We start from the raw sequence: 461,373 nt of genomic DNA, 5'->3' as shown, positions 1-461,373 counted from the left end.
AGACGTCCCCGCCGGACCCCGTGCCGCTGACCCCGCAGGTCGCGGAGAACGCGTTCCGCACCTACGTCACCGACGAGGACGTGGCCCGGACGGCGGGCGACGAACGGCTCGCGCTGACCTGGACGTCCGACGGGCAGTCGCAGCTCACCGCGGCCGAGTTCCGGAAGGCGGCCTACGACGGCGACCCCGTGCGGCGTTTCGTCTACGGCAGGCCCAAGATGTACGTGCCGAAACTCAAGGACGCCGCCTATCCGCAGTGGTTCGTGGCGTCGGTCGACCGTTCCGTCCTGGGCAAGGCCAAGAGCAAGCGCCGGGTGCTGATGGCGTTCATCCTGCGCGGCGCGTCCGACCACTGGAAGCTCACCCTGGCGACCGTCCTGCAGGAGAAGGCCAAGGAGCCGAAGGTCTCGATCGATGCCGACGGGTACGCGACGGCGCTCAGCACGACCGACCCGTCCCTGCTGATCCGTCCCCGCGACGTCGGCGGGATCCAGGCGACCATCGCCGCGGAGGGGCCGGGCAGTGTCGCGGCGAAGGTGATGAAGTCCAACGCCGTCACCACCGGCTTCTACCAGGACGCCAAGCGCGCCAGGAAGAAGGCGAAGAAGAAGGACCTCACGCTCCAGACCGTCTACACGGCGACGCCGTTCCCCTACTTCGGGCTGCGGACCGAGCACGGCGGCGGGCTGGTCGTCTACTCCCTGTTCCGCACCACCTCGCTCGTCGCCAAGGACCCGGAGACGCCCAAGCCGGAGATCCCCGAGGAGGCGGAGCACCTGCTCGACGGGACGGTCGAGGGGAACGAGGTCGACACCACCTCGACCCTGCACTTCGCGGCCTACGACCCGCCGAAGGGCGACAAGGACGACAAGGACGACGACCGGCCGAAGGCGCACATGATCGCCGACGACGGCGCGGTCACGAAGGCCGCCACCCCGCCGATCAAGAAGCCGTGAGGCCGTGAGGCCGTGACCGCCGGGGGTGCGGCCGGTCGGGTGCGGTCAGCCGTAGACGCGCTGGAGGACCAGCGCCACGAAGAACAGCGCGACGAGCCCCGCCAGGACGAGCGCGGGCGGCACGGACGAACCGTGGCGGTGCAGCTCCGACCGGGCCTCGCGGCAGGTGGGGCAGCGCCCCTCCACCACCGGGTTCGAGCATCGAGCGCAGATCAGATGTTCGCAGCTCATGTCGTGGGCCCCAATCTCCGTCAGCGGCGCGCGGGCCGTGCGGGAAGCGTCGGCCTGTCTGGTCGTCGGTCCACCTATTAGGTATCTTTCGCCTTCATCCAGCGTAGCCGGACTGTATGGTCATTCAGGCAAGTCCGGGACCTTGAAGGTATGAAACGGCCGGACGTCGGGAGACGGTTCACATGGCACTGATCGGACGTCACGCACTGATCGGACGCAGTGTCGGCCCCCGGCGCCCGTACCACGCCGAGTGGGACGAGGTGGTCGCCTCTCCCCTCTACACTGCTCGAAGGCTCCGCGTCCCACCTGGCCGTGAAGCCGGGCGGCGCAGGCATGAGACCACGGACCCCTCCGTGGCCGCGGGCCGGCCCGCTCCCCAACCCCTACAGCGAACCGCCGTGATGCAGCCGTGATCCATTTCGACAACGTCACCAAGGTCTATCCGAGCCAGAACCGGCCCGCCCTGCAGCATGTGAACGTCGCCATCGAGAAGGGCGAGTTCCTGTTCCTGGTGGGGCCCTCCGGCTCCGGTAAGTCGACCTTCCTGCGCCTCATCCTGAAGGAGGAGCGTCCTTCCCAGGGTCACGTGCACGTGGCGGGCAAGGACCTGAGCAGGCTGAGCAACTGGAAGGTGCCGCACCTGCGCCGCAGGATCGGCTGCGTCTTCCAGGACTTCCGCCTCCTGCCCAACAAGAACGTCTTCGAGAACGTCGCGTTCGCCCTCGAGGTGATCGGCAAGCCGCGGCGCTTCATCGGCAAGGTCGTCCCGGAGGTCATCGACCTCGTCGGCCTGGAGGGCAAGGCCCACCGGATGCCGGACGAGCTGTCCGGCGGCGAGCAGCAGCGCGTCGCGATCGCGCGGGCGTTCGTCAACCGGCCGATGATCCTGCTGGCGGACGAGCCGACGGGGAACATCGACCCCGCCACCTCGATCGGCATCATGAAGGTGCTGGACCGCATCAACCGGACCGGCACCACCGTCGTCATGGCCACCCATGACGCCGCGATCGTCGACGCGTTCCGCAAGCGCGTCGTCGAGCTGGAGGACGGCCGCGTCGTCCGCGACCAGTCGCGCGGCGTGTACGGCCAGGCGTACTGACCATCTGAACCATCGGTTCCCGCCCGGTCGTACGACACCTGGAGGGCCCGATCCGGGAAGCGGGAGCCACCCGCGCCGCACCGCGCGGCCGCCCCGGGCTTCCGTGGAACAACAGGCGATCAAGGACAGCGAGGCATGCGCGTACAGTTCGTTCTCCAGGAGATCTGGATCGGTCTCCGCCGGAACATGACGATGACGATCTCCCTCGTCATCACCGTCGCCATCGCCATGGCGCTCTTCGGCACCGGGCTGCTCCTGCGGGAACAGGTCCGCGCCTCCAAGAGCTACTGGTACGACAAGATCGAGGTGTCGATCTTCCTGTGCGCCAAGACGAGCTCCAACCCCGTCTGCCAGAAGCAGGACGTCAGCGACCAGCAGCGGCAGACGCTCAAGGCGCAGCTGGAGAAGATGCCGCAGGTCTCCAACGTCCAGTACGAGACCAAGCAGCAGGCCTACGAGCGGTTCAAGGACCGCTTCTCCGGCTCCCCGGGCTTCGTGGAGAGCACCCGTGAGGGCGACATCCCCGACTCGTTCCGGGTGAAGCTGAAGAACCCGGAGGAGTACAAGGCGGTCGCGCAGGCGATGCTGAACCAGCCGGGCGTCGATTCGGTGATCAACGAGCAGGAGATCCTGAAACGGTTCTTCCGGATCCTCAACGGCCTGCAGGTCGCGGCGCTGACGATCGCGTTGATCCAGGTGGTCGCGGCGGTGATGCTGGTCGGCAACACGGTCCGGCTGTCGGCGTTCAACCGGCGCCGGGAGACCGGGATCATGCGGCTGGTCGGCGCGTCCAACACCTATATCCAGATGCCCTTCATCCTGGAGGGCGCGATCGCCGGCCTGATCGGCGGGCTGTTCGCGTCCGTGCTGCTGGTGTTCAGCAAGAAGCTCCTGGTCGACAGACTCGCGGGGGACGTCCAGCTCGTCAGCCAGCTCGGCTGGAGCACGGTCGTCCTCGTCATCATCGTGTCGATCTGCTTCGGCGTGCTGCTCTGTGCCGTCTCGTCGTTCCTGACGCTGCGCAGATATCTGAGAATCTGACGTGGTGACCGGATCCGGCGCAACTGCCGGATCCGGCCCAGCCGGCGGCCCTACACTTGCCGCATGACCCCCTCCGCGTCCGCGCCGAGCCCGTGTCTCCGCTGATCAGGCGGCGCGGGAGCCTGCTGCGCGGGGTCGCCGTCGCGGCGGCGATCTGCTGCGCGTACGGGGCCGGGGTGGTGAGCGGCTCGGGCTCCGAGCGGCACGCGGCCGTCGCGGGCGGCGGCTCCGTCCTGGACGAGGCCGCGACGAAGATCGGCGGTCGTGCCGCGAAGCCCGTCGAGCGCGGCGACCTCGACCGCGCCGCGATCGAGGGGATGCTGCGCCGCCTCGGCGACCGGTGGGCGCACTACTACCCGGCCCGGGAGTACGACGACGTCGAGGGACGGCTGACCGGCCGCTACAGCGGCGTCGGGCTGTGGCTCGGCGCCGGTGACCGCGGCTCCCGCGTGCTGGTCGCCAGCGTGCAGCCGGGCGGCCCCGCGGCGCGTGCGGGCGTGCGGGCCGGAGACGTCATCACCGGCATCGGGAACGCGTCCGTGGCGGGCTGGGACATCTCCCGCGTCGCCGGGGCGTTACGCGGACGTCCGGACAGACCCGTCGAACTGACCGTGCGGCGCGAGCATCGAACCAAGCGGTTCCACCTTGTCCGCACACCGGTGTCTGGAGGAGACGTCACCGTGACCGATCTTCCCGACCACGCGCAGATGATCCGGGTCGGTGCCTTCACCCGCGGCACCGGGCGGGACGTCCGCGCCGCCGTCACCGGGCGGTCCCCCTCGGAGCGCTCCGAGGGCGGCGTCCTGCTGGACCTGCGCGGCAACCCCGGCGGCCTCCTGGACGAGGCCGTCGAGACGGCGTCGGCGTTCCTGCGCGCGGGCCCCGTCGTGACGTACGAGCCGCGCGGCGCGCCCGTCCAGCGGCGCGCGGTCACCGCGCCCGGCGACGCGCGGACGCCGCTCGTCGTCCTCGTCGACGCCGGCACCGCCAGCGCGGCCGAGATCGTCGCGGGTTCCCTGCGCGACCGCGACCGCGCGGTGATCGTAGGATCGCGTACATACGGGAAGGGATCGGTCCAGGAAACCCTCAAGCTCGCCGACGGCTCGGCGATCGAGCTGACCGTCGGTCGCTACCGCACCCCGGGCGGCCGTAGCCTCGACGGGGTCGGGATCGAACCCGACGTGGCGGTCTCGGCCGATCGCCCTCCCGCGGAGGCCGAGCAGCGCGCCCGGGCGGTGCTGCGCGGTCTGCGAGCGGCACAGCCGGACTAGGAACGACGACCGCCGGACAAGGACGGATGACGTGGCACGGGACACCGGGCGGAAGAAGGACACCGGGCGGAAGATCATCGCCCAGAACAAGCGCGCCCGCTACGACTACCACGTCGACGACACGTGGGAGGCGGGCATGGTGCTCATGGGCACCGAGGTGAAGGCGCTGCGCGCCGGCCGCGCCTCCCTCGCCGACGGCTACGCGCACGTGCGGGACGGCGAGGTGTGGTTGGAGAACGTCCACATCCCCGAGTACACGCAGGGCACCTGGACGAACCACGCGCCCCGCCGGCGCCGCAAGCTGCTGCTGCACCGGCGCGAGATCCAGAAGATCATCGCCAAGTCGGAGGAGCCCGGCTGGACGCTGATCCCGCTGTCCCTGTACTTCAAGGACGGCAAGGCCAAGATCGAGATCGGGCTGGCCCGTGGTAAGAAGACCTACGACAAGCGCCAGGCGATCGCCAAGCGGGAAGCCGAGCGGGAGATGCAGAAGGCGGCGGCGGCCCGGTTCAGGAGACGGTGAAGGGTGTCGATGACGATCCGAGGCCGGCGTAGGGCCCGCGGCGGGGCCCCGGTCATGCAGCGTCCGAGTACCCGGCGCCGGGCGGTCGCGCTGACGGCCTGCGGCGCCCTGGTCGGAACCATGACGACGGGATGCTGGGCCGAGCCGTCCGCGATGCCGGCCGTGCGCGACTTCCTGATCGCCTGGCAGGTCGGCAACTACGAGGCCGCCGCCGGGCGGACCGTCGGCGGCGACCGGCAGCAGATCGAGGACGCGCTGAGCCGCGTCCGGCAGCAGCTCGACGCGGCGTCCCTGCGGCTGTCCCTCGGCACCGAGGTCCAGGGCTCCAGCGTCGACCAGATCGTCAAGAAGGGCGACGAGGCCGACGCCCGCTTCACCGTGAAGATCGACCTCGGTGAGAACGGGCAGCCGTGGCAGTACCCGGGCCTGATGCACCTGCGCCGCGTCGGCGGCAAGTGGAAGGTCGTCTGGAGCCCGTCCATCATCAACACCAAGCTGAAGCCGGGCCAGCGGCTCGCCGTGGTGACCGAGACGCCGAAGCGCGCCCCGATCACCGACACGCAGGGCCGGTCGGTGATGCGCGAGACCGGCGCCTACAACATCGGCGTGTTCCCCGGGCAGCTCGCCGACCCGCAGAAGACCCTCGACCTGCTCGCCAAGCAGACCAAGATCGACGGTGGCCGGCGGCTGGACGCCGAACGCCTCCTCGGCCGCGTCCGGTCCGCCCCGCCGCAGACGTTCCTGCCGCTCCTGACGCTGCAGGTCCCCACGCACAACGCGCTGATCCAGCGGCTCGCCAACGTCCCCGGCCTGCGGCTCCAGGGCGTCCGAGCGCCGATCATGCCCGCGTACGCGCCCGAGCTGGTCGGCAGCCTCGGCCCCGCCACCGCCGACCGGCTCCAGCAGGTCGGCGCCCCCTACCAGCCGGGCGACACGATCGGCGTCAGCGGCATCCAGCTGCTCCAGCAGCGCCGCCTCGCCGGGACGCCGACCGTCCGGGTCGTGGCCCAGGACGAGTCGGGCGAGAGTACCGAGGAGCTGCGCTCCTGGCCCGGCCAGGAGCCGCAGAAGGTCCAGACGACGCTCGACCCCGGCTACCAGCGGCGGGCCGACAACGCCCTGCGGAACCTGCGGCTCCCCGCGTCCATGGTGGCCGTGCGCCCGAGCACCGGCGAGGTCCTGGCCGTGTCCAACCACGGGACGGACGGCCGCAACCTCGCCTTCGAGGGCCATTACCCGCCCGGCCTCACGTTCGGCATCGTGTCCGCGCTGTCGCTGTTCTCCCAGGGCGGCATGAAGCAGTCCACCGAGACCACCTGCCCCGCCTCCGTCACCGTCGGCGGCAAGACGTTCACCAACCAGGCCCGCCCTGACGGCAGCTTCGCCAACCACTTCGCCGCGTCCTGCAAGACGACGCTCGCGCAGCTCAGCAGCAAGGTGGACGCCCAGGCCCTCCTCCGGGAGGCGTCCACGCTCGGGATCGGCAAGAACTGGAATCTCGGCGTCCCCGCCTTCACCGGCTCCGTTCCGGTGCCCGCGAACGACGGCGACAAGGCCGCGGCCATGGTCGGCGAAGGCGCCGTCCAGGTCAGCCCCCTGGCGATGGCCATGGTGGCCGCCGCCGCGTACAGCGGCACCTGGCGGCCCCCCTACGTCTTCAAGGAGCCGTCCACGACCGCCCAGGCGCCGCAGGCCCAGAGCCCCCCGTCCGAGTCCATCTCGAACCTCAAGAGGACCCTGGGCCGCACCGCGTCCCGCGGCAACGCCCGCGGCGCCCGCGTCTCCGGCGGTGTCGCCGCCCTCGCCACCTACACCGAGGGCGGCCGCGAGAAGACCGTCTCCTGGTTCGTCGGCTCCAGCGGCGACCGCGCCTTCGCCATCGCCGTCGAGGGCGCCGTCAACACCCCCGCCATCGCCGCGAGGTTCCTCGGCGGATAGGGCTTTGTGAGCTCTTTACGACCCGGACGCAACCATCCCGTGCCCTCCGGGCGTCTTTACGGGTGACTGAGACTCCGCTTGGGGGGTTGCGGACTCAGTCGCCGTGATGAGACCGGAGCCTCGTCTCGGGGGAGGCTCCGCCGTCCGGACCGGCCCGACCCTGCCGGTCGACCCCGGTGGGCGCGACACCGTTCGCACCCACCGGGGTTCACGTGTGCCGCCGGGGAATCCGATTGCCCGCCCGCACGTTATGCTTGTACCGTCATCGTGCGGACGTCCCCGGACGCTCGCTTTGACAACTGAACATGGGGGTGACCGGCTTCGACTTCGGTCGTTCGAGCCAGGGGAAGCGGGTCGAGGGTTGCTGTCGTGACCTCGTAAATCCTGTGACAGCAAACCAATAACTGCCAACAAGAAGCAGTCCGAGTTCGCCCTCGCCGCCTGAGCGAGGAGTGAACTCTGTCAGCCCGGGAGCGTCTCCGACCCGGGGTCTGGCATCGTAAGGAGACTCCACCTGCCGGCCCGGTCGCGGGGCCGGTAGGGACACCCAACAGCGACTGAGCCCGTCGGCGACACGCCTGCGTGAGCGCCGGGGCTGAGAAAACGCCAAGCAGGCTGCACCCGGAGAAGCCCTGACCCATCACCGAAGGACGCGGGTTCGATTCCCGCCACCTCCACGAGTGCGCTTGATGGCCTCCGGCCATCTGCGCCAAATCCGCACTGTCCATCTGGGGGGCGACCCCCAGACCCCCGATGTGGGGGCCTCCGCCCCCACGCCCCCCTCCCGGCCGATGTGGCGGGTCAACGGTGGGCGAAAGATCGTCGCGAACGGCGGCGGCACTGCCTGAAAAGGCAGCGCCGCCGCCGTTCTGCTGTGCACCCCTGTAAGCGTTGATGACGGTCGCGCACGGTCTGTGGTGACGCGCTGGAACACCATGGGCGGCACCCTGGGCCACGCTGCGGACGTCATGCGCGATGCGCCAGAGTTGCGGTCGTCGACACTTTCATCGGCTTCCGGACCGCGAAGGCGGCTGATCAGCTCATCGCAGGTCGCGGCACTGCTGGGTTCGATGCGGATTGCGATCATCGGTGTGTCGTGGTCTAGGAGAGTCGGTAGACATGTCACAGGGCCAACTGGCGCATTGAGCTTTCGGCGGTGATCCGGTTGAAAACACGTTTGGTCGAAGTGCATCCGTACGATCCGCACTTTCATGCGGGTGGCGACCGCGCGGTCAGGGGAAAGTGCTCGTGGCACGGTGTCACGTGCGACGACGAGGTGGCGGCCAGCGTCTTGACCCGTCATGAGGGTGGGGACGCCTGGCATGCCGTGTGCCAGCGCGCTCTGGAAGTCCTTCGCGGCCGACAGGGATAGTCGGGCTCCGCGTTCAAAATCAACTCACGCTCCGGCGTGGGCCGAGCCGGTCACCTTGCCTGGAGGCGACATCGCTTGCCGGCATGTCGGTGTCTCTTGGCAGTGTTTGGTGTGCCTGTCATTCTGGGCCTCGGTAGTCAACGGATAGGGCATCGTGACATGACCGCTGACGGTTCTCTGGCCCCACCCGCGATCGACACGCTGCAGGAACTGCTGAGGTTGCTGGCCGACGAAATTCCGGCCGCGGTCGAACTGCGTCATCGGCTTCACCGCGTTCCGGAACTCGGGTCGGAAGAGCATGCCACGGTCGCGCTCATCGAGGATTCCCTTCCTGTCCAGGGGCGGAGTTTCGCCGGGACGGGACGGCTGGTTTCGATTGGGGACGCGTCCCACGACGCCGTTTGGGTTCGGGCCGAGCTCGACGCTCTGGCGATCAGAGAACGGACCGGGGCGCCGTACGCCGCTACGGGTGAGAACATGCATGCCTGCGGTCATGACGTGCATCTCGCGGCGTTGGTCGCCCTGGTGCGTGCTGCTCACCGGATGCGGGACGGGCTGCCGGCCAGGCTCACCGCGGTGTTCCAGCCCAGTGAGGAGCGGCATCCGTCCGGGGCGCTGGCGCTGGTCAACGATCCGGAACTGGCGGTCGGGGTGAGGGCCGCCATCGCCGTGCACGTCCATCCGGAGCTGCCCTGGGGCGGTGTCGGGATCGAGCCGGGGGCCGTCAACGCCGCCGCCGACGCGGTGCACATCGTGATCAAGGGGGCGGGCGGGCATGCCGCCTACCCGCATCAGGCCACCGATCCCGTGCTGGCGCTGGCCCACCTGGTGGTCGGGCTGAACGGCCTGGTCGGACGCCAGGTGGATCCGACTCGGGCGGCGACGCTGACGGTCGGGAGCGTGCGGGCGGGCTCGACGGAGAACATCATTCCCGATGAGGCGGAGGCCAAGGTCACCTTCCGCGCCCTGGACGAGCGTGACCAGGACCGGCTGCGCGACGCCGTGAGGCGGATGGCGACCGGTGTCGCCGAGGCGCACGGTTGCACCGCCGAGTTGACGTTTCCCAAGAGCGAACCGGCGCTGGTGAACGACGACAGGGCGGCGCTCGCAGCTCGGTCGCTCGCCGCGATCGGCGGTTTCCGGCTCGCGCCGCCCTGGCGTTCCTGCGGCGGCGACGACTTCGCCCACTACAGGACCGTCTGCCCGGCATTGATGATTTTCGTAGGCCTGCGTGGTGCGCCGGAGTTCCAGCCTGCGCCGTTGCACCAGTCCGACTTCCTGCCGCCCGACGGTGCCGTGGCCGCGGCGGCCAGGGCGCTGGCCCTGGGTTACGTCGCGGGACTGTCGGTCGACCCGGCCTCCTGAGGGGGACGCCGGAAGGTCATGACCTTGAAGAACGGGATGGCGCCGACCGAGCGCTCGCCCACGGGGATCAGTCCGGTGCGGATGGCGCTCTCCCGGAGTTCCTCGCAGGAGAAGGCGCCGATCATGTCGGCGTTTCCGCTGATGAACCCGCTGGCGTAGTCTTCCGACAGCCCGTGCGCGACCATGGCGTCGCGCCATTGCCCGGCCGCTTCGCCGGAGTCGATTCCCGAACCCTCGTCGATGCCGAACGAATCGGAGAAGACCAGGCTTCCGCCTGGTTGCAGGCGGCGGATGCATTCCTTGAAGAAGCTGTCGGCGCTGACGGGTCCGGTGGCGCGGTCGAGCATGAAGTGCATCACCAGGGACCCGAAGATGACGTCGTAACGGAGATCCTCGCGCACGCCCTGCCAGGCGATCTGCTTGAGAAGGTGTACGCGGGCGTTGACGTCGTCACCGAGGTATTCGCGGGCGATGTTGTGCATCTGCTCGGCGCGGTCGACCGCGTAGTAGCGGCCGACCGGCGGGAGGTCGCCGAGGGCTTCGGACGGCTCGCTGAGGTGCTTGATCCAGGGCAGGATCAGTGCGGTCAGGCTGCCCGTGCCGTGCCCGACCTCCAGCAGGTCCACCGGCTTGCCGGTGCCCTGGCGGATGTGCAGGATCTCGCGGGCCACTGCCGCGGCGCATTCGGAGATGAACTCGTTGTAGGGCGGGATCCAGCATCGAACGTGCTGGTCGTACCGGTCGAAGTAGGCCGGCGGCCGGCGCTCGGTCTGCTGGTTCCAGGCCAAGTCCCACTGGCCGATCCGGTGCTTGCTCAGCCATTTGCGCTTCAGGCTCACGAAGTCGTCGGCCGGATCGAACTGGACCGCGCCCTCCACCACCGCGTTGTAGAACACCCGCGCGTTCTCGCAGCGGTGTTCATCGTGCTCCACGACGAACATCTGCTGCTCTTTGAAGTCCCGGCTGCGGCGGTAGCCGCCGAAGGTGGCGTCGTCCTCGATGAGCAGCAGGTTCAGGCCGACCGTCTCCGTGCTGAACGGGTGCCGGGCACGCGGGTCGATGTCGTCCTTGGTGGCGACGAAGATCTTGTAGTCCTTGTGCCGCAGGAGCTCCTTGCGCCAGGTGTCGATGTAGCGCGACAGTTCCGACTCGCGTTCGAAGAACAGTTTCCAGTCGACGAGGAAGACGCGCTCGCCCACGGGAGTGGTCAGGTCCGGCTTGCTGGACTTCCAGAACGGCTCGATGTCGTCGGTGAGGTCGGCGATCGCCTTGACCTGGAGGTTCGGACGCTTCTGCAGGGCGTTGAACATCCGCACGTAGTAGTCGGAGTGCGCGGCGATGATCGACTGCCCGCCCTCGCGGATCCCACTCGCCATCGCCTTGACCAGGCCGTCCATCAGGTGCAGGTGGGCGTGATCGCCTTGATAGTTGTCCAGTACCTGCTGCACGCCGTGGTGGAATTCGGAGCGTGCGCGGCGAAGCTCTCGATGTCCCGGGCTGAGTGCGCCGCTCTGCAGCGCATCGAGCAGCTTGCGCAGATCCGTCTCGAAGCGCTTGAAGTTCGCTTCCCAGCTCGCGTCGTTCGGATACTGCAGGTATTTGGGTGCTCCGAAGTCCTCTGGAAGAGCCTCCGAGTCCTCCTGCTTCAGAACGATGACAGGAATGTCCGCACGCCGTGCGAAGCCGACCTCGAATGCCAGGTTGGGCCGGCCCGACGACCCCTCCAGGATCATCAGGTCGCACTGGAGGAGCTGGTTCTCTATCTCCGCGCCGATATTGCGGATGTGCTGCTGCTGGCTCCAGTCGTACACATCGTAGTCGCGCTCGGCGAGCTGCTTTCGCACAATGTCGAGAGCCTTGTTCAGGGCGCTCTCCTCAGAAACCTGCTGAGACCAGGCGAGAAACACTCGTATGCGATCCAAGGCCCATCCAGTCTTTCGGTTTATTGATCGGATTCACATGACGCAGATGTCACGGAGTGCAATGGGTATGCTACGGTCTTTTGTTCTTGCTGTCAGCAGGCTGCTCGGCCATATGCGGTCCGGTCAATTGAGACGGGCCTCATCGGACCTGCGCGAAGATCGCGCGGAGCCGGGCGGCCAGACCCGGTGGACCGGGATGCCGCGGCGCCGGGCCTCCTCGACGACCTCCGCCGTGCCGCCCCGTCCCGCCGCCGGCCGTCCGTCCCAGACCGCGATCAGTTCGTCCACCGACTCCAGCATGACGGCGTTCGCCGCCTGATGGGCGTGCGAGGTGGAGCTGGAGAACGGGAGGCGGCGTATCACGGTGGCCGCGGCGAGCATCCGGTCGTACAGCGCCCGCGCGGACACGGGAAGCGCATGACGACGGTCGGCGGCGCAGACCACCGCTTCCAGCGTCCCGCCGAGTTCGAGGACGACGTTCGCGAAGATCTGGTCGACGCCCTCCGCGAGGCAGGAGACCCCCACGAACTCCGGGGCACGGGAACCGAGCAGCTCCCGGATCCGCGCCTCCACCGTGAGAGCCGACCGCGGGGTCAGGTCCCGATGGCCGGTCACGGCGATGCGTGCCACCAAACGATCACCACCCTTGCCCCGGCGCCATCCTGCCGCGCGTCCGGCCGGGGCGGGATCAGCTGTGCGATGCCCACCAGAGAGTGTGCTCACGCGAGATCGCCTCCTCCGCCTCGTCGACGAAATGCGCCCACTCCGCCTCGGTCTCGGGCCAGTGCGCGCGCGAGGCGATGTCGGCCAGCTCCTGGGCGGCGACCGCGTAGGCGCTGGCCAGCTGATGGTGCTGCCGGGTCTGCAGCCAGGCCACACCCGCGGCGGCCAGCGCGCCCGCCACCCCGGCCAGGTCGATGTCGACCAACTGCACCACCTTCAGCACGGCGCAGACGAGCCCGATCGCCTCGACCACGGCGAGCACGACCGACCACCTGGCGGCTCGCCGCTCGTTCAGAAGCGCCCGGGCGGAGTACCACGAGCGCTGATCATTGATCCGGCCCAGCGTGTAGGCATGCCGTCGTTCGTCCAATGGCAGCGCCCTCATCTGCCGCATCGCGTTCGTGACCTCCAGCCCCCCTTCAGGAGGCGGCACCACGACGACGCCCCGGAGAGCGTCCGCGATGCTGCCGAACCGGCGAAGCAGCTGCTCGTCGACGTGGCGCCCGTCCTCGTCCCCCTGGTCGAAGGGACGGCCCCCGACCAGGTAGCGCCACGCCAACGACTTGACCGACTCCGCCATGGCACGCGCCGCGTACCAATGCCGGTCCGGCCGCACGGTCAGCAGATAGACGTCGGTCACCAGGGCCACGATCAGTGCCGTGGCGGCTCCGAAGGCGGCGAGGTCCAAGCGTCCGCTCTCCAGGCTCAGAGCCCCGAAGAGCGCCGCGGCGACGAGTGCGGCCAGCCGGAGCCTGGTGGCGACGAGAAGCCTCTGCTGCCCCAATTGCGCACAGCGATCGGCGGCCCGATATGACGCCGGGAACTCCACCTCTGAAATCAGCTCCACATCCTCATGTGAGGCCAACCACGGGCACCCGTCTAGGGAAAACCTGACAGTGGGCCAACGAAGTGGCTGTTCGGATAGCCCTTTAGCCTGCCGTGGCCGTCAGAGCTGGCGGCGAACCCCGTACTTCAGGTGCAGGACCCCTTCGCCCTGGACGACCACATGGGGGTCCTCCAGGAGGCGCCGGGCGGCGATGGCGCCGAAGTAGCGCTTGCCCGCACCGAACACCACCGGCACGACGTCCATCGCCACCTCGTCCACGAGGCCGGCGGCGAGGGCCTGGCCGCCCACGTCGCCGGCGTTCACGGCGACGGCACGGTCCCCGGCCAGCTCGCGGGCCTTGCCGATCGCGGCCGTCACGTCATCGACGAAGTGGTAGGACGCCTCGGGGTGCCAGCCTTCGGGCTTCGGACGGTGGGACACCACGACCACGTGGTCGCCCGTGGGCGGCCGCCCTTCCCAGCCGTTCACCAGGTCGAACAGGTGGCGGCCCATCACGATCGTGCCGATCGACCGCCACATCGCCCCGACGTACTCGGCCGATGCCCGCGAGACCCTGAAGCCGCTTCCGGCTCCGGAGTGGTCGTACCCGCCGGCCTCGACGATCGGGGTGTCGCCGTTGAAGTACCAGTCGTGGAGCGGCCCGACGTCGTCCTTCTCGTCGGCGATGAAGCCGTCCACCGACGTCACGCTATGCATGATCACTGTGCCCACGGGTCGTCCTCCAGTCTTCCTGCGCCTCCGTTCTCCGATCTTGTCGTTCCCGGCCGCGGCCGGGCATGTAAGAAATCACTCCGCGGGCATCGGGCCGGCGTCCGGCGGGAACCCCTCCTCGGCCGGGAACCGGCGCCGCAGGGCCAGGAATTCCGTCGGGGTGTGGCCGGTGAAGTCCTTGAACTCCCTGGTGAAATGGGCCCGGTCGTAATAGCCCGCCGCGTGCGCGAGGTCCGACCAGTCGACCGGACGCCGGGCGTCCACGGAAAGGATCAGCCGAGCGAAGCGGTAGATCCGTGCCACCCGCTTCGGGGTGACCCCGACATGAGACGTGAACCGCGCGGCCAGGTGGTTGCCGCTCACCCCCGCGTCCTCGGCCAGCGCACGGACCGGGATCGCGCCGTGGGAGGCCTCCAGACGCCGACCGGTGTGCAGGACCAGGCCGAGACCGCGCGAGGGCGCCTCGGCGAGCCGCGACAGCAACTCCGTCTCCACTGCCCGCAGTGCCTCGGTGGGCGAGGTCACGTCGCCCACCTGGTTCCGGATCCGGTCGATGGACCGTCGCCAGACGTCGTCCACCGGCACCCAGCGGTTCCGCAGCTCGGACGCCGGCATGCCGACGAACGGTGACAGCCCCCAAGGCTTGAAGTGCACCCCGACCAGCCGCACCGGGTTGGGGTACTCGTAGCGGAAACGCCGGGTCCATAGGCCCATGAACCATCCGTCGCTGAGCGCCGCCGACGGTACCGAAGGGTCGGAATCCCATAGGCGTGTAGGGCCGCCCAGGTTGATGAACAGGTGTGCCGAGGGCATTGGCGGGACGTCCATGCGGTGGTGGTGCGGCACCCCGGTCAGGCAGTAGATGTCGTCGATGAAGCGATCGAGGGGTGGGGCGGGCACCCTGCCGACGTATTCCATGGGCTCAGTGTGGCCGTCCCCGGTCGGGTCCGGGGGCCGCCGGGGGTGCCTTCCTCCTTCCGGGAGGTGGCGCGCCCGGGTTACGGTCCCGGAATGAATCTTGATCATCTGGTGTACGCGGCCCCCGATCTGGCCGCGGCGGTCGAGGACGTCGCACGCCTGACCGGGGTGCGGCCGGTGCCGGGCGGGTCGCACGTCGGCAAGGGCACCGGAACCACCTGCTGGGCCTCGGCGGTGCAGCCTTCCTAGAGGTCATCGGACCGGACCCCGGGCAGCCCGATCCGGCGGGGCCTCGGCTGTTCGGGATCGACGATCTGACCGGGCCCGGATTGGTCGGCTGGGCCGTGGCCACCGACGATCTGGACGGGACCATCGATCGTGCTCGGGCGGCCGGGTACGACCCCGGGCCCGCCCAGGAGATGTCGCGTCGCCGTCCCGGTGGGGAACTGCTGCGGTGGAGGTTGACGGCGCCCCGGACGGGACCGGTGCCGTTCCTCATCGACTGGGGCGAAACGCCTCATCCGGCGCGTGAACTCCCCGTCGTGCGCCTGCTCTCGTTCGACGCCGTCCATCCCGAACCCGAGGCCGCGCGGAAGGATGTGTCAGCCCTCGGGGTCGAGCTGAACGTACGAGAGGGCGCGCGTCCGTCGTTGGCCGCACGCCTGGAAGGGCCGAACGGGCCGGTGACACTCAGCTAGTCAGCCCGCCGCACACGCCTTCACGCTTGGGCGCCCCGTGGGCTCGGTGTCGCGGTGGCCGATCGGGTCAGCGCAGGTCAGGAGTGTGGGCTTTGAGCTCTGCGAGGAACGCGCTCGTCAGGCGGCTTTGGTAGCCGTCCTTCCGGCGGACGGCGACCACGGGCAGTTCCGCTGTCAGGCCCTGCACCTCGACCGTGCGCAGGCTGCCGATGCGCAGTTCTTCGCGGATGCCGCTGAGCGGCATGAGCGCCACCCCGAGCCCGGCCTCCACCAGGCGTTTCTGCGCGGTGAGGCTGTCGATCAGGGTGATGGAGGGGTCGGCGAGCCCGGCCGCCGCCAGCTGCCGTCGCAGCACGTGCCCGAACGAGTCGGGCTGGAGGCGCTCGGGTGGGAAGCCGAGCCAGCGCTCGTCCCGGAGGGGCCCCAGATCCGGTATCCGCCGCTCGGCGATCTCGTGCGAGGCGGGCACCACGACCAGGAGCCGCTCCGCGCCGAGCGGGACGGACTCCAGCGCGGGATCGGGATCGGGGAAGTAGCGCAACCCCAGCGCGGCCTCACCGGTGCGGACCAGGACGCTCACCTCGCGGCTCGTGGCCGTCCGCAGGTCGACGGGGGCGTCCGGGAAACGCGCCTCGAACGCGCGCAGCGCGTCGACGATGTGCGAGTCGGCGAGCGTTCCGACGATGGCGACGCTCAGGGCGTGCGCCTCGCCCGCCACGTCCCGGACGGCCTGCTCGCCGTCGCGGACGGCGGCCAGCGCAGCCTGGGCGTGCGGGAGGAGCGCCTTCCCGGCCTCGGTGAGGGCGACGCGGCGGCCGGTGCGGTCGAACAGCGGCGCGCCAAGCGAGCGTTCCAGCTCGCGGATGCGCCGGCTGATCGCCGGCTGGGACCGTCCGAGCCGCGTGGACGCCTCGGTGAACCCGCCCACCTCGGCGATGCACACGAACGTCTCGATCTCGTCGATGGTCATCCCCATCAGTATTACTGATGAATCGCATCGGGAACATGCATTTGACTGATGGCCGATTCGCGGGCGAGGCTGGGAACATGACCGATCAAGCCGCCAAAGCGACCGCTTTCCAGGCCCTGCATCAGCGCCCCGAACCGCTGCTGCTTCCGAACCCGTGGGACGCCGGGACGGCGCGGCTGCTGGCGCACCTCGGTTTCGAGGCACTCGCCACCACCAGCCTCGGTGTCGCCAACCTGCACGGCCGGCGCCGTGCGGGCCGCCAGGAGATCCTGGACAACTGCCGCACCATCGACGAGGCGACCCCGCTGCCCGTCAACGCCGACCTGGAGAACGGCTTCGCCGACGACCCCGCCGAGGCGGCGAAGATGATCGCGGAGGCCTGCGCGCACGGCGCCGTCGGGGCGTCCATCGAGGACACGACGGGGAACCGGCGCAGCCCGATCTACGACTTCGGCCTGGCCGTCGAGCGGGTGCGCGCGGCCGTGGAGGCCGCCCGGACCCTGCCCGTCCCGCTCGTGCTGACGGCCCGAGCCGAGAACCTGCTCTACGGGATCGACGATCTCGACGACACCATCCGGCGCCTCCAGGCCTTCGAGGAGGCCGGTGCCGACGTCCTGTACGCGCCCGGCCTGCGCACCCTGGACCAGATGCGCACGGTGGTCGCGTCCGTCGGCAAGCCCGTCAACGTCGTGATGGGCTTCGCCGACCCCTCGATCACCCTGGACCAACTGGCCGAGATCGGCGTGCGGCGGGTGAGCATCGGCGGCGCGCTCTCCAGATTGGCCATGCGCTCGTTCCTGGACGGCGCCCGCGAAATGCGCGAAGGCCGGTTCGGTTTCGTGACCGACGTGGCGCCTATGTCCGACCTGCTCCCGGCGTTCGTCCGGTAGCAGGCACCGTGCTCGTCCTGGACGCCCAGTCGAGGAGAGCGAAGCCCAACGCGAATCCCAGCATCGTGAACACGCCGCGCGGCCAGAAGATGTGGCTGTCGATGAACGACCAGCCGGATACCAGCAGGACGGCCGTGCCTGGAAGAACGCGGACGCCGTGCCGCGGCCACAACGCGACCGCGGCGGCCACGACGGCGACGATGAGGGCGTAGGCACCGATATGCCCGAGTGCGTCGCCGGTGTCGTAGAGCGGCTGTTTCAGCGCTCCCAGATCCGCGGTCCGCGGAGCGTGCTCGACGGTGGTCCCCGCCGCGATACCGGCGACCGCGTCCAGCCCTGTGTAGTAGGCGGCATAGGCGAACGCGGCGACCCACGCCACCACGCTGGCCACGCCCGCGATGTTGCGGTGAGGCCGATGCCACAGGACCACCAGCAATCCGGCCGGCAGCAGCGGGAACACAGGCAGCAGCACGATATGCAGGTGAGCCCAGTCTTCCGCGGTCCCCCTGGACAGTCCGTGGGGGTGAACCCACCCCGCCACGGCCAGGACGAGCGGCGCGGCGACTACCAGAACCAACCTTCCGATGCTCCACACCCCCGCGATCGTAGAACCACAAGCCCCGCCCACCAGATCCCGTAAGCGCTCCGTAATACGACGCTTTCGATGTTGTGCTTCCCTTGAGTGCTCGACGCCGGCCAGGGAGGGACCGAAGCCATGCCGCTGTTCGAAATGACGCCCGAATCGCTGGTACCGGTGCCCTCGTCCACCTTCACGGCGGAGCAGGTACTCGAACGGGCGGACCTGCAACGCCTGCTGCGCGCTCGCATCAGCGCCATCGCCGACGGGGTGCTGATCGTCTCCGAGGAGTTCGGAGCCTTCACCGACGCCCGCCGCCGCATCGACCTTCTGGGCATCGACCGGGAGGGGCATCTCGTCGTCTTCGAGCTCAAGCGGACCGAGGACGGCGGCCATCTGGAGCTCCAGGCGCTGCGGTACGCCGCGATGATCTCCGCGATGACCTTCGAAGACCTGGTGGAGCACTACGAGCGGTACCTGGCGCGGGTGGAGCCGTCCGCCGTCGAGGAGGCGCACTCCCGCCTCACCGACTGGCTGGAGGAGGCCGACGGGGAGAACACCGTGCTCAGCCGTGAGGTCCGCATCGTGCTGGTCTCCGGCGGTTTCGACCGCGAGATCACCACGACCGTCCTCTGGCTGACCGAGGTGTACGGGCTGGACATCCAGTGCGTTCGTCTCACCCCGTACAAGGTGGGCGATCGGCTCCTGCTGGACGTCCAGCAGGTCATCCCACTCCCGGAAGCGAGCGAGCTGACGATCCGGCTCAGGCGCCGCGAGACCCGGGCGCGAGCGGCGCGCACCGGCGACGGCCGCGACTGGACGCCGTACGTGATCACCACTCCGGATGGACGCACCGAGCCTCTCCGCAAGCGGCGTGCCGTCCTGGCCATGGTGACGGGCCTCCACCGGGCCGGCGTCGCAGCGGAACAGCTCGCCGAGGCACTGCCCAACTCCAAGTTCATCTCGGTCGACGGCACGCTGACCGGAGAGGACCTCGCGGACGCTCTGGCGACGGCTTATCCGGGATTCAGCGAACGGCTGCGACGCTGGTTTCTGGAGTCCCCCCTCCACGACGGCGACCGCACTTGGGTGCTCTCCAAGATGTGGGGGGCCAACACCGAGCGCATGCTGGAACGCCTCACCGCTCTGGCGCCGCCAGGCTCCCGCTTCGGGTACGAACCATCCCCCGCGGACCAGGGGAGCCCCTGAACACGACACACCGGCGCTGGGGCGGGTGGCGTAGATTTCGCGGGTGGGCGTGGAGTTGAGGGTGGGGGCCCGGGTGGCGGTCCGGCGGGTGCGGGCCGAGGATGAGGCGCGGTTCGTCGAGCTGGCGTGTGCCAGTTCCGCGTTCCATCGGCCCTGGGTCAATCCGCCGGTGTCGGCGGAGCAGTTCTCGGCGTATCTCGCGCGGTTCGACGAGGTCACTGCGGTCGGAATGGTGGTCTGCCTGCGGGACGGGGGAGACCTGGCCGGCTTCGTCAACATCAACGGGATCGTCCGCGACTCTTACCAGCGCGGCATGCTGGGGTACGCGGCCTTCCTGCCCTACGCGGGACAGGGATACCTGAGCGAAGGGGTCGCGCTCGCGGTGAGGTACGCCTTCGAGCGGTTGGAACTGCACCGCGTCGAGGCCGACATCCAGCCCGGGAACGACGCGTCGGTCCGGCTGGTGAAGCGGCTCGGTTTCCGCAGGGAGGGGTTCTCTCCCGGGTTCATCAAGATCGACGGGGAATGGCGGGACCACGAGCGGTGGGCGCTCGCGAAGGGCGTCGATCGCGTTTATTGATCTTGTGAACTAGACATATCACTACAAAATTAGAAGCGCAGCGCCGTGTCTTGATCTCCTGGGGGTCAGCAGGTGGGCGTCCGCGATGAAGAACCCGGCCAGACGATCGAGTGGCCGGGCGCACTCGACGTGCGCGGACTCCTGGAGGACGGCTGGCGGCCCACGCCGATCCGCGACTTCATCCTCAAGGTCCACAGCAGATGCAACCTGGCGTGCGACTACTGCTACATGTACGAGATGGCCGACCAGGGCTGGCGGCGGCAGCCCCGGCGGATGTCGCGGCAGGTCCTCGAATGGGCGGCGAGGCGCGTCGCCGAGCATGCGCGGACGAACCGGATCCCCGACGTCCAGGTCGTGCTCCACGGGGGCGAACCGCTGCTCGCGGGCGCGGAGCACCTCGGGTACGCGATCGAGACGATCGTCGCGGCGGCGGAGCCGGACGTGCGCGTCGGCTTCAGCGTCCAGACCAACGGTGTCCTGCTGGACGAGATGTTCCTCGACCTGTTCGCCGAGCACGGCGTCTCGGTGGGCGTGAGCGTGGACGGTGACGAGGACGGCCACGACCTGCACCGGCGGCGCGCCGACGGTCGCGGTAGCTACCAGGCGGTGCGGGACGGCCTGGAGCGCCTCACCGGGCCGAACTATCGGCATCTGTTCGGCGGGGTGCTGAGCACCATCGAACTGCGCAACGACCCGATCGTCACCTACGAGTCGCTCCTGAGTTTCGAGCCGCCCGAGATGGACTTCCTGCTGCCGCACGGGAACTGGGACACGCCGCCTCCCGGACGGCCGCCGGACGAGTCGACGCCCTACGGGGACTGGCTCATCGCGATCTTCGACCGGTGGTACGCCGCGGAGGCGGACGACGTGCGCATCCGGCTGTTCAGCGAGATCATCCGGCTGCTGTTCGGCCGGATGTCGGCCAGCGAGGCCGTCGGGCTGTCCCCGGTGGCGGTGGTCGTGGTGGAGACCAACGGCGAGATCGAGCAGGTCGACTCGCTGAAGTCGGCGTACGACGGGGCGGCGGGCACGCGGCTGCACGTGTCGCGCGACCCGTTCGACACCGTCCTGTCGCTGCCGTCCGTCGCCGCGCGGCAGATCGGGCGGCGGGCCCTGTCGGACCAGTGCCTGGGCTGCGCGGCGCACGAGGTCTGCGGCGCGGGCCTCTACCCGCACCGTTACCGGTCGGGCACGGGCTTCCGCAACCCGTCCGTCTACTGCCAGGACCTGCTCAAACTGATCACCCACATCCGGGACGTGCTCAGCCGCGACCTGGACCTCTCTGCGGCGGAGCCGGTGGCCACCGCGGTCTGAGGTCAGATGGGCGGCGGGTCGAAGTCGGCGTCGAGCCGGCGTCCCTCCAGGAAGACCCGGGCATCGGGGTGGTCGAGTGTGAGGGTGCGGCGGTAGCGCTCCTCGGTGTCGTCGTACAGCGCCGTGGCCTCGTCGTCCCGTCCGAGCGCCCGCAGGTCGGCGACGGTGTTCGCGGCGGCCGCCAGCGTCAGGGGGTGGTTGTCGCCCAGGAGCGCCCGGAGCCGCCGCAGGCTGCCCGAGCAGAGCCGGTACGCCGACTCCGTCTCACCCATGGCGGCCAGGTCGCTGGCCAGGTTGATGGCGACGGTGAGCGAGTAGTGGTGGTCGCGCCCCAGCTTCACCTCCAGGCCCGCCAAGGCGTCCTCGTTGAGCTTCCTGGCTATCTCCGGATCCCCGGTGATGCGCCGCAGGACGGCCAGGTTTCCCGCGCAGGCGTGGTTGTAGGGGTGCTCGGCGGCGTAGATCCGCGGATAACGGCGGACGGTGTCGTCCGCGAGGACCAAGGCCTCCTGGAACTCGCCGATCGTCCGCCGGATGTTGGCGAGGCAGACGGCCGCGGCGAGCGTGTCCGGGTGGTCCAGCCCGTAGATCCGCACGTAGCGCTGCTGGATCTCCTCGGCCAGTTCCAGGGCGCGGTCGTAGTCGCCGGCGCGGCGCCAGGCGATGGAGAGGTCCTTGCCGGCGCGCAGCGTCCAGGCGTGTTCGGGGCCCAACTGCTCGATGCCGAAGGCGTAGACGTCCTCGCCGAGGTCGCAGGCCTCGGAATAGTCCCCGCCGAGCCGCACCGTTCTGACAAGCCCCGTGTAGAAGTTGAGGTAGGCCGCCGGGTCCTTGGTCGCGCCGTCTTTCGCGAGCACTTCGCGCAGCACCTGCTCAAGACGCGTCCGGGCGTTCGCGTAGTCGCTCTTGAGACCGTAGTCGAGCGCCACATTGTTGACGGCGCGCCAGGTGTCCATGTTCGTCTCCCCCTCGAACTTGGACCTGTACCGGCGCAGCGCCTCCTCGTCGACTTCGTGGGCCTGTTGGAAGTCGCCGCTCGCCCTGAGGTCCGCCGCTCGTCCGCGAAGAGCGCGCAGCGTCGTGTCGTGGTCGGTACCGAGGACCTTTTCGGCTGCGTTGAGCGTCTCGACGTTGCGCTCCGCCGCCTCTTCGTACTGGCCGAGTTCGCGGAGGAGGTTGGCCAGTTGGACCTGGAGGTTGAGCACGTCCTCGTTGTCGGCGCCGGAGGTGGCGGTCCACTCATCGAGGAACGACCGCACGAAGGACCGGGCAGAGGGGTAGTCGGCCGAAGAGTAGAGATACGTGATCATGTTGAGCGCGAGCTTGCGAACCTCCGGGGTCTGGCATTGCGCGACCCCGGCCGGTTCCAAGTGCCCCAGCGCGTTGAGATAGGTGGGCCAGTTCTTCGCGTTGCTCGGGTCCAACCGGGTGTAGCCGGCCAGCAGTATGTGAACTTCATGACGGAGGCGCCCCTGCTCCGCCTCGGGCAGTTCGTCGCGGACGAGAGCCTGGATCAGCCGGTGCACCTGGATCGTCCGGGCGGGGATGTCCAGCCTGGCGAGAGCGAAGCGCCCGAGCTCTCCGATCGCACGGCCCAACCGGATGGGGTCTTCGATCAGGTTTTTGGTCTCGGGGCTCAGTCCGGGCACGACCTGGCTGAAAGCATCCCGCGGGATCGGTTCCGGGCCGAAGAAGGCGCAGTAGCGCAGGAGGTCGAGCGCCTCGGGCAGTTTCTCCTCCAGGCTGGCGACCGAAAGTGCCCAGGCGGCCGTCATCGACACGGGGTACTCGGTCGGTTTCCCCTGAGAGAGCAACTGGCTGGTGCGCTGCGTCAGAAGCCGAAGATACTCCGATACCGCGATGCCGGTCTCGGTCTGGAGCGCACCCGCCTGTTCCAGAGCGAGCGGCAGGTCACCGAGCTCTTCCGCGAGCCGGTCCGCGTCTTCCGGCGTGATTCCTCTCGGTACCCGCCTGGTCAGGAATTCCACGCTCTCTTCGCGGGTGAAGACGTCAATGGGAACGGCGTCGACGATGCCCGCCCAGCGGTGGTTGCGCGACGTGATCAGCACGTGCCCCGGGCCCTGCGGGAGGACGTCGGTGAGCTCCTCCGGCTCGTCCGCGTTGTCGAAGATCAACAGCCAATCGGAGTAGGGCTCTCCACGGCGTAACGCGTCGAGCACCGCGTTGGCGGCATCCTCGACGCCGCTCACCGCCGCCGAGGGAAGGCCGAGATGCTGTGCCAGGCTGGCCAGCGACGAACGGACCAGGACCGGCTGGTCCGCCGGGATCCACCAGACCAGGTCGTAGTCAGATCTGTACCGATAGGCGTACTCGACCGCCATCTGGGTCTTGCCCACACCGCCGAGACCGTGCAATGCGTGCGGTAGGACCGCCGTGACCTGGTTGGCCAGCCCGCTGCGCAGCCGTGCGAGGAGATCGGCGCGGCCGGTGAAGTTCTTGTTCTGAGGAGGGACCTTCCCCCAGACCTTGGGAACGCGCTCGGTGGGCGATGCATCCGGCTGTGAATAGATCACTCGATCCCCCTGCGCCATGCCTCGCGCCCATGGGCGTGAGGCATCACGATGCGGTCAAGTTTGCTCTTCAACGAAGTTAGTGTAATGAGGCCGTCTGTTCCAGACTGTGTCTGGTGACACGCACCCCGATCTTCGTTTCGGATGTCGTTATTGCCATTTACCGATGTCCGGATGATGGAGGTGCATGGTCGGCACTATGGCGCAGGATGGCAATTCCTGAGAGCATGGCAGCGGTCAGTGTGCTGTTGTAGCCCGGAGACGCGCTCCCTATGGGCGCGGCTCCGTACCGCCCTGTAGAGGAGAGACAGATGCGGCCATCCACCTCCGACGGCAACGCCTTCCGGTTGTCGAGTGACCGAGTACCCGCCGCTCGCATGCCGTGTACGGGGCCAGGAATTCGCAGGGTGAGGGAGGAGTTGGCCAGGCCGGGTAGCATTGGCCGCCAATTCGACAACAGGTCGAGCAAGCCCGTAATGCGGTGGACCTGGTAGGGGCGCCGCGATCTGTGATCATTTGACGGTGGCCGGGCTGCGCCCTGGACGATCGCGTCATCGGGGATGCCGGGCGCCGTTTTGAATCGTCACCGCTGGGAACCGACGATGCGTTAGTCTCATGGGACTCGGACCCCTGAGTCCGAGTCCATAACAGATCTCCAGCGGGCACCCGCTCACGGGGACGGAACGATGATCGCGCAGTCTTCCCTCGGCTCACCCGGTTCTGACATGGCCGGACGCATGCCCGAGGAGCCGAACCGGGAGATCTTTTACGGCAGCGATCAGCAGATGGCCGAAGTCGCGACCTTGTGGAAGAGCAATCGGCTCCTCGTCCTGCACGGCGGAGCGGGTGTCGGCAAGACTTCTATGCTGCGCACCGGCGTCATTCCAGCCCTCGATGCCGAGGGGGCGCACGTCCTGCCCGTGGCGCATCTGGCACATCGGCCGTCCTTCCCCTTGGCCGCGCTGGCCGAGCACAACGTCTTCCGGCTCGCCGTGCTGGCCTCCTGGTACCCGCGCGAGTCCCCGGTCCACATCTCCGAAGTGACGATCGGGACCTTCCTGCGCAAGCAGCGTCGCAGGGACCGGTTCGGCCGGCCGCTGCCGATGCTGGGGGCCGTCGACGGCCTGGAGGCGCTGCTGCGCACGTCCGACCGGCACGAGCAGCACCGTCAGGACTTCCTCGATGAGCTGGCGACGGCCGCGAAGGAGATGCCCGATCTGCACCTGCTGCTGGTCGTGCGCGACGACGCGATCGACGCGGCGCTGGACTTCGCCGACCGGCTCGGCCAGGCCCCTCCCGCCACCTGCGAACTCAAGCCGCTGACGCCCCAAGCGGGGTGGAAGGCGGCCTCAGCTCTGCTTCACCGAGCCGACCATTCCGGCGAGGGCATCGCCGCGGCATTAATGCGGGAGCTTCGGACGGTGCGGTCGACGGGCGGCGTTCAGATCATCTCGCGCGTCGAGGGCGTGCTCCTGCACCTGGTTCTCGCGGACCTCTGGGAGGATCTGCACGCCGATACCGAGATCTCGGAAGAGCGTCTGCGCGCCGAGGTGAACCGTGTCTTGGAGGACTTCTGCGCGCAGAGACTCGCCACGATCGCCGCCGATCAGAGCCTCCCCGCCAGCACGCTGTTCTCTTGGTTCCGCTCCCTGTTCGGCGGGCCGGAGGGACGCGCTGGAGTCTCCGTGGCACGCGCATGCGAGGCCATGCCCGGCGCGGTCGTCGACGCGGTGCAGGATTCCCACCTCATCCGGGCGAGGATCCGGGACGGTGACCGGTATTACGAGCTCTTGCATCCCCGGCTCATCGAACCCGTGGAGCGGCTGGGGGATGGAACCGTCCCCATCCGCCGACCGGGGCCCTCGGCGCGTCTCCGGCAGGCTCACGAGGCCCTCGCCATCGGCGATCCCGAACTCGCACGCCGGCACACCGAAGCGGCCACCCGAGCCTGCGGTGAAGGCGATCTCCGGGTCCTCGCCGACGCGACCACCTTCCTGGGCGACATCGCCCACGAGCGGGGGGACGCCGCAAGGACCGTCGTGCACTACCGCGAGGCCGCGGCGATCTTCGAGGCCGTCCCGGACAACGCCGCGGTGGGCTGGCTCCTGGCCGGAATCGGCCGGGTGCTCCTGCCGCGCGATCCGGGTGAGGCGGTACGCCAGCTCCAGGCCGCGGCGAGCCGGCTCCCGCACGAACTCTCGGTCCAGACCGCCCTCGGGCAGGCGCTCTGGCGGTCCGGACGGACGCACGCCGCCCGTGCGGTGTTCGAGGACGTCCTCGGCCACGACAGCAGGAACCGCGAAGCACTCGACGCCAAGCGCGCCATGACCGGCGCGGGATGAACCAACCGCGCTGAGGAGTCGTCGGACGTACCACCACCGCTGACGTTGCTCGGCGACCGGTGAACACCTGGAGCAGCGGCCACCGCAGTCATCTCCTGACAGGACATGACTGCTGTAAAGCCGCCATTCGTGACGTCCCTCGGTCGCTTTTGCGGAAGCATGGGAATCCCGAGGAGATGATGTGGATCTTGCTTGGGTAATGTGCCTATGAGGGTATCAAGGCACATGTCTGTCTGGTTTGGGCCCTTCTCTCCCGCATGGGTGCGGCGTCTGCTTGGCGGCTGTATGGGGGCGCAGATTTACACGAATGCTAGGGAGTGTAATCGGTGCCCAAGACTCCATCTCGCCTTGGCGCCAGGTTGGGCGGTCTGGCGAGACGGCAGTTCCGGGTAAAGATCAGAATTAGCCGGGATTTTGCCATTATATCGAGCGTTTCCGCGGTCTCGCAACTCGGCTCGATGAGTGTGGCGGTCGCCGGCCCCCTGCTCGCTCTCTCCCTTACGGGATCTCCGGTCGTGGCCGGATGCGTCACCGCCGCGAGTGTGCTGCCAGAGCTCGTGCTCCATGTCCCGGCAGGGCTGCTGGTCGACCGTTGGAATCGCCGTAGAGTGATGTGGTGCAGCCAGGCGGTACGCATGGTCTTCGCGATCGTCACGTGCCTTTCTCTGGCCTTTTTCGACTCGGTCTCGATCCTGATTCTGATGGCGTTGGTAGATGCTTCGTGCGCGGTATTCTATGAGGTAGCGGAGATTGCGGCTGTTCCTGATCTCGTCTCCAAGAGTTCGGTGAACGCGGCAATTGGCAGCAATGAGGCCAAGCTTAACGCCTCGATGCTTCTAGGGCGCCCGCTGGGCGGCGCGATGCTCGCTGTCAACCCGTTGATGCCCTGGGTCGCGTCCGCCTGTACATCGCTGTTCCCGGTGGTCGGGCTACTCCTCGTCGGGCTGCCGAAACGTCGAAAACCCCGTGCGCGTCTGAAAGCACCGGAACTTCGGCTACCTGTACGTCGGGCGGTGCAGCGTGAGCATATCCCCGTTTCCCTGGAGAAGGGCGGCGGAGCCCGAGACGCCGGCGATCACAGGTCAGAGGTACTCGTCCTGACGCTTCGAGATGCTCTGTCGCGATTTTTCCTGGCACTTCGGGGAGTGCTGAGGCAACTCGCCCGCGACCCCTTCTCCCGCGCGGTTCTCGTAGTCTGCGTACTCGCGAACTTTCTCTTCCAGGTCATCGTACTTCTGCAAATCTATGTTGCCGCGCAACAGAGTATGCCTACCTATTTGATCGGTCTGATGCTTTCTTTCTCCGGCATCGGAGGCTTTGTCGGTGCGGTAGTCTCTCCCTGGATCCTTCGCAGCAGACCTCCTTCCGTATCGATGTTGCTGTGCATAGTGGCTTGGGTTCCCCTGGTCTGGGTGGCCGCCAACCTCCGGAACCCTTTGATCGGGTTGGCCGCATGGGGATTGTGCAGTGCGGTCGGGGCGCATATCAACGTTGCACTCAGGGCCCATCAGGTTAAGATCTTCCCCAACGGGCAACTTGGCCGGATCATCGGCATCACCCGCTTCCTGAGCGTCGGAGCGGTGGCGCTAGGTGCATTCAGTGGTGGCTGGATCATCCATACGGTGGGCGTGTACAAGACCGCGATCATCGTTGTCACCGTATTCACCGCCATCGTGATCTTGTTCACCGTCGTCTTCCAATCCAAGGTCCTCTTCGAACACTTCCCCAAAGTGATCAAGGTGGTCGCCGACCGGGTGGTGCGCCTCCTTTCTGCTTCGCTTGCGATCGTCGCCTATATCGCCGTCCTGGGGAGCTTCCTCGCCGGCGCGGGCCGGAGGATGTGGAGAGCGCCCGCACGGGTGTGTCGCAGGACGGCCGTGGCTGTACGGCAAGAGATGGCTGCCTCTCCCGTGGGACTGGAAACGCGGGGGGAGCCGGAGCCCTTGAGCAACGCCTCGGCGAACTACTCGGCGCCTGTGGGGCGCGGGTGACCGTCCGGCAGTGGGGTGGCCGCTAGGACCGGCCGACCCGATCGTGGTCGGAGTGTGTCCTAGGACGCAGTATTCGTCGGTTCCGTGCGTCATAGTGTGGCGGTTGGTTTTCGGCACCCACCGAGCGATCGGTGTGCGACCGTCCGTTGTGTGCGGGCCGGGGCGGAGGCTCAACGCGGTGATCACGTCGCTGAACGTCGACGATCAGCATCGGCTCGTCGAGGCGATCCTGCGGATCGAGACGATGAGCGTCCGGCGAGAGCGCGCCATTCATGTGGCGGCGTTGGAGCGCGACCTCGGACACCATCTGCATTACGTTCACCACGACAAGGAACTGCTCGATGTGTGGGCGCTGGTCGAGGCGCTTCTCAAGCATCCGGGGGCACCGCAGGGCCTTCTCCGGATCTTGAAGACCTTCTATCCGAGCAGCCTGTCGGTGCGCGCGCTGGATGAGCTCGTCGGCGAGCTGCTTCCCGACCCGTGGCTCGGGCGGGTCGACCGGCGTGAACTGCACGAGTTGATCACGTCGCTGGAGCAGACCGACCCCGGTCTCGCGCATCTGGGCAGGTTCCCGATGCTCTACCGGCGGGCCGTCGGGCCGGCTTGGCCCGAGCTGGACCGCGAGATCCGCAGCCTGCACGACGTCGTCGCACTGCTGGAGGAGATGCCCGCCGGTGACGACGATGTACCGCCGCTGCTGGCGTTCGTCGACGACCTGGCGGAGCACGCCGGCTATCCGACGGCGCACGCCTTCCGGGGCTGGGTGCGCCGCCAGGTGGAGGCGCAAGGCCTGGACGGCGTGCTCTTCCAGCGCCGCCGGGCGTCGCTGACGGCGAGGTCCGAGCCGGAGCCCTCCGAGAACTACCTGATCATCGGATGCACCCCCGACGCGCTGGAACCGGACCGGTACCTCGTCACCGCGTGGCTCCAGGTGGACCGCGAGCCCGGCAGCACCTTGCAGTGCAGCGATGAGGCGCTGCCGCTCAGCAGGATCCCCGAACTGCTGGAACGGCTGCTCACCTCGGACAGCCTGGTGGTGAACCGGAGCAACCCCGAGCTCACGATCGAGTTCATCCTGCCGCGACCCCTCCTCGACCATCCGTTCGAGCAGTCCAGGATCAACATCGCGGGGTTCGAGCACCGTATCGGGATCCGGTACCCGGTCGTCGTGCGCAGTCTGGACCGGATGCGCCTGGCGGCGGTCCACCCCGACTGGCGGCACAAATGGGGCTGGCTGTCGGAGAACTCGGTCGACGCTCCGGTCTGCCTGGTGAGCCGACGTGGCGAGTGCGACAGGGAGGAGCTCTTCTCCAAGCTGTCGACGGCCTCCACGGCCGTACTCGCGCTGGCCTTTCCGCCCTGGGGCGACGCGAGCGACGAGCCGGACGAGCACTGGGTCGGGCTGCTGGCCGGCGTTCCCGTCGTCGCCTGGTGCCGGGACGGGCGCGATCCCGCCCGGTTCGCCAGGGAGGTCAAGGAGCTGCTGGCGGCGGACCTGATGAAGCTGCCGCGCCGGACGAGGGAACTCCGGCGGCAGGCCCTGGCCGGTGGACCCGACGGCGCCGGAGCCGGCCATCTCGGCCTGCATCTGACCCTCCTGTTCGACGATGCCGAGCGCGTTCCCGAGCCGTACGTGCAGTTACGACCGCCCGCATAGCACCGTCTCCCGGAAGGCGTCCACCATGACAGAAGCAGAGACCAGAGGCCTGGACGGTGACTGGCGCGTCTACCGGGGCGACAGCCGGCCGCACGAGCGGGTGCGGCGGCTCCCGCCGCCCCCGCCCTGGCGCCGGTTCAGCCACGACGGGGCGGAGGAGCGCCTGCAGCGGGACCTCCAGCAGGCGATCGCCTACCGTCCGGACGAGTCGGTGGTCGACCGGGTGAACGCCGCCATCCTGCTGCGGCGCCCGCTGCTGGTGACGGGCAAGCCGGGGTCGGGCAAGTCCACCCTTGCCAAGAACGTCGCGTACGAGCTGGGTCTCGGCCGCGTCCTGTCCTGGTCGATCACCAGCAACACCACGCTCAAGGAGGGGCTCTACGACTACGACGCGATCGGCCGCCTCCACGAGACCAGCCTGCGCGGCATGGGCGACCGGGCGGACGCGGCCGAGCCGCCGGACATCGGCCGCTACATCCGCCTCGGCCCGCTCGGCACCGCGCTCCTGCCCGGCGATCTGCCCCGCGTCCTGCTCATCGACGAGCTGGACAAGAGCAACATCGACCTGCCGAACGACCTGCTCAACGTGTTCGAGGAGGGCCGGTTCACCATCCTGGAACTGCAGCGGCTGCCCGATGAGCAGTCGCGCATCCATGTGATGACGGCGGACGGCGGTCCCCGGGTGCCGATCGACCGCGGCGAGGTGAGGTGCGGCAACTTCCCCATCGTCATCATCACCAGCAACGGCGAGCGCGAGTTCCCGCCCGCCTTCCTGCGCCGGTGCATCCGGGTGACGATCGAGCCGGCCGGCCGGGACCGGCTCGCGGAGATCATCGAGGCGCATCTCGGCGCGGACGCCAGGGCGATGAGCGACGGGCTCATCGAGGACTTCCTCGCCCGCCGGGCGGACGGGGCGCTCGCCACCGACCAGCTCCTCAACGCCGTCTACCTCGCGACCTCCGGGAGCAGGCCGCCCGAGGGCAAGCTGGAGCAGCTCCTCGACACCGTCCTCCGCCCGATCGAGAGGCCTGGCGCGGGATGATCGGGCGGCTCGTCGAGGCCCTCCAGGCGCTCGACCCGGAGCCCACGCCGGGTGAGCTGGCGGACGCGCTGTGGCTCGCCGACTGGTTCCGGACGCACGAGGGCGGGACCCACCTGGCGGCGGGAGACTCCGGTGAGCCGGACAGGAGCGGCCCCCTCGATCAGAGGCCGCCGTCCGCCCGGCCGCCCGACCCGCCCGCGGCGCCCGAGCGCGAGCCTCCGGTGGGGCAGGCGCCGGAGGCCGGGCTCTACCTGGCCGACCGGGAGGTGCCGGCGACCGCGTTCCCCGTCCGCATGCCCGCGATGCCCGCGATCTCGGGCCCGCTGGCCCTGTCCCGCGCCCTGCGCCCGCTGCGCGCGACCGTCCCGTCGCTGACGCGTAAGCATCTCGATGAGGCGGCGACGGCGGAGCGCATCGCCGAGACCGGCGTGTGCGAGCCCGTCATGGTCGCGGCGCAGGAACGCCGGCACGACCTCGACCTGGTCGCGGACGTCGGACCCTCGATGGTCGTGTGGCGGCAGACGGTCGAGGAACTGGGGCTGCTGCTGCAGCAACTCGGCGCGTTCCGTGACATGAGGACGTGGTATCTGGACACCGGCGCGCGCGGGCTGTCCCTGCGGACCGGATCGGTCTTCGAGGCCGGCGCGGAACGCGACCCCGACGAGCTGGTCGACCCGACGCGCCGGCGGCTCGTCCTGGTCGTCAGCGACTGCATCGGTGCGGCGTGGAAGAACGGCCGCGCCGCGGAGCTGCTCGACCGGTGGGGCCGTTCCGGAACCGTCGCGATCGTCCAGCCGCTTCCCCAGCGCCTGTGGTGGCGGACCGCGGCGGCCATCGAGCCGGTGCGGTTCGACGCGTCCGGGCCCGGGGTGGCCAACGAGCAGCTCGCCGTCACGCGGACGCAGCTCCAACTGCCCGACGACCGCCCCCAGGGCATCCCGATTCCGGTGGTCGAGCTGAGCGAGCGATGGCTGCGCTCCTGGGCGGACATGGTCGCGCGTGGTGGACGGGACGTCATGGGCGCCGCCCTGTTCACCGGGCGTCCGGCGGCACCCCGGCCGCCCGTGGAGATCGTCACCGACCTGTCGCCCGAGACGCGGGTCAAGCAGTTCCGCGCCTCCTCGTCGCCGACGGCGTTCAAGCTCGCGACGTTCCTCGCCGCGGCACCGCTGCGGCTGCCCGTGATGCGCCTCGTCCAGCGGGCGATGCTGCCCACCTCGACGTCGGCCGACCTGGCGGAGGTGTTCCTCAGCGGCCTGCTGCGGATGGTGAGTCGTCCGGACGACGGTGGCGACGACGAGATCGCCTACGAGTTCCACGACGGGGTCCGGGAAGTACTGCTGAGAGGCCTGCGCCGTCGCGAGGTGCACCAGGTGCTGCGTGCGGTGTGGGATGTCGTCCGGGACCGCATCGGCTCCTCGCTGGACTTCCCCGCGTTCCTCGCCGCGGTGGGCCGCGGGGAGGTGCAGCTTCCGCCCGATCTGCCGTTCGCGCAGGTGGCGGCCCAGGCACTCATGGGGCTCGGCGGCCCGTACCGCGAGATGGCGAAGCAGCTGAAGAGCAACGGCGCCGCCGCTCCCGGCGCGTTCCCGGGCGCGGAGGCGCCGGAGACACCGGGCGCGGGTCCCACGACGACCTCCTTCGCGGAATCGGTCGCTCCCGCGAGGAGCACCGAGCCCCCGCCGGTGCCGCGCAGCGGGTTGCCGGGACGCAATCCCGACTTCATCGGACGTGACCGGCTTCTCGCCGCGGTCCGGACGGCGCTGCTCGACGGGATGGCGGCCCTGCTCCCGCGGTCGGAGCTGGGCATGGGCGGAGAGGGCAAGTCCAACCTCGCGGTCGAGTACGCCTACCGGCACGCCGACGACTACGACCTGGTGTGGTGGGTTCCCGCCGACCAGACCACCTCGGCGCGGGCGGCGCTGGCCCAGCTGGCGCGGCAGCTCGGCATCCCGAGGAGCGACGACATGAGGAGCACCGCGGAGGGTGTCCTGCACGCTCTGCGCACCGGGAGGCCCTACGACCGCTGGTTGCTCATCTATGACAACGCGTGGAATCCCGACGAGGTCCTTCCGCTGACGCCGCTGTCGGTCGACGGGCCGGCACTCGGGCCCGGGCGCCACGTCCTGGTGACCTCGCGCGACCGCGGCTGGGAGCGGCACGCGGCCGTGGTCGACGTCGACGTCTTCGAGCGGCCGGAGAGCATCGCCCTGCTGCGGCGGCTGGTGCCGCACCTGTCGGACGCCGAGGCCGACATGCTCTCCGAACGCGTGGGCGACCTGCCCCTGGCCGTGCATCAGGCGGCGGCGTGGCAGGTCGTCACCGGCGGAACCGTCGAGGATTACCTGCGGCTCTTCGACGAGCGGCTGGCCGAGCCCGCCGCGGCCGGCCCCGACGGCGGCGCTCTGCCGGGACCGCTGGCGGCGGCCGTCAGCCTGAACCTCGACCGGCTCCGGGACGAGGACGCCGTGACCGCTCTCGTGCTCGATCTGTGGTCCGTCTTCGATCCCGAGCCGGTGTCCTGCGCGTTGCTGGCGGCCGGAGGCTCCGCCGCGCTGCCGCCCGAGTTGGCGGAGGTCCTGGCCGACGAGGCACGGCTCCGCGACGCCATGCGGAACATCTCCCGGTTCTCCCTCGCGCGCTTCGACGAGGAGTCGGGCACCCTCCAGGTCCACCGGCTGGTCCGGGCGATCCTCAACCAACGGCTCCCAGAGGACGTCCGTGCGCAGGCCAGGGGACATGTACACGCGATACTGATCGCCGCCACTCCGGAAGAGGAACCGGATGTGGAGTCGACCTGGGAGCGTCGCGAGGAGATCAGGCCGCACATCCTCCCGGCGCGCGTCTTCGACGCGGACGCCCCCGACGTCCAGAGGTTGGGGATCGACCAGGCGCAGTACCAGTACCAGGCGGGGGAGTACGAGGGCAGCCGGCGCCTGGCGGAGATCGCGCTGGACCGGTGGCGGCCCCGGTACGGCCCCGACGAGGACGCGGTGCTGGACATCTCCCGCGTGCTGGCGAACGCGCTGCGCGCCCTCGGCGACAACCGGACGGCCGCCGATCTCAGTGAGGACAACCTCGCGCGGACCCGCCGGAAGTTCGGCACCGACCACATCCAGACACTGTTCGCCGCCACCGGGTTCGGAGCCGACCTGCGCTTCCGCGGCGACTTCCGCAGGGCGTACGAGGTCGATTTCGACGCCTGGAAGCGGATGCGCCTGGTCAGGGGGGTCGATGGCGCCGACACCCAGCTCGCCGCAAGCAACCTCACACTCGATCTGAGGATTTTGGGTGAGTTCCAAGAGGCGCACGACATCGACCACGATGTCTGGCGGCGACAGTCAGAACACGGCCAGACCTACCGGCAGCGGTTCCGCGCCACCCAGAACCTTGCGCGGGACCTGCACGCGCTCGGACGGTACGCCGAAGCCTGTGACATGCAGGCCGAAAGTCTGGCCACCCTCCAACCGGCCCTCGCCCCGAGGCACGCGACAGTGCTTCAGGCGAAGATGAGTCACGTGGGCACGTTGCGGAAGCTCGGACGCTTCCAGGAGGCGCAACGCCTGGCCACCGAGACGTTCGCCGCCTATGTCCGGCGGTTCGGTGAGGAGCACCCCAACACGCTGGCCAGCAAGGTCTGCCTGGCGCTCGCGACCAGCGCGGTCGGCCGTCCCGCCGACGCGTTGCCGCTCATCGACGAGGCGCTGGAGAGTTACCGCCGGGTGATGGGAGAGGACCACCCGTTCGTTCTCGTGTGCGCCATCGACCGGGGCGTGGTGCTGCGACGGCTGGCGGAGGCGTACGCGGCTCAGGAAAGCGACCAGGCCGCGCTGGCGCACCTCGAATCGGGAGTTCTCGGGCCGAACCACTTCTACGCCCTGTGCGCCAGGGCGGGCCTGGCCAACGACTACTACCTGCTCGGCGAAATGGACGCCGCGGTCCGCCTGCTGGGCGACGTCCGCCAGAAGCTGGTCGGCTCCCTCGGCGAGCGGCATCCGTATTCGCTCGCCGTCGGCCTCAATCTGGAACGGGTCCGCGCCACCGTGGGCGAAGGGGAGCACGACGTCGACGGCGTCCTGGCGGCGCTGGCGCGGGTGCTCGGCCGGGACCATCCCGAGGTGCGGGCCGCCGAGGGCGGCATGCTGCTCGAATGCGACATCGAGCCCACCCCCCTGTGAGCCGGCGGATTCAGCCGCTCCGGGCGGGCTGGGCGAGTGCGAGATCGCGCTGGACGGTCCGGCCGATGTGGCTGATCAGTTCCAGCAGGTCAGGGCAATACACGGACGGGTTGAGGTAGCCGCTGCCCTCCCGGTAGCGATGGGTGTAGCCCCCACCGCCGCAGATGTCACGTACCGCGCACCCCTGGCAGGTGGCCGACAGCGCCGCCCGCCCGATCTGGCGCGCGACCACGCCGGGATGCAGCAGCGCGTCGTCGAAACGGTGGTCGAACACGGTGAGGCCGGTCTCGGGGGCCCCGGCGTAGGAGACCTTCAGCGTGTCGACCTGCTGGAGCGTCCCGTCGGTGTCGACGACGAGCATCGCGACCGGGGAGAGCCCGATGTTCTCGCTCCGGCTCTGCCCGCCGAGCAGCAGGTTGATGATCTCGTCGAACAGCCGGACGCTCGTTTCCTTGCGGGGCGCGTGGTACCAGCGGTCGAATACCGCGATGAGCCAGTCGGCATAGGGCGTGCCGCCTCTTTCGACGGGACGCCGGGGCGGCGGAGCCTGCCAGGTTCCGTGCGGGAGCAGGAAGTCCATGCCCGGTGGCCGTGTCTCCAGCAGGGCCTCGTACGTCCGGATCGGATCGTTGTCGAGGTCCACCGTGCAGAGCAGCCCCTGGTAGAGGTGCCGGTACGAGCCGACCAACCGGTTCAGCCCGCGCATGACGTCCGCATGGCTTCCGCGCCCGTTGGCGCGGCGCCGATGCCGGTCGTGGCCTTCGCGGTCGCCGTCGAGGCTGACCGACACGCCCACGTCGTGCTCGTCCAGCATCGCCAGCATCGCGTCGGTGAGCAGCACCCCGTTCGTCTGGGTGCACACCTCGACCTCGCAGGTGGACGGCATCGCCGTACGGAACACCGTGACGGCCTCGGCGAGAGCCGCTCGTCCCGCCAGCAGCGGCTCGCCCCCGTGGAGGACGACCGTCACCGTGGTGAGCGCGTGTTCGCGGGCGTGCTCGGCCAGTCGGGCGGCCGTGGCGGCGATCACCTCGGACGACATCGCGGCGGGACGCGTCCGCCACGACTGGTCCTCGGCCTCATAGATGTAGCAGTAGTCGCAGGCCAGGTTGCAGCGGCCGTGGACCTTGAGCACGACCTCCGAGATGGGCGCGGGCCGCCATCCACCGTCCTGCAGTGAGGCGATGTCAAGTCCGTGAAACGGCCATTCGCCCGACTCGGTTTCTGACATCAGTGGCGGTCGCCGAGTCAGGAAAACAGGGGATGGTCCCAGGCGAGGGGCGGCGCCGGGTGATGGTCAGGCGTTGACGCGCTGCCCTGAGCGCCCGGCATGGCGATCACGGGGCGCCCTGGCGTGGTTCCCTGTCCTTTGGGCATCACTACTTTGTTTTCGAACCGGGCCGTCACGCGGCCGGGGTCGCGGCGCTGGGTCGCGGCGGCCGGGACGGCGATGGCGAGGACGGTTCCGGCGGGCAGGTTCGCCGCGTCCAGTTCGGAGAGCGCGGGAGGGCTCCCGATAAAGGGGGCCGTGTGAATTTCGGGCTTTGACGCGTTGGCTTGAGTGGCCGCCACGGCCGCCTCCCCCTCTTGTTCCGCAAGCGTATGGGTGTCGTCGGGATTCTTCTGCCGAGTCAAGGGTCACCAGCGTAACGCCGTGATCCTTGAGGATCATATTGACCGGAGAGCCGCGTGGGACGAGGAAACGACAGAGACACGCCGAGGTTCTTCATCGTGATCGTCCCCCGGGACGGCGGCCGGCCGCCGTTGGGGGCGTTGGGGTGCTCCCGGCATCGTTAATGCGGCGGCGTTGGCGGGCCTGTGACGGGTGACGCATTTTCCTTGCCGAGGTTGCAGGAAGGTTGCACAGTGGGAATCGCAGCGACCCATCGGTGAGGTGCCCGTGACGGAGACTGTGCGACCGGCCTCGGAGGGATGGCGGCCGGCAGGGATGTGCGTGTTCCTCGTGTGCGACATCGCCGGGTTCAGCGGCGCGGAGCGCGTCGATCCGGTGCGGGTGCGGGTCCGGAAGGCGATGTACGACGGGCTTGAGCTGAGCCTGGCGGACGCCGGGGTCCGCATGGACGACTGCCACCACGAGGACCGCGGGGACGGGGTGATGGTCGTCCTCCCGCCGAGTGTCGGCACGGAGGTGCTGCTGACGACGGTGGTCGAGCGGCTGCGGGCGGAGGTGCGGCATCACAACGCGGGGGCGAACGAGGCCGCGCGGATGCGGCTGCGGGTGGCGGTCAACGTGGGGGAGGCCGAGGCGGACGGGCACGGCATCGTCAGCACGGCGCTGACTCACGCGTTCCGGCTGCTGGACGCGGCCCAGCTGAAGGAGGCGGTGGCCGCGGCGGAGACCGGGATCGCGGTGATCGTCTCGCGGCGGGTGTACGACGACGTGGTGAGCCACGGGCGGGGGCTCGTCGATCCGGGCGACTACTACCCCGTCCAGGTGCGGGTGAAGGAGACCGCCGACGACGCGTGGATCATGGTGCCGGGGGTGCGGCCCGGGGATGCCGCGGTTCCGGCCGTGCCCGAGAAGAACGAGGTGGAGAAAGACGGCGGTGTGCCGGAGCCTTGGGAACTGCCGGCGATGGTGGAGGAGCTTCCGCCCGCGTCGATGTTCCGCATCGTGGACGAGCTGCTGAAGATCCCCCGGCTCCGCGCCGAGCGGGGGCGCGACCAGGTGGTCGGCGCGCTGTCGCTGGAGATCGCCGGGGCGATACCCCGGTCCGGGGAGGCGCGGGCCGACCTGTTCGCCATCGTGCAGACGTGCCTGGACTATCCGGGCGGGTTGCAGCAGTTCCTCCAGGCCGTCAAGGGGTTCGTGGGCGAGTCGATGGCGGTGCGCCGCACAGAGCGGACGATCGCCCAGGCCCTGCTGCCGCCGGGTGACGACTCGCCTATGCCTTGGTGACCGTGGCCATGGCCCGGTCGGGTTCCCAGTGGGCGCGCAGGGACGTGATGAGGCCGCCGTCGTCCACCGTGTAGATGAGCACGCAGTCGATGGTCATCGTGGCGCCGTCGTGGGTCGTGGTGGTGATGGTCGCGACGTTCGCGCAGCACGGTCCGTTGGCGAAGGAGTCGGCGATGGCGAAGCGGAAGCCGGCGATCGTGGAGATGAAGCCGTCCCAGAAGGCCTCGGTGCCCTCCCGGCCCCGGTGGCCCTTTCCCGACGGGTCGAGGAAGGACGGGCCGACCGGGTCCTCGATCAGGGCCTCGGGGGCGAAGAGGTCCAGCCAGTCGGCCTTGCGTCCCTCGGAGACGGCGGTCATGGAGGCGCGGGCGGCGCGGCGGGCCGGGTGGTCGGAGTCCGGGGCGTCCCAGGTGATGGCGTCCATGCGCCGGACTGTAACGTGTTCTCGTTTCCCCGTCGAGGCTCAGCCGGCCTTGGCGATGACGGTCTCGGCGTACCGTTCGAGGTTCTCGATCTTCTTGGCGAGCGGCTCGGTGTCGGGCTCCCTGGTGTAGGGCACCCGGAAGCCGACGATGACGTCGGTGACGCCCTTGTCCTCCAGCCGCTTGACACCGTCGGGCGTGTAGGCGTCCATCGAGATGACGTGGATCTCGAAGGGGCCGTCCGCCTTCCCCTCGGCCTCCCGGATCTGGTTCAGCCTGACCAGGAGGGCGTCCAGATCGTCGCCGCCCGCGTGCATCCAGCCGTCCCCGCGCACCACGGCCCGGCGCAGCGCCGGCTCGCTGTGCCCGCCGACCAGGATCGGGAACGGCGCCGCCGGATTGATCTTGATCGCCGGGATGTCGTAGTGCTCGCCGTGGAACTCGAAGTACTCGCCGCCGCTCAGGCCGCGCACGATGTCGATGGCCTCGTCCATCCGCTTCCCGCGCCGCTCCCACGGGACGCCCATGACCTCGAAGTCCTCGCGCCATGGGCTGACCCCGACGCCAAACCCGAGGCGCCCGTTCGTCAGGCACGCGACCGAGGTGGCCTGCTTGGCCACCAGGACGGGCGGGCGGACCGGCAGCTTGAGGACGAACGGGGTGAACCGGAGCGTGCTGGTGACCGCCCCCATGGCCGCGATCAGCGTGAACGTCTCGATGAAGGGCTTGTTCTCCAGGAACTCCCGGTTCCCGTCGGGGGTGTACGGATACACCGAGTCCGACTCCTTCGGATAGACCAGCGAGTCGGCGACCGACATGCTCGTGTAGCCCGCCTCCTCGGCCGCCCTGGCCAGCGGCAGGTAGAAGGACGGATCGGTCATGGCCTCGGCGTAGGTGAACCTCATGGCCCGAATACTAGAACGCGTTCCAGTTCCATGCCAGACCGCCCGGGCGCATCATGTGGTCGTGGATGTCTCGGAACGGACCTGGGAGCTGCTCGTCGCGGCGGGCGCGGAGCGGAGGTTCGGTGCGGGGGACGTCCTGCTTCGCCAGGGTGACCCTGCGACCCATGTCCTTCTTCTGACGGCGGGCCGCGTCAAAGCGCTGATGACGCTCCCGGACGGCCAGGTGCTGCTCCTCGCCGTGCGAGGGCCCGGTGAGCTGCTCGGGGAGATCGCCGTGCTCGGCGGAGGCGACCGGTCGGCGACGGTCATCGCGGTCGACCCATGCGTCACCAGCGCGCTTCCCGCCGACCGCTTCCGTGCGCTGCTGCACTCGGCCGGGGCGGCGGACGAGCTGCTCCGGCGGGCGATGCGGCGCCTGCGCGAGGGGGAGGCGTGGCGTGCCGAGACGGCGGCGCTGCCCGCCGGGCCCCGCGTCGTCCGGGCGCTGCTCCGGCTCGCCGTGCCCCGCGGGGGCGAGCCGCTCGGCGTGGGCCTCGGCCAGCAGGAGATCGGCCAGGCGGTCGGCCTCTCCCGCGGTGTCGTCGCCGCCGAGCTGGCGCGCCTGCGTGAACTCGGCGTCGTCTCGACCGAACGCGGGCGCACGATCATGAAACGGCGATGCTGGACGTCCCGCTGCGCCGCCAGGTCGCCGAGGTCTTCGCAGACCTGGCCGCCGAGAACGGGGCGGCCGGGAAGATCCTGCAGACGGCGCAGGCGTGGGCTCGCCGGGAGGAGGCCGACCTCGCCTACGTGGCGCTGGCCCGGACGTGCCTGCACCCGGTCGTCGGCGGGCGGGTCCGGACGGGGCTGTACGAGTGGTCGCGGGAGCGGAGGGCAGCGCAGACCCTGAAGCTGACGATCGTCCGAGTCGGGCAGGTGCTCGGGGAGACGTATCCGTCGATTGCGATGACCCGGCTGAAGCACCTGGCGACGTTCGGCAACGCCCAGGTGCGCGACGAGGTGGCCGAGGCGGCCGGCGGGCTGGCGCGGGTCCACCGCCGCGAGGTCTTCGAGGCGGCGCTGGAGTGGTGCGAGGCGGCGGTCCGATGCTCGTCCGAGAGGGACGGGGCCGGGCTCGCGGGCGTGGCGTTGCGGGTTCTGGTCGACCTGGTGAGGGGAGGCCCGGACGGTGCCGGCCCGCTCCGGCTGCGCGCCGTCCTGGACGCCGTCGGGAACCTCGCGGCGGAGGGCGGCAGGTTCGGTCCCCTCGCGATGGGCGCGGCGGAGACGCTGGCCGCCGAGTACCCCGCGGAGGTTGTTCGCGCTGCCCTCGGCTGGGTCAACGACGTCCACGACGACCCGTTCGGCCGTACTCCGGAGCGGGCTCGTTTCGGCTCGGCACTGTTCGTCGCCCTGGCGTCCGGGCGGGACGAGCATGGGCACGCGGTGATGCTCACAGGGCCGGGTGCCGTCGACCCGGAGGACTGCGCCTTCGCCTGGCAGGTCGCGCTGGGAGAGCCTCTGGCGGGTGACCGGGGCGTCGTGGACGTGGCGGAGCTGTGGCTGGACACCGCGCTGGCGCGTCCGGACCTGCGTCCAGGCATCGTGGAGTGTCTCGTCTGGGCCGCCTACGGCGATCGTCGGCGACGGCGGCGGGCGGTCGATCTTGTACGCGCATGGAGCGAGACGCGCCGGGACGGGCGAGACGTGAGGGACGACGTCCTCGTCGAGCTGCTGCTGCCCGAGTGGCGACGCCTGCTGCTGAGGTTGCAGGTCGGCCTCCGGCGAGCGGCAGGGGGCTGACCGGGGGGTGTGTTGCCGGGGGTGGGGTGGGGGTGGTTCGGTGGGGGGATGGAGGCGCGGGTCGCGGTGGTCACTGGGGGGACGTCGGGGATCGGGAAGGAGGTCGCGCGGGGGCTGGCGCGGGCCGGGTTCCTGGTGGGGATCGTCTGCCGGAGCGAGGTGCGGGCCGCGGCCACCGTGGAGGAGCTGGCGCGGGACGTTCCCGGGGCGCGGGTCGAGACGTTCATCGGGGATCTGTCGGTGCTGATGGACGTCCAGCGCGTCGCGGCGTCGCTGGAGGAGCGGTTCGACCGGCTGGACGTGCTGGTGAACAACGCGGGCGTGCACCTCCTGCGGGCCAAGGTCAGCGCGGACGGGTACGACCGCATGATCGCGACCAACCATCTGGGGCCGTTCCTGCTGACGAACCTGCTGCTCGGGCTGCTGGAGAAGGGGGCGCCGTCGCGGGTGGTCGTCGTGGCGTCGGAGGCGCACCGGCAGTCGGACCGGCTGGACGTCGAGCGGATGGCGGAGCCCGGGGCGTACGGGGCGGCCGGGTCGCTGCGGGTCTACGGGCGGTCGAAGCTGCTCAACATCCTGTTCGCGCAGGAGCTGGCCAGGCGGATGGAGGGCAGCGGGGTCACCGTGAACGCGATGTGTCCCGGGTTCGCCGCGACCGGTCTGAGCAGGGAGATCCCGGGAAGCAAGCGGGTCGGGGCGCTGCTGTCGCGCACTCCCGTGGTGCGGACGCCGGCGCAGGGGGCGCGGATGGCGCTGCGGCTGGCGCTGGACGAGGAGTTCGAGGGGCGCAGCGGCGGCTTCCACAGTTCCACTCCGGGTGCCGGGCTGCTGCCGACGGTGGGTGCGCTGAAGGACCCGGAACTGAGGCGCGCTGTTTGGGAGCGTTCTTCCCGCCTTGTGGGGTTGCCCGCCCTATAGGGTCAGGGTGCGTGAGCCAACCGTACGTTCCCCCGCAGGAGCAGCCGCCCCGGCCGTCCGCGGTCAAGGATGTGTTCAACGGCGCCGGGTATCTGCTGCGCGGCATCGGATGGATGGCCCGGCATCCGGCACAGTGGCTGTTCGGGCTGATCCCCGCGCTGATCGTGCTGGCCGTGTACGGGACGGCGCTGGTCGTCCTGGCGTTGCAGATCGACGACCTCGCCGGATGGGTGACGGGGTTCGCGGACGGCTGGGCGGACGCGGCGCGGACGTCGGCGCGCGTCGTCGCCGGGATCGCGATCTACGGGGCGGCCCTGTTCCTCGCGGTGATCACGTTCACGGCGGTGACGCTGCTGGTCGGGGACCCGTTCTACGAGGCCATCGCGGTCCGGGTGGAGGAGTCGCAGGGCGGGGCGCCGCCGGAGCCGGACGTCCCGCTGCTGGTGCAGATCGGCCGGGCGGTCAAGGACACGCTGATCCTCGCGTTCGTCGCGCTGGCGTTCGCCGTGGTGTTCTTCGCGTGCGGGTTCCTGCCGGTGGTGGGGCAGACGGTCGTGCCGGTGGTGGCGGCGCTGGTGTCCGGGTACTTCCTGGCGGGCGAGCTGACCTCGGTCGCGCTGGAGCGGCGGGGGATGCGGCGCAAGGAGCGGTTCGCGCGGCTGAAGGCGCACCGGCCGCTGGCGGTCGGGTTCGGCGCGGCGACTGTTGTGGTGTTCCTCATTCCCCTGGGTGCGGTGCTGGCGATGCCGGGCGCGGTGGCGGGGGGCACGCTGCTCGCCAGGGAGCGCCTGGCAGAAGAGCCGGAGCCCGCCGAGGGCCTGGCGGCGCAACACTGAGGCGATAGGAAGATGTGTCCTGGTCGTGATGACCGTCCGGAAACCCATGAGTGATCTTCGCGTAACGTGTGCCGCATGTCCGATCAGGGGGAGCGCGGCGTGCGCTGGACCGACATGAGCGAGAGCGAGCCGTGGGACGGCGCGGGCGAGGCGACCGGCCCGCAGCCGGCCTCCCCCGAGCCGAAGGTGCCCGAGGTGTTCATGCCCGCTCCGGTGGGCCGCACCGACTTCTCCGGGTCCGATGACGGCAACGAGAACCTGCCCGGGGTGTGGGGTGCGGGTGGCCCCGCTCCGGCCGAGACGCCCGGCGCGGACGACGTCAAGGTGGCGCCCGTCCCCGAGGAGGAGGCCCCTCAGTGGGAGGGGTCGCTCTTCGACGAGAGCGGCGGCGACGACAGGTACGTTCCGGCCGTGCCCACCGGGTCGGGGCAGCCGGCGAAGCCCGGCAAGCCCAGCAGCGGCAACTGGCAGATGCCGGAGTGGATGGCGGACGAGGCCGCGGCCGACGCCAAGCTCGGCTCCTCGGCCAAGCCGCCGCGGGACCGGCTGGACGACGGCGGCGGCCGGTCCAGGCTCGTCCTGTTCGGCGGGGTCGGGCTGCTGGTGGTCGCGCTGCTCGCGGCCGGCGCCGTCTACTTCATGAAGAACTCCGGCGACGAGCCCGCCGACACGGGCAACGCCGACCAGCGGGCGGCCGCGGAGCAGTCGGAGGCGGCGCAGGTGAAGCTGCCGCCGGACAAGCCGCTGGCGAAGTTCGCCGGGACGCCGAGCCGGATGCTCGGGCGGGTGAACGACGAGCATTCGGGCCTGTCGTACCCGCGGATGGCGGCGCCGTGGCAGGTGCCGACCAAGAAGAACAGGCTGGGCACGCCGGGATGGTCGGGGCAGCAGATCCTCGTGACGGAGAAGCGCGGCGCGCAGCTCTGGTACGGGCAGCTGCTCACCGGCACGCTGCTGCCGAGCCTGCAGAGCGTCTACCAGGGGCCGGACAGCGTGAAGAACGTCGCCGGGGTGGTCGCGCAGGGCTACGAGGCGCAGTACTACGCGTTCCCGCACAAGTCGGCGCCGCTGGCGTCGCAGGCGCTGACCGTGGGCGGGCGTCCGGGCTGGCTGATCGCCTCGTATCTGACGTACCAGCGGGACGGGGTGCGGGCGACCGGTGAGGTCGTCGCGACCGCGGTGATCGACACCGGCCGGCCGTCGCCGGCCGTGGTGTTCGCGTCGATGCCGAACACGCACAAGCAGCGCTGGCCGGACGTCAACGCGTTCTTCGCGCAACTGAAGATCGCGGCCTGACAGACCGAATCGCGTTCTAATAAGCTGGCGCCACTCCTGCGGAAAGGTGTGGCCATGGCCATCGGCTTGACCGAAGAACACGAGGCGCTCGCGGCGTCGGTGCGCGCGTTCGCCGCCCGCGACATCACGCCGAAGGCGGTCCGGGACGCGGACGCCGGCTTCTGGCCCGCGCTCGCCGCGCAGGGCCTTCCGGGGCTGCACCTGCCCGAGGACGCCGGCGGGCAGGGCTTCGGGATCCTGGAGCAGGCCGTCGCGCTGGAGGAGCTCGGCCGGGCGATGGCCCCCGGCGCCTACACGCCGACGGTGCTGGCGTCCGCGGTCCTGCATGCGGCCGGGGGCGACGTGCGCGGGCTGGCCGACGGGTCCCGCACGGCGGCGATCGGGCTCTCGGGGAGCCTGGCCAGGGACGGCGACACCGTCTCCGGCACGATCCAGCCGGTCTTGGGCGCGCCGCTGGCCGACCTGTTCCTGCTGCCGGTCGGTGACGGCTGGGTCGTCCTCGGACGGGACGACGTCACCGTGGGGTCGCTGGAGTCCCTCGACATCACCCGTCCTGTGGGGTCGGTCACGGTGGACGGCGTGACCGTCCCTGACGGGCATCTTCTCGATGGGGTCGACGCGCACGCCTTTGCAGCCGTCCTCCTGGGGGCCGAGGCCTGCGGTGTGGCGGGACGCGCCCTGGACGACGCCGTCGCGTACGCGAAGCTCCGCGAGCAGTTCGGCCGTCCGATCGGGCAGTTCCAGGGCATCAAGCACAAGTGCGCCCGGATGCTCATCGCCGTAGAGCGCGCCAGGGCGGCGGTGTGGGACGCCGCACGCGCCCTCGACGAGCCGGAGGACCAGCGCGCCTACGCCATCGGGGTGGCCGCCGCACTGGCCGCCGACGCCGCCGTCACCTGCGCCGAGGGCAACATCCAGGTGCACGGGGGCATCGGCTACACCTACGAGCACGACGCCCACCTGCTCTACCGGAGGGCGTTGACCCTTCGCGCGCTCCTGGGACGGGCGAGCGAGCACCGGGCGGGCGTCGCCGCGCTCGCCGTCCAGGGGGTCAGGCGGCCGATGAGCATCGAGCTGGCCGAGGACGCCGAGCCGGTCCGCGAGGAGATCCGGGCCCGCGTCGCCGAGCTGGCCGCCATGGAGCCGCTCGGCCGGCGGGCCGCGATGGCGGAGGGCGGCTGGGTGACGCCGCACCTGCCGGAGCCGTGGGGGCGGGGCGCCGGGCCGCTGGAGCAGGTCGTGATCCAGCAGGAGCTGAAGGCGGCGAACGTCCGCCCGGTGCCGCTGATGATCGCCGCGTGGGTCGTCCCGTCGCTCGTCCAGTACGGGACGGCCGAGCAGCGGGAGCGGTTCCTGCCGCCGACGCTGCGCGGCGAGATCATCTGGTGCCAGCTGTTCTCCGAGCCGGGCGCGGGCTCCGACCTCGCCGGGCTGCGCACCCGCGCCGAGCGCGTCGAGGGCGGCTGGACGATCACCGGCCAGAAGATCTGGACGTCGCTCGCCCGCGAGGCGCAGTGGGGCATCTGCGTCGCGCGGACCGACCCGGACCGCCCCAAGCACGACGGCATCACCTACTTCCTCGTCGACATGGCGTCGCCGGGCATCGAGATCCGGCCGCTGCGCGAGTGCACGGGCGACGCCGTGTTCAACGAGGTGTTCCTGGACGGCGTGTTCGTCCCGGACGACCTGGTCGTCGGCCCGGTGAACGCGGGCTGGCGCGTCGCCCGCACCACGCTGGCGAACGAGCGCGTCGGCCTGACCAGCAGCTTCCAGCTCGGCGGCGACCTGCCGAAGCTGCTCGAACTGGCCGCCGGGCTCGGCCTGGACGCCGATCCGGTGGTCCGCGACGGCATCGGGCGCCTCGCCTGCGACGAGCACTCGTTCAACCTGCTCGGCCTGCGCGCCACGCTGAAGCAGTTGTCGGGGACGGACCCGGGCGCGACGGCGAACGTCCGGAAGCTGGTGGCGATGGAGCACGGCCAGCAGGTGACCGAGTTCGGGTTCACGCTCCTCGGCGAGGAGGGCGCGCTCACCGGCGGCCGGCAGGACGCGCTGCGCGCCCGCTGGACCCGGCTCCTGCTGGCGTCCCGCGCGATGAGCATCGGCGGCGGCACCACCGAGGTCAACCTGAACGTGATCGGCGAGCGCATCCTCGGCCTGCCCCGCGACCCCGCCCCGGCGCGGTAGCCGGGCGCGTCCCGGGTCAGGGGACGGGTGGGGTAGCGTCCAGGCTCACATGCGGGGACGGACTCCTTGAACGACCGGACGCGGCACCTGGTGGCCGCGCTGACCGGGCTCGGGCTCGGGCTCGCGGCGCTCGGGCCGGGGCTCGCGCCCGGCTTCGTGCTGTCGTACGACATGGTGTTCGTCCCGGATCCGGCGTTCACCCGCATGACGTTCGGGCTGACCGGGGTCGTCCCCCGGCACGTCCCGAGCGACGCGTTCGTCACCGCGCTCGCCGCCGCCGTCCCGGCGGACGCCGTGCAGAAGCTCATCGTGCTCGCGATCTTCGTCATGGCGTGCGCGTCGGCGGCGTCGCTGGTGCCGTCCCGCCGGCTGACCCCGCGTCTCGCCGCGGGCGCCTGCTACGCCTGGAACCCGTTCGTCGCCGAGCGGCTGCTGCTGGGCCAGTGGGCCCTGCTGCTCGGCTACGCGGCCCTGCCCTGGGTGGTCGCGGCCGCCGCCCGGACGGACGAGCCGGGGGGAGGCCGCCGCCTCGTCCGCGTGCTGATCCCGGCCGCCGTCGGCGGATTCGCCGCGCTGACCGTCACCGCGATCACGGCGTTGGTGGTCGCCGTGGCCACCGGCCGGACCCGGGCCGCCCTGCGGGTTCTCGCGGCGGCGGGGGCGCTGAGTCTCCCCTGGCTGATCCCCGGGGCGCTGCGCCCGGCCGGAGTTCCCGGGGACGGGACGGCCGTCGACCTGTTCGCCGCCAGGGCGGACACGCCGTTCGGAGCGCTCGGAAGCCTCCTCCTGCTCGGCGGCGTCTGGAACGGCGAGACGGTCCCGAGAGGGTACGGAGCACCCGTCACGGCGACGATCTGGCTGGTCGTGGTGGCCGTCGCGCTGCTCGCCCACTGGAGATGGTGCCGGGAGCCCGCCTGGCGCCGCGGCCTCGCCGTCGCCGCCGCGATCGGGTTCGCCGTGGCGGCTCTCGGAGCGGTGGCGTCCGGCGCCCTGGAAGCCGTGATCGATCTCTGGCCCGGCTTCGCCGTCCTGCGGGACGGGCAGCAGTACGTGGCACCGCTCGCCGTCCTCGTCGCCGTGGGGCTCGGGACGGCGGCCGACCGGGCGGCGGAGGCGCGATGGCCGGGTGTGGCCGCCGCCGCGATCGCCGTCCCGGTGCTCCTGCTGCCGACGCTGGCCTGGGGCGCGGCCGGGGACCTGCGGGCCGTCCGGTACCCGGACGACTGGGCGCGGGCGAAGCAGATCATCGACGGCGACCCCGCGCCCGGGGACGTGCTGGTCCTGCCCTGGGCCTCCTACCGGAGCTACCCGTGGAACCACGGCCGCCGGGTGCTCGACCCGCTGCCCCGCTACCTGCACCGGCGGGGCATCGTGGACGACGCCGTCACCGTGGACGGCACGACCGTGGCGCCCGAGGACCCGAGGGCCGTGCGGCTCGCGCCGGTGGCCCGCACCGGCGCGCCGCCCGCCGCGACGCTGCGTGACGCGGGCGTACGGTACGTCGTGGTGGACGCGGAGATCGGGACGCTGCGCCCGTCCGGTCCGGCCACGCCGGTGCTCCAAGGGTCTGACCTGGCCGTGTACCGGATCGAGGGGGCCGCGGCCGTCCCCGGCGACGGGGTTCCCGTGGTGCCCGTGGTGATCGCGTGGATCGCGGGGAGTCTGGCCGTTTTCTGGTCAATCCTGCCCCCACGGACTACTCTGAGCCTTCCGTTACTCGGCGGTACCCCGCCCCGCAGCCCCCACCACCGACGCCCTCACCCCTGACGCCATCTCCACTGACGCCATCACCATTGAAAAGGGACCCCCTGATGCGCATCGCCATCGCCGCTGTCGTCGGCGTCCTGCTGGCCGCCGGAGCGTCGTTCGGCGCGGTCCAGCTCGCGAACGCCTCCCAGAAGGACCCCGTCATCAAGCCGCTGTACAACTACGGCTCCCGGTGACCTGAAGGCCCTGATGGGGACCCGGCGTGACCGTTCCGTCCTCCTGGAGATCGTGGTTCCCGCCTACAACGAGGCGGACCGGCTCCCGGCGGGGCTCGGGCTGCTGTGCGACAAGCTCGCGGGGCTGCCGGTGCGGGCGGAGGTCATCGTCGTCGACAACGCCAGCACCGACGGGACGGCGGGCATCGTCAGCGCCTGGGACGGGCCGGTGCCGGTGCGGCTGGTGCACTGCGAAACACGCGGAAAGGGCGCCGCGGTCCGCGAGGGACTCCTCGCGACCCGTGCTCCTTATGTAGGCTTCATGGACGCCGATATGGCAACAGACCTCGCGGCTCTGGACGAAGCCATCGTCCTGCTGCGCGGGGGCCGCCCGGTCGTGGTCGGGTCAAGGCGCCACGGTCGGTCGGTCGTCGAAGGCTACGCGCTGCCCGTCAGGCGGCTCGGAGCCATCACGTTCAACCGCATCGTCCGCGATCTCGCGGGCGGCATCGCCGACACCCAGTGCGGCTTCAAGTTCTTCTTCGGCCCGCTGGGGCGCGCCGCCGCGGCCGATCTGCGCACGACGGGCTTCTCGTTCGACGTCGAGCTGCTCGCCCACTGCGTGCGGCGGGGAGCGTCCGTGACCGACATCCCGGTGGTCTGGCGCGACCGTGCGGGGTCGACGTTCTCGGTGCGGCGCCATTCCCTGCAATGCCTGCTCGACCTGGCCAGGATCCGCGCGCGCGCCGGTTTCCGGTTGCCCGCGGTGCCGGTGAAGTCGAACATCCCGGTCGTGCCCGTCCGGGCGGCGTTCGGTGAGCCGGGCCCGCTGCCCCTCGCGAAGAAGGCACCGCCCCTCGCGAAAAAAGCGTCGGCGCCGGCCGCCAAGACGGGATGAACGAGGGTCTGCGGGTCGCGGTCGTCAACTGGCGGGATCCCTGGCATCCCGCCGCGGGCGGCGCCGAACGCTACGCGTGGGAGCTCGCGCGCAGGTTCGCAGGCGAGGGGGACCGCGTCCACTACGTCACGTCCAGGGCGCCCGGACAGAAACGCACGGACCGGGTGGAGGGCGTCGAGTTCGTCCGTCTCGGTGGCCGCTTCACCGTCTACCCGCTCGTCCTGCTGTGGATGCTCTGGCACCGGCTGGGACGGCGCCGGGGCCGTTTCGACGCGGTCATCGACTGCCAGAACGGCATCCCGTTCTTCACGCCTTGGGTGCTGCCCCGCCGTGTACCGGTCTTCTGCGTCGTCCATCATGTGCACGACGCCCAGTTCGGCCTGTACTTCCCAAAATGGCTGGCCTGGGTCGGTCGGGTGCTGGAGGGGCCGGTGAGCCGCTGGACGTACCGGCGGCACGCGTTCGTGGTGGTTTCGCCGTCCACGCGGCGCGCCGTCCGGGAGCGTCTGGGCTGGACGGGGACGACCCACATCGTCCACAACGGGTCGGTGGTCGCCGAACCGGACGGCGCGGTCGCCGAGCCCAGGGGCGACCCCGATCTCGTCTGCGTGACCCGGCTCGTCCCGCACAAGCGCCTCGACCTGCTCCTCGACCTCGCCGAGGATCTCGTCGAGAGCGATCCCGATCTCCGGCTTCACGTCGTGGGGGACGGGCCTGAAGCGGCCACGCTCACGGCCGGGATCGCGGCCCGCGGCCTGGACGGCGTCGTCATCGCACACGGCTACGTCCCCGAGGACGTCAAGGCTGCCTTGGTCGTCCGAGCCGATCTGCACCTCAGCACGTCCCAGGGCGAGGGATGGGGCCTCAGCGTGATCGAGGCCGCCGCGCTCGGCGTCCCGACCGTCGCGCACGACGTGGACGGCCTGCGCGACGCGGTCCGCGACGGGATCACCGGATGGCTCGTCAGCGAGGGCGACGACCAGGCCGACGTCGTCCGGCGGGCCCTCAAGGACCTGGCCGACGCCACGTCACGCGACCGGATCGCCACGGAATGCCGGGCCTGGGCGGCGGGATTCGACTGGGCGCACACCGCCGGCCGGATGCGGGAGCTCGTCGCCTCCGCGGTCCGGGACGGGACCGGCCGCGGGTACGGTGACGAGCACCCCGACCGGCATCGCTGACGTCGGGCGGAGCACGGGAAGGGGCGAAGGGCGAGCATGGCCGTGGGAGAGGCGAACCCGCCACGCGCCGGTGCGCCGCGCCCGCCCGCGCCGGGGGCCGGCGGGCCGGCGGGCCTGGACGCCGCCGGGCGGCTGCGGGAGCGGATCCGCGTCCTCGCCTGCTGCCTGACGCTGACCGCGCTCGCGTTCGGCACCCGTCCCGGCGCCATCCTCGCCGACACCAAGATCGACATGGCGGTGAACCCGCTCGGGTTCCTCGGCCGCGCCCTGCACCTGTGGGACCCGGAGCAGTTCGGCCAGCTCCAGAACCAGGCCGTCGGCTACCTGTTCCCGATGGGCCCGTTCTTCGCGCTCGGCGACCTGGCGGGCATGCCCGCCTGGGTCACCCAGCGGTTCTGGCTGGCGCTGCTGATGTGCGTGGCGTTCGTCGGCACGTGGCGGCTGGCGGGGCGCCTCGGCATAGGCGGCCCGGTCGGCGGGGGGCCCGGCGGGGGGCAGGGGGCCCGCCTGTTCGCCGCGATGGCGTACGCGATCGCCCCGAACGCGCTGGCCACGCTCGGCCAGATCTCCTCGGAGTACCTGCCGGCCGCGATGCTGCCCTGGATCGTCCTGCCGCTGGTCACCGCGGCGTCCGGCGAGGGCGGGCGGCTGCGGGCGGCGGCCCGGTCGGGCCTGGCGATCGCCTGCTGCGGCGGCATCAACGCGACCGCGACCGTCGCCGTGCTGGTCGTCCCGGTCGTGTACGTCCTGACGCGGCCGCGCGGGACGTTCCGGGCCCGGATGCTCGCGTGGTGGTCGGTGTGCGCGGGCGCGGCGACCGCCTGGTGGCTGGCCCCGCTGCTGCTGACCGGCACGTACGGGTTCTCCTGGCTCACCTACACCGAGAAGGCGGAGACGACGACCGGGCCGACCGGCCTGATCAACGTGCTGCGCGGGGCGGAGCGCTGGGTCAACTACCTGATCGTGGACGGGCAGGTCTGGTGGCCGGTCGGGCACGGGCTGTCGCTCGGCCCGCTGCCGGTCCTGTGCACCGGCGTCGTCGCGGCGCTCGGGCTGGCCGGGCTGCTGAGCCGGCTGCTGCCGGAGCGGACGTTCCTGCTGCTCACGCTGCTGGCCGGGCTGGCGATCCTGTCGATGGGCCACATCAGCGACATCCCGGGCCCTTTCGCGGACCGGCTCCGCGACCTGCTGGACGGCCCGCTCGCGCCCCTGCGCAACCTGCACAAGTTCGACGCGGTCGTCCGGCTCCCGCTCGCGCTCGGCCTCGCCCACGTGCTCGTCGCGGCGGCCCGGCGCGCCCGGGAGGCCAGGGGCGCCCAGCGCCGCGGGTCCGATGTGCGGAGCCTGAGCGGCGGTACCGGACCGGCGGCCGGGCCGACGCTGCGGTCGCTCGTCAGCCTGCCCGTGGCCGCCGCGGTCGCGCTCGGCGGCATCGGCCTCACCGCCGCCTCGCACGGCCTGACCGGGCCGGGCGACTTCAAGGAGGTGCCCCGCTACTGGCGGGACGCCGCGTCCTGGATCAACGCGCGGGCCGGCCAGCAGGGCGTGCTCGCCGTCCCCGGGGCGCCGTTCGGCGAGTACCTGTGGGGACGGCCGATGGACGACATCGTCCAGCCGCTGCTGCAGGCGAGATGGGGCGTCCGCCAGCTCGTCCCGGCCGGATCGCCCGGCTACACGCGGGCCCTGGACGCGATCGACCAGCAGGTGCGCTCGGGGCAGGGCTCGCCGGGGCTGAGCGCGTTCCTCGGCCGGATGGGCGTCCGGTACGTCCTGGTCCGCAATGACCTGCGGCGCGAGACGCTGCGCGGCGCGTGGCCCGCCCGCCTCCACCAGGCGCTCGACGGCTCGCCCGGCCTGCGCAGGGCCGCCTCGTTCGGCGCGCCGGTCGGCGGCGACGCCGACGACGCGGTGTCCGCCGTCGACCAGAAGTACGCCGCGCTGGAGGTGTACGAGGTCGAGGACGCCGCCGACGTCGCCGGACTCGCCGACGCGACGGACCCGGTCCGCGTCTACGGCGGTCCGGAGTCGCTGCTGGCCATGGCCGACGACGAGGTGCTGCCGGACGGGCCCGTCCTGCTGGACGACGACGCCCCCGATCTCAAGGGCACCCCGGTCGTGACCGACTCGCCCCGCCTGCTGCGCCGCAACTTCGGCGAGCTGCACCAGACGTCCCCGACGCTCACGGCCGCCCACCGGGGCGAGGCGACGGACGTCCTGGACCAGGGGTGGCGGCGGTACGCGACCCACGTGACGTACGGCGGCGGTGTCCGCGACGTCACCGCGTCGTCGTCGGCGGCGGACGAGGAGGCGATCCCGCAGGCCCGCAGGCCGGAGGCGACCCCGTACGCGGCGCTCGACGGCGACCGGTTCACCGCCTGGGAGACCGGCGGATGGGACGGCCCCTACGGGCAGTGGCTCCGCGTCGACTTCGACGAGCCCCGCGACGTGCGGGACCTGACCGCCGTGTTCGTGCAGAACGGGCTCCTCGGGCCGCCGGTCACGCGGGTCGCCGTCCAGACCGAGAACGGGACGGTGGAGCAGGACGTCCAGAAGATCGCGACCGCGCAGCCGCTCCGCGCGCCGGACGGCCCGACCCGCTGGCTGCGGTTGCGCATCACCGCCCTGGCCTCGACCCCGGCGGTCCCCGCGTTCACCCGGGCGGGCGTCGCGGAGCTGTCCATCGGCGGGGTGCGGCCCACCCGCACGTACACGATGCCCGCGCCCGCCGGTGCCGACGGCCCGGCCACCTACGTGATGAGCCGGCCGCCGGGGGCGGCGAGCGAGTGCGTCGAGGGCAGCCGGCGATGGGTGTGCTCGCCCTCCCTCGGTTCCGGTGACGAGGAGGGCACCGGGTTCGACCGGACGTTCACGTCGCCGACCGCCGCGAAGGCGCCCGTCACCGGCATGGCCGTCCTCACCGACCAGCGGCTCATCGCCCGGTACGCCGCCGTGCACGGCCAGCCGGTCGTGTCGGCCAGTTCGACGCTGTCCGAGCATCCCGCCGACCAGCCCAGGTCCGGGTTCGACGGCGACCAGGCGACGGCCTGGATCGCGGGGGAGAAGGAGAACGCGCCCGCGTACAGCGTCCGGTGGAAGGGCCGCAAGAGGCTGTCCTCCGTCACGGTGACGCGTCCCCCCGGCGCGTCGGGGCCGATCCGCGTCCGGGTCGAGGGCGGCGACGGCGAGATCCGCGAAGGGCTGTCGGACGCCCAGGGCCGGCTGTCGTTCGCCCCCATCACCACCGACCGGCTGAAGCTCACCTTCTTCAAGGACAACCGCACCCAGCCGATCCAGATCGCCGAGCTCGCCGTCCCGGGCGTGAAACCGTTCCCGGACGTGCGCACCTACCCGCTCCAGCTTCCGTGCGGGTACGGCCCGAAGCTGCGGGTCGGCGCCGCGGCCGTCCCGACGAAGGCGACCGGAACCCTCGGTGACCTGCTCGCCGGGCGCCCGCTGCGGTTCAGCGCGTGCAGGCAGGCCGCGCTCAAGGCCGGCCCGAACCGGCTGGAGGCGGTGCCGCTCGACTCCTTCCGCGTCGAGTCGGTGACGGTCGGGGCCAAGCCGGGGGCGGCCGCCGCCGCGCGCCCGCCGCGGCGGGTCAAGGTGATCAGCTGGGGGCCGGGCTCCCGGGAGCTGGAGGTGGACGCCGCCACCACCTCGTTCCTGACCGTGAACGAGAACTTCAACAGCGGCTGGCGCGCGACGGCCGGCGGCACCGAGTTGCGGGCCGTGCGGCTGGACGGGTGGAAGCAGGGCTGGATCGTCCCCGAGGGCACCAGCGGCGCCGTCGAGCTGACCTACACGCCCGACCGGGCGCAGCGGATCGCCGTCGTCGCCGGGCTGAACCTGCTCCTGGTCCTGCTGCTCGCCGCCGTCCGGCGGGGGCGGCGCGCCGGCCGTCGCCCGGACCCCCGGGCCCTCGTCGCCGGGACGGGCTGGCCCGCGTGGGCGGCGGTCGGGCTCGCCGCGGCGCTCGGCGGCTGGATCGCCGGCGTTCCCGGGGCCGCCGTCACCGCCGCCGTCGCGCTCGGCTGCGGCTGGGCGCGGACCCGCCGCTCCGCCGTCCCGCGCGCCCTCGCCTCCCCGTGGCCGGTCGCGCTCGCCATGCTGGCAGGGACGGGCTGCCTCGCCGCGGGCCTCCGGCTGGACCTGATCGACAACCCGGCCGCCCCGTCCGGCGCGGTCGGCGACATCGTCCCGCAGCTGCTCGGCCTGGTGATCGTCGGCCGGATCGCGGTCGAGCTGTGGCGGCCGAGGCCGCCGGGCGGCGGGGACGCGGGCGGGCGGATCGCGCTCAGCTGGACGGCGCCCGAGCCGGGGCCGGACGGGACCGGTCGCGGCGGCGGGTCAGCCGCTGGACCGGCCACTCCACCAGGTAGTGGCTCAGGGTCCCCGCTGCGATGGACGCCGCGGCCATCAGCGGAAGGTCCGTCGCCACGTCCCCCCGGAACACCCGGTCGGCGGCCTCGTACCAGGAAACGATGATCAGCAGCTGCCACAGGAACACCCCGTAGGAGATGCGGCCGAGGAACCGCATCACCGGGTTGCCGAGGACGGCGCCGAGCGCGGGCTGCCCCGCCGGGGCGAGCGCCACGGGGGCGACCAGCGCCGCCGCGCACAGCCCGAACACGACCAGGTGCAGCGTGGACGTCCAGAACGCGTCCGGCGTCTGGAGGCTGAGCGGCCCCGCCGCAGGCGTCGCGGCGACGACGTAGAGCATGGCCGCGGCGACCCAGCACGCCGCCCACGAGTCCGACACCGCCCGGCACAGGGCGGCGACCGGGCGCCGCTCGTCCAGCCGCGCCCACACCGTGATCACCGCGAGCGCCATCCCGATCGCGAACCAGGCGAAGTAGCGCGGCAGCCACAGCCCCATCTGGGAGTTGCGTTCCGGGACGAACATGAGGGCCGTCCACGGGAACGACAGTGCCCCGTAGACACCGATGCCGATGAGGAGCCGCCTGGCCCGGACGCCGACGTCGTGGGTGCGCACCCGCCGCGCGTACCAGCCGAGGACCGCCGCGGTGACCGGCAGCGTGACGTACCAGGCGACCTCGATCACCAGGCTCCAGAGCTGCCCCAGGTGCGCCGGCCCGAGCTCGCTGTCCCACCACGGTCCGGGCAGGTAGGTGTGCGACACCGTGAGCAGCGAGGCCCAGGTGACCCAGTCGCCGATGTGGTCGCGCCCCGCCGTGGCCATGAAGACGACGATCACCGCCCAGTAGGCGGGCATGATGCGCAGCACCCGCCGGCGGAGGTAGGTGATCGTGCGCGGGGCGGCCCGCCCGTCCAGGGCGGCGGCCGCCCAGGGACGGTAGAGCAGCAGCCCGGACAGCGTGAAGAAGATGGGCACGCCGACCTGCCCGCCGTTGAACAGCCACCGCACGCCGCTCGGGTTGGTGATGGAGCCCGCGGTGCTGGCGACGTGGAAGACGAGGACGGCGAGCGCCGCCACGGCCCGGACGCCGTCGAGGGTGTCCTGGTGCCCGGAGATCGGCGGCGGCGCGGGCCTGGCCGCCTGCGCGGACGTGCTCACGGGCCGTTCTTCCTCAGCACCAGGACGAGGTTCCAGGTGGCGACCTCACGCAGACCGGGAATGCGGACGATGCCCTCGGCCCAGCGCGGATGGTAGCGGGGCAGGGCGTCCAGGACCGTCGCGTCGGGGCGCTCGCGCGCCCAGGCCAGGGCCGCCGACACCGACACCGGATGCAGGCTGTGCCCGAACCGGTTCTTGGGCGGGCGTCCGTTGCGGCGCTCGTACCTGCGCGCCGCCCGGTCACCGCCGAGGTAGTGCCAGGGCGAGGTCTCGTGGCCGCCCCAGGGGGACAGCCAGTTGGTGAACGACAGGAAGACCGTCCCGCCCGGCCGGGTCACGCGGACCATCTCACCGGCCATCCGCCACGGGTCGGGGACGTGTTCCAGGACGTTCGAGGAGAAGCACACGTCAGCGGAGCCCGTCCGGAAGGGAAGGGCCAGCGCGCTGGCGACGAGGGTGTTCGGCCCGTGGACGCCGTGCGCGGTCAGCTCGGAGAGGTCGTGGTCGACGCCGGCGCAGCGCGCCCCGGCGGCGGCCAGCGCGCGGGCGAAGAACCCGGAGCCCGTGCCGACGTCGACTACGGTCGCGCCGTCGAGGCCGGTGTAGGAGCCGAGCAGGGCGACGGTGTCCCGCGCCATCAGGTCGTAGAAGTACTCCGGCTCGCTCTGCTCGCGGCGGAACGCGCTCAGCAGCCGCACCGACCGGGCCAGCGTCGCCCGGTGCCCATCCCCGGGACGCCGGGCGTCCCGCCTCGGGGGCGCCGAGGTCATCGGCCACCTCGCTGTTCGTGATCGTCGCCGCTGGTGAAGGTCTCGTCCGGTCGTCCCGCCGGGCCGGGCCGGCGAGGTAACGGGGAGCTTACCGACCAGTACGGGCGTCCGGTAGGGTGACCCGGACAAGCTGGACGTGGCCCGTCGGCCGTGGGCGACGACGGCAGCCCCCGGAGGTGTTGATGCGGCGAACGGTCGGCCTGGTCCTGATCGGGTTGGGCGCCTTCTTCCTCACGCTCGCGCCGCTCGTCCGCTTCTACGTGGCCGACCAGATGATCGTCGCGCCGCTGAACCAGTACCAGGTGACGAACCTTGAGTCGAAGAACTCCACGTACTTCGACCAGGCCGACCTGAAGCTGAAGACCGGCGTCACCCTCCTGGCCAAGAACACCGTCCGCGGGGACGTCCGCGCCAACGAGGGCAATGACGACATCGCCGTCTGGGACTCCACGACCAACATCTACGACCAGGCCAACCCGGACAAGCCCATCCAGATCCAGGGCTTCCGCATCGCGTTCGACCGCCGGACGATGGTGCTGGTCAACTGCTGCGGCACGAACGTGGACGGCGACAACACGGTCCGGATGTCGGGCTACGGCCTGCTGTTCCCGATCGGGAACGTGCAGAAGCGGGACTACCCCGTCTACGACACCACGACCAAGCAGTCGGCGCCGATGCAGTTCAACGCCGTCGAGAAGGTGCACGGGCTCACCACCTACCGCTACACCCAGACGATCCCGCTGACCAAGACGGCGGCGCTCGACACCAAGCTGCCCGCCAAGATGCTCGGGCTTCCGGAGGACGCGGGCAACCAGAAGGTCGACCGGTACACCGAGGCGTACAACACCATCTGGGTCGACCCGCGCACGGGCATCCCGGTCAAGCACCGCAAGAACATCCGCAGCACCGTCCGCACCCCGGACGGCAAGGGCACGATGATCGTCGCGCAGGCCGACCTGGTCAGCGTCGACAAGGACCAGAAGGCCATGGTCGACCTGGCCGACGGCAAGAACCTGCAGATCGACCTGGTGCGCAGCTACCTGCCGGGCGCCGCCGTCTTCTTCGGGCTGATCCTGCTGTTCGCCGGCGGCTTCCTCGCCATGGCCCGGCGCGAGCCGCCGCCGATCGAGGCGCCGCGCCGCGCCGACGGCAAGTTCGGCGACATGACCCCGTCCGGCCCGCCGCGGCCGCCCGCGTCGCCGGCCGCCCGGCCGGCCCCGCCGCGCCGCCAGGCCCCGGGCAGCCAGCGCCAGCAGCGCCGGGCCGCGGGGCCCGCGAGACGCCGCTGACCCGTCCCGTCCCGTCCCCGCCCGTCTCCCGGCCCGCCGCCGCGCGGGCCGTCGGCACGCCCGCGCGAAACCGGCAGGTTGATACGTGTTCTAGGTGGAGGAGCAAGGCACGTCCGACCCGAGATTGCTAAGTAGAACCTGTTGCAGTTTTCCGGGCGCGCGCCTAGGGTCGAGGCTGTGCGGACACGAGTCACCGAACTATTCGGCATCGAGTACCCGATCTTCGCGTTCAGTCACTGCCGCGACGTGGTCGCGGCGGTGAGCCGCGCCGGCGGCATGGGCGTCCTCGGCGCCCTGCACTTCACCCCCGAGGAGCTCGAGCTCGAGCTGAAGTGGATCGACGAGCACGTCGGCGGCAAGCCCTACGGCGTGGACGTCGTCATGCCCGCCAAGTACGAGGGCGCCGACATGGGCGACGCCGAGGAGCTGCTCGGCAGGCTCCAGGGCATGATCCCGGCGCAGAACAAGGAGTTCCTGGAGAACCTGCTGGCCGAGCACGGTGTCGACCCGCCGAGCGAGCAGGCCGGCAAGGCGCTGCTCGGCTGGACGGACGTGACCGCGCGGCCGCAGGTCGAGGTGGCCCTCAAGCACCCGATCGCGCTGCTCGCCAACGCGCTCGGCCCGCCCCCGGCCGACGTCGTCGCGCAGGCGCACGAGCACGGCGTCAAGGTCGCCGGGCTCGCCTCCAACGCCCGGCACGCCCGCAAGCAGGTCGAGGTCGGCGTCGACATCATCGTCGCGCAGGGCACCGAGGCCGGCGGCCACACCGGCGACGTGGCCACGATGGTCCTCATCCCCGAGGTGGTCGACGCCGTCGGCGAGGACACCATCGTGCTCGCCGCGGGCGGCATCGGCCGCGGCCGGCAGATGGCGGCCGGCATGGCGCTCGGCGCCGACGGCGTCTGGACGGGCTCGATCTGGCTGACCGTCGACGAGGCCGACACCCCCGAGCGGGCGCTGCCGAAGCTGCTGAGCGCCACGTCCCGCGACACGGTCCGGTCCCGGGCCTGGACGGGCAAGCCGGCGCGCTTCCTCAAGACCGCGTGGACCGAGGCGTGGGAGCGCGAGGACTCGCCCGGCTACCTCCCGATGCCGATGCAGTTCATGCTGATCGCGGACGCCCTGCCCCGCATCCAGCGGTCCGGCGACGGCGAGCTGGTCACGTTCCCCGTCGGCCAGATCGTCGGCTCGATGAACCAGGTCAGGCCGGCCGCCCAGGTGGTCTACGACCTCATCGAGGAGTACGTCGAGGCCATCGAGCGCCTCAACGCCATCACCGAAGGCTGACCGCCCCGAGGACCCCGGCGGCGCCGTTCCCCCCGGCGCCGCCCGGGGCCTCACCCTTGCCGGCCTCACCCTTGCCGGGACCGGCCCGGCGGCGCGTCAGAAGCGCGTCATCCAGGACAGGGCGCGGGCGATGACGTAGTAGACGACGCCCGCGAGCGTCCAGTTGATGTAGAGCTGCTCCCGCGGGTCGGACCGGGTGAAGACGTCGTGGAACGGCGTGGCGAGCCAGCGCCCGGCGTCGAGCGTGGCGTCCACGAGCACGTTCGCCGGGTTGGCGTCACCCCAGGTCAGCAGCATGCCGAGGGCGAGGATCGCGGCGGCGGCCCAGCCCGCGGCCAGGATCATCGCGCTGACCGGGTTCTGCCTGCTCCGCCGCCACCGCCGCGGCTTGCGCTCGACCACCACGGGCCTGCCGGTCTCGTCCGTCGCCGGCCGCCGTGGCCAGAGCCGCCGCCGGGGAGTCTCCTGCGTGGTCTCGCTCCGCTTGCGTCCTATGTGCAAGGCCATGGCCTGCTCAGTCCTTCCGTGACTCGCTTCGCCTCCAGCGGTGCCACGTCAGAAAAGCCACAAACCAGGCGTCCGTTTTCGGACAGTCCCTAACGCGCCATCGGCACGCACGCCCCTGGCCGGAAGCGGCCGGGAGCGCGCGTGCCGGTGCCTCGGCGCGGGGTCACTTGCCGTGGTAGACGGGGGGACGCTTCTCCTTGAAGGCCCGGGAGCCCTCCTTGGCGTCCTCGGAGCCGATGACGGGCCAGCCGATCTCGTCGGAGATCTTGAGGGCGTCCTCCTCGGAGAGGTGCTCGGTCTCGCGGTAGGTGCGCAGGATGCCCTGGACGGCGAGGGGCCCGCACTCGGCGATCTGGTCGGCGAGCTCGCGGGCGGCGGCGAGCGCGGTGCCGTCCGGGACGATCTTGTTGATCAGCCCCATGGCGAGGGCATCCCGCGGGGTCACCGAGCGGGCGGTGAGCAGGATGTCCATCGCGTTGGCGTACCCGATCTGGCGGGGGAGCCGGATCGCGGAGCCGCCCATGGGGAACAGGCCGCGCTTGGCCTCGTACAGGCCGAGGGTGGCGCCCTCGGCGACCACGCGCAGGTCGGTGCCGACGAGCAGCTCGGTGCCGCCGGCCACCGCGTAGCCCTCGATGGCGCAGATGAGCGGTTTGGTGGGCCGGCCTTCGCGGAGCAGGCCCTTCCAGTGGAAGTTCGGAATCTGCGCCATGCGCTCCTGAACCTTGGGGTCCGACGGCTGCCGGCCCATGGCCTTCAGGTCGGCGCCGGCGCAGAACGTCCCCTCGGCCCCGGTGAGGATGCCGGCCCGCACCTCGGGGGTGTCGGAGATGTAGGCCCAGGCGTCGGCGAGACCGACCAGCATCGAGGAGCTGAGCGCGTTGCGCGCCTCCGGGCGGTTCATCGTGACGATGACGACGTGCCCGTCCCGCTCGACGATGCAGTGCTCGGTGCTGATCGGCAGTCGTTCCGCCATGGGTTCCTCCAGCTCAGATGTCAAACGAGAACAGATTCTAGTTAAGCCGTTGCCCTACCGGTAGGGGTTGAACTCCAAAACGAGAACGTGATCTACTTTGCTCGCCGGGCGCCGCTGCGGACGCCGGTGCTCAGAGCGGTCACATAGGGAGATCCGATGGGGTCATTGGGCTTTTGGCGGTTGGCGCAGGCCGATCCCGAGTGGGCAGCCGCCGTCGATCCGGACGGGACGAAGCACACCGCGGGTGACCTGCTGGCCCGCTCGAACCGGCTCGTCCACGGGCTGCGCGCGCTGGGACTGGAGAAGGGCGACGGCATCTGCGGCCTCGTCCCGAACGGCGTCGAGGGGCTCGTGCTGTACCTGGCGGCGCTCCAGGCGGGCTGGTACTACACGCCGATCAACTGGCACCTGACCGGCCCGGAGATCGGCTACATCGTGGCCGACAGCGAGGCCAAGGCGTTCTTCGTGCACGAGCGCTACGCCAAGGAGGGCGTGCGGGCCGGCGAGGAGATCGAGGCGCACCGCCGGTTCGGCTTCGGGGACGTCGAGGGCTTCCGCCCCTACGCCGAGCTGGTCGAGGGGCAGCCCGACGGCCTTCCCGACGACCGCAGCAACGGCGCCACCATGCACTACACGTCCGGGACGACGGGCCGGCCGAAGGGCGTCAGGCGGGCCTTGATGCACATCGACCCCGACGACAGCGCCGAGCTGATGACGTTCCTGCTCGGCCTGTTCGGCATCCCGCCGGGACTCCCGGCCGGGGGCGAGCACCAAGCCCATCTGATCACCTCGCCGAACTACCACACGGCGGTCACCCAGTTCGGCGGCACCGCCCTCCACATGGGCCACACGATCGTCTACATGGACAGGTGGGACGCCGAAGACACCCTGAGCATGATCCAAGAGCACCGTGTGAGCAATACCCACATGGTGCCGACGCACTTCAAGCGCCTGCTGGCGCTGCCCGAGGACGTCCGGTCCCGGTACGACGTGTCCAGCATGAAGTGGGCGATCCACGCGGCGGCGCCCTGCCCGGTGCCGATCAAGCAGCAGATGCTCGAATGGTGGGGCGACTGCATCTGGGAGTACTACGCGGCGACCGAGGGCGGCGGGACGATCGCCAGCCCGGCCGACTGGCGCGCCCACCCCGGAACGGTCGGCAACGCCTGGCCGATCAGCGAGCTGCTGATCGTGGACGACGACGGCGACCCGGTCCCGGCCGGGACGCACGGCACGATCTACATGAAGATGGCCGGCGTCGAGTTCGAGTACAAGGGCGACCGGGAGAAGACGGAGAAGAACCGGCTCAAGGACTTCTTCACCGTCGGCGACATCGGCTACCTGACCGAGGACGGGTTCCTGTTCCTGTCCGACCGCAAGGCCGACATGATCATCTCGGGCGGCGCGAACATCTACCCGGCCGAGATCGAGAACGAGATCATCCTGCATCCGAAGGTCGGGGACGTGGCCGTGTTCGGCATCCCGGACGAGGAGTGGGGCGAGCAGATCAAGGCGGTCGTCGAGCCCGCCGAGGGCGTCGCGCCCGGCCCGGAGCTCGCGGAGGAGATCCTCGCGTCGCTGGAGGGGCGGCTCGCCAAGATGAAGTGGCCGAGGTCCATCGACTTCATCGAGACGATGCCGCGCGAGCCCAACGGCAAGCTCCTCAAGCGCAAGCTGCGCGACCCGTACTGGAAGGACCGCGACAGTGCCATCTAACGGGCCATCGACCCCGGGGCCGGACGAACCGAACCACGTCATCGGGTTCCCCGGCGGCTACACCCGCTCGGTCGGCCCGGTGATCGGGCGCTTCCTCAGCGAGCTGCGCGACGGCCGGATGGTCGGCGTCCGCACGGCGGGCGGCCGGGTGCTCGTCCCGCCGCAGGAGTGCGACCCCGAGACCGGCGAGGACGTCACCGGCGAGTTCGTCGAGGTCGGCCCCGCCGGGACCGTCACCACCTGGTCGTGGGTGCCGCGCCCGGCCAAGGAGCACCCGTTCGACCGCCCGTTCGCGTGGGCGCTGGTCCGCCCGGACGGCGCCGACACCGCGCTGCTGCACGCGCTCGACCTCGGCGTCTTCGAGGTGGGCGCGAAGCCGCCGAAGTTCCTGAGGACCGGGATGCGGGTGCGGCCCAAGTACCGGGCGGAGCGGACCGGGACGATCGGCGACATCGAGTGCTTCCTGCCCGAGGTCACCATGATCAACCCGCAGGCCTCGCTGGAGTACCGGCTCAAGGGCGGCCGGGCGCTCGGCCGGTTCCTGGAGGGGATCTCCGAGGGCCGGATCATCGGGCACCGCTGCCCCGTGTGCGAGAAGGTCATCGTGCCGATGAAGGGGTTCTGCCCGCGCGACGGCGTCCCCACCTCCGAGGAGGTGGAGCTGCCCGACACCGGCACCGTCACCACCTTCGCGGTCAACAACATCCCCGACCCGCGCGCGCCCGAGGTGCCGTTCGTGTCCGGCTACGTCCTGCTGGACGGGGCCGGGCTGACGATGCTGACGCTCGTCGCGGGCATCCCCGCCGACCAGGTGCGGATGGGCATGCGGGTGAAGGCGGCGTGGCGTCCGCGCGAGGAGTGGGACCGGTCGATGGCCAACATCAAGTGGTTCGAGCCGATCGACGAGCCCGACGTCCCCTTCGAAGAGATCAAGGACTTCATGTGATGCGTGATGTCGCAGTCGTCGCGTTCGCGCAGAGCCGGCACACCGCCGAGGACCAGGGGATCGCGGAGACCGAGATCGTCCTGCCGGTGATCACGGAGATCAAGGAGCGGACCGGGCTGTCGCGCTTCGGGTTCACCTGCTCGGGCTCGTGCGACTACCTCCAGGGGGCGCCGTTCGCCTTCGTCTCCGCGCTCGACACGCTCGGCGCGTGGCCGCCGATCTCCGAGAGCCACGTCGAGATGGACGGCGCGTGGGCGTTGTACGAGGCGTGGGTGAAGCTCCAGATCGGGCAGGTCGACACCGCGCTCGTCTACGGGTTCGGCAAGTCGTCCCAGGGCGACCTCCGCGCGATCATGAGCCAGCAGCTCGACCCGTACCACCTGGCGCCGCTCGGGGTCGACCAGGTGTCGATGGCGGCCATGCAGGCCCGTGCGTACATGGACAAGTCGGGCGTGAAGGAGGACGACCTCCGCGCGGTCGCGGCCCGGTCCCGAGCCTCCGGCCGCGACAACCCGTTCGCGCTGCACCTGCCGGAGCCCGAGGGCGACGACTACGACGTGGCGCCGCTGCGCCCCTACGACGTCGCGCCGATCACCGACGGGGCCGCGGCGGTCGTCCTCGCGGCCGGCGACCGGGCGCGGGAGCTGTGCGAGCGGCCGGCGTGGATCACCGGCATCGACCACCGCACCGAGCCGCACGCGCTGGGCGTGCGCGACCTGACCCGCTCGGAGGCCGCCCGCGTCGCGGGGGAGCGGGCCGGCGCGACCGGGATCGAGGTGGCGGAGCTGCACGCGCAGTTCAGCCACGAGGAGCTGATCCTGCGCGAGGCGCTCGGCCTGGGCGACGGCGTGGCGGTCAACCCGTCCGGCGGGGCGCTGTCGGCGAACCCGGTGATGGCGGCGGGCCTCATCCGCATCGGCGAGGCCGCGTCCCGCATCCACGACGGGACGGCGTCCCGGACGCTCGGGCACGCCGCGTCCGGCCCCTGCCTCCAGCAGAACCTCGTGTGCGTCCTGTCGGGAGAGAAGAATGGCTAAGTCCTGTGCGGTCATCGGCATCGGGCAGACCGAGTACAAGACCCGGCGGCCGGACGTGTCGATGGCGGGCCTGGTCCGCGAGGCGGCCCGCCGCGCCCTCGACGACGCCGGGCTGACCTGGAAGGACATCGACGCCGTCGTCGTCGGCAAGGCGCCCGACCTGTTCGAGGGCGTGGTGATGCCGGAACTCTTCCTGGCGGACGCGCTGGGCGCGACCGGCAAGCCGCTGCTGCGGGTGCACACGGCCGGCTCGGTGGGCGGGTCCACGGCGATCGTCGCGGCGAACCTGATCCAGTCCGGGGTGCACGAGCGGGTCCTCACGCTCGCGTGGGAGAAGCAGTCGGAGTCCAACGCGACGTGGGCGCTGACGGTGAACGGGCCGTTCACCACGTCCCTCGTCGTCGGCGCGGGCGGGTACTTCGCCCCGCACATCCGCGCCTACATGCGCAGGTCGGGCGCCCCCGACCACATCGGAATGCTCGTCGCGGTCAAGGACCGGCAGAACGCGCTGAAGAACCCGTACGCGCACCTGAAGATCCCCGGCATCTCCCGGGAGATGGTCGAGTCGACCCCGATGCTGTGGGAGCCGATCCGCTACCTGGAGACGTGCCCGTCGTCGGACGGCGCGTGCGCGATGGTGCTGGCGTCGGAGGACGCGGCGAAGAAGGCCCCGCACCCGCCCGCGTGGGTGCACGGCACGTCGATGCGGTCGGAGCCGATGCAGTTCGCGGGCCGTGACACGGTGAACCCGCAGGGCGGCAAGGACGCGGCGGCCGACGTGTACCGCCAGGCCGGCATCACCGACCCGCGGAACGAGCTCGACTGCGCCGAGGTGTACGTCCCGTTCTCCTGGTACGAGCCGATGTGGCTGGAGAACCTCGGGTTCTGCGGCGACAACGAGGGCTGGAAGCTCACCGAGGCCGGCGCGACGGCGCTGGACGGCGACATCCCGTGGAACGCCTCGGGCGGCGTGCTGTCGTCCAACCCGATCGGCGCGTCCGGGATGATCCGGTTCGCCGAGGCGGCGCTGCAGGTGCGCGGCCGGGCGGGCGAGCACCAGGTGGACGGCGCCCGGCGGGCGCTCGGCCACGCCTATGGCGGCGGCGCCCAGTTCTTCGCGATGTGGATCGTCGGCAGCGACAGACCCTGATCCCCCCAGACGCCGGAAGGGACGCCCGATGGAGTACAACCACGCTGACCTGTTCGAGGGTGTCGCGGACGCGATCGGGGACCGGACCGCCCTGATATGCGGCGACCGGCGGCTCACCTACGCCGAGCTGGACGAGCACGCGAACCGCCTCGCGCACCATCTGCTGGACGCGGGCGTCCGGCCCGGCCAGCACGTCGCCGCCCAGCTCTACAACGGCATCGAGTACGCGGCGGCGCTGCTGGCCACGCTGAAGATCCGGGCCGTGCCCATCAACGTCAACTACCGGTACGTGGAGAGCGAGCTGCTCTACGTGTACCGGGACTCCGACGCCGTCGCGCTCCTGTACGACGTGGAGTTCGAGGACCGGGTCGCGGCGACGGTCCCGGAGGTGCCGGAGCTGCGGCACCTCATCGCGGTGGGCGGCACGCCGTCCATCCCCGGGGCGGTCTCCTACGACGAGGCGGTGAAGGAGGCCGACGGGACGCGGGACTTCCCGGCGCGCTCCAAGGACGACCTCTACATCATCTACACGGGCGGGACGACCGGGATGCCGAAGGGCGTCATGTGGTCGGCCGAGCAGATCCTGCTCGGGTTCTGGAACCCGTCGCTGCCGCGCCCGTCCAAGCCGGAGGACATCGTCGAGAACGCGCGCAACGGCGGGCCGCTGATCATGATGCCGGTCGCGCCGCTGATGCACGGCGCCGCGCAGGTGGGCACGTGGATCGCCTGGTTCATGGGCGCGACGCTCGTCTACACGCGCAAGTTCGACGCCGCCGACGTGTGGCGGACGATCGAGCGCGAGAAGGTCAACTCGGTGACGGTCACCGGGGACGCGATGGCGATCCCGATGGCCGACGAGCTGGCGCGCGGGGACTACGACACCTCCTCGCTGTTCGCCTACGTCTCCACGGGCGCGATCTTCACCGGGACGGTCCGCGACCGCATCCAGAAGCTGCTGCCGAACGTGATGATCATGGACCGGTTCGGCTCGACCGAGTCGGGCTCGACGGCCGAGGCGGTCGCCGGGTCGAGCCCGGAGAAGGGGCTGCGGTTCGCGCCGGACGTGGAGAACGTGACCGTCCTGGACGACGCGCTCCAGCCGGTCAAGCCGGGGTCGGGCGTCATCGGCCAGGTCGCCCGCACCGGGCACATCGCGCAGGGCTACTACAACGACCCGGAGAAGACCGCGAAGACGTTCCCCGTGGTGGACGGGAAGCGCTGGCTGCTCACCGGCGACATCGCCACCGTGGACGAGGACGGGTCGATCGCCGTGTACGGGCGCGGGTCGCAGACCATCAACACCGGCGGCGAGAAGGTGTTCCCCGAGGAGGTCGAGGCCGTCCTCAAGGGGCATCCGGGCGTCTACGACGCGGTCGTGACGGGCATTCCGGACGAGCGCTGGGGCAACCGCGTCGCGGCGGTGGTCCAGCCGTCCGGGGAGGAGCCGTCCACCGAGGACCTGGACGCGCACTGCCGCAAGCAGCTGTCGGGGTACAAGGTGCCGCGCGTGTACGCGTTCGTCGCGGAGATGAAGCGGTCGCCGGCGGGCAAGGCGGACTACCGCTGGGCGAAGCAGGTGGCGCAGGAGGTGCGGTAGGCACCGCAGGACGGAGAGCGGACGGAGAGCGGTCGAAGAGGTCGGCCCCGAACCTTCGTGGGATTCGGGGCCAGGAGCGGACCTCTGTTAGTGGTCCTAACAAATTCATCGTAGTGGCTGCTCAGACGGGGTTCATCAACCCGGTGCGTTGCCTGCGCCACACCGGGTGGTCCCGGTCGCCGCGGGGTCGATAGACTCCCCTCACAGAGTCGCTCTTGAAGTGAGCCTCTCTATCTGAGAGAAATAGGGGAGAGTCAGGGCGTGTCGACCCCGGAGCGCGAGCGGATGGCGGGCGAGCTGCAGATGGCGATGCAGCGCAGCACGGTGTACACGGTGCTCCTGCACCATGCCACCGCGAGCAAGGCGGGCATGAACGTCACCGACGCGCAGTGCGTGAACGCGCTGACGCTGGACGGGCCGCAGACGCCGGGCCAGCTCGCCCAGCTCATGGGCATCACGACGGGCGGCGCCATCACGGCCGTGATCGACCGGCTGGAGCGCGCCGGGTACGTCCGCCGCACCCGCGACCCCGACGACCGGCGGCGCGTGATCGTCGAGCTCGTCGAGGAGAACGTCGCCCACTTCGCCCGCTACTTCGAGCCGATCGCCCGCGCCTTCAACGAGCGCCTCGCGAGCTACACCGACGACCAGGTCGCCCTCCTCCTCGACTGGATCCGCCACAACAACGCGGTCATGCCCGCGGTCATCGAGGAGATCCGCAAGCTCCCGTAGCCTGCGGTCGGGGAAGGGATGCCGCGCCATGCCGATCGAGAGCGATCACCGCGGGTCCGACTCGCCGTACATCGCGCGTGTCTGGCGCGGGCGCGCGAGCGGATCCGGGAGCCTGACGTCCGTCGCGACGTCCAACTGGGAGCTCGTCTTCTGGAACGACGAGGGCACCCTGCACGCCGCCGTCCGGGGACCGGAGACGACCGCGACGGCCGTCGAGCTGGCCGGGGACTCGGAGTCGTTCGGGATCACCTTCGCGCACGGCACGTCGATGCCGCACCTGCCGGTCACCCGGCTCGTCGACGCCGAGGTGGAGAGCCCGCACGTCGGGGCGCGCCGCTTCGTCCTGCGCGGCGAGGAATGGGAGATCCCCGGTTACGAGAGCGCGGAGGACTTCGTCCGCGAGATCGTGCGAGCGGGCGTGCTCACCCGCGACCCGCTGGTGGACGAGGTCGTGTGGGGCGGCATCGCCAAGGTCGGAACCCGGTCCGTCCAGCGGCGCGTCGCCACCGCCACGGGCCTGACCCAGGGCGCGATCCGGCAGATCGACCGCGCCCGGCACGCGGCGGTGCTGCTCGCGGAGGGCGTGCCCGCCCTGGAGGTCGTGCACCGGCTCGGCTACTACGACCAGCCGCACCTGGCCAGGTCGCTGCGGCGGTTCATCGGCCGTACCGCGACGCAGCTGCAGGGACGCGACGAAGCGGGCGAGCCCCTGTCGCTTCTGTACAAGCCCGAGGGCGACTCGCGTCCCTAGTGTCGGTGCCGATCGCGGCGGAAACCGACACCAGAAAGGCGCGACGTCATGGTCCAGGGCAGTGTCACCTCGGCGGACGGCACCACCATCGCCTACACGGCGTGGGGCGACGGTGATCCGATCGTCCTCATCGACGGCGCGACCGCGTATCGCGCCACCACCCCGGAGAACGCCCAGACGGCGGAGCTGCTCGCCGGCGAGTTCCAGGTGATCAACTATGACCGGCGGGGGCGCGGGGAGAGCGGCGACACCGCGCCCTACGCGGTCGAGCGCGAGTTCGAGGACCTCGCCGCGATCATCGAGGGGGCGGGCGGCGGCCGTCCGGCGACGGTGTTCGGCTGGTCGTCCGGCGGCCTCCTCGCCCTCAACGCCGTCCAGGCCGGCGTTCCGGTCGCGCGCCTGGTGCTGTGGGAGCCGCCGGTCATCGTCGACGACAGCGCCCCACCGCTGCCCGCCGACTACGTCGAGCGGCTCGACGCGGCCGTGGCCGAGGGCCGTCCGGGGGACGCCGTGGCCCTGTTCATGACCGCCGCCGCGGGCATGCCCGAGGACGCCGTCGCCGAGATGCGCGGGAGCGACTTCTGGCCGGGCCTGGAGGCGATCGCGCCGACGATCGCCTACGACGGCCGGAACGTCGGGGACACCATGTCCGGCAAGCCGCTCCGCGCCGACCTGTGGTCCGGCGTCCGCGTCCCGGTGCTCGTGCTCTACGGCCGCGACACCTGGCCGCACCTCGCCGCCGGCGCGAAGGCCGTCGCCGCCCACCTGCCGACCGCCGCGCTGACGGCGGTCCCTGGAGAGAACCACGGCACGACCGCCGACGTCCTCGCCCCCGCCCTGCGCGAATTCATCCAAGGAGCCTGACATGGGAAAGATCGTGGTGACCGAGTTCATCTCGCTGGACGGCGTCGTCGAGGCGCCCGGCGGCGAGGACTTCAAGTATCCGGACTGGAGCTTCGAGGTCGACCGCGGCCCCGACGGCGAGCAGTTCAAGACCGACGAGGCGCTCGCGTCGGCGGCGCTGCTGCTGGGCCGCGAGACCTACGAGGGCTTCGCCTCCGCCTGGCCGGAGTACGAGGGCGAGCTCGCCGACAAGTACAACGGCATGCCGAAGTACGTCGTCTCGGGCACGCTCACCGACCCCGCCTGGAACAACACGTCGGTGCTCTCGGGCGACCTGGCCAAGGAGGTCACCCGGCTCAAGCAGGACGTCGACGGCGAGATCTCCGTGCCCGGCAGCATCCGGCTCGTCCAGGGGCTGCTCGCGGGCGACCTGGTCGACGAGATCCACCTCATGTGGATCCCCGTGATCCTCGGCCACGGCCGCAAGCTCTGGACGGAGACGCCCGACAAGACCAACTGGACCCTGCGCGAGGCGACGCGACACGGCGAAGGCGTCCTGGTGACCATCCACGAACGCACCCGCTGACGAATCCAAGAGCGAGGAAGCCGACGGTTCCGGGGCGGCCCCCGCCTACCCCGGAACCGGTCGGGTGGGGCCCGGGGACGGCCGCGGCGGTCCCCCCGGCCGCGGCGGCCGTCCCCGGAGTCTGCAGCTCAGGCGGTGACACCAGACACGTCACCTCTACGCCGCCGGTCACACAGTGTCAGCGACGTGATTTGCGTCACACCCGTCCGTCCCGTCGGTCGCGACGAGCGGTGCGTGCCCGCCTCCGCGGAGTGAGATCATCTGTCCCGTGGAACCACTCCGTCCAGAGGATCCCGCGGGGATCGGCGGCTACCCCCTCCTGGCCCGCCTCGGCGCCGGCGGCATGGGGCAGGTCTACCTCGGGCTGACCGGCGGCGGTCGGCACGTCGCCATCAAGGTGATCCGGGAGGACTTCGAGGGGCCGCAGGCGCTCGCCCGCTTCCGGCGCGAGGTCGCGACCGTCGAGCGGGTGCGCAGCCGGTTCGCCGCCGCGATGGTCGGCGCGGGGCTGGAGGCGCCGCCGTACTGGCTGGCCACCGAGTACGTCCCCGGGCCGACGCTCCGGCAGGCCGTCGCCGAGCACGGGCCGCTGCCCCCGGAGACCTGCGTGCGGCTGCTCGGCGCCCTCGCGCAGGGGCTGCTGGAGATCCACCGGCAGAACGTCCAGCACCGCGACCTCAAACCGGGCAACGTGATCCTCGCCCCGGACGGGCCGCGGCTGATCGACTTCGGCATCGCCCGCGGCGAGGGCCAGACGCAGATCACCCAGACCGGCGCGTGGAACGGCACCCCCGGCTACGTCGCGCCCGAGGTCGTCCGGGAGCAGCAGCCGCGGCCCGCGTCGGACGTGTTCTCCCTCGCCGGGACGATCGCCTACGCCGCCACGGGACGCCCGCCGTTCGGCGGCGGGCGCATCGAGGCGATCATCCACCGCACCCTCGACGGCGAGATCGACCTGGACGGGGTCGATTCGCGCGTCGCCGACCTGGTCCGGCCCTGCGCGGAGCGTGACCCCGCCGACCGGATCACGCTGGAGCAGCTCCTCCAGTTGGCCGCGCCCTCGGGTCCCGTCACGGGCGACCCCTTCTACCAGCGGGTGGTGGGCGTCCCGCGGCCGATGCCCGCCAGCGTCGCGGACGCCGCCGCGTCCGGGCTCGTCCCGCCGGAGCACACCAGGACGGGGCCCGGTGCGGGGCGCGGACGGTCGAGCGCCGCCGTCATCGCCGCGGGCGCCGCGGTGGCCGCCGTCGTCCTCGGGGGAGCGCTCGTCGCGCGGTTCGCCCTCGACGGCGACGACCCGGGCGCTACCAAGGGCGGCACCGGCTCGGCCGACGGGGGCGGTGCGCAGGGCGGTCAGGGCGCGGGCGGCGGCGCGTCCACGGCGCCGCCCCGGACCCCCGGCCCGGGAGGCCGCCCGCCGGACGTGATCCTCGTGAAGCAGCCGACCACGGACTACCAGACCACGCGGTTCTCCGTGAAGGACTTCACCTGCCTGCCGGCGGTCCGGCCCGAGGACCAGGCCCTCGCCAACGACCTGCAGAGGTCCGCGCCGCGCCGGCCGGTCACCGGGAAGACCGTGGATCTCAGCATGCGCTTCAAGTACGCGAAACCGTCCGGCTACTACGTGGCCGCGGAGATACGCCCGCCGGCGGAACAGCAGGGCAACGGCGTGACCGGCGTGGTCAAGAGCAAGCCGCACCTGGTGCCGAGGAACAATGAGGACGTGAACCTCCGCTACCCGGCCGACTTCCAGTGGGAGGGCTCCGGCAACGGCACGTACCCGCTGGTGAAGGGCGTCTGGACCGTCATCTGGATGCATGTGCACCCCAACGGCGACGCGTACTTCATGGCGTGCGACGGGTTCACCGTCGCGTGATCACCGGACGGCGATGAGGGCGGAACCGTGGCCGAAGAGGCCCTGGTTCACGGCGATCCCGGCCCGCGCGTTCTCGACCTGGCGGCCCTCGGCCTGACCGCGCAGCTGCCAGGTCAGCTCGCACACCTGCGCGATCGCCTGCGCCGGGATGGCCTCGCCGAAGGACGCGAGCCCGCCGCTCGGGTTCACCGGGACGCGCCCGCCGAGCGCCGTCGCGCCCGACCGGAGCAGCTCCTCGGCGCCGCCCGGCTCGCAGAGCCCGATGTCCTCGCACCAGTCCAGCTCAAGGGCCGTGGACAGGTCGTAGACCTCGGCGAACGACAGGTCCTCGGGGCCGATGCCCGCCTCCTCGTAGGCGGCGTCCGCGATCGCGGACCGGAACGGGCGCTCGGGCTCGGGCACCGCCATCGCCGAGTCCGTGGCGAAGTCGGGCAGGTCCAGGACGGTCTTCGGGAACGTCGGCGTCACCGTCGACACCGCCGGGATCCGGACGGGATCGGCGATCCCGTGCCGCCGCGCGAACTCCATCGACGTCAGGACGAGCGCCGCGCCGCCGTCGCTGGTCGCGCAGATGTCGAGCAGCCGCAGCGGGTCGGCGACCACGGCGGACTCGCGGACGTCCTCCGCCGTCACCTCCTTGCGGTACCGGGCGTTCGGGTTCGCCAGGCCGTGCCGGGCGTTCTTCACCTTCACGGCGGCGAAGTCGTCCAGCGTCGCGCCGTACATGGCCATCCGGCGGCGCGCGTACAGGGCGAAGTAGATCGGGTTGGTCGCGCCCAGAAGGCGGAACCGCAGCCAGTCGGGGTCGTCCGGGCGGTCGCCGCCGACGGGCTTGAAGAAGCCCTTCGGGGCCGCGTCGGCGCCGACGACCAGCGCGACGTCGCACAGGCCCGCGAGGATCTGCGCACGCGCCGAGCTGATGGCCTGCGCCCCCGAGGCGCACGCCGCGTAGCAGCTGGACACCCGCGCGCCCGACCAGCCGAGCGCCTGCGCGAACGTCGCGCCGGCGATGAACCCGGGGTACCCGTTCCGGATGGTGTCCGCGCCCGCCACGTACTGGACGTCCGACCACGCGAGCCCCGCGTCGGCCAGCGCGCCCCGCGCCGCCGCCAGCCCGTACTCGACGAAGTTGCGTCCCCACTTCCCCCACGGATGCATCCCGGCACCGAGAACGGCTATGTCCCTATTCACTGGCTCGCTCCGCTCGCTGTGCGGGGCCGCCTTTTCGCGGCGGCTTCCCTCGTCACGTGCTCGCTCCTTGGTCGCTGCGCGCGCTCCTCGGTCCAGCCGCCGCGCGGCCCCGCACTGCTCATCTGACGGGCCTCCACATCCAGACGGTGTACTGGGCTTCGTCGTCCTCGTAGAGGGTGCCTTCGGTCAGTTCCATCTCCATGCCGACGGTGAGGTCGTCGACGGTGTGGCCGGGGGCGACCTGGCCGAGGACGACCATGCGCTCGGCTTCGAGCTCGACGGCCGCGACGGTGTACGGGACGAACGGGTCGGGGGAGACGTACGGGGGCGGCGGTTTGTAGCGGGAGTCGGCGTACGACCAGACGCGCCCGCGTCCGGACAGCGTGTACGGCTCCAGCTCGGAGCCGTCCTTCGGGCCGGTGCAGCCGGGGTTGCGGCAGGCGAGCTCGTTGCGCGGGAAGTACGGCGTTCCGCAGGACGAGCAGCGGGTGCCCAGGAGCCGGACGCCGCCGTCCCCGGTGGTGAACCAGCCCTCGATCGCCGGACGACGCTCCTTGGTCGTGGTCACGCGGCCCCTCCCTGATCTCCCGCCGTCTCCAACCGGGCGCAGCGTAACAACCAAGCGACCGTTCGGAGCGGGACGCGTCCGGTGAGCGGGACGGGCGGCTCCCCGGCCCCCGAGCTAACTGACTCGTCAGTCACTTCGATACAGTGACCGAGTCGGATTCTGCCAAGCCGCCCACAGGGTGCGAACAGTAGGGAGCGCGCGGATGCGGACTGGACTGCAGGGAAGGACGGCCCTGGTCACCGGGGCCTCCAGGGGGATCGGGAAGGCGATCGCGACCGCGTTCGCCGCCGAGGGCGCCAACGTCGTCCTCTCCTCCCGCAAGCAGGAGGCGCTGGACGAGGTCGCCAAGGAGATCGGCACTGCGTACCCGAACGTGCGCGTCCTCGCCAAGGCCGCGCACGTGGGCCATGCCGACGAGGCCGCCGCCTGCGTGGACGCGGCCGTCGCCGAGTTCGGCGGCCTCGACGTCCTGGTCAACAACGCGGGCACCAACCCCTACTTCGGCCCGATGGCCGACATCGAGCCCGCCGCCGCCGCGAAGACCGTCGAGGTCAACCAGTTCGCGATCGTCCAGTGGACGCAGCTCGCGCTGCGGGCGTCGCTCGCCGAGCGGGGCGGTGCGATCATCAACATCGCCTCCGTCGGCGGCATGATCACCGAGCACGGCATCGGCTACTACAACGCCACCAAGGCCGCCGTGATCCACCTGAGCCGGCAGTTCGCGATGGAGCTGGCGCCGAAGGTCCGCGTGAACTGCATCGCGCCCGGCCTGGTCAAGACGCACCTCGCCCGCGCCCTGTGGGAACCGAACGAGGCGGAGATCAGCAAGCACATGCCGCTCGGCCGGCTCGGCGAGCCCGAGGACATCGCGAACGCGGCGGTCTTCCTCGCGGGCGACGCCTCGTCCTGGATGACCGGGCAGACGCTCGTCGTGGACGGCGGCGCCACCATCCGCCCCTCGGTCGCCTAGGGGGAGCGCATGTCACGCTGGGGACTCACCATTCCGCTGACCGGGCTCCCGCTGGCCGAGCACCGGGACGTCGTGTCCGAGCTGTCCGCGCTCGGCTACACCGACGCCTGGTCCGCGGAGACGAACGGCACCGACGCGTTCACCCCGCTGGCGCTCGCCTCGCAGTGGGGCCCCGAGCTGCGGCTCGGCCCCGCGATCGTGCCGGTCTACACCCGCGGCCCGGCGCTCCTGGCGCAGCAGGCCGCGACCCTCGCCGACCTCGCGCCCGGACGGTTCGTGCTCGGCATCGGCACCTCGTCCGACACGATCGTGCAGCGCTGGAACGGCATCCCGTTCGAGGAGCCCTACAAGCGCACCCGTGACACGCTGCGCTTCCTCCGCAAGGCGCTCGCGGGGGAGAAGGTGAAGGAGGAGTACGACACCTTCGCCGTCAAGGGCTTCAAGCTGGACAACGCGCCCGCGGCCCCGACGCAGATCGTCCTCGCGGCGCTGCGTCCCGGCATGCTCCGGCTGGCCGCCCGGGAGGCCGACGGCGCGATCACGAACTGGCTGGCGCCGAAGGACGTCCGGACGGTCCGCGGCGAGCTGGGCGACGAGCCGGAGCTGATCGCGCGGCTGTTCGTCTGCCCGACCGACGACGTCGCGGAGGCCCGCGCGATCGGCCGCTGGATGATCGCCGCGTACATGACGGTCCCCGTCTACAAGGCGTTCCACGAGTGGCTCGGGCGCGGCGAGGCGCTCCGCCCGATGAACGAGGCGTGGGCGGCCGGCGACCGCAAGAAGGCGCTGGAGGTCATCCCGGACGAGGTCGTCGACGACCTGGTCGTGCACGGCTCGCCGGAGCGGTGCCGCGCCCGCGTCCGCGAGTACGTGGACGGCGGTCTCACCACCCCCGTGCTGGCCATCGTCCCCGGCGGGGGCCTGTCCCCGGTCGAGGCGGTGCGGGCGCTGGCGCCGGGTGCGGACTGAGACCGTTCGGTCACGTCTCGATGTTTACGGCCGTGGGGATCGGGGAGGGAGGGCGGATCAATCCCGAGAAGACAGAGACGTGAGGAGCTGATCGTGCTCACGCTGACCAGCGGTGCCGTCCAGGTCATTCGTACAGTGACCGCGAACCCGGAGCTTCCGCCCGAGACCGGCATCCGCATCGAGTCCGGGCTCGACGGCTCGGACGCCCTGCGGCTCTCGGTGGCCCCCGCCCCCGAGGCCGGAGACCAGGTCGTGGAGGAGGAGGGCGCCAAGGTGTACCTGGAGCCCACCGTCGCCGAACTCCTCGACGACAAGACCCTCGACGCCCAGGTCGACCCGCAGGGCGACGTGGCGTTCACCATCGCGGAGGGGTCCGGGGGGACTCCGACCTGACGCGAGGGAGCGGACGGGACGCGGGGCGCGCCGGACGGCGGCCCCGGTCCCGTGCGTCAGCGCACGGTCACTTTCAGCGCACGGTCTCTTTCAGCGCATGGCCTTCACGACGGCGATCACGGCGAACACGAACGCCACGGTGGTGAGGATCATGAAGGCGCCGACCACCGCGCAGGCCAGGCCGCGCGGCTGGTCGCGCCACGTGCCGTAGCGGTCGCGCACCTGCTGGTCCAGATCCCGGAGCGGAGCGCCAGCGGAGTGGAGGGAGCTGGACCGGCGGCCTGTGCCGGGGGGCCTGGGGGGTCGTCCCCCCAGAGAGGACTGGTCCAGATCGCGGAGGGGAGCGCCGGAGGAGCGGTGGGCACCGGACCGCCGGCCTGTTCCGGGGGGTCTGGGGGGCGGTCCACCCGGCGAGGACTCGTCCGGTTCTTCCCGGGACGGCCGTCCCGCGTCCGGGGGGTCGGGCGAAGGCGGGGTCGTCACGGTCGCCAGTCTGGCAGACGACTCACTCCGGGAACGACGGATGGGGGCCGAGCGCCCAGTACTCGTAGAGCCCGTGCCCGGTGACCGCCTCGGTGGGCTGCGCGCCGTCCAGGTACTCGTACCGGCCGACCGCGTCGACCATGCCCCACATGCGGGCGGCGTCGTCCGGCTTGCGGACGTCGTAGCCGACGCCCTCCACCTTCAGGTCCGGTCCCTGGTACATGCCGTGCTTCCAGCCGGGTTCCAGCCCGTACCCGGTGCCGACCATCATGTGGACGGGCAGGATCGGCGTCGCCCTTATCTCGAACGGTGTCCCGCCCGGGGGTGCGAAGCGCAGCGTCGCGGTGACCACGTCGCGGGTGCCCTCCGCGTATTCGGGACGGTATTCGGGGCGTCCCAGATACTCGGCCTCACGGTCGGGCCAGACGCGCGTCGCCTCTTCCAAGACGCGGCGGCCCTTCTCGTCCTCCTGGACGATGCAGAGGATCGAGTGGTCCTCGAACTGCATGGGCGCGTACAGCCAGTAGAACGTGCCCGCGTTCTTCACCTGGATTCCGGGCGGCTCCGGCTCGCCGACGGGACGGATGCCCCAGGAGCGGTCCCGCGAGCCCCACCAGCGGTCGGGAGTGACCTCGATGGTCTCGCCGTTGACCGTGATGGTGCCCGTCCAGCGTCCGGTCTGCGCGAGGCGCCGGGAGTCGAACGTCACGCGTTCCTGCCAGCGGAGGTAGTGCGGGGGTTCCAGCGTGGCGGGGATCGCCCCTTCCCAGGTGAGGTCGAACCAGAGGCCGTGCTCGGTCTCGTCCAGGACGACCCTGAGCTTCTTCAGGCCCTCGATGACCTCCACCCGGAACGGGCCGACCCGGGTGTCCATGCGGTCGTCGCCCAGCTCGCGGGACGCGCGGACGACCTTGTGCACCGGCCCGTGCCGGACGACCGCGAACGCGTCCATGACGCCGAGGTTCGGGTACTGCCCCATCCCGATGATCAGCATCAGCTCGTCGGAGCAGGGATGGACGTTGAAGTAGTACCGGTCGTAGAAGTTGCGGTCCGACGTGGTGACGTGCCGCATCACCTCGGGCGCCTGGTGGATCGGGTAGTCGTCGAGCGGCGAGAGCGTCACCGGTGCCCCTCCAGGATGCGGGCGAGCAGCTGCGTGCAGTTGTTGTTGTAGGGAAAGTCGGCGGAGGTGTCGATCCAGCCGAAGTCGATCATCGCCTGCCCGATCCGGGCCATGATCACCGAGAACTTGAAGCCGGATAGGATCTCGTAGTACGCCATGTGCCGCATCGGGCGTCCGAGCAGCTCCTCGTAGCGGGCGACGGTCGCGGCGTAGGACGGGAAGCCGTCCAGCCGGGCCGCGCCGACCCCTTCGGAATGGTGCCGGTCCAGGAACATGAACCAGGCGAGGTCCTCCTCGGGGGCGCCGAGCGCGGCGGTCTCCCAGTCCAGGACGGCCGCCGGCACGCCCGCCTGGAAGATCACGTTGCCGATCCGGGCGTCGCCCCACAGCACGGCGGGCTCGTCCGGCTCGTCGGGACGGTTCGCCCTCAGCCACGCCAGGGCCTTGAGCGCCGTCTCCTGCGGCCCCTTGTACGCCCAGGGCAGGTAGTCCTCGTAGTAGTTCAGCCGCTGGTCGAGGCCGGGCGCGCCCCACCGCGGCTGGTCGAGGAACCCGAGGCCGAGCTCCCGCACGTCCAGCCGGTGCAGGTCCGCGAGGATCTCCAGCGTCGACCACCACATCGCGGTCCGCTCCTCCGGCGGGACCTCGGTCACCCAGCCGCCCGAGTGGTACGGCGGCATGTCGGTCGGGACGCGGCCGTCGACGCGTCCCATGACGAAGAACGCGGCGCCGAGGACGTCCGGGGACGGCTCGTACCAGTGGATCGAGGGGACCGGGATGCCGGTGCGCTCGTCCAGAACGCGCATCAGCCGGTACTGCTCCTCGAACCGCGGTTCGGGGAAGACCTGGTAGCTGGAGGGGGCGACGCGGGCGACGAACGGCTCCCTGCGCACGGCGCCGCCGGCATCGGTCCACTCGGCGTCGAAGATGAGGGTCTCGTTGGAGAAGCCGCTGGTCTGGGGTGTCTCGATGTGCGGGATCCGGACCCCGGGAAGGTGCCGGTCCAGCCAGCCGGTGAGGCGCCGCCGGGTGACCTCGGGATCGCGCTGGTCGGGAACGGGCATCGGACCGCCTCCTCGCCGGGCCCCCGGCCCGATCGCGCCCCCGAACTAGAACGTGTTCTATCAACGCTCGCGGGGGCGGTCAATGGGGGGCGCCGCCCGGCGTGAAAAAATCGGCGCATGCGCCTCACCAAGCTCGGACACGCCTGTGTGCAGATCACCGAGGACGACCGGTCGATCGTCATCGACCCCGGCTCCTTCAGCGAGGCGGCTCCCGCCCTCGCCGCCGCGGACGCCGTCCTGGTCACCCACGAGCACTTCGACCACTTCGACGCCGACGCGCTGCGCGCCGAGATGGCGCGGCGCCCCGGCCTGGAGGTGTGGACGTCCCGCGTCGTCGCCGAGAACCTCGCCGACCTCGGCGGGCGCGTCCACCGGGTCGGCCACGGGGACGCCGTCACGGTCGCCGGCTTCGACGTCCACGTGTACGGCGAGGACCACGAGCTCCTGCACCCCGACCTGCCGCCCATCCCGAACGTCGGCTTCCTGGTCGGCGGCGAGGTCTTCCATCCCGGGGACGCGCTGACCGTCCCGTCCGAGCCCGTCCGCACGCTGTGCCTGCCGGGCAACGCGCCCTGGATGCGGGCGCTCGACCTCTACACCTACGCCCGCGAGGTCCGCCCGGAACGCGCCTTCGCCATCCACGACGGCCTGCTCAACGACATCGGCCTCATGGTCATGGAACGGGTGCTCACCGGCGCGGGGGAGGAACTCGGCAAGGAGTTCCGCCGCCTCACCCCCGGCACCTCGGTCGACCTGGCCGCCGCGTGAGCCGAGCCCCCCGCACCCCCGGACCCGTCCAGGCCGTCTTCTTCGACATCGGCGAGACGCTCGTCAACGAGGGCGAGATCTACGGCCGCTGGGCCGACTGGCTCGGTGTCCCCCGGCACACCTTCCTCGCCAAGCTCGGCGCGCTGCTGGCGACCGGCGGCACCCACATGGACCTCTTCGAGTACTTCCGCCCCGGGTTCGACCTCGACGAGGAGCAGCGGCGCCGCGCCGAGTCGGGCGTCCCGAACGGGTTCGGGCCGGACGACCTGTACCCGGACGCGCGGGCCTGCCTGGCGGGCCTGCGCGACCAGGGCCTGTACGTCGGGATCGCGGGCAACCAGCCGGTCGAGGCGGCCGGGCAGATGGCCGCGCTCGGGCTGGAGGCCGACGTGGTCGGCATCTCCGACGTGTGGGGCGTCTCCAAGCCGTCCCAGGAGTTCTTCGAGCGCTGCGCCCAGCTCGCGGACGTGCTGCCCGACCGCGTCCTGTACGTCGGAGACCGCATCGACAACGACGTCCGCCCGGCGCTGGCGTTCGGTATGCGGGCGGCGTTCCTGCGGCGCGGCCCCTGGGGGCACATCCAGAAGGACGACGGCGCGCTCCGCGAATGCCTGTTCGTCCTGGACGACCTGGCCGGTCTACCGAAGCTCGTCGCCCAGCACAACGCCCCCTAGGGGACGTCCCCTAATCCGTGAGTAGGGCACCGGAACAATCCGGACGGTTGATGTGGTGCCCGGTTCCCGGTTCGTAGCGTGGAGAACGTGGCCGTGAGAAACGCGGCGACGTTCAACGCTCGACGAATCGGGGAGAGAAGAACTCATGAACAGCCTCTACCGTCCGCGCAACGACCGGGTCATCGCGGGTGTCTGCGCCGGGCTCGCACGCCGGTTCGGCATGACCTCGTGGACCGTCCGGCTGTTGTTCCTGCTGTCGTGCCTGCTCCCGGGCCCGCAGTTCGTCGTCTACCTGGTCCTCTGGGTGATGATGCCGAACGAGGACCGCCACATGGCCCGCGCCCACTAGCCCAAGATCAACGATTGCGCTTGGCCGGGCTCGCCCGGGGGGTGTTAGATCGGGGCACCACCATTCCCGTGGGAAGGGGAGGAGCCGCGGTGCCTGACGAGGCCCCGGGTCCCGGCCGGCCCGGCCGGGCCGTGGACGAAGCCGGCGCGCGCGAGGCCGAGCACGCGGCGCGCCTGCTCGGGTACCTGCGCGACCTGGCGCGGGCCCGGCGGCGCCCGTCCCGCGATCTCGCCGACCACGACCACGTCCACTGGCTGGCCGACCTGCCCGGCGACGTCTACGTGGAACGGGACGCCGGACCGGGCGAGGTCCTGTTCAGCGTCCCGGTCATCCCGCTGACCCCGCCCGTCGTGCTGGACGAGTTCGACGGCTGGCTCGCCCTGCGCACCTGGTACCGCGTCCTCCGCGACCTGGCCGGCGAGGAGGTGGTGCTCGCGACCGGGCTGCTGTCGTGGCGCCCCGCCGTCCACGACCACCTGCTGAGCACGCCCGTCCGGATCGTCCTGGACGAGCGGACCGAGCGCGTCGACGTCGTCCTCGACGGCCGCACCGCCCTCCGCGACCGGGAACTGCTGTCCGGCCACCCCGGGTTCAGGCCCGCCGCCTGGGTGGCGGAGGCCGTGCAGGCCGGGCAGGGCTTCGGGCTGAACGCCTCGACCGGCGACGTCCTGCGCAAGTGGTGCCAGGTCTCGCTCACCACCCCCGCCGACTACCGCGAGGACTGGGCGCCCGGCACCGACACCGCCTCGCCCGTCCCGCGGCTCCGGCTCGCGCCCGCGCTCGTCGTCCGCCCGCCGGCCCGCGAGGCCGTCGCCGACCACCACGCCCGGCTGCTCAGCCTGCTGCCGCGCGGCGTCCCCGACGGGCTCGCCCGGTTCGTGTCACCGGCCAGGAAACCGCAGATCATGCACGTCCCCGAGCGTGCGCCGGAGACCGTCCCCGACCTGCTCGCGGGGCTGCTCGCCCGCGGCCACCGGGTGCTCGTCGCCACCTCCGGCCCCACCGCGTCCGCCGACCTGCGCGCCGCGCTCCCGCCCGGCCTCGCCGCCCTCACCGCCACCGACCCGGCGATGGCGGCGCGGACGGCGGAGGCGATCCGGGGCCGCGGCGCGTCCCCCGACCTGGCGCTGGCCGCCGGGCGCGAGGAGGCCGCCGCCCGCCGCGTCGCCGAGATCACCGAGCGGCTCCGCGGCGGCGAGTCGGACGAGCCCGCGCCGGACCCCGGCGACCAGGACCCCGAGCTGTCCTGGATGCCCGTCCGGCCGGACCTGCCCGCCGCCCCGCCGATCTCCCGCTCCGAGGCCGCCGACCTCGTCGTCCTCCTCGCGGAGGAGACCGCCGCGCGCAAGGCCCGCACGACCCAGCGGGACGTCGACCCGGGCGCGCTGCCGAGCGCCGCCTACGTGCAGACCCTGGTCGACGCCGAGGTGGCCGCCGTCGAACGCGCCGAACGGTCCAAGACGGACCTGTCGCAGCGCCTCCGCGACTCCGACCGCACGTTCCTCGCCCGCCTCGACGGGGACGCGTCCGTCGTCGCCGCCGCGTTCCGCGACCTCGGCCTCGAAGGCCACCCCGGCGGCTGGAACAGCGCCGACCTCGCCGCCCGCGCGTTCGGCGACGCCCTCGGCGACCGGCGCCCCCTCATCTGGGCCCGGGTCTCGGAGATGACCTCCCGCGCCCAGTGGGCCGAGCGCGCCCTGGCCGAGCTGGGCGGCCACACCGTCGAGCTGCCCGAGGACGCCGACCTCCGGGGGCTCGCCGCGTCCGCCCAGGACCTGCGCACCCACCTGGCCGGCGGCGGCACCCTCAAGCGTGGGCCGCTCCGCCCGGCCGTCCAGCGCCAGGCGGAACCGCTCCTCACCACGGTCACGGTGGACGGCGTCGCACCGACCACCTCCGAACTCCTGGACCTCGTCCACACCGACCTCATGGTGCGGATCACCTGCCGGGAGCTGCAGTACGTGTGGGAGGCCGCCGGCATCTCCTTCCCGGCCGACCTCCCGCCCGCCGAACGCGTCGCCCGCTTCGTCCGCGCCCACGCCCGCCTCGCCCGCGTCCGCGACGCGATGCAGGCCGTGGACTCCACCCGGCACCTTCTCGAACGCTCCGGCTTCGGCATCCGGCTCACCCATCCGGTCCAGTGGCACGAGTACGCCTCCGCCCTCCGCAACGCCCTCGAAGGCCTCGGCGTCAGCCGCGCCGCCGCCGACCTGGAGGCCCTGCGCGACTCGATCGGCCCCCTCGACGACGACGATCCCCCCGAGCTGCGCGACGCCCTCGCCGCCATCGACGCCCGCGACGCCGCCGCCTACGGCCGCGCCCTCGGCGCCCTCGCCGAGGCCCGCCACGAACGCTCCCGCCAGATCCGCTGCGACGAGCTGATCGCCCGCGTCCGCTCCGTCCACCCCGACCTCGCCAACCTCATGATCGCCACCGACGGCGACGAGGTCTGGCACGCCCGCACCCGCCGCTGGGACGACGCCTGGGCCTGGGCCCGCCGCCGCGCCGCGCCCGCCGTCCCCGCCACGGACCGCCTCCGCGCGGCGCTGGCCTCCGCCGAGGAGGAGCTCCGCACCGCCCGCGCCGACCTCACGGCCGCCCGCGCCTGGGCGGCCGCCGCCGCCCGCGCCCCGTCGGCCCCCGACGCCGTCCCGGCCTGGATCCTCCCCCTGTGGCGCGTCCCGGACGTCCTCCCGCCCGCCCCCGACGCGTTCGACGTCGTCATCGTGGACGGCGAGCACGAGGCCGGCGCCGAGGCCCTGCACGTCCTCTGGCACGCCCCCCGGACCATCCTCGTCGGCCCACCCGGCCCCGACCTGCCACCCCCGGAGGGCCCGCCGCCCGCCACCCGCCTCCCAGGCCACCTCCACACCGCGATAACCCCCACGACCACCCTCTTCACCGCCCTCACCACCCCGCCCGCCCCCGAGGACGCGCCCCGCCCGGACATCACCCGGCAAGACCTGCGAGCACAACCCCCCGGCCTGTACGACCGCCCGGACATAACCCAGCGGGACCTGCCGATAACACCCCCCGCGAGACCCGAGCGCCCCCGGAACGCCCCGCAACCACCCCCGCCCGCCCGCGACGTACCGGTGACGACGCAGCCAGGACGAGGCCCGGTCGTCCCCGAGCCGGGCACGCCCCCGCGCCCGCCAGAGCGTCCGGAGGTGCCGGTAGCAGGCCGAGGCACGGCCGAGCCCCCGCCCCAACGAAACGAACCCCGTGGCGCCCCGCATAAGGACGCGGGACCGCCCGCGCCTCGCCGGGTCAGGCCGCCCGGACCTGGTCAGGGCTACCCGCAGGAACGTCCTGCCGCGTCCGCGCCTGCTACGAGCCCACGGGATGCCGAGGGTGCGCCCACGCCCCGGCGGGGTGGACCACCTGGAGCTGGTGAGGACGCAGGGATGCCCGGTCCAGCCGCCCCACACGAGCGCCCTGCCGCGTCTAGGCCCGGCGTGGGTCCGCCGCCGGAACGTCCGCCCGCGTCTCGCCAGGGTCGGCCGCCAGGAACCAGCGACCCGCGCGAGGGCCCGTGGACGCCCGGTCAGGGCGTCCCGCAGGAGCGTCCTGCCCCCTCCGCGTCCGGCACAGGCCCGCAGACTGAACGTCCGCCGACACCCCAACGGGGCGGGCCACCTGGAGTTGGCGGCCCGCATGAGGGCGCGGAGGAGCCTGGCCCGGGCGCTTCGCGAGAACGTCCAGCCCCCTCTGCGTCTGGGGCGGCTTCGCCGCCGGAGCGTCCGCCTGTCTCTCGCGAGGGTGGGCCGCCTCCTGGTACGGGTCCGCGGGTTGTTGAGGGTGCGCCCACGCCCCGGCGAGGTGGGCCGCCTGGAACTGGTGCCCCGCGTGAGGACGCAGAGACGTCCGGTCCAGGCCTGCCGGAGGAGCGCCCCGCGCCGTCCACGTCGGCCGCGAGTCCGCGAGCGGAACGTCCACCCGCGTCTCGCCAGGGTCGGCCGCCAGGAACCAGCGACCCGCGCGAGGGCCCGTGGACGCCCGGTCAGGGCGTCCCGCAGGAGCGTCCTGCCCCCTCCGCGTCCGGCACAGGCCCGCAGACTGAACGTCCGCCGACACCCCAACGGGGCGGGCCATCTGGAGTTGGCGGCTCGCGTGAGGGTGCGGAGGCGTCTGGTCATGGTGTCCCGCAGGAGCGTTCTGCCTCGTCTACGTCTGGGGTGGGTTCGCCTCCGGAGCGTCCGCCTGTGTCTCGGCGGGGTGGGCCATCTGGAGTTGGCGGCTCGCGTGAGGGGTCGGAGGAGCCTGGTCCTGGTGCTTCGCGGGAGCGTTCTGGCGCGTCCGGGGCGGGGCCGCGGGTAGAGCGTCCGCCTCTGGCTCGGCGGGGTGGGCCGCCGCCTGCCGGTGGCTCGCGTGAGGGGGCGGGGGCGCGGCCGCCGGAGCGCTCGGATGTGCCGGTGGCGGGGCCTGCGGCCGTGCCGGGTCGTAAGGCCCGGGGGCCAGGGCGGTCGGATGTGCCGGTGGCGGGGCGGCAGGCTGGTGCTCCGCCTGACGGGCAGCCGCCCTCGGGCGAGGAGTCGGGTGCGCCTGGGCGAGGTTCGCGTGCGCCGGGGCAGGCGTTGCCTCCTCGGCGGCTGGATGCGATGCGGCGGGAGTCGCGGGGGGCGGGGTCCCCTCGGTCCGGTGGGGGTTCGCTGCCGCCTCGGCGGCTGGACGCGGGGCGGCTGGAGCCGCGCGTGCCGGAGTCGGGTCCGCAAGGGGGCAAGGGGCCGGCCGTGCCCGAGGAGGAGGCCCGGCCGCCCGCATCGCGGCCGGAGATTCCCGCGCTCTGGGGCAGGCCGGGGCCGCGGCCGGAGCCGCCGGCGGCACCGCCGCCGCAGGCGCCGCCGCCGCAGCCCGAGGCGAGCGGGCCGTCCGTTGGGCACGCGATGATCCGGCGGGGGCAGTCGATCGCCGGGTACAAGCGCCCCGAGCTCGTCGAGATCGTCGGGCACATCGCCGAGCGCGAACCGGAGCTCACCGACGAGCAGATCGTGGAGCTGGTCACCCGCCTCATGGCGTGCCCGGAGGACGAGGCGCTCCTCGTCGGCGCCCGGCTGCGGTACGCGGTGGAGGCCTACCGGGAGAGCGCCGGCTAGCGAGTAGCGGTGGCGGCTGGGTTGGTTCTGTGCGGGGAGGTTGTGGAATGGAGTGTTCCGTTCTGTTAGGGTGGGGGTGTTGGTTCGTTCCTTTTGGGGTGGGGTCATGACGCGGACGTTGGATCGCCGGACGCTTAACCGGGCGGCCCTGGAACGGCAGTTCCTCCTGAAGCGCTCCGGCGTCTCCGTTCTGGAGGCGGTCGAGCGGCTCGTCGCCATCCAGGCGCAGGAGAGGAACATGCCCTACTTCGGGCTCTGGACGCGCCTGGACGGGTTCCGCCAGGACGATCTCACCGACCTCCTGCGCGACCGGTCCGTCGTGCGCAGTTCGATCATCCGGGGCACGCAGCACATGGCGTCGGCCGCCGACTACCTGTGGCTGCGTCCCCTCGTCCAGGAGAGCCTTTTGCGCGGGCGGCAGGCCGCCTTCGGGGGCGCGACCCGCGGCTGGGACCTGGACGAGCTCGCCGCCGAGGCCCGCAGGCTTCTGGAGGGCCGGATCCTCACCCGGCCCGAGCTCGCCCGCGCGCTCGCCGAGCGCTGGCCGGAAAGGGATCTGCAATCCCTCGGCTGGACGGCCCAGGCGCTGGTCCACGCCGTCCATCCACCGCCCAGCGGGACGTGGAACACCGGCGGCGCGACCCCGTTCGCCCTGGCGGAGGAGTGGATCGGCCGGCCGCTCGCCGAGGCGCGCCCGGCTCGGTTGATCAGGCGCTACCTGGCCGCGTTCGGCCCGGCTTCCGTGAAGGACTTCCAGATCTGGTCCGGCATGCGCCGCATGGAGGAGGCCTTCGAGGAACTTCGGCCGTCCCTCCAGACTTACCGGGACGAGGCGGGCGTGGAGCTCTTCGATCTCCCCGACATGGCGCTTCCGGATGCTGGTCTGCCGGTCCCTGTCCGGTTCCTCCCGGCCTTCGACAACCTGATCCTCGCCTACGCCGACCGGACCCGGATGATGACGGACGAGCAGCGCAAGGCCGTGTGCGTGGGCTCGCAGACCCACGCCACCCTGCTGGTGGACGGGCGCGTCCACGGCATCTGGACGCTCAAGCACGACCGGAAGGCCGGATGCGCCGCGCTCGACATCCGGCTCTTCGCCCCTCTGCCGGACGAGGACCCGGTCCGCGATGAGGCCGCCGAACTGCTGCGCTTCGCCGCGCCCGGCGACGAGCACGATCTCCGGATCGGGCTCAGCTGATCGGCATGGTGATCGCGAGGGGCCAGGCGAGCAGCGGCCCGCCGGCCGCCGCGGCCATCCAGGCGGGTGCCGCGAGCCTGCGGAGCGCCGCCGCCTGGACGCCCTGCCAGGCGAGCAGGCCGGCGATCAGCGGCGCCAGCAGCAGCACGTAGGACGAGACCACGCCCACGGCCACGGCGGCGCAGAGGCCCGCCAGGGCGCCCGCCCCCGTCCAGGCGTGGATCCCGATCGCGGTGCGCCCGTCCTGGCCGGTGCACAGGGCCTCGACGCCGAGGCAGTACAGCGCGACGCACACGGTGACCAGGACGAGCACCCATGCGCGCGGGCCGACCGGTATCGCGTGCGCCCAGCCGAGGTGAGCCGGCACGGCGACCGACACCGCGGTCAGCGCGCTGAGGGCGGCGGCCGCCGCGACCGTCCGGGGCGCGGGTCGTCCGGCCGGGATCCCTCGCGCGGACGCCAGGGTGACCAGGCCGATCGCGCCGAAGAACGCGGCGAGCGGGCCGGTCACCGCCACCGGCAGCGTGAGCAGCGACATCGCCGGCACCGCCGCGATGACCGCCACGGCGGAGCCCACCAGGGCGCGGGTCAGGGAGACGCGGCGGGCGGCGCGGTCCCCCGTTCCGAGAAGCGCCGACGCGATCGCGCCGAAGCTCAGTACGGCCGCGACGTAGAGCAGCATCGCCGACCCGGCTCGCTGGACGGCGCGGGTCTCCGTGCCCGGAACCGGGCGGCGGGCGAAGGCCGCGTCGAACCAGGCGGCCGTCTCCCGGTGGGTCCGCGGGCTGAACAGCACACCGGCGTGCTCGACGCCGCCGGCGATGACGGCCCGGCGCGCGGTCCCGGACCGGGGGTCGCCGTAGGTGACTCCGGCGCGTCCGCGCGGGTAGGCGGCCCGCAGCGCGCTGACGGCGCCCTCCCGGTAGGCGGCGAACTCCAGGCCGCCGGCGATCAGCAGGAGGTTCCGGGGAGCGGACGCGGACACGTCCATCTGTCCCTGCGAGATCGCGACCGTCGCTCCGACGGACGGGCGCGCGGTGGCGTACCGGATGACCGCGGCGGCCCCCATCGAGTGCCCGACGAGACCGAGGCGCGCGGTGTCGACCCACGGCATCGACCGCAGCCGCCGGACGGCGATGTCCAGGTCGCGGTCGAGCCGCGCGTTGGCGGCCGGTCCCTCCCCGCCCCCGGGCAGCGGCCGTGTGGCGGCTCCGTGACCGGCGAGGTCGACCAGCGCGACCGCATATCCGCGCCGTGCCAGCGTGTCGGCGAATCCTCGCATCAGCCGGCGGCCGGCGCCCATACCGTGGGCGACGACCACCCCGGGCAGCCGTCCCTCGGGATGGGCGGGACGGACCGCCTCCACCGGCACGCCGTCGATCACGGCGGTGCGCCGCTCGATGCCCCTGTCCGCCGTCGCGAGTCCCAGAATCCCGGCGACCGCGCACACCACCGCCACCGTGACCGCCGCTATCCGCCGTTTTCGCACCGGCTCACCCTGCCAGGAATGAGAAGGCCGCGAAATCCGGATGCGTTTCGTCGGTGGTCACCGGCAGAATCCCGCGCATGGTGACCGAGGAGCTGGTTCAGGTTTGGCGGGACGTCATTCAAGGCGACGAGAAGTCGTGGGTGCTGTTCGAGAACGGCACCTGCGTCATTTTGATGGAGCCCGAGGACGACCTGGCCGCGCAGGCCGTGGAACTGCTGCGCGAGTACGGGCCCGTGGCGGCGGGTTCATCCGCCGGCGACTTCGGGACGATCGACCTCGACGCGGCGCCCGGATGGGCCGTCTACGGGCACCACAACGACATCCTCACCTATGTCGCTCCGGAAGAGACCGCCGACGGCGCGAATGATCTGGCCGTGGGCCTTCTCGGCCGGTCCAAGCGCGATCAGGACGGGCGCGAGCTCGCCGTCGTCCATGTGGAGGACAAGCGGCCTCGATGAAACCGCGGCTTTTGGCGGTGGATGTCGGTACAAATGTCTCCGTGGCGGAATGGGACGAGGACGCGCTGGCGCGGTTGCGGGGGGCCGCCCACCAGGGGCTCGGGGACGCCGGGGTACTTCGGGGGCGTCCGCTGACCCCGGTTCTCCAGTACGCGGGGGACGTCCTCGTGGCCGCACTGGCCCAGGGCCGGGAGGTCCAGGATCTCGCCGGGAAATGCCTGGAGGAACTGGGCGGGCGCGGCCTGCCGGGCGACGCCGAACTGGCCGCCGAGCTCGGTGCCGCGTTGGGGACGCGCCCGCCGACCGGTCTCGCTTCCCTGCCGGTCGATCTGGGGGCGGTGGCGGCGGCGATGGACGACGGATTCCAGGTGCTCGATCCCGAGCGGGGCGACGTCCTCCCCGCGGACGAGGGAGACGGCCTGCCGATCCCGCCGGGCGTCCTTCCGGAAGGTGAGGACGCCCGGCGCGGTTCGGCGCGCGAATGGCTCGCCGGGCAGGGGTACCGGCCCGCGCCGCGTGCCCTGTAGGTGCCGGGGCGGCCTTCAGGAACCGGGGCGCACCAGCGGGAACGGGATCGTCTCCCGGATGCTGCGGCCGGTGAGCGTGATCAGCAGCCGGTCGATTCCCATGCCCATTCCGCCGGCGGGAGGCATCGCGTACTCCAGGGCGCGCAGGAAGTCCTCGTCGAGGTCCATCGCCTCCGGGTCGCCGCCCGCGGCCTGCAGCGACTGCTCGGTCAGCCGCTCGCGCTGCAGGATCGGGTCGATGAGCTCGGAGTAGGCGGTGCCGAGTTCGAGGCCGAAGACGATCAGGTCCCACTTCTCCGCCAGCCGCGGATCCGCGCGGTGCGGGCGGGTCAGCGGGGACGTCTCCGCCGGGTAGTCGCGGACGAACGTCGGCGCCTTCAGATCCTCCTCGACGGCCGCCTCGAACAGCTCCTGGACGATCTTCCCCTGGCCCCACCGCGGGTCGGCGTTCAACCCGAGCCGCTCCGCGAGCGCGAGGGCGCGGGCCTGCGGAGTGTCGGGGGTGACCTCCTCGCCGAGCGCCTTCGACACCGACTCGTAGACGGTGATCTCCTGCCACGGCTCCGCGAGGTCGTACTCGACGCCGTCCCGGACGACCACGGTGGTGCCGAGGGCGGCGCGGGCCGCGTCGACGACGAGGGAGCGGGTGAGCTCCGCCATCGTGTCGTAGTCGCCGTAGGGCTCGTACGCCTCCAGCATCGTGAACTCGGGGTTGTGCTTGTGCGAGACGCCCTCGTTGCGGAAGTTGCGGTTCAGCTCGAAGACGCGGCCGACGCCGCCGACGAGCAGGCGCTTGAGGTACAGCTCGGGCGCGATCCGCAGGTAGAGCTGCATGTTGTAGGCGTTGATGCGGGTGGTGAACGGGCGGGCGGTCGCGCCGCCGTGCACGGGCTGGAGCATCGGCGTCTCGACTTCGAGGTAGCCGCGGGCGCGCAGCCCGTCCCGGACGGCGGCGACGGCGTCGCCGCGCATCCGCAGCATCCGCCGGGACTCGTCGTTGACGATGAAGTCGACGTACCGCTGCCGGACGCGCGCCTCCGGATCCGACAGCCCGGACCGCTTGTTCGGCAGCGGGCGCAGGCACTTGGCGGCGAGCGTCCACGAGGACGCGAGGACCGACAGCTCGCCGCGCCGGGACGTGACGACCTCGCCGCGCACGCCGACCTGGTCGCCGAGGTCGATGAGCGCCTTCCACCGGCGCAGCGACTCCGCGCCCAGCGAGTCCGAGGTCAGCATGACCTGGAGGTCGGCGGTCTCGTCCCGCAGCGTGACGAAGATCAGCCGGCCGTGCTCGCGGGCCAGCACCACCCGTCCCGCGATCGCCACGACCTCACCGGTGCGCGTGTCCGGCGCGAGGCCGCGGTGGCGGTCGCGGACGCCGGCGGCGACGTCGGTGCGCTCGCAGCCGAGCGCGTACGGCTCCATCCCCGCGGCGCGGATCTCGTCGAGCTTGGCGTGCCTGACCCGCTCCTGCTCCGACAGGCGCCGCTGCGGGGCGCGCGCCGCGTCCGCCGCGTCCTCGATCTCCTTGATCCTGTCCACGAGGTCGGTGGAGGGGGCCATCGCGGCGGCCCGGTCCAGCTTGGGACGGTTGAAGCTCGGCAGGAACCCCTCGGCGCGGGCGTAGGCGAGGCCCAGCCGGACGAGGTCGCGCCCCTGCGTATAGCAGATGAAGCGGGGGCGCCAGTGGGGCAGGTACTTGGCGTTCGACAGGTACAGCGATTCGAGCTGCCAGAACTTCGACGCGAACGACAGGAACCTGTAGTAGAGCCGGGCGACGGGTCCGGCGCCGATCTGGGAGCCGCGCTCGAACGCCGAGCGCAGCATCGCGAAGTTCAGCGACAGCTGCTGCGCGCCGACGGCGGCGGCCTTCTCGGCGAGCTTGGCGACCATGTACTCGTTCAGGCCGTTCTCGGCGAGCCGGTCGCGCCGCATCAGGTCCAGCGACAGCCCGGCCCGCCCCCACGGGACGAAGCTGAGCAGGCCGCGCAGCTCCCCGTGCGCGTCGAACGCCTCCACCATGACGCAGCGCCCGTCGGTCGGGTCGCCGAGGCGGCCGAGGGCCATGGAGAAGCCGCGCTCGGTCTCCTCGCCGCGCCAGGCGTCGGCGCTGCGGATGAGCTTGGCCATCTCCCAGCCGGGGATCTGCGAGTGCCGCCGGATCCGCACGCTGTAGCCGGCCCGCTCGACCCGCCGGACGGCCTGGCGGACCTGGCGCATCTCCCGCCCGTCCAGGTTGAAGTCGGTGAGGTCGACGATCGCCTCGTCGCCGAGCTCCAGCGCGTCGAACCCGTGCCGCCGGTAGATGTGCGCGGCGCGCTCGCCGACGCTGACGGCGCCCGGGATCCAGGCGTGCGCGCGGCATTCGCCCAGCCATGCCTCGATCGCCTGGTCCCACGACTCGGGGTCGCCGAGCGGGTCGCCGCTGGCCAGGGAGACCGAACCTTCGACCCGGTAGGCGATGGCCGCCTTACCGTTCGGCGCGACGATGACGTCCTTGTCGCGGCGCAGCGCGAAGTAGCCGAGGGAGTCCTGGTCGCCGTACTCGGCGAGCAGCCGGCGCGCCGACAGCTCCTCGGCGGGGCTGAGGACGGGGTCGCGCCGCCCCGGCCTGAACAGCGCCCAGAACGTGGCGATCAGCAGCCCGGTGCCGAGCACCCACAGGATCGCGTCCACGTAGAACGGCACCGACACGTTGATCGGCTTGCCGGTGACGCGCGGCCCGAGCACGGTCTGGGAGATCGCGTAGAGCGGGTGCGTCCAGAAGTCGCCACTGGCGTTGCGGTCGGTGAGGGTGACGAGGAACGTGCCGATTCCGCAGGTCACCACGAGCAGGCTGGTGAAGACGATGGTGGCGAGGCGCCGGTTGGCGCGGTCGGGCAGCGTGGTGAACTGGCCGCGCGCGGCGATCAGCAGGCCGAGCACGGCGAGGTAGACCCCGGCGGTGACGATCAGCCCGACGGGGGTCGGCTTGTCGGGGTTGAACAGCGTGGTGAGGACGGCGGTGACGCCCAGCGCGGTGGGCAGGCAGAAGATCAGCACGAGGATCCGCCAGGCGGCCTTCTTGCGCCGCCGGACGCCCATCGACAGCAGGATCCACAGCAGGCCGATCGGGACGCTGGGGAACCAGCCGAGGTAGCCGATCCATCGCAGAGCCCAGACTTCCGCTATCTCAAGGATGAGACCATAGGAGACCCACGCGAGCAGCGACAGGATCCCGGAGAGACGGGTGTACCAGAAGAAGATCGTCGGCGCGGCCTGGATCAGCCGGCGCCACTCGCCCCGCAGGCCTCCTCGCGGGCCCTGCTCCGTCATGGTCCCCTTTCTACCGGGTGTCCTGCTATCGGGTGGCACGTCGGCCGGGCCTCCGTCCGGGCGCGCCGGTCCGGCGGCGAACCTCGGTGGGGTGCCGGACGTCGTACGGGTGGGGGGATGTGGCTTGCAAGCTCGGTCCAAGATTGTCAGCAAAAGTCGATATGGTCGCGGATATGCCAAATGAACCCGCCGGTGAGCGGTTGCTCGCCCGCCGCTACCGCCTGGTGACCCAGGTCGGCCGAGGCGGCATGGGGACGGTCTGGCAGGCGCACGATGAGGTCCTCGGTCGTGACGTGGCGGTGAAGGAGGTCATCCTCCCGCATGGTCTCACCGATGAGGAACGCGCCGTGCACCACAAGCGCACGTTCCGTGAGGCCCGCACCGCGGCCCGGCTCGGCCACCCCGGCGTCGTCACCGTCTACGACGTCGTCGAGGAGGACGACCGGCCCTGGATCATCATGGAGCTGATCAAGGCCCGCTCCCTGGACCAGGTGATCAAGCAGGACGGGCCGCTGGAGCCGCGCCGCGCCGCGGAGATCGGCCGGCAGATGCTCGCCGCGCTGCACGCCGCGCACGATGCCGGGGTGCTGCACCGCGACGTCAAGCCCAGCAACGTGCTCATCACCGGAACCGGGCGGATGGGCGAGCGCGCCGTGCTCACCGACTTCGGCATCGCCACCGCGTCCGGCGACGCCACCCTCACCCAGACGGGCCTGGTCATGGGCTCGCCCGCCTACATCGCGCCGGAGCGGGCCCGCGGCCGCGTCGCCGGCCCCGCGTCCGACCTGTGGTCGCTCGGCGTCACGCTGTACGCGATGCTGCACGGCAAGTCGCCGTTCGAGCGGCCCGAGCCGATGGCGGCGCTGGTCGCGGTGATCTCCGACGAGCCCGACCCGCCGGAGAAGGGCGGCCGGCTCGTCCCGGTCATCGAGGGGCTGCTGCGCAAGAACCCCGACCAGCGGATGGACGCGATCGAGGCCGGCGCCCTGCTGGACGACATCGTCCGGCAGGAGAGCATCGACACCCAGCGCACGATGGCGGTCGAGTTCCCCGCCGAGGAGCTCGCGGACCCCCGCACGACGCCGCCCGAGCCGTCCGGCGACGCGCCGCGCCCGGCGGACGAGGGCGCGCGGCCGGACCAGCTGACCAGCTTCGACCTCCCGCCCGCCCCGCCGCCGTCCCGGCCGCGGACCGCGAGCCCGGGGGAGACCGCACCCGACCCCGACCGCGTCAGGTCGTGGCGGTCCGGCCAGCCCACCGAGCCCGCCGATCGGGTCACGGCGGCGTCGAGCCGGGCGCCGTCCGAACCCGGGCCCGCCACGCACTTCCCGCCGACGACCCACCACCCGTCCACCGGGCGTCCCGCGCTCGCATCCAACCGCAACGTGCTGATCGTCGCCGCGGTCGTGCTCGTCGTCATCCTGATCATCGCGGGGATCGCGCTCGCCAACGGCGGTGACGACGGCCGCGACGCCCGCAAGGAGGGCGCGACGACCCCGACGAACGCGGGGAAGGGATCGTCGTCCGCCTCCACCCCTTCCAAGAAGCCGGAGAGCGGCCCGCCCGCCGGGTTCAGGAAGCACGCGGACCGCACCGGCTACACCGTGTACGTCCCGGAGGGCTGGAGCGGGCCCGAGCGCAAGACCGGCGGCGACTTCTTCTACGCGCCGGGCCGCAAGACGTACCTCCAGATCGGCCAGACCGGCGACCCGGGCGACAGCGCGATCGACGACTGGCGGCAGCAGGAGCGCGGCGGCTCCGGCTGGCCCGGGTACAAGCGCATCGAGATCGCGCCCACCGGCGACGAGCCGCCCGTGCCCGACACCAAGGACGGTGACAAGTCCGCCGACTGGGAGTTCACCTACGACGGCGACGGCGGCCGCAAGCACATCCTCAACCGGGGATTCGTGACCAACGGGCACGGCTACGCGATCCTGCTCTGTGCCCCCGACGACGACTGGGACAAGGTGTTCTCCGACCTCCAGCCGGTATACCGGACCTTCAAGCCCGCGGACGACTGATGGACGGGCGCCTGCTCGCCGGTCGGTACCGGCTCACATCGGTCGTCGGACGCGGCGGCATGGGCACCGTGTGGCGCGCCCGCGACGAGACCCTCGACCGCGAGGTCGCGATCAAGGAAGTCCTGCTCCCGGACGGGCTGAGCGACGCCGAGCGGGAGAACCGGCACCGCCGGACGCTGCGCGAGGCGCGGGCCTCGGCCCGGCTGAACCATCCGGGCGTCGTGACCGTACACGACGTCGTGGACGAGGACGACCGGCCGTGGATCGTCATGGAGCTGGTGCGGGCCCGTTCTCTCCAGGAGATCGTGGAGGAGGACGGGCCGCTGCCGCCCGGCCGCGTCGCGACCATCGGCCGGCAGATCGCGGGCGCGCTGCGGGCGGCGCACGCGATCGGCATCCTGCACCGCGACGTCAAGCCCGCGAACGTGCTGGTCGCCGACGGCGACCGGGCCGTCCTCACCGACTTCGGCATCGCCCAGATGGCCGGCGACGCGACCCTGACCGGGACCGGGCTGCTCATCGGGTCGCCCGCGTACATGTCGCCGGAGCGGGTGAACGGCGAACCGGCGATCCCCGCGTCCGACCTGTGGGCGCTCGGCGCCACCCTGTACGCCGCGACGGAGGGCAGGGCGCCGCACCACCGCGGCGACCCGATGGCCGTCCTCGCGGCCGTGATGACGCAGGACGTCCCGCCGCCGAAGAACGCGGGTCCGCTCGCGCCCGTGCTCACCGGCCTGCTGGAGCGCGACCCGGTCCGGCGGCTCAGCGGGGACCGGGCCGAGGAGGCCCTCCAGGCGGTCGCCTCCGGCCACGCCGTGCACATGGCGAACGCGCAGATCGCGTCGAACGAGGCCACCGCGGTCGACGGGCCCGCGGGCTCCGAAGTGCCCCCGCCCCCGCCCCCGGTCCAGGTGCCGGTTCCGCCGGACATGACGACGCAGTACCCGCCCGGGACGGGGCAGCAGTGGACGCCCACCCACGCGCCGGCGTCGTCGCGCAAGAGGTCCTCGGTCGTACCGGTCCTCGCGGGCGCCGCCGTGGCCGCGGTGATCCTGGGCGTCGCCGGGTTCGTCTTCTGGCCGGAGGGCTCCTCCTCCGCCGGCGGTCCGGGCACGGGCACGGGCACGGGCACGGCGCAGTCGCCGCCCGCCCAGCAGACCTCCCCGACCACACCCGCCACCACGCCCCCGGCCACGTCCACCTCGACGCCGGGCAGCACCGTGGCACCGCTCCCGCCCGGCTTCGTCCGGGGCACCGGCCCCGGCTACACGATCGGCGTCCCCCGCGGCTGGCGGCGCTCCGTGCAGGGCAACAGCGTCGTCTGGACCGACCCCGCGTCCAGCGCGTACGTTCAGGTCGACCAGACGGTGTGGTCCGGCGACCCGTACGAGCACTGGGTCACCTGGGAGCAGGAGGCCCGCGCGGACGGCAAGCTGAAGGACTTCCAGCGGATCGGGGAGATCACCCGCACGACCGTCGCCGGACGGCCGGCGGCCGACATCGAGTTCACCTGGACCCGCGGGACGGGCGCCACGCGCGCCCGCGACCGCGGCGTCATCGCCGGTGGCCGGCCGTACGCCGTCGTGGTGGCGGTTCCCGCCTCCCAGTGGAACGGGAACGAGGCACTCGTGAAGAATGTGCTCGACACGTTCCGTCCCTCCGGGGTGGGATGACCAGTGGGGGGACCCTCTAGCCATGGCACAGGCACGTCTGCTCGGTAACCGCTACCGCCTCGACTCGGTGGTCGGCCGGGGCGGCATGGGCACCGTGTGGCGCGCCTTCGACGTCATGCTGGACCGCGAGGTCGCGGTCAAGGAGGTCGTGTTCCCGCCGGGCCTGAACGAGGACGAGCGCGCCGTCCTGTACGAGCGGACGTTCCGCGAGGCGCGGGCGTCGGCGCGGCTGAACCACTCCGGGGTGGTGACCGTCCACGACGTGGTGCAGGAGTCGGACCGGCCCTGGATCGTGATGGAGCTGGTCCTCGCCCCGTCACTGCAGGACATCATCGAGCGGGGCCCGATGGAGCACCACCGGGTCGCCGACATCGGGCTGCAGATGCTCGGCGCGCTCCAGCACGCCCACCAGAAGGGCATCCTGCACCGCGACGTCAAGCCCAGCAACGTGCTGATCACCGAGACGGGACGGGCCGTCCTCACCGACTTCGGCATCGCGCAGATGGAGGGCGACTCGACGCTCACGCAGACGGGCCTGGTCATGGGCTCGCCCGCCTACATCCCGCCGGAGCGGGTGCAGGGCGAACGTGCGGTGCCCGCGTCCGACCTGTGGTCCCTGGGCGCGACGCTGTACGCGGCCCTGGAGGGCCGGTCGCCCTACGAGCGGTCGGACGCCATGTCGTCGCTCCAGGCCGCGCTGACCGAGCCCGTCCCGCCGGCGCGGAACGCGGGGCCGCTCGCCCGGGTCCTGGACGGGCTGCTGGTGCGCGAGCCGGTGCACCGGATGACGGCGGCGCAGGCGCAGCCGCTGCTCACCCGGGTCGCCGCCATGCCCCCGCCGCCCCCGCCCCCTCCGCCGGTGCCCTCGCGGCCGAGCGAGACGGTGGCGGACGAGCCGTCGGCCCGCTTCCTTCCCGACGAGGCGTCCGAGACCGTCCTCGACCCCGACGAGCTCGACCAGGTCACCCGCCGCGACCCGGGCGACTCCGGCGACCTCGACCCGGTGACCCGCCGCGATCCCGGCGACTTCGACCCCGTCACCCGCCGCGATCCCGGCCGGTTCCAAGATCAAGGACGGCCCCGTGAGCAGGGCCCTCCGCAGAAGCAGGACGGGTACCCGCCGCCCGCGCGGCCGGGCCGGAACCAGGAGGTGCGTACGCTCCTGGAGACGGAGTGGGCGCCGCCGCCCACCCCCGGGCACCCGCCCCCGCCCGTCCAGCAGTCCGGGCCGCGGCCGCACCCGAGCCTGCCGCCGCAGACGCCTCCGCCATGGGAGCTGCCGCAGCAGTACGCGAACTGGCAGCAGCCGCCTCCCGTCCACGACCGTCCCGGCGGAAGCGGAGGCGGGGAGCGCCGGAAGACGGTGCTCATCGTCACGATCGCGGTGGTGCTCGTCGTGGCGGCGGTGCTGCTCGGCGCGTTCATCCTGCGCGGCAAGCTCAACACCGGTTCGCTCGACCGGCCCGCCGCCCCGGCGTCCGTGACGGCGAGTGCGGCGTTCCGCTCACCGCCCGCCGCCGTCACCGCGTAGGCCCGGCGGCTCGCCCTCCACCCGCCCGAGGCCAGGCGAGGTCAGACGGGGTCGGGCGGGGTCAGCTCCCGGCGGCCAGCGAGTCCAGGGCCGTGCGCAGATCGGCGACGTGCGCGTCCAGCCCGTCGGCGGGTTCGCCGGACCGCATCCGGGCGACGTCCTCCTCGACGTGGGCCAGCCGCTCGTCGAGGGCCGCCAGGAACCGGTCGCAGCCCGTCAGGCCGCCCTCGCCCTCGTCGTCCCCGGCCTCCAGCGTCTGCCGCAGCAGCCGCGCCTGCTGCTTGAGCTGCAGGTTGCGGCGGTGCAGCTCCACGAACACCGACACCTTCGCGCGCAGCAGCCACGGGTCGAACGGCTTGGTCAGATAGTCGACGGCCCCGGCCGCGTACCCGCGGAACGCCTGCTCGCCGGCCTCGCCGCCGGCGGTGAGGAAGATGATCGGCACGTCCCGGGTGCGGGGACGGGACTTGATGTGCTCCGCCGTCTCGAACCCGTCCATATCCGGCATCACGACATCCAGCAAGATCAGCGCGAAGTCGTCGTTGAGCAACTCCTTCAGGGCCGCCCGGCCGGAGGTGACGGGCACCACCTCCACCGGCAGCGCGTCGAGCACGGCCGCGAGGGCGGTCAGGTTCTCCTCGCGGTCGTCGACGGCCAGGATCCTCGTGTCGCTGGGCACCGGACTCCCTCGGGTCGGGGGCGGCGTGTGCCGTCCACCCTGTCACGTCGCCGCGCTCGGCAAAAGTGAAGCGCCGCAGAGTAAAAGTTCTAGGGCAGCCAGCCAGGTTTGACCAGTCCCGACTCGTAGGCGAACACGACGAGCTGCGCCCGGTCCCGCGCGTTGAGCTTCACCATCGTGCGGCTGACGTGCGTCTTCGCGGTCGCCGGGCTGACCACCAGGCGGGCCGCGATCTCCTCGTTCGACAGGCCCTCACCGACCAGCGCCATGACCTCGCGCTCCCGCTCGGTGAGCGCGTTCAGCCGCGGGGACGGCGCCGGTTCCTTGGCCCGCGCGGCGAACTCGGCGATCAGACGGCGGGTGACGCTCGGCGAGAGCAGGGCGTCCCCGTCCGCGACCGCCCGGACGGCGTGGATCAGCTCGACCGGCTCGGTGTCCTTGACCAGGAACCCGCTCGCGCCGCCGCGCAGCGCCTCGAAGACGTACTCGTCCAGCTCGAACGTGGTGAGGATCACGATCTTCACGCCGTCGAGCCGCTCGTCGGAGGCGATCCGCCGGGTCGCCTCCAGGCCGTCCAGGCCCGGCATCCGGATGTCCATCAGGATGACGTCGGGCCGCAGCCGGCGCGCCTGCGCCACCGCCTCCTCGCCGTCGCTCGCCTCGCCGACGACCTCGATGTCGGCCTGCGCGTCCAGCAGCGCCCGGAACCCGGCCCGCACCAGCACCTGGTCGTCGGCCAGCATCACCTTGATCACTGCGCACCCCTCCCGGGCGTGGCCGTCTCGCCGGCCGCGTCGCCGTCCGCTCCGTCCAGCGGGAGCCGCGCCCGGACCCGGAACCCGCCGCCGGGCCGCGGGCCGGCGTCGAACGCGCCGCCGAGCGCGGCGGCCCGTTCGCGCATGCCGCGGATCCCGGCGCCGCCCGGACGCTCGTCCAGCAGGGGGACGCCCCGGCCGTCGTCCTCGACCTCCACCACGATCTCGTGCTCACCGTAGGCGATGCGGACCCGCGCCGTCACCGGTCCGGGACCGGCGTGCCGGGTCACGTTCGTCAGCGACTCCTGGACGATCCGGAACGCGGCGAGGTCGGTGCCGGCGTGCAGCGCCGGCTTCTCCCCGGTGACCTCGGCCGTCACCTCCAGCCCGGCGGACCGGGCGCGGTCCAGCAGGTCGTCCAGCCGGTCCAGCCCGGCGGTGGGGGCGCGCGGCGCGGTCTCGCCCTGCGCCCGCAGCGCGCCGATCACCCCGCGCATCTCGCCGAGCGCCTCCTTGCTGGCCTCCTTGATCGCGGCGAGCGCGGTGCGGGCCTGCTCGGGGTTCTCGTCCATCAGGTGCAGCGCCACGCCCGCCTGGACGTTGATCATCGAGATGTTGTGGGCGAGGACGTCGTGCAGCTCCCGGGCCATCCGCAGCCGCTCCTCGCTGGCCTGGCGGCGCGCCTCCTCGGCCCGGGTGCGGGCGGTCTCGGCGGCCCGCTGCCCGCGCATCCGGATCAGCTCGGCGGTGACGAGCACGACCAGCGCCCAGCCGACGACGAAGCTCGACCCGCCGAGGGTCGGCTCCTCCACCGGGAAGGGGCCGTCCTGCCCGCGTTCGGCGGCCGGGACGCCGATCAGCGCGGTGAGGGTGAAGAACGCCGCGAGGCCGGCCCCCGTCCCCGCCCAGACGACCGGCCGGTGCCCGGCGACGACGGCGGCCATCATCGCGACGACCAGGGCGAGCGGCGCCGGCCCGTAGGTGTAGGCGCGCAGGAAGTACAGGGCGGTCACCGCCGCGGTGGCGCACACCGTGAGCACCGGGTTCCGGCGGCGCAGCAGGAGCAGGGCCGGCCCCGCGAGCAGCAGCCCGATGCCGAGCGGATCCAGGTCCGTGTGGCCCACGGGGTCGCCGCCGCCGCTGTGCCACGGCGGCCCGGACGTCCCGTCGGACGGGCGGTCGCGCTGCGCGCCGAGGGATCCGACGAGCTGGACGAAGGCGACGATCAGCGGGACGACCCATACCGGCCATGCGGCCGGGCGCGGCCAGTGCGGCCGGACCTGGCCGGACGGCGGTGAGGTGCTCATTCCTGCACGGTAGGTCATGGGTCTCCGGCCGCACGTCGCCCCCGGGGAGTGTGCTCCGCTACTCCTCGTGAGGTACCCGGCGCAGGTACCCGGCACTTCGGGATCAGTAGGGCGTCCAGCGGATGGGGAGGTGGGCGAAGCCGTGCCGGGTGCTCGACCTCAGCCGCATCGGCTCGCCCGCGAGCCGCGGCAGGCCGGGACGTTCGAGCAGCGCCACGAGCAGGGCGCGCAGGTGCACGCGGGTCAGCCGGGCGCCCAGGCACGCGCGGTACCCGTACCCGAAGCACAGGTGGGGGAGGGTCTCGTGCAGGAACCGGTCGGGGACGAACCGCCCCGGCTCGGCGTACACCTCGTCGTCGTGGTTCGCGGAGACCAGCCACAGGAGGACGTGCTCGCCGGCCAGCAGTGGCACGCCGCCGACGTCCGTGGCGCGCTGGACGGTGCGCGATACGTGGAGCACGGGCGTCCACCAGCGCAGCATCTCCTCCACCGCGCTGTCGATGAGCTTGTCGTCGGCCTGCTCCTCCCGGAGGCGGACGTACTCGGCGGGGTGGCGCAGCAGCGCGAACAGGCCTCCGGCGAGCGTGTTGCGCAGCGTCTCGGGCAGGTCGGGCGCGACCTGGCCGACGAAGTCGACCGGCTCCCGGGGCGGGATCCGGGCGAGCATCGCCTGCGCGGGAGGGTCCATGTCGATCAGCGCGGCGCCGTGCGCGTCGTCGGGGACCGGGCCGGGCGGGTACGCGTCGTCGCCGGTCAGCGGGCCGTGCGGCACGTCGTCCATCCGCGGGGCGAACAGCTCCGGGCGCACGAGGGCATGGCGGACGTCGTGGTGGCGCAGCACGGCCCAGGCGCCCGGCCGCCCCGCCGCGCGCCCGTCCAGCCACACCACCGGCGTCCGCGCCCGGAGCCGTTCGAGCCGGTCGTAGGGGACCCCGCGGGCGTAGGTGTCCGCGCGGTCGAGGAACCCGGCGTCGGATAGGGGCGTCGCGCCTCGCCGTTGAGGCATGGAAGACCTCCTCTACCAGCCGACGCTAACGCGTGGGAGCCGGACCCTGGAAGACCGGATTCGGCCGCCCGCTGGGAGAAGTCCTCTCGAATCGGTGGATTCAGCCCGCGAGCCACTCCCCGGTCTCCACGCTGACGAGGCCGTGCCGGGCCGCCTCGATCACCGCTTCGCGCTGCGAATGCACGCCCAGCTTGCTGAGGACGCTCTGCACGTGGCTGCGCGCCGTACTGCGCGTCACCCCCATCGCCTTGGCGAGCGCCTGGGTGGACTCGCCGCGGGTGAGCCGCGTCAGCACCTCGCGTTCCCGGGGCGTGAGGAACTGCGCGACCTTCTGCGCCTGGCTGCGCCGGCCCCCGCCGCCGCGCGCCGCCACCTGGTCGACGACGACCTCGCCGTCCGCGACCCGGCGCAGCACGGCGAGGATGTCGCCCGCCTGCTGCCCCTTGTGCGCGAACCCCCGCACGCCCGCCGCGACGCCCGCGTCCAGCACCGGCTGCTCCAGGTAGCCGGTCAGCACGACGAAGCGCGTGCGCGGCGAGGAGGCCCGCAGCCGCGGCATCCAGTCGAGCGCGGTGCCGGACGGGAACTGCAGGTCGATCAGGCAGGCGTCGGGCTGCCTGGCGCGCAGCAGCGGCATCGCGTCGGCGGGGGAGTAGGTCACCCCCACGACGCTGTGCCCGGCGTCCGCCAGCACCAGCGACAGCGACTCGGCGAAGACCGCGTGGTCGTCGCAGATGATCATTCTCATGGATGGGGCCGCCAGTCGTCGGCTCCGGTGTCGGTGAGGACGCCCGCGGCCTCGTCCGGCGGTGGTGCCGCCGGCAGCAGCATCCGGACGCGCGCCCCGCCCATCTCGCAGGTGCGGATCTCCAGGCTGCCGCCGTACCCGGAGATCAGGTCGTGCACGATGCCGAGCCCGAGCGACGCCAGGCCCGGCCGGGCCCGCCCCCACCCCGCGCCGAAGCCGGGGCCGTCGTCGTCGACCTGGATGACGACCCAGCCCCGCCCGGCCTCGACGCCCACGTTCACCCGTCCCGCCGCGACGCGGCAGGCGTTGTCGAGGACGTTGCGGACGGCGCGCCACAGCGCCACCGGGTCCATGTGGGCCCACGCCTCGGTGCCGGTGAAGCACACCTCGTGCGCGGTGGCGAGGCGCATGCCGGTGACGACCTCCACGGTGAGCTCGTCCACCCGGATCCGCTCCGGGCTGGGCAGCGGCTGGTCGTCGTCGTCCTCGTCGAGCCGGCGCAGCAGGTGGTCGAGCCACCGGGTCTCGCCGAGCAGCTGGTCGATGCGGGCCCGGCTGGTCTCGCCGACGTCCTCCGCGACGACGACGGCCGAGGCCAGCATGATGATCGTTCCGAGTTCGTGCCGGATGTCGTGCCGCAGGCGCCGCCTCCACAGCACCTGCCCGCCGCGGTCGGACGTGCCCGCCCGGTCGCGGTCGTCGAAGGCTCCGTGCCCCCCGGTGCCCGCGAGCGTCCCCACGCCCGCGGGATCGTCCGCCGGGGAGGACCGAGCCCGTCCGTTGTTCATGAGGACCCCCGTCCGCTATTCCAGCACCCTGTCGACGGTCACCCGGAGGGCCCGCCGATGTCCAGTCAATTGGCCGCAAGAGACCCGTCTCTGACCAGAAGCGGTCATCGCCCCACGAACGTAAACTTCGCTCTTCGGAGGGACGTCACAGCCTTAATAGGGACAGCACGCGAGCATTTCTTTCATGCCGGTGGCGTAGCCGATTTGCGCATTCCGGCGGGTGTGCCGGCGGGGCCTGGGAGAGAGAGTCTGGACATGCCGACGGTCACATTTCTCGGACATGCGGGGGTGGCGGTGGACGCGACCGCGTTCCACCTGCTCGCGGACCCGTGGCTCGCTCCAACGGGGGCCTTTCTCGGAGCCTGGCACCAGTATCCGAGAAACGATCATCTGGATCTCGCCCCGGTGCTCGACGCCGACTGGGTGGCGGTCTCGCACGAGCATCTAGATCACTTCGATCCCTGGGTCCTGGACCGCCTTCCCGTGCGAACCCGGATCCTCATTCCGTGTTATCCCGGACCCGCGTTCCGGGAGCGGATGACGGCCGCCGCGGGCGGCCGCCAGGTAATCGAGATCCAGCCGTGGGAGAAATTCCCTCTGGACAATCGGGGCTCCTGGATCACGGTTATTCCTGAACTGTCTCCCATGTGTCATGACGCCGCCTTTCTGATCGTGGCGGACGGGCGCGGAATCCTGCATTGCAACGACGCCCGGCTCACCGCGGCGCAGGCCCGCCGGGCCAAGCACCTGGCGGGCGGCCGGCTGGACCTGATGGCCCTGCAGGCGTCCGGGGCGTCCTGGCACCCGATCTGCTACGAGTACCCGCCGGAGGAGATGGCCAGGGTCTCGATGGCCAAGCGCACCTCCAAGCTCCGCGCCGCGCAGCGCCTCGTCCGGCAGACCGAGCCGGAGCTGGCGGTCCCGTTCGCCGGGCCGCCGTGCTTCCTGGGCGCGGAGGTGGAGCACCTCAACTGGGTGCTCGACCAGGCGGACGGCGCGTTCTGCGACCCCGAGGCCGCCACGGCGTGGCTGCGCGAGCACCTGCCGGGGCAGCGCTGGGACTACTTCAAGCCCGGCGACACCGTCGACCTGGACACCGGCGAGATCATCCGGGACCCGGTGTCCGCGGAGTTCTCGTTCGCCGACGCCGGCCGGGAGGCCTATCTCAGGCGGTACACCGCCGACCGGGCCGCCGCCCTCGCCGAGGTCATGGCGGAGCACCCGGAGCCGGGTCCCGACCTGTTCGACCGGTTCACCGCCCACTTCGCCTACCTCGGCGGGCTGAGCGACTACTTCCTCGAACAGATCTCGATGACCGTCCGGTTCGACATCACCGGCCCGAACGGCGGCGTCTGGGACGTCGACTTCGCGCCGGGCGGCCTCACGGTGTCGCAGGCGTCCCCGGACGTCCGCCCGCACTACCGGATCACCACCGCGGGCCGCTGGCTGGACGGCGTGCTGTCCGGCCGGATGGCGTGGGAGGACCTGCTCATCTCCTTCCGGGTCAGCCTCTACCGCGACCCGGACGTCTACAACGACTACCTCGTCGGCCTGCTCAAGCACGCCAACGCGCCCGCGCTGCAGGCCGTCGAGGCGTACGAGACCGGCCGGGACGAGAGCGAGCGCATCACCGTCGAGAGCGACGGCGCCCGCTACGACATCCCCCGCTACTGCCCGCACGCCGGCGAGGACCTGGCGGTCGGCGCCGTCGTCCGCGACGGCCAGATCCACTGCCTGGCCCACAACTTCGCCTTCGACCTCGCGACCGGCAACTGTGTCAACGCCCGGGCCGCGAACCTGACGAGCCGGAAGGTCTCCTGACCGGAGCCCCGTCTCCTGACCGGAGCCCCGAGTCGGACATATGCGGTGTGTCCGACTCGGGGTTTCTGATCTACCTGTGCTAGGTTTCTTGCCTGCTCGTACGGGGTTTGAAGGGGTGCGCGGGTTGAACCGCAAGAAGGTCGGCCTGTGGGCCGTCGGATTGATTCTGACCGTCGCCGTGATGGAGATCCTGGCCCTGCGACTCGGGTCGCTGGAGTTCCCCGTCCCCACCCACTCCGATCAACGCCCCGCGGTGGCCGACCAACCCGGCCAGTAGCCCCGCGCGCCTCTCCGGAGGGCCGGGCGACCGCACCTCCGGCTACCTCCGGGCCAGGTTCCGCGCCTTGATGAGGCTCTGGAGGTCGGGGTGGTCGCCGCCGTAGGCGTCCGACAGGGAGGGGCAGGCCCATTCGTCCTGGCGGCCCCAGGAGTAGGAGATCTCCAGCGGCGGGCGGGGCGTGAGCCTGTCCCAGCGCGCGAGGATCTTGCGGAACTGGCCCTGCGTGGGCATCCAGTACTTCCGGTCGCCCTTGGAGCAGCTCTGCCCGAACGTCTGCAGGACGGGCGCGATCCGGTCGCGGGGGATGCCGGCGGCGTCCGCCATCCGGACCATCCGGTCGATGGCGCCGATGTCGCAGTGCTCGCGGGTCTTCGCCGAGCCCTTGCACGGGTAGGGGTCGAGGCCGACGAGGTCGACGCCGGTGCGTTTCGGCGTGACCGGTTTCATCGGCCAGTCCGTCAGCGAGATGAACGAGATCTGCCGGGGCGCGTGCCGCTCGACGTAGGCGGCGCGGCGGCGGATCTCCTGCGCGATCTTCGGGCAGTCGCCGGGGTTCGGCTCGTCCGACAGGTACCACCCGTAGACCTTCGGGTCCTGCCCGTACCGGTGCACGGCCTGCGTGAAGGCGTCCCAGCCGAGCTCGAAGCCGCCGCAGGTGAAGTTGCCGACCCACAGCAGCGCCTGCATCCCGTCGGGGACGCCGGCGACGAGCGCCGGGTCCGCCTTGACGTCCACCAGGTCGTAGCCGAGCGCCCGGAGCCGCGGGTAGTCGGACGGCTCGGTGTTCAGCGCGATCCGGCGGGTCTTGCCGGGTTCGGCGGCCGGCGTGCCCGGTGAGGCGAGCGGGCCCCGGTACGGCCGGTAGCGGTCCGCCCGGTACTGCAGGTAGAAGAGGATGCCGGCCGCCAGGACGACCGTGACCACGACGGCCGAGATCCTGAACCGGACGTCCCGGATGTCCATGACGTCACTCCCCGATGGTGGTGGTCAGGCGGCGGAGCCGGGCTCCTCCGCGGTGCGCCGCGCCGCGTCCTGGGCGTCCTTGACGCCCCCGGCGACCTGCACCGGGAGCGGCGGGACCGGGATGCGGAGGATGTGCTTCACCGTGTCCCAGAGCGCGCCGAGCGTGGCGCGCATCGACGGGTCCCGCAGGTAGACGGCGTCGACGGCGATCCGCGCCGGGACGATCCGCTCGATGTAGTTGACGAGGTCGACCTCCTCGCCGGGACCGAGCACGTCGAAGTCGCGGAACCGCACCTCCGACAGGCCGGTCAGCCCCGGCCGGTGGTCGAAGATCCACCGGCTGGCCGCGTCGTAGTGCACGGCGAGGTCGTAGGTCTCCGGGCGCGGCCCGACGAGCGTCATCTGGCCGCGCAGCACGTTCACCAGCTGCGGCAGCTCGTCCAGCGACCACTGGCGCATCAGCTTGCCGACCTTCGTCAGCCGCGGGTCGCAGTTGGCGGTGACGGTGAGGCCGCCGACGCCCTGCCGCATCGTCCGGAACTTGTACATGACGAACGGCCGCCCGCCCTGCCCGACGCGGGTCTGCCGGAACACCCCGGGCCCGGGGCTGGACAGCCGCACCAGCAGGAAGAGGAGCAGCAGCGGGACGCTGAGCAGCAGCAGCCCGGTGACCGCGCCGGCGATGTCCAGGACGCGGCGCGCCGCGGACGGGGGGACGCCGTCGGACGGGTCGACGGGACGGCTTACGAGCTCGGACATGTCGGTCACCCCTTGTCTACGGGTGCGGGGCCTTGGGTCGCGGGTGCCGTGGCCGCGGTGGCCCCGGCCCCGGCGTTCTTGACGTGCTGGAACCAGACGAGGAGCGCGGCGGTGGTGGCGACGAACGACAGGGACGTGGCGATCGCGGCGCCGATCGCGCCGTGCGCGGGGATCAGGACCGCGCCGAGGATGACGACGACGACCAGGCCGATGCCCTGCCCGGTGGAGGCGGCGCCGGGGCGCCCGACCCCGTAGAGGTAGGCCATGACGAGTCCGGTGACGCCGAACGTGACGACGCCCGCGAGCCTGATGTAGGTGGGCACGACGGCGTCGTCGAACACGTCCCCGAAGACCCAGGGCAAAGCGGTCCCGGCGATGAGGGCGAGGGGCAGCGCGGCCAGCGCGGACACGGCGAGCGCCGGCAGGATGAGGCGGGACGTCCGTCTCGTCGCGGTCTCCCGGTCCTCCTTCGCGAAGTCGGGGTACAGGACGTAGTTCACCGCGAGCCCCGGCAGCTGCACCAGCTCGGCGAACTTGCTCGCGACCGTGTAGACGCCGAGGACCTTCGGGCCGGCGAGCGCGCCGAGCAGCGCCATGTCGAACCGGAGCTGGAGCAGGTCGATGAGCTGGCCGAGGTAGCCGCGGAACCCGTATCCGGCGATGGACCGGCCGAGCCGCCGGTCGGGGCGTCCCCACCCGGCGAAGAACCCGCGCCGCGCGAGGCGCCGGACGATCCACGCGGCGGCGGCGACATCGGCGAGCACCAGCCCGGTGATCAGCGCGCCGGGCCCGTACCAGCCGGTCAGGATCACCAGGTAGATCGGCAGGAACACGAACTCCTCGACGGCGATGGCGAGGCTCGCGCCGGGCTGGTCGTCGGTGCCCTGGAGCAGCCCCTTGCCGACCGAGACGAACCCCTGCGTGAACGACGGCGCGGCGGCGGCGATCGCGACCCAGATGCCGAACGACTTGAAGAACACCAGGTAGATGAGCGGGCTGAGGGCCAGCCAGGCGAACCCGGAGATCGTCGCGCCGATCACGGTCAGCCACGCCAGCGTGGGCCGCACCCGGCTCTGGTCGTAGTCGGGGCGGGCGAGGAAGAACGGCGCGGCGCCGGGCAGCCCGGCGCTGGACAGCTGGCAGAGCAGTCCCGGCAGGATCCGGACGAGCGTGAACGCCCCGACGAGCTTCGGCCCGCCGATCCGCGCGACCATGATCGTCGCGATGCCGAGCGAGGCGAGCGCCCCGATCCGTCCCGCCATGTTCCCCGCCACCAGCGCCAGCAGGCGCCGCCTGATCGCCCTGCCCCGGGGATCGCGACCGGAGGGAGGCGGCTCGTCCTCGACGGGCAGTGTGGCGACCGCCGTCTCACTCCCGCCCTCCACACGAGCGGGTTCCGGCGGTTTCGGAGAGGGCGCCTTGGCAAGGGGCACGGCCTCATCGCTCTTGGGCGGCGACCCCGGCCCCGGATCACGGTCCGGGCGGCCGGAGGGCGCTCTGGGCCCGGGGGCCGCACGGCGTCCCGCCCGCGATGGGGGCGCCAAGAGGCCGCCTCCTTGGGCGGATCGAGACAGGTCCAGCGCTGCTATCAGGCCGAACACGGCCCAGCCGTGGCGGTAGTGGAGGGTCTCGTAGAAGAGGCCCGAGATGAGGAAGACGGCGATGAGCGCGCCGAACAGTTCGGGTCGCGGCACGAGCCGCGCGTACTCGCCGGTCAGCGCGTTCCGCCGGGCGATCCGCACGCACTTCAGCAGCAGCACGAACACGAGCACGATGAGCGCGACGCCCCCGAGGAAGCCGCGTTCGAGGACGGAGGCGACGTAGTCGTTGTGCGCCTCCCGCACATAGGTCTCCTGCCGGACCAGCATCTCCTTCTCGGTCTGGCCGGGACCGATGCCCCACGGGTGCGTCTGCTCCTCGATCATCTGGATGGTGGTGGCGAGTACGGTGCTGCGGGAGTTCGTGCTCTCCCCGGTCGTCCGGCCGATGGAGTCGCGCAGGATGGGGGACGTCTGGCTGGCCTGGTCCAGCAGCGGCTGGATGTTCACCTGCGTGACGACCGTGACGCCCGCCCCGCCGACGAACACGGCGAACGCGCCGATGGCGATCGCGTGGTGCGCCCTGCCCTCGCGGACCAGCCGGAACAGGTGGCCGAGCAGGATCGCGATGATGAGCGCGAGCAGCCCGCCGTTGGAGCCGGTGAGGAGCTCGGCGGTGAGCAGGATCCCGCAGACGGCCCACCGCCGCCACGCCGTCCCCGGGTAGCGGGTCGCGCGGGCGATGAAGAAGATGCAGATGAACCAGTTGGACGCGTAGTTGGCATCGCCGAACGTGAACATCGCCCGCTCGCCGTCGACCTGCTTGCCGGACAGCGCGTCCAGGCCCAGCACGAAGCCGGTGATCATGACGAGGGCGTAGCACGTCCCGATGGCGACGAACGCGCGGAGCGCGACCCGCAGCAGGGACGGGTCGCGGCCGAGGTTGGCGAGGCTCACCCCCCACAGCAGCACGAACAGGTCCTTGACCAGGGTCAGCGCGCCGGCGTCGTTGACGATGGCCGCGATGCCGCCCGCGATGATCGTCAGCAGCGTGGGGATGAGGAACGGCCACCGGACGGGCAGCTTGCGCGTGCCCGCCCACAGCATCGCCACCGCGGTGACGCCGATGAGCGCGAGGTCGGGCAGCCCGGTGTTGCCGGGGCCCGGCGGCAGCCCGAACGGCATCAGCATCGGCAGCGAGGCGATCCCCCCGACCAGCACGACGGTCGTCAGCCGCGCGCCGCGCTTGAGCGGCGCGGGCGCCCGCTCGGCGCCGCCGCGCGCGGGGGCCTCGATGGTCGCGGTCATGGGCGCCTGGAGTTCCCGCGGTAGGTCTCGTCGAGGACGGTCCCGAGATGCTCGGGCGAGAACCACTCGCCCACCCGGGCGCGGGCGCGCCCGGCCATCCGCGCGGCGGCGGCCGGGTCGTCCAGCAGCGCCGACACGGCCGCGGCGAGCCCGTCCGGGTCCTCGGGCGGGACGAGCATGCCGGTCTCGCCGGCGAGCACCAGGTCCTGGTTGGACGGGACGGCCGTCGCGACCAGGGGGATCCCCGCGCCGACCGCCTCTACCAGCACGCAGGGCAGCCCCTCCCACCGGCTGGCCATCGCCATCACGTCGAACGCGGGCAGCACGTCGGCGATGTCGTCGCGGTGCCCGAGCCAGCGCATCCGCTCGCCGATGCCGAGTTTCGCGGTGAGCCTCTCCAGCTCCTCCGTCATGGGCCCGCCGCCGGCCCACAGCCCGAACACGTCGTCGGGCAGCCGGGCGATCGCCTTCGCGAAGATCTCCGGGCCCTTCTGGAACGTCAGCCGGCCGATCGACCCGACGACCTTCACGCCGAGCGGCAGGTCGAGGCGGCGGCGGGCCTGGGCGCGGGAGCCGGGCGCGGTCGCGTAGGCGTCCACGTCCACGGCGGGCCACGACAGCCGCACCCGCTCCGGCGACGTCAGCCCGAGCCGCAGCGCCGTCGTCACGGTCTCCGAGCCGATCGCGAGGAACGCGTCCGTGCGCTTGGAGGCGATCCGTTCGAGGCCTATGTATACGCGTCGCCGCGCCCACGACTGGAACTCGTTGAACGGGAACCCGTGCCAGGTGTGGACGATGCGGGGCACGCCCGCGCGGGCCGCCGCGACCCGTCCGATCACGCCGCCCTTCGCGCTGTGGGTGTGGACGACGTCGTAGCGGCCCTCGGCCAGCACGCGGGTCAGCGTGCGCAGCGCGGCCAGGTCGTCGCGCGGCGAGATCTGCGGCACCAGCGGCCCCACCTGGACGATCTCCATCCCGGCCGCGTACGCCCGGGGGGTGAGGTCACCGGCGGCGGCGTTGGCCACGGCCTCGTCCCCGAAGAGGACGCCGTTGCCGGTGGACGAGGCCGTGCTGTCCATGCCGACGCCACCGGTGACGATCGCGCGCTCGTAGTCGCCGTCCGGGAGGGCCAGCGCACCGTTCAGCGCGACCTGGCCGGCGCCCCCGTTGAACCGGGTGATCACCGTGGCGACTCTGAGCTTCCTGGTCGTACTCACGTGCACACCTCACAGGCCGGGTGGGTCGGGGCTGCACCCCGCGTCGCAGAGGCAGGACGGGCCGGGCGGCGGGGGGTCGCCGGACGGTTCCGGGCGCCGGGCCGGGTGGTACTCGGGCAGCAGCCGGCGCAGCAGCAGCCGCACGGCGCCGTCGTCGCCGGCGCCGGCCGCGGCCTCCAGCTCGTCCAGCAGCTGCGGCAGCCCGGCGGGCGGCGCGGCCGGGCGGGTCGCCCAGATCTTCGGGTGGGCGGTGCGGATCCGGCGCTCGGAGTCGGCGAACACCTTCTCCGCGAGCTTCTCGCCGGGGCCGAGGCCGCTGAACCGGATCGTCACCTCCGGCAGCCGGAGCTGTTCGGCGTACCGGTGCACGAGGTCGATCACCGGGACGGGCCGGCCCATGTCGAGGACGAACGTCTCCGCCTCCTCCGCCATCGCCGCGGCCTCGATCAGCAGCCCCGCGGCCTCCTCCACCGTCATGAAGTGGCGGGCGACCTCCGGGTGGGTGATCGTGACGACCTCGCCGGAGGCGATGCGGTGCGCGAGCAGGTCCAGCAGCGGGCCCGCCGTGCCGAGCACGTTGCCGACGCGGACGGCGGCGAAGCAGGTCGGGCCGCCCGTCGCCGTCCGCAGCAGCAGCTCGCCGAGCCGCATCGTCGCGCCGAACACCGACGTCGGGTCGGCGGCCTTGTCGGACGAGACGAGCACGAGCCGCTCCACGCCGTGCCGCACCGCGCCGTCGATGAGGTGCCGGGTGCCGAGGACGTTCACCGCGACGCCCCGGCACGGGTCCCGCTCGACGTCCGCCAGCGCGTTCCGCCCGGCCATGTGGAAGACCAGGTCGGGCCGGGCGTCCCGGAGGATCCGGTCCACCCGGCGCTCGTCCCGGACGTCGGCCCGCGCGGCCGTGACGCCCGGCAGCGCCCGGCGCAGCCGCGCCAGCCCGGCGCCGTCCCGGTCGACCAGGCACAGCGCGGCCGGTTCCAGCCGCTGCACCTGGTGGCACAGCGCCCGGCCGACCGTCCCGCACGCCCCGGTGACCAGCACCCGCCGGCCCCGCACGAGCCGCCGCCCGCGATGCCCCGCCATGACGACCTCGTCCCGTCCCATCAGCAGGGCCAGCGGGCTGGCCGGGACCGCGGCGGGGGGTGCGGCCCCGGTGCGGCGGCGCGGCAGGAACCTTCGCACGATCAGCTCCGGGTCCGCAGGGCCTCGGTGAGTGCGGACACGACGCGGTCCCGGCCGTCGGCCGTCAGACCCGGGTACAGCGGCAGCGACAGCAGCTCCTCGCCGACCCGGTCGGTCACCGGCACCTGCGCGCACTCCTCCGCGCCCAGGATCTCCAGGTAGGCCGTCATCTGGTTCGCCGGGATGAAGTGGACGGAGGTCGCGACGCCCGCCGCCTCCAGCCGCGCGCTGATCGCGTCCCGGTCCTGCACCCGCACCTGGTAGAGGTGCCAGGCGTGCTGGACGTTGTCGAGGTCCCGCTGCGGCAGGACGAGGCCGGGCAGCCCGCGCAGCGCCTCGTCGTACGCCGCGACGATCTCGGCGCGCCGCTCCTGCCACCCCGGGAGCGCGGCGAGCTGCGCCCGCCCGATCGCCGCCTGGACGTCGGTCATGTTGGCCTTCAACCCGACCGTCTTCACGTCGTACCGCCAGCTTCCGCCCGGCAGGTACCGCTTCCAGGAGTCCTTGCTCATCCCGTGCATCCGCATCGCGCGGACCCGGTCGGCGAACTCCTGGTCGGACGACGCCACCGCGCCGCCCTCGCCGATCGGCATGTTCTTCGTCGCGTAGAAGGAGAAGCAGGCCGCGAACGACTCCGATCCGACGGGCTTTCCGTCCCGCCCGGCGCCGGGGCCGTGCGCCGCGTCCTCGACGACCCGCGTCCGGTCGAGGCCGGCCGCCTCGGCGAGCGCCGGGACGTCCACCGGGTAGCCGCCCTGGTTCTGCACGATCATCGCGGCGGGCGCGCAGCGCCCCGCCGCCGCCGCGACCGTCTCCGGGCTCGGGACGAGCGTGTCCTCGTCGATGTCGACCAGCACCGGCCGCAGGCCCGCGTGCAGGATCGCGTTGATCGCGCCGCAGAACGTGAGGCTGGGCGTCAGCACCGCCGACCCCGGCGGCAGGTCCAGCGCGCGCAGGCACAGCTCCAGCGCGGTCGTGCACGAGGCGACCGCGACGACGTGCGCGGCGCCGAGGTGGTCGGCGAACTCCTGCTCGAACGCGGCCGTCTGCGGCCCCGTCGTGATCCAGCCCGAGTCGAGCACCTTGACGACGGCGTCGGACACCTCGCCGGACACCGACGGGATCGTGAACGGTACGGACGAACTCATCTGCTACCCCTTGATCTTCCGGGACGTGGCGACGACGCCGAGCAGCGGCCAGCCGGACGCGGTGACGAGGTCGCGGACGGTCTCCAGCCCCGACACCCGCGTCACCGGCCCGACCACGACCACCACGCCGACCTCCTCGTCCGAGCCCGGATCGATGTCCTCGAACGCGTGCACATGGCAGAGCTGGCGGAGCGGGACCGGCTGGGTGACCTCCGAGGGGGACACCTCGGCCGACTTCTTCGACATCACGGCGGTGCCGCCGGCGCGGACGACGGACGTGCTCTTCGTGCCGCCGCCGGGCCCGCCGCTGTTGAGGGACGGCCCGTCCGGCCGCTCACCGTCGCCGCCCTCGCCCTCGCCGGCGTCGCCGGGCCGGCCGCGTCCCGGCCGCGCCTTGACGACCTTCGTCTCGTCCCCGTACACGGCCGCGGCGATCGAGGACACCAGCTCGGCCGGCAGCGGCCCCGGCGCGCCGACCAGCGTGACCCGCCCGACGCCCTCCTTCTTCGCGGCCAGCCGGATGCGGCGGCCGAGGTCGGCGAGGCGCGCCGGTCCCTTGTCGGACCAGCCGAGCAGCGGCACCCCGAGCCGCCGCGCGACCCGCCGCTGCCCCGGGATCGTGGGCCGGACCATCTCCGTCACGACCGCGATCAGGATCCCGCCGATCAGCCCGACCAGCCCCGCGATCGCCGCCATCATCACGACCGGGTTCGTCCGCGGCGCCAGCACCGCCGGCTGCACCACCGACGCCGTCCCCGACTGCGACAGCTGCGTCTGCAGATCCGACCGGTTCGACCGCAGGTCGGTCAGCTCGGCCTGCACCCGCTCCCGCTCGTTCGCGGCGCCGATGTCGGGGTTCGGCTGCGCGCCGGCCCGCCGCGACAGCGGGCCGAGCTTCTTCTCCAGCGACCGGACGCGCTTGTCGATGTCGTCCATCTGCTGCTTGATCGAGCCCTGGTTGGAATCGTTGATCTCCTTGACGACCGCGGCGCCGATCGCGTCGGTGAGCCGCCGCGCCACGCCCGGGTCGGCGTCCTTCACCGACAGCTGCACGACCGTGGACGTGCCGAGCCCGGTCACCTCGATCGCCTTGGCGACCTTGACCGTCGGCCGGTTCACCTTCTGCTGCCCGAGCACCTCGCGCAGCAGGTTCTCGCTGGTCGCGAACGCCTTCACCTGGCTGACAACGATGGACACGCCCGCGTCCCCGGGCGCCGCGTCGGTCGCCCTGCTGCTCGCCTGCAGCCGCGACTGCGCGACGTACGGCGGTTCCGTCCCGCTCATCACGACCCCGACCAGCAGCAGCGGAAGAACCGTCATGGCCAGCAGCAGGGCCCAGTAGCTGCGCACCACCCGGGCGGCGACTTCGTCGATCTCCACGATCTACCCTCCGGCTTCGTCACGGCGAGCGTAGGAAGACCCGTCGGCGGAGCAATCGCCCAAAAGACGACCCCGCCCTACGCCGTTTGCATCAGGGCGGACGCCCGGTCAGCCGTCCGCGGAGGGGCGCATGCCGGCCCGCATGGCGAGGGTGATCGCCTCCAGGGCGGAGTGCATGTCGAGCTTCGCCAGCAGGTTCTGGGTGTGGGTGCGGACGGTGTTGGCCGACAGGCCGAGCCGCTCGGCGATCTCCGCGCGGCCGAGCCCGTCCACCATGCACTGCAGGACCTCGCGCTCGCGCGGCGTCAGCTCGGCGAGCAGCCCGGCGCCGGCCTGCTCGCCGCCGTCCAGCGTCAGCCGGCGCAGCACCTCGCCGAGCAGGTCGGGCGGGATCCAGCCGCCCTGCCGCGCCGCCGACCGGATCACCCGGGCGACGTGGTCGGCGCTCTCGGTCTTCTCCAGCCAGCCCACGGCGCCGCGGCGGACCGCCCGCACCATCGCGTCGAGGTCGCTCATCGCGGTCAGCACGACGACCCGCACGTCCGGGTGCCGCTCGCGGACCCGGTCCAGGACCTCCAGGCCGCTCTCCGCGCCCAGCGTCATGTCGAGGACGAGCACCCGCGGGCGCTCGGTGGCGGTCAGCGCGAGTGCGCGCCGCACGTCGGCGGCGATCGGCAGGATCACCAGATCGGGCTCGCGCCCGAGCCGCGCCGCGAGGGCCTCGGCGAAGAGCGCGTGATCGTCCACGATGAGGACGCGGATCGGTTGCATCCACCGACCATGACCGCTGCGGGGGCCCGGCGGATCCTGCAAACGCTGTACTTCGTTTCGGCCGTCCCGATCACCCGCGCCCGCACACTGCGTGATCTCCGCTGGTGACGGCGCCGGACAGAACCGTGCGCGGACGCCGGGCGGCCCCCGCCGGTTCACACGCGTCCGGACCCGGTCACCTGGAGTGCCGGGCGTTGACCGTCCGGGGCCGGCTGCTGATCCTGTGGCTGGAATGTCAAGGGGACGCACTGGCCTGCAGGGGATGCCACATGAAAGTGCTGATCACAGGGGGAGCCGGCTTCATCGGCAGCACGATCGCCTCCGCCTTCGCCGAGCGCGGGGTCACCCCCGTGGTGCTCGACAGCCTCATCACCGGCCGGCAGGAGTTCACCGCCGGCAAGATCTTCTACCAGGGCGACATCGGGGACGGCGGCCTGGTCGACCAGATCTTCCGCGACCACCCCGACATCATCGCGACCGTGCACTGCGCGGCGCTGATCGTGGTGCCCGACTCCATGGCGGACCCGCTGCGCTACTACCGCGTCAACCTGTCCAAGACCCTCGACCTCGCCGGTCACCTCGTCCGCAACGGCTGCGACCGGATGATCTTCGCGTCCACCGCCGGGATGTACCGGCCCGAGCCCGATCTGTCGGTCACCGAGACCTCCGAGCTCGAACCGCAGAACCCCTACACCCGCTCGAAGATGATGGCGGAGCTGCTGCTCCAGGACTTCTGCGAGGCCTACGGGCTGCGCGTCATCTCGCTGCGCTACCTCAACCCGATCGGGGCCGACCCGCGGCTGCGCACCGGCCTGCAGAGCAGCAAGCCCACGCACGCCCTCGGCAAGATGATCGAGTGCTACGACCTCGGCGTCCCCTTCAAGATCACCGGGGTGGACTGGGAGACCCGGGACGGCACCGCGATCCGCGACTACATCCACGTCTGGGACATCGCCCGCGCCTTCCACGAGGCGGCCACCCGGTTCGACTCGATCATCCCGCCGGTCGGGGACCACCCGCGCTACGAGGTGATCAACCTCGGCACCGGGAACGGGACGACCGTCCGCGAGCTCGTCGCCGCCTTCCGCGAGGTCGTCGGCGACTCCTTCCGGGCCGAGGACGCCCCGGCCCGGCCGGGCGACGTCGTCGGCGCGTTCGTGAATCCGGCGAAGGCGTGGGACCTGCTCGGCTGGAAGCCCGAGTACACCATCGAGGACGCCATCCGCCACTCCCTGCAGTGGGCCGACCGGCGCCGCGAGCTCGCCGCGTCCTGACCCTCGTCCACGGCCCGTCCGGCGAATGCCCCGGACGGGCCGTGGTCATGTCTGCCGCCGGGGACGGGGACACCGCCCGCCCCGGCGCCGCTCCGGCGGCGTTCGCCGGCACATCCCCGGCGGACGCCGCCAAGTCGCGTCAAGACGTCCAGAGTTACTCTATGTATTCATTTAGCTACGCATCGTTGTAGCATCGCTGTTCTGTGCGAGTGAATCCGGGGTGTGGTCTGGGGATCATGAAGCGAGCATGGAGCGACAGGCGTATCCGCATCGGCACGGTGTCGGCGGTGGTCCTGACCGCGTCGGCGATGTCGATCGTTCCGGCGGGCCGGACCGGTTCCGTCCGGGGGTGCGTCTGCCACATCGCCCGGTCCTGCGCGTCGATGGCGCCGCGGGGGGGAGCGGCCGTGCCGGCGGCCGTCCCGCCTCCCCGGCACCTGGTGCCGCGGGAGGGGCATCCCGTTCAGAACGCCGCCCTTGTGCAACGGCAGGCCATTTCTCTTCCCGGGCATGGGGACGGCATCGTTCTCAAGTTCAGCCTTTACCGCGGAATTGGCGGCGGGGTGACGAGTTCGTTCACCCGCGATGGCCTGGCATTCACGTTCGAGAGTGGAGCCGGGGTCGGCGGCTCCTTTTCCGTGGGCTCGACCGTCGGGCGGCCGGACCCCGGCCCGGCTTTCGAGGCGCGGGCCTCGATGAGCAGCAGGCTCCGATTCGTCCGGCCACCCGACTTCGGCCTCACGGTCAGCCACGACGGCATGCTGCAGGCCTACATGGACGCAAAGACGGGCAATTTCCGGACGCGTTTCCGGTCGAAGTCGGTGTCGCTCACCGGGGGCGGCGTCCACGGGAAGACCGAGGCGCCGGCGACCCGGAGGTCCTGGAGCCTCGGCACCGAGTTCAAGCTCGCCGGCACCTACACCGTCAGAGCGCCCTGGGGAGGCGTCTTCGACGTGTGGCGGGGGATCATCGGCGGCGTCCCCGGGGTGTGGAAGTCCCGGGCCCCGCCCGCGCACTCGGTCGACCTCCTCGGCTACGTGGCGGTGCTGGGCAGGGGCGTGTTCAGGCGCTCCGTCGACGTCCGCCCACGTGACACCCGGCTCCGGAGGGGGCGCGCGGGCCGGTTCCGCGGATCGCAGGCGTTCCGTGCCCTCCGCGTTCTCCGGGTCGTCAGGGGAGGCCGGAGGTCGCGCTTCGGACGGCCCGGCGGAGCGGCTTCACGAGCGTCGCGGAAGGGACCGCGCGGAGCGCGCCCTCCCGCCGCGCCGGACGACGAGGACCCGGCCGGAGCGCGCCGCAACGGCGCGGGCGGCGGGCCGCCGTTCGCGCCGTAGCGGCCGTTTCCGGCGAGCCATACCGCATTCGCCCGAGTCGGCGGGTCGCGGGGGTGCGGTGCACCCGAAAAGGGGACGTGACTTCTCATCTGCACAAGTGGCGGTAAGCCTGATTTTCGCACTTTGCGGGCATTTTGAAAATCAGGCCACCCCGATTTAAGTTTGGTCACGGAGTTGTTATGATCATTGAGTTCGCACTGCGCGAACCAGCGTCACAAAAGGGGGAAAAGGAATGAAACGTATCGCTCGTGCGGCGACCGTGGCCGGGCTGGCCATCGGTGGCAGCCTCCTGGCCGTTCCCGCGGCCTCGGCCGAGGCCGCGGCGCCGTCGGACATCAACATCTACATCAATCCCCGCTACATCTCCGAGAGCGGCCCCGGCGACCTCAGCTACGCCGAGATCAACAAGTCGCGCGACGCCGCCGCGGTGATGGGGAACAAGCCGGTCACCACCGGCGACATCAAGCAGAAGATCCACGCCAAGAAGGTCGGCCCCGCGACGGTCGAGGTCGAGGGCCCCGAGCAGGACGTCGAGGGCGGCGAGGCCGCGGGCGCCCAGGGGGCCGAGGCCGCGGGCGCCGAGGGGGCCGAGGCTCAGGAGGGCGCCGCCCAGCAGGGTGCCGCTCAGGAGCAGGGTGCCGCTCAGGAGCAGGGCGCGGCTCAGCAGCAGCCCGCCGCTCAGGAGCAGGGTGCGGCTCAGCAGCAGCCCATCGCTCAGGAGCAGGGTGCGGCTCAGCAGCAGCCCATCGCTCAGGAGCAGCCGGCGGCTCAGGAGCAGGGTGCTGCCCAGCAGCAGCCCATCGCTCAGGAGCAGGGCGCCGCTCAGGAGCAGGGCGCCGCTCAGGAGCAGGGCGCCGCTCAGCAGCAGCCGGCCGCTCAGCAGCAGCCCGCCGCTCAGGAGCAGGCTGCGGCTCAGCAGCAGCCCGCCGCCGAGCAGCAGTCGGCCGCTCCGGAGCAGGCCGAGGCCATGGAGGAGGCCGAGGCTCAGGAGGGCGCCGCCCAGGAGGGTGCCGCTCAGGAGCAGGGTGCTGCGCAGCAGGAGGCCCAGCAGCAGCCCGCGGCTCAGCAGCAGGAGGCTCAGCCCGCGGCTCAGCAGCAGGAGGCTCAGCAGCAGCCCGCGGCTCAGGAGCAGCCGGCCGCTCAGCAGCAGCCCGCGGCTCAGCAGCAGCCGGCCGCTCAGCAGCAGGCCCAGAACGAGGCGCAGGTCCAGCACAAGGGCGAGGCGCTGACCGAGGCCGTGAACCAGGGCCAGGCCGCGGTCCAGGGCTAGGACCGACCGTGGACGAGAGGAGGGCCCGCGCCAGGGCCGAAACCGCCCTCGCGGGCCCGCCTCCGCGGTACCTCCGCACGTAGGAGACGGGCGCGTGCGCCCATGTCATGCCTCGCTGATGGACATCGGCGGGGCATGACGCCTGTTCGGGGGCCGTGCCGTGACCTGCGCCGGAGCCCGCCCGCCCGGGGGCGACGTCCGAGATGGACGCGTTTGAGGCGAACGTAGGAAAGAATGGGGGTGGCCACGGCTAGGAGGCGTTTTGAACGGCGATGCGCGGTTCACCGTCACGCGGACGCTGAGCAAGGACCAGCAGGCGCGGCGCGAGCGGCTGATCGACTCGGCCCGGGAGCTCGCGCTGGAGGGCGGCTACCCGGCCGTCACCATGCACGACGTGGCGGACCGCGCCGGCGTCGCGCGGGCGACCGTCTACCGGTACTTCGCCACCAAGGACCACCTGCTCACCGAGGTCGCGGCGGCGTGGGCGCACCGGGTCACCGACGACATCGACGCGCTCGCGGTCGGCGACACCCCGCTGGAGCGCCTCACCGCGCTGCTCGAGCGGATCGTGCACGTGGCGGCGGCGGAGCCGACCCTGACGTCCGCGATCATCCAGGCGGTGACCTCCGACGACTCCAGCGTGGACGACGCCCGGACCGTCCTGTTCCTGTTCCTGCGCGACCGGCTCTCCACGGCGATCGGCGACCCGGTCCCCGAGCGCGACGACGTCGAGATCGTCCTCGGGCACATCCTGCTCTCCGCGCTGATCAGCCTGGCCTCGCTCCGCCAGCCGGTCGATGAGGTCGCCGCCATGGTCCGCACGGCCGGGCGGCTCGTGCTGGGCGGCGCGTTCGCCGCGACGCCCGGCTGATTTGGTCCACGTTTCCCGGCCGTGATTGGTCCTGTCGCATGGTCCACTGTGGTCCTAGCGTGCTCGTGTGACGAACCCCGTGCTGTTCCTCCTGGCCGCCCTGACGCTCGTCGCGGTCCCCGGCCCGAACCACCTGTACATCACCACGCGCAGCATCGGCGAGGGGCGCCGCGCCGGGATCGCGTCCGCGCTCGGCGTCGAGACCGGCACGCTCGTCCACATCGGCGCCGCCGCGGCCGGACTGTCCGCCCTCGTCGCCGCGTCCGCGACCGCGTTCGGGATCCTGCGCTACGCGGGCGCCGCCTACCTCGTCTACCTCGCGTACCGGACGCTGCGCGGCGGCCGTGAGGACGGCGAGCTCGAACTCGAACCGCGGCCGCTGCGCCGCGTCTACCTCGACGGCGCGCTCGTCAACGTCCTCAACCCGAAGGTCGTGCTGTTCTTCCTGGCGTTCCTGCCGCAGTTCGCCGACCAGGACGCGGGAGCGGTGCCGCTGCAGATCGCGGCGATGGGCGCCGCGACCGCGCTGATCGGGCTGGTCGTGGACATCGGCTACGCGGTGGCCGCCGGCTCGATCGGCGAGTGGCTGCGGGCCCGGCCGGTCTTCCGGCGCCGGCAGCGGTACGCGACCGGCCTCATCTACCTCGGCCTCGGCGCCGTCGCCGTCCTCGCCGGTCCGAGCGCGCGTCGCACCTAGGGACCACTCGCCGGGGCGGGTATGCAGCCCGCCTCGTTTGTCACTCCGCTGACAACCCGGGGCCCGCATTGCGTACCCGGTCGTGCAGCCCGCCCGGACGGCCGCCGGTAGCTTCCCGACCGGGAGGTGCGAACGGTGACCGGCGGCCTTGAGGAACGCTCCCCGATCACGCCCTGGCCGGGCGTGCCGAGCGAGCTGGCCACGCTGTTCCGGCCCCATCTGGACACCCTCGCCGAGGAGATGATCGAGGAGATCCTCGCCGGGATCCCCGAGTACGCCCGCCCGCGGGACGCGGAGTACACGCGGCTCCTCCGGCTCGCCGTCGAGGGCGCGCTGCGCCAGTTCGCCGACCTCGTCATGGACCCGGACGGCTCCTGGGAGCAGGTCGCCGCCGTCTACCGGGAGATCGGCCGGGCCGAGGCCCGTGAGGGCCGCGACCTGGAGGTCCTGCAGACCTCGCTGCGGCTCGGCGCCCGGGTCGCGTGGCGCCGGCTCGCCGCCGAGTCCGAGCGGTACGACATCTCCCGCCGTACCCTCGCCGGCATCGCCGAGGCGATCTTCGCGTTCCTGGACGAGGTCGCCCGCGCCGCCGCCGAGGGCCACACCGCGGCCCGTGAGCGGGAGGCGGGCGAGCTGGAGCACCGCCGCCGCCGGCTGCTGGACCTGCTGCTCGCCGAACCGCCCGCCGCCCCGCGGGCCGTCGCCGACCTGGCCCGCCTCGCGCGCTGGCGCGTCCCGCGGACGGTCGCGGCCGTCGTCCTGCACGAGCGGGGCCGGCAGCCGTTCGCGCACCCGGACCTGCCGCCCGACGTGCTCGCCGACGTCGACCGCCGCGAGCCCTGCCTGCTCGTCCCCGACCCGGAGGGCCCCGGACGCGGCCGGATGCTGGAGTCCGCGCTGGGCGCCTGGGTCGCCGCGCTCGGCCCGACCGTCCGCACCGAGGACGCGGCCAGGTCGCTGCGCTGGGCCCGCGAGGCGCTGCCGCTGGCGCGCCGCGGGATCCTGCCGTCCGACCGGCTGATCCGCTGCGCCGACCACATGCCGGCGCTCGTGGTCTTCAGGGACGAGGACCTGGTCCGCGTGGTCGCCGACCTGCGCCTCGCGCCGCTGCGGGCCGTCCGGCCACGGCACCGTGAGCGGCTGATGCGGACGCTCCTGTCCTGCCTGCAGAACGGGTTCAACGCCACCGAGGTCGCGAGCCGGCTGCACGTCCACCCGCAGACCGTCCGGTACCGGCTGCACCAGCTGGAGGAGCTGTTCGGCGCGCGGCTGCACGACCCGGAGACCCGGCTGGAGATGGAGATGGCGCTGACCGTCGCCCTCACCACGCCGCCGGACGATCAATCAATCGATTGACCGGATTCTTCGCCAACGCCTAGTTTGGGGTGATGACCAGCAGCGATACCGGGCGCGAACGGATCCTGGAGGTGGCCACGCGGCTGTTCGCCGCGCTCGGCTACGACGGGACCTCCACCCGCATGATCGCCGAGGCCGCCGGGCTCAACGTCGCCACCATCGCCTACCACGTCGGCGGGAAGCGCGACCTCTACCTCGCCGTGATGGAACGCGCCCACGTGGCGGAACGGGCCGCGCTCGACCGGGCGCTCGCCGAGATCACCATGGACCGGGAGGGCCTGCTGGCCCTCGTCGACGGGTACGTCGACTTCTGCCTCCGGCGCCCGGAGGTCCCCGCGCTGTGGATGCACCGCTGGCTCTCGGACGCCGCCGACATCGCGCACCTGGAGGAGCAGTACGTCCGGCCGCTGGTGGAGATCGTCACCGGCCTGGCCCGCAAGATCGTCGCCGATGACGTCGACGTCGACTTCGTCGTCTGGACCATCGTCTGGTGCACCCACGGCTTCGGCTGCGGCGGCCTCCTCGACGCCGACGGGAACCGCCTCGGCCTGGACGACCCGGCCGCGGTGGCCAGGTTCCGCGCGCAGATGCGCCGCACCGTCGCCGCCGCGATCGGGCTGCCCTCCGGCAACGCCGGATGACCTCACCGCGGCTCACCGCCGTCCGCCCCCGACCGAGGAAGCACGCCCTATGCCCGCTGACCCGCACCACGGCGCCCTGCCCGAAACCGGCCGCCCCGCCCCCGACCTGCTCGCCGAGCTCGCCCGGCTGCGGGCCGCCGACCTGCCCGTGCGCGGCGGCCAGGTCACCGCGTACGTGTACGACACCGGACGCGACGCCGTGCACGACCTCGCCGCCACCGCCTACCAGGAGATGCTGGAGGTCAACTGCCTCGACCCCACGGCGTTCCCCAGCATCGTCGCGCTCGAACGCCGGATCGTCGGGTTCGCCGCGGACAAGCTCGGCGGCGGCTCCGGCATCTTCACCAGCGGCGGCACCGAGTCGATCATGCTGGCGGTGAAGGCCGCGCGGGACGCCCGCCCGGTGGAGGGGCGGCCCCAGATCGTCCTGCCCGCTACAGCGCACCCCGCCTTCCACAAGGCCGCGCACTACCTCGGCATGGAGACCGTGCACGTCCCGGTCGACGGCGACTTCCGCGCCGACCCCGCCGCGACGGCCGCCGCGCTGACCCCCCGCACGGTGCTGGTCGTCGCCTCGGCGCCGTCCTATCCGCACGGCGTCATGGACCCGGTCCCGGAGATCGCCGCGCTCGCCGCCGGCGCGGGCGTGCCATGCCACGTCGACGCGTGCGTCGGCGGCTGGGTGCTGCCCTGGCTGCGGGACGCCGGGCGCGACGTCCCGCCGTTCGACCTGTCCGTGCCGGGGGTGACGTCCCTCTCGTGCGACTTGCACAAGTACGGCTACTCGCCCAAGGGGGCCTCGGTCGTGCTGTTCGCGGACGAGTCGCTCCGGCGGCACGCCTACTTCGCGTCCGCGCACTGGCCCGGCTACACGGTCATCAACGCCGGCGTCCAGAGCAGCAAGAGCGCCGGGCCGCTCGGAGCCGCGTGGGCGACCCTCACCGCGGTCGGGGCGCAGGGGTACCGCGACCTCGCCGAGAGCGCGATGAAGGCCGCGGAACGCTTGATCGCGGGCATCGCGGAGATCCCCGGGCTGCGGGTGCTCGGCGACCCCGTCGCGCCGCTCGTCGCCGTCGCCTCGACCGACCCCGGACTGGACGTCTTCGTGATCGCCGACGAGGCCCGCGCCCGCGGCTGGTACTTCCAGCCGCAGCTCTCCTACCAGGGCAGCCCGCCGAACCTGCACTTCACCCTGACCGGCGTCAGCGACGTCGACACCCTGCTGGCGGCGCTGGCCGACGCGGTGCGCGGCGCCCGCGCCGCCGGCCCGCCCGACGTCCCGTCCGACCTCGTGGACGCGCTCGCCGAGCTGGACCTCGACGGTCTCGACGACGCCGACTTCGCCGCCCTGCTCGCGTCCGCCGGCGTCGACCTGGACGGCGGCGGCGACCCCGAGATGGCCGTGGTCAACACCATCCTGGACGCGCTGCCGCCCGCCACCCGGGAGGCCCTGCTGATCCGCTTCCTGTCCGCCCTGTACGTCTGACGGCGGGTCAGCCGAGGCGGGTCAGCCGCTTGACGATGGACGGCCCGTCCTTCGGCTCGCCCGCCTCCAGCGGCACCCGCGCCGGGCCCGCGTCCATGGCGCCGGCCGCGTCGCCCGGCGCGGCGTCCGCCGGCGGGTCGCCGTCGTACCCCACGCGCACGGTGAGGCCGGGCCAGCCGACGACGGCCACCGGCGCCGTCGCGCGCAGCGCGGTGCTCCCGTCGAGCCCGTCGTCGATCCGCCCGACGACGTCGCCCCGGCGCGCGAGCGGCTTCGCGACGAGGGCGCGCTCGGCCGCGACGAGGATCCCCTCCGCCGTATTGACGGCGTCCGCCGCGCTAGGGGAGCGCTGCCCCATCACCGCGCCGACGATCAGCGTCATCACGCCCCCGACGTCCTTGCGCGCCGCGAACACGAAGTTCCCACCGGCCGCGTCGGTGTACCCGGTCTTCCCGCCGACGACGCCGTTGCGCCCGAGGATGAAGTTGCCGCCCTGCCGCGGGGTACCGCCGCCGTCCGGCACGTACATCCGGTTGTTCACGATCTCCCCGAAGGACGGCAGGCTCATCGCCGCCCGCAGCAGCTTCACCTGGTCCGCGGCCGTGCTGACCGTCCCGGAGTCGTAGCCGCTCGGATCGGTGTAGCGCGTACCGGTCATCCCCAGCTGCTTCGCCGCCTCGTTCATCTTCGCGACGAACGCCCTCTCGTCGCCGGAGTCCCACCGCGCCAGCTCGTGCGCCACGTCGTTGGCCGAGATGATCAGCAGCGCCTCCAGCGCCTTGCGCTGCGTCAGCCGCTGGTTCGCGGTCACCCCGAGCAGCGACTCCCCGCGCCTCTTGCGCGCCGGGATCTGCGCCGCCGCCTGCGGCGACACCGTCAGCACCGGCCCGGCCTCCCCGGACTTCAGCGGATGGTCGCGCAGATACACGTACGCCGTCATGACCTTGGCGACGCTCGCCGTGGGCGTCGGCACCGCCCCGCCCGAGGACCCCATCGTCCCGAGCCCGTCCACGTAGATCGCGGACTGCCCCGCCGCGGGCCACGGCAACACCGGCGCCTGCCCCGGGAACGTGTGGCTGGCCGCGACGCTCAACCTGACCGTCGGCTCCGGCGGCGGCCGCAGAAGCTGCCCGGCGACGAGCCCCACCACGAGCACCAAGGCAGCCGCGACAACGACGACCCACCGCCGACGCTTCTTCTCCTCCACCGGCGCCGGAGCCGCACCGCCCCACGACTGCGGCGGCGCCTGCCAGGCAGCCGGCGCGGGCAACCGCTCAACCCGAGTCGTCGCAGCCGACGTCTCCGGCAAGACCGCCTCCCACGACCCCGCCGCCACGTCCTGCGATGGCGCGCCATGCTTCGGCGGGGCGCCGGCCCCCGCATGTGGGACACCAGAAGGTGCCGGTGCCGTCGAAGGCCCAACGTGCGGCGAGGCGCTCTCACGCGCGGTGCGCTCGTCCTTGGACGGCGCTTCGTGCTGAGGTGGGACACCGCTATCGGTGCGCTCCGCGTGGTCCTGGCCTGCGGTGCGGCCGCCTCGTGGTGGCGCGTCGTGTGTCGGCGGGACGCCGGGAGATGCCGGTGCGCCCTGCGCGGGGGGCCGCCGTGGTACGTCCTGTTTCGGCGGTGCGTTCGTAGCCCCTGCGCCCGGCGTCGCGCCCTCACGCGCGGCGCGCCCGTCCTCCGACGGCGCGTCCTGCCTCGGCGGAGCGCCACCTTCGGTGCGCCCTGCGAAGGTTGCCTGGTTCTTGCCCGCCGTGCGCCCGTCTTGCGGTGGCGCGCCTTTCTTCGGCGGGGCGCCGGTTCCTGGCCCTGCATGTGGGGCGCTGGAAGGTGCCGGTGCGCCCTGCGCGGGGGGCCTGTCTTGCCGTGGCGTGCCGTGCTTCGGTGGCGCGTTCGTAGGCCCTGCGTGTGGCGTGGCGCTCTCACGCGCGGCGCCACTGTCCTCCGACGGCGCGTCCTGCCTCGGTGGGGTGGCGCTGCCAGGTCGGGTCTGTGGGGCGGTAGGTGCCGATGCACCGTGCGCGGTGTTCTCGCGTCGGGCGCGCTCGTCCTGAGACGGCGCTTGCTGTTGGGTGCGGGCGCCTTGCCGCGGTGCTTCCTGCTGAGGCGGGGCGCCGCTTTCGTTGTCCTCTGCGGAGGCTGCCGAGTCCTCGACAGCGCTGCGGCCGTCTCGTGATGGCGCGTCCTGCTCGGGCGCGCCGCTTTCGGTGCGCTCTTCGGAGGTTGCCTGGGCCTCGCCTGCGGTGCGGGTGTCTCGTGGTGGCGCGTCTTGGTTCGGTGGTGCGTTTGTGGGGGCGGGGGGTGGTGTGGCGTTCTGGTGTGAGGCGCCGCTGTCGTCTGACGGCGTGTCCTGTTCTGGTGGGGCGGTGCTGGCCGAGTCCTTGGCAGGTTCGGGGGGCTCTTCAGGCTCGGCTTGCGGGGTCTCGGTCGTGTCCTCGGGGGGTTCCTCGTCCTCTGGTTGGGGGGCGGGGAACTGGACGTACCAGGTGCTTGGGGGTGGGGGCTCTTCCTCGGCGTCCTTTGGCCTGCGGCGGACGGGGATGTCCGGGCGGGTCAGGTCGACCTTCTTGGGGACGCGGAATTCGGCGGTCCCGGTACGGGACGTCTCCGCGCCCCGCTCGGCGTCGTCGTCCACGTCCAGACCCTCCTCTGCTCGTATCTCGACGGGCGGCGGAATGGTCCTCCCCCGGCGACCCCCCATGCATATGGGGACGCGAAGTTTATCGGGAAGGTTCGCGGCGATCCGTGTCCGTGAGGCTCGTGTCCCGCGTGAACCTGGACGGGGGGTTGCGGAGATACAACCCTGACAACGTCCCCCGCACGGGAAGGCCCGGTGCGCATGCCATGGTGGCCGCGATGACCGTTCCCCCGACGGCTCAGGAGTGCGACGCCGCTCTCATCGAGAGTTCGCTCGCCGATCCCGAGGCGTTCGCAGCGCTGTTCGACCGCTATGCCGGGATGCTCTTCCGGTACGTCTCGCGCCGGCTCGGGCCCGAGGCCGCGGAGGACGTCGTCGGCGAGACGTTCCTCGCCGCGTTCAGCAAGCGGCACCGCTACGACGTCGCGCAGCGGGACGCGCGGCCCTGGCTGTTCGGCATCGCGACGAAGCTGGTCGCGCGGCATCACCGGAGGGAGGCCGCGCGCTACCGGGCGCTGCGGCGCAGTCCCGTGGACGGTCCCGTGGAGGGGCCCGCCGACCGGGTGGCGGCGGGGGTGACCGCGTCGGCGTCGCGTCCCGTGCTGGCGGAGGCGCTGTCCGGGCTGGCGCGGAGGGACCTGGACGTCCTGCTGCTGGTGGCGTGGGGCGACCTCTCCTACGAGGAGGTGGCGCGGGCGCTCGGCATCCCGGTCGGGACGGTCCGGTCCCGGCTGAACCGCGCCCGGCGCAAGGTGCGCGCCGCGCTGGGCGACACCGACCCGATGGGTGAGGAGGAGTGAGCGTGGACGACCTGGAACTGATCCGTGATCTCGGCCGGGAGCTGGAGCACGAGCCGCCGCCGACGCTCGCCCGGCAGCGCACCCGGCTGCTGGACGGTGCCCGGCGGAGGCGCCGGGTCCTCGGACGGTGGACGCTCCTCGGCGTGGTGGCGGCGGTGACGGCGGCGGCCATCGTCGTCCCGGCGCTGGTCGTCCACGGCCGGGACGCCCGCCCGGTGGCGCCCGGCACGACCGCGCCGACGGCGGCGCCGGGCCGGGCGATGAACGTGCTGCTGCTGGGGTCGGACGAGCGCGGCGACAGCTACTCGGCGCGTTCGGACACCATGATGCTCCTGCACGTCCCGGCCGACAGGAAGGACGTCCGGGCGGTGAGCATCCCCCGCGACTTGCTCGTCGTGCTCCCCGCGTGCAAGACGTCCGAGGGAAAGGTGATCCCCTCCCGCAGAGGCCTGATCAACTCGGCGTTCCCGGTGGGCGGCGTCTCCTGCGCGGTGAAGACGGTGGAGTCGCTGACCGGTGTCCGGATCGACCAGACCGTGGTGGTCGGGTTCACCGGGTTCGTCCGGATGGTGGAGGCACTCGGCGGCGTCCGGATGACGGTGCCGCGGCCGGGCGTCGACCCGAGGTCGGGGCTGCGACTGCGCCCGGGGGAGCAGCGGCTGGACGGGAAGGAGGCGCTCATCTACGTCCGCAGCCGGATCGGGTACGGGGACGGCTCCGACCTGGCGCGGATCGAGCGGCAGCAGGCGTTCATGGCGGCGTTCGCGCGGGAGGTCAAGGAGCTGCGGGGCGATCCGCTGCGGTTCGGCAAGTTCCTAGCGGTGCTCGCGGCCTCGGTCGAGACGGTGCCGCGGCTGGGCGCCGGGGACCTGGTGACCCTCGCCCGCGGCTTCGGGGCGGGCGCCTCGATCCGCTTCGCGACCGTTCCCGTCCGCCCGGCGCGCGCGGATCCGAACCGCCTGGCCTGGGACGAGGACGGGGCGGCGCGGGTGTTCGCCCCGTTCAAATGAGTGACCCGGGGCGTCTCGGGTAGGGCCCGCGGTACCCACCAGCGAGGCGCAAGGAGTGCACGATGGCCACGAAGGTCCGCGACATCATGACCGGCTCGCCCACCTCGGTGAGCCCGGAACTCGACCTCGTGACGGTGGCGCGGGCGATGCGCGACGAGGACATCGGGGCCGTCCTGGTGGCCGACGGCGACCACCTAAAGGGCGTCGTCACGGACCGGGACCTGGTGATCCGCGGCCTCGCGGCGGGGGGCGACCCGGCGGCGGTGAAGATCGGCGGCATCGCCAGCAGCGTGACCGCCACCGTCGGGCCCGACGACTCGCTGGAGCGGGCCGCGCAGATCATGCGCGAGCGCGCGGTCCGGCGGCTCCCCGTCATCGAGGACGGCCGTCCCGTCGGCATCGTCTCCATCGGCGACCTGGCGATGGAGAAGGACTCGGGTTCGGCGCTCGCCGACATCAGCGCGGCCCGCCCCAACGTCTGAGCCTCCTACGGCAGGGCGGACAGGAGCTGCTCCAGTTCGCCCTCGGTGTTGTAGTAGTGCACGGACGCTCGCACGGCCGCTTGTGCGGCGTTCGGGTCGTATCCGTGCGTGTTGGGGTTGGTGACGTTGACGTTGACGCCGCGCGCCTTGGCCGCGGCCTGGATGGCGGCGGGGTCGTGGCCGTCGACGGTGAACGTGACGATGCCGGACGGCCGTGCCCCCTTGTCGAGGACGGTGACACCGGGACGCGCGGCCAAACGCTCACGTAGCCCGGCGGCCAGGTTCAGGACGCGCTCCTGGATCTGGGGCATCCCCAGGTCCGCCGCGTAGTCGGCGGCGACTCCCAGTCCGATCTGCCCGGCGACGTAGCGTTCCCACGTCTCGAAGCGCTGCGCGTCGTCGCGCATCTCGAACCCGTCCGGCGCCTTCCAGGTGGCGGCCTGGAGGTCGAGGAACGGCGGCACCAGGGTCCGCAGGATGTCGCGCCGGACGTAGAGGAAGCCCGTTCCGCGTGGGCCCCGCAGGAACTTGCGACCCGTCGCCGACAGCATGTCGCAGCCGATCTCGGTGACGTCCACGGTGAGCTGGCCGACCGACTGGCAGGCGTCCAGGAGGTACAGGACGCCGTGCTCGCGGCACAGCCGCCCGACCTCGGCCGCCGGGTTGACGAGGCCGTTGTGCGTCGGGACGTGGTTGAGCGACACCAGCCGGACGTTGCCCTTGGCCAGTTCCGCCTCCAGCGCGTCGAGGGAGAGCGTGCCGTCGGACTCGTCCGGGACGACCTCCACCCGGGCGCCCGTGGCCGCCGCCACCTGCTGGTAGGCGATCGCGTTGCTGGAGTACTCGCTCGTCGTGGTCAGGATGCGGTCGCCGTCCGCGAAGGGGATCGAGTAGAACGCCAGGTCCCACGCGCGCGTGGCGTTCTCCACGTAGGCGATCTCGTCCGGCCGCGCGCCCAGGAGCCGGGCGACCGCGCCGTAGAACCGGTCGATGGCGGCCTGGTTCTGGTCGGCGGCCTCGTACGCCCCGATCGTCGACTCCTGGGCGAAATGCCCGGCGACGGCGTCGATGACGGGACGCGGCGGCAGCGCGGCGCCGGCGTTGTTGAGGTGGGCCACCTTCGCGCAGCCGGGGGTGTCTGTCCTGATCTCGTCGATGTCCACAAGCGACCCTTCGCTGAAATGTCGTACCCCCGGGAGAGAGTGTCTCCCGGCGGCACCACGACGGCGCGATTTGACCTCAACCAATCTTGAGGTCGCATGCTCGTCTTCCAGGCTAACGATGATCAGGGGTCCCCATGGACATGGAAGTCACGGCGTGGATGTCGCTGCATCACGCCATGAACGCGCAGGACGGCCGGCCGTTCTCCAAGGCGACGTTGCGGCGCATCGGCCGCTTCGCCCGCCCGCACCGGCGGCAACTCGCCGCGTTCCTCTTTCTCAGCGTGGTGATGGCGGTCATCGCGGTCGCGACCCCCGTCCTCGCCGGATGGGTCGTCAACGCGATCGTCGACCACGCCGCGACGTCCACCGTGGTGGGGCTCGCCGTGCTGATCGCTGTGCTGGCGCTCGCCGAGGGCGGGCTCGGGCTGGCCAACCGGTGGCTGTCCGCCCGTATCGGCGAGGGGCTGATCCTCGACCTGCGCACCGCCGTGTTCGACCACGTCCAGCGCATGCCGGTCGCGTTCTTCACCCGGACCCGCACCGGCGCCCTGGTCAGCCGCCTCAACAACGACGTGATCGGTGCCCAGCGCGCGTTCAGCGACACCCTGTCCGGTGTCGTCAGCAACCTGGTGACCGTGCTGCTCACCTTCGCGGTGATGGTCCGGATCTCCTGGCAGATCACCCTGCTCGCGCTGGTCCTGCTGCCCGTCTTCGTGCTCCCGGCCCGCCGCATGGGCTCCCGCCTGGCGCGGCTCGAACGGGAGGCCGCCGCGCACGACGCCGCGATGAGCACGCAGATGACCGAGCGCTTCTCCGCGCCGGGGGCGACGCTGGTGAAGCTGTTCGGGCGCCCGTCGAGGGAGTCCGCCGAGTTCGCCGCCCGCGCCCGCCGCGTCCGCGACATCGGGGTCCGCACCGCGATGGTGCAGCACGTCTTCATCACCGCGCTCACCATGGTGTCGGCGCTGGCCCTCGCGCTCGTCTACGGTCTCGGCGGCTACCTGTCCCTGCGCGGCCACCTCGACGCCGGCGCCGTCGTCGCCCTCGCCCTCCTGCTCACCCGCCTCTACGCGCCGCTGACCGCCCTCGCCAGCTCCCGCGTCGAGGTGATGAGCGCGCTCGTCAGCTTCGATCGGGTCTTCGAGGTCCTCGACCTGAAGCCGCTCGTCGCCGAGCGCCCCGACCCGCGCGGCGTCCCGGAAGGCCCGGTCGCCGTCGAGTTCGAGAACGTCCGGTTCGCCTACCCGTCGGCCGACAAGGTCTCCCTCGCCTCGCTCGAAGAGGTCGCCACCCTCGACACCCGCGGCGGCGTGGACGTCCTGCACGACGTGACGTTCCGCGCCGAGCCAGGCCAGACGGTCGCGCTGGTCGGCTCGTCCGGCGCGGGCAAGTCGACGATCGCGCAGATGCTGCCGCGCCTCTACGACGTCGACTCCGGCACCGTCCGGCTGGGCGGCGTGGACGTCCGCGACCTGTCCTTCCAGTCCATCCGCGACACGCTCGGCATGGTCACGCAGGACGGCCACCTGTTCCACGAGTCGATCCGCGAGAACCTCCTGCTGGCCCGCCCCGAGGCGACCGACGAGGAGCTCTGGGACGTGCTGCGCCGCGCCCGCCTCGACACCCTCATCGAGGGCCTGCCGGACGGCCTCGACACGATCGTCGGCGAGCGCGGCTACCGCCTCTCCGGCGGCGAGCGCCAGCGCCTCACCATCGCCCGCCTCCTGCTGGCCCGGCAGCGCGTGGTGATCCTGGACGAGGCCACCGCCCACCTCGACTCCACCTCCGAGGCCGCCGTCCAGGAGGCACTGGCCGAGGCCCTGGACGGCCGTACCGCGGTGGTCATCGCCCACCGGCTCTCCACCGTCCGCGCCGCCGACCTCATCCTCGTCGTCGAGGACGGCCGCATCGTCGAACGGGGGACCCACGACGAGCTGCTGGCCGCCGAAGGCCGCTACGCCGACCTCTACCGGACCCAGTTCGCCTCCGAGCCCCCGCTGGAGACCGTCGCCTGATCCGGGCGGTCAGGTGAGGGCGGTCAAGCGAGGGCGGACGGTCAGGTGAGGGTGGACAGGGTCGTGCGGAGGGAGCGGAGCACGTCGGAGCGCCAGCCGCTGCCCATGCCCCGGAAGGCGTAGGCGTTGACCGGGTCGTCCAGGTCGAAGCCGGCGTGCTCGATGAAGAGGCGGGTGCCGTGCCCTTCCGGGGCCAGCCGCCAGGTGACCGTGGTGTCCAGGCCGCCGCCGTGCCAGCTGATGCGGAGCAGGCGGTGCTCCTCGACGGCGAGGACCTCGCAGGCGATCCTCCCGTCGAAGCCGACGCTGGGGATGGGCTTGGCGGCGAAGGTGAAGCGGTGCCCGACGACAGGCTCGAAGTCGTTCGGCATCAGCCAGCGTGCGAGCAGGCCGGGCTCGCTGAGGGCGCGCCAGACCTTCTCGGGCGGGTGGGGCAGGAACTCGTCCACCTCGATGGAGGCGCGTTCGCGGGCGGGTGTCACAGGTCCTCCTCGCCCAGCAGGTCGCGCAGGCCGGCGAGCCTCTCCCGCCAGAACCGCTCGTACGGGGTGAGCCACTCCGACAGCTCGCGCAGGGGGGCGGGCTCCAGGCTGTAGACGCGCCGGCGGCCGTGGCGCCGCTCGGTGACCAGGCCCGCGTCCCGCAGCACCCGGAGATGCTCGGACACGCTCGGGCGGCTCATCGTGAAGTGCGCGGCCAGGTCGTTCACGGGGCGGGGGCCGGAGAGCAGCAGCGACGTCAGCTCCCGCCGGACGGGGCTGGCCAGCGCGGCGAAGACGTCCCCGGTCACCGGGCGGCCAGCACGATGCCGTTGCCGTCGGGGTCGGTGAGCGTGGCCTGGCGGCCCCACGGCAGGTCCTGCGGGCCGTCGACGTCCACGCCGGCGCTGCGCAGCCGCGCGCAGTCCGAGTCGAGGTCGGACGTCTCCAGGATCAGCCCCTGGACGCTGCCCGCCGGCACGCCGGGCAGGTGGTTCGCGAGGACGACGGTCGTGTCCGCGCCCTCGGGGGCGAGCTGCAGCCAGCGGATCGGGCCGGCGGCCTGGTCGGCGACCACCTCGAAGCCGAGCGTGCCCGCGTAGAAGTCCTTGGCCGCGTCCTGGTCGGAGACGGGGACGGTCAGCGACCGCACATGGGTGATGTTCATGGCGACGAGAATAGGTAGGCGATCTCCTACCTGTCAAACGTAGGCATTCTCCTACGTGTTCGGGTTTAGGGGGCGCGGCGGGTGGCAGGCTGTGGGGCATGCGCGCCGTCACCTACGACTCGTTCGCCTCCGACAACTCCCGGCTGAGGGTCGGGGACGTCCCCGACCCCAAGGTCGGCCCCGGCCAGGTGCTGATCGAGGTCCGCGCGGCCGGGGTCAACCCGGTCGACTGGAAGGTCATGGCGGGCGGCCTCGACGGGATGCTGGACACGGTCTTCCCGGTCATCCCCGGCTGGGACGTCGCGGGCGTGGTGCGGGCCCTCGGCCCCGACGTGCCGGAGTTCGCCCCGGGCGACGAGGTGATGTCCTACGCGCGCAAGGACGTGGTCGGCGCCGGGACGTTCGCGCAGTACGTCGCCGTCGCGGCCGACCATGTGGCGCACAAGCCCGCCTCGCTCGATTGGAACCGGGCCGGGGGCCTCCCGCTGGCCGGGATGACCGCGCAGCGCGCCCTCGACCGGCTCGGGGTCGGTCCGGGCGAGATCCTGCTCGTCCACGCGGCGTCCGGGGGCGTCGGGAGCTTCGCCGTGCAGATCGGACGGGACCGCGGCGCCCGCGTCATCGGCACCGCGTCCGAGAAGAACCATGACTACCTGCGCGAACTCGGCGCCGAGCCGGTCGACTACGGGGACGGCCTGGCCGAGCGGGTCCGGGAGCTGGCGCCCGGCGGGGTGTCCGCGGTCGCCGACTTCGTGGGCGGCCAGCTGGAGGTGACCCTCGCGGTCCTGGCGGCGGGCGGGCGGCACGTCTCGGTCGCCGACGACACCGTCGGGGAGCACGGCGGTCACTGGATCTGGGTCCGTCCGAGCGGCGCGAAGCTCGCCCAGCTCGCGGCGCTGGCCGACCGGGGCGCCCTCGGCGTCGAGGTGGCCGGCGCGTTCCCACTGGAGGGGACCGCCGCCGCCTTCGACGCGAGCCGCTCCGGCCACACCCGCGGGAAGCTCGTCGTCACGCCGTGATCGTCTGGCGCGCGAGCCCGGCCCGCGCCGCCTTCTCCCGGCGTTCGGCCCCGGCCTGCTGCCGCGCCTTCTCGTGGACGGACCAGTTCTCCGGCTGCATGCACATCAGCTCACCCGTGTCCGGGACGAGGATGGCCCCGCCGAACGGCTCGTCCCCGGCGAACCACACCCCGCCGGCGATCTCCCTCGGCCACCGGTCCGAGAACAGCGGCTCCCGCGCCGCCATCCGCGGGGCACCCTCCGTCCCCAGGGTCAGCGAGCGCCGTCCCCGGCTCCGGAGGTTGGACTTCTGCACGGGGGAGCGGAACTCGAAGTCGTACACCTTCAGCACGCGGGCGCACTTCCTCATCCACAGGATCTGGTCGAGAAAGAACCGCGTGCCCTGCCCGAGCGTCACGATCCCCACGCCGATGAGCGGATAGGCGACCGCGGCCTTCAGCACGAGCGGGACGGCCGCCAGCGCCGCGCCCGCCACGACGATCAGCAGGTAGCGCCGGGTCAGGACCGCGTAGTGGTGCCTCACCGGCCCCTCGCGGTCGGTGCCGTCCGTCGCGTACGGGACGGCCCGCCCGAACGGCCGGTGCAGGTACAGGTGGAGCGTGATGATCACGACGGTGACGAGGCCGAGGAGCCCGGGGATCGCGAACCAGAAGAAGACGTCGCTGAGGAGCGTGAGCACCAGGCCGTAGGAGAACGCGAAGCCGACCGCGAGCAGCGCCGCCCGCCGTAGCCGGTCGCGCCCGCCGCCGTCCCGCGCCCCGCCGCCGGTCGTGTCAGGGGCAACCGAGGGCTCCGGCATGCCGCACCTTCCCGTTCGTCCGCGATGTCCGAGGTGATCGTGGTCGTCCAAGGTAGGGGCGACGGGCCCCGGATGACCACCCCTGGCCACCGGTCCGCTGCGTTCGGCGACGTCCGGCCGGGGGCGCGCCCCCGGCCGGTTCGCCGGACCTCACCGGCCGGTGCGCAGGGCCGTCTCGATGGCGGCGAGCTTGTCGGCCAGGTGGAGGAGGGCGCCCACCGACGGGTCGTCCTCATGGGCGGCCAGCGTCTGCGAGCGCCGGAAGGCGGACTTGATCTCCGTCCAGCGGGCCTCCTCGGACGGGGTCAGCCGGCCGCGGAGCTCGGCGAGCTTGAGCAGGTTGGCCTCGGCGTCGGACGTGAGGGTCTGCGATTCGGCCCGGTAGTGGTCGTCGATGGCCGATTCCAGTTCCGCCTCGTTCATCACCGGGAGAATGCGCTCGGCGAGCTTGTTCATGTCGCGGTAGGAGCCCTGGAGCCGGAATGCGGGTTCGGTACGGGACGCGTTGTCCTGGGCGGCGGAGGCCATGTAGGCGCGGTTGACGGTGAGGACCACCCGCTGGACGTGCCGGAGCTTTCCGAGAACGGCGAGGATCTCTTCCAGTTCGGCCTGGGAGTAAGGGTGGGAGAGGCGGTCGGGGCGGACGGTGTCGTCGCCCGACGCGAGCCGCACCAGCAGTTCCACATCGGCGGGGTCATGGGCGGTGAGGGGCGCCAGCACGGGGTTCGACGTGAGCGCGTTCTCTATATAGCTCAGCGCGAACAGGTCCTCCTTGCCGGAGAGGACGTCGCCCAGGTTCCACACGTCGGCGCGGTTGGCGAGCATGTCGGGAATGCGGAAGCGGCCGCCGGACTCGGTGTAGGGGTTTCCGGCCATGCAGACCGCGAAGCGCTTGCCGCGCAGGTCGTGGGTCCCTCCCGCCCCTTCGACGCGGCGCTGGGCGTCGCAGAGGGGGATGAACTTCTGCAGGAGTTCGGGTGACGTGTGCTGGATGTCGTCCAGATAGAGCAGGACGTTGTCGCCCATCTCCAGAGCGAAGTTGATTTTCTCGACTTCGCGGGCCGCGGCGGCGTTGGGCGCCTGGGCCGGGTCGAGGGACGTGACGCCGTTTCCGAGCGCGGGCCCGTCCACTTTCACCAGCGCCAGGCCGAGGCGGTCGGCGACGTATTCCATGAGGGTCGTCTTGCCGTAACCCGGCGGGGAGATGAGCAGGAGCAGCCCCATCCGGTCGGTGCGCTTGGTGTCCCCGGTGGTGCCGAGTTGCTTGGCCAGATTGTCGCCGATGAGCGGCAGGTAGACCTCGTCGATGAGGCGGTTGCGGACGAACGCGCTCATCGCCCGCGGCTTGAGGTCGGCCAGGCCGAGCCTTTTCTCCTCGGTCGCGATGAGGTCGTTCCGCCGCTTCTGGTAGGCGCGGAATTCCGGGACCCGCCCGGTGCGGAAACGGTGCGTCCGGGCGAGCAGCTCGTCCAGCCGGAGGGCGATGCTCTGGTCGGTGATGCGGGGGTGGTCGCCGAGCAGGCCGTCGACGGTGGCGGTCAGGGCGGCGGGGGAGTCGTAGCCGGCGGACGCGCAGAGCAGCGCCGCCACGGCCTCGGGGACGTCCGCCGGGTCGCCCCCGGACGTCGCCAGGAACGCGGTGAGCCACGCCTCCGCGAGCTGGTGCCGGGCGGCGAGGCTCCCGGCCGCGCGGAGGTCGTCGTCGAGCGGGCCGTCGCCGACCGCGTCGGCGAGGCCCTTCAGCAGGGTGCGGGCCCCCTGGCTCGTCACGAAGCCGTCCGGCGCGCAGGCCAGTTCCTCGATCAGGTACTCGGCGGCCAGGGGTCCGGGCGCGGGCAGGCCGTGCTGCCCGGCGAACCCGGTGACGGACGAGGCGAGCTCCGCGGCGAGGTCCGTGAGGGCGCCGGCGCCCCCGAAGACGTCGCGGGCGCGGACGAGGGAGCGGGCGCGGGCCGTCCAGGCCGCGCGCTCCGCCTCGTCCGGGCCGTGGGTCCAGAACAGCCGGGCCGAGGCGCGGGCGTCGCCCGGGTAGCGCAGCAGGCCGGCCTCGGTGCGGAGGCGCAGCAGCGCCTCCAGGATGCGGGCCGCGTCGTGGTCGTGGACGCCGCGCTCGTAGCCCTCGTCATAGCGGTCGGCCGCCGCGTCCCGGACGACGGCGAGCAGCCGCCCGCCGACCGCGGCCCGGTTCAGCTCGCCGAGGGACGAGGACGCGAGGACCGACGTGGCGAGGTACTCGGCCCGGTAGGTGTCCCGGGTCTCCGAGACGAGCGACTGGTTCCACAGGTGGCGGGTCGCGGCGAAGCCCTCGTCGCGAACGGGCGCGCGGTAGCCGGTGCCGGTGACCGCGAACGCCATGCCGTCGCCGTGCGGGACGAGGGTCAGCTCGATCGGGCGGGTGTTGACCGCGAAGCGGTGCCGCCCGAGCAGGATCGTCCCGCCGCCGTCGCCGTACAGGTCGAGGCGGTCGCGCAGCGCGCGGCCGGCCTCCTGCCGGGCCGCCTTGACGCGCCCTTCCAGCTCCTCGGCCCGGACGTCGTCGCCGAGCTCGCGCAGCTCGGCGGCGATCGCGCGCAGCCGGACCACCATGGCGTCGGTCGCGAAGTAGGCGCCGACCTCGTCGGGGGACGCGAGCGCGCCGGCGCGGCGGCGCACCCCGGACAGGATGCGCTCGGCCGACGCGGCGAGCCGGTCGGTGCGGCGGGCGCGCTCGTCCAGCAGCGTCTGCTTCCGGGACGAGAACGCCTCGTAGATCTCGGTGCGCTTCGTCTCCAGCTCGGCGAGGAACTCCTCCGGCTCGGCGAACCTGGCCTGCAGCGTCTCCAGGCGCAGGAGGAGGCGGCCGAGCCGCTCGTCGCACGCCTCGGGCGTGCCGGCGGTGCCGAGCGCGGCGGCGATGGACTGGTCGAGCAGGCCGAGCTCCGCGGCGAACTCCGCGCGTCCCTCGCGTCCGAGCAGGTCGCGGCGCCGGGCGCCGAGGACGGCGCGGGCCCGGTTGAGGGCGGCGAGCACCTCGCCGACGTGCTCCAGGATCGCGGTCCTGGCGGTCGCGTCGGTGACGTCGAGGTCCCCGACGACCTCGGTGACGACCTCCAGCCCCGCGTTCTGCGCGTCGAGGAGGTCGGCGAGGGGAGCGGCGTCGGCGGCCGTCTCGATGGCGTGCGCCGCCTCGGTGATCCGCTCCACCTCGGCGTGGTAGGAGGTGAACGCGTCCTCTCCCTGAAGGAACTCGACGGCCCCCTGGCCCGCGGTGCGAAGCCCCTCCTGGACGGTCTCGGTGAGGTCGCCGATCCGGACGAGGTCGGCGTGGCGGAGGTCGCGCAGCGTCTCCAGGCGGCCCTGGAGGCGGCGGAACCCGGCGAGCCGGGAGATCCAGCCCTCCGCGGCCGACGGCGCCTCGGCATCCGCCGCGCGGATCAGCGCGGCGATGTCGCCGGCCGCCTCGGAGACCGCGGCGGCCGCCTGCTCGGTGAGCGCGCGGACCTTCTCGTACTCCTCCAGCACCTGCCCGGCGGCCGTGCGGACGTCCGCCAGCGGCGCGGCGGCGTCGCCGAGGTCGTCGTCGGCGAGCCAGTGGTGGAGGTCCCGCACCCGCGTGCACGCCGAGATCAGCGCCTCGAACACCGGGGCGGACGGCGACATCTCGTCCACCATCCGGACGATCGTCAGGCACTCGGCGATGCCCCGGACGAGGTCGGCGTTCCCGACGCGCTCCAGCGGTCCGGTGCCGACGGGCTGCGCGGCGGCGTGCGCGTCCGAGACGTACGGGGTGGCCCAGAGCTGCAGCGGGTGGACGCGGGCCGGCTCGTCCGACAGCGCCCGCATCGCGATGAGCGTCCCGTCCTCGGCCAGCGCGTACCCGTGGCAGGTGATCGGCGTCGTGACCCGCTTGCGGATCACGTTGTACGGCAGCAGCAGCGACCGGCCGTCCTCTCGCGAGTGGAAGACGTAGAGCACGTCCTCGCCGTTGGGGGAGCGGACGACGCGCTCGTACTCCAGGCCCGTGACGTCGGTGTCGAACGTCTTGACCGCGCCGGTCTCCAGGAGGTAGCCGCCGGGGAAGACGATGCCGTGGTCGTCCGGCAGCCTCCGGCACGCCTGCTCGATCCCGTCGAGCCGCACGACCTCCTTGGTGCGGACGTTGAAGACGAGGTGCCGCCACGCCGTCTCGTTGTACGGGCGGATCCGCAGCAGGATCAGCGCCCCGACCCGCGCGTGCAGGACGTCGGCGTCCGCGAGGGACTGCAGCGGCTCGTCCACCGGCTCGGAGTACACCCCGGCGCCGCCGCCGGTGTCGTCCTCGACCTTGACGGTCAGTGCCCCGCCGGTCGTGCCGACGAACACCTCGCCCTCGATCGAGATGTGCGGGTGCCGGCCGGGGACGTGGTCGTCGCGCGTGGCCTCGACCCAGTCGACGTCGTGCGCCGGCGGGAACGCGTGGTCGCGCTCTCCCTGGTCGTCCTCGTAGACGACGCCGCCGTCCGGGGCCGTCCGCCACCGCAGGACCCGCAGGTCCGTCAGCCGCGGGCCGGTCTGGAACACCGCGAGCAGCCGGCCGTCGACCAGCCGCAGCTGGAGCAGCCGCGCCTGCCGGTAGTACCGGTACATGCCGGCGAAGTCGCGCAGGAACTCCGGATCGTCCAGGAGCCCCGGCACCGCCTCCGGCCCGGCCGGGACGAGCGCGACGCCCTCCTCGCCCCGGGTGAGGCGGTGCAGCGAGAAGACGTCCTCGACCGCGGTCTCCGGCGTCGGCCCGAGAAGGGCGTTGCCGCCGAACAGCAGGACGTCGCCGAGCGCGACCACGTCCCTCGGCACGCAGTCGTGCGCCGTCCGGATCCGCTCGGTGCCCGCCAGCCGCAGCTCGGTGCCCCCGAAGACCTCCAGCCGCCGCGCGTTCAGCGCGTCCGCCCGCCGTCCCAGCTCCGCCGCGTGCTCGGCGAGCCGGGCGCGCAGCACCTCGTAGGTTCCGTGGTCCAGTTCCGCCCCGGTTCCGGTGGCCTCCTCGACGCCCTCGGTCACCCCGTCGCTCCCGTCCATGTCGGTTGCCGATCCTGTCTCCGCCGCGGCAGCCCCGTCCCGTGGACGCCGCCGTCTCGGGCATGGCGGGTCCGCGGGGCGGCGAGCCGTCGGGCCGGCGGCCCCCGGCACCGGCGGCTCGCCGCAGTACTGTGATCAGTTGGCGGTCAGTGTGGTTCCGTTGACTTCGCTCAGCGGCGCCTCGGCGATGCCGAGCCGCCGGGCGGTGTCCAGCAGGTCCTGGAAGCCGGCGCTCTCCGGACCGCCCGACTTGATCAGGCGCAGCAGCAGCGCCGACAGGGTCAGGTCGCGGACGCCGCCGGTGCCGACCGAGCCCAGCAGGCGGGACAGGTCGCCGGGCAGGCTCGACGAGCCGTCCAGCCAGGGACCGGCGACCGACTGCGCGACATCGGAGTTCTGCACGAAGCCGTCGACGCTCTTGCCCAGCGCGATCGAGCCGACGAGCTTGTCGAAGAAGACCGAGTCGCCGCCGACGATGTTGATGTCGGCCTGCTCCAGCCCGGTGGCGAGGACGGTGGCCTGCGCCTCCGCGACCTTGCGCTGCACCTCGATGCCGGCCAGCCGGACGTCCTTCTCGGCCTCCAGCCGCAGCCGGTACTCCTCGTGCTCGCGGGACGCCTCGTCCAGCGCGGCCATCGCGCCGGCCTTCTCCGACAGGCCCTCCGCCTCGGCCCGCAGGTTGTCGCGGATGCGCGCGGCCTCGACCAGCGCCTTCTCCTGGGCGACGGCGGCCTCGGCGCGGCCGACCTTCTCGATCGCCTCGGCGTCGCGCTCGCGGACCTGGACCTCGGCCAGCCCGCTCGCGGCGGCCTCCGCGCGCAGCCCCTCGGCCAGCCGGATCTTGGCCTGCGCGTCCATCTCGGCGGCCTCCTGGCGCGCCTTGGCCATCGTCAGCTCCTCGCGGGCGCGGTGCTCGGCGGCGGCCTCGGCCGCCTCGGCGGCCTTGATGTCCTTGACCAGGTTCTCCTGCGCCTCGGCCTCCGCGTGGATGATCACCGACTGGCGGGCCCGCTCGGCCTCCTCGACCGTGCGCAGCCGCTTGATGCCCTCCTCCTGCTCGGCGACGGTCCGCTCCACCGCGATCCGCTCCCGGACGACGTTCGCGATCTCGCGCTTCTCCGCCTCGACCTCCTTGTCGGCCGCGATGCGGGTCAGCTCCGTCTCGCGCTCGCGGGCGATGACCTCCAGGACGCGGTCCTTCTCGATCCGCTCGCTCTCGATCGCGAGGACGCGCTCCTTGTTCTTCGCGGCGACCGACACCTCGCGGTCCTTGTTCTCGTGCTGGACGCCGAGCTGCTCGTCGGTGCGGATGTGCGCGAGCTGCGCCCGCAGCCGCTCCTCGGCCTTGACCCGCTCGATCTCCGCCGTCTCGCGGGCGCGGACGGTCTCGACCTCGCGCTCCTGCCGCAGCTCGGCGTCCGCCTGGCGGCGTTCGAGCTCCAGGATCGCCTCGCGCGCCTCGACGTTCTGGCGGGTGATCTCCTTCTCCTCGTTGCGGGCGTGCTCGTTGGTGCGGACGTGCTCGATCGCGGTCAGCTCGGTGATCTTCCGGATGCCCTGGGCGTCCAGGATGTTGGACCTGTCCAGGGAGAGCAGGGGCGTCTGCTCCAGGTAGTCGATCGCGGCGTCCTCAAGGCTGTAGCCGTTCAGGTCCGTGCCGATCACGCGGATGATGTGGTCGCGGAACTCGTTGCGGCGCGTGTAGAGGTCGGCGAAGTCGAGGTGCTTGCCGACGGTCTTCAGCGCCTCGGAGAACTTCGCCGCGAACAGCTCCTGCAGCGTCTCCTGGCTGCTGGCCCGCTCCGTGCCGATGGCCTGCGCGACCTTCACGACGTCCTCGACGGTCTTGTTGACGCGGACGAAGAACGTGATGCGGATGTCGGCGCGGATGTTGTCCTTGCAGATCAGGCCGTCCCGCCCGGTCCGCTCGATCTCTATCGTCTTGACCGAGATGTCCATCAACTCGGCGCGGTGCAGGACCGGCAGGACGATCGCACCGGTGAAGGTGACGTCGACCTTCTTGAGCTTGGAGATGATGAGCGCGCGGCCCTGGTCGACCTTGCGGAACAACCGGGTCACCATCAGCACGAGGCCGAGGGTGACGAGCAGCGCGAGAGCGAGGAGCACGCCGGCTCCTATCGTGATGGTGTCCATCGATATCCCTGTCTGCCGGGGGTGAGGTCGCGGGGGTCTGTGTCGCGGGGTGGGGCGCGGGGTCTTTACCGCGGGTGGGTGTCGCGGGGGCTCAGCGGAGGTCGGCGGCCGTGTCGTGCGGCATGACCCAGAAGAAGCGGCCCTCCGGATCGAAGTCGAAGATCAGCGCGATGCTGCCGGCGGTGAGCCCGAGGCCCTCCGCGGCGCCGGCCACGGGCACGTCCGCGGCGGGCTGCCGCACCTGGACGACGGCGGACGAGCCGTCGGCGGCGGTGACCTCGGCCTGGCCGAAGTCCGGGCCGACCCGGCCGGTGCGGATCACGCACGGCAGCCCGACGAAGTCGCGCAGCGACGCCTCGGCCCGGTGCTGGAAGACGCCGCGCAGCGGGCGGACGGCGAGCCGCGTCCCGGCCCAGCCCGCGGCCAGCGCGACGGGCAGGACGAGGACCCGCGCCGCGGCGCCCTCGAACAGCGCCGCCCCCGCGAGGCTGACGAACCACGCGAGCCCGATCAGCAGCGACAGCCCGACGGTGGCCGGGACGCCGCCGAGCCCGAGCAGCCCGCCGGCCGTGCCGTCCTCGGCGCCGGCGCCGGCCCCCGTGTCGGCATCGGCGCCGGCGCCGAGGAAGTCGAGGTCCAGGCCGCCGAGCAGGACGAGCGTCCAGTAGGCGGCCACGACGAGGAGTGAGAAGCTGAACAGCGCCGTCGGGAAACCGAACGCCGCATCGATGAATTCGCCCATGGGAGTGCACGCTTCCGGGTCGAGACGTCATGGATCGCGCCGGAGCGGCGGAACGCGGCCGGCCGGCGCCGAAGAGGCTTCGTCGATCGGAGCAGGTCGATCGACGAGGTCGATCGACGAAGGGAGACGTGCTCAGCTATCTGGGAAGTCGTGCGCCCAGGTCACGGATCGCAGGTGGTGAGGCCTGCGGCGGGACGGCACGGCACTGCGCGGTGCAGGGTGCGCGATGAGAAAGTGCCGGGGAATCATCAGCCCTCCTGGTCGCAGACATCTCCTGTCTCGCCGACCAGGCTTCCCGGCACACCGATCGTTACTTTAGCTTACTTCTCGGCTACAGGGAAGTCTTTTACTGTTCGATCGCCGGTCCCGGGCCGTTGACCTGGCCGTTCGCGAAGACGGCGGATGGCCTCTCCGGCGGGGCGCCGGGGCGGCCTTCAGCGTTCGTTGAGGTTTGCTGGAGGTTCGTCTCAGGGACCGCGGGTACGGTGCCGCGACATGACAACGGAGTCCTGCCGCCCCATCTTCGTCCTCGGATGCCCGCGATCGGGGACGACGCTGCTGCAGCAGATGCTGCACTCGCATCGGCGCATCGCGTTCCCGTCCGAGACGAGGTTCGTGCATACCGCGTACGAGGTGCGGCACGACTTCGGCGACCTGGAGCTGTCGGAGAACCGGCGCGCGCTGGCCGAGTGGATCGTGCACGGCAGGAACACCAAGTTCAGGGTCCTGGACCTGGACGCCGGCGACGCGATCGAGGAGATCGTGAACGCGCCGCCGACGCTCGGCTCCGCGATCGCGGCCGTCTTCCGCGCGTACGCGCGCAAGCACGGCAAGCCGCGCTGGGGGGACAAGCGACCGAGCTACTTCCGCCGGGTGTCGATGCTCCAGCGGATGTTCCCGGACGCGCAGTTCGTCCACCTCCTCCGGGACGGCCGGGACGCGGTCAGTTCGCTGACGCGGATGCCCTGGTTCGACGGCGACATCCACGCCGCGGCCCTGACCTGGCGGGAGGCGGTCGACACGGGCCGCCACCTGCGGGAGCGGCTCGGCCCGGACACCTTCTACGAGTTCCGCTACGAGGACCTCGTCGCGGAGCCCGAGGAGGCGCTGGTGAAGCTGTGCGCCTTCCTCGGCGAGGAGTACGACCCCGAGATGACCCGGGCGTACCGGCACGCCCGGCGGACGGTGCCCGCCTCGCGGAAGTGGCACCTGCACACGCACGAGGCCGTCAACACCCGCCAGGTCGGGGCCTGGCGCGAGCGCATGGAGGACTGGGAGGCCGACCTGGTCGAGCACGTCCTCGCCTCGCGGCTCGTCCAGAACGGCTACGAGCTGACCGGGGGAGCGCGTCCCCCCGCGGCGCAGCTCGCCAAGTTCCACCGGCTCGCGGCGCACCGCTGGCGGTCGCGGCACGCGCACGCCGCCCTGGAGCGGCTCGCGCAGGCCCGGGAGCCGAACCCGGTCGAGTCGCGGCTGAGCGGTCCCGTGTCCCCGGAGTGACCGGCTGAGGTCACGTCCGCCAGGGACAGGTGAATCTGTCTTCCGAGAAAGTCATCCCTGACTGCCCTGCGGCGGGCGGGTCTGGAAGGTTGTCCGAAATTCTCATGGAACGTGCCCACTTGTCGCCGGGCGGGACGGGCCGCGATGGCGAGCCTGCTGGGGAACGACGCAGGTAGCGTGCCCTCGCGAGTCCCCCGGGGGAGGACGGATCGGTGGGGCGGGCGGGAACCGAGATGCCGGCGGGCGTTCCGGCTGGGCCCATATCGGAACAGGCTACCAGCGAGTAACTTGTCGCCGTTTTTACCGGCCTGCTGACTGGGTTTACGGGTCGGAGACATGCCCGTGTCCGATCGTTCACATCCGGGTCGAGACACGCCCCCCATTTGGCTGTATGTTGCGTGTTGCTCGTCTTCCGATGACTATCGCGATTGATTCGATGATCCTCTTAACATAAGGAGGAGTGCGGTGACCCGATCGGAAACAATTTCCCACGACGAGCTGCAATCGTGGCTTCTTGACAGGATCGCCTTCTACCTGGACCGGCCCGCGGAGAACATCGATCCCGCGGTCGAACTGGCCCGCTACGGTGTCGACTCGGTCTACGCCATCAGCATCATCAGCGACATCGAGGACCATCTGCAGGTCGAGGTCGACGTGGCCGAGGCCAGGCGGCGGGAGACGGTGACCGACCTCACCGACTACCTGCTCGACCTCGTCGCGTGATGGGCGGCCGGCCCGCGGACGGCGCCGCCGGGCCCGCCATGGTGGTGCTCGGCGACAGCGTGGCCGAGGGCCAGGACGACCCGCACCCGGCCGGCGGCTGGCTCGGCTGGGCCGGGCGGCTGGCCCTTCACCTGGGGATTCCCCGGGAGGAGGTGCTCAACGTCTCCGACCCGGGCGCGAAGATCGACGATGTGGCGCGCGACCAGCTGCCCCTCGTCCGGGACCTGCGGCCGCGCCTGGTCGTGCTCGGCTGCGGGATGAACGACGCGCTGCGCGGCTTCGAGCCCGCGGACGCGGCCCGCCGGCTGGACGAGCTGTACGGCTGGGCCCGCGACCGCGGCGCGGTGATGCTGGCGATCCCGGTGCCGCGTCCCCCGCTGCTCGACATATCCCCGATCTCGCAGTTCCGCAAGAAACGGACCGTGCAGCGCATTCATGACTTCAATATGGAGCTGGCGCGCGTCGCGCGCGACTTCGGAATGACCTTTCCGGAACGGGAGACCGTGGCCCGGGTCGCCGACCCGGTGATGTGGAGTCCGGACGGAATCCACCTCAATCCGAGAGGTCACGCCTATGTCGCGGAGGTGATCGCGCACATCGCAAAAAGCCTGCTCAGCGAGCGGGTGATCTGAGTCTCGGGGGCCCCAACCTGCAGTCTGGGAAACAGATGAAAAGACCTTTCGCCGCTGTCCGCGTCTCCCGTTCGGCGATGCTGATCCCGCTCGCTCCCGTCCTGGTCGTCCAGGCATGGCGGACGGTGCGCCGGACGCCGCGGCTCGACCCGGCGGCGGGCGACGAGCACGGCCTCGCCGCCGGCCCGCGTCCCGGGAAGGGCCCGGAAGACGGGCGACCGGACTACCGGGTCGTCGTGCTCGGCGAGTCGACCGCCGTCGGCGTCGGCGCGTCGCTGCACGCCGAGGCGCTCCCCGGCTTCCTGGCGGAGGCGCTGCGGGACCGGCTGCGGCGCGGCGTGGCGTGGACGCTGTCCGGCGAGAACGGCGCCACCGCCCGCCGGATCACGACCGGGCTGGTGCCCGCGCCGGACGGTTCCGCGGCGGACCTCGTGGTCGTCACCACGGGCATCAACGACCTGATCCGGCGGCGGCCGCTGCGCCGCTGGACGGCGGACATGACCGAGCTCATCGCCGCGCTGCGCGACCGCTACCCGGGCGCGCGGCTGCTCGTCGCGGGCATGCCGCCGGTGCACCGGTTCCCCGCCCTGCCGCGGCCGCTGCGGTCCGTCCTCGGCGCGCGGGCGCGGGCGATGGACCTGATCACGAGCGAGGCGGCCGCCGTGGGCGGCGCGGTCCACGTCCCCATGGACGAGGCGATGGCGCGCGACCGGCGGCTCTTCGCGGCCGACGGCTTCCACCCGTCGGCCGCCGGGTACCGGGCGTGGGCGCAGGATCTCGCCCGCGCCGCCGTGCCCGCTCCCGAGCCCGGCCTCCCCGCACCGCACACGCCCCCCGCCGGCGCCGTCCCGCCCCGGACGGTGAACTGACCGGCTCAGGCAAGCGAAGGGAGCAGCCCGGATGACGGTCCCCGGAACGTTCCGAACGGCGGTGGAGGCCAAGGATCTCGCCGCGATCACCGGTGCGCTCGATCCCGGCATCGAGTTCCACAGCCCGGTGATGGTGAAGCCCTATCTCGGCCGCGACGCCGTCGCCGCGCTGCTCGGGGTGCTGCTGGAGGTCTTCGAGGACTTCCGTTACACCGACGAGCTGGTGCGGCCGGCGAACGGCACCGGCCCGCCCGCGCAGGCGCTGATCTTCAGCGCCCGGGTGATGGGCAAGGCCGTGCAGGGGCTCGATCTGATCAGGTTCGGCGACACCGGCCTCGTCACCGGCCTGACCGTCATGGTCCGCCCGCTTCCGGCGGCGATGACGCTCGCCCGGGTGGTCGGGAAGCGCATGGAAGACGTGCAGGACGCCGGCGGCGTGGCGGACGCCGGCGGCGCGGGGGCCGCAGGGGAAACGGGGGGCCCGTCCGGTACCGCGCAGGTTTAGGGAGCGACCCAGACAAAGGGAGTCGAAGGAAAGATGGACAGTAAGGTTCCCGTACACCCCGCACCGCCAGGCACGGCGTCCCACCGGGCCGTGCCCCGTCAGAAACTGTCCCTTGAGACGCTGTCGCCGGCGCACCGGATCGCCGCCGACCTGGACGGCTTCCTCGGCGACCCCATGGACGACGAGGCCGGGCCGTTCTCCTACAAGGCGATCGTGGAGGCGGAGGAGCGCGACGAGATCCCGCCGGGCGCGGTCGACGCCGTCCGGGCCTGGGGTTTCCCGAAGTACCTGGTGCCCGCGCCGCTCGGCGGGCGGCTGACGACGCTTGAGGAGCTGTTCTTCGTCACCCGGGGCATCTCGCGCCGCAGCGTGACCGTGGCGGTGATGTACGGGTCGGGGCTGCTGGCCGTGAACCCGGTGTGGCTGTGGGGCGACGCCTGGCAGCGCAAGACGGTCGCGGACGGTGTGCTGTGCGGTGACCTGGCCTGTTTCGGCGTCTCGGAGGCGGATCACGGCAGCGACGTGATGGCCTCGGAGTCGGAGGCGGAGATCCGGGACGGCGAGCTGGTGCTGACCGGGGTGAAGTGGCCGGTGGGCAACGCCACGCGCGGCCGGTTCGTCACCACCTATGCCAAGACGGGACCGCGCGACTTCTCGCTCATCCTGGTCGACAAGCGGGAGATCGACCCGGCCTCCTGGTCGACGCTGCCGCCGGTGCGGACGGTGGGGCTGCGCGGCCACGACCTCAGCGGGGTCGCGTTCTCCGGGGCGCGGCTGCCGGCCGAGCGGGTGATCGGGCGGCGCGGGTCCGGGCTCGTGCAGACGCTGAAGACCCTGCAGATCACCCGTACGGCGATCGCGGCGCTGTCGGTCGGGACGATGGACGCGGTCGTGCGCATCGGCATGGAGTACGCGCGGCAGCGCACCCTCTACGGCTCGGACATCTACAAGATCCCCGTCATCCGCGACCACCTGGTCAAGGCGCATCTGGACCTGCTGATCGCCGAGTGCGTGGCGATCCCGGTGGCGCGCTGCCTGACGGTCGCGCCGGGGCGGCTCAGCCTGTGGTCGTCGATCGTGAAGTACTTCGTCCCGGTCATGGGGGAGGAGGTCGTGGCCAGCATCGGGACCGTCCTCGCGGCGCGCGGCTACCTGCGCGAGGGCGTGGCGCACGGGGTGTTCCAGAAGCTCCAGCGCGACCATGCGATCGCGAGCATCTTCGAGGGCACCACGCACGTCAACCTGGCCAACGTCGCCGGGCAGCTGCCGTACCTGATCGAGCCGCTGCAGGAGACGGGCCGCGAGGACGAGCTGCTCGCCGACCTGTTCTGCTGGACGCGGACCCCGCCCGCGTGGGAGCCGGACGGCCGGCTGCTCCAGCTCACCAACGAGGGGCGCGACGAGGTCGGCCAGCGGTTCGAGCAGATCGCCGAGGAGGTGCTGTCCGAGGCGAACGCGCACGCGGCGCCCGGTGTCGCGGCGGAGCTGAAGGACCTGCTGTCGGGCATCGGCGGCCTGCGCGCCAAGGTGGACCACGGCATCCGCGCGAACGAGGGCGACTCCTCGTCGGTGGCGGCGCTGGCGCGGGCGAAGCGGTACTGCGAGCTGCACGCGATGGTCTCGTGCATGCTGACGTGGCTGCACAACCGGCAGGCCTTCGGCGGCCCGTTCGCCGAGGGGGAGTGGCTCGTCCTGTGCCTGCAGCGGCTGCTCCAGCGCGCGCAGCCCGACACCGTCCTGTCGGAGGACTTCCTCCCGTCGCTGGAGGCCGCGATGTTCCACGCCGGCGAGCGGGGCTGGTTCTCCCTGCTGTCGCTGGCCGAGGACGAGTGAGGCCTCATGCCGCCCTACCAGGACTTCGTGTCGCTGGCCCGGGAGAACATCCGGGCGCACGGCGACGACCGGTCGTTCACCTTCATCAGCGAGGAACCGGGCCGCAAGTACAAGGAGAACGTGCTCGGCTTCGCCGAACTGGACCGCAAGGCCCGCGTCCTCGGCTGGCGCCTGGAAGCGCGGGGGCTGCGGGACCGGGCCGTCCTGCTGCTGTATCCGGAGGGCCTTGAGTTCCTGACGGCGTTCCTGGGGTGCCTGTACGCGCGGGTCATCGCCGTCCCGGCGCCGTTACCCGACCTGGACGCCGGCCGGTTCGGACGCACCCGCCGGATCATCGAGGACGCCGACATCGCGCTGATCCTCACCGACACCGCCCACAAGGGCACCCTCGACGCGTGGCTGTCGGCCGCGGGGCTGAAGGGACGCGTCCACTGCCTGGACACCCAGGCGGGCAAGGAGTCCGATCCGGGCGCCTGGACGCCGCGGGGCTTCGACTCCGACACGGTCGCGTTCCTGCAGTACACCTCGGGCTCGACCAGCGAGCCGAAGGGCGTGATGGTCACCCACGGGAACCTGCTGAGCAACGGCGAGGAGATCAAGCGCCGGATCGAGGGGAGCACCGACACGGTCGGCGTCGGCTGGGTGCCGCACTACCACGACATGGGGCTGGTCGGTCAGTTCCTCCAGCCGCTCTACCTCGGCTGCCGGTACGTGTTCACCTCGCCGATCGCGTTCATCAAGCGTCCCGTGCTGTGGCTGGAGCTGATCACCCGCTACCGGGGGACGATCACCGTCGCGCCGAACTTCGGGTACGAGCTGGCCCTGCGCCGGGTCACCGACCGGCAGCTGGAGGGCCTGGACCTGTCGTCGCTGCGGGTCGTGAAGAACGGCGCGGAGCCGGTCCGGGCCGCGACGCTGGACGCCATGGCCGAGCGGTTCGCCCCGGTCGGGTTCCGGCGCAGCATGTGGATGCCCTGTTATGGGATGGCCGAGACGACGCTGCTCGTCACCGCCGCGCCCCTGGGAAGCGGGCCGGTCGTCCGTGACTTCGACGCCGAGGCCCTCACCCGGGACGAGGCCGTCCCCCGCGACGGGCCGGAGGGCGCCAGGCGGCTCGTCAGCAGCGGGCGGCCGGTGAGCCTGGACGTCCGCGTCGTCGACCCGGAGACGTGCGCAGAGCGGCCGGAGGGGCGCGTGGGCGAGATCTGGGTCCGCGGCGGAAGCGTCGCCCACGGCTACTGGGGAAGCCCCGAGCAGAGCATGGCGACCTTCGGTGCGCGCACGGCCGGCGGCGAGGGCCCGTTCCTGCGGACCGGCGATCTCGGCTTCATCGCCGGCGGCGAGCTGTACGTGACCGGGCGGATCAAGGACCTGATCATCGTCAACGGCCGCAACATCCACGCGCACGACATCGAGGAGACGGCGCGGGCGGCGCATCCGGCCGCGCTGGTCGGCGCGGCGTTCGCGATCGACGGGGCCATCGACGCCGATGTCGGCGGGTCCGTGGACGGCAGCCGCGAGCAGGTCGTGATCGTCCAGGAGATCAGCACCCGGGCCGCCGCCGGCACGCCGCTGGACGAGCTGGCCTCGCTCATCAGGACCCGCGTCGCCCGGACGTTCGAGCTGCCCGCGGTCAGCGTCGTGCTGGCCGCGCGGGGCACCGTCCGGCACACCACGAGCGGCAAGATGCAGCGCCGCCTGACCCGCGCGGCCTTCCTCAAGGGGGAGATCACCGCGCTCGCCGGCGACCTCGAACCTGGCGTGGACGAGCTCCGCCGGGCACGCGCGTGACCGCCCGGCCGGGCGGTCCGAAGATCGTCAAAATCCGAACCAACCGATACTAGTCAAAATGATGACTAATCATGTCGTTGTCTGGTAACGTCGGGCATCACCCTGAGTCAAGGCGGGGAGAGAAGGCCGATGGCGCTACGTCACGCGGTGCTGGCGGCGCTGCTCGACGGCGAGTACAGCGGCTACCAGCTGGCCAAGATCTTCGATTTGTCGGTCTCCAACTTCTGGCACGCCGTACCGCAGCAGCTCTACTCGGAGCTGTCGAGGTTGGAGACGGAAGGTCTGATCAGCGGGCGGCAGATCATCCAGCACGACCGTCCCAACAAGCGCGTGTACACCGTCACCGAGGCCGGCGTCGCCGAGCTCGAGCGGTTCGCCACCACCCCCGCCAAGCCGGGCATCATCCGCGAGAACCTGCTCGTCATGGTGCAGGCCGTGGATCACATCTCCGCGGACTCCGTCATCGCGCAGCTGGAGGACCGGGCGGTGGCCTCCGCCGCCAAGATCGAGGTCTTCGAGCGCACCCTGAAGCACCTGCGCGGCGACCTGGACGAGGAGACGTTCCTGCGCACCGGGTCCCCACTCGGCCCCTACCTCACCTGCCTGCGCGGACGCCGGTTCGAGCAGGAGAACTACGAGTGGTTCACCAGTACCGCCCGGCTGCTTCGCGCGCGGGCGGACGCCCAAGCCGAGGAGGGCGGACCGTCATGACCGGCCCGCGCCCCTCGAACACCGTGCCGCCGTCCGCCCGAACGGCGGCGGCACCTGCACCATCCCCCCACGCCCAACGCGGCCTCGCATCCCGGCCGGGCCGCACCCGGGCGACACGCCTTAGTCAAGGAGGCGTTCATCATGTCGGGCGAACACCACACCATCGAACTCCCTAGCACCCTGGCCACCACCACACCACCGCACGACCTCCGGGCGATGGAGGAACCCGTCCCGATCCTGCTGGGCGAGCTGACGCTGCCCGCCGAACGGGAGTCGGTTCCCCGGGCGCGCCGCTTCAGCCGGTCCGTCACCACCGCGTCCGGCATCGGGCACGTCGCCGACGACGCCGAGGTCCTCGTGTCGGAGCTCGTCACCAACGCGGTCCGGCACGCGCCGATCCCCGGCGCCGCGCTCTGCCTGCGGCTGCTGCGCGCAGGCGCCCGGCTCCGGATCGAGGTGCACGACCAGAGCGCCGCCGTCCCCCGGACCCGGCAGGTCGACCTCATGGAGGAGACGGGCCGCGGCTGGTTCCTCGTCGCGGTCATGGCCGACCGGCACGGCACCGACCACACGCCGTCCGGCAAGTCGGTCTGGTGCGAGGTGCTGGCCTGGCCGCGGGACGACCACCCCGGTCACTGAGCACCTTCCCTCGCATTCCCGGTACGGCGATGGGATGTGCCATGCCCAGTGATCTCCACAGGTCCCCCGAGTACTACCGGTCGGACGGACTGCGCGCCACGGCGGAGGAGGCCCAGCGGCTCCTGCTCGACGTGCGCGGACGCCTGGTCGCCCAGGACGTCATCCGCGTCGGCGCCGTCGTCGTGGTCGTCTCGACCTGGTTCACCGTGATCGACCTCGGACTCGCGGCGAACGGAAGGCCATTGCTATGGCAGACGATCGTGTCCGACCACGCGATGCACGCGGACATCGGGCAGTACACCACGCGGGAGCGGGCCGTGCGCGGGCACGCGCAGGCCGTCGAGATGATCTCGGGCCGGCTGCGCGGCCTGGTCGCCCGCGCGTCCCTGGACGAGGCTCGCCCCTGACCCCCGCACCCCCCGGCACCCCGGCATGAGGTAGTGAATCCGATGACCTCCAAGACACCCCGCGACGACGCGTCCGGCCGCACGGGCCGGCGGCGGCGCCCGATCCGGCTGCGGATCACGGCGCTGCTGCTGGTCCCGCTGGTGTCCCTCATCACCCTGTGGGCGTTCGCGGCGAACATCACGCTCGGCGACGCCTTCGACAAGTACGACTTCTCGACGACGTACGAGAAGATGGGCCTTCCCGGCATCTACCTGGTGAACCAGCTCCAGGCGGAACGTTCCCTCAGCGTCGTCGCGCTCAGCACCCGCGACCCCGCCGACCGGCAGAAGCTCGGCGGGCAGCGCGCCCGGGTGAGCGCCGTCGAGAAGGCGTTCCGCGGGACCGCGCTGTCGCCCGAGGCGCGGGACGCGGCCGAACCGGAGACCAAGCAGCGGCTCGCCGAGGCGATCAAGGCGCTGGACCGGCTGCCGCAGCTGCGCGCCCGGGTCGACTCGGGGCAGGTCCAGCCGCTGGAGGTCATCAACTCCTACAGCACCATGCTCGACCAGGTGATCAAGGTCTTCGACGGCCTGGTGACGGTCAACGACGTCGCGATCCTCACCCAGGGCCGCGCCCTGATCAGCGTCGGCAACGCCCGCGCCTACATGCTGCGGCAGGACTCCCTCGTCACCGCCGCGATGGCGCGCAACGGGCGGCTCACCCAGGCCGAGCACACCGCGTTCGTCCAGTGGGCGGCCGAGGGGCGGCGCGAGTTCGACGCCGGGCTCGCCGACCTCAACGACCAGATCCGGGGACCGCTCCAGCAGCTCGCCGCGACCGACGGGTTCAAGCGGTACCGGGCGGCCGAGACCGCCATCGTGAACGCGCGCGGCGACCGGCTGCCGCCCGAGGCGGCCGACTGGCAGGCCACCACCCAGCTGCTGTCGCAGGCCTGGGCGCAGCGGGTCACCGAGGCGAGCCTCGCGCTCAACGAGATGGCCAAGCCCATCGGTGAGCGGATCATCATGCGGCTGGTCCTCGCCGGCGGGTTCGGGCTGCTCGCGGTGATCGCGTCCATCATCCTGTCGCTGCTGGCCGCGCGCAGCCTGTCGCGGGAGCTGCGCGGGCTCCAGCGCGCCGCGCTGAACCTCGCCGAGGACCGGCTGCCCGGCGTCGTCGCCCGGCTGAGACGCGGCGAGGAGGTGGACGTGGACGCCGAGGCGCCGCCGCTCGTCATCGGAAGGAGCCGCGAGGTCGCCAGCGTCGGCGACGCGTTCACCAAGGTGCAGCACACCGCGATCGAGACCGCCGTCCGCGAGTCCTACCTGCGGCAGGGCATCAGCCGCGTGTTCCTCAACGTCGCGTGGCGCAGCCAGTCGCTGCTGCACCGGCAGCTGCGGATGCTGGACGAGATGGAGCGCGACGCGTCCGACCCCAAGGTCCTGGAGGACCTGTTCCGCCTCGACCACCTCACCACCCGCATGCGCCGCCACGCCGAGGGCCTGGTCATCCTGTCCGGGACGTCCCCGGGCCGGGGCTGGAGCCGTCCGGTGCACGTCGAGGACGTGCTGCGCGCCGCGGTCGCCGAGGTCGAGGACTACACCCGGGTCGAGGTCGTCGTGGTGTCCGGGCAGGCCGCGGTGATCGGCGAGGCCGTCGCCGACATCATCCACCTGCTCGCCGAGCTGATCGAGAACGCGACGGTGTTCTCCCCGGCCCCGACCGAGGTGCTCGTCCGCGGCGAGATGGGCGCGAACGGGTTCGCCGTCGACATCATCGACCGCGGCATCGGGCTCGACCAGTCCGAGCTGGACGCGCTGAACCTGCGGCTGCAGCGGCCGCCGGAGTTCGACCTGGCCGTCACCGACCGGCTCGGCCTGTTCGTCGTCTCCCGGCTCGCCGGACGGCACGGCATCAGGGTCGCCCTCCAGCCGTCCCTCTACGGGGGCGTCAGCGCGGTCGTGCTGATCCCGCGGCAGCTGATCGTGGACGTCGACCAGCCCGAGGACGAGAACATGGCCGAGGGCGCCCCGCGCGGAGACGTCCCGGTCGCGCGGGCGGGAGCCGCCCCGCAGAACGGGGCGACGCCGGCGAACGGGTCGCTGAAGGCCTGGCCCGAGCAGGCGCCGTCGTCCACGGCGATGCTCAACGCCCCGGTGTACGACACGTCCGCGCCGCCCGAAGCGCCGGCGTCCTACGAGGACCAGCCGGAGTATGACGCGACGGTGGGGTTCGACGACGGTGCCCAGACCCCGACGTCGTACGGGACCCCACCGTCGCACGGGTCGCCGCCGGCGTTCGACGCCACGCGCCCGTTCCAGGCCGGCGGGCCGCACATCCCCGCCTACGGCCACGACCCCTACGCCGGGTCGAGCGGCGAGTACGAGACGCCGGCCTCCTTCGGGGAGGGCGCCGTGTCGTTCGGCCAGACCGGTCCGTTCGGGCAGGCGCAGGCGTCGGGCGGCGGGCGGGCCCCGCTGCCGCGCCGGGTGCGCGGCGGCAACCTGGCGCCGCAGCTGCGCGACCAGGACACCTATCAGGAGGAGCCCGCCGCCACCACCTACCCCGACGACGCGGTCGCCGCGTGGGAGGAGCGGTCGGCGGAGGCCTCCCGTGACCTGTTCGCGTCCTTGCAGGCGGGCTGGCTGCGCGGCCGGGACGAGGACGAAGGGCCCGCCGAGGGTCCCGCGAACGGCATGGAGGGAAGATCATGACCCAGCAGGGAGTCGCGGCCGAGCTGAACTTTCTCCTCGACGATCTGGTCGACCGGGTCCCGCAGGTCCGCAAGGTCGTCGTCCTGTCCAGGGACGGGCTGGTGATGGGCATGTCGCGGGGCGTCGGGCGGGAGGACTCCGAGTACCTCGCGGCCCTCGCCGCCGGGTTCCACAGCCTCGCGGTCGGGGCGCGCCCGCAGCTGGACTCCGGCGAGATCCGGCAGACGATGATCGAGATGGACAAGGGCCTGTTCTTCGTCGTCCCCGCCGGCGCCAACAGCTGCCTTGCCCTGCTCAGCGAGGTCGGCGCGAACGCGGGCCTCGTCGCCTACGAGATGACGATGCTGGTCAAGCGGGTCGGCAGGCAGCTGTCCACCGGACTGAGACAGGGCGCGCCCGGCCCCGGACACAGGTGACCCGGCATGGACCCCAGCGACGTTCCCGGTGCTCCTCGGGGTCCCGGCAGAGAGCGATGGCTCGATGCCGCCGCCGGGCCGATCGTCCGCCCCTACGCGGTGACGCGCGGCCGCACCCGCGCGAGCGGCGAGCACCTGGACATCGTGGCGATCCTCGTCGCGACGGGCCGGCAGCCGCCCGAGCCGGGCCGGCTGTCGCGCCAGCAGCGCCGGCTGCTGGCGCTGTGCCGGCGTCCGCACGCGCTCGCCGACCTCGCCTCGGACCTGAACCTGCCGCTCGGCGTGATCCGGGTGCTGGCCGGCGACCTGATCGACTCGGGGCTCGTGGACGTCCAGCGGTGGTCCGCGCCCCCCTCGCCGACGTCGCCGACGACACCGGTCTACGTCCAGCCGCACAACGACCCGAACCTGCTCAGGAGGGTGCTCGATGAGCTCCGTGCGCTCTAGTCTCGACGAAGCCGGCCCGGGGGGCGCGGGGGGCCGCTCCCCGTCCACGGGCCACGATCCCGTCCAGGACGAGACCGACGAGCGGGCGGACGGCCCGCGCGTCGCGCTGAAGATCCTCGTCGCCGGCGGGTTCGGCGTCGGGAAGACGACGCTGGTCGGCGCGGTCAGCGAGATCCGGCCGCTGCGCACCGAGGAGGCGCTGACCGACGCGAGCGTCGGCGTGGACGACCTCGACGGCGTCGCCGCCAAGACGACCACGACGGTGGCGATGGACTTCGGCCGCATCACGCTGCGCGACGGCGTCGCGATCTACCTGTTCGGGACGCCCGGCCAGGAGCGGTTCTGGTTCATGTGGAACGAGTTGTCGCGCGGCGCGCTCGGCGCGGTCGTGCTCGCCGACACGCGGCGGCTGATGGCGAGCTTCGCCTCGATCGACTACTTCGAGCGCAAGGGCACCCCGTTCATCGTCGCCGTCAACTGCTTCGACGACGCGGACCACTACGAGCCGCCCGAGATCCGCTCGGCGCTGGACATCGACCCGCACGTCCCCGTCCTGCTGTGCGACGCGCGGCACGCGGGGTCGGCGAAGCAGGTGCTGGTGTCGCTGGTCGAGCACGCGCTGCGGCTCGCCGGCGGCACCCGGCACGCCTCCTAGTCCGCCGCTCCCCGGTCCGCCGCTCCCTGCCCGCCGGGCCGGTCGTCGGTCTCCGGCGGGCCCATGACGATCTCGTCGACCCCGACGTCGTGCCCGTCGGCACATCTGACCTGCGCCGTCACCCGCTCGCCGCAGTCGCTGTGGGTCAGCATGACCTGGCGCCCCTCGTCGCCGGGCAAATAGTTCTCGCCCCACTCCATGAGGCTGACGAGGGTCGGCGCGAGGTCCAGGCCCATCTTCGTCAGGTGGTACTCGTAGCGCGTGCGCTGCCCGGGCTCCTGGTAGGGCTCCTTGCTGAGCAGGCCGAAGTCCACGAGATGGCGCAGCCGGGCGGTGACGGCCGATTCGGTCATGCCCAGGTTGCGCACGAAGTCACCGAAACGGTTGGTCCCGAAGAAGGCCTCGCTGAGCACCAGGACCGCCGACGGCGGACCGAGCGCGGCCAGGGTCCTCGCGACCGGGCAGTTCTGCATCGACCAGGCGTCACGGTCGGCGAAGTGCCCCTCAAGTGCGATTGTCACCCGCCCACTATAAACCTGCTGACTTCGCTTGACCAAAGTCAGGTGGCTCGCTAGCCTCCCTGACTATGGTGGAACAAAGTCAGGTGCGCACGGGGCCGGTGCTCGCGGTGCTCTCCGTCGCCTCCTTCATGGCGGGCCTCGACCTGTTCATCGTCAACGTGGCCTTCGACGACATCGGCCGCGACTTCGCCGGGCAGTCCATGGCCGACCTGTCCTGGGTTCTCAACGGCTACGCCATCGTCTTCGCCGCGCTGCTCGTCCCGCTCGGGCGGCTCGCCGACCGCTACGGCCGCAAGAAGGGCCTCGTCCTCGGCCTCATCGTCTTCACCCTCGCCTCCCAGGCCTGCGCCGCCGCCCCCGACCTGTGGTCCCTGGTCGCCTTCCGCGTCCTGCAGGCCGCGGGCGCCGCCGCCCTCATCCCCACCAGCCTCGGGCTCCTGCTGTCGGCCTTCCCCGCCGCCCGCCGCGGCGGCGCCGTCCGCATCTGGTCCGCCGCCTCCGCGCTCGCCGCCGCGGCCGGCCCCGCGATCGGCGGCGTCCTCGTCGACGTCTCCTGGCGCTGGGTCTTCGAAGTCAACATCCCCATCGGGATCGCCGCCGTCGTGCTCGCCGTCCGGCTCGTCCCCGACTCGCGCGAAGGCGCCACCGCCCGCGTCCCCGACCTCCCCGGCACCGCCGTCCTCACCCTCGCCGTCGCGCTGCTCGCCCTCGGCGTCGTGAAGGTCAACGACTGGCCCGGAGAGCAGACCACCCTCGTGATCGGCGCCGCCCTGCTCGGCCTCACCTGGTTCTGGCTGCGGTCCCTGCGGCACCCCGCGCCCGTCATCGAACCCGCGCTCCTCGCCGTCCGCACCTTCTTCTGGTCCAACGCCGCGATCCTGCTCTTCACCGTCGCGTTCGCCGCCAACCTGCTCCTCGGCGTCCTCTGGATGCAGCAGGTCTGGCACTACTCGCCCATCAAGACCGGGCTCGCCGTCGCGCCCGGCCCGCTGATGGTCCCCATCATGGCGCTCATCGCCGGACGCCTCGTCGCCGCGCGCGTCCCCGTCGGTCTGATCACCGCCGTCGGGTGCATGCTCTGCGCGTTCGGCGTCGTCATGATCGCGATGAGCCTCGGCCCGGCGCCCGCCTACGCGACGGAGATGCTGCCGGGCTGGCTCATCGGCGGGACGGGCGTCGGACTCGCCCTCCCCACCATCCTGTCCGCCTCCGCCGCCGACCTGCCCTCCCACCGCTACGCCACCGGCAGCGCCGTGGTCAACATGAGCCGGCAGATCGGCACCGTCCTCGGCGTCAGCCTCGCCGTCGCCGTCCTCGGCACCCCGCACGGCTACGCCGACGCCCACACCGCCTATGTCAACTCCTGGCTGATGGTCGGGGGGTTCATGGTGATCGCAGCGATCGCCGCCCTTGGCATGACCCCCCGCCGCCTCCAGCCGACCCGCCCCGTCCCCGAGCCAGAAACGGAAGTGATCGCCGGCGCCTCATAACCCCGAAGACACGGGAGACGGGCGAAGCCTTGACCCGGACCGCAAGGCCCGGTTCGTCCGGAACCCGCACAGCAGGCACCTCATCCGGAGAGGTGCCTGCTGTATTTATTGTGGTTTTTGGGGTTGGGGCCCTGGGGGCCCCAACCCCAAAAACCACGTGCGATTGCTGCATCGCTCCGGCTCGCCTAGCGGCTCGCTTCGCGATCAGGTTCTTGCTTCGCTCGAACCTGCCTTCGGACGCAATCGCGACTGTTGGGGCCGTTTGGGGTTGCTGTACCGGTTGGGGTCGTCCCGCCCGACGGTTGCTGTCCCGCGCCCGACGGTTGCGCATCCCCGCCCAACTGGCTGGTTGGTGCCTTGTGGTTGCTCACCCCCCGGCCGACGGTTGCTCACCCCCGCCCGGTGGTTGCTCGCCCCGTGGCTGAGGGTTGCTGGCCACGCGCCTGAGAGTGGCTCGCTGCGCGTTCGGCGGTCGCTCACTGCGCGGTTGCCGGTTGCTCGGCGCGGCCGGTGATCGGGGTTTGTGTCCGGTGCGGCGTTGTGAGTCGTGCAGTTGACCGGTAGTGGATGAAAGCCCGTCGCTGCGATGAGAGCCCTGCCAGCATGAGGGGGTGCCCTGGTCATCGCGGTCGTCTTTGGTGCTTGGCGTGTTCGTGACCACCGGCGTAGGGGTCGGTGCATCTCTGACTGATATCCCGTACACGGAGATCATTGGTGCGGCGACGGTGGCTTTCGTGGCTGCTGTGGTCGCCTTGGCGCGGTATCGCAATGGGTGGGGCTACCGGGGTGGCGCCGGGGTCCTGGCGGCGCTCGCGGCGGCGGTTCGGTCGGAGTGGACCGCGGAATTGGCGAGGTCGGGGCAGGACGACGGGGGGACTCCGCCCATTCCGCTGGAGGTACGCGGTTCCGATGAGGGGGTCGTACTGGAGACCGTCGACCTTTCGGAGATCGGCGACATATTCCAGCGTGTGATGCCGGGGGGTTGGGTGATCACTGGACCTCCCGGATCGGGTAAGACGACGACCGCGATCGTCCTGGTGCTCGCCCTCCTGGAGCGCCGGCGTCCGGACGGGCCGGTTCCGGTGATGGTCTCCATGGCGGCCTGGGATCCCGCACGGCAGCCCTTCGAGGACTGGCTTGCCGAGCTGATCGCCGAGAAGTACGGGCTGCCCTCCGAGGTCGCCCGCGACCTCGTCGGCAGACGGCGGATCATCCCGATCCTGGACGGGTTCGACGAGTTGCCCGTCGAGAAGGCCGGGTGGGCGCTGCGCCGGATCAACTCGGCCGTGCGTGTGGACGACCCGCTGGTGATCGTCGCGCGGGACGGCTCCCTGGGGCGGGCCGTCGGCAGCAGGCAGGGCGAGCCGCTGCGGCGCGCCCTCGTCCTCCGGCTGATGCCGGTCCCCTTCCCACGGGTCGTCCATTACCTGGAAAGCCTGCTCCCGCAGGCGGACTATCCCGGCTGGAATCGGTGGCGGGAGGAACTCGGGCGGGACGGAGCGCTTGCGCAGGCCCTGAGCCTGCCCGCCAACATCAGGCTCGTCCGGTCGGCGTACCTGGACGACCGCCGTCCGCTGCCCGACTTCGGCTCGCTGAACGCGTCGGGGGTCGCCGAGCGGCTGCTCTCCGACTGGATCGACCGGCTGTATCCGAGGAACGGACGGGAGCGGTCATGGCTGGGTGAGATCGCCCGGCGGTCGGGTGACGGCGTGCCCGGCGACTTCAGCTGGTGGCTCCTACGTCGACGGTTGCCCCGTTGGGCCTTGGCCCTGCCAGTCGGTGTACTCGATCTTCTTGTCGGAGGCGTTCTTCTAGCAGGGTGCTTCGGTACGTCCACGCCGAATGTCATCGCGGCCTCCATATGGGGTGTCACATGGTTGGCCGCCCTGCTGGTCGCAGGTGGCTTCGCTCAATTCGCGGTTCGGATGCCAGTGTGGAAGACCACTGAGCCGGTCGTGCAGTTCCGTCGCAGTCTCGTCTTCCGGATGGCCTTTGCTGCTCTCGTCGGTGTCACGGGCGGACTCGCGATCGGGTCCGGGGTGACGGACGCGAGGGTCGAGAACGGGGTCTTCCTGGGCGCCGGGGTGGCCTTCAACATCCTGTCGGCGTCGAGTGTGGGTCTCTATGCGCTGTCCGTAGTGATCTTCGCTGTTCGGGGCCGGCTGCCCTGGCGGCCGTTGTCGTTCCTGGAAGAGGCGCGGCAGCAGGGTGTGGTGCGGGTGGTGGGTGGGGCCTACCAGTTCCGGTATCGGCAGATTCCGGACCTGCTCGCCGCGAGTGGTCCAGATTCCCATCGTGAGTTCGGGGACGCCGAGACAGGGCAGGCATCGGGCGCTGGGCCTGGTCCTGTGGCGCGGGGTGAGCGGCTTGATGCGTTCGCTCGGGAGGCGGTTCTGGTGGAGGTGCTCGGCCTCCCGGAGGTGCTGCGGCGGGTCGATCAGCGGGAGCCGGCGCGGTCGCGGGCGCGGCTCCAGGCGTTGGCCGCGGAGTTGATCGATGATGACCCGCTTGCCGTGGAGACTCCCGCGCGGGAGCGGGGGGAGCGGTTCGACGAGGCGCTGCTGGCGTTCGAGAAGGCGGCGGATCTGCCTTTTCTCAGCCGGTTCGTCACCGGCTATCTCGTCATCGCGGCAGGCGCTGGAGCCCTGCTGGCCGGGTTGTTCGTTGCGCGTGGCCGGTGGGGTGGGGCTTCTGATGCGATCTTCGTCGCGTGGGTGGTGCTGCTGATCTCGGTGCTCCTGTGGGCGTCGTTTCGGCGGGCCGCGGGGCAGCGGCGGGCGGTGCGGTCGCGTGATCCGGCCAAGTGGCTTCAATTGGACGCGCTCTCGCATTTGAGGCCCGCTCTAGAGCGCACCTACCGGGACTGGGTCCGGGCCATGGCGCGGGACGGGCTGCTGCCGTTGCTGAACGAGCGGCTCGGCGAGGAGCCTCCCGCCTACACGACCGAGCTCCACGGGCTGGAGCTCGAACCGCTGAGCGGGACCGATGAGCGCGATGACCATTTCGTCCCGACCGACGCCAGCCGCCGTGTCTCGCTGCTCATCGAGGAGCTGAGCAGCGCCAGCATCGGGTTGAGCGGCGTTCGCGGGGCGGGCAAGAGCACCGTCCTGCGGCAGTTGTGCGACCCGGAGCGGCACCCTGACAACGACCTGCGGCTGCTCGTGCACGCCCCGACCGCGTACGACTCGCGCGAGTTTTTGACGCACCTGTTCATCCGCGTGTGCGAGCGGGTGGTTGGTGACCGGGGGCCCAGGCCCGCGCCCGCTCGGCGGATCCGGATGCTGGCGATGCATGTGCTTCCGTGGGCCGCGGTCGGCGCGGGGCTCGCTCTCATCGTGGGGACGCTGTACCGGGCGAAGATCGCTGATGTGGTGGGACTGCTGCCGGACCAGGCGCGGGTGTATCTGCTCGCCGGTGGCGGACTGCTGATCGCGGCGGGGGTGTCCACCCTGTTGCTGTTCAACCGCAGGCCGCACTTGCGGAGCATGACGCGGGCGCAGGTCGCCGCCCATGCCCATCTGCGGCGGCTGCGGTACCAGCAGGCGGTGACCCGGACCGCGACCGGCGAGATGGCGGTCCCGGGCGGCGGCAAGGTCGGCGGGCAACTCGCCGTGCAGCAGACCGAGCAGGCGCAGAGCCTGCCGGGCCTGGTCGCCGACTTCCAGGAACTGCTGAGGATGGTCGGCACCGAGCGGCGGGCGGACCGCAACAAGGTCGTCATCGGGGTGGACGAGCTGGACAAGATCGCGACGGCGGGCGCGGCGGAGCAGTTCCTCAACGACCTCAAAGTGATCTTCGGGGTACCGGGCTGCTACTTCCTGGTGACCGTCTCGGAGGACGCCCTCGCCGCGTTCGGGCGGCGCAGCCTGTCGGTCAGGGACACCTTCGACAGTGCCTTCGACACGGTCGTGGAAGTCCCGCCGCTGCGTGGGGAGGAGGTCATGGCTTTGTTGAACCGGCGCGGCGTTCCCCTTCCCATGCCGTACGTGTGGCTGTGCCATGTGATGACCGCCGGGCTGGCGCGCGACCTCATCCGGTCGGTGCGCGCGCTCGCCGCCTTGGCGGCGGAGGGGGAGTCCCGCCTCGAACTGGAGCACCTGGCCCGGGAGATGATCGCCGAGGACGTGGCCGCGGTCATGGGAGCCCAGCTGCGGGCGGCGGCCGCCGCCGAGGAGGAGGGGACGGCCGCCCTGCTGGAGTGGCTGGCCGCCTGCGCGGACACCCCCGTCACCGGGGACGACCTGGAAGCGGGCATCGCCACGATGCCGGAGCGGGGGCTGAGCCTCACCGCGCGCACCTTCGCCGTGCAGGCGAGGACCTACCTCGCGATCGCCGCGACCCTCGTGCGGCTGTTCGTCGAGAACCCGAAGGACTCCGCCGAGTGGCTCCGCGGTCTCGGCGAGCGGCGCGAGGAGCGGCATCCGCTCGACAGGCTCGCCGAGATCCGCGGACTCCTCGCGAACCATCCGCAACTGGCCTGGCACGCGGTCCTGCGGCTGCGCCGGGAGGCGACGTGGCCGGTTCCTCTGCCGACGCTCGATCCGCAGGAAGGGTGATCAAGGCTTCTCGTGGGTCAGTAGGTCGCCTGGTTGGCAGTCGAGTTCCCTGCACAGGGCGCTCAGGGTGGTGAAGCGGATCGCCTTGGCTCGGCCGTTTTTGAGGATGGAGAGGTTCACCGGCGTCACGCCTACGCGTTCGGCCAGCTCTACCAGGGTCATGCCGCGGTCGGCCAGGAGGGCGTCCAGGTGGACGGAGATGTGGTGGGGGTCTTCCGGGGGCATCAGACCAGGCCCTCGGTGTCGGCGCGCAGGCGGGTGCCGTGGCCGAACGCGCCTGCCAGGGCGGCGACGAGGATGGACAGGATGACGGTCGAGGTCTGCAGGGTGTAGCTGGAAGTGACGGCGTTGGTGAGGGGGGTGCCGCTGATCAGGGCCTCGGTGGTGATCATGTCGAGGGCGGGGACGGCGGTGGCGGTCACCAGGAGGGCGACGGCGATCGCGTAGAGGCGCCGGATGTTCGCCGGGACGAAGACGTCGCCCGTCCGGAACGTCGCGGCCATCCGCATGAGGATGGACAGGATCACGATGATCAGGGCGGCGTGGACGATCTGGGGGGTGGCCAGCAGGACGCGGTCCCAGAGGGTGGGGTCTGCCACTGCCAGTTCGGCGTCGTTGGTGCCTTGAAGAGTCGTGCCGCCGGATCGTAGGGGTGGCACCTCCGCTGCTTTGTCGATTCGGACGTTCCGGGTGTCGATCGGGGGGAACGGGCCGGTCACTCCGAGGATCGGGAAGAGGGCCTGGAACAGGCCGACCAGGAGGAGGGCCAGGCCGAGGGTGAGTTCGAGGGCGTGGCTGTCGATTCGGGTCCAGGGGGATCTGGTGGTCATGACGACTCCTTCGCATATCGTTTTTCGATAGTAACGGTAAACGATATGCCGCCGTCAAGTGCCCTGCTCTCAGGCTTGGAGGGCGGTGATGAGCACCAGGGCCAGGGTGGCGACCGCGAAGAGGCCGTGGCCCAGGACGACCGGGATCGGGAACGCGTGCTCGGGCGCGGTGCTCTCGGTGCGGGCGGTGGGCAGCCAGCGGGCGAACATGGCGAAGCCGAGGAGCGCCACCGGCAGGAGGACGATGAACGCGGTCCAGGCCAGGGCGGTCGTGTCGGTGAACAGGTAGGCGATCCAGACGAGCAGGCCGGCGGCGGCCAGCAGGGCGTGGCCGAAGATCACCGGGACGGGGAGCCGGGACGACCCGTCGCGGGGGCCGCCGCGGGCGATCCAGGTGCCCAGCATGACGAACCCGCCCGCGGCCGTGATGAGCCAGGCGATGAGTGCGGCGATGGTCATGAGCGTTCTCCTTCGGTGGGGCGGCCGAAACCTTCGGCCTGGGTGGTCTCGTCGGCGACGCGGACGCCGTAGCGGTAGGCGAGCTTCCCGCCCAGGAACCCCGCCACGGCCAGGCCGGCGAGCGACACCGCCGACAGGGCGATGTGGGCCGCGCTCACGGCGGTGGTGGTGTCGCCCATGCGCCAGCCGAAGCCGGCCACGTAGGCGAAGGCCACGGTGAGGTTCAGGGACATGTGGACCAGGGCGGTGCGGAATGCGCGGTTGCCCGGCGGGATGGCGAGCAGGTCGAGGAAGCCGGTCGCCGCGGCGGCCAGTGCCCCGGCTATGCCGAGGGCGATGAGCCACAGCGAGCCCTCGGCGAGGACGGCCGGATCGCCGGTCAGGTGCGAGGCGACGTCGAACACGAGGCTGCCCGCCCACGCCCCGATCGGCACCGTCACGAGGATCGGGTGCAGGGGGTGGCCGTAGCCGCCGGCGAGCAGGCTCACCGGCCGTTTCGCCCGGTGCTGCGGATCGTCCATGACGACCTCCTATTTCACCAACAAGTATTGGTGTTATAGCAGTGTGGTCGTGTTCGTGGCTAGGGTGTTCGCTTGTTTTGGGTACTGCTCTTTGTGTTATGTCGGTGGGGCGCTAGGGTGGGTGGGTGACCTCAGACTCCGCCGGGCTGGAGGCCGCCGCGATCCTCAGCGACGACCTGCGGCGCGGGATGTACGCGTTCATCCGTGCCGCGCAGGCGCCGGTGACCCGGGACGAGGCGGCCGCCAGCGTCGGCATCTCCCGGAAGCTGGCCGCGTTCCATCTCGACAAGCTCGTGGACGCGGGGCTGCTGCGCGCCCGCTACGGCAGCCCGGGCGTCCGGCGGGTGGGGCGGGCCCCCAAGGTGTACGAGCCGTCCGGGCTCGACGTGCGGGTCAGCATCCCGCAGCGCGAGCACGGGCTGTTGGCGAGCATCCTGCTGGACGCCGTCCGCGGGCAGGCCGAGGGGGAGAGCGGCAGGGACGCGGCGCTGCGGGCCGCGGGGGAGCGCGGGCGTGCGGTCGGTGAGGCGGAGAGCCGTCCCGTCAGGGGCGGGCGGCTCGGTGCGGAGCGTGCGCTCACGTGCGCGGCGGAGGTCCTGGAACGGCACGGGTTCGAGCCCGAGCGGGAGGGGCCGACCCGGCTGCGGTTGCGCAACTGCCCCTTCCACCCGCTGGCCGGGAACGATCCCGATCTGGTGTGCGGGGTCAACCACGCGTTCCTGGCGGGCATGGTGGACGGCCTCGGCGCGTCCGCCATCGAGGCCGTGCTCGCCCCCAACTCCGGCCGCTGCTGCGTGGAGTTCGTGAGCCTCAGCCCTCCAGCGCCTTCAGCTCGGCGGTGAGCCGGTCCAGGATCGGGGCCAGGTCGCGCAGTTCGGCCAGGTGGACACGCGTCAGCTCGGCCAGCGTGCGGTCGGCCGCGGGCGTCGGCCGCACCCGCATCACCCGGTTGTCGCCCGGATCGCGCTCCCGCCGGACGAGGCCCGCGGCCTCGGCCCGGTTGATCAGCTCGACCGTGCTGTGGTGGCGCAGGAGGAGGTGGTCGGCCAGCTCGCCGACGGTGGGCGGACGGTCCCGCCCGTGGCCCCGGACGGCCAGGAGCAGCTGGTGCTGGGCGGGGGTCAGACCGGCCGCGCGCGCCGCTTCCTCGCTCCAGCGCAGGTAGCGGCGCAGGCCGGTGCGGAACGCCAGCAACGCCTCGAAGTCCTCCTGGCTGAGTTCCTGCACGCCCCTCCCCGTTTCCCGGTGCCCGATGGTACCCGGCGAACGTGTCGTGTCCCGATAGGATCGGTGGATCGTCGTGGAGGTGCGGCTGTGGGTGCAGGGCGGGTTCTGGCGGCGGTCGTGCTTCTCTCGGGAGTCCTCACCGCGTGCGGCCAGGGTGGGCGGGAGTCGCTGCTGGACAAGTCGACCCTCGTCGTGGGGGTGCGGCCGGACCTGCCGGGGCTCGGGCTCCGTCATCCGGACGGGCGGTTCGAGGGGTTCGACATCGACGTCGCGCGGTACGTGGCCGACCGGCTCGGCAAGAAGGTGCGCTTCGTGCAGGTGCTGGCGGCGGAGCGGATCCCGTCCCTGACGTCGGGCCGCGCCGACCTGGTCTTCGCGACGCTGTCGGTCACCCCCGAGCGCAAGACGCGGATCGCGTTCGCGGGCCCCTATTACATGTCGTACCAGGACGTGCTCGTGCGGACGGACGAGCGTGGCGTGAAGGGCGTGCGCGACCTGAAGGGCCGCCGGTTCTGCGCGGTCGAGGGCGCCGACCCGATGCAGCGGCTCCTCGCCGTGCACGGCATGACGGCCCGGACCGTCCCCGCGCGGAGCTACGACGAGTGCATGAACATGATCAAGGGCCGGTCGGTGGACGCGATCACGACGAACGACGTGATCCTGGCCGGGCTCATCCGGCGGGAGGGGCGGGGCTACCGGCTCGTCAACGCGCGGATCAGCGAGCAGAACACCGGGATCGGGCTGCGCAAGGGCGATACCGACGGGTGCGAGGCGCTCAACCGGGCGATCACCCGGATGTACCAGGACGGGACGGCGGCGAAGCTGATGAACCGGTGGTTCGGCGGCACCGGCCTCGACCTGTCGATCGTCGAGGTGCCGCAGTTCGAGGGGTGCGTCTAGACCTCGGCGTGGTCGAGGATGAGGTGCAGCTCCCGCGCGCGGCCGCCCGCGATGCCGCCCTCGCGGGTCCGGGTGGCGATCTTGTGCTGGAGGAAGGCGACGTCCCGGCGGCCCTGCCGGCCCCCGTCGAGCATCCCGTTGATCACGTTGGTGAGGTCGAGCCCGACGTCGTCGCGGACGTCCCCGGCGGCGACGCCCTCGTGCACGGCGTGGCGGAGCCTCAGCAGGGCGTCGTGGACGTTCGTGCCGGGCGGATCCTCCGGCTTCGAAGGTTCCGGCTCGGCGGTCGTCGGCTCCGGCTCCGGTTCCGGCGGGGGCGGTTCGGGGGCCGGTGTCCCGGACGGTGACGCCGTCGCGGACGGGGAGGCCGCCTGGAGCGGGAGGAGCCGCCCGGCCGAGCGGTCGCGGCTGGAGAGGGTGTCGCCGATGCCGAGGACGAGGGTGGTCGCGGCCACGACGGTGGCGGTGGCGACGGCGCCGATCGCGAGCCAGGGGAGCCGGGACGTCCGCGGCGGGCGGGCGAGCTCCTCGCGCCGCCACCCGGTGGGCGCCTCCTCGTCCGTCATGCCTGGATGTTCGCGAGGACGCGGTTGAGCTCGTCCGCGAGGTCGGGCGACAGGCCGCGCTCCCGCTGCCGGGTCACGATCTTGTCCTGGAGCGAGGCGATCCGCCGGTTCACGTCCACCTTCCGGTCCGAGGTGAGGTCGTTCTCCAGGTTGGTGATGACGTTGTTCAGGTCGATCGCGACGTCGGAGCGGATCTCGCCGGAGGCGTAGCCGCGGGAGACGATCGGGCGGAGCCGGCCGAGCGCGCTCGTCACGCCCGGGTCCGTCGCGCGGGGCCCGGTCCGCGGCGTCGTGGGCGGGGCGGACGGCGGCGCGGCGGCGCCCGTCCGGGTGGGCGGCGGGACGGTGACCGGGCTGCGCGGCGCCGACACGAGGATCGCGGCGGCGGCCGTGCCCGGGATCGCGACCACCAGGGCCGCCGCGGCGAGGCGGACGCCCGTCCTGCCGCGGCGGCGGGGACGCGGCGCGGGCGGCGGCCGCATGGTCCTGGTGCGCTGCTCGGTCCGCGGGGCCGCGCCCGGCGCGGCGAAGACCGCGTTCGGCGGGCCGTCGTCGCCGGCGAGCAGGTCGGCGATCTCGCCGGCGGACGGGGCGTCCGCGCCCAGGCAGCGGGCGGCGAGCGCGGACAGCTCCCCGGACGCCCCGGGCGCGAGGCAGGAGCCGATGACGGTGCCGAGCGCCCGCACGTCGGCCGCCTTCGCGTCGGCGGCGAGCGCGAGCCGCGTCCCGGGCTCGGCGGGATCGCGCGCATCGCGCACGATCCCGCCGATGCCCATGTCGACGACCTTGACCTCGTCGCACGTGAGCATGACCTTGCCCGGCTCCAGGTCGCCGTGCGGGACCCCGGCGGCGTGCGCGGCCTCCAGCGCCGCGGCGATCTGGCCGCAGACGTCGGCCGCCTCGGACGCGGTGAGCGGACCGCGCCCGAGCCGGTCGGCGAGCGTCTCGCCGTCGAGGTACTCGGTGACGACGAAGGACGCCAGCCGCCCGGAGGCGTCGCGCGTCTGATCGCTGTCGTAGACCGTCTCCAGGACGGCGTGGGACAGCCCGGCGGCGCGGTTGACGCCCTCCTGGAACGCGTGGCGCAGGTCGGCGCGGTCGGGGGTCAGCAGCTTCACCGCGACGCGGCGGCCGAGCAGCTCGTCCCAGGCGCGCCAGACCTCCATCGTCCCGCCGTCGTCGAGACGCTCCACGAGGCGGTAGCGATCCGTCAGCCGCAAGCCCGATTCCACTCGGCGTCACCCTCGTCGCTGTCCGGCGCCGGGCGTGGTCCCGGCATGTCAGGAGATACGCGCCGCCGGTGCGGCGGGTTCGACGGGGTCTCATTGGATTATTCGTCAGCCGTCTTGATGTTGAGATTCCTTGGTCCAACTGAAAGGATCTGAAACTCATGATCCCCGATGGCGGACTGGGGTGACCATGACCGAGGCTTCCATTGTCGTGCCCGTCGCATTGCTGGCCCTTGCGGCCGTTCCGGGCATGCATTTCGATCTGATGCGCGGGCGCCGGGAACGACCCCGCCTGGCGGCCGTGCCCCCGCGGTGCCCGCGGGTCCTCATCGCGGGGACGCTGATCACGACCGTGACCCTGACCGTGCTGGAAGCCCTGGGTCAGGGCTCGCTGCTCGGTCTCGGGGACCTCCTCGGCGGGCGCGCCGCCCCGGGGATCTCCCCGCCGGAGGCGATCTGGTCGGTCTGCTGTTACCTCGCGTTTTCCCTGACGTTGTCCTCACTCGCCGCGGCGGTATTGGCGCGGCTGGAGAATCGTCCCGGGCCATTTCCGGCGGCCGTGCGTCCGGGCACGCGATTGCGCACCGACTATTCCGAACGCGAGGTCGAACTGGAAATCACGCTGAACAGCGGCGCGACCTTTCGGGGGTTGCTCGGGGACGAGTCCGCGGGGCGCGGCCCCGAGGTGCCCTTCATCACCCTGTGCGGGCCGATCTTCCAGCTGGACGGGCACGGGAAGCCGCTGCCGCTGGACGCGCTGCACTGGGAGCGGATGGTCGTGCCGACCCGGGCCGTGACGAGCGTCCTCGTGCGCCCGGTCGAGGAGCAGCCGCCGCCGACGGTGTTCCGGGGCGTCCCGTCCCGGCACTCCGCGCCGCGGCTGCGGCTGCGCGACCAGCTGAGGACGCTCGTCGAGCAGTGCTACGAGTACCGGCTCGCGCCGCGCCCTCTCGCCAAGCTCCTCGCGCTGCAGATGGTGGTGATCGCGCTGGTCGGCGCGGTGACCGGCGCGATCACCTGACCGTCACACCCGGCTCGGCGACCGCCCGGCGCGCCAGGCGGCGAGCAGCTCGCGGAGCCGCTCCTCGTAGCGGGCGATGTTCGCGGCCTTGACGTCCTCGTACCCGCGGACCATGTCCGGCAGGCCGGCGATCTCGACGGCGAGGTCGTGGCGGCCGGCGTCCAGCCCGGCGACCAGCTCGTTCACGACCGCGACGTAGCCGGTCACGAGGCGGCGTTCCGCGCGGCGCTGGGCGGTGGCGCCGAACGGGTCGAGCGGGGTGCCGCGCAGCCGCCGCATCGCGCGCAGCGCGCGGAACGCCGGGCGCGCCGACCGGCCGAGCGCGATCTTCCGGTCCATGCCCATCGCCCGCAGCAGCGGCGGGTGCAGCATGTACGCGACCGTGGAGCCGGGCCCGAACTGCTCCTCGGCGCGGCGGGCGAGCTCCGGGTCGAGGTGCAGGCGCGCGACCTCGTACTCGTCCTTGTAGGCCATCAGCTTGTACAGGTTGCGCGCGACGGCGACCGCGAGCCGCCCGTCGGCGCCCGCCCGCTCCTCCGCCCTGGCGACGCGCAGCACGGCGTCCAGGTACCGCCTGGCGAGCGCCAGGTTCTGGTACGCGGCGAGGTCGGGGACGCGGATCCGCAGGACGCGGGCCAGCTCGCCCTCCACGCCCGACGCGTCGACCAGGTCCAGCGCGGCCGGCGCGGTCGCGTCCAGCGGCCTCGGGGCCGTCGCCGGTGCCGAGGCCGGCGGGGCCGCCCAGCCCGGTTCGAGGACGAGGCGGCGCCCCGCCCGGAACGCCTGGACGTTCGCCTCGACCTGCACGCCGTTCAGCGCGAGCGCCTCTTCGATCGCCTTCGCCGACAGCGGCAGCAGCCCGGACTGGTAGGCGGCGCCGACCACGACGAAGTTGGCCGTGGCCGTGCCGCCGAACCAGCGTTCGGCGAGCGCGAGCGCGTCGAGGGCGACCAGCCGGTCCGCGCGGGTGCGGTCCGCGATCCGCCGGACGAGGGACGCGCCGGGCGGCAGCGACGCCGACGTGTCGACGATCATCCGCCCGGTCGGGACCTCGCTGGTCGACACGACCGCGGCGGTGCGGTCCGGGGCGCAGCGGCGCAGGTTCGGCTCGGAGGTCCCGGCGAGCGAGTCGAACACCAGGTAGGCGTCGGCGCCGCCCGCTCCGACCATGCCCGGCCGATCCCGTCCGGCGTCCCCGATCCGCAGGTGCGACACGACCGCGCCGGCCTTCTGGCTGAGCCCGGTCTGGTCGAGCGCGCGGGCGTGGCGGCCGTCGACGAGCGCGGCGGTCGCGAGGACCTGGTTGACGGTGACGACGCCGGTGCCGCCGATGCCGACGAGCAGGACGTCCGCCGACTCGGGACGGGACGCGGGCTCCTCCAGCTCACCGATCCGCGGCAGTGCCGGACGGGCCTTCTTCTCGCCGGGGACGACGGTGACGAACGAGGGGCAGTCACCGTCCAAGCACGAGTAGTCCTTGTTGCAGGACGTCTGGTTGATCTGCGTCTTGCGCCCGAACTCGGTCTCGACCGGCTCGACGCTCAGGCAGTTCGACTTGGTGCCGCAGTCACCGCAGCCCTCGCAGACCGCCTCGTTGATCAGCACGCGGGTCTGCGGGTCGGGAACGAGGCCGCGCTTGCGCTTGCGCCGGGTCTCGGCCGCGCACGCCTGATCGTACAGCAGCACGGTGACGCCGGGGATCTCGCGCAGCTCCCGCTGGACGGCGTCGAGGTCGTCGCGGTGCCGGACCTTGACGCCCGGCGCCCAGTCCGTCCCGCGCGGGTAGCGGGACGGGTCGTCCGCCACCACGACGATCTTCGCGACGCCCTCGGCGTGCAGCATCCGGGTGACCGCGGCCGGGTCGGAGCCGCCGTCGGCGTCCTGCCCGCCGGTCATCGCGACCGCCGCGTTGTAGAGGATCTTGAACGTGATGCGGGTGCCCGCCGCGACGGCCTGCCGGACGGCGAGGCTGCCCGAGTGGAAGAACGTCCCGTCGCCGAGGTTCTGGAACATGTGCGGCGTGTCGCTGAACGGGGCCGCGCCGACCCACATGGCGCCCTCCCCGCCCATCTGGGTCGTGCCGATGCTGCGGTCCTGGAAGACGGTCATCACGTGGCAGCCGATGCCGCTCGCCGCGATCGACCCGTCCGGGACGACGGTCGAGCGGTTGTGCGGGCAGCCGGAGCAGAAGTAGGGCGTGCGGGCGGCGCCGAGCAGCTCGATCTTCGGCTTGCGCGGCGCCAGGACCGGGTCGCGCAGGTCGAGGTGCTCCTCGCCGACGCGGTCGGCGAGGAACCGGGCGAGGGCCCGGGTGATCCGGTCGGCCTCCAGGCTCCCGTCCGGTGGGACAAGGTCGGCGCCGTCCCGCACGTCCCGGGGGGTGTGGGGGGTCGTCCCCCCACCCAGGGCAGGCCCGTGCTTGCCGTGGACGGCGGGGCGCTCCGCCAGGTCGTACAGCAGGTCGCGGATCTGCGTCTCGACGAACGGCCGCTTCTCCTCCACCACGACGATCTCGCGGAGGCCGCGCGCGAACTCCCTGAGCCGGTCGGCGTCCAGCGGGTAGATCATGGCGAGCCGCAGCAGCCGGACGCCGCGCCGGGCGAGCGCCTCGTCGTCCAGGCCCAGCCGGTCGAGGGCCTCGCGCAGTTCCAGGTAGGTGCGCCCGGCGGCGACGAGCCCGACGGCCGCGTCACCGGTGGCGCCCTCGATCCGGTCGAGGCCGTTCGCGGCGGCATAGGCCGCGGCCGCCCGCAGCCGGCCCTCCAGGACCTCGGGTTCGAGGGACGTCGTGTCCTTGAGGTCGACGCCCGGCCTGCGCGTCGGCCGCCACGGACGTCCCCGCCAGCTGAAGGCGGGGAGCACCGGGTCGGGCACCGGCTCGGCGTCCACCGTCTCGTACGAGTCGGCGACATCCGTGACGACCTTGAAACCCGTCCAGGCGCCGCTGAACCGGGACATCTCGAACCCGTGCCGCCCCAGCCGGAGCAGGTCGCCCACCGACGCCGGGACGAGCACGGGCAGGAACGCCTCGGCGAGCGCGCCCTCCGTCGCGGAGGGAAGCGTGGACGACTTCGCGGACGGGTCGTCGCCCACCACGGCGAGGACCCCGCCGCGCTCGGACGTCCCCAGCCAGTTCGCGTGCTTGAAGGCGTCCAGCGACCGGTCGACGCCCGGCGCCTTGCCGTACCAGAGGCCGAAGACGCCCTGGTAGCGCGGCCCCGGAAGGTGGTCCACGAGCTGCGACCCGTACACCGCGGTCGCCGCGAGCTCCTCGTTCACCCCGGGCACGAACCGGATGTCGTTGCCCTCCAGGAGCTTCGCGTCGCGCATCAGCCGCTGGTCGAGGCCGCCCAGCGGGGACCCGCGGTAGCCGGACACGAACCCGGCGGTGGTCCAGCCGCGGCGGGCGTCCGCGCGCCGCTGGTCCAGCAGCAGCCGGACGAGGGCGTGCACGCCGCCGATCGCGATCCGCCCGCGCTCCAGTTCGAGCCGGTCGCGGAACGGCGAGGAGGAAACGGTGGTGCTCATGCTGGCATTGAGCACGTTCCGCTGAGCGGTGTGCAAGATGGCGGGACGATAATTGAGCGGATTGCTCAAGTCAGGACCGAGTCACCCGCTGGAGCTGAGCATTGTGACCCGTACCACGCTTCTCGACCTCCAGATCCTCCGCCGCCTCGTCGAGCAGCCCCGCATCGGCGTCACCGAGCTGGCCGCCAAGCTCGGCATCGCCCGCAACACCGCGCACGCGCGCGTCGAGCGGCTCGAACGCGAGGGGGTGATCGGGCATCGCGGCCGGGAGGTCGACCTCGGCGCGATCGGCTTCGAGCTGACCGCCTTCGTCACGCTGGAGGTCGCGCAGGGCCGGCTCCGCGAGGCGGCCGTCGCGCTCTCGGCGATCCCGCGCGTCCTGGAGGTCCTCGGCATCACCGGCCAGGGGGACCTCCTGGTGCGCGCGGTCGCCCCGAACGGCAAGCAGCTGCACGAGGTGATCGACTCGATCCTGGCGTGCCCCGGCGTCCGCCGCAGCACCACCTCGATCGTCCTGACCCACCAGGTCCCGTTCCGCGTCGGCCCTCTCCTGGAGGACGAGGAGAACCGGGCCCGCGCCCGCTGACGGCCGCCGGCCCGGCCGGCGGCGGAGCGGCCGGCCTTCAGGCCACGGATCGGCGCACCAGCAGGAGGGCGACGTCGTCGCTGGCCGGCTCCCGGCCGATGAGCTCCGACATCACCGCGGCGGCGACCTGCTCCGGCGGGCCCGCGTAGGCCGCCCCGCAGAGCTTCTCGATGCCGGTGAGGATCGAGTTGTCCCGGCGCTCGATCAGCCCGTCGGTGTAGAAGCCCAGCAGGGAGCCCGGGTCAAGATCGACGGTCGCGGTGCGGCGGGGGGCCACCTCGTCCAGGCCGATCAGGACGTCGAAGGCCACGTCGACGGCGCGGGCCGGGGAGCCCGGCGCGGCGAAGATCGGGGGAGGATGGCCCGCCGAGGACACCCGGACCCGGCCCGTGACGGGATCGCACAGCGCGTACAGGACGGTGGCCGTCGCCTCGGGCTCGAAGTGCAGCATCTTCCGGTTGAGCCTGTGCAGGACCTCCGCCGGATCGTCCGATTCCAGCGCGTAGGCCCGCAGGGCGCTGCGCATCCGGCCCATGACGACGGCCGCCGGCAGCCCGTGCCCGGCCACGTCCCCCATGACGATGCCGATCTCGCCCGTGGGGAGCGGGAACACGTCGTACCAGTCCCCGCCCACGATCGCCTTGCCGGGACGGTAGCGCGCGGCCAGCTCGAAGCCGGGCACGTCGGGAAGCTCGGACGGGATCAGGCTGCGCTGCAGTTCCTGCGCTCCCGCGCGTTCGGCCTGACTCAGCATCGACTGCACCGCCATTGCCGCCTGGGAAGCCGCGATCTGAAGGAGCTCCTCTTCCTCCGCGGTGAAGCGGCGCGGGGCGAGCGTCCCGACGTGCATGACGCCCACCAGGGTGCCGCTGCGGATGAGCGGCACGCCGAGCAGGGAGTGCAGGCCCTTCTGGACCAGGAGCGGGTTGAACACGTCGGCGGTGGACACGTCGGCGATGTAGATCGGCCGCCGCTCTTCGGCGACGCGTCCGGCGAACCCGCGGCCCATCGGGACGTGGGCCGCCTGGACGACCTCTTCTTCGAGGCCCCGCGCGGCGGTCGCCACGAGATCGCGCCCCGTCCTGTCGAGGAGCAGGACGGTCGCGGTGTCCACGTCCAGGACGTCCCGGATCCGTTCGAGGAGCGTGTCCAGGAACTTGTCGACATCCATATGGGCGAAGGGCTCGCCGATGATCGCCTGGATGTTCTCCAGCTTCCTGGCTGCAGCACCCTCCAGAGCGCCCGACGCGTTGTCCACCATCACACTTTATTGTGGCTAACTACCAGTTCACCACAATTGCATGGTCAAGGGGGAGATGTCCCGTCCGGCTCACCCCGGACGGAGGCAGTTGCGGACGGCCGCGGCGATCTCCAGGTCCTCGCGGGCGGTGACGACCAGGGTGCGGACGGCGGCGTCCGCGTGGGTGATGTCGGCGTCCCCGTCCGCGGCGGCGTTGCGGTCGGGGTCGACGGCGGCGCCCAGGTGGCCGAGGTCCTCGGCGAGGCGCATCCGGACGGACGGGTCGTGCTCCCCGACGCCCCCGGTGAACACGAGCGCGTCCAGCCCGCCGAGCGAGGCGGTCATCGCGGCGGCGCAGGCGCGGAGCCGGTGGTGGTAGACGTCCAGGGCTGCGAGGGCCGCGACGTCGTGGGCGGCGGCCAGCTCGCGGATGCGGCGCATGTCACCGGTTCCGGTCAGGCCGCGCAGCCCGGAGTCGCGTTCCAGCGCCCGGTTCACCTCCTCGGCGGTCAGCCCGTGCTTGATCAGCCACAGCGGGATGCCGGGGTCGATGCTGCCCGCCCGCGACGCCATGACCAGGCCTTCCAGCGGCGTGAAGCCCATCGTGGTGTCCACCGACCGGCCGCCGGCGACCGCGCAGAGCGACGCGCCCGCGCCGAGGTGGCACACCACCATCCGGAGCCCGGCCGGGTCGGTCCCGAGCAGCTCGCCCGCCCGGCGGACGGCGTAGGAGAACGACAGCCCGTGGAAGCCGTAGCGGCGCAGGCCGAACCGCTCCCGCCACTCCCGGGGGAGCGCGTAGGTCGCGGCCTCGTCCGGCAGGGTGGCGTGGAACGCGGTGTCGAAGCAGGCCACGGCCGGGACGCCCGGCAGCGCCTCGGTGACCGCCGACAGCGCGTCCAGGGACGCCGGCTGGTGCAGCGGGGCGAGGTCGGCGAGGTCGCGGAGCCGCGCGGTGACCGTGGCGTCGACGCGCACCGCCTCGGTGAAGTCGGTCCCGCCGTGGACGAACCGGACACCGACCGCGTCCGGTTTCGGCAGCTCCCCGACCAGCCCGGCCAGCTCGTGCTCCGCGCCCGCGTCGTCCGCCAGGACCGTGCCGTCGGGGTCGAGCAGGCTCACCTTGAGGCTGCTCGACCCCGGGTTGACCGTCAGGACCCGCATCAGTACGGCCACGTCCAGTCGCTCACTTCCGGCGCGTCCTCGCCGTGCTCCCGGGTGTACGCGCGCAGGAACAGGCGCTGGTCGGCCATCCGCTGCCGGACGTGGGCGACGCGCCCGCCGAGCGACGGGACCCGGTCGATGACGTCCATGACCAGGTGGTAGCGGTCGAGGTCGTTCAGCATGACCATGTCGAACGGCGTGGTCGTCGTCCCCTCCTCCTTGTAGCCGCGGACGTGCAGGTTGGGGTGCCCGGCGCGGCGGTAGGTGAGGCGGTGGACGAGGTACGGGTAGCCGTGGAACGCGAAGATCACGGGCTTGTCCGTGGTGAACAGGGCGTCGAACTCGGCGTCCGGCATGCCGTGCGGGTGCTCGCTCGGCGGCAGCAGCCGCATGAGGTCCACGACGTTCACGACCCGGACGCGCAGCTCGGGGAACAGCCGCCGGAGCAGGTCGGCGGCGGCGAGGGTCTCCAGCGTCGGGATGTCGCCCGCGCAGGCCAGCACCACGTCCGGGTCGGCGCCGCCTCCGTGGTGGTCGGCGGGGTCGGCTGGTCGGGGCGAACTCGTCGACGCCCACTCCCAGATGCCGATGCCGCGGGTGCAGTGCGCGATCGCGGCGTCCATCGGCAGCCAGTTCAGCGCGGGCTGCTTCCCGGCCACGACCACGTTGACGTAGTCCCGGGACCGCAGGCAGTGGTCGCCGACCGACAGCAGCGTGTTGGCGTCCGGCGGCAGGTACACCCGGATGATCTCCGGTTTCTTGTTCATGACGACGTCGAGGAAGCCGGGGTCCTGGTGGGTGAAGCCGTTGTGGTCCTGCCGCCACACGTGCGACGACAGCAGGTAGTTCAGCGAGGCGATCGGCCGCCGCCACGGCAGGCCGCGGGTGACCTTCAGCCACTTCGCGTGCTGGTTGAACATCGCGTCGACGATGTGCACGAACGCCTCGTAGCTGTTGAACAGCCCGTGCCGCCCGGTTAGGAGGTAGCCCTCCAGCCAGCCCTGGCACAGATGCTCGCTCAGCACCTCCATGACCTGGCCGGACGGCCCCTGGTGCTCGTCGGTCGGGAGCCGCTCGCCCTGGAAGACGCGGTCGGTCGCCTCGAACACGTCGCCGAGCCGGTTGGACGCCGTCTCGTCCGCGCCCATGATCCGGAAGTTGGACGGGTTGGCCTTCACGACGTCGCGCAGGAACGCCCCGAGCCTCCGGGTGGGTTCGGACGCCGTCGTGCCCGGTTTGTCCACCGGGACGGCGTAGTCGCGGAAGTCCGGCAGCGTCAGCGGTTTCAGCAGCAGCCCGCCGTTGGCGTGCGGGTTGGCGCTCATCCGCCGCCCGCCCTCGGGCGCGAGGGCCCGCAGCGCGGCCACCGGGCGGCCCTCCTCGTCGAACAGCTCCTCGGGACGGTAGGAGCGCAGCCATTCCTCCAGCTGCGCGAGGTGCCCGGGGTCGTCGCGGACGCCGCTGAGCGGAACCTGGTGGGAGCGCCACGTGTTCTCGACGGGCAGGCCGTCCACCTCCTTCGGGCCCGTCCAGCCCTTGGGGGACCGCAGGACGATCATGGGCCAGCGGCGCCGCTCGGAGGCCCGCCCCGTGCGCGCGCCGTGCTGGATCTCGGCGATCTCGTCGAGCGCCTGGCCGAGCGCGGCGGCCATCTTGCGGTGCATGGACGCCGGCTCGTCCCCGCTCACGAGGAACGGCCGGTACCCGTACCCGTCGAGGAGCTGCACCAGCTCCTCCTCGGGGATCCGCGCCAGCACCGTCGGGTTCGCGATCTTGTAGCCGTTCAGGTGCAGGATCGGCAGGACGGCCCCGTCCTTCACCGGGTCGAGGAACTTGTTGGAGTGCCAGCTCGCCGCCAGCGGCCCGGTCTCGGCCTCGCCGTCCCCGACGATGCAGGCGACGACCAGGCCGGGGTTGTCGAACGCCGCCCCGTACGCGTGGGCGAGCGAGTACCCCAGCTCACCGCCCTCGTGGATGGACCCGGGCGTCTCCGGCGCCACGTGGCTCGGCACGCCGCCGGGGAAGGAGAACTGCCGGAAGAGCCGGCGCATCCCGGCGGTGTCCTGCGAGACGTCCGGGTACACCTCGCTGTAGGTGCCCTCCAGCCACGCGTTCGCGACCGCCGAGGGCCCGCCGTGCCCCGGCCCCATGATGTAGATCATGTCCAGGTCGCGGGTCCTGATCGCGCGGTTCAGGTGGGCGTAGCAGAAGTTCAGGCCCGGCGAGGTGCCCCAGTGCCCGAGCAGCCGCGGCTTGATGTGGTCCCGGGCGAGCGGCTCGCGCAGCAGCGGGTTGTCGAGCAGGTAGATCTGCCCCACGGACAGGTAGTTGGCGGCTCTCCAGTATGCGTCGATCTCCCTCACGTCGTCATCGTTCATGGCGACGGACTCGGCCATGGCGCGTCCCTCCGGTGCTCGTACCGCCCTGGGGGGATCACGTCCCCCGAACCGGCGTCCTGAACCGTCACGGCGAGCCCATCATCGGAACGCGCGCCGGGCCAGGGCCTAACGTCCCGCGCGCACGAACGAGGCCACGGCGCGTGGCCGTGGCCTCGTTCCCCCCACCCTGGATGCGGACGCCGGCCGGTTACAGGGGCGGTGATCGCGCCGCTGATCGGCGGACCTCCGCCCCGCCCCCCAGCGAACCGGTGCCGGCGTCTCCCCTCGGTGCGTTGAAGCCTGCCTCGTACCGGCGCGTAGGTTCACCGCTCCGGGGCGGCGGTCGGTGAACGGCGGACGGGCTGCGACGAGAGGCTGACGCTGCGCGACGAATGGGCGACGCAGAGCGACCAGCGGAGGTCTCGGGCGTCCGGCGGCCCGGCCGGCGTGCGGTCTGCCATGCTACGCAGACCGGTACGGGTGACGGGCAAGGAGGCGGAATGGGCGGGTTCTTCTCCGGACGGACGCTGGCCGGCATCGGCCGCGACCTGCGTTCGGGACGGGCGTCGGCGCGGGAGCTGGCCGCGCGCGCCCTGGAGTCCGTCGACCCCGACCTGAACGCCTTCGTGACCCTGGACCCGGAGGGCGCCGATGCCGCCGCCGCGTGGGCGGACGAGGAGCGGGCGTCCGGCATCGACCGGGGCCCGCTGCACGGCGTCCCCGTCGCCGTGAAGGACATCATCGACGTCGCGGGCCTGCCCACCGGGATGGGCTCGGCGCACTACGCCGGCCATGTCGCCGACGTCGACGCCGCGTGCGTGACGATGCTCCGCGACGCCGGCGCCGTCATCGTCGGGAAGACCGGCACGCAGGAGTTCGCGTTCGGCGGCACCGGCGATGTGTCGGTGAACGGCCCGGTGCGCAACCCGCACGACCGGGAGCGGATGTCGGGCGGGTCCAGCAGCGGCAGCGCGGTCGCCGTCGCCGCCGGGATGGTCCCGCTCGCCCTCGGCACCGACACCGGCGGGTCGGTGCGCATCCCGTCCGCGTTCTGCGGGATCGCCGGATTCAAGCCCGCGCACGGCGCGATCCCCGCCGACGGCGTGTTCCCGCTGGCGCGCTCGCTGGACCACGTGGGCGTCCTCGCCGGCACCGCCGCCGACTGCCGCACCGCCTACCGCGCCCTGACCGGTCCCGCGGAGGCCGACCCCGCGCCCGTGGACGCGGCCGCCCCGCACGGGCGGATCGCCTGGATCGAGCCGCCCGCCTGCGACCCCGAGGTGGAGCGGACCGTCCGGGCGCTGTTCCCGGACGCGCCCGCCGAGCGGGTCGACTTCGCCGGGATCCGGCAGGTGTTCCTCGCCGTCGAGTTCAGCGAGGCGGCCGACGTGCACGCCGAACGGGTCGCCGAGGCGCCCGGCCTCTACCGGCCGGAGACGCTCGGGCGCCTGGAGGAGGCCGCCCGGATGCCCGGCTGGCGGCTCGTCCGGGCGCTGCGCGAGCGGGACCGGCACGCGCGGGAGGTCGACGCGCTGCTCGACCGCTACGACCTGCTGGCCATGCCCACCATGCCGATCACCGCCCCGCCGATCGGTGCCACCGAGGTCGGGCTCGGCCCCCTCACCCCGCTGCTGGTCAGCCTCACGTCCGCGTGGAACGTGCTGGGGCTGCCCGCGCTGACCGTCCCCGCCGGGACCGTCGGCGGCCTGCCCGTCGGGGCGCAGCTCGTCGCCCGGCGCGGCGCCGAGAGCCTCCTCTTCGCCGCCGCCGACCGGCTCGGGCCTCTGTGGGGGGACGACCCCCCACACCCCCCGGAGAGCTCCGGTCAGAGGTAGAGCCCGAAGAACTCCTCGGGGTGGTCGAGGAGCGGCGGCAGGTCGTCGGCGGTCAGGGTGACCAGCTCCTTCCGGCTGGGCACCTTGACCGGCTCCCCGTCCTTCCCGGACGCGCCCTTCCCGGCCGGCCCCTCCTTCCTGACCGACACGGCGGCGGACGCGACCCGGTCCGCCTGGTTCGCGACGGCGACGTCCAGCATGTTGCGCATCAGGCGGCCGTTGCCGAACGACGGGCCGCGGGGCGCGCGGCGCAGCATCGTCCGCAGCACGTCGGCGGTGCCGGGCGCCAGCTCGAACCCGTCGGCGGCGGCGAGCTGCCCGAACACGGTGATCAGCTCGTCGTCGGTGTAGTCCGGGAAGTGGATCTGCTTGGGGAAGCGCGAGTCCAGGCCCGGGTTGGCGGCGAGGAACTCGGCCATCTCCTGCTGGTAGCCGGCGACGATCACGACCAGGTCGTCGCGGTGGTCCTCCATCAGCTTGACCAGCTCGGCGATCGCCTCGTGCCCGTAGTCGCCCTTCAGCGGCGACTGCGTCAGCGTGTACGCCTCGTCGATGAACAGCACGCCGCCGATCGCGCGCTCCACCAGCCGCCGCGTCCGGGGCGCGGTCTGCCCGATGTACTCACCGACCAGGTGGGCGCGGGACGCCTCCACCAGATGCCCGGACGACAGCACGCCGAGCCGCTTGTAGATGCGGCCGAGCAGCCGGGCCACCATCGTCTTGCCGGTCCCCGGGTTGCCGGTGAACACCATGTGCCGCGTCGGCGGGGTGATCTGCAGCCCGTTCTCGCTGCGCAGCCGCGCCGCGTGCGTCCCGGCGACCAGCAGCGCGATCTCGTGCTTGACGGTGTCGAGCCCGGTGAGGTCGCGCAGCTCCGCCAGCGGGTTCCCGGGCACCTGCGCGGTGTCCAGCGTGTCGGGGATGTCCTGCTTGCGGACGACGAGCTCGTCGCCGGGCGCGGTCCGGGCGCGGACCGCCGCGACCGTCAGGTCGGCGAGATGCGGCGCCAGCCGGGCGTTGCGGAGCGTCTGCACCGGCGGCGTCGCCGCCAGCAGCGCGCCCGCCGCCTCCACGGCCGGCCGGGTCCCGCGCGCCCCGCGGGCGTCCAGCGCCCGGCGGAACAGCTCGGCGTGGCCCGCCGCGGTGAACGGCCGGGTCCGCGCGATCCGGAACCGCTGCGGCAGCACGGGGTTGATGTCGCGGATCCGGTCCTCGCCGCCCGCGTCGCACAGCGCCACCAGGTTCAGGTCCGGGTGGACGGCGAGCAGCCGGTGCAGCTCGGCGGCCAGCGCCTCGCCGTTGCCGGGGTCGGTGACGATCCCGTCCAGGCCCTCGATGATGAGCAGCCGCTCGCCGGCGCAGTCGCGGGCGTCGGCGTGCAGCCGGGCGACGGCGTCCGACAGGCGCTGCCCGGCGAACAGGTTCTCGGTGATCCAGTGCGGGTCGCGGCCGAGCGCCAGCGCCTTGCCCAGCTCCTGCGCGGCGTCCCGCTTGCCGGTGCCGTCGGGCCCGCTGAGCAGCAGCCGGACGGGCTCGCTGCCGCGGGTCAGCTCGTCCAGTGCCGCCGTCACCTCCGGCTGCCCGACCAGCGACGTGGCGATCTCCGGACGCCCGCCCGCCGCGCCCGCGGACGCGCCGTCGGCCGCCGCGGGCAGGCTCGGCAGCGTCTCGGTGAGCGGGTTGACGACGCGGCGGCGCGGCGCGTACAGGCGGCGCAGGTCCGTCTGGAACTGGCCGACCGGGATCCACTCCGACTTCGGGAACCACGGGTCGCCCGGCAGGCCCTGGACGACCGCGATGAACCGCATCGCCATGTCCAGCCAGCCGCGGCAGGCGTCGGCGGCGCCCGCGACCAGCGCCCGGACGAGCCACGCCCGCGTCCGCTCCTGCCACGCGCCCGCCTTGAACCCGCGGCGCTCCGCGGGGAACCGTTGCTGGAGCTCGCGGTACCGGTCCTCGCCCAGCGCGACCGCCAGCTCCGCCGGGACCTCCTCCATGCTCCCCTGGAGGAGCAGCTGGATCAGGTGGACCTCGACGCTCTCGTCGCGCGGCGCCGCCTCCGACAGCCGCTCGTACGACGCGAGCAGCCCCGCGCACACCCACTCCAGATACCCGACGGGCCCGAGCAGCTCGGGCACCGCGGCGACGATGTCGTCGCCCGCGTGCGCGTGCCAGTGCTCGCGCAGCTCCATCTTGGGCAGGTTCACGTCGCATGCCGGCGGGTCGTCGTACAGCCGCAGCAGCGCCTTGCGGCGCTCCTCCAGCGGCTCGATGCCCTCCAGCACCGACAGGCAGTCGCGGGCCAGCTCGATCGCCAGCTCCCGGTCGGGCGCCTCGATCAGCCAGTCCACCGGCGGGCGCCACCGGCCGCCGGGCGCGTCCCAGCGGGTCATCCGGGTGCTGAGCGGCCCCGGGTTCACCAGGTGCCGGTGCAGCAGCCGCTCCGGCAGCTGCGACCACGAGCCCGCCTTGATCGCGCCGCCGCCCGGCAGGAACGCCAGCATCCCGAAGATCTCCGCGGTGACGAGCGACGCCGGCAGCGTCAGCAGCTTGTGCTCGTCGGTGGTCAGCTCCACCGCCCGCGGGTCGGCCGCCAGCCCGTCGATCCGGGTCGCGATCTCCTCGAACAGCCCGTCCGGCACGCGCCACGGACCGTACGAGTAGACGTCGAGCACCGGCTCGTCGGTGAGCAGTGGTTCCAGATGCTCCGGCAGCCGCAACGAACTCTCCCCAAGAACGCCCAAAAGAGGGGTACAGCTTATGTTTTCAGATCGGATGGTGTGTCGTCCGCACCCCCCGCTCACGTTCACGGGCGGCGAAGCGACTCCACCGCGATGCGGGCCGCGGTGCCGATGACGGCGTCGGCCTCCGGGAGGACGGCGATCGGGAGCAGCGACCTGGTGAACACCGCCACCGCGTAGCGCGCCCCGTCGGGGTACTCGACGGCGCCGACCTCGTTGCGGAGCGTCGGCAGCGTGCCGGTCTTGCCGCTGACCACGACGTCGTCGTAGGGGAACCCGGAGGAGAGGCGGTGCGGCCACACCTGCAGGCCGAACAGGCGCCGCATCGCCGCGCAGCCGCCGGCGGGCGCGGCCTCGTCCCGCCAGACCATCGACAGCAGCCGGGTCATGTCGCGGGGGGTGCTGCGGCTCGTGCGCAGCGGGTCGAGGGCGCGCAGCCGCCCCCGCACGCCCGGATCGTCCAGCATGGCCCACACCTCGGCGAAGCTGCCCGCGCCGGCGTCGGCGAGCAGCGTCTCGTGCAGCTCGCGGCCGTCGACCTCGATGACGGTGCCGTCCAGGCCGAGCTCGGCGGCCGTCGCGTTGACGGCCTCCCGGCCGACCCGGTCCATGATGACGTCGGCGGCGGCGTTGTCGCTGACGGTGATCATCAGGCAGGTGAGGTCGCGCAGCGACATCCGCACCTCGTCCAGCAGCGCCGACACCCCGGTCGGCCCGGCGGTCCGGTCGTCCGGGCGCAGCGTGACCTGCTCGGCCGGATCCAGCAGCCCCCGCGCGGCCTGCCGGTGGAACGCCACGAGCAGCGGCACCTTGAACACCGACGCGAGCACGACCGGCTCGTCGGCGCCGACCGCGACCTCCCGCCCGGTGTCCATGTCCACGACGTGCAGGAACCCGGTGACCCCGGCGGCCCGGAACTCCGCCTCGATCCGCCCCACCACGTCCACGACCACGTCCCGGCTCGCTTCGCTCATGCCGGCCGCTGGTGGGGGGCCGACCCCCCACGCCCCCCGGTTCGCTTCGCTCATGCCAGGAACCCCGACGACGGACGCGGGACGACCCGGCGCGCCGGCGCGCCGTCCAGCGGTGTCATGCCTGCCTCGTCGCGCAGTACCGCGGTCGCGACGGCGGTGAAGTCGGCGATCGCGCGGGCGTGCTCGGGATCGCGGGCCCGCCGCCAGGCGCACGACGTCCGCCACGCCAGCGGCTCGCCCGTGAGGGGCCGCCACACCACCCCGGCCGTGTCCTCGGTGCGCGGGACGAGCGCCACCGCCGTCCCGGCGAGGACGAGCCCCAGCGCGAACCCCGGATGCCGCGCCTCGTGGACGGCCGCCGGCGCGTACCCGTGCCGGCGGCATCCCGCGAGGACCTCGTCATGGGCGCCGGGGGCCTCCTCCCGCGGCGGCACGACCAGCGCCCGGCCGCCGAGGTCGGCCAGCCGCACCTCGGGTGCCGCGGCGAGGTCGCCGGCGGTGGGGACCAGCACGCCGAGGGGCTGCGCCAGCATCGGGCCGAGTTCCAGGTCGCGGGCGTCGCACGGGTGCCGCACCACCCCGGCGTCCAGCGCGCCCTCGGCGAGCGCCCGGACCTGCTCCGTCGTCCCCGTCTCGCGCAGGTCGAGCCGCAGGTCGGGGCGGCGCTCCCGGAACGCGGCGATCAGCGCGGCGACGATCGGGCCGGCGAGGTCGCTCGGCAGGCCCGCGCGCACCGTGCCGAGCTCGCCCAGCCGGGCCCGCTCGGCGACGGAGTAGACGCGGTCCACGCGGACGAGGATGTCACGGGCCTCCTCCAGCAGCAGGCCGCCCGGCGCGGTGAGCCGCACCCGGCGGCTGGACCGGTCGAACAGCCGCACCCCGAGCTCCTTCTCCAGCCGCTGGATACGCTGGCTCAGCGGCGGCTGGGCCATGCCGAGCCGCTCCGCCGCGCGGCCGAAGTGCAGCTCTTCGGCGACCACGACGAAGCATCGCAGGTGCCCCACCAGGTTCACGACCAGCGATCATAGCAATCCGGATATCCCTCTGAATCGATATCAATCTTGGACTTTCCGGGCGGCGGCTGGTGTCCTTGTGGCTCCATCGAAGGGGAAGGAGTCCGATGATGCGCCGATCCCGTATGCTCGCCGCCGCCGCGATCGCGGTGGCGGTGGTGATCGTGGGGGCGGGGGCGGTGTGGTTCCTGCGCGGCGGGGACGACCCGGAGGACACCGCGCGGCGGTTCCTCGCGGCCTGGAGCGGCGGCGACGCCGCCGCGATGAAGGCCCTGACCGACCGCCCGCCGGCAGACTTCGAGCAGCGGCTCGCCCGCATGCGCGACGACCTCGGCGTCACCCGGCAGCGCTACACGGTCGCCTCGGTCGGCCGGCCGAAGGACGGCCGGGCGGGCGGGGCCTACAGCGCCGAGCTGACGCTGGCCGGCGACCGGGCGTGGCGGTTCGAGGGGGCGCTTCCGCTCGTCGAGCGCGACGGCGACTGGCTCGTCCGGTGGTCGCCGCAGATCATGCACCCGGACCTCCGGGAAGGGCAGCGGCTCCGCGCGGCCCGCGCCTGGCCGGACCGCGCCGCCGTCCTCGCCGCCGACGGCAGCGACCTGAGCGCGTCGCCGTCGGGGTCCGCGCAGCAGATCGCCGGGCCGGTCGGGCCGGCGTCCGCCGAGCTGGCGAAGAAGCTCGGCGCCCCGTACCGCGCGGGCGACCCGGCCGGTGCGGACGGCCTGCAGAGGCAGTACGAGCGCCACCTCGCCGGCACGCCCGCCCTCGCCGTCCAGATCGTGGACGCGGAGGGCAGGGCGGTGAAGACGCTGCAGAGGTTCGGCGGCACCGAGGGCAAGCCGCTGAAGACGACCATCGACCCGAAGGTGCAGGCCGCCGCGGGCAACGCCCTCACGGACGTGAAGAAGCCCGCGTCCATGGTGGCCCTGCGCCCGTCCACCGGGGAGATCCTCGCCGTGGCCAACAAGCCCGGCGGCTACAACCGCGCGCTGATGGGGCAGTACCCGCCCGGCTCCACGTTCAAGGTCGTCACGGCGGCGGCGCTCGTCGCGGGCGGCATGGGCGCGGGCACGAAGGTCGGCTGCCCGGCCACTACGACGATCGGCGGCCGGTCGTTCCACAACTACAAGCACGAGGACTTCGGGACGGTCCCGCTCCGCGAGGCGTTCGCGCACTCCTGCAACACGACGTTCGCGCGCCTCGCCGTGGACAAGCTGGGGGAGAAGCGGCTCGCCCAGGTCGCGTCCCAGTTCGGCTTCAACGCGCCGATCATCGCGGGACTGCCCGCCGTGCGCGCCGCGTTCCCGGACGCCAAGGACGACACCGCGTTCGCGGCGGCGTCCTTCGGCCAGGGCCAGGTGCTGACCAGCCCGCTGAACATGGCGGGCGTCGCCGCCGCCGCGGCGGACGGCACCTGGCGCTCGCCCCGCCTGGTGGACGCCTCGCTCGCCGCGCGGGCCGCCGACGCCGGGGGCCGCGAGCCGGAGCAGCCGAAGAGGCTGGAGCCCGCCGTGAAGAGCGCGCTGCACGCGCTCATGCCCGCGGTGGTCAGCGAGGGGACCGCGGCCGGGGTCGGGTTCCCGTCCGGGACGGCGGGCAAGACCGGCACCGCCGAGTACGGCGAGGGGGAGAACCCGCCGACGCACGCCTGGTTCATCGGCTACCGCAAGGACGTCGCGTTCGCCGTGATCGTCGAGGGCGGCGGCACCGGCGCCGAAGCCGCCGCCCCCATCGCCGCCGCCTTCCTCCGCGCGGCGTCGTAAGCGCAGCGATCGCCGCTTTCCTCGACGATGGAGGGCCGTCAAGGCCCGAAGGAGGAGAGGAAGGCAATTGATCAGCGCAGGGCGTTCGCGAGGATCGTGGCGGTGCGGGCGATCGAGGTCTCGTCGGCCTCGTCCTCGGCGCCGGGGCGCGTGGTCGTGATCACGATGATGAGCGGGGCACCGGACTTCGGGTAGGCGATCGCGATGTCGTTCGCGTTGCCGTAGACGCCGGCGGTGCCGGTCTTGTCGCCGACCGTCCAGCTCTTCGGCAGCCCGGCGCGGATCCGCTTGTCCCCGGTGACCGTGGCCTTCATCCAGCCGATGAGGCGGCGGCGGTCGGCGGGGACGAGCGCGTCGCCGGTGGTGAGCGCCCGCAGGTCGTTCGCCCACGGGCGCGGGGCGGTGGTGTCGCGCTTCTCTCCCGGCCTCCAGTCGTTCAGCGCGGTCTCCCAGCGGTCGCTGCGGCTGACGCGGTCGCCGAGCGTGCGGAGGAACGCGGTGAGGCCGGCCGGCCCGCCGATCTGCCTCAGCACGAGGTTCCCCGCGGTGTTGTCGCTCTGGGTGATGGCGGCGTGGCAGAGGTCGGCGACCGTCATGCCGGTGTCCACGTGCTGCTCGGTGACGGGGGAGTACTCGACGAGGTCGTCCTTCGTGTAGTGGATCACCTTGTCGAGCAGGCCGGGTGCGCTCTGGCGCGCCTTCCGCAGGACCGCGCCGCAGGCCATCGCCTTGAAGGTGGAGGCGAACGGGAAGCTCTCGTCCGCGCGGTGCCCGACGAAGCGCCCGGTGCCGCTGTCGATCGCGAACGCGCCGATGCGCGTGTGCCGTGCCGCCTCCAGCCGCTTGATCCGCTCGGTGACCTCGGCCTGCGCGGGATCGGGGGACGTCGCCACCTGCGAGGTGTTGCTCCGCGGTGCCGCGGTCCGGGTGGACGTTTCGGACCCGGCGCCGCAGCCGGCGATCCCGGCCAACGTGGACAGAGCGAGGGCGGCCGCGCCGAACCGCCGGATATGGGGAGCGTGTGTCGTCATGCGGGAGAGGAGACCAGAGCCGCCGGCGCGATGTCCAATATTGATATCGGATGATGATCGATACGTGGACGGATATTCGTCGGCCCTGAGCTGGGACGCCGCGGCGGCTAGAGCCAGTCGCGGAGCTTGAAGACCACGTAGAGGCCGACGCTGCACACGACGATGATGACCGTGCTCACGATGAACCCGGAGTGCTGCGAGAACCCCGGATACGGGATGTTCTGCCCGTAGAACCCGGTGACCGCGGTCGGCACGGCGATGATCGCCGCCCAGCTGGTGACCTTCTTCATCACCTCGTTCATGCGGTTGCCCTGGAGCGCCAGCCGGGTGTCGAGCAGGTCGGCGACGAGGTCGCGCAGGCCGTCCGTCCACTCCGCCACGCGCAGCGTGTGGTCGTAGACGTCCTGGAAGTACGGCACGAGCGCCGGCGGGACGAGCCGCAGGTCGCGGCGGAGCAGGGTGTTGAGGATCTCCCGCATCGGCAGCGCGACCCGGCGCAGCGCGGCCAGGTTCTTGCGCAGCAGGAAGCTGCGCCGCTGGATCTCCTTGACCGGGAACGCGTCGTCGAAGACCAGCTCCTCGACCTCGTCGGTCTCGTCGTCGAGCGCCTGCACGGCCTCCATCTGCAGGTCGACGACCATGTCGAGCACCCCGTAGAGCAGGAACGCCGCGGTCTGGTCGGTGCCCTCGGCGTCCGGGCTCTGGTCCCAGCGCCGGATCAGCTCGTCCACGTCGAACCCGGTGTCCTGCCGGACCGTGACGAGCGCGCGCTCGCTGACGAACGCCGACACCTCGTGCATGGTCAGCCGGCCGCCGCGCACCGTCGGCACGTACACGTTGAGGAACCCGTAGCCGTCGTAGCGGTCGAGCTTCGCGCGCTCGTGCCGGGACACCGCGTCCTCCACCGCGACCGGGTCGAGCCCGAGTTCGTCGCTGATGACGCGGAGGTCGTCGTGGCGCGGCCCGCACAGGTCGAGCCACACGACGACGTCCGGGCGGGCCAGGTGGTCGCTGACCTCCGCGACGGGAAAGCCCTCCGCCTCGACCTTGCCGCCGCGCCAGGCCCTGGTCCTCGGGGGCGCGGCGCCGATCCGGTTCTCCGGACGCCCCTCGATGTCCGTCTCAGACGGATGGGATCCCATGTGCCCCTTATACCCGGCTTTCTGGGGAAATCCGGGACCGCGCGGTCAGCCGTACCGGGGGGAGGCCGTGGAGCCCCGCACGACCAGATCGCCGGGCAGGACGCGGGGAGCGGGAGTGCGTCCGGCGAGCAGGTCCAGCAGCGCCGTCATGCCCGCCGCGCCCATCTCCTCGGCGGGGAGCCGGACGGTCGTCAGCTCGGGCTCCAGCGCCGTCGCCAGCAGGACGTCGTCGAAGCCGGTGACCGAGAGCTCGGACGGGACGTCCAGGCCGACCGCCCGCGCCGCCTTGTACGCGCCCGCCGCGACCAGGTCGTCGTCGCACACCAGCGCGGTCGGCGGGTCGGGGTTCGCCAGCAGCCGGACGGCGGCGTCCTTCGCCGCGCCGACGTCGATCGCGCAGGCCGCGCGGGTCACCACGCCGCCGGGCAGGTCCGCGAAGGCGGCGGTGAGGGCCTCGGCGCGGGCGTGGAACGTCCACTGGTCGACGGCCGCGGCCAGGTGCCCGATCCGGCGGTGGCCGAGTCCGGCGAGGTGCCCGGCGATCGCGCGCATCCCGTCGGCGACGCCGAAGTCGACCGTGGGGACGTCGCCGCGGGGCCCGCTGTCGAGCATCACGGCGGGCGTCCCGGGGAACCCGGCGAGGGCCTCCGGGGCCATCGAGGACGCGAGGATGCCGTCGATCGCCTCGTCCGGCGCCGCGAACGGGCTGTCGGCGGGCCCCGTCGCGTCGTCCGGCCAGGTGGAGACCACCACTCCGAAGCCGTGCCGGGCCGCGACCCGCGCGGCGCCCGTGTAGACGGGCCCGAAGAACGGCGCGGTCAGGGTGGGGACCATCAGCAGGACGGTCCGGGTCGTGCCGAGGCGCAGGTTCCGGGCCGCCTGGTTCGGCCGGTAGCCGAGCCGCTCGGCGGCGCTGCGCACGCTGCGGACCGTGGCGGGGGAGACGCGGCCGCTCCACTTGCCGCCCAGCACGAGCGAGACCGTGGACTGCGAGACCCCGGCCTCCTGAGCCACGTCCTTGCTGGTGGGACGGCTGATGGCCGGCACCCGCACCTCCCTGCCTCGATATCAGGACAAAAACAGACTAGAGCCGAAGGGTCCGGAGATGGTACGTATGACCGGTCGGGTTATACGTATGACGGGGATCGACCACACAGTACAGCGGGGGGCTGGACACATGCGCGGCTACGTCGTCTTCCTCCGCCGGCCCTATGCGGGACGGCTGCTGGGCGGCACCCTGCTCGGCCGGCTGCCGAACGGCATGGGCATGCTCGCCGTCGTCCTCCACATCCGGGCCGACGGAGGCGGCTACCCCCTCGCCGGGACGCTCGCCGCCGTCTTCGGGCTCGCGACGGCCGCCGGGCAGCCCGTCCTCGGCCGCGTCATGGACCGTGCCGGGCAGCCGCGCGTCCTCGTGCCCGCCGCCTGCGTCGCCGCCGCCGGGTTCGCCCTCCTCGCCGCCGTCGGCGCCGACCCGCTCCCGGTGTCCGTCGCCGCCGTGGTCGCCGCGGGGTTCGCCACCCCGCCGCTGGAGGCCGGGCTGCGCGCCCTCTGGCCGGACGTCCTCGACGGCCCCGAGCAGGTCGACGCCGCCTACGCGCTGGACGCCGCCGCCCAGGAGGTCATCTTCACCGTCGGGCCGCTGCTCGTCGTCGCCGCGGCCCTCGTGAACACCGAGACCGCGCTGCTGATCACCGGCGCCCTCGGCATCGCCGGGACGCTCGTCGTCGCGCTGTCCGGGCCGTCCCGCCGGTGGCGGGGCGCGCCGCGCGCCTCCGACTGGGCCGGTCCGCTGCGCTCCCCGGGACTGCGCGTCCTGCTGCTGTCCCTCGCCTGCGCCGGCGTCGCGCTCGGCGTCTACGCCGTCGCCGTCGTCGCCTATGCCGAGGAGCAGGGCCGGGACCTCGCGTCCGGGCTGCTGCTGGCCTGCATGGCGGGCGGCGCGCTCATCGGCGGGATCGTCTACGGCGCCCGCTCCTGGGCCGGCGAGCCGCACCACCGGCTGCCCTGGCTGCTGGCCGCGCTCGCCGCCGGGTACGTGCCGCTCGTCCTCGCGCCGGGCCTGCCCGTCATGTCGGTGCTGGCGTTCCTCTCCGGCGTCTTCCTCGCGCCCGTCCTGGCGTGCAGCTTCAGCCTCGTCGACCGGCTCGCGCCGAGCGGCACCGTCACCGAGGCGTTCGCGTGGGTCGTCGCGGCGGTCGGCGCGGGAGGCTCGCTGGGCTCCTTCGTCTCCGGGATCGGGCAGGACCTCGCGGGCGTCCCCGGCGCCTTCGCGGGCGCGGGTGCCGGCGGCGTCCTCGCCCTGCTCCTGTGCATGCTCGGCGGCCGGACGCTGCGTCCGGTCAGGGCCGCGACCGTCACCGCGAACGCCGCCGCATAGACCGGCGGACGCCTAGACCCAGGACTGGAACCAGATCCGCTCGTGCCAGTCGTCGTACGGGAGCGTCTGCGCCGACAGGATCGGGTGGAAGTAGGCGAAGTTCGCCAGGACCACCAGCATGAACGCGCCCGCGGCGGCGGCGCCGACCAGCCGCCGCAGGCCGGCGCCCTGAAGCGGCGAAGGCGGGCGCCCCCCGCCCGCGTCGTGCCGTTCGGGCAGGTCGTCGGCGGTGGCGTAGCTCCCGTCGTACCCGCTCTCGCCGGAGCGCGCCGCGTGCGCGCCCGCCATCCCCGCCGGGGCGGGCCCGATCAGATACCCCAGAACCAGGACGACCGCCAGCACCATGAACGGGATCAGGGGGGTCGCGTAGAACAGGAACATCGTCCGCTCGGCGAACGCCGACGGGAACCAGGACAGCCAGCCCGCGAGGAACCCGAGCAGGATCGCCCCGGCCCGCCAGTCCCGCAGGATGAGCCAGATGAACACCACGATGACCAGCGCGACCAGCGCGCCCCACCACAGCGCGGGCGTGCCGATCCCGAGGATCTCGCGGGAGCAGCGGGACGCGCCGCCGCACGCGTTCTTCGGCTCGGTGTAGAAGAACGCGACCGGACGGCGCAGGACCGGCCAGTCCCACGGCCACGACTGGTACGGGTGCTTGGCGTCCAGCCCGGTGTGGAAGCCGAGCATCTCCGAGTGGTAGCGCCACAGGTCCGGCAGTGCCTCGAACGGGCGCAGCAGCAGGTGGTCGGACGCCTTCCCGCGTCCCCAGCCGCCCGGCTTGAAGATCCATCCCCACCAGGTCGCGAGGTACGTCACCAGGCCCACCACGACGAGCTGGACGAACGCCGGGACGGCCTCCAGCAGCATCGTCCCGGCGAACGGCGCCCGCACCCCGGCCGCCCGGCGGGCGCCGTAGTCCCACAGCACGACCATCAGCCCGAACGCGGCGACGTAGAAGATCCCCGTCCACTTGGTCGCGCAGGCGAGGCCGAGGCAGACACCGGCGCCCCAGCGCCAGCCGTGCGCGAGGAACGGCCCGTACACCGAGGTGTGCCCGCGCTCGATCTTCTCGGCGAGATCGCGGCGGGACCGGTCGCGGTCGTTCACCAGGCAGGCGAACCCGGCGAGCACCCAGAACATGACGAACACGTCCAGCAGCGCGGCCCGGCTCGTGACGAAGGCCAGGCCGTCCAGCGCCAGCAGCAGCCCGGCCGCGCAGCCGAGCAGCGTCGACCCGGTCATCCGGCGCGCGACCCGGCACAGGATCAGCACCGACAGCGTCCCGACCAGCGCCGGCATGAACCGCCAGCCGAACGGCGTCGCGCCGAACATCCACTCGCCGATCGCGATCATCCACTTGCCGAACGGCGGGTGCGCGACGAACGCGGGCCCGCTTCCCCAGATGTGCGCGTCCGGGTCGGCGATGAGCATCTTGTCGGCGTTCTCGACGGTGTTGTGCTCCCAGCCGTACTTCAGCAGGGCGAGCGCGTCCTTGGCGTAGTACGTCTCGTCGAAGACGACCGCCTTCGGCGACCCCAGCCGGTCGAACCGCAGGTACCCGGCGATCGCCGTGACCAGCAGCGGCCCCAGCCAGGACAGCAGCGGGCTCCCCGGTATCGCGGGGGCGAGCCACTCCCGGAGCGAGGGCGGCCGCCGCCGCGACGCGGGAGCGGGAGCCGAGGCCAGATCCGTCGTCGCCATCACGCCATCGTACGGGCGCCCGGCCGCCGGGATGCGCGCCGAAGCGCGGACCCCGCCCGTCGTCCCGGGCGGGCCCGGGTTCCCGGGGATCGCGCCGCTGGGAAGATACCTCTGTGACTGGGACTCTCTTGCTGGCGGCGGCGCCCATCGGCCGGGCGGAGGACGCCTCCGCCCGGCTGCGGGCGGCGCTGGCGGACGCACCGGTGATCGCGGCCGAGGACACGCGGCGGCTGCGGCGGCTCGCGGGCGACCTAGGCGTGGAGATCGCGGCCAGGGTGGTGTCGTACAACGACCTGAACGAGCGGGCGCGGGCCGCGGGGCTGGTGGAGGACCTGCTGGCCGGCCGCGACGTCCTGGTCATCACCGACGCGGGCATGCCGGGCGTGTCCGATCCCGGGTACCGGCTCGTCGTCGCGGCGGTCGCCGCGGGCGTCCCGGTCACGGTGCTGCCGGGGCCGTCCGCCGTCACGACCGCGCTGGCGGTGTCGGGCCTGCCCACGGACCGGTTCTGCTTCGAGGGGTTCCCGCCCCGCAAGCAGGGCGAGCGGGCCCGTCGGCTGGCCGCGCTGGCGGACGAGCCCCGCACGCTGGTCTTCTTCGAGTCGCCGCGCCGGCTGCCGGCCACCCTCGCCGCGATGGCGGACGCGTTCGGCGCCGACCGCCCCGCGGCGGTGTGCCGCGAGCTGACCAAGACCTACGAGGAGGTCCGGCGGGGGCCGCTCGGCGACCTCGCCGAATGGGCGCGGGACGGCGTGCTCGGCGAGATCACGCTGGTCGTCGGCGGCGCGCCGGAGCGGCCGGGGCTGTCGGACCCGGCCGACCTGGCGGCGGCGGTCGCCGCCCGCGAGGAGGCCGGAACGCCGCGCAAGCAGGCGATCGCGGAGGTCGCCCGGGAGAACGGCGCCCCGAAGCGGACGGTCTATGACGCGGTCGTCCAGGCGAGGAAATAGTCACGGCATCGGAACGGTCCATCCGGTTCTTTCTGGGCATACAGAACATCGGGTGACCGAGGGCGTGGCAGAACCGTGCCGGCGGGGTCACCATGGAGTCAGAACCGTGTGAGGCGGCCGCCGAGGGGGTGAATGCCGTGCTGGATGCATGGACGAGCCACGAGGTCTGGGGCTTGGAGTGCCTGAGCTGCGCGACGACCTGGGACGAGGAGTTCGAAGTCCGGCACTCCGGTGACGGGCACGGCAACGAGGCGGTCATCTACGTGCGGGACGGCCAGCCCTGCACCACGCCGTGGATGGACCGGTGCTGCCCGAAGTGCGGTAGCGAGAACATCAAGGCGCTGTCCGCGGTGCGCGGCAGGCAGGGCGAGGTGCCGAAGGCCCGCAGCAGCAGCGATGTGGCGATGGTGTTCCATCTCCGCCGGATGCACGCCTGGTAGGCGCCCCAAGGGCGACCTCTAGGACCCTCTAGGACGGCACCTGGGACGCCGTGGCCTTCTGCACGTCCACCGGGGTCTGCGCGTCCTGTGCTTCCTGCTCGTCCTTCGGGGTCGAGGCGGCACGGCGGCGGAGGCGGCGCGCCCAGCCGGCGACCGTGCCGCGGACCTCGGGCGTGAACGCCATGCCCGCGGCGAGCGCCGCCAGCGGGACGGCGGGCAGCACGTACCGGTAGTCGAACTCGGCGGTCGCGGCCGGGGCCAGCAGCAGCCCGGTCGCGAGCGTCCAGGGCAGCAGCGCCGCGCCGCCGAACCGGCGCCACAGCGGGACCAGCCCGGCCAGGCCGACGAGCAGGATGCCGCCGATCATCGTTCCGCGCAGGTAGAAGACGTCCTGGTAGCCGCGGGCGACGCCGGCGAACGGCTCCACGACCTGCGTGCGCGCGTCCCCGTGCTCGTAGCCCTTCGCGTCCTGGGACGCCGTCCCGCCGCGGGGCATGTGCCAGTCGGGCAGCGGCCTGCTCGTCTTGCGGAACTCGTACTGCGAGTACGTCGCCTCGTCGGGGAACACCGTCCGGTCCCACCGGAACACCCGGAAGAAGTCGTGCGCGACGACCTGGAGGTAGTCGGCGGGCTGCGCGATGATCGCCCGCTTGGCGAAGTCGTTGCCGAGCGCGTTGTTCTCCGGGCTGAACCGCGTGCCGGTGTAGCGGTTGAGCGGGGAGCGGGCGTTCCAGATGCCGTCCTGCGAGTTCGGCAGCCGGTTCGCGGGCTCGGTGCACAGCGGGTACTCGCTCACCGGCAGGTTCTTCATCTGGTGGCAGTCGGCGAACTTGTACACCCGGGCGTACAGGAAGATCCCGTTGCTCTCGGTGATCGCGAACTTGTCGCTGTCGGCCTTGTACCAGCCCGCGTAGGCGAGCACGGGCAGCGAGCAGGCGGCCAGCGTCACGGCCATCAGCTTCCAGCCGCTGCGCCGGATCAGCATGTACACCAGCACGCCGAGCAGCACCGGCATCCCGACCGAGCGGGTCAGCCACGCCAGTCCGACGATGAGCCCGACCGCCGCGGCGATCTTCCAGGTGGGGCGGTCGTGCCACAGCAGCAGCGTCACCGCGCACATCACGAGGAAGGTGAACATCGTGTCCGACAGCACCAGGTGCTCCAGCTGCAGCTGGTAGGCGTCCAGCAGCACCGGCGCGGACGCGAGCGCGGCGCCCCAGCCCGGCAGCCGGAACTTGCGGCGCAGCAGCGCATAGATCATCACGCCCATGCCGAGGCCCATGAGGTGCTGCAGCGCGGCGACGAGCGCGAAGCTGTGGAACGGCTTGAGCAGGACGAGCAGGAACGAGTACCCGTCGGGCCGCAGCGGGTGCGGGTACGGGTCCATCGCGACGTTCAGGTAGTCGAAGCTGTCGTTGAAGAACATCACCGGCTGGTAGCCGAGCATCGCGACCAGGCGGAGCAGCGCCGCTGTGGTAATGATCACACTGAACGCGGGGTGCCGGCGCGCGAGCGTCCAGAGCCCGCGGGCGCGCCGTCGGCCACCTGCGGCGGAGGTCTCGCCGCCCGGCGGGTCCCCGGTTTCCGGGCCGGTCGGGGAGCCGGATTCCGGACCGTCCTTAATGGCGGTGTCCGAATCCGTCGCGGTCGCCGTCCCGCCGGGCGTGTCGACCTTCGACCCCGCCGCGGGCCCGTTCGCGGCGGCCCCGCCCGCCGTGGCCAGGGCCGTGCCGCCCTGCGCCGCATCGTCGAGCGCGGTGCCCCGCGGCGTATCCCCCGCCACTGCCGCACCTCCCCTTCGGTGTCCGGCCCCCGGTCCGGTGGCACTGCGTTCTCCGGCACGCGTCACAGCCGCCCACCCTTTCCGGGCCGCTGTGCCCGTATGCTTGACGTCCTAGCCTGCCGCCCGCGACCGTGGCGGAGAGGGTTTTTCGGTTGCAAGTGGGCAACACGATACGGGTGCTCTTGACGAGAGCGGCCATCATTACCCGTCCTCGGCAGGCATCATGAACGACGACGGGCCGCCCCGCGGGAAAACAGAGATTACTGAACAACACCGCAGACGGTCACCAGGGGTAACGAAGGAGATCGCGTGGAACTCTCCGTAGTGATGCCATGTCTGAACGAGGCCGAGACGGTCGAGACCTGCGTCCGCAAGACCATCGGCTTCTTCGAGGACAAGGGCATCGACGGCGAGGTGGTCATCGCCGACAACGGCAGCACCGACGGCAGCCAGCAGCTGGCCAGGGACGCGGGCGCGCGTGTCGTGCCGGTGATCGACAAGGGCTACGGCAACGCCCTGATGGGGGGCATCCGGGCCGCGCGCGGCAGGTACGTCGCCATGGGCGACGCCGACGACTCCTACGACTTCACCACCCTCGGCCCGTTCCTGGACGAGCTGCGCGACGGCGCCGACCTCGTCATGGGCAACCGGTTCAAGGGCGGCATCGCCGACGGCGCCATGCCGCCGCTGCACCGCTACCTCGGCAACCCGGTGCTCAGCTTCGTCGGGCGGCTGTTCTTCGGCAGCAAGATCGGCGACTTCCACTGCGGGCTGCGCGCCTTCGACAAGGACGCCATCCTGCGGCTCGGGCTGCAGACCGGCGGCATGGAGTTCGCCAGCGAGATGGTCGTCAAGGCGACCCTGCAGGGCTACGACATCCGCGAGGTGCCGACCACCCTGTCCCCGGACGGCCGCACCCGCGCCCCGCACCTGAACACCTGGCGGGACGGCTGGCGCCACCTGCGCTTCCTCATGCTCTACAGCCCGCGCTGGCTGTTCCTCATCCCCGGCCTCGTCTTCATGACGCTCGGCCTGGTCGCCGGGATCGCGCTGTCCACCGGCCCGGTCACCGTCGGGGAGATCGCGTTCGACGTCGACACGCTGGTCGGCGCGTCCGCCGCGCTGGTGATCGGCTTCCAGGCGGTGCTGTTCGCGCTGCTCACCAAGGTCTACGCGATGCAGGAGGGATTCCTGCCGCACGACAGCAGGGTCCAGAAGATCATCGACTGGTGGAGCCTGGAACGCGGCCTGCTGCTCGGCGGCCTGCTCGCGGTCGCCGGCCTCGCCGGCCTCGTCGCGTCGCTGCTGCACTGGCGGGTGAACAGCTTCGGCGAGCTCGACCCGCGGCACTCCCTGCGCATCGTCGTCCCCGCCGCGACCGCGCTCGTGATGAGCTTCCAGGCCATCTTCGCCTCGCTGTTCGTCAGCATCCTCGGCATCCGCCGCCGCCAGCACCCGCCGATCACCGACGTGGCCGAGGAGGCCGCGGGCGTCGTGGACGCCGCCGTGCGCAAGGTGGCCCGCGGCGAGGCCGAGAAGGCGGAGAAGGCCGAGAAGACGGCGAAGACGGAGAAGGCCGAGAGCGGCGACGAGGGCGGGAAGGCCCCCGCGATGACGTCCGAGAGCGACGAGCGCGCGTCGGAGAGCTGACCCGGCGCGGCCGCCCGTTGCCGAGCGCTTCCACGCCGGGGCCCGGTTCCCCGTACGCACTATGACAGGCTTGTCCGTCGATGGATCTCCGTTACCCGACCGTCCGCGCCCGGCGCGCCGCGGGCCGATGAGGCCGCGCACACCGGACGCCGCGTCCCCTGGGGTCGGCGGTACGGCCGTCGCGCGGCCGCCGGTCACGCCGGCGGATCGCGGCACCGCGCCGCCGCGGCCCGACCGCCGCGGCTGGGTCTGGCTGTTCGTGCTCGGCTGGGCCGCGCAGGTCGCGATCCGGCTGTGGCTCGGATCGGGGCAGACGGTGCCGGTGGCGACGCCGGACGAGTCCGGGTACCTGTTCGCCGCCCGCGTCCTGACCGGCGGCCCGGACGCCGACATGTCGTTCGGGACCGTGTACCGCGGCGGCTACCCGCTGCTGCTGACGCCCGCGTTCTGGTTCGCGACCGGCCCGGTCGGCGTCTACCGCGCGGCGCTCGTCATCAACGCGCTGGTCAGCGCGGTGATGCTGCCGCTGGCCTACCTCCTGCTGCGCCGGTTCCGGCTGCGGCGGCGCTGGTCGTACGTCTTCGCGCACGTGACCGCGCTGCTGCCGTGCGTGCTGTTCTACTCCGAGTTCGTCCTGACGGACGCGATCCTCCCGGTCGTCCTCGTCGGCTGGCTGCTGCTCGTCCACGCCTGGCTGGACGCCCCGCCGCCCGCGGGCCGCCGCTCGTCGGTCCGGCTCGCGCTGTCCGGGACGGGCGCGTCGCTGCTGGTGGCGTACGCCTACGCCTGCCACACGCGCGGCGCGATCCTGCTGGCCGTGCACGCGGCGCTGCTCGGCGCCGCGCTCGTGCTGCGCTGGCGGTCCTGGCGCGCCTCGTCCGGCGCCGCGCTCGTGCTCGCCGCCGCGACGGCCGCCGGGATGCTGCTGAACCGGTCGCTGCTGCCGCACATGTACCCGCAGGGCGACAACGACCTCGGCGGCAACGTCGTCCGGCGCCTCACCACCCTGGACGGGTGGGGCTGGATGCTGTCGCTCGGCACCGGCCAGGTCTGGTACCAGGCCGTCGCCACCGGCGGTGTGGCGGCCGTCGGCCTCGTCACGGCGGCCTTCCTCGCGGTCCGGCCCGCAGCGGCGCCGGGCCGGCCCGGCCCGGTGCGCGCGCTGGCGCTCGCCGTCCTCGCGCTCGTGGCCGGCATCGCGTTCGCGACCTCGGCGGCGTTGCCGGTCGAGTACCGCATCGGCAACTACGTGTACGGCCGCTACCTCGCCTGCGTCACGCCGGTGCTGTTCATGGCCGGGGTCGCCGTCCTGGCGTCCGCCGCGCGCAGGACGGTGCTGTGGGCGGCGGGTGCGGCGGCCATGCTCGCGGTGGTCGCGGCGTGCGTCGTCCAGTGGTACGCGGGCGACCTGCTCACCCAGTACACCTTCACGGCTTACGACTTCCCGGAGACGGCCTTCCTGACCTGGGACTGGACGGCGTTCCGCCTCTGGCACGCCACGCTGACCGGCCTGGTCCTGCTCGGCGTGTCGGTGGCGGCCGTCCGGCTCCGCCGCCACGGGCCCTTAGTGCTGGCCGGCCTGCTGGCCGTGGTCGCGGTCGGCATGTGCGCCACCGCGACCGACCGGATCGCGCAGCCGCTCGTGCGCGCCGAGACCGCCCACACCGACATCCGGGACAGCGTCGACCTGACGAAGCAGCGCTCCATCGCCGTCGACTGGAACATCTGGTGGACGATCCGGCTGTCGCAGTACTACTGGGCCTGGTGGAGCGACGGCAGCGTCTTCGACGCCCGCTGGACCCCGCCGCCGCAGAACGTCGACATGGTCGTCCTGGCGTGGCCGAAGGACAAGCCCGCCACCGCGTCCTGGCCGAAAGGCGCCCCGCCCGGCTGGAAGGTCGTCGACAGCCGGCGCACCGTCGAAGGCGACTGGGTCGCTTGGACCCGCTAGCCCTTAGCCAGTGCTGGCGGAGGATTCGCGTCATTTCTGGGGGGACGACCCCCCAGACCCCCCGGAGGGGGGATTCCAGAGTTCCAGGACCCCGTCCGACGAGCGCCACATCAGCGTCCAGCCCTCGGCCGGGGAAGGCCGCCACCCGCCGCCGATCTGCGACTCCATGCCGCGCCAGCGCGTGTAGAGCATCGGGCCCTCCGTCGCGTTGCGCGGGACCTGCCCCAGGTAGTGCGGGAAGTCGCGGATCTCGCCGCGCCAGACCGGACGCCCCCACATGTCGCGGGTGTAGAAGGTGAGGGTCTGCGCGAGCCGCCGGTCGGCGCAGATCAGCGTGATGTCGCGGTGGTCGCCGAGATAGCCGCGCAGCTCGTTCCACGCCCTGTCGCGCGGCAGGTCCGGGACGGCGCGGACGGCGGCGACCGCGTACGTCCCGCCGAGCACGACCGCGAGGACGGGGACGACGACCGTCCGCAGACGCAGCCGGGAGACGAGGCCGGACGGCAGCATCCGGAACATCAGGATGAGCGAGCCGAACCCGCCGGCGAGCAGCGCGGGCAGCACCGAGAACCAGTATCGCTGGAGCCACGCGCGCAGCGAGATGCTGTTCGGGTCGAGGACGCCGGAGAACAGCGTCAGCGGGACGGCGAGCGTGAAGAACCACACCAGGCACAGCCCGAGGCGCCGGTCGCGGGTGACGGCCCAGCCGACGATCGTGAGGGCCAGCGCGGCGGTGAAGACGAGGCCGAGCGGGTTCCAGTCGTGCATCGCGCGCAGGAACGAGCGGGCGGCGAGCGCGCGGGTCACGTAGTCGCGGGACTGGCCGCCGTGCTCGGCCGCCGACACGAGCCCGGCGAGCGGGCTGCCCCAGACGATCTGGTTGTGGAGGAAGTTCAGCAGGAGGATCGCGAGCATCGGCGCGCCGACCGTGACGTTGCGGCGCCACGGGATCCGCAGCAGCGCCAGGTAGGCGGGGATGGCGAGGAACAGGAACGCCAGGAACTCGCGGACGAGGAACGAGGCGCCGAGGAACACCCCGGCGGCCAGCAGCATCCGGGTCTGCGCCCGGCCGGTCCTGCGGCTCGCGACGACGAGCCCGGCCATCCCGATCGTGAACAGCCCGGCCCCCGGCATGTCCGGGAGCATCACCCCGGTCGACCAGGTGATCTCGTGGCCGAACGGGTTGGTCATCGTGAAGAACGGGTGGACGAGCAGGATCGCCGCCGACGCGACGCCCGCCACGTCGCCGAACAGGGAGCGGACGACCAGGTACGTCCCGACGAAGAACGCGGCGCCGCCGAGCCCGGCGACGGCGAAGTACGCGGCCTGGCCGTCGCCGAGGACCTCCTGGGCGAGCCGGGCGGGCAGCACCAGCCCGATCCGGGTGACCTGGTGGGGGACCTCGTCGAACGGCCACTGCGCGAGCGGGATGTCGGGCCAGTCGCGGGCGGCGAGCCACACGTAGTACGGGTCGAAGTACAGGGGCGGCGTCATGACCGTCCACTGCGCGAGCACCGTCGCCGCCGTGACCAGCAGCGACAGCCACACGACCCGGCGGGTCCGCCGCACCCGGCGCGCGGCCCGCGCGAGAAGGCTCCCGGATGGCCCGTCCTCCGGCTCGCCGCCGGTCACCGTCCGCGCAGCGGAGTCGTCGGAGGTGATCTGGGGCATGCGGGCCAGGCTACTCGCGTGCCGGTGCCGCCGTGACGCGACTACCCTTGATTCCATGTCCTCGTCAAGCCGTCATATCTTGACCGCGCCCGCATGGCCGTACGCCAACGGGCCCCGTCACATCGGGCACGTCTCCGGTTTCGCGCTGCCCGCCGACATGTTCAGCCGCTACCAGCGGATGGCGGGCAACAAGGTCCTGATGGTCAGCGGCACCGACGAGCACGGCACGCCGATCCAGGTGCAGGCCGACAAGGAGGGCGTGACCGCCCGCGAGCTGGCCGACCGGTACAGCGCGGTGATCGCCGAGGACCTGCACGGCCTCGGGATGTCCTACGACCTGTTCACCCGCACGACGACGCTGAACCACTACGCGGTCGTCCAGGAGGTCTTCAAGGGCCTCTACGACAACGGCTACATCTTCCCGCAGAAGACGATGGGCGCGATCTCGCCGTCGACCGGCCGAACGCTCCCGGACCGCTACATCGAGGGCACCTGCCCCATCTGCGGGTACGACGGGGCGCGCGGCGACCAGTGCGACAACTGCGGCAACCAGCTCGACCCCATCGACCTGATCAACCCGGTGTCCCGGATCAACGGCGAGACGCCGAAGTTCGTGGAGACCGAGCACTTCATGCTCGACCTGCCCGCGTTCACCGAGGTCCTCGGCCGGTACCTGCGCGGTAAGCAGGGCCAGTGGAGGCCGAACGTGCTGAAGTTCGCGCTGAACCTGCTGGACGACATGCAGCCCCGCGCGATCAGCCGCGACCTCGACTGGGGCGTGCCGATCCCGCTGGACGGCTGGCGCGACAACCCGGCCAAGAAGCTGTACGTGTGGTTCGACGCGGTCGTCGGCTACTTCTCCGCGTCGGTGGAGTGGGCGCGGCGGTCCGGCGACCCGGAGGCGTGGCGCGCCTGGTGGCAGGACCCGGAGGCCCTGTCCTACTACTTCATGGGCAAGGACAACATCGTCTTCCACGCCGAGATCTGGCCGGCGATGCTGCTCGGTTACAGCGGCCAGGGCGACAAGGGCGGCACGCCCGGCCCGCTGGGCGCGCTGAACGTGCCGACGGAGGTCGTGTCGTCGGAGTTCTTGACGATGGAGGGCCGCAAGTTCTCCTCGTCCCGCCAGGTCGTCATCTACGTGAAGGACTTCCTGGAGCGCTACGACGTCGACGCGCTGCGCTACTACGTCGCGGTCGCCGGGCCGGAGAACCAGGACACCGACTTCACCTGGGCCGAGTTCGTCCGCCGCAACAACGACGAGCTGGTCGCCGCGTGGGGCAACCTCGTCAACCGGTCGGTGAACATGGCGGCGAAGAACTACGGCGCGATCCCGGAGGCGGGCGACCTCACCGACGCCGACCGGGCGCTGATGGAGCGCAGCCGGAACGCGTTCGCGGCCGTGGGCGCCGAGCTCGGGCGGTCCCGGTTCAAGAACTCGATCACCGAGGCGCTGGACGTCGTCCGCGACGCGAACAAGTACCTGTCCGACCAGGCGCCCTGGAAGCTGAAGGACGACCCCGAGCGCGTCAAGTCGATCCTGCACACCGCGCTGCAGGTGGTCGACGACGCCAAGACGCTGCTGACGCCGTTCCTGCCGAACTCGTCCCAGAAGGTGTACGAGATGCTCGGCGGGCAGGGTGTGTGGAGCGGCATGCCGGAGTTGAAGACGGTGTCGGAGGAGGGCGGCCCCGACTACCGCGTCCTCACCGGCGACTACGCCACCGAGGCGCGCTGGGAGTCGATGCCGATCAAGCCGGGCGTGCCGCTGGCCAAGCCGACGCCGCTGTTCAAGAAGCTCGACACGTCCGTGGTGGACGAGGAACTCGCCAGGCTGGAGAACACGTGACCCGAGACGGGGACGGGCAGGCCTCACGGTCCTACCCGCCGTTGCCCGAGCGCCTGCCCGTCGACGTCTTCGACAGCCACTGCCATCTCGACATCGTCGAGACGCCCGTGGACGAGCAGCTGAAGTCGGCGAAGGCGGCCGGGATCGCGCGGATCGTCACGATCGGCTGCGACCTGCCGTCCTCCCGGTTCGCCGTGGAGGCCGCCGGCGAGTTCGACGACGTGTACGCGGCGGTCGCGATCCACCCCAACGAGACGACGGGGATCTCCGACGCCGTCCTCACCGACGTCGAGCTGCTCGCCGCGCACTGGAAGGTCCGCGCGATCGGCGAGACGGGCCTGGACTACTACCGCGACTGGGCGCCGAAGGACGACCAGCGGCGCGCGTTCCGCGGGCACATCGAGATCGCCAAGCGCACGGGCAAGGCGCTGGTCGTCCACGACCGGGAGGCGCACGACGACGTGCTCGCCATCCTGGACGAGGTGGGCGCGCCGGACACGGTCGTCTTCCACTGCTTCTCCGGCGACGCCGCGATGGCGGAGATCTGCGCGGAGCACGGCTACCTGATGAGCTTCGCCGGGAACGTCACGTTCAAGAACGCCGAGCCGCTGCGGGAGGCGCTGCGCGCGGCGCCGCTCGACCTCGTCCTCGTGGAGACGGACGCGCCGTTCCTGACCCCGATCCCGCACCGCGGGAAGCCGAACGCCTCCTACCTGATCCCGCACACGGTCCGGGCGATGGCGGAGGTCAAGGGCGTGGACGTGGCGGAGCTGTGCGCCGCGATCGCGGCGAACGGGGAGCGCGCCTTCGGTCCTTGGTGACCTAGTGGGACAAAAGGGACGTATCGCCCACAAGGTGCGGGTGAGGGCGTTGAGGTGGCGGAGGACGGGCGCGGGGCTCTAATGTCTGGCCCGTCGAACGGGCGCCCCCGAGCCCGGCCCCCTGGAGGAACCTCCCGTGCCTTGGACAACCGCGCGTCGCGCACCCGTGCCCCGTGCCGTCCCCGTCCTGCTCGCGGCGAGCCTGCTCGCGACCGGAGCGCTGACCGCGTGCGGCGGGGACGGCGGCTCGGCGTCCCCGAAGACCGGGGCCGTCGCCGACGCGCCCCGCACCAGCGCGCCCGCCCCGCGCAAGATCGTGATCGTGGTCGACGCGAAGAAGACCGAGACGATGACGACCGGCACGACCGTCCAGCAGGTCCTGGAGCAGGCGAAGGTCGCGCTCGGCCCGCACGACCTGGTCAAGCCGGCCGCCGACCAGCCCGCCGGGAACATGATCAAGATCATGCGGCTGCTGTCGGCGCCGGTGACCAAGGTCGTGAAGACGCCCGCGCCGACGATCCGCAAGAAGAGCTCGTCGGTCCCGCCGTGGAGCGAGAAGGAGCTGCGCAAGGGCCGCGCCGGCGTCAAGATCGTGCAGGTCGCCTACGTCCGCCGCAAGGGCAAGAAGGTCAAGAAGATCATCGCGCAGAAGGTGAAGCGCAAGCCGGTCGCGCGGATCCTCGCGGTCGGCCCGAAGTCGGCGAGCACCGGCTCGGCGGCGCGGCTGAACTGGGCGGGGCTCGCCAAGTGCGAGTCCGGCGGCAACCCGAAGGCCGTGAACCCGGCCGGGTACTACGGCCTCTACCAGTTCTCCATGGCCACGTGGACGTCGGTCGGCGGGAAGGGCCGGCCGTCGGACGCCAGTTCGGGCGAGCAGACCTACCGGGCCCAGCTCCTGTACAACAAGGTGAACGGACGCTGGCAGGGCCAGTGGCCCAACTGCGGGAAATTCCTCTTCTCCTGAGCTGCGACAATCAGGACGTGGGGGATACCAGGGGGCTGCTCGGGCCGGCGGACGTGCGCGAGCTGGCCGGGCGGCTCGGCATCCGGCCGACCAAGACGCTCGGCCAGAACTTCGTCATCGACGCCAACACGGTGCGCCGGATCGTCCGGGCCGCGGACCTCGCCCCGGACGACGTCGTCATCGAGGTGGGCCCCGGGCTGGGGTCGCTCACGCTGGCGCTGCTGCCGGCGGCGCGCCGCGTCGTCGCCGTGGAGATCGACCCGGCGCTCGCCGCCGAGCTGCCCGCCACGGCCACGGCGCGGGAGCCCGGGCTCGCGGAGCGGCTGGAGGTCGTGCGCGCCGACGCGATGAGGATCGCGGAGGTGCCGGGCCCGCCGCCGACGGCGCTCGTCGCGAACCTGCCGTACAACGTCGCGGTCCCGGTCGTCCTGCACCTGCTGGCCGTCCTGCCGTCGCTGCGGACCGCGCTCGTCATGGTGCAGGCCGAGGTCGCCGACCGGATGACCGCGGCGCCCGGCAGCCGGATCTACGGGGTGCCGTCGGTCAAGCTCGCCTGGTACGGGACGGCCCGCCGGGCGGGGCCGGTCGGCCGCGCCGTCTTCTGGCCCGCGCCGAACGTCGACTCGGGGCTCGTCGCGTTCACCCGCGGCGACCCGCCGCCGACCGCCGCGTCCCGCGAGGAGGTGTTCGCCGTGGTCGACGCCGCGTTCGCGCAGCGCCGCAAGACGCTGCGCGCGGCGCTCGCCGGGTGGGCCGGGTCCGCGCCCGCCGCCGAGGAGGCGCTGCGCGCCGCCGGGGTCGACCCGCGGGCCCGGGGAGAAGCGTTGGACGTGGCCGCCTTCGCCCGGATTGCCGAGTATGGTCCTTCACGCCGGGGAGATCATCCCCACACCCCCTGAGCGTCGCCTCTCGGGGATCACAAGCATCAGCACGGAGCCGGAGGTCGATGTGAAGGCGCGTTCGCGGACGACGCGGGCCAGGATGCCGATCGTGGCGACGGCGCTGCTCGCGACCGCCGGCATGATCGCGACGGTCGCCGCGAGCTGCGGGGACGGCGCGGGCGCGGCGCCGAAGATCACCACGACCGCGCGGGCGGGCGTGGCGCCCGTCCCGCCGAAGCAGGGCGCCTACTTCGGGGCCTGGGTGCCGCCGGAGGGCACCGGCCTGCCGTCCGGCTCGCCGTCCCCGTCCGCGTCCCCCTCGGACTCGCCCTCGGGTTCCGCGTCCGCTTCGCCCTCCGGTTCACCGACCGGGAAGGACGCCGGCAAGCCCGGCATGGCGCCGGTCGCCGGCTTCGAGCGGCAGCTCGGCCGGCAGCTCGACATCGTGCAGAGCTACCGCGGCTGGAAGAGCGACTTCCCCGGCGCGCTGGAGAAGTCCGTCGCCGGCGGCAACCGCTACCTGCTGCTGACCTGGGCGGGCGCCGACACCCGCGAGATCGTCCAGGGCGAGCACGACGAGCTGATCGAGCGGCGCGCCCGCGCCGTCAAGGCGCTCGGCAAGCCGGTCTTCCTGCGCTGGTCGCGCGACATGGACAAGTCCTCCAACGCGAAGCGCGTCCACTCGGCGGACGACTTCATCGCCGCGTGGAAGCACGTGCGGGAGATCTTCAAGCGGGAGAAGGTCGACAACGTGGCGTGGGTGTGGTGCCCCACCGCCCGCGGCTTCAGCGGTGCGAACGCCGGCTCCTACTACCCCGGCGACGACCAGGTCGACTGGATCTGCGCCGACGCCCAGCCCGGCGGCGACTACGACTACCGCGACCTGTCGGAGGCCGTGAAGCTGTTCATGGAGTGGGCCCGCGGGCGCCGCAAGCCCATCATGATCGCCGAGTTCGGGGTGCCGAAGTCCTACGGCCCGCGCCGCGCCGAGTGGCTCCGCGAGGCGGCCAAGACGCTCCAGGACCCGCAGGTCAAGGCCGTCGTGTACTTCAACTCCGACGAGCAGGCCGAAAGCGCCCGCGACAAGCGCCGCGCCTACTCGGTGGTGGGCGACAAGCACGCCGCCTCCGCGCTCCGGGAGCTCGCGACGACCCCGTACTTCAACCCGCGCAACCTCCCCGTCACCAGCGGCGGATGAGGGTCCCGTAGGGTTTCGCGAGTGAACGCAGTGACGGTACGGGTCCCCGCCAAGGTGAACCTCCAGCTCGGCGTCGGACCGCTCCGCGATGACGGCTACCACGACCTCGTCAACGTGTTCCACGCCGTCTCCCTGTTCGACGAGGTGACCGTCGAACCCGCGGGGAGCCTGGAGGTGCGCGTCCAGGCGGCCCCGCACTCGCGCGTGCCGGTCGGCGGCGTCCCGGCCGGCCCCGGCAACCTCGCCGCCCGCGCGGCGGGCCTCGTCGCCGCGCGCCTCGGCGTCCGGCCGGACGTCCGGCTCCGGATCCGCAAGGCGATCCCGGTCGCCGGCGGGATGGCGGGCGGCAGCGCCGACGCCGCCGCGGCGCTCGTCGGCTGCGCCCGCCTCTGGGACGACCGGGAGCGGCCCGCCCTCACCCGGGACGACCTGATGGAGCTCGGCGCGGACCTCGGCAGCGACGTCCCGTTCGCCGTCCTCGGCGGCACCGCCGTCGGCGTCGGGCGCGGCGAGCGCCTCACCCCCGCCCTCGCCCGCGGAACCTTCCACTGGGTGTTCGCCACCGCCGACGGCGGCCTGTCCACGCCCGCCGTGTACGGGGAGTGCGACCGGCTCCGCGCGGAGGCTGGGGAGGCGGCGACCCTGCCGCGGGTGTCCGAGCAGCTCATGACGGCGCTCGCCACCGGCGACGCCAAGGGCCTCGGCGCCGCGCTGACCAACGATCTCCAGCCGGCCGCGCTGTCGCTGCGCCCGTCGCTGCGCCGCACGATCGACGCGGGGCGCGACCTCGGCGCGATCGGCGCCGTCGTCTCCGGCTCCGGCCCCACGTGCGCCTTCCTGGCCGAGAGCGCCGACGACGCCGCCGAGCTCGCGGACGCGCTGGACGGCGCCGGCGTCGCCGGGCAGATCGTGCGGGCGTCCGGTCCCGTCCCGGGCGCCACGGTCGTATGACAGCGCCGCGGTAGCTGCTTCCGTCACACAAGCGAACTTCCGCCCCATGCCGGGCGTCTCCTACCCGTGACAGCGATTCCCTCCGGCACCGAATCATCCGGCGAGGTGGAGCGATGACGTACCTGTCCGGGCTGATGGGCGTCGTGGCGCTCCTCATGATGGTGACGCTCGTCCTGCTGGCCGTCCGCCGCGACCGGGCACTGCGCCGCAACGCGCCCGAAAGGGTCGTGTCCGGGGACGCGGGCGGGCAGTAGGCTCGCGAGCAGTCCCCCCGGCACCTTCCCCGATAAGGCGGATGCGGATGCTCTCCAGTCTTCTGGTCCTGTTGTTGTTCGGGCTCGTCCTCGCCCTCGTCATCGGGGCCGTCGTCCTGGTGGTGGTCCTCGCCAACAGGTCGAAGCGGAAGGCCGGGACGGCGTACCGGCCGCCGGGCGCCCCCTATCCGCCCTACCCGCCGGGCCAGCAGGGGCAGCAGGGCCCGCCGCCGCCCGGGTACTGATCGCGGGGCCGCGCGGGCGGCGCGGGGAAGGCAATACGCTTGAAGCGTCGTGAATCTGATCAATCTTGAGAACGTCGCCAAGGCCTACGGGCCGTCGCCGCTGCTCGACGGCGTGTCCCTCGGCCTCGACGAAGGCGACCGCGTCGGCGTCGTCGGCCGCAACGGCGGCGGCAAGAGCACCCTCGTGTCCGTCCTCGCGCGCGAGACCGAACCCGACGGCGGCCGCGTCACCCACGCCCGCGGCCTCCGGCTCGGCCACCTGACCCAGCGCGACGCGTTCCCGGACGGCGCGACCGTCCGCTCCGTGGTGCTGGGCGACCGCGCCGAGCACGAGTGGGCGGGCGAGGTCCGCGTCCGCGACATCCTCGCCGGGCTGCTCGCCGACCTCGACCTGGACGCGCCGCTCGCCGGCATGTCCGGCGGCGAGCGGCGCCGGGTCGCGCTGGCGCGGCTGCTCGTCCCCGAGTCCGACCTGCTGCTCCTGGACGAGCCCACCAACCACCTCGACATCGAGGCGATCGACTGGCTGGCCCGGCACCTCAGGGGCCGCAAGGCGGCGCTGCTCGTCGTCACCCACGACCGCTGGTTCCTCGACGAGGTCACCGACCGGACGTGGGAGGTCGTCGACGGGCGCGTCGAGCGCTACGAGGGCGGCTACTCCGCCTACGTCCTGGCCAAGGCCGAGCGGGCACGGATCGCCGCCGCCACCGAGGCCAAGCGGCAGAACCTGCTCCGCAAGGAGCTGGCGTGGCTGCGCCGCGGCCCGCAGGCCCGCACCTCCAAGCCCAAGTTCCGGGTGGACGCCGCGCAGGCCCTCATCGCCGACGAGCCGCCGCTGCGCGACTCGGTGGAGCTGACCCGCTTCGCGACCGCGCGGCTCGGCAAGACCGTCCACGACGTGGAGGACGTGACCGTCGAGCTCGGCGGGCGCGACCTGTTCACCCGCATGACGTGGCGGCTCGGCCCGGGGGACCGGGTCGGCCTCGTCGGCGTGAACGGCAGCGGCAAGAGCACGCTGCTGCGCCTGCTGGACGGGTCCGTCCGGCCCGTCTCCGGGACGGTCGTGCAGGGCAAGACCGTCCAGCTCGCGCATCTGTCGCAGAACCTGGAGGATCTCGACCCGTCCCGGCGCGTGCTGGAGTCGGTCGAGGAGATCCGCGGCCGCGTCACCGTCGGCAAGCGCGAGTGGACGGCGAGCCAGCTCCTCGAACGGCTCGGCTTCCCCGGCGACCGGCAGTGGACGCCCGTCGGCGACCTGTCCGGCGGTGAACGCCGCCGCCTGCAGCTCCTCCGGCTCCTCATGGGCGAGCCCAACGTCCTCCTCCTGGACGAGCCGACGAACGACCTCGACATCGAGACGCTCACCGAGGTCGAGGACCTCCTGGACGGCTGGCCGGGGACGCTCGTCGTCGTCAGCCACGACCGCTACTTCCTGGAGCGCATCACCGACCATGTGGTGGCGCTCCTCGGCGACGGCCGCGTGTCGATGCTGCCCGGCGGCGTCGACGAGTACCTCCAGCGCCGCGCCGCCGGGACCGCGCCCAAGCCCGGCGCCGTCCGGGACGAGCCGGCGCCCGCGCCGCCGAAGCCCAAGGGCGGCGGCCAGGACTGGAAGGCCCGCAAGGAGCTCGACCGCCTCGAACGCCGCCTGGAGAAGCTCGCCGGGCAGGAGGCCCGCCTGCACGAGGAGCTCGCCGCGCACGCCACCGACTACGCCCGGCTCCAGGAACTGGACGCGCGGCTCAAGGAGATCCAGGCCGAGGCCGCCGCGGTCGAGGAGGAGTGGCTGATGCTCGCCGAGGACCTCGGATGACGACCTGGATCGTCGAGACCGGCGAGCCGGGCGACGGTCCGCGCCTCGCGGTCAAGGACGCCATCGACGTCGCCGGCCTGCCGACCACCGCGGGCTGTCAGGCCGTCGCCGAACGCGCCGGACCGGCCGCCGCCGACGCGCCCGTCGTCGCCTCCGCCCGCGCGCAGGGCGCCCGGATCGCGGGCAAGACCAACCTGAACGAGCTGTGCCTGGCCGCCGACGGCGTCAACCCGTGGTCGGGCACGCCGGTGAACCCCCTCGACCCGTCCCGCGTGCCGGGCGGCTCGTCCAGCGGCTCCGCCGTCGCCGTCGCCACCGGCGAGGCCGACGTCGCGTTCGGCACCGACACCTCCGGGTCGATCCGCATCCCCGCCGCGTGCTGCGGCGTCGCCGGGCTGAAGACCACCAACGGGCGCGTCCCCCTGGACGGCGTGTACCCGCTGTCGCCGACGCTGGACGTCGTCGGGCCGATGGGACGCGACGTCGCCGCCGTCGTCCTCGGCATGCGCCTGATCGAACCCGGCTTCACGCCCGTCCTGTACGAGCCGTCGTGGACGATCGCGCGCCTGCGCGTGGACGGCGTGGACCCCGCGATCGACGCCGCCGTCGACGACGCGCTCCGCCGCCTCGGTCCCTTCGCCGACGTGACGTCCGCGCACTACGCCGACGCCGCGACCGCGAACGGGTTCATCATCGGCGACGAGGGGCCGCGGCAGAACGCCCCGCTGCTCGCCGAACCGGAGAAGCTCAGCGGGCGCATCGGGCGGCGCCTCCAGCACCTGATCGACGTCTCCCGCGCGGGGAGGCTCGGCTGGGCCCTCGGCGTCCAGACGGCGATCAGGGCCGAACTGGACGCGATCCTCGCCCGGCACGCCGCGATCGCCCTGCCCGTGCTGCCGTGCGTCGCCCCCGAACCCGGCGAGGAGGACGAGTCCGATCTGGTCCTCACCTCGCTGGCCGGCCAGATCAACGTCGCCGGCCTTCCGGCGTTCGCCCTGCCCGTCCCGCTGCCGGGCTCGCACCTGCCCGCGTCCGTCCAGCTGGTGGGCCCGGCCGGCGGCGAGGAACGCCTCTGCGGCCTGGCCGCCGCCCTGGAAGCCGCCCTCGCCCTTTGAGCGCGGCCCCGGGCCCGGTCACACGTCGAAGGGGACCAGGAGGGTGCGCAGGAGACCGGCGAGGGCCGCCTGCTGGTCGGGGGAGAGCGTCTCCAGGATCGCCTGCTCGCGGCGCAGGAGGTCGGCGAACGCGGCGTCGACGCGGGTCATGCCCGCCTCGGTGAGGCGGACCTGGACGCCGCGCTTGTCCAGCGGGTCGGGGTGCCGCTCCACCAGCCCGGCCGCGGCCAGCCGGTCGATGCGGTTGGTCATCGTGCCGGACGTCACGAGGGTCGCCTTCAGGAGCCGTCCCGGGCTCAGCTGGTAGGGGGCGCCCGCCCGGCGCAGCGCGGTGAGCACGTCGAACTCCCACGACTCCAGGTCGTGGTCGGCGAACACGGCGCGGCGGGCGCGGTCGAGGTGGCGGGCCAGCCGGGACACGCGGCTGAGCACCTGCAGCGGCCGGACGTCCAGGTCCGGACGCTCGGTGTTCCACGCCTCGACCAGCCTGTCGACCTCATCGCGCATGCCGACACCCTACCTGTCTTGATATCGAGAAACAGGGGGCGCCGGCGACCCACCGGACGCCGGCAGGCCAGGATTCTTGACATCAAGATATAGATGCGGCACTATGTCTCTTGATGTCGAGACAAAGTGACGCCGTGTGGGATCCCGTGCAGTACGGGATCTTCAGCGACCAGCGCTCCCGGCCCTTCGCCGAGCTCGTCGGGCGGCTCGGCGGCCCGCCGCCCGCCCGCGTCACCGACCTCGGCTGCGGGTCCGGCGAGCTCACCGCCTCCCTCGCGGCGCGCTGGCCGCACGCGGTCATCGACGCCCTCGACGCCTCGCCCGAGATGATCGCCGCCGCCCGCGAACACGAGATCCCCGGCCGCCTCGGCTTCCGGGTCGCCGACGTCACCGCCTGGGCGCCCGAGCGGCCCGCCGACCTCATCGTCTCGAACGCCGTCCTGCAGTGGGTCCCCGAACACCCCGACCTGCTGCCCCGGTGGGCCGGCTCCCTCACCCCCGGCGGGCGGCTCGCCTTCCAGGTCCCCGGCAACTTCGACGCGCCCAGCCACGTGCTCCTGCGCGAGCAGGGCCGCTCCGCGCGGTGGCGCGGCAAGCTCGGCTCCCTCCAGCGGGACGCGCCCGTCCTCGACCCGGCCGGCTACTTCGACCTGCTCGCCCGCCACGGCTGCGACGTCGACGCGTGGGAGACGACCTACACGCAGGTGCTCCAGGGCGAGGACGCCGTCCTCGAATGGGTCAAGGGCACCGCGCTGCGACCCGTCCTCACCGCCCTCGATCCCGAGGAGGCCGGCGAGTTCCTCGCCGAGTACCGCGAGAGGCTCAGGCGGGCCTATCCCGCCGCCCCCTACGGGACCCTGTTCCCCTTCCGGCGGATCTTCGTGATCGCCACGCGGAGGACCTAGACGGGATGCCGCCCGCCCGCCGGGGGAAGCCACTCGTTCCCCTGCGGTGCCCAACCCGGCCGGACGGGCGGCGTCCGCAGCTCCCGGACTCGCGACCCGAGACCGGCGACCCCTGGCCGGTGGCCGCCCGGACGAACTCCGGACGGCCACCGGTTGCGGCCTGCCGTCACATTGACGGGTCGGCCAGGCCGTCCAGGCCGTCCAGGTCGCGGCGCGCCTTGCGCTGGGCCCTCTCGGCGCGCGCCGCCGCCTTCTCCTCGGCCTTCTCGGCCTTCGCCGCGGCCTTCTCGGCGCGCTTCTCCAGGCGCTCCATCTCCTTGCGGCGCCGGCGCGGATCCAGGGACGGCTTCGGCTCCAGGCCGGACAGCCCGTTCCACGCCAGGTTCACTATGTGCGCGGCGACGTCCTCGCGGCGGGGCTTGCGCACGTCCAGCCACCACTGGCCCGTGAGCGCCACCATGCCGACGAGGCTCTGCGCGTACAGCGGCGCGAACTTGTCGTCGTAGCCGTGCCGGTCGAACTCCTGGGCCAGGATGTACTCGACCTCGCCGGCGATCTCGCTCAGCAGGCTCGCGTAGCTGCCGGTGCCCGTGCCGCCGTGCGAGTCGCGCACTATGATCCGGAACCCGTCCGGATGCTCCTCGATGTACTCCAGGAGCGCCAGCGCGGCCTTCTCCAGCTTGCTCCGGTAGTGGACCGCGGAGTCGAGCGAGTCCGTCACGAGCCGCAGCAGCCGTTCGAACTCCCGGTCGACGACGACCGCGTACAGGCCCTCCTTGCCGCCGAAGTGCTCGTACACCACGGGCTTCGACACGCCGGCCGCCGACGCGATCTCCTCCACGGAGGTGCCGTCCAGCCCGCGCTCGGCGAACAGCGTCCGGCCGATGTCGAGAAGCTGCTCGCGTCGTTCCTTGCCGGTCATCCGCTTTCTGCGGGGCCTGGGAGCGGGTTCTGTCACGGAATCAATTGTGACGGTCAAGCCGCCTGCTTCGTGCGCTTCGTGGCCAGCCTGTCGTGGTTCGGCCACCGGACGTCGTAGGCGAGGCCCGTCTTCTCGAACGCCCAGATGATGCGCGCGCTGATGTCGACCTGGCCCTTGAGCACGCCGTGACGTGCGCAGGTCGGGTCCGAGTGGTGCAGGTTGTGCCACGACTCGCCGAGCGACGGGATGGCCAGCCACCACACGTTGCGGGACTTGTCGCGAACCTCGAACTCCTCCTTGCCGAAGGTGTGGCAGATCGAGTTGATCGACCACGTCACGTGGTGCACGAGCGTGATCCGCACGAAGCCGGCCCAGAAGAGGGCGGTCAGGAAGCCCGTCCACGACATCGTGACGAGCCCGCCGAGCACCGCGGGCAGCAGGAACGACACCGCCACCAGGCCGGGGAACGCGAGATGGATGCGCCGGATGTCGCGGTCGTTCAGCAGGTCCTTGGCGAACCGCTGCTTGGACGTCCGGTTGGCGTCGAACAGCCAGCCGTAGTGCGCCCAGGCCAGCCCCTTCGTCAGTGCCTTCCAGTCGTTGCCGAACCGCCACGGCGAGTGCGGGTCGAAGTCCTTGTCCGAGTGCTTGTGGTGCCGCCGGTGGTCGGCCACCCACGTGATGACCGGCCCCTCGATGGCCAGGCTCCCGGCCAGGGCCATGAAGATCTTCAGGCCGCGCCGGGCCTTGAACGACCCGTGCGTGAAGTACCGGTGGTAGCCGACCGTGATGCCCGCGGCGGACAGCACGTAGAAGACCACCGTGAGCACGACGTCCGTCCAGCCCAGGAACCTGCCCCAGGCGAGCGGTACGGCCGCGAACAGGGCCAGGAAGGGCACGCCGGTGAACACGGCGACGAGCACGCGTTCGGCGTTGCCCTGCTTTTCGGGCGCGAGCTCGGGACGCCGCTGCGGGCGGGGAGGATCCATGGTCGGGGCAGTTGTCATGCGTCACCACTTCCTGCGACTAGGGGCAGCCATACCTACGCTACCGTAACCTACGGATCCGTAAGTTGCCCAGCAGCGAACGGTTTAAACGGCGAGAAACTGCCCTAACGGCCACATAACTCCAGGGTGACCGGGCGCCGGACCTGGCGTTGTGGACGCCCCGGTGACGTTCCTCTCACCAGGGCGAACGCCGCGCGCGAAGCGGACGTTCGCGCGCCGGCCGGCCGTCGGCGGTGCCCTCGCGCGGCTCGGGGACGGGGTGCCCGATAGCGGCGGTTCTACACCGATTCCGGCAAATTGCCCGGTCGTCCGGCCCGGTCGCGGGCCCGCCGCCATCGCCGCAATGAGGTGGGATCACCGGCGCCGGTGTAGGTATCGTTGGGGCCGGTCGGTTCGCGGCTCTGTCCGGATCCGTCTACTCCGATCCGGCGTGGTGTAATTGGCAGCACAAGGGTTTTTGGTGCCCTTAGACAAGGTTCGAGTCCTTGCGCCGGAGCTGACACGGCTGTTCCCGGATGCCGGTCCGGGCGGGCGGCGGGGTGACAGGAGCGGGTCGGGCGGTATCCTGCCCGTATCGGGTCCGCCGTGTGCGATGTCGCAGGTGGGCGGGCTCGTCGTCGATCCCGTCCGCGATGCCGAGGAGCCTCCTTGTGAGCGCTGCGAGCCGCCCGGCCGCCGTCATCGTTCTCGCCGCGGGCGAGGGCACCCGGATGAAGTCCCGTACTTCGAAGGTCCTGCACGAGCTGTGCGGGCGCTCCATGCTCGGCCATGTGCTGGCCGCCGCCCGCGAGCTGGAGCCCGAGCGGCTCGTCGTGGTCGTCGGGCACCGGCGCGAGCAGGTCGTCGCGCATCTCGCCGAGCACGCGCCGGACGCCGAGGCGGCCGTCCAGGAACGGCAGGGCGGCACCGGCCACGCCGTCCGGATGGCGCTGGAGCAGACCGGCGCGCTGACCGGCACGGTCGTGGTCACCAACGGTGACCACCCGCTGCTGCGCGGCGAGACGCTGCTCGCGCTCGTCCGGGCCCACGAGGACGAGGGCAACGCGGCGACCGTCCTGACGACCGAGATGCCGGACGCGACCGGCTACGGGCGGATGGTCCGCGCGGCGGACGGCAGCGTCGCGGCGATCGTCGAGCACAAGGACGCCACCGGCGAGCAGCGCGCGATCAACGAGATCAACGTCGGCATGTACGCGTTCGACGGCGCCCTGCTGGCCGACGCCCTGAAGCGGGTGACCACCGACAACGCCAAGGGCGAGGAGTACCTCACCGACGTCGTGGCGATCATGCGCGGGGACGGCCACCGGGCGGGCGCGCACCTGGCCGCCGACTGGGTGGAGACCCAGGGCGTGAACGACAAGGTCCAGCTGGCGCAGGCGCGCCGGCAGCTCAACGACCGGATCGTCGAGGCCCACATGCGGGCCGGGGTGACGATCATCGACCCGGCGTCCACCTGGATCGACGTCGGGGTGACCGCGGAGCCGGACGCGGAGGTCCACCCGGGGACGCAGCTGCACGGCCGGACGCACCTGGGCGAGGGCGCCCGGGTGGGGCCGGGGTGCACGCTGACCGACACGGTCGTGGGCGCGGGCGCGGCGGTGATCAACGCGGTGTGCGTGGAGGCCGAGATCGGGCCGGAGGCGTCCGTCGGGCCGTACGCGTACCTGCGGCCGGGGACGCGGCTGTCCCGCAAGGCGAAGATCGGCACGTACGTGGAGACCAAGAACGCCGACATCGGCGAGGGCACCAAGGTGCCGCACCTCACGTACGTGGGCGACGCCGAGATCGGCGCGGGCTCCAACATCGGCGCGAGCTCGGTGTTCGTGAACTACGACGGTGTGCGCAAGCACCGCAGCGTCATCGGGTCGCACGTGAAGGTCGGCAGCGACAACATGATCGTGGCGCCGGTGACGGTGGGGGACGGCGCCTACACCGCGGCGGGCTCGGTGATCGTCCAGGACGTCCCGCCCGGGGCGATGGCCGTCGCGCGGGCGCGGCAGCGCAACGTCGAGGGCTGGGTCGAGCGCAAGCGGCCGGGGACCCCGGCGGCGGAGGCGGCCCGCCGGGCGAGGGACGGCGAGGAGGGCGCGCCGTAGCGCGGCGCCCGATGATGACTGCCCCGCGCCCAGGCGGGGATGGGGAGGACAGCGGCGTCTTCCATGAACAACGACAACGACGACAGAGCAACCCGTGCGCCGGACACCTTCGCGGTGCGCGGGGGAAGTGGGGACGACACCCCACGGGTAGGGCACAGTTCCATTGAGGGGGAGTTGTCAGAGGTGAGTGGGATCAAAGCGAGCGGTCAGAAGAAGCTGATGCTCTTCACCGGCCGAGCCCACCCGGACCTGGCCAGGGAAGTAGCCGACAACCTCCATGTCGAGTTGACGCCGACGTCCGCCTACGACTTCGCGAACGGTGAGACGTTCGTGCGGTTCCTGGAGTCGGTCCGCGGCTCCGACGCCTTCGTGATCCAGAGTCACACCGCTCCCATCAATCAGTGGATCATGGAGCAGCTGATCATGGTGGACGCGCTCAAGCGCGCGTCGGCGAAGCGGATCACGGTCGTGGCGCCGTTCTTCGGGTACGCGCGGCAGGACAAGAAGCACCGCGGCCGCGAGCCGATCTCGGCACGGCTGATGGCGGACCTGTTCGTCACGGCGGGCGCCGACCGGCTGATCGCGGTGGATCTGCACACCGCGCAGATCCAGGGCTTCTTCAACGGCCCGGTGGACCACCTGTTCGCGCTCGACCTGCTGGCGCACCACTTCGAGAGCCGGCTGGACACCTCCCAGGTGACGGTCGTCGCGCCGGACGCCGGCCGGGTGCGGGTCACCGAGCGGTGGAGCGACCGGCTGGGCGGCGTCCCGATGGCGATCATCCACAAGAAGCGCGACCCGGACGTGGCGAACGAGGTCAAGGTGTTCGACGTCGTGGGCGAGGTCGCGGGCCGCACCTGCGTCGTGGTCGACGACATGATCGACACCGGCGGCACGATCGTGAAGGCGGCGGACGCGCTGTTCGACCACGGCGCCACGAGGGTCGTGGTGGCCGCGACGCACGGGGTGCTGTCCGGCCCGGCCGTCGACCGGCTGAAGAACTCGCGGATCTCCGAGGTGGTGCTGACCAACACGCTGCCGATCCCGGAGGAGAAGCAGTTCGACAAGCTGACCGTGCTGTCCATCGCGCCGCTGGTCGCCCGCGCGATCAACGAGGTGTTCTCGGACGGCTCGGTGACGAGCCTTTTCGGCGGTCACAGCTAGCGGGCCGGGCGGGTTCGGCGGCGTCGCGCCGCCCTGGGCCCCGGGCGCGGGAGGCCGCCCCGGGGCCCAGGGCAATGCCATGAATGCGCTAAGCTTGTCGAATCCGCGTATGCCCCGGGTCGTTCAGTACGGCGTCGGGACAGGGGCCGTACTCCCCGGGCAACGCAACGAATCTTCGAGGCGCCTGACGCATCGAGCATCGCCTGATTCGCTCTGTCCGCAGCGGACGTCCAGTGCCGGACGGCCGTGGATCGCAACAACGAGGAGTTTTCGCCGTGTCCGAGGTACGCATTGCCGCCGAGCCGCGCACCGAGTTCGGTAAGGGTGCCGCGCGGCGCACCCGCCGGGCCGGCAAGGTGCCCGCCGTCCTCTACGGTCACGGCACCGACCCGCAGCACATCTCGCTGCCCGGTCACGACCTGATGCTCGCGCTGAAGACGCCGAACGTGCTGCTGACCATCGAGGGGCTCGCGGGCGGCGCCGAGCTGGCCCTGCCGAAGGACGTGCAGCGCGACCCGATCAAGGGGTTCCTGGAGCACGTCGACCTGCTGCTGGTGAAGCGCGGCGAGAAGGTCGTCGTGGACCTCCCGGTCAACCTGGTCGGCGACGTCGTCCCGGGCGGCGTCGTGCAGCAGGAGGTCGTCCAGGTGTCGGTGGAGGCCGAGGCGACCCACATCCCGCAGGCCGTCGACCTGTCCATCGAGGGCATCGAGGTCGGCACGCAGGTGCTGGCCGGCGACCTGAAGCTGCCGTCCGGCGTCACGCTGATGCTCGACGCCGAGGCGCTGATCCTGCAGATCGCGGACGCGACCGTGTCCGCGGGCGAGACGGAGGCGGCGGCCGAGGGCGAGGCCGCCGAGGCGCCGGAGGAGGCTCCGGCGGCCGAGGCGGACGAGTCCGCCGAGTAGGTCCGCGGATAGGCGAAGACCGCCGACGGCCCCCGGGGTGTGCGCACCCGCGGGGGCCGTCGGCTGTGAGGAGTACGGGTGAGCGCGGATCTCTGGCTGGTCGTGGGGCTCGGCAACCCGGGGCCGTCGTACGCGAAGAACCGGCACAACGCGGGCTTCATGGTGCTGGACGTCCTGGCGGCACGGGCCGGGGGCCGGTTCAAGTCGCACCGGGCGCGTGCGGACGTGCTGGAAGGGCGGCTCGCGGGCGTGCGGGCGGTGCTGGCGAAGCCGCGGTCCTTCATGAACGAGTCGGGCGGCCCGGTGAAGGGGCTGCTGGACTTCTACAAGGTCCCGGTCGAGCGGCTGGTCGTCGTGCACGACGAGCTGGACATCCCGTTCGGCGCGGTGCGGCTGAAGCAGGGCGGCGGTGACAACGGCCACAACGGGCTGCGGTCGATCACCAGGTCGCTCGGGTCGAAGGACTACCTGCGGGTGCGGTTCGGGGTGGGCCGGCCGCCGGGGCGGATGGACGCGGCGGCGTTCGTGCTGAAGGACTTCTCCGCGGCGGAGCGCAAGGACCTCGACCTCGAGGTCGACCGGACGGCGGACGCGGTGGAGGCGCTGCTGTCCGAGGGGCTGGCCACGGCCCAGAACGTCTTCCACGCGGGGTGACCGGATCCGGCCGCCGCGGACTTCTTTCCGGCTGGTATTCGGACAGGCCGGACGCCGCTTTCGTGCGTGTTCGCCCCCGTTTGTATGCGCTGCGGAGCGGATGACCGCGTTCTGCCCGTGACCACGGCAAAGCGGTCGTAGGATGCACGTCGGACGAGGTTCGGGATACGTGTGAACCTCAGGCGACCTTCAGCCGTCTTCGGTGTGAATCGCGCTGACGGGGCGCGTGTTACAGGGGATTGGTGAGTGGTTTATGGCCGTCGTTGACAAGGTCCAGGCCGAGTCATCGATTCGCCATGAGCAGAAACGCGCGTCCTCGCAGAGCTGGAGCGGATCCTACCGGCGGCTCGCGCTGTGCCTGGACTTCGCCAGCATGCTGATGGCCGGCGTGATCGCCTTCGTGCTGAGGTTCCCGGGCGTCCCGACCGAGCTGAACGCGCCGTACGTGGCGCTGACGGTCGTCCTGCCGGTGGTGTGGGTGCCGACGCTGGTGCTGCCGGGCGTACCAGCCGCGGTACGTGGGCGTCGGCTACGAGGAGTTCCACCGGGTGCTGCGCGCCGGGTTCATCCTGACGGCGACGGTCGCGATCGTGGCGTACGCGACGAAGACCGAGGTGGCGCGCGGCTACGTGGTCATGGCGCTGCCGCTCGGGACCTTCCTGGCCCTGGTGGCGCGGTACCGGCTGCGCAAGTGGCTGCACAAGAAGCGCTGGAACGGCGAGTGCATGCGCCGGGTGGTCGCGGTCGGGCACCGCACGTCGGTGGCCGACCTGATCCGGCTGCTGCAGAAGAAGCGCTACCACGGGATGGACATCGTCGCGGTGTGCCTGCCGCCGGCGCTGGCGTCGGGGGACGACGCGGTCGCCGAGGTGGAGGGCGTGCCGGTGCTGGGCGACTTCGGCCAGGCCGCGGTGGTCGCGGACCGGATCGGCGCCGACTCGGTGGCCGTCCTGGCGTGCCCGGAGATGGACGGGGTGGCGCTGCGGCGGCTGGCGTGGCAGATCGAGCGCAACGACGTCGAGCTGGTCGTGGCGCCGGCGCTGATGGACGTGACCGGCCCGCGGATCTCGATCCGGCCGGTGTCGGGCCTGCCGCTGCTGCACGTGGAGCACCCGGAGCTGGACGGCGGCCGCAAGGTGCTGAAGGGGCTGTTCGACCGGGTCGCGGCGCTCGCCGGGATCGTGCTGCTGAGCCCGCTGATGGCGCTGATCGCGGTGCTGATCAAGCTGTCGGGCAACGGCCCGGTGCTGTTCCGGCAGACGCGGGTCGGGCGCGGGGGACGCGAGTTCACCGTGCTGAAGTTCCGCACGATGGTGCAGGACGCGGAGGCGCGCCGGCTGGAGCTGCTGGCCGCCAACGAGAACGACGGCGTGCTGTTCAAGATCCGGGAGGACCCGCGGGTGACGGCGGTCGGCCGCCGGCTGCGCCGCTACTCCCTGGACGAGCTGCCGCAGCTGTTCAACGTGCTGCGCGGCGAGATGTCGCTGGTGGGCCCGCGCCCGCCGCTGCCGGAGGAGGTCGCGCAGTACGGCGGCGACGTGTACCGGCGGCTGGTGGTGAAGCCGGGGCTGACCGGCCTGTGGCAGGTGAGCGGGCGCTCCGACCTGTCGTGGGAGGAGTCGGTGCGGCTCGACCTGCGGTACGTCGACAACTGGACGCTGGCGCTGGACCTCCAGATCATGTGGAAGACCTGGTCGGCGGTGGTCCGGGGGTCGGGCGCGTACTAGCCCGCCCGGTGGGTGGGACGGCGACCCTGGCGCGCGGTCCCGTCGGGTACGCATGAGAAAGTGGACCGAGCTGACCGATCGAGTCGGGAATGTGGTGCAGGGATGACCAGGGCGGGCGCGGCGGACGACCACGTGCTGGCGGCGGAGCTCGCCGCCACGGCGGGCCGGTTGCTGCTCGGCGTGCGGGACGAGGTGGGCTTCGCGGACGCGCGGGTCCTGAAGGACACGGGCGACCTGCGGGCGCACGAGTACCTCATGGCGGCGCTGGCGGAGCGCTGTCCCGGCGACGCCGTCCTGTCGGAGGAGGGGCGCTCGTCGGTCGCCGGGAAGCGGGCGGAGGGCGACGACCGCGCCCCGACCCGCAACACGGCCGACACGGAGCGGCTCACGGCGGGCCGCGTGTGGATCGTGGACCCGCTCGACGGCACCCGGGAGTTCTCCGAGGAGGGCCGCCGCGACTGGGCCGTCCACGTGGCGCTCTGGGAGCGCGGCGAGGACGGCGCGGGCCGTCTTACGGCGGGGGCGGTGGCGCTGCCCGCGCAGGGCCTGACGCTCCGCACGGACGCGACCGGCGGCGCGGTTCTCGTCCGCGCGGACGAGGGCGCCCCGGACCCGCTCACGGGCGGGCCGGCCGCGGCGCGCGAGGCACCGCCGCGCGAGGTGCCGCTGCACGTCCCGGCGCCGGACGCGGGCAAGCTGCGCATCGCGGTGAGCCGGACGCGCCCGCCCGAGTTCGTGCGGCGGCTCGCCGAGAAGGTGAGCCTCGACGTCGAGCTGGTGCCGATCGGGTCCGCCGGCGCGAAGATCTCCGCGGTGCTGCTCGGCGAGGTCGACGCGTACGTGCACGCGGGCGGCCAGTACGAGTGGGACTCCGCGGCCCCGGCGGCGGTGGCGCTCGGCTCCGGGGCGCACGCGTCCCGGATCGACGGGTCGCCGCTGGAGTACAACCGGGAGGACCCCCGGCTCCCGGATATCCTGGTGTGCCATCCCGTGTCGGCGTCGACGCTGCTGACCGGCATCCGGGACCTGCTGCCCGGCGGGGGGCCGTCCTCCCGCCGAGCATCGTGAACGGCGCCCCGCCCTGACCGTCCGTCCCATGGACGGGACTGATTCGCGGCGGGCGGGCGTTCGATCCGGTGGGAAGGCAAGTGCCCGTCCCGTGCCACCGGTTGCATCTGCCAGAACAGCGTGGAGAGAGCCCCAGACCATGCAGCGTTCCGATTACCTGCTGTCCCAGCTAGACGTGCTCGAAGCCGAGTCGATCCATATCTTCCGGGAGGTGGCGGCCGAGTTCGAGCGGCCGGTGCTGCTGTTCTCGGGCGGCAAGGACAGCATCGTGATGCTGCGGCTCGCCCAGAAGGCGTTCTGGCCGGCGCCGATCCCGTTCCCGGTGATGCACGTCGACACCGGCCACAACTTCCCCGAGGTGATCGAGTTCCGCGACCGGCGGGTCGCCGAGCTCGGCGTCCGGCTGGTCGTGGCGTCGGTGCAGGACGCGATCGACAGCGGCCGGGTCACCGAGCAGAAGGGGCGCCGGGCGTCCCGCAACCGGCTGCAGATCACGCCGCTGCTCGACGCGATCGAGGAGAACCAGTTCGACGCGGCGTTCGGCGGCGCCCGCCGGGACGAGGAGAAGGCCCGCGCCAAGGAGCGGGTGGTGTCCTTCCGCGACGAGTTCGGCCAGTGGGACCCGAAGAACCAGCGCCCGGAGCTGTGGAACCTGTTCAACACGAGGATCGTCCAGGGCGAGCACGTCCGCGTGTTCCCCCTGTCGAACTGGACCGAGCTGGACATCTGGGACTACGTCCGGCGCGAGCAGCTCGACCTCCCGCCCATCTACTTCGCGCACACCCGGCGCGTGTTCGAGCGGGACGGCCTGCTCCTGGACGCCGAGACGGGCTACGCCAACCGCGCCGATGACGAGCCGGAGTTCGAGGCCACGGTCCGCTACCGGACGGTCGGCGACGCGTCCTGCACGGGCGCGGTGAAGTCCGGCGCGGCGACGCTGGACGAGGTGATCGAGGAGATCGCGGCGACGCGGATCACCGAGCGCGGCCAGACCCGCGCCGACGACCGCACCAGCGAGGCCGCGATGGAGGACCGCAAGAAGGAGGGCTACTTCTGATGGCCGGCACGGACCAGGCCGCCGCGACCGGCGCCGCGAAGACCCCGCCCGCGAAGACCATGGACCTCCTGCGGTTCGCCACCGCCGGCAGCGTCGACGACGGCAAGTCGACGCTGATCGGCCGGCTGCTGTTCGACTCCAAATCGATCTTCGAGGATCAGCTGGAGTCGGTGGAGCGCACCAGCAGCGAGCGCGGCGAGGAGTACACGAACCTGGCGCTGCTGACCGACGGGCTCCGGGCCGAGCGGGAGCAGGGCATCACGATCGACGTGGCGTACCGGTACTTCGCGACGCCGCGCCGCAAGTTCATCATCGCCGACACGCCGGGGCACATCCAGTACACCCGCAACATGGTGACGGGCGCCTCGACCGCCGACCTGGCGATCATCCTCGTGGACGCCCGGAAGGGCATCCTGGAGCAGTCGCGGCGGCACGCGTTCCTCACCACGCTCCTCCAGGTCCCGCACCTGGTCGTGGCGATCAACAAGATGGACCTCGTCGGCTACGACCGGGCCGTGTACGAGCAGATCGTGGACGAGTTCACGTCGTTCGCCTCCAAGCTGGAGGTGACGGACCTGACGTTCATCCCGATCTCGGCGCTGCACGGCGACAACGTCGTCGAGCGCAGCGTGAACATGCCGTGGTACGAGGGGTCGTCGCTGCTGCACCACCTGGAGCACGTCCACATCGCCTCCGACCGCAACCTGATCGACGTGCGGTTCCCGGTGCAGTACGTGATCCGGCCGCACGCGTCCACCGACCCCGACCTGCACGACTACCGCGGCTACGCGGGCCAGGTCGCGGGCGGCGTGCTGAAGCCGGGCGACGAGGTCGTGCACCTCCCGTCCGGGCTGACCACGACGATCACCCACATCGACGGGCCGCGCGGGCCGGTCGCCGAGGCGTTCGCGCCGATGTCGGTGACGCTCCGGCTCGCCGACGACATCGACATCTCCCGCGGCGACATGATCGCCCGTCCGAACAACCGTCCCGAGGTCGCGCAGGACATCGACGCGATGGTCTGCTGGATGACCCCGGACCGGACCCTCACCCCGCGGTCGAAGCTGGTCATCAAGCACACCACCCGCACGGCGAAGGCGATGGTGAAGGACCTGCACTACCGCCTGGACGTCAACACCCTGCACCGCGACGAGCAGGCGGAGGGCCTCGGCCTGAACGAGATCGGCCGCATCTCCCTGCGGGTGACGCAGCCGCTGTTCGTGGACGACTACGGCCGCAACCGCCTCACCGGCGGCTTCATCCTGATCGACGAGGCCACCAACAACACCGTCGCCGCCGGCATGATCACCGGCGCGCGCTGACCGGACGCCCCCCACTCCACAACTACAAGGCAGGCCCTCGATGCCCCCATCCGTCGGAGTCGTGCTCCCCACGCACAACCGGCCGGAGCTGCTGCGCCGCGCGCTGGAGTCGGTGCTGGCGCAGGACTACGACGGCGAGCTGCGCGCCGTCGTCGTCTTCGACCGGGCCGAGCCGGACGCCTCGCTCGCGGGCGACCGCGTCGAGGTCATCGCCAACACCCGGGAGCCGGGCCTCGCCGGCGCCCGCAACTCCGGCGTCCTCCACCTGGACACCGACCTCGTGGCGTTCTGCGACGATGACGACCAGTGGCTGCCCGGCAAGCTCACCGCCCAGGTGAAGGCGCTGGAGGGCGAGCCGGACGCGGTGCTGTGCAGCTCCGGCATCCTGATCGACTTCGACGGGCGGCAGCTGCCGCGGCTGGCGGGGACCGGCCGCGTCACCTACGACGCCCTGATCCGCGACCGGATGATGAGCGTCCACTCGTCCACCTACGTGGCGCGCCGGGAGCCGCTCGTCGAGATCGGCATGGTGGACGAGACGATCCCCGGCAGCCAGGGCGAGGACTGGGACCTGGCGCTGCGCGCCGCCCGCCGCCATCCCGTCGTGAACGTGGACGAGCCGTACGTCCGGGTCCTGTGGGGGCTGACGTCGTACTACGCGCAGGCGTGGGAGACGAAGGTGGCCGCGCTGGAGTGGTTCCTGGAGCACTACCCGGAGATCGGCGCCGAGCCGGGGGCCGCCGGACGCGTCTACGGGCAGCTCGCGTTCGGGTGCGCGACGGTCGGCCGGCGCAGGGACGCGCTGCGCTGGTCGGCGCGCGCTCTCAAGGCGAATCCGACCGAGCGCCGCGTCCCGTTCGCCCTCGCGGTGGCGTCCGGCGTCGTCTCGGGAAAGCGCGTCCTGCTCGCCCTGCACACCCGCGGCCGCGGCATCTGACGCGAGGCCGTCCATTCCCGGGCTTTCGCCACCTCAGCGCACGTCTCGCCGGTAACGTCATGGCCATCCCAGCGCAAAAGGAGCCTACTTCCGTGAACATCTCTTCCCGCCGCATCGTCGCGTCCGGGACGCTGGCGCTGGCCCTGGTGCCGGCGCTCGGACTGACCGCCGCGCCCGCGCTCGCGGACGTCGACCTCGACGCGGTCGCCGAGGGCATCACCGAGAGCGGCTACTACGTCGACTCGCATGCCAAGTACTACCAGTCGGACGGCGCGCAGGAGCTGCTGCGCTCGGCGCAGGGCCGGTCCGTCCCGGTGTTCATCGCGATCCTGCCCGCGGGGAACGACCCCGCCACCGTCCTGAACCAGCTGCCGGGCCGGATGCAGCGCAAGGGCACCTACGCGGTGCTGGCCGGCGACCAGCTCCGGGTGAAGTCGACGGCGCTGCCCGCCGCCCGCGTGAAGGCCGTCTACGACAAGGCCGTCAAGGCCGGCCGGGGCAAGCCCGACCTGGCGCTGCTGAAGTTCGTCCAGACGCTGCCGGAGTCGAAGTACGCGCCGCCGAAGCCCGGCAAGCCCGGCAACAACGGCAAGCCCGCGCCGGAGGCCTCCGTCCAGCAGCAGGAGGAGAAGACGCTGGCGCAGGCGCAGCCGACCGGGCCCGCCGCCGGCGCCGAGGCCGCGCCGCCGCAGGACGAGGGCGGCTCCGTCCTGCCGTACGCGCTCGGTGGCGGCGGCCTGGTCGCCGTGGCGGCCGCCGGTGCCGGGTTCCTGCTGTGGCGCCGCCGCTCGGCGACCCCCGCGCCCGCCGGCGCCCCTGCCGCGCCCGGTGCCGCCGCGGCACCGCCGCCCGCACCCGCCCCGCAGCCGCCCGCCGCGCAGCCGTCCGCAGAGGCCGCCAAGCCCGCCGAGGCGGGCGAACCGGGCCGGGGCGAGCCCGAGCCGCCCAAGGACGCCTAGGAGCCCACCAGCAGGATCAGGTGCCGTTCCCCGGCCCCCGCCGACAGGACCCTGCCGGGGGCGGTGCCGTCCGACGTGACCAGCGTGCCGGGCCTGCCGCGGGCCGCGGCCCTGCCCGAGCCGAGCTGGCCGCTGCCGCCCGCGCCCCACGTCAGCGTGGTCCCGTCCGCCAGGATCGCCGCGCCGTACGCCTCGCCCGCGAACACCTGCGCGGCGCGCCGCATCCGCTCGGCCTTGCGGCCGGCCACGGCGACGGGTGCGGCGCGCAGCTCCAGCGTCCCGTCGCCGAGCTGCCCGGCCGTGTTGTTCCCCCACGCGACGACGGTGCCGTCCTCGCGCAGCGCGTAGTTGTGCTTCTCCGCCGCGGCGATGGACGTGACGCCGCGCAGGACGCCCTTGCCGCCCGTGCCCGCCACGAGAACGGGGGTGAGCCGGTCCTGGCGGGAGCCGTCGCCGAGCTGCCCGAGATCGTTGTGGCCCCACGCCGCCACCCGTCCGTCGCGCAGCAGCGCCAGGCCGTGCTGGCCGCCGACCGCGACGCGGACGGCGTTCCGGAGCCGCCCGGCGCCGTCCAGGCCGCGCACCGGCACCGGCAGCGGCCGGTTCTCCCGGGTGCCGTCGCCGATCATGCCGTAGGCGTTGGCGCCCCACGCGAGCACCTGCCCGTCGCGGCGCAGCGCCAGCTCGGTGCGCCCGTCGGCGGCGATCGCGACGATGTCGCGGAGCGGCCCGCGCCCGTCCGGCGACCGCACGGTCGTGGGGACGCGCGGGGCGGTGCGGTCGCCGGTGCCGCGCTGGCCGGACGAGCCCTCGCCCCACGTCACCACCGTCCCGTCGCTCCGCAGCGCCATGGAGAAGTCGGTGTTGGCGCTGACGGCGACCACGCCGTCCAGCCGTCCGGGACGCCCGTCGGCCGCGCGGACGGGCACCGGGACGGCGCTGTCGCGGGCGGTGCCGTCGCCGAGCTGGCCGTCCTCGTTGGCGCCCCAGGCGACCACCTCGCCGCTCGCGAGGACCGCCAGCGAGTGCCGCCCGCCGCCCGCGACGGCGCGCGCCCCGTCGAGCACGCCCCGGCCGCCGGGGCCGGTGACCGGGCCGAGCCGCGGGTCGACCGCCGGTCCGGGGCGGCCGAGCTGCCCGTTGGAGTTGAGGCCGCTCGTCCAGACGGCGCCGGTCCCGCCGGCCGCGGCCCCGATGGGCGGCGGCGGGGAGGGGCGCGGCCGCTCCGCGGGCGCGGCCGTGCCGCACGCGGCCGCCGCGAGGACCGCCGGGACGGCCAGCAGCGCGGCGAGCGAGCGGCGTGCGGCGGTCACGCCGCGCGGACGCAGGCGAACAGGTGCCTGCCGTAGTTGTCCTCGTAGGGCGGGCGGGCGTCGTCGTCGGGACCGAGGTCGACGATCTCGTCGAAGCCGGTGTGCTCGCGCAGGAACCGCTCGACGCGGGCCGGGTCCCAGCCGCGCAGCGACTCGGCGAACCACGCCTCGTTGTCCTGGCCGGTGTCGAAGAACAGGACCCGGCCGGTGGCCCGGTCGAGCAGCCGGATCAGCTCCTCGGCGCTGACGGAGCCGCGGCCGAGGACGAAGTGGTGCAGCAGGCTGAAGCAGGACACCACGTCCCAGCGGCCGGCGTCGTGGCCGCCGAGGAACTCGACGCAGTCACCGGTGGAGACGACGCCGTCCGGGAGCCCGTAGACGGCCTGCCCGAGCGGGACGGCGAGCGGGTCGCGCTCGATGCCCTCGGCGTCGAAGCCGCGCTCGGCCATCTCCGCGACGAACCAGCCGTAGCAGCTGGCGACGTCCAGGTAGCGGCCCCCGGCGATGCCGCGCTCGGCGAGGAAGGCGTCCATCTTGGCGAGCCGGTCGGTGCACTGCCGGACCGTCGTCCACCCCGACCGCAGCTCGGGCGCGTCGACCGGCTGGTACAGCTCGTGCGTGCCGTCGAGCCAGCTCATCTTGAGCAGCAGGTCCTGGAGGGGAGTGGTGACGGGCAGCCACTTGGCGACGACGTTGCCGCCGTCCGCGCCGCTCATCGCGGCGATCGCGAGCCGGTGGTGGCCGTCGAGGATCTGGTACTGGTCGGAGCCGCGGACGGGCGCGACGAGCACCGGGTCCTGCGGGCCGCTCTGCTGCGGGCGCGGCTGCGCGCCGGGCACCTCCTCGCCGCGGTACCGGGCGATGAACGCGCGGGCGGCGGCGAGCACGCCGGCCTCGTCGGTGCCGCCGAAGTAGTCGCCGCCCGCCTCGATGCAGCGCAGCCCCAGCCGGCCGTAGCCGCTGGCGAGGATCTCCTCGTCGGTCAGGTCCGGACGCTCGTCCGCGAGCCGCAGCAGGGCGACGTGGGGGCCGTCCAGGAACGGGGTGGACGGCCACAGCAGGTCGCCGGTGCGCTCGGCGAACTCGCGGGCCGTCCAGCCGCCCTGCGCGCCGACGAGCAGCTGGTCGAACCGGACCGGCACCTTCCACGGGCGGCGCAGCACCGCCGTGGACACCGCCACGCGCGCCGCCGCCGGGATCGGCAGCGACCGGCCCGCGTCCACCAGGCGCCCGTACACCGGGCCGCTCGGCGCGAGTCCGCTCTTGCGCAGCACCGCCCGGGACTTGCGGCGGACCCGCTGCATTCCCGGCATGTCAATTCCCGTGGGCATGGACGCTCCTGGCAGGTGTCGTGTCGGTGGCCGGCGGGGCGGGGGCGCCCGCGGGCGCGGACGCGGCGCGGCCGCGCCTCCCCGGCAGCAGGGAGGCGAAGGCGGTCAGGGCCAGCCGCTCGCGGCCGGCCCACAGTAGGGCAAAGTACAGGATCGCACCCGGGACCAGGGCACATGCGAGCGCGGCGGGGCTGGATCCGGCCACGAGCCGGACGGCCAGCGGCAGCGCCGCGAAGCTCACCAGCGCCGAGCCGCCCGCCCAGAACAGGCCCGCGCTCGCCGGGCTCATGCCGAGGATCCGGCGGACCTGGACGAGGGCCAGCAGCGTCCGGACGAGCAGCCCGCACGCCCGCGCCATCGCCGCCCCGGCGATCCCGAACGGCGGGATCAGCAGCACGTTCAGCACCAGGTTCACCCCGAGCGCGGTGCTCTGGTTGACCAGGCTCAGCCCGCTGCGGCCCGCCATCAGCAGCATCACGTCGCGGGCGCCGGTCGCGGTCGCCACCAGCATCGCCATCGCGAGGATCACCGTGACGACCTCGCCCGTCCCGCGGTACCCCTCGCCGAACGAGCCCACGTAGACCGGGGCGCCGACGGCGATCGACAGGTGCACGGGCCAGGCGAGCGCGAGGTTCCAGGACGCGCACACGGCGAAGATCCGCTGCGCTCCGGCATGGTCGGCGAGCGCCATCAGCCGGCTCACCGCGGGCTGCATCACGTTCTGCACGGCCTGCGTGACGAGCTGGCTGATCACGATGAACCGGGTCGCGGCCGTGTACACCGCCGCCTCGCGCGGCGAGCTGAGCGCCGCGACGAGCACGATGTCGGCGCGCTGGAACGCCGTCTGGCAGATCTGCGCGAAGGCGCGCGGCGCCGTGAAGCGCCAGAACCCGCCCGCGAGCGGCCGCCACCCGGCCGCGGCCGGCGGGGTGCCCGCGGTGGCGGTGGCGGTGGCGCGGCCGGCCCGGCTGATCTTCAGGTACCAGAGCGCGGCCACGACCAGGCAGGGCAGGTAGGGCGCCGCCCAGGCCAGCGCGAGCCACACCGCGTCGTCGGCCAGCAGCGCCGCCGCGACCACCCCGGCGACCTGGAGCGTCTGCCGCAGGATCTTGTCGACGAGGACGGTGGGCCGCATCGAGCCGTGGCCCCGGGTGGCCGCGAGGAGGGCGTCGTGCGCGCCGGCGAGCGGCAGGAACAGCGCCAGCACCCGCACCATGTCCACGGCCTGGCCGGGGTCGCCGGCGCCGATGTGCCCGGCCGTCCACGGCGCGGTGAGGGCCAGCGCGAGCCCGCCGGCCGCGGCCGTGGCCACGACCGGGACGAGCGCCACCGGCACCGTCCGCCGCGCCGCGTCCCGGTCGCCGAGCGCGAGATGGCGGGGTACCCAGCGCAGCAGGCCCGCGTCGGTGCCGAGGCCCGAGACCGCCTGCAGGATGATGAACAGCGACGTCGCCGCGAAGAACGTGCCCGCGATCCGCTGCGAGTACAGGTGCGCGACGATGAAGACCAGCGCGAGGCCCTGGACGCCCGCGACGCCGGCGCCCACCAGGTTCAGGGCGCCGCCCCTGGCCAGCCTGTTCAGGTTGGGGCCGGAGTCCGGCCCGCCCGGTTTCCGCTCGTCCGCCGCCGCCCCCGGGTCAGGACCCGGCATGGCGGCCGGCCTTGTGCGGCTTCTTGCCGTAGCGCGGCGCGACCTCCCCGGGCGCGGCGCCCGAGGGCTTCGCGGGGAGCGGCGCGTCGGTGCCGTCGTCGGGCAGGTCGGGCGGCATGTACTTGGAGATGTCCTCCTGCGTGCGCGACGACGCCGACTCCAGCGCCGCCTCGGTCTCCGGGTCGGCGGCTTCCACCGCCTCCGGGGCCTCCGCGCCGGACGGCGTGCGCGGACGCGCCGTCCCGGTGCCCTGGGTGACGTCGGTCGGGGAGACCGGCCGGGGGGCGACGGGCTTGCCCGGCCCGGACGGCGGGTCCAGCGAGGGCGGGAGGGCGCGGCGGCGCCCCTCCGGCCGCGGCGCGCCGCGGCGGCGGGACGGGGCCGGCCGCGCCTCGCCCGTGCGGGGCTGCTGGCCGACCTGCGGCAGCGCCTGCGTGGTCATCGTCGCGGATTCGGCGGCGTCCGCCTCGGCCTCGTCCTGCGGCATGCCCGGCCAGTAGCCCGGCTTCTCCTCGCCGCGCCCGGCGGGCCGGACGTCGTCGGCCGCGGGGTCGTCAGCCCAGGCGAGCGACGCCTCGGGGGCGGCGTGGCGCTCACCGCCGCGCGGCTCGCCCGCGGCGCCCCGCATCTCGCCGCCCTGGGGCGGCCGGGCCCGGCGGGGCTGCGCGGCGGGACGCTGCGAGCGCCCGCGCTGCTCCGGCGGCTCCAGCAGGGCGCCCAGCACGGTGACGCCGGCGCGCTCGGCCTCCACGTACGCCTGGCGTAGCTCCTCCCGCGTCGTCACGCCCTGGTTGACCACCAGGACGACCGCGTCCACGAAGGTGCACAGCGCCTGCGCGTCCGCGTCGTGCAGGCTCGCCGCGTTCACGATGAGGTACTCGCTGCGGCGGCGCAGCACCTTCACGGTCTCGCGCATCCGCGGGCCGCTGAACCGGTGCGCGGCCTCGCGGGCGCGCGGCCCGCGCGGCAGCAGCCGCAGCTGGGAGTCGGTGTGGATCAGCAGGGTCGCCGGGTCGGTGCCGCTGAGCAGCGTGTCCGACAGGCCCTTGCCGGCCCGCGCGCCGAACAGGCCGCTCACGTCGACGTCCTCGGTGGTGGCGTCGATCATGATCGTCTTGGCGCCGGCGAACGCCAGCGAGACCGCGAGGTTGGCGCTGGCCAGCCGGGCGCTGCCGCCCGGGGTGGCGTTGCTGACCAGCAGCGCCACCGGGGTCTGCGGCGCGGTCGCCACGACCGCGGCGCGCAGCCGCCGGTAGGCCTCGCCGGCCGGGCTCTTGGGCGCGCTGACCAGGGCGAGGGTGTCGCCGGGCGGGCCGCCCGCCGGGATCGCCGACAGCGTCCGGACGCCGAGGCCCTCGATCGCCTCGGTGTTGCGCAGCCGCTGGTTCAGCCGCTCCCGCAGCAGCATGATCACGAACCCGGCGACCAGCCCGAGGACCAGGCCGCCGGCGCCGTACATCGCGGGCCGGATGATGCCGGGGCCGCTCGGCGCGTCCGCCGGGGTGATGACCTGGCCGGGGTCGAGCGGGGTGCTCGCGATGTCGTTGGACTGCTCGTCGATCACGCCGAGCTGGTTGGTGTAGGCGGTGACGCGCTGCTGGAGGGTGGAGCGGCGGGAGCCGGAGGACGCGGCCAGCTCGTTGTTGGCCCGCTGCAGCAGCCGCTCGACCCGGGCGGCCTGCGTCTTGAGCTTGGCGAGCTGGTTGTTCACCACGCTCTGCGCCCGCTGCGTCCGGTACTCCAGGTAGGCGTCGGCGAACGCCTGCGCGCCCGAGCGGGCCTGCCCGGAGCTGCCCGCCGTGTAGGTGAGGTTGAGCACCTGCGTGTTGGGCGGGACGGAGACGGCGATGTCGCCCTCCGCCTCCTGCCCGAGCTTCTTCTCGACGATCTTGGCGACGCTGTCGGTGGAGACGAGCTGCGCCTCCGTCTGCAGGTTCACCAGGTCGTCGCCGCGGCCCTCCGGCGAGTACGGGTTGCCCTCCAGCGGGCTCACCAGCACCGTCGCGGTCGCCTTGAACGGCGGCGGCACGGCGATCTCCAGGGCGACGCCGGCGCCGGTGCCGAGCACGGCGAGCACGATCAGCGCGGCCGTGTACCGCCGGACCAGGGACAGCAGGTGCCCTCCCTGTGGGTCGGCCGTCTGGTCAGCTCCCACGACGATCCCCCTCATCGATCCGAATCGTGCTCGACGGAATGTTCTCCACGACTTTAACCGCGCGTTGCACGGGGACGGTTCCGTTCATCTCAACCTCGTCCGGGAGCGGTGGCCCGCGCCGGGGTGCGGCCGGGTGCGCGCCGCGGCTCCCGGGGTGCGGGGCCGCGGAGCGCGGGGGCGGTGAGCACGATGACGCGGGCGGGGTTGGCGGCCTGGTCGAGGGCCAGCACCCCGCTCGCGACCTCGCGGTCGAGGGCGCGTCCCCGCTCGGCCACGACCAGGGCCAGGTCGCTGGCCCCGGCCGCGGCGATGGTGTCGGCGCCGTTGATGTCGGGGGTGGTGATGACGACGATGCGCGACACCCGGCCCGCCTTGTCGACGGCGCGGGTGAGCTGCCGGTCGTCGTCGCTGCGCACCAGCCGGACGTTGAACGAGCGGGGCGCCCGCCCGGGGCGCTCCGGCTCGGCGCCCTCGCCCTGCGCGGCGATCCGCAGCACGGTCGTCGGCGAGCCGCCCTCGGTGCACAGCTCGGCCAGCTCGTAGGCGATCTCGGTGCCCGCGGTCCCGGGAACGCCGGCGACGAGCACCGTGGTGGCCTCGGCGTCGAAGACCAGGTTGCGCAGCCGCCGCGCGACCTCGCGGTGGCCGCCGCCGAGCGTCGCCGCCTCCACCATGATCGGGTGGCGGCTGTGCAGCCGGAGGTCGGCGGGCCGCCGGATCCGGCGCGGCCGCGTCTCGCGGACCAGCACGTAGCCGATCCAGCCGAGCAGGCCGAGCCCGAGGCCGGTGGCGCCGGAGATGTCGCGCTCGGGGTCGTCGCGCCGCTCGGGCAGCGGCGCGGTGCGCAGCACCTCGCCGGGCTGCTCCGCCTTGGCCTTGGTGGCGGCGACCTGCTTCTCCACGTCGCGGATCTGCTTCACGAGCGCCTGCCGGCGGGTGCGCGTGGTGAGCCGGCGCAGCTCGTCCTCGTCGCCGGGCAGCGCGGCGAGCTGCCTCTTCAGCAGCTCGACGTTCTGTTCCAGCGCCAGCCGGTTGCTCTCCTGCACCTGGCCCATGATCTTCGTGCGCAGCCCCAGGTAGGCGTCGGCGACGACCTGGGCGCCGTCCTTGGCGGTCCGGGGCGTGCCGGCCCGCACGCCGATCGTCAGCACGTGCGTGTTGGACGGCACGGTCAGGTCGATGCGCTCGCGCAGCTCCTCGTCGGACGCGTCGAAGCCGGGCCGCTCCCGCAGCCGCGACAGCACCGCGTCCGACCACACGAGCTGGGCCTCGGTGTCCATCGTGGTCTCGCGGGGCGCGCGGGTGTTGGTGTCGATCGCCGACCCGCGCTCGATGCCGGGATGCAGCGTGACCGGCGGCGCCAGCACGTAGATCCGCGCGGTGTAGGTGGCCGGCGTCAGCATGATCTTCGCGACGCCGACCCCGCACCCGGCCACGACCGCGATCAGGAGGGCCGCCAGGTGCCGGCGGACCGCGCCCGCGTACCGGGTGACCGGGATGGAGTCCGGCGCGAGCGGAGGCTCCGCCTGCACGCTGGACGGCCCGAGGATGCGTTTGCTCATCGCGGCCTCATCGCCGCCAGGCGGGTTCGGCGCCGAGCAGGGCGGCGAGCTTGTCGTCCCAGGGGGCGTAGTGGTCGGCCAGGCGGCGCTGCAGACGGTCCGGCAGCGGCGATCCGGGCCGGGCGTTGTGCCGCTCGAACGACGCGGGCCGCCACCGCGGCAGCCCGAGGAAGTCCAGGGCGGAGTCGTAGCAGGGCTCGGGCTCGGAGAAGAAGTCCTCCGCGTACAGCACCAGCACCCGCTCGCGCCCGAACAGCTCGAAGAGCCGCTCGATCTGGTCGGCGTACTGGCCGCGGTCCAGGTAGGAGTGGTGCCGGTGGCCGTGGCTCACGTACCCGGGATCGGCCTTGATCTTCTCGACCTCGCCGGCGAGCCGCTCGGGCTCCAGGTCCAGGGCCCGCTCGAACGGCTCGGTCTCGAACCCGCGGGCGAGCTCGTGCTTGTGCGCGGAGTAGGCGCGCACGACCGGGTCGCGCAGCAGCGCGATGAGCTTCACGCCGGGCAGGTCCCGCGCGATCCGCTCCGGCGCGAGCGGGTGGTGCATGTAGTAGCCGGCGGACTCGAACGCCTGCGGAGCGGCCCCGTCCGCGCGCCTCTCGGCGAGCGTCCGGACGGGGAAGTGCCCCCGGTACCAGCCGAGCCCGCGCGGGTAGTTGACGTCGAAGTAGTGCACGCCCTTGTGGAAGTTCGGCTGGACGACCGCCGGGTGCGCGGCCAGCGCCCGGAACAGTGAGGTGGTGCCGCCGCGCTGGGTGCCGACCATGAGGAAGTCCGGGAGCATGCGGGCGCCGGAGGTCAGCCGGCCGCCGGCGCGCGTCGCGGCCCGGCCCGCCTCCTTGACCCACTGGGGGGCGTCGCGGCGTGAGATCACGGATTCCTCCCAAGGTCGGTGCGCAGGAGGCCGAGCAGGCGCTCGGTGTCGGCGCGCAGCGGCCCGCCGATCGGCTCCTGGGCGGCCAGCAGGTAGCGGCGGCACAGCTCCAGCAGGTAGAGCCGGACGGTCGCCTCCGCGGCGGCGCCCGCCAGCCCGAGCGGCCGCAGCACGGCGGCGGCCCCGTCCGGCCACGCGGCGTACGGCGGGCCCGGTGCGGTCCGCATCGCCTCCTGGAGCCGGTAGTGCAGCAGGTCGAACCCGTTCGGGACGCCCCGCGCGAAGCGCTCCCAGTCCCACAGGCGCAGGACGCCGCGGTACCAGGCCATGTTCCACGGCGTCCAGTCGCCGTGCCAGGCCCCGAAGTCCAGGGCCAGGTCGCCGTGCGCCTTGCCGACGCCCTCGACGACGTCGCCGAAGGCGGTGCGCTGCCGCTCGTCAAGGATCCCGGCCGGGCTCGCGGTCATCCCGTCCCAGAAGCCGCTGTCGCGCAGCGGTGCCCGCTCGACGCCGCCGACCTCGAACAGCGTCCGCATCTCGGCGACCGGGGCCCGCCCGCGCGGGCGCCAGCCGAGCGCGCTGGTCGGGAGCGGCTCCAGGACGAGCAGGTCCAGGCCGTTCCAGGTGCCGTGGTGGAGCAGTCCGGGGACGTGCAGCCGCCCGCGGGACCCGGGCCGGGGCAGGTGCTCGTTCAGGTAGGCCAGCGCGGCGGCCTCCCCGGCGAGCAGGCCACGGGCCGTGCCGGTGTCGCCGACCTTGACGAACGCGACCGGCTCCCCGCGCGGCGACAGCACGTGCAGGATCGGCTTGCGGTTCGCGCGCGCACTGCCGAGGCCGACGCTGACGACGACCTGCCGGCCGAGCAGCTCGGCCAGCCGGTCCTCGATGGACGCGCCGCCGCCGGTGACGCGGAGCCGGTCGTGCAGCGTCCGCTCGGGCAGCCCGGTGCGCACGGCCGCCGCCGTCAGCCCGCGGGTGGCGCGCTGCTTGAGACCGAGGTCGTGGCTGTAGCGGCGCAGCGCCGCCGCGGTGGCGCGCGGCAGGCCCGCCGGGACGAGCAGCCGCGGATGCTCGGCGTCCGGCAGGAACGCCAGCTCGCGGCGCGCGTCCCCGGACCGTCCGGGCCCGACCGCCTCGACCCGCGCGTCCGGCCACAGCTCCCGGACCGCCGCGATCCAGGCGGCCCGCGTCTCCGTCTCGCCGCCGCTCATCGGGCGGCCTCCACGGCCTCCGCGGCCGGCTCGCCGGCCGGGTCCTCGGCCTGCTCCCCGCCGAGCGCGCGGGGGCGGGGACGCGGCCGCGCCGCGGAGCGGGCGTCCCTGCTCGCCCGCCACATCAGCGCCACCGCGATCATCACCGTGTACAGCGGTACCTCCACCATGTCGTAAGTGATCATGAAAAGCCCGCAGGCGATCAGGACGGCGCAGCCCGCCAGCGAGTACGCGCCGCGTTCCCGCCAGTGCCGCAGGAACCGGATCGCGAAGAACGCGCAGAAGACGATCGTCCCGACCACGCCGTTGGCGAACAGCAGCAGCCACAGGTGGCCCTGGGTGCCGAGCGGCGGCGACCCGCACGCCTTGCAGCCGATCTTGTCGCCGCCGGAGACCTGGCCGAGGTCGCCCTGCACGTTGCGGGTGGACCCGAACCCGACCAGCGGGGACCCGGTCAGGGCGCTGCGGGTGGTCTCCTCCGCGAGCAGCGTCCGGCGGTTGTTGCTGTGCGGGTTGTCCAGCCGGTCCTGGACGAGCCCCGGCAGCGGCGACAGCGCCACCACGATCGCGCCGGCCGCCGCCAGGCCCGCCGTCCAGGCGATGACCCGGGGCCCGCCGACCTGGAGGAGCTTGACGACGCCGAACAGCCCGATCGCGCCGAGCGCCAGCCACAGGCCCCGGTTCAGCGAGTACACGACCGGCCACAGCGACGCGACGAGGACGGCCAGCGCGAACACCCGGCGCCGCGTCGAGGCGCGCACGATCCAGGTGAGCAGGAAGTACGGGAGGAAGAACGCGTAGGCGGCGCCCCAGGTGTTCGCGTACGCGAACGGGGCCATCGGCCGGGACTGCTCGAACCCGAGGATCGACTCGATGTCGGCGACCTTCGGGTGGACGATGTCGCGGACGAAGGAGTTGCTCGTCAACCCCTGCGGCAGCAGCATCTCCACCGGCGAGGTGAGCTGGATCGACGGGAAGAACGATCCGATCAGGCCGCCGATCGTCGTCACGACGAACATGAACCCGAGCAGCCTGCCGACCCGTCCGGAGGGCAGCTCCCGCTCGCTCATGTTGCCGACGTAGAGCAGCACGATCGTGAACGACAGGTACCAGGCGAGCCGGTAGCCGTAGACGAGGACCCGGCTGAACCCGCCGCCGGGCTCGGCGAGGGGCGCGTCCGCCCACAGCACGAGCACGCCCAGCATGACCCACACCAGGAAGAACAGCCACGCCGCGAACCCGCTCGGCGCGACGAGCGTGCCGCGCCGCCGCCACAGCGTCATCGCCATCGGCACGCTGGCGACCAGCAGCACGACGTTGGCCAGGCCGAGCACCCACCACAGCGGGAAGCCGAGCAGCGCGAGGCCGAGCGGCCACCCCGGCCGCAACCGCCACGGCAGGAGCCGCGGCGGCGCGAGGGGTGTGCTCCCCGCGATCCCTCGCATCCCGGCCAATCACCACTCCGTTCCCCTGGACGCACCGTCGGGTGCGCGGACCGCGCCGTCCGGGCCCCGGACGCACGCCGCATGGTGGAGGACGTCCTGCCGTCTGCCAGGGGCGACAACGGCCCGTGGCCGGATCCGGCCACCGGATCCGGTCGTCCGCCGGGGCCGGGGAGGCGTCCTTCCGAGGTGCGCAGCGTACCCCGCGGGGCGCGATGGACGTGCCCGCGCATGCGCGTGAACGCCCGACGCCGGCCCGATCGCGACGCCGTCCGGTGACCGGAACCGGAAAGTTGCTGATCGCAACGGCTGGCCGCACGGCCCGCTGGCTACGATTGCGCGGCGCCGTCTGCCTTCGCAGGCAAGACACGGCGCTTCTACTTCTACGTGCACGGAGGGGTCGATGGGCAGACGCAGGTGGGGGGCTCTGGCCGCGGGGGCCGCGCTCGCACTGGGAACGCTGACGGGGAGCCTTGCCGTCACCGGTCCCGCCAGCGCGGACCAGAGGGGGTCCGAGCCCGACCACGGCCGGATCGTCAGCGCCGATCCGGCGAACAGCACGCCGAACGTCCTGGACGGCGAGGTCAAGTCGATCATCAAGATCGGCGCGAAGATCTACGTCGGCGGCTCCTTCACCCAGGTCAGGGAGGCGGGATCGGGCAAGCCCACCCTCACCCGCAACCGGCTGTTCGCCTTCGACGCCGCCACCGGCGCGATCGACCCGTCCTTCACGCCCAGCCTCAACAAGGGCGAGGCGAGCGCGCTGCTGCCCGCCCCCGACGGCCAGTCCATCTACGTCGGCGGCAACTTCAGCGAGATCAACGGCGTCCGGCACTTCGTCCTCGCCCGGATCAACGCCCAGACCGGCGCCCCCATCACCTCGTTCAACCCGCAGCTCGACGCCCGCGTCCGCGACCTGCGGCTGGCCGGCGGCCGGCTGTACGTCGGCGGCACCTTCGCCACCGCCGGCGGCGCCGCGCGCCCCGCCCTCGCCACCCTCGACCCGCAGACCGGCGCCCGCGACGACTTCGCGAACCTGAACATCGCCGGCACCCAGACCGGCGACGGCGTCACCCAGATCTACAAGATGGACATCAGCCCCGACGGCTCCAAGCTCGTCGGCATCGGCAACTTCAGCTCGGTCGCGGGCAGCACCCGCCGCCAGATCGTCATGGTGGACCTGACCGGCACCGCCGCGAGCCTCGCGAACTGGGACACCACCCGCTACGGCGACCAGTGCTCGCAGTCCTTCGACACCTACATGCGCGACGTCGAGTTCTCTCCGGACGGGCGGTACTTCGTCGTCACGACCACCGGCGCCTACGGCGGCTCGTCCAAGCTGTGCGACACCCAGGCCCGCTGGGAGAGCGCCGCGGCCGGCGGCGGCCAGCAGCCGACCTGGGTGAACTACACCGGCGGCGACACCAGCTACGCCGTCGAGATCACCGACACCGCCGTCTACGTCGGCGGGCACTTCCGCTGGGCCAACAACCCGTTCGCCGGCGACCGCCCCGGCCAGGGCGCCGTCGGCCGCGAGGGCATCGCCGCGCTCGACCCCGAGAGCGGCCTGCCGTTCCGCTGGAACCCCGGACGGGACAAGGGCGTCGGCGTCTTCGACATGCTCGCCACCGACGAGGGCCTGTGGGTCGGCAGCGACACCGACAACATCGGCGGCGAGTTCCACCAGAAGCTCGCGCTGTTCCCCCTCGGCGGCGGCACGACCGTCCCCGCGTACAACACCGGCGAGTTGCCGGGCAACGTCTACTCGGGCGGCGGCATCGGCGTCGGCGCCGCCAACTACCTCAAGCACCGCTCGTTCGACGGCACCACCACCGGCGCCGAGGTCGCCGACGGCACCGCCGGGGTCGACTGGCGGACCGCCCGCGGCGCCTTCATGGTGAACGGCGAGCTGTTCTACGGCGCCTCGGACGGCTCGTTCAACCGGCGCTCCTTCGACGGCACCGCCCTCGGCACCCCCACCGCCATCGACACCGGCGACCAGCTCGTCAACATGAGCACCTGGCACTCGCAGGTGCAGAACATCGCCGGCATGTTCTTCTCCAACGGCCGGATCTACTACACGCGCGGCCAGTCCGCGCTGTACTTCCGGACCTTCAACCCGGAGAGCAACGTCGTCGGCGCGCAGGAGTCCACCGCCGTCGGCAACCTGCCCGGCATGAGCTGGAGCTCCGTCGGCGGCATGTTCGTCGACGACGGCAAGCTCTACTACGTCAACAACTCCAACGGCCGGCTGTACCGGGTCGCGTTCTCCGCGGCCGGCGTGCCCTCGGGATCCCCGACCGAGGTCAGCACCGCCGACTGGCGGGGCCGGACGGTCTTCCTCTACGCCGGGACCCCGAACCAGACCCCGAACGCCGCGTTCACCAGCAACTGCGACGCGCTCGACTGCGCCTTCAACGCCTCCGGCTCGTCCGACCCCGACGGCACGATCGCCTCGTACGAGTGGGACTTCGGCGACGGCGAGACCGGCACCGGCGCCACCCCGGAACACGCCTACGACGAGGCAGGCACCTACACGGTCAAGCTGACGGTCACCGACAACCGCGGCGGCAAGGGCACCAAGTCCCAGACGGTCACGGTCGCGCCGAACCAGGTGAACATCGCCTACCGCGGCGGCGCGGGCGGCAACGCCAACGTCACGACCGCCTACGCCGACGTCCCCCCGGCCGTCCAGCCCGGCGACGGCATGATCATGGTGCTCACCTACAACAGCGGCAGCGCGTCGATGACGACACCGCCGGCCGGCTGGACCCAGGTCGACACCCAGACCGCGGGCAGCGCCACCTCGATCCTCTGGAAGCGCGTGGCCCAGGCCGGCGACGCCGGCAGCCGCGTCAACATCCAGCTGAGCGACTACACCAAGGCCGACATCAGGCTCCTCGCCTACTCGGGCACCGACCCCACCGACCCGGTCGCCGCGGTGGCCAAGGGCGCCGACCCGGGCTCGGTGACCGAGCACACCAGCCCCAACGCGCCCGTCGCCGCCGCCGGTATGTGGGCCATCACCTACTGGGGCGACAAGTCGTCCAGCACCACCTCCTGGACGGCACCGTCCGGCGTCGAGACCCGAGGCACGGGCATCGGCTCCGGCAGCGGCCGCATCACCAGCCTGATCGTCGACAGCAACGGCACCGTCCCCACCGGCACCTACGGCAACAAGACGGCGACCACAGACGCAGCAAGCAGAGCCGCCATGTGGACGGTATTGCTCCAGGGGTAGCGGTGCTAGCCCAGGGGGGCGACCCCCTGGAACCCCCGTTGCGGGCGGGCAACCACTTTCCGATCCGCTGGCGCGTCTCGGAAAGCGGCTCCCCGCCCGTCGGGTCGGGCGACCTCCGGGCGCCAGAGCGCCCTCCGGCCGCCCGACCCGCAAGTCACGGGCTGAGCCCCGCGCCAACGCTCAGCACCACTCCAAGAGCCCAACAAAAGTGCACCACCCAAGAGCGCTCTTGGACGAGCACGATCCACCAACCTGGTGGGCGTGCCACGTCCAAGAGCGCTCTTTGCTGTGAACGATTCGAACGCTCTTGGGTTAAAGCTCAGCCGGGGTCACGGGCAGGCGCGTGGAGCGAGTGCAGCGAGCGCAGCGCGCATGCCCGTCGAGCCGGGCGACCGCAGCGACACGTCGCAAACCCGCACGGTCACGACAAGCCGCACCGTGGCGTGAGGATCGACCGGCTCGTGACGGGGGTTCCAGGGGGTCGTCCCCCTGGGTGAGCACGGTCACGGGCAGGCGCGTGGAGCGAGTGCAGCGAGCGCAGCGCGCATGCCCGTCGAGCCGGGCGACCGCAGCGACACGTCGCAAACCCGCACGGTCACGACAAGCCGCACCGTGGCGTGAGGATCGACCGGCTCGTGACGGGGGTTCCAGGGGGTCGTCCCCCTGGGTGAGCACGGTCACGGGCAGGCGCGTGGAGTGAGTGCAGCGAGCGGAGCGCGCATGCCCGTCGAGCCGGGCGACCGCAGCGACACGTCGCAAACCCGCACGGTCACGACAAGCCGCACCGTGGCGTGAGGATCGACCGGCTCGTAACGGGGGTTCCAGGGGGTCGCCCCCCTGGGTTAACAGAGCTCTTGCCAGGCCTTGCGGCTTTGGGTGTCGTTGAGGCGGTAGTCGCCGGTTTCCCAGTTGAGGTCGAAGTAGGCGACCCAGAGGGCGCGGCGTTTGGCGAGGTAGGCGTTGGTGGCGCGGAGCCAGGAGGCGCGCTGGTCGCCGTTGTCGCCCTTGACCAGGAAGCTGCCGGTCTCGGCTATGCCGAAGGGGAGGTTCTCGGCCTTGCTGACGGCGACGACCCGGTCGTACATGGTGGCGGGGGAGTCGTAGCGCCCCTTCTTCCAGCCGAGGTTGTACACGTCCCAGCCGAGGACCTGGATGACGTCGCGGCCGGGGTAGTAGTCGCGCCAGTCGCGCTTGGAGAGCGGGTCGAGGCTCCAGCCCATCAGGACGAGGGTGGCGTGCAGGCGGGGGTTGCCGGCCTTGTCGGCGAGGGAGCGGAGGCGGCGCCAGGCGGCGCGGTAGTCGGCGGCCGTGAACTCGCCGGAGGCGATGTTGTCCTCGGGCTCGTGGTAGTAGACCCAGTAGACGTCGCGGTCGCGGGGGGCGGTCGCGAACCATTGGGTCATCGCCTTGTCGTACTTGCCGGCGAGGATGTCCTTGGGCGGGAGCTTGAAGGAGATGATGGGCGGCCGGTTCCCGGTGTCGGGGTTGCCCGGCCACGCCGGCGGGACGCCGCGGTAGAAGAGCCGGACGGTCTCCAGGCCGCCGTACGTGCCGTCGAGGCGCGTGAGGGCCTTCTGGAACGTCTCACCCGGCTGGAGTTCGAGGGAGAGGCCGCAGAGCGTCCTGCCGCCGCCCAGGGACGTCTTCGGGGTCTTCGCGGGCCCCGGAGCGTCCCAGGTGGGTTCCGGCGCGGGCTCGGGGAGGCTCGTGGAGGAGGCGGACGGTGCCGTGGTCGGGGACGGGGCCGCCTCGCCGGGCCGGGTGCGCAGGACGAGGCGGGGGCCGTTGCCGCTTTCCCGGGAGTGCACCGAGGCCGCCGAGCGGGTGCCCTGGTTGGTGATGGCGAACGCGTAGCGGCCGGGGCCGCGCACCAGGGAGCCGACGTCGAAGGAGACCGTGTCGCCGCCGGTTGCCGCGGTGGCGACCACGGCGCCGGCGACCGGGCGGTTGCGCCAGGAGGTGCCGTCCTCGGTCCAGGCGCCGGGGAGCGTGCGCAGCTCGACCCGCCGCGGGCGGTTCTCCGCGCGGTCGAAGGTCAGCTCGACGCGGGCCCGGGTGACCCGGGGCGTGCCGCGGGGGACGTCGAACGCGACGTAGGCCTCGGTGTGCCAGGCGGGCCACACGGACGCGGTGATCTTGCGTGCGCCGCCGAACCCCTTGCCGGGCATCTCGCGTACCACGTAGGTGTCGGCGGAGGCCGGCACGACGGTGCTCGCGCCCGCGGCGGCCGTCCGGGCGTCGCGGCTCACGGCGGCGCCGGACAGCGCGACCGCCGCGGCGGAGCCGCCCACGACGAGGAGGGTGCCCGCGGCGGTGAAGTAGAAGGACGGGCGCGGGCCGCGCCGCCTCGCCCGGCGGGGCGGAACGGGCGAGGAGCGGCGCGCGTCGGGGCGGTGGTGCCGTTCGTGATGCCGCACGGACCGGCCCCCCTCCACGTGATGCTCCCCGCCCTTTTATCTCACACCGGGCTCAGCCGGCCGGGAACATTCCCAGCCGGCCGTGGAACTCCTTGCCGAGCTGGTCGGTGTCGCTGCCGACCAGCAGGCCCTTGGGGTGGGCGACGAGGGCCTCGACGCCGTGTCCGAGGGTCCGGGTGGGGTTCCACGCGAGCGCCTTGCCGGTGGACGGGTTGAGCGCGCCGATGCCGGGACGCGACACCGCGCCGGGGCCGGCGCTGTCGCGACCACGGGGGTTGTCCAGCCAGCGCTGGTGCCCGCCGACGTAGACGGCGGAGCCGGTCGCCGACGTGGACAGCAGCGTGTCGCCGCCCGTCCAGTTGACCCAGGTCGGCTTCTGTCCGGTTCCGGTCTTCGACGCCTCCCAGCGGGCCGCCGAGTCGCACAGCGCGGTGCGGCCGTAGCCGCCGCCCGTGGTGACGACGACGAAGTACTTGCCGTCGGGGGAGAAGTCCATGCCGCGCATGTAGGTGTCGAACGCGGCGAGGTTGCAGGCGTCGGCGTACTCCTCGGTGGCCCAGGTCGACAGCTTCGCGGTGCCCGAGCCCAGGTTGATCATCGCGATCTGGGGCCGCCGCTTGCCGTCCACCTGCGTGAATGTCCCGTTGATCACCATGCGCTTGTCGGTGGGGTCGACGGCCAGCCGGTACACCTTGAGGTCGCCGGAGCGCGGCGTGCTCACCTTGAAGTCGAACCCGGCGTCGGCCGCGCCGGTGAGCGCGTTGAGCCGGGCGAGGGCGGTGCGCGCCTTGCCGCCGGCCTTGGTGAAGGTGCCGCCTATGTAGAGCCGGGTGCCGCGCCGCACCATCGTGGTGACGCGGTAGTTCACGGCGGGCTTGAAGCCGGTGTGCACCTTGTTGGTGGTGGTCTTGAGCGAGGCGACCGTGCCGGTCTTGGTGCCGTTGACGGTCTTGAACGTCCCGGCGAGGTAGACCCAGCCGCTCGTGCCGGCCTGCAGCGCGTGGACGGTGCCGTCCACCTTCGGCGTGAAGACCGTGCTGATCTTGCCGTTGCGCATGTCGTAGGCGAAGAGGTTGTGCCGCTTCAGCGTCTTCTTGCCGCTGCCGGCCTCGCGCACCTCCTCGAAGTTGCCGCCGACGACGACCAGGTTCCCCACGACGGCGATGGCGCGGACGGTGCCGTCCAGGACGTGCGGGGTGTTGTTCACCGGGTTGGCCGAGACGACCGACGGCTGGGCGGTGTCGGCCGTGGCGGTGCCCGTCGCGGCTGACACGGCGAGCGCCGCGAGAGAGGTGGCCGTGAGGCAGGCGGTGAAGGGGCGCATGAAGGTGCTCCGGAAAGCGGCCGGGGATGGTGATGGCATTGTCCTACCACATGGCCAGAAGCCGGGCGGGAGTTCCGGGGAAGCGCAATCCGAATGAGACGGCGGTCACCCGGCGGACGCCTTCCCGTGCCGGATCCGGTGGAGGATGACCCGCCCCAGGTAGGCGCCCAGTTCGATGGTGTAGCGGCGCCAGAGGCGGCGCGGTTCGCGGGCCAGCCGGTAGAGGAAGCCGACGCGCAGTTTCAGGACCCATCGCGGGTAGTACTCGCGGCGTTCGGCGAGGTGCTCGAAGTAGGCGCCGCACGTGATGATGACGGGCGCGGTGAGCCGGTCGCGGTACTCGGTGACGAACCGCTGCTGCAGCGGGGTGCCGAGGCCGACGTGCAGGATGTCCGGCGCGGCGTCGTTGATCTCGGCGACGAGGCGCTCGGCGGTCTGCTCGGGCAGCCGGCCGTGCTCGTCCGCCCAGTGGCCGTGCTGGGTGCCGGCGATGCTCAGGCCCGGGTACCAGGCGCGGACGTTCTCGGCGGCGGCCTCGGCGACGCCCGGCGCGTTGCCGAACAGGAAGACGCGCCAGCCCTGCTCGGCGGGCTGCCCGAACAGGTCGTCGGTGAGGTCGTCGTTCGCCATCCGGCCGGGGACGGGACGGCCGAAGATCTTCGCGGCCAGCACGACGCCCCAGCCGTCCGGGAGGTTGAGGTCGAAACCGTTCATCAGGTCGCGCAGCCCGGGGTCCTTCTGCGCTTTGAGCACGTAGTCCGGGTTGGCGAACGTGACGGTCAGCTTCGTCCGCTCCTTGACGGCCGCGGCGACGAAGGACCGGAACTGCGCGACGTCGGCGCGGCTGACGCGCACGCCGAGGACGTCGACGGTGTCATGCGGCCATCGTTGGTCCACGTTCGCTCTGTCCTCCTGGAGCACCGGCGGCGCCGGGGGATACGGCCGGAGAGGGCAGCGTATCCCGCTTGCGGGCGGTTCGGCGGAGGTAGAGCGAGGCGGCCGCGGTGGCGGCGGTGAGGACGACCAGGGTCCAGGCGAGCGGGACGGCGCCGAGGCCGAACATCTTCAGCGAGGACGCGAGCAGGACCAGGACGAGGACGCGGCGGATGAGGCCGCTCGGCGCGCGGGAGGAGATCCGGGAGCCGAGGTAGACGCCGGGGACGGAGCCGGCGAGCAGGGCGGTGGTGACCTCCATCCGGAAGTCGCCGAACAGCAGGTGGCCGAGGGCGGCGGCGAACACCAGGGGGACGGCCTGGAGCAGGTCGGTGCCGACGAGCTCGTTGGCCTTGAGCGTCGGGTAGAGGGCGAGCAGCGCGACGATGATGAGGGAGCCGGAGCCGACCGAGGTGATGCCGACGACGAGGCCGCCGACGGCGCCGACCAGCACGGTGGGGACGGGGCGGACGCCGACCCGCGGCGCCGCGTCCCCGTCGGGCTCGCCCGCGCGGTTCCGGTGGGCAGGGCGGTTCCGGTGGGAGAGGTAGCCGCGCAGGACGAGGCCTCCCGCGGCGATCATCAGGGCCGCGCCCATCGCGGTGCTGATGACGGTCTCGATGGAGTCGCCGTGGCCGAGGGCCCGCGCGACCAGCACGCCGGAGAACGCGGCGGGCACCGAGCCCGCGCACAGCCAGGCGACCAGCCGCATGTCGATGGTGCCCTGCCGGTAGTGGACGGCGCTGCCGACGGGTTTCATCACGGCGGCGGCGACCAGGTCGCTGGACACGGCGGCGAGCGGGCTGACCCCGAAGAACGTCACGAGCATCGGCGTCATCAGGGCGCCGCCGCCCATGCCGGTCAGCCCGACGATGATGGCGACGAGGAAGGACCCCAGCGCCATCGTCCAATCGAAGTCCATTGGCATGACCTACCTGACATATAGGAAAACTCCCGTACCACGGTAAGGGACGCGCCCCCCGGGCTGATAACCCGGGTAGGGAGGGGCAAACGAGGCGGAAGGGTTATTCGGGACGCACCCAGCCGCCGTCCACCAGCAGGCCGAGCACCTCGGCGACCGCCTCGCCGGGCGTCATCGCCGAGGTGTCGAGGGTCAGGTCGGCGTCGTCCGGCACCTCGTAGGGGTCGGAGATGCCGGTGAACTCGGGGATCTGCCCGGCGCGCGCCTTGGCGTACAGGCCCTTGCGGTCGCGGCGCTCGCACTCCTCCAGCGGCGTCGCGACGTGCACGAGGATGAAGTCGCCCACCGCGGACACCATCCGCCGCACCTCGGCGCGGGTGGCCGCGTAGGGGGCGATCGGCGCGCAGATGGCGGTGCCGCCGTGCCGGGTGATCTCGGCCGCGACGAACCCGATCCGCCGGATGTTGAGGTCGCGGTCGGCGCGGGAGAACGTCAGCCCGGCCGACAGCATGCGCCGGACGACGTCGCCGTCCAGCAGCGTGACCGTCCGGCCGCCCCGCTCGATCAGGGCGTCGGCCAGGCCGCGCGCCACCGTGGACTTCCCGGAGCCGGACAGGCCGGTGAAGAACACCGTGATGCCGCGCGCGTGCTTCGGGGGCCGCGCCAGGGCCAGCTCGGCGGCGACCGCGGGAGGGGTGAACCAGTCGGGGACGGGCTCGCCGGCGTCCAGCAGCTCGTTCAGCCGCTCCGGGGTCAGCTCGGCCTGGACGTGGTCGGGTTCGATGCGCGCGACCGGCCGCCAGACCTCGACGTCGGCGTCGTAGGCCCACGGCTCGGGGACGAGGAGCGGGATCGCGGTGCCGTCCATCTCCCGCTCGGCGAGCAGGTGGGTGGCGCCGTACGCGGCGGCGACGTGGGCGCGGAGCAGGACGTCGCGCTCGGGGTCGCCGCGCGACGGCAGCGGCACGGGGACGATCTGGGCGCCGTCCGGCAGCTCCTTGCGGACGGCCAGCAGCGCCCGGACGAGCGACTCGTCGTGCACGCCGCTGAGCAGCGGCATGACGAGGACCTTGGCGCTCAGCCGCTCGGCGACCTGCCGGAGCTGGCCGAGCTGCTTGCGGTGCAAAGGCTCTCGGGTGGCCACCGCGAGCACGTTGACGGGGGGTGTGGGGGGTCGTCCCCCCTCGGGAGACGCCGCGAGCACGTTGCCTTCGAAGGTGTCGAGTTCGTCGGGGCGGCGGCGCAGGGAGTGGAACGGTCCGTGTGCGGGGGCGCGGAGGGCCGCAAGCGGCCCCGCGAGCCGCCACGCCTGGGTGGTCGGGTCCTGCCACGTCTCGGTGACCTGGAGGACGGCGAGCGGCACGCCCTCGGGATCCTGCAGGACGACCCGCTCGTGCTCGGTGAGCTCCTTCGGGACGGTCAGCGTGACCGGGACCGGCCACGGGGTGCCGTCGGAGAGCCGCCCCCCGGCGACGACCATGGCGGTGTCGAACGAGCCGAGGAACCCGGTCAGCGGGCGGTACACCCCGGCCAGGATCAGCTCCAGGTCGGCGAGCTCCACCGCGTCCGGGGTCCAGGCGGGCAGGTCGCGCAGTGTGTCGGGAAGGCCGGCGTCGGCGGTCACCGCGATCTCCGATCCCGCCCGGCGGCGCGGCCGGGCTCGTCCGTGGCTGGCAGGGGCTGACGCAGGAAAAATACTGCCCCGGCCTGGGCGCACGCACGCGCGCCCGGGTCAGATGACCCGCGCGAAACGGTTCTCGGGTTTGCGGATGACGAGCGTCACCTCGCTGTGGTCTGCGGTGAGACGCCCCCGGGTGGTCGCCGACACCAGCCGGCACAGCAGCTCGGCGAGGCCGGTTCCGGCCCCGAGCGCGTCGATGGCCTGCCGGGAGGTGTACTCCTCGGAGACCACCAGCCCGCGCATGACGCAGTACCAGCGCATGCCGGCCCGGGACGCGACCCGGTCGTAGGTCGCGGGCGGCGGGCTCGTCCGCACCACCGGCACCGGACGCGCCGCGGGCGCCGTGCCCTCCGCGGCGGCGGGCTCGCCCGTCCGGCCCGCCGGGTCCGGCTGCGGGACGCGGGCGTGGGCGCCCCGCTGGCCCTTCCCCTGGCCCCTTCCCCGCGCGGGACGCGGCCGGCGCCGGCGGCCGGACGTGTGCAGCCACCGCGGGAGCGTGCGGTCCAGGAAGCCGAACGCCGTGTTGCGGTCGCGCAGGTGGACCAGCAGCAGCCCGCCCGGCTTCAGCGCGGCGACGAACCGGTCGAGCACCAGCTCCGCGTGCGGGACGCGCTCGATCAGGTAGGAGGCGTGCACGATGTCGTAGGCGCGCGGCGGGAGCGGGACGGTCCGCAGGTCGCCGAGGTGCCAGGTGTCGAGGTCGGGCCGCTCGCAGGTGTAGGCGCGCAGCTCGGGGGTGTCCATGTCGACGCCCGTGACCAGGCGTTCGCGCTCGCCGAGGTCGAGTCCCGTGCCCCAGCCGCAGCCCGCTTCGAGGATGTGGATCCGCTGCAGGGGCTTCTCTAGGGCGTACTGGCGGGCGCGTTCTGAGAAGAGATCGCCGTCGTTCACCGGAGGCGTACGCAGATCGGTCACAGTATCGCAGCGTAATCGTCCGACTGCGCTCCGTCCGCTATTTGCCTTTTCTTGGTGACCGCCGTGTCGCCGCTCCGGGCGCGTACCCTGGTACGCGGTACCGGGGTCCGCTGGGATCCCGGGTTTTCGGGCTGCCCTGCCTCGGGGTGATGGGCGAATCGTGCGGGCGAAGATGACGCTTTCTGGACTTGTTGACCTTGCGTGCACCGACCCCGGTCTGGAGCGCGCTCTCAAGCGGGCGCGCGCGGACCAGGAGGTCGTGGCGCCGCCCGCGCTGTGGCCGATCCTGGCGGCGGCGCTGAGTCGCGGCCTCGGCTCGGGCGGCGGCGTGGTGCTGGCGGTGACCGCGACCGGCCGCGAGGCCGAGGACCTGACGGCCGCCCTGACGAGCCTGCTCGACCCCGGCCGCGTCGCGCACTTCCCGGCCTGGGAGACGCTCCCGCACGAGAAGCTGTCGCCGCGCTCCGACACGGTCGGGCAGCGCCTCGCGGTGCTGCGGCGCCTCGTCCACCCGGACGCCGCCCATCTGGACGGCGAGAACGCGGACGGCGGGAACACGGGCGGGGACGGCAAGGGCGGCGCGCTGGACGTCGTCGTCACGCCGATCCGCGCGGTGCTGCAGCCGATCGTGTCCGGGCTCGCCGACCTGGAGCCGGTGCGGCTCGTGTCCGGCGAGGACGCCGACATGGACGACACCGTCCGCGCCCTGGTGGACGCCGGGTACCACCGTGTCGACCTGGTGGAGAAGCGCGGCGAGATCGCGGTCCGCGGCGGGATCCTGGACGTGTTCCCGCCGACCGAGGAGCACCCGCTCCGGGTGGAGTTCTGGGGCGACACGGTCGAGGAGATCCGCTACTTCAAGGCCGCCGACCAGCGGTCGCTGGAGGTCGCGCAGAGCGGGCTGTGGGCGCCGCCCTGCCGCGAGCTGCCGCTGACCGAGGAGGTTCGCGAGCGCGCGAAGCTGCTCGCCGAGGAGCACCCGGCCCTGGAGGAGATCCTCGGCCGGATCGCCGACGGCGACACCGTCGAGGGCATGGAGGCGTTCTCGCCCGTCCTCGCCGAGAGCATGGAGCTGCTGACCGACCTGCTGCCGGACGGGTCGGCGCTGCTGGTGTGCGAGCCGGAGCGGATCCGGACCCGGTCGGTCGAGCTGGTCCGGACGAGCCAGGAGTTCCTGGAGGCGAGCTGGGTGAACGCCGCCGCCGGGGGAGAGGCGCCGATCGATCTCGGCGCCGCCGCCTTCCGCTCGCTGGAGGAGGTCCGCCGGCACTCCAATGAGCTGGGGCTGCCCCGATGGAGCGTGACAGCGCTCAACCCCGTGGACGACGGGGCGGAGGCGCTGAACCTGGGCGTGCAGCCGGCGGAGGCGTACCGGGGCGACACGTCCCGCGTCGTCGGCGACCTGAAGGCCTGGATCGACGGTGGCCGGCGCGTCGTGATGGTCACCGCCGGGCACGGGCCCGCGGAGCGCCTCGTCCAGCTCGTCGGGGAGGAGGGCATCGGCGCGCGCCTCGCCGACCTCGACGGGCCGCCCGAGCCGTCGCTGGTCAGCGTCACGACCGGGCTGCTGGACAACGGGTTCGTCTGGGAGCGCGTCGGGCTGGCGGTGCTGACCGAGACCGACCTGTCGGGGCAGAAGTCGTCCACGAGGGACGCCCGCCGCATGCCGTCGCGGCGGCGCGGCGGGATCGACCCGCTGCAGCTCCGGCCCGGCGACTACGTCGTCCACGAGCAGCACGGCGTCGGGCGGTACGTGGAGATGGTCAGCCGGACGGTGCAGGGCGCCACCCGCGAGTACCTCATCCTGGAATACGCAAAGAGCGACCGGCTGTTCGTCCCGACCGACCAGCTGGAGGAGCTCACCCGGTACGTCGGCGGCGAGGCGCCGAGCCTGCACCGTCTCGGCGGCGCCGACTGGCAGAAGGCCAAGTCCCGCGCCCGCAAGGCCGTCAAGCAGATCGCCGGCGAGCTGATCCGGCTGTACTCGGCGCGGATGGCGAGCCCCGGGCACCCGTTCGCGTCCGACACCCCGTGGCAGCGGGAGCTGGAGGACGCGTTCCCCTACAACGAGACGCCCGACCAGCTCGCCGCGATCGACGAGGTGAAGGGCGACATGGAGAGGCCCGTCCCGATGGACCGGCTGATCTGCGGCGACGTCGGCTACGGCAAGACCGAGATCGCGGTGCGGGCCGCGTTCAAGGCCGTCCAGGACGGGCGGCAGGTCGCGGTGCTCGTGCCGACGACGCTGCTCGTCCAGCAGCACATGTCGACGTTCACCGAGCGGTTCGCGGCGTTCCCGGTCGTGGTGAAGCCGATCAGCCGGTTCCAGTCCGACAAGGAGATCGAGGAGACGCTGCGCGGGCTGTCCGAGGGCACCGTGGACATCGTCGTCGGCACCCACCGGATCCTGTCGTCCCAGACGCGGTTCAAGAACCTCGGGCTGGTGGTCATCGACGAGGAGCAGCGGTTCGGCGTCGAGCACAAGGAGGAGCTGAAGCGGCTCCGCACGCAGGTGGACGTGCTCGCCATGTCCGCGACCCCGATCCCGCGCACGCTGGAGATGGGCCTGACCGGCATCCGGGAGATGTCGACGATCCTGACCCCGCCGGAGGAGCGCCACCCGGTCCTGACGTTCGTCGGCCCGTACGAGGAGAAGCAGATCGCCGCCGCGATCCGGCGCGAGCTACTGCGCGAAGGCCAGGTGTTCTTCGTGCACAACCGGGTCCGGTCGATCAACAAGGTGGCGGCGAACCTCGCGCGGCTCGTGCCGGAGGCGCGGATCGGCATCGCGCACGGCCAGATGAACGAGCACGAGCTCGAGAAGGTGATGGTCGACTTCTGGGAGAAGAACTACGACGTGCTCGTCGCGACGACGATCGTGGAGTCCGGCCTGGACGTGCCGAACGCCAACACCCTCATCGTCGACCGCGCCGACATGTACGGGCTCTCCCAGCTCCACCAGCTCCGCGGGCGGGTCGGACGCGGCCGGGAGCGGGCCTACGCGTACTTCCTCTACCAGCCGGAGCAGCCGCTGACCGAGACCGCGCACGAGCGGCTCGCGACGCTGGCGCAGCACACCGAGGTCGGCGCCGGCATGTACGTCGCCATGAAGGATCTGGAGATCCGCGGCGCCGGCAACATCCTCGGCGCCGAGCAGTCCGGGCACGTCGCGGGCGTCGGGTTCGACCTGTACGTCCGGATGGTCGGGGAGGCCGTCCGGGAGCTGAAGGACGGCGGCGGCCGGCCCGAGGTCACCGAGACGAAGGTCGAACTGCCCGTCGACGCGCACCTGCCGCACGAGTACGTGCCGGGGGAGCGGCTCCGCCTGGACGCCTACCGACGCATCGCCGCCATCACCTCCGACGACGAGATCGGCGCCGTGCACGACGAGCTGAAGGACCGGTTCGGGCCGCTGCCCGTCCCGGTGCTGAACCTCCTGGAGGTCGCGCGGTTCCGCGCCAAGGCCCGCGGGGCGGGGCTCACCGACGTCACCCTGCAGGGCAACTTCGTCAAGTTCACCCCGGTGAGCCTGCCGGACTCCAAGCAGGTCAGGCTGCAGCGGCTCTACCCGAAGAGCATCCTGAAGCCGGCGACCGACACGCTGCTCGTCCCGGTGCCGAAGACCGCGCCGCTCGGCGGCCGGTCCCTGCGCGACCAGGAACTGCTGAAATGGGCGACCGACCTGGTCGAGGCCCTTTTCCTGCCCGCCCCCGCGCAGCGCTAATCTCTCTGAGGGACGACCCCCGGACCCCGGTAGGCACTGATTCGGTGCCCTCCGCTCCGCCGGCGCTCCGCTCCGATCACCGAATCAGTAGTCTGGCGCGATCCCAGACAGCTCGACGACGAGACGAGGAATCCGTGCCTGGTAAGTCCGTGAAGGCGGCGGTGGCGGCCGTGGTGGCGGCCGCCGCGCTCGCCGGCTGCGGCGGCTCCCCGAAGGTCGGCACCGCCGCACTCGTCGGTGACGACCGCATCACCGTGACCACCCTCAGCCAGACCGTCCGCGACTGGCGGACGCAGTTCCGGGCGGACCCGGCGGCCAACGAGCTGCGCGCGAACCCCGCCAACCCGGCGCCGCAGCTCGCCGGCGACTCCGAGTCCGACCTGCAGGGCGCGCTCACCCTGCTGATCAACTTCCGGGTCGCGCGCGAGGTCGCGGAGCAGGCCGGGGTCGAGGTCACCGGGGGCCAGGTCGACGGCGCCGTCCAGGCCCTGGACCGCCAGGGCGGGGCCGGGGCGATCACGCTGGCGAGCGGGCTGCCCCGCGCGCACACCCGCGACCTGGCGCGGCTCGTCGCGACGCAGCTGGCCGTCATGCAGCGGTTCGGCGCCGACATGGACAACCGGCTCAGCCCGGCGACGCAGCAGGCGGGCCGGCAGTGGAACGAGCTGTTCCAGCGCACCGCCCGCGCCATGGACATCGAGGTCAACCCGCGCTACGGCAGCTACGACCCGGCGAAGTTCGAGGTCGCCCCGGTCGTCTACCGGCTGTCCAGCCCCGATTCGGGTATCTGAGGCGCATGGGCCTGACTCTGCTCGCGACCACGCACCGGGTCGCGCCCGGCCTGCTGACCTGGCGGGCGTGGGACGCGCTCCGCTCCGCGGACGCCGTCCGGCTCCGTGCCGGGCATCCGCTGCTGCCCTCGCTCCGCGACGCCGGGATCGCGCCGGAGGTGGTGGCGGAGCCCGACCCGGCGCGGCTGGTCGCCGACGCCCGGCGCGGGCACGTCCTGTGGGTGGCCGCGCCCGAGGGCGACGAGGCGCTGATGCGCGAGGTCGGGACCCTCGCGGTCGCCGACCCGCTGGACGTGGAGGTGCTGCACGGCTCCTACGACCTGCCGGGCGCGCGGCTGCTCGACCTCGTGTCGGTGATGGACACGCTGCGCCGCGAGTGCCCGTGGGACCGCAAGCAGACGCACGTCACCCTCGTCCCGTACCTGCTGGAGGAGGCGTACGAGGTCCTCGACACCATCGAGTCCGGCGACTTCGGCGCGCTCCGCGAGGAGCTGGGCGACGTGCTGATGCAGGTGGCGTTCCACTCGGTGGTGGCGGCCGAGCGCGACGACGACACGGCGTTCACCATCGACGACGTGGCGGGCGCGATCGTCGACAAGCTCGTCCGGCGGCATCCGCACGTGTTCGGGGACGTGACCGTCTCCGGCGCCGACGAGGTCAACGCCAACTGGGAGCAGATCAAGGCGGCCGAGCGGGCGGAGAAGAGCGGCGCCGAGGCGTCCGCGCTCGACGGGGTGCCGCTGGGCCAGCCCGCGCTGTCGCTGGCCGCGCAGCTCCAGCGCCGCGCGGCGCGGATGGACGTCCCGCCCGACCTCGCGGACGACCTCGCCGGCGGCCCGGCCGGCGACGGGAGCGCCCTCGGCGAGCGGCTCTTCGCGCTCGTCCGCGAGGCCGCCGCGAGCGGACTCGACCCGGAGGCGGAGTTGCGCGCCGTTTCCCGGGTATTTCGCGATCGTGTCCGAGCGTGGGAACGACGAGAGCAGCACGGCTGATTCGGGCGATATCGAGCAGAACATCGGTGATGGGGTGGTCCGGCCGGGGAGGCGCGTTTACGCTAAGCCCGTGCCGATCGAGGCCGATGGCGACGCAGGGGAACCCGGCGGGGGAGCCCCGTCCTCGCCGCGCCCCCGGCGGCGGCTGCTCACCGGGTCCACGACCCGCGCCGAGAAGGCCCGCGCGCTGCGCGGCCTCGGCGCCCTCGGCGGCCTGGCCGGCGTCCTCGTCGCGCTCATGCTGCTGCCGACCGCCTGCACCGCGGGCGTCGGCGCCCGCGACGCCGCCGGCTGGTTCGGTACCGAGCCGGACGACCTCAGCACGTCCGGCGTCCCGCAGCGCTCGAAGATCCTCGCCGCGGACGGCTCCACCCTCGCCACGTTCTTCTACCAGAACCGGGTGGACGTCCCGCTCGAAAAGATCGCCCCGGTCGTCCGGCAGGCGGTGCTGGCGATCGAGGACAGCCGGTTCTACGAGCACGGCGCGATCGACGCCCAGGGCACCCTGCGGGCGCTGGCCAGCAACCTCAGCAGCGGCCAGGTCACCCAGGGCGGCTCGGGCATCACCCAGCAGTACGTGAAGAACCTGCTGCTCACCCAGGCCGAGTCCGACGTCGAGCGCGAGGAGGCCAAGGAGATCACCGCGGCCCGCAAGATCCGCGAGCTGCGGTACGCGGTCGCGCTGGAGAAGAGGTTCAGCAAGGACGAGATCCTGCGCCGCTACCTCAACATCGCCTACTACGGCGACGGCGCCTACGGCATCGAGGCGGCCTCCCGGCACTACTTCTCCAAGCACGCCTCCGAGCTGGACCTGGACGAGGCCGCGCTGCTCGCCGGCGTCATCCGCTACCCCTACGCCTACGACCCGACCCGGCACCCCGGCGCGGCCCGGCAGCGCCGGGACACCGTGCTGAACCGGATGGCCGACCTCGGCTGGCTCGACCGCGCCAAGGCCGAGGAGACCAAGAAGAAGCCCATCGACCTGGACGTGGACAACGTCCGCAGCGGCTGCGTCTCCAGCAAGGCGCCGTTCTTCTGCGACTACGTCCAGCGCGAGATCCTCACCAACCCGGTGTTCGGCGAGACGGCCAAGGAGCGGGAGAAGCTGCTCAAGCGCGGCGGCCTGACGATCCGCACCACCCTGGACAGGCGGGCGCAGAAGGCCGCGCAGAAGGCCGTGGACCGGCACGTCCCGCCGAAGAACTCCGCGCACAAGGCCGCCGCCGAGGCGATGGTGGAGCCCGGCACGGGCGAGATCAAGGCGATGGTCGTCGACCGCGAGCTCGGGCCGGACAAGGAGCGCGGCAAGACGTGGATCAACTTCGCCGCGGACGCCAGCCACGGCTCCAGCATCGGCATGCAGGCCGGGTCCACGTTCAAGGCGTTCACGCTGGCCGCCGCGCTGGACGAGGGCATGCCGTTCGGCACCCGGCTGATGGCGCCGCGCCGGTACACCCCCGTCGGCTACCGCAACTGCGACGGCGAGCGCGTCGGCGACCCGGGCGCCTCGCTGCGGAACGCCGCCGACGGCGAGGGCGGTAAAGAGTTCAGCATCGTCACCGGCACGCACCACTCGGTCAACACGTTCTTCCTCGCCCTGGAGAAGAAGGTCGGCCTCTGCGACACGGTCAAGATGGCCGAGCGGCTCGGGATGAAGCAGGCGAACGGCAAGCCGCTGGAGCAGTACCCGTCCTTCACGCTGGGCTTCAACCCGGTGTCGCCGCTGCGGCTCGCCGCGGCCTACGCGGCGTTCGGCGCCCGCGGCGAGTACTGCGAGCCGATCGCCATCAAGGAGATCCGCGGCCCGGGCGGCAAGAAGCTGAAGGTTCCCGGACGCAAGTGCGAGCAGGCGATGGACGAGGACGTCGCGGACGCCGTCAACCACGTGCTGCGCGGCGTCCTCACCAAGGGCACGGCGCGCGGCATGGGCCTCGGCCGCGACGCCGCGGGCAAGACCGGCACCGTCGACAACTTCTCCGCCGCCTGGTTCGCCGGGTACACCCCGGACCTGGCCGCGGCCGTGTGGGTCGGCGACCCGCGCGGCGGCTACAAGCACCCGATGGAGAGCCTCTGCATGGACGGCCGGTGCTACGGCGCCGTGTTCGGGGCGACGATCCCGGCGCCGATCTGGCGGCAGAGCATGCTCGGGGCGCTGTCGGGCACGGCCCCGTCCTCGTTCCACCGGCCGCCGTCGCGCTACTTCAGCCGGGGATCCGGCGAGGACCGGGCGAAGGTGCCCGACGTGCGGGGCATGAGGCTGCGCGACGCGATCGCCAGGCTCCGCGCCGCCGGGTTCCGGGCCGGCGTGGGCGCGCCGGTCGCGTCCCGCCGCTACGGGCGGGGCACCGTCGCCGAGATGTCACCCGGGCCGGGCTCCGCGGAGCCGGGCGACACGATCATGCTGCGGGTCAGCAAGGGGGCGCGGCGCGGCGACGCCGGCGGCCGTCCCGGGCCCGGTGGCGGCGGTGGCGGCGGTGGCGGCGGGCAGCAGCCGCCGACCCCGCCCGGCACCGCCACGCCCCGGCCGGAGAACCCGGCCGAGCAGGCGCCCGCGTGACCCTTGCCACTGCGCTGACCTGCGCGGTCGTGTGATCGTCCGGCCACCGGGGTAGATCATCGGCGGTGGCGGACCCGCCACCGATCCGTTCGGGGGGACGATCCGTCATGCGAGCCATCGCCGTGTCCGAGTACGGCGCCACGCCGGCGCCGATGAACCTGCCGCGCCCGGAACCGGGGCCGGGGGAGATCGTCGTGAAGATGATCGCCGCCGGGCTGAACCCGCTCGACTGGAAGATCGCCGAGGGCATGCTCAAGGACTCCGTCGACGCGCCGTTCCCGCTGATCCTCGGGCAGGACGGCGCGGGCGTCGTCGACGCGGTCGGCGAGGGCGTGACCCGGCTGCGGCACGGCGAGCAGGTCTACGGGTCCTTCCTCGGGGTGGAGCGCGGGCTCGGCAGCTACGCCGAGTACGCCCTCGCCCGCGACGAGGGGCCGGTCGCCCGGATCCCGGAGGGGATGATCTACACGCAGGCGGCGGCGGTGCCGACCGCGGGCATGACGGCGCTCGCCATGATCGAGGAGGCCGGGGTCGAGGAGGCCGGCGCCGGCCTGACCGTCCTGGTCGTGGGCGCGACCGGCGGGGTCGGGCAGTGCGTGGTGCAGCTCGCCTCCCGCGCCGGCGCCAGGGTCATCGCGACGGCCCGCGCCGACATGGCCGGAACGATGCGGCGGCTCGGCGCGGACGAGACCGTCGACCACGCGCAGGGCGACCTCAACCGGCAGGTCCTCGAGGTCCACTCCGACGGGATCGACGTCGTCCTCGACATGGTCAGCGACACCCGGTCGACCGAGCACATCGCGCAGCTCCTGCGGCCCGGCGGGACCTACATCACCACCACCTGGTCGGTGCACCCGGACTCGATGGAGTCGCAGGGGCTGCGCGGGGTGAACTTCGAGTACGAGCCGTCGGCCGAGCTGCTGGACCGGCTCTCCGCCCTCATCGACGCGGGCGAGCTGCGCGTCCGGGTCGAGCGGGAGCTGCCGCTGGAGAAGGCGGCCGACGCGCTGGCGGACAACCGGGCGGGCGGCGCGCGGGGCAAGACCGTCCTGCGCGTCTGAGCCGACCGAGGTGAGGACGGCGCCCGTGCGGGCATGGAGGAGCACATGAACCAGAGCCAGCCCGACGACGACCGGCGTGCCCGTCTCCGCGACCTCGAGGAGTCGCTCGCCCGGCTGCGCGCCGACCTTCCCCCGCCGCCCGGCGAGCCCGCCGACTTCGTGGACTCCGGCCAGTACCTCGCGCAGCGCGAAGAGCTGCAGGGCCAGATCGAGCTGCTGGAGGCCGAACGCGAGCGCCTGCGCGCCTCGCTCGGCGACATCTGATGTGGCCGTCCGGCCCCGGCGGGGAACAAGCGCCGGCCTCCTTCGGTTGCAGGGTTGTGTCAAGCAACTAAGGAGGGAGGCGCCGTGACGACGTTCGAGGAGTTCGAGCGCGCGACGCTGTTCTTCGAGGCCAGGGACTACGCCGGCGCGGCGCGCCTGCTGGCGCCGATCGTCGCGGAGCACCCGGGCAACCGCGCGGCGGTCGAGCTGCTCGGCCGCGCCTACTTCCACAGCGCCCAGCTCCGTCCCGCCGAGGAGACGCTGCGCCGCCTCGTCGAGCTGGACCCCTGCAACGGCTGGGCGCACGAGGCGCTCGCCCGCACCCTGGAGCGCCAGAGCCGCCCGGACGAGGCCGCCCCCTTCCGCAAGCTCGCCCGCGCCATGGGCGTCCTGCCCGCGGAGGAGGCCGAGGTGTCGGTGACGGCGGCCGACCTGTACTGACGGTCCCGCGGCGGCGCGGTCCCGGCCGTCTCGGTCGCCCGTCTCGGTCGCCCGGTTCAGTTGCGGGGCAGGCGCAGCACGAAGCGGGCGCCGGGGACGCTGTCGATCCGGTCGGTGAGGATCAGCGACCCGCGGTGCGCCTCCGCGATGTCGCGGGAGATCGCCAGGCCGAGGCCGGTGCCGCCGGCGTCCCGGTGCCGGCCCTCGGCCAGGCGCGCGAACCGCTCGAACACGCGCTCGCGGTCCTCCGGCGCGATGCCCGTGCCGTCGTCGATCACCTCGACGACGGCGGTGTCGGGCAACTCCGTGCGCAGGATCACCGTCACCTCCGACGCCGCGTGCCGGTCGGCGTTGTCGAGCAGGTTGGTCACCAGCCGCGCCAGCTCGCTGCGCCCGCCGTGCACCGTCACCGGCCCCTCCGACAGCACGGTGATCTGGGTGCGGCGGGGCCGCCGCAGCACCTCCTGATCGGTGATCTCGGTCAGGTCCACCTGCTCCCGGGAGAAGCCGCGGTCGGCGTCCAGGCTGGCGAGCGCCAGCAGGTCGTCCACCACCGCCGACAGCCGCTCGGTGTTGACCAGGATGGTGCGCAGCGTCTTCGAGACGTCGGTGTCCTCGGGCGCCGCGAGCGCCAGCTCCAGTTCCATCCGCAGCGCGGTGAGCGGGCTGCGCAGCTCGTGCGACACGTCCGAGACGAACCCGCGCTGCCGCGCGACCGCCCCCTCCAGCCGGTCGAGGGTCGCGTTCACGCTCTCGGCGAGCAGCCCCACCTCGTCGCGGCGGGGCGGGACCGGGACGCGGCGCTCCAGGTCGGTGGCGGTGATCTCGTCCAGTTTCCGGCGGATGTCGTCGACCGGGCGCAGCGCCCGGCTCACCGACAGCCAGGTGCCGTAGCCGACGAAGCCGGTGATGAACGGGATGCCGAGCGCCAGGAGCGCGGCAGTCAGCGGGCGCGGTATGAGCCCCGGCTCCGGCTCCAGCGACAGCACGAACACCGTGCCCGCCTCCGGTTCCTCCTCCCTGAGCTCGACGACCACGAAGCACGACCCGTTGGGCGCGTCGATGCCGCAGCTCCGGACGACCCGGCGGTCGTCGTCGGGCGGCGGCCGCCCGACGTCCACCGGGGGACGGCCCCGCATCGCCGGCGAGGCCGCGATCACCCGGCCCGCCGCATCCTGGACCTGAACGAGCTTGCCCGCGGGCCCCTGGAGCGGGTCGGTCAGGGTACCGTTGACGATCGAGGTCCTGGTCCGCCGTGCCTCCCGGGACGCGTCCCGGGTGGCGTCGATGACCGCGTCTCCACGGACCAGGGTCAGCAGGACGACCCACAGCGCCGTCGACAGCACCAGCGCCACCAGCGCGGCCGTCACGGTCACCCGGATCCGGATCTCCGGGTGACGCAGCACGGCCCGCCAGAGCCAATGGCTCGGACCCCCGGAGGGCCGGCGGAGCCGGAATGCTATGACGACCTCCCGGGGACGTTTCTGCCAGTACTTGTGACTTCTTGCCTGAACAGGGCAAACTTCACCCTCGGAGTGGGCAAAGGATGGTCGGTTCCGTGGTGGACGTCCGATTTGTCGGCCGGTCGCGAGGGGAACGGCGAGGCGGTTGGGCGGGGCGGGCGCCGCGCGGATAGGCTCGGTGACCGCACCAGACCATCCGCACCATCAGGGGGTTCCCCGTGTCGTCGATCGAGGCCGTACTCGCCCGGGAGATCCTTGACTCCCGCGGCAATCCGACCGTCGAGGTCGAGGTCCTGCTCGCCGATGGGACCGAGGCCCGCGCCGCCGTGCCGAGCGGGGCCTCCACCGGGCAGTTCGAGGCCGTCGAGCTGCGCGACGGCGGCGAGCGCTACGGCGGCAAGGGCGTGCGGAACGCGGTCAAGGCCGTCAACGAGACCATCGACGAGAAGCTCGTCGGGTACCCCGCGTCCGACCAGCGGCTGATCGACCAGCTCCTGGCCGACCTGGACGGCACCCCCGCCAAGTCCGCGCTCGGCGCCAACGCGATCCTCGGCGTCAGCCTCGCCGTCGCCAAGGCCGCCGCCGACTCCGCCGGGCTCCCGCTGTTCCGCTACGTGGGCGGGCCGAACGCGCACCTGCTGCCCGTCCCGATGATGAACATCCTGAACGGGGGCGCGCACGCCGACACCAACGTCGACGTCCAGGAGTTCATGATCGCGCCGATCGGCGCCGCCACCTTCGCCGAGGCGCTGCGCTGGGGCGCCGAGACCTACCACGCCCTCAAGTCGGTGCTGAAGTCGCGCGGGCTGAACACCGGCCTCGGCGACGAGGGCGGCTTCGCCCCCGACCTGCCGAGCAACCGGGACGCGCTCGACCTCATCATGGAGGCGATCCGCAAGGCCGGCTTCACCCCCGGCCGCGACATCGCGCTCGCCCTGGACGTCGCCGCCACCGAGTTCCACGCCGACGGCCAATACGCGTTCGAGGGCACCAAGCGGTCCGCCGACGACATGGCCGCCTACTACGCCGAGCTGCTCGGCGGCTACCCGCTGGTCTCCATCGAGGACCCGCTGGACGAGGAGGACTGGGCCGGCTGGGAGGGCCTCACCGCCGCCGTCGGCGACCGTGTCCAGCTCGTCGGCGACGACCTGTTCGTCACCAACCCCGAGCGGCTCGGCCGCGGCATCAAGTCCGGCGCCGCGAACGCGCTGCTGGTCAAGGTCAACCAGATCGGCACGCTCAGCGAGACCCTCGACGCCGTCTCGCTCGCGCAGACCAGCGGGTACCGCTGCATGATGAGCCACCGCTCCGGCGAGACCGAGGACACCACGATCGCCGACCTGGCCGTCGCGACCAACTGTGGCCAGATCAAGACCGGCGCTCCGGCCCGCAGCGACCGGGTCGCCAAGTACAACCAGTTGCTGCGCATCGAGGAACTGCTGGACGACGCGGCGCGCTACGCGGGCGCCGCCGCGTTCCCGCGCTTCGACGCGCAGGGCTGACGACGCGCAGAACTGACGGCGCATGACCCGGCGGGCGGGGCGGCCGCCCGCCGGGCGTCGCGATCCGACCGGCCGGGCCACAGGCAGGGGACACGATGGCGCAGGGCGAGGAGCGAGGGGGCCCGCGGGGCGGGCGTGACGACGGCGAGACCGCGGGGCACGAGGCGGACGACCACGGGTCCGGCGAGCACGGGTCCGGTCCGCGCCGGGGGAACCCGGCACTGACCAGCCGCGCCGCGATCCTGGCGGTGGTGGTGTGCGCGATCGCGCTGAGCCTCGCCTACCCCGTCCGGGAGTACATCGCCCAGCGCAAGGAGATCGCGGACCTCCGCCGCCAGGAGGCCGTGGCCCGCCGGCAGGTGGACGAGCTCGCCCAGCGGAAGCAACAACTGGGTGATAAGTCGTACATTGAGCGTGAGGCGACGCGAAGGCTCCATTACTGCCGTCCTGACGTAAAGTGCTACATCGTGCTGGACGGCAGCGGGGACGGCGGGCAGCGGTCCCGCAAGGGCGGGCCGGCGGCCACGCCGCCCTGGTACGAGACGCTGTGGCGGTCGGTCGAGGCCGCCGACAGACCGCGCTGACACGTCCGGTCCACCGGCCGGGCGGCGGGCGCGTCCGGCGGGAGGGCCGGGTGGGCGACCGTGCCGGCGCGATGGTGCAGGAGAGACGGATCGACCGATCCGCGGGTGGGGACAGATGATCGAAGCAGGTGACACGGCCGCCGTCGCGGCCCAGCTCGGGCGGGAGCCGCGCGGCGTGCGCGGGGTGGCGAGCCGCTGCCCGTGCGGGCGGCCCGCCGTCATCGAGACGGCGCCGCGCCTCCCCGACGGGACGCCCTTCCCGACGCTGTTCTACCTGACCTGCCCGAAGGCCGCCTCGGCCATCGGGACGCTGGAGGGCAGCGGTGTCATGCGCGACATGCAGGCCAGGCTCGCCGCCGACCCGTCGCTGGCCGCCGAGTACGCCGCGGCCCATGAGGACTACCTGCGGCGCCGCGACCGGGCCGCCCGCGAGGACGGGATCGAGCCGCTGCCCGCGGGCACGCAGAGCGCCGGCGGCATGCCCGAGCGCGTCAAGTGCCTGCACGCCCTCATCGCCCACGAGCTGGCCGTCCCCGGCGTGAACCCGTTCGGCCGCGAGGCGCTGGAGGCGCTCCCGGAATGGTGGCGCACCGGGCCCTGCGTCCGCCCCGGCACGGACGAGCGGGGCACGGACGAGCGGGGCACGGACGAGGGGGAGTCGCGGTGACGCGCGTCGCGGCCATCGACTGTGGGACGAACTCGGTCCGCCTGCTGATCGCCGACATCGTCCCGGGCGGCGACGGCGGGGCCGGCGGCACCCTCACCGACGTCGAGCGGCGGATGGAGATCGTCCGGCTGGGAGAGGGCGTCGACGAGACCGGGCGGCTGTCGCCCGCCGCGCTGGAGCGCACCTTCACCGCGATGCGCGGGTACGCCGGGCTGATCGACCGGCACGGCGCCGGCGCCGGGCACGGGCCGATCAAGACCCGGGTGGTGGCGACCAGCGCGACCCGCGACGCCGCGAACCGGGCCGACTTCGTCCGCGGCGTCGTGGACATCTTCGGCGTCGTCCCCGAGGTGATCAGCGGGGACGAGGAGGCCGGCCTGTCGTTCACCGGCGCCACCCGGGAGCTGGCCGCGCTCCGCCCGGCCCGCCCCTACCTGGTGGTGGACATCGGCGGCGGGTCCACCGAGTTCGTGCTCGGCAGCTCCTCGGCGGACGCGGCCCGCTCGATCGACATCGGCTGCGTGCGGATGACCGAGCGGCACCTCAAGGACGACCCGCCCTCGCCGCAGCAGATCTCCGGCGCCGCGGCCGACATCGACGCGGCCCTCGCCGCCGTCCGGGAGACGGTCCCGGTGGACGAGGCGCGCACGCTCGTCGGCCTCGCCGGGTCCGTCACCACGGTGGCCGGCATCGCGCTCGGCCTGCCGGAGTACGACGCGTCCCGCATCCACCTGTCGCGCATCACCGCGGGCCAGGTGCACGAGGTGACGCGGCGGCTGCTGCACGCCACCCGGGCCGAGCGCGCCGAGTTCGGCGTCATGCATCCCGGCCGGGTCGACGTGATCGGCGCGGGCGCGCTGATCCTGGACCGGATCATGCGGGAGTACGGGTTCGGCGCCGTCGTCGTCAGCGAGCACGACATCCTGGACGGCATCGCCTGGTCGCTGGTCTGATCAGTACTTGAGCCGGGCCAGCAGGGCGGGGATCAGCACCGCGTTCGGGTTCTGCTGCGGGACGTAGAGGACCGGCGTGGTGCCGCCGGCCTGCTGGATCCAGACCCGGCCCCGGTCGACCGTCGCGCCGGAGATGGACGACCAGCTCAGCGAGACCCGGTTGCCGCGCACCCCGCCCGGGTGGACGGTCAGGCCCTGCGCCACGTCGACCGACTCGCCCGCCCGGACCCGTCCGGCCAGCTCGGTGGCGAGCCGCTGCTCGGCGTACTCCTGGCACAGCTGGATCAGCCGCCCCCAGACCTGCTCCGGCTCGCCGTCGGAGCCGGCCGCGCGGCCCGGCGGGCCGTCCTGCTCGATCACGACCTCCACCCGGGGGCCGCCGTTGAAGGGGAACCGGCCGACCTGGAAGATCCACTGGGTGCCGGCGGCGTGGCCGTATCCGGCCGGGCGCTCCGCCGCCCAGTACGCCACCCACTCGACCCGCGCCCACGGAAGCGCCGCGGTCCCGTAGGACACGCCCTGGTCGTCGGCGTGCAGGTGCAGGCCGTGCACGTTCACGTCCAGCGCGGGGACGGCGGGGGCGGTGTTGTCCCAGGTCGGCGAGTGAGGGGCGGCGTAGTGGCGCCCGGCGGCGGGCTCCTCGCGCCGCCGGGGCTCCCGGAGCGGGATCCGCGGCGGCCGGTCCGGCTCGGGGTTCAGCCGCTCGGTCCAGTTCTCCCCGTCCCACCAGCGCAGGCTCCCCGTGCCGTAGGGGTCTGGGTACCAGCCCGGTTGCGACACTGCCTGCCTCCCGCTTCGCACGACGGCGTGCCGGACACCCCGCCTCCCCGACCGGCGAACGCATCGTACCGACCGATGCCGGTTCTCACCGGTCATGGGCGGAACCCGGCCACCGCCTGTGGCGTGGGACGATCGGTGGTATGCCGTCCGCCAACGCCCCCTTCGTGCCACCCGGGTCGGGGTGGCCGGAGGACCCCGCCGCCCCCGGCACGCCCGTCGCGCACGACGCCGGCGAGGTCCTCGACCTGGCCGCCAAGGCGCCGGATCTGGACGAGCTGTGCGCCCGCCAGTCGGTGTGCCGCGCCTGCGACCGGCTGGTGGCGTGGCGGGAGAAGGTGGCCGTCGAGCGGCGCCGGGCGTTCGCGGACGAGGAGTACTGGGGACGCCCCATCGCCGGATGGGGCGAGGCCGAGCCGCGGATCCTCATCGTCGGCCTCGCGCCGGCCGCGCACGGCGGCAACCGCACCGGGCGGATCTTCACCGGCGACCGGTCGGGGGACTGGCTGTTCGCGTCCCTGCACCGGGTCGGGCTGGCCGCGCTGCCGACGAGCGTGCACGCCGGCGACGGGCAACGGCTGATCGGCGCCCGGATGGCGGCGACCGTCCGCTGCGCCCCGCCGGACAACAAGCCGTCGCCGCTGGAGCGGACGACCTGCCTGCCGTGGCTGGCCCGCGAGGTCGAGGAGGTGGCGCCGAGCGTCCGGTGCGTGGTCTGCCTGGGCGGGTTCGCGTGGCAGGGGGTGTGGCCGGCGCTGCGCCAGGCCGGCTACGGGCTGCCGCGCCCGCGCCCGAAGTTCGGCCACGGCGCCGAGGTGGAGCTGGCGCCGCCGCCCTCGGTGACCCGCCGCGATCCGGTGCTGCTGCTGGGCTGCTACCACCCGAGCCAGCAGAACACCTTCACCGGCCGGGTCACCGAGGACATGCTGGACGCGGTCTTCACCCGCGCCCGCGACCACCGGTGACGCCGGGCCCCTCCCCCGAGGGGGCCCGACGGCGAGGCAGGGCCTTGGCCAAGCGGCCGTGGCGCGGCGGACCGGCCCCTGCACCGGTCCGCCGCCCGCGGCCGCTTGGCGCCCCCGTCCGGCCCTGGCCTCGCCGTCTGCTTTCTGGTGGTACGTACGGTGTGATGCGGGAATCGGGCGAGAAGTTCGCCACGCGGGCAAAGACGTGAACCTGTCCCGGATGCGGGTATCGCTCAGGCATGGCTTCTCAGCGCACCAGACAGATCGTCATCGTCGGCGGCGGGTACGTCGGCATGTACACCGCCCTGAGGCTGCAGAAGAAGCTGCGCGGTGAGCTGCGCCGGGGCGAGGTCGGCGTCACCGTCATCGACCCCCAGTCCTACATGACCTACCAGCCGTTCCTGCCCGAGGCGGCGGCGGGGAACCTGGAGCCGCGGCACGTGGTGGCACCGCTGCGCAAGGTCCTGAAGCGCTGCCGCGTCGTGAACGGGTTCGTCACGCGGATCGACCACGCGTCCAGGCGCCTCACCATCCGGCCGGCCGGGGCGAGCACCGCCGGGGTCCCGGAGCGCGACATCGACTACGACATGCTCGTCGTCGCCCTCGGCTCCATCTCGCGGACGCTGCCCATCCCCGGCCTGGCCGACTGCGGCATCGGCTTCAAGACCGTCGAAGAGGCGATCTTCCTGCGCAACCACGTCCTGCACCAGCTCGACATCGCCGCCTCGAACCCCGGCGACGAGGACGTCCGGAGGCGGGCGCTGACGTTCGTCTTCGTCGGCGCCGGCTTCGCGGGCATCGAGGCCATGGCCGAGCTGGAGGACATGGCCCGGGACGCCTGCAAGTGGTACCCGACCATCGACGCCGGCGAGATGCGCTGGATGATGGTCGAGGCGACCGACCGGATCCTGCCCGAGGTGGGGCCCGAGATGGGTCGGCACACCGCCGACGCCCTGCGCCGCCGCGGCATCGAGGTCAAGCTGGAGACCCTCCTCAAGTCCGCCGAGAAGCGGCGCATCGTGCTGAGCGACGGCGAGGAGTTCGACGCCGGCACGCTCGTCTGGACAGCGGGCGTGAAACCGCATCCCGTCGTCCGGGAGAGCGACCTTCCCCTCGACGGCAAGGGACGCGTCAAGACGACCGCCGAGCTGACCGTGGACGGGCTGGAGCACGTGTACGCCGCCGGCGACAACGCGGCCGTCCCCGACCTCACCGGAAAGGGGGAGTTCACCGCGCCCAACGCGCAGCACGCGGTCAGGCAGGCCAAGCGCCTCGGCGACAACATCGCGGCCGACGTGCGCGGCAAGCCCAGGAAGCCCTACCGGCACGCCTACGTCGGGTCCGTGGCGAGCCTCGGTCTCCACAAGGGCGTCGCGAACGTCTACGGGGTGAAGCTCCGCGGGCTGCCCGCCTGGGTCATGCACCGCACCTACCATCTGTCGCGGATGCCGACCGTCAACCGCAAGTTCCGGATCACCATGGACTGGACGCTCGCGCTGTTCTTCCAGCGTGAGATCGTCTCGCTGGGCGAACTGGAATGGCCGCGCCAGGAGTTCGAACTGGCCGCGGGCCGCCAGCGCGACACCTGACCGGTCCCCTTGACCGGCCGGACCGTTCCACTGGCCGGACCCGGCCGCCCGAGCCCCTGCTCCACGGCCCTCGCGACCGGCGGCGCCGACCGCTGACTCGATATGATGACGCCGCCCCTGTAGCCCAATGGCAGAGGCGGGCTCCCTAAAAGAGCCATTGTGTCGGTTCGAGTCCGACCAGGGGCACCACAAGGATGGGAACAGGACCATCGCCCGATGGGTGGCGGTCCTGTTCCGTATTCTCTTGTTTGCGCCATTGTCGGCGCTGCCGTGCATCGTCGAGCGAGATGACGGCCGCGTCGTGGGCGGTTCGGCTGGCGGCGGTGATGGTGGGGCCGGTCAGGGTGATGCGGCACATCTCACGACTGCGCTCTTCGCCCGGTCGGGTCCGACGAACCGCGTGCAGCGGTCACGGTCTCGCCGCCGCGTTGCGCGGCTCGGGGCGCCGCCCACGATGGGTGCTGGCTCCCAGCATTACGATCATCGACTATGGACACCGCGGATTTGGTCTGGCTCGACGCGACCGAGCTGGCGCGCCTTATAGCCGTCGACGAGGTCACCGCGGTCGAGGTCGTGCAGGCGCATCTGGATCGCATCGAGGCGCTGGGCGAGCGGGTCAACGCGTTCGTCACCGTGCTGGGCGAGCAGGCCCTCGCCGCTGCCGCTCGCTCGCGCACCGGGCCGCTGGGTGGCGTGCCGTTCACGATCAAGGACTCGTTCGACACCGAAGGCGTGCGGACCACCCGGGGATCGTCGTTGTTCGCCGATCACGTCCCGGACGCCGACGCCACCGCCGTGGCGCGGCTGCGGGCTGCGGGCGGAATCCCGTTGGCGAAGACCAACCTGCCGGAGATGTCGTACTGGACCGAGACCGACAACCTGGTCGCCGGCCGGTCGCTCAACCCCTACGACCCCGAGCGCACCCCCGGCGGCTCCAGTGGAGGCGAGTCTGCGGCCATCGCGGCGGGTCTGTCGCCGCTCGGCCTGGGCAGTGATGTCGCGATCTCCGTGCGCGGACCGGCTCACGACACCGGCATCGCCTCAATCAAACCCACCCATGGGCGGGTGCCGTGCACCGGTCATTTCCCGCACGCGCTGCGGCGTTGGTGGCATGCCGGCCCGATGGCGCGCAGCGTGCGTGACCTGCGGCTGGCGCTGTCGCTGTTGGAAGGCCCCGACGGGCGGGACCCCTACGCGGCCGCCCTGGCCGCCGCCCGGCCCGGCGGGCCCGCCCGGATCGGCTGGACCACCGACGCGTTCGGCCCGATCGACCCGGAGGTGGCCGATACGGTGGCGTCGGCGGCTGTGGCTCTGTCCGACCTCGGTCTCCAGGTCGAGCAGGTCGGCGTCCCGTGGCTTGCCGAGCACGACTGCACGCGGATCTCGGCGACGCTGTTCACCGCTGAGATGCTGCCCTACCTGCGCGGCATCACGGCCGGGCGGGAGGCGGAGTTGCACCCGGTGATCGCGCGGACGCTCCAGGCACCGGACGTCACGATCGCCGACTACCTTGCTGCCGAAGGCGAGGTGGAACAACTGAGGTCGGTGTTCACGCACTGGTTCCAGGCCTACGATGTGCTCGTCTGCCCGGTGGTGACGATCCCGGCGCCGCCGCATGCGCAATCCAGTTACGTTGTCGGCGGGGAGAAAGTGCCAGCCCGCAACGTCATGCGGGCGACGGTGCCATTCAACCTCACCGGCCTGCCCGCCGTCTCGCTGCCGTTTGGGACGACCGCGGGCGGCCTGCCCATCGGTGTCCAGCTCATCGGCACCTGGTGGGCCGACAACGACCTCCTCGCACTGGCCGAACGACTCGAGTCGGTCAGCCCGGTCCGCGACCGTCGCCCGCCACTCCAGCCCTGACGTGCCCGTCCTGGCTGGCCGGCCCCGCCCATCCCAGCCCGGTCTCCCAACCGTGTCTTGACCAAAAGGGGAACGAGAAGCGCGCTACAGACGCGGATACGAATCCGCAGGTCAGCCCTGTTCCCATCCTTTGGTACTCCCGCCAGGGGCCCTGTATTTGCCCAGGGGGGGGCGACCCCCTGGAACCCCCGTTGCGGGCGGGGAGCCGCTTTCCGATCCGCTGGCGCGTCTCGCAAAGCGGCTCCCCGCCCGTCGGGTCGGGCGACCTCCGGGCGCCAGAGCGCCCTCCGGCCACCCGACCCGCGGGTGCTCATTGAGGTTCGTGCTCGGGCTTGGCGCCTCTCCGAGAGGGCCCGTCCTGCGTCGTCCAAGGGGGCGTTTCTACGTCGTCCGAGAGGGTTGGTTTCTGTTTCGTTCATGAGGGTGGGTTCTGCTACGGCCCAAAGGCGTCGGGGTGTGGTTGGCTTGGTGTCACATCGGCCGAACTGGAGAGACTGATGGAGAGCAGAAACCCCGCGTTCCGGGGGAACGCCTTCGACCAGCGGGCCACGGGGTACGGCGCCCCCGGGTACGGCCCGGCGGAGCACGGACCCGGACCCTACGCTCCCGGCTACGCGGCGCCGCCGCAGGTCCGGGCGATGACCATGGACGACGTCGTCGTCCGCGGGTTCGCCACCCTGGCGCTGCTGGTGATCACCGCGGCGCTGGCGTGGGTGCTGGTGCCCACCGACCTGGCCGTCCCCGTGCTGGTGCTCGCGCTCGTCGCGGAGATCGGGATCTGGGCGTTCATCACGTTCGGCCGCAAGGCCAACGCGCCCATGGTGCTGGCGTTCGCCGCCGTGTACGGCGTCGTCGTCGGCATCATCAGCCACGCCTACAACGACGTCTACAACGGCATCGTCTTCCAGGCCGTGATCGGGACGGCGCTGGCGTTCGGTGCGACCCTCGCCGTCTACGCGCTGCGCATCGTCCGCGTCACGCCCAAGTTCGCCAAGTTCGTGATCGCCGCCGGCGTCGCGCTGATCGCGCTGATGATCATCAACCTGCTGGTGAGCGCCTTCGGCGGTGAGGACGGGATCGGCATCCGCGACCCCGGCAACCCGCTCGCCTACGTCTTCAGCGTCGTCGCGATCCTCGTCGGCTGCTTCTTCCTGCTGCTCGACTTCGACTCGATCGAGCAGGGCGTCCGTTCCGGCGCGCCGGAGAAGTTCGCCTGGTACTGCGCGTTCGGGCTGGTGCTGAGCCTGGTGTGGATCTACCTGGAGATCCTGCGGCTGCTCAGCTACTTCAGCGGACGCGACTAGGCCCCGCCGGGCAATGATCAGCCCCGCGCCGGTGGCGTGGGGCTGATCTGTGCGGGATCTCTGCGCCAGGGTCGTGGCGCCTTGGCGGCACGACGGCGGGGGCGTCCGTTGGCGGGATCCCGCCACGAATGGACACGTATGAAGTTACGCGTATGAAGTTCGGTGCGGCGCGCGTTCAGTAGTGGCGCGCCCGTCGCGTGCGCTCGTGCTCGCGCACCAGGGCCGCGGCATAGCCGTGGGAGAGGTTGTGCTCGTCGGCCAGCCAGGTGCTGCGTTCCTCGCAGCGGGTGAACGACGGCCCGTTCTCGATGGTGGTGAACCACTCGGGGATGTCACGTCCTGTGACTTGCGGAATGCGGGCGATCAACTTGCTGTGCGTCTCCGGCGAGTGGTTCAGTGACAATTGGCACCTCCAGGTCGCGGGGCTCTTCCTGCCGACTCTGCATCACCACCCCGGATGTGACAACCCCCTAACGGGGACCTATCTATTACGTTACGTAGATCATCTGTAACGGGGGTTCTCTCCGAAACGCGCAGGTGGCCCGCATGGCGTGCCATACGGGCCATCCCAGCGCCGGGATTCAGGACAGGCGTTCCACCACCATCGCCATGCCCTGGCCGCCGCCCACGCACATGGTCTCCAGCCCGAACTGCTTGTCGTGGAACTTCAGCCCGTTGAGGAGCGTGGAGGTGATGCGGGCGCCGGTCATGCCGAACGGGTGGCCGACCGCGATCGCGCCGCCGTTGACGTTGAGCTTGTCGATGTCGATGCCGAGGTCCTCGGCGGACGGCAGCACCTGCGCCGCGAACGCCTCGTTGATCTCGACGAGGTCGATGTCGTCGATGGTCATCCCGGCCTTCGCCAGCGCCTTGCGGGACGCCTCCACCGGGCCGAGGCCCATGATCTCGGGGGACAGGCCGGTGACCCCGGTCGAGACGATCCGGGCCAGCGGGGTGATGCCGAGCTCGGCGGCCTTGGTGTCGCTCATGATCACCACGGCGGCGGCGCCGTCGTTCAGCGGGCAGCAGTTGCCCGCGGTGACCGTCCCGTCCGGCCGGAAGACCGGCTGGAGCTGGGAGACCTTCTCGTAGGTGGTGCCGGGGCGGGGGCCGTCGTCCTTGGCGATGACCGAGCCGTCCGGCAGCGTCACCGGCGTGATGTCCTTCTCCCAGAACCCGTTGGCGAGGGCCTTCTCGGCGAGGTTCTGCGAGCGCACGCCGAACTCGTCCTGCGCCTGCCGGGAGAGGCCGCGCAGGCTGGCGACGTTCTCGGCCGTCTGGCCCATCGCGATGTAGATGTCGGGCAGGGCGCCGTCCTCGCGCGGGTCGTGCCAGACGGGGGCGCCGCCCTCGCCCGCCTTGGCGGTGCGGGCCTCGGCGTCGGCGAACAGCGGGTTCTGCGTGTCGGGGAGGCCGTCGCTGCTGCCCTTGGCGAACCGGCTGACGGTCTCGACGCCCGCGGAGACGATGACGTCCGCCTCGCCCGCGCGGATGGCGTGCAGGGCCATCCGGGTCGTCTGCAGCGAGGACGAGCAGTACCGGGTGATGGTGGCGCCGGGCACGCCGTCCCAGCCGAGCAGGACCGACACCACGCGCGCCATGTTGTAGCCCTGCTCGCCGCCGGGCAGCCCGCAGCCGAGCAGCAGGTCGTCGATCTGGCTCGGATCCAGCTGCGGGACCTTCGCCATCGCGGCGGTGACCATCTGGGCGGTGAGGTCGTCGGGCCGGATGTCCTTGAGCGACCCCTTGAAGGCGCGGCCGATCGGCGAGCGCGCGGTTGCGACGATGACTGCCTCGGGCATTGCGGGTCTCCTGTCTCAGCGGCCGTCACGGCGTTACTCGCCGGTCACGGGCAATCTAACCGCTGGCCCCTCGGGCCGTACATGCCGCCCCCTGGGCTCGGTGGACGGGACCCCGGCCATAAGCGTGCGCTTACAGGTGTCCCGGCGGGGGGATGACGGCCGCCCCATGTGCCCGGGACGCCGGGCGCCGGACGCTGGTACCGGCGCCACCGGCCGGTCCGCGCGAGTGTGGGCGGGGGGACCGGCCGGTGCGGCGGACGACCGGGGCTCGTCACAGGTGACCGGACGGGTCCCGGTCCCGCGTACCCGGCCGCTCAGGCCGGGTCGGGTGCCGCCGGGGCGGGCGGCACGTCGCGGGCGGGGGACCTGCGGCGCAGGAGGCGCGCCCAGCGTCCGCGGGGACCCCGGTCGCGGCCGCCCACCGACGCGCCCGACACCTCGGTGCCGGCCCGCTCGGCGGCCTCCACGGCCGCGCGGTAGATGGGGATGACGTCCTGGTCGAGGTGGCCCGCCGGGTCGTGCTCCAGGTCGAGCACCGACGCCATCGAGGGCAGCACGGCCGCCGCCGCGGCGGCGTACCCGCGGGCGGACGGGTGGTAGCGGTCCTCGCTGAACATCGAGAGCGGGTCGGCGGCGAACTCGCGGCCGAGGAGGTCGCCGAGCGACACCGAGCGGGCACCGTGCTCGACGACCGCGACCGTCTGCGCCGCGGCGAGCTGGCGGCTCGCGCGGCGCGCGAACCAGCGCAGCGGCGGCATCAGCGACTTGACCGAGCCGAGGTCGGGGCAGGTGCCGACCACCACCATCGCGTCGGCGGCGCGCAGCCGCTCGACCGCGTACCCGAGATGCCGGACGGACTCGGCGGGCGGCACCCGCGCCGTCACGTCGTTGGCGCCGATCATGATGACCGCGACGTCGGGACGGGCCTGCAGCGCCCGGTCGACCTGGCCGCGCAGCGCGTGCGAGCGGGAGCCGGACCGGGCCACGTTCGTCACCCGGACGGGCCGGCCCGCGATCGCCGCCAGGCCGCTCGCGAGGAGCGCGGCCGGCGTCTCCTCCGGGGTGTGGACGCCGAGCCCGGCCGCGGTCGAGTCGCCCAGCATGACCAGCGACAGCGGGGAGCCGCCGTGCTCCTCGCCGTACAGCCCGTCCGCCACGGGCGGGTCGCCGTTGGGCGTCGCCGAGATGATCCTCCGGGCGAGCCGGGCCTCCATCACCAGAAGGCCGAACGTGATGCCGCCCAGGGCCGTGATTCCTCCGCCGCCATAAGCCGCGGCCGCCGCGATGCGGCGTGCCGTGAATGCCCTCAACATGCTGCGTTGACCCTCCGTGATTTAGTTCCTACCCGCGCGCGGGGGCGGCGATACCTGCGGGCGCCGTTCTCGGCTAACGTCGGAAACGGGAAACCTTCCGGACCCGCGCCCGTTCCCACGCGTGACCGGCGGCGGAAACACGGACGCAACGGTCAGATCCACACACTGAACGACAAGGATGTCGCGGTGCACGTACACGACTCGCTCGTCGAACTGATGGGCAACACCCCGCTCGTTCGACTGCGCAAGGTCACCCAGGGGCGGCGGGCCGGCGGCCCCCGGCCGCAGGTGCTGGCCAAGGTGGAGTACTTCAATCCCGGCGGCTCGGTGAAGGACCGCATCGCGGTCCGCATGATCGACGCCGCCGAGCGGTCCGGCGAGCTGCGGCCCGGCGGGACGATCGTCGAGCCGACGTCCGGCAACACCGGGGTCGGGCTCGCCATCGTGGCGCAGGAGCGCGGCTACCGCTGCGTCTTCGTCTGCCCCGACAAGGTCGGCAAGGACAAGATCGACGTGCTGCGCGCGTACGGCGCCGAGGTCGTCGTCTGCCCGACGGCGGTGAACCCCGAGCACCCCGACTCCTATTACTCGGTGTCCGACCGCCTCGTCGCCGAGATCCCGGACGCCTGGAAGCCGAACCAGTACACCAACCCGCAGAATCCGCGGTCGCACTACGAGACGACCGGTCCGGAGCTGTGGGAGCAGACCGAGGGGCGCATCACCCACTTCGTCGCGGGGATCGGCACGGGCGGCACCATCAGCGGCACCGGCCGGTACCTCAAGGAGGTCTCCGGCGGGCGGGTGCAGATCATCGGTGCCGACCCGGAGGGCTCGGTGTACTCCGGCGGCAGCGGCCGCCCCTACCTCACCGAGGGCGTCGGCGAGGACATCTGGCCGGAGACCTACGACCGCGACATCTGCGACGACGTCATCGCGGTGTCCGACAAGGACTCCTTCACGATGACCCGGCGGCTCGCCCGCGAGGAGGCGCTGCTCGTCGGCGGCTCCTGCGGGATGGCGGTCGTCGCCGCGCTGCGCGTCGCCGAGCGGGCCGACCCCGACGCGGTGATCGTCGTGCTGCTGCCGGACGGCGGCCGCGGCTACCTCGGCAAGATCTTCAACGACGCCTGGATGGCGGACTACGGGTTCCTCACCCCGTCCACCGAGGAGGCCCGGGTCGGCGAGGTGCTCACCCGCAAGGGCGGCACGCTGCCGGAGTTCGTGCACGTCCACCCGCACGAGACCGTGCAGACCGCGATCGCCATCATGCGCGAGTACGAGGTGTCGCAGCTGCCGGTGATGAAGGAGGAGCCGCCGGTCATGGCGGCCGAGGTGGTCGGCTCGGTCGGGGAGACCGACCTGCTCGACATCATGGTCCAGGGCCGGGCCAAGATGACCGAGCCCGTGGAGGCGCACATGGCGGCGCCGCTGCCGACGCTCGGCTCCGGCGAGCCCGTCAGCAAGGCCGTCGGCGTCCTGGAGAAGTCCGGGGCCGCGGTCGTCCTCGTGGACGGCAAGCCCAAGGGCCTGATCACCCGCCAGGACCTGCTCGCCTTCCTGTCCGACGCCACCGGCTGACCCCGGACGCAGAGGAGCGCCTGGAGATCGCGGTGATCTCCAGGCGCTCTTCTTCAGGTGTCGGGTTGCGGGGCCCAGCCGGTGGGCGGCGTTATGGGCCGGGCTCCGCAACCCGACGTCTCGGGGGCGCCGCGGCTAGCCGCGGTACCCGGTCGGGGCGAAGTCCTCCCGCGTGTCGGCGGGCCGCAGCGGCGTGTCCGGCTCGTCGCCGTGCCCCGGCCACCAGGCCTTGTGGCCCAGCATCGCGGTGAGCCCCGGCACCAGGAACGTCGACATCACGAAGGCCGACAGGGCGATGCCGATCGCGACGGAGAAGCCCATCTGCTGGAGCATCGACACCGGCGCGAGCATCATCACCGAGAAGGTGCCGGCCAGGATGAGTCCCGCCGCGGCGACCGTCGGGCCGCCGTGCTGGACGGCCAGGGCCGCCGCCTTCCGCGGCTCGTGGCCCTCCTTGGCCTCCTCGCGCAGCCGCGCCGTCATCAGGATGTTGTAGTCGGTCCCGATGGCCAGCACGAACAGGTAGAGGACGATCGGCAGCTGGAAGGTCACCCCGGCCTCGCCCATCGCGCCCTGGAAGACGTACACCGCGGAGCCGAGCGTCGCGGCGAAGCCCAGCAGCACCGCCACCACCAGGTAGAGCGGCGCCACCACCGACCGCAGCAGCAGGGCCAGGATGATCGCGATCAGCACCGCCGCCACCGGCAGGATCACCGACAGGTCGCGGTTGTTGACGGCGTTGATGTCGGCGAAGATCGCCGTCGAGCCGCCGACGTAGGCGCGGGTGCCCTCCGGCGCCGCCTTGTGCACGGCTGGCGCCAGGTCGTCCTTGACCAGGCTGATCGCCTCGTTGGACGCGGGATTGACCTTCAGCAGGAGGTCGACGCGGGCCACGGACTTGTCCTGGCCCGGGACGGGCTGCTGGACGCGGCCGACGCCGGGCGCGGTCTTGGCCGCCTCCGAGAAGGAGGCCAGCTGCTGCTGGGTGATCGGCTGCCCGCCGTCGCTCTTGAGGAACACCTGGACCGGGGTGGTCAGGCCGGGCGGGAAGCCCTTCTCCATGTCCTTGGTGGCCTGCGCGGACTCGGTGTCCTGCGGGAAGCCGGCGGCGAAGTCGTAGTCCGCCTTGAACCCGAGGGCGCCGAGCGCCAGCACGACCAGCACCAGCCCGGACGCCGCCGCCGCGATCGCGGGGCGCTTGCCGACGCCCCGGCCGATGGCCGCGGACATCGTCCCCTTCGGCTGCTTCTTCCACGCCTTGGAGGGCCAGAAGACGGCGGTGCCGAGCAGCGACACGAGGGCCGGGAACAGCGTCAGCGAGGTGATGCCCATCACCACCACGGCGATGGCGAGGGACGGGCCCCAGGCGCTGAACACGCCGAACGTCGCGAGCAGCAGGACCAGGAAGGTGACGGCGATGGCGGCGGCGGCCGAGGAGATGACCTCGCCGACCCGCTCCACCGCGGTGATCATCGCGGTCTTCTTGTCGTCGCCGGCCCGCAGCCGCTCCCGGAACCGGAACATCAGGAACAGGTAGTAGTCGGCGCCGATGCCGAAGAGCACGATCAGGATGATGGTGCTGAGGCTGTCGTCGCCGGAGAAGCCGAACAGCTTCGAGGCGGCGCCGATCAGGCCCATCGAGACCTGCATCGTCACCATGATCACGACGATCGGCAGCACCGCCGCCAACGGGGCCCGGAAGATCACCAGGATCAGGCCGATGATCAGCACGAAGGTGGCGATGCCGACGATCTCGAAGGACTGGTTGAACGAGTCCTCGTTGTCGACGAAGCCGGCGACGTCACCGCCGACCTTGGCCTCCAGACCGCTGCCGTTCAGCAGCGTGGGGAGGTCCTTGCGGATCTCCTTGACCGCGTCGCCCTGCTTCTCGCTGTCGGCCATCGAGGTGCCCTTCATCGGCACCATGATCACCTGGACGGCCTTGTTCGGCGCCACCGCCTCCGCGCCGGTCGCGAAGCCGAGGACCGTCGGCGGCTTGTCGGCGTTCAGGGACTTGGCGGCCTCGTTCACCCGGGCGGTGTCCTGGGCCGTCAGCGGCTTGCCGTCGGAGCGCTTGACGACGATCAGCGAGGAGGTGTCCTCCTGCTGCGGGAACGCCTTCTCGGCGATCTCGAGGGCCTGGACCGACTCGTACTTCGAGGGCAGGAAGTCGCCCTGGTCGGACTCGGTGGTGAGCTTGGGGGAGAAGGCGATGATGAGCACCGCGGCCACGAGCCAGGCCACGATGGTCCACCACGGATGTCTCACGACGAAGCGCGCGAGCCGAGCGAACATGGGGGCTTCCTTAGATCAATGTCGTAGGGATACCTGTAAAACGGTAGAGACCCGACGCGGCGTTGGGGTCACCCCCAGCGCCGAAATGGGGGGTGATACCTCCGGGGGAGCCTCTCCTCCTCGAGGAGGGGCGGCGGGTGGATAGCCTCGTACCCATGGACAACGAGGTTCAGCAGGGGTTCGAGACCCTGGCCATCCACGCGGGGCAGGAGCCCGACCCGGCCACCGGCGCGGTCGTCCCGCCGATCTACCAGGTCTCCACCTATAAGCAGGACGGCGTCGGCGGCCTGCGCGGCGGCTACGAGTACTCCCGGTCGGCCAACCCGACCCGTACCGCCCTGGAAGTATGCCTGGCCGAGATCGAGGGCGGGGCGCGCGGGCTGGCGTTCGCGTCGGGGCTCGCCGCCGAGGATGCTCTGCTGCGCGCGGTCTGCCGGCCCGGCGATCACGTCGTCGTCCCGAACGACGCCTACGGCGGCACCTACCGGCTGTTCGCGAAGGTCGCCGAACCGTGGGGCGTGGCGTTCGACCCGGTGCCGCTCGCCGACGTCGACGCCGTGCGGGCCGCGGTCCGCCCCGAGACGAAGATCATCTGGGTGGAGACGCCGACGAACCCGCTGCTCGGCATCGCCGACATCGCGGTGCTGGCCTCCGTCGCCCGCGACGCGGGCGCGCTGCTCGTCGTCGACAACACCTTCGCCTCGCCGTACCTCCAGCGCCCGCTGGAGCTCGGCGCGGACGTCGTCGTCCACTCCACCACCAAGTACATCGGCGGCCACTCCGACGTCGTCGGCGGCGCGCTGGTCGCGGCGGACGCGGCGCTGGGGGAGCGCCTCGCCTTCCACCAGAACGCGATGGGGGCCGTCGCGGGCCCGTTCGACGCCTGGCTCGCGCTGCGCGGGGTCAAGACGCTCGGCGTCCGGATGGACCGGCACTGCGCGAACGCCGAGAAGATCGTGGAGATGCTAGTGCGGCACCCGTCCGTCCGGCAGGTCCTCTACCCCGGGCTGGCGGGCCATCCGGGCCACGACGTCGCGGCGAAGCAGATGAGGGCGTTCGGGGGCATGGTCTCGTTCCGGATGGAGTCGGAGGAGGCCGCCGTCCGGGTGTGCGAGCGGACGAAGCTCTTCACGCTCGGCGAGTCGCTCGGCGGCGTCGAGTCGCTGATCGAGCACCCGGGGCGGATGACGCACGCCTCGGCGGCCGGCTCGCCGCTGGAGGTCCCCGCGGACCTCGTGCGGCTGTCGGTCGGGATCGAGGACGCGAGCGACCTGCTCAGGGATCTGGACCGGGCGCTCGGCTGAAAATCAGCTGACCATTCCCCGCCGTCCTTGATCAAAACATCTATACTCGGCGCGCCAGGTTCGGTAAAGAAAGGGACCGGGGTGCGCAAAGTACTCGTGTGTGGGGCGGCGTTCGCCGCGACGTGTGTCTCCGCCGTAGCCGTTCCCGTGGGAGCCCACGCGAACCCTCCGGCGCCGACGCCCAGCGCGTCCGTTCCGTCCGCGCCGGGGACCGGGGAGCCGTCCGCCGGGCCGCAGACCGCTCCGCCCGGGACAGGCTCCCCGTCGGCGTCGTCCACGGGGCGGCCGGGGAACGGCCAGGAGGGCACGGACGGGGAGCCCGGCGCCACCGTCACCGCGCAGGCGGTCATGGTGACGCCGGAACTGCCGAAGTTCCGCACCTACGCCTACGGCAGGGCGCCCGCCCAGAAGATCGACGCCTACTGGCGCGACCCGGGGCCGCGCGCCACGCCGCGCCCCGCCCTGCTGCTCCTGCACGGCGGCTACTGGCTCGAAGGCGACAAGGGCGGTGGCTGGAAGTACTTCGCGCGCCGGCTGACCGAGGAGGGCTTCGTCGTCCTGTCGGCGAACTACCGGCTGGCGCCGAAGGCCGCCTGGCCCGCGCAGCGCGACGACGCGCTGTCGGCCCTCGCGTTCATCAAGAAGCACGCCCGGGTCTGGAACGTCGACCCGAACCGCGTGGCCGTGATGGGCTCGTCCGCCGGCGGGCACCTCGCCACGCAGCTCGGCACGCTCGGGACGGGCACCCGGCAGGTCCGCGGAGTGATCGCGCTGTCGCCGCCGAACAACCCGTACCTGGCCTTCCAGGACGGCGAGAAGCCGGCGGCCACGCCCAACCAGCGCAAGCTGCGGGTGGCCGTCACCGACCTCGTCCGCTGCGTGCCGGGCGCGGCCGCCGCGCCGGACTGCTGGACGCGGCTGGACGACGCCAGCACCGTCACCCACGTCTCCGCGGGCGACGCGCCGATGCTGCTGATGCACGCCACCGGCGACTTCGTCCCCGTCACCCAGAGCACCGGGCTGGCGGGCGCGCTGCGGTCCGCGGGCGTGCAGACGACCGTGAAGACCATCGAGGGCGAGATGCACGCCTCGCAGATGCTGAACGACGAGCAGACCTACCCGACGATCGTCGACTGGCTGAAGAAGCACCTGCGGCCGGGCCGGTAGCGAGGTCCGGCGGCGGGCCGCGGGCCGTCAGCCGTTCCAGACCATCAGCACGAGGATCACCAGCCAGATCAGCGCGACGACGCCGGACATGGCGGCGAGCCGCCCCCGCTCGACCTGGGCGATCTCGCCGCCCGCCGCGCTCGACGCTTCGGGCGCGGACGGGGCCTCCTCGGCCGCGGTCTTCGTCTCCTTCTGCTCGCCCTTCCCGCCGTCCTCCGCCTCGGTGACCTCCGCGGCGGCGGGACGGGCCGGGACCGCCGCCTCCTCCGCCGCGGCGACCTCCAGCAGATGCGCCGCCCGGCGCTGGTCGCGGTCGATGATCAGCAGCAGCACGAGCGCGACGACGAACAGCGTCATCGACACCGTCAGCCACACCTGGGCGAGGTCGCCCTTGGCCAGGGCGAGCCCGAACAGGAAGATGCCGAGCGTGCCGAGCCCGTAGATCTGGGTGGTGCGGTGCAGGTGGCGGACCACGACCGCGTTCCGCTTGCGGATGTAGCGGGGAGTGGACATGGTCGCGGCCGTCAGCGGCCCCAGCGTGAAGATCGCGAAACCGATGTGCAGGACCAGCAGCAGGCGGTCGGAAGTCGACATGACGCCGACATTAGCCCGCCCGGCGCCCCCGGCGGAGTCCCCGCGGGGGCGCCGCGGCGTCAGCGGCGGCCGCGCCGCACCCGCAGGTAGTCGCTCACGACGTACTCGCCGAGCCGCTCGGCGTCCGGCGCGAACACCCGGCCGCCGTTGCGCCGCGCGACCTCCTCCACGAACGACACGAGCCGTCGGTCCTCGGCGAGCATGAAGAAGTTCATGCAGGCGCCCCGCCGCGTCATCTTGTCGACCTCGGCGAGGGTGAGGACGAGCGTGTCGGTGGACGGCGGGTAGTCGAACAGCGAGCGGCCGTCGGGCCGCAGGTGCGCGGTCGGCTCGCCGTCGGTGACGACGAGGACGATCGGCTCGAAGTCGGGGTGCCGGTCCAGGTGCCGTCCCGCGATCATCAGGGCGTGGTGCAGGTTGGTGCCCTGCACCATGTCCCAGTCGAGGCCCGCCATCTCCGTCGGGTGCAGCACCCGGGCGTAGTTGGAGAACCCGATGATCTGGATCGCGTCCTGCGGGAACTTGCTGGTGACGAGCGTGTGCAGGGCGAGCGTGGTCTGCTTGGCGACGGCCCACGTCCCGCGCAGCACCATCGAGTAGGACAGGTCGACGAGCAGGCAGACGGCCGCGCCGGTGCGGCGCTCGGTCTCCTGCACCTCGAAGTCGTCCACGCTGAGGCGCACCCCGCCGGGCCGCGTCCCGCCGCGGCCGTTGCCGTTGATCTCCGCGACGTCCGCCGTGCCGGGCTCGACGACCTTCGCGGCGGGCGGGCGGGTGACGAGCCCCGCGCCGCCGTCCATGGCGCTGCGCCGGATCGCGTTGCTCACCGTCCGGACGACGTCGAGGGGCTGCTCGTCGCCGAACCGCCACTCGCGGCTGGACCCGGTCAGCTCGCCGGCCTGGCCCGCGTCGCGCTGGTCGTGGTCGCCCTGCCGGCCGGAGGTCAGCTGGGAGAACACCCGGCGCAGCGCCGTCTCGCCGAGCCGCCGCACCGCCTTCGGCGTCAGCTCCAGCGTGCCGCGGTTGCGCCGCAGGTAGCCCTGCCGCTCCAGCTCCGCCTCGATGCGGCGCAGCTCGGCCAGGTCGTCGACGGCCTGCCGGCCGAGCGCCCGCCGGACGGCCTCCTCGTCGATGTCGTCGAGCCGCGCGCCGGGGTAGTCCTGCCCGAGCGCGGCCTCCAGCTCGCTGAGGTCGGCCAGCTCCGCCAGCGCGGTCGTGGCGTCGCCCATGCCGAGCGGGTCCTCGCCGGTCATCTGCTCGGACTGGCCCCAGCCGAGGTCGGGACGGCGGGCCCGCAGCGTGTCGCCGAGCCGCGTCATCTCCATGGCGAGGCCCGCGTCCTGCATGGCCTGCTCCATCAGCCCGGCCAGCTCCGCGCGCTGCTCGGGGCTGAGCGAGGCCAGCAGCCGGTCCATCGCGGCGGCGCGGCGGGCGAGGGAGTCGACCAGCTCCTCCAGGTTCTGCGGGTTGTCGGGGAACATGTCCCCGTACTCCCGCATGAACCGGTCGAAGTCCTCCTGGGTGTGCTCGCCGCGGGCGTCCCGCTCCAGCATCTCGTTGAGCGCGGCCATCATGTCCTTGACCCGCTCCAGGGCGGCCGGGTCCTGGTTCTCCAGGGCCTGCTTCATGCCCTGGAACTGCGCGTCCAGCACCTCGCGGCGCAGCAGGTCCTTCAGCTGCTCGAAGGTGCGGCGGGCGGCGTCGGAGCGCCAGTCGTAGTCCGACAGCCGCCGGATCGCCTGGGAGGTGTCGGACGGCAGCGTGTCCAGCTCCGCCTCCCGCACCCGCGCGTCGTCGCTCGGGTCGGGGAACAGCTCCGCCCGCTCCTGCCCGATCGCGGTGTCCAGCAGCGCGCGGGCCTGCTCCAGCGTGCCGTCCAGCCGGCCCCGGTCGCGCAGCGCGCGGCGCCGCTCCCGCACCTGGCGGAGCATGTCGTCGAGCCCGCGCCGGTTCCGCGCGCCCGGGAGGCCGCGGCGCAGCAGCTCCCGGAGCGCGTCGTCCGGGCGGGTGCCGTCCAGCACCGAGTCGCCCATCGCGTCCAGGGCGTCCCGGACGTCGTACGGCGGGGCGAGCGGGTCGGGGCCGTCCTCGTAGGCGCCGTAGCGGTATCGGCTCATCGAATCTCCTTGCCCGCGAAGACCTCGGGTCCCGGCGTCACGTCCGGTAGGTGGCCGTCCCGCCGGGGCGCCCGTCGGCGACGTCCTTGGAGAGCCGCCGGGTGAGGAACAGCCCCTCCAGGGCGAACTCCAGCGCGGCCGCGGCCTGCCCGGGGGACTCCCCGCTCATGCCGAGCCGTTCCATGATCTTGGCGAGGCCGGGCACGTGCCCGATGCGGCGCAGCAGCTCCGCCGCGGACACCAGCTCGCCCGACTCCACTCTCTCCCCGGTGTCGAACTTGTCCAGCAGCCCGTTCAGGTCGGCGGCGCCGAGCGTCCGCCGGTAGGTCTCGGCGATCGCGCGGCGCAGCAGGTGCTCCAGCACCTCCTGCTCGCGGCCCTCCTCGCTGACCTCGAACTCCACCTTGCCCATCAGCGACGGCACGACCGCCTGGAGGTCGCAGACGCGGGCGACCGCGCGCTCCTCGCCGGCGAGCGCCGCCCGCCGCACCGCGCCCGCCGCGACCGTCTCGGCGCCGGCGAGCGCGAACCGCGCGGACACGCCCGACCGTGCGTCCACCGCCGTCGACTCCCGGACGAGCCGGGTGAACCGGCCGATCACCTCGACCAGGTGGTCGGGCACCTCGGCGGGGAGCCCGGCGAGGTCGGCGAAGTCGGCCTCCTGCCGGATCAGCGCCAGCTCGGCGTCCAGCTCCAGCGGGTAGTGGGTGCGGATCTCCGCGCCGAACCGGTCCTTCAGCGGGGTGATGATGCGGCCGCGGTTGGTGTAGTCCTCGGGGTTGGCGGAGGCGACGAGCAGGACGTCCAGCGGCAGCCGCAGCGCGTAGCCGCGGACCTGCACGTCGCGTTCCTCCAGCACGTTCAGCAGCGCCACCTGGATCCGCTCGGCCAGGTCGGGCAGCTCGTTGATGGAGAAGACGCCGCGGTTCGTGCGCGGCACGAGGCCGAAGTGGACGGTCTCCGGGTCGCCGAGCGTGCGGCCCTCCGCCACCTTCACCGGGTCGACGTCGCCGATGAGGTCGCCGACGCTGGTGTCGGGGGTGGCGAGCTTCTCGCCGTACCGGTCGTCGCGGTGCCGCCACTCGACCGGCAGCTCGTCGCCCAGCTCGTCGGCGAGCCGGCGGCAGCGCACGCACACCGGCGCGTACGGGTGGTCGTTGATCTCGCAGCCGGCGACGACCGGGGTCCACTCGTCCAGCAGCCCGGCGAGGGTGCGGATCAGCCGCGTCTTGCCCTGCCCGCGCTCGCCCAGCAGCACCAGGTCGTGCCCGGCGAGGAGGGCGCGCTCCAGGTGGGGCAGGACGGTGTCGTCGAACCCGAGGATGCCGGGGAAACGGGGCTCGCCGGATCTCAGGCGGTCGAGGAGGTTCCGGCGGATCTCGGCCTTCACGGAAAGCCGGGCGTGACCGCTGTTGCGCAGCTCGCCCAGTGTTGATTCGCGTGGTGTGGATGAACGCACGCGATCGACACTACGTCGCCTCCCCGCGGAATCGCACCCCCGCCGGGGAATAGCCCGGGCTGCCCCGTCCCGCAGGTGTTTGGGTGGAGAGCGTGCGGAGGGGGAGACTGGAGGTGTGAAGCGAGCCGGCGAACGGAGTGAGGGAGGCGGCGCCGATGGCGCGATTCGGTGATGGCCTGGCCCTCGGACCCGATCTGTCCAGTGCCGCCGCGGCGGCGGTCGAGCAGGCGCTCGCCCCGCTCAGCGCGGCGCCCGACCTGGTGTGCGTGTTCGTCACGGGGGACGACCCGGACGAGGTCGAGGCCGCGGCGGTGGCCGCCGAGCGGGCGGCCGGGCCCGCGCTGCTGCTCGGCTGCAGCGCGTCGGGGGTGATCGGCGCGGGGCGCGGCGTGGAGGAGCGCGGCGCGGTCAGCGCGTGGGCGGCGGTGCTGCCCGGGGCGCGGCTGGACGCGTTCCGGCTGGAGACCCTCAAGGGGGACGACCGGCTCATCGTGGTCGGCATGCCGGAGGCGCAGGACGACGACGTGGTCGGCGTGCTGCTCGCCGACCCCTACAGCTTCCCGGTGGACGCGTTCGTGGAGCGCTCCGACGAGGCGCTGCCGGGGCTGCCGCTGGTCGGCGGGCTCGCCGAGGGCAGCGGGCTCGGCGAGACCGGGCACGGCGAGGTCCGCCTGTTCGTCGGCGGCGAGGTGCACCGGGACGGCGCGGTCGGCGTGGTGATCGGCGGTTCCGTCGCCGCCGCCACGGTGGTCAGCCAGGGCGCCCGCCCGATCGGCCCCGACATGGTGGTGACCAAGGCGGAGGAGAACGTCCTGTACGAGCTGGCCGGGGTCCCCGCGCTGGAGAAGCTGGAGCAGATCGTCCTCGGCCTGCCGGAGGAGGAGCAGGAGATGGCCGGGCGCGGGCTGCTGATCGGCGTCGCGATGGACGAGTACGCCGACGAGCACGAGCACGGCGACTTCCTGGTCCGCGGGGTGGTGGGCGCCGACACCGACAGCGGCGCCATCGCGATCGGCGACGTGGTGGACGTCGGGCGGACCGTCCGGTTCCAGGTCCGGGACGCGGGCGCCGCCGAGGAGGACCTCGCCGCGCTGCTCGAGCGGTTCGACCTGGCGCCGGTCGAGGGCGCGCTGCTGTTCTCCTGCAACGGGCGCGGCCAGGCGATGTTCCCCGACTCCGACCATGACGCGAAGGTGCTCGACCGCGCGTTCGGGCCGGCCGGGGTCGGCGGGTTCTTCGCCGCCGGGGAGATCGGCCCGGTCGCGGGACGCAACCACGTGCACGGGTTCACCGCGTCGATTCTGGCTTTCGGCAGGGTGGAGGACCTGACTTGAGCGAAGCGAACCGGGGGGTGCGGGGGGTCGTCCCCCCGCAGGAGACTCGGTTGAGGGAAGCGCGGGTTCTGGCGGTGGACATCGGCGGGACGAAGCTGGCCGCCGCGCTCGTCGCGCCGGACGGGAGCATCGCCGCCCACGAACGGATCCCGACCCCGAACGAGCCCGGCACGGACGCCGTGGAGCTGTGGCGGGCGCTGCAGGGGCTGCTCGACAAGGTCGTCGCCGCCGGGGGCGACCCGCCGCTCGCGGGCGTCGGCGTCGGCTGCGGGGGCCCGATGACGTGGCCGGCCGCCCAGGTGTCCCCGCTGAACATCCCCGCGTGGCGCGGCTTCCCGCTGCGGGACCGGCTCTCCGCCCGGTACCCGGGCGTGCCGGTCCGCGTCCACAACGACGCGATCTGCGTCGCGGTCGGCGAGCACTGGCTGGGGGCGGGACGCGGGCGCGGCAACGTCCTCGGCATGGTGGTGTCCACGGGCGTCGGCGGCGGGCTGATCCTCGGCGGGCACCTCGTGAACGGCGCCAGCGGCAACGCCGGGCACATCGGGCACGTCATCGTCGAGCCCGGCGGCACGCCCTGCGAGTGCGGGGGCCGCGGCTGCCTGGAGGCGGTCGCGCGCGGCCCGGGGCTGGTCGCGTGGGCGCGCGAGCAGGGCTGGGATCCGGGGGAGCGCGACGCCACCGGCGTGGAGCTGACCGCCGACGCGCGCCGCGGGGACCCCGTCGCGGGCGCGGCGATGCGGCGTGCCGGGCGCGCCATCGGCCTCGCGCTCGCGTCCGCGACGCACCTGTGCGACCTGGAGGTCGCCGCGATCGGCGGCGGCCTGTCGCAGGCGGGCGAGCTGCTCTTCGACCCGCTGGAGGAGGCGTTCCGCGCGCACGCCCGGATGCTGTTCGCGCGCCGCCTGCGGATCGTCCCGGCGGTGCTCGGGCAGACCGCCGGGCTCGTCGGCGCCGCCGCCCTGATCCACTCTCAAGATCGCTATTGGAGTGCGGGCTGAGTCCGGAGGGTGCGAGGATCAGATCATGACTGCCGTCAGTGTCGACGACGTCCGCGCGGCCCGCGACCTGCTCGGCGGGGTCGCCGTGCCCACCCCCCTGGTCCCGTCCCGGGTGCTGTCGGAGCAGCTCGGCGGGCCCGTCCTGCTGAAGTGCGAGAACCTGCAGCGCACCGGCTCGTTCAAGATCCGCGGCGCGTACGTGCGGATCGCCCGGCTGACCCCGGAGGAGCGGGCCGGCGGCGTCGTGGCGGCCAGCGCCGGCAACCACGCGCAGGGCGTCGCGCTCGCCGCGTCCATGCTCGGCTGCAAGGCCACGGTGTTCATGCCGGTCGGCGCTCCGCTCCCCAAGATCGCCGCGACCCGCGGCTACGGCGCGGAGGTCGTGTTCCCCGGACCGACCGTGGACGAGTGCCTCGTCGCCGCGCAGGAGTACGCCGAGGAGTGCGGGGCGGTGTTCATCCACCCGTTCGACCATCCCGACGTCGTCGCCGGGCAGGCCACCATCGGCCTGGAGATCATGGAGGAGTGCCCCGACGTCCGGACGATCGTGGCGCCGGTCGGCGGCGGCGGGCTGATGTCCGGGATCGCGGCGGCGGCCAAGGGGCTGGCGAAGGAGTCCGGCGGCGGCGAGATCAAGCTCGTCGGCGCGCAGGCCAGGCGCGCCGCGGCGTTCCCGCCCTCGCTCGCGGCCGGGGGGCCGGCGCAGATCGAGGTGGAGCCGACGATGGCGGACGGGATCGCGGTCGGCCGTCCCGGCGAACTGACCTACGCCATGTTCACCGAGCTGGTCGACGCCGTCGTCACCGTGACCGAGGAGTCCATCTCCCAGGCGCTGCTGCTCTGCCTCGAACGCGCCAAGCAGGTCGTCGAGCCCGCCGGCGCCGCCGGGGTGGCGGCGCTGCTGGAGCACGCCTACGCGGTCGAGCCGCCCGTGGTGGTCCTGCTGTCGGGCGGCAACATCGACCCGCTGCTGCTGTCGAAGGTGCTGCGGCACGGCCTCGCGGGCGCCGGGCGGTACCTCGTCGTCCGGTGCCGGCTGAAGGACCGTCCGGGCGCGCTCGTGACGCTGCTGGGCGAGCTCGCCGAGCTGGGCGTCAACGTCCTGGACGTGATGCACGAGCGGGTCGCCGCGCGCCTCCACGTGGAGGAGGCCGAAGTCCTCATGCACCTGGAGACGCGCGGCGCCGGCCACTCCGAAGACGTGATCGGGCGCCTTCGCGAGAAGGGCTACACCCTGACGCTGAGCTAGCCGCTCACAGGGACGGCTTACCCTCGGAGTAGAGCCACGCCTCGGCCCACGCGTCCAGGTTCTCGTGCGAGAGGCGCTCGGCGAAGCGGACGAAGTCCTTGGTCGAGGCGTTGCCGTACCGGTACGCGGACGGCCACGCCTTCAGCAGCCGGTGGAACGCCTTGTCGCCGATCTTCTGGCGCAGGACGTGGACGGCCATCGCGCCGCGGTCGTAGACGAGCCCGTCGAAGATGTGGTCGCGGCCCGGGTCGGCGACCTTGCCCTTCCACAGGCCGTTGTCCGCCGGGGTCGCGTACACGTCGTCGAAGGACTGCTGGACGGGCGTGCCGCTGCTGTGCTCGGCCCAGAGCCATTCGGAGTACGTCGCGAAGCCCTCGTTCAGCCAGATGTCCGACCACCGGGCCGGGGAGACCGAGTCGCCGAACCACTGGTGACCCAGCTCGTGGGCGAGGAGGCCCTCGCTCGGGATGCCGCCGGGCCGGCGCCCGAGGTCGTACACGGGGCGGCCCTGCGTCTCCAGCGCGTAGCCGACGCCCCCCTTCACGACGATCCCGCCGGTGGAGGTGAACGGGTAGCGGCCGTACAGCCCGTTCTGGAAGTCGGTGACCTCGGCGGTCTGCTGGTGGAACTTCTTCGCGTCGTCCGGCTTGATGGCCATGGCGAGGTCGGTGGCGGTCAGGTTGGGGATCCCGGCCTTCGTCCGCCCGGTGAGCACGTCGTACTTGCCGATGGCGAGCATGGACAGCTCGCTGGCCATCGGGTTCCGGACCTCCCAGCGGGTCGTCGTCCAGCCGCCCTTGGTCCACCTGCCGCGCAGGTCGCCGTTGGACAGCGTGGTGAGGTTCCCGGGCGCCGCCAGGGTGAACGTGTACGTCGCCTTGTCGGTCGGGTGGTCGTTGACCGGGAAGACGGTGGCCGCGCCGAACGGCTGGTTCAGCATCACCGCGCCGTCGGGCGTCGGCACCCAGCCGGACGTGCCGAGCGTCGCGTCGTTGATCGTCTGCGGGACGCCGGAGTACGCGACGGTCACCGTGAACGTGCGGTGCTTGCGCAGCCCCTTGCGCGGCGTGACGACGAGTTCCTGGGCGCCGGTCCGGGTGTAGGACGCCGCGCGCCCGTCCACCCGCAGCGAGGAGATCTTCAGCGGGCCCAGGAAGTCCAGGTCGAACCGGGACAGGTTCTGCGTCGCCCGCGCCTTGATCTTGGCGACGGCCTGGATCCCCTTCGTGCCCGGGTCGTACGTCAGGCCGATGTCGTAGTGGGCGACGTCGTAGCCGCCGTTGCCCATGTCCGGGAAGTAGGGGTCGCCCGCGCCCGGCGCGCCGGGCGTGAACCGCGCGGCGGCGCCCGCGGGCGCGGCGGTCACCGCGAGGCTCGCCGCGACGCTCAGCGACACGGCGGCCAGCGCTCTGGAGGTTCTGCTCATCGGCCTGTCCTCGGTCCCTCGATCAGTGGTCACAACCGTGATCAAGACTTTCCCGCGAATCGCGCGGGCGCAAGCGCGATTCGGTCTCGAATCGGCAGATCAGGGACGTTCTCGTGGCCGGAAGCGGAAACCGGTGAGGACGCGGCGGGCTCGGCCCGTCACTTGGCGGGGCGGCCCTTCTGGTAGAGCCAGTCGTCGAAGAACGCGTCGAGCTTCTTGCCCGACACGCGGTTCGCCGTCTCGATGAACTGCTTCGTCGTCCCGCTGGAGTGCCGGTGCTCCTTCGTCCACGTCCGGAGGATCTTGTAGAAGGTGTCCTCGCCGACGCGGCCGCGCAGCGCGACCAGCGTCATGCCGCCCCGGTCGTACACCGAGCGGCCGAACATCTGCTTGCGGCCCGGGTCGCCCGGCGGGACGTCCCAGAGCTCGCGCCCGCCGAGGCCGCCGTAGGACTCGTCGAAGTGCTCCTGCACGGTCTGGCCGCCGGTCTTCTCGTCCCACAGCCACTCGGCGTAGGTGGCGAAGCCCTCGTTCAGCCAGATGTCCTGCCACGTGGTCACGCTGACGCTGTCGCCGAACCACTGGTGCGCCAGCTCGTGCGCGACGATCGTCGGCTGCAGCCCGAACGCCCCGTACACCGGCCGGGTCTGCGTCTCCAGCGCGAAGCCGACGTCGGCGTTGTCGATCAGCCCGCCGGTGGAGCCGAACGGGTAGGGGCCGAACAGCTTCGTCCACTCGTCGACGATGGTGGCGTTCAGCTGGTGGAACTGGTCGATGGGCACGCCGGACGTGGTCGCGTCCACGGCGGTGATGTTCGGGATGCCGCCGGACGTCTTGCCCGTCCGCACCGTGAACCGGCCGACGTCGACCGTCGCGAGGTAGGTGGCCATCGGGTCCTTGACCCGCCACTTCGAGGTCGTCATCCCGCGCCGGGCGACCGGGACGACCCCCGGCCCACCGGTCGGGCCGGTGCTCGGGGCGCCGCTCGGCGGGCCGCCCGGACCGCCCGGCGGCACGCCCGGCGCGCCGCCGCCGGAGCTCGCCGGCGGCGTGTCCGGCTCGCCGTTGGCGATCGCCGTCAGCCCCTGCGGGACCGTGAGCTCGAAGTCGAACGTGGCCTTGTCGCTCGGGTGGTCGTTGCTGGGGAACCACGTCTTCGCGCCGCTCGGCTGGCACGCCACGAACACGCCGTCGGACGTGCGGATCCAGCCGTAGGTGCCGAGCACCGGGTCCGACACCGGCTTCGGCGTCCCCGAGTAGGCGATGACGGTGGTGAACCTCCGCCCCTTCTCCAGGGGCTTGGCCGGGGTCACCTCCAGCTCGCCGCCGCCGCGCTGCTGCCGCGCGGGCGCCCCGTCGACCTTGATCGAGGAGACCTCCAGCCCGGTCAGGTCCAGGTTGAAGCGGGCGAGCCGCGCGGTCGCGGTCGCGGTGATCGTCGCGGTGCCGTCGAGCTGCTTGGCGCCGTCCGGCGTGATGGTCAGCTTCAGCCCGTAGTGCTCGACGTCGTACCCGCCGTTGCCGTCGCCCGGGACGTACTTGTCGCCCGCGGTGGTCGGCCCAGCCGGGCCGTTGACCGCCGGGCCCTTCGGGGAGCCGGACGCGCTCGCACTCGGGTCGTCGAACGGGGTCTGGCACGCCGCGGTCAGCGACCCCGCGAGCGCGAGGGCGGCCAGCCCCGACACGCCGCGGAACACGGTGCCTCGCGGGGCCCGCGGCCCGGTCGGGCGGGGACTGGGGGAGTTTCCGGCCATATCCACGCAGTCCAGCCTGCCCGGGGAAACCCCGCCCGGCAACTCGGCGGGGCCGCGGGCAGGTCAGCGGCCGGCGTAGGGGTTGGGCCGGTGCGGGTCGGCCTTGACGACGACCGTCCTGGCCACCTTGCAGTGCAGCGCCTGCTTGCGCGGGTCCCAGAGGATCCACAGGACGTCGACCAGGCCGACGCAGCCGCAGATCCCGCCGAGCACGCTGTAGAACGCGGAGCGCCCCACGGCCTGTCCGGTGGTGATGGCCAGCCCGTCGTCGTCCCGGACGACGCGGATCCCGAGCAGCATCTTGCCGAGCGTCTGCCCCCGCTTGGCGTGCATCAGCCAGTAGTAGAGGAACGCCAGCACGACGCTGACCGCGTTGGTGCCCACCTGGGCGCCGTTGTACATCGAGTCGCCGGGCTCCGGATCGAACACGCGGTCCCAGTTGACGAACGGGATCGAGATCAGAACCGTGACGATGCCGACGATGACGAGGTCGACCAGCCCGGCGCCCAGCCGCGCCCAGCGGCTCGCGAGCTCGCCCGCCGGGGACACCTGCCGGCCCGTGCCGTAGCCCGGCGCGCCGTATCCCTGCTGGCCTCCGTAGGAGGGGTACTGCTGCCCGTACCCCTGCTGACCTTCGTAGGGCTGTTGCTGGCCGTAGGGCTGCTGCCCCCCGTACGGCTGCTGCTGGCCATAGGGCTGCTGCTGACCGTAGGGCGGTTGCTGCTGGCCGTAGGGCTGTTGTTGGCCGTAGGGCTGCTCTCCCTGCGGCGGCTGACCGCCGTACGGAGGTCCGCCGTAGGGGCCTGGCCGTCCGGGCTGGTCCTGCCGCCCGTCCGGCCGGTCCTCCGGCTCTCCCCCGGACGCGGGGTCGTTCGGCGGTTGCGTCATGCCGACAGCGTCGCCACGTCACCGTCGCCCAAACATCGCCGCGTCCGGGGGCGGCCGGAATGTTTACCCCCGCTTGATCAACCGTTGCCGGGGCCCGGTGCCGCGTCGCGGGCGTACGGGTTCGGCGTCCACGGGGTCGCCTTCACCACGATCGTCTTGGCGACCTTGTCGTGCAGGGCCTGGCGCCGGTCGTCCCACAGGATCCAGGCGACGTCGAGCAGGCCGACGATCCCGAGGATCCCGGCGGCGGGAGAGAGAAGGTTCAGCACGCCGGTCGTGATGCTGATCGCGTAGATGAACCCCTGCCTGCCGATCACCTGCCCCCAGGTGACCGCCGACTGGTCCGAGGCCTTGACCAGCCGGATGCCGCAGGCCTTCTTGCCGAGCGTCTGGCCGTACTTGGCGTGCAGGACGGTGAAGTACGCGAAGCTCAGCACGAACACGATCGCGTACCCGGTCAGCAGCCGCGGGATGTTGTAGACGTCCATCGGGTCCGTGATCGGCTGGTTGGACTCGACGGACTCCTGCATCTTGTCCCAGCGGATCGAGAACAGGACGGCCGGCATCGCCACGACGCTGATCAGGATGCTGTCCAGGATCCCGGCGCCGAGCCGGGCGCCCCGTCCGGCCAGCATGTCCTGCGGCCCGCCCGGGTACTGGCCGCCGGGGTACGGGGCGCCGGGCTGCGGGACGCCCGGAGGGCCGTAGCCCGGGACCGGCGGGGCCTGCGGCAGCGGGCCGCCCGGCCGCCCGGATCCGGCCGCCGGAGGGGGCTGGGCGGGCTGCCCGCCGTACGTGCCCTGGTACGGGGGCGGGCGCTCGGGCGTCGCGGCGTCCCCGGAGTCGTTCGTGTCGCCGGACGCGGGGTCGGGGGGCGGCCGGTCGCCTTCCGGCGGGGGATTCTTCGGCGGTTCGCTCATGGCCACACAGTGTGCCCGTGCGGGCGACGCACGGACACCCCGGATGCGTCCGAGCCCCGGACACGGCGCGCGTCCGGGGCTCGGACCCGGGTCCCGGGCGGGACGTCACAGGTTGCCGCGGCGCTCCTGCTCCCGCTCGATCGCCTCGAACAGGGCCTTGAAGTTGCCTTTGCCGAAGCCGAGCGAGCCGTGCCGCTCGATCAGTTCGAAGAACACCGTCGGGCGGTCCTGGACGGGCTTGGTGAAGATCTGCAGCAGGTAGCCGTCCTCGTCGCGGTCGACGAGGATCCGGCGCTTCTGCAGCTCCTCGATCGGCACCCGGACCTGGCCGATGCGCTCGCGCAGCGCCGGGTCCTCGTAGTAGGAGGCGGGGCTCTCCAGGAACTCCACGCCCGCGGCCCGCATCCGGTCGACCGACGCCAGGATGTCGTTCGTGGCGAGCGCGATGTGCTGCACGCCGGGCCCGCCGTAGAACTCCAGGTACTCGTCGATCTGCGACTTGCGCCGGCTCTCCGCCGGCTCGTTGAGCGGGAACTTCACCTTGCGGGTGCCGTCCGCGACGACCTTCGACATCAGCGCCGAGTACTCGGTCGCGATGTCGTCGCCGACGAACTCGGCCATGTCGGTGAAGCCCATGACCCGGTGGTAGAAGTCGGCCCACTCGTCCATGCGCTCGACGTTGCCGACGCAGTGGTCGATCGCCTGAAAGAACCTCTTCTCCGGCGGCTCGACGATCGGGCCGGCGGCCTCGAACCCCGGCAGGTAGGGGCCCGCGTAATTGGAGCGGTCGACCAGCGAGTGCCGGGTCTCGCCGTAGGTGGCGATGGCGGCGACGGTGGCCTTGCCGTGGTCGTCCTCCAGGACGTGCGGCTCCTCCAGGCCCGTCGCACCCTTCGCGACCGCGTGCCGGTAGGCGTGCTCGACGTCCGGGACCTCGATCGCGAGGTCCACGACCCCGTCGCCGTGCTCGGCGATGTGCCGGCCGATCCCGGTGCCCGCCTTCACCGGGCCGCGGAACACGAACCGGGCCCCGCCCGACTCCAGCACGTGCACCGCCTCGTCCGGGCTTCCGTTCTCCGGGCCCCGGTACGCGATCCTGCGCATCCCGAACGCGGTCGAGTAGTAGTGGGCGGCCTGCTTGGCGTTGCCGACGGCGAAGACGACGGCGTCCATACCCTTGACCGGAAACTCATCCATGCCACCCAATCTCGACATGGACCTACAAGCTGCGCAAGAGTGAGCTGTAACGCTGGACACTGTGCTCAGTGAAACCGGCTGTCCGCCGGTCGCTCTGTACATTGTGACCACGACCAGGGGAGGGCCGCGTGCCGATCGACGAACTGGACGGGCGGCTGATCGAGCTGTTCACCCGCGAACCCCGCGTCGGCGTCCTGGAGGCGTCCCGGCGGCTCGGTGTCGCGCGCGGCACCGTCCAGGCGCGGCTCGACCGGCTGGCGCGCGACGGCGTCATCGCGGGCCACGGTCCCGAGATCGACCCCGCGGCGCTCGGCTACGGGGTGACGGCCTTCGTCACGCTCCAGCTCCGGCAGGCGGGCGGCCACGACCCGGTCGCGGCCCGGCTCGCCCAGGTGCCGGAGGTGATCGAGGCGCACACGATCACCGGGCCCGGCGACATGCTGTGCCGCATCGTCGCCCGCAGCAACACCGACCTGCAGCGGGTCATCGACGTGATCGTCGACGTGGAGGGCGTGGAACGGGCGTCCTCGGTGATCTCGCTGGCCACCCAGATCGCGCACCGCACGCTGCCGCTCGTGCTCGCCGCGTCCGGCCGGGGAGGCGGAGCCGGAAAAGCGAGCGGCCCGCCGCCCCGGTGAGGGGACGGCGGACCGGACGTTCTCCCCGCCGGGTGGCCGCCGCCCGGCGGGCGGCGGCCCTCGCGGCGCTGCCGGACGGCGCTACGCGCCGCCGTAGGGGGTGGCGTCGAGGATCTCCACGGTCATCGAGCGGCCGTTGGGGAGGGTGTAGGTGGCCTTGTCGCCGACCTTCTTGCCGTCGATCGCGGCGCCGAGCGGCGACTTCGGGGAGTAGACGTCGATGGGGGCGCCGACCTCCTCGCGGGAGGCGAGCAGGAACGTGACCTCCTCGTCGTCGCCCTCGAACGAGACCGTGACGGTCATCCCCGGGCCGACGACGCCCTCGGTGCGCGGCGCCTCGCCCACGCGGGCGTTCTCCAGGATGCCCTGGAGCTGGAGGATGCGGCCCTCGATCTTGCCCTGCTCCTCCTTGGCCGCGTGGTAGCCGCCGTTCTCGCGCAGGTCGCCCTCCTCCCGCGCCGCCTCGATCTTCTGAGCGATCTCGATGCGGCCCGGGCCCGACAGGTGGTCCAGCTCAGCCTTGAGCCGGTCGTACGCCTCCTGGGTCAGCCAGGTGACGTTGTCAGCGCGGGTCTCGGTCACGGGTACTCCTCATCCACATGGTGCGATCTGGCCCGCCCCCGCGGGCGGGCGTCACATCGACATGAAGTGCGGCCGGGTGAAACCTCAAGCCTATCCGGTGTGTGCGGGTAAAGGTTCCCTGAACTCGGCGTCCGCAATCCGCCAATCGTGATTCGTCATTCACCCGGCGTATCGGCCCGCCGGGCGGCGCGGGAGCCCGGCGATCAGGCCTTGCGGCAGTCGCGGATCCGGGCGCCGGTGGCCCGGCGCGGCGTCCGCAGCGTCTCCGACCCCTTCATGCTGGACCTCCCCGCGGGCACGGAGACCTCCTTCTGCGCGAGGACGGCGAAGTCGGTGTCGAACGCGTCGACCGTGCACCGTACATCGTCGTCCTTCCCCTTGGCGACCGAGAAGTTGACGACGACCGAGGTGTCGGTGATGGAGTACGTCACCGTCTGCGCGACGATGCCGGGCGTCTGCCCCGCGTGCGCCGCGAGGATGCCGAAGCCGGCCGCCCCCAGCGCGGCCAGGAGGCCGATGACCACCAGCCCGGCCCGGCTCCGGAGGGATCCGGCGGGCGCCGCTGCTTTCGACACGCTCGTCGTCATGGCGGGGAATCTCCGTGCGGGGTGGGGACGTTGTCAGGGACAATTCATTCTCGTCTGTCATGCCGCGTGCCTCGAACCGGGGGCCGCTCAGAGTCCGGAGAGGGAGAACCCCCAGTGTCCGAGGTCATCGACGGTACGACGCTCGAACGGCCGTGCGGCGGTGACGAGCCGCTGCGCCTCATGGCGGTGCACGCCCACCCCGACGACGAGTCGAGCAAGGGCGCGGCCACGATGGCGCGGTACGTCGCCGACGGCGTCGAGGTCCTCGTCGTCACCTGCACCGGCGGCGAGCGCGGCGACATCCTGAACCCGGCGATGGACCGTCCCGAGGTGAAGGCCGACATCGGCAAGGTCCGCGAGGCCGAGATGGCGAAGGCCCGCGAGATCCTCGGCGTCGGGCAGCGCTGGCTCGGCTTCGTCGACTCCGGATTCCCCGAGGGCGACCCCCCGCCGCCGCTGCCCGAGGGCTGCTTCGCGCTGGAGCCGCTGGAGAAGGCCTCCGAGCCGCTGGTGCGCGCCGTCCGCGACTTCCGCCCGCACGTGATGCTCACCTATGACGAGAAGGGCGGCTACCCGCACCCCGACCACGTCAAGTGCCACGAGGTGTCGGTGGAGGCGTTCGAGGCCGCCGGCGACCCGGAGCGCTACCCGGGTACGGGCGACCCCTGGCAGCCGCTGAAGCTCTACTACCACATGACCTTCAGCAAGGACCGCATCCTCGCCCTGCACAACGCCATGGAGAAGGCCGGCCTGGAGTCGCCCTACGGCGAGTGGATGAAGCGCTTCGAGGACGAGGCCCCGAAGTGGGAGGTCACCACCCGCGTCCCCTGCGCCGACCACTTCGAGACCAGGGACCGCGCCCTGCTCGCCCACGCCACCCAGATCGACCCGAACGGCTTCTGGTTCGTCGTCCCGCTGGACCTCCAGCGCGAGGCATGGCCGACCGAGGACTACCATTTGGCCAGGTCCCTGGTCGACACCGAGCTGCCGGAGGACGACCTGTTCGCCGGCATCCGGGAGAAGGTGTGTCTGTGATGCCTCCGCTCGCCGCCATACCGCTGAACGACGACACGGTCAGCCCCGGCGTCCTCGGCTTCGTGGTCTTCCTCGCCCTGCTGGCCGCCACGGTCTTCCTGATCCGCTCGATGACCAAGCAGATGAAGAAGATCCAGGCGCCCCGCGAGGAGGACCTGAAGCAGCAGGAGTGGGAGCGCGCCGAGGCGGAGAAGGCGGCCGGGGCCGGCACCGCCGCGAAGACGTCCGACGACGACGCCTGAGCCCGGCCGCCCGGTTGGACCCGGCCGCGCCCGGGGAGGACCCTCGACGTGCCCGAGAACACCGAACCCGAGGACGCCGGACCCCGTCGCGCCCTCGACGAGCGTCTCGCCGCGACCGCGGCCGGGGAGGGCGAGCCGGAGGCCGAGGGCCTGGCCCTGCTCGACCGCGAGCGCTGGGCCGAGGCGGCCGAGGTCCTGGAGGAGGCCCTCGGCCGCGCCGAACGCGGTGCCGAACGCGGCGCCGAAAGCGGTGCCGAAGGCGGTGCCGAACGAGGGCGCGACCGGCACGCCGTCCTGCGCGCCCGTCTCGACCTCGCCCGCGCGCTGACCGGGACCGGCGACCTCGACCGCGCGATCGGCCTGCTCGGCCCGCTGCCGGACGAGTTCGCCGCCCTGCCCGAGCCCGACGAGGGCTCCCGCGCCCGCGCGCTGTCGAGCCTCGGCACGGCCTACCTGCGCGCCCGCCGTCCCGTCGCGGCGACCAACTTCTTCGGCCAGGCCCTGGAGATCTACCGCCGGCTCGGCGCCGTCGACCGGCAGGCCGCCATGTTCGCCCACATCGCCGAGGCCGCCCGCCTCCGCGGCGACGACGCGGCGGAGAGGGCGGCCCGCGCCCGTGCCGCGGAACTCCAGGAGGCGCTCCCGGCGGAGTGACCCGGCCGGGGTCAGGCCTTGCGGTGGTCCCAGCTGACGACCCGGTCGGGGTCCATGAGGATGAGGACGCGCTTGGCGATGGCCTGCTCGATGCCCTCGGCGATCACCGGGTCGATCGGCTCGCCCAGTGCCGGGACGGGCAGGCCCGCCATGCGGGACCCGACGACCATGCCGACCTTGCTGCGCGGCTCCGGGTCCTCGACGACGAGGCCGCGGCCGTAGAGGGCGACGCCGCGCAGCTCGTTGTACTCGACGCCGTCCTCGACCAGGCACGTCATGGTCGGGTTCCGGCGCAGGTTCAGCACCTTCTGGGAGGCCTTGTAGGTGGTGAAGGCGATCTTGTCTTCGTAGAGCGTGTAGAACATCGTCACCAGGTGCGGCGCGCCGTCCTTGCCGACGGTGGCGACCTGCACCTTGTAGTTCTCGGCGAGGTAGGACGCCACCTCGTCCGGCGTCATCTTGATCTTGTCGCGCTTGTTCCCGGCCAACGGAGCCTCCCAGAGTCGCCTGTACCGTGCACACGATAACCAAGCACTTGCCCGACCGCGCGACCGGCACCATGGACGGATGTCGGCTCGCGATCTGATCGTCCTCGGCTCCGCCAGCGCGGTCCCCACGAAGTCCCGCAACCACAACGGCTACCTGCTGCGCTGGGACGGCCACGGCGTCCTGTTCGACCCCGGCGAGGGGACGCAGCGGCAGATGACGTACGCCGGCGTGGCGGCGAGCGACGTGACGTGGATCTGCGTGACGCACTTCCACGGCGACCACTGCCTCGGCGTCCCCGGGATCGTCCAGCGCATCGCCCGCGACGGCGTCGAGCATCCGGTGGACGCGGCCTTCCCGGCGAGCGGGCGGGACTACTGGGACCGGCTGCGGCACGCCGCCGCCTTCCGGGAGACCGACGTGATCCGCGACCGTCCCGTGTCCGGCGAGCGGATGCCGCTCGACACCGGCGACGCCCCCTTCACGCTGGTCGCGCGGCGGCTCTCCCACCCGGTCGAGGCGTACGGGTACCGGCTGGAGGAACCGGACGGCGTCACGATGCTGCCCGCCGAGCTCGCCGCGCGCGGGGTGCGGGGCCCGCTCGTCCGTCGCCTCCAGAAGGACGGGCGGGTCACCGCTCCCGACGGCCGCACGGTCACGCTGGACGAGTGCAGCGTGGCCCGCCCCGGGCAGAAGGTCGCGTTCGTCATGGACACCCGGCTCTGCGACGGCGTCCGCGAACTCGCCGACGGGGTGGACATGCTCGTCATCGAGTCCACCTTCCTGCACGAGGACGTCGCCCTGGCCACCGAGTACGGGCACCTCACCGCCGCGCAGGCAGGGGCGGTGGCGGCGGAGGCGGGCGTCCGGCACCTGGTCCTGACGCATTTCTCGGAGCGCTACCGCGGTGAGGACGAGCACCGGTTCCTGGAGGAGGCGTCCGCCGCCTTCACCGGCGAGGTCACCCTGGTCCACGATCTCGACCGGATCCCGATGCCGCCGCGCCGTCTGACCTGACGCGTACGGGGCAGTACTCCTTCCATGGCTGACGAAGTCGATGTCGTGGTGATCGGTCTGGGGCCTGGGGGAGAGGACGCCGCGGGGAGGCTCGCCGAGGCGGGCCTCTCGGTCGTCGGGGTGGAGTCCCGCCTGGTGGGCGGCGAATGCCCCTACTACGCGTGCGTCCCCACCAAGATGATGGTGCGCGCCGCCGGGCTGCTCGCCGAGGGCCACCGCGTCCCCGGGATGGCGGGCGAGGCGACGCTGCGGCCGGAGTGGGCACCGGTCGCCGCCCGGATCCGCGACGAGGCGACCGACTCCTGGGACGACAAGGTCGCCGTCGACCGCCTCACCGGCAAGGGCGTGCGGGTCGTGCACGGCCGGGGCCGCCTCACCGCCTCGGACGAGGTCGCGGTGAACGGCCAGGTCTTCCGCGCCCGCAAGGGAATCGTCCTCAACACCGGCACGTCCCCCGCGGCGCCGCCCATCGACGGGCTGGCCGGCACCCCGTTCTGGACGAACCGCGAGGCCGTCCAGGCCACCGAGGCCCCGGCGTCGCTCCTCGTCCTCGGCGGAGGCGTCGTCGGCGTGGAGATGGCCCAGGTCTTCTCCCGGTTCGACAGCCGCGTCACGGTGGTCGAGGCCGCCGACCGGCTCCTGCTCAACGAGGAACCCGAGGCGGGCGCGCTGCTGCGCGACGTCTTCGAGCGCGAGGGCATCGGCGTCCGCACCGGCGTGGACGTCACCCGCGTCGCCCACGACGGCGACGAGTTCACCCTGCACCTCGGCGACGAGACGCTCACCGCCGAGCGGCTCCTCGTCGCGACCGGCCGTCGTCCCAACCTGAAGGACCTCGGGCTGGAGCACGCCGGCCTGGACGAGAACGCCCGGCAGATCTCCGTGGACGGCCACCTGCGCGCCGCCGACGGCCTGTGGGCGATCGGCGACATCACCGGCATGGGCGCCTTCACCCATGTCTCGATGTACCAGGCGGCCATCGCCGTCCGCGACATCCTCGGCGAGGAGGGCTCCCCGGCCGCCTACCGCGCCGTCCCCCACGTCGCCTTCACCGATCCGGAGATCGGCTCCGTCGGCCTGACCGAGGCGCAGGCGCGCGACCAGAACCTGCCCGTCCGCACGGCCGTCGCGCCGATCGCCGAATCCGCCCGCGGCTGGATCCACCAGGCCGGCAACGACGGCTTCGTGAAGCTGGTGGAGAACGCCGAATGGGGCACCCTGGCCGGCGCGACCGCCGCCGGCCCGGCCGGCGGGGAGATCCTCGGCTTCCTCGCCGTGGCCGTGCACGCCGAGATCCCCACCGCCACCCTCCGCGAGATGATCTACGCCTACCCCACCTTCCACCGCACCATCGAGACCGCCCTCGCCGGTCTCGCCGGGACGGGCCGCGCGGGGGAGTGAGGCGGCCGCCGGATCGGGCAGGATCGGGGGCATGAACCGGCTCAAGGACGCGACCAGCCCGTACCTGCTCCAGCACGCCGGCAACCCGGTGGACTGGTGGGAGTGGAGCGACGAGGCGTTCGCCGAGGCGCGACGGCGAGACGTCCCGGTCCTCCTGTCCGTCGGATACGCCGCCTGCCACTGGTGCCACGTGATGGCGCACGAGTCGTTCGAGGACGGCGAGACGGCGCGGGTCATGAACGAGTTGTTCGTGAACATCAAGGTGGACCGGGAGGAACGCCCGGACATCGACGCCGTCTACATGGAGGCGACCCAGGCCATGACGGGCCAGGGCGGGTGGCCGATGACGGTGTTCATGACTCCGGAGGGGCATCCGTTCTACTGCGGCACGTACTTCCCGCGCGTGCAGTTCCGGGCGCTGCTGCAGGCCGTCCACAAGGCGTGGGCGGAGCAGCGCGACGAGGTCGTCGGGCAAGGTCAGCAGGTCGTCACGGCCCTGGCGTCGCGCGGTGGCGGGCCGGTCGGTGCCGAGGCGCCCGGTGAGGGGGTGCTCGCGCACGCGGTGAAGGCGCTCGGCGCCTCGTACGACGCGGTTCGGGGCGGGTTCGGGGGCGCGCCCAAGTTCCCGCCGTCGATGGCGCTCGAATTCCTGCTGCGGCACCATGCGCGGACGGGCGACGACGAGGCGCTCGCCATGGCGTCGCACACCCTGGAGGCGATGGCCCGGGGCGGCATGTACGACCAGCTCGGCGGAGGGTTCGCGCGCTATTCGGTCGACGCGAAGTGGGTCGTCCCGCACTTCGAGAAGATGCTCTACGACAACGCGCTGCTGGCGCGGGTGTACGCGCACTGGTGGCGGCTCACCGGGACGCCGTTCGCGCGGCGGGTCGCGTTGGAGACGTGCGACTGGATGCTGCGCGACCTGCGGACCGACCAGGGCGGCCTCGCCTCGGCGCTGGACGCCGACAGCGAGGGCGTCGAAGGCAAGTACTACGTGTGGACCCCCGCGCAGTTGCGCGAGGTGCTCGGCGATGAGGACGGCGCGTTCGCGGAGAGCCTGTTCGAGGTGACGGGGACGTTCGAGCACGGGTCGTCCGTCCTGCAGCTCCTGAACGACCCGGAAGACGCCGAACGGTACGAGCGAGTGCGGACGGCATTGCTGTCGGCGCGCGCGCACAGGATTCCTCCGGCGCGCGATGACAAGGTGGTGGCGGCCTGGAACGGGCTCGCCATCGCGGCCCTCGCCGAGTGCGGCGCCTTGCTCGACCGGCCGGATCTGGTCCGGGCGGCCGAGGAGGTCGCGCGGCTGCTCGTGGACGTCCATGTGCGCGACGGCCGGCTGGTCCGGACGTCCAAGGACGGGACGGCCGGCGCGAACGCCGGCGTCCTCGAGGACTACGCGGACGTGGCCGAGGGGCTCCTGGCCCTGCACGCGGTCACCGGCGATCCGCGGCATGTGCGGCTGGCCGGAGAGCTGCTGGACACCGTCCTCGAACGGTTCGGGGACGGCGAAGGCGGGTTCTACGACACCGCCGACGACGCGGAGCGGCTGTTCCGGCGCCCGCAGGACCCGACCGACAACGCGACGCCCTCGGGCCAGTTCGCGGCGGCCGGCGCGCTGCTGTCGTTCGCCGCGCTGACCGGGTCCGACCGGCACCGGGAGGCCGCGCGGGCGGCGCTCTGGCCGGCCGGGGCGCTCGCGGACCGGCACGCGCGGTTCGCGGGCTGGGGCCTGGCGGTGGCCGAGGCGTCCGCGACCGGTCCGGTGGAGATCGCCGTGATCGGGGATCCGGACGACGAGCGCACCCGGGCGCTGCACCGGACGGCGCTCATGGCGTCCGTGCCCGGGGCGGTGGTGAGCACGGGCCCGCCGGACGCCGGCGGCGTCCCGCTGCTGGAGGGGCGCGGGCTGGTGGACGACCGGCCCGCCGCCTACGTCTGCCGCGATTTCACCTGCCGGCTGCCGGTGACGACCCCGGCCGATCTGACCCGCGAACTACGTGGGCAATTGGACTGACGGTCCACTTTGTGGCAGCGTGACCTTGATCTCATGCCCGCTTGCTGTTACTACTGAGTAGCTGGAACAGAGCTGACCCGATGCGGCGTGGCGGACGAGGATGCGGGACGGCGCGTCGGGTATCTGGACGGTGGCCGGACATCTGAGTCATAGTCGTGTCCCGGGAGCCCGGCCGACGGGCGGGCGCGGGGCGACGATCGAGGGAGTGTGGCAGTGGGGAAGCCGAACCGCCGGGTCCTTCCGACGATCATCGGTGTCACCGTGCTGACGACCCTCGCCGCGAACGTCGCCGTCCTCGTCGCGCGGGACGATCCCGCCGAGGCCCGGCGCGGCGAGCAGCGCGCCCGCTTCGTGGCCGCGTCCGGCAACAGCGCCCTGTCGCCCTCCGCCGTCGCGCCGCTGGGCAAGCGGCTGACCCCGCACGTCCTCGTGGCCGCGCCGTCCACGCTGCCCGCGAGCTTCGTCCAGAAGGTCCGGGGCGCCAAGGGCGTGCAGGGCGCCGAGGTCGTGGACGCCGTGCAGGGCATGGTCGCCGGCAAGCGGGTCGGGCTGATGGGCGTCGACCCGTCCACGTTCCGCAACTACACGCCGAAGCCGACCGCCAAGTCGGACGCCCTCTGGCGCAACGTGGCGTCCGGCGACGTCGCGATCTCCTTCACGATGGGCAACGACGGCGGCGTCAAGCTCGGCAGCCAGGTGCCCGTCGGCGGCCGGCAGAACCAGTCGCAGCTGCGCGTCGGCGCGTACGCCACGATGGGCATCAGCGACGTCGACGCGGTCATCTCGCACACCACCGCGCAGGCCCTCGGGATGCCGACCGGCAACGCGATGCTGATCAGCGTCCCGAAGGCCGAGCCGAAGGCGTTCATCAAGAAGCTCCGCAAGGTGATGCCGAAGCAGGCCAAGGCGGTCGCGGTCAACCCGGAGATCGACTTCCCGAAGTCGGGGGAGGTGCCGGCCTCCAACGGGCAGGTCATGACGGCGAGCCAGGTGCGGACGGTCATCCAGGCCGCCCACACGCGGCTCGGCTGGCCGTACGTGTGGGGCGGCGAGTCCGAGGCGGAGGGCGGGTACGACTGCTCCGGCCTCATGCAGTACGCGTTCGCGAAGGCGGGCATCCGGCTCCCGCGCGTCGCCGCCGACCAGGCCCGCGCCGGCTGGGTCGTCCCGTACTCCAAGGCCGAGCCGGGCGACATGCTCATCTGGGCCAACGACCCGACCGCGCCCGGCTACATCTCCCACATCGCCCTCTACCTGGGCAAGGGCAAGATGCTGGCGGCGCCGAGGACGGGGACCGTGGTGCAGGTCCAGAACGTCTACACCCGCAACATGCGCGGCGCCGTCCGGGTGAGCCCGAAGATGGCCGCCGCCCTCACGCGCTGACCCGCCGCGCCCGGCCGGCGCCGGGGACCCGAATCGCGCTCGGCGAGGCCCGGCGGCCCGCGCACCGGCCTTGATCATTCCTTTTCCCGGTCCCGCGATGCTGGCGCCGCGGCGCGATGCGTTGTAATTTTGATTACATGACTACGAGCGAAGCGGCGGAGCGGCTCCGCGGCTGGTTCGCCGGGCGGCTCCCGGAGGACTGGTTCGAGGACGCGCCCGAGATCGTCCTCGACCGCGAGGAGGTCAGCGTCATCGGCCGGCTGCCCGTCCCGGCGGCGGCCGAGGGGGTGTCGGACGCCGAGCGCGCCGGCGTGATCGCCGGGCACGTCCAGCGCTTCCGGGACGAGACCCGCGACCGGCGCATCGGCATCGCCCGCGAGGCCGAGCAGCGCTTCGGCCACAAGGTCTCCTGGGGCGTCGAGTGCGGCGGCGAGCGGGAGATGTTCACCACCCTGTCGGTGCCGGTGATGACGCGGCTGCGGCAGCCGGAGCGCCGGGTCCTGGACACGCTCGTGGAGGCCGGGGTCGCGCGCAGCCGCAGCGACGCGCTCGCCTGGTGCGTCCGGCTCGTCGGCAAGAACACCGACGAGTGGCTGGCGGAGCTGCGCAGCGCCCTGCGGCACGTCGAGCGCGCCCGCGCCGCCGGCCCGCAGGCCTGACCGGGCCGGAGCGACCGGAGCGGGCCATCCACCGGGCCCGCGCCGCGGTCGCGCGTTAATCTCGAATACGGAAACGGTGGGAGAAGTGTCGCCGCCGGGCCATAATTGAGCGTCTTTTCCAAAAGCGGACGGTCGCTCGAAGGGAAGCCCACATGGGGTTTCGGCGTACGGGAGAGCCGCGCACCAGGACGGCGCGCGGCGCGCGGAGGGACGGCGTGCGCCGGCGCCCCGCCGAGGGCGCCCGGCTGCTCGACGCCGTCCGCCGCAGCGGCCCGTACGCGGCCGTCCGCGACGCCGTCTACCGGCTGTACGAGCGCCGCGTCGAGGCCGACCTGCCGACCGACGTCACCCCCCGGCACGTCGGCGTGATCCTGGACGGCAACCGGCGCTGGGCGCGGTCGATGGGCCTCGCCGACGTCAACACCGGCCACCAGCGCGGCGCCCAGAAGATCTCCGAGCTGCTCCAGTGGAGCGCGGAGGCCGGCGTCGAGCACGTCACGCTCTGGCTGCTGTCCACCGACAACCTGAACCGCCCCGCCGCGGAGCTGGACCCGCTGCTGACGATCATCGAGAACACCGTCCGCAAGCTCGCCGCCGACGGCTGGCACGTCAAGCCCGTCGGCGCCCTCGACCTGCTGCCCGACAAGACCGCCCGCGTCCTGAAAGATGCCGGTGAGGCCACATCCGACGCACCCGGCCTGATTGTGAACGTCGCGGTTGGGTATGGAGGTAGGCGTGAGATCGCTGATGCGGTGCGCTCTCTGCTCATCGAGCAGGCGAGCCGTGGCACCAGCATCGAGGAACTCGCCGAGGTCCTCGACGTGGAGCACATCGCGGAGCATCTCTACACGCGCGGCCAGCCGGACCCGGACCTGGTCATCCGCACCTCGGGGGAGCAGCGTCTCTCCGGCTTCATGCTCTGGCAGAGCGCCCACTCGGAGTTCTACTTCTGCGAGGTCCACTGGCCGGACTTCCGCAAGGTCGACTTCCTCCGGGCCATGCGCTCCTACGCCGCGCGGCACCGGCGCTACGGTACCTGACCGTCCTCCGCGGACCACCGCCCCTGCGGCGGACCTGCGCGCCACCGGCAGTTCCCCCATGATCAGGGAGATCGAGTGGCCACAACCTCCGCGCGCCGTCCCGGCCCGTCCGGGAACACCGCTGGAACGCCCCTCGCGGGCGGTTCCGAAGGGAGGCGCACGTACGTCCTCGACACCAGCGTCCTGCTCGCCGACCCGGGGGCGATGACCCGGTTCGCCGAGCACGAGGTCGTACTCCCCATCGTCGTCATCTCCGAGCTGGAGGCCAAGCGGCACCACCCCGAGCTCGGGTACTTCGCCCGGCAGGCCCTGCGCACGCTGGACGACCTGCGCCTGCGCCACGGCCGGCTGGACGAGCCCGTGGCGGTCGAGGGGCCGGTCGGCGACCAGGGCGGGACGGTGCGGGTCGAGCTGAACCACTCCGACCCGAGCGTCCTGCCGGACGGGTTCCGGCTCGGCGACAACGATACCCGGATCCTGTCGGTGGCGGCGTGGCTGGCCCGCGAGGGGCGTGACGTGGTCCTGGTCTCCAAGGACCTGCCGATGCGGGTGAAGGCGTCCGCGGTGGGGCTCGCCGCCGAGGAGTACCGCGCCGAGCTGGCCGTGGTGGAGTCCGGCTGGACCGGCATGCGCGAGCTGGAGGTCCCGGGCGGGGCGCTGGAGGAGCTGTACGAGGCGGGGACCGCGGACCTGGAGGAGGCGCGCGACCTGCCGTGCCACACGGGCCTGCGGCTGCTGTCGGAGCGCGGGTCGGCCCTCGGCCGCGTCCAGCCCGACAAGTCGGTGAAGCTGGTGCGGGGCGACCGCGAGGTGTTCGGGCTGCGCGGCCGGTCCGCGGAGCAGCGGATCGCGCTCGACCTGCTGATGGACGAGGACGTCGGCATCGTCTCGCTGGGCGGCCGGGCCGGCACCGGGAAGTCGGCGCTCGCCCTCTGCGCGGGCCTTGAGGCCGTGCTGGAGCGCCGCCAGCACCGCAAGGTCGTGGTGTTCCGCCCCCTGTACGCGGTCGGCGGCCAGGACCTCGGCTACCTGCCGGGGTCGGAGAACGAGAAGATGTCGCCGTGGGCGCAGGCCGTCTACGACACCCTGTCGGCGGTGACCACCCCGGAGGTCATCGACGAGGTCGTGGACCGTGACATGCTGGAGGTCCTGCCGCTCACGCACATCCGGGGGCGGTCGCTGCACGACGCGTTCGTGATCGTCGACGAGGCGCAGTCGCTGGAGCGGGGCGTGCTGCTGACCGTCCTGTCGCGGATCGGCGCCGGATCGCGGGTCGTGCTGACGCACGACGTGGCGCAGCGCGACAACCTGCGGGTCGGGCGGCACGACGGCGTCGCGGCGGTGGTGGAGCGGCTGAAGGGCCACCCGCTGTTCGCGCACGTCACGCTGACCAGGTCGGAGCGGTCGCCGATCGCCGCCCTGGTCACCGACATGCTGGGCGACGTCGGCTGAGCGACGTCCGGAGCGGAGCTCCGGCGGAGCGGAGGACGGCGCTCAGCCCTTCGGGGGGTGTGGGGGTCCGCCCCCACAGGGAGCAGGCCTCTGAGGACGGCGCGGGAACCCCGGCGGCCCTCCCACGGGCCGCCGGGGTTCCGCGTCTCGGGACAACGGGTGAGATCTCCTACGGAGCGTGATCATTAAACCCCGTACCGTAGAGTTGTGATGAACGTCACACCCCACGGTTGAATGTCCGGGATCCCCTGGTCCGCTTGCGGTTTCGGTGATCAGAGGGACGGGTTGACAACCGTCCCACGAGCCGCATTCATCTCGTTTCGGTTGCGGAGCCTCCCTCGGCCTCGGGCATTGTGTCTCCCCGTAAGCACCCCCGAACGGTGCCCGGCCGGAGCGCGGCCCCCCTGAACCACCGCGCGACGGGCACGGCACCGGTCCGGCCCGGGGGCCGCCCGGCCTCCCGGCGGCCTGGAGGGCCGAGGGTGGAAACAGTTCGTGCGCGTGTCCATGCGCGTGCGACCGTCGGAAGGACCGCCTTGTACGGAGACCGTCCCGGGTCCCCTAGGCGAGACGATCGACAGAGCTTCGACCCCCGGACGCCGATGCAGGCGCCCGCCCCGGCCCCCGGCCCCGCCGCGGCGTCCCCCACCGTGGAGGGCTCCCACGCCCCGCACGAGGACGACGTGCGCGTCGCCGGCACCGACTGCGCCCGGGGCGGCGCCCCCGCCGGCGACACGCTCGGGTTCCAGCCCGTCCCGGAATCGCCGCGCCCCGGCGCCTCCGCCGGCGGCGGCCGCGACGAGATCGCCTCGAACCCGCAGGGCCCCGCGCCGCGCGCGGCGGCCCGCAAGGGCGGCGCGGGCGGGCGCAACGGCATGCGGATCGCCGCGGTCGTCACGGGCGCCGCGGTGGTCCTCGGCGGCGGCGCGGTCGCCGCGTTCGCGTTCACCGGCGGCGACGACGGCACGCAGACCGTCCAGGCGAGCAAGCAGCTCGCGGACCCCGCTCCGAAGGTCGACCCGAAGGTCCTGGAGCAGCAGCGCAAGAAGCTGGCGCTGGAGCGCGCCTCCCGCGCCGCGCGGGAGGACGGGCAGAAGGCCCCGTCCCTGCGCCCCAAGGGCAAGCCGCTTCCCACCAAGACGCCCAAGAAGGACAAGGGCGACGGCGGCGGTGCCCCCGCCGGCGACCCGGTGCCGAAGGGCGAGGCGCAGGAGATCGCCAAGAAGCTGATGCCGGGCTTCGGCTTCACCGGCAGCGGCCAGTTCGGCTGCCTGGTCAAGCTGTGGGACCGGGAGAGCGGCTGGAACACCCACGCCGCCAACCCGTCGTCGGGCGCGTACGGCATCCCGCAGGCCCTGCCCGGCTCCAAGATGGCGAGCGCCGGACCCGACTGGCAGAACAACGCCACCACGCAGATCAAGTGGGGCCTCGGCTACATCAAGAGCCGCTACAAGACCCCGTGCGGCGGTTGGTCGCACTTCCAGTCGGCGGGCTGGTACTGACCCTGGCTCGCGCGTCCCGGGCGCCCTGCGGGGCTCCTGGGACGCGCGAGGCCGCCGGCGCCCCGACGATCAGCGCCCGGACGATCCGGTCATCCGGAGGACGTCGAGCGCCTCGTCCAGCTGCTCGACGGTGAGCTTCCCGTCCTTCACGTGGCCGCGCTCCAGGACGACCTCGCGGATCGTCCTGCGCTCCCTGAGCGCCTGCTTGGCGACCTTCGCCGCCTCCTCGTACCCGATGTAGCGGTTCAGCGGCGTCACGATCGACGGTGACGACTCGGCGTACTCGCGCATCCGCTCCTCGTCGGCCTCGATGCCGTCCACGCACCGGTCCGCGAGCAGCCGCGACACGTTCGCCAGCAGGGTGACCGACTCCAGCACGTTGCGGGCCAGCATCGGCAGCATCACGTTCAGCTCGAAGCTGCCGGACGCGCCGCCGAACGCGACCGCCGCGTCGTTCCCGACGACCTGCGCCGCGACCTGCGCGACCGCCTCGGGGATCACCGGGTTCACCTTGCCCGGCATGATCGACGAGCCGGGCTGCAGGTCGGGCAGCCGGATCTCGGCGAGCCCGGCGCGCGGCCCGGACCCCATCCAGCGCAGGTCGTTGGCGATCTTGTGGAGGCTCACCGCGATCGTGCGGAGCGCGCCGCTGGCCTCCACCAGGCCGTCCCGCGCCCCCTGCGCCTCGAAGTGGTTCCGGGCCTCGGTCAGCGGCAGCCCGGTGGCCCGCGCGATCTCCGCGATGACGCGGGCGGCGAAGCCCTCCGGGGTGTTGATGCCGGTGCCGACCGCGGTGCCGCCGAGCGGCAGCTCCGCCAACCGGGGCAGGACGGCCTCCAGCCGCTCCACGCCGTGCGCGGCCTGGGCGGCGTATCCGCCGAACTCCTGGCCGAGCGTCACGGGCGTCGCGTCCATCAGGTGGGTGCGGCCCGACTTCACCGTGTCCCGGAACTCCTCGGCCTTCCGCGCCAGGGCGGCCTCCAGATGCCTCAGCGCGGGGATCAGATCGTTCAGGACGGCCCCGGTCGCCGCGATGTGGATGGAGGACGGGAACACGTCGTTGGACGACTGGGAGGCGTTCACGTGGTCGTTCGGGTGGACCGGGCGGCCGAGCCGCTCCTGCGCCAGCGTCGCCACGACCTCGTTGGCGTTCATGTTGGACGACGTTCCGGACCCGGTCTGGAACACGTCGATGGGGAACTGGTCGTTCCAGCGCCCGTCCGCGACCTCGCGGGCGGCCTCGGTGATCGCGGCGGCCACGTCCTCGTCGAGCACGCCGAGCTCGGCGTTCACCGTCGCCGCCGCGGCCTTGATCTGGCCGAGCGCGGCGATGTGCGCGGCCTCCAGGCCCCGCCCGGAGATCGGGAAGTTCTCCACCGCGCGCTGCGTCTGCGCCCGCCACCGGGCCGCGGCCGGCACCCGGACCTCGCCCATGGAGTCGTGCTCGACCCGGAATCCCTGCTCGCTCATGGAACGCCTCCCACTCGACATCGCTTGGCCGGCATCGCTCGGCAGGCGCGGACGGCCGCCGTCGTCCATGGCAGCCCGCCGGGTGGCTCACGCATTCCCGGGTGAGGGGCGGATCACTCCTTGTTCAGCGTGTAGTTCTGGCGCTCGCCGGGCTTGCCGGTCGGCTTCTGCGTGCCGTTCACCCAGACGTCGCAGGCCGACGCGTCGTAGATCACCGCGTTGATCCGGGGCTGGTCGTACTGGCGCGCCTCGCCCTGGCGCAGCGTCTCGTCGCTGAGCACGGTGATCGCGTTGCCCGGCACCGACACGAAGATCTTGCACGAGTCGCTGCGGGCGCGGACGACCAGCGTGCTGGACCCCACGCCCGGGGGCGCGGCGACCTGGCTGGTGCCCGCCGGGCTGGACGACGAGGCGGTCGGGGACGGCCCCGGGCTCTCGCGCATCATGCCGACGATGAGCGCGGTGGCGCCGATGCCGCAGGAGGCGACGGTGGCGCCGATGAGCCCGATCACCACCATCAGCCGGTAGCGCGGCGTCGGGGCCCGGCGCCCGGAGCGCGGGCCCGCCATGGCCCGTTCGAGCCGGTCGACGGCGCGGGCGTGGCTGAGCCGGCGGGTCGGGTTCTTCTCCAGCAGCCCGCTGATCACCGGCGCGAGGGCGCCGGCGTTCTGCGGGGCCGGGGGCGACTCGTTGGCCAGCGCGGACAGCGTCGCCATCACGTTCTCGCGCTCGAACGGCGGGCGGCCCTCCAGCGCGGCGTACAGGGTCGCGCCGAGCGACCAGAGGTCGGAGCGGGGGGTGGCCTTGTCCCCGGCGGCGACCTCCGGCGCGACGTAGGCGGGCGAGCCCATGAAGTGGCCCGTCTTGGTGAGGCTCGCCGAGCCGGAGGAGAACGCGAGCCCGAAGTCGGTGAGGACGACCCGGTCCCCGTCCAGCAGGACGTTGCTCGGTTTGAGGTCGCGGTGCACGATGCCGGCCTTGTGCGCGGTGTTCAGCGCGTCCAGCAGGGCGCGGCCGATGTGCGCGACGCGGTCGGGCGGGAGCGGTCCCGAGCGTTCGATGAGCTGCTCGAGGCTGGGCGCCTCGATCATCTCCATCACGATCCAGGGACGGCCCTGCTCGATGACCACGTCGTACACCTCGACGATGGAGTGCGTGCGCAGCTGTGCGGGCGCGCGCGCCTCCCGGAGGGTGCGGCGGTAGAAGACCACCCGGTCGTCCTCGGAGAGGTCCTCGGGGAGCCGCAGCTCCTTGATCGCCACGGCGCGATCGAGGAGCTCGTCGTGCCCTCTCCACACGGTGCCGTTGGCACCCTGACCGATCTCCGAGACCAGCCGGTAGCGCGTCGCTAGAACGAGGCGCTCTGACTGAGACATGGCGGAAAAGATACCGGAGTGGCCAGCCGGTCATCCGGGAGACCTCATGACCAACGCCGATTTTGGCCCAATACTGTGACCTACCGGCCAGAAACCCTGGACGGACGCGGGGCGGCGGCCGCCGCGGGCGCGCCGCCGGCCGCCGCCGGACGTCAGCGGCGGCCGATGGTGAGGACGGGGCCGGTGGTGTCGGCGAAGAAGTCCTCGCCCTTGTCGTCCACCACGACGAACGCCGGGAAGTCCTCCACCTCGATCTTCCAGACGGCCTCCATGCCGAGCTCCGGATACTCCAGGACCTCGACCTTCCTGATGCAGTCCTGGGCGAGCCGGGCGGCGGGGCCGCCGATGGACCCGAGGTAGAACCCGCCGTGCTCCCGGCACGCGTCGGTGACCTGCTTCGACCTGTTGCCCTTGGCCAGCATGACCAGCGAGCCCCCGGCGGCCTGGAACTGCTCGACGTAGGAGTCCATGCGCCCGGCCGTGGTCGGGCCGAACGAGCCCGACGCGTAGCCCTCCGGCGTCTTCGCCGGGCCCGCGTAGTAGACGGCGTGGTCGCGCATGTACCGCGGCATCGGCTCGCCCGCGTCCAGCCGCTCCTTGATCTTGGCGTGCGCGATGTCGCGGGCGACGACCAGCGGGCCGGTCAGCGACAGCCGCGTCTTCACCGGGTACCTGGTCAGCTCCGCGCGGATCTCCGCCATCGGGCGGTTCAGATCGATCCGCACGACCTGGTCGTCCAGGTGCTCCTCGGTCGTCTCGGGCAGGTACTGCGCGGGGTCGGTCTCCAGCCGCTCCAGGAACACGCCCTCGGCGGTGATCTTGGCGAGGGCCTGCCGGTCGGCGCTGCACGACACCGCCATCGCCACCGGGCAGGACGCGCCGTGCCGCGGCAGCCGGATCACCCGCACGTCGTGGCAGAAGTACTTGCCGCCGAACTGCGCGCCGATCCCGAGTCTCTGCGTCAGCTCGAACACCTGGAGCTCCAGCTCCAGGTCGCGGAAGCCGTGCCCGAGCGGCGAGCCCTCGGTGGGCATCGTGTCGAGGTAGTGCGCGGAGGCGTACTTGGCGGTCTTCAGCGCGTACTCGGCCGACGTCCCGCCGACGACGATCGCCAGGTGGTATGGCGGGCACGCGGCCGTGCCCAGCGAGCGGATCTTCTCCTCCAGGAAGGACATCATCCGCTTGGGGTTCAGGACGGCCTTGGTCTCCTGGTAGAGGAACGACTTGTTCGCGCTGCCGCCGCCCTTGGCCATGAACAGGAACTTGTAGGCGTCGCCGGGGGCCGCGTACAGCTCGATCTGCGCGGGCAGGTTGGAACCGGTGTTCTTCTCCTCCCACATGGTCACCGGCGCCATCTGCGAGTAGCGCAGGTTCAGCTTCGTGTAGGCGTCGTACACCCCGCGGGAGATGTGCTCCTCGTCGGCGCCGTCGGTGAGGACGTGCTGGCCCCGCTTGCCCATCACGATCGCCGTCCCCGTGTCCTGGCACATCGGCAGCACGCCGCCGGACGCGATGCCCGCGTTCTTCAGCAGGTCGAGCGCGACGAAGCGGTCGTTCGGGGACGCCTCGGGGTCGTCCAGGATCCGGCGGAGCTGCGCCAGGTGCGCCGGGCGCAGCAGGTGCGCGACGTCGCGCATCGCGGTCTCGGTGAGCAGCCGCAGAGCCTCCGGCTCGACCTGCAGGAACGTCCGCCCGTTCGCGTCGAACGTGGAGATCCCGTCCGAGGTCAGCAGCCGGTAGTCGGTGTCGTCCGGGCCGAGCGGCAGCAGGTCGGTGTAGGAGAACTCAGGCATCTCAGGCAGATCCTCGCGCGATTCCGATGGGGGCCGCCTCACAGGTTACGGGCTCGGGAACCGCGGGTTCACGGGGGGCGACCCGGCTGCGCAGGCCGACCACGACGCCCGCCGCGACCAGCGCGGCGCCCGCCAGGTCGGCCGGTCCCGGCCGGTCGATGCCGAGCACGACCGTCGTGATCACCGCGCTGACCGGGATCAGGCCCGCGAACAGCCCGGCGCGGTCGGCGCCGAGCCGGCCGATCGCGTCGTACCAGAGCAGGAACGCGATCGTGGTGACGACGGCCGACAGGTAGGCGAAGCCCGCGAGCTCGGCGGCGGTCGGGACGCGCAGCGCCGCCGTCCCGTCGGTGACGAGGCCGGCCGCCAGCAGCATCGGGGCGGCGAGCGCGGCGGAGTAGGCGGAGACCCGCAGCGGGCCGAGGCGCGGCAGCAGCGGGACGGCCAGCAGCGAGAAGCACACCTCGCCCGCGAGCGCGCCGAGCGAGAGCAGCAGCCCGCGGGCGCTGCCGCCGCCGAACCCGCTGGCCAGGCCGGCGCCGGCCGCCACCACGCACGCCGACACGATGATCGCCGGCGCCGGGCGGCGGCCCTCCAGCAGCGGCCCGGCCAGCGCCAGCACGATCGGGACGGTCGCGATCACCGTGCCGATCGTGGCCGGGCTGGTGTCCGCGGTGGCCGCCACGATGCACACGTTGAACGCGACCAGGCCGGTCGCCGCCAGGGCCGCCAGCAGGAGCCAGTCCCGCGCGGACGGCCGGCGGGCCGGCCGCCCGGTGAACCGGGCCACGGCCAGCAGGACGAGCGCGGCGACGGCGTACCGGACCGCCTGACCGCCGAATACGGGATAGCCGGAGATGGTCGCCGAGACGGCGGTCAGCGTGCCGACGAAGAACATCGCGGCGCCCGCGCCGACCGTGCCGCGCCTGTGTGAGCTGTTCATGAACGGAACGCTAGAAGCCGCTTGGTCCATGACACAGTGCCAATCGATACGCTGAATCGTGGACCATTAGGGTGCCCGTGACGTCCGGGCTCCCCACTGACGCTGAGTGTCATGTGACCGACCTTCATCTTCCCCTCGACCGGTCCGCCGGCCGGCTGGCGGCGCAGATCGCGGCCGGCTTCCGCGCGGCAGTGCGGTCCGGCCGGCTGACCGCCGGGACACGGCTGCCGTCCAGCCGCGACCTGGCGCGCGACCTGGACGTGTCCCGCGGCGTCGTCGTCACCGCCTACGAGCAGCTCACCGCCGAGGGCTTCCTGATCGCCCGGCGCGGCGACGGAACCCGGATCGCGCCGCTGGCGCGTCCCGACGACGAGGCCCTGCCGCCGGACCGGCCGCCCGCCCCCTCACCGCACGGCGAGCCCCCGCCCGGCCCGCAGGTGCGGTACGACCTGTGGCCGAGCCAGCCCGACCTGTCGGCCTTCCCCCGCGAGCGCTGGATCGCCGCCGCCCGCGCGGCGCTGCGCACCCTGCCGCACGACGCCCTCACCTACCCCGACCCCGCGGGCGTCCCCGCACTGCGCGCCGAGCTGGCGTCCTACCTCGGCCGGGTGCGCGCCGCGCACGCCGACGCCGGCCGGGTCGTGATCATGAACGGGGTGGCGCACGGGCTGTCCGCCATGATCGCGCTGCTGCGCGCCGACGGGCACACCGTGCTCGCCGTCGAGGACCCCACCAGCGACCGGCAGCTGCCGATGCTGGCGGCGGCCGGGATCGGCGTCGTCCGCGTCCCCGTGGACGGCGAGGGCCTGGACGTCGCCGCGCTCGCCGCCTCCGGCGCGCGGGCCGTCCTGGTCACCCCCGCGCACCAGTACCCGACCGGCGTCGTGCTGTCGGCGGCCCGCCGCGCCGAGCTGATCGCCTGGGCGCGCGGCGTGGACGGCCTGATCCTGGAGGACGACTACGACGCCGAGTTCCGCTACGACCGCGATCCCGTCGGCTGCCTGCAGGGCGTCGACCCCGACCGGGTCGTCCTCCTCGGCTCGGTCAGCAAGTCCCTGGCGCCCGCGCTCCGGCTCGGCTGGGCCGTCGCGGCGCCGTCCGTCGCCGAGCGGCTGCGGGACCACCGCGTGCACACCGACCTCGGGGCGCCCGTCCTGGAGCAGCACGCGCTGATCGAGTTCCTCGCCGGCGGCGGCTACGACCGGCATCTGCGCACCATGCGGCGCCGGTACCGGGCCCGGCGCGACGCCCTCGCCGGGGCACTGCGCGAACATCTTCCCGGCGCGATGGTTCGCGGCGTGTCAGCGGGCATCCACCTCTATGTGGAACTCCCGGACGGATGCGACGAGGACGAGATCGTGGCGCGCGCCGCGGACCTCGGGGTCGCGGTCGCGGGGGGCCGGCCCATGTGGTCGCCCGAGCGCGCGGCCGGCGCGCCGCCCGCGCTCGTCCTCGGCTACGCCCGGCTCTCCGAGCCTCGCCTGGTCAAGGCGGCGCAACTGCTGGGTCAAGCGGTTACGCACGGTGCCGGGGGGTAGGACCAGCATCCCTGGTGTAGGAGGTATGGATGAGTCTGGAAGAGGCCGCGCGGCAGCTGAAGATGGCGGGCCACGACGCGCAGGTGGCCTTCGACTGTGTGGGCCTGGGCGACCTCGAACGGGCACAGGAGCACGCCGTGACCCTGCGGGCGGCGGCCGACGCCGCCGAGGTGGCGCTCAGCCGCGCCCTGCAGGACATGAGCCCCGAACAGGCCCAGGCCGAAGGCGAACGGGCTCTGAAGGCCCTGGAAGACGCGTGATCCTGTAGGGGGTGGCGGGCCCGGTGGTCAGGCCACCGGGCGTTCCATGGCGGGGGCGTCCGGCCGGGCGCCCCTGACCGGTTCCGGGTCGAAGCCCTTGGCCGTGACGAAGACGACCAGGATCAGCGCGGACGGGACGATGAACGCCAGCCGCAGGCCGTGGTCGGCGCTGAGCGGGGCTATCGCGCCGACCACGGCGGCACCGAGGACGAACCCCACGTAGTTGAAGATGTTCACCCGGGCCACGGCGACGCCGAGGCCCGTCGGGTCGACCCGCCCGGCGGCGGAGAACGACACCGGGGCGATCACGCTGAGGCCGAGGCCGGCGAGCGCGAACGCGGCGATCGCGAAGGCCGCGTTCGGCGCCGCCACCACCCCGAACATGCCGACGATGCCGACCAGCCCGCCGATCCGGACCACCCGGACGGCGCCCGAGCGGCGGACGGCGAGGTCGGCGACGGCCCGGCTGACCACCATCGTGACCTGGTAGGCGACGTAGCCGAGCGGCGCGACCCAGTCGCTAGCCGACAACTCGTCGTCCAGGTACTTGGCGCCGTAGCTGGAGATCGCCGAGTCCGCGAGGTAGGCGACGGCCATCGCGGCGCCCACCACCAGGATCGGACGCCACGGGACGCGGCGTCCGGCGGCCTTCAGCTCCGCGGCGGTCGGCCCGTCCCCCTCCTCGGCGCGGCGGTAGAGGCGGGAACCGGTGGCGAGCGCGGCGGCGACGCCCACGGCTGCGGCGATCGCGAAGCCGGTGAACAGCGACAGGTCGAGCTTGTTGGTGAGGGACGCCCACAGCCCCCCGAGGATCCCCGCGACGCTCCACACCGCGTAGAAGCCGGTGATCAGGCTGACCCCGTACCGGCGCTCGACCGCGATCGCCTGCGCGTTCATCGACGCGTCGACCGCCCCGACGAACAGCCCGAACGCGGCGACCGCGACGTAGAGCGCGACGTCGTTGTCGCCGGTGAGGCCGATGAGCGCGATCGTCACGGCGACGACGGGCTGGGACGCCCGCAGCACCGGGCCGCTGCCGAACCGCTGGAACAGGGCCCCGGACGCGACGCTGCCCACCCCCGCGATCAGCGGCACCATCAGCAGCACCAGCGACAGCGTGGCGTCGCTCAGGTGGTGCGCCTTCTGCATCTGCGGGACCTGCGTCACCAGGGAGGCGAAGCAGAGCCCCTGGACGGCGAACGCCGTGTAGGCGGCGAACCGCGCCTGGCGGTCCCGCGCGGTGGTGCCCTGGCTCATGCGGCCCCGACCTCTCTGACCTGCGCAACGTGAGAAAGATTCGCGTCAGCGTAGGGACAGGTTACTCACCAGGTCAATGCCGGGGGTCTGGGGGTTGCCCCCCAGAATGACGCGTCAATGCCGGGGGTCTGGGGGTTGCCCCCCAGAATGACGCGTCAATGCCGGGTCAGTCGATCAGGCGGTCGCGCATGCCGCGGACGGCGATCAGCCACATCAGCCCGGCGAACACCACCAGCGCGGCCAGGTGCCCGAGGTCGGCCAGCGGGTGCAGCCCGAACACGGCGTCCCGCACCAGCTCCACGCAGTGGTAGAGCGGGTTGAAGTAGGAGACCTTCTGCGCCCACCCCGGCAGCGCCTCGATCGGGAAGAACGTCCCGGCGATCAGGAACAGCGGCGTCACCACACCGGTGATCACGTAGTCGAACGAGTTGATCGACGGCACCACCGAGGACGTCCACATGCCGAACAGCCCGAAACCGAGCGCGGTGAAGAACGTCACGATCGGCACCAGCAGCATCCCGGGCGAGGGATCCAGGCCGAAGAACAACGCCACGACGATCGGCGTGCACGAGTACACCGCCGATTTCGCCGCGATCCACAGCGCCTCGGCGGTCACCAGCTCGTGGACGTCCACCGGCGCCGCCAGCATCCCGTCGTAGGTGTGCTGGAACACGCGCCTGATGTAGCCGTTGAACATGCCCGGGAAGACCGAGGTGAACAGCGCGGCCGTCCCGACGACGCCCGTCGCGACGAAGTCGAGGTACCGGTAGTCGCCGATCACCGCGACCATCGAGCCGAACCCGTAGCCGAAGGCCAGCAGGAAGAACGTCGGCTCGACCATCGAGGCGAACGACTGCGACTTCCAGTACCGCTTGTAGAGGGCCAGCTCGTGCCGCCAGATGCCCCGCACCGGCGCCATCTCGAACCGCCGCAGCCGCGGCGCCCGCTCAACGTCAACACTCACTCGACGCGCTCCCCCGTCAAAACCACGAACACGTCCTCAAGGTTGGCGGCCCGGCGGACGCCGTCCGGGCCCAGGTCGTCCTCCAGCGAGGGCGAAATCGTCTCCGCCTTCAGCACCGACACCGAGGGGCCGGTGCGGCGCGTCGGCAGCCCCGCGGCCTGGGCGAGCCGCTCCACCTCCGTCAGCCGATCAGGCGGCCCGTAGTGCTCGACGACCCGTTCGCCCGCGTACTCGGCGACCAGGTCCGAGGGGGAGCCCCGCGCGATGACCCGGCCGTGCGACATGAGCGCGCACTCGTCCGCCAGGCGCTCGGCCTCCTCGATGTAGTGCGTCGACATCAGCACGGTGGTGCCGCCGGCGCGCAACCCGTCGATCAGCCCCCACAGCTCCGCCCGCACCTGCGGGTCCAGACCAACGGTCGGCTCGTCCAGCAGCACGAGCGCGGGACGGTGCACCAGCCCGCGGGCGATCAGTAGCCGGCGACGCATGCCGCCGGACAGGTCGTCCACCTTGGTCAGCTGCCGCTCGGTCAGGTGCGCCAGCTCCAGCGCGTCGTCGACCGCCTGGCGGCGCGCCGCCCGAGGCACCCGGTACAGGTGCGCGAACACCTCCAGGTTCTCCCGGGCGGTCAGCTCCTCGTCGAGGTTGTCCTGCTGCGGGACGACGCCCATCGCCGCCCGCGCGCGCTTGGACTCGCGCGGGACGCTGAAGCCGAGCACGTGGATGCTGCCCTCGGTGGCGATCGCCTGCGCGGTCAGCATCTTCATGGTCGTCGACTTGCCCGCGCCGTTCGGGCCCAGCAGCCCCAGGCAGACGCCCGCCGGGACTTCGAGATCGAGCCCGTCGACGGCGGTGAAGTCACCGAACCGCTTCACCACACCGCGGAGACTGATCGCCGCCGTGCCGGCCCCCTCGCGGGCGTCGGCGAGCTGGGCACGTTGCAGGGTCATACACCTCACACTAGGGAGGGGGCGGGACAAAACCCCACTTGTTTTCCTCCGGCCGGGTTCCGGCCGGAGGTTAACCTCTACCTGTGGACGTCCCCCATCGCCCGGCCGCCGAGAAGGTCACCCGCGTGCGCGACCTGCGCGCGTCCGATGCCGACCGGGAACGCGTCGTCGCCGTCCTGGGCGAGGCCCTCGCGGACGGGCGGCTCACCATGGAGGAGCACTCCGAGCGCACCTCCCGCGCGTACGCCGCCCGCACGCTGGGCGAGCTGACCGGCCTCACCGGCGACCTCAGCCCCGAGGAGGCGCAGCCGATCCTCGTCGACGACCGGCCGGTGTCGGTCTTCTTCGGCCGCACCCGCCGGGAGGGGCGCTGGGTCGTCCCGGTCAAGCTCCCGCTCCTCGCCCTGTTCGGGACGGTCGAGCTGGACCTGCGCGAGGCCGTCCTGCAGCGCCGCCACATCGTGGTCGACTCCATGGTGCTCGGCGGCCGGATCCGGCTGCTCGTCCCCGAGGGCGTCCGCGTGGACGTCACCGGCCGCACCGTCCTCACCACCCGCGACCTGCGCGCCCGGCCCGCGTCCGAGGGGCCGACGATCGAGGTGGCCGGCACGATGATCTTCGGGTCGGTGCGGGCGCGGGCGCCGAGGCTCCCGCTGCGCACCCGCGTCCGCAACCGCCTCACGCGCGGCCGGTAGCCCTACACCGCCGTGTCGAAGTTGATCGAGCTGTAGGCGCGCAGCTTGTTCAGCTGGTGCTCGCTGGAGATCGTCCGGATCGTGCCGCTGCGGGACCGCATGACCAGCGAGTGCGTGACCGCCGTGCCCTTGCTGTAGCGGACGCCGTCGACCAGCTCGCCGTCGGTGATGCCCGTCGCGGCGAAGAACACGTCGTCGGACGTCACCAGGTCGTCTGTGGTGAGCACCGTGCCCAGCTCGTGCCCGGCATCCGCGGCCTTCTGCTTCTCCTCGTCGTCCTGCGGCCACAGCCGGCCCTGGATCACCCCGCCGAGCGCCTTGATCGCGCACGCCGCGATGATGCCCTCCGGGGTGCCGCCGATGCCGAGCAGCAGGTCGACGCCCGTCCCCGGGCGGGACGCCATGATCGCGCCGGCCACGTCGCCGTCCAGGATGAACTTGATCCGCGCCCCGGCCTCCCGGACCTCCTTGACGATGCCCTCGTGCCGCGGCCGGTCCAGGATGCAGACCGTCACGTCGTGCGGCGAGGAGCCCTTCGCGCGGGCGATCGCGCGGATGTTGTCGGCGATCGGGCGCTCGATGTCGACGGCGTCCGCCGCCTCCGGGCCGGTCACGAGCTTCTCCATGTAGAACACCGCGGACGGGTCGAACATCGACCCGCGCGGCGCCACCGAGAGCACCGCGATCGCGTTGTTCATGCCGAGCGCGGTGAGCCGCGTCCCGTCCACCGGGTCGACCGCGACGTCGCACTCCGCGCCGGAGCCGTCCCCGACCTCCTCGCCGTTGAACAGCATGGGCGCGTTGTCCTTCTCGCCCTCGCCGATCACCACGACGCCCTGCATGGACACCGTGTTGATCAGCTGGCGCATGGCGTTCACGGCGGCCCCGTCGGCCCCGTTCTTGTCCCCCCTCCCGACCCAGCGGGCCGCGGCCATCGCGGCGGCCTCGGTCACGCGGACCAGCTCCATCGCCAGGTTGCGGTCCGGCGCCGCCGGCTCGGTCTCGAGCGGGGAGGTGACGGTGGTCTCTTCGGACATGCGAAGCAGCCCCTTCGGTCGGTGGTGCCTCGGATTCTCCGGGGACCGGACGGCAGGCCACAAATTGGACCAGACCAGCCGGGCCGCCGGGCTTCCGGCACCGGTGGAACACGGTCGGACATGCACGGTGCGGAGCCGGGTTTCGACGGTCGCGCGGGCAAGGGATCGTTTCCCCCTGGGAGAGGGCGTAATCTCTGGCGTCATGAGCAGCGACATCGACGTCTCGTCCGGTGGGGCGGTACAGAACGGGGGCGCCGGGTCCGGCGAGGTCCCGGCCCGCACCTCCGACCGCGGCGCGGCCACCCGCGGCGCCCTGCTGGCCGCGGCGAGGGACGTCTTCTGCGAGTCGGGCTTCGCCCAGGCCGCGGTGACCGACATCGTCGCCAAGGCCGGCGCCAGCGTGGGCAGCCTCTACCACCACTTCAACGGCAAGGCCGACCTGTACCTGACGCTGTTCGACGACTTCCAGGGACGCCAGCAGGAGCGCACCCGCGAGGCGATCAACGCCCTCCGGGAGGCGGGCGAGACCGACCCCATGCAGCAGTTCATCGCGGGCGCGGGCGCCTACCTGGACGGCTGCCTCGACGAGCGGGACGTCGCGCGGCTGTTCATCTCCGGCGACGGCCCGCCCGGGTTCGACCGCGTCAACCGGCAGCGGCTCAACAAGTGGGCGCGCCGCAACGCCGCCCTGTTCCACACCGCCGACGGCGGCGTGGACGAGGCCCTGGTCACGGTGCTGACCGGCGCGATGGCGGGCGCGGTGTCGGAGATCGCGCTGCTGGACGACGAGCAGGCCGCCCGCCGCCTCGCCGACGAGATCATGGCCATCGTCGGCACGATCAGGAACCCCGGTACGGAGCGGCGCTGACCGTGGGGGATCCTGGAGGGGTGACCGAGCAGGACGCGACACGCGAGCAGGAGGCGCCGCCCCGGGGCGACGCGGCGCCGGACCAGGGCACCCCGGCGGGACGCCCCGTGGTCCAGGTCAGCCCCGGCGTGCACAAGCGGCTGACCACGGGCCTCGGCGGCTTCGCCATGGCGATGGGGGCGTGCCTGCTGCTGGTACTGGCGATCTATGTCATCACGCCGCGCAGCAACGAGGAGGTATTGCCGACCGTCGACTACGGCTCGCAGCTGTGGGCGATGCGCAACGACGCGCCGTTCACCGTGTACTCGCCGGAGAACCTCGGCCCGCGGTGGCGTCCCACCAGCTCGCGGGTGTCCGGGCTCGACTCCGGCGGCCGGAAGCCCGTCGCGTGGCACCTCGGCTTCGTCACGCCCGGCGACGAGTACGCGGCGCTGGAACAGAGCGACGAGAAGGCGTCCGAGTACGTCCCGCGCATGACCAACAGCAGCAAGCCGACCGGCACGCGGCAGGTGAACGGCGTCACGTGGAGCACGTACCACCGCAAGGACAAGAAGGCGAACTCGCTCGCCCGGACCCTCCCGGACGGGGTCAGCCTCGTCGTGACGGGCACCGCGTCCTACGAGGAGCTGGCGGTCCTCGCCGCCTCCCTGCGGCCGCAGAAGAAGGACGGGAAGCTGACCCCGTCCGCGACGGCCACGCCCGGCTCCTGAACCCCGGAGAGGACTAGAAGGGTGCGGCGGCGTCGCCGTTCTCGGGCCGGTCGAGGGCCGCGGCCAGCCGCGCGCGGGCTCCCTCCAGCCACTCCTCGCAGATCGCGGCGAGCCGCTCGCCGCGCTCCCACAGGTTCAGGGACTCCTCCAGCGTGAGCCCGCCCGCCTCCAGCCGCTTGACGACCTCGGCCAGCTCGTCCCGCGCCTGCTCGTACGACGGCTTGTCGGCCGTCTCCTTGTCCGCCACCCGTCCCACCCTACGACCCCGCCCGCTCGGACACGGTCACGCCGAGGCGGCCGTCCGCCAGCCGGACGGTGAGGCCCTCCCCGTCCTTGACCGCGGCCGACTCCCGCACCACCGACCCGTCCTCCCGCTGGACGATCGCGTACCCGCGCTCCAGCGTCGCGGCGGGGGAGAGGGCGAGCAGCCGGGCGCGGGTGTGCGACAGCTCGTCCCCGGCCCGGTCCAGCGCCCCGGACAGGCACCGGCGCGCCCGGTCGCGCAAGGCCGTGACCTGTTCGGACTGCCGCTCGACCTCCCGGACCGGGTCGGCCAGCGCGGGCCGCGACCGCACCGACCGCAGCCACGCAAGCTCCCGCTCCACCGCGCCGGACAGGCACCGCCGGCCCCGGTCGCGCAGCTGCCGGACGAGCTGCAGCTGCTCCCGCACGTCCGGGACGGTCTTCTTCGCCGCGTCGGTCGGGGTGGACGCGCGCACGTCCGCGACCAGGTCCAGGAGCGGGCTGTCCTGCTCATGCCCGATCGCGCTGACCACCGGGGTACGGGCCGCGGAGACCGCCCGGACGAGCGCCTCGTCGGAGAACGGCAGCAGGTCTTCCATCGCGCCCCCGCCGCGCGCGATGATGATCACATCGATCTCGGGATCGGCGTCCAGCGTGCGCAGCGCCTCCATGACCTCGCCGACCGCGTACGAGCCCTGCACCGCGGTGTTCTCCACCCGGAACGTCACCGCCGGCCACCGCCGCCGCGCGTTCTGCAGGACGTCGTGCTCGGCGTCGGAGTCGCGCCCGCAGATCAGCCCGACCTTCCCGGGCAGGAACGGCAGCGGGCGCTTGCGCTCGGGCCGGAACAGCCCCTCGGCGGCGAGCACCCGCTTGAGCCGCTCCAGGCGGGCGAGCAGCTCGCCGACGCCGACCGGCCGGATCTCCAGGACGCTGAGCGAGAACGTCCCCCGGTTGATCCAGAAGTCGGGTTTGGCGTGCACCACGACCCGGGCCCCGTCGGTCACCGCGGGACCGGCGGCCTCGAACACCGCGCGCGGGCCGACCACCCGCACCGACATGTTCGCGACCGGGTCGCGGAGCGTCATGTAGACCGTCCCGCCCCGGGCGTTGAGGTCGGTGATCTGGCCCTCGACCCAGATGCGGCCGAGCTTCCCGATCCACCCGCTCACCGCCTGCAGGACGGTGCGCACCGGGACCGGGGATTCGGCCGTGGTCTCCATCGCCATGCGGGCAGCCTACGGTGCGGACCGATGCGCGCGGGCGGGCGCCGCGCGACCAAGAGCAGGCCGGTCTCCGGATCGGCCGAGTGACACGAGGAGAGACCGTGACCGCATCCGAACGCGAGCTCGCCGAGCAGCTCAACCGGCGCCTGCGCCATGTCGTGCTGATGCTGCGGCGGGTCAGCGCCGACCAGCCGATCACCAGCCAGCAGCTGTCGGTGCTCGGCTCGCTCGAGCACGGCCCGCGCCGGATGACCGAGCTGGCCGACGAGCACGGCGTCCGGCTGCCGACCATGACGGCGCAGATCAACCGGCTCGAACGCGACGGGCTCGTCACGCGCGGCCGGGACGCCGCCGACGCCCGCGTCGTGACCGCCGGGCTCACCGAGGCGGGACGCGACCGGCTCGCCGCGGGGCGGGAGCAGCGCATCGGTTTCCTCGCCGAGCGGTTCGCGGACCTGACCAAGGAGGAGCGCGACGCGGTCGCCGCCGCGCTGCCCGCACTCGACAAGCTCCTCGGCGCACCCTGACCGGACGTCGGCCGCGCGGGCACGGGAAAGCCCCGGCGGCTTGAGTTCTAGCGGTCGCCGGGGCTTTCTCTCGGTGGCTCAGGTGTTGCCGTTGAGCTTGGCTATGCGGCGCTCGTACATGCGGATGACGTCCTCACGCCCCGCGTGCTTGCTCTCGTACTCGCGCAGGAGCTTCACCTGGTCGACGGTCAGGCCGCGGAGCCGGGCGCGCAGCTGCGGGAGCGATGCGCTGTCGTAGTCGGGGACCGGCAGGTCGGCGGCGAGGTGCTCGGCCTCGGCGGGCGCCGCGGGCTTGGTCTCCGGCTTCGGCTCGAACGCCGTCTTGCCCGCCTTGTCTGCCTTGTCTGCCTTGGCCTCGGTGGCCTTCTCGGCCTTGCGCTCCTCGGCCTTCGGCTCGGCGGGCTTCGGCTCGGCGGGCTTGGGCTCGGCGGGCTTGGCGTCGGCGGGCTTCGGGTTCGGTGCGGGCCGCGCCTGCGGCGCGGGCTCCGGCTCCGGCTCGGACGGCACCGGCTTCGGCGCGGGCCGCGCGACGGGGCCGGACTCCTCCGCCGTCCGGGCGTGGTGCCTGCCGAGGGCGCCGGGTTTGGCGGGCTTCGGCGGCTTCGACGGGCCGGGACGAGCGTGCTTCGGCGTGTGCGCGGTGGACGCGCCGGGCTTGCCGACCGAGATCTCCTCGGCGGCCGGCCGCGCCGCGGCCTGCCCGCCTCCGCTCCCGCGGGCGGGCTCCGGCCTCGGCTGGGGCTCGTCCCCGCGGACGCGCTCGACGACCCGTCCGACGACCTTCTCGGCCGTGGTCTGCACGTCCTCGCGCAGCCGCCCGATCACCGGCTTGACGCCGCCGCCCTCGGTGATCTCCTTGTAGTCCCTGGTCACCCGGTCACTGAGCAGCAGTGCCCGGCCGACGCCGAACATGGCCAGCCGGACGGCGTGCAGCGGGAGGTCCCGGACCTGCTCGCCCACCGTGTCGCGGACCTGCTCCCTGAGGCGGCGCGGCGATTTCGTCATCGGACTTTCCTCTTCCTGCCTCGTCTCGTCGAAACTCACTCTGCCCCATGGGTGCGATGGCGGTCACCCCGGGTTAGTGGATTTCTGTCCAAAAGGGCCGTGGAGTGGGTCACAGCGTGGCCACTCGTACGATAGAGCCATGACCGCCAACAGCCAGCGCCGTGTCCTGCTCGCCAAACCGCGTGGTTACTGCGCGGGCGTCGACCGGGCCGTGGAGACGGTCGAGATCGCCCTGGAGAAGTACGGGGCGCCGATCTACGTCCGCAAGCAGATCGTCCACAACGTGCACGTCGTCAAGACGCTGGAAGAGCGGGGTGCGATCTTCGTCGACGAGACCGAGGAGGTCCCCGCGGGCTCCATCGTCGTGTTCTCCGCGCACGGCGTCGCGCCCGTCGTCCACGAGGAGGCCCGGGGCCTCGACCTGCGCACCATCGACGCCACCTGCCCGCTGGTGACCAAGGTCCACAAGGAGGCCGTCCGGTTCGCCGCGCAGGACTACGACATCCTGCTGATCGGGCACGAGGGCCACGAGGAGGTCATCGGCACCACCGGCGAGGCCCCCGACCACATCCACCTCGTCGACGGCCCCGACGACGTCGCCAACGTGAAGGTCCGCGACCCGGAGAAGGTGGCGTGGCTGTCGCAGACCACACTGTCGGTGGACGAGACCATCGCCACGGTCGAGAAGCTCCGCGAGCGGTTCCCCAAGCTGATGGACCCGCCGTCCGACGACATCTGCTACGCGACGCAGAACCGGCAGGTCGCCGTGAAGGAGATGGCGGCGCAGTCGCAGCTCGTGATCGTGGTCGGGTCGACGAACTCCTCCAACTCCGTGCGGCTCGTCGAGGTCGCCAAGGAGCACGGGGCCGACGACGCCTACCTCGTCGACTACGCCGAGCACATCGACCCCGCCTGGCTGGAGGGCGTCACGACCGTCGGCGTCACGAGCGGCGCGTCCGTCCCGGACGAGCTGGTCCAGGAGGTGCTGGCCTGGCTGGCCGACCGCGGCTTCGGCGAGGCGGAGGAGGTCGAGTCCGTGCCGGAGAGCATGCGCTTCTCCCTTCCGAAGGAGCTCCGCAAGGACCTCCGCATCACGCCCGTCTGATCACCGCGGGAGCTTTGCACGGTCAGTCCACGTCGCCGTGATGGGTGCGGCGGCGCTCCTGTGTCGTGGCCGGCGACTCGTCCCAGCGGACGGGGTTCTCGTTCTCCTCCTTCTCGAAGAGCCGGACCCCGATCAGCTTGTCCTGCAGCTCCCTGACGTTCGTCATGAGGCCGCGGGCCAGGCAGATCACGACGACCAGGACCGTCCCGAAGAACAGCCACGGCGCGGTCGCCGCCAGCGCGGTGAGGAGGCCGACCGTCATGCCGCGCAGCAGCGAGCCGCTCCCGAGCGTGGTGACGAACACCACCGTCACCGTGGCGGCGAAGAACACCAGCGGCGGGCTGACGACGAGCGTGAGGAGGTCGGCGGGGCGGGTGGCGAACGCGGCGAGCGCGCAGCCGATCGCGAACCCCGCGCCGGCGAGCAGTCCCACGCCGAGCCACCGCGACAGCAGCCCGCACACCACGCCGGCGCCGAACATGACCACGATGCCGCCGCGCCCCGTCAGCGTGATCGGGCCGGCCGACCGCGACCGGGACGAGACACCGCGCTGCCGACTCACTGGACCCCCTGGGGCCGGCGAGGCGCCGCCGGGCGCGTCGCGTACCGTCGATGAAGTCATCGCCACCTCTTTCGCCGATCACTCGGCTCGGGGATGGCCCGCCCGCCGAAACCTACCGCCTCCGCGGCCGGGTCCGGCTGAGACCCTTCCTCCTCGGGGAGATGGCCGCCGGCGCCGAAGGGTTCGTCGTACGCGGTCAGCTCGGCCGCGGAGAGCGCGCGGGGGCTCTCTTCGACGGGGTTCGGGCCGTCCAGCCCGTCGTCGACGACGCCCAGCTCGTTCAGCTTGCGCGCGCTGACGAGCACGCGCGTCTCCAGGGAACCGACCGTCCGGTTGTAGGACTTGATGGCACCGGTCAGCGCGCGGCCCAGCTCGTCGACGTGCTGCCCCATCGTGCCCAGCCGCTCGTACAGTTCCTTGCCCAGGTCGAAGACGGCGCGGGCGTTGCGCGACAGGGCGGCCTGCTGCCACGCGTAGGACGCCGTCCGCAGCATCGTGATGAGCGTGGTCGGCGTGGCGATGTGCACCCGGCGGCGCATCGCGTACTCCAGCAGCCCGGGGTCGCGGTCGAGCGCCGGCGCGAGGAACGCCTCGCCGGGGATGAAGAGGACGACGAACTCGGGCGAGGGGCTGAACGCCTGCCAGTACGACTTGGCCGCCAGACGGTCGACGTGGTCGCGGAGATGCCGCGCGTGCGCGTCCAGGCGCACCGGGTCGCCGCTCTCCGCGGCCTGGAGGTACGCGGCCAGCGAGACCTTCGAGTCGACCACGATGTTCTTGCCGCCCACCAGCCGCACCACCATGTCGGGACGCACCGTCCCGTCCACCGTGGCGGACGTGGCCTGCTCGTCGAAGTCGCAGTGGTGCGCCATCCCGGCCAGCTCCACGACGCGGCGCAGTTGCAGCTCGCCCCAGCGTCCCCTGGCCTCGGGACGCTGCAGCGCGCGGACGAGCGACTGCGTCTCGCGGCGCAGCTGGTCGGAGCTCTGCCGGACGAAGTCGACCTGCTTGGCGAGCATCGCGTGCGACTCGCGGCGGCCCGTCTCCACCTCGCGGAGCTGCTCCTCGACCTTGGCGAGCGTCTCCTTGAGCGGCGCGACGAGGTGCTCGACCGCCTGCTGCCGCCGCTGCAGCTCTCCGGCCGCCTCGATCCCGGCCGCCTTGAGCCGGGCGTCCGCCAGCTCCAGGAACCGCTGGTTGCTGGCGTCGAGCGCCTTCGCGGACAGGTTCTCGAAGTGCTCGGCCATCCGCTCCTCGGCGTAGGCGAGCTTCTCCTCGGCCGCCCGCGCCCGCGCGATCAGCGCGCCCTGCCGGCTCGTCGCGAGCGCGTATCCGGCGACGGCGCCGAAGACGGCGCCGACGAGGAGTCCGGCGAACAGCGCGAGGTCCATCCGTTCATCGTGACAGCGCGGCGCCGATCGGCGACCGCGACGCGCCGGGCCGCCCCGCGTCACGGGCATTTGGCCCACTGTTCACCAACGGGAGGCCCACCGGAGGTTCCGGGCAGCCCGAGGGGTGCGCCGGCGCCCATAAACTTGACGGCCGTGAGCCTCTCCATCGGAATCGTCGGGCTGCCCAACGTCGGCAAGTCCACGCTGTTCAACGCGCTGACCAAGAACGACGCGCTGGCCGCCAACTACCCGTTCGCGACCATCGAGCCCAACGTCGGCGTGGTCGGCGTGCCCGACCCGCGGCTGGCCGTGCTGGCGGAGATCTTCGGCTCGCAGAAGATCATCCCGGCGACGATGGAGTTCGTCGACATCGCCGGGATCGTCAAGGGCGCGTCCGAGGGGCAGGGGCTCGGCAACAAGTTCCTCGCCAACATCCGGGAGACCAACGCGATCTGCCAGGTCATCCGGGCGTTCGAGGACCCGGACGTCACGCACGTCGACGGCGACGTGGCCCCGTCCCGCGACATCGAGACGATCAACACCGAGCTGATCCTGGCCGACCTCCAGACGATCGAGAGGGCGCTGCCGCGCCTCGACAAGGAGGCGCGCACCAAGAAGGACAAGGAAAAGCTCGCCGTCGTCGACGCCGTCAACGCCGCGCAGAAGCTTCTGGACGACGGCGTCACCCTGTTCGCGGGGGCCGAGAAGGCCGGAATCGACCTGGCGCTCCTGCGCGAGCTGCACCTGCTCACCGCCAAGCCGTTCCTCTACGTCTTCAACCTCGACGAGAGCGAGCTGACCGACGAGGCCCTGCGCGCGCGCTTGAGCGACATGGTCGCGCCCGCCGAGGCGATCTTCCTGGACGCCAAGATCGAGGCGGAGCTGATCGAGCTGCCCGACGACGAGGCCCTCGAACTGCTCCAGGGCATGGGGCAGGACGAGCCGGGCCTGTCGCAGCTCGTCAGGATCGGCTTCGGCACCCTCGGCCTGCAGACCTACCTGACGGCCGGGCCGAAGGAGGCGCGGGCCTGGACGATCCGCAAGGGCGCCACCGCGCCGGAGGCCGCGGGCGTCATCCACACCGACTTCCAGCGCGGCTTCATCAAGGCCGAGATCGTCTCGTACGACGACCTGACCGCCGCCGGTTCCATGGCCGCCGCCCGCACCGCCGGCAAGGTCCGCATGGAGGGCAAGGACTACGTCATGCAGGACGGCGACGTCGTGGAGTTCCGCTTCAACGTCTGACGCGGGCCGCCGGTGGGCGTGTCGTGTGTGATTTTGGCGACAGCGGGGCCGAACGAGGCTCGTGTGGCCACTGAGCTGGCGTTTTGTAGTGATATGTCGCGATTGCGCCACTTTGCCGGAGTATTTCGGGAACAGATTGCGGTCGCCGTCGCCAGCCGGTAACCAAGCAACTTCCGAGTCGCCGCGCTTGTCCGGTACCTGGACCTGCGCACTGTTCGGAGCCTTGGATAGGGGATCGTCACCGTTTGGCAATCTTCCCTGTTCCTGCTGAGGTGGATTGCATTATCCACAACCGCGTGCCGGGGCTGTGCTTGGCTGGGATGCGCTGGAACAATTGACGCCCGTGGTTACCCTGGGCCCGAGGTGGGTTCAGAAAGGACCACCGGACCAAGACCAGGAACACAGGACCGCGCCGACCGGGGGCGAGGCGCGAGCGGAGGCAGGATGGCTCGCAGGTCGGCCGTGGGACGCGGCCGTGACACCGCCGTAGTCGACGAGACGGCGGCGCCCGGCCGGGCGCTCGGTTCGTCCGCCGACCCGTGGGACCTGCCCGAGCGGGGACGGTCCGGCGGCGGGCGCGGCGGCACGCGAGGCGGCCGCTGGGGCGGCTCCGGCGGGCGCTGGTGGGTCTGGGTCGGGCGCGCCGTGCTCTGGGCGCTCATCATCGTCATCCTCGTCAACGGCGTCCGCGCCCCGTTCGAGCGCTTCACCGCCGACGAGACCTCCGGCGGGGCGCCGGCCGCGTCCAAGCCCGCGAAGAACGCGGGATTCCCGTCCAGCGCCGCGGGCGCGTTCGCGCTCCAGTTCGCGAACGTCTATCTCAACTTCGACCAGAAGAGCGCCCCCGCCCGCGAGGCGCAAATGCGGACCTTCCTGCCCGACGGCGCCGACGCCCAATTCGGCTGGAACGGCGTCGGGAAGATGCAGGTTCAGTGAACCCTTTTCAGCGTGATGTGGTCTCGCGGAGTTGCAGAGTGTGGATGGCTTTGGCGAGGCGCCCGGCGCGGTGGGGGCAGCAGCGCAGCTGCCGCAAGATTCTCCATGACTTGAGCTGGGCGTTCGCGCGTTCGCCGGGCCCGCGGAGCTTGGCGTGTGCGCGGTTGGCGTCCTTTTGCGGCTCGGGCTTGTCGCGTCCCTTGTAGGGCGTGAGGATGTGCGCGCCGGCGCCCTGGTACGCCTTATCGGCCAGCACCAGCAGCCCGGTGGCCGCCAGCGCCCGGATGACACCCCAGATCCGGGCCGCCGCCAAGTCGTGGACCGAGCCGCGCAGCGGTCCCGACACCCACACCAGAGCCCCGTCCGGTGCGGCAATGACCTGGAGGTTCATGCCATGGCGGCGATGCTTTCCCGAGTAATACGGCCGGTCGGCGGCGACCCGGTCGATCGAGATCAAGGTTCCATCCAGCACCAGGTACGGCAGGCCGGTATTAACCGCTCCGGCCAGCGCAGGGCCGAGTTTGGGCGCGCGGGCGGCCAACATGTCGACGGTCTCGTTGACGTAGCGCCACGCGGTAGTGGTGGAGACGGCGAATCCGGCGCCCAGTTCGGCGTAGGTCTCGCCTTTGCGCAGGTAGACCAAGGTCATCAAGGCCTGCATGCCCGGTGGCAGGACGCGGCCTTTGCTGCCGATGGCCTGGCGGTGGCGGCGGACCACTCCGGTGGCGTAGGCCAGGGTCCGGCGCGACAACGGCAGCGAAGCACGGTACAAAAGCATGTAGAGCCTCTGGTGGGGACGGGGGTTGTGAGAGATCAACCGTCCTACCAGGGGCTTCTTGACGTTCGGCACCGCCCACGCCGTCCGCGATCATGCTGTGATCAGCACACACGGAACTGCCGCTGAAAAAGGCTCAGTCCGTGCAGGTCGCCGGAGTGGACGCCCGCGACGCCAACAACGCGACCGTGACGCTCCTCGCCCGGACGGCCGACAGATGGCTCCGCCTCGCCGTTCCCGTGTACGCCGACAAGAGCGGCTCACTGGTCGTGTCCGCACGCCCCGCCCTGCTTCCCCCGCCCACCAAGGCGCAGCTTCCCCAGGGCGGGGTCCAGGACCGCGACACCGCCCTCGAAACCGAACTCCAGCCCTTCCTCGGCACCTTCTTCCAGGAGTACGCCCGGGGGAACCAGGAGGCCCTGTCCCGCTTCTCCAACGGGACGACCATCGCGGGCCTCGCCAACTCCGTCACCTTCGTGCAGGTCAAGGAGGTCGTCGCGCCCAAGGGACCGGGCGGCGAGCGGACCGTCACCGCGACCGTGGTGTGGCAGCCGGCCGGAGGAGGCGGCGGCGAACTGGAGCAGAGCTACCAGCTCGCCATGGTCAAGAAGGGCGCCACCTGGCTCGTCCAGGACATTCGCGGCACCACGGAACCGAACGCGTCATGAGAGGCCGCGATTTGAAAACCAACACCCCCAGCGAGTCCGCCGACCTAGGAAGGTAGCCAGTCGATGCTGCACCACATCATGGCGTCGATTCCGCACGAACTTCTGGCGGCGCCCGACGACGAACTGAAAACCGACCAGCTCGCCGACTGGCTCCGCCAGATATTCGGCCCGCTGTTCCTTGTGATCGTCTCCATTGTCGCGATCTTCTTCCTGTTCACCCGAGAAATCACGCGTTTCGTCCAATTCATCGTGCTGGCGATAGGAATCGGGGTGGTCTTCTACGTGCCGAACATCATCGAGACCACGGCCAAGGCGATAGCCAAGGCCCTCGGCGTGGACGTCTCCTGACCTCGCCCGGAGGTCGGCAGGCGGCACGGCGCTCGCGCAGTTAGGGGAGTAGGGGCGTGGATCTACCCACGTACACGAACATCTGGCGCATCGAGAAGCGGCTCTACAAGCTGTACGACCTGCGGCTGCCCATGCCGCTGCCGCTGGTCCAGATCGGCGTGTTCCTCGGTGTGTTCGTGCCCTGGATCGTGCTGCTCAGAGTCGTCGGGATCCCCTTCGAGTCACCCTGGCACGTCCTGTACATCGTCCCGCCGGGCGTGCTGACCTGGATGGCGACCCGCCCCGTCATCGAGGGAAAGCGGCTCACCGAACTGCTGCTCTCCCAGAGCCGCTACCTCTCCGAACCCCGCACGTGGTGCCGCCTCACCCCGATCCGCGAACCCCGCGAGGTCGTCATCGTGGCCCGCGTGTGGCGCCGCGCCGAGGCCCCCGCCCCGGCCGCCGCGATGGAACGTGCCGCGATCAAGTCCCGCCGCCGCCGCGCCCGGGACCCCGAGCCCGTCCCCATCGCCCCGCCCGCCGCCGCGCCCGCCCCGGTCGTACCGCGCCCCGCGGCCGCCGCCGCGCCCCCGTCCCTGGTGGAGTACGCCGCGCAGCGCGAACCGGCCGTGCCCCCCAAGGCCTGGCGCCGCACCACCCGCGACATCTCCCACGAGGACGACGTCCTCCCCGTCGCCGCCGAGATCGAGCACCCCCCGGCCACCCCGCAGCTGGAGGCGCCCCCGCCGGCGGCCCCCGGCTCCGGCAAGCGCGCCTTCGCCTCCGGCGTCCGCCGTCCGGGAGCGCCCGCCGAGGTCTGGCAGGCCGAGGCACCCCCCGACACCCGTCCCGACATCCCCGTCCCGCAGCCCGCCCCGAGCGTCCGCTGGGTGACCCCCGCCGAGGAGACGTTCAACGGCGAGCCCGGAGACAAGAAGGTCGCGGGCCACCGAGCCACTCACCGCGACACCCCGTCCACCCCGCGCCCCCACGCGACCCGCCCCGACATCCCCATGGTCCCCGGCGCCTTCGGCGCCCACTCCCGGCAACAACCCGCCCACGCCCAGGAGCCCGAGCAGCCGCAAGGACGCCCGCCTGTGCCGAGTGCTGAGACGGTGTGGCCTCCGAGGCCCGCGCCGGAGCAGGAGCAGGCCGCGAGCCCGGGTGGTGAGCCGGAGGCTCAGCCTGCGCATGCGGGCGGCGAGGAGACGCGCCCGTCTGCTCGTCCCACGCGTCCTGAGCAGCAGGTGGTTCGCGCGCAGGAGCAGCCCGAGCGCCCTGAAGAGCAGCGTGAGCGTGCTCAGGAGCAGTCTGCGCAGGAGCCTTCCGCGAGCCCGAGCGAGGAGGCGCGGTCTGGCGGCGAGGCGGAGAGGCCGGAGGACGAGGGTGCGCGTTCGGGTGCTGGGGAGACCCGCCCGTCTGCTCGTCCTACGCGGCCCGAGCAGCAGGTGGCTCGGGCGCAGGAGCAGCAGGGGGTTCTGCGGGAGCCTCCGCGGCCCTGGTCCAAGGGGCTTTCCAAGCCGTTGCGGCCCGCGGTCACGGACAACCTCATGTGGCCCCCGGTCCCCGATGCGGGGGCTCCGGCCGCGCAGGGGACGCCGGTCCAGCCTCCGGCCCCGCCGCCGGTGGAGGAGGAGGCGCCGCCGCGCGAGGTGCGGTCCCAGCCCGCTTCGCCCGTCCGGCCGCGGCCGTTGCCGCCGCCTCCGGCGCCGCCGCCGTCCGGGCCAGCCATCACGCCGCCGGGGCCCGAGCACGAGGTCACCAGCGGCGGGCTGCGGCGGCTCATCCACGCCGTCGGCGGCGGACACGGCGAGATCGACGCCGAGTTCCAGCAGCGGATCCAGCAGCCGTTCCACGGGACGCGGCACGTCGTGGTGCTCGGGTGCACCGGGGGCGCGGGGCAGACCGTCACGGCGCTGATGCTCGGGCACACGTTCGCCCAGCACAACGGCGAGCCCGTCGTGGCGATCGACGTGAATCCGGGTCCCGGTGCGCTGGCGCGGCGGACGCGCAGCGACACCAACGAGACGCTGACGGGGCTCATCACGCGCGCCGACCAGGTCAACAGCCTCACGGCGATGCGGCGGTACACCTCGCAGGCCAAGTCGGGGCTCGACGTGATCGCGGCCGGGAAGAACCCGCTGCAGGCGCTGGACGACCGCGACTACGCGCTGGCCATCCGCACGCTCGACCGGTTCTACTCGGTGACGATGCTGGACGCGGCGGCGGCCGTGGTCGCGCGCGTCCTGCCGTACGCGGACCAGATCGTGCTGGTCGCGCCGGCCAGCGCCGACGCGCCGCGCGCGGTCGCGATGACGTTCGAGTGGCTGGACGGCCACGGGTACGAGGAGCTGCGCTCGCGCGCCGTGACCGTCATCAACGGGGTGAGCCGCCGCAGCATGGACGACGTCGAGCAGGCCGAGGCCGTGGCGCGGGGGCGTTGCCGGGCGCTGGTGCGCATCCCGTGGGATGATCACCTGAGCATGGACCGCGCGCCGCGCAACGAGCTGAAGTCGTTGCGCACGCCGACGCGGCGTGCCTATCTTGCCCTCGCCGGCGTCGTGGCCGGCGGCTTCACCGTCATGCCCGAGCGTTACCAGGAGCTTCAGCAGGAGCAGGAGGCCACCCGATGAGCGCCCCTCGCGGGCACCTAGCGGAGAGCACGGCGAGCCGGGCATTCCTGGCGGACACGCTTGACGTTCATGACCGTCCGGATGGTCAACACTCTCCCGGACAACCCTGCGCGGCCCTCCGTACGCCGGGAGAATCAGGGGCCGGAAGGAGGGCGGCATGAGCAAGTCGAGCCGGTTGGCCGTGCGGTACTTCGACGACCGCGTGCTGCTCACCGACGCCGCCGCCTGGGCGTACTTCCGGCTGCCCACCGTGTCGTACGAGTTCACGACGGGCGAGGAGCGCGAGGCGCTCGCCACCAACATCACCATCGCGCTCGCGGGCATCCGGATGCAGGACGCCGAGGTGCACCTGCGGATCGCGCACCGGACGTACCCGGCCGCCGAGTGGGCGCTGGCCCTGGACCGGACGTCCGACGGCGGCCCCGGGTGGCGGGAGTACCTGGAGGAGACCTACGCGCACGTGTGGGCCAAGGACTTCTGGACCAAGGAGGTCTACCTCGGGGTCCGGCTCGGCCCGCGCGGCATGGGCGCGCACCTGTCGGGCGGTGTCCTGTCGCAGCTGATGGGGTTCTACAAGAAGAGCGAGAACGTCCTCGGCGTGCACGACGACGCGATCGACAAGAAGGAGATCGGGCGCTGGACGGAGCAGGCCGAGCGGATCGGGCGCGCGCTCGGCGGGTCCGCGCTCTACGCGCGGCACGCCACGTCCACCGAGGTGGCGTGGCTGTTCCAGCACGCGGTGACGGGGTCGCTCGCCGACCCGCCGCCGTCGGCCGTCCCGCGCAGGACGTGGGGGAAGGGCGAGATCGAGTCGCTGGTGGAGGGCGCCATCCACAACGGGCGCTCGTACCTGCGGGTCGAGCAGCCGAACTTCACGGGTGCGGGCGGCGGCGCCACGGCCACGTCCTATGTCGCGTACCTGTCGTTCGCCCGGTTCCCCGACATGATGCCGTTCCCCGACGGGGAGCCCTGGTTCCACTACTCGGACGCGCTTCCGTTCCCTGTGGAGATCAGCGCGCGGATGAAGCTGATCCCGCCGGCGAAGGCGTCCAAGGACGTCTCGCGGAAGCTGGCGCACGCCCGCGACATGGACCAGCACATCCGGGAGGCGGGCGCGGAGGCGCCGATCGCGCTGGCCGAGCAGATCGACGCGGCCCGGATGCTGGAGCACGGCATCACCAAGGAGCGGCTGCCGTTCGTGTACGGGTGGCACCGGCTGATCGTGTCCGCGCCGACGGAGGAGCTGCTCGCGCAGCGGGTGGACGCGGTCGTCGAGCACTACCGCGACATCGGCATCGACGTCGTCAACTCGACCGGCGACCAGTTCTCGCTGTTCCTGGAGTCGCTGCCCGGCGACCAGATCCGGCTGAACGCCTACGCGCAGCGCCAGCCGCTGCGGACGATCGCGGGCGGCATGCCGATCGCGACCGTCGACCTCGGGGACCGTCCGGACGATGAGGCCGAGGGGTGGATCGGCCCGTACATCGGCGAGACGCTCGGCCGGGCCCGGTCCATCGTGCACTTCGACCCGCTCGTCGCGGCGGCCCGGAACCGCCCGACCGCCGTGGCGATCACCGGCGAGCCCGGCGGCGGCAAGACCACGCTCGCGCTGCTGCTGATCTACCAGATGGCGCTGCGCGGGGTCACCGTCGCGGCGATCGACCCCAAGGGCGACGCCGAGTCCCTGGTGGAGCTGCTGAAGGCGCGGGGCCGCAAGGCGCGGATCCTGCCGCTCGGGTCGGCGGCGCCCGGCCTGCTCGACCCGTTCTCGTTCGGCGACGACCTCGCCACGATGAAGACGATGGCGACCGAGACGCTGCGGCTGCTGCTGCCGCGGATGTCGGAGGAGCGCGAGTCCGCGATGATCCAGGCGGTCGGCGCGGTCGCCAACGGGGAGCGGCCGTCGCTCGGACGCGTCGTCGACCATCTGGAGGCGGCGGAGGATCCCGCGTCCAAGAACCTAGGCGCGGTGCTGCGCTCCATGTCGGAGATGCGGCTCGCGCGGCTGTGCTTCGACCCGTCCGGCGGCGAGCGCATCGACACCGCCGGGTGGACGACGGTCTTCACGCTCGGCGGGCTCACCCTGCCGGACGTCACCATCTCGCGGGAGGACTACTCCTACGAGCAGCGCCTGTCGGTGGCGCTGATGTACCTGGTGTCGCAGTTCGCGCGGCGCCTCATGCACGGCCTCGACCGGCGGCTCCCCAAGGCCATCTTCCTGGACGAGGCGTGGGCGATCACCTCGACGCCCGAGGGCGCGAAGCTGGTGCCGGAGGTGTCCCGGATGGGGCGCTCCCGCAACACCGCGCTGATCCTGGTCTCCCAGAACGCGGGCGACCTGCTGAACGAACAGGTGACGAACTGCCTGTCATCGGTGTTCTCGTTCCGCTCCACCGAGCGGGTCGAGGTCGGCAACGTCATGTCGCTCCTCGGGGTGGAGGCGTCCGACGAGCACAAGGCCGTGCTGCGCAACCTCGGCAACGGCGAATGCATCTTCCGTGACCTCGACGGCCGTGCGGGGCGCATCGGCGTCGACCTGATCTCCGAGGAACTGCAGCGTTGGCTGGACACCAACCCGACCCGGTCCCGTCCGGGCACGTCCGAACTGACCGCAGCGGGGGCCGAGGTCGAGGAGGTCGGCCGATGAGGGGTACCCGCGACCGGATGGCACGCCTGCAGCGCTCGCCCGGCGAGGGGCTCGACCCGGGCGTGCTCGACCGTCCGCACCGCCGGGTCCGCCGCCGCCGGCCGCGGACCCGCCGCTCGGTGCTGCTGCTGGTCTTCATGGCGCTGTTCATGGTGGGGCCGCTGGCGCCCGCGTCCGCGTCGATCCCGAATCCGGGCCTCCCGACGCCGAACGACGCGTGCCGCCCGGCGGACAACCCGCCGCCCGAGCAGTACGGCTCGGGGACGGACGGCATGATCAAGCCGCCCGACTATCCGGACGAGAAGCTGCAGAAGTCCAAGCCGGAGCAGCTGACCTACTACGACCGGTACGGCATGGCGGGGCAGAGCTGGTACGCGGTCGACATGGGCTGCTCGGACGCGATGTCGCTGATGGGCAACGCGCTCGCCAACACCACGTTCACCGTCGTCCGGGCGATCGACCGGACGACGATCAGCGTCTACCAGGCGGCTGCGTCGGAGTCCCTGCTGGGCTGGCTGAAGGACACCGTCGACGGTGTCATCACCAACATGGGCAAGACGTTCAACGCGCGCTACTGGTCGTGGGTGGTCATCCTCGGCGCGATGTGGCTCGCCTGGTGGGGCCTCGTCCGCAAGCGGGCCAGCAAGGTCACCGAGGGCGTGGTCTGGATGGTCGCCGCGATGGTCGGGCTGGTCTGGCTGATCGCGCGGCCCGCGGACTTCACCACCCTCGGGACGAAGGTGTCCGAGGCGACCAGCGCCGCGTTCAACGCGGCGCTGCCCCACAGCGACACCAAGGGCGGGACGTGCATTCCCGTCCCGAACGGCAGACCCGATCCGGCGGTGTCGCAGAAGCTCGACTCGACGACCTCCAACGCGAACGCGCTGTGGGTGGCGCTGGTCTGCAAGCCGTGGCTGCAGGGTGAGTTCGGCACCACCGACCCCAACGCGAAGGTCGTGAAGGAGAACGCCGACAAGCTGCTGTGGTCGCAGGCGGTCGACCTTCCGGAGACGTACGGCCAGAACGAGGTCGACCTGGGGAAGAAGGCCGACGCCTACAAGGACGTCACCAAGAACATCAAGGACAACCATCCGGAGACGTATTCGCTGTTCCAGGGCAAGAACTGGCAGAACCGGCTGGCGGTCGCGTTCGGCGCTCTCTTCGCGGCACTGGTCGCGGGGCTGCTCATCATGGTCATCGCGACCGCGCTGATCGTCGTGAAGATCGCGTTCCTGCTGCTGCTCGTCGCGGGTCCGATCTTCCTCGGCATCGGGATACATCCCGGCATCGGGCGGGTCATCGCCGTCCGATGGCTCGAACTGCTGCTGTCCATGCTGCTGAAACAGGCGGCGCTGATCGGTGTGCTCTCGCTGCTGCTGTGGGCGTACAGCCTGATCCTCGGCGAGACGCTGCCGTGGGGCCTGCAGATCCTGCTCATCGCGCTGGTGACCTTCGCGGCGTTCGTGTACCGCAAGCCGTTCCAGCACCTGTTCTCCGCCGTCGGCTACTCGGCGGTCGGGTCGCGGGAGAAGAGCGAGGCGGAGCTCAACAAGTCGGTCGCGCAGGCGCGCAAGAACACGATCAACACGATTCCGGGCGCGAACGCGTACCAGATGCTCCGCAGGACGGAGAAGGACGCGGTCCCGATCGCCGCCGGGACGCAGGGCGGCGTAGGCACCGCGGCGGCGGCCGACCGGCTCGGCAACGGGGCGGGCGAGGACCAGTCGCCGGAGGACGCGCCGGTGCTGGCCGCGCGGCCCCGGGGCGGCGCCGCGGCGGCGCAGCAGGGGCGGTCCCGGCGGGGCGCCCCGCCCTTGAACCTGCCGTCCCGGGCGGGCGTGTCCGGCGACCGCCGGTCCGACGGCACGGCGGCGGCCACCCGGCCCGGCGGCGTCACGGTCGCGAAGGGCGGCGACGCGGGCGGTGAGCCCGGCGGAGGCAAGCCGTCCGGCGGCACGGGCTCCGGCAAGGGCACCGTCCGCCCGACCTCCTGGACCGGACGCGGCGGAAACGGCGGCGGCGTCACCGGCGGAGGCGGTGGCGGTGGCGGCGGCAACGGTGGCTCCGGCGGTGGCGGCGGCTGGTTCACCGGCGGCGGGCGCTCGTCCGGCTCCTCCGGCGGCCGCGGATCCGCGGGCGGCGGCGGCAACGGCGGCTCCGGCGGCTCCGGTGGCGGCAATGGCGGCGGCTCCGGTGGTGGCGGGTCCGCGCCGAACGTCCCCCGGCAGCGCGGCGTGTTCGGCGGCTCCGGAGGTTCCGGAGGCGCGCCGTCGCGTCCCGAGCCCGGCGCCCGGCGCACGCCCCCGCCGCTGTGGGGCCGCGGCGGTTCGCAGGACGGCCCGCCGATCCCGTTCTGGCTGCGCCCGGTCGATCGTCCGTCCGGTGAGCCGGAACGGGACGAGTGATGAACCTGACCGACCGCCGGCGCAAGCTCCTGTTCGCGGGACTCGTCGTCGTGCTCGCCGCCGTCGGCGTCTACCTGACGGTCGCGGCGCCCGAGCCCGACGAGGAGCCGGAGGCCCGCCCGTCCGCGACGGCCGGCCCGTCGGGCCCGGCATCGCCCCCGCCGGGCATCCAGAACACCGTCGACCCCGGCGACTTCGACATCTACCGGCTCCTGCCGTTCTCCCGGCAGGAGTTCGCCACGGCCGCCGAGATGGCGCAGCGGTTCGTCGCCGCCTACGGGACGTACCGCTACGACGAGACCCCCGAGATCTTCCTGAGCCGCCTGTCCGGCCTGGCCACCGAAGACCTGGAGGAGCGGCTCGCGCAGGGTGCGGCGACGCCCGGGATCCTGGAGGAGCGCCGCCGTGAGCAGCTCGTCGCGCGGGGGTCGGCGTCGCTCGACCAGGTCCGCAACATCGAGGACAACTCGCTCATCTTCCTCGTGACGGGCACGCAGCAGGTCACCAAAGGCGGCAAGACGAGCACCGACAAGGAGCAGTACGCGGTGACGGTGGCGCGCGACGGCGGCTCGCTCAAGGTGTACGCCTTCGCGCCCGCCGACGCCGGCCAGGCGGGTGACACCGGATGAGCCCCCGCCGGATACTGCTCGGCGGCGCCCTCGGCGTCGCCGTGGCGATGTTCGTCGCGCTGGTGTCCGTCCCGATCCTGTTCTCCGGAAGCCAGTACCTCTTCGGCGGAGGGCTCGACGGCAACTGCGTGGACACCGCGGGCGCGGGCGCGCAGCCCGCGGCGGCGAACGACGCGAAGGCCGTCCCCTCGAACTTCCTGAGCCTCTACCAGGACGCCGGCAAGAAGTACGGCATCCCGTGGAACGTGCTGGCCGGCATCGGCAAGGTCGAGACCGACCACGGCAGGTCGACGCTCCCGGGCGTCGGCAGCGGGGAGAACTACGCGGGCGCGGGCGGTCCCATGCAGTTCCTCGCCGCGACGTTCAAGGAGTTCGGGGTCGACGGCAACCGGGACGGCAAGAAGGACCGCTACGACCCGGCGGACGCGATCCCGTCGGCCGCCGCCTACCTCAAGCACAACGGCGCCCCGCAGCGGATGAAGACCGCGATCTTCCAGTACAACCACTCGTGGGACTACGTGGACCTCGTCCTCGACTGGGCGAAGCGGTACGTCGGCGGCGACTTCAAGGTCGTCCAGGCGAACGGCATCAACTGCGAGGACAACGACCTTCCGGCGAACGTCGGCGGGATCGTCCAGCAGATCATCAAGTTCGCGATGGCGCAGCGCGGGAAGCCGTACGTGTTCGGCGCGAACGGGCCGGACGCGTGGGACTGCTCCAGCCTCATCCAGGCCGCGTATCGGCAGGTCGGGCTGAACATCCCGCGCACGACGTTCCAGCAGTGGCCGTTCGGCGTGAAGGTCGGCAAGGGCAAGGAGCAGCCCGGTGACCTGGTGTTCTTCGACTCGGGACCGGGCACGTCGGCGAACAACCCCGGCCATGTCGGCATGGTCATCGGGAACGGCAAGATGATCGTGGCGAGCTGCTCGACGTGCGTGCCGGCGATCGGCGTGAAGTCCTACAAGCGGTCCGACTGGGTCGGGGTGACCCGCCCGCTGGCGCGGCCCGACTTCAAGAAGAAGGTCTCCGAGCTGGCCGTGCGGCAGCCGGGCGGCTGACCGGGTTCACCGGAACCGGCGCTTGCCGACGACCAGCAGGATCTCGCGCAGCGCGTCGGCGGCGTCCCGGACGTCCTGCGGCGGCACCCCGGCCATGGCCTCCTCGTGCGCCGCGCCGGACGCGGCGAGGCCCTGCTCGGTGACGCGCAGCCCCTCGTCCGTGAGCTGGACGAACCGGCTGCGGGCGTCCCCGGCGTTGGCCTCGCGCTCCACGAGCCCGGCCTTCTGGAGCCGCTGGAGGACGTTGCTCGTCCCGCCCGAGGTGAGGAACGCCGACCGGGTGAGCTCGCTCGGCCGCAGCCGGTACGGCTCGCCCTCCCGGCGCAGCACGGTCAGCACCTCGAACTCGGCGTAGGTGAGGCCGAGCTCGGCGAGCGGCCCCCGCAGCGCCTGCTGCACCAGCGTGGCGATGCGCCCGGCGCGCTTGCCGAGCTCCAGCATCGCGATGAGCGGCTCGGTCAGCCCGTCCCGCCGCCACGTCTCGGCCACCGCGTCGATGTCGTCCCTGCGCGCGCCCTCATCCACCTGCACGCACCAAGACTACCGACACCCAATTGCTTTTGAAAAAGCTAAGCCATAAGCTTTCACACATGACATCACTCCTCATCACGAACGGCCTCGTCATCGACACCGCGCCCGCCCCCACCGTCCTGGGCACCGCCGACGTGCTCATCGAGGACGGCCGCATCGCCGCGGTCGGCCCAGAACTGGCCACCCCCGCCGGCACCGAGACGATCGACGCCACCGGCCGCATCGTCATGCCGGGCTTCGTCGACACGCACCGCCACACCTGGCAGGCGGCGCTCCGCGCGATCCTCCCCGACGGCTCGCTCCCCGCCTACCTGGCCCGCGTCCTCGGCGAGCTGGCGCCCCGCTACCGCCCGGACGACGTCTACGCCGGGACGCTCGCCGGCGCGCTCGAATGCCTGGACTCCGGCATCACGACGCTGGTCGACTGGTCGCACATCCAGCTCGGCCCCGCCCACACGGACGCGAACATCGCCGCACTGCGCGCGTCCGGCATCAGGGCGGTGTTCGGCTACTGCTACGGCGGCGACGGCGACCTCGACGCCGAGACCCGGCGCGTCCACCGGGAGTACTCCGGCGGGATGGCAATGGCGCTGGCGGCGCTGGGCCCCGAGATCGCAGGCGAGGAGCGCGCACTCGCCGAATGGCGGACGGCCCGCGACCTCGGCCTGCCGGTCACCGTGCACATGGGCCACAGCGCCGAGGGCGCCGCACACGGGCTGGCGTTCCTCGAAGACAACAAACTGATCGAACACCCCACGACCTACGTGCACGCCAACTTCTACACGGACGACGACTTCAAGCGCATCGCCGGAAACAACGGGACCGTGTCCGTCTCTCCCGCGATCGAGGCCGCCCTGGACATCGGCCAGGCCCCCACGGGCCGAGCCCGGACCGCCGGCGTCCCGACGGGCCTCAGCGCGGACACGGTCATCTCGGGCCCCGGCGACATGTTCAGCCTGATGCGGACCGCCTACGTCCTGGAGCGCGGACGCCCGGACGGCGCCGGCCTGGGCTTCACCACCGCCGACGCCCTGCGAATGGCCACCATCGAGGGCGCCGAAGTGGCGGGGCTCGCAGACGTCACAGGATCGATGACGCCGGGCAAGCAAGCCGACCTCCTCATCCTCCGCACCGACACGCCGGGCATGGCGGCGGCCCACGACCCCGTCGCCGCCGTCGTCCTCTCGGCGGACACCCGCAGCGTCGACACCGTCCTCGTCGGCGGCCGCGTCGTCAAGCGCGGGGGAGCACTGCTGAACCAGGACGTCCCGTCCCTCCTGACCTCCCTGGAGGACTCGGCGGAGCGCCTGACACAGGGACCCCACCCCGAATAATGCGGCGGGAATCTCAACGGCACATGGCATGCTGAGCGGCGTGGACCCCGAAATCACGATCCGCGTCGCCGACGAACTGCTGATGTTCCTGCCCGCCGCCCGGCGGCAGGCCGTGCGCCGGGTCGCCCATGACGGGACGTCGACGCTGGGGCACGTCGTCGAGTCGCTCGGCGTCCCGCTGCCCGAGGCCGGCCCGATGACGGTCGACGGCGAGCCGGCGGACCCCGCCGCCCGGCCCCCCGCCGGCGCCGAGGTGACGGTCGCCGCGGTGCCCCGTCCCCAGCCCGTCCCGCTGGAGCCGGACCAGGCCGCCCCCCGCTTCCTCCTCGACGTCCACCTGGGCACCCTGGCCCGCCGCATGCGCCTGCTCGGCCTCGACACCGCCTACCACAACGACATGGACGACCCGGCGCTGGTCGTCCAGGCCAACGAGGAGCGCCGCGTCCTCCTCACCCAGGACCGCGGCCTGCTCCGCCGCCGCGCCCTGTGGTTCGGCGCCTACGTCCGCGGCTCCCGCCCCGACGACCAGCTCCGCGACCTCCTCGACCGCTTCGCCCCCGCCCTGTCCCCCTGGACCCGCTGCACCGCCTGTAACGGCGAACTCGTCCCGGTCGACAAGCAGGAGGTCGAACGCCACCTGCGGGACGGAACGCGCCGCAGCTACGACGTCTACGGCCGCTGCGCCGACTGCGGGCAGGTCTACTGGCGCGGGGCGCACGGCGACCACCTGGAGGAGATCGTCCGGGAGTCCACACGGCTGGTCGGCGGGGCCGCCGTCACCGAACGGTAGCGAGAGGAGCTGGTCCCAATAGACCTCGTGGTCGTCGGCGCCGCGATCATTTCGGATGGGCGGCTGCTGAGCGCGCAGCGGTCCGAGCCCCCGCACATGGCGGGCGGCTGGGAGCTGCCGGGCGGAAAGGTCGACCCGGGCGAGTCCGACGAGGACGCCCTGGTCCGCGAATGCCATGAGGAACTCGCCGTCAAGGTGAGCCTGGGCCGCCGCATCGGCGGCGACTGGCGCCTGAGCGAACGCAGCGTCCTGCGCGTCTGGACCGCCAGGATCACCGAGGGCGAACCCCGCCCCCTGGAGCACCTGGCCCTCCGCTGGCTGACCCCGCCCGAGCTCTACGACGTCCCCTGGCTCCCAGGCGACCGCCCAGTAATAGAAGCCCTAGCCGCCCAGGGCTTGACCCCCTAACCCCCCCAGCAAAGCAAGAACAAGCTCGCGCAGCGAGCCGCAAGGCGAGCCGAAGCGATCGAAATCACCCGCACTAGCGTGACCACCGGCACCCACTACTGCCCCAACCTCAGCCCTCACAGCAACCATGCGACAACCTGGGGGCCGCGATCGCGTCCGAAGGCAGGGGCGAGCGAAGCGAGAACCTGATCGCGCAGCGAGCCGCTAGGCGAGCCGGAGCGATGCCAGCGATCGCCCGCTTTTATCGACGATGGAGGGCCGCCAGGCCCGAAGGAGGAGAAAAAAGCAAAAAAATACAGTACAGGGACCTCCCACCGCGCCGCGGGAGGTCCCTGTAGGTCAGGAGATGCGGTTGGCGCCCGCGTAGTCGGAGCGGTCCGACATGTTGGAGATCTTCACCACATCGCCGGTCTGCGGGGCGTGCAGGTACTTGCCGCCGCCGAGGTAGATGCCCATGTGGTGGAGGTTGCTGCCGAAGTACACGAGGTCGCCGGAGCGCAGGGCGCCGCGCGAGACCTTGGTGCCGAGGCCGAAGAGGTCGCCGGTGTAGTGGGGGAGCCCGGACTTGCCGACCTGGGCGTAGGCCCAGACGACGAGGCCGGAGCAGTCGAAGCTGTTGGGGCCGGCGGCGGCCCACACGTAGGGGCTGCCGAGCTTGGTGAGGGCCTTGCGGGCCATCTTCGCGGGGAGCCCGGAGCCCTTCACGGTGGCGGTGAGGCCGCTGCGGGGGTCGCGGACGTGCGTGGTGGTCAGCTTGTCGAGGCGCTTCATCACCTCGGCGACCTTGGTCTTGGCCGCCGCGCGGGCCTTCTTGGCGTCCTCCCAGGCCTTCCTGACCTGCGCGGTCCTGGCCTCGGCGGTGCGCTGGGCGGCGTCGGCCTGGTCGATCTGCTTCTTCAGCGCGAGGACGGCGGTGGCCTGGTTCTGCGCGAGGTAGGCGCGGTCGGAGAGGCCTTCCGCCGAGCCGCCGGCGCCGAAGATGACGTCGGGGCCGCCGGCCATGTAGTTCGCGGCGGCCATCCGCCCGAGCTGCTGGCGGGCGGGTTCGGCGAGGGCGCGCAGGCGTCGCGCCTCCTGGGCGGCGGCCTGCTCGGCCTTGCGCGCCTTGCCGAAGTCGACGCGGGTCTTGTTGTACTTCTCGGTGAGGATCTCGGCTTCTTCGTTCAGCGCGTCGAGGCTCTTGCGCAGGCCCTTCTCCGTCGTCGGCGTCGGGCTCGGTGCGCTCGGCGCGGCGGCGAGCCGGAAGGGCTGCGCGGCGTGGGCGGTGACGGGCGCGGCCGCGCCGAGTCCGATCAGGAGCAGGGTGGCGGCGGTGGCGGGCGTGATGCGCCGCCACCTGCGGGGATCCGGTGCCAAGCCGGTGTTCTCCTCTCCTCGTACGCCTACCGGGTTAGCTGACGGGTTCGGGCCAGGAGTCGCCCTACGACGCGTGCGTCGATTCACCCCAGGGACCTGGGTCCCCGGTTCTCCCGTGCCGGGAGATTCGGCGTCCCGGCCGCAGTCCCGGGGGGTGGGACTCCTGACGACCGGATCTCGGGCAGATTACAAAGGATGAGCAAAGTTGGCCAATCGGGGCTCGTGGTGCCGGTGGTGCGAGCGGCTCGTGGTGGGTGGTACGCACGGCCAAGTAGAATGGGTTCGCCGCGTGTCGGCGGCCACTCCCGAACTCTCACGCAAGGCGAACCCGCATGCCCATCTCCACGCGCGACGACCTCCGGAACGTCGCGATCGTCGCCCACGTCGACCATGGCAAGACGACGCTGGTCGACGCCATGCTCTGGCAGTCCGGGGCCTTCCGCGAGAACCAGGACGTCGACGACCGTGTCATGGACTCCAACGACCTGGAGCGCGAGAAGGGGATCACCATCCTCGCGAAGAACACGGCGGTGAAGCACAACGGGCTGACGATCAACATCATCGACACCCCCGGCCACGCCGACTTCGGCGGCGAGGTCGAGCGCGGGCTGTCCATGGTGGACGGCGTCGTCCTGCTGGTGGACGCCAGCGAGGGCCCGCTCCCGCAGACCCGGTTCGTGCTGCGCAAGGCGCTCGCCGCGCGGCTGCCGGTGATCCTGGTCGTGAACAAGACCGACCGCCCCGACGCCCGCATCGCCGAGGTCGTGGACGAGACGTACGAGCTGTTCATGGACCTCGACGCCGACGAGGACCAGATCGACTTCCCGATCGTGTACGCGTCGGGGCGCGCCGGGCGGGCGTCGCTGGAGCAGCCCGCCGACGGCGCCATGCCGGACTCGGGCGACCTGGAGCCGCTGTTCAAGGTCATCACCGAGACGATCCCGGCGCCGGCCTACGACCCGGACGCGCCGCTGCAGGCGCACGTGACGAACCTGGACGCCTCCAGCTACCTCGGCCGGATCGCGCTGTGCCGGGTGCACGCCGGCACGATCAAGAAGGGCCAGCAGGTCGCGTGGTGCCGGCACGACGGCAGCATCGAGCGGGTGAAGATCACCGAGCTGCTGATGACCGACGCGCTCGCCCGCAAGCCGGCCGAGGCGGCCGGTCCCGGCGACATCATCGCGATCGCCGGCATCCCGGAGATCATGATCGGCGACACCATCGCCGACCCGGACGACCCGCGCCCGCTGCCGCTGATCACGGTGGACGAGCCGGCGATCTCCATGACGATCGGCACCAACACCGGGCCGATGGCCGGGCGCGAGAAGGGCACCAAGGTCACCGCCCGGATGGTCAAGGACCGGCTGGACCGCGAGCTCGTCGGCAACGTGTCGATCCGGGTGCTGCCGACCGAGCGTCCGGACGCGTGGGAGGTGCAGGGCCGCGGGGAGCTGGCCCTGGCGATCCTCGTCGAGAACATGCGCCGCGAGGGCTACGAGCTGACCGTCGGGAAGCCGCAGGTCGTGGCGAAGACCATCGACGGGAGGAAGCACGAGCCGGTCGAGCGCCTCACCGTCGACATCCCCGAGGAGCACCTCGGCGCGGTCACGCAGCTGATGGCGGTCCGAAAGGGCCGCATGGAGCACATGACGAACCACGGCACCGGCTGGGTCCGGATGGAGTTCCTCGTCCCGGCCCGCGGCCTGATCGGGTTCCGCACCGAGTTCATGACCGAGACGCGCGGCACCGGCATGGCGCACCACGTGTTCGAGGACTACGAGCCGTGGTTCGGCGAGCTGCGCACCCGCCCGTCCGGGTCGCTGGTCGCCGACCGGACCGGCGCCGCGACCGCGTACGCGATCACGAACCTGCAGGAGCGCGGCACGTTCTTCGTGGGGCCGACCACCGAGGTGTACGAGGGCATGATCGTCGGGGAGAACTCCCGCTCCGACGACATGGACGTCAACATCACCAAGGAGAAGAAGCTCACGAACATGCGGTCGTCCACCGGCGACGAGCTGGAGCGCCTGACCCCGCCGCGGCACCTGTCGCTGGAGGAGGCGCTGGAGTTCTGCCGCGAGGACGAGTGCGTGGAGGTCACCCCGACGGCCGTCCGGCTGCGCAAGGTCGTGCTGGACGCCAAGGAGCGCGAGCGCACCCGCGCCCGCACCAAGCGGGCCGGCTGACCTAGAGACCAGGCGTTACGGCGGACCGACGTTCCGGCTGTCCGCGGCGGACCGAGCTTTCCGGCCGACCGAACGCCGAAGGGGCGGGGGCCGTCTGGTACCGGACGGCCCCCGTTCGCGTGCACAGGGGCGCGACGGCGGCGGCCCCGGGGATCGGATGATCCCCGGGGCCGCCGTTCGCCGTGGTGGGCCGTCAGTTGAGCTGGACGGTCCCGGTGACGTCGGCGGCCAGGCGGAGCTGGTCGCCGTCGCGGAGCGGGGCCTCCACGCCGCGGGGGAGGCGCTCGCCGTTGACGAACGTCCCGTTGGTGGAGCCCTCGTCCCGGACCCAGGCCGTCCCGGACGGGTCGAGCCACACCGTCGAGTGGCGCCGCGACACGTTGTCGTACTGCGTGAACGTGGCGGCCACCGGCGACTGGCCCGCGTCCCGGCCGAGCACCAGGTGCTGGCCGACGGAGACCTTGAGCTCGCCCGTGGGGAACTGGACGCGCAGGACCGGCGTGCCCTTCTGCGGCAGCGGACGCAGGCACGAGTCGCACTGCGCGGCGCCGGGGTTGCTCAGCACGGCCTCGCAGTACGGGCACATGAACGCCGTGCTGTCGGGCGCGGGCGGGCGCTGCTGGTTCTGCTCGTGCGGCAGCAGCGTCGCCTCACGGCCGTGCGGCGGCAGCGGCGGCTGGCCCCCCATCTGCGGCTGGGGCGGCTGGCCGTACTGCGGCTGCTGCTGCGGGCCGCCGAACTGGTCGTTGGGACCGGGCTGCGGGACGCCGTACTGCTCCTGCGGCTGGCCGTACTGCGGCTGCGGTGGCTGCCCGAACTGGTCCTGCTGCTGCGGTTGCCCGTACTGGTCCTGCTGGGGCGGCTGGCCGTACTGGTCCTGCTGGGGCGGTTGCCCGTACTGGTCCTGCTGGGGCGGTTGCCCGTACTGGTCCTGCTGCGGCTGCTGCTGGTAGGGGTCGGGAGCCGGAGGCTGCTGCTGTTGCGGAGCGCCCCACTGGTCCTGGGGCTGCTGCTGTTGCTGCTGCGGCATGCCCCACGGGTCCTGCGGCTGCTGCGGCTGGGGCGGCCCTCCGTGCTGGCCCGGACCGGGCTGGCCCTGTCCGTACTGCCCCTGCCCCTGCTCGGGCTGCCCGCCGTACTGAGGCTGCCCGCCGTACTGAGGCTGTCCGTACTGGCCCTGCCCTTGCTGCTCGGCGGGCTGCTGCTGGGGCATGGGCGGCCCCCAGGCGTCCGGCTGCTGCTGCTGTTGCTGCTGCTGCGGCGGGCCCCACGGGTCCGGCTGCTGCGCGGATGGCTGCTGAGGCTGCTGCTGGTACGGGTCGGCCTGCTGAGGCTGCCCGTACTGGGGCTGGCCGTGCTGCGGCTGCCCGTGCTGCGGGGCGCCGTACGGCTGGCCCTGCTGCGGACCCGGCGGCGGGGGGACCCGTTGCTGGTCGTACCCGCCCGGACCCGGCTGGGGCGCGCCGCCACCGGCGCGCGCGAGGTTGGCCCCGCAGCTCATGCAGAGCAGATCGCCCGGCTGGAACGGTTCGTCACAGACCGGACAGTTCAAGGTCGCCATGACACATCCCCCGAGCGCACCCCGGCGCGGTCGAGCCTTGACGTGAGGTGCTCCATGTCCCCTCTTCGCGGGATCCCGATGTAGTACACCCGCCTTCCCTCCGGCCCTTCGTCCACGGACACCTGTACTCGGGGCCCTCTTCCTTCTCCAGTGTTCCCGACGCCGGCCACCGCTTCGTACCGTTCGCGTCCCAGCGGGGACAGCGGCACGACGCGCTGGTTGGCCGACCCCCTCCAGAGTAGAGAGCCCTCCCCGGAGTGTCGCCCCCCCGGGTTGAGCCGGTCGACGTACGGCCCGGTGATCACGGCGTCACACATGCCCAGGATCTCGCGCATCTCGGTGGTGCGCGAGAGCCGAGAGTAGACATATCCGCTGTAAACCAATATGTCCAACGCAATCGTCTCACGGCCGCGGGTGTCCTGCCACGTGCGGATACCGCGCAGCAGGGCGGCCAGTGCGGCCGGCTGCTGGAACGGCTCACCGCCCGAGATGGTCACCCCGTCGACCGGTTCCGGCAGGGACGCGAGCCATCCTAGAACCGCCTCGACCGGCACGGCCCTACCCGGGTCGGCCTCCCAGGTGTCACGCGACAGGCAGCCGTGGCAGTGCAGCGTGCAGCCCTGCGTCCAGATGCCCGCCCGGGTGCCGGGGCCGAGTGTGGTCACCGGATAGTGCGCCTTCGCGAGCAGCAGCGTCTCCCCGGCAGCCCCGGCCGCCCCGCCCCCCGCGCCGCCGGCGCCCGCCCGTCCCGCGCGTTCCGGGCTCACTGGAGGTCCAGATGGACGATGCTGCCCTCGCGCCGGATCCCGGTCACCGTGATCTTCTCGTCCGGGACGAGCTCCCGGTCGAACAGCGCGCGCGCCAGCGGGTTGACGAAGTGCGACTCCAGCGCCATGCCGATGCCGCGCCCGCCCTTGTCCAGCTCCTCGGTGCACCACGCGCGGAGCGTCTGCAGGGCGTCCCCCTTCACCGCGAGGAGGAGCCGGTGCTCGTCGGTGACCCGCCGGCAGATGTTCGCGAACTGGAGGTCGAAGATCTTGTGCGCGGCCTCGCCGGAGATGAAGTCGAACACCACGATGTTGTCGCCGAACCGGTTGAGCAGCTCCGGCCGGTTCAGCACCTCGGTGAAGTGGTCGGCGACGGCGCCCTTGATCCGCTGCTCGACCTCGTCGTAGGCCATCCCGGGTGTGATGTTCTGCACACGGTCCGGCGGCGTGTACCCGGACCCGTCGCGGGTGGTGAGGTCCCGGCCCGGCACGAACATCCCGAGGTTCGAGGTGAAGATCAGGATCGACTCGGAGAAGTGCACGGTGTTGCCGCGCCCGTCGGTGAGCCGGCCGTCCTCCAGGATCTGCAGGAACTTGTCCAGGATCCGCGGGTGCGCCTTCTCGATCTCGTCGAAGAGGATCACCCGGAACGGGTCCTCGCGGACGGCGTTGGTCAGCTCGCCGCCCGCCTCGTGGCCCACGTACCCGGGCGGCGACCCGATCAGCCGGTCGCCGGAGCCCTCGCCGGAGAACTCGCTCATGTCGAAGCGCAGGTAGGCCGACTCGTCCCCGAACACCAACTCGGTGATCGCCTTGGCCAGCTCCGTCTTGCCGGTCCCGGTCGGGCCGGCGAAGAACAGCACCCCGCGCGGGCGGCTGCCGGACCGGGTCGCCTGCGCCCCCGACAGCCCGAGCACCGCCCGCTTGAGGATGTCGAGGGTCTTGGTGACCGCCTGCGGCTGCCCGATCACCCGCTCGGGGACGCGCTTCTCCCCCTCCAGCACCCGGCGCCGCAGATGGCCGCGGCTCCACGGGTTGTCGAGGACGCCGAGCTTGTAGGTGCGGACCGCGTCGGGCAGGTCGGCGAGGTCGACGTTGCGCTCCTTCGCCAGCCGGGTCACCTCGATCATCGACTGCAGGGTGAGCCCGTCGGCCTGCTCGGCGAACGCGTCGCACGCCGCCGCCGCCACCTCGTCGGACCCGACGTCGCTGATCCCGAACGCGCGGGCCAGCAGCCGCGCCGTCTCCTGCCGGTCGCCGAGGTGCGGCCGCGGGATCGTGATCTCGCGGATGGTGTCGTTGTCGGCCGTCAGCCACGGCGGCAGGTCGCCCGGCCGCTCCACCAGCCAGATGATCGGGTTGTAGAGCGGCTTCGGCCGGGGCCCCGTCACCCGGACGGGACGGGCGGTGCGCGACAGCTTCGCGGCGAACCGGAAGAAGTCGCGCTCGGCCGGCTCCAGGTCCGTCGGGGTGCGGGCGATCCGGGACGCCGAGTCGATCACGAACGCGGCGCGCACGTTCTCCTTGGGACGGGCGACCGCGGCCAGGTGCCGGGTCAGCCCCTCCAGCGACGGCTTCTCGTCCGCCTTGATCTTGCCGATCAGCGTCTCGGCCGCCTGCGCCGCCTCGTCCGACCCCTCCGGGTAGACCTGCACGCCGTCCACCGGGTCGTACACGACCATGCAGGACGCGCCGCTGGACCGCAGCGTCTCCCACAGCAGCCCGCGCAGCGGCAGCAGCCGCGCCGGCCCGCCGCCCTCCGTCGGCGGCGCCAGGAAGCTGTCGTACAGGTTCCCGGACAGCACGTACTGCGAGTGCACCGACAGGGTCGCGTCCAGCTCGCGGATGAACGGCGGCCAACCCTGCAACCGCCCCCCCAGGGTCGGCGAATCAATGCTCATGCCCGCTCTACTCCCACCTGCCGGCACCCCTGCATCTCACTTGTGACGCTCGCGGGAGCGTTCGCGTTGGCCGGTACGGCCCCTAGTCTGCCGTGCCCCCTCCGAAACCGGCAGCTCACGCACGCCCGGGTCCAGCCGCCAGGCGACGTCCGAGCGGATCCCCGCGTCCGCCAGGCGCGCCCGCGCGGCCTCGAACGCCTCGCACCACTCCCGCTCCCGCTCGACGTCCAGCCGCCGGTCGTCCTCGCTCTCGGCGGGGCGCTCGCGCACCATCGACGCCCGGACGTGCGCGTCGTCGACGCGCATCCGCACGCTGTGGTCCGGCCAGGCGCCCTTCGTCAGCGTCACGGTGCCGTCCTCGGCCGTCAGCGTCTCGAACCCGGCCTGCACCTCGTACCCCATGTCCTCGAACGCGGCGGTGATCGATCCGAGCACGTACCGGCGCTCGGCCTCGGCCTGCTCGGCGGCGTCCCGCTCGGCCGCCCGCCGCCGTTCCTCGTCCCGGCGCTCCCGGACGCGGTCGTTCGCGGCCTGGATCCGCAGCCGCACCTCCTGCAGGACGTCCTCCGCCTCCTCCGGCGTCCCGATCCCGGCCAGCAGCCGCGCCGCCTCGACCACGGCCCGCCGCTCGGCCTCCCCGGCGTCGGGCAGCAGCCGCGCCATGATCCGTTCGAGGTGTTCCCGGACGTCCTCCCGCGGTGGCGGGGGCGCGTCCCGTCCGGTGCCGGTCTGGAGGCCCTCCGCGGGGACCTCGAAGATCTGCGTGCCGACCTGCGCGGCGAGATGCTCGGACAGGCGCCGCTCGGCCTCGTCCAGGACGGGGTCGGTGGCGGCGCACCAGGCCGTCAGCTCCTCGGGGGACCGGTCGGCCAGGTCGAGCGCGTCCGGCACCGCGACGTCCGCGCCGATCTTCGCGCGGGTCCCGGCCAGCGCGGCGATGCGCGCGTTGCGCTCCACGGCCTCCCGCAGCGCCCGCTCGTGCGTCTCCACCTCGGCGAGGGCGGCCGCGCGCGCCTCGGCCCGCCCGGCGGCGAGCGCGGCCAGCGCCTCCGCGCCACGCCCGGCCAGCCCGGCGCCGTGGCCGAGGACGCGGTTCATGCCGAGGCTGAGCACGACCGCCGCGTCCAGCGCGATGTCCGCGTCGATCCCGCTGCTCAAGGGGCCCCTCCGTTCGTCCGTGCCCGCCGCCACTGGTGCAGCCGCACCCCCGCCGCGACGGCGTGTGCGGCGGAGGCGATGACGAGGGCGAGTACCCACAGCGGGCTCGCGATCGACGTCACCGCCGCGATGAGGAGAAGGACGAGCAGCAGCGGAACGACCCCGGCGATGAGCAGGAACCCGCAGCCGCGCCGCCCGGTGCGCTGCGCCGCGCCCGACATCGTCTGGGACGCCTTGGACAGCCCGCGCCCGCCCGCGCCGAGGATGCCGGAGAGCATCGCCCACGGCCCCTCGGGAAGGTAGTCCGCGCCCTGCGTGCGCGCGACCATCACCTCGCTGCCGCACTGCACCCCCCAGGCGAGCACGGAGAGAACGGCGAGGACGCCGAAGGAGAGCCCGGAGGACGAGGTGTGCAGGCCGACCGACGTCGTCCCGCTGTCCTCGCCTCCACCGCCGAACAGGGAACCGACGACCCAGCTCCCCACGAGCCAGAGAAGGAGGAACGGCAGGGTCAGCAGGACGGCCTTGGCCACGGCCGCGTTGCGTCCGGCGAGCCGCCGCCGTTCCCGGTCGGCCCACTGGCCGCGCAGCGCCTCGTCGCGCTGCTCGGCGGCGAGGCGCTCGCGGGCCTGGGACTCGCTCTCCATGACGGCCTCGGGCGCGGCGCGCGTCACCGCGAGCAGCCGCAGCGGGTCGTCGCCGGCCCCGTCCGCCATCCAGGCGAACCACGGGACCCGCCCGGAGACCGACGCCCGCGCCCGCTCCGCGCCCTCGGCGATCAGCCGGTGGGTCTCCGCCGGGCGCGCCGCCAGGGCGAGCAGCGTGAGCAGGACGACCGGCGGCTCCTCCGCCTCGGCGTCCGGCAGCCGCCGCGCGAGGCCCGCCGGGGTGGCCTCCTGGTCGCGCAGCCAGCGGGCCAGGTCGTCCCACGCCGGCACGTGGGCGCGCCACTGGTCGTCGGCGCGGGGCAGGTCCTCGCCGCCCGCGAATCCTGCCAGCACGTGCAGCAGGTGGTGCTCCCACAGGGCCCGCCCGATGAGGCAGGCGGCGCGGTGGTCGGGATGCCGCGGATCCGCGGCCAGGGCCGCCAGGCCGGGCAGGTCGGCGGCGGTGATCCGCCGCCCGAGGAAGTGCGGGGGCAGCGCGGGGTCGAGCCACCGCACCAGGTGCAGGAGCTTCACGTCGGGCGGCAGCGTCGTCATGAGGTGGCCGTCGACGAGCCCGATGCGGCTGTCGTCCGGCACCTCGGCGAGCCACTCCCGCAGGCTCCGCCATGCCTCGCCCGACTCGCCGCGCCCGAAGAAGTACTGCGCGGCGTGGTCCCAGTCGTCGACGAGCGCGCGGGCCAGCTCGCCCCGGTCGGAGTAGCGCCGTCCTCGGAAGGGGAGCCCGTCGCCGGTGTCCGCCTGGACGCTCTCCTCGGCGACCTGGGGCGACCCCCCGTCCAGCCACTCCTGGACCTGCCGGCCCGTCCACCTCCTGCGCGGGTCGCGGGTCAGGAGCCCCTGGCACAGCAGCCGCAGCCTCGGATCGGCGACCTCGTCCGCGCTGACGGGACGCGTCGCCAGATGGTCGACCACGACGGTCTCGCTCAACCCCTGGAACGGCGCCCGGCCGGTCGCCAGCTCCCGGACGATCATGCCGAGCGACCACCAGTCGCGGGCCGGCGACACCTGGCCCGACAGCGACTCCGGGGCCGCGTAGGCCAGCGTCCGCGACGACGACGCGAACACCACGCTCTGGTCGAGGACCTTGCTCAGCCCGAAGTCGGCGATCGCCAGCCGCACCGGCTCGGCCGACAGGACCAGCACGTTCTCGGGCTTGAGGTCCCGGTGGACGATCCCCGCCCGGTGCAGCGCCGCCAGCCCGGCCGCGAGCTGCGCCGCGATCTCGCCGACCGTGCCCTCGGGAAGCGGTCCCTCCTGCATGAGCGTCCGCAGGTTGCCGTCCGGCGCGTAGGCGGCGACCTCGTAGTCGCGCCCGTCCGCGTGCCCCGTCTCCAGGATGCGGAGGACGTGCGGCGAGTCCAGCGCGGGCAGCTTCGCCCACACCTCCCGGTCGGCGCGGTACCCGCGGCGGAAGATCTTCGCCACGAAGTCGGCGCCCTGCTCGTCCCGCACCAGCAGCAGGTCCGACTCGGCGCCCTGCACGGGCAGCTCCGCGACGACCGCGTACCGCTCGCCGAGCACGGCCGGGAGCCGGATCAGCGGGTCGCCGGGCTCCGCCCCCTCCCGCCGGGTCTCCGACGCCCCCCGCGGGCCGGGCACCCGCGCGTCCCGCCGCGTCGTCCCTGCGTCGCGGTGCGTGTCCCGCGGCGGGGTGCCGCCGGAGCCTGGTCCGTACTGGTCCACTGGCCGTCCCGTCTAGCGCTTGTCCTTGATGGCGCGCAGGTACTCGCTGATCTTGAACTGGTTGATGACGAACTCCAGGACGATGCGGGTCGCCAGCAGCAGGAAGAACCACAGGAACGGGGCCGTGAGGATGAGCAGGTAGCCGAACGCCGAGCCCTGGTCCAGCCAGTCCAGCCCGTACCCGGCCAGCAGCAGCGCCAGCATGGTGTACGGGACCAGCGAGAGCAGGTAGATGATCTTGACCACCTTGACGGTGACCATGTGGTCGAAGCTCAGGTCGAAGAGCGCTCCCAGCACCCCTTTGCGCTCCGGACCCGGTGGGGGAGGGGCCCACCCCTGCTGCTGGTACTGGGGCCCCGCCGCGGGCCCTCCGGGGTCCGCCGGGCCGGCCGGACGCGGGACGGGGCCGGGGCCCGTGCCGGGGCCGGGACCGGGGCCGGAGGGCTGCGCCCCGGGCGGGGGGCCGTAGGGGCCGCCCGGCCCTCCGGGCGCCGGCGGGCGCGAGGGCTGACCGGGATCTGAAGGGTGCGTCATCGCCGTCGTCTCCAGTTAGGGGCGCCTACAGGAAGACTCTAGAGCCTGCCCCCGTTCCCACGCCGGAACGGACGCCACGCGCCCGGCGTCATGGACGGCCGGGACAGGTCCTTGTCACCCGGCGGACGCGCCGGCCGGGCCGCGCGGCGGCGGTGGGCCGCGGCCCCTGGGCACTACACCGGGAATCCCTCTCCGGCAAGGGCCCGGCACTCGCCATCACCGAGTCCCGGAATTCCCATGCGTCTCACCGGTCACAACAAGACGAACGATTTTCAACTAATTCTTGACGAGAAGGGATTGGGGGACCCATGTCCAGGGCCCTAGGACCTATTCTCTGGCCGACTGTGGACTTTCGGGCCGTCGTTGATCAGCTACCGCACCTTCGGGAGAATGGCCAGGTGACGGTGCTCTCGGGATGTGAAGTGGCACGCTCCACTCGGGTCCGGGTGCACCCGGGCCGCCGCAGGTCGCCCCCCGGCCGGGGTCGCGCGGGTGGCACCCCGCGACCGTCCCATGTCAAGGTGGCCGCCTTGAGATTCCTCGAACTCGTCACCCGCTCAGGGGAACCTGGGCAATGCCTGAGGCATCGAACAATGCGATGCTCCCGGCCTGAATGTGGGTCACCCCCGCCGGAAGGACTAATCGCTTGAGTGGTGACAACTGTGGTGACTATTGTCAGCGTACTCGTTATCGGGCGAATAGGTCGTCTGTCGCTGGTCCGCTGTTCAGGACGGAAGGGATCCCCCCGGTGAAGCCCGAAGATCATCCGAGGCGCCCGTGACTGCGGTGGTGCTGGTCGGTGACTTTCCCAGCACGGGCATTCTGCAGGCCACCGTGGCCCAGCGGGTGAGCACGGGCGGACCGGACGACGGAGGCCCGCCCGCCTTCATCGACCAGATGGCGCACGCCATCCGGCAGCGCGGCACCGTGCTGGTGCTCTATCCGGCCTGGAAGAAGACGGGCGCGCAGCGGCTGGTCCGCCTGGCGCGATCGGCGATGCTCACCGACCGCGTCGCCGGACTGGCGCTGGACGTCCCGCCGCTCGCGCTGTCGCTGATCGCCGACCAGCTGGCGTTCGCGTCGTCCTATGCCAGGCCGGGCGTCCTCGCGAGCCTGGCCCAGCGGCTCTGCGAGAACGTGCAGGCGGGCGCGTGGGTGAACAGCGTGGCGCGGATGGAGCACATCAAGACCGGTCTCGGGGCGCACGTCTCGTCGTACCTGCCCGGCGCCGGTTTCGCGGTGTCGACGACCCCGCACGCGGCGGTGCACCGGATCAGCTCGGCCAAGCCCGTGGTGGAGCAGATGTTCCGGCCCGCCGACCCGGTTCTGATGCTGTACGGCGACGTGAACGGCGACCTCGACTGGCTGCAGAACAGGCTGCGGCCGACGCTCGGGGCGGCCTCGGTGACGGCCGTCGCGCCCCAGCCGCTGAGCGCGGAGTACTGGGGCACGAAGAAGTACACCGAGTTCGTCGCGTTCAGCGGTCATCCGCAGGCACTGCAGAGCCTGCTGGCCGGTTCTCTGTACGCGCCGTGCGGCTGGTGCGGCGAACCGACCGCCCTGCCCGAGTGCCCCTTCTGCTTCATGGTGCAGACGGCGCACGCGCCGGCCGCCCCCCAGGGGCCGTCGCAGGGGCCGTCGCAGCCCCCGTCGCAGTCCCCGCCGCCGGTCCAGCCCCAGCCCGGGCCACCGGTGCAACCCCAACCCCAGCCCCGGCCGCCGGCGTTCCGGCAGTCGGCCCCTCAGCCGGTCCAGCCGCCGGCTCCCCAGCCGGTCCAGCCGCCGGCCGCCCAGCCCCCGAACACGCCCCCGACCACGCCCCCGTCTCCGGTCCAGCCCGACCACGTGGAGGCGCCGCCCACGCGACCGCAGGTCCCGCACCGTCAGGGGCGTCCGCAGCCGGCGCCGCCGCCGGGCCCGCACCCTCCGCGGCCGCAGTCGTCCCAGCCCCGCGATCCGCGGGCGGCCTCCCCGGCTCAGGCCGCCGGAGACTCGCCCGCACCGGCCCGCAGGGAACCCGTCCTGGCGGCGCCGGTCGGTCCGCACCTGGGCGCGAGGGGCCATGACGCCCCCGAATCGGGCGTGGACACCATCGAAGAGGCGGACCGCACGCGCGTGCAGATGCCTCCCGGCTCATGGGGCAGTGCCGCCGCGCCCGGTGATCATCGGACCGGCGGAACGGAAAATCCCACGGGAAAAACGGAAACGACCGAACCCGCCGACGATGAGGCGCGTCCATCCAAGCACACGACGTCCATCGAAACGCTCCTGAACGACTCCCAGCCCCCACGGTCCGCGGCGTCGGACCCCCCGCCCGAGCGGATGCCGACCCCCGACGACGAGTGGCGCACCGGCACCGTCGCCTTCCGGCCGCAGCCCCGCCGGTAAAGCCTCCCGACCCCCTGATGAGAAAGCGAGTCCCATGAACCCGCGCCAGCGACGTGGAGTTCTGCTGATGATCTTGGCTGCGCTCGGCGCCGTTGCCGTGTTCATCAGCATCATCGGATATGTCGGCTCCGTTCGGGCCGAGGTCGGCGTGAAGACCGACGTGCTCCAGCTCAAGCGCAACATCCCGGCCTTCAGCCCGGTGACCGCGGACGACCTCAACCGCATCCAGGTGCCGAAGAAATGGTCGCCGAACACGATGGTGACCGACCTGTCCCAATTGGAGGGAAAGGTCGCCGCGGCCGACCTCCTGGCGGGGTCCTTCCTGCAGACCGGGATGATCGTCCCGGGCCCGACCCTGCAGCCCGGCCAGCGCGAGATCGCGATCATGATCGACGCGGAGACGGGCGTGGCCGGCAAGGTCCACGAGGGGATGCCGGTCGACATCTACGCCACCTACCAGGCGCAGAAGGGCAACGCGCAGCAGTCCTGCGCGGCGCGGATCGTCAGGGCGGCCCGGGTCATCCAGATCGGCCAGGAGACGCAGGTCAAGGATGCCAAGAACAGCTCGGTGACGGAGTCCCAGGTGCCGATCACGTTCGCGCTCAGCGCCGCGGACAGCCTGAAGCTCACCCGTGAGGAGAGCTTCGCCGAGAAGATCAGGCTCGCCCTCATCGGCGGATCGGGGACGGGCGTCGACGGCGTCAAGCTCCCGCCGGTCTGCGAAACCGTCCCGGCGAGGTGAGGCCGCATGACCATCCAAGTCCTCCTCGGCGTCGAGGACCGTGATCTCGCCGCCTCGCTCACCGGCCAGTTCCGCGAGCTTCCGGACATCAAGATCATCGCGGTCGAGGCGTCGTCCAACCATCTCGCGAGCACGGTCGCGACCGTCCCGCAGCTCGACGTGGTGCTCGTGCACCAGGGGCTCGGGCCGCTGCCGGCCCTGGACCTCATCCGCGACCTGGTCGTCCGGCAGCCGCAGCTCGCGGTCATCCTGATCGCGGACGAGGCGACCGCGGAGACCCTGTCGGGGGCGATGGCCGCCGGCGCCCGCGGCGTGATCTCCAACGAGCCGACGCTGTCGGAGCTGCAGAGCCGCATCCACCAGGCGGCGGAGTGGTCGCGCACGATGCGCAGCCACTTCACCGGCGCCGACGTCGCGGGGCAGAGCGGCCGGCTGGCCCGGCTCGTGACGCTGTGCGGCGCCAAGGGCGGCGTCGGCACGACGACCCTGGCGATCCATCTCGCCATCGCCGCGAGCAGCGTGGGGCAGAAGGTCTGCCTGGTCGACATGGACCTGCAGAACGGCGACATCCCCGGCTACCTGGACGTCCAGCACCGGCACAGCATCGCCGACCTCGCGGCGGCCGCCGGCGACCTGGACGGCGCGGTGGTCGCCGAGGCGCTGTTCGTCCACCCGTCGGGCCCGCACCTGCTGCTGGCGCCCGGGCACGGCGAGGACGCCGAGGAGATCTCCGCGCGGGCCGTGCGCCAGATCCTCACCGTGGTCCGGTCCCGGTACGACATCGTGATCGTGGACGGCGGGACGCACCTCGCCGACGCCAACGCGATGGCGGTGGAGCTCGCCGACGAGGCGGTCATCGTCGCCACGCCGGACGTGCCCGCGCTGCGCTCCGCCCGGCGGCTCGCGCGGATGTTCGCGCGGCTCGCGATCCGCAAGGAGGAGGAGCTGAGCGTCCTGCTGACGCGGCAGGACAGGCGCAACGAGATCCAGCCCGACCTGGCCAAGAAGATGGTCGGCTCGCCGCTGCGCGGCGTGACGGTGCCGGCGGGCTTCCGCGCGCTGGAGGAGGCCGCGAACACCGGGTCGCCCGCCGCGGTCAAGAACTCCGACTTCCGCAAGGCGATCGGCAAGGCCGCCGCGGACCTCGGCCTGCTCGGCGCCGCCCCCGCGCCGGACGCGGCCCACCCGGTGCCGCTGCAGAAGTCGGGCGACCGCGGCGCCGCCGCGGTGGAGTTCGCCGGGCTGTTCCCGCTCATCATGCTGGTGTTCCTGCTGGTGTGGCAGGTCGTGCTGGTCGGGCTCACCTCCACCTACTCGAGCCACGCGGCGAACGAGGCCGCGCGGGCGGTGGCCGTGATCGGCTACGACAAGCGCGACACCCCGGAGGCGAGGGCCAACCGGGAGGAGGTGCGGCGCCGCGCGATCAGCCGCATCCGGGGCGACTGGAAGGACCGCGACCACCTCACGATCAACGTCGTGAACGGCTACGCGGTGGTCACCATCGACACCCCGATCCTGATCCCCGGGCTCCGCAGCTCGTGGGGCATCCAGACCAGAACCAAGATCGTTGACGAGGGTGAGGGGTGACGCACGTGGCCGCGCACGACTCCCGGCGCCGGGGCGACTCCGGCGCGGTGGCGCTCGAGTACGCGGGCACGGTGCCCCTCGCGTTCTTCGTCATCTTCCTCGCGTTCCAGGCGTACGTCTCGTTCACCACCGTGTCCCGCGTGGAGAACATCGCGCGCACCGGGGCCCGGGAGGCCGGCCAGCGGTACGAGCCGGGCCTGTGCGTCCAGTACGCCAACAGCGTCCGGCCGGCCTGGCTGAACGACTACAAGATCGAGGGCGGGAGGACCAAGGTGGCCGACGGCGACGCCGTCTACTGCCACGTGGAGGCCAAGCTTCCGATCATCTGGAAGGGCATCCCCCTCGACTACACCGTGACCCGCACCGTCACCATGCCGCTGGGATAGCAGATGGCACTGAAGGATCGTCTCGAAGACGACCGGTCGGCCAACGACCGGACGAGCAGGAACACCGTCCAGCACTGGCGGCAGCGCCTGCTGGAGGAGATCAACCTCGACGAGCTCGCGCGGCTCACGATGGCGCAGCGCCGGGCCCGGCTGGAGAAGGTCGTCGGGCTGCTGGTCACCCGTGAGGGCCCCGTCCTCGCCGCCGGGGAGCGCGCCAACCTGATCCGCCGGGTGGTGGACGAGGCGCTCGGCCTCGGCGTGCTGGAGCCGCTGCTCGCCGACCCGAGCGTCACCGAGATCATGGTGAACGGCCCGGACGCGATCTTCGTGGAGCGGGCCGGCCGGGTGCACCGGCTGGACGGCGGCTTCGCCAGCGAGGAGCAGCTCTACCAGACGATCGACCGGATCGTCGCGCAGGTCAACCGCCGGGTCGACGAGTCGAGCCCCATGGTGGACGCGCGGCTGCCGACCGGGGAGCGCGTCAACGTCATCGTCCCGCCGCTGTCGCTGGTCGGCCCGATCCTGACGATCCGGCGCTTCCCGCGCGCCTACTCGATCGAGGAACTGGTCGGCATGGAGTCGATGGACTCGGCCACCGGCATGCTGCTGTCCGCCTTCGTCCGGGCCCGCCTCAACCTGGTCATCTCGGGCGGTACCGGCACGGGGAAGACGACGATGCTGAACGCGCTGTCGGCGTTCGTCCCGGACCACGAGCGCATCATCACCATCGAGGACTCCGCGGAACTCCAGCTCAAGCAGGAGCACATCATCCCGCTGGAGTCGCGCCCGCCCAACATCGAGGGCAAGGGCGCGATCACGATCCGCGACCTGGTCCGCAACGCGCTGCGGATGCGTCCCGACCGCATCATCGTCGGTGAGGTCCGCGGCGGCGAGACGCTCGACATGCTCCAGGCGATGAACACCGGTCACGACGGCTCGCTGGTGACGGTGCACGCCAACTCCACCGAGGACACCGTGCACCGCCTGCAGACCCTGGCCAGCATGAGCGACGTCAAGCTGCCGTTCGAGGCGATCCGCGACCAGATCGCCAGCGCGATCGACTGCGTGGTCCAGCTCAGCCGCGGCCCGGACGGGTCGCGCCGGATCACCGAGGTCGCCGTGGTGGACCCGGCCCGGCGCGACCAGTTCAAGCTGCAGCCCGTGATGCGCTTCGTGCCCGAGCCGATCGGAGCGGACCGCGTGGTCCGCGGGACGTTCCAGCCGATTCCCCTGCCGGAGGCGCTGCTCACCCGGATGTTCCATGCCGGGGAGAGCGTCCCGCCGATGTTCGCGCAGCGCGGGAACGGCGGCGGTCACGTCCACGGGGGCGGCCTGAACGGCAGCGGACCGCGGGTGAGCCCATGACCCGCATCGACGAACCGACGAGGGAGTGTGCGCGGTGAGCCTTCCACTGCCCGTGATCCTGGCGCTGCTGGTACTGACGCTGGCCCTCGCGGTCTGGGGGATCGGCGACCTGGTGATCGGTTGGGGCCAGCGCAGCCGCCTGGTGGCCCGGTCCGCGATGGTCACCGACGAGAAGGTGACCGGCCTGCTCGGACGGCTGGAGCTGATCATCCGCCGCACGGCGATGGGCAAGACGCTCGCCCGGCGGCTGGCGGCGTCCGGGATGCGGATCCGGGTGTCCACGTTCGTGCTGCTGATGTCCGCGACCGGCGCCTTCGCGATCTTCCTCATCGGCAAGTGGATGGCGCCGCTCTTCGGGATCGCCGCCGCGATCGGCGTCGGCTTCGCCTTCCTGTCCTACGTCCGGCGCCGGGAGGAGCGGCGCAAGGAGGAGTTCATCGCCCAGCTCCCGGAGCTCGCGCGCGTGCTGTCCAACGCCACGCACGCCGGTCTCGTCATGCGCACCGCCATCGAGATCGCGGCGGACGAGCTGGCGGACCCGGCCGGAGAGGAGCTGCGCCGCACCGCGGACGCGCTGCGGCTCGGGCAGTCGGTCGACGAGGCGCTCCACGACCTCGGCGAGCGGCTTCCGTCCCGCGAGCTCGGCGTGCTGATCAGCACGCTGCTGGTGTCGGCCCGCGCCGGCGGATCGCTGGTCACCGCGTTGCGGACAATCGCCACCACGCTGGAGGAGCGCAAGGAGATCCGCCGCGAGGTCAAGACCATCATGGGCGAGGCGGTCGTCACCAACTGGGCGATCGGCCTGCTCGGGATCGCGGGCCTGGCCATGGTCAACGTCATCATGCCCGACTCGCTCCGGATCATGAGCGGCAAACCCGTGGGCCAGATCATCCTGGCCGTCGCCGGCGGCCTGTTCATCGCCAGCCTGGTCATCATCAGCCGGATGACCCGGATCGACGTGTGAGGTGGACATGGTCATCTATGCCATGGCGGGCGGCGCGGCCCTGTGCGTTCTCATGGGCATCCTCGGGCTCGCCCTGCTGACCGCCGACCAGCGCGTCGCCACCTCGGCGGTGCCGGTGGCCGGCAAGCCCGACAAGAACGAGACGTTCGTCCTCGACGTCATCGCCGACCGCCTCGGGCGGCCGTTCACGAGCATGACGATGGAGCTGCTCGGTCCGTGGCGGCCGAAGATCCGCAAGCGGATCGACGCGGCGGGCCGTCCCGGCGGGATGACGGTGGAGACCTACTCCCGCCGGACCGCGGGCTACACCGTGCTGTTCGGGCTGCTCGGCCTCCTGCTGATCGTGAACGGCCAGCCGCTGTTCGGCATCCTCGCCTTCTTCGGAAGCCTGCAGACCGAGCTCGTCCTCTACAGCAAGCGGGCCGCGCGGCAGGACAACATCCAGCGGTCGATGCCCGACTTCCTCGACGTGCTCGCGGTGACGGTGAGCGCGGGGCTGAGCTTCCGGCTGGCGCTGTCCCGCGTGGCCGAGAGCATGCCGGGGCCGCTGGCGGAGGAGTTCATGGTCGCGCTGCGCCAGATGGAGCTCGGCACCCCGCGGCGGGAGGCGTTCGAGGACCTGCGCAACCGCAACAGCTCCGAGGCGGTGAACCTGTTCGTCACGGCGATCCTGCAGGCCGAGGAGCTCGGCGCGCCGCTCGGCACGGCCCTCGTGGACATCGGCGCGGACATGCGCCGCGAGTCCGCCCAGTGGGCCAAGCGCAAGGCGCAGCGCACCACGCCGAAGATCACCGCCATCACGATGTCGATGACGCTCCCCGCGCTCATGCTGGTCGTGCTCGGCGCACTGTTCATCGGGTCCGGAATGGGGGGTGCAAGTGGGCTCTTCGGGCAGTAGAGGCGGGGTCTTCCCGGAACGCGTGGGGTCGGCGTTCCGGATGCTCATGGAGATCAGGATGCTGATCACCGCGTTGAGCATGCTGCTCCTGCCGCGCGAGCAGCTGACGGTCGGCGTGTTCGCGCTCATGATGACCATGGTGCTCGTGTCGTGGGGCACCGCGCGCAAATGGCGGATCGTCGCTCCCCGCGTCGCCGCGCACCCGGCCCTCTACACCCTCGACATGCTGCTGTCGTTCGCGGTGCTCGGCGTCGGCGGGATCGCGGGTCCGTACTTCCTGTCCACCGTCGCCACGGCCACCATCGCCGGGCTCCTCTACCGATGGCAGGGCATGCTGGCCGTCGCCGGCCTGCAGATCCTCGTCTACTACCTGACCTACGTCCTCACGGCCACCGAGATCGAGACCGTGACCTTCCAGACGTTACTGGGGCAGCCCCTCTACTACCCGCTGGCGGGCTTCGCCGGCGTCGCGCTCCGGCGCCTGCTGGACGACTACTCCAGGAAGGAGGCCGCACTGTGGCAGGCGCAGGTCCTCGCGGCGGCCTCCGAGGAGCGGGCCAGGCTCGCCCGCGAGATGCACGACTCCCTGGCGAAGACGCTGCGCGGTATCGCGCTCGCCGCGTCCACCCTGCCGCTGTGGATGTCCAGGGACCAGGTGCGGGCCGCGGAGGAGGCGTCGCAGATCGCGCTCGCCGCGTCGGTCGCCTCCCGCGAGGCGCGCGAACTGCTCACCGAGCTTCGCGACGACGCCGTCACCCGCTCCCTGCACGAGGCGCTCAAGGAGACCGCGAACCGCTGGGGAGAGACGGCGGGGGTGGCCGTGACCTGCGATCTCGACCTCGACGTCGAGCCCGAGCTGCGTATGCGCCATGAGGTGGTCGCCATCCTCCGGGAGGTGCTGACCAACGTCGAGCGGCACGCGAAGGCGGATTCGGTGCGGGTCGAACTCACCAAGGAACAGGATGATCTCGTGCTGACCATCGTCGACGACGGCAGCGGGTTCCGTCTCCAGCAGCTGACGGACCTGGCACGTGACGGGCACTACGGCCTGATCGGCCTGCACGAGCGCGCTCAGCGCGTGGGCGGGACGGTGGCGATCTCGTCGGAGCCGGGGACGGGGACGACCGTGTCCGCCCGGCTTCCCGTGGACCTGACCGGCGAGCGCCGGCTGGCGGAGGTGGGTTGAGATGACGGTTCCGCGCGTCGTGGTCGTCGACGACAACGTGGTGGTCCGCTCGGGCCTCGCCTCCCTGGTGGAGGCGTCCGGTGCGGAGGTCGTCGGCGAGGCGGGCGACGGACGCACCGCGATCGAGCTGGTCGACAGGCTGAAGCCCGATCTCGTGCTGCTCGACGTCCAGATGCCCCTGATGGACGGGGTCGCCGCCGCGCAGGTCATCAGCGGCAAGACGCGCGTCATCATGCTCACCTACACCGAGGACCCGAAGGTCGTCCGCGCGGCCATCAGCAACGGCGCCGTCGGGTACCTGGTGCACGGTTCGTTCACTCCCGAGGAGCTGGCCGCCGCCGTGCACGGCGTGGTCAACGGCTCCAACCCCCTCTCGCCGTCGGCGGTCTCGGCTCTGGTCGGCGCGGTGCAGTCCGACCTCCGGCCGCCCCAGCCCGCACCCGAACCCCGGCCGGAGCGGCCGGCGGAGCAGGACCGGCGCGAGCGGCCCACACCGCTGGCGCGCGGCACCGGTGACTTCGGGCTGTCCGCGCGTGAGGCCGACGTGATGCGGCTCATCGCCCGGGGCCGGTCCAACGGCCAGATCGCCCAGCAGTTGTTCCTGGCGGAGAAGACCGTCAAGAATCATGTGAACCGCATTTATGCCAAGCTCGGCGTGACCTCGCGCGCCGCCGCGATCGCACAATGGATAGGCACGTCGGAAGAGGCGGACGGATGACGCCGGAGCCCTTGGCGGCCGGAAAGGATCCGTTCTTCTGGGTCTGGGGGCCCTGTCGAGGTTGGGTCCGGGAGACGGCCGCAATTGGGCCGCTGGGCCCTGGGGAAGGCTATCTGAAATCCCTACTGTTGTCTGTGTCAGGGCGAGACAGAAACAGCCGGGAGGCACCAGATGAACCCGATGATCCCCCTCTTCGTCACTCTTCAGACCTTCGTTCAGGACCGCGTCGAGCAGCTCAAGGAGAGGCACGACCGGGGCGCGAGCGCGCTGGAGTACGGCGCCCTCATCATCGTCGCGGCCCTGATCGTCGGCATCCTCTACACCGCCATCAACACCACGGTCCGGACCAAGATCACCGAGGCGATCACCAGCCTGTTCAGCCCGGGTGGCGGCGCCTCCACCTGATCCCCGGCGACGTCACGACCGGACCGGCTCGAAGCGATCCGTCAACGCCCGATGGGGAGACCGCGGCAACCGCGGTCTCCCCATCGGGCGTTGACGGTTTTCTGCTTTTTAGAGAGGAATCATGAATCATCGCATGTCTGCGGGGCGGCGCGCCGTTCGTTTTGTCGCGGTTCCGGCCGCCTTCGCCCTTGTTCTCTCGGGATGTTCCGGTGACGACAAGCCGGAATCCGAGAAATCGACAGGGCCGGCGGGCAAGGGAACGCCCGGCGGGGAACTGCGGCCGATCGCCTCGATGCCGCTCGCTCACAAGGACGGCCCCGCGCACGTCGACCTGCTGGCGCTGAGCCGGACGGCGGCGAACACCGTCACCGCCCGATTCAAGATCGTCAATGACGGAAAGAACAAGATCGACCTGTCGGGGGCCGTCAACGAGCTCGGCGACTCCCTCGACCCGGACCTCGGCGACCCGCTGGCCGCCAGCGGGATCGGGCTCGTCGACGCCGCGAGCGACAAGATCTACTACCCCCTGCACACCACCACCTCGTCGCAGAACTGCGTCTGCACGGGCGTCTTCCAGAAGCCGGTCGGCCCCGGTGCGGCCATGGACGTCTACGCGACCTTCCCGTCGCCTCCCGCGAACCTCCAGAAGGCCACGCTCGTGGTCCCGCTGTCGGTGCCCTTCCAGGACGTGCCGATCACCGGTGATCCCGTGCAGCCGCTGCAGGGGCAGATCGACCCGGCCAAGGCCCAGCTGAAGAAGCCGAGGGTCCTCAACCTGCGAAGCCTCACCGAGGGGACCGAGCAGACGGTCGCCGACGACCCGAACGACAGGTCGGTGCGGCTGTCGGCCGATGTCCTGTTCGCCGTCAACAAGGCCGACCTGACTCCGCGGGCCGAGCAGCTCCTGCAACAGGTCGCCAAGCAGATCGACGCGTCGAAGGGCGCGACCGTCCAGGTCGACGGGCACGCCGACAACACCGGGAACGACGCGATCAACCAGCCGCTCTCCGAACGCCGCGCGCAGGCCGTCGCCGACCGGCTCAAGAGCCTGGTGACCAGGCAGGGCGTGTCCTACAAGGCGGCCGGGCACGGCTCGAAGCAGCCCGTGGCGACCAACGACACCGACGAGGGGCGCCGCAAGAACCGGCGGGTGACCGTGCTGTTCGCGCGCCCGCCCGCGCCGGCGCCGCCGCCCGTGAGCGGCGAGCCCTACAAGCGCGGCTCCTCGGCGGTGCTGGGTTCGGCGACCTTCAAGTCGGCCGCGGCCAACGGCCTCAAGGTCGAGGTCAACAGCCTGCACCGCGACTCGTCGGGGCTGACGATCCTGGTGTGGACGCTGCGCAACACCGGGCAGGGGTCGCCGGATGTCGGGCTCATGCTGGAGAAGCGGGCCAACATCCACGGATCCGCTCCGCAGCCGGCGCGGGCGGACACCACCGGCGGTGTGATGCTGTACGACGCCGCGAACCAGGTGCGCTACAACTCGCTGAGCACGCAGGCCGGTCCGTGCATCTGCAGTGAGGTGGCCCGGGAGGACGCGAAGAAGGTCCTCGGCCCGGGGGAGAGCGTCGTCCTCTACAACGCCTACGAGCCGCCCGCGAACGCGTCGAACCTCGAAATGCAGGTCCCCTGGGGCCAGGGCACCGACGCCGCCGACGCCGCGGTGAAGGGTCTGACCATCAGATAGCCGGGGACATGGACATGACCGTCGCGGAAGAGAAAAAGGACGAGCGGGACACTTCCGGCATCCGATCCGACCAGCGCGTCCGGTTGCCGTCGGCACGCACGCGTTCGTCCGTCATCTGGATGGCGCTGGGTTTCATGAGCGGCCTGGAGCCGCTGGACGACAACTCGTTCCTGACCCACCTCCAGACCGGACAGTGGATTCTCGCCCACGGTGTGCCGCACGGGGACATCTATTCCTACACCGTCCCGGGCACCGCGTGGATCGCCCAGTCTTGGCTGGTGGAGGCGCTCTACGCGGCCATCGACAAAACGGCCGGGCCCTCGTGGATCCTGATACTGGACTGCATCGTCAACGCGGCCATCGCCCTTCTGGCCTTCCGGCTCGCGGACCGGCTGCGCGGCGGGGCGCGGAGCGCCCAGCTGGTGCTGCCGGCGCTCGCGGTGTCGCTGCACTTCTGGGTCGAGCGTCCGCTCGTGTTCGGCATCCTGGCGCTCGTCCTGCTGATCTGGATCGTCGAGGTCCCGGACTCCCCGATAGGGCGGCGGCCGCTGGTCCTTCTTCCCGTCCTGATGTGCCTCTGGGCGAACGTCCACGGCTCCTTCGCCCTCGGATTCACCTATATCGCGTTGCATCTGATCGGTCGATGGCTGGAGGGCGCGGCGCCGTGGCGCGGCGCTGAGCGGCGCCTGCTCCAGGCGTCGGCCCTCGCGTTCGCGGCCTGTTTCATCAATCCCTACGGCTACCGCCTGGTCCTTTTCCCCGTCGACCTGGTGTCAAGGGGAGAGGTTCTCCGGAACGTTCAGGAATGGGGGTCGCCGGACTTCCGGACCACGCTCGGGGCCGCTTTCGCCCTCTGGATCGCGGTGTTCGTCATCGTCCTGGCAAGGGGCCCAGGAAAGGCGTCCACAAGGGATCTGGTGGTGACGGTCCCGTTCCTGCTGCTCGGTCTCTGGGCGCTGCGCAACATCGCCCTCGCGCCGCTGGTCGGGCTTCCGGTCGCCGCGCGCGTGCTCGGCACCCGCCCGGAACGGGAGGAACGGCGGCACATCGCCGATCTGGGGATCATCGCGCTGGTGGTGGCGGCGGTGGCGTTGTTCGCCGGCACGGCGCTTTCGCGCCCGGCGTTCTCCTTCGACAAGTACCCGGTCCGCGCCATGCGGGTGGTCGAGCAGAACGGCCTGCTCGGGCAGCGGCTGTTCACGACCCACACATGGAACGCGTATGTGATCCACGAATACTGGCCCCGGCAGAAGGTCTTCATGGACGACCGCTACGACATGTATCCCGTGGCATTCACCAAGGAGTACATGAAGGTCCGGGAAGGGGGTCCGGAATGGCGAGGGATGCTCGACCGGTATCGAGTGAACGTCGTCATATGGGAGACCGGCACCCCGTTGGCCGGGGCGATCGCCGCGGACCCGGGATGGCGGCAGATCTACCGTGACGGTCAGGCGACGGTCCTCGTCAGACGCTGACCGACGAGCCACCGCCGCCCGGCCCGGGCTCCGGCCGGATCAGGCCCGGTCGAGGCGGAAATCGTCGAAGGTCGCCTTCGTGGCAGGCTCGTACTGCAGGCGTCCCTCACGGCCGGCGACGATGCCGGCCGTGCCGGAGCGGAAGGGCGCGTTCCTGTCCGTCGCGACCGCCACCTGCCGGCCGTCGACGAGCGCCTTGATCTCGACACCGGCGCCGGAGTCGGTGCAGACACCGGTGACGCGTGCGCCCGACCCGGCGGTCCCGACCGGTGAGGACGACGTCGCGAGCACGGTGCCGGTCAGCTCGTCCCCCTTCCTGATCCGCATGGTCCCGTTCTGCGCGAGCAGGACGTCGTAGCGGTGGTGACCGTCGCTCCGGCAGTACACCCCGGCCTCATCGGCCGGATTCGCCGACTCGACGCGCACGGTAACGGTGATCTTCACGTTCGCGGGCGGGCCGGCCAGCGGGGCCCGCACGGTCTGGTGGTACCCCTGGCTGATCTGGGAGATCGTGAAAGCGCCCTGCTGGTACTCCTCGTACTCGCCGTTCCCGCGGCCGGTCGCCCAGCCCGATCCCGGGTCGGAGAAGTCGTCCGCGAGCACGGAGGCGTCGCCGGACGTCCCGCCGCCGCCGTTCGGCCACAGGAAGGTGGCGAGGCCCGCGGCGAGGGCCACCGCCCCGATCCCGGCGACCAGGGCGAGGCGCAGGCGGGACCGGTACCTGCCCGGCAGGCGCCGTGTGAAGCCGTCCTTCGTGGGCTGGACGCGCGGTCCGCCGTTCGGGGCGATCTCGGGAATGGTCGTCCCCACCAGCCCCACCGTCCGCGCCGCGCGCTCGGTGTCGCTCTGCCCCGTCAGCTCCCGCAGCAGCTGCGCCGGCGTGGGACGCTCCGACGGGTCCTTGGCCAGGGCCCGGAGGACGAGCTCCCGCAAAGGGGAGCTCAGCCCGTCGATCCGGGGTTCGCCGTACACGGTCTTGTAGAGGACCTCACCGACGTTCTCGCCCGCGAAGGGGAGCTGCCCGGTCCCCGCGTAGGCCACGACGCTGCCCCAGGAGAACACGTCCGCGGCGGCGGTGATGGGCTCGTCGACCAGCCCTTCCGGCGCCATGAACGCGGGGGTGCCCATGCTCTGGCCGGCACGCGTGATGCGATGGTCGGTGCCGATCCTGCGCGCGATCCCGAAGTCGATGACCCGCGGCCCGAACGGTGACAGCAGGATGTTCTCGGGCTTGAGGTCGCGGTGGACGACGCCCGCGCCGTGGATGGCGGACAGCGCGGTCGCGATGCCCGCGGCCAGCCCCTCCAGGTCGGAACCGCTCAGCGGGCCGTAGGTGGAGATCACGTGCTCCAGGGTCGGGCCCTGAATGTATTCCGTGACCACGTAGAAAGGCTCGCCGTCCATGTTCGCGTCAAGGACCGGTGCCGTGCAGAACGGACGGACCTGGCGCGCCGCGGTCACTTCTCGCCGGAAACGTTCGCGGAAGTCGGGGGTGCCCGTCATCTCCCGGTTAATGATCTTGATGGCGACCGGACGGCCGTCCGGGGCCTCGGCGAGATGGACCGTCCCCATTCCCCCTCTCCCCAGCTCGCGGCCCAGCCGGTAAGGACCGACATAACGGCCGGGCATCGCGGTCTCGTCAGTGTCCGCCGAAGGCATAGCGCTGACGGTAGCCAGGCCCGGAGGGTGCGGCAAGTAGCGCCGGACATGGGTCTCCAGGCCCAGGACCGGGTCCGGTGCCGAGCGGCGGGGCCGGTTCCGGCCAGGTCTGTAGACCCTGGGTAATCACGTCCGTATTACCTACCGTGCGGGGCCATGCGTGCCGTGTTCTCCGCCTGGTTCACGGCGAGTCTCCTCGCCGTGATGGCCCTCCTCGCACTGAAGGCGCTTGCTCCCACGACCGGCCAGGGCGAACCCGTGGACGAGTACGCCCAGGTTCTCCGGGTCCATCTTCCCTGGCTGCTGTTCTGCGTTCTCATGGCCGTCGCCGCCGGCAGTTACGTGCGGGAGTGGGCCAACGGCCTCGGGAGGGTCGTCGCCGCGCTGCCCGTTCCCGTGCTCGGCAGTTTCGTGGCGGCCTCCCTCGGCATCCCGTTCTCCGACACCGCGGTCGGAGTGGTGCTGCATCTGATCGAGGCGTCGCTCGGCGTCGTTCTCGGACTGGCGCTCTCCAAGACGCTTTCCCAGCGCTGGGCCGCGGAGACCGTCACCACCAGAGAACGGGGCACATGGCGGAAGAACCGCTGAACGCGGGGGACCGGCATGCGCGCCCGGGGACAAGGAAGTGAGCGTTGGGTCGCAGGACCCTGTCTCCTGGTCCCGAGTGCCCATTTTCTTCCGGATGTCGGGGTGAGGGACCCAAACGGACGTGGCCCGATATTAGGACCGGCAAGGGACCTGAGACTCTGGAGAGGACTCCGGCCGCCGCCCTAATTTCGGGGCATGTTGATCGAGCGTTCACGAGCGTTGCCGAATTCCCGTGCGGATCGGGAGCGGGGCGCGAGCAGCCTGGAATACGGCGCCCTGATCGTGGTCGCCGCCCTCGTGGTGGGCGTGCTGGGGACGCTCGTCAGCACCAAGGTCGAGGGGCATGTCAGCAACGCGATCTGCGACCTCTTCCAGGCGCAGTGCGCCGACACGCAGCAGCGGACGTCCGCGGACGGCGACGGCCCCGGCCCGGAGCCGAGCCCGAGCCCCGGCCCGCCCGTCCCGCAGCCACCGCCTCCGAAGCCGTCCAAGGAGCAGACCGAGACCGAGTCCGTCCTGAACGAGACTCAGCTCGGCCGGGACGCCCTGAAATGGGTGAAGGACCACGGTGTTCGGGTCGTCTACCGGGCGGGCGGCGGGTCCTACTACGACGGTGACGCCAACGTCTTCTACGTCGACACGAACCAGACCCCCGAAGAACGGGCCAACACGTTCGTGCACGAGGTCAACCACGCCGAGCACCGCGACGATCCCGACATCGACGATCTCAGCCGCGAGGACTTCATCGACAAGTCCATCGACGAGGAGACCGAGGGCACGGTCGAGGCGATCCAGAACAACCAGCAGCTCCAGAGGAACCGCGGTGGGAACTCACCGGACACCTTGCTGCAGCAGGAGTACGAGGATGCGTACAACGACGCCGTCAGGCGCGAGAACGCGGCGCGCGCGAAGGCGCAGCGACCGCCGCTGGACGCCGCCGGCGAGAAGGCGGTCGGGGAGAAGGCAGGGCGTGAGAGAGTGAAGCAGGCGTTCGTGAATGGAGAAGTCGTCTCGTCCGTGGACGGAAACAAGTACGCCGACAACTATGGGAAGGCATGGGATGACGCGCACGACTGCTTCCTGTGGATCTTCTGCTGAGCGGCGCCGTCCAGGCCGTCGCGCCGTGAGCGTGACGCTGGCGCTCCCGGCCTTGCTGCTGGCCCTGCTGCTCACCGGGTGCGGGTCCGGAGGCGACGCGGGAGCCGGGGGAACCAAGCCGAACACGCGCCCGGACGAGCGGCTCCGCCAGACCATCAGCAAGGGGCTGGTCGCCGCCGGCCGGCAGGAGGAGGCGCGGATCGTCGCGCTGAGCGGCAGCCGGCTGACGCCGGTCACCGCGCCGTTCCTGCGGACCTGGAAGATCTACCGCGTGGACTACCGCCAGTCCCCCCACCCGGTGCTGCTCCACGTGGCCACGGGCGGCGGCCGGGTCGAGCTGCTGACCGGCGCCCCGAGCGCGTTCGGCAAGGTGACCGCGGCCGACGGCACGACCGTCGGGGACGCGGCCACGGCGGCGGCGCTCGCGCGCACCTATGTGGAGACGACCCGTCCCGGCGGCGTCCTCACGTACGTGGTCGGACGGGTGGAGGACATCAGGTTCCGCCCCGGCATCACCGGCGCCGCCGCGAAGCACCGTGACGAGATCGTCAGCCGGTACCGCTCGCGCATCAAGGCGCCGGCGGCCGTCGCCGCGGGCAAGGACTTCACCGCGACCGTGTACGTGGTCAAGGACAAGGAACTGCAGAAGCACGACATCAAGGTCTCCGCGTCCGGGGCCATCGACGACGGCGTGGACACGCTCGTGCCGGATCTCCCCGTCCCCTACACCCTCTGACGGCCGCCGGTGTACACAGGGGGCCGTCAGAGGGTGTAGGGGACGGTCTGCGGAGGGTGCTGCTGTGTTGGAGGCGTTCGCGGTCGTCGCCGCGGTGGCGTTCATGCTCGGCTGGCTGGAGACCCTGGCGGCGCTGGCGCGGATGCTGCGCACCCGCGCCTGGCCCGTGACGACGTGCACCGCCCTGGAGATCAGGGAGAAGGACCACTACGAGGACGGGACGCGGCACACCCTGTACTCACCGGTCGTGGAGTTCACCACTCACGACGGCCGCCACGTTCGGGACGTCCTCGGTGACTGGTCGACCGGGCTGATTCTCAAGATCGGGGAATCGGCGCGGCTGAGGTACAACCCGGCGCGGCCCGAGCAGTTCCGGCTGACCGGGTTCGGTCGCAGCGGTCTGAGCACGAGGTTGTTCATCCTGTTCTTCGCGCCCACCGCCGCCTGCCTCATTCTCTGGTGGTTCGTCTTGAGGCCCTAAGACCCTATCGCGGGGTGGCGGTGACCATTACGGTGCCGAACCATGACACGCCCCTTAACTCGCAGGCGTCACGACCGTGGAGCCTCGGGACTCGAATACGGCGCGGTGATCGCCGTCGGGGCCCTTGTCGTCGCCGTCCTCGCGTACGCCGTCTCCGGATCGTTCCGTGCGAACGTCGAGCCCGCCCTCTGCCGTCTTTTCGGCGGGGAATGCAAGGCGCAGCAGCCGACCGCGAGGCCGCTCGACTGGACGAAATGCAATATCAACGACGCCAACCGTTCCATGGGATTCAACGCCGCGTTCCGCGGGATCAGGGGCGACCTCGCGGGCAAGGACCAGATCGTCACCCAGGTGAATCCGGCCACGGGAGAGAAGAGCGCGCAGGTCACGCTCACCGGCAAGGGCGGTCTCGGTGTGGAGACGGGTGACCGGACGGACGTCGGCAAGCTCGGCGGGCTGAACGACAAGCTGAAGGCCGGCAAGAACGGCAAGATCGACGTGTCCGCCTTCGCCGGCATGAACACCGAGCTCGGCTTCCGGTACGACTTCAACGAGTCCGAGGGCGGCGACCCGTACGGGCGCGCCCAGCGCTTCCTCGACACACGGCGCGGACCGACGTGGAAGCGGGTGCTGAGCGGTCTCGGCGGGACCCAGGGCGAGGCGCTGGAGAACGGCGCGGCCACGGCGGTGAACGGCATCCGGCGAGGCTGGAACTGGCTGCGCGGCAAGGACTCGCCCGAGCTCGACAAGGAGGGGCTGACGCCGACGGCGGTCACCTTCCGCGTCGGCGGCGAGGCGTCCGCCGGTGGGAAGTGGAGCGGCAAGAAGGGGCTCGACGACAAGGACCCCGGCAGGCCGAAGGCGGATCTCGGCCTGGACGCCGGCGGTGAGGGCAAGGCGACCGCGGCCGGCGACGTCACCATCGTCGTGGACGACAAGAAGGCTCCGCAGAACAACGGCATGCGGATCTTCACCCAGAAGTTCACCGCCGACGCCAGCGGAAAGATCCAGGGCGGCATCGACCTGAAGCGCATGCTTCCCAGCACGTGGGCCGGCGGCCCCAAGACCGCCCTGGAGGGCGGCGTCGGCATCGCCGGCACCCAGACGGTGATCTTCGACAGGAACGGCAACCCGGTGCGGTTCATCATCCAGCTCGACAAGGAATGGAAGGGCGGCGGGTCCGTCACTCTGGGCGGCGACCGCAAGGAGAACCAGGGCATCACCGGGAAGGGAAAGTCGACCGTCGGGCACAAGACGAGCGATCTGTACAGCCTGGACCTCACCCAGCCGGAGAACCGCGCGGCCTTCGACCGGCTCTTCATGACGGTCGGCGGCATGGCCGCGGTGCCCAGAATCCAGCACCCGGAGCATTTGGGCCAGGCCCTCGACCAGTACGGCCGGGCGTTCCAGCGGCACGGGCAGCTCGCCCATTTCGAGTACGACACCAGCGGGAACACCATCGAGGGATCGGGTGCCAACGGCGAGAAAGGCATCAAACGCAAGGGATTCGGCGTCGGACTGAACAACGAGCAGACGTGGGCCAAATACCGTTCCGGCCGGTACTTCGACAACCAGGCGCCGCAGGCGGGTTGGCAGGCGCTCGCGAACTGCCCGCAGGGCCGATCCGGGGAGGCGGAATGAACACCGGCAAGAGGCGTCCGGCGGTGTCCGCCCTGGCCCTTCTGGCGACCGTCCTGCTGGCGGCGGGCTGCGGCGGGCAAGGCGAGTCGGAGGGCGGCGAGCCGGGAGGCGCCAGGGCCTCCGCCGCGCGAAGCGCGCAGGCCGGATCGGTGACGGTCGCGACGCTGTCGTTCGTGCCTCCCGACAAGATGGTCCGCATCGAGCCGACGGAACAGGATGTCGTCCTGGAGATGTCGCTCGGGGGAGCGACGGACGCTCCCGGGCAGGACGTTCCGCCTCCCGGCGTCCAGGTCTTCCAGGGCGGGCGCGATCTCGCCAACGTGAGCGTCCGGGTGGGCCTGATCGAGGCGAGGCTCAAGGCCGACGCGCCGGACGCCCAGGTGACCAAGCGCGTGGTGAAGGTTCCCGGGGCGGCCGAGGCGGCGGTGATGGAGACGGTCTACCCGTCGGTCGCCGCCAGGCAGCTCGACCTGGTCATCGGGACGGCGGCGGGGCCGCAGTACGACGTCCGGTACGGGGGGCCGCGGTCCGCCTTCGACCAGGCGGGCGCGCAGCGGATCGTCTCGTCCGCCAGGATCTCCGGGGGCGGCTCGTGATCCCCGTGAAGGCGGTCCTGGCCGGAGTCGCGGCGACCTTTCTCGGGACGATGCCGCTGATCGTCGTCCTCGGGTTCGCGCAGGAGCCGGAGACGGAGCCCGGGCCCGTCCTGACCGGGCTCTCGTGGCTTCTCGGAACCGTCGTCCGGGCGGGCGGCGGTTACGTCGCCGCGAGGATGAGCGTCCGGACCGGCGACCGGGCCCGGGTGGCCGGCGCGGGCGCGATCGCCGGCGCCGTCGGCTACGCGGTCTTCCTCGCGCTGATGGTCACGCTCGCCGCGCTCGGCGGGGACCCCGGCCTCAGCGTCGGGGACGCGCTCGGCCTGCCGGTGTGGACGGCTCAGGCCGCGCTCGGCGGCGCCCTCGCCATGGCGCTGCACCGGGGGCACATCGCGGCGGAGGCCCGGACCTCGTCCTGGGCCTACGGGTGACGGCCATTTCTCATTGGGCCTCAGGGCCCTGTCGCCCGTTTAACGTGATCATTAAGATCTTTCGGGAATTCGCCGATCTCGGGGTGATGGGGCGCAGATGCTGCGACGGATCAGATCCGCTGGCAGGCCGGGGAACGACGCGGGGGTCGCCACCTCGGTCCTGGTCATGGGCATGGCCGTGGCCCTCGCCGCGGGATTCCTGGCCTTCGGGCGCATCGCGCAGGCCGGGGACATGCGGAACCAGGCGCAGATCGGCGCGGACGCGGCGGCGCTCGGAACCCTCGCTCCCCTGCGCGACCAGGCCGTCGACATGCTGCTCCAGGGCATCGAACCCTCGGCCGCGGGCTACTGGCTGGTCGGGGCTCCTCCCAAGAGCGCGGCGGAGAAGTACGCGGACGAGAACGACGTCCACACGACCGATGTCCGGCTGAGCGGCACGCTCGGCAATACCGCCATGGTGAAGGTCGCCACCGACCGGTGCCAGCTCAAGAACAAGGACGAGCTGACCGAGAAGGAGAAGGACGACCTCCGGCACAAGCGCAACCTGTGCACGGACTCACGGGGGAAGAAGGGCATCGGGCGCTCGGGAACGGCCCAGGCGATCGCGAAGATGTTCGCGCCCGACTGCGAGTACATCGCCGCACCTCCCACCAGCCCGGAGGACACCGGCATCGGCGGGATCGCGAAGGTCATCTGCGACGGCAATGTCCAGGCCTTCCCCAACGGGAACCGGGAACGGGTCACCAAGCTGTTCAAGATCCGCTTGGTCGACGACGAGGACCCGATCGAGTACAACGGCCTGCCGAACGGGCTCGGGCCGTCCGGCGGCGGCGGGGTCGTCGCGTCCAAGTGCGCCAAGACCGGCGACAAGCCGGCCGAGAACCTCAGCTTCGGCGGCGCCGTCGTCGCCTGGGCGCTGTGCTGGCTCGGCACCCCGTACGCGTGGGGCGGCGGCAACACCAGCGGTCCCACGCGCGGTATCTGCTGTTCCCCGGGCGGTTATGACGGACGCCTGTACTTCGGCTTCGACTGCAGCGGACTCACGCTGTACGCCGTCTACCAGGCGTCCAAGGGACGGATCGCGCTGGGCCACTACACCGGGAACCAGGTCGCGGACCCGCGCGGGGTGCCCGTGCCGACGAACGCGCTCCAGGCGGGCGACCTTCTCTTCTTCGGCTCACCGCCCCATCACGTCGCCATCTATTACGGCGACGGCAAGATGGTCGAGGCACCGCAGACCGGCGACGTGGTCAAGATCTCGCCGCTGCGCTCCGTCACATCCGCCCGCAGATTCGGCTGAGGGGCCCGTTCGCTTTTCGGGTCCCCCTCTGGGCCTGGGGGCCCTGGGAACCCTGAGCTGCGGAAATTATGGTTCCGGGCATGCGAGAACAACCTCGCCGAATGGGCGGCCGAGAGCGGCGCGACAGCGGCGCCAGCGCGATCGAGTACTCGGCTCTGATCAGTATCGGAGCGGTGCTCATCGTGATGCTCGCGCTCCTGGTGCCCAATCCCGTCGGGCCGGCGGTGAAGAAGGCACTCTGCGACCTTTTCCGCATGGACTGCGCGGCGGAGAACTACGACTACAAGCCGCCGGCCTCGGCGTGCATCACCGGTCTCGACTCAAAGAAGGCCGGCTACTCGGTCACGGCCTTCTCCATCAAGGTCGGGCAGAACTTCCAGTTCGTGAAGACCACGTACGCGGACGGAAAGGTCCGCATCATGATCGTCCCGGCCGACTACAAGCTCGGCGCCGAGGCGGAGATCGGCGGGAAGGTCCAGTTCGGCAAGAAGTCCTTCGGCGGGGAGCTGGGCGCGAAGGTCGAGGGGTCCGTCAACTTCAAGTACGGCGACACCTGGGTCTTCAACAGCGACAAGGAAGCCGGCGAATGGCTGGACGACGTCAAGTGGGACCTCGCCCGCAAGGAGGGCGAGAAGGTCAGCCCCGGGCTCTGGCTGTACGACAAGATCACCGGGTGGGAGCCGCGCACCCGCGACCCGGAGATCACGCAGTGGGAGGTCGGCGCCGAGGGCGTGCTGAAGGGCGCCGCCGGGTTCGGCAACCTGACCACGGACTCGTCCGGCAAGAAGACCGTGAAGGACAGCGGGACGGGCCTGGAGATCGAGGGCTCGGCCGGTGACGCCGTCCTCGTCACGAAGGACAACACCGGCTCGGAGAAGGACGGCTACCCGAAGACCACGTACACCTTCCAGGTGAAGGGCACGGTCAAGGGCGGCGCGAAGGCGTTCGGCTATGGACCGGGCGGCGAGCGGACATACATCGGACAGACGAGGGTGACCTACGACAAGAACGGCCGGCTGACGGGCATCACCTGGATCACCACCCAGGAGACCAACGACAGCGAGGGCTACAAGAACCCCGGGAAGAAGAACGTCAGCGGTAAGGACACCGACAAGCAGGTGTCCACCACCACGACCACGGTCAACTTCGACGACTCCAACCGCGCCATCGGCGAGAACTGGATCCGCAACAACGCGTTCCTGATGCCGTTCCAGACCGTCCGGAACGCCGCCGACGAGAACGGCGCGTTCGTGGCGCAGGACCCCGGCCCGAACGCCGACCCGCTCGACCAGCTGATCTACAGCCGCGGCCTGGTCAACCGGAACGTCTACGCCGGCAACGTGGACGAGTTCAAGATCGGCGCCGAGATCGCCGCCGAGATCAAGTTCGGCATCGAGGGCGGATACGAGGGAGAGCAGCAGCAGATCGTCGATTCCCAGTACCTTGGACCACCGCAGAACGGTCAGCGGACCTTCCAGCAGTGGCCGGAGTGTGCGAAGTGAGAGGGCGGCGATGGGTGCGAAGAGGCTGACGATCATGGCGGCGACGGCCGCCCTGGCGGTCGCCGCGGGGGCCGCGGGGTGCTCGTCCGGCGGGTCGGGGAAGACACCGGAGGGGTCCGTCCGGGGTGACGCGAAGGTGCTGTCGGTCGCCTACCCGAAGGACTGGCAGCGCGGGCCCGAGTCGGACATCGCGCTGTCGATGCAGGCACCGGGGCAGGCCGCCTTCCTGTCGGTCATCAAGGACGTGTCCGACCGGGGCCGCCAGGAGATGCTGCAGTCGACCATCGAGGCCGGCCCGATGATGAACGCGAAGGGCTACCGCCGCACGGAGGCGAAGGAGATCAAGGTGGCCGGCGCGAAGGGCGCCCTCCGCGTCGACTACACCTTCAACGATTTCAGGGGAGCGGCGGGCACGCCCGGCGAGGGCGTCGACGTCGGGGTGATCGGCGCGAACGGGCACGTCCACACGATCCGCCTCGTCTGGCAGCGCGGCAAGCTCGACGACGAGGTCGTGGACGGCGTCGTCGACTCGATCAAGGTCCGCTGACATGGTCAGGATGCTCGGCGCCTGGGGCGTGGCACTGGTCGTCTGGCTGGTGGGTTTCACGATCGTGGCCCAACTGGCGTCCGGCGCGTCCGGCGGCGAGCGGCTCTCCGACCTCGATCGCACGGTGCGGCTCGACCTGCCGTGGGTGCTGATCAGCATCGCGATGGTCGTGGCGGCCGGGGCCGTCCAGCGCGACCGGACGCACCAGGTGCGCTGGTTCGCCGGCATCCTGGCGATCCCCGTGCTGGCGATCGTGGTCGGCGCGGCGGCTCCCATCGGCGGTGACGGCGATCCGCTGGCCGTGGTGCTGTACGTCGCCGAAGGCGTGGCGGGCGCGGCCGCCGGGGCGGCGGCCGCGGCCGTGCTCAGCGTCAAGGCCGAGGAGCGCGGCGGCGGGTACTGGTGATGTCGGACTGGCTCCTCGGGCTCATCGCGCTCGTTCTGGGCGTCGCCCTCGTCGTGGCCGGAATCCACCGCTACCGGACGGGACGCGCGTTCCTCGCGTCGGCGCAGCGGGTGCCGGGGATGGTCACCGGAATCCACCGGGTCGAGACGACCGACTCCTACGAGTTCTTCCCCGTGCTGCGATTCAGGACGCTGGAGGGCGCGGAAGTCGAGACGGTCGGGCAGACCAGGGGCGGGTCGTACGAGCTGACCCGGCTCAAGGGAACGGCGGTCCCCGTCCTCTACGACCCGCGGAACCCCCGCACGGCGCGCATGGACACCTCGTCCGGCCGCGGCCTGGCCGGTTCGCTCGGCATGGCGGCCATCGGCGCCGTCTTCGCCGTCCTCGGGATCGTCATGCTGCTCCTCATGGCGGCCTGACATCGGCGGCAAGGGCCCGCGCCCTCCGAATGCCCGGTAAATGCCCGGTAAATGCCCGCAATTTCGGAGTGGCTCATCGGCCATTCTGACAATGTGCGTCGTTGGGCCCCGGAATGGGCCCGCAGGCCCTGGGGATGATTGATCGCCGAACTTATTCTTGGGGAATGCGAATCGGAACCGGCCGGGAACGCCCGCGCTGCGACGGCGGGGCGGCGGCCCTTGAGTACGCGGCGCTGCTGGTCGCCGCGTCGCTAGTGATCACCATGCTGCTGGTGTTCGTCCCCAATCCGGTCGAACCCGAAGTCAAGGCCGCACTCTGCCGGCTCTTCGGCGGTACGGACTGCAAGGCCGAATCGTACGTGTACAAGCCGCCCGCATCGGCGTGCGTCGTCGCTTCCGACTCGGCGAAGGCCGGGGCGTCGGTCACCGTGTTCTCCGTCAAGGTGGGAGACAACGTCCAGATCGTGCGGACCACGTACGCCGACGGCACGGTTCGCATCACGCTCGTGCCCGTCGATCTCAAGGTCGGTGTGGAAGCGGGCGTCGGCGGCAAGGTCCAGGTGGGGAAGAGCAGTTACGGCGGGGAGCTCGGCGCCAAGATCGAAGGGTCGCTCAACTACAAGTACGGCGACACGTGGATCTTCCCGAACGGCGAGGCCGCCGATCAGTGGACGAAATACATGACGGCCGAGATGGCCGGCACCCTGGCGGAGGCGACCGGTATCGGCGGGTACATCTTCGACACGTCCTTCAAGTACATCGGGCGTCCCGAGGACCATCCGGCGAGGCACGAGCCCGAGATCAGCCAGCATGAGATCAGTGTCGAGGGGGCGCTGAAGGCCGGTGTCGGCTTCGGTCCGCTGAGCAACGACTCCTCGGGGAACAAGTCGGTGAAGGACATCGCGACGGGCGTCGACATCGAGGGCAAGGTCGGCGGGTCCGTTCTCATCACGAACGACAACTCCGGGAAGCCGGAGGACGGCTACCCGACGACGTCGTACACGTTCCAGGTGAAGGGCTCGATCAAGTACGGCGCCAAGGTCGTCGGCTACGGACCGGGAGGCGAGGGGAGCTACACCGGTCAGACGAAGGTCACCTACGACAAGGACGGCCGGCTGAAGAGCATCACCTGGGTCACCATGCAGGAGACCAACAACAGCGAGGGGTACCAGAACCCGGGGAAGGCGAACGGAAGCGTCAAGGACACCGACAAGCAGGTGTCCGTCACCACGACCACGGTGAACTTCGACGACTCGAACCGGGCGGTCGGTGAGGACTGGCTCCGGACGGCCGCGTTCCTGCCCCCGGGCCAGGCGACCTTCAACGCGGGCGGCGAGGACGGGGCGGTGGTCGCGTCGCAACCGGGACCGAACTCCAGTGAGATGAACCAGCTGATCTATAACCAGGGCCGCGTCACCAGGAACGTGTACGCCGGGGACGTGGACGAGACCAAGGTCGGGATCTCGGTCGCCGCCGGGCTCAAGTTCGGCATCGAGGGCGGCGTCGAGACCGAGTCACAGAAACTCGTCGGCTCCCAGTATCTCGGCCCTCCGCAGAACGGCCAGCGCACTTTCCAAGAATGGACCGAATGCACGGGAGGTTGACGGGGGAATGGTCAGGATGCTCGGCGCGTGGAGCGCCTCACTACTGGTCTGGGTGATCGGTTTCGCGATCGTCGTCCGGGTGGTGCCCCGCCCGGAGCCCGGCGTGTCCCTGTCCGGACTGGAGCGGCTGGTCCGCGTCGACCTGCCGTGGGTGCTGATCAGCCTCGCGATGGTGGCCGCCGCCGCGGCCGTCCTGCGGGCCCGCGGCGGCCCGGTGCGCCGGGCCGTGGGCGTTCTCGCGGTCCCGCTGCTCCTCACCGCGGCCGGTGTCGCTGCGCCGCTCAACGGGCAGGCCGGCATGCTCGAGTTCGTGATCTACGTGGTCGAGGGCGTCGGCGGCGCCGCCGCCGGCTTCGTCCTCGTCACCCTCATCGCCCGCAAGGACGAGGAGGACGTCACAGCCGGGTACTGGTGACACTGCCGGGTACTGGCGACCCGGCCGGCCCGCTCATCCGCTCAGGGGCGGCGGACGGCGACGAAGACGCCGGGGGCGGGGGACGCGACCCGGAAGGCGGCCGGATCGAACTGGGCCGGGCGGAAGAGGATCGTCCCGGTCACGCGCAGCCCCTTCCAGACCAGCTGCCCACCCCGACCACGGAGCACGAACACGTCGATCGAGCCGAAGCGGGTGTGCCGGGTGGCCTCCGCGAACGCGGCGGGATCGGTGATGAGGGCCAGCCGCTCTAGTTCCGCGTACCGGTCGTCGTAGCGGGTGGGGCCCTGGGCGCCCGACCGGTCCACCCCGATGAAGCCGCGCCAGGGCAGGAACGCGAACACCTGCTCGTCGTGGGAGAGGACGCGGGGGCGGCGGTCGCCGGGCCGGGTCGACCGCACGAGCCTCTCGATCTCCGCGACCGGCAGGTAGTCCCAGTCGGTGATCCCGACGGCCCTGGCCAGCCTCACCGGATCGCCGGTCTCGGGACTGCTCTGCGGGAGGCCGCCGTCCGGCGACCGCTGGTAGTGCGCCAGTGCCGCGAGGGCGGGACCCGACCTGTCGGTCGCCGGGGCGCCGTCGCTCATCCTCGGCATCCACGAGGTCGCGTAGCCCGCGGCGGTCAGGCCGACCAGCGCTGTGGTGCCGAGGACGCCCGCGCCCGTCACGAACGGGCGGCGCATGCGCCGGGACAGCCACCCCGTGACATGGGGCATGGCGGTGGCGGCGCTCAACGTCGCGCCCGCGAGCAGGGAGATCTCGATCAGCGGCAGCGTGTAGTAGAAGAGCCCGCTGTGCCCTGTCGCCGACCAGCGGACCATGTTGACCGCCCGGTAGACATAGCAACCGCCGATGACCGCCAGCAGCGGAGGCGCCCACCACTGCCGCCGCACGTACCGGAGGAGCCCGACCAGCCCGGCGAGCTCGGCGAGAGCGACCGGGTGCAGAGAGAGGAAGGGGAACGGCTGCTCGGAGATCCTCTTGCTGTCGAAGGTGTCGCCCACCTGCTGCCCTCCGGCGAGCATCGCCCCCACGTACGGGACGGTGTACCAGGCGGTGACGACGGCCACCACCGCCGTGATCCGCGCGAGATACCCCAGGTAGGCGGATCTGTCGGGTTCTTTGCGCCAGGTCCACCAGCCGAGCACGAGCAGGCCCGGCACGGAGAAGACCACCCAGGCGTGGTACGTGAGGCACACCGCGCCGGTGATCAGGCCCGCGGCGAGCCAGGGGAGCCGGCCGCGCGGCGGGCGGGCGAGCACCGAGAGCACGAGCGGGACGAAGACCGCCAGCGCCAGGACCTCGTGCGGTTTGGACGGCACACCGAAGACGAGCAGCTGGGCGACAGAGATCATCAGTGCCGGGACCGGGGTGGTCAAGCGGCACCACAGCGCGAAACCGGCCACGACCGAGGCGGAGACCAGCAGCGCCTCCGCGGTGCCGAGAAGCCTCCAGGCCGGCGTGTCCACGAGAGCGGCGACCTTGCCGACCACGAACGGGAGCAGCGGCGGGTACTCGGACGGGGCGCCGACGATGCCGTCGTCGGTCGTCCATGAACGCGTGTACTGGACCGCCATCGCGGTGATGCGGCCCGTGTCCCCGTGGACGCCGCCATAGCCGAAGGGCGTGCCCGCGAGCGCGGTCCGGATCACCAGGGCCATGAAGGAGGCGAGCACGCCGGCGGCGGCTCCCACCACCGCCGGCCCGCGGCTGCGCAGCGCGACCCCGCCGAGGAGCAGGGCGGCGACGGCGGCGACCTGGAGCGGGAGCCGGAAGCCCTCGGGCGTGAACGGGGACAGGTCCAGCAGCGAGGGCGCCGAGAACGCGACGGGCAGGGACACCAGCCAGGTCACCAGGGCCACCGAGCCGGGGTTGCGGAGCAAGCGGCGCAAGGCGCGTTCCGATCGCGGGGTGTCGTCCGCGGGCCGGCCGCCGCCGGTCCGCTCCTCCGTGCGGTCGACGGCCTGTTCATGCGGCATGACGCCATCCAACCCCGATCCGGGCGCACCCGACTGGGCCCACAGGCCCAACCTTGGCCCCAAAAGGCGCCGTCTCGGCCCGGCGGGCCTGTGCCCGCCGGGCCTCGTCCGGGTAACGTCCGTCGCCATGAGCGCCGAGGCGGAGCCCGCTGGTGAGATGCGGCGCCGGCCGGGCCCCCGGATGGGCCTTCTGACGCACAGCGCGATCCGCTACCTGATCATCGGCGGGCTGAGCTTCGCCGTCGACTTCGGCGTGCTGTTCGTCGCGCACGGGATGCTGGACGTCCGCCTGCCGGTCGCCACGACCGCGGCGTTCCTGACGTCCTTCGCCGTCAACTTCGGGCTGAACCGGGTCTGGTCGTTCGGCAGCCGGGCGCCGGTCGGGCGGCAGCTGGTGCGCTATGTGGGTCTCGTGGTCGTCAATACCGTGGTGACGGTCCTGCTGGTCTCCGGGCTGGCGGCGGTCGGCGTGCAGTATCTCGTGGCCAAGACGATCGTGACCGGCGGGCTCGTCGCGCTCAACTACGTGGCTTATCGGGTGTGGGTCTTCCGCTGACGGTCGGGACGGCCTCCGGAGCGGCGGAACCGTCGGCGTCCTCCTGACGGCGCCGGCGCCGCCGTCCGAGATACGCCCCGCACAGCATGCCCAGAAGGCCCAGGAGCCCGAGCGCCGTCCCCGCGGGCAGGCCGGGCGGCGTGTAGCGGCAGGAGATCCGGGTCGCCGACCCGTCGATCGGGACGGCGATGAGCCCGCCATGGCTGCCGGGGCGTCGCGCGGGACCGTCCCCGGAGGCGCACCTCCACCCGTCCACGCGCGGAACGGAGACCACGGCCACCCCGGGCCGGCCGGCCGGGATCCCCGCCTCGATCCCGTGCCCGCTCACCCGCACCCATCGGGCGCCGTACGCGCGCAGTCTCTGGACCGCCGCGTGCAGCAGGGCGGGGTCCACGCACCCGACGACGGGGACGGGAGAGGCCTCCGCACCGGCCGTGGTGGCGATCTTCAGGGTTCCACTGCGCGGAACGGTGCCGAAGGTGACCATTCCGGGGCTGGCGGATTCCCGGAGGGTCTCGCTGGACCGGGGCGTCCAGCCGGCGACGCTGGAACCGGGGGCACAGGTCACCACGGCCTCATAGCGGGCGCGCCGGTCGTCGTCCGCGGGGATCTGCGGCGTGCCCCGGGACGACGCCGGCGGTGGCGCGCCGCCGGCGGGGGACCACCGGACCTCTGGGAACCGGTAGACCGCGGAGCCCAGCACGGCCTCCTGGACGCGGAACGGGTCGGTGCCCGGCGCGGGCGTTCGCGCGGCGGGCCGGAGCGTCACCAGCGGCGGCGTCGCCCACCGGACGGGTTCCCCGCCGGCCGTGGCCCGCGCGCCCACCGCGAAGATCGCGTCGAGTACCGGGCTGTCCGCGTCCAGCACGTGCCGTCCCTGAGTGCTCCGCAGGTCGTAGGGGAAACCCAGTGCGATCAAGGTCCGGGACGTGCCGAGCGGAAGCACGCTGCTGTAGTAGGCGGCGCCCTGCGCGCCGAGGAGCAGGGGGTCGTTGGCCGTGAAGCCGGGCCGTCCGGACACCGTCCGGTAGCGGGGGAACGCGTCGGCGGAACGGATCGCCTTCGCCCGCCGCTCATGCGCGGCGTTCCACGCCGGGCTGGTCCCGAACCGCAGCGACCGGCGCTGGTCGACGACCACGGCGGTCACCGTCTGCTCGACGGCGACGACGGCCGTCAGGGCCGCCGCGGCGGCGACGAGGACCGTCCGGGCGCCCCGGTCGCCGGGCCGGTGCTCCGCCCGGCGGGCCGCCCGCACCGTCGCGGCGGCGGCCACGGCACCGGCGACCAGCAGCGCGACCGCGTGCCGGGAGGTCAGCGGGCTCACCAGGGCGACGAGGATCAGCACCGCGTGGAAGCCCGCGGCGAAAAGGAGCGGCCGGCGTCCGGGCCGTCCTTCCGTCACGCCGATCCAGCCCGCGATGACCAGCGCCGCGCACAGCGTGAACGCTCCGCGGAACGGGCTTCCGTCGGGTGGGTCGAAGCCGTTCCACACGTACTGCCCGGGACGCTCGAACGACAGGGCGAGCAGCAGCGGCAGCGACGTCCAGACGACGCGGGTCCGCCGGGGGACGGTGCGGTCGAACGGGAAGGCGGCCACGGCCAGCAGCACGAGCGTGCCGACATAGATGCCCGGGCTGTTGCCCACGTCCTCCGTCGCGGGCAACAGCCGGGCGAGAAGGACCAGGGGGGAGACGTCGAAGGCGAACCCGTCGGTCTTCGGGGCGTTCGAGACGGCCAGAAAGGTCGGGACGAACAGCGGCATCACGAGTGCGACGCCGCAGGCCGCCGCCGCCGTGTACCGGATCCCGAATTCCAGCCGGGCCCGCCACGACATCTCCATCGACAGGACCCGGGCCAGGACGATCGCCACCGCGCCGATGGTCGCCATGTAGGCCGAGTAGAAGTTGAGGTACCAGGCCGCGGCGAAGATGAGGACCCCCGGAACCCATCGGCGCCGTCGCACCGTCCATTCTCCGACGAGGCACAGCAGCGGAAGGAAGATCAACCCGTCGAGCCATTGCGGAACGTAGGCCGCGTCGTCCACGGCCCAGGCGCAGAGGCCGTACGCCGCGCCGAAGAGACCGAGGAGGAGGCGAGGACCGCGGGGGGCGATGGCGTTGAGGTAGACCGTCATCGCCACGGAGGCCAGCGCCATCCGGCCGGCCGTGACGATGAAGATCGCCAGATCGATGCGCTCCGCCGGGAACAATGCGGCGACCAGGGCGAGCGGGCTCGCCAGATAGAGGTAGAAGTCGGCGAGGAAAGGGACGCCCATTCCGCTGTTCCAATTGAAGAACAGGTCGCCCTCGGCCGTGCCCCGCAGCAGGCCCGCCAGATGGGCGTGCATCGGAACGAACTGATTTCCGAGATCGTTGAGGCTGCGGGATTCGCTGCCGAACGGCACCGTCCCGCGCACGAATCCGGAAAGGCAGAATACGCTGAGGGTCAGGACGGCGGAGAGCGTCTTCGCGCCGGGGGCGACGTGCCGGAGCCTTCGGGGCATGGTGCGCTCGATCCACCCCATCAGGCCCGTTCCCCGCTCTTCGGTGCGCCGTTCCCAGCTCAGCGATTCATGTTACTGACAGCCCGTATCGAGAGAAAGGTGCTGCTCGGCCGCGGACTGGAAACAGGTCCTGGGGCCCTGTTTCCGGCGGGGTGCGGGCGGCGGGGTTTCTGGGCCCTGGGGCCCATTCATGAGGGTGTGCGGGCCCATTTCGGCGTTAGGCTCTCCCGGAGCGGTCTTCCCGGGTGCTACATGTATTCCTGAACACGCCTGAATATGCCCTCGGGCTTGCGGGGCGAGGAGGCCGCGTGTACAAGGACCTGATCATCACGGCCGTCGTCCCGGCCCACAATGAAGAGGCCCTGATCGGCAAAACGATCAAGGGAATGCCCGAACTGATCGATCACATCGTCGTGGTGGACGACGCGTCGACCGACGAGACCTCCCGGCAGGTGACCGAAACGGACGACCCCCGGGTGGTGCTGATCCGGCACGAGACGAACACCGGGGTGGGCGGCGCCATCGTCGACGGCCACCGCGCCGCCCTGGACCTCGGCTCCGAGGTCAACGTGGTCATGGCCGGCGACGCCCAGATGGATCCCGACTACCTGCCGGCCCTGCTCGACCCGATCGCCGACGACGGATACGGGTTCACCAAGGCCAACCGGTTCTTCGCGCGGGAGGCCCTGGCCGGGATGCCGCTCAGCCGGCTGCTCGGCAGCACGGTGCTGTCGTTCGCCACCAAGCTCGCCAGCGGCTACTGGAACCTTTTCGACCCGCAGAACGGGTACACCGCCGTCACGCGCGAGGCCTTGTCGCGGATCGACCTGCGCCGGCTCGCCAGTGGGTACGCGTTCGAGAACGATCTGCTCATCTGGCTGAACATCGCCGGAGTGCGGGCCAAGGACGTGCCGGTGCCGGCCGTCTACGGGGACGAGGTGTCCGGCATGCGTCTGCACAAGGTGATCCCGCAGATCGGCCGGCTCCTCCTCGTCGGGTTCTGGCGGCGCATGATGCGCAAGTACGTGGTGCCGTCCTTCTCTCCCGTCGCCCTCATGCTCTTCACCGGCCTGCTGCTCTGCGCGGTCGGGATCGTCATCGGGATCTGGGTGTCCCTGCACAGCCTCGGCGAGGCCACCGCCAGCGCGGGCAGTGTCCTGCTGGCCGTCGGCCCGCTGCTGGTGGGGATCAACATGCTGGTCCACGCGCTCACCCTGGACATCCAGTCCACACCCGACTGAGCGGCCGCGGCCGGCCGGTTCGGGGCCCGGGAGCCCATGTGCGGGAGGCGGTGCGGCCGATCGAACGGCGCGGGGAGAGCCCCCGGTCGGTTAAGGTTCCGGGGGCCGTGCAGCCGCCGGATCGGTGCGAGGGGCGATGATCGAGTTCCTGCTGGTGCCCGCCGGGCTCGTCGTGGGCCTGCTCGTGGCGCCGATGGCGACGCCGTACGCGGGCGAGGTCTCGCGCCGCGGCCAGGTCGTGGTCGGTCTCGTCACGGCCGCGCTCTTCGGCCTCCTCGGGTGGCGGGCCGGGCTGGAGCCCGTCCTGCCGGCGCTGCTCTATCTGGCGGCGGCCGGCACCCTCCTCGGCTTCATCGACGTCCAGGTCAAGCGGCTTCCCGATCGCTTCACGCTGTCCTCGTACGGCATCGCGGCGGCGCTCCTCGGCGCGGCGGCGCCGTTCACCGACGACGGCCTGCGCAGGGTGGAGCATGCCCTCATCGGAGGGGCCGTGCTGTTCGCTCTGTATCTCGTGCAGGCACTCGCGGTTCCGTCCGGGATCGGACTGGGCGACGTGAAGCTGTCCGGCGTGCTCGGCCTCTACCTCGGATGGTTCGGCCAGGACGCGTGGATCATCGGCCTGCTCGCCACCTACCTGTTCGGCGGCCTGGTGGCCATCGGCATCATGATCGTCCGCCGGACGCGCAAGGGCGAGTTCCCGTTCGGTCCCTACATGCTCGTCGGCGCGCTCGTCGGCGTCCTCTCCGCGATCGCCTGACTGAGGAACGATCGGCGGTCAGTCACACGGCTTCTTCCCGGCCTTGACGCCTCCGCCGATCCTGTTGATGGCGGGCGGGGCCAGCCGGACGCCGTTCTCGCCGATGACGAGCCGGACGCCGTCCCGCGGACCGGCGGGGTCGGCGGTGAGCATCGCGTTCGGGACGTCCCGTGCGAGCGCCGACGCCTGGGCCTCCGCGGGCGGCGCGTAGACGAGGCGGCTCTCCGGCGCGCCGGCGGCCTTCTCCACCTTCTTCGCCACCTTGTAGCCGCGCTGCCGGAGCTGCTTCACGACGCGCTCGACCCGCGAGTCCCGTGCGCCCGCGTCGACGACGGTGACGTTCACCTTGCCGGGCGCGGGCGGCGCCGGCTTCGCCGGGCCGGGCGAGGCCGGCGCGGCGGGCAACTCGTCGTCATGCCGGATCGCCTCGAACAGCGGTTTCGCGAGGGCCTCGTTCCACTGGACGCGGTTGGGATCGGGCGCGTACCCCTCCACCGGGACGGTCACGAAGCGCACCTGGCCGGCGCTCATCCCCTTGAGCCCGTCCGCCAGCTTCCGCATCCCGGCGAGGTCCAGATCGTCGTCCGTCGTCATCGACTTCGTCGCGGCCTTGAGGAACTTGTACGTCTTCGCCGGGTCGGTGAGGACGGAGCCGCTGGTGGCCTTGTCGACGACCGCCGCCATGAACTTCTGCTGCCGCTCGATCCGCTCCAGGTCCGAGCCGTCGCCGAGCGAGTAGCGGGCGCGCACGTAGCCGAGCGCCTCGTCGCCCTTCACGGTCTGCTTGCCGGCCGGCAGATGGAGCTCGGCCCGCGGGTCGTTGACGGGCTTGTCGACGCAGATCTCGACACCCCCCAGGGCGTCGACCATCCGCTTGAAACCGGCGAAGTCCACCTGCACGAAATGGTCGATGTGGATGCCGGTGAGCGATTCCAACGTCTTCCAGGTGCACGTCGGCCCCGCGAACGCGAACGCCGCGTTGAGCATCCCGAACTGCGCGGGGACGGTGCCGCCCTTCTCCTTCTCGCACGCCGGGATCTTCACCATCGAGTCGCGCGGGAAGCTGATCCCGACCGCCTGGTCCCGGTTCGGCGAGAGGTGCAGCAGGATCGTGGTGTCCGACCGCGCCCCGGCCATCCCGGGCACCGCGTACTCGGAGTTCTCGCCCTCCCGCGTGTCGGACCCGATCAGCAGGATGTTGAGCGACTTGTTCAGCTTCTCCGGGCGGTTCGCGCCGAGCCTGTCGTCGACACTCTCCTGGTCGATGCCGCCGACCAGGTCGTGATAGAGCCACGCCGCCCCACCGCCCCCGACCAGCAGCACGGCGACCGCACCGACGGCCACCCACCGCCAGACCCTCCGCCGCCGCTTCCGGCCGCCACCGCCGGCCGGCCCCTCACCGGGCTCCTCCCCGTCCGCCTCGTCTTCATCGGACGCTTCCGCACCCTCACCATCGGGCCGCTCCGCCGAGCCGGCGGCCTCACCGTCGCCGCCGGCCGCGTGGGCGGGAGCGACGTCCTGGCTCACGTCCGCGGCGTCGCCGTCCTCTGCCGTCGAGCCGACGGCTTCGCCGTCGTCCTCGACCGCGTGCCCGGCCGGGTCGTCCGGGGCTGCGGGGGTGGTGTGGGCGGCGGTCTCCCCCGCGAGGTCGTCGCGGCGAGGGGCGTTGTCGCTCATCGGTCCCGTCTCGGGCGGGCCCTGTCGAGGGCGCGTGGTCTGCGTGGTTCGTCATTTTATGGAGGGTGCTGATCACGAAGGAACGAGCGCCTCCACTTGTTGGATGCCTAAGCCGCCCGTTCTGTTGACAAGATGGCGTAAATGGGGACCTCTCCGGCGGGGTGGTTTTCCGTACGATCGATGCCGTGAACGCGGGGTGGGTGATCGGCGGTCGGTTCACCATGCTCGACCGGATCGGCTCGGGGGGCACGAGTCGTGTGTGGCGGGCCTACGACCGCGTGGAAAGGCGGTACTGCGCCGCCAAGCTGGTCCGGCAGCCGGGGCCGACGTCGATGCTGCGGGTCGTCCGGGAACGGGCGCTCCGGCTGGCGCACCCGCATGTACTGACCCCCTACGCGTCATGCATGGCCTACGAGGACGTGCTGCTCGCCATGGATCTCGTGCGCGGGGGGTCGCTGGAGACGCTCCTCGGCGACTACGGCAGGCTGCCGCCCGCGTACGCGGCCGAAGTCCTGGATCAGCTGCTGGCCGCATTGAGCCACATCCACGGGGCCGGGGTCGTCCATCGGGATGTGAAGCCCGCCAACCTCCTGCTGGAGCCGAGTCCCGTCGGGGCGCCGCATGTGCGCCTGGCCGATTTCGGGATCGCGCTCGGCGAGGACGGGCTGCGCTTCACCACGACCGGGTTCACCGTGGGGACGCCCGGCTACCTGGCGCCCGAGGTGCTCGACTGGAACCTGCCGGGCCCTCGCCAGGACCTCTACGCCGCGGGCATGGTCGCCTGGCGCATGCTGACCGGCGCCGGTGATCCCGAGCCGCACCAGCGGGTCGGCGCGCCGCCTCCGGGCGTGCCACCCGTGCTGTGGGCGGCGGTGGCACGCCTGTGCGCCGCCGACCCGGCACATCGTCCGGCCAGTGCCGACGCCGCCCGCGGCGCCCTCGCCGAGTGCCGCCTCGACCTGCGGTTCCCCGTCCGAACCCTGGACGGCGAGCCCCTGCAGATCTTCGACCACCTGGGCCCGCCACCCGGCTGAGGCCGGTCCGGCACGGGTCAGCGGGCGGCGGAGATGACCACGCGGCGGTTCTTGGCGCGGCCGGCGGGATCGTCGGAGCCGTCCGGCCTGGTGTTGGGGTGGGCCGGCTTGGTCTCGCCGTAGCCGGTGGCCTTGAGGCGGGACCGGTCGATGCCGCCCTTGGCGGCCAGCCACTCGACGATGGCCTGCGCGCGGCGTTCGGAGAGGCTCTGGTTGGACGCCGTGTCGCCCTTGGCGTCGGTGTGGCCGTCCACCTGGATGGGCGCGCCGGCCGGGACCTCCTTGCCGATCGACTCGGCGATCTCGGTCAGCTCGGCCGCCGCGGCGGGCTTGATGTCGGCCTTGCCGAAGTCGAAGAGGACGTCGGCCTTGATGTCGTAGGCGATGCTGTCGTCGCCCTTGATGACCTGCCCCGGCCCGGCCGTGTACGCCTTGAGAGTCGCGCCGGGGACGCTGACCCCGGGGACGCTCACGCCGGGCACCGACACGCCGGGGACGCTGACCGGCGGGATGCATTCGCCCTTGTCGTTGCAGGCGCGCGGTCGGTAGACCGCACTCCGGTAGAGGGCGCTGCGGTAGAGGGCGCTGCGGTAGAGCGCGGCCCGGTACACGGAGCTGACGTACTGCCCTTCCTCGGACGGCTTGCTCTGGCAAACCTCCAGGCGGGTGACGGGCAGGCGCGTCACGGCCAGGCGCGAGATCTCCGAGCGCGTCACCGGCGAGACGTCGATGCCCGGGGCCTTGACGCCGGGAATCGTCACGCCGGGAAGGGTGACGGGCGGGATCGTGACGCCCGGGATGGTGATCCCGCCGAGGCAGCCGCCCGGGGCGGGCTTGTGCTCGACGCACTGCGCCGGGATGCGCTGGGCGGGGATGTCCACGCCCGGGATCGTCGCGGCCGGGATCTTCTGGCCGCCGATCGTCGCCTCGGGAATCCTCACCGGGTCGCTGTGCACGGCCGGGATCTCGACCGCCTTGATCAGCTGCCCGCCGTTCGGGCAGCTCGTCGGCTCCGGCCCGGTGGGGGAGGGGGGCGCGGTGGGCGGGGCGGGGCCGCCGCTCGCCCCGTCCTGGCCGCCCGCGTTCCTCTTCGGCCGCTCGTCGCCGCCGCACGCGGCCAGGGACAGCCCTGCCGCCAGGCAGACGGCGAGTGCTCGTGATGCTCGCTGCATGGTCAGCCTTTCTCGTAGGTGACTTCGACGCGCCGGTTCTTGGCGCGTCCCGCGGGGTCGTCCTTGCCGCCCTGCTCGTTGGGGGCGACGGGCCTGGTCTCGCCGTAGCCCTTGGCCTCGATCCGGAGCCCGGCCCCCGCTCCGGCCTTCTGCAGCTCGGCCGTGACCGCCTCGGCGCGCTGCTCGGAGAGCCGGAGGTTGTAGCCGGGGTCGCCGATGGAGTCGGAGTGCCCGGACACCCGGACGGTGCCCGTGGCGTCGCGCAGCCGGGGGGCCAGGGAGGCGATGCGGCGCCGGGCGGCCTCGGTGAGGGTCGCCTTGTTGAAGTCGAAGAGGACGTCCGCGGAGATGCGCACGGTGACCCGCCTGCCGTCGGACTCCTCTTCCTCCAGCGGGACGACCGCCTTCGACAGGTCGATGCCGTGCACCGCGCCGTCGGCGCCGATGGACAGGACGCTCTTGGGCAGGCTCTCGTCGGGAACGCTCGGGTCGGCGCCCGCCACGGCGGGGACGGCCAGGACGAGCGCCAGGACGCCCGCGATGACGATCGGACGGCGCATCCGGCTCACCGCTCGACCGGGACGTCGCGGAACGTGGGCCACGAGCCGATCTGCACGTCGATGGTCTTCACGTTCTCCGGCGGCGCGGCGAAGGTGAAGTAGAAGGGGGTGACCTGGTCGTTCGTCATGTGGGTGAAGATGTCGTCGGTCTCCAGCTCCTTGCCGGAGGAGTCCTTCACCACGACGTAGCGCTTGAGGTTCACCGGGTCGATCAGCGAGGTGCCGAGGCCGTGGTCGCCGTTGAGCCCGTAGGCGTTGATGCGGCCCGGCGCGGCGCCCGGCACGTGCGGGGTGAACTGGACGTTGAGCGTGGCCAGCTTCCCCTTGACCCGGAGGCCCATGATGGCGATGTCGACCTTGGCCCCCTGTGCCGCGGGGCTGTCGAAGGTGCCCTTCACCACCGGCTCGCCGGCGTTGTCGAAGGCGGCCTTCCCGACCGCGCCCTCGGCGCCCGCGCGGGAGGACGAGCCGGATCCGGAGGCCTCGCCGGACTCGGAGCAGCCGGTCAGCCCGGCTGCCGCCAGCACCCCCGCGGCGGTGAGGGCGGCCAGGCGATGGGAGAGGGGCATGGTCGGGTCCTTTCAGGTCCGTCGCATATGCAAATGTTCGTCGTCGTGGCACCATGGCCGGAAAGCGCCAAGTAGTATGTGCGTGTGCGAATGTAGTGTTTGCATGTGCGAATAGTCAAGGGGGTCGATGAGGTGAGCATCACCGAGGACGCCGTCGCCCGGAACCGCGCGCTGCAGACCGAGTGGTACGGCGAGCCGCTCGGCGACCGCGTCCGGCCGCTTCTCGCGCGTCTCGGCATGTCCCAGTCGGGGCTGGCCGGCGTGCTCGGGCTGTCCGCGCCGATGCTCTCCCAGCTCATGTCCGGGCAGCGCGCCAAGATCAGCAATCCGGCCGTCCTGCACCGGCTGATGGCGGCCGAGGAGCTCGTCGCCGATCCCGCGTTCGACGCGCTGGCGCCCGCCGAGGTCAAGGCGCGCCTGGAGGAGATCAAGGCGGAGTCGGCGGCCACCACGTCGGGGATGCGCATGACCACGCCCGAGCGCGTGCCGTCAGGCCGACCATCCGCGGGCGCCGCGTCGTCCGACGGGGCCACGGACGGTCACCGGCCCGGCGGACGCCGCGCGGCCGAATCGGCCCGGCTCGTCCAGGCGCTGCTGCGCGAGGTGGGGTCCGCCGCCGAGATCGAGGCCGCCGCCGCGCTCATCGCCGAGCGCTTTCCCGACCTCGCGGAGGTCCTGCGCGTGTACGGCACCGGACGCACCGGCGAGGCCGAGGCGCACTTCGCCCGGACCGTCCTCAAGGAGACTTCGCGCGACCACACGGTCATGCCGTAGCGCACTCGTCTCGATTCTTCTGGACCATAACAACTGGTTATGAATGGCAGGCGGTGCCCGAGGCTCTCGGGAGGGCTAAAGTCTGTGGTCAGGCTCACATGCGGGTCTGCCTGTTATGTATGTCACAGCTCCCGGCGGGTGGCGTAGGGTCGCTTCGCTGGAAGCGCATACGTGGCGTCACCGCCCGCATGCGGCGCGGCCCGTCGGCCGCCCGCGTGACGAGGCCCCGGCCGGGGCGCACGACCAACGGCCCGGGGCGCGGACGGCCGCATGGGTGCGCGCAGACCGTGGTACGGGGACACGACGACCCGAGCTCAGGAGAGCGATCGATGAGCACTGTGGAGGCGCCGGCCAAATCGCGCGCCCAGATCAAGGAACGCACGCTCCGCAAGGACAACTGGCGCCTGTATCCGGTCACGACCTTCGTGATCTTCACGGCATGGGTGGTGTACGCGACCGTCCGGGCCTTCTGGGGCTCGGCGTTCTACGTGCCGGAGTTCCACTACCTGACGCCGTTCTACTCGCCGTGCCTGAACGAGATCTGCAACGACGTGACGGTGAACGGCCATACGGGCGACGCGGCGGAGTTCGGGGCGTTCCTCCCGGCGGGCACCCGCGGCTGGATCCCCTTCGCGGCCGTCTCGCTCCCGTTCCTGCTGCTGTTCCGCCTGACCTGCTATTACTACCGCAAGGCCTACTACCGGTCGTTCTGGGCGTCGCCGTCCGCGTGCGCCGTCCGGGAGCCGCACGCCAAGTACACCGGCGAGCGGCGCTTCCCCCTCATCGGCCAGAACCTGCACCGCTACTTCTGGCTGGCCGCCGTCCTCATCTCGCTCGTCAACACCTATGACGCGATCCTCGCCTTCCACGGCAAGGACGGCGGTTTCGGCATCGGGCTCGGCACGCTCATCCTGGTCGCGAACGTGGTCCTGCTCTGGCTGTACACCCTGTCGTGCCACTCGTGCAGGCACATCGTCGGCGGGCGCCTGAAGAACTTCTCCAAGCACCCGTTCCGGTACCGGATGTGGGGCTGGGTCTCGAAGATCAACGAGCGCCACGGGATGTACGCCCTGATCACCCTGGGCTCGCTGGTGGTGGCCGACCTGTACGTCGCGCTGGTCGCCAGCGAGACCATCTCCGACCTGCGCATCTTCAACTGAGGCCAAGGAATCATGACTGAGATCGAGAGGCACTCGTACGACGTCGTGGTGATCGGCGCCGGCGGCGCCGGGCTGCGCGCGGCCATCGAGGCGCGCCTCCAGGGCAAGAAGACCGCGATCATCTCCAAGTCGCTGTTCGGCAAGGCCCACACGGTGATGGCCGAGGGCGGCGCCGCCGCCGCGATGGGCAACGTCAACGCCAACGACAACTGGATGGTCCACTTCCGCGACACCATGCGCGGCGGCAAGTTCATGAACAGCTGGCGGATGGCGGAGCTGCACGCCAAGGAGGCCCCGGAGCGCATCTGGGAGCTGGAGCTGTGGGGCGCGCTGTTCGACCGCACCAAGGACGGCAAGATCAGCCAGCGCAACTTCGGCGGGCACGAGTACCCGCGGCTGGCGCACGTCGGCGACCGGACGGGCCTGGAGCTGATCCGCACCGCGCAGCAGAAGATCGTCGCCCTCCAGCAGGAGGACCACGCCGAGCACGGCGACTACGAGGCCAACCTCAAGGTGTGGGCCGAGACGACGGTCACCCGGCTGCTCAAGGACGCAGACGGCAAGATCTGCGGCGCGTTCGGCTACGTCCGCGAGACCGGGAAGTTCGTCGTGTTCGAGGCGCCCGCGGTGGTGCTGGCGACCGGCGGCATCGGCAAGGCGTTCAAGGTCACGTCCAACTCCTGGGAGTACACCGGGGACGGTCACGCGCTGGCGCTGCTCGCCGGCGGGACGCTGCTGAACATGGAGTTCGTCCAGTTCCACCCGACGGGCATGGTCTGGCCGCCGTCCGTCAAGGGCATCCTCGTGACCGAGTCGGTGCGCGGCGACCGCGGCGTCCTGCGGAACTCCGAGGGCAAGCGGTTCATGTTCGACTACATCCCCGAGGTCTTCAAGGAGCAGTACGCGACCTCGGAGGAGGAGGGCGACCGCTGGTACGACGACCCGGAGAACAACAAGCGCCCGCCCGAGCTGCTGCCGCGTGACGAGGTGGCGCGGGCCATCAACTCCGAGGTCAAGGCGGGACGGGGATCGCCGCACGGCGGGGTGTTCCTCACCGTCGTCGACCGGATGCCCGGCGGCGCCGCCGAGATCGTCAAGCGGCTGCCGTCGATGTACCACCAGTTCAAGGAGCTGGCGGACGTCGACATCACCAAGGAGGCGATGGAGGTCGGCCCGACCTGCCACTACGTGATGGGCGGCGTGGAGGTCGACCCCGACACCGGCGCCGCGCCGGTCCCCGGCCTGTTCGCGGCGGGCGAGGTCTCCGGCGGCATGCACGGCTCGAACCGGCTCGGCGGCAACTCGCTGTCGGACCTGCTGGTGTTCGGCCGGCGGGCCGGGCTCGGCGCGTCCGAGTACGTGGACGGGCTGGCCGCGCGCCCCGCCGTCCCCGACGCCGAGATCGAGGCGGCGACGGGCGAGGCGCTCGCGCCGTTCGAGCGGGAGGGCGGCGAGAACCCGTACGCCGTGCACGCCGAGCTGCAGCAGACGATGAACGAGCTGGTCGGCATCATCCGCAAGGAAGAGGAGCTGAAGCAGGCGCTGGAGGCGCTCGGCAAGCTGCGCGAGCGGGTCGCGAACGTGAGCGTCTCCCCGGTCGCCGTCAACGACGGGCGCGGCTACCACCCGGGCTGGCACCTCGCCCTGGACCTGCGCAACATGCTGCTGGTGTCGGAGGCGGTCGCGAAGGCGGCGCTGGAGCGGCAGGAGAGCCGCGGCGGCCACACCCGCGACGACTACCCGCAGATGTCGGCGGAGTGGCGGAAGATCAACCTGGTCTGCTCGCTGGCCGGCGACCCGTCGTCCCCGCACATCGAGCTGAAGCGCCAGCCGCTCACGCCGATGCGGGAGGACCTGCTCGAACTGTTCGACAACGACGAGCTGAAGAAGTACCTGACCGCCGAGGAGCTGCCGGCCGGACTGGCCGACGAGGTCAAGACGGAGGAGGCGGAGGACGCGGCCGGTTCGGGCGCGACCGCCGCGGACGGCGAGGAGGACGACCGATGAGCTACGAGGCCAAGTTCAAGGTCTGGCGCGGCGACGACGGCGACGGCGAGCTCACCGACTACACGGTGGAGGTGAACGAGGGCGAGGTCGTCCTCGACATCATCCACCGGCTGCAGGCCACGCAGGCGCCCGACCTCGCCGTCCGGTGGAACTGCAAGGCGGGCAAGTGCGGCTCGTGCTCCGCGGAGATCAACGGCATGCCGAGGCTGCTGTGCATGACCCGGATGTCGACCTTCGACCCGGACGAGACGGTCACCGTCACGCCGATCCGCACCTTCCCGGTCATCCGCGACCTGGTCACGGACGTGTCGTTCAACTACCAGAAGGCGCGGGAGATCCCCTCGTTCGACCCGGGCGACGCCAAGCCCGGCGAGCTGCGCATGCAGCAGGTGGACGTGGAGCGGTCGCAGGAGTTCCGCAAGTGCATCGAGTGCTTCCTGTGCCAGAACGTCTGCCACGTCATCCGCGACCATGAGGAGAACAAGGAGAACTTCGCGGGCCCGCGCTTCCTGATGCGGATCGGCGAGCTGGAGATGCATCCGGCCGACGAGGCCGACCGGCGCAACATCGCGCAGGACGACCACGGGCTCGGGTTCTGCAACATCACCAAGTGCTGCACCGAGGTGTGCCCCGAGCACATCAAGATCACCGACAACGCCCTGATCCCGATGAAGGAACGGGTCGTGGGCCGCAAGTACGACCCGGTGGTGTGGCTGGGCAGCAAGCTCGGCATCGTCAGGAAGGGGCAGGACACCCCGTCCGCCTGAGTCCTCGCGAACGTCCCCCGCCGCCCCGCGCGACGGGGGACGTTCGCGTTTCTCCGCCGCTGGCCGCCGCGGGGCGGCGCGCTGGCATGCGACGCACCCGAGGCACGGCGGGCGGCGTGCCCCCGGACCGCCGCCCGCCGCTCCGCCGTTCCCCGTGAACGCCGAGGGCGCCTGGACGACCCCCGGTCGCACACGCCGCGTCCCACACTCGCGCACGTCCGCCCGATCGAGTAGGGATTAGTACACACAACCGTGATTGTTTCCCGGGGAGCGGGAACGGACGGTTCCCTTTAACGTGGGGGCATGAGCCCCCTCGAACCGGGTTCGTTCCTTGCCGATCTCACCCCGGCGGAACGGGCGGATCTGGAGTCACGTGGCCGCGTCCGCGACTTCGACCGAGGGGACGTGCTCTTCGCCGAGGGGGAGGAGCCCGGCTGGGTGGCCGTCCTGCTGAGGGGGCGGGTCAAGGCGTTCTCCTACCGCGAGCAGGGCGGCGAGGCGCTGCTGGCCGTGCGCGGAGCGGGAGCGCTGCTGGGCGAGGTCGCCGCGATCGACGGGATGCCCCGGTCGGCGACGGTCACCGCGCTCGAACCGGTGCGGGCGATCGCCGTCACGGCGGACGAGTTCATGGCGTTCTTGCAGGCCCACGGCCGCGTCTCCATCATCATCATGCGGATGCTCTGCCAGCGCTGGCGCGACGCTGACCGCAAGCGCGTCGAGTTCGGCATGTTCGACGCGACCGGGCGCGTGGCGCAGCGCCTCGTCGAGCTGGCCGAGCGGTTCGGCGTGCCCTACGAGCGCCGGACGGGCGCGAACGCCGGGGGAGAGAGCGTCCGGATCACGCTCAACCTGTCGCAGGAGGAGCTGGCGGGCTGGGTGGGCGCGTCCCGCGAGGCGGTCAGCAAGGCGCTGCGCACGCTGCGCCGGCACGGCTGGATCGAGACGGGGCGGCGGCGTCTCATCGTCCACGACCTCCAGGCGCTCCGCCGGCACGCGCGCTGACCCGGTGCGCGGCGCGCGCGGCGGTGACCCGTACTCTGTGCAGGATGCAGTTGCAGCAGCTCGCCTACTTCGTCGCGGTCGCGGAGGTACGCCACTTCACGCAGGCCGCCGAGCTTCTGCGGGTGGCGCAACCATCGCTCTCCAAGCAGATCCGCGCCCTTGAGAACGAGCTGAACGTGTCGCTGTTCAGCCGCGCGCGGGGGAACATCACGCTGACACCCGCCGGAGAGGCACTACTGCCACTGGCGAAGCGCATCCTGGCCGATGTCGACACCGCGCGCTTGGAAGTGCAGGAGCTGGCCGGTCTCAAGCGCGGCCGTGTACGGCTCGGCGCTACACCGTCCCTCTGCGCGGGCCTGCTGGCGGACGTCCTGCGCCGCTTCCACGACGCGTACCCGGGGATCCAGCTCATCGTCGAGGAAGGAGGATCCCGCGACCTGGTCCGGGAGCTGACGCGAGGCTCCCTCGACATGGCGCTGGTCATCCTCCCTCTGCACGGTGACCCGCCCCTGGACACCACCCCGATACTGCGCGAGAACCTGGTGGTGGCCTCCCCGGCGGGGCCCGACCAGAGGGCGCCGGAGCGCTCCCTCAAGGCCGCGCAGCTCCCGCGCCGTTCCTACCTGCGCATCGAGGATCTGCAGAACCGCCCCCTGGTGATGTTCCGTCCGGGCTACGACCTGCGCGAGGCGACCATCAGCGCGTGCAGGGAGGCCGGATTCGAGCCCAGGTTCGCCGTGGAGGGCGGCGAGATGGACGCCGTCCTGCGCTTCGTCGAGGTCGGCCTCGGTATCGCGGTCGTGCCGAGCATGGTCCTCGCCGGACGTCCCGGCCTGCGCGGCACCCCGCTCGTCCTGGCCGACGAGGAGGCCCGCCGCGGCCGCCACGCCCCCGGCCTGATCCGTACCATCGCCCTCGCCCACCGCAAGGACGTGGAGCTCACCCATGCCGCCCGCGCGTTCCAAGACACCCTCCAGACCTTCCTGGTAGAGGCCGGCCTGGCCGGCAGCCTCCCCGCAGGCGTCGAGACCCTGGTGACGTCCTAGTTCCGCAGTTCGTCGGCCGCCTCACGGAACGCCGTCTCCGCGCGCGCGAAATAGTCGAACAGCACCTCGCGCTGCTCGTCGGTGTAACCGCCGATGATCTCGCCGATCCGCTTCCGGGCGGGCGCCATGACGCGGTCGAGGTCGGCGGGCGCCGCCACCGGCTCGACGATGACCTTGCGGCGATCCTCCGGCGACGGGACGCGCCGCACGTAGCCCCCCTGCTCCAGCCGGTCGATCAGCCGGGTGGTCGGCCCGGTCGTCAGGCCCGTCCGGGCGGACAGCTCCCCGGGGGTCATCGCGCCCGCCAGATCGAGGATGTTCAGCGCGTACAGGTCCGTCCCGCCCAGGTCGCAGGCCCGAGCACTGGCGTGGCCGTGCAGCATGACGGCGCTGAGATACCGCCGGTAGGCCACCGAGGCCCCTTCGGCTGTTGACACGTCTCCTCCCGATCCCTAATCTCTTCCTCAATGAAGAGAAATCTTCAACGAAGAAACTTCTCCATCGAAGCTACCAGAAGGAGCCGGTCATGGACGACACCGCCGCGATCAAGACCCTGTTCGCCCGCCTCACGGCCGCCTGGGACGCCGGCGACGGCGCCGCCTACGGCGCGTGCTTCACTCCGGACGCCAGTTACATCACCTACGTCGGAACCCTCTACCGCGGCGCCGAGGAGATCGGCGCCGCGCACCAGGCGCTCTTCGACAGCTTCCTCAAGGGCACCCGGCTGGCCTGCGAGATCGTCGACATCCGCCTTACGACCCCCGACACCGCCGTGGTCATCACCCGGGGGGACACCTACAAGAAGGCCCCGGGCAAGCTCAAGAAGCTCCAGACGAACACGGTCGTCCGGGACACCGGCGGCGAGTGGCGCCTGGCCGCCTTCCAGAACACCCTCCACAAGTCCCTGATGGAGGCCGCCTCGTTCAAGTTCCAGCCCGCCACCAAGCCCACCCACGCGAAATGACCGGCAACGTCATCAACAACGGACCCGCCCGATCCCGCACCTACGTGCGGTGCACATGGCGGTGGACGCCTTGTCCAGGATGCGGGTGAGATTCCGTCATACCGGATATGGTTTGACCTCCTCGGGGACGTTGCCCTTCCCAAGGATGAGTCGTTGCGTCTACTCAGAAGCATCTTGGAGCGGTTCTCGTGATGACCTGGCGGAAGTCCACCTACAGCGGCGGTTCTTCTACCCAGTCCGACTGTGTTGAGCTGGCTCGGCTGTCTGACGGCATCGGGGTGCGGGACAGCAAGGCGCCGGGTGCCGGTCACCTGCTGCTGTCCCGGCGCGGCTTCGCCGACCTGATGGCCCGGTTCAAACAGGACGCGGCTGGCGAGTAGGCCCGGCAGGGTCACTCCAGCAGGCCTTCGCATCGTGCCCATGCGAGGAAGCCGGAGCCGTCGCACGGCAGGTATGCCTCGTGATCGGACAGAAGATCGATCACTGTGGCGGCGTCCGCCACCTCCAGCGCTTTGTCTCGTATGCCTGCGCAGAGCAACTCCAGCGTGCTGAGCAGCTTGACGCCCCGTTCCCTGCCCTGGCGGCGGCCGGCTCTGTCATCGACCATCGCGGTGATGCCGTGGAACTCCGCGTACGCCAGTGTGGTGGCTTCGCCGATGTTGCGCATCCCACCGCCAAGTCGTCCGTGGTACTCGGAGAACAGGGCCAGCAAGGGAAGGGGGGTCTCTTTGACGACGGTCAGCCAAGGTTGGGCCGCCGCCTGGTACAACTGCGCGTGCCTGGGACCGCCGCGCAGTAGCTCTTCCTCAACGGCTGATGTGATGAAGCATTCGTAACCCGCCAGCAGCTTTGCCAGGACCGGAAGCTGGTTCGAGCGTGCGAAGTAGTTCGGCGGTGAGCTGTCGATGACGAGACGCGGACGGGTCAACGCAGCTCGCCTCGGAGCGCCTCCAGCGGGATCTCGTCGCGAGCGGGTAGATCGTCGATGTCGATCTGGCCGCGCAGCATCTCGGTGACGCGCTCGGCCGACAGGCGGTGGGTCCGGTAGGCACGGATCGCGGCGGCGGCGATACCGGTCGGAATGTAGGGGGGCGCGAGTTCTTCTGTGACTCGCACGCCGCATTCGAGGTAGTCGGCCCGTGTCGGGGATCTGGAGTCGAGTGTCCGATACTCGTCGCGCGTGATCAGATCGAAAGTCTTGAGTTGGCGCAGGGTCGCGGTCCAACTCGTCCGGTACTCCGCGCTGAGGATGATGGCGGCGGGTCGTAGGTCGTGCTCCTTACGGAGGGTCCGCCAGCGCTCGCTGCACCCGACGCGGGGGAGCAGCAGATTGGCGGCGAACGCGTCGATCGCCCGTTCCGTTGTGCTGGTGTCCGCCCCCCAATCGATGGAGTACTGGTCGCCGAAGAGATGGTGTCCCAGCTCGTGGGCGAGTGTGGATCTGCGTCGTCCAGCGTCGAGGTTTCCGTTGATGAGCGCCACCCCTATGCCTTCGATCTCGACATAGGCGCCATCGCCGCCCTCGGCGCCGAGGGCAACGGAGTAGGGGTACAGGCCCACTCGTTCCGCCGTATCAGCAAGATCGTGAAGTGGGGACCCGGCGTCCACACCGAGCAACGCTCTTGCATTCGAGGCCGCCTTCTCGACATGCCACGTAGCCGCTCCTGGAGCGATGGCGCTTAGGGACCCTCTGGCGTCGTCAGGTGCAAGGACGTGGACTCTGGCCAGGACGGCCACGTCGCGTGCGAGGGCGTCCAGCATCTGATCGCACTTTGGATCACTGCGTCGTCCCTCCAGGGCCGCGCGGCGGCTGACGACGGCGGTGGGAGGAGGCAGGACGAACCACTGGAGTGGGCGATCGAGGGCCTCGGCGAGGCGCACCAGTTCGAGTGAGCTGATCTGGCGTCGCCCAGCTTCGATCTTGGTGACGGCGGTCCGGTCCAGCCCGATCTCGGTGGCGAGGGCGTCCTGGCTGAGACCGAGTTCGCTCCGGGCCTCCGCGACACGTGCCCCGACCTCTCGCCAGCCCCGCTCATCCGTCATTGTGCCATTATCGCACATCCCAGGTGAGGTGGAAGATTGCCCAGGTCGGGCTAGGCGGGCGCCGCCACCGGCTCGACGATGACCTTGCGGCGATCCTCCGGCGACGGGACGCGCCGCACGTAGCCCCCTGCTCCAGCCGGGTGGTCGGCCCGGTCGTCCGGCCCGTCCGGGCGGACAGCTCCCCGGGGCGCTGAGGTAGCGCCGGTAGGCCGCCGAGGCCCTTCGGGTGTTGACACGTCTTCTCCCGATCGCCGCCAAGCTCGCTGGTGCGACATGGCCGGGAACATCATCAACAACGGACCCGCCCGATCGCGCAGCGCGCCCATACCCATTTGCCGGACGGCCGCGTCGCGGTGACCCCGCACTCCGACGCCAGCGCCTGGACGATGACCAGACCGCGCCCGCCCATCCCGGCGACGTGTCCGGGCTCCAGCGCCAGCGGGTCGGGGACGATGTCGTCCACCGTCAACTCGACGACCGGCCGGGCCACCGGCCGCTCGTCGGAGGAGTCCCAGACCCCGATGAAAAGGCCGCGGGCCTCCCTGGCGAACCTGATCCGGATCTCCCGCTCCGGCGTCGCCTGGCACGCGTTCACGATCAACTCACCCGCCACCAGCAACACATCACCGGCCACCTCCTCCAACCCCCACGCGTCCAGCCGCATCCCGATCCGCTGCCGCATTTCCCCGGCCACCGTCCCCGCCGCCAGACATGAATAGTCCAGCTCATTCGAATTCATGGCTCTTGTCCCATTTTGAACGCCCATCCCCACCCGCCTTTCCTCTCGATCCGCGGGACAAGAGTCGTGCTGTACGGATATTTTGTCGCTGTTCCCCGGAACGTCATCAACAGCGTGGAACAATGGTCCGGAGGTGGAAAGTGGACGGCCGCTTCAGGGAATCTCCCGACCCGATGGAGTCCATGTGGGCTTGGTTGGCCTACGACCTGCGCTTCTACCGCCTCAAGCATGGTCTGTCCGGTGAGCGTTTCGGACGGATCATCGGCGTCGTCCGCTCCACTGTTTCGAGGCTGGAATCGGGCGAACTCAAGATCGACGGTAAGCAGGCCATGGCGCTCGACGCGCATTTCGACACCGGCGGTCACTTTCTCCGGCTGCGGACCTATGCGGAGCTCGGCCACGACCCCGACTGGCAGAAGCAGTACGAAGTCTTCGAGGCTCGCGCCACGATGATGCGCCTCTATCACGGCCAGTTGATCCCCGCGCTGTTCCAGACGCCGGCCTACGCTCGTGCCCTCCTCAGCGCCGGCCGCTGGGCCGACATCGAGGGCGCGGTCGCCGCGCGGATGGCGCGCCAGGATGCCGTCAACCGACCGGACCCTCCCGACCTCTGGCTGCTGTTGGCGCAGAGTGCGATCGACTGCCCTGTCGGTGGTCCGCAGACCATGCGAGAGCAGAACGCTCACCTTCTGGAGGCGTCCGAGCAGGCGAACGTAACTCTGCGGATAGTCCCCAGATCGGTCGGCGCGCACCAGGGGCTAGATGGTCCATTTATGGTCATCCGCGTGCCCGAAAGAGACCTCGCGTTCGTGGAAGCGCCCGGCGGAGGAAGACTCGTGCTCGGCACTGAGGAAGTTCAGGGGTATGGAGTAAGGTTCGATCGAATTGCCGCGGAAGCGTTGTCTCCTGGTGCTTCGCGCACTTTGATCGAGCAGGTCATGGAGGACATGGCATGACGTATCCTGAGTGGCGCAAGAGCAGCCGTTCCACGTCCGGCACGACTGGTGACTGCGTCGAGGTTGCCGCTCTTCGGGAAGGTGTCGGGGTGCGGGACAGCAAGGCGCCGGGTGCCGGTCACCTGCTGCTGTCCCGGCGCGGCTTCGCCGACCTGATGGCCCGGTTCAAACAGGACGCGGCCGGCGAGTAGACCAGCTGGTGACGCGATCCCTGCTCAACCTTCTTGGAAGGTCACGTAGTCGGCGGGGACCAGGTGTGGGGGGTTGGCGGCCTGGGTGGCGTCGGGCTCTATCAGGCGGAACATGTCGAAGAGGATGATCGGGACCTCGCGGCCAAGGACCTTCTTCACCAGGCCTGTGGCGTGCAGGTGCTTCGCGGCGTCTATACAGAGGTCGTCGAAGTGGGCGCAGAGGCGTTCGTCCTCGTCCTCGTTCCAGAGGCCCAGGCGTTTGACCTCCTCCAGGTAGAGGGCCGTGCCCTCCGGGTCGGCCGGGTGGTGTCCGGCCGGCGGCGACTCCTCCAGGAGCATGTAGGCGTAGTTCCAGCGGGCTTCGAGGGGGTCGGCGGACGAGCCTTCGAGGTTCTGCCGGACGTTCGTCTCGGTGTTGTAGCCGATGGCCATGTACGGGTCGTACGGGTAGTCCCAGAGTTCGTGGACGGTCGAGTACTCGCCGTGCGAGATGCGGAGCGAGATGACGTAGATGTCGGGGCGGAGGGCCTCGGGGAAGCCGAGCACCGCCTGCTCGGCGGCACGGCGCATGTGCTGCTGGAGGGTCATGGGCCTCATGATCGCGGATCCAGCGAGCGGAGTCGGGCGAGGACGCCGGCGGTCTGCGGGGTCTGGAGGTCCTCGAAGACGGCGAGGGCGCGCATCCAGCAGTCGCGGGCGGCGTCCTCGCGGCCGAGGTGCAGGTGGGCCTGGCCGAGGTTGTAGAGGGTCTCCCCCTGGCCGGGACGGTCCCCGATCTCGCGGAACACGTCCAGCGCCTCCCGGTAGCACGTCACCGCCTGGTCGAAGTCGTGCAGGCCGTGGTGGGCGTAGCCGAGGCCGTGCAAGGACCAGCCTTCGGAACGGCGGTCGGTCTTCACGGCGACGGGGTGGGCCTTCTGGAAGCAGGCGAGGGAGGCGTCGAAGTCGCTGAGGCCGGCGTGCGCGTAGCCGAGAGCGATGAGGGCGAGACCGGTGTTGCGGCGGTCGCCGGCCGCCGAGGCCAGCCGCAGGGACCGGCGGTGATGGACGATCGCCTCGTGGTGCCGCTGGAGGCGGCGGCAGGTGTGGCCGAGGCCGTGCAGCGCCCACGCCTCGCCCCGGGGGTCGCCGAGCCGCGCGAACACCTCGCACGCGGCGGTGAAGAACCCGGCGGACTCCTCGAACCGCCACTGGCTCTGGCTGGCGTAGCCGAGGCCGGCGAGGGCGTAGCCGATGCCGCGGTCGTCGCCGAGGACGCGGGCGGAGGTGAGGCCGGTGCGCAGCGTCTTGATCCAGTCCGTCCACGGGCTGCGGAAGAAGAAGAACGTCCAGAGGGCGAGCGGGAGCCGCCAGGCGATGTCGTGGTGGCCCTCGTCCGCGGCGACCCGGGCGGCGGCGATCAGGTTGAGCCGCTCGGTCTCGCACCAGCCTCGGGCCTCCCCGGCGGAGGCGAAGGAGAGCGGGCGGCACGGCTCGTCCGGCAGCGTCAGTGCCGGGGTGATGCGCTCCGGGCAGAGCAGCCGGCGCGCGTTGTCGGCGGTGCCGAGGTACCAGGCGAGGACGCGGCGGAGGGCGGCGGTGCGCTCCTCACCGGCCGGTCCGTCGCCGAGGGTCCCGACGCGGTAGCGGCCTTCGGCGCACTCCTCCAGGTGGAGGCGGCCGAGCAGCGCGGCGGCCTCCTCGTCGGAGACGGCGAGGAGGGCGGCCGCGGCCGGGACGGAGATCTCGCCGCCCGGGTGCAGGGCGAGGAGCCGCGGGACGCGGCCGGTGTCGGCGCGCGTGTCCGGCAGCCGGATCCAGCCGCGCGTCCGGGTCTCCTTGACCGAGACGGCCACCTCGCGGAAGGAGGCGGCGGCGCACGCCGGGCTCTGCCGGACGACCTCCTGGTAGAACCAGTCGGACGCGATCAGCGCCAGGGTGCCGGGGCAGTCGCGCAGCGCCTGCTTGAGCGGGGCGGCCTCCAGCAGCCGGAACGTGGTGATGATCGATTTTCCGGCGACGCCGTTCCCGTCGTAGAGGACCTCCCCGGCGTGGACGGCGGCGCGGATCCTGATCCGGGCGCCCGGGGGCGCGCCGCCGTTGTGCCGGCCGAGCACGGCCGCGAGCGCCGCCGGGAACGCGCCGGCGAGCCGCTCCTTCGGCACGTCTGGCCCGACGAGGATCATGGCGCCGTCGCCGCGGTCCTCGCAGTAGCAGGACTCCGACGGGATGCCGGACTCGACCAGGGCCTCCTGTAAGGCCTGGTAGAGCCCGGCGCGGGAGACGAGCTGGTCCCAGTTCGCCCGGCCGCCGAAGGCCTCGATGTCGACGCAGAGGATCGACCGGTGGACCGCCAGCGACGACAACGACCGTGCTTGCATCTGCCGATGCAGATGCACACCCCTATGCACGTGCATGGCGGGATGGTAGTGCAAGATCGCACCTCGCCGAAGGCGTTGTGCGCACGTGCGAGCACCCGATCAGGCGGCCAGCAGATCCCGCAGGAGGCGTTCCCGGATGCCGGCGTCCTCGCCCTCCGGGAGGTGCCACGGGCAGGCGACGCTCAGCGCGGCGACGCGGCCCGTGGCCATGATCCGGCGGACGGACTCGACGACCGTGTCGCGGGAGGGGCCGCCGCCGACCGGGAACTTGAGTCCGGGCAGGTCACCGGCGTCGATCACGTCCACGTCGACGTGCAGGACGATCGGCCCGGCGGGAAGGTCCACGTCCTCCACGCCGCAGCGCCGCACCTTCGACGACGCCAGGAAGTCCGCCTCCGCCGGGTCGAGGTCGCGGGCGTCCACCAGGACGGCGCGCTCCTCCGGCAGCGGGCGCAGCCCCAGCCGGTCGGCCAGAAGGCCGGAATCGGCCCCGAGGATCTGCCGCAGCGGCATCCCGCCGATGTAACCGGACGTCGAGCTCCGCACCGTGTGGACGTCCCCGTGCGCGTCGAACCAGACGATGGACGCGTCCACCCCGGCCTTCTGCACGCCCGCGAGGACCGCCTCGGCGGTCAGGCAGTCGCCCGACACCACCAGCGGCCGCGAACCCCCGCCGACCTGGTCGGCGACCTCGGCCGAGACCAGCTCGAACAGCGCGCCGATCCGCTGCCACACGTCGCCGTCCGGCAATTCCCGCGTGACCGGGATGACGTCCGGGCCGGGCACCGGGAAGGAGGAGTCGGGAAGTCGCTCGTCCTGGTGGTACGGCACCAAAGTGATGGTCATGCCGCCAACAGTAGAAGGCCCCGCCCGGTATTCCGAGCGGGGCCTGGAACAGGGGGTCAGCGCTTCCTGCCGCCCGCGGTCGCCTTCAGGTAGTCGTGGTTCAGGCGGCCGATGACGTCCAGCGGGATGCCCTTCGGGCAGGCGGCGGTGCACTCGCCGGTGTTGGTGCAGCCCCCGAAGCCCTCCTCGTCGTGGGTCTCCAGCATGGACACGACCCGGTCCCAGCGCTCCGGCTGGCCCTGCGGCATCAGCCCGAGGTGGGTGACCTTCGCGCCGAGGAACAGCGCGGCGGAGCCGTTCGGGCAGGCCGCGACGCACGCGCCGCAGCCGATGCACTCGGCGGCCTCGAACGCGCGGTCGGCGTCCGGCTTCGGGACGGGCGTCGAGTGCGCCTCGGGCGCGGTGCCGGTCGGGGCGGTGATGTAGCCGCCCGCCTGGATCATCCGGTCGAACGCCGACCGGTCGACCACCAGGTCCTTGACCACGGGGAACGCCTTGGCACGCCACGGCTCGACGTCGATGACCTCGCCGTCCTCGAACTTGCGCATGTGGAGCTGGCACGTGGTGGTGGCCCGCTCCGGGCCGTGCGGGGTGCCGTTGATGACCAGCGAGCACATGCCGCAGATGCCCTCGCGGCAGTCGTGGTCGAACGCGACCGGCTCCTCGCCGGACGCGATGAGCTTCTCGTTGAGGACGTCCAGCATCTCCAGGAACGAGGCGTCGGGGGAGACGTCGTCGAGCTTGTACTCGACCATCCGCCCCTTGTCCTGGGGGCCGCTCTGGCGCCAGACGCGCAGTGTGAGCTTCATGATTACCTGTACGACCTCTGTTACTTGTACGAGCGCTGCGTGGGCTTGACGTACTCGAAGTTGAGGGCCTCCTTGTGGAGGACGGGCCGCGCGCCCTCCCCGGCCCATTCCCAGGCGGCGACGTAGCCGAAGTTGTCGTCGTCGCGCTCAGCCTCGCCGTCCTCGTCCTGGCTCTCGGCCCGGAAGTGGCCGCCGCAGGACTCGGTGCGGTGCAGCGCGTCGATGACCATCAGCTCGGCCAGCTCGAAGAAGTCGGCGACGCGGCCGGCCTTCTCCAGCTGCTGGTTCAGCTCCTCGCCCCGGCCGGTGACCTTGACGCGCGTCCAGAACTCCTCGCGCAGCTCCGGGATGAGGCCGAGCGCCTTGCGCAGGCCCTCCTCGGTGCGCTCCATTCCGCAGTACTCCCACATGATGTGGCCGAGCTCGCGGTGGAAGGAGTCGACGGAACGGTCCCCGTCGACGGACAGCAGCCGCTCGATCCGGGACCGCACCCGCTCCTCGGCCTCGCCGATCGCCGACTCCGACACCGGGGAGAACGGGTTGCGGGCGATGTAGTCGCCGATGGTGTTCGGCAGGACGAAGTAGCCGTCCGCCAGCCCCTGCATCAGCGCGGACGCGCCGAGCCGGTTCGCGCCGTGGTCGGAGAAGTTGGCCTCGCCGATGACGAACAGCCCGGGGACGGTGGACTCCAGGTCGTAGTCGACCCACAGGCCGCCCATCGTGTAGTGGACGGCGGGGTAGATGCGCATCGGCGTGTCGTACGGGTTCTCGCCGGTGATGCGCTCGTACATCTCGAAGAGGTTGCCGTACTTGGCCTCGACCTTGTCGCGGCCGAGCCGCTCGATCGCGTCGGCGAAGTCGAGGTAGACGCCGAGCCCGCCGGGGCCGACGCCGCGTCCCTCGTCGCAGACGTTCTTCGCCGCGCGGGACGCGATGTCGCGCGGCACCAGGTTCCCGAAGGAGGGGTAGATGCGCTCCAGGTAGTAGTCGCGCTCGTCCTCGGGGATGTCGCCGGGACGGCGGGAGTCCCCGGCCTTCTCCGGCACCCACACCCGGCCGTCGTTGCGCAGCGACTCCGACATCAGCGTGAGCTTCGACTGGTGGTCGCCGCTGACCGGGATGCACGTCGGGTGGATCTGCGTGTAGCAGGGGTTGGCGAACAGGGCGCCGTGCCGGTGGGCGCGCCAGGACGCGGTGACGTTCGAGCCCATCGCGTTGGTGGACAGGAAGTACACGTTGCCGTAGCCGCCGGACGCCAGCACGACCGCGTCGGCGGTGTAGTGCTTGATCTCGCCGTTGATCAGGTTCCGGACGACGACGCCGCGCGCCCGCCCGTCCTCCATGATCAGGTCGAGCATCTCGTGCCGCGGGTACAGCTCGACGTTGCCGGCGTCGACCTGGCGCATCAGCGCCTGGTAGGCGCCGAGGAGCAGCTGCTGGCCCGTCTGCCCGCGGGCGTAGAAGGTGCGGGAGACCTGCGTCCCGCCGAAGGACCGGTTGTCGAGCAGGCCGCCGTACTCGCGGGCGAACGGGACGCCCTGCGCGACGCACTGGTCGATGATGTTCCGGGAGATGTCGGCGAGGCGGTAGACGTTGGACTCGCGCGAGCGGAAGTCGCCGCCCTTCACCGTCTCGTAGAACAGCCGGTACACGCTGTCGCCGTCGTTGCGGTAGTTCTTGGCGGCGTTGATGCCGCCCTGCGCGGCGATCGAGTGGGCGCGGCGCGGGGAGTCCTGGAAGCAGAACTGCTGGACGTGGTAGCCGGCCTCGCCGAGGGTGGCGCCGGCCGAGCCGCCCGCCAGCCCCGTGCCGATGATGATGATCTTCTTCTTGCGCTTGTTGGCCGGGTTGACCTGCTTGGCCTCGAACTTGCGGGTCGTCCAGCGGTCCTCGATGGCGCCCGCCGGGGCCTTGGCGTCGGCGATCGGCTCGCCGGTCGTGTAGAAGCCGTCACTCATGTTCAGCTCACCCATCCGAAGGTGATGGAAAGGGGGACCGAGATGAAGCCGAGCGTCACCAGCGCGGCGACCGTCCCGGCGAGGCTCCGCAGGGCGCGCTCGCTGCGCGGGGTCCGCAGCCCGAGCGTCTGGAACGCGCTCCAGACGCCGTGGTGGAGGTGCAGCCCGACGAGCAGGACGGCGACGACGTACCAGACGGTGATGTACCAGCGGGACGGGTCGAAGTCGGCGACCATCCGCTCGTACGGGGTGGCGTCGCCGCCCTTGGGGTTCACGACGAAGAACGTGAGGTCCAGGAGGTGCCAGACGATGTACACGGCGATGATGACGCCGCCGTACCTCATCGTCCGGGTGGCATAGCCCTGCGCGTGCGACTTCTTCTTCGACCGGTACTTGACGGGACGGGCGGCGGAGGCGCGGCGCGCGAGCGACACCGCCGACCACATGTGCAGGACGACCGACGCCCCGAGCACGACCTCGATGAGCGTCAGCACCGTCCGGTGCGGCACCGCGGGCTCGCCCATCGTGCGCAGCCAGTGCGCGTAGTGGTTGAAGTCCTCCGCCCCGAGGAAGATCTTCAGGTTCCCGATCATGTGCAGGATCAGGTACAGCACGAGCACGCCGCCGGTCACCGCCATGACGGCCTTCTTGCCGACGGTGGATCGGTAGATCGCAGGTATCGCTATAGCCACGGCCTGCACGCTATGTCCGGTTCGGCGATTCTTTCCAAGTCACCAGGACACTCGTTGCGATAGCCGCAGGCTATGCACACAAGCAGGCCGGGGCTTGTGGCCGTTCCGTGACGTCTGCCCAGGTGAGAGACTTCACAGGCGGTGCGGGAACCCTCCCGGACAGTGATCCAGAAGACATTGACGGAGGTCGGCGGCGTGTGGTCGGCAGGTGTGCCGGGGCCGCCGGGTCAGAGCTCCCCGGCCTCCGCGGCCTCCGCGCGCCGCGACAGCAGCAGGACGGCGAGGTCGTCGGTCAGGGCGTCGCCGTTGAGGCGCTCCACCTCGCCCACCAGCTCGTCGATGAGGCGGCGTCCCGTGGCGCCCTTGCCGCGCGCCGCGCGGGCGAGGCCGGTGAGGCCCTCGGTGCCGAGCCGCTCGGAGCCGGGGCCGACCCGTCCCTCGATCAGGCCGTCGGTGTAGAGCATCAAGGCCCATGACTCGCCGAGGTCGATCTCGGTGGTCGGCCATTCGGCGCCGGGCACCAGGCCGAGCGCCGGGCCGTGCGCGTAGTCCGGCAGGGCGGTGACCTCGCCGCCGGCGCCGGGCGCCCCGCGGAACAGCAGCGGGGCGGGGTGGCCGGCCAGGTGCATCCGCGCGGTCCGCCGGGACGGCGCGATCGTGATCATGCAGAGGGTGGTGAAGATCTCCTCGCTGCGCCGCTCGTGGCCGAGGACGGTGTCGAGGGTGCCGAGGAGCTGCTCGCCGGTGTGGCCGGCGAGGACGAGCGTCCGCCAGGCCATCCGCAGTTGGACGCCGAGGGCCGCCTCGTCGGGTCCGTGCCCGGCGACGTCGCCGATCATCAGGTGGACCGCGCCGCCGTCGGTCTGCACGGTGTCGTAGAAGTCGCCGCCGAGCAGCGCGCGCCGCCGGCCGGGCCGGTAGCGGGTGTGGTGCCGCAGCGACGGGTCGTCGATGAGCGGGACGGGCAGCAGCCCGCGCTCCAGCCGCGCGTTCTCCCGGCCGAGGATGCGGGCCTCGACGAGGCGCCGCTCGGTCTCCTCCGAGCGCTTGCGCTCTATGGCGTAGCGGATGGCGCGGGCCAGCAGCGGCGCGTCCACCTCCTGCTTGACCAGGTAGTCCTCGGCGCCCGCGGCGACCGCCTGCACGCCGAGGTGGGCGTCGTCCAGGCCGGTGAGGACGACCACGGCCGCCGTGCCGGAAAGGCCGAGCACCTGCCGGAGCGCCTCCAGCCGGTCGATGCCGGGCGTGGACAGGTCGACGATGATGCACTGGGTGCGCCGGGTCAGCGTCCGCGCGGCGGTGGCGAGGTCCTGCGCGACGGTGATGCCCGCGTCCATGCCGCTCTCGGCGAGCATCTTCTCGACCATGAGGACGTCGGAGGGGTCGTCGTCGATGAGGAGCAGGTCGATCCTGTCCTCGGTCCCCGGCGTGAAGGGATGAGTCTGATGGCTGATGGTGCTCACAGGGCTTCCGGAAAGTCGGGCTGGCGACGGCACTGGCAACGGCCGTGGCGATCCGCTTTATTCCTGCGGCGGCAGGGGAGCGGTACCGGCCGCGCCGGGGCAGCGGCATCGGCCTAGCCGCCAGGGTCCCGGCTCAAGGAGCGGAGTGGGGCTCGCTCCGTACGAGCTTGACCTTAGCGTGTCCGCGCGGCGTGCCGCACCCCCTGGGCGCATCCGTGGACGAGTTTTCGGACGGACCGGAATTGGATCCGCCCTGCTGAAAAACCAGTCGAGATTCCGGCGATCCGCTGCATAACCTTCGACGCGTGAAGCCGTTGCCGGAGAAAGATCCTGGCGGCCCCGACCACACCACCCCAGCCCGCTACCTGCTGTGGCTGCTGCGCGTCCAGTGGCGCAGCGTCACCGCCGGCGCGGCCCTCGGCGTGGTGTGGATGCTCAGCCAGGCCCTGATCCCCGCCGCCGTCGGCCGCGCCATCGGCGACGGCGTCGTGGCGCGGGACGAGCGCGCCCTGGTGACGTGGGGCGCCATCCTGGCCGGGCTCGGCGTGGTGCAGGCCGTGGCGGGCGCCGTCCGCCACCGGTTCGCGGTGTTCAACTGGCTCGCCGCGGCCTACCGGACGGTCCAGCTCGTCACCCGGCAGTCCACCCGCCTCGGCGGGACGCTGCCGAAGCGGGTGAGCGCGGGCGAGGTGGTCAGCATCGGCCTGTCGGACGTGTCGCACATCGGGGACGCCCTGGACATCATCGCCCGCGGGTCGGGGGCCGTGGTCGCGATCGCCGCCGTGACCGGCATCCTGCTGACGACGTCGCCGCCGCTCGGGCTGATCGTGCTGGTCGGCGTCCCGCTGATCCTGGCGGTCGCGGCGCCGCTGCTGCGCCCCTACCGCGAGCGGGAGCTGGCGCACCGGGAGCTGGTCGGCGAGCTGAGCACGCACGCCACCGATCTCGTCGCGGGCCTGCGGGTGCTGCGCGGCATCGGCGGCGAGGCGCTGTTCTCCGGCCGGTACCGCGCGGAGTCGCAGCGGGTGCGCGCCGCCGGGGTGGCGGTCGCGCGCGCCGAGACCCGGATGAACGGCGCCGAGGTGCTGCTGCCGGGCCTGCTGATCGCGCTGGTGACCTGGGTCGGCGCCCGGTTCGCCGCGCGCGGGACGATCGGCGTGGGCGAGCTGGTCGCGTTCTACGGCTACGCGGTGTTCCTGATCGTGCCGCTGAAGACCCTCGGCGAGGCGGCCGGCAAGATCACCAAGGGGCTGGTCGCGGCGGGCCGGGTGACCGCGCTGCTGCGGCTCGACCCCGAGCTGCCGGACACCGGGACGGCCCGCCCGGCGGCGGGTGCCGAGCTGGTCGACATCGCGTCCGGTCTGGTCGTGCGGCCGGGGCGGGTCACCGCGATCGCGGCGGCCGACCCGCGCGACGCGCAGGCGATCGCCGACCGGCTGGGCCGCTACCGGGACGGCGACGTCGACTTCGGCGGCGTCTCGCTGCACGACGTCGCCGACGTCCGGAAGCGGATCCTGGTCGCCGTCAACGAGGACCGCCTGTTCTCCGGGCCCCTCGCCGAGACGCTGGCGCCCGGCGGTGACGAGGCGACGCTGCGGGCGGCGATCCGGGACGCCTGTGCGGAGGACATCGTCGAGGCGGTCGGCCTGGACGCCCACGTGGTCGAAGCCGGTCGGGAGTTCTCGGGAGGCCAGCAGCAGCGCCTTCGCCTAGCGCGGGCGCTCGCCGCCGACCCCGACGTCCTCGTCCTGGTGGAGCCCACCAGCGCGGTGGACGCGCACACCGAGGCCCGCATCGCCGACAGGCTCGGCCAAGCGCGCGCGGGCCGTACCACGGTGGTCTGCACGACCAGCCCGCTGATGCTGGACCGTGCCGACCACGTCGCCTTCGTCCAGGACGGCCTGGTCGTCGCGGAGGGACCCCACCGCGACCTCCTCCAGAGCGAGCCGCGCTACGAGGCGACCGTCACCAGAGGAGAAGCGACCTCCAGAGAAGAGACCGCGGAAAGGGCGGGAACGTGAGTGCCGAGACACTGCCGGTCGCGACGACCGCGCAGGTGCGGGCGTATGCGCGGCGGCTCGTGCTGCGCCATCCCCGAGCGCTGGCCGGGGTGCTCGTCCTGCACGCGCTCGCCGCCGTGACCGGGCTGGTCACCCCCCGGCTGCTCGGCGCCCTCGTCGAGGACGTCAGGGACGGCCGGGCCGACATCACCGCGATCGGCCTGGCCATCGCCGCGTTCGTGGTCGTGCAGGGCGTGCTGACCCGGTACGCCTACCTCGCGTCCGCGAAGCTGGGCGAGCGCGTGCTGGCCGAGCTGCGGGAGGAGTTCGTCGACCGCGTCCTGGCGCTGCCGCTGTCCACCGTCGAGCGCGCGGGCACCGGCGACCTCGTCACCCGCGCGTCCCGCGACGTGGACACGCTCAGCACGTCCGCCCGGTACGCGATGCCGGAGACCCTCGTCGCCATCGTCGTCGGCGGGTTCACCGTCGGGGCGCTGCTTCTGAACGGGCCGCTCGTCGCGCTGCCCGCGCTGGTCGCCGTCCCGATGCTGTGGGCGGTCATGCGCTGGTACCTGCCGCGCGCCCACCAGGGCTACCTGCGGGAGAACGCGTCCTGGTCGCAGATCGCGGACGGGCTGACCGAGACCGTCCAGGGCGCCCGGACGGTCGAGGCGCTCGGCCTCGCCGACCGCAGGCACGAGCGGGGCGACGCCGACATCGCGCGGTCCTACAGGGCCGAGCGATACACCCTGCGGCTGCGCATGGTGCTGTTCCCCGCGGCCGAGATGGGCTTCGTGCTGCCCATCGTGTCGACGCTGCTGGTCGGCGGCTTCCTCTACATCCACGACATGGCGACGCTCGCGCAGGTGACCGCCGCGACCCTGTACGCGCAGCAGCTGATCCAGCCGGTCGACACGGTGCTGTCGTGGCTGGACGAGCTGCAGCTCGGCGGCGCGTCCCTGGCCCGCCTGCTGGGCGTCGGGAACGTCCCGCCGGACCGCGAGCCCGGCGGGCGCGTCCCCGACGGGGAGCGGCTCACGGCGCGGGACGTCCGCTACTCCTACCGGCCGGGGCAGGACGTCCTGCACGGCGTGGACCTCGCCCTGCGGCCCGGTGAGCGGCTGGCGATGGTCGGGCCGAGCGGCGCGGGCAAGTCGACGCTCGGCCGCCTCCTCGCCGGGGTGGACGGCCCGCGCTCGGGGTCGATCACCCTCGACGGCGACGCCGGCGCGGGGGCCGGCGGCGTCTCGCTGGTGGAGCTGCCGCTGGACGACCTGCGCGGCCACGTCGCCCTGGTCACCCAGGAGCATCACGTGTTCCGCGGCACGCTGCGCGAGAACCTCGTGATGGCCCGCGAGGGCGCGTCCGACGAGGAGATCGGGCGGGTCCTCCGGGCGGTCGACTGGGACGGCCCCGGCCTCGACACGGTGGTCGGCTCGGGCGGCGAGACGCTGACGCCCGCGCAGGCGCAGCAGCTCGCGCTGGCCCGGCTGGTCCTCGCCGACCCGCACACGCTGGTCCTGGACGAGGCGACGTCGCTGCTCGACCCGCGCGCCGCCCGCCGGCTGGAACGCTCGCTCGCCGCCGTCCTGGACGGCCGCACCGTCGTGGCGATCGCGCACCGCCTCCACACCGCCCACGACGCCGACCGCGTGGCGGTGGTGGAGGACGGCCGCATCACCGAGCTCGGCACCCACGCCGAGCTCATCGCCGCCCGGGGCTCCTACGCCTCCCTATGGAGCTCCTGGCACGGCGGCGAGACCCGCGCTAGGTGAGATTCGATTCGAGGAACTGGACCTGTGCGTACAGGAGGTTCTCGGCGACGACCTCCTGCGGGGTCATGTGGGTGACGCCCGACAGCGGCAGGACGGTGTGCGGGCGTCCCGCCGCGAGGAGGGCCGAGGACAGGCGCAGCGTGTGCGCCGCCACCACGTTGTCGTCGGCGAGGCCGTGGATCAGCATCAGCGGGCGCTTGAGGTCGGCGGCCCTCTCGATGAGGGAGTTGGCGGTGTAGTTGTCCGGCTCCTCGTCGGGGTGGCCCAGGTACCGCTCGGTGTAGTGGGTGTCGTACAGCCGCCAGTCGGTGACCGGGGCGCCCGCGATGCCCGCGTGGAAGACGTCCGGGCGGTGCAGGACGGCCAGGCCCGCGAGCCAGCCGCCGAACGACCAGCCCCGGATCGCGACGCGGTCGAGGTCGAACGCGGCTGGGTGCACGCGCGCCGCCTCGATCAGCGCCGTGATCTGGTCCTCGATGACGGGCCCGACGAAGTCGCCGCGGACGGCGCGGTCCCAGGCGGGGCCGCGTCCCGGCGTGCCGCGGCCGTCGGCGATCACGACGGCGAAGCCCTGGTCGGCGAGCCACTGCGCCTCGCAGTACATGCGCTGGACGGCGAGGACGCGCTGCGCGTGCGGCCCGCCGTAGGGGTCCACGAGGACGGGCAGGCGGCCCCGGCCCGGCTCCCACCCGGACGGCAGCAGCACCGCGGTGCGGATCTCGCGGTCGCCGGAGCGCAGCAGCTCCACCCGCGGGGTGATCACGGGGGTCTCGGCGAGGGAGGCGACGGGGTGCGTGCCGGACGGCGTGCGCACCTCGACCTCCGAACCGGGCCGGTCCAGCCGCGCGCCCGAGACCACGGTGACGCCGCCGGAGCGGGTGCCCCCGAACACGCCCCGCCCCTCGGTGAGCCGGGTCACGTCGGGCGCGTCGAAGTGGTAGTCGAGGGAGTAGAGGTGGATCTCGGTGGACTCCTCCGAGGCGGTGAAGAGGATGGACTCGCCCTCCACGCCCAGCACGGCGCGGACCTGGAGGCCGCCGGGCGTGACGGGGTGCCCCGCGACGGTGATCCGCCGCGTGTCCGTCCCGGGGTCCTCGGTGATCCAGACGAGGTCGCCGGACTGCGTACGGGCGGGCAGGCCGGGGACGATGTCGGTCCACACCGGGTCGTGCTCGTTGTGCAGGAGGGTCGTCTCCCCGTTGGACGGGTCGACCTTCAGCACCCGCTGGGAGCGCTGGTCGCGCGGCTGGACGACGACCAGCAGGCCGTGCCGGTCCCAGGACGCGGTGACGACGTAGGGGAACTCGCCGCGGTCCCACGCGACGGCGACGCGCCCCCCGTCGACCTTGAGCAGCACCAGCGACACCAGCGCGTTCGGCGTGCCGGCCGCCGGGTAGGCGATCTCGGACGGCGGCCGGTCGGGGTTCGCGGGGTCGGCGATGTGCCACCGCTGCACCGGCGTCTCGTCGACCCGGGCGACCAGCAGCGTCCCGCCGTCGGGCGACCACCAGTGGCCGCGCATCCGGCCCATCTCCTCGGCCGCGACGAACTCGGCGAGGCCGTAGGAGACCTGGTCGGACTCCGGCTGGACGAGCGCCCGGTCGCCGGTGCCGTCCATCTCGATGAGCCGCAGCGTCCGCCCCGACGCGTACGCGACGCGCCGGCCCGCGGGATCGGGGCGCGCGTCGAAGACCGGCGGCCGGGCCGGCAGCTCCCGGACCAGGCCGGTGTCCAGGTCGGCGACGTGCAGCCGCCCGCCCAGCGTGAAGACGGCCTGCCGCATGGCCTGGTCGGTGGCGTACCCGACGATCCCGCCCGCCTGCTCGCGGGCGCGTTCCCGCCGGGCCCGCTCCTCGGCGGGCAGGTTCTCCTCGCCGGGGACGTCCAGCGCGGCCGGGTCGGCGACGCACCTCTCCTCGCCGGTCGCGGTGTCCAGCGTCCACAGGCAGGTGACCGGGTCGTCGCCCGCCCTGGTGCGCAGGAACGCGACGCGCGACTCGTCCGGCGCGATCTGGAAGGCGCGCGGGACGCCGAGGCTGAACCTGCGCGTGCGGGCGCTCTGCCGCGGATAGCTGATGCTCATGGCATCCGAGTCTGCCAGGACGGTGCGGAAGTACGGCGCACGGCGGTCTCCTGCCTCTATGATCACGGGTCGTCGCGTGGTGGACGGGGAACGACCCGTGCCCGGGTCCGCGCTCGCGTAAGCTCAAAGCTTCCCCAAGCACTTTTGTCGTCGCGGCTGAGGAGTGGTCAATGCCGGAGCTGCAGCCGGGAGATCCCCGGCGGCTGGGCTCGTACGAGATCGTCGAGCGTCTCGGCGAGGGCGGCCAGGGCGTGGTCTACGCCGGTGTGGACGCCTCCGGGAACCGTGCCGCGATCAAGCTCCTGCGCGCCGACCTGGCCGGGGACACGATGGCGCGCAACCGGTTCGTCCGCGAGGCGCAGGCGGCCAAGCAGGTCGCGCGGTTCTGCACCGCGCAGGTGCTGGAGGCCGACGTCGCCGGCGACCAGCCCTACATCGCCAGCGAGTACGTGCCGGGCCCGTCGCTGTACAAGCAGGTCACCGAGACCGGCCCGATCAGCGGCGCGCCGCTGGACCGGCTCGCGATCGGCACCGCGACCGCGCTGGTCGCGATCCACCAGGCCGGCATCGTGCACCGCGACTTCAAGCCGCACAACGTGATCATGGCTCCGGACGGGCCGCGAGTGATCGACTTCGGCATCGCCCGCGCCCTGGACACCGGGCAGACGAACGCGACCAAGGCGATCGGGACGCCGTCCTACATGGCGCCCGAGCAGGTGGCGGGCGCGACGCTCACCGAGGCCGTGGACGTGTGGGCGTGGGCCACCACGATGGTGTTCGCGGCGACCGGGCACCCCCCGTTCGGCGACGACACCGTCGTCGCGGTCATCAACCGGGTGATGCACGAGCCGCCGTCGCTGGAGGGCGTCCCCGCCGACCTGCACCGGCTGATCGCGGCGTGCCTGGTCAAGGAGCCCGAGCGGCGGCCCACCGCGCAGCAGATCATGATGGCGCTGATCGGCAGCGGGCCGGGCGGCTCCGGGCAGACCAGGATGGACGACCCGGCGCAGGCCACCACGATGCTCGCGGAGGGCTCGACGCTCGCCGCGGGCGGCCTCGCGGGCGCCGGCCTCGCGGGCGCCGCCACGCACCCGGGCGGCGGGACGCGCCGGGTGTCGCCCGCCGAGTACACCGGGAACCTGCCGCCCGCGCGGCCCCCGGCTCCGCCGGGCCGCGGGACGCGCGGCCGGTACGACGACTGGGAGCCCGAGCGCAAGTCCCGGTGGCCGATCGTCGCGGCGGTGGCCGCGATCGCCGTGCTGGCGCTCGTCGTCGGCGTGTTCGCGGCGACCCGCGGCGGCGACGACCCGAACGCGCCCACGACGCCGACGGTGAGCGACTCCCCGACGGTCTCGGATTCGCCGACGGACGAGGAGCCCGAGGAGCCCACGCCGACCCGGACCCGGACCCGGCAGAACACGCCGCCTCCGAACACGTCCGCCCCGACCGAGGAGCCGCCGACCACGGAGGAGCCGCCGACCCCGCCCCCGACCACGGAGGAGCCCCCGACCACGGAGGACCCGCCGACCGGTGGCGGTGGAGGCGGCGGAGGCCCCGGTGGCGGCGGTGGCGGCGGTGGCGGCGGCACGACGCCCCCCGGCGGAGGCGACTGAGCCGGGCCGGTGACGCTTCCGCGATACGCGGGGGAGGGCGGTCATCGCCGCGATGCCGCGCCCTGAGTAGGCTCGTTGACTATGAAGGAGCCGCGGATCCTGTTCGTCCACGCCCATCCGGACGACGAGTCCATCGGGACCGGGGCGACCATGGCCAAATACGCCGCCGAGGGCGCCCATGTCTGCCTCGTCACCTGCACGCTGGGCGAGGAGGGCGAGGTCATCCCCGAGGAGTTGCGCCATCTGGCCTCCGACAAGGAGGACAGCCTGGGCGAGTACCGCATCGGCGAGCTGGCGGCGGCGTGCGAGGCGCTCGGCGTCCGCGACCACCGCTTCCTCGGCGGGGCGGGCCGCTGGCGCGACTCCGGCATGATGGGCGCGCCCACCAACGACGACCCGCGCTGCTTCTGGCAGGCCGACGTCACGACGGCCGCGCTGGACCTCGTCCCGGTGATCCGGGAGCTGCGCCCGCAGGTCATCGTCACCTATGACGAGCGCGGCAACTACGGGCACCCCGACCACATCCAGGCGTACCGGGTGGCGTGGCGGGCGTTCGAGCTGGCCGCCGACCCGGCCCACGAGGACGGCGCCGAGCCGTGGCGGGCCGCCAAGTTCTACGCCTACGCCACCCCGCGGACCGTCCTCGCCCGCGCGATCGCGGTGATGCGCGAGGCCAAGCTGCCGTTCGCCCGCGTCGCCGGGCTGGACGAGCTGGGCTCGGGCGTCCCGGACGGCCAGGTCACCACGGTGGTGGACGCCCGCGCGCACCTGCCCGCCAAGCTCGCGGCGCTGCGCGCCCACCGCACCCAGATCGTCGTCGCGCCCGAGCAGGTCGGGCCGTTCTTCGCGCTCTCGAACAACCTGGGGCAGCAGGCGTTCGGCACCGAGTACTTCGTCCTGCAGGCCGGTGAACTCGGCCCGCTCGGCCCCGGCCGCCGGGAGAAGGACCTCTTCGCCGGCCTCGCCGGCGCCCGGGACTGACCGCCCGGTTTCCCGGCATCGCCCGGCAGGCCGGGCCGGTACCCTGGCGTCCGTGGACAAGGACGACGACGCGCACGTCAGCCTCGCCAAGGAAGGCGATCCGGCGCCGGTGGACGCCGGCCCGCCCGGCCTGGAACGGGCGGGCGGCGAGGGCGCCGGCGACGCGTTCCTGTCCGGTGCCGCCTACGCGGCCCTCGGCATCCTCGGCGGCGTCTTCGGCGTGGTCGGCTCGTTCGCCCAGGACTGGACCGCCGGCCCCGTCCCGCTCGCGGCGATCGTCCTGGTGGGGCTGGTGTTCGCGATGGCGCGGCTGTCCGGCCGGGGGATGGGCGGGCGGCTCGGCGGGACGGTCCCCGCGGTCGTGTGGGGCATCGTGGTGTTCGTCCTGTCGATGCGCCGCCCCGAGGGCGACCTCGTCGTCCCCGCGACCCTCGCCGGCTACGTGTTCATCATCGGCGGCATGGTCGCCGCCGTGCTCGGGGTCATGCTGACGCCGCCGGCCCGCCCGCCGGGCGACTGGCTGCTCGGCAAGGCGGGCCGCACGCGCGGCTAGGGCGTCAGGACGCGAGCGGAGCCGGTTCGGGGTCCGCCGTCGCGGCCGGTGTCCCGGTCCGGTGGCCCTTCAGGGTCAGGCAGGCGGCGGCGCTCAGCAGGATGACGCCGATCGGCAGCCACATCGTCGGTTTCATCGCGTGCACGAAGCCGTGCGAGAACACCTGGCCGGCCAGCTCGTGGACGCGGTGCGCCACGCCCGGCGGGACACCGGCCGGGAGCTGCTGCCGGGCGCCGCTCTGCCCGGCGCCGACCTCCAGGCCGCCCTTGGCGGCGTCCGCGAACCCCTGCACGAAGCCGCCGCGGACGTCGGCCGGAAGCGCCGCCGAGCGGGCGGTCGCCTCGTCCCGGAGCGCGGACGCCAGCCGGTTCTGCATCACGGCGCCGACCGCCGCGCTGCCGAGCACGGACCCGACCTGCCGGATCGTGTTGTTGACGCCGGACGCGGCGCCCGCGAGCCGCGGCGGGACGTTCCGGGTCGCCTCGGTGGCCATCGGCGCGAACACGCCGCCGATGCCGAAGCCGGCCACGACGAGCGGGGCGACGAAGGCCGTCCAGTGCGTCCCGACCTCGGCGACGAGGACGAGCCACACCATGCCGAGGCCGTAGAGGGCGAGGCCGGCCATCAGGATGAACTTGCCGCCGATGCGGTCCGACATCCGTCCGGCGACGGGCGCGAGGAACATCGACACGATCGAGGACGGCGCCATCACCAGGCCCGCCTCCAGCGCGCTGAAGCCGAGCACGGACTGCAGGTAGATGGTCATGGGCAGGAACATCCCGATCATGCCGACCGAGACGGCCGCGCCGACGAGGTTCAGGACGGTGAAGTTGCGGTCCCGGAACAGCGAGAACGGGACGAGCGGCTCGCCGTCCTGGCGGCCCCGCTGCTGCACGACGAAGATCGCGAACAGGCCGAGCCCGGCGGCGACGAGCCCCCAGATGCCCTCGTTCCACTCGTACTTCTGGCCCTCGGTGAGCGCGAAGGTGAGGCAGAACAGCGCCGCGGACGCCAGCAGGACGCCGGGCAGGTCGAACCGGTGCCGGACGGTGCGGGTGTGGCCCGGCAGGATCGGCACCGCCATGGCCAGCACCAGGATGCCGATCGGCAGGTTCACGAAGAAGATCCACCGCCAGTCGAGGGTGGTGACGAGCAGGCCGCCGACGGTGGGCCCGGCGATGGTGGACACCCCGGCGACCGCGCCCCACACGCCGAGGGCGGCGCCGCGCCGCTGCGGCGGGAACACGCCGATGATGATCGACATGGTCTGCGGCATCAGCAGCGCCGCGCCGAGGCCCTGCACGGCGCGGGCCGCGATCAGCTGCGCCGGGCTCTGCGCGACGCCGCACGCCAGGCTGGACAGCGTGAACAGGGCGACGCCCGCGATGAACAGGTTCTTCTTGCCCCACAGGTCGCCGAGGCGGCCGGCGGTGATGAGCAGGACGGCGAGCACCAGGATGTAGGCGTTGACGACCCACAGCACCTGGTCGAGCGAGGCGTCCAGCTTGTCGATCATGCCCGGGATCGCGATGTTCACGATCGTCAGGTCGAGCAGCGTCATGAAGAATCCGAGGGAGAGCGTCAGCAGGATCGCCCAGGGATTGCCGCGCCATTTGCTCATGAGGCCCCCTTGTCGTCGGTGTGGTGCGGTCGTGGCCGAGGCCGCGGGTGGCAGATCGCCCGCGTCTCGCTGTCCTTCCAGGTGAGCCGGCCGGCCTCCAGGTCGTCGACGATCCCGCGCACGTAGTCGAGCTCGCTGCGCAGGCGTGCGATCAGCCATTCCTGGTCGATCAGCTTGTAGCGCTCGATGCCCTGCTTGCGGAGCGAGTCGTGGGCGGCCTGGTGCCCGGCCAGCGCCGCTTCCAGGGAGACGGTCCGGTTGCGCAGCAGGCGCGCGACCTCGCCTTCCGGGAGCAGGTTGATGAACGCCAGCCCGGTGCCGAACAGCGGGAACTCCTCGCTCGGACGGGCGAGCAGCTCGGCGAGCCGGAACTGGGCGGCGTCGCGTCCGGCGGTGGTCACCGCGTAGACGGTGCGCTCGGGGCGGCGCCCTTCGCGGCTGGTCTCCAGCGGCTCGATGAGGCCGGCCGCGGCGAGCCGCTCCACCGAGTGGTAGAGCGAGCCGTGCGTGATCTTGACGGCCTGGTCGTAGGCGTGGTCGCGGATGCGCTGCTGCATCTCGTACGGGTGCATCGGGCTGTCGCACAGCATGCGCAGCACCGTCAGCGCGAGCGGTGTGAGGGGTCGGGACATGGCGCCGGCCTCATGGTCGGAGGTGGATTAGTCCACTCAGACTAATCCATCCAGACTGTGACCGCCAAATGGCCCGCTATTCCCGATATTTCCCAGGTTATGGGCGGCTCAGCGCACGGCGTCCACCGAGTTGGCCGCCCCGTTGCGGGCCACGTAGTCGCCGACCCGGTCCTCCCGGACGGCGGTGAACAGCTCGCGGGAGCCATCCTCGTCCAGGAGTACGACACTCTGGCCGTCCCGCTCGGCCGTCCCGGCGACGGGGGCGGTCACGTACTCCAGCAGCGACGTCCTGAGCAGCCGCTGGGCGAGCCCGCGCAGCGCGCCGGCGGTCACCGAGTCGTCCACGGTCACCGAGCGGGTCACCGCCCGGATGAACCGGTCGATCTTGATCGGGTTGCGGGTGTCCAGCGCCTTGGCCGCGAGCGCGTTCAGGAACGCCTGCTGCCGCTTGATCCGGTCGAGGTCGCCGCCCGGCAGGTTCCACCGCTGCCGGACGAAGTCCAGCGCCTCGACGCCGTTCAGGTGCCGGCGCCCGGCCTCCCACGTCCGGTCGTGCATCGGGTCGAAGGTCTTCTTGGTGATGGTGACGTCCACGCCGCCGAGCGCGTCGGTCATCGTCACGAACCCGCCGAAGTCGAGCGCGGCGAAGTGGTCGACGCGGACGCGCGTCAGCTGCTCGACGGACCGGACCAGCAGCGCGGGACCGCCGTAGGCGAACGCCGCGTTGATCTTCGTCCGGCCGTGCCCGGGGACGGGCACCCAGCCGTCCCGCGGGATCGCGACGACCGACACCCGGTCGCCGCGCCCGGACAGGTGCACCAGCATGATCGTGTCGGCGCGGGCGCCCATCGAGGGCATGTCGGCGCGCCGGTCGGACCCGATCAGCAGCCAGTTCTCGCCCCGCCCGCTGGAGGACGGGCGCCCCGCCCCGGTGGGCAGCGCGCCGGAGACCCGGTCGACCTCCCCGTCGTAGGCGCGTTGCAGCAGGTAGAGCCCGCCGCCCATCACCAGCAGGAGGCCCACCACCAGCCCTCCGCACCCGAAGGCCACCCGGCGTCCGCCCCATTTCCGCAGCATGCCGCCCACCCTGCCGGGCGGGGACGTGAGCGCCGACGCGCCCGGCGGGCGGCGGTCAAGCCTTTGACGAGTTTCGGGTTTGCGATGAACGAGGAGACGCCGCCGGGCGCCGTTGACCGGCGGCGTTCCGGATCGGGAGGACAGCCGCGACCATCACCCCGGCCACGCGACAACCGGGGCCGCCGCGATCGCGTCCGAAGGCAGGGGCGAGCTTGCGAGACCCTGATCGCGCAGCGAGCCGCAAGGCGAGTCGGATGCGATGCCAGCGATCGCCGCGGTGCCCGACGATGGAGGGCCGCCAGGCCCGAAGGAGGAGGGCACTGCCATGAACACAGCAGGGCCGCTAGGCCCGAAGGAGGAGGGCACTGCCAAGATCACAGAGCGCGATTTCCAGCTGGTCGAGGGCCCAGTCGAGGTCGGCGCGCTCGATGACGAGCGGCGGGGCGAGGCGGAGCGTGGTCTCGTGGGTCTCCTTGGCGAGGACGCCGAGGTCCATGAGCCGCTCGCTGACCGGGCGGGCCCTGCCGTGCAGCTCGACGCCCGCCCACAGCCCGCGGCCGCGGACCTCCCGGACGAGGTCGCCGGGCAGCCGGCCGAGCCGCTCGTGCAGGTGCGCGCCGAGCGTCCGGGACCGCTCCTGGTACTCGCCGGTCTTCAGGATCGCGATCACCTCGCGCCCGATCGCGCAGGCGAGCGGGTTGCCGCCGAACGTCGAGCCGTGCTGGCCCGGCTTGAAGACGCCGAGGACGTCGCGGTCGGCGACCACCGCGGAGACCGGCATGATGCCGCCGCCGAGCGCCTTGCCGAGGATGTAGACGTCCGGGACGACGCCCTCGTGCTCGACCGCGAACGTGGTGCCGGTGCGGCCGAGGCCCGACTGGATCTCGTCCGCGATCATCAGCGCGCCGTTCGCGGTGCACAGCTCCCGCACCGCCCGCAGGAATCCGCTCGGCGGGACGTTCACGCCGGCCTCGCCCTGGATCGGCTCGATCAGCACGCCGACCGTGGCGTCGTCCATCGCGGACTTCAGCGCGTCGACGTCGCCGTACGGGACGGTCCGGAAGCCCGGCGTGTAGGGGCCGTAGGAGTCGCGGGCGTCGGGGTCGGTGGAGAAGCTGATGATGGTGGTCGTGCGGCCGTGGAAGTTGCCCTCGAAGGTGATGATGTTCGCCCGGTCCGCCGGGACGCCCTTGACCTCGTAGCCCCACTTGCGGGCGGTCTTCAGCGCGGTCTCGACCGCCTCGGCGCCGCTGTTCATCGGCAGCACCATGTCCTTGCCGCACAGCTCGGCCAGCTCGGACACGAACGGGCCGAACTGGTCGTGGTCGAACGCCCGGCTCACCAGCGTGACGCGGTCGAGCTGCCGCCGCGCGGCGTCGGTCAGCCGCGGGTTGCGGTGCCCGAAGTTGACCGCCGAGTACGCGGCCAGCATGTCGAGGTAGCGGCGGCCCTCGGCGTCGGTCAGCCAGACGCCGTCCGCCTCGGAGACCACGATGGGGAGGGGGTGGTAGTTGTGCGCGCTGTGGTCCTCGGACATCGCTCGCAGCTGGTCGGTGGCCGTCACGACGCTCCTTTCGCGGCTCGGCCCGGCCCGTCGGGCCGGGACATGGCTGGGACCCCGGACGGCGGGCCGGTGCCGAGGGTGAGGGCCGGGCGGGGTCAGGTGGCCGCCGGTCCGCTTCCCAGCGTATGTTCGGAGTTGACCGCCGACCAATGACGAAAACCGACTTCGGGGGTGTTGTTTGTTGCGTCTTGACGAGCTGGACCGTCGAATCGTTGCGCAACTCCTGGCGGACGGGCGCGCGTCCTACGCGCAGATCGGCGACCGGGTCGGGCTGTCGGCCCCGGCGGTGAAGCGGCGCGTCGACCGGCTCCGCGCGGACGGGGTGATCAACGGTTTCGCGGCCGTCGTCGACCCGGCCGCGCTCGGCTGGACGACCGAGGCGTTCATCGAGATCTTCTGCACCGGCGCGACGTCCCCGGAGGAGATCTACTCCAGCGTCCGCGGCCACCCGGAGGTCGTCGCGGCGTACACGATCAGCGGTGACGCGAGCGCTCTCGTGCACGTCCGGGCCCGCGACATCCAGCACCTGGAGCAGGCCCTCGAACGGCTCCGCCGGGAGGACAACATCACCGCGACGAAGACGGCGATCGTCCTGTCCCGGCTGATCGGGCGCCCCACCGACGCGCCGTCGCACTGACCCTTGGTCGCACTGACCCGAGACCGGCTGCGTAGGCTTCCGCCATGGACTTCGCGACCGCCGACCTGATCGACGACTTCGGGGACGAGCTGCGCAGCTGCGAGACGCAGTTCCGGCAGTACGGGGCGCGGACGGTGTTCGCCGGACCCGTCTCGACCGTGCGCTGCCACCGCGACAACGGGCTGGTGAAGAAGCTGCTCAACACGCCCGGCGAGGGTCGCGTGCTGGTCGTGGAGGGCGCCGGGTCGCTGGCGTCCGCGCTGATGGGCGACATGATCGCCGCGGCGGCGGTGGCGAACGGGTGGGCCGGGGTCGTGATCAACGGCGCGGTGCGGGACGTGGCGGCGCTCGCCCGGCTGGACCTCGGCGCGAAGGCGCTCGGCTCCAACCCGCGCAAGAGCGCCAAGGACGGCGCGGGCGAGGTCGACGTCCCGGTGACGTTCGGCGGCGTGGAGTTCCGGCCCGGCGACTGGCTCTACAGCGACGCCGACGGCATCGTCGTCGCCGGACGCGAGCTTCCCCTGTGACCTGCGGGCATCGCGCGAACTGCCAGGGCGTTCCGCGCAAGATCGGCTAAGTCGGCCGTAGCCGGGCGCGGCGCACCGTCTTACCTTCACTCAGCAACCCATCTGAGGCAGGGGAGACATGCGCGCCAAGAAGATGCTGCTGGTGCCCGCGGCGGCGATGGGGCTGGTCGTGGGAGTCGCGGCCGTCCCGGCCGCCGCGCAGCCGAGACCCCCCATCCCGGAGCCGACCGCCAACCCGTGGCAGATGCGGCACTGGCCGCAGACGCAGCCGTGGCAGCGCGCGGAGCCGGCCGCGCGCACGTTCGCCGCCGGCACGCCGCGTCCCATCGATCCGCAGAAGTACGAGCTCCCCGACACGATGACCTGGGACGACTACCGGTCCGTTCCGGGGACGTCGTGGGCGGACCCGTCCCGCAAGGGGTCGGTGAGGAACTTCAACGTCGCGGTCGTGCTGGCCGACTACCCGAACCAGCCGTTCGAGGTGACGCAGCCGAAGAACTCCTCCATCTTCGGCAACCCGACGATGGTGGGGGACGTCCCGCGCGACCAGGTCGCCAAGTTCTACCAGGACTTCCTCAACAAGCCGCAGGAGCTGAACCGCGGCCACACGCTCCACGAGTACTGGATGGAGGACTCCGGCGGCCGGTACGGGGTGAACCTCACCGGTTTCGGCGCGTACCGCATGCCCGCCAAGGACCATGAGTACGGCGTCGACGGCATGCAGGGCGGGACGGGCTGCCCGGCCGGCGACACCTGCGAACGCGACCTGCGCAAGGACGCGCGGGACGCGTGGGTCGCCGACATCGGCGAGGAGGCGGCGGGCGAGTTCGACTTCGTGTTCTTCCTCAGTGCCGGGCAGGACGAGTCGTCCACCTGGCAGGAGTTCGGCGAGATGAAGTTCGGCACGCCGGAGAACGTGCCGGCCGAGTGGGGGCCGGGCGACCCGGCCCTGCCGAACTGGGTGAAGACCCGCTACATCCCCTGGACGTCGTGGCAGGCCGGCTCGACGATCTGGCCGAACGCCATCGCCGGCGTCTCGTCCACCCAGGCGGAGAGCTCCGGCATGTCGGTGTACGCCCATGAGTTCAGCCACATCCTGGGCATCGGCGACAACTACAACAACCCGTACGGCGTGCCGCCGCGCCGCGCCTTCAGCGGCCCGTGGGACATGCTCAGCCGCGGCACGTTCAACGGCCCCGGCGGCCCGCACAGCCGGTGGACGATCCCGGCGACGGGCGGCGGCTCCATGGGCGCGCAGCACATGCTGCGCAACAAGCTGAAGCTGGGCATGGTCGATCCGGCGAAGGTGCTCCAGCTCGACCGGGACGGGCTCGCCGCGTCCGGCATGGTCGTGGCGAGGGTGACGGCGCGGGCGGCCGAGCCGGGCAGGGGCGGCCTCGCGGGCATCAACCTGAAGCTCGGCGCGGGCGGCGACAAGAGCCCGGCCTGCGACACCGGCGAGGACCCGCTCTGCGACGGCGGCGGCTACGACAACTACACCCTCGAGGTCGTCGACCGGATGGGCACCGACTCCTTCACCCCGGACTCCGGCGTCCTGCTGGCGAAGACGAAGGACGAGGACCGCGCCCCGTTCATCTGGGTCGCGGACGCCAACCCGCAGGACATCGACAAGGTCGACTTCGTCATGCCGGACGGCACGCCGCGCAAGATGACGATCGGCGACTACCGGCAGCTGTCGGACGCGCTGTACCACGCCGGGACGAACTCCGGCAGCGAGTACGAGTACGTCGACGAGGCGAACCGGCTGCACTTCTACGTCCTCGACCTTCGACGGGACCGGAAGGGCGTCCTGTCCTACACGGTCGCGGTCCGCTCGCTGGACGGCGCCGGGCCGCAGCGGCGCGGCGTGCGGGTCGACTCGGGCCGCGCCCGGCCGACCGGCGGCGGCTGGGCCAAGTGCACGCTGGCGCTCCGCAACACGGGCCGCGGCGGCAGCGGCCACCACGGCTCCGACGTGTTCCGGCTGAAGGCCGCCGTGTCCGGCGAGGGCTGGACGACGTGGCTGCCGAACGAGCTGGCCACCGCCAAGGCGAAGGGCCGGACGCACGTCGAGGTGTGGGCGAAGGCGAAGCCGGGCGCCGACCGGCGCGCGACGCTCCGGCTGACGGGGACCTCGGAGAGCGACCCGTCGAAGTCCGACACCGGGACGTGCCGCCTTGGCTGACCGGACTGACACGGGCTGACCGGACCTGACCTGCCCGCGAGGACGGGACGGCCCCCGCGCGGGGCCGTCCCGTCCCTCATGTCCGGGTGATGACGGAAGTTTGCCTTTCCCGAGATCGTGCCGGGGTCGTCCGTCCCGTCCGGCCTGGGTAGGTGCGGACTGTGATGATCTTGCAGCATATGGTGACCATTGTTCGGTGGCCGGGGGCGGCGGCCCTCGCGGCCGGGGTCCCGCTCGCCGCGCTGGTGGCCGCTGCCCCGGGCATCGCCCACGCGGCGCCCGCGAAGAGGACGGCGGTCGCGAAGGGGGCGGTGTGGGCGGCCCCGCTGAAGGTCCGCGACTTCGACCTGCGCCGCGGCGCCGACCGGAGCGCGCCGCTGCGGGCGCTCGCCGGCCGGCTGCGCAGGACCGGCGTCGGCGCGCTGCTCGGCGCGTCCGGGTCGAGCAGGCTGGGCCGGGGCTGCGGCAAGGCCGCCGCGGTGCCGTCCGGTGCGCAGGTGTACTGCTTCGACCGCGCGGACACCGCCACCCGCGCGTGGATCCCGCAGGGCGTGACGAGCGTGTCGGACGCCGTCGCGGGCGAGCGGTGGTCGGGCGGTGACCGCCCGCTCGTCGTGTCCTGGCACGAGAACGGCAAGGTCAGGATCACGTTCGTCGACCCGGCCCGGCGCCGCTACCGGCACGTCCTGCTGGTCGAGCCGGTCATGAAGGGCCGGCACGTCACCTACCGGGACATCAAGGTCCACGCGGGCGGCATCGCCTGGTACGGCGACAGGCTCTACGTGGCCGACACCTGGCGCGGGCTGCGCGAGTTCGACATGCGGCAGATCTACGACCTGGCCAGGAGCAAGGCGGGCTCGACCGGTCACGCCGGCCGGGTCGGGCTTCACCGTGGCAAGTACTACGCCCACGGATACCGCTTCGTGATGCCGCAGACGGGCGACCGGAGGTTCACGCGGGGGCGCGCCCGCGCGTGCAAGGGGTCGGGACCGCTGCGCATGTCGTGGGTGGGCGTCGACCGGACCCGGTCGCCGCACGTCCTCATCGCGGGCGAGTACTGCCGCCCGGACCAGGCGCGGGGACGCGTCGTCACCTGGCCGATGGCGGCGCTGGCGGGGAGCGGGACCGCCCGCGCCACCTGGGGGGCGCCCCTGCCGGGCGACCGGATCCAGGGCGGGGTCAGGACGCGCGGCCACTGGTGGTTCACCCAGGGCCGGGGCACCAAGCGCGGCCGGCTCCTCACGACCCGGCCGGGCCGGAACGGATGGGGCCGGGTGAAGTACCGGACGATCTCGCACGGCCCCGAGGATCTGTCGTGCTTCCGTGGCCGGCACCGGATCTGGACGATCGCGGAACGTCCGAACAAGCGGGCTCTGTGGAGCTTCCACGCGAGCCCATGCGGTTGAAGACCCAGACGGCCCCGACCGCCATGACGCCCAGCGCGGCGGCGATCCAGGCGGTCGACCTGTAGCCCGCCCCGGCGTCGATGGCGAGCCCGCCGAGCCAGGGCCCGACGGTGATACCGACGTTGAACGCGACCACGGTCCCGGCCGCGACCAGCGTCGGCGCGCCGTCCACCAGCCCGAACGCCCGCGAGTTGAGCGTCGGGTTCGTCCCGAACCCGACGAGGCCGAGCAGGAAGACGAGCACCACCACGGGGAGGGGCGACCCGGCCGTCAGCGCGAGCAGCACCGACACGACCGCGAGGCCCCCGAACCCGGTGTACAGGGTCGGGACGCCCCACGCGTCGGCCGTCCGCCCGCCGGCGGTGATCCCGATGAGGGCGCCGACGCCGTAGAGCGCGAGCACGCCGGGGACCCACCGCTCCGCGATCCCGGTCGTCTCGGTCAGCAGCGCCCCCAGGTAGCCGAAGGTGACGAGGAGCCCGCTCGTGGCCACCGCGATCGTCCCGTACAGGACCCACAGCCGGGGGACGGCGAGGGCCCGCACCTCGTCCCGTACCCGGGGCGGTGGGCCCTCGGAGCGCCCCGCCGGGATCGTCGCGGCGACCCCCGCCATCGTGGCCGCGGACATCGCGGCCACCACCCAGAACGCCGCCCGCCAGCCGAGGTGCTGCCCGACCACCGTCCCGGCCGGAAGCCCCACGATCGCCGCGACGGTGAGCCCGCCGGCGACGACGCTCATCGCCCTGCCACGCGCTCTCGCCGGGACGAGGTCGACCGCCGTGGCCGCCGCGACCGCCCAGAACCCGGCGTAGACGAACGCGCCCACGACGCGCATCGCGAACAGCGTCCAGTACCCGGGTGTCAGCGCGCTGACCACGTGCGTCAGCGCGAACACCGCGAGGAACGCCAGGAGCGCCCGCCGGTGCGGCCACCGCAGCGTCAGGACGGCGAGGACGGGCGCGCCGGCGAGCATGCCGATCGCGAAGGCCGAGATCAGCAGCCCGGCGGCGGGCACGGAGACCCCGAGGTCGTGCGCCATGCCGGGCAGCAGGCCGGCCAGCATCAGCTCCGACGTGCCCTGCGCGAAGATCGCCAGCCCCAGCACGTAGACGGCCAGTGGCATCGGTGTCCTCCAGTATTGGATAGATCAGTACAAAATTGGGCCGAAAAAAGGGGCGGCGCGGGGGCCGCCGGGGTCTAGACCGAGTGCATGGCGGTGTCGGCGATCGCCGTGAGGGCGGGCCGCCCCGCGCCGCCGCGGGCGGCGACCTGGATACCGCTGATGGTCGAGATCATGAAGTGCGCCAGCGCGTCCGCGTCCTTGGCGGGGTCGATCTCGCCCGCCTGGACGGCGCGCTCGATCGCGGCCTTGAGGGCGGCGAGCCGCCGGCGCCGGTCCCGTCCGAGCCGCTCGGCGATGTCGGGGTCGTGCGGGCCGAGTTCGACGGTCGCGTTCACCACGAGGCATCCGGACGGGTCGTCCTCGTCCGGGGCGACGGCCCACTCCAGAACGGTGCGGAGCCGCTCCCGGATCGGCGTCCCGTCGTCCTTGAGCAACTCGATGAGCCGGGTGGTGCGCACGTCCATGTAGTGCGACAGCGCCTTGACGAACAGTTCGTGCTTGCTGGCGAACGTGTTGTAGATGCTGCTGCGCCCGAGCCCGGTGGCCGCGCACAGCTCCTGCGTGGACGTCGCCTCATACCCGGCCGTCCAGAACGCCCGCATGGCCGCCTCGACGGCCCGCCCCTCGTCGAACTTCCTGGGCCGTGCCATACCCGCACCGTAACACGTTATGGACAGCTCGATCCAATATGGCTCAGGCGAGCTCGTCCAATCGGACGAGCCGGTGCCGGTCCGGGTGTGCCAGGAGAGCCTGACCGTGGGCCAGGGGGCCGTGCAGTTCGGGGGGAATCTCCCACAGCCTCGCCTCGTGCCCGCCGACGTAGCTGGTCAGCAGCACGGGGGCGCCCAGCTCCCGCAGGGCGACGACCACGGGATCGAGCGGTTCGCCGAGCGTGATCTGATGCCGCGCGAGTACGAGGTGGATGCCGTGCTCGCGGCTGGTCCTCAGCTGGGGGAGGAACTCGGCGAGCGGATCGTCCCGGAGCAACCGCTGGCGACCCGCCACGACGACGTAGACCGCGGGGCCGCTGCCGCTGATCAGGCGCGCCCTCACACTCCAGATGGCCTCGTTCAGCATCGGGCCGAAATCGTCGGCCGACGTCGTGTACCGCACACCGGCCTCCGCCCAGCCGGTCCTGGGGGTCAGCCGGGCATCGCCCTCGTCCAGGACGTAGACGGCCTGTTCGCGACCGGTGCCGGTCGACACCAGCTCGTCCACGATCCGGCGCACCAGGACGGTCTTGCCGGATCCGTACGGGCCGCTGATCAGCAGATGCCGATCGATGCCGAAGTCATGGAGCGCCGGCTCGCCGGTCTCAGGGGCGGTGCCGAGCCTCACCTGGCGGGACGCCCGCGCTCGGGGGCGTGCGGGGGTCGCATCGAAGGCGGAGACCCATCGGAAGCGTTCGGCGAAGCCGGGCACCGTGCGGAACAGTTCGCGGAAACGGGCCGGCTCGCCGCAGAGGATCATCAAGGGGCCGTCGGGGTCCTCGTCCATCGCGGAGATCAGGCTCTCGATGGTGGCGGCGCCGAGGTAACCGGTCTCCGGATCCTGGTCCGGCCGGTCGTGGACGAGGACGGCACCGCCCGGGGTGAGCCTGTAGATCCCCGACACGGTGGCGGCGGGATCGTCCTCGGAGCCCGGCGACTCGGCGTACGCCAGCGAGGTCAGGTTGCTCCGCGTGAGCGCTCCGAGGTCGGCGAGCATGTCCACGTACAACCGGGCCGCCGCGGACATCTCGGGCGTACGCGGCCCGGGAAGGACCAGATGGCGTGGCCCGCCGGGGACACCGTCGCGGACGTCGTCGGCCTCTGCCTGCAAGATCTGCCGCAGCGCGTCCCGCACCCGTGCGCCGTCGACCGGCTCGCCCTCGGGCGTCCGCCGCCTGTCCTCGACCGCCTCGTCCAGGCCGGTGATCAGGCGGTCCAGCGCGGCCGGGGCCACGGCATCCAGCGCGGTTCGCCGGCGCTCGCGGGGTCCGATGACCAGATCGTCGACGATGGTGCCCTCCGCCGACATCGCCCGCCAGCGGTTCCGAGCCCGGGTGACGAAGTCGTCGACGACGGAGGCGGGGGGCTCCTCCGCCACGGTGAACGGTTGCGGAGAGCCGCCGCCGGCGAGGAGGTACGCCGCTCTGTCGTCGGGAAAGGGGAGGTTCGGTCGTCCGAGGACGCGTTCGAGCTCGGCGGGAGGCAATCGGCTCGCCGCGATGCGCCACCCGAGGAGGGGCAGGAAACGGTCCCACATCGTGGTGTTCTCGACGGTGGACGAGGCGAGCAGGAGTTGCACGCCGAGGGCTCTGCCTCGCTGAGCCAGGGAGAGGAGCGTCTCGCCCACCTCGCGCCTGCTGGACGGGAACGTCAGCGACACGTCGGCCACGACCAGCAGGCGCGTCGCCTCTTCGGAGGGCGTCGTGGTGGTGGCCTCGGAGGCCCCCGGGATGTTCCGCGGTGGCCTGGCGGACCGGGTGCCGAGTTCGTGCGTCAGGTAGTCGAGGAAGCGCTGGAGTTCGTCAGGGTGCCCGAGCAGTTCGTCCCGCGTGTAGCGGACGTGCGGGAGGTCGAGGGGTTCGCCGAGAGGATGCTCGCCCAGGCCGGCGAAGGCGAGGCTCAGGTTCGCGGGGGAGTGCCCGGCGGCGAGGGCGAGGGTGACAACCCGGACGATGCGCTGCCTGTCTTCGGGGGTGCCGGTGATCAGGCCGTGCGGGAGCCCGGCGGAGGCGTCCAGCGGGTAGAGGCTGACGACGTTTCCGGCCGGGTCGTAGCCGATCGCCGGGTTGCGCGGAGTGGAGGCGGGCCGTGCCCAGGCCTCCTGGAACATCCCGCTGGGGCCGCCGCCGTTCAGCCGGAGCACGTCGAACCGCGGGACGGCGGAGGGCACGACTTCCGGCTCGGGCTCCGCGGTGGACGGGGAGGTCTCGTACCTTTCGAGGAAGTGCCTCCGCATGCGGTTCCCAAGAGGGGCGACGCTGTCCGCGAGGATGCGGGCGGGTCGGAACCGGGGGCGGGCCTGCTCGCCGAAGACGTGAAGGAAGGCCGCGTCCTCGTCGTGCCGGCTGGGCGTCCCGAGCACCCAGCCGATCCTGTCCGCGAACGGCGTCGGTGCGGGCGAATCCGAGGGTGAGCAGAGCACGAAGGTGATGCCGTGGGCCGGGCCTTCTCTGTAGAGATCTTCGAGCGACGTCCCCAGGTCCGGATACGCCTCCAGCAAGGGTCCGAAGTCGTCGATGACCGCGATGAGGGCGGGGAGCGGATCGAGTGGCCGTCCGTCGTCGACGGCGGCCTGGTACTCCTCCCAGGTGCCGACTCCGGCGGCCCGGAGGATGCCCTTCCGGCGCTGTCGCTCGGCCTTGAGAACCTTGGGTATGTCGCTCACCGCATGAGAGGACGCCGCCGGGGCGTACACGCCCTGGGTCGTGTGCGGAAGGCTTCCGAGGCCGGCGAACGACATGGGCTCGGCGAAGCCGAAGAAGTTGAAGGTGACGATGTTCGGCGAATGGGTCAGCGCGAGGCTGAGGACGAGTGTCCGCATCAATGCGTCGCGTTCGGGGCGTGGACCGGTGATCTGCCCGTGCGGCGGTTCCGGATCGCCGCGGAGGACGTCCAGCCATACCGGGCCGACGTTGTCCACTCCGATCAGCGTGGGGCGCGGGGGCCGGTCCCAGTCGTCGCCGAGGAGGTCGTCGACCGGCCTGCCGAGGAGTTCCAGCAGGTCGGGAGCCGCAGGCGGGCCAGGGGCGAGGTGGTCGCGGGCCTCCGGGGTGAGGACGGCGAAGTGGTCGGTGTCGGCCGCGAGGGCGACCGGGCCGCCGTCGGTGGGGAGCAGGGCGCGGAACGTCTCGGCGGACGTCCCGGCGCGGCGCTCGATCTCGGCGGAGACGGCTTCCAGGACGTGCCGGGTGTGCAGCGCCTCGGGGCGCGGGAGGGTGTCGAGCAGGGCCTCGCGGGCGCCGGGGACGAACGCGTAGTGGACGCCGCCCGCCGGGCGGAGCAGGCCGCTGAGCAGGACCTCGGCGAGCTGCCCCGGTCCCGAGCCGCCGAGGACGCGGTGCTGGATGAGCCGCATCACCGGAAGGGACGGGACGGAGACGGCGACGTGCGCGGCGAGTTCGGCGGCGTCCGGGGACGCGGTGGCGAGGAAGCGGCGGACGCGTTCGGCGACCGGCAGTTCCCGCTCGCGACGTACCGGGGCGGCCGTCCCGGACGGGCGGGCGGGCAGCGTCGCGACGGCGGCCGGCTGCGGTTCCGAGCCGGCGACCAGCCGGGCCCAGGCGCCGAACCAGCGCGGCGAGATCTCCAGGACGGGCACCGGCACCCCGGCCCCGGCGGCGCCGTCGTACGGGGTGAAGCGCAGGTCGGTGTTCGGCGCGCCGGGGCGCGGGAGGTGGGCGAGGCCCGGCGCGGCGGGGGCGGCGGTGCGCCGCCAGAGCCGCTCGGCGAGGGGCTGCACGATGGCGGTCGGCCCCGCCTGGGCCCAGCTGCGGACGGCGTGGGCGGCGCGCCCGTCCCACCAGTGCGGGCCGGAGCAGTCGCTGAGGACGAGCACGGCCTGGCGGCCGGAGGTGTCCAGCAGCGTGCGCGGGTCCCGGGGCGGGGCCTCGGGCGAGGAGGTGACGCGGCCGGTCGCGTCGAGGTAGCTGACGTGGACGTCCTGGAACGCGCCCTGGCGGACGAGCGTCTCGGCCAGCTCGCGGGCGAGCGGACGCCACAGCCGCATCGTCGGGCCCGCGTCCACGACCAGGCTGAGGCCGAGCCAGCGTTCCGGCGACGGGACGAGGACGGGCGTCCACAAGCGGGTGTCGGCGATGCGGGCGGCGGTGGCGTCCTCGTCCAGCTCGCGCCGGTGCCTGGAGGGGACGCGGCGCTTCAGCGGGCGCAGCGCCCGCTGCACGCCGAGCGGGTCGGCGAGCATCGGCGCGGTCGGGACGAGCACCTCGGACGCCTCACCCACCGGCTCCGCCTCGGTGGCGGGACGGGGATGGAGCCCGGTCAGCGGCTCGGCGTGCGGGGGCGGTGCGGGCGGGGCGGGGGGCGTCGCGAGGCCGGGTTCGTCCGCGCGCCCTTCGGAGACGGGCGGCAGAACCGGCGGCCCAGGGGGAGCTGCCTCTCCGGGAGGGGAGATGTGGCAGGCGAGCCACAGCATCTCGCTCAGCTCGCGGGCGTCCGGCGGCGGCCCGATGGCCGAGAGGGCGTCCCGGAGGCGGTCAATCGTCATCGACGGGCCCGGTCAGGTAGGGCATGATGCGGTCGGCCAGGGCGCGGCGGTCCTCGGTGTCGGCGTGGCGGCACAGGTAGACGGCGTTGAGGAGCTGGTCGGTGGCGAGCGTCCCGGCCGTGGAGCGTTCGAAGAAGCGGCGGACGAGGTCGTCGCTCTGGTCGGCGAGGCCGCCGAGGTGCTCCCGGACGATCGCCGACAGCTCGGCTTCCCCGGACGGCTGCCGCAGCTCGACCGTCACGCATCGCCGCAGGAAGGCGGGCGGGAACTCGCGTTCCCCGTTGCTGGTCATCACGACCAGCGGGAACGCGCGGCATCGCACGGTCCCGGCGGTGACGGTGACGCGGTCGCCGGGACCGTCGGCGGTCATGACCTCGGCGGATGGGTCGGCGCGGCGGGTCAGCTCCGGCAGCTCGTACTCGCCCTTCTCGAAGATGGTGAGCAGGTCGTTGGGCAGGTCGATGTCGCTCTTGTCGATCTCGTCCACCAGCAGGACGCGCGGCCGTTCGTAGGGCAGCAGCGCCGTGCCGAGCGGCCCGAGGCGGATGTAGCGGCCGATGTCCTCCTCGCGCGGGGCGTCGTCCCGTCCGGCCGCGTACAGGCGGGTCAGCGGGTCGTACTGGTAGAGACCGTCCCGCAGGGTGGTCCGGCTGGTGATGGGCCAGTGCAGGACGGGGCCGAGACCGAGTTCGTGCGCCACCGCGTAGGCCAGCGTCGATTTCCCAGTACCGGGCGGCCCGGTCACGAGCAGCGGACGACGCAGGTACAGCGCGGCGTTGACCTGCTGCACGGCGTCGTCCGAGGGACGGTAGGTCGTCGCCTGATGCTCGTTCCCCGAAGGCCGGTCGGGGATCGGCAGGACGGGTTCACCGTCGAACGCGCGCCATGGCGGCGGTGGAGGCAGCCGGTCGATGCCGTCATGCCTGAGACGGCTCCCGGTGTAGAGCAGCCAGTCGGGCACCTATACCTCCATGGCGAGCGGGGGGTCGGGCAGCCGGGACGGGTCGTCCCACAGCAGCGTCAGGTCGCGGCCGGGATGCGGCGCGTCCTTGGGGGCGAGGAGGGCGGCCTTGCGCAGGGCGAGCGCCACCTGCGGCAGGTCGCCGGGATGCTTGTCGCAGACCGCGCCGGTCAGCTCGTCGAGGACGTGGTGCCCGCGGCAGTTCTCGTGGGACGACGCGTCGCACGGGGTGCGCGTCCAGAGCATGACGGGGATGCCGTTGTTGAGCGCGGCCGTCAGCCAGCTCTTCACCGGACGCGACCCGTAGACGAGCACGCAGAAGTCGATGTTCGCCTCAAGCCAGTCCTGGAACTCGCTGCCTTTGCGGGGTGCGTCGCATGCGATCGGACGCGGTTCGCTGCGTCCCCGCTCGTTCAGCAGCCGCCAGCGGTGGTGGGCCTGGTCGCGCCGGATCGAGTCGGGCCGCAGCCGTTCCACGTCCCGCACCACCACCGGGTACTTGCGCATCGAGATCCTGTTGCGCGGGTCGACGTACCACTGCTCGAACGGCTTGCCGAGCCAGCTCTCCGGCACCGCGAACTCGATCATCCAGTCGCGTCCGAACAGCGCGGGCGCCAGCGCCGCGACGCCCGCCTCGACCACCGGCCGCACCCGCCGCTCGGGCACCCGCTCGGTCGGGCGCCCCGGGCCCTCCGCCCCGTCGATCCAGGTGTGCACGGTCACGTCGAAGGCGTTGTCGAACGTGACCCGCTCCAGCCGGACGATCACCGACGCGGGCCCGGACCTCGGGGCCGCCGGCGCCGCGCCGGGCAGGTGCCGCGCGGACCACGCGGTGAGCCGCCGCCGTCCGGCCTCGTCCAGATGCCGCCCGAGCCCGGCGACGAACCGGACGAGCCGCTCCTCCTCCCAGCCTTCGGCGACGTACCGCACCGACCCCCACGCGGACCGGAACCCGCCGAGCGGCGGGCGGCCGGTGACGCGTTCGAGGTCGGCGGCCAGCGGGTCGGTGAAGCGCACGCCGTCGAGGAGCTCCCGCAGCTCCCGCCGCGCGCCCGCGGTGAGCCACCGCAGCGGCAGTAGATCGTCCAGCTCTTCCCAGTACGTCCGGATGTGCGTGATGGGGAGCATCCAGCCGAGGTCGGCCCGGTCGCCGTGCCGCAGCTCGGCGTTCGTCACCATGCCGATGACCTCGCCCGTCGCCGGGTCGTAGACGGCCGACCCGCTGTAGCCCTCCTCCAGCCAGTCGCCCGGCCCCGTCTTCAGCTCCCACCACTCGCGCCGCATCCCGCGATGCGGGAACGTGGTCACGGACGCGTGCCGCTCGTTCTGGTCGGGCCGCCACGGGAACCCGCAGGCGCCGAACGTCCGTCCGCCGGACGTGCGCTCGCGCAGCCCGTCGGGCGCCGCCAGCCGCGCGGGCGTGTACGGGACGGGCTCGCGAAGTTCCAGGACGGCGACGTCACCCGGGTCGCCCTCCCGGCGCCAGTCGCCGCACCGGATCACCGTGACGGGGAGGTCCTCCCGCAGCCCGGGGAACCCCACCCGCGCCTCGTCCATCCCCTGCACAGTGTGCGCGCAGGTCAGCAGTCTCGTGCTGGTCACGAGGAACGCCGCGCCGAGCTTGCCGCCGGACGCGGGGCCGACCCAGGCGCGCCACTGCCAGTCGTCCACGATGCGGCTACGCCCCCTCCGCGCCGCCCACCGGCCGCCCCCAGGTCAGCTTGACCTTCAGGTGCCCCTCGACGGACGTCTTCGCGATGACGGCCCCGGCCGCCGCGTTCAGCTTCACCCCGAACTCCAGCTCGACCGCGTCCGGGTCCAGTTCCCCGCCGCGCAGCGAGGCGAGCGCCGTCTCCGCCGCGTCCCGGACGTTCTGGAACGCGTCCTCGAACTTGGCGGCCGCGTCATGGACCAGCTCCCCGGCGCGGGACACCGACTGGAACCCCGGCTCTCGTGCGTCGCTTTCCACGACGATCGTGCCGTTCTCGGTCTGCCACCGCACCAGTTCGTTCACCCGGCCAATTTAACAAGTTGACCTCCTTCCGACGGCTGAAGCCGGGGGATACCGGTCGGCTCGCGGCCAGATCGATCGGCACTCGACTAGTGCCGGTCAGTGGGCTCTATCGCCGATCCAGCGCAGCGGCCTGGCGAACGCGAGTTGGACCAGCCGGTCGGTGAGGAAGCCGCAGGCGCCGAGGCTGATCATCGCCGCGATGACATAGTCGAAGCGGAACTGGTTGTAGGAGTCGATCAGCACATAGCCCAGCCCCGACTTGGCACCGAGGATCTCCGCGATGACCACGGTCGTCCAGGCGATGGCGGCGGCCACCCGCAGGCCGACCGCGATGGACGGCAGCGCGGCGGGCAGCACCACCTTCCCGATCACCTCCCCGCGGGTCGCGCCGAGCATCCGGGCGGCGCGGATCATCCGCACCTCGACGTACCGTGCGCCGGACAGGGTGTTGATGTAGACGGGGAAGAACGTCGCCAGCGCGGTGAGGAACACCGCCGGCCGGTCGCCGATGCCGAACAGCACCAGCGCCAGCGGGACCCAGGCGGTGATCGAGATCGGCCGGATCGCGTTGATCGTCGGGTCGAGGGCCCGCCGGGCGAGCAGCGAGACGCCGCCCGCCAGGCCGAGCACGACGGCGAGCGCGGATCCGATCAGGTACCCGGTGAGGATCCGCACCAGGCTGGCGCCGACGTGCTCGCTCCAGGTGCCCGAGTAGATCGACGCGGGCACCAGATCACCGGTCGTCCCGCTGCCGGCGATCCAGACGAGGAGCGCCGCGGCCGCCTTCGTCGCCGGTGGGAAGAGCCCGTCGGCGAGCAGTCGTTGCCGTCCGGCGTACTCCCACAGCGCCAGGACGACCAGCGGCACGATGATCGGGATCAGGCCGCGGGCGACCCGCCGGGTGACGGCGAGGGGTCCCGGCCGATTCGATTCCGGGGGACGGACCGTGTCCGTTCCCGGGGTGGAGTCCGTGGTGGTCATCAGCCGCTCACCCCTTGCCCAGCTGCGTCGCCGGCTTGCCCGTCGCCTTCTCCATGAACGTGTAGTCCAGCCGTGCCACCAGGTCCGGAGTGGTGTCGCGGGGAATCTCGCCGAGTTCGGCGAGCGTCTGCGGCACCTGCCGGATCTGCTGCAGGTTCAGGTCGGGGTACCACCGGACGTGCTCGGACTCCAGGGCAGCGGCCAACGGCGCCGACTTGCCGCTCGACGCGGCGTACTTCTGGAACGTCTGCACCCACAGCCCCTTGTCCCCGTCGAGCTTCGCGCCCTGGGCGAGGAAGGCGGTGACGGCCTTCTGCACGTCCCCCCGTCGCTTGCCGATGACCGCGTCGCCGGCGAGCACGCCGCTGGCGACGAAGAACGAGCCGTCGTACAGCGTCGACTGTATGCTCGGGACGATCTTGCCGAACCCGCCGTCCACGGCGAGTTCGGAGTTCGGCGGGAACGTGACCATCGCGTCGATGTCGCCGCGTTGCAGGGCGAGGTTGAGTTCGTTGAAGCTCTGGATGTTGACGAACTTCGAGTCCTTGTTCAGGTTCAGGCCCTGGGCGGCCATCGCGGTCACGATGTTGACGTACTGGGTGGAGCCGCGGACCGATCCGATCCGCTTGCCCCGCAGGTCCGTCCAGCCGTTGATGCCGCTGTCCTTGCGCGCCACGAACACCGAGCCGTTCGCGCTGATGCCGGAGACGAAGCGGGCCCGCAGCTTCTGGGTGGCAAGAATGGACGCGACGTTGTTGTAGCCGGCCGTTCCCATGTCGATCGACCCGGACGAGAGCGCGACCAGCACATCGTTACTGCTCTTGAACGGTACGAGCTCGGCCTTCAGCCCCTGCGATTCCAGCTGGTCGGGGAGCGACGCCCAGGAGGCCCACGACAGCGCCGGGACCCAGCCGAGCTTGAGGGGCGCCGCCGAACCGGACGACCCGTCGGACGAGCCGCAGCCCGGGAGGACGGCGATCGCCAGGGCCGCGGCCGCTGTCGGCAGCCACCTGCGGAAGGTGGTGCGAACTGTCATGGAAGTCTCCTTCATGGCGGGCCTCGGATGCACGCGACGCGTGCCGAGACCACGGCTGGGGCCCCGTCGGACAGCGCGGATCAGCGGCGCGCTTCGAGCTGATCGGCCCGTACGGCCTCGGAATGCAGGGTGTCGAAGAGGCGCGCCTTGAGTTCGAGGAACTCCGGCGCTCTGGTCATCGCGTAGCTACGGGGCCGGGGCAGAGGCACCTGGAGTTGCTCCTTGACCCGGCCCGGACGCGCGGTCATCACCACCACCCGGTCGCCGAGCAGCAGCGCCTCGTCGATGTCATGGGTGACGAAAAGCACCGTCTTGCGCTGGGTCTCCCATAGTTCGAGCAGGAGTTCCTGCATGATGATGCGGGTCTGCGCGTCCAGAGCGCCGAACGGTTCGTCCATGAGCAGCACGGGCGGGTCGTTGACCAGCACCCGGGCGAGGCCGACCCGCTGCCGCATGCCGCCGGACAGTTCGAGCGGGAGGTTGTCGGCGAATCCGGTGAGGGCGACGCGGTCGATGATGCCGTCGACGGCGGCGCGGCGGCGCGGATGCTTCCGGCCGGCGCGCAGCGAAGGGCCGAAGGCGACGTTCTGCCGCACGGTGAGCCAGGGAAAGATGTTGGCGTCCTGGAACACGACTCCACGGTCGACACCGGGTGCCGTCACCGGCTCTCCGTCCACGACGCAACGGCCGGACGACGGTGCCTGGAAGCCGGCGATGACGTTGAGCGCCGTGGACTTGCCGCAGCCGCTCGGGCCGAGCAGGCAGACGAACTCCTCGTCCGCCACGCTCAGATCGAGCCGGTGCAGGGCGGTGACTTCGGCCGCGCCCCGTTTCGGGCCCGGGAAGGCGACGGTTACCTCTGCCAGGTCGATGTCGGCCATCAGGAATCTCCCGGGACTGAGCGGGTGCGTCATGGTTGCGACAAAGTTAAATTCCTGACCGGTGCATGGGTGATGCTTGTTTCGGCAATATCGATACCCGCACGGCTATCGGGGTGGACGCCTGACTCAGGCGAGATCGTGTGCTCTGCCGTGCTTAGCTGGAGCGAAGTGCGGCCAGGGGAGGACCCAGGATGATCACGGTGGAGCAGGTGCGGGAGCTTGCGAGGACGCTGCCGCGGACGTCGGAGCACCTGATCAGGGACCGGGTGAAGTTCCGCGTCGGCTCGATCGTCTACGTGGCGTTCTCCCAGGACGAGACCGTGATGGGCTTCGCCTTTCCCAAGGAGGAGCGTGCCGCGCTCGTCGAGTCGGAACCGGCGAAATTCCACCTGCCGAGCGAATCCGACATGCGCTTCAACTGGGTCCACGCGTGGACGGCCGAACTCGACGAACCGGAAATGCGCGAACTCGTCATCGAAGCCTGGCGGATGGTCGTCCCCAAGAAAGTCGCCGCCGCCCGCCTCGGCCTCTGATCAGTGCGGCGGCGGGGTCAGGCGTCGGCCGGTTCGGCCTCGGGTGCCGGGTCCTCGATCGGCTCCGGCTCGGGATCCGGCCGGGCGGACGGGACGCGGCCCCACGCCATCGCGGCGGCGAAGCACGCGAACGGGAGCGCGGGCAGCATGTAGCGGTAGTCGAAGTCGACCGTGATCGGCGGGACGGCCAGGAGGACGACCGCGGACGTCCAGAAGAGCGCGGTCCGCGCGCGCGCCCGCCGCCACACGATCCCGGCCGCGCCGAGGAGCAGAACCCCGCCGAGCACGCTGCCGGGGACGCTCACACGCTCCTGGTAACCGCGCATCACGCCCGCATACGGATCGACGATGTGCGTGCGGCCCGTTCCGTGCGAGTACTCGTCCACCACTTCGCGCCGGTTGCCGCCGCCGAGCACGGGCAGATCGGGCTTCCGCGCGGTGGGTTTCGTCGGGAAGTGATACCGGGCCTCGGTCCCGACCGTCGGATAGCGCGACCGGTGCCACGAGAACGTCCGGACGAAGAAGTCGTACGAGACGACACGCAGATAGTCCAGCGGCTGGTTCTTGATGGCCCAGAACGCGAATCGCTGCGCCTGCGCGTTGGTCTCCGCGTCGAACGCCTTGCCGTTGGACCAGCCGGTCGGCGAGTTGTCCTCCCAGATCTGGTGGGACGAGGCAGGCCGTTCGTCCTTCGCCCCGTACGGGCACAGCTTCGCGATGTCGGGCGGGGGCGTGAAGCGGTCGCAGTCGGCGAACGCGGCGGTGCGTCCCCACAGGAAAATGCCGTCCACCCCGGTCATCTGGAACCGGCCGTGCTCCTGCTGGAACCACGTCGCGTACGCCCCGACCGGCAGGACGAACGTCACTGCGAGGGCCAGATGGACGGGCCAGCGCGTCCGCCTCACCAGCAGATACAGCACGGCGATCAGGAACAGCGGCAGCCCGATCGTGCGCGTGACGGACGCGAGCCCGAGCAGCGTCCCCACCAGCGCGGCCCGCCGCCAACCGGCCGCCCCCGGCTTCGCGAGCAGCAGCATCGCCCCGAACACCAGAACGGTGAAAAGGGTGTCCGACAACAGCAGATGCTCAAGTTCGATCTGAAAAGAATCCAGCAGAACCGGGGCGACGGCCAATGCGGCCCACGCACGCCGGACCTCGAAATCGCGGACGAGCATCCGATATCCGAGCGCGGCGATCCCAAGGATCGCCGCATGCTGCAACACCGTAATGAGCATCAGGCTGTGGAACGGCTTCAACGTCCACAGGAAGAGCCCGTATCCGGACGGCCGCAGCGGATGCGGGAACGGATCGTCCGCGATCCTGATGAAGTCGTAGCTGTCGTTGAACCACAGCACGCCCCGGAAACCCAGCATGGCGATGACCCGCAGCGCGATGCCCGCGAGCAGCACCACGCAGAACAGCCAATTGCGGCGAACGGCCAAGGGGGAGAACGACACCGGGAACCTAACTGTGGACGTGCGGGCGGACAGCGTCACGCCGGGCGGGCCGACCTGGCAACGTCACCACAGCCGCCGGCCGCGATCCTACCAGCGCCCCCAGCGCGTCAACGGGACCGTTGCAGGCCCAGCAGAAGCAGTTCGATCAGCCGGCGGGGATCATAATCACGGCTGCCGCCACGTCCGATGCAGAGGTTGCCGATGCCGCGCATCAGCTCGTAGGTCTCCACACGAGGCCCGATCTCGCCCGCCTCGACCCCAGCCGGGTCGCCGTGACCGGGCACTCGATGGGCGGGCACACCGCGAGCCTCCTGCTGGGTGCCCGCCTCACCGATCCGGACGACAAGTCGGAGGTCAACCTGGTCGACTCCCCAAGCGGGCGTGCTGCTCGTCGCACCCGGCAGAGGAGGCGACACCCTCGCGTCCCCACTCGGCCGCATCGAGTCCAAGTAACCGGTCAGCGGAGCCGGCCGGCCTCGCGCAGGTGATCGAAGATGACCTGGTCGACGGGTGACACACGGTCGCGGTCACCGTAACCGAGCCAGACCACCTCCTCGATCTCGCTACTGGGAACCGGTGTCCCCTGGTGGTCGGCGGTGTAGCAGGTCATCCGCACCATGACGCCTTCGGCGTGCCCATGCGCCTGAGCCCGAAAGGTGCCGAAGTACCGCGCGCTGCCGGGAACGATGGCAACGGCCAGTTCCTCATCGATCTCCCGAACAAGGGTGTCGACGTCGCTCTCCCCAGCCTCACGCTTCCCGCCGGGAAGATAATAGGCGTCCTTCCCCCGCGACCGAGTACTGAGAATCTTCCCGCCATCCAGATAGATCCAGGCGACCTTGTCAATGGTCATACCCACCATGATCTCCCACCAAGGCCGCCCACGCAGCCGCCGGCCCTGGCCCCGAAGCTAGAGTCGCGCCCCGCCCGGAGTGTCATGGACGTCCGCTCCGGCGTAGAACGCTGCTCCTCTGGGTTTGCCACACTCCGATGGCTGAGGGGGTGGAGTACCTACCGCTGCTTGAGGTCGGTCAGGAGCGCGCGGAACGCGCTCGGGTCGAGCAGGAGCCTGGGCCCGTCCGGGTCCTTGGAGTCCCGCACCCCCACACCACCAGCGATCGGCGCCAGTTCCACGCAGTTGCCGCCCAGGTTGTCGCTGTAACTAGACCTGCGCCAGTTCAGCTCCATCGTTCCTTCAAGACCTTTCGGATGAGACTCCGGGTTTCTGCCACCGATAGCGCGTGTGCCTGAAGGGTGGCAAAAGCCTTGCATGCGTAGAGCGTATCGGCTGGGTCGTTGGAGGTGTTCCCTCCGTTCAGAGTCGCTAGATAGACGACCTCGTCGCCGTTCTCCTGGGTGGCCAGGGTGAAGGGCGCATGGACGCCAGGGCAGTAGGCGATGGGAGCGATTTGAAGCTGCACGTGTTCCACCGTGGACATGGCCAGAAGATGTTCGCACTGGCTCCGCATCACGTCAGGTCCCCCTACGAGCCTATGTAGGACGCTTTCGTCCAACACAACGCACACCGTGGGTGGGGCGTCGCCGCTCAGGATGGATTGTCGGCGCATGCGTGCGCTCACTGCGGCGTCGTCGACCAGTAGTGCTCTGGCGTAGTCCTCGTTCTGGAGGAGGCCGTAGACGAGGGTGTTCTCGAATGCCCGGAGAAGCGCGGCCGAAGCCTCTGCCTCTGGAAAGTCAGCGAAGAACTTCGGGTAGGCGGACGACTTGACGATGTCGTCCCAGGCGTCGGTGAGCATCGTGTCCGTGCCGAGGGCCTGGTCCAGCCGGGTGGCGAAGTCTCGCCGGCATCGGGTGGTCCCGTTCTCCACCTGAGCGATGTAACTCCGGCTCACCGCAGCGCCTTTGGCGAGGTCAAGCCGCGATAAGCCCGCCTCGTTGCGAAGTCGGGTCACTTCCTGGCCGAAGCTGATCGTCTGACGCGTCGGCTTCCGTGCGGCCATCTCGCGCACCTCCTTGTAACCGGCTCGAACTGCCTGACATCCGTGTGCGTGTGTTGTCGCTCTTTCGTGGTGAGACTACGTAACGCAGTGGATTCTGTGCAGGGAGTTATGGAAGGTCGGAGGTGATCGGTTATGCAGGGCCCCGCGGAGATCGTTGTGTCTGTTCAGGCGGAGTCGATCAAGGTGGTTCGGGACTGGGTGGAGGACGTCCTGGAGAGGTGGGGGCAGGACGCGTATGTGGCGAAGGTCGTGGTGTCGGAGCTGGTGACCAACGTCCTCCGCCACACCGGGAGCACGACGGCGACCGTGCGGGTCGTCTTGGCCGACAAGGGGACGGTCGTGGAGGTCTTCGACTCCTGTGACGTTCTGCCGGTGGCCGGGGCGGCGGACCTGCTGAGTGAGGGTGGACGTGGCCTGGCGATGCTGGGTGCCCTGGTCAAGGAGTGGGGCGCCCAGCCGGTCGGGGGTGGAGGCAAGGCCGTTTGGGCGCTTCTGCCCGACGTTGCGACGTGAACGAGACCGACATCTTGGCCCGTTTGTGCGAAGGGCGCATCGCTGGGGCGGCCCGGGGCTTCGTTGCCGACCGGGCCGCCCGTGATCGGAGTCCTCGGGTCAGCGGTAGTCGTTCTCCTTCAGTTGGATGACCCAGGCGCGGCGCTCGGCGATCTTGCCGTCGCGCATGACGAACACCTCCGCCATGGACATCCGCATCTCGCCGCCCGCGGCCCGCCGCACCGTCCCGGTGAGTTCCGCCATGACGACATCGCCCTGTTCGACCATGCGCACGACCTCCAGGTGGGGCGGGTTGATGAACTCCGGCGGGCCGTCGATGGCCTTGTCGTAGGCCTCCTTGCCGGTCAGGTGGAAACCGCCGAAGACCGTCCACTCGATGTCGTCGGTCAGGCAGGACAGGATCTGCTCGTGATCGTTCTTCCGGAATCCGTCCAGGTAGGTGTTGACGGTCTCGATGTTCCGTGACACGTCCGCTCCTTCGATTCGGGTGCTGTTCATCGGGCGCCACCGGGCGGACCGGCGGTCCCGTTGACAGGTCGGAGCGGCCGGAGCGTTCTCGACATCCCCCGGCAATCCGTCCAGAAAACCGGCGGCTACGTCGATTGAGGGTGCCGCTAGGGGCGGAGGACGATCTTGCCGTGGGTGTGGCGCTGCTCCAGCTCGCGGAACGCGTCCTGTACCTGCTCCAGCGGGTAAGTGCTAGCGATCGGCACGTTGAGCGCCCCGCGGGTGGCCAGCCGGGCCAGTTCGCCGAGCACGACCGCGCACGCCGCCGCCCCTTCCCCGGCGGTCCGCGCACCGACCTTGGTCGCGGCCGCCCAGTCGCGGATGGTGTTGATCCGCTCGGGCCGCACGCCCAGCTCCACCGCGAGGTCCACGTAGCCGTCTCCGAACGTGTCGATGAACGCGTCGACGTTTCCGCTGGACGCCTGCCGGATTCGTTCGGCCACTCCCTCCCCGTACTCGACCGGGATGACACCGTGGTCCTTCAGCCAGGCGTGGTTCGGCTCGCTCGCCAGCCCGATCACCGTGGCGCCGAGCCGCCGCGCGAGTTGCACGGCGATGGAGCCGACGCCGCCCGCCGCTCCGGACACCACGACCGTGTCTGACGGTCCGGGATCGACCGCGAACACGGTGGCGTATGCGGTCGTGCCTGCCACGTACAGCGCCCCGGCCACGTCCCAGGACAGCCCGACCGGACGCGGGGTCAGCCGCACGTCGTCCACCACGACGAACTCCGCGTGGCTCGCCCTGTTGTGGGTGAAGCCGAGGATCTCGTCGCCCACCGCGACGCCGCGCACGTGCGGACCGACTTCCATGACGACGCCGGCCAGGTCGCTGCCCTGTCCGGACGGGAACGTCGCCGGCCACCGCTCGTGCAGCGCGCCGGTACGGATGTGGGCCTCGCCGGGCTGGATCCCGGCCGCGCGGACTTTGACCAGCACCTGCCCGGGGCCGGGTTCCGGACGCTCCACCTCCTCGACCCGCAGGACGTCGATCCCGCCGTACTCGTGGAACCGCACCGCTTTCATCGCGTGACCATCGCTCTTCCTCGTATGGACAAGCCCTGGACGGGGGCCGTGTCTCCGACCATGCCTTCGCACCGGCAGGCTGAGAACCGGAGCCTTTTCCCTAGGAGCGGCACTCCGAGGGTGCGTCCGCCGGATCCTGGTATCACTGGCGACATGGGGATGAACCGCGACGACCTGGCTGATTTCCTGCGCCGCTCCCGGGAGCGGCTGGGGCCACGGGACGTCGGTCTGGTCGAGGGGCCGAGGAGGCGCACACCGGGCCTGCGCCGCGAGGAGGTCGCCGCACTCGCGAGGATGTCGGCCGACTACTACATGCGGCTGGAGCAGGCCAGAAGCTCGCAACCCTCGGACCAGATGCTGGCCGCCCTGACACGCGCGCTGCGCCTGACCACCGATGAGCGGGACCACCTGTACCTGCTCGCCGGGCATCGCCCGCCGGAGGCGGCGCGGGCGGGGGAGTACCTGCGGCCCAGCATGCTCTATCTCCTCGACCAGCTGGACAGGGTTCCGGTCCAGGTTTTGAGCGACCTGGGCGACCTGCTGGCGCAGAACGACCTGGCGCAGGCGTTGTTCGGGTGCGTGTGCACCGTGGCGCGGGAGGACCGCAACATCGTCCTGCGCTGGTTCACCGAGCCGGACGTGCGCAGCCACTTCGCAGCCGAGGAGCACGAGGAGCGTTCGCGGCAGATGGTCGCCGACCTGCGCGCCGCGGTCGCCCACCGCGGGGACGATGCGGCCTCCCGCGCACTGGTCGCCCGGCTCCGCGCCGCCAGCACCGAGTTCGCGGCGCTCTGGGACCGGCACGAGGTCGCGGTGCGCCGATCACACCGGTACCGGCTCCTGCACCCCGAACTCGGCGCGATCGAGTTCGACTGCGAGGTTCTGGCGACACCCGCGGCGGACCAGCGACTGCTCGTCTTCACCCCACCGCCCGGTGGCGCCGAGGCACTCGACATGCTGCGCGTCCTCGGCCCCAAACACCGGCACGGCACCACCGGGACGCCCCCCGCCACCAACGAGCGTTAGCAGGCCGCCACATCGCGGTACTGGCGGGTCTCCTCAATACCTTCGTGGTTTCGGGCCTTGCCCGGTCAAGGGGCAAGGGGCTCGCCGGGCGGGCGCTGGAGGCTGACTCGGCGCTCGGTTTCGGCGAAGCCGAGCGATTGGTAGATCCTGATCGCCTCGGACTCCGGTTCGGCGACGATCACGAGCGTCCGGGCTCCCTCGGCCAAGGCCCGCGTCCCGGCGTAATGGACGAGCGAGGAGGCCAAGCCGCGCCGGCGGAAGGCGGGATGGGTCTCGACGTGCTGGTAGCGGGCCAACCCTTGGCCGTCGAGGACGACACCGACGCCCGCGCGCATCTCCCCGTCCACGAAAGCGCCGAACCAGGTGGCGTCGCCTCCCTGGCACAGCCGTCGTTCCTCAGCGAGTTTCGCCGTCACGAAGGCGGTGTTCTCCTCCGACGGCTCCGACTCGTCGCACGCGTGCCGCAGTTGTGCCGCCTGCTCCCGATCGTCCCCGCTCAGCGCGCGCAGGTCGGCTTGCGCCGGCCGTGCGGGCGCTTCGAGGGAGAAGGCCGTCAGGACCGGGTCGATCGCGACGTCGAGCCCCAGCCGCTCCCACTCCGCGAGCGGCCCCGCCTCCCCAACGACCCCGTCGACCCCGATCGCCACATGGGACGCGTCCGGGAACTCCGCGATGAAAAGGCCAGGAGCGTCCGGAAGCGCATCTGGGGTGACGAGCACGAAGTTACCCCACCAGAAGTTCGGGTTGGTGGGCGTCCGGACCACCAGGTAGGACGGGTGATCGGTGATGACCGAACCGGCCAGCCTGCGGAGCAACAGATCCGTACGAAAACCAAGAGACCGAACATCCACCCGGCGATCCTAAGTCGGCCCCACCGGGCGGTGCGGTCCGCCACCGAGTACCCCGCTCACCCTCGCCACGGCGCTCGCGGCCGCCCCGGCGACCGGAACCCTCACCTGAAACATCGCTACGCAAAGCATGAACACAGGACCACCAGATTGCTGATCTGCGTAAGCAGAAGACCAGTCTATTGACGCTTTGCGTAGCCGCAGAGTAGTGTCACTCCGCGACAAACACTCATGAATCCGCACGTCAGCCCCGATCCCGCGGACGTTCGTTCCTCATCGATCTCGGGCTTGTTCTGGCCTGGTCCCACTCACTCTGGGGGGTCTCGTATGCCCGGCGATCTACTCGACGGAATCGTGCAGGCGCTCTCGCCGCCCACCGTCTTCTGGCTGTTCCTCGGCGCGGCCGTGGGCCTGGTCATCGGAGTCCTGCCGGCGGTCGGAGCGACCGTGGGCGTGGTGCTGTTCCTCCCGTTCACCTACGGCATGGACCTGCCGACCGCCATCGTCTTCCTGCTGGCCATCTACACCACGGGCCAGTACGGGGACTCGGTCTCGTCGATCCTGCTGCGAACGCCGGGAGGCCCCGGGACCATCGCGTCCTGCTGGGACGGATATCCCATGGCCAAGCGCGGTGAAGGAGCCCGCGCGCTCGGCATCAGCACGCTCGCCTCGATGCTGGGCGGGCTGATCGGGGCCGTGATCCTGGCCGGCCTGGCCTACCCCCTCACGCAGGGGGCCATGGAACTCCAGCCGCCCGAGTACTTCATGCTCGGCATCATGGCGCTGGCCCTGGTCAGCGTCGCCGCCCACGGCCAGACCCTCAAGGGCATCGTCATGGCCGCCGCCGGCCTGCTCGTGTCCTTCGTCGGGCAGGATCCCATCGCGGGTTTCACCGACCGCTTCACCTTCGGCCTGGACCGGCTGTCCGGAGGCGTCCCCGAACTGTCGGTCTTCGTCGGGCTGTTCGCCATCACGCAGACCATGGTGATGCTGAGCGGCCGCGACGGCAGCCCCACGGCCGCCGCCTCCCGGCTGTCGTACGGCCAGGCCCTGCGCGGTTTCGGGGACGTCCTCTCCCGTCCGGCGACGGTGCTCCGCTCGTCGGTGACAGGGACCTGGATCGGCATTCTCCCCGGACTCGGCGTCACCACGGCCACGATCACCGCCTACCTGCTGGAGAAGCGCGCCGCCAGACGCCCGGAAGAGTTCGGCAAGGGGGCGCCCGCCGGGCTCGCGGCCGCCGAGACCGCCAAGGGCACCTGCGCCGTCGGTGACATGATCCCCACCCTGACTCTCGGGATCCCGGGGTCGCTGACCGGCGCGATCATCCTGAGCGCGTTCATCCTGCACGGGGTCCAGCCCGGACCGCAGTTCCTGTCCTCTGGCAGCGAGCCGTTCATCGTGCTCGCCGGGATCACCCTCACCCAGGTGCTCATCGTCATCGCCGGCTTCCCGCTCATCAAGGTCTTCACGCAGATCACCCGGGTCCCCAACCGGATACTCGCGCCGGTGCTGGTGGCGCTGTGCTTCCTCGGCGCCTATGTCGAACGCAACCAGCCGACCGATGTCCTCGTCCTGATCCTTGCCGGACTGTTCGGTTTCGCCCTGATGCGAGCGGGATATCCCGCCATCACCTTCGTGCTCGGCATCATCCTCGGCCCGGAGATCGAGAAGAACTTCCACCGTAGCCTGCAGATGGGCGGCGGCTCCCCGGAACTCCTGTGGCAAAGGCCGCTGACCATCACGTTCTTCGCCGTCATCGTCCTGTTCTTCTCGTGGCCCGTACTCCGCCGCGGCCTTCGGGGACTCCGCGGACACTGGCGGCTCCGCGGGCTCCGGCTCGGGCGGAAGGCGCCGAGCGGCGGTGCTCTCGTGGCCGATGCGCGGGACGCATTCGCCCCCGTGCCGGACGCGTCGGCCCCGGCGCCGGACGGCACCGTACCCGGCGCCGGGGAGGCCGCGGCGGAGGAGTATCTCGGGGTCGGCCCGCCCTCCCGGCGCGGCGCACTGATCCTGGAGGCCGCGCTCGCCGTGACCGCGGCCGTGCTGCTGGCCGTGAGCCTGCGCTATCCCGCCGACGCCGCGACCTTCCCCGTGCTCGTCTCCTCGGTGCTGCTCGCCCTGTCCCTCTGGCAGGCCGCACGGTCGCTGCGCTCGGGCGCGTGGCGGGCCGCCGCGATCGACCCGAGAGACGGTGCCGGCGCCTCCGACCGCATCGGCCGCGTCACCGGTGGCTGGATGTTCCCCGCCGCCACGTTCCTCGGCTACTACCTGGCCATCGGACTCGCCGGTTTCGTTGTCGCGAGCGTCCTCTACATGGCGCTGCTGCCCCTGGCCTACCGCTACCGGCCCGCACGAATTCCCGTCAGCACCGCGCTCGTCTGCGGAGCGCTACTCGTCGTCATCAGCAATGCCCTCGGAATCCTCCTTCCGGATGGGCTCTGGGGATAGCACCCAAAAAGGGAGCGTGTTCACATGTTCGGACGTCGGCAAAAAGCCCTGTCAGCCCTCACCGTGTTCGCCGCGCTCATCGCCACCGCAGGCTGCGCCAACGGAGCCGGAGGCGGTGCCGGCTCCTTTCCGAAACGCGATATCAAGGTGATCGTCCCCTTCGAGCCCGGCGGCGGGTCCGATCTGATCGCCCGCGCCCTCGCCCCGTGCATCAAGAAGAATCTGGCGACCGATGCCGACGTGGTGATCCAGAACGTCACCGGGGCGGGCGGGCGGACCGGGACCTTCCAGCTGTACGACGCCCGGCCGGACGGCTACACGATCGGCACGCTGGAGCCGTTCACCCTCACCATCGCGTCCCTGACCGGCCAGTCCGGCGGCCGTACCCCCGAGCGGCTGAACTGGCTGGGACAGGTCTCGGCGGTCCCGATGACCCTGACGGTCAACGCCAAGAGCGGCCTGACCGGCCTGGGCGATTTCCGGGGGAAGCGGGTGCGGGTCGCCGTCTCCCAGGTCACGCTCCCCGCCACCATCAAGTATCTGGAGGCGCTCGGCGCCACGCCGCGGCTGGTCTATTACGACGGCGGTTCGGAGACGATGCTCGCGACGGTGCGCGGGGACGTGGACGCGGTGGTCCAGGTCGCACCGACCGTCATTCGCGCCATGAAAGCCAATCCCGGAGCGGTGCGCGTGATCTCCACCCTGTCCGGCACCCGTTTCAAGGATCTCCCGGAGACACCGACCTCGGCCGAGCTGAACGTGCCGCTGAGCCCGGAACTGGCCACGATCTCGCAGTACACCTATGACTTCGCCGTTCCGGCCGGGACCGCACCGGCGATCACGCAGAAGCTGGAAGGCGCGATCGCCGCGGCGACCAGGGATCAGAGCTGCGTCGAGAAGATGCGTCGGGCCAATCTCGAGGTCAGCCACCAGAACGGCGCGCAGGTCAAGCGGTCCATGCGGTCCTTCCAGCAGAGCCTTGCCAAGCTCACCGGGGAGCTGCGCCGCGCGACCAGCGGATGAATGACCGCCTCCAGACGCGTACCGCCGCGTACAGCAACGTACAGAAAGGACGACCACGGTGGAATTGGATGCCGTCGACGAACGGATCCTCCAGTTGCTCGGCGAGGAAGGCCGTCGCAGCAACCGCGAACTCGCCCGGATCATCGGGGTCACCGAGGGGACCATCCGGAGCCGGGTCCGCCGGCTGCTCGCCGAGAACGTCATGCAGATCGTGGCCGGCGTCAATCCGGAGTGGAAGGGCTACTCGATCGATTCGAGCTTCTCGCTGCGCGTCGAGTTCGACAAGGCCAAAGACATCGCCACCCGACTGGTGGGCTATCCGGAAATCCGGTTCGTGGCGCTGACCACCGGGGCCGACGACATCAGGTTCACCGCGATGTTCAAGTCGCACGAGCACTTCAAGGAGTTCGTCACCGTCGAGCTCGCCGGCATTCCCGGAATTCTTCAGGTGCGGACGTCGACGGCGCTGTCCGTGCTCAAGCACACCTATGACTGGCGGCCCGTCCCCAAGGAACCCGGAATCGGTCTCGAGGAGGAAGATGAGGACGACGTTGAAGCCGATCGACCTGCGCAGTGACACCGTCACCCTCCCGACGGAGGACATGCGCAAGGCCATGTACCAGGCGGAGGTCGGCGATGACGGCCGGCTCCTGCCCGACGGCCGCCACGGCGACCCGACCGTCGCCGAACTGGAAGAGCACGCCGCCCGCCTCCTGGAAAAGCCCGCGGCACTGTTCATGGCGAGCGGGACGATGGCCAACCTGACCGCGTTGCGCACCTGGTGCCCACGGGGCGCCGCCGTCGCGGTGGGCCGTACCTCGCACCTGTATCGCCGGGAGGTCTCGGCCTTCGACGACGGCTACTTCGGGCTCCGGCCCGTCGAACTGCCCGACCCGGACGGGCTGCCCGGCGCCGACGCCGTCCGCCTGGCGCTGCGGCGGCACGATCCCGCGATGCTGTGCCTGGAGAACACCCACAACGCGGCCGGGGGCACCGCGTGGACGCCGCGGCAGGGCGCGTCGATCCACGAGGTGACCTCGGCGGCGGGCGTCCCCGTCCATCTCGACGGTGCCCGGCTGTTCAACGCCGCGGTCGCGCTGGACGTGCCGCCCGGCGCGCTCGCCGCCCCCGCCGACAGCCTCATGTTCTGCCTGACGAAGGGGCTCGGCGCGCCGATGGGCGCGGTGCTGCTCGGCGAAGCCGGCTTCATCGCGCGTGCCCGGGAGGTCCGCAGGCTGCTGGGCGGGCAGATGCGCCAGGTCGGCGTGGTCGCCGCGGCGGGACTCGTCGCGCTACGCGACTTCCGCGAACGGCTGGCCCTCGACCACGAGCGGGCGCGCGGGCTGGCCGAGCGGCTGGCCGATCTGCGCGGCGCCCGCGTCGACCCGGGCCGCGTGCGGACCAACATCGTCCAGATGCTGCTCCCCGACGGCGGCCCGCCCCTCCGGACCGTTCAGGACGAGCTCGCCCGCCAGGGCGTCCTGGTCCACTCGACCGGCGCACGCACGGTGCGCCTGGTGACCCACCGCGACCTTTCCGACGACGACATAGCGCACGCCGCGGACGTGCTGCACACCGTGCTCGGCCGGACCTACCAAGACGGGAGCCAACAGCAATGAGCGACACCGCGATGCAACGGCGGGATCCATCCTTCTACGGCGGCGACGAGCTGCACGCATGGAAGCAGTCCAGGCTGCAGGACGCGATGGCCGAACACGGCTTCGACGCCCTGGTGTTCACCAAGTCGGAGGCGGTGCGTTATGTCACCGACTTCTACGTCAAGGGCTACCGCCCCTTCATGGACCCCGAGTACTTCGTCG

The 461,373-nt window shown here is 72.2% G+C and carries 388 protein-coding genes, 2 tRNA genes, 1 other RNA gene, 4 pseudogenes and 1 riboswitch (2 of these 396 only partly in view); of the genes and pseudogenes, 231 read left to right on the top strand and 164 right to left on the bottom strand.

The annotated features are described in order from the left end of the window. A protein-coding gene (locus K8Z49_RS20705; RefSeq protein ID WP_021597773.1) for a hypothetical protein crosses the window boundary here: on the top strand, positions 1–956 show its 3' portion. Its footprint begins 109 nt before the window's first position; the window shows 956 of its 1,065 coding nt (coding positions 110–1,065); its start codon lies off the left edge, out of view; it ends in the stop codon at positions 954–956. A gap of 45 nt (positions 957–1,001) precedes the next feature. Here K8Z49_RS20705 and K8Z49_RS20700 read toward each other — a convergent pair whose 3' ends face one another. After that, entirely contained in the window at positions 1,002–1,187 is a 186-nt protein-coding gene (locus K8Z49_RS20700) for a hypothetical protein (protein WP_024934343.1), read from the bottom strand. Between the two features lie 409 nt (positions 1,188–1,596). Here K8Z49_RS20700 and ftsE point away from each other — a divergent pair, with 409 nt between their 5' ends. The 7 genes from ftsE (at position 1,597) to K8Z49_RS20665 (ending at position 9,796) form a co-directional block, all read left to right on the top strand. Beyond that, entirely contained in the window at positions 1,597–2,286 is a 690-nt protein-coding gene (gene ftsE / locus K8Z49_RS20695) for a cell division ATP-binding protein FtsE (protein ID WP_021597771.1), read from the top strand. Positions 2,287–2,421: 135 nt separating this feature from the next. Further along, positions 2,422–3,327, top strand: coding sequence for a permease-like cell division protein FtsX (gene ftsX, locus K8Z49_RS20690; RefSeq protein ID WP_021597770.1), 906 nt, complete (start codon positions 2,422–2,424; stop codon positions 3,325–3,327). A 56-nt stretch (positions 3,328–3,383) separates the two neighbouring features. After that, on the top strand, positions 3,384–4,598 hold the full coding sequence (locus K8Z49_RS20685; protein ID WP_024934344.1) for a S41 family peptidase: 1,215 nt from the start codon (positions 3,384–3,386) through the stop codon (positions 4,596–4,598). 31 nt (positions 4,599–4,629) lie between these two features. Then, positions 4,630–5,121 (top strand): SsrA-binding protein SmpB, encoded by a 492-nt coding sequence (gene smpB, locus K8Z49_RS20680; protein WP_021593035.1) that lies wholly within the window; start codon positions 4,630–4,632, stop codon positions 5,119–5,121. Between the two features lie 54 nt (positions 5,122–5,175). Beyond that, positions 5,176–7,059, top strand: a complete 1,884-nt coding sequence (locus K8Z49_RS20675; RefSeq protein WP_024934345.1) for a penicillin-binding transpeptidase domain-containing protein — start codon at positions 5,176–5,178, stop codon at positions 7,057–7,059. A gap of 307 nt (positions 7,060–7,366) precedes the next feature. Further along, positions 7,367–7,739, top strand: a transfer-messenger RNA (tmRNA) gene (gene ssrA, locus K8Z49_RS20670). A gap of 851 nt (positions 7,740–8,590) precedes the next feature. Next, a complete protein-coding gene (locus K8Z49_RS20665; RefSeq protein ID WP_412520353.1) occupies positions 8,591–9,796 on the top strand; it encodes a M20 metallopeptidase family protein in 1,206 nt (401 codons plus the stop codon). Here K8Z49_RS20665 and K8Z49_RS20660 read toward each other — a convergent pair. The 5 genes from K8Z49_RS20660 to K8Z49_RS20640 all read right to left on the bottom strand — a co-directional run bounded on the left by K8Z49_RS20660 (position 9,760) and on the right by K8Z49_RS20640 (position 14,917). Continuing rightward, entirely contained in the window at positions 9,760–11,703 is a 1,944-nt protein-coding gene (locus K8Z49_RS20660) for a methyltransferase domain-containing protein (protein ID WP_412520352.1), read from the bottom strand. The two genes, K8Z49_RS20665 and K8Z49_RS20660, sit on opposite strands and share 37 nt — an antisense overlap. Positions 11,704–11,841: 138 nt before the next feature. Continuing rightward, entirely contained in the window at positions 11,842–12,348 is a 507-nt protein-coding gene (locus K8Z49_RS20655; protein ID WP_024934347.1) for a hypothetical protein, read from the bottom strand. Positions 12,349–12,406: 58 nt separating this feature from the next. Beyond that, the gene (locus tag K8Z49_RS20650) at positions 12,407–13,270 is read right to left on the bottom strand and encodes a DUF4231 domain-containing protein (protein ID WP_256255322.1); all 864 of its coding nucleotides are present in this window, start codon (positions 13,268–13,270) and stop codon (positions 12,407–12,409) included. A gap of 117 nt (positions 13,271–13,387) precedes the next feature. Next, positions 13,388–13,984, bottom strand: coding sequence for a dihydrofolate reductase family protein (locus K8Z49_RS20645; RefSeq protein ID WP_276330282.1), 597 nt, complete (start codon positions 13,982–13,984; stop codon positions 13,388–13,390). A 90-nt stretch (positions 13,985–14,074) separates the two neighbouring features. Beyond that, the gene (locus K8Z49_RS20640) at positions 14,075–14,917 is read right to left on the bottom strand and encodes a helix-turn-helix domain-containing protein (protein WP_075020761.1); all 843 of its coding nucleotides are present in this window, start codon (positions 14,915–14,917) and stop codon (positions 14,075–14,077) included. A 93-nt stretch (positions 14,918–15,010) separates the two neighbouring features. Between K8Z49_RS20640 and K8Z49_RS20635 the strand changes: the two are divergent. Continuing rightward, positions 15,011–15,615 (top strand): annotated as a pseudogene (locus tag K8Z49_RS20635) (VOC family protein). Positions 15,616–15,682: 67 nt separating this feature from the next. On the opposite strand, the gene K8Z49_RS20630 reads toward K8Z49_RS20635, so the two are convergent. Then, on the bottom strand, positions 15,683–16,585 hold the full coding sequence (locus K8Z49_RS20630; RefSeq protein WP_111830223.1) for a LysR family transcriptional regulator: 903 nt from the start codon (positions 16,583–16,585) through the stop codon (positions 15,683–15,685). Between the two features lie 77 nt (positions 16,586–16,662). Between K8Z49_RS20630 and K8Z49_RS20625 the strand changes: the two genes are divergently transcribed. Beyond that, positions 16,663–17,475, top strand: a complete 813-nt coding sequence (locus K8Z49_RS20625) for an isocitrate lyase/PEP mutase family protein (RefSeq protein ID WP_021593025.1) — start codon at positions 16,663–16,665, stop codon at positions 17,473–17,475. Here K8Z49_RS20625 and K8Z49_RS20620 read toward each other — a convergent pair. Beyond that, positions 17,441–18,070 (bottom strand): hypothetical protein, encoded by a 630-nt coding sequence (locus tag K8Z49_RS20620; RefSeq protein WP_412520349.1) that lies wholly within the window; start codon positions 18,068–18,070, stop codon positions 17,441–17,443. The genes K8Z49_RS20625 and K8Z49_RS20620 overlap by 35 nt on opposite strands. 120 nt (positions 18,071–18,190) lie before the next feature. Between K8Z49_RS20620 and K8Z49_RS20615 the strand changes: the two genes are divergently transcribed. From K8Z49_RS20615 to K8Z49_RS20605, 3 genes are all read left to right on the top strand, one after another. Continuing rightward, positions 18,191–19,261, top strand: a complete 1,071-nt coding sequence (locus K8Z49_RS20615) for a hypothetical protein (protein ID WP_412520347.1) — start codon at positions 18,191–18,193, stop codon at positions 19,259–19,261. Positions 19,262–19,304: 43 nt separating this feature from the next. Further along, the gene (locus tag K8Z49_RS20610) at positions 19,305–19,841 is read left to right on the top strand and encodes a GNAT family N-acetyltransferase (protein WP_033330221.1); all 537 of its coding nucleotides are present in this window, start codon (positions 19,305–19,307) and stop codon (positions 19,839–19,841) included. 72 nt (positions 19,842–19,913) lie between these two features. Then, complete coding sequence (locus K8Z49_RS20605) at positions 19,914–21,155, top strand: FxsB family cyclophane-forming radical SAM/SPASM peptide maturase (RefSeq protein WP_412520344.1); 1,242 nt, start codon at positions 19,914–19,916, stop codon at positions 21,153–21,155. Between the two features lie 2 nt (positions 21,156–21,157). Here the strand turns inward: K8Z49_RS20605 and fxsT (K8Z49_RS20600) are convergent, their stop codons facing one another. Continuing rightward, entirely contained in the window at positions 21,158–23,689 is a 2,532-nt protein-coding gene (gene fxsT / locus K8Z49_RS20600; protein ID WP_021593020.1) for an FxSxx-COOH system tetratricopeptide repeat protein, read from the bottom strand. Between the two features lie 683 nt (positions 23,690–24,372). Between fxsT (K8Z49_RS20600) and K8Z49_RS20595 the strand changes: the two genes are divergently transcribed. The 5 genes from K8Z49_RS20595 (at position 24,373) to fxsT (K8Z49_RS20575) (ending at position 34,896) form a co-directional block, all read left to right on the top strand. Then, positions 24,373–26,028 carry a hypothetical protein gene (locus K8Z49_RS20595; RefSeq protein ID WP_412520342.1) on the top strand — a complete coding sequence of 552 codons (1,656 nt, stop codon included), beginning with the start codon at positions 24,373–24,375 and terminating at the stop codon, positions 26,026–26,028. A gap of 326 nt (positions 26,029–26,354) precedes the next feature. Continuing rightward, a complete protein-coding gene (locus K8Z49_RS20590; RefSeq protein ID WP_412520340.1) occupies positions 26,355–28,019 on the top strand; it encodes an MFS transporter in 1,665 nt (554 codons plus the stop codon). Between the two features lie 178 nt (positions 28,020–28,197). Then, on the top strand, positions 28,198–29,676 hold the full coding sequence (locus tag K8Z49_RS20585) for an effector-associated domain 2-containing protein (protein WP_021593017.1): 1,479 nt from the start codon (positions 28,198–28,200) through the stop codon (positions 29,674–29,676). Positions 29,677–29,701: 25 nt separating this feature from the next. Then, complete coding sequence (locus K8Z49_RS20580) at positions 29,702–30,718, top strand: AAA family ATPase (protein WP_412520338.1); 1,017 nt, start codon at positions 29,702–29,704, stop codon at positions 30,716–30,718. Continuing rightward, entirely contained in the window at positions 30,715–34,896 is a 4,182-nt protein-coding gene (gene fxsT / locus K8Z49_RS20575; protein ID WP_412520336.1) for an FxSxx-COOH system tetratricopeptide repeat protein, read from the top strand. The genes K8Z49_RS20580 and fxsT (K8Z49_RS20575) overlap by 4 nt, the downstream gene beginning before the upstream one ends. 10 nt (positions 34,897–34,906) lie before the next feature. Here fxsT (K8Z49_RS20575) and K8Z49_RS20570 read toward each other — a convergent pair whose 3' ends face one another. Then, entirely contained in the window at positions 34,907–36,031 is a 1,125-nt protein-coding gene (locus tag K8Z49_RS20570; protein ID WP_412520334.1) for an FxsB family cyclophane-forming radical SAM/SPASM peptide maturase, read from the bottom strand. Between the two features lie 113 nt (positions 36,032–36,144). Further along, positions 36,145–36,531 carry a hypothetical protein gene (locus K8Z49_RS20565; protein WP_412520332.1) on the bottom strand — a complete coding sequence of 129 codons (387 nt, stop codon included), beginning with the start codon at positions 36,529–36,531 and terminating at the stop codon, positions 36,145–36,147. A 319-nt stretch (positions 36,532–36,850) separates the two neighbouring features. Here K8Z49_RS20565 and K8Z49_RS20560 point away from each other — a divergent pair, with 319 nt between their 5' ends. Then, positions 36,851–37,816: an effector-associated domain 2-containing protein gene (locus tag K8Z49_RS20560; RefSeq protein ID WP_143118359.1), complete on the top strand. Its 966-nt coding sequence runs from the start codon at positions 36,851–36,853 to the stop codon at positions 37,814–37,816. On the opposite strand, the gene K8Z49_RS20555 is transcribed toward K8Z49_RS20560, so the two are convergent. Both K8Z49_RS20555 and K8Z49_RS20550 read right to left on the bottom strand, forming a co-directional pair. Further along, positions 37,803–38,240 (bottom strand): nuclear transport factor 2 family protein, encoded by a 438-nt coding sequence (locus K8Z49_RS20555; RefSeq protein WP_412520330.1) that lies wholly within the window; start codon positions 38,238–38,240, stop codon positions 37,803–37,805. The genes K8Z49_RS20560 and K8Z49_RS20555 overlap by 14 nt on opposite strands. Positions 38,241–38,279: 39 nt before the next feature. Then, positions 38,280–39,143, bottom strand: coding sequence for a TIGR03619 family F420-dependent LLM class oxidoreductase (locus tag K8Z49_RS20550; protein ID WP_075020775.1), 864 nt, complete (start codon positions 39,141–39,143; stop codon positions 38,280–38,282). 61 nt (positions 39,144–39,204) lie between these two features. On the opposite strand from K8Z49_RS20550, the gene K8Z49_RS20545 reads away from it, so the two are divergent. The 10 genes and pseudogenes from K8Z49_RS20545 to K8Z49_RS20500 form a co-directional block, all read left to right on the top strand. After that, positions 39,205–40,032 (top strand): Crp/Fnr family transcriptional regulator, encoded by an 828-nt coding sequence (locus tag K8Z49_RS20545; RefSeq protein ID WP_412520328.1) that lies wholly within the window; start codon positions 39,205–39,207, stop codon positions 40,030–40,032. A gap of 941 nt (positions 40,033–40,973) precedes the next feature. Then, complete coding sequence (locus K8Z49_RS20540; RefSeq protein WP_111830215.1) at positions 40,974–41,843, top strand: SDR family NAD(P)-dependent oxidoreductase; 870 nt, start codon at positions 40,974–40,976, stop codon at positions 41,841–41,843. 11 nt (positions 41,844–41,854) lie between these two features. Continuing rightward, positions 41,855–42,679, top strand: coding sequence for an EI24 domain-containing protein (locus K8Z49_RS20535; RefSeq protein ID WP_081842280.1), 825 nt, complete (start codon positions 41,855–41,857; stop codon positions 42,677–42,679). 75 nt (positions 42,680–42,754) lie between these two features. Next, the gene (locus K8Z49_RS20530; protein ID WP_111830214.1) at positions 42,755–43,975 is read left to right on the top strand and encodes a hypothetical protein; all 1,221 of its coding nucleotides are present in this window, start codon (positions 42,755–42,757) and stop codon (positions 43,973–43,975) included. Positions 43,976–44,029: 54 nt separating this feature from the next. Beyond that, a complete protein-coding gene (locus tag K8Z49_RS20525; protein WP_075020781.1) occupies positions 44,030–46,162 on the top strand; it encodes an acyl-CoA dehydrogenase in 2,133 nt (710 codons plus the stop codon). Positions 46,163–46,228: 66 nt separating this feature from the next. Beyond that, positions 46,229–47,929: a hypothetical protein gene (locus K8Z49_RS20520; RefSeq protein ID WP_412520325.1), complete on the top strand. Its 1,701-nt coding sequence runs from the start codon at positions 46,229–46,231 to the stop codon at positions 47,927–47,929. A 44-nt stretch (positions 47,930–47,973) separates the two neighbouring features. Continuing rightward, positions 47,974–48,105, top strand: coding sequence for a hypothetical protein (locus tag K8Z49_RS20515; RefSeq protein ID WP_021592999.1), 132 nt, complete (start codon positions 47,974–47,976; stop codon positions 48,103–48,105). Positions 48,106–48,118: 13 nt separating this feature from the next. Then, positions 48,119–48,982, top strand: a complete 864-nt coding sequence (locus K8Z49_RS20510) for a glycosyltransferase (protein ID WP_021592998.1) — start codon at positions 48,119–48,121, stop codon at positions 48,980–48,982. Further along, positions 48,979–50,163 (top strand): glycosyltransferase family 4 protein, encoded by a 1,185-nt coding sequence (locus tag K8Z49_RS20505; RefSeq protein ID WP_111830212.1) that lies wholly within the window; start codon positions 48,979–48,981, stop codon positions 50,161–50,163. The genes K8Z49_RS20510 and K8Z49_RS20505 overlap by 4 nt, the downstream gene beginning before the upstream one ends. Before the next feature lie 36 nt (positions 50,164–50,199). Next, positions 50,200–52,677: pseudogene (locus K8Z49_RS20500) on the top strand (alpha-(1->3)-arabinofuranosyltransferase family protein); the annotation flags it as partial. A gap of 1,780 nt (positions 52,678–54,457) precedes the next feature. On the opposite strand, the gene K8Z49_RS20495 reads toward K8Z49_RS20500, so the two are convergent. Then, positions 54,458–55,699, bottom strand: a complete 1,242-nt coding sequence (locus K8Z49_RS20495; protein WP_021600061.1) for an acyltransferase family protein — start codon at positions 55,697–55,699, stop codon at positions 54,458–54,460. Continuing rightward, positions 55,696–56,469 carry a class I SAM-dependent methyltransferase gene (locus K8Z49_RS20490; protein ID WP_412520324.1) on the bottom strand — a complete coding sequence of 258 codons (774 nt, stop codon included), beginning with the start codon at positions 56,467–56,469 and terminating at the stop codon, positions 55,696–55,698. The genes K8Z49_RS20495 and K8Z49_RS20490 overlap by 4 nt, the downstream gene beginning before the upstream one ends. A gap of 182 nt (positions 56,470–56,651) precedes the next feature. Between K8Z49_RS20490 and K8Z49_RS20485 the strand changes: the two genes are divergently transcribed. Further along, positions 56,652–57,758 (top strand): DUF3068 domain-containing protein, encoded by a 1,107-nt coding sequence (locus tag K8Z49_RS20485; RefSeq protein WP_024934359.1) that lies wholly within the window; start codon positions 56,652–56,654, stop codon positions 57,756–57,758. A 177-nt stretch (positions 57,759–57,935) separates the two neighbouring features. Continuing rightward, complete coding sequence (locus tag K8Z49_RS20480) at positions 57,936–59,045, top strand: NAD(P)H-dependent flavin oxidoreductase (protein ID WP_024934360.1); 1,110 nt, start codon at positions 57,936–57,938, stop codon at positions 59,043–59,045. A gap of 96 nt (positions 59,046–59,141) precedes the next feature. Here the strand turns inward: K8Z49_RS20480 and K8Z49_RS20475 are convergent, their stop codons facing one another. Together K8Z49_RS20475 and K8Z49_RS20470 are read right to left on the bottom strand one after the other, a co-directional pair. Then, on the bottom strand, positions 59,142–59,552 hold the full coding sequence (locus tag K8Z49_RS20475) for a hypothetical protein (protein ID WP_021597511.1): 411 nt from the start codon (positions 59,550–59,552) through the stop codon (positions 59,142–59,144). 163 nt (positions 59,553–59,715) lie between these two features. Further along, positions 59,716–60,528 carry a crotonase/enoyl-CoA hydratase family protein gene (locus K8Z49_RS20470; RefSeq protein ID WP_412520323.1) on the bottom strand — a complete coding sequence of 271 codons (813 nt, stop codon included), beginning with the start codon at positions 60,526–60,528 and terminating at the stop codon, positions 59,716–59,718. Positions 60,529–60,684: 156 nt separating this feature from the next. Here K8Z49_RS20470 and K8Z49_RS20465 point away from each other — a divergent pair, with 156 nt between their 5' ends. The 10 genes from K8Z49_RS20465 (at position 60,685) to K8Z49_RS20420 (ending at position 71,762) form a co-directional block, all read left to right on the top strand. Continuing rightward, entirely contained in the window at positions 60,685–62,244 is a 1,560-nt protein-coding gene (locus tag K8Z49_RS20465; RefSeq protein ID WP_075020785.1) for an acyl-CoA synthetase, read from the top strand. Continuing rightward, entirely contained in the window at positions 62,234–63,190 is a 957-nt protein-coding gene (locus K8Z49_RS20460; RefSeq protein ID WP_021597508.1) for a Zn-ribbon domain-containing OB-fold protein, read from the top strand. The genes K8Z49_RS20465 and K8Z49_RS20460 overlap by 11 nt, the downstream gene beginning before the upstream one ends. Further along, positions 63,190–64,227, top strand: coding sequence for a thiolase domain-containing protein (locus K8Z49_RS20455; protein ID WP_021597507.1), 1,038 nt, complete (start codon positions 63,190–63,192; stop codon positions 64,225–64,227). The genes K8Z49_RS20460 and K8Z49_RS20455 overlap by 1 nt, the downstream gene beginning before the upstream one ends. Next, positions 64,220–65,377, top strand: coding sequence for a thiolase domain-containing protein (locus K8Z49_RS20450; RefSeq protein ID WP_021597506.1), 1,158 nt, complete (start codon positions 64,220–64,222; stop codon positions 65,375–65,377). Before K8Z49_RS20455 ends, K8Z49_RS20450 begins: the two co-directional genes overlap by 8 nt. A gap of 28 nt (positions 65,378–65,405) precedes the next feature. Then, positions 65,406–66,974, top strand: a complete 1,569-nt coding sequence (locus K8Z49_RS20445) for an acyl-CoA synthetase (RefSeq protein WP_412520322.1) — start codon at positions 65,406–65,408, stop codon at positions 66,972–66,974. Between the two features lie 261 nt (positions 66,975–67,235). Beyond that, positions 67,236–67,706 carry a MarR family winged helix-turn-helix transcriptional regulator gene (locus tag K8Z49_RS20440; protein ID WP_021597504.1) on the top strand — a complete coding sequence of 157 codons (471 nt, stop codon included), beginning with the start codon at positions 67,236–67,238 and terminating at the stop codon, positions 67,704–67,706. Positions 67,707–67,734: 28 nt separating this feature from the next. Continuing rightward, positions 67,735–68,457 carry a helix-turn-helix domain-containing protein gene (locus K8Z49_RS20435; protein ID WP_021597503.1) on the top strand — a complete coding sequence of 241 codons (723 nt, stop codon included), beginning with the start codon at positions 67,735–67,737 and terminating at the stop codon, positions 68,455–68,457. A 48-nt stretch (positions 68,458–68,505) separates the two neighbouring features. Continuing rightward, the gene (locus tag K8Z49_RS20430) at positions 68,506–69,321 is read left to right on the top strand and encodes an alpha/beta fold hydrolase (RefSeq protein WP_021597502.1); all 816 of its coding nucleotides are present in this window, start codon (positions 68,506–68,508) and stop codon (positions 69,319–69,321) included. 1 nt (position 69,322) lies between these two features. Further along, positions 69,323–69,886 (top strand): dihydrofolate reductase family protein, encoded by a 564-nt coding sequence (locus K8Z49_RS20425; RefSeq protein WP_111830207.1) that lies wholly within the window; start codon positions 69,323–69,325, stop codon positions 69,884–69,886. A 268-nt stretch (positions 69,887–70,154) separates the two neighbouring features. Further along, a complete protein-coding gene (locus K8Z49_RS20420; protein WP_412520319.1) occupies positions 70,155–71,762 on the top strand; it encodes a serine/threonine-protein kinase in 1,608 nt (535 codons plus the stop codon). Here K8Z49_RS20420 and K8Z49_RS20415 read toward each other — a convergent pair whose 3' ends face one another. Continuing rightward, positions 71,763–72,920 carry a lipid-transfer protein gene (locus K8Z49_RS20415; protein ID WP_075020789.1) on the bottom strand — a complete coding sequence of 386 codons (1,158 nt, stop codon included), beginning with the start codon at positions 72,918–72,920 and terminating at the stop codon, positions 71,763–71,765. It lies immediately after the preceding gene. 151 nt (positions 72,921–73,071) lie between these two features. Beyond that, positions 73,072–73,521: a Zn-ribbon domain-containing OB-fold protein gene (locus K8Z49_RS20410; protein ID WP_412520317.1), complete on the bottom strand. Its 450-nt coding sequence runs from the start codon at positions 73,519–73,521 to the stop codon at positions 73,072–73,074. Between the two features lie 202 nt (positions 73,522–73,723). Between K8Z49_RS20410 and K8Z49_RS20405 the strand changes: the two genes are divergently transcribed. The 3 genes from K8Z49_RS20405 (at position 73,724) to K8Z49_RS20395 (ending at position 75,853) form a co-directional block, all read left to right on the top strand. Beyond that, positions 73,724–74,491, top strand: a complete 768-nt coding sequence (locus K8Z49_RS20405; protein WP_412520315.1) for an SDR family oxidoreductase — start codon at positions 73,724–73,726, stop codon at positions 74,489–74,491. Between the two features lie 9 nt (positions 74,492–74,500). Continuing rightward, positions 74,501–75,460 (top strand): LLM class F420-dependent oxidoreductase, encoded by a 960-nt coding sequence (locus K8Z49_RS20400; RefSeq protein ID WP_412520313.1) that lies wholly within the window; start codon positions 74,501–74,503, stop codon positions 75,458–75,460. Positions 75,461–75,553: 93 nt separating this feature from the next. After that, entirely contained in the window at positions 75,554–75,853 is a 300-nt protein-coding gene (locus K8Z49_RS20395; RefSeq protein ID WP_021598625.1) for a hypothetical protein, read from the top strand. A 90-nt stretch (positions 75,854–75,943) separates the two neighbouring features. Here the strand turns inward: K8Z49_RS20395 and K8Z49_RS20390 are convergent, their stop codons facing one another. The 3 genes from K8Z49_RS20390 to K8Z49_RS20380 all read right to left on the bottom strand — a co-directional run bounded on the left by K8Z49_RS20390 (position 75,944) and on the right by K8Z49_RS20380 (position 78,523). Continuing rightward, positions 75,944–76,075: a hypothetical protein gene (locus K8Z49_RS20390; protein ID WP_021598624.1), complete on the bottom strand. Its 132-nt coding sequence runs from the start codon at positions 76,073–76,075 to the stop codon at positions 75,944–75,946. Between the two features lie 283 nt (positions 76,076–76,358). Beyond that, positions 76,359–77,459: a hypothetical protein gene (locus tag K8Z49_RS20385; protein ID WP_111830203.1), complete on the bottom strand. Its 1,101-nt coding sequence runs from the start codon at positions 77,457–77,459 to the stop codon at positions 76,359–76,361. Further along, positions 77,456–78,523 carry a phosphotransferase family protein gene (locus K8Z49_RS20380; RefSeq protein WP_412520310.1) on the bottom strand — a complete coding sequence of 356 codons (1,068 nt, stop codon included), beginning with the start codon at positions 78,521–78,523 and terminating at the stop codon, positions 77,456–77,458. Before K8Z49_RS20380 ends, K8Z49_RS20385 begins: the two co-directional genes overlap by 4 nt. Before the next feature lie 117 nt (positions 78,524–78,640). Here K8Z49_RS20380 and K8Z49_RS20375 point away from each other — a divergent pair, with 117 nt between their 5' ends. The 5 genes from K8Z49_RS20375 to K8Z49_RS20355 all read left to right on the top strand — a co-directional run bounded on the left by K8Z49_RS20375 (position 78,641) and on the right by K8Z49_RS20355 (position 86,608). Beyond that, positions 78,641–79,291, top strand: a complete 651-nt coding sequence (locus K8Z49_RS20375; protein ID WP_021598621.1) for an MBL fold metallo-hydrolase — start codon at positions 78,641–78,643, stop codon at positions 79,289–79,291. After that, positions 79,288–79,965, top strand: coding sequence for an HAD family hydrolase (locus K8Z49_RS20370; RefSeq protein ID WP_021598620.1), 678 nt, complete (start codon positions 79,288–79,290; stop codon positions 79,963–79,965). The genes K8Z49_RS20375 and K8Z49_RS20370 overlap by 4 nt, the downstream gene beginning before the upstream one ends. A gap of 145 nt (positions 79,966–80,110) precedes the next feature. Further along, positions 80,111–80,314 carry a PspC domain-containing protein gene (locus K8Z49_RS20365; protein ID WP_021598619.1) on the top strand — a complete coding sequence of 68 codons (204 nt, stop codon included), beginning with the start codon at positions 80,111–80,113 and terminating at the stop codon, positions 80,312–80,314. Between the two features lie 89 nt (positions 80,315–80,403). After that, the gene (locus K8Z49_RS20360; protein WP_412520307.1) at positions 80,404–85,410 is read left to right on the top strand and encodes a hypothetical protein; all 5,007 of its coding nucleotides are present in this window, start codon (positions 80,404–80,406) and stop codon (positions 85,408–85,410) included. 106 nt (positions 85,411–85,516) lie between these two features. Then, positions 85,517–86,608 carry a winged helix DNA-binding domain-containing protein gene (locus tag K8Z49_RS20355; protein ID WP_412520305.1) on the top strand — a complete coding sequence of 364 codons (1,092 nt, stop codon included), beginning with the start codon at positions 85,517–85,519 and terminating at the stop codon, positions 86,606–86,608. On the opposite strand, the gene K8Z49_RS20350 is transcribed toward K8Z49_RS20355, so the two are convergent. After that, complete coding sequence (locus tag K8Z49_RS20350; RefSeq protein WP_412520303.1) at positions 86,601–88,097, bottom strand: dienelactone hydrolase family protein; 1,497 nt, start codon at positions 88,095–88,097, stop codon at positions 86,601–86,603. The two genes, K8Z49_RS20355 and K8Z49_RS20350, sit on opposite strands and share 8 nt — an antisense overlap. Before the next feature lie 77 nt (positions 88,098–88,174). Between K8Z49_RS20350 and K8Z49_RS20345 the strand changes: the two genes are divergently transcribed. Together K8Z49_RS20345 and K8Z49_RS20340 are read left to right on the top strand one after the other, a co-directional pair. Continuing rightward, positions 88,175–88,555, top strand: coding sequence for a hypothetical protein (locus K8Z49_RS20345; protein ID WP_024936588.1), 381 nt, complete (start codon positions 88,175–88,177; stop codon positions 88,553–88,555). 41 nt (positions 88,556–88,596) lie between these two features. Then, positions 88,597–89,082, top strand: coding sequence for a hypothetical protein (locus K8Z49_RS20340; RefSeq protein ID WP_021597223.1), 486 nt, complete (start codon positions 88,597–88,599; stop codon positions 89,080–89,082). Positions 89,083–89,097: 15 nt separating this feature from the next. Here K8Z49_RS20340 and lysX read toward each other — a convergent pair whose 3' ends face one another. Beyond that, positions 89,098–92,397 carry a bifunctional lysylphosphatidylglycerol synthetase/lysine--tRNA ligase LysX gene (gene lysX / locus K8Z49_RS20335; protein WP_177287669.1) on the bottom strand — a complete coding sequence of 1,100 codons (3,300 nt, stop codon included), beginning with the start codon at positions 92,395–92,397 and terminating at the stop codon, positions 89,098–89,100. 173 nt (positions 92,398–92,570) lie between these two features. Between lysX and K8Z49_RS20330 the strand changes: the two genes are divergently transcribed. From K8Z49_RS20330 to K8Z49_RS20320, 3 genes are read left to right on the top strand one after another with little or no spacing between them, the layout of a single operon-like run. Then, positions 92,571–94,418, top strand: a complete 1,848-nt coding sequence (locus K8Z49_RS20330) for a protein kinase domain-containing protein (RefSeq protein ID WP_412520300.1) — start codon at positions 92,571–92,573, stop codon at positions 94,416–94,418. After that, positions 94,418–96,091, top strand: coding sequence for a protein kinase domain-containing protein (locus K8Z49_RS20325; RefSeq protein WP_412520298.1), 1,674 nt, complete (start codon positions 94,418–94,420; stop codon positions 96,089–96,091). Before K8Z49_RS20330 ends, K8Z49_RS20325 begins: the two co-directional genes overlap by 1 nt. A gap of 22 nt (positions 96,092–96,113) precedes the next feature. Beyond that, positions 96,114–97,622 (top strand): serine/threonine-protein kinase, encoded by a 1,509-nt coding sequence (locus K8Z49_RS20320; protein ID WP_021597217.1) that lies wholly within the window; start codon positions 96,114–96,116, stop codon positions 97,620–97,622. Positions 97,623–97,683: 61 nt separating this feature from the next. Here K8Z49_RS20320 and K8Z49_RS20315 read toward each other — a convergent pair whose 3' ends face one another. From K8Z49_RS20315 to K8Z49_RS20290, 6 genes are all read right to left on the bottom strand, one after another. Continuing rightward, on the bottom strand, positions 97,684–98,301 hold the full coding sequence (locus K8Z49_RS20315) for a response regulator (RefSeq protein ID WP_021597216.1): 618 nt from the start codon (positions 98,299–98,301) through the stop codon (positions 97,684–97,686). Between the two features lie 89 nt (positions 98,302–98,390). After that, positions 98,391–99,056: a response regulator gene (locus K8Z49_RS20310; protein ID WP_021597215.1), complete on the bottom strand. Its 666-nt coding sequence runs from the start codon at positions 99,054–99,056 to the stop codon at positions 98,391–98,393. Beyond that, a complete protein-coding gene (locus K8Z49_RS20305; protein ID WP_412520295.1) occupies positions 99,053–100,363 on the bottom strand; it encodes a sensor histidine kinase in 1,311 nt (436 codons plus the stop codon). Before K8Z49_RS20305 ends, K8Z49_RS20310 begins: the two co-directional genes overlap by 4 nt. A gap of 103 nt (positions 100,364–100,466) precedes the next feature. Further along, positions 100,467–101,369, bottom strand: coding sequence for a cytochrome P450 (locus tag K8Z49_RS20300; RefSeq protein WP_024936583.1), 903 nt, complete (start codon positions 101,367–101,369; stop codon positions 100,467–100,469). A gap of 100 nt (positions 101,370–101,469) precedes the next feature. After that, the gene (locus K8Z49_RS20295; RefSeq protein ID WP_021597942.1) at positions 101,470–102,111 is read right to left on the bottom strand and encodes a response regulator; all 642 of its coding nucleotides are present in this window, start codon (positions 102,109–102,111) and stop codon (positions 101,470–101,472) included. Between the two features lie 2 nt (positions 102,112–102,113). Further along, positions 102,114–102,905 (bottom strand): sensor histidine kinase, encoded by a 792-nt coding sequence (locus K8Z49_RS20290; RefSeq protein ID WP_412520292.1) that lies wholly within the window; start codon positions 102,903–102,905, stop codon positions 102,114–102,116. A 645-nt stretch (positions 102,906–103,550) separates the two neighbouring features. On the opposite strand from K8Z49_RS20290, the gene K8Z49_RS20285 reads away from it, so the two are divergent. Then, a complete protein-coding gene (locus K8Z49_RS20285) occupies positions 103,551–104,726 on the top strand; it encodes a Rieske (2Fe-2S) protein (protein WP_412520290.1) in 1,176 nt (391 codons plus the stop codon). Positions 104,727–104,850: 124 nt separating this feature from the next. Continuing rightward, positions 104,851–105,003, top strand: coding sequence for a hypothetical protein (locus tag K8Z49_RS20280; protein WP_021597945.1), 153 nt, complete (start codon positions 104,851–104,853; stop codon positions 105,001–105,003). A 42-nt stretch (positions 105,004–105,045) separates the two neighbouring features. Here K8Z49_RS20280 and K8Z49_RS20275 read toward each other — a convergent pair whose 3' ends face one another. The 8 genes from K8Z49_RS20275 to K8Z49_RS20240 form a co-directional block, all read right to left on the bottom strand. Further along, positions 105,046–105,969, bottom strand: coding sequence for a hypothetical protein (locus tag K8Z49_RS20275; protein ID WP_021597946.1), 924 nt, complete (start codon positions 105,967–105,969; stop codon positions 105,046–105,048). A gap of 24 nt (positions 105,970–105,993) precedes the next feature. Next, on the bottom strand, positions 105,994–106,728 hold the full coding sequence (locus K8Z49_RS20270) for a sugar transferase (protein WP_143118363.1): 735 nt from the start codon (positions 106,726–106,728) through the stop codon (positions 105,994–105,996). A gap of 5 nt (positions 106,729–106,733) precedes the next feature. After that, a complete protein-coding gene (locus tag K8Z49_RS20265; RefSeq protein WP_021597948.1) occupies positions 106,734–109,574 on the bottom strand; it encodes a lipopolysaccharide biosynthesis protein in 2,841 nt (946 codons plus the stop codon). Beyond that, positions 109,571–110,791 (bottom strand): glycosyltransferase, encoded by a 1,221-nt coding sequence (locus K8Z49_RS20260; protein WP_412520287.1) that lies wholly within the window; start codon positions 110,789–110,791, stop codon positions 109,571–109,573. Before K8Z49_RS20260 ends, K8Z49_RS20265 begins: the two co-directional genes overlap by 4 nt. A gap of 9 nt (positions 110,792–110,800) precedes the next feature. After that, entirely contained in the window at positions 110,801–111,976 is a 1,176-nt protein-coding gene (locus tag K8Z49_RS20255; RefSeq protein WP_075020802.1) for a polysaccharide biosynthesis protein, read from the bottom strand. Positions 111,977–111,978: 2 nt separating this feature from the next. Continuing rightward, positions 111,979–113,124, bottom strand: coding sequence for a DegT/DnrJ/EryC1/StrS family aminotransferase (locus tag K8Z49_RS20250; RefSeq protein WP_412520285.1), 1,146 nt, complete (start codon positions 113,122–113,124; stop codon positions 111,979–111,981). A 3-nt stretch (positions 113,125–113,127) separates the two neighbouring features. Beyond that, complete coding sequence (locus K8Z49_RS20245; protein ID WP_021598429.1) at positions 113,128–114,504, bottom strand: hypothetical protein; 1,377 nt, start codon at positions 114,502–114,504, stop codon at positions 113,128–113,130. A gap of 108 nt (positions 114,505–114,612) precedes the next feature. Continuing rightward, entirely contained in the window at positions 114,613–115,275 is a 663-nt protein-coding gene (locus K8Z49_RS20240; RefSeq protein ID WP_021598428.1) for a response regulator transcription factor, read from the bottom strand. A gap of 269 nt (positions 115,276–115,544) precedes the next feature. Here K8Z49_RS20240 and galE point away from each other — a divergent pair, with 269 nt between their 5' ends. From galE to K8Z49_RS20200, 8 genes are all read left to right on the top strand, one after another. Continuing rightward, positions 115,545–116,549, top strand: a complete 1,005-nt coding sequence (galE, locus tag K8Z49_RS20235) for a UDP-glucose 4-epimerase GalE (protein ID WP_024935524.1) — start codon at positions 115,545–115,547, stop codon at positions 116,547–116,549. A gap of 695 nt (positions 116,550–117,244) precedes the next feature. Continuing rightward, positions 117,245–117,883, top strand: a complete 639-nt coding sequence (locus K8Z49_RS20230; RefSeq protein ID WP_152564004.1) for a hypothetical protein — start codon at positions 117,245–117,247, stop codon at positions 117,881–117,883. A 232-nt stretch (positions 117,884–118,115) separates the two neighbouring features. Continuing rightward, positions 118,116–119,153 (top strand): hypothetical protein, encoded by a 1,038-nt coding sequence (locus K8Z49_RS20225; RefSeq protein WP_412520282.1) that lies wholly within the window; start codon positions 118,116–118,118, stop codon positions 119,151–119,153. Between the two features lie 262 nt (positions 119,154–119,415). Beyond that, positions 119,416–120,024, top strand: a complete 609-nt coding sequence (locus tag K8Z49_RS20220) for a TetR/AcrR family transcriptional regulator (protein WP_412520280.1) — start codon at positions 119,416–119,418, stop codon at positions 120,022–120,024. Positions 120,025–120,091: 67 nt separating this feature from the next. Beyond that, complete coding sequence (locus K8Z49_RS20215) at positions 120,092–120,721, top strand: LysE family translocator (RefSeq protein WP_412520278.1); 630 nt, start codon at positions 120,092–120,094, stop codon at positions 120,719–120,721. A gap of 135 nt (positions 120,722–120,856) precedes the next feature. Then, a complete protein-coding gene (locus tag K8Z49_RS20210) occupies positions 120,857–122,077 on the top strand; it encodes a helix-turn-helix domain-containing protein (RefSeq protein ID WP_024935522.1) in 1,221 nt (406 codons plus the stop codon). Positions 122,078–122,109: 32 nt separating this feature from the next. Continuing rightward, positions 122,110–122,718, top strand: coding sequence for a TetR/AcrR family transcriptional regulator (locus tag K8Z49_RS20205; protein ID WP_024935521.1), 609 nt, complete (start codon positions 122,110–122,112; stop codon positions 122,716–122,718). A 49-nt stretch (positions 122,719–122,767) separates the two neighbouring features. Further along, on the top strand, positions 122,768–124,204 hold the full coding sequence (locus K8Z49_RS20200) for a pyridoxal phosphate-dependent decarboxylase family protein (protein ID WP_412520276.1): 1,437 nt from the start codon (positions 122,768–122,770) through the stop codon (positions 124,202–124,204). Between the two features lie 7 nt (positions 124,205–124,211). Here the strand turns inward: K8Z49_RS20200 and K8Z49_RS20195 are convergent, their stop codons facing one another. Beyond that, entirely contained in the window at positions 124,212–125,474 is a 1,263-nt protein-coding gene (locus K8Z49_RS20195) for a D-alanyl-D-alanine carboxypeptidase family protein (RefSeq protein WP_412520274.1), read from the bottom strand. A gap of 1,589 nt (positions 125,475–127,063) precedes the next feature. Here K8Z49_RS20195 and K8Z49_RS20190 point away from each other — a divergent pair. The 3 genes from K8Z49_RS20190 to K8Z49_RS20180 all read left to right on the top strand — a co-directional run bounded on the left by K8Z49_RS20190 (position 127,064) and on the right by K8Z49_RS20180 (position 129,137). After that, the gene (locus tag K8Z49_RS20190; RefSeq protein WP_024935519.1) at positions 127,064–127,645 is read left to right on the top strand and encodes an RNA polymerase sigma factor; all 582 of its coding nucleotides are present in this window, start codon (positions 127,064–127,066) and stop codon (positions 127,643–127,645) included. 2 nt (positions 127,646–127,647) lie between these two features. Beyond that, positions 127,648–128,655 carry an LCP family protein gene (locus K8Z49_RS20185; RefSeq protein ID WP_412520271.1) on the top strand — a complete coding sequence of 336 codons (1,008 nt, stop codon included), beginning with the start codon at positions 127,648–127,650 and terminating at the stop codon, positions 128,653–128,655. A 62-nt stretch (positions 128,656–128,717) separates the two neighbouring features. After that, complete coding sequence (locus tag K8Z49_RS20180) at positions 128,718–129,137, top strand: CBS domain-containing protein (protein WP_021593251.1); 420 nt, start codon at positions 128,718–128,720, stop codon at positions 129,135–129,137. 5 nt (positions 129,138–129,142) lie between these two features. Here K8Z49_RS20180 and K8Z49_RS20175 read toward each other — a convergent pair whose 3' ends face one another. Then, a complete protein-coding gene (locus K8Z49_RS20175) occupies positions 129,143–130,300 on the bottom strand; it encodes an aminotransferase class V-fold PLP-dependent enzyme (protein ID WP_412520269.1) in 1,158 nt (385 codons plus the stop codon). Positions 130,301–130,434: 134 nt separating this feature from the next. Between K8Z49_RS20175 and K8Z49_RS20170 the strand changes: the two genes are divergently transcribed. Continuing rightward, positions 130,435–132,315, top strand: coding sequence for an ABC transporter ATP-binding protein (locus K8Z49_RS20170; RefSeq protein WP_412520267.1), 1,881 nt, complete (start codon positions 130,435–130,437; stop codon positions 132,313–132,315). 41 nt (positions 132,316–132,356) lie between these two features. Here K8Z49_RS20170 and K8Z49_RS20165 read toward each other — a convergent pair whose 3' ends face one another. From K8Z49_RS20165 to K8Z49_RS20155, 3 genes are read right to left on the bottom strand one after another with little or no spacing between them, the layout of a single operon-like run. After that, complete coding sequence (locus K8Z49_RS20165) at positions 132,357–132,797, bottom strand: SRPBCC family protein (protein ID WP_021593248.1); 441 nt, start codon at positions 132,795–132,797, stop codon at positions 132,357–132,359. After that, on the bottom strand, positions 132,794–133,105 hold the full coding sequence (locus tag K8Z49_RS20160; protein WP_111830184.1) for an ArsR/SmtB family transcription factor: 312 nt from the start codon (positions 133,103–133,105) through the stop codon (positions 132,794–132,796). The genes K8Z49_RS20165 and K8Z49_RS20160 overlap by 4 nt, the downstream gene beginning before the upstream one ends. Continuing rightward, positions 133,102–133,461, bottom strand: a complete 360-nt coding sequence (locus K8Z49_RS20155) for a VOC family protein (protein WP_111830183.1) — start codon at positions 133,459–133,461, stop codon at positions 133,102–133,104. Before K8Z49_RS20155 ends, K8Z49_RS20160 begins: the two co-directional genes overlap by 4 nt. Positions 133,462–133,559: 98 nt before the next feature. On the opposite strand from K8Z49_RS20155, the gene K8Z49_RS20150 reads away from it, so the two are divergent. Beyond that, on the top strand, positions 133,560–134,480 hold the full coding sequence (locus tag K8Z49_RS20150; RefSeq protein ID WP_021593245.1) for an NADP-dependent oxidoreductase: 921 nt from the start codon (positions 133,560–133,562) through the stop codon (positions 134,478–134,480). Here the strand turns inward: K8Z49_RS20150 and K8Z49_RS20145 are convergent. The 4 genes from K8Z49_RS20145 to K8Z49_RS20130 all read right to left on the bottom strand — a co-directional run bounded on the left by K8Z49_RS20145 (position 134,470) and on the right by K8Z49_RS20130 (position 143,209). Beyond that, on the bottom strand, positions 134,470–135,279 hold the full coding sequence (locus K8Z49_RS20145; RefSeq protein WP_021593244.1) for a hypothetical protein: 810 nt from the start codon (positions 135,277–135,279) through the stop codon (positions 134,470–134,472). The genes K8Z49_RS20150 and K8Z49_RS20145 overlap by 11 nt on opposite strands. Before the next feature lie 150 nt (positions 135,280–135,429). Next, entirely contained in the window at positions 135,430–140,313 is a 4,884-nt protein-coding gene (locus K8Z49_RS20140) for a DNA repair ATPase (protein WP_412520263.1), read from the bottom strand. 135 nt (positions 140,314–140,448) lie between these two features. Then, positions 140,449–142,467 (bottom strand): hypothetical protein, encoded by a 2,019-nt coding sequence (locus tag K8Z49_RS20135; protein WP_024935517.1) that lies wholly within the window; start codon positions 142,465–142,467, stop codon positions 140,449–140,451. A gap of 91 nt (positions 142,468–142,558) precedes the next feature. Continuing rightward, positions 142,559–143,209, bottom strand: a complete 651-nt coding sequence (locus K8Z49_RS20130) for a hypothetical protein (protein WP_412520261.1) — start codon at positions 143,207–143,209, stop codon at positions 142,559–142,561. A 495-nt stretch (positions 143,210–143,704) separates the two neighbouring features. Here K8Z49_RS20130 and K8Z49_RS20125 point away from each other — a divergent pair, with 495 nt between their 5' ends. The 14 genes from K8Z49_RS20125 (at position 143,705) to K8Z49_RS20060 (ending at position 157,031) form a co-directional block, all read left to right on the top strand. Further along, complete coding sequence (locus K8Z49_RS20125; RefSeq protein WP_021593240.1) at positions 143,705–144,709, top strand: sulfotransferase family protein; 1,005 nt, start codon at positions 143,705–143,707, stop codon at positions 144,707–144,709. Positions 144,710–145,174: 465 nt separating this feature from the next. Next, the gene (locus K8Z49_RS20120; protein ID WP_021593239.1) at positions 145,175–145,432 is read left to right on the top strand and encodes an acyl carrier protein; all 258 of its coding nucleotides are present in this window, start codon (positions 145,175–145,177) and stop codon (positions 145,430–145,432) included. Continuing rightward, positions 145,432–146,064: an SGNH/GDSL hydrolase family protein gene (locus tag K8Z49_RS20115; RefSeq protein ID WP_075020815.1), complete on the top strand. Its 633-nt coding sequence runs from the start codon at positions 145,432–145,434 to the stop codon at positions 146,062–146,064. Before K8Z49_RS20120 ends, K8Z49_RS20115 begins: the two co-directional genes overlap by 1 nt. Before the next feature lie 77 nt (positions 146,065–146,141). After that, complete coding sequence (locus tag K8Z49_RS20110; protein ID WP_021593237.1) at positions 146,142–146,933, top strand: SGNH/GDSL hydrolase family protein; 792 nt, start codon at positions 146,142–146,144, stop codon at positions 146,931–146,933. A gap of 31 nt (positions 146,934–146,964) precedes the next feature. Then, positions 146,965–147,438: a nuclear transport factor 2 family protein gene (locus K8Z49_RS20105; RefSeq protein ID WP_021593236.1), complete on the top strand. Its 474-nt coding sequence runs from the start codon at positions 146,965–146,967 to the stop codon at positions 147,436–147,438. A 90-nt stretch (positions 147,439–147,528) separates the two neighbouring features. Next, positions 147,529–149,271, top strand: coding sequence for an acyl-CoA dehydrogenase family protein (locus tag K8Z49_RS20100; protein WP_220126527.1), 1,743 nt, complete (start codon positions 147,529–147,531; stop codon positions 149,269–149,271). A 6-nt stretch (positions 149,272–149,277) separates the two neighbouring features. Then, positions 149,278–151,062 (top strand): fatty acyl-AMP ligase, encoded by a 1,785-nt coding sequence (locus K8Z49_RS20095; RefSeq protein WP_075020816.1) that lies wholly within the window; start codon positions 149,278–149,280, stop codon positions 151,060–151,062. A gap of 129 nt (positions 151,063–151,191) precedes the next feature. Further along, positions 151,192–151,773: a PadR family transcriptional regulator gene (locus tag K8Z49_RS20090; protein ID WP_021593233.1), complete on the top strand. Its 582-nt coding sequence runs from the start codon at positions 151,192–151,194 to the stop codon at positions 151,771–151,773. Between the two features lie 141 nt (positions 151,774–151,914). Then, entirely contained in the window at positions 151,915–152,412 is a 498-nt protein-coding gene (locus K8Z49_RS20085) for an ATP-binding protein (RefSeq protein WP_021593232.1), read from the top strand. A 41-nt stretch (positions 152,413–152,453) separates the two neighbouring features. Next, on the top strand, positions 152,454–152,819 hold the full coding sequence (locus tag K8Z49_RS20080; RefSeq protein ID WP_412520256.1) for a hypothetical protein: 366 nt from the start codon (positions 152,454–152,456) through the stop codon (positions 152,817–152,819). A 42-nt stretch (positions 152,820–152,861) separates the two neighbouring features. Further along, the gene (locus tag K8Z49_RS20075; RefSeq protein WP_111830177.1) at positions 152,862–155,513 is read left to right on the top strand and encodes a nitrate- and nitrite sensing domain-containing protein; all 2,652 of its coding nucleotides are present in this window, start codon (positions 152,862–152,864) and stop codon (positions 155,511–155,513) included. Next, positions 155,510–155,929, top strand: coding sequence for a roadblock/LC7 domain-containing protein (locus K8Z49_RS20070; protein WP_021593229.1), 420 nt, complete (start codon positions 155,510–155,512; stop codon positions 155,927–155,929). The genes K8Z49_RS20075 and K8Z49_RS20070 overlap by 4 nt, the downstream gene beginning before the upstream one ends. Positions 155,930–155,935: 6 nt before the next feature. Further along, the gene (locus tag K8Z49_RS20065) at positions 155,936–156,376 is read left to right on the top strand and encodes a DUF742 domain-containing protein (RefSeq protein WP_075020818.1); all 441 of its coding nucleotides are present in this window, start codon (positions 155,936–155,938) and stop codon (positions 156,374–156,376) included. After that, complete coding sequence (locus K8Z49_RS20060; protein ID WP_021593227.1) at positions 156,357–157,031, top strand: GTP-binding protein; 675 nt, start codon at positions 156,357–156,359, stop codon at positions 157,029–157,031. Before K8Z49_RS20065 ends, K8Z49_RS20060 begins: the two co-directional genes overlap by 20 nt. Here the strand turns inward: K8Z49_RS20060 and K8Z49_RS20055 are convergent. After that, positions 157,028–157,552, bottom strand: a complete 525-nt coding sequence (locus K8Z49_RS20055; protein WP_021593226.1) for a winged helix-turn-helix transcriptional regulator — start codon at positions 157,550–157,552, stop codon at positions 157,028–157,030. The genes K8Z49_RS20060 and K8Z49_RS20055 overlap by 4 nt on opposite strands. A gap of 65 nt (positions 157,553–157,617) precedes the next feature. On the opposite strand from K8Z49_RS20055, the gene K8Z49_RS20050 reads away from it, so the two are divergent. Next, positions 157,618–159,042 carry an MFS transporter gene (locus K8Z49_RS20050; protein WP_075020820.1) on the top strand — a complete coding sequence of 475 codons (1,425 nt, stop codon included), beginning with the start codon at positions 157,618–157,620 and terminating at the stop codon, positions 159,040–159,042. A 986-nt stretch (positions 159,043–160,028) separates the two neighbouring features. Then, positions 160,029–163,598, top strand: a complete 3,570-nt coding sequence (locus K8Z49_RS20045) for a hypothetical protein (protein ID WP_412520252.1) — start codon at positions 160,029–160,031, stop codon at positions 163,596–163,598. On the opposite strand, the gene K8Z49_RS20040 is transcribed toward K8Z49_RS20045, so the two are convergent. The 4 genes from K8Z49_RS20040 to K8Z49_RS20025 all read right to left on the bottom strand — a co-directional run bounded on the left by K8Z49_RS20040 (position 163,599) and on the right by K8Z49_RS20025 (position 165,408). Next, entirely contained in the window at positions 163,599–163,823 is a 225-nt protein-coding gene (locus tag K8Z49_RS20040; protein WP_412520250.1) for a helix-turn-helix domain-containing protein, read from the bottom strand. Then, complete coding sequence (locus K8Z49_RS20035; protein WP_075020822.1) at positions 163,823–164,428, bottom strand: DUF2975 domain-containing protein; 606 nt, start codon at positions 164,426–164,428, stop codon at positions 163,823–163,825. Before K8Z49_RS20035 ends, K8Z49_RS20040 begins: the two co-directional genes overlap by 1 nt. 69 nt (positions 164,429–164,497) lie before the next feature. Next, a complete protein-coding gene (locus K8Z49_RS20030; RefSeq protein WP_412520248.1) occupies positions 164,498–164,887 on the bottom strand; it encodes a hypothetical protein in 390 nt (129 codons plus the stop codon). Further along, positions 164,884–165,408 carry a DUF2231 domain-containing protein gene (locus K8Z49_RS20025; RefSeq protein WP_021593220.1) on the bottom strand — a complete coding sequence of 175 codons (525 nt, stop codon included), beginning with the start codon at positions 165,406–165,408 and terminating at the stop codon, positions 164,884–164,886. The genes K8Z49_RS20030 and K8Z49_RS20025 overlap by 4 nt, the downstream gene beginning before the upstream one ends. A gap of 125 nt (positions 165,409–165,533) precedes the next feature. Between K8Z49_RS20025 and K8Z49_RS20020 the strand changes: the two genes are divergently transcribed. Beyond that, the gene (locus K8Z49_RS20020) at positions 165,534–166,250 is read left to right on the top strand and encodes a helix-turn-helix transcriptional regulator (RefSeq protein WP_177287672.1); all 717 of its coding nucleotides are present in this window, start codon (positions 165,534–165,536) and stop codon (positions 166,248–166,250) included. Here the strand turns inward: K8Z49_RS20020 and K8Z49_RS20015 are convergent. Then, positions 166,219–166,635 (bottom strand): MarR family winged helix-turn-helix transcriptional regulator, encoded by a 417-nt coding sequence (locus K8Z49_RS20015; protein ID WP_021593218.1) that lies wholly within the window; start codon positions 166,633–166,635, stop codon positions 166,219–166,221. The two genes, K8Z49_RS20020 and K8Z49_RS20015, sit on opposite strands and share 32 nt — an antisense overlap. 87 nt (positions 166,636–166,722) lie before the next feature. Between K8Z49_RS20015 and K8Z49_RS20010 the strand changes: the two genes are divergently transcribed. Then, complete coding sequence (locus tag K8Z49_RS20010; protein ID WP_021593217.1) at positions 166,723–167,535, top strand: glutamate ABC transporter substrate-binding protein; 813 nt, start codon at positions 166,723–166,725, stop codon at positions 167,533–167,535. Here the strand turns inward: K8Z49_RS20010 and K8Z49_RS20005 are convergent. Both K8Z49_RS20005 and K8Z49_RS20000 read right to left on the bottom strand, forming a co-directional pair. Next, a complete protein-coding gene (locus tag K8Z49_RS20005) occupies positions 167,532–168,101 on the bottom strand; it encodes a hypothetical protein (protein WP_021593216.1) in 570 nt (189 codons plus the stop codon). The two genes, K8Z49_RS20010 and K8Z49_RS20005, sit on opposite strands and share 4 nt — an antisense overlap. Continuing rightward, positions 168,098–169,321, bottom strand: a complete 1,224-nt coding sequence (locus K8Z49_RS20000; RefSeq protein ID WP_412520244.1) for a protein kinase domain-containing protein — start codon at positions 169,319–169,321, stop codon at positions 168,098–168,100. The genes K8Z49_RS20005 and K8Z49_RS20000 overlap by 4 nt, the downstream gene beginning before the upstream one ends. Positions 169,322–169,520: 199 nt before the next feature. On the opposite strand from K8Z49_RS20000, the gene K8Z49_RS19995 reads away from it, so the two are divergent. Next, positions 169,521–170,351: a DUF6338 family protein gene (locus K8Z49_RS19995; RefSeq protein WP_256255304.1), complete on the top strand. Its 831-nt coding sequence runs from the start codon at positions 169,521–169,523 to the stop codon at positions 170,349–170,351. Positions 170,352–170,354: 3 nt separating this feature from the next. On the opposite strand, the gene K8Z49_RS19990 is transcribed toward K8Z49_RS19995, so the two are convergent. Next, complete coding sequence (locus K8Z49_RS19990; RefSeq protein WP_412520242.1) at positions 170,355–173,879, bottom strand: indolepyruvate ferredoxin oxidoreductase family protein; 3,525 nt, start codon at positions 173,877–173,879, stop codon at positions 170,355–170,357. 103 nt (positions 173,880–173,982) lie between these two features. On the opposite strand from K8Z49_RS19990, the gene K8Z49_RS19985 reads away from it, so the two are divergent. Then, positions 173,983–174,465: an Lrp/AsnC family transcriptional regulator gene (locus tag K8Z49_RS19985; protein WP_021594611.1), complete on the top strand. Its 483-nt coding sequence runs from the start codon at positions 173,983–173,985 to the stop codon at positions 174,463–174,465. A gap of 37 nt (positions 174,466–174,502) precedes the next feature. Here the strand turns inward: K8Z49_RS19985 and K8Z49_RS19980 are convergent, their stop codons facing one another. The 3 genes from K8Z49_RS19980 to K8Z49_RS19970 form a co-directional block, all read right to left on the bottom strand. Continuing rightward, positions 174,503–175,726 (bottom strand): PP2C family protein-serine/threonine phosphatase, encoded by a 1,224-nt coding sequence (locus K8Z49_RS19980; protein WP_412520240.1) that lies wholly within the window; start codon positions 175,724–175,726, stop codon positions 174,503–174,505. Positions 175,727–175,795: 69 nt separating this feature from the next. Then, positions 175,796–176,869, bottom strand: coding sequence for an acetate/propionate family kinase (locus K8Z49_RS19975; RefSeq protein WP_412521105.1), 1,074 nt, complete (start codon positions 176,867–176,869; stop codon positions 175,796–175,798). Beyond that, the gene (locus tag K8Z49_RS19970; protein WP_412520238.1) at positions 176,869–179,265 is read right to left on the bottom strand and encodes a phosphoketolase; all 2,397 of its coding nucleotides are present in this window, start codon (positions 179,263–179,265) and stop codon (positions 176,869–176,871) included. Before K8Z49_RS19970 ends, K8Z49_RS19975 begins: the two co-directional genes overlap by 1 nt. A 482-nt stretch (positions 179,266–179,747) precedes the next feature. Here K8Z49_RS19970 and K8Z49_RS19965 point away from each other — a divergent pair, with 482 nt between their 5' ends. Then, the gene (locus tag K8Z49_RS19965) at positions 179,748–181,082 is read left to right on the top strand and encodes an amidase (RefSeq protein ID WP_412520236.1); all 1,335 of its coding nucleotides are present in this window, start codon (positions 179,748–179,750) and stop codon (positions 181,080–181,082) included. On the opposite strand, the gene K8Z49_RS19960 is transcribed toward K8Z49_RS19965, so the two are convergent. From K8Z49_RS19960 to K8Z49_RS19950, 3 genes are all read right to left on the bottom strand, one after another. Further along, positions 181,073–183,802, bottom strand: coding sequence for an AAA family ATPase (locus tag K8Z49_RS19960; protein WP_021594616.1), 2,730 nt, complete (start codon positions 183,800–183,802; stop codon positions 181,073–181,075). The two genes, K8Z49_RS19965 and K8Z49_RS19960, sit on opposite strands and share 10 nt — an antisense overlap. Positions 183,803–183,888: 86 nt before the next feature. Next, positions 183,889–184,797 (bottom strand): serine hydrolase, encoded by a 909-nt coding sequence (locus K8Z49_RS19955; RefSeq protein WP_021594617.1) that lies wholly within the window; start codon positions 184,795–184,797, stop codon positions 183,889–183,891. A 50-nt stretch (positions 184,798–184,847) separates the two neighbouring features. Further along, positions 184,848–185,810: a LysR family transcriptional regulator gene (locus K8Z49_RS19950; RefSeq protein ID WP_412520233.1), complete on the bottom strand. Its 963-nt coding sequence runs from the start codon at positions 185,808–185,810 to the stop codon at positions 184,848–184,850. Between the two features lie 110 nt (positions 185,811–185,920). On the opposite strand from K8Z49_RS19950, the gene K8Z49_RS19945 reads away from it, so the two are divergent. Next, complete coding sequence (locus tag K8Z49_RS19945; RefSeq protein WP_412520231.1) at positions 185,921–187,573, top strand: penicillin-binding transpeptidase domain-containing protein; 1,653 nt, start codon at positions 185,921–185,923, stop codon at positions 187,571–187,573. A 71-nt stretch (positions 187,574–187,644) separates the two neighbouring features. Here K8Z49_RS19945 and bla read toward each other — a convergent pair whose 3' ends face one another. The 3 genes from bla to K8Z49_RS19930 all read right to left on the bottom strand — a co-directional run bounded on the left by bla (position 187,645) and on the right by K8Z49_RS19930 (position 190,793). Next, on the bottom strand, positions 187,645–188,604 hold the full coding sequence (bla, locus tag K8Z49_RS19940; RefSeq protein ID WP_111830169.1) for a class A beta-lactamase: 960 nt from the start codon (positions 188,602–188,604) through the stop codon (positions 187,645–187,647). 107 nt (positions 188,605–188,711) lie between these two features. Further along, positions 188,712–189,746 carry a magnesium transporter CorA family protein gene (locus K8Z49_RS19935; protein ID WP_021594621.1) on the bottom strand — a complete coding sequence of 345 codons (1,035 nt, stop codon included), beginning with the start codon at positions 189,744–189,746 and terminating at the stop codon, positions 188,712–188,714. Positions 189,747–189,791: 45 nt separating this feature from the next. Further along, positions 189,792–190,793, bottom strand: coding sequence for a LacI family DNA-binding transcriptional regulator (locus K8Z49_RS19930; RefSeq protein WP_021594622.1), 1,002 nt, complete (start codon positions 190,791–190,793; stop codon positions 189,792–189,794). 130 nt (positions 190,794–190,923) lie between these two features. On the opposite strand from K8Z49_RS19930, the gene K8Z49_RS19925 reads away from it, so the two are divergent. Continuing rightward, a complete protein-coding gene (locus tag K8Z49_RS19925) occupies positions 190,924–192,126 on the top strand; it encodes an MFS transporter (RefSeq protein WP_021594623.1) in 1,203 nt (400 codons plus the stop codon). Positions 192,127–192,138: 12 nt separating this feature from the next. On the opposite strand, the gene K8Z49_RS19920 is transcribed toward K8Z49_RS19925, so the two are convergent. Then, positions 192,139–193,830 (bottom strand): dolichyl-phosphate-mannose--protein mannosyltransferase, encoded by a 1,692-nt coding sequence (locus tag K8Z49_RS19920; protein ID WP_075020831.1) that lies wholly within the window; start codon positions 193,828–193,830, stop codon positions 192,139–192,141. A 113-nt stretch (positions 193,831–193,943) separates the two neighbouring features. Between K8Z49_RS19920 and rsmI the strand changes: the two genes are divergently transcribed. Beyond that, complete coding sequence (gene rsmI, locus K8Z49_RS19915) at positions 193,944–194,780, top strand: 16S rRNA (cytidine(1402)-2'-O)-methyltransferase (protein ID WP_033332095.1); 837 nt, start codon at positions 193,944–193,946, stop codon at positions 194,778–194,780. A gap of 137 nt (positions 194,781–194,917) precedes the next feature. Then, on the top strand, positions 194,918–195,220 hold the full coding sequence (locus tag K8Z49_RS19910) for a hypothetical protein (protein WP_021594626.1): 303 nt from the start codon (positions 194,918–194,920) through the stop codon (positions 195,218–195,220). Between the two features lie 28 nt (positions 195,221–195,248). Here the strand turns inward: K8Z49_RS19910 and K8Z49_RS19905 are convergent, their stop codons facing one another. Next, the gene (locus K8Z49_RS19905) at positions 195,249–197,003 is read right to left on the bottom strand and encodes a phospholipid carrier-dependent glycosyltransferase (RefSeq protein WP_412520227.1); all 1,755 of its coding nucleotides are present in this window, start codon (positions 197,001–197,003) and stop codon (positions 195,249–195,251) included. A 309-nt stretch (positions 197,004–197,312) separates the two neighbouring features. Here K8Z49_RS19905 and K8Z49_RS19900 point away from each other — a divergent pair, with 309 nt between their 5' ends. Both K8Z49_RS19900 and K8Z49_RS19895 read left to right on the top strand, forming a co-directional pair. Continuing rightward, entirely contained in the window at positions 197,313–198,653 is a 1,341-nt protein-coding gene (locus K8Z49_RS19900; RefSeq protein ID WP_412520225.1) for a glycosyltransferase family 2 protein, read from the top strand. Between the two features lie 127 nt (positions 198,654–198,780). Further along, a complete protein-coding gene (locus K8Z49_RS19895; protein WP_024935504.1) occupies positions 198,781–200,604 on the top strand; it encodes a hypothetical protein in 1,824 nt (607 codons plus the stop codon). 30 nt (positions 200,605–200,634) lie between these two features. Here K8Z49_RS19895 and K8Z49_RS19890 read toward each other — a convergent pair whose 3' ends face one another. Next, the gene (locus K8Z49_RS19890; protein ID WP_412520223.1) at positions 200,635–202,275 is read right to left on the bottom strand and encodes an ArnT family glycosyltransferase; all 1,641 of its coding nucleotides are present in this window, start codon (positions 202,273–202,275) and stop codon (positions 200,635–200,637) included. A gap of 55 nt (positions 202,276–202,330) precedes the next feature. Between K8Z49_RS19890 and metG the strand changes: the two genes are divergently transcribed. The 10 genes from metG (at position 202,331) to K8Z49_RS19840 (ending at position 212,366) form a co-directional block, all read left to right on the top strand. Continuing rightward, positions 202,331–204,124 carry a methionine--tRNA ligase gene (metG, locus tag K8Z49_RS19885; RefSeq protein WP_024935502.1) on the top strand — a complete coding sequence of 598 codons (1,794 nt, stop codon included), beginning with the start codon at positions 202,331–202,333 and terminating at the stop codon, positions 204,122–204,124. Then, complete coding sequence (locus tag K8Z49_RS19880) at positions 204,121–204,945, top strand: TatD family hydrolase (protein ID WP_075020834.1); 825 nt, start codon at positions 204,121–204,123, stop codon at positions 204,943–204,945. The genes metG and K8Z49_RS19880 overlap by 4 nt, the downstream gene beginning before the upstream one ends. 136 nt (positions 204,946–205,081) lie before the next feature. Further along, the gene (locus tag K8Z49_RS19875; RefSeq protein ID WP_412520220.1) at positions 205,082–205,909 is read left to right on the top strand and encodes a transglycosylase family protein; all 828 of its coding nucleotides are present in this window, start codon (positions 205,082–205,084) and stop codon (positions 205,907–205,909) included. Positions 205,910–205,926: 17 nt separating this feature from the next. After that, a complete protein-coding gene (rsmA, locus tag K8Z49_RS19870) occupies positions 205,927–206,808 on the top strand; it encodes a 16S rRNA (adenine(1518)-N(6)/adenine(1519)-N(6))-dimethyltransferase RsmA (RefSeq protein ID WP_412520218.1) in 882 nt (293 codons plus the stop codon). Positions 206,809–206,857: 49 nt separating this feature from the next. Next, positions 206,858–207,988 (top strand): glycoside hydrolase family 26 protein, encoded by a 1,131-nt coding sequence (locus tag K8Z49_RS19865; protein ID WP_244938431.1) that lies wholly within the window; start codon positions 206,858–206,860, stop codon positions 207,986–207,988. 21 nt (positions 207,989–208,009) lie between these two features. Further along, positions 208,010–208,939 (top strand): 4-(cytidine 5'-diphospho)-2-C-methyl-D-erythritol kinase, encoded by a 930-nt coding sequence (locus K8Z49_RS19860; RefSeq protein ID WP_024935500.1) that lies wholly within the window; start codon positions 208,010–208,012, stop codon positions 208,937–208,939. A gap of 113 nt (positions 208,940–209,052) precedes the next feature. Next, positions 209,053–209,193 (top strand): hypothetical protein, encoded by a 141-nt coding sequence (locus K8Z49_RS19855; RefSeq protein WP_021596091.1) that lies wholly within the window; start codon positions 209,053–209,055, stop codon positions 209,191–209,193. Between the two features lie 47 nt (positions 209,194–209,240). Then, positions 209,241–209,438, top strand: coding sequence for a hypothetical protein (locus K8Z49_RS19850; RefSeq protein WP_021596090.1), 198 nt, complete (start codon positions 209,241–209,243; stop codon positions 209,436–209,438). A 49-nt stretch (positions 209,439–209,487) separates the two neighbouring features. Next, the gene (locus K8Z49_RS19845; RefSeq protein ID WP_075020837.1) at positions 209,488–211,251 is read left to right on the top strand and encodes an ABC-F family ATP-binding cassette domain-containing protein; all 1,764 of its coding nucleotides are present in this window, start codon (positions 209,488–209,490) and stop codon (positions 211,249–211,251) included. Then, entirely contained in the window at positions 211,248–212,366 is a 1,119-nt protein-coding gene (locus K8Z49_RS19840; RefSeq protein WP_111830165.1) for an amidase, read from the top strand. The genes K8Z49_RS19845 and K8Z49_RS19840 overlap by 4 nt, the downstream gene beginning before the upstream one ends. A gap of 18 nt (positions 212,367–212,384) precedes the next feature. Here K8Z49_RS19840 and K8Z49_RS19835 read toward each other — a convergent pair whose 3' ends face one another. Beyond that, a complete protein-coding gene (locus K8Z49_RS19835; protein WP_021596087.1) occupies positions 212,385–212,873 on the bottom strand; it encodes a MarR family winged helix-turn-helix transcriptional regulator in 489 nt (162 codons plus the stop codon). Between the two features lie 113 nt (positions 212,874–212,986). On the opposite strand from K8Z49_RS19835, the gene K8Z49_RS19830 reads away from it, so the two are divergent. After that, on the top strand, positions 212,987–213,778 hold the full coding sequence (locus K8Z49_RS19830; RefSeq protein WP_075020839.1) for a trans-aconitate 2-methyltransferase: 792 nt from the start codon (positions 212,987–212,989) through the stop codon (positions 213,776–213,778). Positions 213,779–213,944: 166 nt separating this feature from the next. Here the strand turns inward: K8Z49_RS19830 and K8Z49_RS19825 are convergent, their stop codons facing one another. Both K8Z49_RS19825 and K8Z49_RS19820 read right to left on the bottom strand, forming a co-directional pair. Continuing rightward, a complete protein-coding gene (locus K8Z49_RS19825; RefSeq protein WP_337959908.1) occupies positions 213,945–214,736 on the bottom strand; it encodes a TetR/AcrR family transcriptional regulator in 792 nt (263 codons plus the stop codon). A gap of 17 nt (positions 214,737–214,753) precedes the next feature. Next, positions 214,754–215,707 carry an acyl-CoA desaturase gene (locus K8Z49_RS19820; protein ID WP_024935498.1) on the bottom strand — a complete coding sequence of 318 codons (954 nt, stop codon included), beginning with the start codon at positions 215,705–215,707 and terminating at the stop codon, positions 214,754–214,756. A 424-nt stretch (positions 215,708–216,131) separates the two neighbouring features. Here K8Z49_RS19820 and K8Z49_RS19815 point away from each other — a divergent pair. The 11 genes and pseudogenes from K8Z49_RS19815 (at position 216,132) to K8Z49_RS19765 (ending at position 227,599) form a co-directional block, all read left to right on the top strand. Then, positions 216,132–216,203: transfer RNA gene (locus tag K8Z49_RS19815), tRNA-Gln, on the top strand. A 154-nt stretch (positions 216,204–216,357) separates the two neighbouring features. Next, positions 216,358–217,803, top strand: a complete 1,446-nt coding sequence (glmU, locus tag K8Z49_RS19810; protein WP_021596083.1) for a bifunctional UDP-N-acetylglucosamine diphosphorylase/glucosamine-1-phosphate N-acetyltransferase GlmU — start codon at positions 216,358–216,360, stop codon at positions 217,801–217,803. Between the two features lie 183 nt (positions 217,804–217,986). After that, complete coding sequence (locus K8Z49_RS19805; protein ID WP_024935497.1) at positions 217,987–218,967, top strand: ribose-phosphate diphosphokinase; 981 nt, start codon at positions 217,987–217,989, stop codon at positions 218,965–218,967. Positions 218,968–219,242: 275 nt separating this feature from the next. After that, positions 219,243–219,875 carry a 50S ribosomal protein L25/general stress protein Ctc gene (locus tag K8Z49_RS19800; RefSeq protein WP_021596081.1) on the top strand — a complete coding sequence of 211 codons (633 nt, stop codon included), beginning with the start codon at positions 219,243–219,245 and terminating at the stop codon, positions 219,873–219,875. 78 nt (positions 219,876–219,953) lie between these two features. Next, the gene (pth, locus tag K8Z49_RS19795) at positions 219,954–220,529 is read left to right on the top strand and encodes an aminoacyl-tRNA hydrolase (RefSeq protein ID WP_412520212.1); all 576 of its coding nucleotides are present in this window, start codon (positions 219,954–219,956) and stop codon (positions 220,527–220,529) included. Between the two features lie 253 nt (positions 220,530–220,782). Then, positions 220,783–222,256: pseudogene (locus tag K8Z49_RS19790) on the top strand (sugar transferase). A 102-nt stretch (positions 222,257–222,358) separates the two neighbouring features. Continuing rightward, positions 222,359–223,324: a 3'(2'),5'-bisphosphate nucleotidase CysQ gene (locus K8Z49_RS19785; protein ID WP_412520210.1), complete on the top strand. Its 966-nt coding sequence runs from the start codon at positions 222,359–222,361 to the stop codon at positions 223,322–223,324. Between the two features lie 139 nt (positions 223,325–223,463). After that, positions 223,464–224,381, top strand: a complete 918-nt coding sequence (cysD, locus tag K8Z49_RS19780) for a sulfate adenylyltransferase subunit CysD (RefSeq protein ID WP_021596076.1) — start codon at positions 223,464–223,466, stop codon at positions 224,379–224,381. Positions 224,382–224,440: 59 nt separating this feature from the next. Further along, positions 224,441–225,703 (top strand): sulfate adenylyltransferase subunit 1, encoded by a 1,263-nt coding sequence (locus K8Z49_RS19775; RefSeq protein WP_024935496.1) that lies wholly within the window; start codon positions 224,441–224,443, stop codon positions 225,701–225,703. A 40-nt stretch (positions 225,704–225,743) separates the two neighbouring features. After that, positions 225,744–226,640: a glycosyltransferase family 2 protein gene (locus K8Z49_RS19770; protein ID WP_412520208.1), complete on the top strand. Its 897-nt coding sequence runs from the start codon at positions 225,744–225,746 to the stop codon at positions 226,638–226,640. A 92-nt stretch (positions 226,641–226,732) separates the two neighbouring features. Next, the gene (locus tag K8Z49_RS19765; protein WP_075020841.1) at positions 226,733–227,599 is read left to right on the top strand and encodes a hypothetical protein; all 867 of its coding nucleotides are present in this window, start codon (positions 226,733–226,735) and stop codon (positions 227,597–227,599) included. On the opposite strand, the gene K8Z49_RS19760 is transcribed toward K8Z49_RS19765, so the two are convergent. From K8Z49_RS19760 to K8Z49_RS19725, 8 genes are all read right to left on the bottom strand, one after another. After that, on the bottom strand, positions 227,596–228,912 hold the full coding sequence (locus tag K8Z49_RS19760) for an RCC1 domain-containing protein (RefSeq protein ID WP_024936794.1): 1,317 nt from the start codon (positions 228,910–228,912) through the stop codon (positions 227,596–227,598). The two genes, K8Z49_RS19765 and K8Z49_RS19760, sit on opposite strands and share 4 nt — an antisense overlap. After that, positions 228,909–230,243, bottom strand: coding sequence for a ParB N-terminal domain-containing protein (locus tag K8Z49_RS19755; RefSeq protein ID WP_250371840.1), 1,335 nt, complete (start codon positions 230,241–230,243; stop codon positions 228,909–228,911). Before K8Z49_RS19755 ends, K8Z49_RS19760 begins: the two co-directional genes overlap by 4 nt. Beyond that, on the bottom strand, positions 230,227–231,894 hold the full coding sequence (locus K8Z49_RS19750; protein ID WP_412520205.1) for a polysaccharide biosynthesis C-terminal domain-containing protein: 1,668 nt from the start codon (positions 231,892–231,894) through the stop codon (positions 230,227–230,229). The genes K8Z49_RS19755 and K8Z49_RS19750 overlap by 17 nt, the downstream gene beginning before the upstream one ends. Then, positions 231,881–234,049: a hypothetical protein gene (locus tag K8Z49_RS19745; protein WP_181663128.1), complete on the bottom strand. Its 2,169-nt coding sequence runs from the start codon at positions 234,047–234,049 to the stop codon at positions 231,881–231,883. Before K8Z49_RS19745 ends, K8Z49_RS19750 begins: the two co-directional genes overlap by 14 nt. A gap of 89 nt (positions 234,050–234,138) precedes the next feature. Beyond that, complete coding sequence (locus tag K8Z49_RS19740) at positions 234,139–235,611, bottom strand: hypothetical protein (protein ID WP_075020845.1); 1,473 nt, start codon at positions 235,609–235,611, stop codon at positions 234,139–234,141. A gap of 7 nt (positions 235,612–235,618) precedes the next feature. Continuing rightward, positions 235,619–236,482, bottom strand: a complete 864-nt coding sequence (locus tag K8Z49_RS19735; RefSeq protein WP_021599645.1) for a sulfotransferase domain-containing protein — start codon at positions 236,480–236,482, stop codon at positions 235,619–235,621. Further along, positions 236,479–237,693 (bottom strand): hypothetical protein, encoded by a 1,215-nt coding sequence (locus tag K8Z49_RS19730; protein ID WP_021599644.1) that lies wholly within the window; start codon positions 237,691–237,693, stop codon positions 236,479–236,481. The genes K8Z49_RS19735 and K8Z49_RS19730 overlap by 4 nt, the downstream gene beginning before the upstream one ends. Next, on the bottom strand, positions 237,690–239,138 hold the full coding sequence (locus K8Z49_RS19725; RefSeq protein ID WP_024935985.1) for a hypothetical protein: 1,449 nt from the start codon (positions 239,136–239,138) through the stop codon (positions 237,690–237,692). The genes K8Z49_RS19730 and K8Z49_RS19725 overlap by 4 nt, the downstream gene beginning before the upstream one ends. A 400-nt stretch (positions 239,139–239,538) precedes the next feature. Here K8Z49_RS19725 and K8Z49_RS19720 point away from each other — a divergent pair, with 400 nt between their 5' ends. Continuing rightward, positions 239,539–242,376 carry a PKD domain-containing protein gene (locus K8Z49_RS19720; protein WP_412520201.1) on the top strand — a complete coding sequence of 946 codons (2,838 nt, stop codon included), beginning with the start codon at positions 239,539–239,541 and terminating at the stop codon, positions 242,374–242,376. A gap of 842 nt (positions 242,377–243,218) precedes the next feature. Here K8Z49_RS19720 and K8Z49_RS19715 read toward each other — a convergent pair. The 6 genes from K8Z49_RS19715 to K8Z49_RS19690 form a co-directional block, all read right to left on the bottom strand. Continuing rightward, positions 243,219–244,793: a DUF7594 domain-containing protein gene (locus tag K8Z49_RS19715; protein ID WP_412520199.1), complete on the bottom strand. Its 1,575-nt coding sequence runs from the start codon at positions 244,791–244,793 to the stop codon at positions 243,219–243,221. Positions 244,794–244,845: 52 nt separating this feature from the next. Next, the gene (locus tag K8Z49_RS19710) at positions 244,846–246,117 is read right to left on the bottom strand and encodes a delta-60 repeat domain-containing protein (RefSeq protein ID WP_111830158.1); all 1,272 of its coding nucleotides are present in this window, start codon (positions 246,115–246,117) and stop codon (positions 244,846–244,848) included. Between the two features lie 105 nt (positions 246,118–246,222). After that, positions 246,223–247,014 carry a WecB/TagA/CpsF family glycosyltransferase gene (locus tag K8Z49_RS19705; RefSeq protein ID WP_111830157.1) on the bottom strand — a complete coding sequence of 264 codons (792 nt, stop codon included), beginning with the start codon at positions 247,012–247,014 and terminating at the stop codon, positions 246,223–246,225. After that, positions 246,992–247,972: a sulfite exporter TauE/SafE family protein gene (locus tag K8Z49_RS19700; protein ID WP_412520196.1), complete on the bottom strand. Its 981-nt coding sequence runs from the start codon at positions 247,970–247,972 to the stop codon at positions 246,992–246,994. The genes K8Z49_RS19705 and K8Z49_RS19700 overlap by 23 nt, the downstream gene beginning before the upstream one ends. A gap of 103 nt (positions 247,973–248,075) precedes the next feature. Beyond that, positions 248,076–249,596, bottom strand: a complete 1,521-nt coding sequence (gene cysC / locus K8Z49_RS19695) for an adenylyl-sulfate kinase (protein ID WP_111830156.1) — start codon at positions 249,594–249,596, stop codon at positions 248,076–248,078. A gap of 108 nt (positions 249,597–249,704) precedes the next feature. After that, positions 249,705–250,568, bottom strand: a complete 864-nt coding sequence (locus tag K8Z49_RS19690) for a class I SAM-dependent methyltransferase (RefSeq protein WP_412520194.1) — start codon at positions 250,566–250,568, stop codon at positions 249,705–249,707. 172 nt (positions 250,569–250,740) lie between these two features. On the opposite strand from K8Z49_RS19690, the gene mfd reads away from it, so the two are divergent. The 7 genes from mfd to K8Z49_RS19655 all read left to right on the top strand — a co-directional run bounded on the left by mfd (position 250,741) and on the right by K8Z49_RS19655 (position 260,398). Beyond that, positions 250,741–254,292 (top strand): transcription-repair coupling factor, encoded by a 3,552-nt coding sequence (mfd, locus tag K8Z49_RS19685; protein WP_075020966.1) that lies wholly within the window; start codon positions 250,741–250,743, stop codon positions 254,290–254,292. 134 nt (positions 254,293–254,426) lie between these two features. Continuing rightward, the gene (locus K8Z49_RS19680; RefSeq protein ID WP_143118372.1) at positions 254,427–255,083 is read left to right on the top strand and encodes a hypothetical protein; all 657 of its coding nucleotides are present in this window, start codon (positions 254,427–254,429) and stop codon (positions 255,081–255,083) included. A 5-nt stretch (positions 255,084–255,088) separates the two neighbouring features. Then, positions 255,089–256,075 (top strand): MazG family protein, encoded by a 987-nt coding sequence (locus tag K8Z49_RS19675; protein WP_075020851.1) that lies wholly within the window; start codon positions 255,089–255,091, stop codon positions 256,073–256,075. A gap of 70 nt (positions 256,076–256,145) precedes the next feature. Further along, positions 256,146–258,632, top strand: a complete 2,487-nt coding sequence (locus tag K8Z49_RS19670; RefSeq protein WP_177287675.1) for a penicillin-binding protein — start codon at positions 256,146–256,148, stop codon at positions 258,630–258,632. 107 nt (positions 258,633–258,739) lie between these two features. Beyond that, a complete protein-coding gene (locus K8Z49_RS19665; RefSeq protein WP_021595007.1) occupies positions 258,740–259,693 on the top strand; it encodes an NADP-dependent oxidoreductase in 954 nt (317 codons plus the stop codon). Between the two features lie 45 nt (positions 259,694–259,738). Continuing rightward, positions 259,739–259,957: a hypothetical protein gene (locus K8Z49_RS19660; protein ID WP_143118373.1), complete on the top strand. Its 219-nt coding sequence runs from the start codon at positions 259,739–259,741 to the stop codon at positions 259,955–259,957. 84 nt (positions 259,958–260,041) lie between these two features. Further along, complete coding sequence (locus tag K8Z49_RS19655; protein WP_083597556.1) at positions 260,042–260,398, top strand: tetratricopeptide repeat protein; 357 nt, start codon at positions 260,042–260,044, stop codon at positions 260,396–260,398. A gap of 56 nt (positions 260,399–260,454) precedes the next feature. Here K8Z49_RS19655 and K8Z49_RS19650 read toward each other — a convergent pair whose 3' ends face one another. After that, entirely contained in the window at positions 260,455–261,804 is a 1,350-nt protein-coding gene (locus K8Z49_RS19650) for a sensor histidine kinase (RefSeq protein WP_021595004.1), read from the bottom strand. Between the two features lie 275 nt (positions 261,805–262,079). Here K8Z49_RS19650 and eno point away from each other — a divergent pair, with 275 nt between their 5' ends. The 4 genes from eno to K8Z49_RS19630 all read left to right on the top strand — a co-directional run bounded on the left by eno (position 262,080) and on the right by K8Z49_RS19630 (position 265,567). Beyond that, on the top strand, positions 262,080–263,363 hold the full coding sequence (eno, locus tag K8Z49_RS19645; RefSeq protein ID WP_021595003.1) for a phosphopyruvate hydratase: 1,284 nt from the start codon (positions 262,080–262,082) through the stop codon (positions 263,361–263,363). Between the two features lie 95 nt (positions 263,364–263,458). Further along, positions 263,459–263,947, top strand: a complete 489-nt coding sequence (locus K8Z49_RS19640; protein WP_021595002.1) for an FtsB family cell division protein — start codon at positions 263,459–263,461, stop codon at positions 263,945–263,947. A gap of 115 nt (positions 263,948–264,062) precedes the next feature. Beyond that, on the top strand, positions 264,063–264,614 hold the full coding sequence (locus K8Z49_RS19635; RefSeq protein ID WP_412520188.1) for a DUF501 domain-containing protein: 552 nt from the start codon (positions 264,063–264,065) through the stop codon (positions 264,612–264,614). Beyond that, positions 264,611–265,567, top strand: a complete 957-nt coding sequence (locus K8Z49_RS19630) for a Ppx/GppA phosphatase family protein (protein WP_021595000.1) — start codon at positions 264,611–264,613, stop codon at positions 265,565–265,567. The genes K8Z49_RS19635 and K8Z49_RS19630 overlap by 4 nt, the downstream gene beginning before the upstream one ends. On the opposite strand, the gene K8Z49_RS19625 is transcribed toward K8Z49_RS19630, so the two are convergent. Then, positions 265,568–266,347 carry a DUF2510 domain-containing protein gene (locus tag K8Z49_RS19625; RefSeq protein WP_412520186.1) on the bottom strand — a complete coding sequence of 260 codons (780 nt, stop codon included), beginning with the start codon at positions 266,345–266,347 and terminating at the stop codon, positions 265,568–265,570. It lies immediately after the preceding gene. 140 nt (positions 266,348–266,487) lie between these two features. Between K8Z49_RS19625 and K8Z49_RS19620 the strand changes: the two genes are divergently transcribed. From K8Z49_RS19620 to K8Z49_RS19600, 5 genes are all read left to right on the top strand, one after another. Then, entirely contained in the window at positions 266,488–267,309 is an 822-nt protein-coding gene (locus K8Z49_RS19620) for a uracil-DNA glycosylase (protein WP_021594998.1), read from the top strand. Positions 267,310–267,548: 239 nt separating this feature from the next. Further along, positions 267,549–268,898 (top strand): NAD(P)/FAD-dependent oxidoreductase, encoded by a 1,350-nt coding sequence (locus K8Z49_RS19615; protein WP_021594997.1) that lies wholly within the window; start codon positions 267,549–267,551, stop codon positions 268,896–268,898. 113 nt (positions 268,899–269,011) lie between these two features. Then, positions 269,012–269,087: transfer RNA gene (locus K8Z49_RS19610), tRNA-Leu, on the top strand. A 300-nt stretch (positions 269,088–269,387) separates the two neighbouring features. Then, on the top strand, positions 269,388–270,761 hold the full coding sequence (locus K8Z49_RS19605) for an amidase (protein ID WP_412520184.1): 1,374 nt from the start codon (positions 269,388–269,390) through the stop codon (positions 270,759–270,761). Positions 270,762–271,258: 497 nt separating this feature from the next. After that, positions 271,259–272,065, top strand: a complete 807-nt coding sequence (locus K8Z49_RS19600) for a Bax inhibitor-1/YccA family protein (protein WP_021594995.1) — start codon at positions 271,259–271,261, stop codon at positions 272,063–272,065. 175 nt (positions 272,066–272,240) lie between these two features. Here the strand turns inward: K8Z49_RS19600 and K8Z49_RS19595 are convergent, their stop codons facing one another. The 3 genes from K8Z49_RS19595 to K8Z49_RS19585 all read right to left on the bottom strand — a co-directional run bounded on the left by K8Z49_RS19595 (position 272,241) and on the right by K8Z49_RS19585 (position 275,180). Beyond that, positions 272,241–272,468 carry a DUF4287 domain-containing protein gene (locus K8Z49_RS19595; protein ID WP_021594994.1) on the bottom strand — a complete coding sequence of 76 codons (228 nt, stop codon included), beginning with the start codon at positions 272,466–272,468 and terminating at the stop codon, positions 272,241–272,243. A 178-nt stretch (positions 272,469–272,646) separates the two neighbouring features. Next, a complete protein-coding gene (locus K8Z49_RS19590) occupies positions 272,647–273,867 on the bottom strand; it encodes an acetyl-CoA C-acetyltransferase (RefSeq protein ID WP_412520181.1) in 1,221 nt (406 codons plus the stop codon). A gap of 314 nt (positions 273,868–274,181) precedes the next feature. Further along, positions 274,182–275,180: an SGNH/GDSL hydrolase family protein gene (locus K8Z49_RS19585; protein ID WP_412520179.1), complete on the bottom strand. Its 999-nt coding sequence runs from the start codon at positions 275,178–275,180 to the stop codon at positions 274,182–274,184. A gap of 186 nt (positions 275,181–275,366) precedes the next feature. Here K8Z49_RS19585 and K8Z49_RS19580 point away from each other — a divergent pair, with 186 nt between their 5' ends. Next, positions 275,367–276,758: a cystathionine beta-synthase gene (locus tag K8Z49_RS19580; RefSeq protein ID WP_021594991.1), complete on the top strand. Its 1,392-nt coding sequence runs from the start codon at positions 275,367–275,369 to the stop codon at positions 276,756–276,758. Positions 276,759–276,893: 135 nt separating this feature from the next. Here K8Z49_RS19580 and K8Z49_RS19575 read toward each other — a convergent pair whose 3' ends face one another. Then, entirely contained in the window at positions 276,894–279,053 is a 2,160-nt protein-coding gene (locus K8Z49_RS19575; RefSeq protein WP_021594990.1) for an MMPL family transporter, read from the bottom strand. A 155-nt stretch (positions 279,054–279,208) separates the two neighbouring features. Between K8Z49_RS19575 and K8Z49_RS19570 the strand changes: the two genes are divergently transcribed. Both K8Z49_RS19570 and K8Z49_RS19565 read left to right on the top strand, forming a co-directional pair. After that, complete coding sequence (locus tag K8Z49_RS19570) at positions 279,209–280,357, top strand: cystathionine gamma-synthase (RefSeq protein ID WP_075020859.1); 1,149 nt, start codon at positions 279,209–279,211, stop codon at positions 280,355–280,357. Positions 280,358–280,504: 147 nt separating this feature from the next. Then, complete coding sequence (locus K8Z49_RS19565) at positions 280,505–281,524, top strand: alpha/beta hydrolase (RefSeq protein WP_021594988.1); 1,020 nt, start codon at positions 280,505–280,507, stop codon at positions 281,522–281,524. Between the two features lie 27 nt (positions 281,525–281,551). Here the strand turns inward: K8Z49_RS19565 and K8Z49_RS19560 are convergent, their stop codons facing one another. From K8Z49_RS19560 to K8Z49_RS19550, 3 genes are read right to left on the bottom strand one after another with little or no spacing between them, the layout of a single operon-like run. Continuing rightward, on the bottom strand, positions 281,552–282,118 hold the full coding sequence (locus K8Z49_RS19560) for a hypothetical protein (protein ID WP_021594987.1): 567 nt from the start codon (positions 282,116–282,118) through the stop codon (positions 281,552–281,554). 59 nt (positions 282,119–282,177) lie between these two features. Further along, positions 282,178–284,235, bottom strand: coding sequence for a hypothetical protein (locus K8Z49_RS19555; protein WP_111830147.1), 2,058 nt, complete (start codon positions 284,233–284,235; stop codon positions 282,178–282,180). A 37-nt stretch (positions 284,236–284,272) separates the two neighbouring features. Further along, a complete protein-coding gene (locus K8Z49_RS19550; protein WP_024935976.1) occupies positions 284,273–285,694 on the bottom strand; it encodes a sigma 54-interacting transcriptional regulator in 1,422 nt (473 codons plus the stop codon). A gap of 155 nt (positions 285,695–285,849) precedes the next feature. On the opposite strand from K8Z49_RS19550, the gene K8Z49_RS19545 reads away from it, so the two are divergent. Genes K8Z49_RS19545 through ilvA form a run of 3 tightly spaced genes read left to right on the top strand, consistent with a single transcriptional unit; the run spans position 285,850 to position 289,278 of the window. Next, positions 285,850–287,028 carry an FIST signal transduction protein gene (locus K8Z49_RS19545; RefSeq protein ID WP_024935975.1) on the top strand — a complete coding sequence of 393 codons (1,179 nt, stop codon included), beginning with the start codon at positions 285,850–285,852 and terminating at the stop codon, positions 287,026–287,028. A gap of 50 nt (positions 287,029–287,078) precedes the next feature. Next, positions 287,079–288,029, top strand: a complete 951-nt coding sequence (locus tag K8Z49_RS19540) for an ROK family protein (protein ID WP_412520175.1) — start codon at positions 287,079–287,081, stop codon at positions 288,027–288,029. A 25-nt stretch (positions 288,030–288,054) separates the two neighbouring features. Further along, positions 288,055–289,278, top strand: a complete 1,224-nt coding sequence (gene ilvA / locus K8Z49_RS19535; RefSeq protein WP_021600232.1) for a threonine ammonia-lyase — start codon at positions 288,055–288,057, stop codon at positions 289,276–289,278. A 4-nt stretch (positions 289,279–289,282) separates the two neighbouring features. Here the strand turns inward: ilvA and K8Z49_RS19530 are convergent, their stop codons facing one another. From K8Z49_RS19530 to hppD, 5 genes are all read right to left on the bottom strand, one after another. Beyond that, a complete protein-coding gene (locus K8Z49_RS19530) occupies positions 289,283–290,704 on the bottom strand; it encodes a M1 family metallopeptidase (protein ID WP_412520173.1) in 1,422 nt (473 codons plus the stop codon). A gap of 158 nt (positions 290,705–290,862) precedes the next feature. Then, a complete protein-coding gene (locus K8Z49_RS19525; RefSeq protein WP_412521103.1) occupies positions 290,863–292,458 on the bottom strand; it encodes a M1 family metallopeptidase in 1,596 nt (531 codons plus the stop codon). A 63-nt stretch (positions 292,459–292,521) separates the two neighbouring features. Continuing rightward, on the bottom strand, positions 292,522–293,346 hold the full coding sequence (locus K8Z49_RS19520; protein ID WP_412520171.1) for an RDD family protein: 825 nt from the start codon (positions 293,344–293,346) through the stop codon (positions 292,522–292,524). Between the two features lie 77 nt (positions 293,347–293,423). Next, complete coding sequence (locus K8Z49_RS19515) at positions 293,424–294,266, bottom strand: RDD family protein (RefSeq protein WP_024935971.1); 843 nt, start codon at positions 294,264–294,266, stop codon at positions 293,424–293,426. 105 nt (positions 294,267–294,371) lie between these two features. Further along, the gene (hppD, locus tag K8Z49_RS19510) at positions 294,372–295,463 is read right to left on the bottom strand and encodes a 4-hydroxyphenylpyruvate dioxygenase (RefSeq protein WP_177287677.1); all 1,092 of its coding nucleotides are present in this window, start codon (positions 295,461–295,463) and stop codon (positions 294,372–294,374) included. 128 nt (positions 295,464–295,591) lie between these two features. On the opposite strand from hppD, the gene K8Z49_RS19505 reads away from it, so the two are divergent. Next, positions 295,592–296,101 (top strand): Lrp/AsnC family transcriptional regulator, encoded by a 510-nt coding sequence (locus tag K8Z49_RS19505; RefSeq protein ID WP_021596933.1) that lies wholly within the window; start codon positions 295,592–295,594, stop codon positions 296,099–296,101. An 81-nt stretch (positions 296,102–296,182) separates the two neighbouring features. On the opposite strand, the gene greA is transcribed toward K8Z49_RS19505, so the two are convergent. Further along, complete coding sequence (greA, locus tag K8Z49_RS19500) at positions 296,183–296,683, bottom strand: transcription elongation factor GreA (protein WP_021596932.1); 501 nt, start codon at positions 296,681–296,683, stop codon at positions 296,183–296,185. A gap of 203 nt (positions 296,684–296,886) precedes the next feature. Beyond that, positions 296,887–297,270 carry a DUF4307 domain-containing protein gene (locus tag K8Z49_RS19495; RefSeq protein ID WP_021596931.1) on the bottom strand — a complete coding sequence of 128 codons (384 nt, stop codon included), beginning with the start codon at positions 297,268–297,270 and terminating at the stop codon, positions 296,887–296,889. A 180-nt stretch (positions 297,271–297,450) separates the two neighbouring features. Here K8Z49_RS19495 and mca point away from each other — a divergent pair, with 180 nt between their 5' ends. The 3 genes from mca to K8Z49_RS19480 are packed head-to-tail and all read left to right on the top strand — an operon-like array spanning position 297,451 to position 299,201. Further along, positions 297,451–298,305 carry a mycothiol conjugate amidase Mca gene (gene mca / locus K8Z49_RS19490; RefSeq protein ID WP_033332981.1) on the top strand — a complete coding sequence of 285 codons (855 nt, stop codon included), beginning with the start codon at positions 297,451–297,453 and terminating at the stop codon, positions 298,303–298,305. After that, the gene (locus K8Z49_RS19485) at positions 298,305–298,547 is read left to right on the top strand and encodes a hypothetical protein (protein ID WP_021596929.1); all 243 of its coding nucleotides are present in this window, start codon (positions 298,305–298,307) and stop codon (positions 298,545–298,547) included. The genes mca and K8Z49_RS19485 overlap by 1 nt, the downstream gene beginning before the upstream one ends. Before the next feature lie 48 nt (positions 298,548–298,595). Then, positions 298,596–299,201 (top strand): tetratricopeptide repeat protein, encoded by a 606-nt coding sequence (locus tag K8Z49_RS19480; RefSeq protein WP_412520167.1) that lies wholly within the window; start codon positions 298,596–298,598, stop codon positions 299,199–299,201. An 11-nt stretch (positions 299,202–299,212) separates the two neighbouring features. Here K8Z49_RS19480 and K8Z49_RS19475 read toward each other — a convergent pair whose 3' ends face one another. Next, on the bottom strand, positions 299,213–299,689 hold the full coding sequence (locus tag K8Z49_RS19475) for a pyridoxamine 5'-phosphate oxidase family protein (protein WP_021596927.1): 477 nt from the start codon (positions 299,687–299,689) through the stop codon (positions 299,213–299,215). 79 nt (positions 299,690–299,768) lie between these two features. Here K8Z49_RS19475 and K8Z49_RS19470 point away from each other — a divergent pair, with 79 nt between their 5' ends. The 8 genes from K8Z49_RS19470 (at position 299,769) to K8Z49_RS19435 (ending at position 310,158) form a co-directional block, all read left to right on the top strand. Continuing rightward, a complete protein-coding gene (locus K8Z49_RS19470) occupies positions 299,769–300,704 on the top strand; it encodes a ribonuclease Z (RefSeq protein ID WP_075020868.1) in 936 nt (311 codons plus the stop codon). Between the two features lie 24 nt (positions 300,705–300,728). Continuing rightward, on the top strand, positions 300,729–302,105 hold the full coding sequence (locus K8Z49_RS19465; protein WP_111830140.1) for a dihydrolipoyl dehydrogenase family protein: 1,377 nt from the start codon (positions 300,729–300,731) through the stop codon (positions 302,103–302,105). Positions 302,106–302,136: 31 nt separating this feature from the next. Continuing rightward, on the top strand, positions 302,137–304,122 hold the full coding sequence (locus K8Z49_RS19460) for a thioredoxin domain-containing protein (RefSeq protein ID WP_021596924.1): 1,986 nt from the start codon (positions 302,137–302,139) through the stop codon (positions 304,120–304,122). A gap of 213 nt (positions 304,123–304,335) precedes the next feature. After that, positions 304,336–305,505, top strand: a complete 1,170-nt coding sequence (locus K8Z49_RS19455; RefSeq protein ID WP_412520164.1) for a C40 family peptidase — start codon at positions 304,336–304,338, stop codon at positions 305,503–305,505. A gap of 137 nt (positions 305,506–305,642) precedes the next feature. After that, positions 305,643–306,164 carry a hypothetical protein gene (locus K8Z49_RS19450; protein WP_021596922.1) on the top strand — a complete coding sequence of 174 codons (522 nt, stop codon included), beginning with the start codon at positions 305,643–305,645 and terminating at the stop codon, positions 306,162–306,164. Positions 306,165–306,316: 152 nt separating this feature from the next. Further along, positions 306,317–307,204 (top strand): isoprenyl transferase, encoded by an 888-nt coding sequence (locus tag K8Z49_RS19445; RefSeq protein WP_412520161.1) that lies wholly within the window; start codon positions 306,317–306,319, stop codon positions 307,202–307,204. Positions 307,205–307,279: 75 nt separating this feature from the next. After that, positions 307,280–308,656, top strand: coding sequence for a PhoH family protein (locus K8Z49_RS19440; protein ID WP_021596920.1), 1,377 nt, complete (start codon positions 307,280–307,282; stop codon positions 308,654–308,656). Between the two features lie 602 nt (positions 308,657–309,258). Beyond that, positions 309,259–310,158, top strand: coding sequence for a lytic transglycosylase domain-containing protein (locus K8Z49_RS19435; protein WP_412520159.1), 900 nt, complete (start codon positions 309,259–309,261; stop codon positions 310,156–310,158). A gap of 69 nt (positions 310,159–310,227) precedes the next feature. On the opposite strand, the gene K8Z49_RS19430 is transcribed toward K8Z49_RS19435, so the two are convergent. From K8Z49_RS19430 to K8Z49_RS19415, 4 genes are all read right to left on the bottom strand, one after another. Further along, positions 310,228–311,628, bottom strand: coding sequence for a class II fumarate hydratase (locus K8Z49_RS19430; RefSeq protein WP_021595376.1), 1,401 nt, complete (start codon positions 311,626–311,628; stop codon positions 310,228–310,230). Positions 311,629–311,741: 113 nt separating this feature from the next. Then, on the bottom strand, positions 311,742–313,004 hold the full coding sequence (locus K8Z49_RS19425; protein ID WP_024936573.1) for a serine/threonine-protein kinase: 1,263 nt from the start codon (positions 313,002–313,004) through the stop codon (positions 311,742–311,744). A 152-nt stretch (positions 313,005–313,156) separates the two neighbouring features. Next, positions 313,157–314,797 (bottom strand): fumarate hydratase, encoded by a 1,641-nt coding sequence (locus tag K8Z49_RS19420; RefSeq protein WP_021595374.1) that lies wholly within the window; start codon positions 314,795–314,797, stop codon positions 313,157–313,159. 1 nt (position 314,798) lies between these two features. Next, positions 314,799–315,740 (bottom strand): DMT family transporter, encoded by a 942-nt coding sequence (locus K8Z49_RS19415; RefSeq protein WP_021595373.1) that lies wholly within the window; start codon positions 315,738–315,740, stop codon positions 314,799–314,801. A gap of 113 nt (positions 315,741–315,853) precedes the next feature. Here K8Z49_RS19415 and K8Z49_RS19410 point away from each other — a divergent pair, with 113 nt between their 5' ends. Next, complete coding sequence (locus tag K8Z49_RS19410) at positions 315,854–317,278, top strand: PLP-dependent aminotransferase family protein (RefSeq protein WP_412520156.1); 1,425 nt, start codon at positions 315,854–315,856, stop codon at positions 317,276–317,278. A 29-nt stretch (positions 317,279–317,307) separates the two neighbouring features. Then, complete coding sequence (locus K8Z49_RS19405; RefSeq protein WP_021595371.1) at positions 317,308–317,538, top strand: hypothetical protein; 231 nt, start codon at positions 317,308–317,310, stop codon at positions 317,536–317,538. A 27-nt stretch (positions 317,539–317,565) separates the two neighbouring features. On the opposite strand, the gene K8Z49_RS19400 is transcribed toward K8Z49_RS19405, so the two are convergent. From K8Z49_RS19400 to K8Z49_RS19390, 3 genes are all read right to left on the bottom strand, one after another. Next, positions 317,566–318,795: an MFS transporter gene (locus K8Z49_RS19400; protein ID WP_021595370.1), complete on the bottom strand. Its 1,230-nt coding sequence runs from the start codon at positions 318,793–318,795 to the stop codon at positions 317,566–317,568. 166 nt (positions 318,796–318,961) lie between these two features. Beyond that, positions 318,962–319,759 carry an ABC transporter permease gene (locus K8Z49_RS19395; RefSeq protein WP_021595369.1) on the bottom strand — a complete coding sequence of 266 codons (798 nt, stop codon included), beginning with the start codon at positions 319,757–319,759 and terminating at the stop codon, positions 318,962–318,964. After that, on the bottom strand, positions 319,756–320,709 hold the full coding sequence (locus K8Z49_RS19390; protein ID WP_021595368.1) for an ABC transporter ATP-binding protein: 954 nt from the start codon (positions 320,707–320,709) through the stop codon (positions 319,756–319,758). The genes K8Z49_RS19395 and K8Z49_RS19390 overlap by 4 nt, the downstream gene beginning before the upstream one ends. Before the next feature lie 83 nt (positions 320,710–320,792). On the opposite strand from K8Z49_RS19390, the gene K8Z49_RS19385 reads away from it, so the two are divergent. Next, a complete protein-coding gene (locus tag K8Z49_RS19385) occupies positions 320,793–321,404 on the top strand; it encodes a DUF1707 domain-containing protein (RefSeq protein ID WP_412520153.1) in 612 nt (203 codons plus the stop codon). 2 nt (positions 321,405–321,406) lie between these two features. Here the strand turns inward: K8Z49_RS19385 and glpX are convergent, their stop codons facing one another. Further along, a complete protein-coding gene (glpX, locus tag K8Z49_RS19380; RefSeq protein WP_021595366.1) occupies positions 321,407–322,441 on the bottom strand; it encodes a class II fructose-bisphosphatase in 1,035 nt (344 codons plus the stop codon). Between the two features lie 202 nt (positions 322,442–322,643). On the opposite strand from glpX, the gene K8Z49_RS19375 reads away from it, so the two are divergent. Then, positions 322,644–323,309, top strand: a complete 666-nt coding sequence (locus K8Z49_RS19375) for a TetR/AcrR family transcriptional regulator (RefSeq protein WP_021595365.1) — start codon at positions 322,644–322,646, stop codon at positions 323,307–323,309. Between the two features lie 20 nt (positions 323,310–323,329). Continuing rightward, positions 323,330–324,019, top strand: a complete 690-nt coding sequence (locus tag K8Z49_RS19370; RefSeq protein WP_021595364.1) for a DUF4245 domain-containing protein — start codon at positions 323,330–323,332, stop codon at positions 324,017–324,019. Positions 324,020–324,032: 13 nt separating this feature from the next. On the opposite strand, the gene K8Z49_RS19365 is transcribed toward K8Z49_RS19370, so the two are convergent. Then, on the bottom strand, positions 324,033–324,266 hold the full coding sequence (locus K8Z49_RS19365; protein WP_021595363.1) for an exodeoxyribonuclease VII small subunit: 234 nt from the start codon (positions 324,264–324,266) through the stop codon (positions 324,033–324,035). A gap of 10 nt (positions 324,267–324,276) precedes the next feature. Continuing rightward, on the bottom strand, positions 324,277–325,491 hold the full coding sequence (gene xseA, locus K8Z49_RS19360; protein WP_412520149.1) for an exodeoxyribonuclease VII large subunit: 1,215 nt from the start codon (positions 325,489–325,491) through the stop codon (positions 324,277–324,279). A gap of 98 nt (positions 325,492–325,589) precedes the next feature. Here xseA and K8Z49_RS19355 point away from each other — a divergent pair, with 98 nt between their 5' ends. Next, on the top strand, positions 325,590–326,015 hold the full coding sequence (locus K8Z49_RS19355; protein ID WP_021595361.1) for a MarR family winged helix-turn-helix transcriptional regulator: 426 nt from the start codon (positions 325,590–325,592) through the stop codon (positions 326,013–326,015). Positions 326,016–326,093: 78 nt separating this feature from the next. Here the strand turns inward: K8Z49_RS19355 and K8Z49_RS19350 are convergent, their stop codons facing one another. Next, positions 326,094–327,020: a hypothetical protein gene (locus tag K8Z49_RS19350; protein ID WP_412520147.1), complete on the bottom strand. Its 927-nt coding sequence runs from the start codon at positions 327,018–327,020 to the stop codon at positions 326,094–326,096. A 139-nt stretch (positions 327,021–327,159) separates the two neighbouring features. Here K8Z49_RS19350 and K8Z49_RS19345 point away from each other — a divergent pair, with 139 nt between their 5' ends. Continuing rightward, a complete protein-coding gene (locus K8Z49_RS19345) occupies positions 327,160–328,125 on the top strand; it encodes a 4-hydroxy-3-methylbut-2-enyl diphosphate reductase (RefSeq protein WP_021595359.1) in 966 nt (321 codons plus the stop codon). A 22-nt stretch (positions 328,126–328,147) separates the two neighbouring features. Here K8Z49_RS19345 and K8Z49_RS19340 read toward each other — a convergent pair whose 3' ends face one another. Beyond that, complete coding sequence (locus K8Z49_RS19340; RefSeq protein ID WP_021595358.1) at positions 328,148–328,687, bottom strand: DUF6542 domain-containing protein; 540 nt, start codon at positions 328,685–328,687, stop codon at positions 328,148–328,150. Between the two features lie 56 nt (positions 328,688–328,743). Then, positions 328,744–330,078: a DNA recombination protein RmuC gene (gene rmuC, locus K8Z49_RS19335; protein ID WP_075020876.1), complete on the bottom strand. Its 1,335-nt coding sequence runs from the start codon at positions 330,076–330,078 to the stop codon at positions 328,744–328,746. Positions 330,079–330,231: 153 nt separating this feature from the next. Here rmuC and ychF point away from each other — a divergent pair, with 153 nt between their 5' ends. Beyond that, positions 330,232–331,323: a redox-regulated ATPase YchF gene (gene ychF / locus K8Z49_RS19330; RefSeq protein ID WP_021595356.1), complete on the top strand. Its 1,092-nt coding sequence runs from the start codon at positions 330,232–330,234 to the stop codon at positions 331,321–331,323. 444 nt (positions 331,324–331,767) lie between these two features. Then, positions 331,768–332,259, top strand: a complete 492-nt coding sequence (locus K8Z49_RS19325; protein ID WP_412520143.1) for a hypothetical protein — start codon at positions 331,768–331,770, stop codon at positions 332,257–332,259. 7 nt (positions 332,260–332,266) lie between these two features. On the opposite strand, the gene K8Z49_RS19320 is transcribed toward K8Z49_RS19325, so the two are convergent. Further along, entirely contained in the window at positions 332,267–333,037 is a 771-nt protein-coding gene (locus K8Z49_RS19320; RefSeq protein WP_412518540.1) for a transposase family protein, read from the bottom strand. 140 nt (positions 333,038–333,177) lie between these two features. Here K8Z49_RS19320 and K8Z49_RS19315 point away from each other — a divergent pair, with 140 nt between their 5' ends. The 7 genes from K8Z49_RS19315 (at position 333,178) to K8Z49_RS19285 (ending at position 343,401) form a co-directional block, all read left to right on the top strand. Continuing rightward, complete coding sequence (locus K8Z49_RS19315; protein ID WP_412520141.1) at positions 333,178–333,702, top strand: conjugal transfer protein; 525 nt, start codon at positions 333,178–333,180, stop codon at positions 333,700–333,702. Between the two features lie 63 nt (positions 333,703–333,765). Next, positions 333,766–334,050 (top strand): hypothetical protein, encoded by a 285-nt coding sequence (locus tag K8Z49_RS19310; RefSeq protein ID WP_021600158.1) that lies wholly within the window; start codon positions 333,766–333,768, stop codon positions 334,048–334,050. A 56-nt stretch (positions 334,051–334,106) separates the two neighbouring features. Beyond that, entirely contained in the window at positions 334,107–336,662 is a 2,556-nt protein-coding gene (locus tag K8Z49_RS19305) for a TcpE family conjugal transfer membrane protein (RefSeq protein WP_412520139.1), read from the top strand. A gap of 157 nt (positions 336,663–336,819) precedes the next feature. Further along, positions 336,820–339,309, top strand: a complete 2,490-nt coding sequence (locus K8Z49_RS19300; protein ID WP_021599590.1) for an ATP-binding protein — start codon at positions 336,820–336,822, stop codon at positions 339,307–339,309. Then, on the top strand, positions 339,306–341,714 hold the full coding sequence (locus K8Z49_RS19295) for a type IV secretion system protein (protein WP_412520137.1): 2,409 nt from the start codon (positions 339,306–339,308) through the stop codon (positions 341,712–341,714). Before K8Z49_RS19300 ends, K8Z49_RS19295 begins: the two co-directional genes overlap by 4 nt. After that, entirely contained in the window at positions 341,714–342,343 is a 630-nt protein-coding gene (locus tag K8Z49_RS19290) for a hypothetical protein (protein ID WP_412520135.1), read from the top strand. Before K8Z49_RS19295 ends, K8Z49_RS19290 begins: the two co-directional genes overlap by 1 nt. Continuing rightward, entirely contained in the window at positions 342,340–343,401 is a 1,062-nt protein-coding gene (locus tag K8Z49_RS19285; protein WP_021598488.1) for an NlpC/P60 family protein, read from the top strand. Before K8Z49_RS19290 ends, K8Z49_RS19285 begins: the two co-directional genes overlap by 4 nt. 6 nt (positions 343,402–343,407) lie before the next feature. On the opposite strand, the gene K8Z49_RS19280 is transcribed toward K8Z49_RS19285, so the two are convergent. After that, positions 343,408–343,932, bottom strand: a complete 525-nt coding sequence (locus K8Z49_RS19280; RefSeq protein ID WP_143118375.1) for a MarR family winged helix-turn-helix transcriptional regulator — start codon at positions 343,930–343,932, stop codon at positions 343,408–343,410. A 59-nt stretch (positions 343,933–343,991) separates the two neighbouring features. Here K8Z49_RS19280 and K8Z49_RS19275 point away from each other — a divergent pair, with 59 nt between their 5' ends. The 3 genes from K8Z49_RS19275 to K8Z49_RS19265 are packed head-to-tail and all read left to right on the top strand — an operon-like array spanning position 343,992 to position 346,464. Then, positions 343,992–345,266, top strand: coding sequence for an amidohydrolase family protein (locus tag K8Z49_RS19275; protein ID WP_412520133.1), 1,275 nt, complete (start codon positions 343,992–343,994; stop codon positions 345,264–345,266). Between the two features lie 28 nt (positions 345,267–345,294). Further along, positions 345,295–346,056 (top strand): Mut7-C RNAse domain-containing protein, encoded by a 762-nt coding sequence (locus tag K8Z49_RS19270; protein WP_412520131.1) that lies wholly within the window; start codon positions 345,295–345,297, stop codon positions 346,054–346,056. An 18-nt stretch (positions 346,057–346,074) separates the two neighbouring features. After that, positions 346,075–346,464 (top strand): (deoxy)nucleoside triphosphate pyrophosphohydrolase, encoded by a 390-nt coding sequence (locus K8Z49_RS19265; RefSeq protein WP_075020880.1) that lies wholly within the window; start codon positions 346,075–346,077, stop codon positions 346,462–346,464. 339 nt (positions 346,465–346,803) lie between these two features. On the opposite strand, the gene K8Z49_RS19260 is transcribed toward K8Z49_RS19265, so the two are convergent. Then, the gene (locus tag K8Z49_RS19260) at positions 346,804–347,820 is read right to left on the bottom strand and encodes an NlpC/P60 family protein (protein ID WP_021598481.1); all 1,017 of its coding nucleotides are present in this window, start codon (positions 347,818–347,820) and stop codon (positions 346,804–346,806) included. Positions 347,821–347,827: 7 nt separating this feature from the next. After that, positions 347,828–347,963, bottom strand: a riboswitch (cyclic di-AMP (ydaO/yuaA leader). Between the two features lie 189 nt (positions 347,964–348,152). Between K8Z49_RS19260 and typA the strand changes: the two genes are divergently transcribed. Beyond that, positions 348,153–350,006 carry a translational GTPase TypA gene (typA, locus tag K8Z49_RS19255; protein ID WP_021598480.1) on the top strand — a complete coding sequence of 618 codons (1,854 nt, stop codon included), beginning with the start codon at positions 348,153–348,155 and terminating at the stop codon, positions 350,004–350,006. A 193-nt stretch (positions 350,007–350,199) separates the two neighbouring features. Here typA and K8Z49_RS19250 read toward each other — a convergent pair whose 3' ends face one another. Next, complete coding sequence (locus K8Z49_RS19250; protein WP_161791066.1) at positions 350,200–350,694, bottom strand: FHA domain-containing protein; 495 nt, start codon at positions 350,692–350,694, stop codon at positions 350,200–350,202. Here K8Z49_RS19250 and K8Z49_RS19245 point away from each other — a divergent pair. Continuing rightward, entirely contained in the window at positions 350,665–351,651 is a 987-nt protein-coding gene (locus tag K8Z49_RS19245) for a hypothetical protein (protein WP_412520128.1), read from the top strand. The two genes, K8Z49_RS19250 and K8Z49_RS19245, sit on opposite strands and share 30 nt — an antisense overlap. On the opposite strand, the gene K8Z49_RS19240 is transcribed toward K8Z49_RS19245, so the two are convergent. The 5 genes from K8Z49_RS19240 to K8Z49_RS19220 form a co-directional block, all read right to left on the bottom strand. Further along, entirely contained in the window at positions 351,555–352,232 is a 678-nt protein-coding gene (locus tag K8Z49_RS19240; protein WP_412520126.1) for a 4Fe-4S single cluster domain-containing protein, read from the bottom strand. The genes K8Z49_RS19245 and K8Z49_RS19240 overlap by 97 nt on opposite strands. 98 nt (positions 352,233–352,330) lie before the next feature. Beyond that, positions 352,331–354,235: an AAA family ATPase gene (locus K8Z49_RS19235; RefSeq protein WP_024936699.1), complete on the bottom strand. Its 1,905-nt coding sequence runs from the start codon at positions 354,233–354,235 to the stop codon at positions 352,331–352,333. Positions 354,236–354,271: 36 nt separating this feature from the next. Next, positions 354,272–355,393 (bottom strand): transcriptional regulator, encoded by a 1,122-nt coding sequence (locus K8Z49_RS19230; RefSeq protein ID WP_024936698.1) that lies wholly within the window; start codon positions 355,391–355,393, stop codon positions 354,272–354,274. Next, entirely contained in the window at positions 355,390–357,744 is a 2,355-nt protein-coding gene (locus K8Z49_RS19225; protein ID WP_412520123.1) for a serine/threonine-protein kinase, read from the bottom strand. The genes K8Z49_RS19230 and K8Z49_RS19225 overlap by 4 nt, the downstream gene beginning before the upstream one ends. Before the next feature lie 12 nt (positions 357,745–357,756). Continuing rightward, positions 357,757–358,041: a DUF4282 domain-containing protein gene (locus K8Z49_RS19220; protein WP_052357981.1), complete on the bottom strand. Its 285-nt coding sequence runs from the start codon at positions 358,039–358,041 to the stop codon at positions 357,757–357,759. Between the two features lie 1,014 nt (positions 358,042–359,055). On the opposite strand from K8Z49_RS19220, the gene K8Z49_RS19215 reads away from it, so the two are divergent. From K8Z49_RS19215 to K8Z49_RS19160, 12 genes are all read left to right on the top strand, one after another. Then, positions 359,056–360,666: a hypothetical protein gene (locus K8Z49_RS19215; protein WP_412520121.1), complete on the top strand. Its 1,611-nt coding sequence runs from the start codon at positions 359,056–359,058 to the stop codon at positions 360,664–360,666. 67 nt (positions 360,667–360,733) lie between these two features. Further along, complete coding sequence (gene cpaB / locus K8Z49_RS19210; RefSeq protein ID WP_021594668.1) at positions 360,734–361,408, top strand: Flp pilus assembly protein CpaB; 675 nt, start codon at positions 360,734–360,736, stop codon at positions 361,406–361,408. Positions 361,409–361,414: 6 nt separating this feature from the next. Then, positions 361,415–362,995, top strand: a complete 1,581-nt coding sequence (locus tag K8Z49_RS19205) for an AAA family ATPase (protein WP_021594669.1) — start codon at positions 361,415–361,417, stop codon at positions 362,993–362,995. Continuing rightward, on the top strand, positions 362,992–363,381 hold the full coding sequence (locus tag K8Z49_RS19200; protein ID WP_021594670.1) for a TadE/TadG family type IV pilus assembly protein: 390 nt from the start codon (positions 362,992–362,994) through the stop codon (positions 363,379–363,381). Before K8Z49_RS19205 ends, K8Z49_RS19200 begins: the two co-directional genes overlap by 4 nt. Before the next feature lie 3 nt (positions 363,382–363,384). Further along, positions 363,385–364,746 carry a CpaF family protein gene (locus K8Z49_RS19195; RefSeq protein ID WP_021594671.1) on the top strand — a complete coding sequence of 454 codons (1,362 nt, stop codon included), beginning with the start codon at positions 363,385–363,387 and terminating at the stop codon, positions 364,744–364,746. A gap of 34 nt (positions 364,747–364,780) precedes the next feature. After that, the gene (locus tag K8Z49_RS19190; protein WP_024934129.1) at positions 364,781–365,710 is read left to right on the top strand and encodes a type II secretion system F family protein; all 930 of its coding nucleotides are present in this window, start codon (positions 364,781–364,783) and stop codon (positions 365,708–365,710) included. A 7-nt stretch (positions 365,711–365,717) separates the two neighbouring features. Further along, positions 365,718–366,608 carry a type II secretion system F family protein gene (locus tag K8Z49_RS19185; protein WP_021594673.1) on the top strand — a complete coding sequence of 297 codons (891 nt, stop codon included), beginning with the start codon at positions 365,718–365,720 and terminating at the stop codon, positions 366,606–366,608. Between the two features lie 58 nt (positions 366,609–366,666). After that, positions 366,667–367,794 carry a sensor histidine kinase gene (locus K8Z49_RS19180; protein WP_161790961.1) on the top strand — a complete coding sequence of 376 codons (1,128 nt, stop codon included), beginning with the start codon at positions 366,667–366,669 and terminating at the stop codon, positions 367,792–367,794. A 1-nt stretch (position 367,795) separates the two neighbouring features. Further along, complete coding sequence (locus K8Z49_RS19175; protein WP_021594675.1) at positions 367,796–368,512, top strand: response regulator; 717 nt, start codon at positions 367,796–367,798, stop codon at positions 368,510–368,512. A 171-nt stretch (positions 368,513–368,683) separates the two neighbouring features. Beyond that, on the top strand, positions 368,684–368,917 hold the full coding sequence (locus tag K8Z49_RS19170; protein ID WP_021594676.1) for a hypothetical protein: 234 nt from the start codon (positions 368,684–368,686) through the stop codon (positions 368,915–368,917). Positions 368,918–369,209: 292 nt separating this feature from the next. Continuing rightward, the gene (locus tag K8Z49_RS19165) at positions 369,210–370,604 is read left to right on the top strand and encodes an OmpA family protein (RefSeq protein WP_412520116.1); all 1,395 of its coding nucleotides are present in this window, start codon (positions 369,210–369,212) and stop codon (positions 370,602–370,604) included. Positions 370,605–370,618: 14 nt separating this feature from the next. Continuing rightward, positions 370,619–372,079, top strand: a complete 1,461-nt coding sequence (locus K8Z49_RS19160) for a hypothetical protein (RefSeq protein ID WP_412520114.1) — start codon at positions 370,619–370,621, stop codon at positions 372,077–372,079. 39 nt (positions 372,080–372,118) lie between these two features. Here the strand turns inward: K8Z49_RS19160 and K8Z49_RS19155 are convergent, their stop codons facing one another. After that, on the bottom strand, positions 372,119–373,708 hold the full coding sequence (locus tag K8Z49_RS19155) for a serine/threonine-protein kinase (protein WP_075020887.1): 1,590 nt from the start codon (positions 373,706–373,708) through the stop codon (positions 372,119–372,121). 186 nt (positions 373,709–373,894) lie between these two features. Between K8Z49_RS19155 and K8Z49_RS19150 the strand changes: the two genes are divergently transcribed. From K8Z49_RS19150 to K8Z49_RS19085, 14 genes are all read left to right on the top strand, one after another. Continuing rightward, positions 373,895–374,326, top strand: coding sequence for a hypothetical protein (locus K8Z49_RS19150; RefSeq protein WP_075020888.1), 432 nt, complete (start codon positions 373,895–373,897; stop codon positions 374,324–374,326). 195 nt (positions 374,327–374,521) lie between these two features. Continuing rightward, entirely contained in the window at positions 374,522–375,424 is a 903-nt protein-coding gene (locus tag K8Z49_RS19145) for a hypothetical protein (protein WP_412520113.1), read from the top strand. 25 nt (positions 375,425–375,449) lie between these two features. Next, positions 375,450–376,160 carry a hypothetical protein gene (locus K8Z49_RS19140; protein WP_412520111.1) on the top strand — a complete coding sequence of 237 codons (711 nt, stop codon included), beginning with the start codon at positions 375,450–375,452 and terminating at the stop codon, positions 376,158–376,160. 64 nt (positions 376,161–376,224) lie between these two features. Continuing rightward, the gene (locus K8Z49_RS19135) at positions 376,225–376,641 is read left to right on the top strand and encodes a DUF3592 domain-containing protein (RefSeq protein WP_021594684.1); all 417 of its coding nucleotides are present in this window, start codon (positions 376,225–376,227) and stop codon (positions 376,639–376,641) included. Between the two features lie 105 nt (positions 376,642–376,746). Further along, positions 376,747–378,282, top strand: coding sequence for a hypothetical protein (locus K8Z49_RS19130; RefSeq protein WP_412520109.1), 1,536 nt, complete (start codon positions 376,747–376,749; stop codon positions 378,280–378,282). Then, positions 378,279–378,878 carry a hypothetical protein gene (locus tag K8Z49_RS19125; RefSeq protein WP_412520107.1) on the top strand — a complete coding sequence of 200 codons (600 nt, stop codon included), beginning with the start codon at positions 378,279–378,281 and terminating at the stop codon, positions 378,876–378,878. The genes K8Z49_RS19130 and K8Z49_RS19125 overlap by 4 nt, the downstream gene beginning before the upstream one ends. Further along, entirely contained in the window at positions 378,875–379,309 is a 435-nt protein-coding gene (locus K8Z49_RS19120) for a hypothetical protein (RefSeq protein ID WP_412520105.1), read from the top strand. The genes K8Z49_RS19125 and K8Z49_RS19120 overlap by 4 nt, the downstream gene beginning before the upstream one ends. A gap of 97 nt (positions 379,310–379,406) precedes the next feature. After that, positions 379,407–380,609, top strand: coding sequence for a C40 family peptidase (locus K8Z49_RS19115; protein WP_075020890.1), 1,203 nt, complete (start codon positions 379,407–379,409; stop codon positions 380,607–380,609). Positions 380,610–380,710: 101 nt separating this feature from the next. After that, the gene (locus K8Z49_RS19110; protein ID WP_412520103.1) at positions 380,711–382,111 is read left to right on the top strand and encodes a hypothetical protein; all 1,401 of its coding nucleotides are present in this window, start codon (positions 380,711–380,713) and stop codon (positions 382,109–382,111) included. Positions 382,112–382,121: 10 nt separating this feature from the next. Continuing rightward, positions 382,122–382,658, top strand: a complete 537-nt coding sequence (locus tag K8Z49_RS19105; RefSeq protein ID WP_021594690.1) for a hypothetical protein — start codon at positions 382,122–382,124, stop codon at positions 382,656–382,658. A 1-nt stretch (position 382,659) separates the two neighbouring features. Next, entirely contained in the window at positions 382,660–383,064 is a 405-nt protein-coding gene (locus tag K8Z49_RS19100; RefSeq protein ID WP_021594691.1) for a hypothetical protein, read from the top strand. Further along, positions 383,064–383,483: a DUF3592 domain-containing protein gene (locus K8Z49_RS19095; protein ID WP_021594692.1), complete on the top strand. Its 420-nt coding sequence runs from the start codon at positions 383,064–383,066 to the stop codon at positions 383,481–383,483. Before K8Z49_RS19100 ends, K8Z49_RS19095 begins: the two co-directional genes overlap by 1 nt. A gap of 164 nt (positions 383,484–383,647) precedes the next feature. After that, a complete protein-coding gene (locus K8Z49_RS19090; protein WP_412520100.1) occupies positions 383,648–385,087 on the top strand; it encodes a hypothetical protein in 1,440 nt (479 codons plus the stop codon). A gap of 7 nt (positions 385,088–385,094) precedes the next feature. Continuing rightward, positions 385,095–385,502 carry a hypothetical protein gene (locus K8Z49_RS19085; protein WP_075020895.1) on the top strand — a complete coding sequence of 136 codons (408 nt, stop codon included), beginning with the start codon at positions 385,095–385,097 and terminating at the stop codon, positions 385,500–385,502. Positions 385,503–385,543: 41 nt separating this feature from the next. On the opposite strand, the gene K8Z49_RS19080 is transcribed toward K8Z49_RS19085, so the two are convergent. After that, positions 385,544–387,499 (bottom strand): arabinofuranosyltransferase, encoded by a 1,956-nt coding sequence (locus tag K8Z49_RS19080; RefSeq protein WP_021594695.1) that lies wholly within the window; start codon positions 387,497–387,499, stop codon positions 385,544–385,546. 127 nt (positions 387,500–387,626) lie between these two features. Between K8Z49_RS19080 and K8Z49_RS19075 the strand changes: the two genes are divergently transcribed. Further along, on the top strand, positions 387,627–388,055 hold the full coding sequence (locus K8Z49_RS19075) for a GtrA family protein (RefSeq protein ID WP_033329922.1): 429 nt from the start codon (positions 387,627–387,629) through the stop codon (positions 388,053–388,055). Here the strand turns inward: K8Z49_RS19075 and K8Z49_RS19070 are convergent. After that, positions 388,018–390,579: a YfhO family protein gene (locus tag K8Z49_RS19070; protein WP_412520097.1), complete on the bottom strand. Its 2,562-nt coding sequence runs from the start codon at positions 390,577–390,579 to the stop codon at positions 388,018–388,020. The two genes, K8Z49_RS19075 and K8Z49_RS19070, sit on opposite strands and share 38 nt — an antisense overlap. 287 nt (positions 390,580–390,866) lie before the next feature. Between K8Z49_RS19070 and K8Z49_RS19065 the strand changes: the two genes are divergently transcribed. Then, entirely contained in the window at positions 390,867–391,799 is a 933-nt protein-coding gene (locus K8Z49_RS19065) for a glycosyltransferase family 2 protein (protein WP_021594298.1), read from the top strand. A 136-nt stretch (positions 391,800–391,935) separates the two neighbouring features. After that, positions 391,936–392,556 (top strand): prepilin peptidase, encoded by a 621-nt coding sequence (locus K8Z49_RS19060; protein ID WP_412520095.1) that lies wholly within the window; start codon positions 391,936–391,938, stop codon positions 392,554–392,556. Between the two features lie 18 nt (positions 392,557–392,574). Here the strand turns inward: K8Z49_RS19060 and K8Z49_RS19055 are convergent, their stop codons facing one another. Then, on the bottom strand, positions 392,575–394,233 hold the full coding sequence (locus tag K8Z49_RS19055; protein WP_412520093.1) for an LCP family protein: 1,659 nt from the start codon (positions 394,231–394,233) through the stop codon (positions 392,575–392,577). Positions 394,234–394,418: 185 nt separating this feature from the next. Between K8Z49_RS19055 and K8Z49_RS19050 the strand changes: the two genes are divergently transcribed. Further along, positions 394,419–395,267: a serine/threonine-protein kinase gene (locus K8Z49_RS19050; protein ID WP_412520091.1), complete on the top strand. Its 849-nt coding sequence runs from the start codon at positions 394,419–394,421 to the stop codon at positions 395,265–395,267. A gap of 17 nt (positions 395,268–395,284) precedes the next feature. On the opposite strand, the gene K8Z49_RS19045 is transcribed toward K8Z49_RS19050, so the two are convergent. From K8Z49_RS19045 to K8Z49_RS19035, 3 genes are read right to left on the bottom strand one after another with little or no spacing between them, the layout of a single operon-like run. Further along, positions 395,285–396,439 carry an OmpA family protein gene (locus tag K8Z49_RS19045; RefSeq protein ID WP_021594294.1) on the bottom strand — a complete coding sequence of 385 codons (1,155 nt, stop codon included), beginning with the start codon at positions 396,437–396,439 and terminating at the stop codon, positions 395,285–395,287. 2 nt (positions 396,440–396,441) lie between these two features. Further along, positions 396,442–396,999, bottom strand: coding sequence for an OmpA family protein (locus tag K8Z49_RS19040; protein ID WP_021594293.1), 558 nt, complete (start codon positions 396,997–396,999; stop codon positions 396,442–396,444). Positions 397,000–397,004: 5 nt separating this feature from the next. Further along, positions 397,005–397,568: a hypothetical protein gene (locus tag K8Z49_RS19035; protein ID WP_412520088.1), complete on the bottom strand. Its 564-nt coding sequence runs from the start codon at positions 397,566–397,568 to the stop codon at positions 397,005–397,007. A gap of 132 nt (positions 397,569–397,700) precedes the next feature. Here K8Z49_RS19035 and K8Z49_RS19030 point away from each other — a divergent pair, with 132 nt between their 5' ends. From K8Z49_RS19030 to K8Z49_RS19005, 6 genes are all read left to right on the top strand, one after another. After that, the gene (locus K8Z49_RS19030; RefSeq protein WP_412520086.1) at positions 397,701–398,342 is read left to right on the top strand and encodes a DNA-binding protein; all 642 of its coding nucleotides are present in this window, start codon (positions 397,701–397,703) and stop codon (positions 398,340–398,342) included. A gap of 329 nt (positions 398,343–398,671) precedes the next feature. Continuing rightward, the gene (locus K8Z49_RS19025; RefSeq protein WP_024934123.1) at positions 398,672–399,502 is read left to right on the top strand and encodes a hypothetical protein; all 831 of its coding nucleotides are present in this window, start codon (positions 398,672–398,674) and stop codon (positions 399,500–399,502) included. 12 nt (positions 399,503–399,514) lie between these two features. Next, positions 399,515–401,509 carry a fumarate reductase/succinate dehydrogenase flavoprotein subunit gene (locus tag K8Z49_RS19020; RefSeq protein ID WP_412520084.1) on the top strand — a complete coding sequence of 665 codons (1,995 nt, stop codon included), beginning with the start codon at positions 399,515–399,517 and terminating at the stop codon, positions 401,507–401,509. Further along, the gene (locus K8Z49_RS19015; protein ID WP_021594288.1) at positions 401,506–402,276 is read left to right on the top strand and encodes a succinate dehydrogenase/fumarate reductase iron-sulfur subunit; all 771 of its coding nucleotides are present in this window, start codon (positions 401,506–401,508) and stop codon (positions 402,274–402,276) included. The genes K8Z49_RS19020 and K8Z49_RS19015 overlap by 4 nt, the downstream gene beginning before the upstream one ends. A gap of 303 nt (positions 402,277–402,579) precedes the next feature. Next, positions 402,580–403,278, top strand: coding sequence for a Crp/Fnr family transcriptional regulator (locus K8Z49_RS19010; protein WP_021594287.1), 699 nt, complete (start codon positions 402,580–402,582; stop codon positions 403,276–403,278). A gap of 44 nt (positions 403,279–403,322) precedes the next feature. Further along, positions 403,323–404,324 (top strand): LysR family transcriptional regulator, encoded by a 1,002-nt coding sequence (locus tag K8Z49_RS19005; RefSeq protein ID WP_021594286.1) that lies wholly within the window; start codon positions 403,323–403,325, stop codon positions 404,322–404,324. Here the strand turns inward: K8Z49_RS19005 and K8Z49_RS19000 are convergent. After that, entirely contained in the window at positions 404,321–404,761 is a 441-nt protein-coding gene (locus K8Z49_RS19000; protein WP_024934122.1) for a MarR family winged helix-turn-helix transcriptional regulator, read from the bottom strand. The genes K8Z49_RS19005 and K8Z49_RS19000 overlap by 4 nt on opposite strands. Positions 404,762–404,850: 89 nt before the next feature. Between K8Z49_RS19000 and K8Z49_RS18995 the strand changes: the two genes are divergently transcribed. Continuing rightward, entirely contained in the window at positions 404,851–405,288 is a 438-nt protein-coding gene (locus K8Z49_RS18995; RefSeq protein WP_412520081.1) for an SgcJ/EcaC family oxidoreductase, read from the top strand. 191 nt (positions 405,289–405,479) lie between these two features. Further along, positions 405,480–405,668 (top strand): DUF397 domain-containing protein, encoded by a 189-nt coding sequence (locus K8Z49_RS18990; protein ID WP_338071935.1) that lies wholly within the window; start codon positions 405,480–405,482, stop codon positions 405,666–405,668. An 11-nt stretch (positions 405,669–405,679) separates the two neighbouring features. Here the strand turns inward: K8Z49_RS18990 and K8Z49_RS18985 are convergent, their stop codons facing one another. The 3 genes from K8Z49_RS18985 to K8Z49_RS18975 form a co-directional block, all read right to left on the bottom strand. Then, the gene (locus K8Z49_RS18985) at positions 405,680–406,216 is read right to left on the bottom strand and encodes a hypothetical protein (RefSeq protein WP_412520079.1); all 537 of its coding nucleotides are present in this window, start codon (positions 406,214–406,216) and stop codon (positions 405,680–405,682) included. Continuing rightward, the gene (locus K8Z49_RS18980) at positions 406,213–407,331 is read right to left on the bottom strand and encodes a helix-turn-helix domain-containing protein (RefSeq protein WP_412520077.1); all 1,119 of its coding nucleotides are present in this window, start codon (positions 407,329–407,331) and stop codon (positions 406,213–406,215) included. Before K8Z49_RS18980 ends, K8Z49_RS18985 begins: the two co-directional genes overlap by 4 nt. A gap of 289 nt (positions 407,332–407,620) precedes the next feature. Beyond that, positions 407,621–408,070, bottom strand: a complete 450-nt coding sequence (locus tag K8Z49_RS18975; RefSeq protein ID WP_412520075.1) for an ATP-binding protein — start codon at positions 408,068–408,070, stop codon at positions 407,621–407,623. A gap of 140 nt (positions 408,071–408,210) precedes the next feature. On the opposite strand from K8Z49_RS18975, the gene K8Z49_RS18970 reads away from it, so the two are divergent. Then, entirely contained in the window at positions 408,211–409,026 is an 816-nt protein-coding gene (locus K8Z49_RS18970; protein WP_146877274.1) for a helix-turn-helix domain-containing protein, read from the top strand. Continuing rightward, positions 409,023–409,217: a DUF397 domain-containing protein gene (locus K8Z49_RS18965; protein WP_412520073.1), complete on the top strand. Its 195-nt coding sequence runs from the start codon at positions 409,023–409,025 to the stop codon at positions 409,215–409,217. The genes K8Z49_RS18970 and K8Z49_RS18965 overlap by 4 nt, the downstream gene beginning before the upstream one ends. 24 nt (positions 409,218–409,241) lie before the next feature. On the opposite strand, the gene K8Z49_RS18960 is transcribed toward K8Z49_RS18965, so the two are convergent. The 7 genes from K8Z49_RS18960 to K8Z49_RS18930 form a co-directional block, all read right to left on the bottom strand. Further along, positions 409,242–409,805 carry a hypothetical protein gene (locus K8Z49_RS18960; RefSeq protein ID WP_412520071.1) on the bottom strand — a complete coding sequence of 188 codons (564 nt, stop codon included), beginning with the start codon at positions 409,803–409,805 and terminating at the stop codon, positions 409,242–409,244. Between the two features lie 5 nt (positions 409,806–409,810). Then, positions 409,811–411,613, bottom strand: coding sequence for a tetratricopeptide repeat protein (locus tag K8Z49_RS18955; RefSeq protein WP_143118382.1), 1,803 nt, complete (start codon positions 411,611–411,613; stop codon positions 409,811–409,813). A 63-nt stretch (positions 411,614–411,676) separates the two neighbouring features. Further along, a complete protein-coding gene (locus tag K8Z49_RS18950) occupies positions 411,677–412,423 on the bottom strand; it encodes an arginase family protein (protein ID WP_075020906.1) in 747 nt (248 codons plus the stop codon). Positions 412,424–412,479: 56 nt separating this feature from the next. Beyond that, positions 412,480–413,232 carry a succinate dehydrogenase/fumarate reductase iron-sulfur subunit gene (locus tag K8Z49_RS18945; RefSeq protein WP_021594277.1) on the bottom strand — a complete coding sequence of 251 codons (753 nt, stop codon included), beginning with the start codon at positions 413,230–413,232 and terminating at the stop codon, positions 412,480–412,482. A gap of 20 nt (positions 413,233–413,252) precedes the next feature. After that, positions 413,253–415,190, bottom strand: a complete 1,938-nt coding sequence (locus K8Z49_RS18940; protein WP_412521100.1) for a fumarate reductase/succinate dehydrogenase flavoprotein subunit — start codon at positions 415,188–415,190, stop codon at positions 413,253–413,255. A gap of 2 nt (positions 415,191–415,192) precedes the next feature. Continuing rightward, positions 415,193–415,882 (bottom strand): succinate dehydrogenase cytochrome b subunit, encoded by a 690-nt coding sequence (locus K8Z49_RS18935; protein ID WP_024934118.1) that lies wholly within the window; start codon positions 415,880–415,882, stop codon positions 415,193–415,195. A gap of 227 nt (positions 415,883–416,109) precedes the next feature. Beyond that, complete coding sequence (locus K8Z49_RS18930; RefSeq protein WP_021594274.1) at positions 416,110–417,345, bottom strand: PP2C family protein-serine/threonine phosphatase; 1,236 nt, start codon at positions 417,343–417,345, stop codon at positions 416,110–416,112. Positions 417,346–417,650: 305 nt separating this feature from the next. Between K8Z49_RS18930 and K8Z49_RS18925 the strand changes: the two genes are divergently transcribed. Both K8Z49_RS18925 and K8Z49_RS18920 read left to right on the top strand, forming a co-directional pair. After that, the gene (locus K8Z49_RS18925; protein ID WP_412520067.1) at positions 417,651–419,366 is read left to right on the top strand and encodes an ABC transporter transmembrane domain-containing protein; all 1,716 of its coding nucleotides are present in this window, start codon (positions 417,651–417,653) and stop codon (positions 419,364–419,366) included. Beyond that, positions 419,363–421,120: an ABC transporter ATP-binding protein gene (locus K8Z49_RS18920; RefSeq protein WP_412520065.1), complete on the top strand. Its 1,758-nt coding sequence runs from the start codon at positions 419,363–419,365 to the stop codon at positions 421,118–421,120. Before K8Z49_RS18925 ends, K8Z49_RS18920 begins: the two co-directional genes overlap by 4 nt. Here the strand turns inward: K8Z49_RS18920 and K8Z49_RS18915 are convergent. After that, on the bottom strand, positions 421,113–423,203 hold the full coding sequence (locus tag K8Z49_RS18915) for a S9 family peptidase (RefSeq protein ID WP_024934117.1): 2,091 nt from the start codon (positions 423,201–423,203) through the stop codon (positions 421,113–421,115). The two genes, K8Z49_RS18920 and K8Z49_RS18915, sit on opposite strands and share 8 nt — an antisense overlap. 170 nt (positions 423,204–423,373) lie before the next feature. Between K8Z49_RS18915 and K8Z49_RS18910 the strand changes: the two genes are divergently transcribed. The 3 genes from K8Z49_RS18910 (at position 423,374) to K8Z49_RS18900 (ending at position 426,350) form a co-directional block, all read left to right on the top strand. Beyond that, positions 423,374–424,816 (top strand): serine/threonine-protein kinase, encoded by a 1,443-nt coding sequence (locus K8Z49_RS18910; RefSeq protein WP_024934116.1) that lies wholly within the window; start codon positions 423,374–423,376, stop codon positions 424,814–424,816. An 81-nt stretch (positions 424,817–424,897) separates the two neighbouring features. Continuing rightward, positions 424,898–425,797 (top strand): N-acetyl-1-D-myo-inositol-2-amino-2-deoxy-alpha-D-glucopyranoside deacetylase, encoded by a 900-nt coding sequence (gene mshB, locus K8Z49_RS18905; protein WP_021598206.1) that lies wholly within the window; start codon positions 424,898–424,900, stop codon positions 425,795–425,797. Positions 425,798–425,849: 52 nt separating this feature from the next. Further along, the gene (locus K8Z49_RS18900) at positions 425,850–426,350 is read left to right on the top strand and encodes a DUF6113 family protein (protein WP_021598205.1); all 501 of its coding nucleotides are present in this window, start codon (positions 425,850–425,852) and stop codon (positions 426,348–426,350) included. A 4-nt stretch (positions 426,351–426,354) separates the two neighbouring features. Here the strand turns inward: K8Z49_RS18900 and K8Z49_RS18895 are convergent, their stop codons facing one another. The 4 genes from K8Z49_RS18895 to rocD all read right to left on the bottom strand — a co-directional run bounded on the left by K8Z49_RS18895 (position 426,355) and on the right by rocD (position 431,217). Beyond that, positions 426,355–427,971 carry a DHA2 family efflux MFS transporter permease subunit gene (locus tag K8Z49_RS18895; protein ID WP_021598204.1) on the bottom strand — a complete coding sequence of 539 codons (1,617 nt, stop codon included), beginning with the start codon at positions 427,969–427,971 and terminating at the stop codon, positions 426,355–426,357. Beyond that, positions 427,968–428,603 carry a PadR family transcriptional regulator gene (locus tag K8Z49_RS18890; RefSeq protein ID WP_021598203.1) on the bottom strand — a complete coding sequence of 212 codons (636 nt, stop codon included), beginning with the start codon at positions 428,601–428,603 and terminating at the stop codon, positions 427,968–427,970. The genes K8Z49_RS18895 and K8Z49_RS18890 overlap by 4 nt, the downstream gene beginning before the upstream one ends. Before the next feature lie 108 nt (positions 428,604–428,711). Beyond that, a complete protein-coding gene (locus tag K8Z49_RS18885; protein ID WP_412520061.1) occupies positions 428,712–429,680 on the bottom strand; it encodes an LCP family protein in 969 nt (322 codons plus the stop codon). Between the two features lie 343 nt (positions 429,681–430,023). Beyond that, positions 430,024–431,217 (bottom strand): ornithine--oxo-acid transaminase, encoded by a 1,194-nt coding sequence (rocD, locus tag K8Z49_RS18880; RefSeq protein ID WP_412521098.1) that lies wholly within the window; start codon positions 431,215–431,217, stop codon positions 430,024–430,026. 208 nt (positions 431,218–431,425) lie between these two features. On the opposite strand from rocD, the gene K8Z49_RS18875 reads away from it, so the two are divergent. The 3 genes from K8Z49_RS18875 to K8Z49_RS18865 all read left to right on the top strand — a co-directional run bounded on the left by K8Z49_RS18875 (position 431,426) and on the right by K8Z49_RS18865 (position 434,593). Continuing rightward, positions 431,426–431,881, top strand: a complete 456-nt coding sequence (locus K8Z49_RS18875; protein ID WP_021598200.1) for an Lrp/AsnC family transcriptional regulator — start codon at positions 431,426–431,428, stop codon at positions 431,879–431,881. A gap of 44 nt (positions 431,882–431,925) precedes the next feature. Next, on the top strand, positions 431,926–432,408 hold the full coding sequence (gene rraA / locus K8Z49_RS18870; protein ID WP_412520059.1) for a ribonuclease E activity regulator RraA: 483 nt from the start codon (positions 431,926–431,928) through the stop codon (positions 432,406–432,408). Positions 432,409–432,526: 118 nt separating this feature from the next. Then, entirely contained in the window at positions 432,527–434,593 is a 2,067-nt protein-coding gene (locus K8Z49_RS18865; RefSeq protein ID WP_412520057.1) for a M6 family metalloprotease domain-containing protein, read from the top strand. Between the two features lie 1,239 nt (positions 434,594–435,832). On the opposite strand, the gene K8Z49_RS18860 is transcribed toward K8Z49_RS18865, so the two are convergent. The 9 genes from K8Z49_RS18860 to K8Z49_RS18820 form a co-directional block, all read right to left on the bottom strand. After that, entirely contained in the window at positions 435,833–437,122 is a 1,290-nt protein-coding gene (locus tag K8Z49_RS18860; protein ID WP_412520055.1) for a Cmx/CmrA family chloramphenicol efflux MFS transporter, read from the bottom strand. Between the two features lie 74 nt (positions 437,123–437,196). Beyond that, a complete protein-coding gene (locus K8Z49_RS18855; RefSeq protein WP_412520053.1) occupies positions 437,197–437,772 on the bottom strand; it encodes a TetR/AcrR family transcriptional regulator in 576 nt (191 codons plus the stop codon). A 43-nt stretch (positions 437,773–437,815) separates the two neighbouring features. Next, the gene (locus K8Z49_RS18850; protein ID WP_412520051.1) at positions 437,816–442,336 is read right to left on the bottom strand and encodes an SAV_2336 N-terminal domain-related protein; all 4,521 of its coding nucleotides are present in this window, start codon (positions 442,334–442,336) and stop codon (positions 437,816–437,818) included. Beyond that, entirely contained in the window at positions 442,326–443,297 is a 972-nt protein-coding gene (locus K8Z49_RS18845; protein ID WP_075020916.1) for an AAA family ATPase, read from the bottom strand. The genes K8Z49_RS18850 and K8Z49_RS18845 overlap by 11 nt, the downstream gene beginning before the upstream one ends. After that, positions 443,298–444,968, bottom strand: coding sequence for a trypsin-like peptidase domain-containing protein (locus K8Z49_RS18840; protein WP_181663117.1), 1,671 nt, complete (start codon positions 444,966–444,968; stop codon positions 443,298–443,300). It abuts the gene before it with no gap. Between the two features lie 7 nt (positions 444,969–444,975). Continuing rightward, positions 444,976–445,311: a CU044_2847 family protein gene (locus tag K8Z49_RS18835; RefSeq protein WP_021592434.1), complete on the bottom strand. Its 336-nt coding sequence runs from the start codon at positions 445,309–445,311 to the stop codon at positions 444,976–444,978. A gap of 96 nt (positions 445,312–445,407) precedes the next feature. Beyond that, the gene (locus tag K8Z49_RS18830; protein WP_021592433.1) at positions 445,408–446,292 is read right to left on the bottom strand and encodes an ABC transporter permease; all 885 of its coding nucleotides are present in this window, start codon (positions 446,290–446,292) and stop codon (positions 445,408–445,410) included. A 7-nt stretch (positions 446,293–446,299) separates the two neighbouring features. Continuing rightward, entirely contained in the window at positions 446,300–447,328 is a 1,029-nt protein-coding gene (locus K8Z49_RS18825) for an ABC transporter substrate-binding protein (protein WP_021592432.1), read from the bottom strand. An 80-nt stretch (positions 447,329–447,408) separates the two neighbouring features. After that, positions 447,409–448,209 carry an ABC transporter ATP-binding protein gene (locus tag K8Z49_RS18820; protein WP_412520047.1) on the bottom strand — a complete coding sequence of 267 codons (801 nt, stop codon included), beginning with the start codon at positions 448,207–448,209 and terminating at the stop codon, positions 447,409–447,411. 191 nt (positions 448,210–448,400) lie between these two features. Here K8Z49_RS18820 and K8Z49_RS18815 point away from each other — a divergent pair, with 191 nt between their 5' ends. Continuing rightward, positions 448,401–448,742 (top strand): MmcQ/YjbR family DNA-binding protein, encoded by a 342-nt coding sequence (locus K8Z49_RS18815; RefSeq protein ID WP_075020919.1) that lies wholly within the window; start codon positions 448,401–448,403, stop codon positions 448,740–448,742. Positions 448,743–448,759: 17 nt separating this feature from the next. Here K8Z49_RS18815 and K8Z49_RS18810 read toward each other — a convergent pair whose 3' ends face one another. Together K8Z49_RS18810 and K8Z49_RS18805 are read right to left on the bottom strand one after the other, a co-directional pair. Beyond that, positions 448,760–450,238: a hypothetical protein gene (locus K8Z49_RS18810; protein ID WP_412520044.1), complete on the bottom strand. Its 1,479-nt coding sequence runs from the start codon at positions 450,236–450,238 to the stop codon at positions 448,760–448,762. Between the two features lie 68 nt (positions 450,239–450,306). Further along, complete coding sequence (locus tag K8Z49_RS18805; protein ID WP_021592428.1) at positions 450,307–450,429, bottom strand: hypothetical protein; 123 nt, start codon at positions 450,427–450,429, stop codon at positions 450,307–450,309. A gap of 18 nt (positions 450,430–450,447) precedes the next feature. On the opposite strand from K8Z49_RS18805, the pseudogene K8Z49_RS18800 reads away from it, so the two are divergent. Next, a pseudogene (locus tag K8Z49_RS18800) lies at positions 450,448–450,637 on the top strand (chlorophyllase); the annotation flags it as partial. A 19-nt stretch (positions 450,638–450,656) separates the two neighbouring features. Here K8Z49_RS18800 and K8Z49_RS18795 read toward each other — a convergent pair. The 3 genes from K8Z49_RS18795 to K8Z49_RS18785 form a co-directional block, all read right to left on the bottom strand. Next, a complete protein-coding gene (locus K8Z49_RS18795) occupies positions 450,657–451,052 on the bottom strand; it encodes an NUDIX hydrolase (protein WP_021592427.1) in 396 nt (131 codons plus the stop codon). A 158-nt stretch (positions 451,053–451,210) separates the two neighbouring features. Beyond that, positions 451,211–451,387 (bottom strand): DUF397 domain-containing protein, encoded by a 177-nt coding sequence (locus tag K8Z49_RS18790; RefSeq protein WP_021592426.1) that lies wholly within the window; start codon positions 451,385–451,387, stop codon positions 451,211–451,213. Continuing rightward, positions 451,378–452,160 carry a helix-turn-helix domain-containing protein gene (locus tag K8Z49_RS18785; protein ID WP_075020921.1) on the bottom strand — a complete coding sequence of 261 codons (783 nt, stop codon included), beginning with the start codon at positions 452,158–452,160 and terminating at the stop codon, positions 451,378–451,380. The genes K8Z49_RS18790 and K8Z49_RS18785 overlap by 10 nt, the downstream gene beginning before the upstream one ends. 156 nt (positions 452,161–452,316) lie before the next feature. On the opposite strand from K8Z49_RS18785, the gene K8Z49_RS18780 reads away from it, so the two are divergent. Beyond that, positions 452,317–452,673 carry an ATP-binding protein gene (locus K8Z49_RS18780; RefSeq protein ID WP_161790960.1) on the top strand — a complete coding sequence of 119 codons (357 nt, stop codon included), beginning with the start codon at positions 452,317–452,319 and terminating at the stop codon, positions 452,671–452,673. 99 nt (positions 452,674–452,772) lie between these two features. On the opposite strand, the gene K8Z49_RS18775 is transcribed toward K8Z49_RS18780, so the two are convergent. Together K8Z49_RS18775 and K8Z49_RS18770 are read right to left on the bottom strand one after the other, a co-directional pair. Continuing rightward, positions 452,773–453,141 (bottom strand): nuclear transport factor 2 family protein, encoded by a 369-nt coding sequence (locus tag K8Z49_RS18775; RefSeq protein WP_412520041.1) that lies wholly within the window; start codon positions 453,139–453,141, stop codon positions 452,773–452,775. Between the two features lie 146 nt (positions 453,142–453,287). After that, positions 453,288–454,205, bottom strand: a complete 918-nt coding sequence (locus tag K8Z49_RS18770) for an NADP-dependent oxidoreductase (RefSeq protein WP_412520039.1) — start codon at positions 454,203–454,205, stop codon at positions 453,288–453,290. A gap of 153 nt (positions 454,206–454,358) precedes the next feature. On the opposite strand from K8Z49_RS18770, the gene K8Z49_RS18765 reads away from it, so the two are divergent. Then, on the top strand, positions 454,359–455,231 hold the full coding sequence (locus tag K8Z49_RS18765) for a helix-turn-helix transcriptional regulator (protein ID WP_412520037.1): 873 nt from the start codon (positions 454,359–454,361) through the stop codon (positions 455,229–455,231). Between the two features lie 65 nt (positions 455,232–455,296). Here K8Z49_RS18765 and K8Z49_RS18760 read toward each other — a convergent pair whose 3' ends face one another. After that, positions 455,297–456,046, bottom strand: a complete 750-nt coding sequence (locus K8Z49_RS18760; protein ID WP_412520035.1) for a GNAT family N-acetyltransferase — start codon at positions 456,044–456,046, stop codon at positions 455,297–455,299. A gap of 360 nt (positions 456,047–456,406) precedes the next feature. Here K8Z49_RS18760 and K8Z49_RS18755 point away from each other — a divergent pair, with 360 nt between their 5' ends. The 5 genes from K8Z49_RS18755 to K8Z49_RS18735 all read left to right on the top strand — a co-directional run. Then, a complete protein-coding gene (locus tag K8Z49_RS18755; protein WP_412520033.1) occupies positions 456,407–458,530 on the top strand; it encodes a tripartite tricarboxylate transporter permease in 2,124 nt (707 codons plus the stop codon). A gap of 63 nt (positions 458,531–458,593) precedes the next feature. Next, the gene (locus K8Z49_RS18750; RefSeq protein ID WP_177287685.1) at positions 458,594–459,553 is read left to right on the top strand and encodes a tripartite tricarboxylate transporter substrate-binding protein; all 960 of its coding nucleotides are present in this window, start codon (positions 458,594–458,596) and stop codon (positions 459,551–459,553) included. Positions 459,554–459,611: 58 nt separating this feature from the next. Further along, positions 459,612–460,130 carry an Lrp/AsnC family transcriptional regulator gene (locus K8Z49_RS18745; RefSeq protein ID WP_024934108.1) on the top strand — a complete coding sequence of 173 codons (519 nt, stop codon included), beginning with the start codon at positions 459,612–459,614 and terminating at the stop codon, positions 460,128–460,130. Beyond that, the gene (locus tag K8Z49_RS18740) at positions 460,093–461,172 is read left to right on the top strand and encodes a threonine aldolase family protein (protein WP_075020927.1); all 1,080 of its coding nucleotides are present in this window, start codon (positions 460,093–460,095) and stop codon (positions 461,170–461,172) included. Before K8Z49_RS18745 ends, K8Z49_RS18740 begins: the two co-directional genes overlap by 38 nt. Further along, on the top strand, positions 461,169–461,373 hold the 5' end (the start) of the coding sequence (locus tag K8Z49_RS18735) for a M24 family metallopeptidase (protein ID WP_075020928.1). Its footprint extends 971 nt past the window's final position; 205 of the gene's 1,176 nt are visible here — the first part of the coding sequence; it begins with the start codon at positions 461,169–461,171; the stop codon falls past the right edge of the window. Before K8Z49_RS18740 ends, K8Z49_RS18735 begins: the two co-directional genes overlap by 4 nt.

Source organism: Actinomadura madurae (assembly GCF_047130825.1).
Lineage (GTDB): Bacteria > Actinomycetota > Actinomycetes > Streptosporangiales > Streptosporangiaceae > Spirillospora > Spirillospora madurae.
The sequence above is the reverse complement of the archived record's forward strand: the minus strand, read 5'-3'. Positions and strand labels throughout refer to the sequence as shown.

Bases quoted from the DNA above. Each gene is read 5' to 3' on its own strand.
- K8Z49_RS20700 (WP_024934343.1), bottom strand. From the start codon at position 1,187: ATGAGCTGCGAACATCTGATCTGCGCTCGATGCTCGAACCCGGTGGTG.
- ftsX (WP_021597770.1), top strand. From the start codon at position 2,422: ATGCGCGTACAGTTCGTTCTCCAGGAGATCTGGATCGGTCTCCGCCGG.
- K8Z49_RS20675 (WP_024934345.1), top strand. From the start codon at position 5,176: ATGCAGCGTCCGAGTACCCGGCGCCGGGCGGTCGCGCTGACGGCCTGC.
- K8Z49_RS20665 (WP_412520353.1), top strand. From the start codon at position 8,591: ATGACCGCTGACGGTTCTCTGGCCCCACCCGCGATCGACACGCTGCAG.
- K8Z49_RS20645 (WP_276330282.1), bottom strand. From the start codon at position 13,984: ATGCATAGCGTGACGTCGGTGGACGGCTTCATCGCCGACGAGAAGGAC.
- K8Z49_RS20640 (WP_075020761.1), bottom strand. From the start codon at position 14,917: ATGGAATACGTCGGCAGGGTGCCCGCCCCACCCCTCGATCGCTTCATC.
- K8Z49_RS20630 (WP_111830223.1), bottom strand. From the start codon at position 16,585: ATGACCATCGACGAGATCGAGACGTTCGTGTGCATCGCCGAGGTGGGC.
- K8Z49_RS20625 (WP_021593025.1), top strand. From the start codon at position 16,663: ATGACCGATCAAGCCGCCAAAGCGACCGCTTTCCAGGCCCTGCATCAG.
- K8Z49_RS20615 (WP_412520347.1), top strand. From the start codon at position 18,191: ATGCCGCTGTTCGAAATGACGCCCGAATCGCTGGTACCGGTGCCCTCG.
- K8Z49_RS20595 (WP_412520342.1), top strand. From the start codon at position 24,373: ATGATCGCGCAGTCTTCCCTCGGCTCACCCGGTTCTGACATGGCCGGA.
- K8Z49_RS20580 (WP_412520338.1), top strand. From the start codon at position 29,702: ATGACAGAAGCAGAGACCAGAGGCCTGGACGGTGACTGGCGCGTCTAC.
- fxsT (WP_412520336.1), top strand. From the start codon at position 30,715: ATGATCGGGCGGCTCGTCGAGGCCCTCCAGGCGCTCGACCCGGAGCCC.
- K8Z49_RS20555 (WP_412520330.1), bottom strand. From the start codon at position 38,240: ATGGACGCCATCACCTGGGACGCCCCGGACTCCGACCACCCGGCCCGC.
- K8Z49_RS20550 (WP_075020775.1), bottom strand. From the start codon at position 39,143: ATGAGGTTCACCTACGCCGAGGCCATGACCGATCCGTCCTTCTACCTG.
- K8Z49_RS20540 (WP_111830215.1), top strand. From the start codon at position 40,974: ATGGAGGCGCGGGTCGCGGTGGTCACTGGGGGGACGTCGGGGATCGGG.
- K8Z49_RS20530 (WP_111830214.1), top strand. From the start codon at position 42,755: ATGTCCGATCAGGGGGAGCGCGGCGTGCGCTGGACCGACATGAGCGAG.
- K8Z49_RS20525 (WP_075020781.1), top strand. From the start codon at position 44,030: ATGGCCATCGGCTTGACCGAAGAACACGAGGCGCTCGCGGCGTCGGTG.
- K8Z49_RS20515 (WP_021592999.1), top strand. From the start codon at position 47,974: ATGCGCATCGCCATCGCCGCTGTCGTCGGCGTCCTGCTGGCCGCCGGA.
- K8Z49_RS20510 (WP_021592998.1), top strand. From the start codon at position 48,119: ATGGGGACCCGGCGTGACCGTTCCGTCCTCCTGGAGATCGTGGTTCCC.
- K8Z49_RS20505 (WP_111830212.1), top strand. From the start codon at position 48,979: ATGAACGAGGGTCTGCGGGTCGCGGTCGTCAACTGGCGGGATCCCTGG.
- K8Z49_RS20490 (WP_412520324.1), bottom strand. From the start codon at position 56,469: ATGACCTCGGCGCCCCCGAGGCGGGACGCCCGGCGTCCCGGGGATGGG.
- K8Z49_RS20485 (WP_024934359.1), top strand. From the start codon at position 56,652: ATGCGGCGAACGGTCGGCCTGGTCCTGATCGGGTTGGGCGCCTTCTTC.
- K8Z49_RS20475 (WP_021597511.1), bottom strand. From the start codon at position 59,552: ATGGCCTTGCACATAGGACGCAAGCGGAGCGAGACCACGCAGGAGACT.
- K8Z49_RS20470 (WP_412520323.1), bottom strand. From the start codon at position 60,528: ATGGCGGAACGACTGCCGATCAGCACCGAGCACTGCATCGTCGAGCGG.
- K8Z49_RS20465 (WP_075020785.1), top strand. From the start codon at position 60,685: ATGGGGTCATTGGGCTTTTGGCGGTTGGCGCAGGCCGATCCCGAGTGG.
- K8Z49_RS20455 (WP_021597507.1), top strand. From the start codon at position 63,190: ATGCGTGATGTCGCAGTCGTCGCGTTCGCGCAGAGCCGGCACACCGCC.
- K8Z49_RS20450 (WP_021597506.1), top strand. From the start codon at position 64,220: ATGGCTAAGTCCTGTGCGGTCATCGGCATCGGGCAGACCGAGTACAAG.
- K8Z49_RS20445 (WP_412520322.1), top strand. From the start codon at position 65,406: ATGGAGTACAACCACGCTGACCTGTTCGAGGGTGTCGCGGACGCGATC.
- K8Z49_RS20435 (WP_021597503.1), top strand. From the start codon at position 67,735: ATGCCGATCGAGAGCGATCACCGCGGGTCCGACTCGCCGTACATCGCG.
- K8Z49_RS20430 (WP_021597502.1), top strand. From the start codon at position 68,506: ATGGTCCAGGGCAGTGTCACCTCGGCGGACGGCACCACCATCGCCTAC.
- K8Z49_RS20425 (WP_111830207.1), top strand. From the start codon at position 69,323: ATGGGAAAGATCGTGGTGACCGAGTTCATCTCGCTGGACGGCGTCGTC.
- K8Z49_RS20415 (WP_075020789.1), bottom strand. From the start codon at position 72,920: ATGCATCCGTGGGGGAAGTGGGGACGCAACTTCGTCGAGTACGGGCTG.
- K8Z49_RS20405 (WP_412520315.1), top strand. From the start codon at position 73,724: ATGCGGACTGGACTGCAGGGAAGGACGGCCCTGGTCACCGGGGCCTCC.
- K8Z49_RS20400 (WP_412520313.1), top strand. From the start codon at position 74,501: ATGTCACGCTGGGGACTCACCATTCCGCTGACCGGGCTCCCGCTGGCC.
- K8Z49_RS20380 (WP_412520310.1), bottom strand. From the start codon at position 78,523: ATGCCCGTTCCCGACCAGCGCGATCCCGAGGTCACCCGGCGGCGCCTC.
- K8Z49_RS20375 (WP_021598621.1), top strand. From the start codon at position 78,641: ATGCGCCTCACCAAGCTCGGACACGCCTGTGTGCAGATCACCGAGGAC.
- K8Z49_RS20365 (WP_021598619.1), top strand. From the start codon at position 80,111: ATGAACAGCCTCTACCGTCCGCGCAACGACCGGGTCATCGCGGGTGTC.
- K8Z49_RS20355 (WP_412520305.1), top strand. From the start codon at position 85,517: ATGACGCGGACGTTGGATCGCCGGACGCTTAACCGGGCGGCCCTGGAA.
- K8Z49_RS20345 (WP_024936588.1), top strand. From the start codon at position 88,175: ATGGTGACCGAGGAGCTGGTTCAGGTTTGGCGGGACGTCATTCAAGGC.
- lysX (WP_177287669.1), bottom strand. From the start codon at position 92,397: ATGACGGAGCAGGGCCCGCGAGGAGGCCTGCGGGGCGAGTGGCGCCGG.
- K8Z49_RS20330 (WP_412520300.1), top strand. From the start codon at position 92,571: ATGCCAAATGAACCCGCCGGTGAGCGGTTGCTCGCCCGCCGCTACCGC.
- K8Z49_RS20325 (WP_412520298.1), top strand. From the start codon at position 94,418: ATGGACGGGCGCCTGCTCGCCGGTCGGTACCGGCTCACATCGGTCGTC.
- K8Z49_RS20320 (WP_021597217.1), top strand. From the start codon at position 96,114: ATGGCACAGGCACGTCTGCTCGGTAACCGCTACCGCCTCGACTCGGTG.
- K8Z49_RS20305 (WP_412520295.1), bottom strand. From the start codon at position 100,363: ATGAGCACCTCACCGCCGTCCGGCCAGGTCCGGCCGCACTGGCCGCGC.
- K8Z49_RS20300 (WP_024936583.1), bottom strand. From the start codon at position 101,369: ATGCCTCAACGGCGAGGCGCGACGCCCCTATCCGACGCCGGGTTCCTC.
- K8Z49_RS20295 (WP_021597942.1), bottom strand. From the start codon at position 102,111: ATGATCATCTGCGACGACCACGCGGTCTTCGCCGAGTCGCTGTCGCTG.
- K8Z49_RS20290 (WP_412520292.1), bottom strand. From the start codon at position 102,905: ATGAACAACGGACGGGCTCGGTCCTCCCCGGCGGACGATCCCGCGGGC.
- K8Z49_RS20285 (WP_412520290.1), top strand. From the start codon at position 103,551: ATGTGTCATGACGCCGCCTTTCTGATCGTGGCGGACGGGCGCGGAATC.
- K8Z49_RS20275 (WP_021597946.1), bottom strand. From the start codon at position 105,969: ATGGACATCCGGGACGTCCGGTTCAGGATCTCGGCCGTCGTGGTCACG.
- K8Z49_RS20270 (WP_143118363.1), bottom strand. From the start codon at position 106,728: ATGTCCGAGCTCGTAAGCCGTCCCGTCGACCCGTCCGACGGCGTCCCC.
- K8Z49_RS20265 (WP_021597948.1), bottom strand. From the start codon at position 109,574: ATGACCGCGACCATCGAGGCCCCCGCGCGCGGCGGCGCCGAGCGGGCG.
- K8Z49_RS20250 (WP_412520285.1), bottom strand. From the start codon at position 113,124: ATGAGTTCGTCCGTACCGTTCACGATCCCGTCGGTGTCCGGCGAGGTG.
- K8Z49_RS20240 (WP_021598428.1), bottom strand. From the start codon at position 115,275: ATGCAACCGATCCGCGTCCTCATCGTGGACGATCACGCGCTCTTCGCC.
- galE (WP_024935524.1), top strand. From the start codon at position 115,545: ATGAAAGTGCTGATCACAGGGGGAGCCGGCTTCATCGGCAGCACGATC.
- K8Z49_RS20230 (WP_152564004.1), top strand. From the start codon at position 117,245: ATGAGCAGCAGGCTCCGATTCGTCCGGCCACCCGACTTCGGCCTCACG.
- K8Z49_RS20225 (WP_412520282.1), top strand. From the start codon at position 118,116: ATGAAACGTATCGCTCGTGCGGCGACCGTGGCCGGGCTGGCCATCGGT.
- K8Z49_RS20205 (WP_024935521.1), top strand. From the start codon at position 122,110: ATGACCAGCAGCGATACCGGGCGCGAACGGATCCTGGAGGTGGCCACG.
- K8Z49_RS20200 (WP_412520276.1), top strand. From the start codon at position 122,768: ATGCCCGCTGACCCGCACCACGGCGCCCTGCCCGAAACCGGCCGCCCC.
- K8Z49_RS20190 (WP_024935519.1), top strand. From the start codon at position 127,064: ATGACCGTTCCCCCGACGGCTCAGGAGTGCGACGCCGCTCTCATCGAG.
- K8Z49_RS20180 (WP_021593251.1), top strand. From the start codon at position 128,718: ATGGCCACGAAGGTCCGCGACATCATGACCGGCTCGCCCACCTCGGTG.
- K8Z49_RS20170 (WP_412520267.1), top strand. From the start codon at position 130,435: ATGGACATGGAAGTCACGGCGTGGATGTCGCTGCATCACGCCATGAAC.
- K8Z49_RS20155 (WP_111830183.1), bottom strand. From the start codon at position 133,461: ATGAACATCACCCATGTGCGGTCGCTGACCGTCCCCGTCTCCGACCAG.
- K8Z49_RS20150 (WP_021593245.1), top strand. From the start codon at position 133,560: ATGCGCGCCGTCACCTACGACTCGTTCGCCTCCGACAACTCCCGGCTG.
- K8Z49_RS20145 (WP_021593244.1), bottom strand. From the start codon at position 135,279: ATGCCGGAGCCCTCGGTTGCCCCTGACACGACCGGCGGCGGGGCGCGG.
- K8Z49_RS20140 (WP_412520263.1), bottom strand. From the start codon at position 140,313: ATGGACGGGAGCGACGGGGTGACCGAGGGCGTCGAGGAGGCCACCGGA.
- K8Z49_RS20135 (WP_024935517.1), bottom strand. From the start codon at position 142,467: ATGGACACCATCACGATAGGAGCCGGCGTGCTCCTCGCTCTCGCGCTG.
- K8Z49_RS20130 (WP_412520261.1), bottom strand. From the start codon at position 143,209: ATGGGCGAATTCATCGATGCGGCGTTCGGTTTCCCGACGGCGCTGTTC.
- K8Z49_RS20125 (WP_021593240.1), top strand. From the start codon at position 143,705: ATGACAACGGAGTCCTGCCGCCCCATCTTCGTCCTCGGATGCCCGCGA.
- K8Z49_RS20115 (WP_075020815.1), top strand. From the start codon at position 145,432: ATGGGCGGCCGGCCCGCGGACGGCGCCGCCGGGCCCGCCATGGTGGTG.
- K8Z49_RS20110 (WP_021593237.1), top strand. From the start codon at position 146,142: ATGCTGATCCCGCTCGCTCCCGTCCTGGTCGTCCAGGCATGGCGGACG.
- K8Z49_RS20105 (WP_021593236.1), top strand. From the start codon at position 146,965: ATGACGGTCCCCGGAACGTTCCGAACGGCGGTGGAGGCCAAGGATCTC.
- K8Z49_RS20095 (WP_075020816.1), top strand. From the start codon at position 149,278: ATGCCGCCCTACCAGGACTTCGTGTCGCTGGCCCGGGAGAACATCCGG.
- K8Z49_RS20090 (WP_021593233.1), top strand. From the start codon at position 151,192: ATGGCGCTACGTCACGCGGTGCTGGCGGCGCTGCTCGACGGCGAGTAC.
- K8Z49_RS20085 (WP_021593232.1), top strand. From the start codon at position 151,915: ATGTCGGGCGAACACCACACCATCGAACTCCCTAGCACCCTGGCCACC.
- K8Z49_RS20080 (WP_412520256.1), top strand. From the start codon at position 152,454: ATGCCCAGTGATCTCCACAGGTCCCCCGAGTACTACCGGTCGGACGGA.
- K8Z49_RS20075 (WP_111830177.1), top strand. From the start codon at position 152,862: ATGACCTCCAAGACACCCCGCGACGACGCGTCCGGCCGCACGGGCCGG.
- K8Z49_RS20070 (WP_021593229.1), top strand. From the start codon at position 155,510: ATGACCCAGCAGGGAGTCGCGGCCGAGCTGAACTTTCTCCTCGACGAT.
- K8Z49_RS20065 (WP_075020818.1), top strand. From the start codon at position 155,936: ATGGACCCCAGCGACGTTCCCGGTGCTCCTCGGGGTCCCGGCAGAGAG.
- K8Z49_RS20060 (WP_021593227.1), top strand. From the start codon at position 156,357: ATGAGCTCCGTGCGCTCTAGTCTCGACGAAGCCGGCCCGGGGGGCGCG.
- K8Z49_RS20050 (WP_075020820.1), top strand. From the start codon at position 157,618: ATGGTGGAACAAAGTCAGGTGCGCACGGGGCCGGTGCTCGCGGTGCTC.
- K8Z49_RS20040 (WP_412520250.1), bottom strand. From the start codon at position 163,823: ATGCCCCCGGAAGACCCCCACCACATCTCCGTCCACCTGGACGCCCTC.
- K8Z49_RS20035 (WP_075020822.1), bottom strand. From the start codon at position 164,428: ATGACCACCAGATCCCCCTGGACCCGAATCGACAGCCACGCCCTCGAA.
- K8Z49_RS20030 (WP_412520248.1), bottom strand. From the start codon at position 164,887: ATGACCATCGCCGCACTCATCGCCTGGCTCATCACGGCCGCGGGCGGG.
- K8Z49_RS20025 (WP_021593220.1), bottom strand. From the start codon at position 165,408: ATGGACGATCCGCAGCACCGGGCGAAACGGCCGGTGAGCCTGCTCGCC.
- K8Z49_RS20005 (WP_021593216.1), bottom strand. From the start codon at position 168,101: ATGACGGACGAGGAGGCGCCCACCGGGTGGCGGCGCGAGGAGCTCGCC.
- K8Z49_RS19995 (WP_256255304.1), top strand. From the start codon at position 169,521: ATGACCGAGGCTTCCATTGTCGTGCCCGTCGCATTGCTGGCCCTTGCG.
- K8Z49_RS19990 (WP_412520242.1), bottom strand. From the start codon at position 173,879: ATGAGCACCACCGTTTCCTCCTCGCCGTTCCGCGACCGGCTCGAACTG.
- K8Z49_RS19980 (WP_412520240.1), bottom strand. From the start codon at position 175,726: ATGGTGGACAACGCGTCGGGCGCTCTGGAGGGTGCTGCAGCCAGGAAG.
- K8Z49_RS19975 (WP_412521105.1), bottom strand. From the start codon at position 176,869: ATGCGGGTCCTGACGGTCAACCCGGGGTCGAGCAGCCTCAAGGTGAGC.
- K8Z49_RS19970 (WP_412520238.1), bottom strand. From the start codon at position 179,265: ATGGCCGAGTCCGTCGCCATGAACGATGACGACGTGAGGGAGATCGAC.
- K8Z49_RS19965 (WP_412520236.1), top strand. From the start codon at position 179,748: ATGGGCGGGTTCTTCTCCGGACGGACGCTGGCCGGCATCGGCCGCGAC.
- K8Z49_RS19955 (WP_021594617.1), bottom strand. From the start codon at position 184,797: ATGAGCGAAGCGAGCCGGGACGTGGTCGTGGACGTGGTGGGGCGGATC.
- K8Z49_RS19945 (WP_412520231.1), top strand. From the start codon at position 185,921: ATGCGCCGATCCCGTATGCTCGCCGCCGCCGCGATCGCGGTGGCGGTG.
- bla (WP_111830169.1), bottom strand. From the start codon at position 188,604: ATGACGACACACGCTCCCCATATCCGGCGGTTCGGCGCGGCCGCCCTC.
- K8Z49_RS19935 (WP_021594621.1), bottom strand. From the start codon at position 189,746: ATGGGATCCCATCCGTCTGAGACGGACATCGAGGGGCGTCCGGAGAAC.
- K8Z49_RS19925 (WP_021594623.1), top strand. From the start codon at position 190,924: ATGCGCGGCTACGTCGTCTTCCTCCGCCGGCCCTATGCGGGACGGCTG.
- K8Z49_RS19920 (WP_075020831.1), bottom strand. From the start codon at position 193,830: ATGGCGACGACGGATCTGGCCTCGGCTCCCGCTCCCGCGTCGCGGCGG.
- K8Z49_RS19895 (WP_024935504.1), top strand. From the start codon at position 198,781: ATGAGGCCGCGCACACCGGACGCCGCGTCCCCTGGGGTCGGCGGTACG.
- K8Z49_RS19890 (WP_412520223.1), bottom strand. From the start codon at position 202,275: ATGCCCCAGATCACCTCCGACGACTCCGCTGCGCGGACGGTGACCGGC.
- metG (WP_024935502.1), top strand. From the start codon at position 202,331: ATGTCCTCGTCAAGCCGTCATATCTTGACCGCGCCCGCATGGCCGTAC.
- K8Z49_RS19855 (WP_021596091.1), top strand. From the start codon at position 209,053: ATGACGTACCTGTCCGGGCTGATGGGCGTCGTGGCGCTCCTCATGATG.
- K8Z49_RS19850 (WP_021596090.1), top strand. From the start codon at position 209,241: ATGCTCTCCAGTCTTCTGGTCCTGTTGTTGTTCGGGCTCGTCCTCGCC.
- K8Z49_RS19840 (WP_111830165.1), top strand. From the start codon at position 211,248: ATGACGACCTGGATCGTCGAGACCGGCGAGCCGGGCGACGGTCCGCGC.
- K8Z49_RS19835 (WP_021596087.1), bottom strand. From the start codon at position 212,873: ATGCGCGATGAGGTCGACAGGCTGGTCGAGGCGTGGAACACCGAGCGT.
- K8Z49_RS19830 (WP_075020839.1), top strand. From the start codon at position 212,987: ATGTCGAGACAAAGTGACGCCGTGTGGGATCCCGTGCAGTACGGGATC.
- K8Z49_RS19820 (WP_024935498.1), bottom strand. From the start codon at position 215,707: ATGACAACTGCCCCGACCATGGATCCTCCCCGCCCGCAGCGGCGTCCC.
- K8Z49_RS19785 (WP_412520210.1), top strand. From the start codon at position 222,359: ATGACCAGGGCGGGCGCGGCGGACGACCACGTGCTGGCGGCGGAGCTC.
- cysD (WP_021596076.1), top strand. From the start codon at position 223,464: ATGCAGCGTTCCGATTACCTGCTGTCCCAGCTAGACGTGCTCGAAGCC.
- K8Z49_RS19775 (WP_024935496.1), top strand. From the start codon at position 224,441: ATGGACCTCCTGCGGTTCGCCACCGCCGGCAGCGTCGACGACGGCAAG.
- K8Z49_RS19770 (WP_412520208.1), top strand. From the start codon at position 225,744: ATGCCCCCATCCGTCGGAGTCGTGCTCCCCACGCACAACCGGCCGGAG.
- K8Z49_RS19755 (WP_250371840.1), bottom strand. From the start codon at position 230,243: ATGCCCACGGGAATTGACATGCCGGGAATGCAGCGGGTCCGCCGCAAG.
- K8Z49_RS19750 (WP_412520205.1), bottom strand. From the start codon at position 231,894: ATGCCGGGTCCTGACCCGGGGGCGGCGGCGGACGAGCGGAAACCGGGC.
- K8Z49_RS19740 (WP_075020845.1), bottom strand. From the start codon at position 235,611: ATGAGCAAACGCATCCTCGGGCCGTCCAGCGTGCAGGCGGAGCCTCCG.
- K8Z49_RS19730 (WP_021599644.1), bottom strand. From the start codon at position 237,693: ATGAGCGGCGGCGAGACGGAGACGCGGGCCGCCTGGATCGCGGCGGTC.
- K8Z49_RS19725 (WP_024935985.1), bottom strand. From the start codon at position 239,138: ATGCGAGGGATCGCGGGGAGCACACCCCTCGCGCCGCCGCGGCTCCTG.
- K8Z49_RS19720 (WP_412520201.1), top strand. From the start codon at position 239,539: ATGGGCAGACGCAGGTGGGGGGCTCTGGCCGCGGGGGCCGCGCTCGCA.
- K8Z49_RS19710 (WP_111830158.1), bottom strand. From the start codon at position 246,117: ATGCGCCCCTTCACCGCCTGCCTCACGGCCACCTCTCTCGCGGCGCTC.
- K8Z49_RS19700 (WP_412520196.1), bottom strand. From the start codon at position 247,972: ATGGACTTCGATTGGACGATGGCGCTGGGGTCCTTCCTCGTCGCCATC.
- mfd (WP_075020966.1), top strand. From the start codon at position 250,741: ATGACGCTTTCTGGACTTGTTGACCTTGCGTGCACCGACCCCGGTCTG.
- K8Z49_RS19675 (WP_075020851.1), top strand. From the start codon at position 255,089: ATGGGCCTGACTCTGCTCGCGACCACGCACCGGGTCGCGCCCGGCCTG.
- K8Z49_RS19665 (WP_021595007.1), top strand. From the start codon at position 258,740: ATGCGAGCCATCGCCGTGTCCGAGTACGGCGCCACGCCGGCGCCGATG.
- K8Z49_RS19660 (WP_143118373.1), top strand. From the start codon at position 259,739: ATGAACCAGAGCCAGCCCGACGACGACCGGCGTGCCCGTCTCCGCGAC.
- K8Z49_RS19640 (WP_021595002.1), top strand. From the start codon at position 263,459: ATGGCGCAGGGCGAGGAGCGAGGGGGCCCGCGGGGCGGGCGTGACGAC.
- K8Z49_RS19635 (WP_412520188.1), top strand. From the start codon at position 264,063: ATGATCGAAGCAGGTGACACGGCCGCCGTCGCGGCCCAGCTCGGGCGG.
- K8Z49_RS19620 (WP_021594998.1), top strand. From the start codon at position 266,488: ATGCCGTCCGCCAACGCCCCCTTCGTGCCACCCGGGTCGGGGTGGCCG.
- K8Z49_RS19615 (WP_021594997.1), top strand. From the start codon at position 267,549: ATGGCTTCTCAGCGCACCAGACAGATCGTCATCGTCGGCGGCGGGTAC.
- K8Z49_RS19605 (WP_412520184.1), top strand. From the start codon at position 269,388: ATGGACACCGCGGATTTGGTCTGGCTCGACGCGACCGAGCTGGCGCGC.
- K8Z49_RS19600 (WP_021594995.1), top strand. From the start codon at position 271,259: ATGGAGAGCAGAAACCCCGCGTTCCGGGGGAACGCCTTCGACCAGCGG.
- K8Z49_RS19590 (WP_412520181.1), bottom strand. From the start codon at position 273,867: ATGCCCGAGGCAGTCATCGTCGCAACCGCGCGCTCGCCGATCGGCCGC.
- K8Z49_RS19585 (WP_412520179.1), bottom strand. From the start codon at position 275,180: ATGTTGAGGGCATTCACGGCACGCCGCATCGCGGCGGCCGCGGCTTAT.
- K8Z49_RS19575 (WP_021594990.1), bottom strand. From the start codon at position 279,053: ATGTTCGCTCGGCTCGCGCGCTTCGTCGTGAGACATCCGTGGTGGACC.
- K8Z49_RS19570 (WP_075020859.1), top strand. From the start codon at position 279,209: ATGGACAACGAGGTTCAGCAGGGGTTCGAGACCCTGGCCATCCACGCG.
- K8Z49_RS19560 (WP_021594987.1), bottom strand. From the start codon at position 282,118: ATGTCGACTTCCGACCGCCTGCTGCTGGTCCTGCACATCGGTTTCGCG.
- K8Z49_RS19555 (WP_111830147.1), bottom strand. From the start codon at position 284,235: ATGAGCCGATACCGCTACGGCGCCTACGAGGACGGCCCCGACCCGCTC.
- K8Z49_RS19545 (WP_024935975.1), top strand. From the start codon at position 285,850: ATGGCGCGATTCGGTGATGGCCTGGCCCTCGGACCCGATCTGTCCAGT.
- ilvA (WP_021600232.1), top strand. From the start codon at position 288,055: ATGACTGCCGTCAGTGTCGACGACGTCCGCGCGGCCCGCGACCTGCTC.
- K8Z49_RS19530 (WP_412520173.1), bottom strand. From the start codon at position 290,704: ATGAGCAGAACCTCCAGAGCGCTGGCCGCCGTGTCGCTGAGCGTCGCG.
- K8Z49_RS19525 (WP_412521103.1), bottom strand. From the start codon at position 292,458: ATGGCCGGAAACTCCCCCAGTCCCCGCCCGACCGGGCCGCGGGCCCCG.
- K8Z49_RS19520 (WP_412520171.1), bottom strand. From the start codon at position 293,346: ATGACGCAACCGCCGAACGACCCCGCGTCCGGGGGAGAGCCGGAGGAC.
- K8Z49_RS19515 (WP_024935971.1), bottom strand. From the start codon at position 294,266: ATGAGCGAACCGCCGAAGAATCCCCCGCCGGAAGGCGACCGGCCGCCC.
- hppD (WP_177287677.1), bottom strand. From the start codon at position 295,463: ATGGATGAGTTTCCGGTCAAGGGTATGGACGCCGTCGTCTTCGCCGTC.
- K8Z49_RS19495 (WP_021596931.1), bottom strand. From the start codon at position 297,270: ATGACGACGAGCGTGTCGAAAGCAGCGGCGCCCGCCGGATCCCTCCGG.
- mca (WP_033332981.1), top strand. From the start codon at position 297,451: ATGGCGGTGCACGCCCACCCCGACGACGAGTCGAGCAAGGGCGCGGCC.
- K8Z49_RS19485 (WP_021596929.1), top strand. From the start codon at position 298,305: ATGCCTCCGCTCGCCGCCATACCGCTGAACGACGACACGGTCAGCCCC.
- K8Z49_RS19470 (WP_075020868.1), top strand. From the start codon at position 299,769: ATGTCGGCTCGCGATCTGATCGTCCTCGGCTCCGCCAGCGCGGTCCCC.
- K8Z49_RS19465 (WP_111830140.1), top strand. From the start codon at position 300,729: ATGGCTGACGAAGTCGATGTCGTGGTGATCGGTCTGGGGCCTGGGGGA.
- K8Z49_RS19460 (WP_021596924.1), top strand. From the start codon at position 302,137: ATGAACCGGCTCAAGGACGCGACCAGCCCGTACCTGCTCCAGCACGCC.
- K8Z49_RS19450 (WP_021596922.1), top strand. From the start codon at position 305,643: ATGACTACGAGCGAAGCGGCGGAGCGGCTCCGCGGCTGGTTCGCCGGG.
- K8Z49_RS19445 (WP_412520161.1), top strand. From the start codon at position 306,317: ATGGGGTTTCGGCGTACGGGAGAGCCGCGCACCAGGACGGCGCGCGGC.
- K8Z49_RS19435 (WP_412520159.1), top strand. From the start codon at position 309,259: ATGCAGGCGCCCGCCCCGGCCCCCGGCCCCGCCGCGGCGTCCCCCACC.
- K8Z49_RS19430 (WP_021595376.1), bottom strand. From the start codon at position 311,628: ATGAGCGAGCAGGGATTCCGGGTCGAGCACGACTCCATGGGCGAGGTC.
- K8Z49_RS19425 (WP_024936573.1), bottom strand. From the start codon at position 313,004: ATGTCTCAGTCAGAGCGCCTCGTTCTAGCGACGCGCTACCGGCTGGTC.
- K8Z49_RS19420 (WP_021595374.1), bottom strand. From the start codon at position 314,797: ATGCCTGAGTTCTCCTACACCGACCTGCTGCCGCTCGGCCCGGACGAC.
- K8Z49_RS19415 (WP_021595373.1), bottom strand. From the start codon at position 315,740: ATGAACAGCTCACACAGGCGCGGCACGGTCGGCGCGGGCGCCGCGATG.
- K8Z49_RS19405 (WP_021595371.1), top strand. From the start codon at position 317,308: ATGAGTCTGGAAGAGGCCGCGCGGCAGCTGAAGATGGCGGGCCACGAC.
- K8Z49_RS19400 (WP_021595370.1), bottom strand. From the start codon at position 318,795: ATGAGCCAGGGCACCACCGCGCGGGACCGCCAGGCGCGGTTCGCCGCC.
- K8Z49_RS19390 (WP_021595368.1), bottom strand. From the start codon at position 320,709: ATGACCCTGCAACGTGCCCAGCTCGCCGACGCCCGCGAGGGGGCCGGC.
- glpX (WP_021595366.1), bottom strand. From the start codon at position 322,441: ATGTCCGAAGAGACCACCGTCACCTCCCCGCTCGAGACCGAGCCGGCG.
- K8Z49_RS19375 (WP_021595365.1), top strand. From the start codon at position 322,644: ATGAGCAGCGACATCGACGTCTCGTCCGGTGGGGCGGTACAGAACGGG.
- xseA (WP_412520149.1), bottom strand. From the start codon at position 325,491: ATGGCGATGGAGACCACGGCCGAATCCCCGGTCCCGGTGCGCACCGTC.
- K8Z49_RS19350 (WP_412520147.1), bottom strand. From the start codon at position 327,020: ATGACGAAATCGCCGCGCCGCCTCAGGGAGCAGGTCCGCGACACGGTG.
- K8Z49_RS19345 (WP_021595359.1), top strand. From the start codon at position 327,160: ATGACCGCCAACAGCCAGCGCCGTGTCCTGCTCGCCAAACCGCGTGGT.
- rmuC (WP_075020876.1), bottom strand. From the start codon at position 330,078: ATGGACCTCGCGCTGTTCGCCGGACTCCTCGTCGGCGCCGTCTTCGGC.
- K8Z49_RS19325 (WP_412520143.1), top strand. From the start codon at position 331,768: ATGGCTCGCAGGTCGGCCGTGGGACGCGGCCGTGACACCGCCGTAGTC.
- K8Z49_RS19320 (WP_412518540.1), bottom strand. From the start codon at position 333,037: ATGCTTTTGTACCGTGCTTCGCTGCCGTTGTCGCGCCGGACCCTGGCC.
- K8Z49_RS19310 (WP_021600158.1), top strand. From the start codon at position 333,766: ATGCTGCACCACATCATGGCGTCGATTCCGCACGAACTTCTGGCGGCG.
- K8Z49_RS19300 (WP_021599590.1), top strand. From the start codon at position 336,820: ATGAGCAAGTCGAGCCGGTTGGCCGTGCGGTACTTCGACGACCGCGTG.
- K8Z49_RS19295 (WP_412520137.1), top strand. From the start codon at position 339,306: ATGAGGGGTACCCGCGACCGGATGGCACGCCTGCAGCGCTCGCCCGGC.
- K8Z49_RS19290 (WP_412520135.1), top strand. From the start codon at position 341,714: ATGAACCTGACCGACCGCCGGCGCAAGCTCCTGTTCGCGGGACTCGTC.
- K8Z49_RS19285 (WP_021598488.1), top strand. From the start codon at position 342,340: ATGAGCCCCCGCCGGATACTGCTCGGCGGCGCCCTCGGCGTCGCCGTG.
- K8Z49_RS19275 (WP_412520133.1), top strand. From the start codon at position 343,992: ATGACATCACTCCTCATCACGAACGGCCTCGTCATCGACACCGCGCCC.
- K8Z49_RS19270 (WP_412520131.1), top strand. From the start codon at position 345,295: ATGCTGAGCGGCGTGGACCCCGAAATCACGATCCGCGTCGCCGACGAA.
- typA (WP_021598480.1), top strand. From the start codon at position 348,153: ATGCCCATCTCCACGCGCGACGACCTCCGGAACGTCGCGATCGTCGCC.
- K8Z49_RS19250 (WP_161791066.1), bottom strand. From the start codon at position 350,694: ATGGGGGGCCAGCCGCCGCTGCCGCCGCACGGCCGTGAGGCGACGCTG.
- K8Z49_RS19235 (WP_024936699.1), bottom strand. From the start codon at position 354,235: ATGAGCATTGATTCGCCGACCCTGGGGGGGCGGTTGCAGGGTTGGCCG.
- cpaB (WP_021594668.1), top strand. From the start codon at position 360,734: ATGATCTTGGCTGCGCTCGGCGCCGTTGCCGTGTTCATCAGCATCATC.
- K8Z49_RS19205 (WP_021594669.1), top strand. From the start codon at position 361,415: ATGACCATCCAAGTCCTCCTCGGCGTCGAGGACCGTGATCTCGCCGCC.
- K8Z49_RS19195 (WP_021594671.1), top strand. From the start codon at position 363,385: ATGGCACTGAAGGATCGTCTCGAAGACGACCGGTCGGCCAACGACCGG.
- K8Z49_RS19185 (WP_021594673.1), top strand. From the start codon at position 365,718: ATGGTCATCTATGCCATGGCGGGCGGCGCGGCCCTGTGCGTTCTCATG.
- K8Z49_RS19180 (WP_161790961.1), top strand. From the start codon at position 366,667: ATGCTGATCACCGCGTTGAGCATGCTGCTCCTGCCGCGCGAGCAGCTG.
- K8Z49_RS19175 (WP_021594675.1), top strand. From the start codon at position 367,796: ATGACGGTTCCGCGCGTCGTGGTCGTCGACGACAACGTGGTGGTCCGC.
- K8Z49_RS19170 (WP_021594676.1), top strand. From the start codon at position 368,684: ATGAACCCGATGATCCCCCTCTTCGTCACTCTTCAGACCTTCGTTCAG.
- K8Z49_RS19165 (WP_412520116.1), top strand. From the start codon at position 369,210: ATGCCGCTCGCTCACAAGGACGGCCCCGCGCACGTCGACCTGCTGGCG.
- K8Z49_RS19160 (WP_412520114.1), top strand. From the start codon at position 370,619: ATGACCGTCGCGGAAGAGAAAAAGGACGAGCGGGACACTTCCGGCATC.
- K8Z49_RS19155 (WP_075020887.1), bottom strand. From the start codon at position 373,708: ATGCCCGGCCGTTATGTCGGTCCTTACCGGCTGGGCCGCGAGCTGGGG.
- K8Z49_RS19150 (WP_075020888.1), top strand. From the start codon at position 373,895: ATGCGTGCCGTGTTCTCCGCCTGGTTCACGGCGAGTCTCCTCGCCGTG.
- K8Z49_RS19145 (WP_412520113.1), top strand. From the start codon at position 374,522: ATGTTGATCGAGCGTTCACGAGCGTTGCCGAATTCCCGTGCGGATCGG.
- K8Z49_RS19125 (WP_412520107.1), top strand. From the start codon at position 378,279: ATGAACACCGGCAAGAGGCGTCCGGCGGTGTCCGCCCTGGCCCTTCTG.
- K8Z49_RS19115 (WP_075020890.1), top strand. From the start codon at position 379,407: ATGCTGCGACGGATCAGATCCGCTGGCAGGCCGGGGAACGACGCGGGG.
- K8Z49_RS19110 (WP_412520103.1), top strand. From the start codon at position 380,711: ATGGGCGGCCGAGAGCGGCGCGACAGCGGCGCCAGCGCGATCGAGTAC.
- K8Z49_RS19105 (WP_021594690.1), top strand. From the start codon at position 382,122: ATGGGTGCGAAGAGGCTGACGATCATGGCGGCGACGGCCGCCCTGGCG.
- K8Z49_RS19100 (WP_021594691.1), top strand. From the start codon at position 382,660: ATGGTCAGGATGCTCGGCGCCTGGGGCGTGGCACTGGTCGTCTGGCTG.
- K8Z49_RS19095 (WP_021594692.1), top strand. From the start codon at position 383,064: ATGTCGGACTGGCTCCTCGGGCTCATCGCGCTCGTTCTGGGCGTCGCC.
- K8Z49_RS19090 (WP_412520100.1), top strand. From the start codon at position 383,648: ATGCGAATCGGAACCGGCCGGGAACGCCCGCGCTGCGACGGCGGGGCG.
- K8Z49_RS19085 (WP_075020895.1), top strand. From the start codon at position 385,095: ATGGTCAGGATGCTCGGCGCGTGGAGCGCCTCACTACTGGTCTGGGTG.
- K8Z49_RS19080 (WP_021594695.1), bottom strand. From the start codon at position 387,499: ATGCCGCATGAACAGGCCGTCGACCGCACGGAGGAGCGGACCGGCGGC.
- K8Z49_RS19075 (WP_033329922.1), top strand. From the start codon at position 387,627: ATGAGCGCCGAGGCGGAGCCCGCTGGTGAGATGCGGCGCCGGCCGGGC.
- K8Z49_RS19070 (WP_412520097.1), bottom strand. From the start codon at position 390,579: ATGGGGTGGATCGAGCGCACCATGCCCCGAAGGCTCCGGCACGTCGCC.
- K8Z49_RS19060 (WP_412520095.1), top strand. From the start codon at position 391,936: ATGATCGAGTTCCTGCTGGTGCCCGCCGGGCTCGTCGTGGGCCTGCTC.
- K8Z49_RS19055 (WP_412520093.1), bottom strand. From the start codon at position 394,233: ATGAGCGACAACGCCCCTCGCCGCGACGACCTCGCGGGGGAGACCGCC.
- K8Z49_RS19045 (WP_021594294.1), bottom strand. From the start codon at position 396,439: ATGCAGCGAGCATCACGAGCACTCGCCGTCTGCCTGGCGGCAGGGCTG.
- K8Z49_RS19040 (WP_021594293.1), bottom strand. From the start codon at position 396,999: ATGCGCCGTCCGATCGTCATCGCGGGCGTCCTGGCGCTCGTCCTGGCC.
- K8Z49_RS19035 (WP_412520088.1), bottom strand. From the start codon at position 397,568: ATGCCCCTCTCCCATCGCCTGGCCGCCCTCACCGCCGCGGGGGTGCTG.
- K8Z49_RS19025 (WP_024934123.1), top strand. From the start codon at position 398,672: ATGAGCACTGTGGAGGCGCCGGCCAAATCGCGCGCCCAGATCAAGGAA.
- K8Z49_RS19020 (WP_412520084.1), top strand. From the start codon at position 399,515: ATGACTGAGATCGAGAGGCACTCGTACGACGTCGTGGTGATCGGCGCC.
- K8Z49_RS19015 (WP_021594288.1), top strand. From the start codon at position 401,506: ATGAGCTACGAGGCCAAGTTCAAGGTCTGGCGCGGCGACGACGGCGAC.
- K8Z49_RS19010 (WP_021594287.1), top strand. From the start codon at position 402,580: ATGAGCCCCCTCGAACCGGGTTCGTTCCTTGCCGATCTCACCCCGGCG.
- K8Z49_RS19005 (WP_021594286.1), top strand. From the start codon at position 403,323: ATGCAGTTGCAGCAGCTCGCCTACTTCGTCGCGGTCGCGGAGGTACGC.
- K8Z49_RS18995 (WP_412520081.1), top strand. From the start codon at position 404,851: ATGGACGACACCGCCGCGATCAAGACCCTGTTCGCCCGCCTCACGGCC.
- K8Z49_RS18990 (WP_338071935.1), top strand. From the start codon at position 405,480: ATGACCTGGCGGAAGTCCACCTACAGCGGCGGTTCTTCTACCCAGTCC.
- K8Z49_RS18980 (WP_412520077.1), bottom strand. From the start codon at position 407,331: ATGACGGATGAGCGGGGCTGGCGAGAGGTCGGGGCACGTGTCGCGGAG.
- K8Z49_RS18975 (WP_412520075.1), bottom strand. From the start codon at position 408,070: ATGAATTCGAATGAGCTGGACTATTCATGTCTGGCGGCGGGGACGGTG.
- K8Z49_RS18965 (WP_412520073.1), top strand. From the start codon at position 409,023: ATGACGTATCCTGAGTGGCGCAAGAGCAGCCGTTCCACGTCCGGCACG.
- K8Z49_RS18960 (WP_412520071.1), bottom strand. From the start codon at position 409,805: ATGACCCTCCAGCAGCACATGCGCCGTGCCGCCGAGCAGGCGGTGCTC.
- K8Z49_RS18955 (WP_143118382.1), bottom strand. From the start codon at position 411,613: ATGCACGTGCATAGGGGTGTGCATCTGCATCGGCAGATGCAAGCACGG.
- K8Z49_RS18950 (WP_075020906.1), bottom strand. From the start codon at position 412,423: ATGACCATCACTTTGGTGCCGTACCACCAGGACGAGCGACTTCCCGAC.
- K8Z49_RS18945 (WP_021594277.1), bottom strand. From the start codon at position 413,232: ATGAAGCTCACACTGCGCGTCTGGCGCCAGAGCGGCCCCCAGGACAAG.
- K8Z49_RS18940 (WP_412521100.1), bottom strand. From the start codon at position 415,190: ATGAGTGACGGCTTCTACACGACCGGCGAGCCGATCGCCGACGCCAAG.
- K8Z49_RS18915 (WP_024934117.1), bottom strand. From the start codon at position 423,203: ATGAGCATCAGCTATCCGCGGCAGAGCGCCCGCACGCGCAGGTTCAGC.
- K8Z49_RS18910 (WP_024934116.1), top strand. From the start codon at position 423,374: ATGCCGGAGCTGCAGCCGGGAGATCCCCGGCGGCTGGGCTCGTACGAG.
- mshB (WP_021598206.1), top strand. From the start codon at position 424,898: ATGAAGGAGCCGCGGATCCTGTTCGTCCACGCCCATCCGGACGACGAG.
- K8Z49_RS18895 (WP_021598204.1), bottom strand. From the start codon at position 427,971: ATGAGCAAATGGCGCGGCAATCCCTGGGCGATCCTGCTGACGCTCTCC.
- K8Z49_RS18890 (WP_021598203.1), bottom strand. From the start codon at position 428,603: ATGTCCCGACCCCTCACACCGCTCGCGCTGACGGTGCTGCGCATGCTG.
- K8Z49_RS18885 (WP_412520061.1), bottom strand. From the start codon at position 429,680: ATGCTGCGGAAATGGGGCGGACGCCGGGTGGCCTTCGGGTGCGGAGGG.
- rocD (WP_412521098.1), bottom strand. From the start codon at position 431,217: ATGTCCGAGGACCACAGCGCGCACAACTACCACCCCCTCCCCATCGTG.
- rraA (WP_412520059.1), top strand. From the start codon at position 431,926: ATGGACTTCGCGACCGCCGACCTGATCGACGACTTCGGGGACGAGCTG.
- K8Z49_RS18865 (WP_412520057.1), top strand. From the start codon at position 432,527: ATGCGCGCCAAGAAGATGCTGCTGGTGCCCGCGGCGGCGATGGGGCTG.
- K8Z49_RS18860 (WP_412520055.1), bottom strand. From the start codon at position 437,122: ATGCCACTGGCCGTCTACGTGCTGGGGCTGGCGATCTTCGCGCAGGGC.
- K8Z49_RS18855 (WP_412520053.1), bottom strand. From the start codon at position 437,772: ATGGCACGGCCCAGGAAGTTCGACGAGGGGCGGGCCGTCGAGGCGGCC.
- K8Z49_RS18850 (WP_412520051.1), bottom strand. From the start codon at position 442,336: ATGACGATTGACCGCCTCCGGGACGCCCTCTCGGCCATCGGGCCGCCG.
- K8Z49_RS18830 (WP_021592433.1), bottom strand. From the start codon at position 446,292: ATGACCACCACGGACTCCACCCCGGGAACGGACACGGTCCGTCCCCCG.
- K8Z49_RS18825 (WP_021592432.1), bottom strand. From the start codon at position 447,328: ATGACAGTTCGCACCACCTTCCGCAGGTGGCTGCCGACAGCGGCCGCG.
- K8Z49_RS18820 (WP_412520047.1), bottom strand. From the start codon at position 448,209: ATGGCCGACATCGACCTGGCAGAGGTAACCGTCGCCTTCCCGGGCCCG.
- K8Z49_RS18815 (WP_075020919.1), top strand. From the start codon at position 448,401: ATGATCACGGTGGAGCAGGTGCGGGAGCTTGCGAGGACGCTGCCGCGG.
- K8Z49_RS18795 (WP_021592427.1), bottom strand. From the start codon at position 451,052: ATGACCATTGACAAGGTCGCCTGGATCTATCTGGATGGCGGGAAGATT.
- K8Z49_RS18790 (WP_021592426.1), bottom strand. From the start codon at position 451,387: ATGGAGCTGAACTGGCGCAGGTCTAGTTACAGCGACAACCTGGGCGGC.
- K8Z49_RS18785 (WP_075020921.1), bottom strand. From the start codon at position 452,160: ATGGCCGCACGGAAGCCGACGCGTCAGACGATCAGCTTCGGCCAGGAA.
- K8Z49_RS18770 (WP_412520039.1), bottom strand. From the start codon at position 454,205: ATGAAAGCGGTGCGGTTCCACGAGTACGGCGGGATCGACGTCCTGCGG.
- K8Z49_RS18765 (WP_412520037.1), top strand. From the start codon at position 454,359: ATGGGGATGAACCGCGACGACCTGGCTGATTTCCTGCGCCGCTCCCGG.
- K8Z49_RS18755 (WP_412520033.1), top strand. From the start codon at position 456,407: ATGCCCGGCGATCTACTCGACGGAATCGTGCAGGCGCTCTCGCCGCCC.
- K8Z49_RS18740 (WP_075020927.1), top strand. From the start codon at position 460,093: ATGAGGACGACGTTGAAGCCGATCGACCTGCGCAGTGACACCGTCACC.